Source organism: Methanolobus profundi (assembly GCF_900114835.1).
Taxonomy (GTDB): Archaea; Halobacteriota; Methanosarcinia; order Methanosarcinales; family Methanosarcinaceae; genus Methanolobus; species Methanolobus profundi.
On the sequence record NZ_FOUJ01000001.1, the window covers coordinates 287,101 to 748,473 of the forward strand.

395 protein-coding genes and 4 tRNA genes (2 of these 399 cut by a window edge) are annotated in these 461,373 nt (G+C 41.3%); 228 read left to right on the top strand and 171 right to left on the bottom strand.

Annotated features, from left to right (window positions below):
- From BM008_RS01525 to mtxX, 3 genes are all read right to left on the bottom strand, one after another.
- A protein-coding gene (locus BM008_RS01525; RefSeq protein WP_091932187.1) for a hypothetical protein crosses the window boundary here: on the bottom strand, window positions 1-1,613 show its 5' portion. 418 nt of this gene lie to the left of the window's left edge; only the first 1,613 of its 2,031 coding nucleotides appear in the window; its start codon is at window positions 1,611-1,613; the stop codon falls past the left edge of the window.
- 203 nt (window positions 1,614-1,816) lie between these two features.
- The gene (locus BM008_RS01530; protein WP_091932190.1) at window positions 1,817-2,590 is read right to left on the bottom strand and encodes a thymidylate synthase; all 774 of its coding nucleotides are present in this window, start codon (window positions 2,588-2,590) and stop codon (window positions 1,817-1,819) included.
- An 82-nt stretch (window positions 2,591-2,672) separates the two neighbouring features.
- The gene (gene mtxX / locus BM008_RS01535; RefSeq protein WP_091934070.1) at window positions 2,673-3,536 is read right to left on the bottom strand and encodes a methanogenesis marker protein Mmp4/MtxX; all 864 of its coding nucleotides are present in this window, start codon (window positions 3,534-3,536) and stop codon (window positions 2,673-2,675) included.
- A gap of 87 nt (window positions 3,537-3,623) precedes the next feature.
- On the opposite strand from mtxX, the gene BM008_RS01540 reads away from it, so the two are divergent.
- The 4 genes from BM008_RS01540 to BM008_RS01555 all read left to right on the top strand — a co-directional run bounded on the left by BM008_RS01540 (window position 3,624) and on the right by BM008_RS01555 (window position 9,070).
- Window positions 3,624-5,108 (top strand): replication factor C large subunit, encoded by a 1,485-nt coding sequence (locus BM008_RS01540; RefSeq protein WP_091932191.1) that lies wholly within the window; start codon window positions 3,624-3,626, stop codon window positions 5,106-5,108.
- A 656-nt stretch (window positions 5,109-5,764) separates the two neighbouring features.
- Window positions 5,765-5,998 (top strand): Lrp/AsnC ligand binding domain-containing protein, encoded by a 234-nt coding sequence (locus BM008_RS01545; RefSeq protein WP_091932194.1) that lies wholly within the window; start codon window positions 5,765-5,767, stop codon window positions 5,996-5,998.
- A gap of 95 nt (window positions 5,999-6,093) precedes the next feature.
- Window positions 6,094-7,956, top strand: coding sequence for a DNA topoisomerase VI subunit B (locus BM008_RS01550; RefSeq protein WP_091932197.1), 1,863 nt, complete (start codon window positions 6,094-6,096; stop codon window positions 7,954-7,956).
- 4 nt (window positions 7,957-7,960) lie between these two features.
- On the top strand, window positions 7,961-9,070 hold the full coding sequence (locus BM008_RS01555; RefSeq protein ID WP_091932199.1) for a DNA topoisomerase IV subunit A: 1,110 nt from the start codon (window positions 7,961-7,963) through the stop codon (window positions 9,068-9,070).
- Window positions 9,071-9,104: 34 nt separating this feature from the next.
- On the opposite strand, the gene BM008_RS01560 is transcribed toward BM008_RS01555, so the two are convergent.
- Complete coding sequence (locus BM008_RS01560) at window positions 9,105-9,815, bottom strand: tetratricopeptide repeat protein (RefSeq protein ID WP_091932202.1); 711 nt, start codon at window positions 9,813-9,815, stop codon at window positions 9,105-9,107.
- Window positions 9,816-9,919: 104 nt separating this feature from the next.
- On the opposite strand from BM008_RS01560, the gene BM008_RS01565 reads away from it, so the two are divergent.
- Window positions 9,920-11,008 carry a mechanosensitive ion channel family protein gene (locus BM008_RS01565; protein ID WP_091932204.1) on the top strand — a complete coding sequence of 363 codons (1,089 nt, stop codon included), beginning with the start codon at window positions 9,920-9,922 and terminating at the stop codon, window positions 11,006-11,008.
- A 45-nt stretch (window positions 11,009-11,053) separates the two neighbouring features.
- On the opposite strand, the gene cutA is transcribed toward BM008_RS01565, so the two are convergent.
- Entirely contained in the window at window positions 11,054-11,365 is a 312-nt protein-coding gene (gene cutA / locus BM008_RS01570) for a divalent-cation tolerance protein CutA (RefSeq protein WP_091932207.1), read from the bottom strand.
- A 55-nt stretch (window positions 11,366-11,420) separates the two neighbouring features.
- Between cutA and BM008_RS01575 the strand changes: the two genes are divergently transcribed.
- From BM008_RS01575 to BM008_RS01585, 3 genes are all read left to right on the top strand, one after another.
- Complete coding sequence (locus BM008_RS01575) at window positions 11,421-11,948, top strand: DUF6141 family protein (RefSeq protein WP_091932209.1); 528 nt, start codon at window positions 11,421-11,423, stop codon at window positions 11,946-11,948.
- Window positions 11,949-12,246: 298 nt separating this feature from the next.
- Window positions 12,247-12,555 (top strand): hypothetical protein, encoded by a 309-nt coding sequence (locus BM008_RS01580; RefSeq protein ID WP_091932212.1) that lies wholly within the window; start codon window positions 12,247-12,249, stop codon window positions 12,553-12,555.
- 140 nt (window positions 12,556-12,695) lie between these two features.
- The gene (locus BM008_RS01585) at window positions 12,696-13,103 is read left to right on the top strand and encodes a hypothetical protein (RefSeq protein ID WP_091932214.1); all 408 of its coding nucleotides are present in this window, start codon (window positions 12,696-12,698) and stop codon (window positions 13,101-13,103) included.
- 3 nt (window positions 13,104-13,106) lie between these two features.
- Here the strand turns inward: BM008_RS01585 and BM008_RS01590 are convergent, their stop codons facing one another.
- Entirely contained in the window at window positions 13,107-14,306 is a 1,200-nt protein-coding gene (locus BM008_RS01590) for a nucleotidyl transferase family protein (protein ID WP_091932216.1), read from the bottom strand.
- A gap of 287 nt (window positions 14,307-14,593) precedes the next feature.
- Here BM008_RS01590 and BM008_RS01595 point away from each other — a divergent pair, with 287 nt between their 5' ends.
- The 3 genes from BM008_RS01595 to BM008_RS01605 are packed head-to-tail and all read left to right on the top strand — an operon-like array spanning window position 14,594 to window position 22,319.
- Window positions 14,594-14,968, top strand: coding sequence for a response regulator (locus tag BM008_RS01595; protein ID WP_091932219.1), 375 nt, complete (start codon window positions 14,594-14,596; stop codon window positions 14,966-14,968).
- Window positions 14,969-15,009: 41 nt separating this feature from the next.
- Window positions 15,010-18,759: a response regulator gene (locus BM008_RS01600; RefSeq protein WP_091932222.1), complete on the top strand. Its 3,750-nt coding sequence runs from the start codon at window positions 15,010-15,012 to the stop codon at window positions 18,757-18,759.
- Window positions 18,756-22,319 carry a response regulator gene (locus BM008_RS01605; RefSeq protein WP_091932225.1) on the top strand — a complete coding sequence of 1,188 codons (3,564 nt, stop codon included), beginning with the start codon at window positions 18,756-18,758 and terminating at the stop codon, window positions 22,317-22,319. Before BM008_RS01600 ends, BM008_RS01605 begins: the two co-directional genes overlap by 4 nt.
- Before the next feature lie 49 nt (window positions 22,320-22,368).
- Here BM008_RS01605 and BM008_RS01610 read toward each other — a convergent pair whose 3' ends face one another.
- The 4 genes from BM008_RS01610 to BM008_RS01625 all read right to left on the bottom strand — a co-directional run bounded on the left by BM008_RS01610 (window position 22,369) and on the right by BM008_RS01625 (window position 26,600).
- Complete coding sequence (locus BM008_RS01610) at window positions 22,369-22,857, bottom strand: hypothetical protein (RefSeq protein WP_091932281.1); 489 nt, start codon at window positions 22,855-22,857, stop codon at window positions 22,369-22,371.
- A 146-nt stretch (window positions 22,858-23,003) separates the two neighbouring features.
- Window positions 23,004-23,648, bottom strand: a complete 645-nt coding sequence (locus tag BM008_RS01615; RefSeq protein ID WP_091932284.1) for an NAD(P)H-dependent oxidoreductase — start codon at window positions 23,646-23,648, stop codon at window positions 23,004-23,006.
- Window positions 23,649-23,703: 55 nt separating this feature from the next.
- The gene (locus BM008_RS01620; RefSeq protein WP_091932287.1) at window positions 23,704-25,563 is read right to left on the bottom strand and encodes a PAS domain-containing sensor histidine kinase; all 1,860 of its coding nucleotides are present in this window, start codon (window positions 25,561-25,563) and stop codon (window positions 23,704-23,706) included.
- Window positions 25,564-25,688: 125 nt separating this feature from the next.
- Window positions 25,689-26,600, bottom strand: coding sequence for a hypothetical protein (locus BM008_RS01625; RefSeq protein WP_091932290.1), 912 nt, complete (start codon window positions 26,598-26,600; stop codon window positions 25,689-25,691).
- A gap of 117 nt (window positions 26,601-26,717) precedes the next feature.
- Between BM008_RS01625 and ala the strand changes: the two genes are divergently transcribed.
- Complete coding sequence (gene ala / locus BM008_RS01630) at window positions 26,718-27,698, top strand: alanine dehydrogenase (protein ID WP_091932294.1); 981 nt, start codon at window positions 26,718-26,720, stop codon at window positions 27,696-27,698.
- A 37-nt stretch (window positions 27,699-27,735) separates the two neighbouring features.
- Here the strand turns inward: ala and BM008_RS01635 are convergent, their stop codons facing one another.
- On the bottom strand, window positions 27,736-28,053 hold the full coding sequence (locus BM008_RS01635) for a hypothetical protein (protein ID WP_091932297.1): 318 nt from the start codon (window positions 28,051-28,053) through the stop codon (window positions 27,736-27,738).
- 111 nt (window positions 28,054-28,164) lie between these two features.
- On the opposite strand from BM008_RS01635, the gene BM008_RS01640 reads away from it, so the two are divergent.
- The 4 genes from BM008_RS01640 to BM008_RS01655 all read left to right on the top strand — a co-directional run bounded on the left by BM008_RS01640 (window position 28,165) and on the right by BM008_RS01655 (window position 30,131).
- Window positions 28,165-28,803 (top strand): hypothetical protein, encoded by a 639-nt coding sequence (locus BM008_RS01640; RefSeq protein WP_091932298.1) that lies wholly within the window; start codon window positions 28,165-28,167, stop codon window positions 28,801-28,803.
- Between the two features lie 171 nt (window positions 28,804-28,974).
- The gene (locus BM008_RS01645; protein WP_091932299.1) at window positions 28,975-29,478 is read left to right on the top strand and encodes a PepSY domain-containing protein; all 504 of its coding nucleotides are present in this window, start codon (window positions 28,975-28,977) and stop codon (window positions 29,476-29,478) included.
- A 109-nt stretch (window positions 29,479-29,587) separates the two neighbouring features.
- Window positions 29,588-29,800 (top strand): hypothetical protein, encoded by a 213-nt coding sequence (locus BM008_RS01650; RefSeq protein WP_091932300.1) that lies wholly within the window; start codon window positions 29,588-29,590, stop codon window positions 29,798-29,800.
- 37 nt (window positions 29,801-29,837) lie between these two features.
- Window positions 29,838-30,131, top strand: coding sequence for an ArsR/SmtB family transcription factor (locus BM008_RS01655; protein WP_091932301.1), 294 nt, complete (start codon window positions 29,838-29,840; stop codon window positions 30,129-30,131).
- On the opposite strand, the gene BM008_RS01660 is transcribed toward BM008_RS01655, so the two are convergent.
- Entirely contained in the window at window positions 30,132-30,731 is a 600-nt protein-coding gene (locus tag BM008_RS01660) for a class I SAM-dependent methyltransferase (RefSeq protein ID WP_091932302.1), read from the bottom strand.
- Window positions 30,732-30,913: 182 nt separating this feature from the next.
- Here BM008_RS01660 and BM008_RS01665 point away from each other — a divergent pair, with 182 nt between their 5' ends.
- The 8 genes from BM008_RS01665 (at window position 30,914) to BM008_RS01700 (ending at window position 36,666) form a co-directional block, all read left to right on the top strand.
- Complete coding sequence (locus tag BM008_RS01665) at window positions 30,914-31,723, top strand: FTR1 family iron permease (protein ID WP_091932303.1); 810 nt, start codon at window positions 30,914-30,916, stop codon at window positions 31,721-31,723.
- A gap of 107 nt (window positions 31,724-31,830) precedes the next feature.
- Window positions 31,831-32,259, top strand: coding sequence for a hypothetical protein (locus BM008_RS01670; RefSeq protein WP_091932314.1), 429 nt, complete (start codon window positions 31,831-31,833; stop codon window positions 32,257-32,259).
- A gap of 89 nt (window positions 32,260-32,348) precedes the next feature.
- Window positions 32,349-33,407 (top strand): metal-dependent hydrolase, encoded by a 1,059-nt coding sequence (locus BM008_RS01675; protein WP_091932315.1) that lies wholly within the window; start codon window positions 32,349-32,351, stop codon window positions 33,405-33,407.
- An 85-nt stretch (window positions 33,408-33,492) separates the two neighbouring features.
- The gene (locus tag BM008_RS01680; RefSeq protein WP_143072236.1) at window positions 33,493-33,891 is read left to right on the top strand and encodes a hypothetical protein; all 399 of its coding nucleotides are present in this window, start codon (window positions 33,493-33,495) and stop codon (window positions 33,889-33,891) included.
- A gap of 236 nt (window positions 33,892-34,127) precedes the next feature.
- The gene (locus BM008_RS01685; protein ID WP_091932319.1) at window positions 34,128-34,424 is read left to right on the top strand and encodes a hypothetical protein; all 297 of its coding nucleotides are present in this window, start codon (window positions 34,128-34,130) and stop codon (window positions 34,422-34,424) included.
- Between the two features lie 18 nt (window positions 34,425-34,442).
- On the top strand, window positions 34,443-35,117 hold the full coding sequence (locus BM008_RS01690) for a molybdopterin-dependent oxidoreductase (protein ID WP_245747807.1): 675 nt from the start codon (window positions 34,443-34,445) through the stop codon (window positions 35,115-35,117).
- A gap of 99 nt (window positions 35,118-35,216) precedes the next feature.
- A complete protein-coding gene (locus BM008_RS01695; protein WP_245747809.1) occupies window positions 35,217-35,972 on the top strand; it encodes an ABC transporter ATP-binding protein in 756 nt (251 codons plus the stop codon).
- 19 nt (window positions 35,973-35,991) lie between these two features.
- On the top strand, window positions 35,992-36,666 hold the full coding sequence (locus BM008_RS01700; protein WP_091932324.1) for a heme exporter protein CcmB: 675 nt from the start codon (window positions 35,992-35,994) through the stop codon (window positions 36,664-36,666).
- A 40-nt stretch (window positions 36,667-36,706) separates the two neighbouring features.
- On the opposite strand, the gene BM008_RS01705 is transcribed toward BM008_RS01700, so the two are convergent.
- The 5 genes from BM008_RS01705 to BM008_RS01725 form a co-directional block, all read right to left on the bottom strand.
- Window positions 36,707-37,318: an ABC transporter ATP-binding protein gene (locus tag BM008_RS01705; RefSeq protein WP_091932331.1), complete on the bottom strand. Its 612-nt coding sequence runs from the start codon at window positions 37,316-37,318 to the stop codon at window positions 36,707-36,709.
- Entirely contained in the window at window positions 37,308-38,285 is a 978-nt protein-coding gene (locus BM008_RS01710) for an oligopeptide/dipeptide ABC transporter ATP-binding protein (protein WP_091932334.1), read from the bottom strand. Before BM008_RS01710 ends, BM008_RS01705 begins: the two co-directional genes overlap by 11 nt.
- Window positions 38,286-38,332: 47 nt before the next feature.
- The gene (locus BM008_RS01715) at window positions 38,333-39,190 is read right to left on the bottom strand and encodes an ABC transporter permease (protein WP_091932338.1); all 858 of its coding nucleotides are present in this window, start codon (window positions 39,188-39,190) and stop codon (window positions 38,333-38,335) included.
- Window positions 39,187-40,176, bottom strand: coding sequence for an ABC transporter permease (locus BM008_RS01720; RefSeq protein WP_245747810.1), 990 nt, complete (start codon window positions 40,174-40,176; stop codon window positions 39,187-39,189). The genes BM008_RS01715 and BM008_RS01720 overlap by 4 nt, the downstream gene beginning before the upstream one ends.
- A 134-nt stretch (window positions 40,177-40,310) precedes the next feature.
- On the bottom strand, window positions 40,311-41,930 hold the full coding sequence (locus tag BM008_RS01725; protein ID WP_091932342.1) for an ABC transporter substrate-binding protein: 1,620 nt from the start codon (window positions 41,928-41,930) through the stop codon (window positions 40,311-40,313).
- 303 nt (window positions 41,931-42,233) lie between these two features.
- Between BM008_RS01725 and BM008_RS01730 the strand changes: the two genes are divergently transcribed.
- On the top strand, window positions 42,234-42,935 hold the full coding sequence (locus tag BM008_RS01730; RefSeq protein ID WP_091932344.1) for a cytochrome c biogenesis protein: 702 nt from the start codon (window positions 42,234-42,236) through the stop codon (window positions 42,933-42,935).
- 362 nt (window positions 42,936-43,297) lie between these two features.
- Here BM008_RS01730 and BM008_RS01735 read toward each other — a convergent pair whose 3' ends face one another.
- A complete protein-coding gene (locus BM008_RS01735; protein ID WP_091932346.1) occupies window positions 43,298-43,702 on the bottom strand; it encodes a hypothetical protein in 405 nt (134 codons plus the stop codon).
- 162 nt (window positions 43,703-43,864) lie between these two features.
- Between BM008_RS01735 and BM008_RS01740 the strand changes: the two genes are divergently transcribed.
- On the top strand, window positions 43,865-44,965 hold the full coding sequence (locus BM008_RS01740) for an NADH:flavin oxidoreductase (protein ID WP_091932347.1): 1,101 nt from the start codon (window positions 43,865-43,867) through the stop codon (window positions 44,963-44,965).
- Here the strand turns inward: BM008_RS01740 and BM008_RS01745 are convergent.
- Window positions 44,938-45,633, bottom strand: a complete 696-nt coding sequence (locus BM008_RS01745) for an HAD family hydrolase (RefSeq protein WP_245747812.1) — start codon at window positions 45,631-45,633, stop codon at window positions 44,938-44,940. The two genes, BM008_RS01740 and BM008_RS01745, sit on opposite strands and share 28 nt — an antisense overlap.
- 175 nt (window positions 45,634-45,808) lie before the next feature.
- Here BM008_RS01745 and BM008_RS01750 point away from each other — a divergent pair, with 175 nt between their 5' ends.
- Together BM008_RS01750 and BM008_RS01755 are read left to right on the top strand one after the other, a co-directional pair.
- Entirely contained in the window at window positions 45,809-47,323 is a 1,515-nt protein-coding gene (locus BM008_RS01750; protein WP_091932349.1) for a hypothetical protein, read from the top strand.
- Between the two features lie 132 nt (window positions 47,324-47,455).
- Window positions 47,456-48,163, top strand: coding sequence for a hypothetical protein (locus BM008_RS01755; RefSeq protein ID WP_091932356.1), 708 nt, complete (start codon window positions 47,456-47,458; stop codon window positions 48,161-48,163).
- Between the two features lie 106 nt (window positions 48,164-48,269).
- On the opposite strand, the gene BM008_RS01760 is transcribed toward BM008_RS01755, so the two are convergent.
- Complete coding sequence (locus BM008_RS01760; RefSeq protein ID WP_091932358.1) at window positions 48,270-49,184, bottom strand: bile acid:sodium symporter family protein; 915 nt, start codon at window positions 49,182-49,184, stop codon at window positions 48,270-48,272.
- 91 nt (window positions 49,185-49,275) lie between these two features.
- Here BM008_RS01760 and BM008_RS01765 point away from each other — a divergent pair, with 91 nt between their 5' ends.
- A complete protein-coding gene (locus BM008_RS01765) occupies window positions 49,276-49,950 on the top strand; it encodes an SAM-dependent methyltransferase (protein ID WP_091932363.1) in 675 nt (224 codons plus the stop codon).
- A gap of 39 nt (window positions 49,951-49,989) precedes the next feature.
- A complete protein-coding gene (locus BM008_RS01770) occupies window positions 49,990-50,586 on the top strand; it encodes a DUF2119 domain-containing protein (protein WP_091932367.1) in 597 nt (198 codons plus the stop codon).
- A 1,182-nt stretch (window positions 50,587-51,768) separates the two neighbouring features.
- Here BM008_RS01770 and thsA read toward each other — a convergent pair.
- Entirely contained in the window at window positions 51,769-53,406 is a 1,638-nt protein-coding gene (gene thsA / locus BM008_RS01775) for a thermosome subunit alpha (RefSeq protein WP_091932369.1), read from the bottom strand.
- Between the two features lie 185 nt (window positions 53,407-53,591).
- On the opposite strand from thsA, the gene dph5 reads away from it, so the two are divergent.
- From dph5 to BM008_RS01845, 14 genes are all read left to right on the top strand, one after another.
- Window positions 53,592-54,395 (top strand): diphthine synthase, encoded by an 804-nt coding sequence (gene dph5, locus BM008_RS01780; protein ID WP_091932370.1) that lies wholly within the window; start codon window positions 53,592-53,594, stop codon window positions 54,393-54,395.
- 62 nt (window positions 54,396-54,457) lie between these two features.
- Window positions 54,458-56,218, top strand: coding sequence for an ATP-binding protein (locus BM008_RS01785; RefSeq protein WP_091932373.1), 1,761 nt, complete (start codon window positions 54,458-54,460; stop codon window positions 56,216-56,218).
- Window positions 56,219-56,249: 31 nt separating this feature from the next.
- Entirely contained in the window at window positions 56,250-56,531 is a 282-nt protein-coding gene (locus BM008_RS01790) for a DUF357 domain-containing protein (protein WP_091932376.1), read from the top strand.
- A gap of 75 nt (window positions 56,532-56,606) precedes the next feature.
- Entirely contained in the window at window positions 56,607-56,948 is a 342-nt protein-coding gene (locus tag BM008_RS01795; RefSeq protein ID WP_091932379.1) for a DUF555 domain-containing protein, read from the top strand.
- A 13-nt stretch (window positions 56,949-56,961) separates the two neighbouring features.
- A complete protein-coding gene (locus tag BM008_RS01800) occupies window positions 56,962-57,861 on the top strand; it encodes a carbohydrate kinase family protein (protein WP_091934080.1) in 900 nt (299 codons plus the stop codon).
- Between the two features lie 121 nt (window positions 57,862-57,982).
- Window positions 57,983-59,674 (top strand): type II/IV secretion system ATPase subunit, encoded by a 1,692-nt coding sequence (locus BM008_RS01805; protein ID WP_091932380.1) that lies wholly within the window; start codon window positions 57,983-57,985, stop codon window positions 59,672-59,674.
- Window positions 59,675-59,682: 8 nt separating this feature from the next.
- Window positions 59,683-61,629 carry a type II secretion system F family protein gene (locus tag BM008_RS01810; protein WP_091932382.1) on the top strand — a complete coding sequence of 649 codons (1,947 nt, stop codon included), beginning with the start codon at window positions 59,683-59,685 and terminating at the stop codon, window positions 61,627-61,629.
- Between the two features lie 36 nt (window positions 61,630-61,665).
- Entirely contained in the window at window positions 61,666-62,556 is an 891-nt protein-coding gene (locus BM008_RS01815) for a DUF7289 family protein (protein WP_143072237.1), read from the top strand.
- 110 nt (window positions 62,557-62,666) lie between these two features.
- A complete protein-coding gene (amrS, locus tag BM008_RS01820; protein ID WP_091932386.1) occupies window positions 62,667-63,683 on the top strand; it encodes an AmmeMemoRadiSam system radical SAM enzyme in 1,017 nt (338 codons plus the stop codon).
- Between the two features lie 272 nt (window positions 63,684-63,955).
- Window positions 63,956-64,028, top strand: a tRNA-Asn gene (locus BM008_RS01825).
- A 20-nt stretch (window positions 64,029-64,048) separates the two neighbouring features.
- A tRNA-Ile gene (locus BM008_RS01830) sits at window positions 64,049-64,123 on the top strand.
- Window positions 64,124-64,382: 259 nt separating this feature from the next.
- On the top strand, window positions 64,383-64,919 hold the full coding sequence (locus BM008_RS01835; protein ID WP_091932388.1) for a hypothetical protein: 537 nt from the start codon (window positions 64,383-64,385) through the stop codon (window positions 64,917-64,919).
- Window positions 64,920-65,105: 186 nt separating this feature from the next.
- Window positions 65,106-68,156, top strand: coding sequence for an ATP-dependent helicase (locus tag BM008_RS01840; RefSeq protein WP_091932389.1), 3,051 nt, complete (start codon window positions 65,106-65,108; stop codon window positions 68,154-68,156).
- Window positions 68,157-68,310: 154 nt separating this feature from the next.
- Entirely contained in the window at window positions 68,311-68,967 is a 657-nt protein-coding gene (locus BM008_RS01845) for a hypothetical protein (RefSeq protein WP_091932391.1), read from the top strand.
- A 98-nt stretch (window positions 68,968-69,065) separates the two neighbouring features.
- Here the strand turns inward: BM008_RS01845 and brxL are convergent, their stop codons facing one another.
- The 9 genes from brxL to BM008_RS01890 all read right to left on the bottom strand — a co-directional run bounded on the left by brxL (window position 69,066) and on the right by BM008_RS01890 (window position 85,140).
- Complete coding sequence (gene brxL, locus BM008_RS01850; protein WP_091932392.1) at window positions 69,066-71,105, bottom strand: protease Lon-related BREX system protein BrxL; 2,040 nt, start codon at window positions 71,103-71,105, stop codon at window positions 69,066-69,068.
- Between the two features lie 20 nt (window positions 71,106-71,125).
- Window positions 71,126-73,744, bottom strand: coding sequence for a BREX-1 system phosphatase PglZ type A (pglZ, locus tag BM008_RS01855; protein WP_091932394.1), 2,619 nt, complete (start codon window positions 73,742-73,744; stop codon window positions 71,126-71,128).
- Between the two features lie 48 nt (window positions 73,745-73,792).
- Window positions 73,793-74,392: an RloB family protein gene (locus BM008_RS01860; RefSeq protein ID WP_091932396.1), complete on the bottom strand. Its 600-nt coding sequence runs from the start codon at window positions 74,390-74,392 to the stop codon at window positions 73,793-73,795.
- A gap of 13 nt (window positions 74,393-74,405) precedes the next feature.
- Entirely contained in the window at window positions 74,406-75,668 is a 1,263-nt protein-coding gene (locus tag BM008_RS01865) for an AAA family ATPase (protein ID WP_091932399.1), read from the bottom strand.
- Window positions 75,669-75,814: 146 nt separating this feature from the next.
- Window positions 75,815-77,527 carry a BREX-1 system adenine-specific DNA-methyltransferase PglX gene (gene pglX / locus BM008_RS01870; RefSeq protein ID WP_091932402.1) on the bottom strand — a complete coding sequence of 571 codons (1,713 nt, stop codon included), beginning with the start codon at window positions 77,525-77,527 and terminating at the stop codon, window positions 75,815-75,817.
- Complete coding sequence (locus tag BM008_RS01875) at window positions 77,517-79,049, bottom strand: AlbA family DNA-binding domain-containing protein (RefSeq protein ID WP_091932404.1); 1,533 nt, start codon at window positions 79,047-79,049, stop codon at window positions 77,517-77,519. The genes pglX (BM008_RS01870) and BM008_RS01875 overlap by 11 nt, the downstream gene beginning before the upstream one ends.
- Complete coding sequence (pglX, locus tag BM008_RS01880) at window positions 79,046-80,905, bottom strand: BREX-1 system adenine-specific DNA-methyltransferase PglX (RefSeq protein ID WP_091932405.1); 1,860 nt, start codon at window positions 80,903-80,905, stop codon at window positions 79,046-79,048. Before pglX (BM008_RS01880) ends, BM008_RS01875 begins: the two co-directional genes overlap by 4 nt.
- Before the next feature lie 2 nt (window positions 80,906-80,907).
- On the bottom strand, window positions 80,908-84,462 hold the full coding sequence (gene brxC, locus BM008_RS01885) for a BREX system P-loop protein BrxC (RefSeq protein WP_091932407.1): 3,555 nt from the start codon (window positions 84,460-84,462) through the stop codon (window positions 80,908-80,910).
- 12 nt (window positions 84,463-84,474) lie between these two features.
- Window positions 84,475-85,140 (bottom strand): DUF1788 domain-containing protein, encoded by a 666-nt coding sequence (locus tag BM008_RS01890; RefSeq protein WP_245747814.1) that lies wholly within the window; start codon window positions 85,138-85,140, stop codon window positions 84,475-84,477.
- A gap of 204 nt (window positions 85,141-85,344) precedes the next feature.
- On the opposite strand from BM008_RS01890, the gene BM008_RS01895 reads away from it, so the two are divergent.
- The 3 genes from BM008_RS01895 to BM008_RS01905 all read left to right on the top strand — a co-directional run bounded on the left by BM008_RS01895 (window position 85,345) and on the right by BM008_RS01905 (window position 92,669).
- Window positions 85,345-86,643, top strand: a complete 1,299-nt coding sequence (locus BM008_RS01895) for an McrC family protein (protein ID WP_091932408.1) — start codon at window positions 85,345-85,347, stop codon at window positions 86,641-86,643.
- 2 nt (window positions 86,644-86,645) lie between these two features.
- Window positions 86,646-89,138 (top strand): AAA family ATPase, encoded by a 2,493-nt coding sequence (locus BM008_RS01900; RefSeq protein WP_091932415.1) that lies wholly within the window; start codon window positions 86,646-86,648, stop codon window positions 89,136-89,138.
- A 459-nt stretch (window positions 89,139-89,597) separates the two neighbouring features.
- The gene (locus BM008_RS01905) at window positions 89,598-92,669 is read left to right on the top strand and encodes a DEAD/DEAH box helicase (RefSeq protein ID WP_245747815.1); all 3,072 of its coding nucleotides are present in this window, start codon (window positions 89,598-89,600) and stop codon (window positions 92,667-92,669) included.
- A gap of 134 nt (window positions 92,670-92,803) precedes the next feature.
- Here the strand turns inward: BM008_RS01905 and BM008_RS01910 are convergent, their stop codons facing one another.
- The 4 genes from BM008_RS01910 to BM008_RS01925 all read right to left on the bottom strand — a co-directional run bounded on the left by BM008_RS01910 (window position 92,804) and on the right by BM008_RS01925 (window position 97,328).
- The gene (locus BM008_RS01910) at window positions 92,804-93,781 is read right to left on the bottom strand and encodes an IS5 family transposase (RefSeq protein WP_143072238.1); all 978 of its coding nucleotides are present in this window, start codon (window positions 93,779-93,781) and stop codon (window positions 92,804-92,806) included.
- A 501-nt stretch (window positions 93,782-94,282) separates the two neighbouring features.
- Window positions 94,283-95,620 carry a serpin family protein gene (locus BM008_RS01915; RefSeq protein WP_091932419.1) on the bottom strand — a complete coding sequence of 446 codons (1,338 nt, stop codon included), beginning with the start codon at window positions 95,618-95,620 and terminating at the stop codon, window positions 94,283-94,285.
- 88 nt (window positions 95,621-95,708) lie between these two features.
- Entirely contained in the window at window positions 95,709-96,617 is a 909-nt protein-coding gene (locus BM008_RS01920; protein WP_245747817.1) for a YcdB/YcdC domain-containing protein, read from the bottom strand.
- Between the two features lie 12 nt (window positions 96,618-96,629).
- Window positions 96,630-97,328 carry a hypothetical protein gene (locus BM008_RS01925; RefSeq protein ID WP_091932422.1) on the bottom strand — a complete coding sequence of 233 codons (699 nt, stop codon included), beginning with the start codon at window positions 97,326-97,328 and terminating at the stop codon, window positions 96,630-96,632.
- Window positions 97,329-97,665: 337 nt separating this feature from the next.
- Here BM008_RS01925 and BM008_RS01930 point away from each other — a divergent pair, with 337 nt between their 5' ends.
- The 5 genes from BM008_RS01930 (at window position 97,666) to BM008_RS15295 (ending at window position 99,788) form a co-directional block, all read left to right on the top strand.
- Window positions 97,666-98,109, top strand: a complete 444-nt coding sequence (locus BM008_RS01930; RefSeq protein WP_091932425.1) for a peptidase domain-containing protein — start codon at window positions 97,666-97,668, stop codon at window positions 98,107-98,109.
- Window positions 98,110-98,111: 2 nt separating this feature from the next.
- Complete coding sequence (locus BM008_RS01935) at window positions 98,112-98,888, top strand: winged helix-turn-helix transcriptional regulator (protein WP_091932426.1); 777 nt, start codon at window positions 98,112-98,114, stop codon at window positions 98,886-98,888.
- A 303-nt stretch (window positions 98,889-99,191) separates the two neighbouring features.
- Window positions 99,192-99,389 carry an ATP-binding protein gene (locus tag BM008_RS15290; RefSeq protein WP_143072239.1) on the top strand — a complete coding sequence of 66 codons (198 nt, stop codon included), beginning with the start codon at window positions 99,192-99,194 and terminating at the stop codon, window positions 99,387-99,389.
- A complete protein-coding gene (locus BM008_RS14795) occupies window positions 99,329-99,532 on the top strand; it encodes an ATP-binding protein (RefSeq protein WP_177187910.1) in 204 nt (67 codons plus the stop codon). Before BM008_RS15290 ends, BM008_RS14795 begins: the two co-directional genes overlap by 61 nt.
- A 28-nt stretch (window positions 99,533-99,560) precedes the next feature.
- Window positions 99,561-99,788, top strand: a complete 228-nt coding sequence (locus tag BM008_RS15295) for a hypothetical protein (protein ID WP_394328909.1) — start codon at window positions 99,561-99,563, stop codon at window positions 99,786-99,788.
- Window positions 99,789-99,816: 28 nt separating this feature from the next.
- Here BM008_RS15295 and pth2 read toward each other — a convergent pair whose 3' ends face one another.
- On the bottom strand, window positions 99,817-100,179 hold the full coding sequence (gene pth2 / locus BM008_RS01945; protein ID WP_091932430.1) for an aminoacyl-tRNA hydrolase: 363 nt from the start codon (window positions 100,177-100,179) through the stop codon (window positions 99,817-99,819).
- Between the two features lie 13 nt (window positions 100,180-100,192).
- Entirely contained in the window at window positions 100,193-100,453 is a 261-nt protein-coding gene (locus BM008_RS14685; RefSeq protein WP_143072240.1) for a hypothetical protein, read from the bottom strand.
- A gap of 347 nt (window positions 100,454-100,800) precedes the next feature.
- On the opposite strand from BM008_RS14685, the gene BM008_RS01955 reads away from it, so the two are divergent.
- Both BM008_RS01955 and BM008_RS01960 read left to right on the top strand, forming a co-directional pair.
- On the top strand, window positions 100,801-101,541 hold the full coding sequence (locus BM008_RS01955) for a minichromosome maintenance protein MCM (protein ID WP_143072241.1): 741 nt from the start codon (window positions 100,801-100,803) through the stop codon (window positions 101,539-101,541).
- 34 nt (window positions 101,542-101,575) lie between these two features.
- Complete coding sequence (locus BM008_RS01960; RefSeq protein WP_091932434.1) at window positions 101,576-102,805, top strand: hypothetical protein; 1,230 nt, start codon at window positions 101,576-101,578, stop codon at window positions 102,803-102,805.
- A 585-nt stretch (window positions 102,806-103,390) separates the two neighbouring features.
- Here the strand turns inward: BM008_RS01960 and BM008_RS01970 are convergent.
- Window positions 103,391-103,585, bottom strand: coding sequence for a hypothetical protein (locus BM008_RS01970; protein WP_091932437.1), 195 nt, complete (start codon window positions 103,583-103,585; stop codon window positions 103,391-103,393).
- Window positions 103,586-104,730: 1,145 nt separating this feature from the next.
- On the opposite strand from BM008_RS01970, the gene BM008_RS14800 reads away from it, so the two are divergent.
- A complete protein-coding gene (locus BM008_RS14800; RefSeq protein WP_177187923.1) occupies window positions 104,731-104,895 on the top strand; it encodes a hypothetical protein in 165 nt (54 codons plus the stop codon).
- A 43-nt stretch (window positions 104,896-104,938) separates the two neighbouring features.
- Here BM008_RS14800 and BM008_RS01975 read toward each other — a convergent pair whose 3' ends face one another.
- A complete protein-coding gene (locus BM008_RS01975; protein ID WP_091932438.1) occupies window positions 104,939-106,150 on the bottom strand; it encodes a tyrosine-type recombinase/integrase in 1,212 nt (403 codons plus the stop codon).
- Between the two features lie 256 nt (window positions 106,151-106,406).
- Between BM008_RS01975 and BM008_RS01980 the strand changes: the two genes are divergently transcribed.
- Both BM008_RS01980 and BM008_RS01985 read left to right on the top strand, forming a co-directional pair.
- Window positions 106,407-108,770 carry a nitric oxide reductase activation protein NorD gene (locus BM008_RS01980; RefSeq protein WP_091932440.1) on the top strand — a complete coding sequence of 788 codons (2,364 nt, stop codon included), beginning with the start codon at window positions 106,407-106,409 and terminating at the stop codon, window positions 108,768-108,770.
- Window positions 108,771-108,891: 121 nt separating this feature from the next.
- Window positions 108,892-111,720, top strand: coding sequence for a M1 family metallopeptidase (locus BM008_RS01985; RefSeq protein ID WP_091932441.1), 2,829 nt, complete (start codon window positions 108,892-108,894; stop codon window positions 111,718-111,720).
- Window positions 111,721-111,805: 85 nt separating this feature from the next.
- Here BM008_RS01985 and BM008_RS01990 read toward each other — a convergent pair whose 3' ends face one another.
- Window positions 111,806-112,462 carry a LysE family transporter gene (locus tag BM008_RS01990; RefSeq protein ID WP_091932442.1) on the bottom strand — a complete coding sequence of 219 codons (657 nt, stop codon included), beginning with the start codon at window positions 112,460-112,462 and terminating at the stop codon, window positions 111,806-111,808.
- A 177-nt stretch (window positions 112,463-112,639) separates the two neighbouring features.
- On the opposite strand from BM008_RS01990, the gene BM008_RS01995 reads away from it, so the two are divergent.
- Window positions 112,640-113,065: an FKBP-type peptidyl-prolyl cis-trans isomerase gene (locus tag BM008_RS01995; protein WP_177187924.1), complete on the top strand. Its 426-nt coding sequence runs from the start codon at window positions 112,640-112,642 to the stop codon at window positions 113,063-113,065.
- A 169-nt stretch (window positions 113,066-113,234) separates the two neighbouring features.
- Entirely contained in the window at window positions 113,235-113,672 is a 438-nt protein-coding gene (locus BM008_RS02000) for a hypothetical protein (RefSeq protein ID WP_091932443.1), read from the top strand.
- A gap of 6 nt (window positions 113,673-113,678) precedes the next feature.
- Here the strand turns inward: BM008_RS02000 and BM008_RS02005 are convergent, their stop codons facing one another.
- Window positions 113,679-116,483 (bottom strand): DEAD/DEAH box helicase, encoded by a 2,805-nt coding sequence (locus tag BM008_RS02005; RefSeq protein ID WP_091932444.1) that lies wholly within the window; start codon window positions 116,481-116,483, stop codon window positions 113,679-113,681.
- Window positions 116,484-116,720: 237 nt separating this feature from the next.
- On the opposite strand from BM008_RS02005, the gene BM008_RS02010 reads away from it, so the two are divergent.
- Entirely contained in the window at window positions 116,721-117,263 is a 543-nt protein-coding gene (locus tag BM008_RS02010) for a pyruvoyl-dependent arginine decarboxylase (protein ID WP_091932445.1), read from the top strand.
- Window positions 117,264-117,299: 36 nt separating this feature from the next.
- Here the strand turns inward: BM008_RS02010 and BM008_RS02015 are convergent, their stop codons facing one another.
- Entirely contained in the window at window positions 117,300-117,725 is a 426-nt protein-coding gene (locus BM008_RS02015) for a GNAT family N-acetyltransferase (RefSeq protein ID WP_143072242.1), read from the bottom strand.
- Between the two features lie 202 nt (window positions 117,726-117,927).
- On the opposite strand from BM008_RS02015, the gene BM008_RS02020 reads away from it, so the two are divergent.
- The 4 genes from BM008_RS02020 to BM008_RS02035 all read left to right on the top strand — a co-directional run bounded on the left by BM008_RS02020 (window position 117,928) and on the right by BM008_RS02035 (window position 120,883).
- Entirely contained in the window at window positions 117,928-118,242 is a 315-nt protein-coding gene (locus tag BM008_RS02020; protein ID WP_091932450.1) for a hypothetical protein, read from the top strand.
- A 276-nt stretch (window positions 118,243-118,518) separates the two neighbouring features.
- Window positions 118,519-119,316 (top strand): basic amino acid ABC transporter substrate-binding protein, encoded by a 798-nt coding sequence (locus BM008_RS02025; protein WP_091932452.1) that lies wholly within the window; start codon window positions 118,519-118,521, stop codon window positions 119,314-119,316.
- A gap of 198 nt (window positions 119,317-119,514) precedes the next feature.
- On the top strand, window positions 119,515-120,174 hold the full coding sequence (locus BM008_RS02030; RefSeq protein WP_281246264.1) for an amino acid ABC transporter permease: 660 nt from the start codon (window positions 119,515-119,517) through the stop codon (window positions 120,172-120,174).
- Window positions 120,161-120,883: an amino acid ABC transporter ATP-binding protein gene (locus BM008_RS02035; protein ID WP_091932455.1), complete on the top strand. Its 723-nt coding sequence runs from the start codon at window positions 120,161-120,163 to the stop codon at window positions 120,881-120,883. Before BM008_RS02030 ends, BM008_RS02035 begins: the two co-directional genes overlap by 14 nt.
- A gap of 66 nt (window positions 120,884-120,949) precedes the next feature.
- Here the strand turns inward: BM008_RS02035 and BM008_RS02040 are convergent, their stop codons facing one another.
- Window positions 120,950-121,450, bottom strand: coding sequence for a GNAT family N-acetyltransferase (locus tag BM008_RS02040; RefSeq protein ID WP_091932457.1), 501 nt, complete (start codon window positions 121,448-121,450; stop codon window positions 120,950-120,952).
- Between the two features lie 120 nt (window positions 121,451-121,570).
- Between BM008_RS02040 and BM008_RS14805 the strand changes: the two genes are divergently transcribed.
- From BM008_RS14805 to BM008_RS02060, 5 genes are all read left to right on the top strand, one after another.
- Window positions 121,571-121,744, top strand: a complete 174-nt coding sequence (locus BM008_RS14805; RefSeq protein ID WP_177187925.1) for a DUF8147 domain-containing protein — start codon at window positions 121,571-121,573, stop codon at window positions 121,742-121,744.
- 22 nt (window positions 121,745-121,766) lie between these two features.
- Entirely contained in the window at window positions 121,767-122,567 is an 801-nt protein-coding gene (locus tag BM008_RS02045) for a DUF1638 domain-containing protein (protein ID WP_091932472.1), read from the top strand.
- A 217-nt stretch (window positions 122,568-122,784) separates the two neighbouring features.
- The gene (msrA, locus tag BM008_RS02050; protein ID WP_091932484.1) at window positions 122,785-123,297 is read left to right on the top strand and encodes a peptide-methionine (S)-S-oxide reductase MsrA; all 513 of its coding nucleotides are present in this window, start codon (window positions 122,785-122,787) and stop codon (window positions 123,295-123,297) included.
- A gap of 214 nt (window positions 123,298-123,511) precedes the next feature.
- Window positions 123,512-125,407 carry a PAS domain-containing sensor histidine kinase gene (locus BM008_RS02055; RefSeq protein ID WP_281246265.1) on the top strand — a complete coding sequence of 632 codons (1,896 nt, stop codon included), beginning with the start codon at window positions 123,512-123,514 and terminating at the stop codon, window positions 125,405-125,407.
- A gap of 31 nt (window positions 125,408-125,438) precedes the next feature.
- The gene (locus BM008_RS02060) at window positions 125,439-125,675 is read left to right on the top strand and encodes a cytochrome b5 domain-containing protein (RefSeq protein ID WP_091934094.1); all 237 of its coding nucleotides are present in this window, start codon (window positions 125,439-125,441) and stop codon (window positions 125,673-125,675) included.
- A 28-nt stretch (window positions 125,676-125,703) separates the two neighbouring features.
- On the opposite strand, the gene BM008_RS02065 is transcribed toward BM008_RS02060, so the two are convergent.
- The gene (locus tag BM008_RS02065) at window positions 125,704-128,634 is read right to left on the bottom strand and encodes a CHASE4 domain-containing protein (RefSeq protein ID WP_091932501.1); all 2,931 of its coding nucleotides are present in this window, start codon (window positions 128,632-128,634) and stop codon (window positions 125,704-125,706) included.
- Between the two features lie 209 nt (window positions 128,635-128,843).
- Here BM008_RS02065 and BM008_RS02070 point away from each other — a divergent pair, with 209 nt between their 5' ends.
- The gene (locus tag BM008_RS02070; protein ID WP_245747820.1) at window positions 128,844-129,290 is read left to right on the top strand and encodes an FAD synthase family protein; all 447 of its coding nucleotides are present in this window, start codon (window positions 128,844-128,846) and stop codon (window positions 129,288-129,290) included.
- Between the two features lie 71 nt (window positions 129,291-129,361).
- Here the strand turns inward: BM008_RS02070 and BM008_RS02075 are convergent, their stop codons facing one another.
- From BM008_RS02075 to BM008_RS02095, 5 genes are all read right to left on the bottom strand, one after another.
- A complete protein-coding gene (locus tag BM008_RS02075) occupies window positions 129,362-130,504 on the bottom strand; it encodes a pyridoxal phosphate-dependent aminotransferase (RefSeq protein WP_091932505.1) in 1,143 nt (380 codons plus the stop codon).
- Window positions 130,505-130,564: 60 nt separating this feature from the next.
- The gene (ribH, locus tag BM008_RS02080; protein WP_091932507.1) at window positions 130,565-130,969 is read right to left on the bottom strand and encodes a 6,7-dimethyl-8-ribityllumazine synthase; all 405 of its coding nucleotides are present in this window, start codon (window positions 130,967-130,969) and stop codon (window positions 130,565-130,567) included.
- A 70-nt stretch (window positions 130,970-131,039) separates the two neighbouring features.
- Window positions 131,040-131,504: a riboflavin synthase gene (gene ribC, locus BM008_RS02085; RefSeq protein ID WP_091932508.1), complete on the bottom strand. Its 465-nt coding sequence runs from the start codon at window positions 131,502-131,504 to the stop codon at window positions 131,040-131,042.
- An 18-nt stretch (window positions 131,505-131,522) separates the two neighbouring features.
- Window positions 131,523-132,674, bottom strand: a complete 1,152-nt coding sequence (locus tag BM008_RS02090; RefSeq protein ID WP_091932510.1) for a pyridoxal-phosphate-dependent aminotransferase family protein — start codon at window positions 132,672-132,674, stop codon at window positions 131,523-131,525.
- Window positions 132,675-133,007: 333 nt separating this feature from the next.
- Complete coding sequence (locus tag BM008_RS02095; protein WP_091932513.1) at window positions 133,008-134,468, bottom strand: hypothetical protein; 1,461 nt, start codon at window positions 134,466-134,468, stop codon at window positions 133,008-133,010.
- Between the two features lie 219 nt (window positions 134,469-134,687).
- Here BM008_RS02095 and BM008_RS15195 point away from each other — a divergent pair, with 219 nt between their 5' ends.
- Window positions 134,688-134,813, top strand: coding sequence for a hypothetical protein (locus BM008_RS15195; protein ID WP_281246259.1), 126 nt, complete (start codon window positions 134,688-134,690; stop codon window positions 134,811-134,813).
- Between the two features lie 28 nt (window positions 134,814-134,841).
- On the opposite strand, the gene BM008_RS02100 is transcribed toward BM008_RS15195, so the two are convergent.
- The 4 genes from BM008_RS02100 to BM008_RS02115 form a co-directional block, all read right to left on the bottom strand.
- On the bottom strand, window positions 134,842-135,399 hold the full coding sequence (locus BM008_RS02100; RefSeq protein ID WP_091932516.1) for a CBS domain-containing protein: 558 nt from the start codon (window positions 135,397-135,399) through the stop codon (window positions 134,842-134,844).
- Window positions 135,400-135,491: 92 nt separating this feature from the next.
- A complete protein-coding gene (locus BM008_RS02105) occupies window positions 135,492-135,962 on the bottom strand; it encodes a hypothetical protein (protein ID WP_091932518.1) in 471 nt (156 codons plus the stop codon).
- A 136-nt stretch (window positions 135,963-136,098) separates the two neighbouring features.
- A complete protein-coding gene (locus BM008_RS02110) occupies window positions 136,099-137,061 on the bottom strand; it encodes a calcium/sodium antiporter (protein WP_245747821.1) in 963 nt (320 codons plus the stop codon).
- Window positions 137,062-137,477: 416 nt separating this feature from the next.
- Window positions 137,478-138,035 carry a VIT1/CCC1 transporter family protein gene (locus tag BM008_RS02115; RefSeq protein ID WP_091932522.1) on the bottom strand — a complete coding sequence of 186 codons (558 nt, stop codon included), beginning with the start codon at window positions 138,033-138,035 and terminating at the stop codon, window positions 137,478-137,480.
- Between the two features lie 138 nt (window positions 138,036-138,173).
- Between BM008_RS02115 and BM008_RS02120 the strand changes: the two genes are divergently transcribed.
- The 6 genes from BM008_RS02120 to BM008_RS02145 all read left to right on the top strand — a co-directional run bounded on the left by BM008_RS02120 (window position 138,174) and on the right by BM008_RS02145 (window position 143,368).
- A complete protein-coding gene (locus tag BM008_RS02120; protein ID WP_091932524.1) occupies window positions 138,174-139,055 on the top strand; it encodes a damage-control phosphatase ARMT1 family protein in 882 nt (293 codons plus the stop codon).
- Window positions 139,056-139,061: 6 nt separating this feature from the next.
- Window positions 139,062-139,250: a CooT family nickel-binding protein gene (locus BM008_RS02125; protein WP_091932526.1), complete on the top strand. Its 189-nt coding sequence runs from the start codon at window positions 139,062-139,064 to the stop codon at window positions 139,248-139,250.
- Window positions 139,251-139,335: 85 nt separating this feature from the next.
- Window positions 139,336-140,343 carry a type II glyceraldehyde-3-phosphate dehydrogenase gene (locus tag BM008_RS02130; protein ID WP_091932528.1) on the top strand — a complete coding sequence of 336 codons (1,008 nt, stop codon included), beginning with the start codon at window positions 139,336-139,338 and terminating at the stop codon, window positions 140,341-140,343.
- Window positions 140,344-140,370: 27 nt separating this feature from the next.
- A complete protein-coding gene (locus tag BM008_RS02135) occupies window positions 140,371-141,189 on the top strand; it encodes a bifunctional fructose-bisphosphatase/inositol-phosphate phosphatase (RefSeq protein ID WP_091932531.1) in 819 nt (272 codons plus the stop codon).
- Window positions 141,176-142,009 (top strand): NAD(+)/NADH kinase, encoded by an 834-nt coding sequence (locus BM008_RS02140; protein ID WP_091932534.1) that lies wholly within the window; start codon window positions 141,176-141,178, stop codon window positions 142,007-142,009. The genes BM008_RS02135 and BM008_RS02140 overlap by 14 nt, the downstream gene beginning before the upstream one ends.
- Window positions 142,010-142,195: 186 nt before the next feature.
- A complete protein-coding gene (locus tag BM008_RS02145; RefSeq protein WP_091932537.1) occupies window positions 142,196-143,368 on the top strand; it encodes a homocitrate synthase family protein in 1,173 nt (390 codons plus the stop codon).
- Here BM008_RS02145 and BM008_RS02150 read toward each other — a convergent pair.
- The 3 genes from BM008_RS02150 to BM008_RS02160 form a co-directional block, all read right to left on the bottom strand.
- The gene (locus tag BM008_RS02150; RefSeq protein ID WP_245747823.1) at window positions 143,365-143,958 is read right to left on the bottom strand and encodes a TIGR00288 family NYN domain-containing protein; all 594 of its coding nucleotides are present in this window, start codon (window positions 143,956-143,958) and stop codon (window positions 143,365-143,367) included. The genes BM008_RS02145 and BM008_RS02150 overlap by 4 nt on opposite strands.
- A 205-nt stretch (window positions 143,959-144,163) precedes the next feature.
- Complete coding sequence (locus BM008_RS02155) at window positions 144,164-144,574, bottom strand: hypothetical protein (RefSeq protein ID WP_245747824.1); 411 nt, start codon at window positions 144,572-144,574, stop codon at window positions 144,164-144,166.
- A 5-nt stretch (window positions 144,575-144,579) separates the two neighbouring features.
- Window positions 144,580-145,446: a rhomboid family intramembrane serine protease gene (locus BM008_RS02160; RefSeq protein WP_245747825.1), complete on the bottom strand. Its 867-nt coding sequence runs from the start codon at window positions 145,444-145,446 to the stop codon at window positions 144,580-144,582.
- A 379-nt stretch (window positions 145,447-145,825) separates the two neighbouring features.
- On the opposite strand from BM008_RS02160, the gene cdhA reads away from it, so the two are divergent.
- The 7 genes from cdhA to BM008_RS02195 all read left to right on the top strand — a co-directional run bounded on the left by cdhA (window position 145,826) and on the right by BM008_RS02195 (window position 154,236).
- Window positions 145,826-148,237, top strand: a complete 2,412-nt coding sequence (gene cdhA, locus BM008_RS02165; protein WP_091932546.1) for a CO dehydrogenase/acetyl-CoA synthase complex subunit alpha — start codon at window positions 145,826-145,828, stop codon at window positions 148,235-148,237.
- A 1-nt stretch (window position 148,238) separates the two neighbouring features.
- Window positions 148,239-148,751: a CO dehydrogenase/acetyl-CoA synthase complex subunit epsilon gene (gene cdhB, locus BM008_RS02170; protein WP_091932547.1), complete on the top strand. Its 513-nt coding sequence runs from the start codon at window positions 148,239-148,241 to the stop codon at window positions 148,749-148,751.
- A 36-nt stretch (window positions 148,752-148,787) separates the two neighbouring features.
- On the top strand, window positions 148,788-150,203 hold the full coding sequence (cdhC, locus tag BM008_RS02175) for a CO dehydrogenase/CO-methylating acetyl-CoA synthase complex subunit beta (RefSeq protein ID WP_091932549.1): 1,416 nt from the start codon (window positions 148,788-148,790) through the stop codon (window positions 150,201-150,203).
- Between the two features lie 12 nt (window positions 150,204-150,215).
- Window positions 150,216-150,968, top strand: coding sequence for an ATP-binding protein (locus BM008_RS02180; protein ID WP_091932551.1), 753 nt, complete (start codon window positions 150,216-150,218; stop codon window positions 150,966-150,968).
- A gap of 26 nt (window positions 150,969-150,994) precedes the next feature.
- The gene (gene cdhD / locus BM008_RS02185; RefSeq protein WP_091932554.1) at window positions 150,995-152,320 is read left to right on the top strand and encodes a CO dehydrogenase/acetyl-CoA synthase subunit delta; all 1,326 of its coding nucleotides are present in this window, start codon (window positions 150,995-150,997) and stop codon (window positions 152,318-152,320) included.
- A gap of 3 nt (window positions 152,321-152,323) precedes the next feature.
- Window positions 152,324-153,733, top strand: coding sequence for an acetyl-CoA decarbonylase/synthase complex subunit gamma (acsC, locus tag BM008_RS02190; protein WP_091932556.1), 1,410 nt, complete (start codon window positions 152,324-152,326; stop codon window positions 153,731-153,733).
- A gap of 155 nt (window positions 153,734-153,888) precedes the next feature.
- Window positions 153,889-154,236: a hypothetical protein gene (locus tag BM008_RS02195; RefSeq protein ID WP_091932559.1), complete on the top strand. Its 348-nt coding sequence runs from the start codon at window positions 153,889-153,891 to the stop codon at window positions 154,234-154,236.
- Window positions 154,237-154,300: 64 nt separating this feature from the next.
- On the opposite strand, the gene BM008_RS02200 is transcribed toward BM008_RS02195, so the two are convergent.
- The 3 genes from BM008_RS02200 to BM008_RS14815 are packed head-to-tail and all read right to left on the bottom strand — an operon-like array spanning window position 154,301 to window position 154,826.
- Window positions 154,301-154,480: a hypothetical protein gene (locus BM008_RS02200; RefSeq protein ID WP_091932562.1), complete on the bottom strand. Its 180-nt coding sequence runs from the start codon at window positions 154,478-154,480 to the stop codon at window positions 154,301-154,303.
- On the bottom strand, window positions 154,471-154,638 hold the full coding sequence (locus BM008_RS14810) for a hypothetical protein (RefSeq protein ID WP_177187926.1): 168 nt from the start codon (window positions 154,636-154,638) through the stop codon (window positions 154,471-154,473). Before BM008_RS14810 ends, BM008_RS02200 begins: the two co-directional genes overlap by 10 nt.
- 35 nt (window positions 154,639-154,673) lie before the next feature.
- On the bottom strand, window positions 154,674-154,826 hold the full coding sequence (locus BM008_RS14815; protein ID WP_177187927.1) for a hypothetical protein: 153 nt from the start codon (window positions 154,824-154,826) through the stop codon (window positions 154,674-154,676).
- A 223-nt stretch (window positions 154,827-155,049) separates the two neighbouring features.
- Between BM008_RS14815 and BM008_RS02205 the strand changes: the two genes are divergently transcribed.
- The 7 genes from BM008_RS02205 to BM008_RS02235 all read left to right on the top strand — a co-directional run bounded on the left by BM008_RS02205 (window position 155,050) and on the right by BM008_RS02235 (window position 162,327).
- Window positions 155,050-156,111 (top strand): DUF362 domain-containing protein, encoded by a 1,062-nt coding sequence (locus BM008_RS02205; protein WP_091934097.1) that lies wholly within the window; start codon window positions 155,050-155,052, stop codon window positions 156,109-156,111.
- Between the two features lie 100 nt (window positions 156,112-156,211).
- On the top strand, window positions 156,212-157,264 hold the full coding sequence (locus BM008_RS02210) for a 60S ribosomal export protein NMD3 (RefSeq protein WP_091934100.1): 1,053 nt from the start codon (window positions 156,212-156,214) through the stop codon (window positions 157,262-157,264).
- A gap of 9 nt (window positions 157,265-157,273) precedes the next feature.
- On the top strand, window positions 157,274-158,455 hold the full coding sequence (locus tag BM008_RS02215; RefSeq protein ID WP_091932565.1) for an ATP-grasp domain-containing protein: 1,182 nt from the start codon (window positions 157,274-157,276) through the stop codon (window positions 158,453-158,455).
- A 109-nt stretch (window positions 158,456-158,564) separates the two neighbouring features.
- A complete protein-coding gene (locus BM008_RS02220) occupies window positions 158,565-159,062 on the top strand; it encodes a transcription factor (RefSeq protein ID WP_091932578.1) in 498 nt (165 codons plus the stop codon).
- Entirely contained in the window at window positions 159,063-159,569 is a 507-nt protein-coding gene (locus BM008_RS02225) for a TIGR00295 family protein (RefSeq protein ID WP_091932584.1), read from the top strand.
- Window positions 159,570-159,676: 107 nt separating this feature from the next.
- Complete coding sequence (psmB, locus tag BM008_RS02230) at window positions 159,677-160,306, top strand: archaeal proteasome endopeptidase complex subunit beta (RefSeq protein WP_091932586.1); 630 nt, start codon at window positions 159,677-159,679, stop codon at window positions 160,304-160,306.
- Window positions 160,307-160,416: 110 nt separating this feature from the next.
- Window positions 160,417-162,327 carry a beta-CASP ribonuclease aCPSF1 gene (locus BM008_RS02235; RefSeq protein WP_091932589.1) on the top strand — a complete coding sequence of 637 codons (1,911 nt, stop codon included), beginning with the start codon at window positions 160,417-160,419 and terminating at the stop codon, window positions 162,325-162,327.
- A gap of 410 nt (window positions 162,328-162,737) precedes the next feature.
- Here BM008_RS02235 and BM008_RS02240 read toward each other — a convergent pair whose 3' ends face one another.
- The 5 genes from BM008_RS02240 to BM008_RS02260 form a co-directional block, all read right to left on the bottom strand.
- Window positions 162,738-163,391, bottom strand: coding sequence for an HAD family hydrolase (locus BM008_RS02240; protein WP_091932591.1), 654 nt, complete (start codon window positions 163,389-163,391; stop codon window positions 162,738-162,740).
- A gap of 141 nt (window positions 163,392-163,532) precedes the next feature.
- Window positions 163,533-164,465: a nucleoside recognition domain-containing protein gene (locus BM008_RS02245; protein WP_177187928.1), complete on the bottom strand. Its 933-nt coding sequence runs from the start codon at window positions 164,463-164,465 to the stop codon at window positions 163,533-163,535.
- A gap of 230 nt (window positions 164,466-164,695) precedes the next feature.
- On the bottom strand, window positions 164,696-165,940 hold the full coding sequence (locus BM008_RS02250; RefSeq protein WP_091932596.1) for a carbohydrate-binding domain-containing protein: 1,245 nt from the start codon (window positions 165,938-165,940) through the stop codon (window positions 164,696-164,698).
- A 20-nt stretch (window positions 165,941-165,960) separates the two neighbouring features.
- Window positions 165,961-166,656, bottom strand: coding sequence for a DUF4956 domain-containing protein (locus BM008_RS02255; RefSeq protein ID WP_091932599.1), 696 nt, complete (start codon window positions 166,654-166,656; stop codon window positions 165,961-165,963).
- The gene (locus BM008_RS02260) at window positions 166,657-167,403 is read right to left on the bottom strand and encodes a polyphosphate polymerase domain-containing protein (protein ID WP_143072243.1); all 747 of its coding nucleotides are present in this window, start codon (window positions 167,401-167,403) and stop codon (window positions 166,657-166,659) included.
- A 487-nt stretch (window positions 167,404-167,890) separates the two neighbouring features.
- Between BM008_RS02260 and BM008_RS02265 the strand changes: the two genes are divergently transcribed.
- A complete protein-coding gene (locus BM008_RS02265; protein ID WP_091932602.1) occupies window positions 167,891-168,118 on the top strand; it encodes a hypothetical protein in 228 nt (75 codons plus the stop codon).
- Here BM008_RS02265 and BM008_RS02270 read toward each other — a convergent pair.
- Window positions 168,115-169,095: a hypothetical protein gene (locus BM008_RS02270; protein WP_143072244.1), complete on the bottom strand. Its 981-nt coding sequence runs from the start codon at window positions 169,093-169,095 to the stop codon at window positions 168,115-168,117. The two genes, BM008_RS02265 and BM008_RS02270, sit on opposite strands and share 4 nt — an antisense overlap.
- Before the next feature lie 231 nt (window positions 169,096-169,326).
- On the opposite strand from BM008_RS02270, the gene mbhE reads away from it, so the two are divergent.
- From mbhE to BM008_RS02380, 22 genes are all read left to right on the top strand, one after another.
- Window positions 169,327-171,696, top strand: coding sequence for a hydrogen gas-evolving membrane-bound hydrogenase subunit E (gene mbhE, locus BM008_RS02275; RefSeq protein ID WP_091932605.1), 2,370 nt, complete (start codon window positions 169,327-169,329; stop codon window positions 171,694-171,696).
- Window positions 171,693-172,109, top strand: a complete 417-nt coding sequence (locus BM008_RS02280; RefSeq protein ID WP_091932607.1) for a monovalent cation/H+ antiporter subunit B — start codon at window positions 171,693-171,695, stop codon at window positions 172,107-172,109. The genes mbhE and BM008_RS02280 overlap by 4 nt, the downstream gene beginning before the upstream one ends.
- The gene (locus BM008_RS02285; RefSeq protein ID WP_091932608.1) at window positions 172,106-172,534 is read left to right on the top strand and encodes an NADH-quinone oxidoreductase subunit K; all 429 of its coding nucleotides are present in this window, start codon (window positions 172,106-172,108) and stop codon (window positions 172,532-172,534) included. Before BM008_RS02280 ends, BM008_RS02285 begins: the two co-directional genes overlap by 4 nt.
- Complete coding sequence (locus BM008_RS02290) at window positions 172,531-174,072, top strand: NADH-quinone oxidoreductase subunit M (protein WP_091932614.1); 1,542 nt, start codon at window positions 172,531-172,533, stop codon at window positions 174,070-174,072. Before BM008_RS02285 ends, BM008_RS02290 begins: the two co-directional genes overlap by 4 nt.
- Window positions 174,069-174,563 (top strand): Na+/H+ antiporter subunit E, encoded by a 495-nt coding sequence (locus tag BM008_RS02295; protein WP_091932626.1) that lies wholly within the window; start codon window positions 174,069-174,071, stop codon window positions 174,561-174,563. The genes BM008_RS02290 and BM008_RS02295 overlap by 4 nt, the downstream gene beginning before the upstream one ends.
- Window positions 174,560-174,820: a cation:proton antiporter gene (locus BM008_RS02300; protein WP_091932627.1), complete on the top strand. Its 261-nt coding sequence runs from the start codon at window positions 174,560-174,562 to the stop codon at window positions 174,818-174,820. Before BM008_RS02295 ends, BM008_RS02300 begins: the two co-directional genes overlap by 4 nt.
- Before the next feature lie 5 nt (window positions 174,821-174,825).
- Window positions 174,826-175,188, top strand: coding sequence for a monovalent cation/H(+) antiporter subunit G (gene mnhG, locus BM008_RS02305; protein WP_091932629.1), 363 nt, complete (start codon window positions 174,826-174,828; stop codon window positions 175,186-175,188).
- 502 nt (window positions 175,189-175,690) lie between these two features.
- Window positions 175,691-176,743 (top strand): L-threonylcarbamoyladenylate synthase, encoded by a 1,053-nt coding sequence (locus BM008_RS02310; RefSeq protein ID WP_091932630.1) that lies wholly within the window; start codon window positions 175,691-175,693, stop codon window positions 176,741-176,743.
- Window positions 176,744-176,750: 7 nt separating this feature from the next.
- Window positions 176,751-176,975 (top strand): hypothetical protein, encoded by a 225-nt coding sequence (locus BM008_RS02315; protein ID WP_091932632.1) that lies wholly within the window; start codon window positions 176,751-176,753, stop codon window positions 176,973-176,975.
- Between the two features lie 730 nt (window positions 176,976-177,705).
- Window positions 177,706-181,140, top strand: a complete 3,435-nt coding sequence (locus BM008_RS02320) for a hypothetical protein (protein WP_091932634.1) — start codon at window positions 177,706-177,708, stop codon at window positions 181,138-181,140.
- Between the two features lie 23 nt (window positions 181,141-181,163).
- A complete protein-coding gene (locus BM008_RS02325) occupies window positions 181,164-183,002 on the top strand; it encodes a cohesin domain-containing protein (RefSeq protein WP_091932635.1) in 1,839 nt (612 codons plus the stop codon).
- Between the two features lie 79 nt (window positions 183,003-183,081).
- Window positions 183,082-183,717 carry a hypothetical protein gene (locus BM008_RS02330; protein ID WP_091932642.1) on the top strand — a complete coding sequence of 212 codons (636 nt, stop codon included), beginning with the start codon at window positions 183,082-183,084 and terminating at the stop codon, window positions 183,715-183,717.
- A 114-nt stretch (window positions 183,718-183,831) separates the two neighbouring features.
- On the top strand, window positions 183,832-184,071 hold the full coding sequence (locus BM008_RS02335; RefSeq protein ID WP_245747826.1) for a winged helix-turn-helix domain-containing protein: 240 nt from the start codon (window positions 183,832-183,834) through the stop codon (window positions 184,069-184,071).
- 180 nt (window positions 184,072-184,251) lie between these two features.
- Window positions 184,252-184,998, top strand: a complete 747-nt coding sequence (locus BM008_RS02340) for an ABC transporter ATP-binding protein (RefSeq protein ID WP_091932644.1) — start codon at window positions 184,252-184,254, stop codon at window positions 184,996-184,998.
- Complete coding sequence (locus BM008_RS02345) at window positions 184,977-186,200, top strand: SufB/SufD family protein (protein ID WP_091932646.1); 1,224 nt, start codon at window positions 184,977-184,979, stop codon at window positions 186,198-186,200. The genes BM008_RS02340 and BM008_RS02345 overlap by 22 nt, the downstream gene beginning before the upstream one ends.
- A gap of 72 nt (window positions 186,201-186,272) precedes the next feature.
- The gene (locus tag BM008_RS02350) at window positions 186,273-187,124 is read left to right on the top strand and encodes a hypothetical protein (protein WP_091932653.1); all 852 of its coding nucleotides are present in this window, start codon (window positions 186,273-186,275) and stop codon (window positions 187,122-187,124) included.
- A 290-nt stretch (window positions 187,125-187,414) separates the two neighbouring features.
- On the top strand, window positions 187,415-187,771 hold the full coding sequence (gene rpl7ae / locus BM008_RS02355; protein WP_091934106.1) for a 50S ribosomal protein L7Ae: 357 nt from the start codon (window positions 187,415-187,417) through the stop codon (window positions 187,769-187,771).
- 22 nt (window positions 187,772-187,793) lie between these two features.
- The gene (locus BM008_RS02360) at window positions 187,794-188,009 is read left to right on the top strand and encodes a 30S ribosomal protein S28e (RefSeq protein ID WP_091932661.1); all 216 of its coding nucleotides are present in this window, start codon (window positions 187,794-187,796) and stop codon (window positions 188,007-188,009) included.
- A gap of 10 nt (window positions 188,010-188,019) precedes the next feature.
- On the top strand, window positions 188,020-188,208 hold the full coding sequence (locus BM008_RS02365; protein ID WP_091932664.1) for a 50S ribosomal protein L24e: 189 nt from the start codon (window positions 188,020-188,022) through the stop codon (window positions 188,206-188,208).
- A 13-nt stretch (window positions 188,209-188,221) separates the two neighbouring features.
- The gene (ndk, locus tag BM008_RS02370) at window positions 188,222-188,671 is read left to right on the top strand and encodes a nucleoside-diphosphate kinase (protein WP_091932665.1); all 450 of its coding nucleotides are present in this window, start codon (window positions 188,222-188,224) and stop codon (window positions 188,669-188,671) included.
- A 108-nt stretch (window positions 188,672-188,779) separates the two neighbouring features.
- The gene (gene infB / locus BM008_RS02375) at window positions 188,780-190,555 is read left to right on the top strand and encodes a translation initiation factor IF-2 (protein ID WP_091932666.1); all 1,776 of its coding nucleotides are present in this window, start codon (window positions 188,780-188,782) and stop codon (window positions 190,553-190,555) included.
- 70 nt (window positions 190,556-190,625) lie between these two features.
- Entirely contained in the window at window positions 190,626-191,039 is a 414-nt protein-coding gene (locus tag BM008_RS02380; protein WP_091932667.1) for a 30S ribosomal protein S6e, read from the top strand.
- A 28-nt stretch (window positions 191,040-191,067) separates the two neighbouring features.
- Here the strand turns inward: BM008_RS02380 and BM008_RS02385 are convergent, their stop codons facing one another.
- The 6 genes from BM008_RS02385 to BM008_RS14820 form a co-directional block, all read right to left on the bottom strand.
- Window positions 191,068-192,354 (bottom strand): hypothetical protein, encoded by a 1,287-nt coding sequence (locus tag BM008_RS02385; RefSeq protein WP_143072245.1) that lies wholly within the window; start codon window positions 192,352-192,354, stop codon window positions 191,068-191,070.
- Between the two features lie 72 nt (window positions 192,355-192,426).
- A complete protein-coding gene (locus tag BM008_RS02390) occupies window positions 192,427-193,689 on the bottom strand; it encodes a hypothetical protein (RefSeq protein WP_091932669.1) in 1,263 nt (420 codons plus the stop codon).
- Window positions 193,690-193,782: 93 nt separating this feature from the next.
- Window positions 193,783-195,519 (bottom strand): zinc ribbon domain-containing protein, encoded by a 1,737-nt coding sequence (locus tag BM008_RS02395; RefSeq protein ID WP_177187929.1) that lies wholly within the window; start codon window positions 195,517-195,519, stop codon window positions 193,783-193,785.
- Between the two features lie 5 nt (window positions 195,520-195,524).
- Window positions 195,525-196,685 carry an AAA family ATPase gene (locus BM008_RS02400; RefSeq protein ID WP_091932678.1) on the bottom strand — a complete coding sequence of 387 codons (1,161 nt, stop codon included), beginning with the start codon at window positions 196,683-196,685 and terminating at the stop codon, window positions 195,525-195,527.
- A gap of 54 nt (window positions 196,686-196,739) precedes the next feature.
- A complete protein-coding gene (locus BM008_RS02405) occupies window positions 196,740-197,309 on the bottom strand; it encodes an SNF7 family protein (RefSeq protein ID WP_091932681.1) in 570 nt (189 codons plus the stop codon).
- Window positions 197,310-197,465, bottom strand: coding sequence for a hypothetical protein (locus tag BM008_RS14820; protein WP_177187930.1), 156 nt, complete (start codon window positions 197,463-197,465; stop codon window positions 197,310-197,312).
- Between the two features lie 120 nt (window positions 197,466-197,585).
- On the opposite strand from BM008_RS14820, the gene BM008_RS02410 reads away from it, so the two are divergent.
- The 7 genes from BM008_RS02410 (at window position 197,586) to BM008_RS02440 (ending at window position 205,477) form a co-directional block, all read left to right on the top strand.
- On the top strand, window positions 197,586-198,878 hold the full coding sequence (locus BM008_RS02410) for an SPFH domain-containing protein (RefSeq protein WP_091932684.1): 1,293 nt from the start codon (window positions 197,586-197,588) through the stop codon (window positions 198,876-198,878).
- Window positions 198,879-198,980: 102 nt separating this feature from the next.
- Window positions 198,981-200,507 carry a zinc ribbon domain-containing protein gene (locus BM008_RS02415; RefSeq protein ID WP_091932687.1) on the top strand — a complete coding sequence of 509 codons (1,527 nt, stop codon included), beginning with the start codon at window positions 198,981-198,983 and terminating at the stop codon, window positions 200,505-200,507.
- 180 nt (window positions 200,508-200,687) lie between these two features.
- Entirely contained in the window at window positions 200,688-201,128 is a 441-nt protein-coding gene (locus tag BM008_RS02420) for a HEPN domain-containing protein (RefSeq protein ID WP_218146678.1), read from the top strand.
- A gap of 253 nt (window positions 201,129-201,381) precedes the next feature.
- Window positions 201,382-202,461, top strand: a complete 1,080-nt coding sequence (locus BM008_RS02425; protein ID WP_091932689.1) for a DUF4367 domain-containing protein — start codon at window positions 201,382-201,384, stop codon at window positions 202,459-202,461.
- Window positions 202,462-202,743: 282 nt separating this feature from the next.
- Window positions 202,744-203,553, top strand: a complete 810-nt coding sequence (gene modA, locus BM008_RS02430) for a molybdate ABC transporter substrate-binding protein (protein WP_218146679.1) — start codon at window positions 202,744-202,746, stop codon at window positions 203,551-203,553.
- A gap of 60 nt (window positions 203,554-203,613) precedes the next feature.
- On the top strand, window positions 203,614-204,402 hold the full coding sequence (locus BM008_RS02435; protein WP_091932694.1) for an ABC transporter permease: 789 nt from the start codon (window positions 203,614-203,616) through the stop codon (window positions 204,400-204,402).
- A 25-nt stretch (window positions 204,403-204,427) separates the two neighbouring features.
- Complete coding sequence (locus BM008_RS02440; protein ID WP_091934112.1) at window positions 204,428-205,477, top strand: ABC transporter ATP-binding protein; 1,050 nt, start codon at window positions 204,428-204,430, stop codon at window positions 205,475-205,477.
- Between the two features lie 45 nt (window positions 205,478-205,522).
- Here BM008_RS02440 and BM008_RS02445 read toward each other — a convergent pair whose 3' ends face one another.
- Window positions 205,523-205,930, bottom strand: coding sequence for a pyridoxamine 5'-phosphate oxidase family protein (locus BM008_RS02445; RefSeq protein ID WP_091932696.1), 408 nt, complete (start codon window positions 205,928-205,930; stop codon window positions 205,523-205,525).
- Between the two features lie 272 nt (window positions 205,931-206,202).
- On the opposite strand from BM008_RS02445, the gene BM008_RS02450 reads away from it, so the two are divergent.
- Both BM008_RS02450 and BM008_RS02455 read left to right on the top strand, forming a co-directional pair.
- Window positions 206,203-207,180, top strand: coding sequence for an MBL fold metallo-hydrolase (locus BM008_RS02450; protein WP_218146680.1), 978 nt, complete (start codon window positions 206,203-206,205; stop codon window positions 207,178-207,180).
- Window positions 207,181-207,511: 331 nt separating this feature from the next.
- Window positions 207,512-209,200 carry a tetratricopeptide repeat protein gene (locus BM008_RS02455; protein ID WP_091932700.1) on the top strand — a complete coding sequence of 563 codons (1,689 nt, stop codon included), beginning with the start codon at window positions 207,512-207,514 and terminating at the stop codon, window positions 209,198-209,200.
- A 50-nt stretch (window positions 209,201-209,250) separates the two neighbouring features.
- On the opposite strand, the gene pdxT is transcribed toward BM008_RS02455, so the two are convergent.
- From pdxT to BM008_RS02490, 7 genes are all read right to left on the bottom strand, one after another.
- A complete protein-coding gene (gene pdxT, locus BM008_RS02460) occupies window positions 209,251-209,844 on the bottom strand; it encodes a pyridoxal 5'-phosphate synthase glutaminase subunit PdxT (protein WP_091932702.1) in 594 nt (197 codons plus the stop codon).
- 50 nt (window positions 209,845-209,894) lie between these two features.
- Window positions 209,895-210,791 carry a pyridoxal 5'-phosphate synthase lyase subunit PdxS gene (gene pdxS / locus BM008_RS02465; RefSeq protein ID WP_091932706.1) on the bottom strand — a complete coding sequence of 299 codons (897 nt, stop codon included), beginning with the start codon at window positions 210,789-210,791 and terminating at the stop codon, window positions 209,895-209,897.
- Between the two features lie 85 nt (window positions 210,792-210,876).
- The gene (gene gyrA, locus BM008_RS02470; RefSeq protein ID WP_091932709.1) at window positions 210,877-213,387 is read right to left on the bottom strand and encodes a DNA gyrase subunit A; all 2,511 of its coding nucleotides are present in this window, start codon (window positions 213,385-213,387) and stop codon (window positions 210,877-210,879) included.
- Between the two features lie 11 nt (window positions 213,388-213,398).
- A complete protein-coding gene (gene gyrB / locus BM008_RS02475) occupies window positions 213,399-215,303 on the bottom strand; it encodes a DNA topoisomerase (ATP-hydrolyzing) subunit B (RefSeq protein ID WP_091932712.1) in 1,905 nt (634 codons plus the stop codon).
- A 267-nt stretch (window positions 215,304-215,570) separates the two neighbouring features.
- Window positions 215,571-215,963: a zinc ribbon domain-containing protein gene (locus BM008_RS02480; RefSeq protein WP_143072246.1), complete on the bottom strand. Its 393-nt coding sequence runs from the start codon at window positions 215,961-215,963 to the stop codon at window positions 215,571-215,573.
- 17 nt (window positions 215,964-215,980) lie between these two features.
- A complete protein-coding gene (locus BM008_RS02485; RefSeq protein WP_091932718.1) occupies window positions 215,981-216,751 on the bottom strand; it encodes a hypothetical protein in 771 nt (256 codons plus the stop codon).
- Between the two features lie 228 nt (window positions 216,752-216,979).
- Window positions 216,980-218,236, bottom strand: coding sequence for a WD40 repeat domain-containing protein (locus tag BM008_RS02490; protein ID WP_091932721.1), 1,257 nt, complete (start codon window positions 218,234-218,236; stop codon window positions 216,980-216,982).
- A gap of 278 nt (window positions 218,237-218,514) precedes the next feature.
- On the opposite strand from BM008_RS02490, the gene BM008_RS02495 reads away from it, so the two are divergent.
- Window positions 218,515-219,009 carry a DUF2115 domain-containing protein gene (locus BM008_RS02495; protein WP_091932724.1) on the top strand — a complete coding sequence of 165 codons (495 nt, stop codon included), beginning with the start codon at window positions 218,515-218,517 and terminating at the stop codon, window positions 219,007-219,009.
- Between the two features lie 224 nt (window positions 219,010-219,233).
- Here BM008_RS02495 and BM008_RS02500 read toward each other — a convergent pair whose 3' ends face one another.
- The 14 genes from BM008_RS02500 to BM008_RS02565 form a co-directional block, all read right to left on the bottom strand.
- On the bottom strand, window positions 219,234-219,848 hold the full coding sequence (locus BM008_RS02500; protein WP_091932727.1) for a 4Fe-4S binding protein: 615 nt from the start codon (window positions 219,846-219,848) through the stop codon (window positions 219,234-219,236).
- A gap of 64 nt (window positions 219,849-219,912) precedes the next feature.
- Window positions 219,913-220,275, bottom strand: coding sequence for an HTH domain-containing protein (locus BM008_RS02505; RefSeq protein WP_091932729.1), 363 nt, complete (start codon window positions 220,273-220,275; stop codon window positions 219,913-219,915).
- Between the two features lie 118 nt (window positions 220,276-220,393).
- The gene (gene metX, locus BM008_RS02510; RefSeq protein ID WP_091932731.1) at window positions 220,394-221,866 is read right to left on the bottom strand and encodes a homoserine O-acetyltransferase MetX; all 1,473 of its coding nucleotides are present in this window, start codon (window positions 221,864-221,866) and stop codon (window positions 220,394-220,396) included.
- Window positions 221,863-223,167 carry an O-acetylhomoserine aminocarboxypropyltransferase/cysteine synthase family protein gene (locus BM008_RS02515; RefSeq protein ID WP_091932734.1) on the bottom strand — a complete coding sequence of 435 codons (1,305 nt, stop codon included), beginning with the start codon at window positions 223,165-223,167 and terminating at the stop codon, window positions 221,863-221,865. The genes metX and BM008_RS02515 overlap by 4 nt, the downstream gene beginning before the upstream one ends.
- A gap of 266 nt (window positions 223,168-223,433) precedes the next feature.
- Window positions 223,434-224,018 carry a GTP-binding protein gene (locus tag BM008_RS02520; protein WP_177187931.1) on the bottom strand — a complete coding sequence of 195 codons (585 nt, stop codon included), beginning with the start codon at window positions 224,016-224,018 and terminating at the stop codon, window positions 223,434-223,436.
- A 74-nt stretch (window positions 224,019-224,092) separates the two neighbouring features.
- Complete coding sequence (locus BM008_RS02525) at window positions 224,093-226,744, bottom strand: PAS domain S-box protein (RefSeq protein WP_091932739.1); 2,652 nt, start codon at window positions 226,742-226,744, stop codon at window positions 224,093-224,095.
- 291 nt (window positions 226,745-227,035) lie between these two features.
- Window positions 227,036-229,486, bottom strand: a complete 2,451-nt coding sequence (locus BM008_RS02530) for a VWA domain-containing protein (protein WP_177187932.1) — start codon at window positions 229,484-229,486, stop codon at window positions 227,036-227,038.
- On the bottom strand, window positions 229,486-231,360 hold the full coding sequence (locus tag BM008_RS02535; RefSeq protein WP_091932745.1) for a vWA domain-containing protein: 1,875 nt from the start codon (window positions 231,358-231,360) through the stop codon (window positions 229,486-229,488). Before BM008_RS02535 ends, BM008_RS02530 begins: the two co-directional genes overlap by 1 nt.
- Window positions 231,361-232,245 (bottom strand): DUF58 domain-containing protein, encoded by an 885-nt coding sequence (locus BM008_RS02540; RefSeq protein ID WP_091934118.1) that lies wholly within the window; start codon window positions 232,243-232,245, stop codon window positions 231,361-231,363.
- Between the two features lie 40 nt (window positions 232,246-232,285).
- A complete protein-coding gene (locus tag BM008_RS02545) occupies window positions 232,286-233,257 on the bottom strand; it encodes an AAA family ATPase (RefSeq protein ID WP_091932748.1) in 972 nt (323 codons plus the stop codon).
- 66 nt (window positions 233,258-233,323) lie between these two features.
- Window positions 233,324-234,217 (bottom strand): DUF7502 family protein, encoded by an 894-nt coding sequence (locus BM008_RS02550; protein ID WP_091932751.1) that lies wholly within the window; start codon window positions 234,215-234,217, stop codon window positions 233,324-233,326.
- A 44-nt stretch (window positions 234,218-234,261) separates the two neighbouring features.
- Complete coding sequence (pheA, locus tag BM008_RS02555; RefSeq protein WP_091932754.1) at window positions 234,262-235,134, bottom strand: prephenate dehydratase; 873 nt, start codon at window positions 235,132-235,134, stop codon at window positions 234,262-234,264.
- A 36-nt stretch (window positions 235,135-235,170) separates the two neighbouring features.
- Window positions 235,171-236,355, bottom strand: coding sequence for a mechanosensitive ion channel family protein (locus BM008_RS02560; protein ID WP_091932757.1), 1,185 nt, complete (start codon window positions 236,353-236,355; stop codon window positions 235,171-235,173).
- 110 nt (window positions 236,356-236,465) lie between these two features.
- Window positions 236,466-236,930: a nucleoside deaminase gene (locus BM008_RS02565; protein ID WP_091932759.1), complete on the bottom strand. Its 465-nt coding sequence runs from the start codon at window positions 236,928-236,930 to the stop codon at window positions 236,466-236,468.
- A 404-nt stretch (window positions 236,931-237,334) separates the two neighbouring features.
- Here BM008_RS02565 and BM008_RS02570 point away from each other — a divergent pair, with 404 nt between their 5' ends.
- The 3 genes from BM008_RS02570 to BM008_RS02580 all read left to right on the top strand — a co-directional run bounded on the left by BM008_RS02570 (window position 237,335) and on the right by BM008_RS02580 (window position 239,840).
- A complete protein-coding gene (locus BM008_RS02570; protein WP_091932763.1) occupies window positions 237,335-237,652 on the top strand; it encodes a DUF4405 domain-containing protein in 318 nt (105 codons plus the stop codon).
- 131 nt (window positions 237,653-237,783) lie between these two features.
- Window positions 237,784-239,304 carry an AMP phosphorylase gene (locus BM008_RS02575; RefSeq protein ID WP_091932766.1) on the top strand — a complete coding sequence of 507 codons (1,521 nt, stop codon included), beginning with the start codon at window positions 237,784-237,786 and terminating at the stop codon, window positions 239,302-239,304.
- Window positions 239,305-239,309: 5 nt separating this feature from the next.
- Entirely contained in the window at window positions 239,310-239,840 is a 531-nt protein-coding gene (locus BM008_RS02580) for a tRNA (cytidine(56)-2'-O)-methyltransferase (RefSeq protein ID WP_091932769.1), read from the top strand.
- Window positions 239,841-239,856: 16 nt separating this feature from the next.
- Here the strand turns inward: BM008_RS02580 and BM008_RS02585 are convergent, their stop codons facing one another.
- Both BM008_RS02585 and BM008_RS02590 read right to left on the bottom strand, forming a co-directional pair.
- Window positions 239,857-240,039: a hypothetical protein gene (locus BM008_RS02585; RefSeq protein ID WP_091934121.1), complete on the bottom strand. Its 183-nt coding sequence runs from the start codon at window positions 240,037-240,039 to the stop codon at window positions 239,857-239,859.
- Window positions 240,040-240,053: 14 nt separating this feature from the next.
- Window positions 240,054-240,758 (bottom strand): Nif3-like dinuclear metal center hexameric protein, encoded by a 705-nt coding sequence (locus BM008_RS02590; protein WP_394328910.1) that lies wholly within the window; start codon window positions 240,756-240,758, stop codon window positions 240,054-240,056.
- Between BM008_RS02590 and BM008_RS15300 the strand changes: the two genes are divergently transcribed.
- The 7 genes from BM008_RS15300 (at window position 240,724) to engB (ending at window position 246,878) form a co-directional block, all read left to right on the top strand.
- On the top strand, window positions 240,724-240,807 hold the full coding sequence (locus BM008_RS15300) for a hypothetical protein (protein ID WP_394328911.1): 84 nt from the start codon (window positions 240,724-240,726) through the stop codon (window positions 240,805-240,807). The two genes, BM008_RS02590 and BM008_RS15300, sit on opposite strands and share 35 nt — an antisense overlap.
- 169 nt (window positions 240,808-240,976) lie before the next feature.
- Complete coding sequence (locus BM008_RS02595; protein WP_091932774.1) at window positions 240,977-241,720, top strand: RAD55 family ATPase; 744 nt, start codon at window positions 240,977-240,979, stop codon at window positions 241,718-241,720.
- Between the two features lie 12 nt (window positions 241,721-241,732).
- Window positions 241,733-242,236: a hypothetical protein gene (locus tag BM008_RS02600; protein ID WP_091932778.1), complete on the top strand. Its 504-nt coding sequence runs from the start codon at window positions 241,733-241,735 to the stop codon at window positions 242,234-242,236.
- Between the two features lie 39 nt (window positions 242,237-242,275).
- Window positions 242,276-243,889: a BatD family protein gene (locus tag BM008_RS02605; RefSeq protein ID WP_177187933.1), complete on the top strand. Its 1,614-nt coding sequence runs from the start codon at window positions 242,276-242,278 to the stop codon at window positions 243,887-243,889.
- Window positions 243,864-245,189, top strand: a complete 1,326-nt coding sequence (locus tag BM008_RS02610; protein WP_143072247.1) for a COG1470 family protein — start codon at window positions 243,864-243,866, stop codon at window positions 245,187-245,189. Before BM008_RS02605 ends, BM008_RS02610 begins: the two co-directional genes overlap by 26 nt.
- A gap of 62 nt (window positions 245,190-245,251) precedes the next feature.
- Window positions 245,252-246,250: a DHHA1 domain-containing protein gene (locus BM008_RS02615; protein ID WP_091934124.1), complete on the top strand. Its 999-nt coding sequence runs from the start codon at window positions 245,252-245,254 to the stop codon at window positions 246,248-246,250.
- Window positions 246,246-246,878 carry a GTP-binding protein EngB gene (engB, locus tag BM008_RS02620; protein ID WP_091934127.1) on the top strand — a complete coding sequence of 211 codons (633 nt, stop codon included), beginning with the start codon at window positions 246,246-246,248 and terminating at the stop codon, window positions 246,876-246,878. The genes BM008_RS02615 and engB overlap by 5 nt, the downstream gene beginning before the upstream one ends.
- A gap of 41 nt (window positions 246,879-246,919) precedes the next feature.
- Here the strand turns inward: engB and BM008_RS02625 are convergent, their stop codons facing one another.
- Genes BM008_RS02625 through BM008_RS02635 form a run of 3 tightly spaced genes read right to left on the bottom strand, consistent with a single transcriptional unit; the run spans window position 246,920 to window position 249,116 of the window.
- Window positions 246,920-247,537, bottom strand: coding sequence for a TatD family nuclease-associated radical SAM protein (locus tag BM008_RS02625; RefSeq protein ID WP_091932788.1), 618 nt, complete (start codon window positions 247,535-247,537; stop codon window positions 246,920-246,922).
- A gap of 28 nt (window positions 247,538-247,565) precedes the next feature.
- Window positions 247,566-247,925: a gamma-glutamylcyclotransferase family protein gene (locus tag BM008_RS02630; protein WP_091932790.1), complete on the bottom strand. Its 360-nt coding sequence runs from the start codon at window positions 247,923-247,925 to the stop codon at window positions 247,566-247,568.
- Window positions 247,926-249,116 carry a geranylgeranyl reductase family protein gene (locus tag BM008_RS02635; protein ID WP_091934131.1) on the bottom strand — a complete coding sequence of 397 codons (1,191 nt, stop codon included), beginning with the start codon at window positions 249,114-249,116 and terminating at the stop codon, window positions 247,926-247,928. It lies immediately after the preceding gene.
- A gap of 141 nt (window positions 249,117-249,257) precedes the next feature.
- Between BM008_RS02635 and BM008_RS02640 the strand changes: the two genes are divergently transcribed.
- The 3 genes from BM008_RS02640 (at window position 249,258) to BM008_RS02650 (ending at window position 251,134) form a co-directional block, all read left to right on the top strand.
- Entirely contained in the window at window positions 249,258-249,998 is a 741-nt protein-coding gene (locus BM008_RS02640) for a hypothetical protein (protein ID WP_091932793.1), read from the top strand.
- A 158-nt stretch (window positions 249,999-250,156) separates the two neighbouring features.
- Window positions 250,157-250,906 carry an FKBP-type peptidyl-prolyl cis-trans isomerase gene (locus tag BM008_RS02645; protein WP_091932795.1) on the top strand — a complete coding sequence of 250 codons (750 nt, stop codon included), beginning with the start codon at window positions 250,157-250,159 and terminating at the stop codon, window positions 250,904-250,906.
- Window positions 250,907-251,048: 142 nt separating this feature from the next.
- Window positions 251,049-251,134: transfer RNA gene (locus BM008_RS02650), tRNA-Ser, on the top strand.
- A 221-nt stretch (window positions 251,135-251,355) separates the two neighbouring features.
- Here the strand turns inward: BM008_RS02650 and BM008_RS02655 are convergent.
- The gene (locus tag BM008_RS02655) at window positions 251,356-252,420 is read right to left on the bottom strand and encodes a hypothetical protein (protein ID WP_091932798.1); all 1,065 of its coding nucleotides are present in this window, start codon (window positions 252,418-252,420) and stop codon (window positions 251,356-251,358) included.
- Between the two features lie 263 nt (window positions 252,421-252,683).
- Entirely contained in the window at window positions 252,684-253,448 is a 765-nt protein-coding gene (locus BM008_RS02660; protein ID WP_091932801.1) for a ribonuclease III family protein, read from the bottom strand.
- Window positions 253,449-254,011: 563 nt separating this feature from the next.
- Between BM008_RS02660 and BM008_RS02665 the strand changes: the two genes are divergently transcribed.
- Entirely contained in the window at window positions 254,012-254,836 is an 825-nt protein-coding gene (locus BM008_RS02665) for an alpha/beta fold hydrolase (RefSeq protein WP_091932803.1), read from the top strand.
- Window positions 254,837-254,886: 50 nt separating this feature from the next.
- On the opposite strand, the gene BM008_RS02670 is transcribed toward BM008_RS02665, so the two are convergent.
- The gene (locus BM008_RS02670) at window positions 254,887-255,717 is read right to left on the bottom strand and encodes an archaellin/type IV pilin N-terminal domain-containing protein (RefSeq protein ID WP_091932806.1); all 831 of its coding nucleotides are present in this window, start codon (window positions 255,715-255,717) and stop codon (window positions 254,887-254,889) included.
- Between the two features lie 1,732 nt (window positions 255,718-257,449).
- Between BM008_RS02670 and BM008_RS02675 the strand changes: the two genes are divergently transcribed.
- Entirely contained in the window at window positions 257,450-261,352 is a 3,903-nt protein-coding gene (locus tag BM008_RS02675; RefSeq protein ID WP_091932810.1) for a right-handed parallel beta-helix repeat-containing protein, read from the top strand.
- Between the two features lie 192 nt (window positions 261,353-261,544).
- Window positions 261,545-262,390: a coiled-coil domain-containing protein gene (locus tag BM008_RS02680; protein ID WP_091932813.1), complete on the top strand. Its 846-nt coding sequence runs from the start codon at window positions 261,545-261,547 to the stop codon at window positions 262,388-262,390.
- A 42-nt stretch (window positions 262,391-262,432) separates the two neighbouring features.
- Here BM008_RS02680 and BM008_RS02685 read toward each other — a convergent pair whose 3' ends face one another.
- Entirely contained in the window at window positions 262,433-266,530 is a 4,098-nt protein-coding gene (locus BM008_RS02685) for a PAS domain S-box protein (RefSeq protein WP_091932816.1), read from the bottom strand.
- 299 nt (window positions 266,531-266,829) lie between these two features.
- Between BM008_RS02685 and BM008_RS02690 the strand changes: the two genes are divergently transcribed.
- Window positions 266,830-267,462: a LysE family translocator gene (locus BM008_RS02690; RefSeq protein ID WP_091932820.1), complete on the top strand. Its 633-nt coding sequence runs from the start codon at window positions 266,830-266,832 to the stop codon at window positions 267,460-267,462.
- A gap of 89 nt (window positions 267,463-267,551) precedes the next feature.
- Here the strand turns inward: BM008_RS02690 and BM008_RS02695 are convergent, their stop codons facing one another.
- Window positions 267,552-268,247 carry a hypothetical protein gene (locus BM008_RS02695; RefSeq protein ID WP_143072248.1) on the bottom strand — a complete coding sequence of 232 codons (696 nt, stop codon included), beginning with the start codon at window positions 268,245-268,247 and terminating at the stop codon, window positions 267,552-267,554.
- Between the two features lie 285 nt (window positions 268,248-268,532).
- Complete coding sequence (locus BM008_RS02700) at window positions 268,533-268,889, bottom strand: winged helix-turn-helix transcriptional regulator (protein WP_091932825.1); 357 nt, start codon at window positions 268,887-268,889, stop codon at window positions 268,533-268,535.
- Between the two features lie 133 nt (window positions 268,890-269,022).
- Here BM008_RS02700 and BM008_RS02705 point away from each other — a divergent pair, with 133 nt between their 5' ends.
- Window positions 269,023-269,577: a flavodoxin family protein gene (locus BM008_RS02705; RefSeq protein WP_091932828.1), complete on the top strand. Its 555-nt coding sequence runs from the start codon at window positions 269,023-269,025 to the stop codon at window positions 269,575-269,577.
- Between the two features lie 66 nt (window positions 269,578-269,643).
- Here BM008_RS02705 and BM008_RS02710 read toward each other — a convergent pair whose 3' ends face one another.
- Both BM008_RS02710 and BM008_RS14690 read right to left on the bottom strand, forming a co-directional pair.
- Window positions 269,644-270,678: an endonuclease/exonuclease/phosphatase family protein gene (locus BM008_RS02710; RefSeq protein WP_177187934.1), complete on the bottom strand. Its 1,035-nt coding sequence runs from the start codon at window positions 270,676-270,678 to the stop codon at window positions 269,644-269,646.
- A gap of 199 nt (window positions 270,679-270,877) precedes the next feature.
- A complete protein-coding gene (locus tag BM008_RS14690) occupies window positions 270,878-271,105 on the bottom strand; it encodes a hypothetical protein (protein WP_143072249.1) in 228 nt (75 codons plus the stop codon).
- Between the two features lie 409 nt (window positions 271,106-271,514).
- On the opposite strand from BM008_RS14690, the gene BM008_RS02715 reads away from it, so the two are divergent.
- The 3 genes from BM008_RS02715 to BM008_RS02725 all read left to right on the top strand — a co-directional run bounded on the left by BM008_RS02715 (window position 271,515) and on the right by BM008_RS02725 (window position 274,762).
- Window positions 271,515-271,946 (top strand): hypothetical protein, encoded by a 432-nt coding sequence (locus BM008_RS02715; protein WP_091932833.1) that lies wholly within the window; start codon window positions 271,515-271,517, stop codon window positions 271,944-271,946.
- Between the two features lie 138 nt (window positions 271,947-272,084).
- A complete protein-coding gene (locus BM008_RS02720) occupies window positions 272,085-272,540 on the top strand; it encodes a hypothetical protein (protein WP_091932836.1) in 456 nt (151 codons plus the stop codon).
- A gap of 206 nt (window positions 272,541-272,746) precedes the next feature.
- Window positions 272,747-274,762 carry a sodium-translocating pyrophosphatase gene (locus BM008_RS02725; RefSeq protein ID WP_091932839.1) on the top strand — a complete coding sequence of 672 codons (2,016 nt, stop codon included), beginning with the start codon at window positions 272,747-272,749 and terminating at the stop codon, window positions 274,760-274,762.
- 196 nt (window positions 274,763-274,958) lie between these two features.
- Here BM008_RS02725 and BM008_RS02730 read toward each other — a convergent pair whose 3' ends face one another.
- Window positions 274,959-275,138 (bottom strand): PLDc N-terminal domain-containing protein, encoded by a 180-nt coding sequence (locus BM008_RS02730; RefSeq protein WP_245747829.1) that lies wholly within the window; start codon window positions 275,136-275,138, stop codon window positions 274,959-274,961.
- Between the two features lie 460 nt (window positions 275,139-275,598).
- Between BM008_RS02730 and BM008_RS02735 the strand changes: the two genes are divergently transcribed.
- Window positions 275,599-276,507, top strand: coding sequence for a DUF7847 domain-containing protein (locus tag BM008_RS02735; RefSeq protein WP_091932842.1), 909 nt, complete (start codon window positions 275,599-275,601; stop codon window positions 276,505-276,507).
- Here BM008_RS02735 and BM008_RS02740 read toward each other — a convergent pair.
- Complete coding sequence (locus tag BM008_RS02740) at window positions 276,501-277,421, bottom strand: TIGR00269 family protein (RefSeq protein WP_091932845.1); 921 nt, start codon at window positions 277,419-277,421, stop codon at window positions 276,501-276,503. The two genes, BM008_RS02735 and BM008_RS02740, sit on opposite strands and share 7 nt — an antisense overlap.
- 158 nt (window positions 277,422-277,579) lie before the next feature.
- On the opposite strand from BM008_RS02740, the gene BM008_RS02745 reads away from it, so the two are divergent.
- A complete protein-coding gene (locus BM008_RS02745) occupies window positions 277,580-278,920 on the top strand; it encodes a tripartite tricarboxylate transporter permease (protein WP_177187935.1) in 1,341 nt (446 codons plus the stop codon).
- A gap of 1 nt (window position 278,921) precedes the next feature.
- Here the strand turns inward: BM008_RS02745 and BM008_RS02750 are convergent, their stop codons facing one another.
- The 4 genes from BM008_RS02750 to BM008_RS02765 all read right to left on the bottom strand — a co-directional run bounded on the left by BM008_RS02750 (window position 278,922) and on the right by BM008_RS02765 (window position 281,752).
- The gene (locus BM008_RS02750; protein ID WP_091932848.1) at window positions 278,922-279,287 is read right to left on the bottom strand and encodes a cupin domain-containing protein; all 366 of its coding nucleotides are present in this window, start codon (window positions 279,285-279,287) and stop codon (window positions 278,922-278,924) included.
- Window positions 279,288-279,307: 20 nt separating this feature from the next.
- The gene (locus BM008_RS02755) at window positions 279,308-280,087 is read right to left on the bottom strand and encodes an ATP-binding protein (RefSeq protein WP_091934140.1); all 780 of its coding nucleotides are present in this window, start codon (window positions 280,085-280,087) and stop codon (window positions 279,308-279,310) included.
- A gap of 76 nt (window positions 280,088-280,163) precedes the next feature.
- Window positions 280,164-280,940: a formylglycine-generating enzyme family protein gene (locus BM008_RS02760; protein ID WP_245747831.1), complete on the bottom strand. Its 777-nt coding sequence runs from the start codon at window positions 280,938-280,940 to the stop codon at window positions 280,164-280,166.
- Between the two features lie 152 nt (window positions 280,941-281,092).
- Window positions 281,093-281,752 (bottom strand): DUF6517 family protein, encoded by a 660-nt coding sequence (locus tag BM008_RS02765; RefSeq protein WP_091932854.1) that lies wholly within the window; start codon window positions 281,750-281,752, stop codon window positions 281,093-281,095.
- 198 nt (window positions 281,753-281,950) lie between these two features.
- Here BM008_RS02765 and BM008_RS02770 point away from each other — a divergent pair, with 198 nt between their 5' ends.
- From BM008_RS02770 to BM008_RS02830, 13 genes are all read left to right on the top strand, one after another.
- On the top strand, window positions 281,951-282,832 hold the full coding sequence (locus BM008_RS02770; RefSeq protein WP_342707557.1) for a cation diffusion facilitator family transporter: 882 nt from the start codon (window positions 281,951-281,953) through the stop codon (window positions 282,830-282,832).
- A gap of 25 nt (window positions 282,833-282,857) precedes the next feature.
- The gene (aroC, locus tag BM008_RS02775; protein ID WP_091932857.1) at window positions 282,858-283,955 is read left to right on the top strand and encodes a chorismate synthase; all 1,098 of its coding nucleotides are present in this window, start codon (window positions 282,858-282,860) and stop codon (window positions 283,953-283,955) included.
- Window positions 283,956-284,138: 183 nt separating this feature from the next.
- On the top strand, window positions 284,139-285,062 hold the full coding sequence (locus BM008_RS02780) for a PhnD/SsuA/transferrin family substrate-binding protein (RefSeq protein WP_091932860.1): 924 nt from the start codon (window positions 284,139-284,141) through the stop codon (window positions 285,060-285,062).
- Window positions 285,059-286,885: an ATP-binding protein gene (locus BM008_RS02785; RefSeq protein ID WP_091932862.1), complete on the top strand. Its 1,827-nt coding sequence runs from the start codon at window positions 285,059-285,061 to the stop codon at window positions 286,883-286,885. Before BM008_RS02780 ends, BM008_RS02785 begins: the two co-directional genes overlap by 4 nt.
- A 141-nt stretch (window positions 286,886-287,026) precedes the next feature.
- A complete protein-coding gene (locus BM008_RS02790; protein ID WP_091932865.1) occupies window positions 287,027-287,989 on the top strand; it encodes a phosphate signaling complex PhoU family protein in 963 nt (320 codons plus the stop codon).
- Window positions 287,943-288,380 (top strand): hypothetical protein, encoded by a 438-nt coding sequence (locus BM008_RS02795; RefSeq protein WP_091932868.1) that lies wholly within the window; start codon window positions 287,943-287,945, stop codon window positions 288,378-288,380. Before BM008_RS02790 ends, BM008_RS02795 begins: the two co-directional genes overlap by 47 nt.
- Window positions 288,381-288,694: 314 nt before the next feature.
- Window positions 288,695-290,734 (top strand): hypothetical protein, encoded by a 2,040-nt coding sequence (locus BM008_RS02800; protein WP_143072251.1) that lies wholly within the window; start codon window positions 288,695-288,697, stop codon window positions 290,732-290,734.
- 337 nt (window positions 290,735-291,071) lie between these two features.
- Window positions 291,072-292,055 carry a substrate-binding domain-containing protein gene (locus BM008_RS02805; protein WP_091932873.1) on the top strand — a complete coding sequence of 328 codons (984 nt, stop codon included), beginning with the start codon at window positions 291,072-291,074 and terminating at the stop codon, window positions 292,053-292,055.
- Between the two features lie 62 nt (window positions 292,056-292,117).
- A complete protein-coding gene (pstC, locus tag BM008_RS02810) occupies window positions 292,118-293,122 on the top strand; it encodes a phosphate ABC transporter permease subunit PstC (RefSeq protein WP_091932876.1) in 1,005 nt (334 codons plus the stop codon).
- Entirely contained in the window at window positions 293,119-294,012 is an 894-nt protein-coding gene (gene pstA, locus BM008_RS02815) for a phosphate ABC transporter permease PstA (protein ID WP_091932879.1), read from the top strand. The genes pstC and pstA overlap by 4 nt, the downstream gene beginning before the upstream one ends.
- Window positions 294,005-296,179, top strand: coding sequence for a type II/IV secretion system ATPase subunit (locus BM008_RS02820; RefSeq protein WP_245747832.1), 2,175 nt, complete (start codon window positions 294,005-294,007; stop codon window positions 296,177-296,179). The genes pstA and BM008_RS02820 overlap by 8 nt, the downstream gene beginning before the upstream one ends.
- Window positions 296,180-297,097, top strand: a complete 918-nt coding sequence (locus tag BM008_RS02825; RefSeq protein ID WP_091932882.1) for a type II secretion system F family protein — start codon at window positions 296,180-296,182, stop codon at window positions 297,095-297,097.
- Window positions 297,094-298,464, top strand: a complete 1,371-nt coding sequence (locus tag BM008_RS02830; RefSeq protein ID WP_245747833.1) for a type II secretion system F family protein — start codon at window positions 297,094-297,096, stop codon at window positions 298,462-298,464. Before BM008_RS02825 ends, BM008_RS02830 begins: the two co-directional genes overlap by 4 nt.
- Window positions 298,465-298,525: 61 nt before the next feature.
- Here the strand turns inward: BM008_RS02830 and BM008_RS02835 are convergent, their stop codons facing one another.
- Window positions 298,526-299,200 (bottom strand): RAD55 family ATPase, encoded by a 675-nt coding sequence (locus BM008_RS02835; RefSeq protein WP_091932886.1) that lies wholly within the window; start codon window positions 299,198-299,200, stop codon window positions 298,526-298,528.
- 125 nt (window positions 299,201-299,325) lie between these two features.
- On the opposite strand from BM008_RS02835, the gene BM008_RS02840 reads away from it, so the two are divergent.
- Both BM008_RS02840 and BM008_RS02845 read left to right on the top strand, forming a co-directional pair.
- Entirely contained in the window at window positions 299,326-300,462 is a 1,137-nt protein-coding gene (locus BM008_RS02840) for an archaellin/type IV pilin N-terminal domain-containing protein (RefSeq protein WP_177187936.1), read from the top strand.
- Between the two features lie 63 nt (window positions 300,463-300,525).
- Complete coding sequence (locus BM008_RS02845; RefSeq protein WP_245747835.1) at window positions 300,526-301,557, top strand: phosphate signaling complex PhoU family protein; 1,032 nt, start codon at window positions 300,526-300,528, stop codon at window positions 301,555-301,557.
- Here BM008_RS02845 and BM008_RS02850 read toward each other — a convergent pair.
- Window positions 301,525-301,920 carry a DUF5658 family protein gene (locus tag BM008_RS02850; protein WP_091932896.1) on the bottom strand — a complete coding sequence of 132 codons (396 nt, stop codon included), beginning with the start codon at window positions 301,918-301,920 and terminating at the stop codon, window positions 301,525-301,527. The genes BM008_RS02845 and BM008_RS02850 overlap by 33 nt on opposite strands.
- Before the next feature lie 250 nt (window positions 301,921-302,170).
- Window positions 302,171-303,328, bottom strand: a complete 1,158-nt coding sequence (locus BM008_RS02855; protein WP_091932899.1) for an LL-diaminopimelate aminotransferase — start codon at window positions 303,326-303,328, stop codon at window positions 302,171-302,173.
- Window positions 303,329-303,532: 204 nt separating this feature from the next.
- On the opposite strand from BM008_RS02855, the gene BM008_RS02860 reads away from it, so the two are divergent.
- Window positions 303,533-305,476, top strand: a complete 1,944-nt coding sequence (locus BM008_RS02860; RefSeq protein WP_177187937.1) for a sensor histidine kinase — start codon at window positions 303,533-303,535, stop codon at window positions 305,474-305,476.
- On the opposite strand, the gene budA is transcribed toward BM008_RS02860, so the two are convergent.
- A complete protein-coding gene (gene budA, locus BM008_RS02865; protein WP_091932906.1) occupies window positions 305,416-306,258 on the bottom strand; it encodes an acetolactate decarboxylase in 843 nt (280 codons plus the stop codon). The genes BM008_RS02860 and budA overlap by 61 nt on opposite strands.
- A gap of 198 nt (window positions 306,259-306,456) precedes the next feature.
- The gene (locus BM008_RS02870) at window positions 306,457-306,933 is read right to left on the bottom strand and encodes a chemotaxis protein CheW (RefSeq protein WP_091932909.1); all 477 of its coding nucleotides are present in this window, start codon (window positions 306,931-306,933) and stop codon (window positions 306,457-306,459) included.
- Between the two features lie 237 nt (window positions 306,934-307,170).
- Here BM008_RS02870 and argH point away from each other — a divergent pair, with 237 nt between their 5' ends.
- Both argH and gatD read left to right on the top strand, forming a co-directional pair.
- Window positions 307,171-308,652, top strand: coding sequence for an argininosuccinate lyase (argH, locus tag BM008_RS02875; RefSeq protein WP_091932912.1), 1,482 nt, complete (start codon window positions 307,171-307,173; stop codon window positions 308,650-308,652).
- Between the two features lie 62 nt (window positions 308,653-308,714).
- Window positions 308,715-309,968: a Glu-tRNA(Gln) amidotransferase subunit GatD gene (gatD, locus tag BM008_RS02880; RefSeq protein WP_091932914.1), complete on the top strand. Its 1,254-nt coding sequence runs from the start codon at window positions 308,715-308,717 to the stop codon at window positions 309,966-309,968.
- Window positions 309,969-310,130: 162 nt separating this feature from the next.
- Here the strand turns inward: gatD and BM008_RS02885 are convergent, their stop codons facing one another.
- The 3 genes from BM008_RS02885 to BM008_RS02895 all read right to left on the bottom strand — a co-directional run bounded on the left by BM008_RS02885 (window position 310,131) and on the right by BM008_RS02895 (window position 312,734).
- Window positions 310,131-310,739 (bottom strand): hypothetical protein, encoded by a 609-nt coding sequence (locus tag BM008_RS02885; protein ID WP_091932917.1) that lies wholly within the window; start codon window positions 310,737-310,739, stop codon window positions 310,131-310,133.
- Between the two features lie 184 nt (window positions 310,740-310,923).
- Window positions 310,924-311,556, bottom strand: coding sequence for a UPF0228 family protein (locus BM008_RS02890; RefSeq protein ID WP_177187938.1), 633 nt, complete (start codon window positions 311,554-311,556; stop codon window positions 310,924-310,926).
- Window positions 311,557-311,594: 38 nt separating this feature from the next.
- Window positions 311,595-312,734, bottom strand: coding sequence for a C39 family peptidase (locus BM008_RS02895; protein WP_091932923.1), 1,140 nt, complete (start codon window positions 312,732-312,734; stop codon window positions 311,595-311,597).
- A 564-nt stretch (window positions 312,735-313,298) separates the two neighbouring features.
- On the opposite strand from BM008_RS02895, the gene aspS reads away from it, so the two are divergent.
- A complete protein-coding gene (gene aspS / locus BM008_RS02900) occupies window positions 313,299-314,630 on the top strand; it encodes an aspartate--tRNA(Asn) ligase (RefSeq protein ID WP_091932926.1) in 1,332 nt (443 codons plus the stop codon).
- Between the two features lie 22 nt (window positions 314,631-314,652).
- Window positions 314,653-315,345, top strand: coding sequence for a ribose-5-phosphate isomerase RpiA (rpiA, locus tag BM008_RS02905; RefSeq protein ID WP_091932929.1), 693 nt, complete (start codon window positions 314,653-314,655; stop codon window positions 315,343-315,345).
- 8 nt (window positions 315,346-315,353) lie between these two features.
- Here the strand turns inward: rpiA and BM008_RS02910 are convergent, their stop codons facing one another.
- The 3 genes from BM008_RS02910 to BM008_RS02920 are packed head-to-tail and all read right to left on the bottom strand — an operon-like array spanning window position 315,354 to window position 317,801.
- Window positions 315,354-316,565, bottom strand: a complete 1,212-nt coding sequence (locus BM008_RS02910; protein ID WP_091932932.1) for a potassium channel family protein — start codon at window positions 316,563-316,565, stop codon at window positions 315,354-315,356.
- A 58-nt stretch (window positions 316,566-316,623) separates the two neighbouring features.
- Window positions 316,624-317,181, bottom strand: coding sequence for a magnesium transporter (locus tag BM008_RS02915; RefSeq protein WP_177187939.1), 558 nt, complete (start codon window positions 317,179-317,181; stop codon window positions 316,624-316,626).
- A complete protein-coding gene (locus tag BM008_RS02920) occupies window positions 317,178-317,801 on the bottom strand; it encodes a magnesium transporter (RefSeq protein WP_091932936.1) in 624 nt (207 codons plus the stop codon). The genes BM008_RS02915 and BM008_RS02920 overlap by 4 nt, the downstream gene beginning before the upstream one ends.
- Before the next feature lie 137 nt (window positions 317,802-317,938).
- Here BM008_RS02920 and BM008_RS02925 point away from each other — a divergent pair, with 137 nt between their 5' ends.
- The 4 genes from BM008_RS02925 (at window position 317,939) to BM008_RS02940 (ending at window position 319,698) form a co-directional block, all read left to right on the top strand.
- Window positions 317,939-318,241 carry a Dabb family protein gene (locus BM008_RS02925; RefSeq protein WP_091932939.1) on the top strand — a complete coding sequence of 101 codons (303 nt, stop codon included), beginning with the start codon at window positions 317,939-317,941 and terminating at the stop codon, window positions 318,239-318,241.
- A gap of 73 nt (window positions 318,242-318,314) precedes the next feature.
- Complete coding sequence (locus BM008_RS02930) at window positions 318,315-318,914, top strand: NAD(P)H-dependent oxidoreductase (RefSeq protein ID WP_091932942.1); 600 nt, start codon at window positions 318,315-318,317, stop codon at window positions 318,912-318,914.
- 17 nt (window positions 318,915-318,931) lie between these two features.
- Window positions 318,932-319,426, top strand: coding sequence for a pyridoxamine 5'-phosphate oxidase family protein (locus tag BM008_RS02935; RefSeq protein ID WP_091932945.1), 495 nt, complete (start codon window positions 318,932-318,934; stop codon window positions 319,424-319,426).
- Window positions 319,427-319,621: 195 nt separating this feature from the next.
- A tRNA-Val gene (locus BM008_RS02940) sits at window positions 319,622-319,698 on the top strand.
- Between the two features lie 163 nt (window positions 319,699-319,861).
- Here the strand turns inward: BM008_RS02940 and BM008_RS02945 are convergent.
- Both BM008_RS02945 and BM008_RS02950 read right to left on the bottom strand, forming a co-directional pair.
- On the bottom strand, window positions 319,862-320,188 hold the full coding sequence (locus BM008_RS02945) for an ArsR/SmtB family transcription factor (RefSeq protein WP_091932947.1): 327 nt from the start codon (window positions 320,186-320,188) through the stop codon (window positions 319,862-319,864).
- Window positions 320,189-320,241: 53 nt separating this feature from the next.
- A complete protein-coding gene (locus BM008_RS02950; RefSeq protein ID WP_091932950.1) occupies window positions 320,242-320,556 on the bottom strand; it encodes a DUF6951 family protein in 315 nt (104 codons plus the stop codon).
- 171 nt (window positions 320,557-320,727) lie between these two features.
- On the opposite strand from BM008_RS02950, the gene BM008_RS02955 reads away from it, so the two are divergent.
- Window positions 320,728-321,912, top strand: a complete 1,185-nt coding sequence (locus BM008_RS02955; RefSeq protein WP_218146681.1) for an MFS transporter — start codon at window positions 320,728-320,730, stop codon at window positions 321,910-321,912.
- 11 nt (window positions 321,913-321,923) lie between these two features.
- Window positions 321,924-322,784, top strand: a complete 861-nt coding sequence (locus BM008_RS02960) for a class I SAM-dependent methyltransferase (RefSeq protein WP_091932954.1) — start codon at window positions 321,924-321,926, stop codon at window positions 322,782-322,784.
- Window positions 322,785-322,881: 97 nt separating this feature from the next.
- On the opposite strand, the gene BM008_RS02965 is transcribed toward BM008_RS02960, so the two are convergent.
- Together BM008_RS02965 and BM008_RS02970 are read right to left on the bottom strand one after the other, a co-directional pair.
- Window positions 322,882-323,454 carry a tetrahydromethanopterin S-methyltransferase subunit A gene (locus BM008_RS02965; protein WP_091932957.1) on the bottom strand — a complete coding sequence of 191 codons (573 nt, stop codon included), beginning with the start codon at window positions 323,452-323,454 and terminating at the stop codon, window positions 322,882-322,884.
- A 281-nt stretch (window positions 323,455-323,735) separates the two neighbouring features.
- Window positions 323,736-326,744, bottom strand: a complete 3,009-nt coding sequence (locus tag BM008_RS02970; RefSeq protein WP_245747903.1) for a PAS domain S-box protein — start codon at window positions 326,742-326,744, stop codon at window positions 323,736-323,738.
- A 425-nt stretch (window positions 326,745-327,169) separates the two neighbouring features.
- Here BM008_RS02970 and BM008_RS02975 point away from each other — a divergent pair, with 425 nt between their 5' ends.
- Window positions 327,170-328,015, top strand: a complete 846-nt coding sequence (locus BM008_RS02975; protein WP_091932962.1) for a DMT family transporter — start codon at window positions 327,170-327,172, stop codon at window positions 328,013-328,015.
- A gap of 254 nt (window positions 328,016-328,269) precedes the next feature.
- Here BM008_RS02975 and BM008_RS02980 read toward each other — a convergent pair whose 3' ends face one another.
- Entirely contained in the window at window positions 328,270-328,851 is a 582-nt protein-coding gene (locus tag BM008_RS02980; RefSeq protein ID WP_091932965.1) for a diguanylate cyclase family protein, read from the bottom strand.
- Between the two features lie 206 nt (window positions 328,852-329,057).
- Between BM008_RS02980 and BM008_RS02985 the strand changes: the two genes are divergently transcribed.
- Window positions 329,058-330,470, top strand: a complete 1,413-nt coding sequence (locus BM008_RS02985; RefSeq protein WP_091932968.1) for a PAS domain-containing sensor histidine kinase — start codon at window positions 329,058-329,060, stop codon at window positions 330,468-330,470.
- A gap of 13 nt (window positions 330,471-330,483) precedes the next feature.
- Here the strand turns inward: BM008_RS02985 and BM008_RS02990 are convergent, their stop codons facing one another.
- From BM008_RS02990 to BM008_RS03020, 7 genes are all read right to left on the bottom strand, one after another.
- On the bottom strand, window positions 330,484-336,654 hold the full coding sequence (locus BM008_RS02990) for an S-layer protein domain-containing protein (RefSeq protein WP_091932971.1): 6,171 nt from the start codon (window positions 336,652-336,654) through the stop codon (window positions 330,484-330,486).
- A gap of 200 nt (window positions 336,655-336,854) precedes the next feature.
- Window positions 336,855-339,878, bottom strand: a complete 3,024-nt coding sequence (locus BM008_RS02995; protein ID WP_091932974.1) for a PAS domain S-box protein — start codon at window positions 339,876-339,878, stop codon at window positions 336,855-336,857.
- A 514-nt stretch (window positions 339,879-340,392) separates the two neighbouring features.
- Window positions 340,393-344,097 (bottom strand): PAS domain-containing protein, encoded by a 3,705-nt coding sequence (locus tag BM008_RS03000; RefSeq protein WP_091932977.1) that lies wholly within the window; start codon window positions 344,095-344,097, stop codon window positions 340,393-340,395.
- A 458-nt stretch (window positions 344,098-344,555) separates the two neighbouring features.
- Window positions 344,556-347,138, bottom strand: coding sequence for a PAS domain-containing protein (locus BM008_RS03005; protein WP_091932979.1), 2,583 nt, complete (start codon window positions 347,136-347,138; stop codon window positions 344,556-344,558).
- A 180-nt stretch (window positions 347,139-347,318) separates the two neighbouring features.
- Window positions 347,319-348,536 carry a gluzincin family metallopeptidase gene (locus tag BM008_RS03010; protein WP_218146682.1) on the bottom strand — a complete coding sequence of 406 codons (1,218 nt, stop codon included), beginning with the start codon at window positions 348,534-348,536 and terminating at the stop codon, window positions 347,319-347,321.
- Window positions 348,537-349,014: 478 nt separating this feature from the next.
- Entirely contained in the window at window positions 349,015-349,569 is a 555-nt protein-coding gene (locus tag BM008_RS03015) for an ArsR/SmtB family transcription factor (protein WP_091932985.1), read from the bottom strand.
- A gap of 81 nt (window positions 349,570-349,650) precedes the next feature.
- On the bottom strand, window positions 349,651-351,234 hold the full coding sequence (locus BM008_RS03020) for a type II/IV secretion system ATPase subunit (RefSeq protein WP_091932988.1): 1,584 nt from the start codon (window positions 351,232-351,234) through the stop codon (window positions 349,651-349,653).
- Window positions 351,235-351,464: 230 nt separating this feature from the next.
- On the opposite strand from BM008_RS03020, the gene BM008_RS03025 reads away from it, so the two are divergent.
- From BM008_RS03025 to BM008_RS03100, 17 genes are all read left to right on the top strand, one after another.
- Window positions 351,465-352,634, top strand: coding sequence for a PGF-pre-PGF domain-containing protein (locus BM008_RS03025; RefSeq protein ID WP_177187940.1), 1,170 nt, complete (start codon window positions 351,465-351,467; stop codon window positions 352,632-352,634).
- A 38-nt stretch (window positions 352,635-352,672) separates the two neighbouring features.
- On the top strand, window positions 352,673-355,141 hold the full coding sequence (locus BM008_RS03030; RefSeq protein ID WP_091932993.1) for a PGF-pre-PGF domain-containing protein: 2,469 nt from the start codon (window positions 352,673-352,675) through the stop codon (window positions 355,139-355,141).
- 214 nt (window positions 355,142-355,355) lie between these two features.
- Complete coding sequence (locus BM008_RS03035) at window positions 355,356-357,488, top strand: hypothetical protein (RefSeq protein ID WP_143072255.1); 2,133 nt, start codon at window positions 355,356-355,358, stop codon at window positions 357,486-357,488.
- A 190-nt stretch (window positions 357,489-357,678) separates the two neighbouring features.
- Window positions 357,679-359,388, top strand: coding sequence for an outer membrane protein assembly factor BamB family protein (locus BM008_RS03040; RefSeq protein WP_091932999.1), 1,710 nt, complete (start codon window positions 357,679-357,681; stop codon window positions 359,386-359,388).
- A gap of 353 nt (window positions 359,389-359,741) precedes the next feature.
- Window positions 359,742-362,474 (top strand): outer membrane protein assembly factor BamB family protein, encoded by a 2,733-nt coding sequence (locus BM008_RS03045; protein WP_091933002.1) that lies wholly within the window; start codon window positions 359,742-359,744, stop codon window positions 362,472-362,474.
- A 912-nt stretch (window positions 362,475-363,386) separates the two neighbouring features.
- A complete protein-coding gene (locus BM008_RS03050; RefSeq protein WP_091933005.1) occupies window positions 363,387-363,860 on the top strand; it encodes a DUF4430 domain-containing protein in 474 nt (157 codons plus the stop codon).
- A gap of 523 nt (window positions 363,861-364,383) precedes the next feature.
- Window positions 364,384-367,599, top strand: coding sequence for an outer membrane protein assembly factor BamB family protein (locus BM008_RS03055; protein WP_177187941.1), 3,216 nt, complete (start codon window positions 364,384-364,386; stop codon window positions 367,597-367,599).
- Between the two features lie 108 nt (window positions 367,600-367,707).
- On the top strand, window positions 367,708-370,656 hold the full coding sequence (locus BM008_RS03060) for a DUF4430 domain-containing protein (RefSeq protein WP_177187942.1): 2,949 nt from the start codon (window positions 367,708-367,710) through the stop codon (window positions 370,654-370,656).
- A 73-nt stretch (window positions 370,657-370,729) separates the two neighbouring features.
- Complete coding sequence (locus BM008_RS03065; protein ID WP_091933013.1) at window positions 370,730-371,275, top strand: hypothetical protein; 546 nt, start codon at window positions 370,730-370,732, stop codon at window positions 371,273-371,275.
- Window positions 371,275-371,541, top strand: coding sequence for a hypothetical protein (locus BM008_RS03070; protein ID WP_091933016.1), 267 nt, complete (start codon window positions 371,275-371,277; stop codon window positions 371,539-371,541). The genes BM008_RS03065 and BM008_RS03070 overlap by 1 nt, the downstream gene beginning before the upstream one ends.
- Window positions 371,542-371,722: 181 nt before the next feature.
- Window positions 371,723-373,645 carry an outer membrane protein assembly factor BamB family protein gene (locus tag BM008_RS03075; RefSeq protein WP_091933019.1) on the top strand — a complete coding sequence of 641 codons (1,923 nt, stop codon included), beginning with the start codon at window positions 371,723-371,725 and terminating at the stop codon, window positions 373,643-373,645.
- A gap of 415 nt (window positions 373,646-374,060) precedes the next feature.
- On the top strand, window positions 374,061-376,793 hold the full coding sequence (locus tag BM008_RS03080; protein ID WP_091933022.1) for an outer membrane protein assembly factor BamB family protein: 2,733 nt from the start codon (window positions 374,061-374,063) through the stop codon (window positions 376,791-376,793).
- A gap of 26 nt (window positions 376,794-376,819) precedes the next feature.
- The gene (locus tag BM008_RS03085) at window positions 376,820-378,418 is read left to right on the top strand and encodes a PKD domain-containing protein (RefSeq protein ID WP_177187943.1); all 1,599 of its coding nucleotides are present in this window, start codon (window positions 376,820-376,822) and stop codon (window positions 378,416-378,418) included.
- Window positions 378,419-378,597: 179 nt separating this feature from the next.
- The gene (locus tag BM008_RS14695; protein ID WP_143072256.1) at window positions 378,598-379,236 is read left to right on the top strand and encodes a type IV pilin N-terminal domain-containing protein; all 639 of its coding nucleotides are present in this window, start codon (window positions 378,598-378,600) and stop codon (window positions 379,234-379,236) included.
- A complete protein-coding gene (locus tag BM008_RS14825; RefSeq protein ID WP_177187944.1) occupies window positions 379,237-379,734 on the top strand; it encodes a type IV pilin domain-containing protein in 498 nt (165 codons plus the stop codon). It abuts the gene before it with no gap.
- Window positions 379,735-379,743: 9 nt separating this feature from the next.
- Window positions 379,744-380,418 carry a type IV pilin N-terminal domain-containing protein gene (locus BM008_RS03095; RefSeq protein WP_091933027.1) on the top strand — a complete coding sequence of 225 codons (675 nt, stop codon included), beginning with the start codon at window positions 379,744-379,746 and terminating at the stop codon, window positions 380,416-380,418.
- Window positions 380,415-380,948 carry a type IV pilin domain-containing protein gene (locus BM008_RS03100; RefSeq protein WP_091933030.1) on the top strand — a complete coding sequence of 178 codons (534 nt, stop codon included), beginning with the start codon at window positions 380,415-380,417 and terminating at the stop codon, window positions 380,946-380,948. Before BM008_RS03095 ends, BM008_RS03100 begins: the two co-directional genes overlap by 4 nt.
- A gap of 283 nt (window positions 380,949-381,231) precedes the next feature.
- Here the strand turns inward: BM008_RS03100 and BM008_RS03105 are convergent, their stop codons facing one another.
- Window positions 381,232-381,483 carry a hypothetical protein gene (locus tag BM008_RS03105; RefSeq protein ID WP_091933033.1) on the bottom strand — a complete coding sequence of 84 codons (252 nt, stop codon included), beginning with the start codon at window positions 381,481-381,483 and terminating at the stop codon, window positions 381,232-381,234.
- A gap of 346 nt (window positions 381,484-381,829) precedes the next feature.
- Here BM008_RS03105 and BM008_RS03110 point away from each other — a divergent pair, with 346 nt between their 5' ends.
- From BM008_RS03110 to BM008_RS03125, 4 genes are read left to right on the top strand one after another with little or no spacing between them, the layout of a single operon-like run.
- A complete protein-coding gene (locus BM008_RS03110; RefSeq protein WP_091933036.1) occupies window positions 381,830-383,479 on the top strand; it encodes a type II/IV secretion system ATPase subunit in 1,650 nt (549 codons plus the stop codon).
- A gap of 18 nt (window positions 383,480-383,497) precedes the next feature.
- Window positions 383,498-385,330, top strand: a complete 1,833-nt coding sequence (locus tag BM008_RS03115) for a type II secretion system F family protein (RefSeq protein ID WP_091933039.1) — start codon at window positions 383,498-383,500, stop codon at window positions 385,328-385,330.
- Window positions 385,331-385,338: 8 nt separating this feature from the next.
- Window positions 385,339-385,743: a type IV pilin N-terminal domain-containing protein gene (locus tag BM008_RS03120; RefSeq protein WP_091933042.1), complete on the top strand. Its 405-nt coding sequence runs from the start codon at window positions 385,339-385,341 to the stop codon at window positions 385,741-385,743.
- Window positions 385,740-386,909: a DUF7289 family protein gene (locus BM008_RS03125; protein WP_091933045.1), complete on the top strand. Its 1,170-nt coding sequence runs from the start codon at window positions 385,740-385,742 to the stop codon at window positions 386,907-386,909. Before BM008_RS03120 ends, BM008_RS03125 begins: the two co-directional genes overlap by 4 nt.
- A 1,176-nt stretch (window positions 386,910-388,085) precedes the next feature.
- On the opposite strand, the gene BM008_RS03135 is transcribed toward BM008_RS03125, so the two are convergent.
- Window positions 388,086-388,616: a hypothetical protein gene (locus tag BM008_RS03135; protein WP_143072257.1), complete on the bottom strand. Its 531-nt coding sequence runs from the start codon at window positions 388,614-388,616 to the stop codon at window positions 388,086-388,088.
- Between the two features lie 166 nt (window positions 388,617-388,782).
- Complete coding sequence (locus BM008_RS03140; RefSeq protein WP_091933053.1) at window positions 388,783-389,115, bottom strand: ArsR/SmtB family transcription factor; 333 nt, start codon at window positions 389,113-389,115, stop codon at window positions 388,783-388,785.
- Between the two features lie 720 nt (window positions 389,116-389,835).
- Between BM008_RS03140 and BM008_RS03145 the strand changes: the two genes are divergently transcribed.
- The 3 genes from BM008_RS03145 (at window position 389,836) to BM008_RS03155 (ending at window position 391,246) form a co-directional block, all read left to right on the top strand.
- On the top strand, window positions 389,836-390,126 hold the full coding sequence (locus tag BM008_RS03145; protein WP_143072259.1) for a hypothetical protein: 291 nt from the start codon (window positions 389,836-389,838) through the stop codon (window positions 390,124-390,126).
- A 439-nt stretch (window positions 390,127-390,565) separates the two neighbouring features.
- Window positions 390,566-390,859 carry a hypothetical protein gene (locus BM008_RS03150; protein ID WP_091933058.1) on the top strand — a complete coding sequence of 98 codons (294 nt, stop codon included), beginning with the start codon at window positions 390,566-390,568 and terminating at the stop codon, window positions 390,857-390,859.
- 78 nt (window positions 390,860-390,937) lie between these two features.
- Window positions 390,938-391,246, top strand: coding sequence for a hypothetical protein (locus BM008_RS03155; RefSeq protein WP_091933060.1), 309 nt, complete (start codon window positions 390,938-390,940; stop codon window positions 391,244-391,246).
- A 155-nt stretch (window positions 391,247-391,401) separates the two neighbouring features.
- On the opposite strand, the gene BM008_RS03160 is transcribed toward BM008_RS03155, so the two are convergent.
- From BM008_RS03160 to BM008_RS03190, 7 genes are all read right to left on the bottom strand, one after another.
- Window positions 391,402-392,490, bottom strand: a complete 1,089-nt coding sequence (locus BM008_RS03160; RefSeq protein ID WP_091933063.1) for a nitrogenase component 1 — start codon at window positions 392,488-392,490, stop codon at window positions 391,402-391,404.
- Window positions 392,487-394,700 (bottom strand): nitrogenase component 1, encoded by a 2,214-nt coding sequence (locus BM008_RS03165; protein ID WP_091933065.1) that lies wholly within the window; start codon window positions 394,698-394,700, stop codon window positions 392,487-392,489. The genes BM008_RS03160 and BM008_RS03165 overlap by 4 nt, the downstream gene beginning before the upstream one ends.
- Before the next feature lie 64 nt (window positions 394,701-394,764).
- Window positions 394,765-395,874, bottom strand: a complete 1,110-nt coding sequence (locus tag BM008_RS03170) for an ABC transporter ATP-binding protein (protein ID WP_091933068.1) — start codon at window positions 395,872-395,874, stop codon at window positions 394,765-394,767.
- Window positions 395,871-396,971, bottom strand: a complete 1,101-nt coding sequence (locus tag BM008_RS03175) for an iron ABC transporter permease (RefSeq protein WP_091933071.1) — start codon at window positions 396,969-396,971, stop codon at window positions 395,871-395,873. The genes BM008_RS03170 and BM008_RS03175 overlap by 4 nt, the downstream gene beginning before the upstream one ends.
- Entirely contained in the window at window positions 396,968-398,146 is a 1,179-nt protein-coding gene (locus BM008_RS03180) for an ABC transporter substrate-binding protein (RefSeq protein ID WP_091933073.1), read from the bottom strand. The genes BM008_RS03175 and BM008_RS03180 overlap by 4 nt, the downstream gene beginning before the upstream one ends.
- Window positions 398,147-398,180: 34 nt before the next feature.
- On the bottom strand, window positions 398,181-399,398 hold the full coding sequence (locus BM008_RS03185) for an adenosylcobinamide amidohydrolase (RefSeq protein ID WP_245747836.1): 1,218 nt from the start codon (window positions 399,396-399,398) through the stop codon (window positions 398,181-398,183).
- A gap of 271 nt (window positions 399,399-399,669) precedes the next feature.
- Window positions 399,670-399,966 (bottom strand): ArsR/SmtB family transcription factor, encoded by a 297-nt coding sequence (locus BM008_RS03190; RefSeq protein WP_091933076.1) that lies wholly within the window; start codon window positions 399,964-399,966, stop codon window positions 399,670-399,672.
- Between the two features lie 474 nt (window positions 399,967-400,440).
- Here BM008_RS03190 and BM008_RS03195 point away from each other — a divergent pair, with 474 nt between their 5' ends.
- From BM008_RS03195 to BM008_RS03235, 9 genes are all read left to right on the top strand, one after another.
- Window positions 400,441-401,283, top strand: coding sequence for a class I SAM-dependent methyltransferase (locus tag BM008_RS03195; protein ID WP_091933079.1), 843 nt, complete (start codon window positions 400,441-400,443; stop codon window positions 401,281-401,283).
- Window positions 401,284-401,295: 12 nt separating this feature from the next.
- A complete protein-coding gene (locus BM008_RS03200) occupies window positions 401,296-402,060 on the top strand; it encodes an ATP-binding protein (protein WP_091933082.1) in 765 nt (254 codons plus the stop codon).
- Window positions 402,061-402,151: 91 nt separating this feature from the next.
- Window positions 402,152-402,748, top strand: coding sequence for a hypothetical protein (locus BM008_RS03205; protein ID WP_091933085.1), 597 nt, complete (start codon window positions 402,152-402,154; stop codon window positions 402,746-402,748).
- A complete protein-coding gene (locus BM008_RS03210; RefSeq protein WP_091933087.1) occupies window positions 402,745-404,016 on the top strand; it encodes an ABC transporter substrate-binding protein in 1,272 nt (423 codons plus the stop codon). The genes BM008_RS03205 and BM008_RS03210 overlap by 4 nt, the downstream gene beginning before the upstream one ends.
- Window positions 404,017-404,104: 88 nt before the next feature.
- Window positions 404,105-405,226 carry a FecCD family ABC transporter permease gene (locus BM008_RS03215; protein ID WP_091933090.1) on the top strand — a complete coding sequence of 374 codons (1,122 nt, stop codon included), beginning with the start codon at window positions 404,105-404,107 and terminating at the stop codon, window positions 405,224-405,226.
- A 1-nt stretch (window position 405,227) separates the two neighbouring features.
- Window positions 405,228-406,049: an ABC transporter ATP-binding protein gene (locus tag BM008_RS03220; protein ID WP_091933092.1), complete on the top strand. Its 822-nt coding sequence runs from the start codon at window positions 405,228-405,230 to the stop codon at window positions 406,047-406,049.
- A gap of 11 nt (window positions 406,050-406,060) precedes the next feature.
- The gene (locus tag BM008_RS03225) at window positions 406,061-407,143 is read left to right on the top strand and encodes a FecCD family ABC transporter permease (RefSeq protein WP_091933095.1); all 1,083 of its coding nucleotides are present in this window, start codon (window positions 406,061-406,063) and stop codon (window positions 407,141-407,143) included.
- Between the two features lie 4 nt (window positions 407,144-407,147).
- Window positions 407,148-407,927, top strand: a complete 780-nt coding sequence (locus tag BM008_RS03230) for an ABC transporter ATP-binding protein (protein ID WP_091933098.1) — start codon at window positions 407,148-407,150, stop codon at window positions 407,925-407,927.
- A gap of 31 nt (window positions 407,928-407,958) precedes the next feature.
- Entirely contained in the window at window positions 407,959-409,206 is a 1,248-nt protein-coding gene (locus tag BM008_RS03235) for an ABC transporter substrate-binding protein (RefSeq protein WP_091933101.1), read from the top strand.
- Between the two features lie 40 nt (window positions 409,207-409,246).
- On the opposite strand, the gene BM008_RS03240 is transcribed toward BM008_RS03235, so the two are convergent.
- From BM008_RS03240 to BM008_RS03270, 7 genes are all read right to left on the bottom strand, one after another.
- Window positions 409,247-410,047 carry an ABC transporter ATP-binding protein gene (locus tag BM008_RS03240; protein WP_091934162.1) on the bottom strand — a complete coding sequence of 267 codons (801 nt, stop codon included), beginning with the start codon at window positions 410,045-410,047 and terminating at the stop codon, window positions 409,247-409,249.
- A gap of 5 nt (window positions 410,048-410,052) precedes the next feature.
- Window positions 410,053-411,006, bottom strand: coding sequence for an ABC transporter ATP-binding protein (locus tag BM008_RS03245; protein WP_091933104.1), 954 nt, complete (start codon window positions 411,004-411,006; stop codon window positions 410,053-410,055).
- Window positions 411,006-411,830 (bottom strand): ABC transporter permease, encoded by an 825-nt coding sequence (locus BM008_RS03250; RefSeq protein ID WP_091933107.1) that lies wholly within the window; start codon window positions 411,828-411,830, stop codon window positions 411,006-411,008. Before BM008_RS03250 ends, BM008_RS03245 begins: the two co-directional genes overlap by 1 nt.
- A 2-nt stretch (window positions 411,831-411,832) precedes the next feature.
- The gene (locus BM008_RS03255; protein ID WP_091933110.1) at window positions 411,833-412,828 is read right to left on the bottom strand and encodes an ABC transporter permease; all 996 of its coding nucleotides are present in this window, start codon (window positions 412,826-412,828) and stop codon (window positions 411,833-411,835) included.
- Window positions 412,829-412,857: 29 nt separating this feature from the next.
- Window positions 412,858-414,588 (bottom strand): ABC transporter substrate-binding protein, encoded by a 1,731-nt coding sequence (locus BM008_RS03260; protein ID WP_091933113.1) that lies wholly within the window; start codon window positions 414,586-414,588, stop codon window positions 412,858-412,860.
- 2 nt (window positions 414,589-414,590) lie between these two features.
- Window positions 414,591-415,232: an FmdE family protein gene (locus tag BM008_RS03265; RefSeq protein ID WP_091933116.1), complete on the bottom strand. Its 642-nt coding sequence runs from the start codon at window positions 415,230-415,232 to the stop codon at window positions 414,591-414,593.
- Window positions 415,233-415,444: 212 nt separating this feature from the next.
- Window positions 415,445-416,065 (bottom strand): flavin reductase family protein, encoded by a 621-nt coding sequence (locus BM008_RS03270; protein ID WP_091933118.1) that lies wholly within the window; start codon window positions 416,063-416,065, stop codon window positions 415,445-415,447.
- A 555-nt stretch (window positions 416,066-416,620) separates the two neighbouring features.
- On the opposite strand from BM008_RS03270, the gene BM008_RS03275 reads away from it, so the two are divergent.
- Both BM008_RS03275 and BM008_RS03280 read left to right on the top strand, forming a co-directional pair.
- The gene (locus BM008_RS03275) at window positions 416,621-417,922 is read left to right on the top strand and encodes a phenylacetate--CoA ligase family protein (protein ID WP_091933121.1); all 1,302 of its coding nucleotides are present in this window, start codon (window positions 416,621-416,623) and stop codon (window positions 417,920-417,922) included.
- A gap of 75 nt (window positions 417,923-417,997) precedes the next feature.
- Window positions 417,998-418,846 carry a methanogenesis marker 8 protein gene (locus BM008_RS03280; RefSeq protein WP_091933124.1) on the top strand — a complete coding sequence of 283 codons (849 nt, stop codon included), beginning with the start codon at window positions 417,998-418,000 and terminating at the stop codon, window positions 418,844-418,846.
- 62 nt (window positions 418,847-418,908) lie between these two features.
- Here the strand turns inward: BM008_RS03280 and BM008_RS03285 are convergent, their stop codons facing one another.
- Both BM008_RS03285 and BM008_RS03290 read right to left on the bottom strand, forming a co-directional pair.
- Complete coding sequence (locus BM008_RS03285; RefSeq protein ID WP_245747838.1) at window positions 418,909-419,334, bottom strand: PaaI family thioesterase; 426 nt, start codon at window positions 419,332-419,334, stop codon at window positions 418,909-418,911.
- A gap of 208 nt (window positions 419,335-419,542) precedes the next feature.
- Window positions 419,543-419,983 carry a pyridoxamine 5'-phosphate oxidase family protein gene (locus tag BM008_RS03290; protein ID WP_091933126.1) on the bottom strand — a complete coding sequence of 147 codons (441 nt, stop codon included), beginning with the start codon at window positions 419,981-419,983 and terminating at the stop codon, window positions 419,543-419,545.
- An 851-nt stretch (window positions 419,984-420,834) separates the two neighbouring features.
- Between BM008_RS03290 and BM008_RS03295 the strand changes: the two genes are divergently transcribed.
- Window positions 420,835-422,484 (top strand): PAS domain-containing sensor histidine kinase, encoded by a 1,650-nt coding sequence (locus BM008_RS03295; protein ID WP_091933128.1) that lies wholly within the window; start codon window positions 420,835-420,837, stop codon window positions 422,482-422,484.
- Between the two features lie 9 nt (window positions 422,485-422,493).
- Here BM008_RS03295 and BM008_RS03300 read toward each other — a convergent pair whose 3' ends face one another.
- Complete coding sequence (locus BM008_RS03300; protein WP_091934168.1) at window positions 422,494-422,889, bottom strand: Mov34/MPN/PAD-1 family protein; 396 nt, start codon at window positions 422,887-422,889, stop codon at window positions 422,494-422,496.
- Window positions 422,890-422,991: 102 nt separating this feature from the next.
- Between BM008_RS03300 and BM008_RS03305 the strand changes: the two genes are divergently transcribed.
- Window positions 422,992-424,242 (top strand): NAD(P)-dependent malic enzyme, encoded by a 1,251-nt coding sequence (locus tag BM008_RS03305; RefSeq protein WP_245747840.1) that lies wholly within the window; start codon window positions 422,992-422,994, stop codon window positions 424,240-424,242.
- Here BM008_RS03305 and BM008_RS03310 read toward each other — a convergent pair whose 3' ends face one another.
- A complete protein-coding gene (locus tag BM008_RS03310) occupies window positions 424,243-425,673 on the bottom strand; it encodes a TIGR00297 family protein (protein WP_091933131.1) in 1,431 nt (476 codons plus the stop codon). It abuts the gene before it with no gap.
- 352 nt (window positions 425,674-426,025) lie between these two features.
- Between BM008_RS03310 and BM008_RS03315 the strand changes: the two genes are divergently transcribed.
- From BM008_RS03315 to BM008_RS03340, 6 genes are all read left to right on the top strand, one after another.
- Complete coding sequence (locus BM008_RS03315; protein ID WP_091933134.1) at window positions 426,026-426,580, top strand: helix-turn-helix domain-containing protein; 555 nt, start codon at window positions 426,026-426,028, stop codon at window positions 426,578-426,580.
- Window positions 426,581-426,609: 29 nt separating this feature from the next.
- Window positions 426,610-428,286, top strand: coding sequence for an AMP-binding protein (locus tag BM008_RS03320; protein WP_091933136.1), 1,677 nt, complete (start codon window positions 426,610-426,612; stop codon window positions 428,284-428,286).
- A 115-nt stretch (window positions 428,287-428,401) separates the two neighbouring features.
- Window positions 428,402-428,635 carry a 4Fe-4S dicluster domain-containing protein gene (locus BM008_RS03325; protein WP_091933139.1) on the top strand — a complete coding sequence of 78 codons (234 nt, stop codon included), beginning with the start codon at window positions 428,402-428,404 and terminating at the stop codon, window positions 428,633-428,635.
- Between the two features lie 15 nt (window positions 428,636-428,650).
- A complete protein-coding gene (locus tag BM008_RS03330; RefSeq protein WP_091933142.1) occupies window positions 428,651-429,712 on the top strand; it encodes a 3-methyl-2-oxobutanoate dehydrogenase subunit VorB in 1,062 nt (353 codons plus the stop codon).
- A gap of 2 nt (window positions 429,713-429,714) precedes the next feature.
- Window positions 429,715-431,136: a 2-oxoacid:acceptor oxidoreductase family protein gene (locus BM008_RS03335; protein ID WP_091933144.1), complete on the top strand. Its 1,422-nt coding sequence runs from the start codon at window positions 429,715-429,717 to the stop codon at window positions 431,134-431,136.
- Between the two features lie 111 nt (window positions 431,137-431,247).
- Complete coding sequence (locus tag BM008_RS03340; protein ID WP_091933147.1) at window positions 431,248-431,640, top strand: thioredoxin family protein; 393 nt, start codon at window positions 431,248-431,250, stop codon at window positions 431,638-431,640.
- A gap of 21 nt (window positions 431,641-431,661) precedes the next feature.
- On the opposite strand, the gene BM008_RS03345 is transcribed toward BM008_RS03340, so the two are convergent.
- Window positions 431,662-432,327, bottom strand: a complete 666-nt coding sequence (locus tag BM008_RS03345) for a 2,3-bisphosphoglycerate-dependent phosphoglycerate mutase (protein WP_091933150.1) — start codon at window positions 432,325-432,327, stop codon at window positions 431,662-431,664.
- A 106-nt stretch (window positions 432,328-432,433) separates the two neighbouring features.
- Between BM008_RS03345 and nudC the strand changes: the two genes are divergently transcribed.
- On the top strand, window positions 432,434-433,291 hold the full coding sequence (nudC, locus tag BM008_RS03350; protein WP_177187945.1) for an NAD(+) diphosphatase: 858 nt from the start codon (window positions 432,434-432,436) through the stop codon (window positions 433,289-433,291).
- 1 nt (window position 433,292) lies between these two features.
- Here nudC and BM008_RS03355 read toward each other — a convergent pair whose 3' ends face one another.
- Window positions 433,293-434,831 carry a PAS domain-containing sensor histidine kinase gene (locus tag BM008_RS03355; RefSeq protein WP_091933156.1) on the bottom strand — a complete coding sequence of 513 codons (1,539 nt, stop codon included), beginning with the start codon at window positions 434,829-434,831 and terminating at the stop codon, window positions 433,293-433,295.
- A 270-nt stretch (window positions 434,832-435,101) separates the two neighbouring features.
- Here BM008_RS03355 and BM008_RS03360 point away from each other — a divergent pair, with 270 nt between their 5' ends.
- Window positions 435,102-437,054, top strand: a complete 1,953-nt coding sequence (locus BM008_RS03360; RefSeq protein ID WP_091933159.1) for a DUF2341 domain-containing protein — start codon at window positions 435,102-435,104, stop codon at window positions 437,052-437,054.
- 34 nt (window positions 437,055-437,088) lie between these two features.
- On the opposite strand, the gene BM008_RS03365 is transcribed toward BM008_RS03360, so the two are convergent.
- From BM008_RS03365 to BM008_RS03380, 4 genes are all read right to left on the bottom strand, one after another.
- Window positions 437,089-438,741 (bottom strand): AMP-binding protein, encoded by a 1,653-nt coding sequence (locus BM008_RS03365; RefSeq protein ID WP_091933162.1) that lies wholly within the window; start codon window positions 438,739-438,741, stop codon window positions 437,089-437,091.
- Window positions 438,742-438,759: 18 nt separating this feature from the next.
- Complete coding sequence (locus BM008_RS03370) at window positions 438,760-439,176, bottom strand: acyl-CoA thioesterase (RefSeq protein ID WP_091933165.1); 417 nt, start codon at window positions 439,174-439,176, stop codon at window positions 438,760-438,762.
- A gap of 13 nt (window positions 439,177-439,189) precedes the next feature.
- Entirely contained in the window at window positions 439,190-439,765 is a 576-nt protein-coding gene (locus tag BM008_RS03375) for a helix-turn-helix domain-containing protein (RefSeq protein ID WP_091933168.1), read from the bottom strand.
- A 122-nt stretch (window positions 439,766-439,887) separates the two neighbouring features.
- Window positions 439,888-440,184 (bottom strand): hypothetical protein, encoded by a 297-nt coding sequence (locus BM008_RS03380; protein ID WP_091933170.1) that lies wholly within the window; start codon window positions 440,182-440,184, stop codon window positions 439,888-439,890.
- Window positions 440,185-440,308: 124 nt separating this feature from the next.
- Here BM008_RS03380 and BM008_RS03385 point away from each other — a divergent pair, with 124 nt between their 5' ends.
- Window positions 440,309-442,243 carry a hydantoinase/oxoprolinase family protein gene (locus BM008_RS03385; protein WP_091933173.1) on the top strand — a complete coding sequence of 645 codons (1,935 nt, stop codon included), beginning with the start codon at window positions 440,309-440,311 and terminating at the stop codon, window positions 442,241-442,243.
- On the opposite strand, the gene BM008_RS03390 is transcribed toward BM008_RS03385, so the two are convergent.
- The gene (locus BM008_RS03390) at window positions 442,221-445,016 is read right to left on the bottom strand and encodes an ATP-binding protein (protein ID WP_091933176.1); all 2,796 of its coding nucleotides are present in this window, start codon (window positions 445,014-445,016) and stop codon (window positions 442,221-442,223) included. The genes BM008_RS03385 and BM008_RS03390 overlap by 23 nt on opposite strands.
- A gap of 274 nt (window positions 445,017-445,290) precedes the next feature.
- On the opposite strand from BM008_RS03390, the gene BM008_RS03395 reads away from it, so the two are divergent.
- On the top strand, window positions 445,291-446,025 hold the full coding sequence (locus tag BM008_RS03395) for an SIR2 family NAD-dependent protein deacylase (protein ID WP_091933179.1): 735 nt from the start codon (window positions 445,291-445,293) through the stop codon (window positions 446,023-446,025).
- On the opposite strand, the gene BM008_RS03400 is transcribed toward BM008_RS03395, so the two are convergent.
- The 3 genes from BM008_RS03400 to BM008_RS03410 form a co-directional block, all read right to left on the bottom strand.
- Entirely contained in the window at window positions 446,007-446,261 is a 255-nt protein-coding gene (locus tag BM008_RS03400) for a TfoX/Sxy family protein (protein ID WP_091933182.1), read from the bottom strand. The genes BM008_RS03395 and BM008_RS03400 overlap by 19 nt on opposite strands.
- A 14-nt stretch (window positions 446,262-446,275) precedes the next feature.
- Window positions 446,276-447,040, bottom strand: a complete 765-nt coding sequence (locus tag BM008_RS03405; protein WP_091933185.1) for a pirin family protein — start codon at window positions 447,038-447,040, stop codon at window positions 446,276-446,278.
- A 127-nt stretch (window positions 447,041-447,167) separates the two neighbouring features.
- Window positions 447,168-447,671 (bottom strand): Hsp20/alpha crystallin family protein, encoded by a 504-nt coding sequence (locus BM008_RS03410; protein WP_091933188.1) that lies wholly within the window; start codon window positions 447,669-447,671, stop codon window positions 447,168-447,170.
- 268 nt (window positions 447,672-447,939) lie between these two features.
- On the opposite strand from BM008_RS03410, the gene BM008_RS03415 reads away from it, so the two are divergent.
- From BM008_RS03415 to BM008_RS03425, 3 genes are all read left to right on the top strand, one after another.
- Complete coding sequence (locus tag BM008_RS03415) at window positions 447,940-449,202, top strand: diaminopimelate decarboxylase (protein ID WP_091933191.1); 1,263 nt, start codon at window positions 447,940-447,942, stop codon at window positions 449,200-449,202.
- A 229-nt stretch (window positions 449,203-449,431) separates the two neighbouring features.
- Window positions 449,432-450,967, top strand: a complete 1,536-nt coding sequence (locus BM008_RS03420; protein WP_245747842.1) for a S8 family serine peptidase — start codon at window positions 449,432-449,434, stop codon at window positions 450,965-450,967.
- Between the two features lie 246 nt (window positions 450,968-451,213).
- A complete protein-coding gene (locus tag BM008_RS03425) occupies window positions 451,214-451,606 on the top strand; it encodes a secondary thiamine-phosphate synthase enzyme YjbQ (protein WP_091933196.1) in 393 nt (130 codons plus the stop codon).
- Between the two features lie 98 nt (window positions 451,607-451,704).
- Here BM008_RS03425 and BM008_RS03430 read toward each other — a convergent pair whose 3' ends face one another.
- The 3 genes from BM008_RS03430 to BM008_RS03440 all read right to left on the bottom strand — a co-directional run bounded on the left by BM008_RS03430 (window position 451,705) and on the right by BM008_RS03440 (window position 454,225).
- Window positions 451,705-451,905: a helix-turn-helix domain-containing protein gene (locus BM008_RS03430; RefSeq protein WP_091933199.1), complete on the bottom strand. Its 201-nt coding sequence runs from the start codon at window positions 451,903-451,905 to the stop codon at window positions 451,705-451,707.
- An 88-nt stretch (window positions 451,906-451,993) separates the two neighbouring features.
- Window positions 451,994-452,410 carry an HIT family protein gene (locus tag BM008_RS03435; protein WP_091933202.1) on the bottom strand — a complete coding sequence of 139 codons (417 nt, stop codon included), beginning with the start codon at window positions 452,408-452,410 and terminating at the stop codon, window positions 451,994-451,996.
- Window positions 452,411-452,512: 102 nt separating this feature from the next.
- Window positions 452,513-454,225: a PAS domain-containing sensor histidine kinase gene (locus tag BM008_RS03440; protein ID WP_091933204.1), complete on the bottom strand. Its 1,713-nt coding sequence runs from the start codon at window positions 454,223-454,225 to the stop codon at window positions 452,513-452,515.
- 226 nt (window positions 454,226-454,451) lie between these two features.
- Here BM008_RS03440 and BM008_RS03445 point away from each other — a divergent pair, with 226 nt between their 5' ends.
- A complete protein-coding gene (locus tag BM008_RS03445) occupies window positions 454,452-455,111 on the top strand; it encodes a hypothetical protein (protein ID WP_091933207.1) in 660 nt (219 codons plus the stop codon).
- Window positions 455,112-455,168: 57 nt separating this feature from the next.
- Here BM008_RS03445 and BM008_RS14830 read toward each other — a convergent pair whose 3' ends face one another.
- Window positions 455,169-455,345, bottom strand: a complete 177-nt coding sequence (locus BM008_RS14830; RefSeq protein WP_177187946.1) for a hypothetical protein — start codon at window positions 455,343-455,345, stop codon at window positions 455,169-455,171.
- A gap of 125 nt (window positions 455,346-455,470) precedes the next feature.
- Here BM008_RS14830 and sfsA point away from each other — a divergent pair, with 125 nt between their 5' ends.
- Window positions 455,471-456,220: a DNA/RNA nuclease SfsA gene (sfsA, locus tag BM008_RS03450; protein ID WP_091933210.1), complete on the top strand. Its 750-nt coding sequence runs from the start codon at window positions 455,471-455,473 to the stop codon at window positions 456,218-456,220.
- Window positions 456,221-456,921: 701 nt separating this feature from the next.
- On the opposite strand, the gene BM008_RS03455 is transcribed toward sfsA, so the two are convergent.
- Both BM008_RS03455 and BM008_RS03460 read right to left on the bottom strand, forming a co-directional pair.
- Window positions 456,922-458,271: a PqqD family peptide modification chaperone gene (locus tag BM008_RS03455; RefSeq protein ID WP_091933213.1), complete on the bottom strand. Its 1,350-nt coding sequence runs from the start codon at window positions 458,269-458,271 to the stop codon at window positions 456,922-456,924.
- Window positions 458,268-460,379, bottom strand: coding sequence for a M4 family metallopeptidase (locus BM008_RS03460; RefSeq protein WP_091933215.1), 2,112 nt, complete (start codon window positions 460,377-460,379; stop codon window positions 458,268-458,270). The genes BM008_RS03455 and BM008_RS03460 overlap by 4 nt, the downstream gene beginning before the upstream one ends.
- 344 nt (window positions 460,380-460,723) lie before the next feature.
- On the opposite strand from BM008_RS03460, the gene BM008_RS03465 reads away from it, so the two are divergent.
- A protein-coding gene (locus tag BM008_RS03465) for an alanine/glycine:cation symporter family protein (RefSeq protein ID WP_091933218.1) crosses the window boundary here: on the top strand, window positions 460,724-461,373 show its start. 751 nt of this gene lie beyond the right edge of the window; the window shows 650 of its 1,401 coding nt (coding positions 1-650); its start codon is at window positions 460,724-460,726; its stop codon lies off the right edge, out of view.

A 461,373-nucleotide genomic window follows, 5' to 3' on the forward strand; every position in this document is an offset into this window, starting at 1 on the left:
GGCTTTAGTTCTGGCATTGCAAATGCTGGTATTTCTGTCCCTTGTTCTGGTGGCTTTAGATCCGGCATTGTGAATGCTGGTACTTCTGTTGCCTGTTCCGGTGGCTTTAGTTCTGGCATTGCAAATGCTGGTATTTCTGTCCCTTGTTCTGGTGGCTTCAGCTCTGGCATTTCAAATGCTGGTATTTCTGTTGCCTGTTCCGGTGGCTTTAGTTCTGGCATTGCAAATGCTGGTATTTCTGTTGCCTGTTCTGGTGGTTTGAGCTCTGGCATTTCAAATTCTGGTACTTCAGTTGCCTGTTCCGGTGGTTTGAGCTCTGGCATTTCAAATGCTGGTACTTCTGCTTCTTGTTCCGGTGGCTTCAGCTCTGGCATTGCAAATGCTGGTATTTCTGTCCCTTGTTCTGGTGGCTTTAGATCCGGCATTGTGAATGCTGGTATTTCTGTCCCTTGTTCCTGTGGCTTCAGCTCTGGCATTTCAAATTCTGGTACTTCAGTTGCCTGTTCTGGTGGCTTCAGTTCTGGCATTTCAAATCCCGGTACTTCAGTTGCCTGTTCTGGTGGCTTCAGTTCTGGCATTTCAAATCCCGGTACTTCAGTTGCCTGTTCTGGTGGTTTGAGCTCTGGCATTTCAAATGCTGGTACTTCAGTTGCCTGTTCTGGTAGCTTCAGTTCTGGCATTTCAAATCCCGGTACTTCTGTTTCCTTTACTGGTGGCTTCAGTTCTGGCATTTCAAATTCTGGTACTTCAGTTGCCTGTTCTGGTGGTTTGAGCTCTGGCATTTCAAATGCTGGTACTTCAGTTGCCTGTTCTGGTAGCTTCAGTTCTGGCATTTCAAATCCCGGTACTTCTGTTTCCTTTACTGGTGGCTTCAGTTCTGGCATTTCAAATTCTGGTACTTCAGTTGCCTGTTCTGGTGGTTTGAGCTCTGGCATTTCAAATGCTGGTACTTCTGTCTCTTGTTCCGGTGGCTTCAGCTCTGGCATTTCAAATTCTGGTACTTCTGTTGCTTGTGTTATCTCTTCAGTTTCATTTGTTCCGGCCTTTTCTGCCACGAGCTCAGAAAGTTTCATCTCATGCGCTGTTTCTTCCTGTGTTGCTGGACCTGTTTCTTTTATTCCGCTCTCTATTTCTGCGGCTATAGTTGTTTTTTCCAGAGGTGCTATTGGTTCTATTGATACAGGTCCTATTGTATGTGTGTCCTCTGTCATGCCCGGGGTTGTGATCTCTGTAACTTCATCTAGTTCCCCTGTATCTGCATCAGTGAGGTCTTCTGTTTCTTCCATTTCGGGAAGTATTGTATCTATCAGGGGTGTCTCTTCTGGTGTATTTGCTAAAGTTTCGGGTATGCTCTGTCTACTCTGTAAGTTCCCGATCATGTCGTTTATGCCTGAGAAATTCTTCTCTATCAGCTCTAATCTGCCTGACATTGCAGTGACCTCCTCACGAAGGATACTGAATCTTTCTGTCCATGGTATTATCTCATCTTGTGGGGCATTGTCTAACATGTCCAGCTCCCTTTCAATGAGTTTTCTGATGAATAGGCTCTTGTTCTCGATAACTTCCAGTTTATCAAACAGTTCATCAGACATGCTGATAGTAAGTCTCTTCATAGTGATCTCTCTCTCTATTGTTCATTTGTGTAGAATCATACTAGTGTATGCATGTATCATACATATATAATTAATGGAATTATATTTTTGAACTTATGTTGTTTATGTAATATGTATGATTTGGATCTTTCAGCAAAGCTACCGCTATTGGCTGATCGGTCAGCAGCTACAAAATAATAAATAAAAAAGATGTGAACAAGCGTTCACATTGACTTTTTACACTCAGGACATGCTTTGCCCTTTGTTGTCTGTATGAATGAGTGTTTTGGTGTTATGCATTTGCATAGCGGGCATAGTGAATTGTTCTTGAATATCTTTTCTACTGACTGAAGATCGGTGTCGTAGATGTGTGTATCCCATCCGGTAGCTATCAGTGATTCGATCTCATAATGCAGGTCCTGTTCTCTGAATACCTTTTTGAACCCTTCTACTATGGCTGGTATATTAGCAGGGAATCCGCCAAACGCATCCCATGAGCGGTATAGTAGGTATATCCTTACCTGTGTCTCGTTCAGGAGCTCTACCTTATATGCTATCCAGCAGGGCTGATCCTCGAATTTAGGTATGTGTACCTCATTCTCCCATAGCACGCCAACATGTCTTCTGGATCCGGGACGCAGGTTACTTACATTTGCATGTAGTGTATTGTATGCTGTCTCTCCGTATCTGAAAAGCTGCTTTGCATAACAGTAGTCGAATTTCCTCTTATCGTCATCTGTGAGTGAAACATACCATTCGGCATACTCTTCTGTAAGCTCTTCTTTGTATTTCTTTATGAGATTCTCTCCGAAAGGTACAGCGGGGCTGACCTGTCTCTCATTGACGTCCTTGATGTATATGGTTGCATGCACCCTTTTTGTCTTTGTCTTATAGTCCGGTTCATGCTCCTCCCCTTTCTCATATATCTCATGGATCAATTGGGACCATGCAGAGGCAATGGTATTTGCTTTTATTAATACGGCTTCCATGTCGTTCATTCCCTTTTAATAACTAGTGAATAAGTAAGTATTCAGAAGGTCAGTTTCGTCCACTAAATTAAATGTGTACGCCCTGATATAATTATTTTTGTTCCTCATCATCTATCTGGATCTCATGTTTACTCACAAGGGCACTTGCGAGCATTATGGCTTTAGTGTAATGGCCTCCAACTCTGGATGTATCGACAAAAACATAGTCATCCATTAGTATGGGTGCTCCAAGTCCGTCTCCTCCTCCGAGGAATACAAGTGTTCTGAATATTAGGTTGCCTGATATCCCGTCTGGTGCGAGTATGAAATTAGCTTCCTTGATAGCATCTTCTATCAGTATGGTGTAGTGCTCTGCATCTATGCCCTGTTCTCTGACCCTGTTCGCTATGAAGTCTCCTTCTGCAAGTGTCTGGTCGACTCTGCTATTACGGCCCAGGTCGCCCATTCTTCCTCCTGAAAGGATGCCAACGACCGGTTCGATATCGAACCTGCGAATATACTCGACTCCGATCTTTATGAACTCTATCTTGTCTGCCAGTTCATTGCCTTCATCTATTCCTACAGGTGCAATAAAGAATGGTTTTCCTTCGTTCGTCTGAAGCAAAGCGATCCGATGCAGCTTCTCCTGGCATAGTATCTTCTTGAGGTGGGCAAGTGTCTGCGATGCACCAGCGGTTCCTCTGACGGCTGCATCGATGTACCTTGATTTTAGCAGGTCGCCGAGTGTTCTTTCAGGGTCATTGGTGCCTATTATCTCAAGGTCTGTTCCTATTTCTTCTATCTCTTTCTTATTGCCGACCAATAGCACATGTGCATATCCTGCTTCGTGTGCATCTCTGGCACTCTTAAGCATCTTCGGACTGGGATTGCGTACCCCTATGGCAACTCTGGCCTTGTTCTGTAATGCCCTTCTCTCGATAAGGCCAAGGAGATTCTCTGTACTTTTTGATATCATATCAAGATACCTACCATTAATAATATCGATCAAAACAAACAAAGTGATGCAAACATTAATTACTTTTCCTGAATATTGGGTAGTAACATGACAGTGCAGATGGAATGGGCAGAGAAATACCGGCCAAGGACCCTTGATGATATTGTAGGTCATAAGAAGGTGATAGATGACCTGCGGAAATGGAGCGAGCACTGGGAGCATGGTACTCCTGCGTCAAAGGCTGCCTTGCTCCATGGGGATGCAGGTATAGGTAAAACATCTTCTGCACATGCTCTTGCAAGCGATATGGGTTGGGAGGTCATAGAGCTTAATGCCAGTGACCAGAGAACAGCAGGTGTAATTGAAAAGATCGCCGGTTCTGCATCTACTATGCAGACACTGACCGGTGCATCTGCAAAAAGGTTGATCATACTTGATGAAGCTGATAATCTTCATGGTAATAGTGACCGTGGTGGATCACGTGCTATTATTGATGTGGTTAAAAAGACCAGCCAGCCGATAATTCTGATAGCTAACGACCTTTATGGTATCTCTCCTTCATTACGTTCATTATGTCTTGAATTGAAGTTCGGTTCTGTCCAGTCACGTTCGATGATCCCTGCGCTCAAGAGGATCGCGCATCAGGAGGGTATCATGTGTGGTGTCGGTGTCATTGAGAAGATCGCCGGATCTGCAGATGGGGATCTCAGAAGTGCTGTCAATGACCTTCAGGCGATCTCACTTGGTCGTACTGAGATCGATGTAGCTGACATTTCCATATCTGACAGGGATAATAAAGAATCAATATTCAAAGTAGTAGGCAGGATCTTCAAAGGAACTGATGTTTCATCTGCACTTGACGCGACCTATGCTCTTGATGAAACTCCTGAGGATCTCATTCACTGGGTGGGTGAGAATCTCCCTTATCAATATACTGGTAAAGGTGAGGAAGCACTTACTGATGATATTGTTCAGGGCTATTCGTATCTTTCACGTGCTGATCGTTTCCTTGGGCGTGTGCGCAGGCGCCAGAACTATCGTATGTGGCGCTATGCCGGTATGCTTATGACCGGTGGTACGGTGGTATCAAAGAGTCGTGTACGTGGTGGTTTTGTAAAATATCAGCCGCCTTCTCTCTGGAGAAAGATGGGTCAGATGAGGTCCAGGCGAAATATGCGTAATAATATCGCTGTGAAGGTAGGTTCTCATTGTAATGAGTCAATGCGTTATTCCCGCCTTGAGGTGGCAGGTTTGTATTCACGGCTCCTGCAGCAGGATGATTATGCTACCGATGTTGTGGCAACGCTGGGACTTGATATTGATGAGTTCCTTTATATGATGGGTGCTAAGAAAGTGACCAAGAAACTTCAGAAGGTCTATGATGAAGCTCAGGAAAAGCGCCAGCATATTATGCCTTCGGATGAGCCTGCATTCTTTGTTGAAAAAACTGTGACAAAGAAGGACCCTTCTCAAATGAGTCTTGATAAACTGCCTGCTTCTGATGCATCTGTGGCTCCGGTGTCTGATGCACCTGCCTTCCCGAAGAAAGAAGCCGACAAGAAACCGCCTCAGAAGACTCTGTTCGATTTCTAATGTTCTTGTAAGGGTGCCTGCTTTTCAGCAGCAACTTTTTAAGTATATATTTTATTATATACTTTTCATGATGCTTTTTAAATAATAGATTTTACATTATGTATTATATTGTATAATGTTTTTTATATGCTTTCTTGTATTATGCAGAGTTCGTAGGGTCATAGTAAAAGATGGCCAGCAGCCGGACTTTGATGGATTATTTCCTATCTCATTATATTGTTTGTTTTAACAGTTGTCCTATAATGTAGGATTTGTGCAACTTTATAGAAAAAAGTAGCTTGTTAATTTTATAGTTTTTTGTTATGATTGTGTAATACGGGTAATACACTTTCTTTTTAGAATATGTGAACTACAGTAAAGGGTACTACTCACATTGAAACTTAATTGTTGGTAAAAATGATGTTAAAAGTGGAGTGGAGTATGAGCGGGTTGGGGAGTGGGGGTTATTGTCAAAAAGAGGATAACCCGCTCATCTAAATGCTAGTATGAACTCTATGGTATATATACGTTGTGCTCATTATCATCATCATTATGAGGTGATTTTATGAAAACAATCCCTTGCATGCGGTATTGACTATTTTTAATTGTGATCGGACTTATGATATCATAGAAAACTGCTAAATACCTTGGCTCCCACTTTCTGTCTTAGTGATAATATGGTAATAGGCGTAACCATGGTCAATGTGCTTCCGGGCACAGAAAGAACAGCTTACAATGAGCTTACTAGTATAGAGGGGATCAAGGATATCTATCACGTATTTGGTGAATATGATTTTGTTGTAATCATCGAGGTAGATGATCTTGGAAATCTCAACAGCATCGTTGATCTCATTCGTGAGGCTGAATCAGTAACTGCTACACAGACTATTGTTGGTGCAGAACTGAAGTAATGTGTGTCGATCGCGAAAAAGATTTTTATATATTCTGAGTTATTATTTTTTGGCCACAGAGGTTGTGGCCAATAACGGACGAGGATGATACTCTTATGGATAATCCAATTGCAGAAGAACTTGCAAAGAACCAGAGGTCAATAAGTGTTGCAGAGTTCTTTGAGAAGAACAGGCAGATACTTGGTTTTGACTCTGCTCCCCGAAGTTTGATCACCACGGTCAAAGAGGCAGTGGATAACTCACTTGATGCATGTGAGGAGTCTGAGATACTACCCGATATATTCCTGCATATAGAACGGGCAGGAAAGGACAATGTAGTGATCATAGTAGAAGACAATGGTCCGGGAATTATAAAAGAGCAGATCCCTAAGGTATTTGCCAAGCTCTTGTATGGTTCAAGGTTCCATGCTCTTAAACAGAGTCGTGGGCAGCAGGGTATAGGTATATCGGCATCTGTGTTGTACTCACAGTTGACATCAGGTCATCATACCAAGATCATTTCCAAGATCGGTCATGGCAAACCTGCTCACTATTATGAGCTTATGATCAATACAAGTACCAATGACCCTGAGATCCTGAAAGATAAGATCGTGGATTGGGACAGGCCACATGGTACACGTATAGAGATGGAGATGGAGGCTTCATATGTAAAAGGAAGGAGGCAATCCATCTATGAGTATCTCAAAGCAACTGCAATTGTAAATCCACATGCAAGACTGACCCTTGTTGAGCCTGATGGGAACGAGATTACATTTGAAAGGGCAACGGATAAACTTCCGGTTCCTGCTAAAGAGATCCTTCCACATCCTCATGGTATCGAACTGGGTACTCTCATGAAGATGCTGAGGTATACAGAAAGGCAAAAATTGTCTCCCTTCTTACGTTATTCTTTTTCCAAGATCGGGCACCTTGCATCCGAGGAAATATGTAAAGCATCAGGTCTTGATCCTGATCTTGATCCTCATGAGCTGACAAGGGACCAGTCAAAGAAACTCCTTGATTCTTTCTCAAAGGTCAAGATAATGGCTCCTCCGACAGATTGTCTGTCTCCAATAGGTGAGGATCTTATCTACAAAGGACTTGAGAAAGAGTTCAGTGTTGATTTCATAGCGACAACCACACGGAGTGCATCAGTATTCTCAGGCAATCCTTTCATTGTTGAGGTTGGCATTGCATATGGTGGCGAACTGCAAAAGGATGATCGTGTGGACATAATGCGTTTTGCGAACAGGGTTCCTCTGCTTTATCAGCAGGGTGGATGTGTCATAACGCATGCTATCGAATCTATCAAATGGAAACAATACGGTCTGAACCAGCCTGGAGGTGGGTTGCCTTCAGGACCTGTAGTTATCCTTGTGCATGTAGCTTCCACTAATGTACCTTTTACTTCTGAGTCCAAGGATGCTGTGGCTGAGATCCCTGAGATAAAGGATGAGATCGAACTTGCCATTAAAGAAGTTTCCAGAAAAATGAATCGATACCTCAATAAGCGTGATAATCTCAAGAAAAGACGTGAAAAAGAGGTTATAATTACCAAGGTGCTTCCAAAACTGGCCGCAAAGCTTGCTGAGACCCTTGAACGTGATGTTCCTGACATAGAGCCCGTTGTTGCAAAGGTAATGGGTAATCTGCTTGTTCATCGTGTTGTGGAACCTAATGGGAACGGTGGTGTTAATATCTCTATCCGGGTCAACAATTTCTCCAGCAAGAAGCAGGACTTCAAAGTGCATGACATGGTGCCTTTTGAGGCAGAGAATGCAGTGCCTGAGCCTAAGATAATAAGCATGGGTAATGATTTTGATTATATATGGGACCTGAGTGTTGCACCTGGTGCTTCCAAGGTCGTGAAATATTCCGTAGCAACTCTTGATGAGGCCGGTATCTCAAGACTACCTTCTCTTATTGTTGAGGGTCTTGACGAGGAGGTTGTTACTGGTGCAAAAGCTATAAAGGGGTGATCGAATGACAGATGACAGATCAGATCAGAAAAAGGAACATGATGAGATTACAAATAATCGTTTGATGGGCCTTGCCGGAGAACTGTACGATCAGTTCGTTGATGAGATAGTTCCTAATGTCACCCTTCCAAGCCGTACAAAGGCTAATATCGAGTACAGTGAGGATAGTGATGTATGGGTATATGGTGACAGGGAGACTGAGAGGAGTGCAAAGACAGTAAAAGGTGCTTTCCAGTTGTTGAAGACATCCCATGTCATTGATTTCCTGATAAAGAACCATTTGGGGCAGAACAGAGGATCCACTTTAAGAGAGCTGTATTATATCTCTGAGAATTGGGATATAGCAAAATTTAAGGAACAACCTGAAAGTGATCGCTTGATCGAGGACCTTGAGATCATATCCGGTCTTCAGAGGGAATACTTCCACATGCGTCCTGAGGAGGATGGTGCTACTATGTTCGGTCCTATACGTCTGCGTGAAGAAACAAAGCGTGGGGATCGTATAATTCACTGTCAGGAGGATATCGGTGAAAGTGGTTACCAGATCCCGTTCAATGTTGAGAACATTGAGTTCCTGGATACGGATGCAAAATTCATTATTGCTATCGAGACTGGTGGTATGTATGCCAGGCTTATTGAGAATGGGTTTGATGAACGTAATGACGCGATCCTGGTTCACCTCAAGGGTCAGCCTGCACGTTCCACTCGTCGTATAATCAAAAGGATGAATGAGGAGATGAACCTGCCTGTAGTTGTCTTTACTGACGGTGACCCGTGGTCCTATCGTATCTTTGCTTCAGTTGCATATGGTGCTATAAAAAGTGCCCACCTTTCCGAACATATGGCAACTCCTGGGGCACAGTTCATCGGTGTGCAGCCATCGGACATCGTGGAGTATGAGCTTTCAACTGATAAGTTGACCGACAAGGACGTGGCTGCTCTGAGGAGTGAGCTCACAGATCCTCGGTTCGGGAATGATTACTGGAAAGAGCAAATTAGTCTCCAGCTTGATATCAACAAAAAAGCTGAACAGCAGGCCTTTGCAGGAAAAGGTCTTGATTTCGTGACAGATAGGTACCTTCCGGAACGTCTGACCGAACTCGGGATACTTTGATCCGAAACATTTTCGGATCGCTTCTTTTCTTTTTTTATTTATTGTCCTTGTTACGGGGTCTAAAATTCCTGCATATGGCTTTGGGTGCAACCATCATACCTTTAGTATCCTTGTAATGGCACCTATCATCGGTGCAGAATTTGCATGAGCTGCATGAATATAGCTTATTGCTTAGATTCTCCTGGATTATCTTTTCTTTGACCAGGTCCTCTCCAAAACCTTTGTAGTACTTGATATCTTTCTGACTGCATTTCATTGCATGTGCAAGAAGTGTTGTAACTGCAGGTGGTTCCCATCTGTCGTATATCTGGTTCACTGCAAGATCTTTGGAAGGCACATTTGCAGGTTTTGAAGTTCTTTTGTCTGCTTTCCCTTCAACTATAAGGGTCAGGTCTTCAACATGCTTTTTTATTTTCTCATTATCTGGCTGTTGTTTCAGGGCCCTGTTCATAAAGGTCAGAGCTGCTTCATTCATCCCTATCTCTTTAAGGGCAAGGCTCTTGTTGTAGAGTGCAGGCAGTGACCTTGTCATATTGTACTGTTTTAGTATTCTGTCGTAATAGTCGATCGCATCCCTTGGTTTGCCTTCCTTGTGAAGTACCATGCCTTTGTTGTTCAGAGCTGCAGGGTCATTCGGGTCAAGTTCGAGTGCCATGTCAAAATAATGTAATTTCTTTTTCGGGTCTTTTTCGCTGATCCCTTTCTCGACCCAGTTTCTCACGATATCTGAATTCTTCGTTCTCATTTGCTGGTCTATTCATAGAATAGGTATATTATCTTTCTTGCTGGTTCTGATGTTTGGAACTAGATTTAAAAAAGTTTATATAAGAATTGTTCGAACCAGAGTGCATGTTTCTGAATAACACGATTCCTCTCTATATTGAGCAATTAGTGGGCTCTCAGTCGGGGGCTCTTGGGTCGGATGTTGTAGCTGCTGCAGTGGTGCTGGTTGCTGCTGTAGTGCTTGCTTTCATTGCAGACCTTATATTTGAGAAGATATTCTTGCATTATGCTGCAAAGACCAAATATGATTGTGATGATCTCATTGTAGATGCACTTAAAAAGCCAATATTCTATACTGTATCGTTCTTAGGTGCATTCATTGCCGCTGAGATCGTGTTCCCTGGGAATGCAGCCATTGAGATAATTATGGGTCTGCTCCTCAGTGTTCTTGGTATTATCTGGATACTGGCACTTCTAAAGATAGACAAGATCCTGTTCAAGCATATACTCTCACATGTTGTCAGAAAGACCGATACAAGAATGGATGATGAACTGCTTCCATTGTTCAAGAATGTAGTAGATGTCCTTATCGTCTTCTTTGGTATCCTTGCAATTCTCAAGGGTGTGTGGGATGCAGATATTTTACCTCTCTTTGCATCTGCCGGAATTGTAGGTCTGGCTGTTGCATTCGCAGCACAGGATACGATATCACAGTTCTTCGGCGGTATCTCTATTTATTTCGATCAGCCTTTCAAACCTGGTGACAGGATAGAGATCGATGATGGCGAGATCGGTATCGTTCAGGAAGTAGGTATTCGCAGTACTCGTATCAAGAACCTCTATAACAACATGATCGTTATCCCAAACAGTATAATTGCCAATAGTAAGGTGACCAATTATACTTCGCCCGAAGAGTCAATGATGGTAAAGGTGACAATAGGTGTTGCCTATGGTTCTGATGTTGAGAAGGTCCGTGGTATTCTGACGGATATTGCGAAGAGCACAAACTTTGTTCTGGATGATCCGGCTCCCTATGTAAGGTTCGATAATCATGGGGATTTCAGTCTTGATTTTGCCATGATCATGTGGGTGACCCATCCGGGTGAGAAGTTCACTGTGATAAATGAAGTAAATACAAAGATCAATTCTATATTCGAAAAGGAAGGTATAGAGATCCCATTCCCTGTCCGGACAATTATCAGGCAGGATCCCTAATGTAAGCAGGAATATTTCCTGCTTTCAACTATTTTTGTATTATCTTTATTTATCTGTAGATCCTCTGATCCATTCAAGGTATTGTTTTTCTCCTTCTATCTTCCATGAGATTATGGCCGGAAGCTCGTAACTATGCATTTCTTTTATACATTGTGTGACAGGTTCTACATTGCTGCTTTTTGTTTTTATTGAAAGCGCTATTTCTATCTCTTCTTCGATATTTCCTTCCCATGCGTATATTGAATCGATCGGGTGCATGTTGACACAGGCTGCTAGCTTTTGTTCTACGAGTCTGAAAGCAATTCTTTTTGCTTCATCTTTGTTTCCTGTTGTTGTGTGTACTATGGAGAACATCATTATCACATCAAAGTTCTAAAAATAATTATATATTTTAAACCTCTTATTTTTATTCATGACTCGTGATGATCCTGCGGACCCTGTCATTTTCAAAGAGGTCCAGAGATTTACTCAATTCTGGGTATGGCTGGCAGTTCTTCTGCCAGCTGCAATGGCATGGTATGGTGCCATAGAACAGTTGGTATATGGGCGTCCCTATGGCACAAACCCTGTGTCTGATCAGGGTATGGTATCTATACTTGTTGCGTTTGGTTTTCTGCTTCCATTGTTCATACTTTCCATTCGCCTGGTAATAGTTGTCAGAAATAGTGGTATTTACGTGAAGTTCTTCCCTGTGCATCTTTCTTTCAAGCATTATCCATTTGAAAGTATAAGTGCCTATGATGCCGTGACCTACAGGCCTCTTCGTGATTATGGGGGATGGGGCATAAGGTATGGTTCTCAGGGCAAGGCTTACAACATAAAAGGTAACAGGGGTCTGATGCTCAAGTTAACCAATGGTAAGCATCTTCTTTTGGGCTCACAGGAGTCTGATGTTCTAAAGATGTCAGTAGATCAGGGTCGCAGCAGGACGTCCAATTAAGTTTCATCCTGTGAAGTTTCTTTTTTCTTTAAATTCTTTCCTTTTATATCTTCATATTTTTTATGATATTTTCATACACTATGCTATTTGCTGATTATGTCATACTAGTATGCTCATATGTTTAGGATATTTCATAATTTTAGTAATCATTTTGTGTATTTGTATTAATCATTATATTGATGCTGATTTCTTAGTTTGTTTGTTGTTTATAGTTTCAAATTTGAAACTCTTAACTTTATTTTCTATGATATTGGGAAGAATGGACACTTTATTTATGCTATATTGCCAATTTCTGACTATGGACAATGAGCTTACAGAACTTGGGGATAATGAACTTGAACATTTCATACCATCTATCACAACAAATGATCTTATGGATATCTTTCAAGCCTATGATATTAGCTTTATCCGGTATTTTGGTTCTGATCTCTTCTATGTGGAAATGGTGGATGGTGAGCCACTTGTACCTCTGAATCCTAAAGGATCGTATCCTCAGGGTATAGAAAGACTGTTCGACCTGATGGCACGGGAACGGTTAAGCATGTTATCATACAAGGATGAAAAGTTCCTTTGTTCATACTTCCCTGTAGACAGCAATGACCTGTAAGTGTATTATAAAGTATCAATGATGAGCATCAGTGTGCGATCACCAGCATGTGAATTGAGTAATCGCTATACTGTGCCATATTATCTATTTTCATGAAATAGTTTTTTATATCTTTGGATTCTATTAAAATGCAGTGTGGTATGAATCTATTATATGATCTAAGGGACTGGTTCTATGAGTGTGACCGCCTTCTATTTCTGGCAGAGGTGCACTATCATAGGGAGAATGTTCTTCCTTCGGGGCATAAATTCTCTCATGAACTTACAAGTTCCTGTTTGGAAAGGATGTTCAAAGACATCAAAAAAATGGCAAATGAAAGCAATTGCTGTGTTAATTTCGACACCTGTGCATGTCACGATGAAGTATCGTTCCTTAAGGAAGTACTTGATAACATATCAACTGGTGAATGGGGCAATATGGATGTTCAAAGCATTCTGAAAGCACAGTCGATCGTTCAAGAACTTGCCAATGCAGTTAATGCAGATATTCTGGAAAATAGTGAGCTACGGGGTTATCCAAGGATCTATAATGCATGTAGGATCCGGTAACTTTTAATTCTGTTCTCTTATCAATGTGGATGAGGTACCATCATCCATGTATGTTTCCAGTGGAACTATCTCGCAGATATCCGGTATATCGATATTTTCGGATACCTCTGAACCTTTTCGCTGGAATACCATGAAGCGAATGCCATATTCTCGGAAATGTTCAATAAGCTCATCAGTATTCTCGTCTTTCCTGTAGTATTTTATATTGAACAATCTGTTGAGTGTATCCATACCTATGATGAAAACAGAACCCGGAAACAATATAGCCTTGTCAGCGAACAATGGTGCATTTGTAAGGTATATGTTTCCCATATATCTACCATCATAATTTTCCATGATCGAGCTGACCCTGCTGTCAAGGGATATATGGTCTATAGGTGGTTTGTCAACATTGGCCAGTGATATCTCAAGGTCTACCGGTCCATTGATCCTCTCAGAGGCTATTCTGATCATTTCAAAATGATTCTTATGGAATGGGTTAAATGAGCCTGATAGCACCACACGTGTTCTATTATTGCTTATTCCCATATCGACCTTTAAAGGCTCTATCCGTTGCCCGGAATTGATGTTCTTGAGCGTCCTTAACAACAGTTCTGCCACAGCTTCATGTGCCTTTATCTCACTTTCAACAGAATTCTCCATGGTCATGTTGCTCAAAGCTCGCTGACCATCTATCCTTCCATAGTGGCATATCATGTATATCTTTTCAATAATATGCTCTGCTACGGCTTTTTCCTGTTCTTCCCTGCTCGTGATATCCTTTAGCAGAACGCTTGAAACACCTGTCCTGTCGTATGACTGGTAGGCAAAATGTATCTCATGTTCCCTGCCTTCACGTTCATTCGTTGTCCTGGCAAGCTTGCAGGTAACACCAATACCAATAAGTTCTCTATCTTTCTGATCCTCTGCATTTGGATCAAGGTAAAGTGCACGCATGTAGGCTGCCATTGCCATCTCCTTTGCCGTGTCCATGGAAGCGTATCTTTGTGGTTCTTTTCCTATCAGGTCAATGAGGGCTTCTCTGCTGTATGGGATGATAGCCTCCAGTATAGTATCTGATCCTCTGCCATGTCTCAGTAGCTCTCCAATAGCTTCGGTCCCTCCGCCGGTTATGGTAAGTACTATTCTGTATGGTGAATCATGTATGGCGAATATCATGTCCTGAATTTCTTTATTCGTTCTGCTATTCATTTTCTCTGTCAACCCGACCACTTTATGCAACAAGCTCGTTTACTTTGTTTTGTGTAGATATAGTCTGTGTTCTCATTGTTCTTATGTGTTATATTTGATACTTTTCTTTATAATAACAAAAGTGTGGGGTTATCTGCGATATGCTTTTATAGAGTAAATAACTAAACAATATTATCATTCATTTATTATATTTATCTGATGTGGGCTGATAAATGCGAAGGTCATCGTTTCCCTTTGCAATTACCATTGGTTCAGACAAACATATGTGGAAAGGGAAATTTAATAATTTGAGGGAAAAAATGTGTCATATACTCGTAATTGAAGATAATCCTGTAAATATGGAACTTACTGTAGACCTTCTGGAATCCTATGGGTATCAGGTAACTCCGGCAGAGGATGGTTTCATTGCTCTTGAAAAGATAAAGGATAACAAGTTCGATCTTATTCTGCTGGACATACAGTTACCTAAGATGGACGGACTTGAGGTACTTTCACGTTTGAAAGAGGATGAAAATACAAAAGAGGTTCCTGTTATTGCTTTAACTGCTCATTCAATGCGCGGTGACGATGAACGTTTCATAGCAGCAGGATGCATAGATTATATATCCAAACCAATTGACATTCACAGTTTTAAAGAAAAGATAAACTACCATCTTGAAGCGTCAAAGCAGTAAGCAGTAAGTAGCTAAAACACACAGTGGGTTTTGGGTAGAATATGCAACTTCGCACAAAAACGTTATTTGTATTTAGTTTTACTCTTTTTTTCCTTCTTCTGACCTTGCATCTTAGCACAGGCTCTATTATATTCAAGAACTTCGAGGATCTTGAGTACAAGGGGGTCACAGACGATGTAGATCAGGCATTGTCCTATATTGATACTTATGGATCACGAAATGCAGATGTAGCCCAAAGTATTGCCGATAATTTTGGTGACAGGGACCTATCCACTATTAATTATTCAGATGTCCTTTTAAATATCGAGAGTAGTGATATTAAAGATGCAAATTTCGATCTGCTAGTTCTAATGGATAGTTCCGGGAACATCGTTTATACTAAAGCTTATGATCGGTTAAGTGATGAAGTGGTTACTTTTCCAGTGGATATGGAGGAGGCTTTATCAGATAACGGTCCAATGATGTCTTCCTTTGAGAACGGCTACTCTTCTTCAGGTATGGTCGTTCTTTCTGATGGTCCTGTCATTCTTTCCTCAATACCTATCCACGACACAACAGATAACGGTAATGTGACCGGTATCGTTATAGTTGGAAGTTATTTCGACCATGGATCTGCTGTTTTTTTCACTCAGGCGCATGGAATACCTCTACAATACCATATACTTCAAGAGCCTTCGATCGACCCTGAAATAGAGAACTTGCTAACATCTATGGCTGAAGAGAAAAGTTCTGTTTATATCACACCGGTCGATGAATATACTATAAAAGGTTATACTGTAGTCAATGATGTGTATGGGGAACCTGCGATCATTCTGGAAGTTTCCTCATCACGAACAATATATCAAAAGGCGCAGACAACCTTCGCTTATCTTCTCTACGTCATTATCTTTGCTGGTTTTCTCTATGGTGCGGTAGGTACGGTGTTCCTTGAGAACTCCATCCTGTCAAGATTATCCATGTTGACAAAGGGCGTAGATTCCATAAAAGGGGACCTTTCCACCTCCAATAAAATAGATATCCTGGGAGATGATGAGATATCATCTCTTGGTTCAAGTATAAATGACCTTGTTGAAAGACTTGAAGAAAGGGATAGTCTGCTTTTCTCAATAATAGAATCCATGTCAGAAGGTCTTATAGTATTTGATGAGGACTATAAGATATCACATATCAAATCAAAATTCATCCAGCTCTGGAACATTCCCGGTGAGATCATCGAAGAGCGTGATGGTCTGAAGCTACTTGGATATCTAAAGAACAGTATGGTCAATTATGAAGAGATGTTGGCACTTTTGAAAGAGTACCATATGACCGACAAAATATCCATTACAATGGTACATTTCACAGATGGCACTTATTTTGAAGTTCTGGGTTCACCTCTGTTCCAGAACGAGAATGTTGTCGGTAGGATACTAAGTTTCAAGGATGTGACCGATAGAGAGAGATCCCAGGCTCTTGCAAAGGAAAAAGAGCATATGTACAGATCACTCTTCGAGCATTCGAACGATGCTATTTTCATTGTAAAGGATGGTATGATCCAGGACCTTAATGAAAAGGCACATGATTCTATATGCAGGCCCGGACAGGAGGTAATTGGAAAGTCCTTCTTTGATATATTGGATGAAAAGAACTGGGCACTTATGCACCAATTGATAGAAGGCGCATTAGCTGATTCCTTCGGCTTAAAGGAGCTTGAGATCGCCTGTCATAATGGTGCTTCAATGGATGCAGAGGTCAGTGCGACCGTTATTGATGCAGAGGATGGGTTGGTACAACTTATTGTTCGTGATATCACTGAAAGAAAAGAAATTGAAAGGCTCGAAAAAGAAAATAATGAAAGGATGGGCCTGATACTTGACAATATCAATTGTGGTGTCATTGTGGTCGACGCTCATACCCATGAGATCGTTGATATAAATCCAACTGCTCTGGATATAGTTGATCGTAAAAAGGAAGATGTCATCGGCAGAGCATGTCATAAATTCGTTTGTCCTACTGAGAGGGGTATGTGTCCTATCAGTGACCTTGGGCAGAATATTGATAAGTCCGAACGTTTTGTTGTCCGTTCCGATGGAGCAAGAATACCTGTCCTGAAGTCAGTGGAAGTTGTGGAATTGGGTGGACGTGAGCTATTCATAGAAAGCTTTGTTGATATAACCAAGATAAAGGATGCAGAGGAAGCACTTCTGGCGGCTAAAGTGCATGCTGAAGCTGCGAACAGGACAAAGAGCGAGTTCCTTGCCAATATGAGCCATGAACTAAGAACACCTTTAAACTCTGTGATAGGCTTCTCTGACCTGCTGCTTGAGGGTAGTTTTGGTGAACTGAACGCGAAACAGGGTCGTTTCATGTCAAATATAGCTGCAAGTGGAAAACATCTTTTGGACCTCATTAATGATATCCTCGATATTTCCAAAGTAGAAGCAGGAAAGATGGAGCTTTTTTATGAGGTTTTTGATCTTGCTGATATGATATCTGATATCCAGTTGATGATGAGGCCACTTGCAGCAAAGAAGGATATTGTTCTTGACGTGCAGATGGAAGCAAAGAGCATCTATGTAAAGGCCGATAGAAGCAAGCTGAAACAGGTTCTCTACAATATAATTGGTAATGCAACAAAGTTCACGCCTGAAAACGGAAATATCTATGTAAAAGTGTCAACAAATGCTGGCATGCTCAATGTAAGCATACGGGATACCGGGATAGGTATATCCAAAGATGACCAGAATAAACTTTTCAAGCCATTCGTTCAACTGGACTCATCCAATAATCGTAAGTATGAAGGCACTGGTCTTGGACTTGCTCTTGTAAAGAATCTTATAGAACTTCATGGTGGCAATATATGGGTAGAAAGTGAACCCGGAAAAGGTTCTACGTTCATATTCACAATTCCTTTGAATATTGATACTAAGGAATTGATCGAACAAGAATATAATGAAGCTCAGTCTTCTTATTCTCACGATTCGCTCTTCTCCGAAGATGACCTTGTTATTATCGATCCGCAAGGGTCAACAGGTAATGTGCCTCTTGTGCTGGTCGTTGAAGATGATGCAAGATCAAGGGAACTTATAAGCACCATGCTTACAGGATCTGGATATCGTGTGGCACTTGTTGAAGACGGATCAGTAGCTCTTGAGGCTGTCAAAAAGCTACATCCTTTTGCAATAACACTTGATCTCAATCTGCCTGGAATGGACGGTACAGAGGTCCTGGAGGTTCTGAAGAGCAACGAATCAACAGCTTCCATTCCAGTACTTGTGTTATCGTCCCTTGGGGAACAGGATGTAGGTATGGTTGTAGGTATTGAAGACCACCTGACAAAGCCTGTGGATGCAGACCATCTCCTGAATGTGTTATCGAATGTAAAGAGCAGGTCGGGAGTTTCTTCACTGAAGGTCCTCGTCATCGATGACGATCCACTTGTTGTTGAAATGCTTTCTGAGATGATCAGGTCATATGGTTATGGCGTGATAACTGCCTATGGTGGAAAAGAAGGTATAGAAAAGGCGTTCAATGATAACCCTGATATGTTGGTAGTAGATCTGATGATGCCAGAGGTAACTGGCTTTGATGTCATATCCACTTTAAAATCGGACCCTCGTACCATTAATATTCCTCTGATCGTCTGTACTGCTAAGGATATGGATCCTGAGGAACTTGAGATACTCAACAAGAATGTTCATGGTATAGTTCAGAAAGGTTCTCTTACAAAGGATGATCTTCTGAGGATACTTGGAACAATGGTCTCGAATTCTGATGATGTTTCGCCTGATGCAGAGGAGGAAGTGCAATGAAGATAAATAACAGGTCTTTATGTACTGTTTTCATTATCTTTTTACTTATTTTTCTTTTAAGTGGCTCTGTTCGGTCGGACGATGAGGATACTCTGATCATTGGTGTTCTTGTAGGCGATGATCAGCAAAGGCCATTTGAACGTATGAGTGGTATGTCTGAATATCTGTCCTCAGATATTACAGAATTCACATTTGAGATAGTCCCACTGGATTACCATTCAATGGATGAGGAAATTGTAGCTGGAAATATAGATTTTCTTATAGTGGACCCTGCAACATATGTGATACTTGAGAAGACCCATGGGATAAGCAGTATTGCAACCATGGAAACAATTGCATACCTTCCATCTGACTATACACAAAAGGTCTCGGTCCATCAGGTGGGTTCTGTGATCTTCACCAAAGCTGAAAGGACTGATATCGACAATATAGGTGATCTTTCAGGTCTCTCTCTGCTGGCATTGGAAACTCCTTCCAGCGAAGGGTGGTGGACCACAAGGATGGAACTGGAAGCACATAAGATCGACTATGAAAATGATCTTGGTACATTGGAGTTCCGAAATGATCCTGAAAGCATCGTTCTTTCTATAGTGGCTGGTGAATTTGATGCTGGTAATGTTCCTTCGGGAATACTTGAGAAAATGCACATGGAAGGAAAGATCGATATCAACGATCTAAATGTTCTCCACTCTCAAAGTTATGATAACTACCCGCTGCTTGTAAGTACAGGAGTATATCCCGGCTGGGTCTTTGCAAAAACACAGCATACTTCTAAATCGATATCAGAAAGGGTTTCTGTATCTCTTTTGAGCATGCCTTTCAATATATCCGGATCAGATAGTATAGGAGATGTTGCCGGATGGACAGTACCTCAGGATTATACTCCGGTTGAAAACATCCTTTCTGAATTGCAGGTAGGTCCCTTCCAGCCAAAAATAGACCCTATAGGTCTGATAATGGAATTCAGATATTTCCTTCTTGGAATATCGTTCTTACTTGTTCTTGCAGGTGCAAGTGTAATTTATGTGAACAACCTCAACTCAAAACTTGAAAAAGAGATTGCAGCAAAGACAGAGGCTGAAACAATATTGAAAAGAAAACACATGATCGAGAAGACCATGTTCACTATCTCTTCTATGTTCACATATCCTGGTGATGTTGATGAGGCCATAGATACATCACTAATGGAGATAGGTACTTTGTGCGGTGCTGGCCGATGTTATCTTTTTGTTTTTAATGAAGATGGAACTCAGATGAGCAATACCCATGAATGGTGTTCTGCCGGAGTTGATCCCCAGAAGGATGAGCTGCAGGATCTACCTTCTGATATGTTCCCATGGTGGATGGCAAGACTGCAGGATGACCAGATGGTAAATATTTCGGATGTATCTGCCATGCCTCCTGAAGCTTCTGCTGAAAAAGAGATCCTTGAGATGCAGGACATAAAGTCTATCCTTGTGCTTCCGGTATTCATTGAAGGTATCCTCGTAGGATTTGTTGGTATTGATGATGTCAATGGAACGAAAGAATGGGAAATGGATGATTTTGATACACTTCACATGTTCTCGACCATGATGGCAATGGTCATTAAGCGCAGAAAGATGGAAAAGTCTCTCATGGAAAGTGAACAACACCTTAAGCGTGTTCTTGAGGGCAGTAATGAAGGGACATGGGATGCTGATATTCAGGAAGACCGTATTGTATTCAATGACAGATATGCTGAGATACTCGGTTATCCAGTGGATGAGGTCGGCACTTATTATGAGTGGATGAATGAACGTATCCACCCCGATGATGCTCATCATGTTCATGAAAAAATAGAAGCTGTGCACAAAGGGAATACTGAAACTGCTGAATCTGAGTATCGTGTGAGGGGAAAGGACGGTCAATATAGATGGGTATTCAACAAGGGTAAAGTAGTTGAATATTCCAAAGATGGAAAACCATTGCATATGGCAGGTATCCTTGTAGATATATCTGATCGTAAAGCAGCCGAGGAAGCACTCATTGCTGCAAAGGATGCTGCTGAGGATGCAAGCAGGATAAAGAGCGAGTTCCTTGCCAATATGAGCCATGAACTGAGAACACCTCTGAACTCTGTGATCGGTTTCTCAGATATCCTTCTTGAAGGGACGTTCGGTTCACTCAACGATAAGCAAAAAAGATATGTCGGTAATATTTCTAAAAGTGGAAAACACCTGTTGACACTGATCAATGATATCCTCGACCTATCAAAAGTCGAAGCTGGCAAGATGACCCTTAATATCGAGGAATTTGATGTGGGTGGGTCACTGGATGATATCAGGTCCATAGTCTCTCCTCTTGCGTTAAAGAAGGATATTGGACTTGTAGTCGAGCTTGTTCCCGAAACCATTCTTCTGAAAGCTGATAAAGGGAAGTTCAAACAGATCATCTACAATCTTCTGAGCAATGCTATAAAATTCACTGATGCTGGTGGCACAGTAGGTATATCCGTCACTGAACAGGACAACCATATACTTGTTAATGTCACAGACACTGGTATAGGTATCACTGAAGAGGACCAACAAAAGCTTTTCAAAGCCTTTACACAGATCGATTCCTCAACTTGCAGGGTATATGAGGGGACAGGTCTGGGTCTTGCTCTGGTCAAGAGTTTCATAGAACTGCATGGGGGAAGGATCTGGGTCGAAAGTGAATGTGGCAGAGGCTCATCTTTCCTTTTTGAACTCCCTCTTGAGCCTGTTCAGTTCCCCGGGCCGGAAGAAATAGAAACTGTCATTATGTCTGAAGGATCTTTGGAAGACCGGTCAATAGCTGATCCGGATAAAGTTGATAAGGGACCGCTTGTATTGGTCGTTGAAGATGAGGTCTCATCTCAGGAGATCCTTGCAATAACATTAAAGAATGCTGGGTACGATGTAAGGTTCGCTTCAGATGGAAAGGAAGCACTTGAACTTGCGCGGGAACTTCAACCATTTGCAATAACCCTGGACATAATGATGCCAAAAATAGATGGCTGGGGTGTTCTTAAACAGCTCAAGCATGAAAAGAGGACAGAGAATATACCGGTTGTGATCGTATCGATCCTCAATGAGAAGGACCTTGGTATTATCTGGGGTGCATTCGATTATATGGTCAAACCAGTTGACAGGGAAGCTCTTCTTTCTTCACTTGAAAGATTGAGGGAACTGCGTTCTTTTGAACAGGTGAATGTTCTTGTGATCGATGATGAGCCATCTGTAATTGAACTTATGGAATCTATGCTTTCTAACGAAGGCTATGATATAATGAGCGCTTCCAATGGCAAAGAAGGAATTGAAAGAGCATTGAGCTTCCTTCCTGATGTGATCATACTGGATCTTATGATGCCAAAGGTAGACGGTTTCGATGTTATCAGTGAACTGAAGAAGCACCCTGAGACAATTGACATTCCTATAATCGTCTGTACTGCAAAGGACCTTGAAGCATATGAAAAAGAGCAGCTTGACAGAGATGTATCCTTTGTGATGCAAAAGGGTATATTCAGTAAGCAGGACCTTCTGGGATGTATAAAAAGTCTTGAAAAACTATCAAAGTAGTTCTCTATAGTAACTATTGGATGAGTTTAGATAAAAAAGAGAACCGGTATCATTCGGGAATGATATTGTCGGTCTGTAGTTCGAACTGGTCCTCAATGCCGTTCACATTCACGATGTATACTCCTTTCTCAAGTCCGTATACATCAAGTGCAACGGTCTTTTCGAAAGGAACAATAGCTTCCGTGCACATTGCATCTGCAGGTCTTTTTGTTTGCATCCTGACTGTGAAGAGGTTATTTTCATCATCAAATACAATGTTCTCTTCTTCAAGCTCTGTGCATCCGTCCGGTAGATATCCTGTTACTTCCACATGTACCTTGACAGGAAAGGATTCCAGGATCAGCACATCTGTTTCCTCGACAACTGCATCACCATATATGTATTCACCGTCAAATGTATCGTCTGTCTCATTGACATTTGTGGTATTATCCGGAACTTCTGGCGGTTCAGCGCATCCAAGGGAGAACGTTGCGATCGTTACAATGACGATCGTGAGTAACACCAGGATACCTAACAGAACATTGTTGTTGGATCTCATATACTTCCTCTTAAACCCCCTTTGGCACAATGCGTCAGTCTGATAAATATCTTCCTGAAACTGCGGATCTGTTCGAAGTTATGGTGTATTTCTCAAAAATGACATTATGATACGCTCTTTAATTGCCCGGCCAGATAATTTGTCAATCAAAGAATAGAGTTCAATCTCATCTGATACCTTTCAAGTTCTTCGGTCACTCTTTCACTTGACATCTTCCCGGCTCCAAAGATCATATGGGTTTCAAGTACTTCCATTCCTACGTATTCAAATGTACAATGGCTGATGTATCTCAACAGTTCATTGATATCTCCATGTCTTCCTTCACGGGAATACCAATCTTCTTCTGCACCAGTACTTATCACCATCATTGCCTTCTTTCCTTTCAGAAGTCCGTTCTCGTAAACTCTGTCCTTTATTGGGCTGAAGGCAAAACCTGCTGCAAAGGTCCTGTCTATCCATCCTTTCATAATTGCAGGCATTCCGGTGAAGTATATCGGGAAATGGAATATCAGGACATCTGCCCATTTTATCTTCTCCATCTCTGACATGATATCATCAGAAAAAGTGCCTTCCTTACTTGCTGTGATCTGTTCAAGGAATGGGTTGAACAGGTCCGGGTCCTTGCGTTGCAAAAAATCACTCTGGTCAAGAGCAGGCTTGAAACCCATGGAATACAGGTCAGAGAGCCTGATCTCATTACCTTTTTCTTCAATGGTCTTAATGGCCATCTCTTTCATTGCAGAATTGAACGACCTTGGTTCAGGATGCGCAAAAATGTATAATATATTCATAGTACTCCCCTATAGATCATTGATCAGGTAGTACTTATACATTTTTATGGTGACGTTACTTAAAAAGAGGAACTGTAAATGTAAAAACACTTCCTTTTCCAGGTTTGCTTTCTGCCCATATAGTACCACCATGCATTCTGACAAGTTCTTTTGAGAGGGCAAGTCCAAGACCAGTACCTTCATATTTTCTTGATTCTGATGAGTCCAGCTGTACAAATGGATCAAAAAGTCTTTTCTGTTGTTCTGGTGGAATGCCGATCCCTGTATCTCTCACAGAGATATGGATGTATCCATCCTTGAGTTCTGTACTGAGGGTTATAGAGCCTGTATTATCTGTAAATTTTATTGAATTGCCAACAAGGTTGAACAATATCTGCTTAAGCTTTGCTCTGTCAGCATATGCATATATCTCTTCGGGAACAGACTTCATTTCGATATGTATATCCTTTTTATCAGCAAGATGATGTAATGTTGATATGACCTCGTTAAATATCTCGTACACTGGTACGTTATCCTTGAATATTTTCATGTTACCGGACTCTATCTTGGAGATATCCAGTATATCATTGATTATATTGAGCAGGTGTTTTCCACTTCCTGAGATGTTCTCAAGATATGCTGATTGCTTTTCGTTGATATCTCCGGCAACTCCGTGAAGAATGATATCTGCAAATCCTATGACCGAATTCAGAGGTGTTCTCAGTTCATGGCTCATATTGGCAAGGAATTCGCTCTTGGTACGGTTAGCATTCTCAGCATCTATCTTTGCTTTTAGAAGAATATCCTCTGATCTCTTCTTTTCAGTGATATCGGTGCATATTGCAAGGTATCTGTTATTCGGAATCCTGACCGCCTGTACGTCCAGGTAAAAAACAGTTCCATCATTTTTTCTAAAAGGCATCTCTTCTGACATCTTTCCCTCATTGGTCAGCTTTTCAAAATTAAGTGTGTAAAGCTGTTCGTTCCCCTCAACGAAAAAGTCTTGAGGGGTCATTTTGAGGATCTCTTCTTCAGAATAACCTGTAACATTGCAGGCAGCAGGATTTATATCTACAAAATTCTCTGATCCGTCAATAACAAAAATAGGATGCGGGGATATATTCACATATGTTCTGTATTTCTCTTCTTTTTCCTGTAGGGCTTCCATTGCAAGTTTTTCATTATGGACATCGACAGCGATCTCGAATCGCACCATGCGACCATCAGGCCATTCTATTGCTTTATCGATGCAGCGATACCATCGCTGATTTTTGGAATTCCTGAACTCCCATATGTGTGTTCTTCCGAGCTTCTCTCCAAAGATAAGGTGATTTGTACAGAATGGACAGGGTGAATCCATATCTTGAAGTATCTCATAACACTTCTTTCCAATAATGTCATTACCCATCTGTTCTTTGATAATTCTATTTGCGAACAGTAGCTCATAGGTCTCGGGATCGGCAACATAAGCAGGTTGATCAAAGGCTTCAAGTATAGATATTAGCTGTTCGTGTGATCTTATCAGCTCTTCTTCTTTTTCCTTCTGCAATGTGATGTCCCGGCTAACCCCAAGTAAGCCTATACAATTACCCTGTTTTGTATAGAGCGGTGCCTTGTATGTTTCAAGGAACATTCTCTTTCCATTGGCAAATGTGGTCCATTCTTCATTTCTGATATCTTTCCTCTGCTCCATGACCATTTTGTCTATCGAAGAGAAATGGTCTGCTTCTTCTTTACTATGCAGATCATAGTCATTCTTTCCAATTATGTCTTCAATTGAAAGCTTAAAAGAGTCAGCATAAGCAACGTTGCATGCGATAAATCTTCCGTCCTTGTCCTTAAAGAATACAAGTTCGGGTACAGAGTTCAATAATCCTTCAAAAAGAGTGATATTACTATGTATCTTTGCTTCCTTTTCTATCTCGAGAACGTTCAATGAATGTTCCAGCTCATGGATACGCTCTCTTAATGATCTATTCTATTCTTCAAGTTCTTCTCTGGCTACGATCTCTTTTTCCATGTTCGGTCAAAATAGTTCAATTTATCCGATCGTCCGGGATATCATTGTTTCATGAAATCTATCATGTCAGTGAGCAGGTCCATTATCTCTTCTATCCTGTATGCCAGCAGATTTTCCTGCGTGGGTATGGTAAGGAATGAGTGTGATCCGGGTTTTGTTTCCGGCTCCATTGTACATATCATTTCTACAAGATGCTCGATAGCTTCGGGGTTAAGATCAAGGTCATCCTTCCTTTCCCTAATGGTCAGTGCCAGTGTCCTTAGTTCCTTATGGCAATTGTTATTGATGTCATAGTAGATGGATACGTTTTCCTCTGACCTTGGTGGGAACTGGATCCTGATCATATCAAGAAGCAGGTTCCTTATTAGCTCTCTTGACAATACGAAAGCTGACATGGTGAAACCACGTTTGAAGTTGGAATTTATCTCAGTTCTCATCGAGTTATAGTGCTCATCGTAGAAGTCGTGATCTATAAGTTTATCCTGCCTTGTCAGTGAATGTGAAGGTTGTGAGCGTATCGGGTTGATCTTTACAAAGCGTTCCATATCAAAAGAGAAGTCGGTTATCCGGGGGAGTGCAGCCTTTAATATGGAATTTTGTTCTCTGACCCTCTTAGTAGTAATGTTGTCTGTGTAGCTCTTTGGCTTGTCCTTGAAGTATATTCCCTGAATATAATCCTGGACAGTGTATGTGTATTCATTTGTCCCTGAACGGTTATTCGTATGGTACAGGCTTTCGAACCTTATTGCCTTGTCTGGGACCATACTTCTTATTATTGGAAGGCAACGAGAGTACCATTTGTTGTACTCTCCAATGAACATATTACGTTTTTTCTGGTATCCTTTTTCATCTACTTCACTATTATCTTCAAGCAGATCAAGGAGTACATTCCCTATTCTTATCAGGTCGGATATCTCATCCTTTGAAATATCAATATTATTTTGTCCGCTCACAAAATAATATTATGGATGGTATTATATATAATATTATATATTCAGATTGGATCTAATGAACAGGATTTTATTCTATCGAGCTAAACATATTATATATCTTTTAAGGAGTGAGTTTAAATGGATGTCCTGTGGCTTGAGCAATCAGAAGTTAAAAGTGTTATTGATATGCCTTTGACCCTGTCAGCGGTAGAAAATGGTTTCAGGGAGCATGGATTAAAAAAGGTTCAGATGCCTCCGAAATCCTATCTTTATTTTGATAAGCATAATGGTGATCTGCGAACGATGCCATCTTTTATGGAAGGGGAGGATATTGCAGGTGTTAAGATCGTTAATGTTCATCCTGATAACAGGGAAAAAGGGCTTCCGACGGTCATGGCGGTCATAGTTCTCAATTCCACGGAAACGGGTGCTCCTATTGCTATGATGGATGGTACTCATATAACTGATATGAGGACAGGAGCTGCTGGAGGTGTTGCTGCAAAATATCTGGCACGACCTGATCCCCATGTAGTGGGTATGGTAGGAACAGGTGAACAGGCACGTACCCAGTTGCTGGCACTTGCTGAGGTAATGGATATCGAAGAAGTGAAGATCACCAGCAGGAATGTGTCTCACTGTGATGCCTTTGAGAAAGATATGAAGCAGTATATCAGTTGTGACTTCACGAAGAAAGCTAACATTCGAGACGTATGTGATTGTGATGTTCTTGTAACGACCACGCCTGTAAGGGAACCTGTGGTAATGTCAGAGTGGATCAATGAAGGAACCCACATCAATGCCATAGGTGCTGATGCTATGGGTAAACAGGAACTGGAGTCTGCCCTTCTGAAAAGGTCAAGGATAATCGTTGATGATATCGTGCAGGCATCTCATTCAGGTGAGATCAATGTGCCAATGTCTTCCGGGGATATATCAGAGTCAGATATTTCCGCAGAGCTTGGAGAAGTGGTTGCCGGTGTAAAGACAGGAAGGAGATCAGATGAGGACATCACGATATTCGATTCTACAGGTCTTGCTGTTCAGGATCTTGTGACAGCGAACATGGTCTACAGGAAAGCTCTTGAGATGGGCATTGGTAAAAGAATAAAATTGTTCTGATCATGGTGATGGGAGAGATCACCATCTCTGTTCTTTTTCAATAATTCTGGTAGATATCACCGGTATTGAGATTCTCTATCCTGTAGGCTACCATGACCATTCCTGAAATACCTACATTTTTTCCATGGTCCATGTCACCAATGATCCGAAGCCTGTCATCTCTTGCAACAGGACAGATGCCATTGTAGAGCACAACAAGTCTGTGTTCCTCATGTTCGACAGAAAAGATACTCACATATTTTGTCTTGATCCATCCGATCACTATGATTATGGGTATTCCCCAAAATGACCTGGTTCTGTAGGTTATGTTCGCATCTGTTACTGCATAGGCTTCAATGGTTCTTTCTTCTGGCATTTATTTATTGTACATCCTTATTTATTAAAAAAGTTTTCATGGTCCTGCTGATCGAATAAGACATTGGACCTTAACAGGAAATTCTTATACGAGAAACAAAATAGAATAATTGTGGAAGAATTCGAAGAAGACAGTGAAGAGGAATTTGAGACCGAGAACTTCTCTGAGCTCATCAAATATACTTTTCCAGGTTATATCATAGGACTGATGACCGGTGTCCTGCTGGATGTATATGGGTACCAGCGCAGTCCAATTGGTCAATGGCTGGTGCGTACTCTTGCAGGTGAGGGAGAAAGCATATTCGAGGGTTTCTATTCCGTAAAGCAGCATTTCAAACCTTCAGCTCAGACCATGGCAGAGGCATATGGCTGGGGTAAGCTTTTCGGTATTGCTGTTCCATGGGTGATCGACCTTGGAAGCAGGCTTGCAGGTGTTGATGTCTATGGTATTGAAGGCTTCTACATACCATATTTCTATTCTCTCAGTGACCAGATAGGTGCTAACATATCAGGAATGCTTTTTTTGAAGCGAAAGGAAGGTACATGGGATGCTGCTTTTGAAAGGTACATCCGTCATCCTGTAATGCTTGCAAGCCTTGCTGTGATATTCATTGTTCCTCTGGGACTTTTGAGTTCACGTGTACTTGGTTTTAGTCCTACGACGCAGACCTTTACAGCTCTGGAGGCTATTGCTGCAAACCTGTGCTGGATACCACCTCTTGTTGGCTGGTATGTTGAAAGGAAAAAGTAATATTTTTTTTCTTTATCTGGCAGTTCTCTTAATATATGTATCACAACTGCTGGAATTTAGCTTTCATTAGAAGTTCAACACAAGCTTTAAATAAAACTCTCACATACATATGTAGTGTTAAGGCTACATATGCAGGGAGTAAAATTCCTGCAATAAAGGAAGGTGTAAAAAATGAAAAGAACAACATCAATACTCCTTGCTGGTATGCTCATTGCAGCTATTGCAGGGATCGGTATAGTAAGTGCAGCGGTGGATGACACCGATGAAACATTCTTCGGACAGATGTCCAGATGGGCTGGCCATGGAATGATGTATGCAAGTGGATATGCAAATGGTTACGGATATGCTGACTGTCCTGTTTATGGATCATATGCAGCTGATGGAACAACAGTTGAGATCGAGGTAGAGACTGCTGATGAAGCAATAGCACTTGCAGAAAGTGTGATCGATGAAGATGTTGAAGATATCTACCAGATGAACAGATGGTGGGTATTCACCTATACAGAGGATGATACCACAAAGCAGGGACGCATCGATGCCTACACCGGTGAGGTCATAGAGGACTTCTACACAAGCTCTTCATATCAGGGTCAGTATTACCAGGGCGGACGTGGAATGCGTGGCGGTAGCTATGGTGGATATGGCGGCTGTGGAGGAGCAGGCTATAGGTACTGATATCGCTCAATAGAGAATGATAATCAAACAGGGAAGGTCGAAAACTAATAATACATCCCTTCCTATATACTCTTTATTAAAAATATAATTTTTAAGGGTGAATTATAATATGATGGGCAGCAGCATGTATGGTTATGGTATCTGGGGTCTTCTTTTGAACATACTTATCGTTCTTTTAGTTGTATGGGTGACGGTCACACTTCTTAATCGCTCAGGTTCTGAAGGTTCCGGGAATAATGAACGTATTGCCAGGGTAGAAAAGGATGTTGAAGACATCAAGAATATGGTCAGGGATATAAAGGATAAACTTGACGAGATCTAAATCCTATAAGATCAACCGAAAAACAGCAGGATCACAGATGACGATGACACTTCAGCAGATAACAACCCTGGGAGAGGCGATCTCACATCCGGTGAGGTTAAAGCTCCTGTATCTTCTCTCAGAGAGGGAAAGGTATGTGTATGATCTAGCCAAGGATCTGGATCTCTCACGTCAGGTCGTCCAGCTGCATCTGAAGAGGCTGGAAAAGGCTGGATTTGTTGAAAGTGATCTCAGACTTGAAGATAATGATAACAGAGCTAAGAAATTCTTCAAGTTGAAGGAATTCGATGTCAATCTTGGGATCGATGATCTGATACGGATATTTGGTTGATCAGGGTCTTGACCTTATCAGCCTGAAAACATCTTTTAATGCCATATTCTTTACATCATTAACATTAAGACCTGCTTTTTTTACATTCTCTACTGTTTCTCTATTGATGTTCACACCAGTAGTTGCTTTTGTTATTGGATTGAAGAGGTCTTCTATAGTTGCAATTAACCTGTTGTCACTTTTCATGTGTTCAAGGTTGATGACCATTCCATCTGGTTTACAGACACGTTTCATTTCTTCAAGTGCAGCAACAGGTTCTGGTATCGAGCATAATACAAAGGTAGTGACAATATGATCAAAGCTGTCATCCTTAAATCCAAGATTCTCCGCATCCATCTGGAACAGTGATATATTATTCCTCTCGTTTGCTTTCTTCTTCGCATGGGAAAGCATCTTATCACTTATATCAACTCCAACAACCTCACATGTATCAGGATAATGGGGTATGTTCTTTCCTGTACCTATGCCAACATCCAGTACTCTTCCCGATAATCCTATTAGGATCTCCTCTCTCCATTTACCAAATCGCATGGTTTCCATGGGGAGTTCCATCATGTCGAACACAGGTGATATTCTGTTGTACTTGGAAATTATTGACATACAATTTTCTTTGATCTCATTGTTTAAACTGTCTGTGGTATCTTTGGAGCAGATATTATTCTCTTTTATTTGTATTGCTGTGTTTTTTCATTAAGCAGTAATATTTGCCCCTATCTTTGCATATTTATATCTCTGCTACATTATGTAGGCTAGCCTAATATAAAAAACGGTGACTAACAATTATGTTTACAAGTTTCATGATAACATTTAGAGAAGGTCTGGAAGCATTCCTCATTGTGGGGATCATACTTGCTTATCTTACACAGACAAAGAGAGAAGAACTCAAGCATCATGTATTCACAGGTACTGGCTTGGGTATCCTGGCGAGTATCGTTGCAGCAGTAGCGTTCAACATCCTTGCGATCCAATTCGAAGGGCGTAATGAAGAGATATTCGAAGGCATTGTAATGCTCTTCGCTGCCCTTATCCTTACATCAATGATCATATGGATGGCAAGGGAAAGCAAGAACGTGAGTTCTTCGATCATTCAAAAGATCGATAACAACAAGAAATATGGTATTCTTGCACTTGTGTTCATTTCAGTTTTCAGGGAAGGTATTGAAACTGTATTGTTCCTTGGAGCAGCGGCAATGAACACAGATAACACTTCAGTGCTCTACGGAGGGCTTCTGGGTATTTCTACATCACTGGTTATTGCTTATGCAGTGTTCAGGTACTCTTCACACACGGAGATACATAAGTTCTTCAGGGTTACAAGTATCTTCCTCATACTGTTCGCAGCAGGTTTGACCGCGCATGGTGTACATGAACTCCAGGAAGGCGGTGTCATTCCAATAATTGTTGAACATGTATGGGACATAAACCATATTCTTGATGAGAAGGGAGTTGCAGGTTCAGTGATGAAATCATTGTTCGGGTACAATGGGAATCCTTCATTGCTTGAAGTGATCTCCTATGCAGGATATTACCTTGCAGTTGGTATCGGCCTGAACATTCCACGCAAGAACTCTCCGGCAGCACTGGCTGCCTGAGTCTCTTTTCCTATTCATTTCAATATCCTCTCTTTTTTCTTTTTTTAAAAGCCCTCATATAACATGAGCTATTAACTTTCAGAAGGAAGTGTAAAAGGAAGGATAGCATGGTAGCAAAGCAGGAGGAATTCTGGGAAAGGGACAATTTCCTGGTAATAACGGATGGCACTAAACCTGCCATTAAATGGACCATAGATGAACTCAGGAAAAGATCAAAGGCAATAAGTGTGCTTGACCTATCTGATAAACCCATGGAAGGTTCGGTGAGTGATATTGACTCTGTACCGGACACTGTTAAGAATGTCATAATAGGCATTACAAGAACCGAACCGGCAAGGGTCATCGAAAAGCTGGCTGAAAAAGGTATTGTTGATTTCTGGGTGCACTGGAAGACAGATACCTGTGATGTCAATCATCTTGAATATGACCCAAAATTCAGTATAATAACCGGCAGATGTCCGATGCTGTATCTTGGAAGTGGTGCTAGCATCCACGGTTTTCACAGACTTATAGCAAAGACACTGGGAAAGTACTAATATCTCGAATTTTTATTTTTCATCTCTGCATCCTCCAAAAATATAAGAAGAAATAGTTTCATTCTTTATATTGGTGTGAGGATGTCAGGATGGTAAACACTCTATCTCATCTGGGGATCGGGTTACTGATAGCAGCAGTTGCAGGACTAAGCAGCAGACAGATAAAGATAGTTGCCTTCATGGCAATTCTACCTGACCTTGATTTTATACTTAATACGCTATTACTGGCAGTTGACCAGAACTTGAACCATCAGATGTACAATTCCATGTACTATTTGCTGGGGCATCGTGAGTTCATGCATTCCATCATTTTTGTATCCTTTGTGACCATCTATGTATGGATAAGGGAGAAGGACCGAACATTGTTAATAGCTTCTGCTGCGGCTATATTCAGTCACATCTATCTTGACTATATCACAAGCTGGAAGATGCGACCTTTCTTTCCATTTGTAACAGAGGCTTCAACAATAGGTGCAATTGATTTCTTTGATCCTGTGGTCACTTTGATCTCATTTATTCCTATAGTTCATATCCTGATCGACCGTGCAAAAAAGAATGGTATCAGAAATGGTTTTCTCAATGGAGGGAACGATTGGTTCAGGGCTCTTATTTCGGGAAACCACTCAAAACTATACCGACAACTTCTGGTCATATTCACTATCTGGTGCTTGTTCAATCCCATTGCAAAAATATTTCTGGTAAGTGCCATAGAGGATGTTGAAGGTCACAACATAGATTATCAGGGCTCTTATCCGGTGTCTCCCGGTAAGTTCCTTTCAGCTTATTCTTATAACGATACACATTACAGGATACTGGTGTCCAGCTACTGGTCCGGGGTTGAGAAGAGTACCTTTGTTCCTGTCTATTCCGGCGACACAAGTGAGTTCATGCCCTATGTATCCAGGGTGGAATTACTGTATGATTCAAGTCTTCCCGGTGAGGTTGACTATCCGGTATACAATGTATCTGCTTCCGGTACGAATGTGACCGTTATCCTCAGAGATGCACGGAATCCCTATTCTCAGTATTGGGCTTATTTTAAGACCGAATACGTTTTTGTATTTGATACAGAGGTCGGAGATTATCAGGTGTATATAGGAAGACATGGTCAGTACAGCGAACCAGTGCCTGTGAACCTGTTCGAGTGAATCTATGTACATGGGGTTCCATATTACGTACATGCTAATTTTATTCATGGCCATCTTTCTAAAAATACCTACAAACTGCTTTTATATGAGTTCATGTAAAGTAGGGATTGCAGTCAATTACAAGGAGATTGTAACTTTGAGGGAAGATGAAAGTAATTTGGTTATGGATATTAAAGTTCATGAATTCGTTAACAAGGATACATGGCAATTGCACCTTGCTCTGCACGCAAATGGCGTGCTGATCGGTGTGGCATTTGCAAATCCTGGTAATACGAAGTACGATAATGAGACCGTGGTAGCTGCAATGCAGAGCCTCAAGAATGATTATTACGAGGCTATTGGTTCTCCCATGAGGTACCAGGAAGGTAAACTTACATTCCTGCCTGCAGACCAGGGTCTGATCGCAAAAAGGTCACATATGACACCCGAAATGGAGATGGAACATGCTTCACATACAGGTAAAACAGTGGCTTTATCACATTAATATGGATGCTGGCTCCAACGATCCCCTCAGATGATGCAACCCTCTTGCATTAATAAAATTGTTTGCTTTCAACAATGCCAGCATTCGTATTTTCTCTAATATCTCTAAAGAAAGCAAGCATCTGATACTATTTTTGTTTCTACTCCTGTTACTAATTTCTACTCTTATTCACCGAAAGGTCCGGCACAATACTTTTTATAATATCCTTTCATACGTGTTTTAGGAGGAGTCGGAATATGCTGGATGACGATGAACTGGATAGTTTGATAGATGCAAGACCATCTGAAAGGGAACGTGTAAAAGCTGAACATGAACTTATACATAAGGCAGCTTCTCATCCTGTAAGAAGACAACTTATAAAGGAGATCGGGGCTTTTGGTTCCAGGAAAAATGATATCCTTGAGAGTACGGGGCTTGATGAAAAGGTCTTCACATATCATACCGAGTTCCTGATCAACGGGGAATTCCTGAACATTATCGAGGACAAGTATTTCCTGACCGACAAAGGTCTTGACCTGCTGGCCAATATCTGATCAATGGGGGGATCATCTATGTTCCATAAAGAAAAGGAAATGACCATGTTAATCAGGGTCTCTTCGATCCTTCTTTTTTTGATACTTATCTCTGGCTGTACTGAAGAACCACAGGTTATTGTGAACACTTCCAATGAGGCAACGGTGTTCGAAGGCAAAACACTGACACCTATTGAAGAGCAACGGAACAATGGGATCGAAGGTACCCAGTATATAGATGAGGATACGTATGAACTGTACATTTACGGAGAGGTGGATGAACCTGTTCGTCTTAGCTATGATGAGTTGCTTGCATATCCTTCAGTTTCAAGGTTCGTTCGTCTGGACTGTGTTGAAGGATGGGGATTCGATGCCAAGTGGACCGGTGTGACGCTGAACACACTGTTCAACGAGACAGGTCTAAGCAATAATGCAACTACGGTTATATTCTATTGTGAAGATGGCTATACCACATCTCTTGAGCTGGATTATCTTGTCGAGAATGATATTATGCTCGCCTACGAGCTCAATGACATCACCCTGCCTGCTGACAGGGGTTTCCCACTACAACTTGTAGCTGAGGACAAATATGGATACAAGTGGGCTAAATGGATCACTTCGATCGAGGTCACTGATGAGCCATACAAGGGGTACTGGGAAACTGCAGGTTACAGCAATAGTGCAGATGTTGGCGGGTCTGCTTTTGAGAATTAGTCAGTGTGATCAACAGGGATGATCCCATTCCATTTTTTTCCTGAATTTATAACTTTGAGGACAAAACGTTAATCTATATCGGCAGTAAATATAGCTGCAATGGCTCAAATGGACAGTATCATCTCACTTACCGGTCTTTCAAAGAGCTTCGGACGCAGAAAGGCGCTGAACAACATCGACCTTGTGATAGGAAAAGGTGAGTTCGTTGCTATTTTTGGTCCCAACGGTGCCGGAAAGACCACGCTTCTTAAGATAATGTCCACGATAATCGAGCCTACTAAGGGAAATGTACTTATTAATGGTATCGACAGCAAGAAAGATCCTTCTAAGATCAGAGGGATGATCGGTGCCATATCTCATGAAACATACCTCTATGATGAGCTTACTGCACGGGAGAATCTTGAATTCTTCGCACATATGTATGATATAGATAAGGATCACATCGATGACAGGATAGATGATATCCTGAAAAATGTCAACCTTTTTCAGCGTGCAGATGAGAGAGCCGGTTCTTTCTCGCGTGGAATGAAACAGAGGCTTTCGATCGCCAGGGCTCTGCTTCATCAGCCTTCTATATTGTTGATGGACGAACCATATACAGGACTTGACCAGCATGCTGCTGCTAATTTTGAACGTGTCCTCATGGGTACTGGAAATTCTGATGTTACAAGGATAATGATAACCCACAACATCGAACGTGCTTTCGAACTCTGTGACCGCATGCTCATTATGGATAGGGGAGAGCTACGGTTCGATAAACTAAAAACTGATATTGAAAGCGTGGAAGAGTTCAAAGAACAATACCTTTCCATAGTGGAAAAGGATACGGATGCAGAGGGCATAAGCAACTTCTAAGTTGGTATGGGTGAGATCAATGAAAAAGAGCCTCTATATTGCAGCAAAGGACCTGAGGTCGGAGTTCCGTACAAAACAGATGCTCAATTCCATGCTCATCTTCTCGCTGATAGTCATGGTCATATTCAGCATCTCCTTCGGTGATGTTCTCGGTCAGACCGAACTGGTAGGAAAACTTGCTCCCGGTGTTCTCTGGGTAGCTTTCACTTTTGCAGGTACCCTTGGACTTTCACGTTCCTTTGCAGGTGAGATGGAGAATGGATGTCTTGAAGGATTGAAGCTCTCACCGATCGACAGGAGTTCTATCTACATTGGGAAGACGATATCTAATGTATTATTGATGTTCATTGTGGAATTGCTCACAATACCGATCTTCATAGTCCTCTTCAACTACAACATCAGTGGCATTCCGGGACTTGCACTGGTTATCTTTCTGGGAACATTCGGTTTTGTCAGTGTCGGAACCCTGCTTTCAGCACTTTCGGCCAGTACAAGAGCGAGGGAGATCATGCTCCCGGTACTTTTGCTTCCATTGATAATTCCTGTGATAATTCCGGCTGTTATGGCAACAGGAACAATACTCGCTGATGGTAGCATTGGTGATATCTCTTCGGAACTCAGGTTGCTTATAGTGTATGACCTGATATTCTTTGTAGTTGGACAGCTTGTGTTTGAATATACTGTGATGGATTAGAATTCTGAATTATTAGAATTGGTCCCCATCACATTAAAATTCAGCATCCATTAAGATCAGACATATACAGAACATCATGGCATAATCTGTCTATCAGACTTTTATCGTGGCTTACAACAAGAACTCCGATGTCCAGTTCTTCAACGATGCCTAAAATGCTCTCCCATATCTGAGCCTGGGTGATGGCATCCACCATAGTTGTGATCTCATCAGCTATCAGGAATTTTGTTTTTGGTCCCAGTGCTCTTGCAAGAGCAAATCTCTGAAGCTCTCCACCTGAAAGCTCATTAGGCCACCTGTTCAGCCAGTTCTCCTTTATTCCAAAAGCTTCCAGAATGTCCTGTGAAACATCATGCCCTTCTTTCAGGATATCTTTCATTTTCCATTTAGGATTAACAGCTTTTTCAGGGTGCTGAAATATCAGCTGGACCGGATTATATCCATTTGATGATATTTTGCTTCCATCTACACTTACGTTCCCACTGTAGTTCTTCTCATATCCTGCCAGTATCTTGCTTAAGGTTGATTTTCCACATCCGCTGTCTCCTGCCAGTCCCAATACTTCTCCGCTCCCCAGGGAAATATCCACATCCTTTAAGATCAAATTGTTTTCTTTGTAGCCGAAACTTATATTCTCGCCTTTAAGATACATTATTGCACCTCACCATTCCACCGTTGAACAATTTTAGCTCAGGAACACATTTTGAGCAAACTTCACCTCTTGTAGTGCATCTTTCATAAAAGAAGCAGCCATCAAGTACTTCATCCTGCATGGGTTGATGACCTTTTATAGCCCGGAACTTGTTCTGTGGAAGTGCATTCCATAGTGCTTTTGTGTATTGATGCCTTAATTTTTCCCCTTCACCTGAAAAGTCATCTGTGTTTGCAATTTCCAGGATCGTGCCAGCGTAAAAGATAGCGATCTTGTCAGAGATCTTCAATGCAGCTTCTATGTCATGAGTGATGAGAATGACTGCATATCCTTTGCTTGCCATATCTTTAAAATAGCTCAATGTTTCATTCAGATTTTTTTCATCCAGTCCGGGTGTTGGCTCGTCTGCTATCACTATCTTTGAAGAATTCATCACAGCAGTGGAAACAAGAACTCTTCTGATCATTCCTCCCGAAAGTTCATGAGGGAACATCTTTTCAACTTCAGGTTTGAGGTCATATTTCTGGAATATCTCTCTCTGAAGCTTCTTTCTGGAATCTTTATTTTTCTCTTCAACATTTCCTATGACCTGACTGGAGATTCTCATCAAAGGGTCAAGGTATGTAGTTGACTGGGGAATGAGGACTATCTCTTTGCCTCTGAGTTCTTCTTTTTTCTTCTGGCTCAGGTCATGACCATTGTATTCCATAGTGCCACTAAGTTTTGCGTTCGACGGGAGAATACCTAATATTGCATGTGCAAGGAGACTTTTTCCGGAACCGCTGGAACCTACAACAGCTAATATCTCACCACTGTAAGCTTCCATGCTCAAATTGGATATCACTTTTAGTTCAGTTTGCCTGAGTCCAGATGCATATTGAATGAAAGAAAGGGAAATATCCTTTACCTTTAACAGGGCTTCTGACCTCTCCTTTTCTTCATCGGATTTTTGAGATGTATCTGTCATACTTCACCTCTTTATTGTTCGATCGATCTTGTCAATTTGATCATCATTTATTCGTGTGCTCTTTTCGGGTCCAGTATCTTACCCATATTCTCTCCGATCATATCAAATGCAAGAATTACGATCAGAAGTGATAGTCCGGGGAAGAAAGCAAGCCACCAGTATCCTGCTGACAGGTATTTCATTGATTCTGAGAGGATAATGCCGATAGCCGGCTGATGTGGAGATAGCCCGAAACCAAGGAAAGTCACTGAAGCCTCATGCAGGATCGCATGTGGGAACATTACGATCGTACCCAGTACGAATTGAGGGACCAGGTGGGGTAGAATATGATTTTTTGCTATCCACCATCTGGATCTGCCAAAATTCCTTGATATATGGATGTAGTCCTGGGTCTTTATCTGCTTGATCTCTGCCCTTACAACACGTGTAAGGCTTGTCCAATGCGATAATGCAACAGCTATGATCACTCCAGTTGCTCCTCCGCCAAGTCCTATTGATATCAAAATTATCAAGAGCAGATGTGGTATTGAAAGGAACAGGTCTACAAGCCATGAGACAATTGAATCCTCGATCTTGCCGATGCTTGAAAGCAAACCTAAGATCACACTCATCACAGTACTAATAGAAGAAGCCAGAGCTCCGATCACTATGCTTAGGCCAAGTCCGCCAAGAGTTCGTATGAACATATCTCTTCCCATCCAGTCGGTCCCAAATGGATGTTCAAGGGAAGGAGCAAGGTTCTTTGATCTAAAATCTGTGGACAATGCATTATCATCTATGAACGTACTGGAAACCACAATTGCAAGTAACAACACCGACAAACAGCTTATTAGCAAAATTGTCTTCTGCCTCAGGTTGAACCCTTTGAACAGTCCTCTGTTAGCAGTTACAGCAGCAGTGCTCATGTTCTCATCTCCTGCTGTTTTATTCTAGGGTCAACGAACTCGTAGATCATATCTGCTATCAGGTTTCCTGAATAGACGAACACGGCGCTGACGATAACAATTGCCAAAAGCAGAGGTACATCTGATCTTAGACCTGCTGCCACTGCAGCCTGACCTATACCAGGATACGAGAACACCTGCTCAACCAGAACAGCACCACCAAACAATTCACTGAATCCTAAGAACTGCAATGTAATGGCTGGAAGTGCAACATTTCTGATCCCATGTCTTTTTACAAGGGTAGATCCTTTTTCACCTCTTGCTTTTGCAAACAGCACGTAATCACTTTCCATTACCTCTATCAGTTTTTCACGGGTGAACATCGCGATCGAGGCAACTCCAAGTAAGCTCAGGGTCACAGTCGGAAGTATCAAATGATGGATACGGTCAAAAAAGGTCACATCTTCACTTGCAACGCCAATAGGCACACTAAGTCCCACAGGGAACCATCCTAAATTCACTGCAAATATCAATAAGAAGATCAATGCCAGCCAGAATGTTGGAGCGGCAAGCAAAATGTAGCAGTAAACCTTTATCGCTTTATCGATGAGGGTTCCATTTTTCATTCCTGCTATTATTCCTAAAACAAAACCCAGAACTCCTGATAGCAGCCATGAAGATGCCATGAGCACCAGGGAAGCTGCAAACCGCTCTTTAACAACATCTGTCACAGGCATCCTGTATATCAGTGAAGTGCCAAGATCTCCTTTGAGTAGATTCTCAGCCCAGTTCAGGAATTTTTCGTGTGCAGGTGTATTAACTCCCCAGTATTCTTCCAGCTTTGCCTTTTGTTCCGGCTGAATGCTCATTTCCCCTATATAGGCCCTGACCGGGTCAATGGGTGACTGTTCTACTATCCAGAAGCTGGCTATACAAACAACAATTAAAAGGAAAACTAATTTGAGGGCTTTTTTCCCCATAAAAATACTTAATTTCCTGTAATTCACAATTTTTAACCTCCAATATCTATTCCAGCAAGTTTGTGGTTTCTTGTGGTTTCAGATCTTTTGAAAAGCCAATTAAATGATCAAAAAAGGTTGAAATGAGGATAATTTATCCTCAGTTCCATGAAACCTCAAATTTAGTTCTCTGTGCGCTTCCATTCCAGGATATTACCGAAAATATCAGCACCATGTGGCTGTATCTTTGGGGTTCCTATGTCAAGGTCCTCGTCCATGATATAGAGGTAATCAAGTGTTGCCATCCACATCCATGTAGCATCGCCCTTTGGAGAGAATCCGGTTTCGCCATCCCATGCTGCCATTTGCCAGTTCTCATTTGCAGTATCCTGGTCTGAACTGGTTATTGCAGCTCTTAAATAGGAGTCAACGGTCGGATTGCTGTACATTATTATGTTGTTGTAGCTTGAAGGATCATAGCTTTCACTGTAGTATTTCAGGTACAGGTCGGTCGGGTCAAGTGAACCATAACCAAAAACAACCGGAGTTGAAAGAGCAAGTGTATCGATCTTGTCCCAGCTTGCACCCTCAGGTATTATATTGATCCCCAGTTCTTTTGCTTCCTCTGAAACAGCAACAGCCAGAGCCTGTCTTTCCTGTGCGCTGGCAGCGTATAGAAGAGTGAATTCAGCCTTGACACCGTCCTTTTCTACAATGCCGTCACCATCGGTATCTTCCCATCCGGCATCGCTTAGGATCTTCTTAGCTTCTTCAACATTTCCATCTTCAATAATAGCTTCTTCATTTCCCCATGGTAGCTTGTCAACACCTGTGAATTCCTCTTCACCCTGTCCGTTCAGTGCACCATCTACCAGTGTCTGCCTGTCAATTCCGATGTTCAGTGCTTTTCTGATCGCAACGTCAGATGTCACATCATTCCCGATTGCGTATCCATCCTCGGATTTTTCACCTGTATCGGGCTGTGTCGGGAAACTGATCCCGCGGGCGTCAATGGATTCAAGAGCCACTATCTTCATTCCCTCGACTTCCTGACCTGCGTAGGATGCCGGAATTTCAGCCAGGTCTATCTGACCTGATCTGGCGGCTGCAAAAGCAGTATCTGATTCCATGAATACAATAGTAAGTTTTTGGAAGTAAGGTTCATCTCCATAGTAATCCTGATCTGCTTCCAGAATTACCTGCTGACCTTTGTCCCACTGTACAAATTCATAAGGACCGGAACCGATCGGGTTCTGACCATAGTTCTCATCGTATGCATGTTCAGGGACAATTCCGATCACTGCAAGTTTGTTGATAAATGTGGCCTGATCATCGTTCAACTCGAATTCAACGGTATATTCATCTGTAGCTGTAGCTTTTTCAAGCATGGAAAGGTCCACACTTCCACCAGCTTCTGATGCGGTGTTGAATGTGAATGCTACATCCTCAGCTGTCAGAGCTTCTCCGTCGTGGAATGTTACATCGTCTCTTATTGTAACAGTCCATGTAATGCCATCTTCACTAACGGAGTGATCTGTTGCAAGATCATTTATAAGAGCTCCATTACTGTCTTTCTTAAAAAGAGTGCTCTGAATTAGCGGTTCGTGGTTGTATCCCCAGCCAGTTATTGGATTAAAACCAGATTCAGGTTCTCCCCCATGTGTGCCGACCGCTGCGATCAATTCATTCGTTGTTATTTCTTCTGTACCTGCTATTTCCATTTTAGTGTCTGTGCATCCGGAAATTGCAACTGCCCCTACTAATAGCATTCCTGCCAGTAAAATGCTCAATGATCTTTTCATCACAAATGCTCCTGTATAAATTCTCCAGCTTCAACTTGTTTTTCTGCACCCTCACAATTTAGTCTGGAACTAAAATTCAGATATCAGGGAATCATGGTAATACAAGTTGGATGATTTGTTATATCTATTATACGATTTGTGAAACAATTATCTTTGTATTTAATACTTTTGTTTTAATTAGTAACACTCAATTATGTTGGTATTATTTTAGCTATTCAATTCTGTCTTCAAATGCCTCGAACAATCGTTTAAGCCTATGAAAAGCATTTAAACAAGGAGTTTTAATAAAGCAGAGGAACAAGTATGCTCATTGACAGGAAAAAAGAGAGGATAATTGCAGCTATCACGGTCCCTGTTATGCTAATTGCCATCTGGATGGTATTTTTCTATGTGCCCCAGATGAAAGGGAATGCCGGTGAGATACTTGACAGCAGTTTCAAGATATTCTATTTTCATCTGCCAATAGCCATGGTAGCTTATCTTGCGTTCACGGTGGTCTTCATTGCCAGTATACTGCACCTCAAAGGAAATAGCAGTAAATGGGACATTGTTGCTCATTCCGCCGCCGAGGTAGGTGTGGTATTTGCATTCCTTGTACTTATTACAGGTTCCATATGGGCCAAAGCAACATGGGGCTGGTACTGGATATGGGAACCAAGGCTCACGACTTCACTTGCACTTTTCCTTGTATATCTCGCCTATCTGATGCTTCGTCAGGCACTTGAGGAACCTGAGAAGAGAGCACGTCTTGCGGCTGTCTTTGGAATTGTAGGTTTCATGTCAGTTCCACTCAGTTTCTTATCGATCAGATTGTGGCGTTCAGCTCATCCGTTGATGTTCGGTGGCTCTTCATATGGAAGCAGTGGCGGTGGACTTGAAGGAACATCACTTCAGTTGACACTTGTTGTTAACATGCTGGCATTTGGTTTGCTATTTGCTTCAATGCTGGTCTACAGGATTAATAATGAATCTCTGAAAGAAGAGCTTGAAGAAATGAAGTACTAGCATTCCTAAAACTATCAATTTGATTTATGAATGTCTGTAAAAATCCTGTTAATTGCAACTTCGAACTTAGCAATTTTCCATAACTGTATTATTTCAGTAGCCTTTAGAGTAGTAGTGACGGAACATGCCGCCTGCGGCGGGTGGTCGTATTGTTCTTTTTCCCCACTAATTCTTTGCAGAGCTATCATGAACACAAGTGCGCAGGAACCACTAAGTTTGACTAATTGATGATTATGAATACTAAAACAGTCCCGTAGGGTCCCGGCGAAGCCGGCACAATCCGAAAATAATGAATTAAATTATATGTTGCATATACTTTGCTTCTACATTTAAATGAGGACTTCTACAAAGCCAAATATTCTTTAAATTTCTAAATTTTGTTGAAGTGCATTTATGTAGATATCTGCTTTTTCAGGAGATAATTTTCCCATGAATTCTGCAAGTTCTCCGTAATCCTCATCCACATAGTTATCCCATAACAAAGGAGCTTCTAATTCTGCCACAACACTTGTAATTGATTCATAGTTTTCTTCACAGTAATCACACCACTCAGACACCATCACGAATTTAGCCCATCTTGCTATGTCTAATTCTGAAACATCATTTCGCTTATATTTCTCTAAAACGCTTATTACGTGTTCTTTACAAACAATCACTGAATTGGAGTAATTAGGTGGAGCAAATGCATGCATATCTATAACCTTAGATAACTGTTCAATTGAAATTGATAAATCAATATATTGTTCAATTATTCGAGGTATATCCATTTCTAATCCCTTCTTTTATCTCTTATTTTCTCTATATTTGAATTGATAGTTCCTTTGTTCATGTATTTACAATTATGTAATTTATTATTGAGCTTAATTATGTTCCTGTAATTATTCATGAGCTAAGAAAAGCATATAAGCTCCTGCTATCAATACTCTTGCATGTTGTTTACACCTATAATACTTGGAAATATGGAAGTTCCGAATCGTTTTGTACGTTCTGCTACTCACGAGTGGATGGCACAGCCGGATGGTACTCCCACTGACAGGATCGGTGATATGTATGAAGAGCTTGCACGTGGTGAAGTAGGGCTCATCATCACCGGATATGCATACGTGAATCCAAATGGAAAAAGTGACGATCTCCAGCAGGGGATCTATGATGACAGGTTCATCGAACCTTACAGGAAGATCGTCTCAAGAGTACATGAACACGGGAGCAAGATCGTGGTGCAGATAGTTCATGGTGGCAGGCAGACCATGATGACCGCCGAGAATCCTGTAATTCTTGCACCTTCTGCTGTTACCAACAAGAGGAACGGTGTCACTCCTGAGGAAATGACCGAAGAGGAGGTTCTTCAGACCATCGAGGACTTTGCCAATGCTGCCAGAAGGGTGAAGGAAGCAGGTTTTGACGGAGTTCAGTTACATGTTGCTCATGGTTTTCTGCTCAGCAATTTCATCTCCCCATACACTAACAGGCGTAAGGACAGGTGGGGTGGTTCCACAGAGAAGAGGACACAGATCATCCTTGACATTATCACAAGGATACATGAGATGATAGGGGATGAGTTCCCGATACTTGTCAAGCTGAATGCAACCGATGGTTTCCCGGAAGGTACAAAGAATACTCTTGATGCTCCTGAATGTGTAGAGATAGCAAAGATCCTTGCTGCAAACGGTGTCTGTGCCATCGAGGTCAGCGGCGGTATTGTCGAGGCAGGACAGCAGATGTTCAGAACAAAGATCAATGATGCTGATTCAGAGGCATATTACAGGAATTATTCTAAGATGATAAAGGAAGCAGTGGATGTGCCTGTAATTGTAGTAGGCGGTATACGCTCAAAAGATGTTATGGAAAAGATGCTTGATGAAGGATATGCTGATATGGTGTCCCTGTGCCGACCTCTCATCTGTGAACCTGATCTTGTGGCAAAGATAAGAAAAGGCGAGACCGAGGTCGCAAAATGTGTATCATGCAACCTGTGTTCCGATGAGAGCGGCATAAAGTGTAATTACGATTTTGACCGAAGGCAGTCGTAAGAGGGTTCCAGTCCTTTCAGGAACTCTACAAGGCGGGTGTGGTCCTCAATGACCATGTCTGCCTGATGGAACTTTTCAGCATCCAGGTATGTTGGTACTGCCACACAACACAAACCTGCTTTTTTGGCAGATTCAACTCCCATGGGTGCATTCTCCACCACTATTGCTTCGTGACTTGATATCCCAAGCATTTCTATTGCTTTGAGATATGGGTCAGGTTCAGGTTTTCCACGTTGCACATCATCGGCTGTAACAAGCCCCATGAATATGTTGGGATATTTTGCTTCTACGATATCCAGAACGATAGGTCTGTCAGAACCTGATACCACCGCAAGGCTGAATCTGTCTTTAAGACCGGAAAGACATTCCTGCATCCCATCGAATACTTTGAGTTCCACTATCCGGTTGAACTCAGCAATGTATCTCTCGACTATGTCCGGTATATCGTACTTCGATGCATCACCTGTTCCTTTCTCAAGCAGGAATTCAACGATATCCACGGTCCTCTCACCTTCTCTCTCGAAGATGTCCTGCTTATCCATCTCAACGCCTATCTCATCGAAGATGTGCTGGACCGCCTCCGCATGATATGACATCGAATCAACGAGCACACCATCCATATCGAATATTACTGCCTTTAACAAATGATCACCATTTGGAGGAAGCATCGGTTTGCATTCTATAAACCTGTTTTGTGAATTTAGGTTTTGTATATATACCACATAGTATTTTTATGATATTATCTAGAAAAAAAGGTACTAATATCAAAAAAAGTGATAAACTTGCAAACACAGACCCACAAAAATCAATCAATATAAATAATACCATATAGATGCATTAATTATGGGTGATGAGAAAATCTTAGAACCATCTGATAAAGAAAAACATAATCTTAAAAATAAGCTATCCATCTTTATTTTTTGTTTATTTTTAATATTGCCTTTATACGTGGTGATTTCTTATCAAAATAATGAATATAACAAATATTATATTCTCTTATATAGCCTCATTAGTTTTGCTATGATATTCATCTTTACTTGTCTAAGTTTAGCATTATTTGAAGCAAAATTTAGATGGAAAACTATTAAGCAAAAGATAGTTTCATTTATTGTATTAATTCTAATATATTATTTCTCGGTCTCATTTTTAGCTATAGGGACATATAGTATTTTAAATAGCTTTTTTCCTAAAACGACATGGGAAATATATCCTGAATATGGTACTTACATGATACCTTCATTTTGTTTATCAATTTTACTTTTATATCGTATATTGTATTTACTAGAACTTCATGGAAAAGAGTTTTCCTTGTTTGATTCGCTGGAATTACCTTTTGAGATAAAAATCCCAAGACAAATAAAGGAAATAAAAGATATTTTAAAAGGTTTTATCGTAGGAATATTATTAGTGTCTTTTTCTGTTGTTGCTTTTAGTAAATCTCAGATTTCAATTGTTACATCTAATATCGGTGAGTTTCATTTATTTTCACTTGTATCATCAATAATAGTTGCTTTTATAGAGTTTTCTGTACTGTTTATGATAGTTCATTTTCCATCCGCACCTTTAAAGAGCCAAAATGAAATATATCCTATAAGAGAAAATCAACGAAGCAAGTATATAAGGATACTAGATGAAAATAAAAAAGTTAGATATGCCTTTTATTTTGTATCACTTTTATTAGTTGTTGCATTACTATTTTTATCTCCAAACGAAGTCGTTGAGCAAGTACAGAATGTTACTGTTCTTGAAATCAATTTCCAAGTAATAAACAGTAATGTGTCTCATACTTCAATTAGTAATATGGGTTCTATTGTTCCTTTAGTATTTGTTAATGAAAAACAAAAACCATTGACTGAAAGGATGACTGGTCTAATGGAAAATAATTTAGGAGATATTAGTTATTCAGGCAAGGCTTTAGAAATCACCACAATTAATACTATTATGCCATTGACGCTAAAAGTACGCAATAATCTTGCGGATAAAACAATAGACATGAGTAATAGCTTAAACACATTTCCTTCAGACTATGATACTGCAATAATTTACTCTTTTTACAATACAGGATACAACAAATGTTATTCTGTCAGTACTTTTCAAGATTCTGGTACAATGGTATCTGCAAATAAAATCTTTTTTAGTTTTGATGAAGAAGATAACATTGCAGTTTTTTTAGATGCTGAGGGCACTACACTTGCAGTTTATGATTATGATGTAACAATTGTGACACTAAATCAGACTATAGGAACTGAAGTAAAAGATAATCTTGAATATGATAGAAATACAGCAAGTATTAGGCTACTACTATCTGATCCTACTGAGCTTAAAATTTTTAATACTTCAAGAACATCAAGCTTATGAATTATTTTGATTAAGATATGATTGCTATTTTGAATATATCTTTTAAGGCCACATATTAAAAAGAACAATTAATATAATTATATGTGCAATTATATGTGTATAATTTGTCAATATTTTAGGTGAGTGCATAATTTGTCTTCAAAGAAAAACGATAACATCAAAATTGATAGATATCTTGATCTAAATAGGATTTGCAACGAGCATAGAGTTTTTCATAATGATTATAGTGTGTTTGATAACTTCAAGGATGAAGATAAAGAGAATTTTCTAAATGATAACATGAAAGTGTTTTCTAAATATCTTTATCTGATAGAGGTTGCAGAGAATAGAGAATTTATGGATATGAAGATAACTTACACGTTATTTGGTGTAGCATATGAATATCTTCTAAAAATTTGTTCTTTAAAGATAAATTGGGATGCTTATCTTAGTTTGTACAGAGCTGATTCTAAAGATGAAAGTAATCGTGGAAACCGTTCATTTGAAACTGCAAAAATCTATGTATTAAAAGACTTAAAATTAAAATTATCTTCATATCAACATAAGCGTTCACGTGAAATACTTGACTTCGTACAACATCAAAGAAATCATTTTGCTCATAATCCGTTCAAAGGTATGGATCACTATGCTGTCACAAAACAGATTTATGAATTAATGGCGGTTTTAATTGTAACATATAAGTTGAAATTACCAAAAGAGACTGTTGAGTTAATAACAGAAGGCATCGCTAATAATAGAGTTCATTCAGGAATGGACTTTAAAGATGTAGAATTTCAAAAATACATGGATAACTTGAATGACTGTGCTCTAGATATTCCTCTTTTCCCTGAACGTTGGTAACAAAATAAATTCCATGATATTAAAACAAATTCTGCTTATGAATCTTAAAGATGGCAAAATGATAGTAAACAGTAATTTTACTGTTTTTCCATTTGAAGTTAACAAATCAATTTAATTCATCATCAGATGACCAGTAGGCAGCAAGGGCAGATCCTGAAATATTATGCCAGATGCTGAACAGAGCACCTGGAAGAGCCGAGAGCGCAGAAAAATACTTCACAGCAAGTGCAACGCTCAGTCCGGAATTCTGCATTCCTACTTCTATTGCTATGGTCCTGGCCTCCTTTTCATCAAGTCCCAGTTTCTTTGAAAGCAGGTACCCACTGGCAAGTCCGAATCCGTTGTGAAGAATTACTGCAACAATCACCATTTCTCCGGCAACAAGGATGCTTTCTTTGTTAAGGGCGATTATTATCGCAATGATGAAAACTATCGTGGCTACAGATAGTGCAGGGAAGGCATGCCTGAATCGTTCTATGTGTTTGTCAAAGAATGTGTTCAGGATAATTCCAAGTGCCACAGGCACAAGAACAATTTTTACGATACTCAGCATCATGCTGCCAACTGCAACAGGTACAGCCTGTCCTATGTAGATCCATGTAAGTGCAGGTGTCAGGATGAAAGCAAGCAATGTGGAAACCGATGTGAGCGTTATGGACAGTGCCACATCACCTTTTGCCAGATAGCATATCACATTCGATGCTGTTCCTCCGGGGCAGGCTCCAAGGAGTACCATTCCTGCCATGATCTCAAGGGGAAGGTCCAGTAAGTATGAAAGGATGAATGCGATAAGTGGCATCAGGATATACTGCAATGCAGTTCCAAGAACAATGACCTTCGGTCTTTTGAGCACAAGCAGGAAATCATTTGCTGAAAGGGTGATCCCCATACCGAACATCACAACTCCCAGAAGCGGGGTTATGGCACTTTTGTATGATGAGAAAATGGAAGGGTAGATGAAAGCCACAACTGAAAGCAATATGGCCCAAAGCGGGAAGAGGGAGGTGAATTTCTTTATCATTGTATCGTTCCTGAGAAATGCATCTCTTGCGAAACTTTCCGTTCAATGTGGAACTACAATATAAATAGTACGTTCCCTTATTAATTGAACCATGAGACTGGATGCATATCTTGTGGAAATGGGCCTGTTCAAGTCACGGGGAAGGGCCAAAACTGCTATTCTTAACGGAAGTGTCAGGGTCGATGGCAATGTTATCAAAAAGCCTTCCCGGGATATCAGTGCTGATTCTGATGTCGATGTGGACGAAGGACTTGATATGCCCAGAGGTTACTTCAAGCTCAAAAGGATACAGGACGAGACAGGTATGATAGCCGAGGGTGACCGTGTGCTTGATCTGGGCTCCAGCGCCGGTGGTTTTCTCATGATGGCATCTGAGGTCGCTGGATCTGTTAAGGGTGTTGAGTTCAGCAGGGATTTTGATACTGAGCTTGAAAAGGTCGTTCAGGAAAAGGATAATGTCTCGGTCATGTTCGGGGACGTGTTCAAGATACCTCTTGAGGAGATGGCACCGGAGCCTGTTGATGTTATTCTCAGTGACATGACCCTTGAACCAATGGATTCGCTGGCAGCTCTTGAAAGGGTTCTGCCGCTTCTAAAGGACAATGGGAAACTGCTCCAGGTGATCAAGATGGGAAAAGAGAAGAACAGTAAACCCATACTTGCTAAGGTAGGGTCCATGGGACTGAAGGTCCTCAATGTTCTGGATTCGGACAGGCAGGAGATCTACATCATTGCACAGAAGACCTCACAGCCCGGTTCGGACTGAGATGGAATCGTATACTACTATTATAGAATTAGAGTGAGCATGTCATACAGGATACTTGGAGAAGGTGAACCTGTCAGGTTGTTCGTGGCGGGTCTTCACGGCGAGGAATGGAAGGATACAACGGATATCCTGGAGAACATCGAAGCTCCGAAGAAGGGAACACTTGTAGTGATACCTCTTGTGGACAGTGGGGACTATGTCTCTACCCTTGATGACAGTTATTTTACTAATGTCGGTACAGCCATTATTGAAGCTGTGGAAAAGCTCAGGCCGGATGTCTATATTGAGATCCATTCATATTCTGCGGAGAACCTTGAGAAACTCACAGGTGCCGAAAGATTGCAACGCATCGGTGTACCGGCATTCAGCAGGCTTGACCACGATGTGCTTCTGGGCTCAGTGGCACCTTATATCAGAAGGAAATATTTCCCACAGGATGCACTCTGCCTGACCTTTGAGATACAGAAAGGAAATGCCCTTTCAAAAGAGTATGCAACCAGACTGATCAACCGGATGAAGGAGTTCACTTCAAGGGATGAGTTCCTCAATTGTATGCTTGAAAAATATCCAAAACAGGCTAGAAAGGCCATTGATGACTATAAGAAATTCTATGGTCTTTCAGATGATGAACTCTGATAAGATGTAATTTTGGAACCAAGAAAAGTAAAGTAGGATTGGAGGAAAAGGATAATTAAAATTGATCCATGGCAGATCACAGATCATGCCATGATAGAATGGAATACCAGCATTGCAGTAGCAAGTGCAGTCATCATTCCGGCAAATTTACTAAGATCTATGTTGTTGTTGTAGTAGTGTTCTGTCATGATTTATCATGATATACAAGCAATTAATAGTATATAACGGTTTTGCAATCTATCATGATTAATCATTTTCAAATATGTTATGTTCTTTTACTCTAAAAGGAATTCAGGTCCATCTCAAAGACCTAACGGTCTTCTAGGTCTCTTTATTAACTTATCCAGTTGGAAGAATGGTCCTGTGGATATTCAAAATGAATGTGGGAAAAAATGAATATAGAAATTAAGAACATGAAAAAGTAGGATTGGAGGAAAAGGATGACTAAAATCTCTTCATGGCAGATAAGGGATCATGCCATGAGTGAATGGAATACCAGCATTGCAGTTGCAAGGGCTGTCATCATTCCGGCAAACTTACTAAGATCAATGTTGTTGTTGTAGTAGTGTTCTGTCATGATTTATCATGATATACAAGCAATTAATAGTATATAATGATTTTGCAATCTATCATGATTAATCATTTTCAAATGTGCTATGTTCTTTTACTCTAAAAGGAATTCAGGTCCATCTCAAAGACCTAACGTTTTTCTGGGTCTCTTTGTGTTCTTATCTGGTAGAAAGAATAATTCTATGGCTATTCAGAACAGATCATAAGGAATTAATAACAGGAAAAAGTGGGATTGGAGGAAAAGAATGACTAAAATATTCTCATGGCAGATAAGGGATCATGCCATGAGTGAATGGAATACCAGCATTGCGGTTGCAAGGGCTGTCATCATTCCGGCAAACTTACTAAGATCTATGTTGTTGTTGTAGTAGTGTTCTGTCATGATTTATCATGATATACAAGCAACTAATAGTATATAATGGTTTTGCAATCTATCATGATTAATCATTTTTAATTATTCCCCAGTATATAATTAGCACTGAGGAGTGTAACAATAACATATAATTGCAACCGGCTCAGAAATCCGGTAAAAGACCTTTTTCAAGGAAATCGAATCTAATAAGATGATATTGGATAAGAAAAAAAAGAAGTGATAAAGAGGAATGTTCCTCTTTATAGCATACCTGTAGCGTCGTAGTTGTGGACGTTGTGCTCAGGCTTTACATCCATCATGGCCTGTTCTCTTGCACGGAGCATATCGTCAACACGGAGAACTACAAGTGCTGCTTCTGCAGCAGATTTGATAGCCTGTGTTTTGACTCTGAGTGGGTCAACGATGCCTTTATCCAGCATATCAACAACATCTCCGGTCTCAACATCCAGACCTGCATTCTTTACAGTTGCATGTTTTGCACGCAGATCGATGATAGTGTCAATTGTGTCGAAACCACAGTTTCCTGCAATAGCTTTTGGAAGCTCTTCGATAGCATCTGCGAAAGCAATGATAGCAAGCTGTTCACGTCCCTCTACTGATGATGCATAGTTCCTGAGTGCCATTGAGACCTCGATCTCTGATGCGCCACCGCCAGGTACGATAGTTCCATCTTCATATACGGATTTGACCACATGGAGAGCGTCATCGAATACACGCTCGATGTTGTCAGTTACATGCTCTGAACCGCCCTTGATGATGATAGTCATTGTCTTAGCATTCTTGAAGCCCTTGATGTAGGTCTTCTCTTCGTGCTCATCTTCCTGTTCAACGAGTTCTGCATATCCAAGATCGTCTGCTGTGATCTCGTTCACGTTCCTTACAAGTGCTGCGCCGGTGGAGTATGAAAGTACTTCCATATCCTCATCCTTTACACGCCTTGTAGCATACATGTTAGCTTCCTTGAAGAAGTGTAGTGCATAATCGTCTATCTTCTTTGAACAGAATACTACATTTGCTCCGGTGTCGATTATCTTCTGGATAATTGCTCTGAAGTTTGCTTTTTCCTGCTCTTTGAAGTCAAATAACTGCTCAGCACTGTCCACATGGAGCTTGGAAGTTGTGGTTGTCTTAGCAAATATTAGCTCAGTATCAATAAGAGCGATCTTCGCATTCTCTATGCGGCGTGGCATCTCATTGTGAAGTGCTTCCTTCCTAATTGAAATACCGTTGATAAGCTCGGTGTCGTGGAGAGTTCCTCCAACTTCCTTTGCTATTACAATATCCTTGTCAACGTCTACCTTTCCATCGTTCTCGATAGCATAGACCGCGTTAACACAGATCGCTGCAAGCTGTTCGCCCGCCATCTCTGATGCCTTTCCTGTTATAGAGGTGTTAGCGATCTTCTCAAGCATTTCCTTGTCTGTCCTCTCTACTGTCACAGCATAGTCATTGAGGGTCTGAAGAGCCTTTTCAGTGGCCATTGTGTAACCCTTTACAAGAACAGTTGGGTGTACACCTGTCTCAATGAGCTTCTGTGCCTTACCAAGAAGAGCACCTGCCAGAACAACTGCACTGGTAGTTCCGTCGCCTGCCATTTTCTCCTGGGTCTTTGCAACCTCGACGATCATCCTTGCGGTAGGGTGCTCGATCTCCATCTCTTCAAGGATGGTTGCACCGTCGTTGGTGAGGGTTATGTCACCCATTATGTTGACCATCATCTTGTCCATACCTTTTGGACCAAGGGTTGTTTTTACAATGCTTGCAACTGCCTGTGCAGAAGCTATGTTCATTGATAATGCATCTCTTCCTGTCGTGCGCTGTTTACTTGGATCAACGATGATTAAGGGTTGTTGCGGTTGATTGCCATATCCTGCCATGAATTCGACCTCCAATAGTATAATTACAGTAAATTATAGTAAGTAATTTTGTATATTATGAGTGAAACTAACTGTATGTGGTTCTATAAAAACATTTCGAGTCTTATCCTGTTCCACACATGCATTTATTAACACACTGCTATCATTCTCAAAGCATATAACCCATAAGGACATATGAGCAGATCATGCTTACTTTCATAGGACTTGGCCTTTTTGACGAGAATGATATCTCCCTGAAAGGACTTGAAGCTATAAAAAATGCTGATATGGTATTTGCAGAATTCTACACATCATGCCTGATGGGTAGTAATATAGAAAGACTCGAAGAGCTCTACGGTAAGAAGGTCAATGTACTTTCAAGGGAGGATGTTGAGATCTCCCCTGACTGGCTTGCCGAGGCAAAGGATAAGAATGTAGTATTCCTGACAGGTGGGGACACCATGGTATCCACCACCCACGTTGATCTTCGTCTTCGTGCAAAGGACCTTGGAATAGACACAAAGCTCATACATGGAGCTTCCATTGCTTCAGCTATCTGCGGACTCTCGGGATTGCAGAACTACAGGTTTGGGAAGTCATCCACAATACCACATCCGTATACCAGCAGTCGTGGTGTAACGGTCATCTCAGAGACCCCTTATGATACTATCAAGCTCAACAAAGAGCACAATATGCATACCACCGTTTTCCTTGATATCGACAAGGACAAAGGCTACATGACAGTGAACCAGGCACTTGAGCTTCTCCTTAAGGTAGAGGACAAGAGGGGAGAGGGTGTTATGGAGGATGCTATTGTCGTGGGAATTGCAAGGGCAGGATCTGATGTACCTGTGGTAAAAGCAGGATATGCCCATACTCTAAAAGATGAGGATCTTGGTGAACCTTTACATATATTAGTGGTTCCTGCTTCATTGCACTTCATCGAGGCAGAGGCCCTTGTCAAACTTGCCGGTGCTCCGGAGAGTATCCTTGAAGGTCTTGATGACTGAGGGAAGATATAATAACACATAATAAACATAATACCGAAGACCATGAATTTGAGGGATGAAAAATGGTAAGAGGTTCAGTAGGCGTAATTTTTGGAGAGACCGGAACCTTTGAGTTCAAAGTGATGGTTCTCGACAGTTCTAAAGTGTATAGAGGAGCATACGTCAAAGTATGGCATGATGCTTCCTCGGATGAGAAGGACCATACCTGGGTACTCGGACAGGTAATGGCGATAAAAAGATACAGTGACTCATTTTCCATAGAAGAGGCCATGAAAGGTCAGCGTACCGATAAGAGCGATGATAAGATCGTTGCAGAGATTATGATAATCGGTTCAAGGGATGAGCTCGGTATGCTCAGGGCACCTGTGATCCCGTTCAGTCCCGGAAGTCCGATATTTGCAGCAGATGAAGGGCTGACAAGGTCTGTTCTTGGACTTACCGGTAATGAGATGAGCATCGGTCTGCTGGAAGGGACCAATATCAAGGTCCAGCTCAGTGTGAACAGTCTTGTGCAGAAACACTGTAGCATACTTGCAAAGACCGGTAGTGGTAAATCATATACTGCATCGGTATTGCTCGAAGAATTGCTTGACCATAATATTCCGCTTCTTATTCTGGACCCTCACAGTGAGTACTCTTCACTGAAGGTTGAAGGCGAGGGTAGTCAAGAGGATTTTTCCCGTTTCGGTGTCAAACCAAAAGGATATGGTTCGAACATAACGGTATACACACCTGCCAACAAGGCGCTTAATCCTGATGCTGATGAACTTTTCAGATTGAACGGGATGAATTTAACGGTCAATGACCTGACAGCGATCTTCCCGGATAATTTCTCGACCACACATACCGGTATACTGTACGAGGCCATACAGAAGGTACGTACAGAGCTGGAGACATACACCATAGATGATATCATATTCGAGGTTGGTAATGATAAGAGCAAAGCAAAGTGGATCGTTATCAATGCCCTCGAACAGATAAGGGATACCAATATACTTTCACCTAATCCCACATCAATTGAGGAACTGTTCCAGAAGGGAAAGGCATCAGTTATCGATTTCAAGGGAGTTGCACCTGAGCTCCAGAGCATGATAGTGGCCAGTCTCTGTTCAAGTCTTTTCGAGTCACGTAAGCTCAACCGTATCCCGCCGGGTATGCTTGTGGTAGAGGAAGCTCACAACTATGCACCTGAAAAGGGATTCAGTAAGACCACAAGTACAGATATCCTCAGGACGATCGCATCAGAAGGAAGGAAGTTCGGTCTTGGTATGATGGTCATCTCCCAGAGACCTGCGAGGATTGACAAGAACGTGCTTTCTCAGTGTGGTACACAGGTCATTATGAAGGTCACAAACCCTAACGACCTGAAGGCTATCAGTAAGGGTCTTGAAGGTGTTACTTCCTATGTTGAGGAAGAACTTATGCGTCTGCCACCTGGTGTTGCCATGCTTGTGAGCAATGAGATAGAACGTCCGGTGCTTGTAGATATAAGGATAAGGAAATCCAAACACGGCGGTGAGTCTGTCAATGTTCTCAAGGCCGCAAGGACCGTCACACCACCTCCGCCACCAGAGATCACGTATAATGAACCTGAACCTTCCACCCCTGCTCCGGTCCGAAGGGAAATGCCACCTGTAAGTGTGCCGGTAGCTGCCAATGAAAATGCTACAATGGTCGATGTGCCTGTCATGGAAGTTCCCGGTAAGGAAAAGGACCTTGCTCCTCCTCCAAAGAGAAAACCATCAAGAGCACCCCGTAATGAGGCTGGCAATGAGGCTGGCGGTAAGTTATTCAAGAAGTTGTTCGGGCGAACAGATAATTAACTATGAGGCTGTTGAGGCATGTGTGGTTACTATGGCTGCTGACCTGAATGAAAAAGTTAAGAGATATGAGCGACTATTAAGGGAAGCTCTGGAAAAGGCAAAATTCGCCCCGATCCCTCAATCACACATGTACAAAGTTGCCGGTGACTACCACAATATGGCAAGTTCATACTATAATGATGGGTTACATTTCGTTGAATCGGATGACCCTGTGAATGCACTTGTCTGCTTCAGTTACGGTCATGCATGGCTTGATGCGGGAGCAAGACTTGGCCTGTTCGATGTTGATGACGATGTGTTATTCACGATCTAGGTCAATAAGGACGAATTTAATATTGAATTTACTTGAAAATTGAAGAAGAAATGAAGTATATATCGGAGAGATCTAATGTCAAATTATCATGTTACACTTGAAGCCGCCTGGTTGGTCAGAGACGTAAAATCAGCAGACGATGCAATAGGCGTCGCTATATCTGAGGCGGGAAAGCGCCTTAATCCTAAACTTGACTATGTCGAGGTAGATATCGGAACAACATTCTGTCCTGCATGTGAAGAACCTTTCAGCAGTGTGTTCATTGCTGCAAATACCGCTATAGTCGGTCTTGTTCTTGAGATGAAGGTATTCGATGCAGAAAGTCCTGAACACGCAGCAAGGATCGCTAAGTCAGTTATCGGCAGAGCACTTAGGGATGTACCGCTCGCAGTTGTGGATGTCGGAGAATTCGAGTAAGGACGTATCTGAGATGGACAGGACGATCACTGTTGTAGGCCATGCTGCCATAGACCTGCTCTTCGATGTTGAGAACATCGCTATCCACAATGAATCCCATCCCATAATAGACTATAACCAGTATTATGGGGGCGGAGCTGCCAATATCGCTATTGCCATTGCCATCCTTGGTGGTAATGCACAGTTGATATCTGCAGTTGGCGGAGACTTTGCATCATCAGGCTATGAGGCAGAACTTGAGAAGCACAGTGTTGACCTTTCCCTTTTATACCGTTTCCCTGAGGAAAAGAGCACAAGAGCTTTTGTGTTCACTGACAGGGACCACCATCAGAGCACGTATTTCCATTGGGGAGCATCCATAAAGCTCAAAGAACTGGAACCACCTGAAGTTGACTTTGTTCATCTTGCAACATCTGATTCCACATACAATGCAAGGATCGCTAAAAAAGCAGGCTTTGTTTCCTTTGATCCGGGACAGGATCTTGTCACTTATTCAAAGGAGAATCTCGAAAGCATCCTTGAGAACACCAATATCCTTTTCACTAACAAGCATGAGATCCAGCGTGTCTGCGATATGACAGGCAGGTCACTTGAGGACATTCTTGCTATGATCGAGACCGTTGTTGTGACCTATGATGCCAGTGGCAGTAAGATCTACAATGGAGGAACTGAGGTCACTATACCTGTAGTTCCTGTAAAGGCTCTTGATCCTACTGGTGCAGGAGATGCTTACAGAGCAGGTTTCCTGCTTGCATACACTCGTGGATACCCACTGGAAGCATGTGGCAGGATCGGTTCAACAGTAGCTTCTTTTGCAGTTCAGAACATAGGTTGTCAGACAGACCTTCCAACATGGGATGTCATGAAGGCAAGATATGAAGAGAACTTTGGTACATTTCCTGAAATTGAGTGATCCCTTCCAGGGATACCCTTCTTTTTTATAAGATCCAATTTTAGTATTTGCTATTCTGCGGCGATATTATATATTATAGATATCAAAGACTTTTTATATACATAGCATTATATAATAATCGATGATGGAACTTGGATCAGTTGCTGACAATACAGGAACAACAAATTCAGATGATGTGTCTGGTAACAATGTTGATAAAAGGTCCGTATTTTCCTCTCTGGTCGACAGCATCAAGGCAGGCATTCATTTTATTCGATATCCACGTACCAGTCTTCCTGTCTACGACCCTGAAGAGCATGGAACACTTGTAGAATTCGAGATCCCTGAAGGTTTTACCGAAGTAGAGCGATACTGGGTAAATGAGCCTTATTCTTTTGTTTCTATCATTGAAAGAGGTAATATCTATAGATATTATGTAGTGGAACCCACACTAACAGCTTATGAGAAAGATATTCTTGAAAGGGTGTATGATGATTTGCAGGATATCCTGAGCCTTGGTGGTGTAAATTCCCGAAAGGGTAAAGAAACAGTGCTTATGGAAAATGCACTGATACTTTTCAACAGATACCATGCCAGTCTGGGTATGCCCTCTACTTTTCGTATCCTTTACTATCTGAAACGTAATTTTCTGGGTTTTGACCGTATCAATTCTCTCATGCTCGACCCTAACATAGAGGATATCTCCTGTGATGGTATCGGTATACCCATCTTCATGTATCATAACAGGTACAGGAACATCAAGACAAATGTGTCCTTCAAGGAAGAGGAACTCAATTCTCTTGTAATAAAGCTCTGCCAGAAAAGTGGAAAACACATATCTGTGAGTGAGCCAATGGTCGATGCGACCCTGCCGGAAGGTTCCCGTTTGCAGGCAACCCTGGGTAAGGAAATAACCACAAGAGGAAGTTCTTTTACCATCAGGAAGTTCAGGGGTGACCCTATAACTCCGATCGATCTTATCAATTATAATACTTGTAACGTTGAGATGATGGCATATTTCTGGCTTGCCATCGAGAATGGGGATTGTGCCATCTTTGCAGGTGGTACTGCATCTGGTAAGACCTCATTGCTCAACGCTGTCTCACTTTTCATCCCGCCTCTTTCCAAAGTGGTCTCCATAGAGGATACAAGGGAATTGACCCTTCATCATGATAACTGGATAGCCGGTGTTACCCGTAAGCCATTGAACATAGCTAATGCAGGTGAGGTTTCAATGTACGATCTGCTTCGCTCTGCACTCAGGCAAAGACCTGAATACATACTTGTAGGTGAGATCAGGGGTGAAGAGGCACTTACGCTTTTCCAGGCCATATCAACTGGTCATGCAACCTACTCCACCATGCATGCCGGTGATGTGCAGACCGTTGTTAACAGGCTTGACAGTCCTCCTCTGAATGTTCCTCATGTGATGCTACAATCCCTGGATATACTCAGCATACAGATACAGACCTTCGTGAACAATGAAAGAGTACGCAGGACACAGAGTCTTGTGGAGTTCACAGGAATAGATACAAAGACCGGATATATACGCATAAATGAGCTATACAGATGGGACCCGGTAACTGATACTTTCATCAGCAACGGTGATTCGTATACTCTCAATAAGATCATGGTAGCAAGGGGTTGGGACAGGGGCAGATTATCAGAAGAACTTGATAACAGGGCCCGTATACTTGCTTATCTCCGTGACAATGGTATCAGGGACTATGTGCGTATATCGCTTGTTGTACAGGCATATGATGCCAATCCGGAAAATGTCCTCGAAGCTATCGGGAACGATACACTGGTATCGCTGCTCGAGCAGAATTTGTAGGTGCCTGTATGGATATCATTGATTCTGTATCATATCTTATCTTCGGAAAATATGTCCGCAAACATATTCATCGTTATGATTACCAGAGGGCATTGATCCGTAAGGCGGGAATGGGTATACTCATTGAGCAGTATATTGCCCAGATCTATCTGTTATCATCTTTAATGGCTTTACTTGCAGGGTTTGCAGGTCTTCTGACCGGATACTTCTTCCTGGGAGATGTCACTCCTGAAGTCCTTGGTCTTGAAAATACATATCCTGTGATACTTTCGAATTTCCATTTCTTCATCAGTATTGTTGTTGCTGTTATGTGTTCTCTGGTAGTATCTTATCTTACCTATTTCATATTCATATCCATACCTGAGGTACAGGCCAATGTACGAAGTACTCTCATAAATCAATCACTACCACATACAACTGCCTATCTCTATGCGATGAGCAGAGGTGGTGGAATGAACCTTCTGGATATTATGAAGTCCCTGTCTGAGAACTACTATATCTACGGTGCATCTGCTGAAGAGGTAGGGTTCATAGTAAAGGACATGGAGTATTATGGCACTGATCTTCTGGATGCATTCGACAGGGCAGGGCAGCGTACATCATCCAAGAAGTTCAAGGACTTTCTCGATGGTATGACCTCCGTTGTGACCAGTGGTGGAGACATCACTTCATATTTAAAGGCAAAGAATGACCAGTATCGTTTGACAGCCACTAAGGAACAGAAGATCTTCTTTGAGACCCTTGGAGTTCTCGCAGAAGTGTATATCTCTGCTTTTGTGGCAGGTCCTCTTTTCCTTATCACTATACTTGTAGTACTGGGTCTTGTAAATCCGAACTCTGCCAGTATCCTTGATTTTATTGTCTATATCGTTATTCCTATAGGTACTGTGTTCTTCCTCATTCTCCTTAATTCACTAGCTAATGATAATCCCAAGGTTCCAGATTATTACACCGTGGAGAAAAAACTAGATGTTTTCTCAGAGGTACCTCTAAAAGAGGGTGATGAAGATGAAGAACAAAAAAGGAAGATGATCAGATATTACATGCTCTTTGTAAAGACAATGGATAAAGTTATGCATCCGTTGAGCTTCTTTACAAGTAAGCCATCATATGTCTTCTTTATCACTGTGCCTCTTGCTTCTATATACGCTTTTTTCACTGTGAGCGAATATGTGCGGATCGCCAATATAATCTACTTCAGGAATTTCAATACTCTAACAGCGAGTATCGTAGATGATCACATATTCATTGCCATACTCATCCTGTTGATACCTTTTGTTATATTTGATGAGCTTCGTACATATCGTATCAAGCAGATAGAGTCAAGTATCCCTGATTTCCTCAACAATCTGGCAAGTATCAATGAAGCAGGTATCCTTCTTGTCGATGCTATAATCATGAGCATGCAGTTGAAGATAGGTGTTCTTCATTCAGAGGTAAGGCGGCTTGTTAATGACATATCATGGGGTACAAAACTTGATGATGCATTGAAGAAGTTCGAATATCGCATCCGAACTGATATGACAAGACGTATAATTACACTTATTATCAAGGCCAATGAGGCAACCAGTGACATTAAGACCGTTCTGACAATAGCAGCACACGATGCTGATATGCAGAGGCAGCTCAAAAAGGAACGTAATGCAGAGATGTTCGTTTACGTTTTCATCATCTATATAGCATTCATGGTGTTCCTGTTCATTGTTTACATACTTGCAGCTTATTTCCTTCCGGCTATGCCTGCATCTACCGAGAATGCCATGGCCGGAGCATCTCTTATAATTGATTTCGATCTCGAGAAATATACTTTGTTATTCTTCCATGCTGCTATGATCCAGGGATTCTGTTCAGGCCTTGTTGCAGGTAAGATGGGCAGCGGTACTATCCAGTCAGGGCTCAAACATTCTATTATGATGATGTCAATATCTTATATTATATTCACAGTACTTATCTGAGGCCAACATATGAGAACACAGAAAAGGGAGAATATCATGGAAATAAAAAGAATGGGCAATTGTGACAGTGCCATTTCCAGTGTGGTATCAGCTGTGCTTCTTCTTGGTATCGTTGTATCTTTGATCACTGTTGTGAATGTACAATATGTTCCTGAATGGAAGACCACTGCTGAACAGGTGCATATGGATGATGTTTTCTATGATATGGCTGAGATGAAGAACGAGGTTGACATATTATCGGCATATTCTCTGACAGAACCTTCAACAACCCTTGCAGTGAGTGTACCTGTCAAAATGGGCGGTGGATCCATCCCAATTTTCGCATCAGGTAAGTCCAGTGGCAGGCTGGCGATAAATGATGAGGACTTTGATATGAGCATAGTAGCGATGACACCGGGTCTATACTATAATAGTGATCCTTTGCTGCTGGACCTTGGTACTATCACTTATGTATCCAATAACAATTATTTTGTGGACCAGGTATTTACATATGAGAATGGTGCTCTTATTGTTTCCCAAAATGATAATTCACTGATGAGACTTGAACCACAGATGTCTATGAAAAGGACGGAAAATGGTACCAATATCACGATGTATGTCAATGCACTGGATATCAATGGTCCTACTAGAAGTATCAGCAGTAGTTCTGTTGAAGAACTTAATTTCAGGACAAATGGTTCCGATTCCCTTTACTGGGAGGGCCTGCTATTCTCAGATATGACTATGACCCTGAGAACATCACATCCGTCCTCATGGGTAACTTTCTTTGAGACAATGACAGATGATTCCGGGATCGATGCTGCGGACTATTCAATAAGTTACAATGATTCTGTGGTGGTCTTCTTCCTGGAAGGTGATGCAGGAGAGGATATTAAGCTCAATGTGACAAAATCCATCTTTGATGTGAACCTGAACCTTCTGACATGAAAATGTTCTTTTTAATCAGGTCACATTGTTCATTTTTAGTATTCGTTCTGATATCGTTCAATACTTAACTTAATCAGTGATCAAGGCAAATCTTCTATTGGGTGCCATTTATGATCAGAGAGGCGATGCTTTATGACAGGCTTGAAGGTGGAAAGGTCCAGTGTAGACTTTGTAGTCACAGGTGCAGGATATCTCTGGGTAAGAGGGGATTATGTGCTGTGAGGGAGAACAGGGAAGGGGTCCTGTATACCCTGAACTATAATGTTGTATCCAGTGAGGCTGTAGACCCGATCGAGAAGAAGCCGCTCTTCCATTTCCGTCCGGGCTCGCTTGCCTATTCCCTTGGGACGATCGGTTGTAATTTCAGGTGCAAGCATTGCCAGAACTGGACGATATCACAGATAGATATAGATGAGTCCAATGCTATCGAGATGAGTCCCGAGGTGGCTGTTGAAAGAGCTCTGGCCTCCGGGGCCGAGGTTATCGCATGGACGTATAATGAGCCTACTATATGGTTCGAGTATACCTATGACTGTGCAAAGCTGGCAAAGGAAGCCGGACTTGGGACCGTGTATGTAACGAATGGATATATCACAAGGGAAGGACTGGAGATGATAGCTCCGTATCTTGATGCTTTCAGGGTGGATATCAAGGCATTCACGGAGAAGTTCTATCATGATATCGCAGGTGCGAAGCTGGCACCTGTCCTTGAGTCTGCAAAGCTTGCAAGGGAACTTGGAATGCATGTTGAGGTCATCAACCTTATCATTCCGACACTCAATGACTCGCCTGATGAGATTAGGGAGATGTGTGTATGGATACGTGAGAACCTTGGTCGTGAGACTCCAGTTCATTTCACTCGCTTCCATCCATATTATAAGTTGCAGAACCTCCCATCCACACCGCTGGTAACTCTTGAAAGGGCATATGATATTGCAAGGGAGGAAGACCTGCAATATGTCTATGTTGGTAATGTACCGGGAACCGAGTATGAGAATACCTTTTGTCCTCAATGTGGAGAATTGCTTATAAAGAGGGGAATGTTCAGTGTTGAGCTTAACAGGATGACCGATGAGCGCACTTGCCCACGTTGCGGCAGGCAAATTGCCATTGTGACCGGGCATTGAGGCATTTATTCATCACCCCTAGCAGCAAACTTCTTTTATATTTATTTTATTATGTAACTACTATAGGTTACCTTTATCTACGTTAGGTCCGTTTCAACCCCTTTGTTTCTACTGGAACATATACATTTAACCATATATTATAATCATCATTATGATGACTCCATTTTGAAGGCCTAAAAATGAGGAAAAATGGGGTAAAATGCCCGTGCAATCAAAAGGTTTAAAAGCAATAACTGCATTAGAGGAATTCGCGCCTAAGCGCCTTGCTGAGAGCCGCAATAACTCAGTTGGTAGAGTGTCTGGCTGTTAACCAGAATGTCACAGGTTCGAGCCCTGTTTGCGGCGCTTCATACTCTTCTCGTATTGGGCCTGTAGCTTAGCCAGGTTAGAGCGCTCGGCTCATAACCGAGCGGCCACCGGTTCGAATCCGGTTAGGCCCACTTAAAAACTTTCAATAGTCCTAGTATGGCTGTATTTTTTGAGCGATTTTCTAGGATGATTTGTCTCTTTATTTCTATCCTTTTGTGGGCAACTCTAAATAGTGAATATTTTTATTCAAAATCAATGTTTGTTATTAACAAATAGTTAGTAGCTTTTTTACTTTTCTTCTTAGTAAGTATCTCTATATTTATGTTAAATATTTATATTTTAATATCTTGTTATCTCCTAGAAAACTTTAAGGGATTTATAGGGATTAGAATGAAATCAAAAGAAAAAATAGAATGGGAGCTTACAATATTAAAACGCAAAAGACCCTTATTTGTCGATTTAAAAAGGAAAACATCCGGGTCTTGCATATCTTTTAATGATTTTGTCATAGAAGGAAGGATTATTGCATTAGAATGGGTATTAGGTTCTCCTTCTTTTGAAACTAAGCATAGGATGGATACTACTGATTGGATACTAACTGAAATAGATCTCTGTAACTTTGTTAGTAAAGGAATGAGATCAACAAAGGAAGTTTACAGAGAAATATCCAAAGTAAAGAAAAATCTCGGTCCTTATAAAACAGTATTAAATGATGAAATGACTGCATTTGAAAGAATAAATGCTAAAATGGTTCCATATGGTGATCAACCTATTGCCTATATTATGATAGGGATGAAAATTGCACTTGATTGGGTGGTACTATCTCCATTTAAGGAATCAAAGGACAGGGCAAAGCGTAATAGAAATACACCCAGAACAGCAGGTAGCTATCCAATGAGGGAATGTTACATCAAACCAAGAAGGTGAATCTCTCTCTTATACTTGAAAACAGACAGATTTTCATTCACGGATTAGAAAAAATCATATGACAAAATCAAAAGAACTTAATTGTATCAACTATATTAATAATTAAAAGCTGATGTTTTCTAATTAAACTAGTAGATGGGATGAAAGTGAAATTGAAGATTTGACTTTTAATAAGGAGAGATAAGATTGGGTGAAGCAAAATTAAATTCCAGGCAATTAGATGCAGTTTCATATACAACAGGACCATTACTTATTTTGGCAGGTCCGGGTTCGGGAAAGACTTTCACAATCACCGAAAAGGTCGTACAATTAATAGAAAAAGGTCTGGTTCCTGAAAGGATACTTGCATTGACCTTCTCTGAAAAAGCTGCTGGAGAAATGGAGGAAAGGATTGAGAATATAATTGGTACTGGAAGCAGCATCAATGTATCCACATTTCACTCATTTTGTAACAATCTTATCAAAGAATTCTCCTTTGATTTAGGTACAAATTCTAATGCAAAGATCATCTCTAAAGAACATGCAAATGTATGGGGGATAGAAAATGTGGATTCCTTCGGATTTGAAACTATTATTATCCCTCCTACTCCTTATGACCTTATAGACAGCCTGCTTGAAGGTGTTTCTCAATTCCAGGATCATCTCATCCTGCCTTCGGCTGTTCATGATTATGTTGATGCTCATTTAGCTTCAGGTACAGAACTTGATGAAGAGAAAGTCGATATTCTTCTGAAATTAAGGGATTTTGCTAGATTCTATGATCAATACCAGCAATATAAGCATAACAATAGCTTCCTTGATTATGGTGACATGATCTCAAAGACATGTCTACTACTAGAGTCTAATGATGTTGTCAGAAATAAGGTAAAAAGCAACTATGATTACATTCTTGTAGATGAATTCCAGGACACAAACTATTCTCAGCTATATCTGGTCAGTCTACTAGCAGACGGTAATAACTTGACATGCGTGGCTGATGATGATCAGTGTATTTACAGATTCCGTGGTGCCTACCTTTCCAATATCAAACAGTTACAGGAGTATTATCCTGAACTTAATAAGATAGCTCTTGAAATGAATTATCGCTCCAGTTCTCAGATAGTTGATCTTTCAAGAGAACTAATTGGTTTAAATCCAGAAAGGGAAGCAAAGGAAATTGTTTCACATAATGGTGATGGTTCAAATGTCAAGGTTGTAAAGGCACCAGATGATGTAAGTGAAGCCGAGTGGGTAGCATCAGAGATCAACCAATTTGTCAATGAACAGGGATTGGAACCTAAAGACATTTACATACTGACAAGGAAACGTGCTGACGGTAAAAAATTCAGTGATGCACTCCATAAGTACCTCATACCTTCAGAATATGTTGGCTCATTGCAGTTGAATCAATTCCCTATAGTTCAGGAAGCAATTGCCTATATGCGAGTGGTGGCAGACCCATTTAATAATGGTGTTGCCTTTGCAAAGATATTTGGCAGAGAAGGCTTAAGTGAACATAATCTTCAGAAGATTAATACGCTCGCACGCAAGTTAACTAAAGAAGAGGATAGCCAGGGTGATGGAATCTATTCTGTTCTGTTACATCATCTTGAAGAAGCTGGTATTACCCAGGAACCTCTTGTAAGATCCATTATTACAAGACTTGATGAGCTTACTAAATTTAAGAAAAATCATCTACCTTCTGACACTGTCAAATACCTGCTTACAGATATGACAGATATTTATCGGTCACAACTAAAAGAGGACACTGTTCAATCCAGAAAGAATATCAAAATCCTTAATTCTCTAGTGTCCATGGTCGAAGATCTTGAACTTATCAATGGTGGTTCTGAGTTTGAGATGGTCATTGAACATTTAGACCTTGTTTTTAATCTTGAAATTGAAGATGGAGAGTCCAGTGATGACAATTCTGTCAAGATAATGACGATACACCAGTCAAAAGGTAAGGAAGCAAAGGTTGTTTTTGTATGTGATATGGCTGCAAGGCATCTTCCACTTCAGCTCACACGTAAGAAGTTTACTGTTCCTACTGAGCTGGCAAAGGGTGTGCAAAGAGATGCTAATGACAAAACCTTGCACCTTGAAGAGGAACGAAGGCTTGCATATGTGGCAATGACAAGGGCAAAGGAACAACTTTACCTTGTATTTCCTGAGAGGTATACAGGTAATAAGCGTGGTGTGAAACCAAGCGAGTTCCTTGAGGATATTGGATATATGGACAATCCACTTGTGACTTTCATTGAAGCTCCCTACTATGAGGAGAACTGCGATGTCGTTGAGGATTCTACATTGAAAAGGAAAAAGGACGAACTTGAACGCCTTGTAAGAACATATACTTGTCAGGGACAGATAAAACAGGCTATTGAGTCTTTGATTATGCTTGCTCAGATCAGGGAACTTGAGTCAAATGGTAACCTTCAAGCTTTTGATGCTTCAGAGCTTCTGCGTTTAAATCCAGTTCCTTCAGGCGAATTGGAATTAATGGTTGATGGCAAGTTACCTCCATTGGTTAAAGATGATATGCGTTTTTCTGCATCAGCTATTAAGATGTATGAAGACTGTCCGCTTAAGTTCAAGTATAGTTATGTGCTCAAAATACCAACACCACAAAAGACCTTCTTCCAGGTAGGTACGGATGTTCATGCAGTTTATGAGCAAATGTCCAGGTTGATGATGCAGGGAGAAAGCCCTGATATTTCTGTAGCGAGAGGACTACTTAAGTCTATATGGGATCCTTCTGGTTTTGATTCTGAAACACAGGAACATCAGGAACATGACAAAATGCAAAAGATGCTTGATTTCTGGATGTATTTTGAAAGTACTAATCCCAATGAGACGATTGAAGTCGAGAAATGGTTCGATTTGAGTCTTGATGGTGCTAAGTTTGGAGGTTCCATTGACCGTTTAGATGTGACACCTGATGGGGATTATATTGTCATCGATTACAAGACAAATAAGACTCCTTATTCCAGGAATAAGTTGCTTGATGATGTCCAGATAGCTCTTTATTGCACTGCTGTAAGGGAAATGTATGGTAAGTTACCAGTGAAGGCAGGTCATATGTATGTGAATCCTGGTGTTGCAGAGATGAGATTAATTGATGTGAGCGAGGAGGGTGTTGGGGTTGTTGTTGATAGAATTAAGGATATTGTAGGTCGGATACTGGAAGAAGACTTTGAAGTGAAGGAGAAGCCGAATTGTCGGTTCTGTGATTATAAGGGAATATGTGGTTATTAGAATGGTATTACCAGGATAATATTTTATTTTAAGAATATTATAGAAGGGACTGTATAGTAAAACCGCTAGTTATTTAAATTACAGATTAAAAATTAATATTAAATGCACAAAAGTATAGTAGCGGTTTAAGTATACACAATGGAGTGATGACAAAATGTGGGTAGCACCTGAAGATTTTAGTGATGGTACCGGACTTGGATCAGGGAATATTAGTAAATACATTGAACATAAATTCGAAATATTTTGCTTTATTCTTTATGGTACAGGGGAATCACACAGAATATTGGCTGAATATTTGTACGAGAATGGGGGACATATACATGCAGTCAGTGGCGATAAATGTCTTATTATTTTATTTGAAAACCCAAAAAACTGGGGTAAATTTTGGGAAAAAAGATGGAAGGATCTCCTTGGTTCAGATTATAATCAAATAAAAGAGGAGTGGGATAATATTGACATCAGTTATAGGGATGTATCATATGATATCGCTGAAAAATGGGGTATTAGAAGAAGAGAACTGCCATGTATGGTTTTTGTACAAAACTTTGAAAGTGAAGACAGCGCAATATTCCAATTTTTGAAAACTGAAAATAATTATGAAAAAGTCTTCGATGAAATATTTGATTGTGTTAACAAAGTCCTTAATATGGATATAAGCGAAGATGAATACATTGAAGAATTAAACAAAAAATTTAACCAAATTGAAAGATGGCATTTTACAAAGTCCAAGTGTCATTCTATAAAGGGTGGAGTTAGTAAAGTAGCATCTTTTATTGGAACAGTTCCCATTGTTAAGATTTTAATTGGTTAATCCTCAGTAGAGTTCTTATCTATATACAAATTTTTTATTGTTTCTCTTTGTGTTGAACTGCTCATACTAAGGGTTTTTGCACATCGACAAAAAGCAAATCACCCAAAGAACAAAGCCTTGTGCACAGCATCAATCGGATCAGCATAAAACGCCAGCTGGAACTTACTCAACAAATCCGGTGGCACAGTTCCCAATTTAGATGTAGCAGATGCAGGAATCAGAACCTTCTTAGCACCAGCATCAAGAGATACTTGCAGAAGGTCAGATAGATTATCTATATTCAAAATGGAACCACCTATGGTCATAGTCCCAATAATTGCTGTTTGTTCCTGAACTGGTTTTTCAAGTGCTCCTGAGCAAAGACTGATGAAAGCAGCCAGTGACAGACCATCAGATATCCCTACTCCATAGACATCCTGCAGGCTCATGAAGTAATCCTTTTCTTTGGTTGAGATCGATTGGCTTATGGACTTGGCATTGGCCTTGAAATAATTGATTGCGGTCTTGACAGATTCCTTTGCTTTGGAGTTAGAACTGAGACCGGAAGTTTCGTATTTCCCGGAACCTGAAACAACCTGGAGTTCACTCTTGTATATGCCTATCTTTCCTGAGTCTGTTGCAGCTACTCCATAGACTTGACCTGGTTTTGTAAGACCTGGTGGTATTATCTTGTTTCCTCCGCTTTCAGGGACATTGACAAAGTGCTCTTCCATGTCATCGTTATCGATGTAGGAGAAATTCACATCAAAGAATTCCATACCACCAATCTTTTTCAACTGCTCTTTGACCCTTCGTCTTCCTACAAGTGCATATTCGAGTATTTCCTGAGCATCTTCTTTTGAGATATTCTCATCGGGATAGATGAGTTTTGCAAGCCCAGAGAATGTCTTTTTCACAGCAATTACGTCTCTCTGGTTGAGATTATTTCCGAAACTGAAGTACTTGAATATTACATCACTGTAGGAGCGTTTTCTCATTTCTCTCAGGAATTCTGCCAAGTAATCTACGATGAAACCGTATTTGTCAGTGAAATGTTCTGGTCTGAATTTTGGAACTTCCCATCCAGGTAAATAGTAATGTATCCTGTCGAAGAATGCACTGTCATTGTTCATTGCTTCAGGGAATGGTGAGAATAAATGGGAGGTCTTGAGCAATGATGATATGCTCTGATTAACGTTACCTACGAAGGCAATGGATGCATTGGCGTTGATCTGGTCCTTGCCTCTTGCAAAGGAGCCAGAGGCCATAAAGTCTTTCAGTATCTGGATACCGTCTTTATCCTTGAAGCGGATTCCTGCTACCTCGTCAAAGGCTACAACATCCCAGAGTCCCACTAAACCTACCTGACGTGTACCCATGTTGTAGAAGAGATTTGCAACGGTTGTCTGTCCACCGGATATCAGTATAGAATTCGGAGAGATCTCTTTGTAGATATGGGATTTTCCAGTACTGCGTGGACCCAGTTCACAGAGATTATAGTTGTTCTCAATAAGAGGGACCATACGCTCCAACAGATGCCATTTTGCTGAGTTCTCCAGTTGTGTTGGCTCCATACCTATGGATCTGAGAAGAACATCTATCCATTCGTCCTTGGTGAAGTTCTTACGTTGCTCAATAACTTCAGAGATATTGATGTTTGGGATCTGGATGGGTTTTAGGCTTGATATGACAAATGGGGAAGGTACCATTTCTGGACTGTATTCCATTTTGATAATGCACCAGATTCCACCGCCCAGAAGCTTATCGTATTTTGTTACGTATTCCGGATCGATCTCCACTTTTGCTAGTCCGAGGTTGGAGAAGAGTGCCTCGTAGATATCCCTTTTTTCGTTAAGCTTGACAGTGATCTTATCGATGATTGTGTAGTAACCAGTTTCTCTTATCTTTGATTTTATCTTCTCGGCTTCATCGGGACGCACATAGTTGTCTGACAGGATGCTTTTGACTTTCTTGACACCCTGCTGTATAAGGTCCTCATCATTGGTGGCACAGTTAGCACCTAGCAGGTATTCCAGAACATAGACAGGGACATTATGGCCTACTTTTACCAGTTTTGTCAGATCTTTCCTGACAACTCTTCCCTGGAAGTGCAAGTTCAGTTTCTCATCAGTTCCAATGTCTGCTTCTTCTGCCAGCATGATATCCGCTCAATATGTTTTCAAAAATCATCCACAATTAACAGGTCTACTTCGAAAGGCATAGGGTCTATGATCTCCCTGTCAATATCGGTTGGCTCTTCATCTATCAATCTTACATAATATACCTTATTCTCAATCTCACCGGTCAATGTGAGAGTTACTTTGTACTGCCGGTCTGCAGCTTCATCTGACGTGCTTTCAGCAATTACAAGCTTTTCATCGCTCACCTTGAACTCATCGCCGTCCATGTCCCACAGTGCTATCCTGAACCTTCTTGGAAGCAACTTATCAGTGACCTTCTCGGTCTGAAGAATATTAATTGAGAATGGGCTGCTTGTAATCTTCCTGCTTGCATTGATCACGGCTAAGCCTACTTTTCCGTGTTTTATACCTTTTCTTTCGAGATCAGCAGTCTTTTGGTATGAATACTTGAGCACTGGCACAACTATTTCCTGAGGAGCAGCTCCTCCGTGGACGAAGTTCTTGTTGGCTCCTTGCATCTTGAATCTAAGGTCAGCCTGGGGAACATAGGCAAACAACTCATTTTGGGATGGTGATTTTATAACATAGTTCATATTGAACTTATGTACGTTCATAAGATCGATATCTTCTTCACTCAAAATAAAACGCTTACTTGAAGCAACTACTTTTTCCTTGTCAAAACTACTTGTTTCTACTTTATCATAGCTCTCCAATGAATCTCTCTGATATAGGAACCCATGATCAGCTGTTACTATCAGGTTATTAATGATCTGGAAATTAGTTAGTTTTTCAATGATCATCTTCACATCTGAAATGGTCTCTTCAGCTGCGTTAAAGACACTGTGTTCTGATGCAGAGTGATCACCTGTGGCATCTATTTTGTCATGATAGATATAGAAGAGTCTTATACCTTTGAACTTTTCACGGGCTTCATTTTGTTTTAAGTTCAGCAACTCTTCGTAATTTATGGCAATGGAATCAGGTGTCATTTTCCCCAGTATCTTACCACGGTTATCTGTTCCTTCAGTGCTAATACTATCTGCAAAGACACTCTGATTCCTGTATTCCAGCTTTTCATGCGGGAGCAGGCTGGCCATTCCCAGTTTAGTATAAGATGGCAAGGAACTAGTCATATACTTGAGTTCAAGTGTACCCCTGGTGTCCTTGTTAAGGACGTCCTGAAGCTCTGCAGCGACCTCATAGCGCATGGCATCGGAGATTATGACTGCTATCTTATCCTTGTCGTTACGGTTGATAATGTTCTTTATGTAGAGCTTGTAGAACTCGTCCTGCCGATCGATGAGTTCAATGTTCCATCGTCCGTTCATTTCAGTAGAGATGAGTTCACTCCACCGTGTGAGCAATTTGTCAAGAAGCCTGTTATTGTAGAGTTTCTCGATTCCTTCTCTTGTTGATTTCAGGTCTTCTTTTTCCCTGTCCTTATCATGATAGTAGTAGAACTTACGGTAGTAATAGTCCATCAGATAATAACGTTCAGTGTAGTTCCTGAAGAAGCGGTTGAGATTCTGGTCGCTGAGATTCTCTTCGTTGAACTCCTTTGCAAACTGGTACAGTCTTACAGCATATTCCAGAGCATTGTAGATGTTTTCGAAGTCAGGATACCAATGTTTTGTTTTCCTGCTGCCTATCCATTCAAGATAGCCGTCAAAGTCCTCTTTGTCGTTGTCCAGCTCATCAACTATCTTGTGGATGATGTGCTTATCAAACAGAGCCAGAGATTCAGCTTCTATATAGTCAATGACATCATATTTTTGGACTTCAGTGTTAAGGTACTTTTTCAACTTGTCATCACTTTCAAGCAGCATCCCACAATACTCATCAAAGATTCCTGAGTCTTTGGAGTTGTCCATCCAGCCTCTGATGAATATCTCACATTCGTTACTGAGGGAATTAGTGTAAGCCTTGTACTTCTTGAGGTTGATGTTCGTGTTCCTTGAGATATGAGTGATAAGAAAACTCAGGAAGAGTTTCTTCAATGTAGGTTCTTCGGAGCTATATCCAAAGTATCTGTTCACCATGTCCCAAAATTCTTCCACCAACTCGAATCTGACTATTTCCTCCCATACAGTGTTGGTGTTCTCGTCCAATGAGTTTATGAGTATCTTCCTGATAATCTCCTTAAGATCTGTAGTAGAGGAGCTGGAAAGCACCCCCAGGAACCCGAGTACGAACTCTTCTTTCCTCCAGTCGCTCTGGTACATCCTCTTAAGAGGTTCCACCCTTTTCTTGCTTGAAAAGAACTGCTGATGTTTTTCAAGGAAACCATCCAGGTCATAACCTTCAACCCCAAACTCACTCTTGATATCAGATATCCTGCTGTTCTCGAACCTTCCAGAATACAACTGTATGTCCAGTAGCCAGTTCAGTGTCGGGTCTCTTTCAGCCTCAGCTGAATAAATTAGATAACTGGACTCTGTATCATCCTTCTCCAGCATTTTCTTGGTTGCAAAGAAGTTATTGTCCAGCACATGTAGCTTAATTCCCTTTTCTCCCAGAGCCTCGCGTATATATGATAGACCTTCTTCATCTGCCGTTGGGTCCTTATCATACCAGAAGACAATCTTCCTTTTCTCGAACTCGCCAAGTGTATCGAATTTCTTAAGTATGCTCTGAGTGGTCTTTTCGGGGTTTAACATTGTTTGATATCCAGTATTGTTGAAATATGTGATAATTATTTTATAAGGTTATTTATTGAAGTGTCTTATTACCTCAATTATTCTGTAAACTTGTGTTGATGGATTGCTTTGAGTACTATTTATATCAGTTCCATTATCAAGGTGGAGTTTTTCCAGTTTTTTAGCGTTTTTAACTGCTGTATCTGTTAGAGGCTCAAGAGTTTGAAAGTAATCTCTGCTCTTACTGTAATCTACAATCTGTCTTTTTAGAAGTTCTATCAAACCTTCGTTTTGAAGTGATGCTTCTGTATAGCTAAAATGAAGAAGGAACCAGAGCTCAAAGGAGGGGTTTGAGAGACACATATTGATGGATCTTTCGGCATCCCTGTATGCTTTTGAGATATTGGCATCTGTGTTCTCGTCGCAATCAAAGACGCACCAGATGGAATCTCCACCATTGATATCCAAATCCGGTACCTTCTTTTTGGCAAATTTAACAATGCTTCCTACATCTTTACGGCTTGATGGGATAGGAATGACATCGACGTTGTTCTGTGGGGTCCTATAATTTTCAAAGTACATTGGTTCGGTCTTTTCACCTTCACAGATGACGAGCATTTTATTCCTTGTAGGTCTTTGACCATGTTTTCTCCGGCTATAGTCTCGCATGTCAATAACCCTCTTAGGATGAGATGAATGGAAGTGCTCCGTATCTTCCCATCAGGTATCCTTTCAGGATATTCTGATCTTTGCGAACCTGGAATTCCAGAAGTGAATAAAGATCGGTGTTCCCTGCATCCGTATCTTTTTCTGTGAACCATATCTGGTCTCTTCTAAAGAGCTCATCGTTAAGCAGGTTGGTGTTGTGAGTTGTTATTATTAACTGGGCATTGTTCTTATTGTAACTCTTATCATGGAAGAGTTTTACCAGATGTTCACTAAGCATTGGATGCAGCTTTAGTTCCAGCTCATCTACAAACAAGACCTGCCCTTTATTCAGTGCATTGAGCCAGGGTCCTATTAGAGTGAAGAATCTCCTTGTACCATCGGATTCTTCGGTATTGAAATCAAATGAGATACTGTGTTCCTTGCCATCTTTATCTTTTGCAAGGTGGAATGTGTTGATGTCTATCTTTTGCAACTTCCCACTGGCTTTCTCAAAGCTTCGTGGTAGATGGTTCATTATTTCAACAGGAAGTTCTGTTGGGTCTATATCTTCTATACTTGCAATAATATCCTTTAGACCAAGGTCTGCTCTTTCAAGTGATCTCAGGATGGCCTTTTTCGAGTCATCATCCTGATTGAGCATTCTGATTGTGTATTCACCCTGCTCTGATAATGTCCTTGCACCAATTACTCTTAGGTCTTCCCTGAACCATTTGAAGGCTTCCAGGGTCTTATCGTAATTCTGTTGTGCTGAGTTGGAGAGATAAAGGACATTACTCAGAGTTCTCTTTGAGATATCATTCTGAACTCTTTTATCAATCGTGAATTTGAATTCAGTAGTATTCCTTCTTTCAAAGACAAGTGCTTCCCTGTTGTTAGGATAATAATACAGTTCTTCATCGATTATCTTTGTCCTGTCATATGATACAGCATACCTGTACCTGATGTTGTTCTTGATAAAAAACACACTGAACCTGCTGGGCTTTGACATACATTCCGGTGTCAGCTTAAACGGTTCGAATGGAAGCAAATCTCCGTCCTGATTCTTGACCGATGTCATCACCAGATTTTGCAGGTTGAACATAGCTAAAAGAACATTGCTCTTTCCAGATGCATTAGCCCCATAAATGACAGCACTTTTCACCAGCCTGTCATTCTTCTTCAAGGCATCCGGCTCGATCAGATTCTCCTCAAGCACCCTATCAGATGATGCCAGTAAACTAAAAGTGATCTCATCCCTTATTGAGCGAAAGTTCTCAGCTTTGAATTCAATTAACATGTCAATAACAACCTATTATGCTGATTTAATTGCAATTTTTGTGATTTTTACGTGTATATTGAAGATAAAACATGATTATATTTAAATTAATTGTTATTAGAGGAATCCAATGCTTCATTCAAACTCATACTTTACCTGCCATCCCATCATATCTTCTCCACCAATCCCTCAAACCTCTCATAATTAACCTTCACCCCATCATCCAGATCGATCTCAATATACGCATCAGCCTTATTCTTCAGCACTTCATCATAAGCCATGAGTTCCTCGATCATTTTCCCCAACCTCGCCTTCTCTTGAGCATCCTTCCCAATATCCGACTGTATCATCTCTCTCTTAGCATCCAACTTCCCTTCAAGCTCCAGCAAGTAATCCGTCCTCATTACTGCAAGAGTGTCAGTTCGGTATCTGTGCATGTAAATGAGCGCATTGAATGCCTTTCCCTTCCCTGAACTGAACATCCAGTAGATTGGCCTTTTCTTGTACATCTTCAGATGATCTTTGTAGAACGATTTCAGGAAATAGTCCCTTATCACAACCTCCGAGGACTTCTTACCGTTGCCACCCAGAGCCTCTGCAATGAAATCCAGATTCTCCGAAAGCGTATCCTCTCCAAAGGTCACTTTGAGAAACTCCTTGAACCTGCCAACAATGTCATCCTCGAAGTATTCATCCTCAAGTATGGGTATGATGTTATCCGCATCAGGTATGAAGCTAGGTTCCGGCACTTGTTCCAGATAATCTCCTATCTTTTCACCCTGGTTTGCAAGCACCAGTCCCGGCTTATCCAGCGAATAACGTCCGAACATGCAGCCAACAGAATAGGAAATGAACTCTTTTATCGTATCCGTAAGCAGCAATGCTTCCAGTTCTTCCTCGCTCCTGTCTCCATTATAGCGATAATATGGATTGCATGTTAGCGTAATCTCTGAAAGTGGCATATCTGGTGTAAGCTCGTCCTGCAGGCCGTAGGCTTCTAGGAAAATATGGTTGTTCTCTTCCTCCAGTCTCTGCATCTCCAGTGTCATTTCTTTCCAGTGGGTGCGGAGTTTGGTGTAGGTTTCGCGGAGGGTTGACGTGTAGTATTCGGGTTGGAGAAGTGGAAGAGTTGTGAAATTCCAAGAGGTTTCGTAGGAATCCCAATCAAACTTGGACAGTTCAATAATATCTTCTACACTTGTTGAAACCTCTGGAAGCAAAACAGGCATAGATGCCATATTGCCTGGTTGAATGTTTAAAGTGGGATTGATAACACTCATATAAAAAGGCCCGACTTTGCTACATAAGTAACCAAGAATAGTATACATGTTAGAATAGTTATGAATCTGACACAGTCCTGAAGCATCATCAAACAAAAATCCACTTGGAGAATATCGGAAATATGGAGTTCCTGAAGTTATTTTCGACCATACTAAAGCAGGTGAAAATATGTACTCAAGATTGTGGTTAGTTGAATTACCTTTCCACCCAAGTTCTTCCATGTGAAGAAGCCTGTAACCATCATCTTCCCAATCAACAACACTTATGTGATTCCCATACCACTGTCTGAATTCTCCCCCTTTTTGATAGGGAAACCATCTTTTTTCAGATTTGATTGAATCTTCACGAGATTTACAGTCAAATCCTATTCTACTAACTGCAACCTCTGACCAAGAACGAACAAAATAATCATTATCTCTGGTGCACATTCCTTTACGGGGAGTTGCTATCTTGTCAAGTGGTGTAGTCTTGTCTAAAATACTAAATGCTTCTTCTGAAAGCCAATAAGCAATCGGACTGCCGGGAATCTTCTTGAAATCAGCCGCAGAGGCGCGGTAGAAGTTGGGGACGGGGGTGGTTGATGAAGTGTTATTGGTCATGTTTTGCTACCTCTTTAGTTAGGAAATTCCTGCCTTTGGGTGTCAGGCGGTATTTTTGGGTCGGGCTTTTTGGAGAATCAGGTTGTGTCATTTCAACAAGGCCGGCCTGAATGGCGGGCTGCAGATAATCATAAACAAATGTAGGGCGACTACTTATACCGATATATTGCATTGCTTCTCTTCTTCCTAATGACTTATCTTCAAGGCAGATGACCAAAGATGTTACTTGTTCGGTTACATGTTCGGTTACATGTTCGGTTACATGTTCGGTTACATGTTCGGTTACATGTTCGGTTACATGTTCGGTTACTTGTTCACCTGACCAGCGTGCGTTTTCTTCTTTACCAACATGACTTTCTGTGGATACCCCAATGGATTCTTCAAGATAGACAATGAACCTGACCCTCATTCCAATTTCAATGATCTCCGGTTGTGGAAGCCCTAGAATTTCCGCTTCCTTGAACATGCGGCGAACACCACTGCCCCATTGCTCTATCAGGTCAAGCTCCCTGAATACACGCGCTATCACATGATTGCGTATCTTGGATGCACCCTGCAGCATATCCTCAATCGTCAGGCCCGGCAGCAGAATGCCCGGGTTTTCTATCTCGATGCGGTCGTCAAAAAAAGCAACTCTTATAGGGGCACCCCTTTGTGAATAATCCGAATGCACAACTGCATTGATCACCGCCTCACGCAGGATCGTCAATGGGATGCTCCAGACATCCCTACGTCTCAATTCCGAAAAATCCGCACCCCTCATCGCATGTTTCTTGAGAAACTCCATTACCCTCTCAACAGCCACGGGGAGATGTTCATGAATATCTATATGATCTAAAATATCCGCCTTATCCTTGCCTACAAATCTTCCGCACTGTATCCATGCATCCGGGAATATCATCTCCCGGTCCTTACCGAACAGCAGCATTCCGCCAACAGTAGGAACCAGATGTCCCTGATCTTCGGCAACAAGCCGCATAGATACCAGATCCTTTTCCACCAGCTTCCTGTGCCTTTCAAAACAAACCTTCGCAGCGTCAAAGTCCAGGTCATCTACAGTTCTGTCTACAAGAACCTGTTCATCAAAAGAAATACCCGTAACTGTACGCTTCAGCTCTGCAATAAGTTCCCTGTCAGCCTTCCTGTTAGTAGAACCCAGCCGTACATAAACACCTTCATCAGGTCCCTCCTTTCGCACCCAGTGAGGACGCTGACCGCTCGGATACACCTCTACAATCAGCAAAGTCTTATTCTCAACAGATATAAGCTCCACATTAGGCACCAGACGTGGAGCAATATTATCAGCAATGAGGCTGCAAAGCCGCTCTTCTTCATCAAGAGGATTCTCAACACCACGAACCTCTCTACTGTCATCCTCAACCCCTATCAGCAAACGCCCTCCGGCAGTATTGGCAAACGCCACAAGCGTCTTGATAATGTTCTTTGGCGAGGATATATCACGCTTGAACTCAAGCGTCTTTCCTTCTTGCATGGAAATGAGTTGAGATGCTGGTAGGGTCATCGAACCTCCATACCATAAGCATCAGAGTTTCTTACCTGCATAACCACATCACGTAGCATTCCATCCTTCTCTGCTTCACTGTTACCATCCACAAGTCGGATATAAGCTCCCTTATAATCCGGATGCTGGTCATTCTCAAGGACAAAAGCAGTGGTGGAAACAACCTCACCACCGATACTGTCAAAAGCCCGTGGTCCGAGATGTGCCATAGACAGTATTGTATGCTCATCCAGAATGCTCTCACGGAGTTTCTCAAAGGATGAAAGGAACATCCAGCTCTGCATAGTTATCATCGCAACCATTCCTTTCTTCATTGCAAGGTCAAGATTGCGGTCAATGAACATAGCAAAGAAATCAGATTTACTGTTGGGATAATTGTCCTTGGCAAATGTCTTAAGCCTGTCATTCATTCCCTTACCACCCATATAAGGTGGGTTTGCAACTACCACATGGTATTTTGGACTTAGATAATCTGCCTGCTTCAGCACCTGCAGAACCTTTTGATGAGTATTTAAGATGGAAAGATTACCAGCAAGGTTCTTTGATCTGAGCAAGTTCAAAATATCTGTAACATCCTCTACCTTAGGGATGATAAGAGAACCGAAATTATCAGCCTCATCGAACTGGAGCAATGTAGCACGAATGTCGTTTGTGAACAACTCACGTCCGACAGCATCAGTATAAGCATTAAGTTCACCCTCCTCAAAAGAAACACTCTCCAGTGCACATATATTAGGCTGTACAGGGTTCTGGAAGAACTTGCGGTTCTTTCTCCTGGCCTTCATGGCAAGCGCAAAAGCCGCCAGCTCTTTGGCACGCTCGTCTATCTCGATGCCATAGAGATTATGGGTCAGTATCATCTCCGGGATCTCTGAATGGTCATAGCCCTCTTCCTCATAGATTGCATACAACAGGTCAAATGCATAGACCAGCATATGTCCTGAACCGCATGCAGGGTCACACACCTTGATTTCCTCTGGGGAATTGACCTTCAGGAAATCCGTTTCAGGTTCCTCTGGCTTAATGTAATAATCCATTTGTTCATATAACCTGGAACTGGGTCTGTTAAGCATCCATAAGCGACCCAGTGAATTCTCCACAAGATAACGAACGATCCAGTGAGGAGTGAACAACTGGGTCGCTGCAGGGATATTCTCCTTACTGATCTTCACATTCTTTTTCAGCTTCTTGAAGACATCATCCTTTTTGGGAGCAATATAATACTGGTATATCCATCCGATGATCTCTACTTCCCTCCAGTGATCCTCAGGGATCATCTCATTGATATCTTTTACAATGGAATCAATATGTAACAAATTCTCAGGGAATAGGAGTTCGGTATAGTCCTCGATCTTCTCGAACATGAAAGGCATGGTCTTGTTCAGGTAATTGCACAGTCTCAGTATCAAGTACTTGTACAATTCCTCATCCTTATTATCTGCCTTCATATCAAGCACAAGATTAGAATCAAGGTCCAAAAAATCCAGCTCAATAGCATGTGTAATAATTCCAGGCTCGGTCCTTTCAGCATCATCTGCAGTGAACACCTTTACCGGAATATAATCGTTTACCTCCATGAACTTCAGGGCAGCAAAACGGTTGAACCATGTGTAAGTGACCTCGTCCATCACCTGCTCATAGCCCTTGTGATTAACCTCTTTGACCAGACGTTCACGCTGGTCTTTGATCTTCCTGTTGAAGACCTTACCGCCAATAACAATGGAATCCGAGTGTTCAGAGTCAACTGGGAGTGTTTCTTTTGGATGGATGCCATAGAACGCAGCCCTCGCCTTCACTTCATGCAGGAGCTTTTCACGCACAGTATCTGAGAATTTAATGATTTTTGCATTGTCCATGATCAGAACAACCTGATATCGTTTTCTTCTAGTAACTTAAGCAGAGATGCACGCAGTTCTTTGAGGTATTTGTCAAGTTCCTCTTCAGATTTGATCGTCTCTCTTGTTTTGAAAACGGAAGTGTCTTTTACAATTTTAGTAGATCTTACGGGAATTGGAACCTCATCATGATCAGTTTCTTTTTCTCTAAGAGTCTGCAACTGATTGTTTATTCTGCTGTAAGCCTCACTGTGAAGAGCATCTAGGGTGGTTGCTTGTGCCTGCACGAACACACAATCCTCAGCTTCTGAGATACGTGTCTTGAGGTCATGGAATGGTTTCAGAACAGAATCCATGAAGTCCTGGGTAAGTACTGCATGCGTCCCCATCTCTATTTCCAGTTCCGAAGTAATCGTATCTATCTGCTTAAAAGTCTCTTCCTTAAGTTCAGATAGGATTTCTGAAAGGGCATTTTCAATCTCATTTTCCAAAGGCGGTAGTGATTTAATATCTGAATACGGCTCCTCTGAATCGAGAATTTTTTCAATTATCTGCACTTTGGACTTGATCTCTTCATCCATAAATTGCAGGTCTCGTTTGAAAACATCAAGCTTCCTAAGCACTCTTCTGAATATCTCTACCTTATTGCCTCCAAAGAATGCAGTAACAGGCTCAACCTCATCACGTAAGCGGATCAGTTCATCCTTTTCTTCGGCAATATTCTGAAGGAAAGCAGAAGGATCAGTAATGTTCAAGACAGCATTTAGGTAGGAAGCATATTCCTTAATTTTCTCTCTTCCAGGGAACCTTGGCTCCTCTTTATATCTGCCTTCAATTTGTTCGAGTGCTCTGTACTCGCTAGTGAATAATGAATGTGTAAACTCAAAAAGATCATTTTCCTTGTCAGGGATATTCATCTTTTCAAAAACTTCTCTCAAAATCGCTCTAACAGCCTTGATCACTTCAATATTTGTCTTTTCCCTGATTTCCAGAACAAGCTTATCTGCTGAATCCTTCCTTATCAGGTATCTTACAATTTCCTCAGCAGTCTCTTTCTTAAGGACCAAATATGTTTTCTGGAATCTTAGCTTGATCTCATCTCGTGCAAACAAAGTAGCTACAAGACCGGATATAGTCATTTCACTCCAGCCATAGGGTTTGCGTTTAAACCTGTCTTTGATTTCCTGAAGTACTACAACATCGTTCTTTTGATGTTTTATGTTCAGATAATCCAGTACTTCCCTAAGTGCAAGCTGGTTCGTCTCTGAAGTCTCAGCACCAAACTTTTCCAGATCATCTGCTTTAAGTATCCTCAGGATGTCGCTGTCACTTCCAATGTTGTTGGTCACATAGTTGGCTTTCTTGTAGACGTTTTCAAATAGAAGATCCAGGCCTTCCTTAATCCTTTCTTTAGGATTCTTCTTTTCAATACTTGTGACCTCTTTACCATCAACGAATATCCTTGCCTCTGAAATGCCCTCTTCCATTGACTTCTTAGATGCTTCCAGAAGTTTGTCTGCATCGATTCTTTTTCCACTATGGATATCTTTTATCTCTCCAACATTCGTATTGGAAGTGTTTTGGTTAAGGTACTTGTTGATCTTCAGGTAATTACGTATCTGATCAACAAACTCCACATCATTTGGGAATACAAAAAGAAGAGTATCAGTAGAATCAATATTGCTCAGATTCTCTCCACTTAAAGACCTCTGTCCACTTCCTCTTAGCACATCATCTGAAAGAGGTGTCAGGAACTTAACAGTAAGATCTGCACCGGATGCAGAATCTACTTTATCATCGATAGATTTGTTGAATTTGTAATCCTTGTATTTAGAAGGACAAACATCATTGAAAATGTGCTTTGAAATATCATCAAGGATCTTGTGTTTCTCAATAACAACATTCTTTATTTCCCGATTGATCTCCTGTTCTTCGTTAGTAAGGAAATAGTACTTGTCCCCTGATTTTTGGATAAGTGTCTGTGTCTCAAGACGTTGAAGTGAAGCAGCAATTTTTTCCTTCAATTTCCTTTTATCTTCATCAACATGTGATATCGAAAGTACAACAAGATTATCTAAGCTTGGCTGCAGTACATTCACATGCCTTATCATGAAAAGAATTTTCAAGATATTACAGTCTTCCTCTTCAAGGAAATCATTGTCCATAGCCTGTGCAATTGTACGTTTAATAATTGGGTCCAGGAAGCTTTCTATAGTGCTATAGAAAATATGGAAAGGTACAAGTGTCCCAAGTTCACTATCTGCGTACTTCTCACTAGCTTCCTTGAAAGCACTGAGCATGGAACGCTCACCCTTTGCAAGATGTTTTCCAGTAAAGCCAGTCAATCTGATTTTATCAAAGACCTTTTGCAGCACAAAGAACTGATAAGGAACAAAAGGATAGACAGCAACAAAATCCTCTTCTCCCTTGTAGAGTTTCATCTCAGCTCCGCCAGGAGAGAATGTCAGAAGATTTTTCAATATTGTCTTTTTGTCAGAATAATATGAGGTCAAAGACTCTTCATATACTTTGTTTTTAGCTAAAATCCTTTTTTTGATAACTTCATCTACATTGGCACTTGAAAGACTTAAGCGAGTATTAAATCGTCCCTGGATTTTAGAGAAATCGTCTTTAACTTGATTCTTGGTGATACTATCAATGTCTGCCTGAGACGTGACAGCAATCCACGCTTTTCCTGCAAGTTTAGTTCCCAATTCCTCAACAATTGTCTGAAGATTAAGCATTAGATTATTGTTTTCGCCAATGTACTGGCCAATCTCATCAATTAGGAATATTACCTGATGATCTTTGCCTTTAGATTCACAGTATTTCTTTACCTTATCGGCAAATTTTTCATTACTAAAATGATAACTGCTACCATCGCTTTCAAATAATCTGATAAGAGATTCTTTGCTCTGGTATTCGCAATTAACAAGAGCTTCAATTATGTCATCCTGCTCAAAAGCATAAGTATCACGTTTCTCTTCCCACGAAGCACCGTTTATCCTTCTGAACTCATCCTTGAACTTTTCATAAAGACCCTTGTCTGTCAGATCTTCTTCCATTTCAGCAATCCAGAGCACATCGCCAAAAAACCCCCTCTTTTCATTGAATACCCTCATAAGGATATTCACAATAAGCTCATCGCCATGGCCTAGGGTGTTCGCTTTAGAATCAATATTGAAAAGGATTACATCTTTGGTACCATAAGTTACTGCTTTTTCAATAGTAGTGAATAACAGAGGATCCTCTATTTTCTCTTCGAAAAACTCAAGTGCAGATTTGTCCCTAACAACTTTATTTTCCAGAAGATAGGACAACATTTTGATGAAATGAGATTTACCCGATCCAAAAAAACCGGATATCCATACACCTATTTTATCTGTTGGATTCTCTATGGTACTAGAATAGTTATCAAAGAAAAGGTTAAGATGCTTCAGTGATTCTCTGGTGATGACATATTCATCAAGTTCAGTATACACATTCTGTTCATCATCCTGATCAACCTTGATGACACCGTTGATTTCTCTTTTGATATCCTTTAAAAAGAGATTCTGAATTATCATTTCATTAGTCATTTACTCAAACCCTTAACTTTGAGAAACATTATCTGTATTAATAAGCCTGAAAGCACGATAGTAATTCGCATCCCGGAATTTCCCGAACAGGCTAAGATCAAAACCACTATACTTTCCAGGATAGAAGGTGACAAGCGGTATATTACCAAGAAGTGGTTGCAAATTATTTAGAACACTGTGAGAGCGGACCATTGGCCAGGCTTTACCCACGCCCGTTAAAAAGATCAGCTGGAAACCATCATTCTCATTCATTTTTTGCTGGATGGCGTTTTTCAAAATGTCTGGTTTCAACATAAGCTTTAGTTTTTTGAGTAGCTCATCGGAGCCTTTATTTCCCTCAAAAGAACCGATCTTCTCTGCAGATATTTTCTTTTCTAGTATCTCTAGACACACATCATAAAGATCGATCTCAAGAACTTGAATTGATTTCTTTTCTAAAGCTGGTATTACCTTCGTGATCGTGTCTCGTACAAGCAATTCTTTTTCAGGAGGATAGTCAAATATCCAAAAAGGAACTTCGTTACCAAGACCCCTTGCTTTTAAGAAATCCTCTTTTTGGAGTTCTTCTTTTAGAAGTTCGAGTCTTTCTTCAAGTTTCATAGTTGCCTGCTTATTATCTCTAAAATTATTTAAAGATGGTCTTTTTATTATATTGGCCATATTTGTTTTGACTTTCAATTTATTCCGACGTTTTACTTTCTTTAGTTGTTGGCTAGTCCTTCAAAACCTGAATCATTGAATAAACAATCTAAGTCATTTTCTTTTTAAAATAGAAAATGTACATCAAGTATATATAATATTTTAGCATGTATGCTTCTAAAATTATTTGTTTTTCTTTTATTAGTACAGAATTCCAGATTTGTCAATTGAATAAAGTGGATTATGATTTCCAACTCCCCAATAACTCTATTCGAATACGAATCCCTCTTCTACTCCGATCCCAGACTCAGTTCCTACTCTAATCATCTCGACCTCATCGACCAACTCAACCAGTCAAACGGTGAACTCCTGACCTTGCACCGCAACAGTCTACAGGCAAAGCAGTATGTCGGGTTGATTCAGGTCAGGGATCTTTCTATAGAGATACTGCCAAAGATGTACAGGGATGGATTAACAGAGGCTGCACAGGTGGAGCATGCTCAGAGGAATCTGTTGTATCTGCTGCATTACTGTTATGACATACCGATCTATGAGAGTGAGATCGCTCATATGGAGTCCCGGAAGGCAAACTGGTTCGAGATACTGACCTTCATGTTCACCAGGACGCTTCAGGATATATTCAAGAAAGGGGCTCAGAAGCAGTATATCTCAGTAGAGGAGAATTTGCCTTACTTTAAGGGAAAGTGTTTGATACAGAAACATATCGCAGTCAATAGTTTCAAGAAACACCTGTTCTATGTCAACTATGATGAGTTCAGTCCGGATATTCCATTGAACCAGATGCTCAAGTTTGTTGTCAATAAGTTAAAGCTCAGGTCACAGGACCTTGAGAACAGAAGGAATCTGCATATTCTGGATCAGGAGATGGACGATATATCATTGGTATCAAATCCTGCTCCATTGCTTGATAAGGTCATCTTCACGAGGTTGAATGAGAATTATAGGCCGGTATTCAATCTGGCAAAGATGTTCATAGAAGGGAATGTCGTTGAAACATCGGTCGGTTCTACAGGTGCGTTTGCATTCACTTTTGATATGAATCTGCTATTTGAGCGTTTTATTGCTCGTTTTCTTAAAGAACATCAGGATTCGATTCTACCTGAACACCTTCAGAACTGTGGAATCTATTCACAGGCCGGTGGTAGAGAGCTTGCCAGGAATTTAAAGGATAGTAAAGTGTTCTGGTTAAGACCTGATATTCTTCTTGAAGAAAGAGGGCAGGCAAAATTGATCATCGATACAAAGTACAAGAAGCTGAAAAAAGAGGACAGAAAACTTGGAATTTCTATTTCAGACATGTATCAGATGGCTGCCTATGCAAGCAGATACTGTTGTTCCAATATCATTTTACTTTACCCTCGTACTGCAGGAGGAAATGAATCAATCCTTGAGGAATATACACTACAAGGAACAGGTCACAAGGTTAGGATAGCAACCGTGGACCTGCGAGTTGATCTGACTAATCCAATTAACAAAATGAAACTTATAAACGATCTGAAAGGGATACTAGGAGAGGTTTAAGAATGGTGAATATATGGTTAATACGACCGGGTGAAGAAGCTCGTTTATGGGAAGAGTTCCAGAACAAAAAATGCATTGCAATCGGATGGGATGATGATAGTTACTCAAAGTATCAGTCTCTTGCAGATGTAAGGCTAGTACATCGTATGAACAATGCGAACTCTATCTGGTACTTCTACAAAAACATGAAAATAGGAGACATAGCTGTTGCTATCAAGGGTCAGAAGGGAATCCAGGGTATTGGCAAGATCACAAGCAGGTATATTGAACCAAATGATCCACAGAATCCCGAAATGGAATATGGACATGTACGATTTGTTGAATGGTTGATTGTTGATAAGGTAAGGGATCTCTCCTATAATCTCCCACAAAAAACCATCACTCCACTGAAAGATACCTGGAAATGGGAAGAAATAAAGAATGAGTATATCCAGATCGATGAGAAGTATAAGGAAGTATTTGTCGAATTGGAAAGTGGGAGCAAAGTTGACCTTTCACAATTTATAAGACCATTTATATCTGAATTGAATTCAGATGAGTTAAAGAATCGTCGAAATGAGCTCATAGCCCGTAGTGAGAACGTACGCAGTAAAATAAGAACAGAATACTTCGAGTCATTAACTGAAGAAGACATCTTCGAGATCTTGAAAAATACAGAGGCTACATCTCTGGGGAGCCTTGAGTTTGATAGGATAATACGAGAGAACGATGGTTTTGACAAATTTAAAAGAAAACTAGTGGATTTTCTCGAAACAACCAGCTTATCTGAGAGTGATGTTAGCAATCTCTTTACTTCATTTAATGGGTTGGGACGTGCCTATTCAACTGAATTAATGTGCTTAAAGCAACCTGATAAATTCTGGATATGGAATTCACTAACAGACAAATTGTTTTCAAAGATGAGCATAGATATTGGACAAAACCTTTCTGCCGGTAAAAAGTATGTGGCTATGCAAACACACATGTCCGATATTTTGCAGGAACTAAAAAGCACTGGCTTAGAAGATGCCACTTATTTAGATGTCTATCTATTTTCTAAATGGTTAAAAGACAAAGATATTTCAGGTGGTCCTTATGGTGCAACAAATACCGCAGTTGTTCTAGATAATCCTCTACTCACAGGTGCACTGTCACATACAAAAAATGTGATTTTGTATGGTCCTCCTGGAACCGGTAAAACATATACAGTTCAGCAATTCATAAAGACATTCCTAGCTGATCAGTTATCAAAACCAAAATCATTCGATGAGATCAAGACTGAGTATCTTCAGGATTTGACATGGTATCAGATCACTGCATTATCAATGTATTTGAACCATAAAGACGAGAAAATAAAACTTACAGATCTAAGGAAGGATGATTTGATTGCCTTTTATTTTGAAAGGGTAAAAGAAAATGCAAGTAACTTATCCAGGTCACTAGGAGCTACTCTGCAAATCTATTCTAATCCGAATAGTGAAACTGTAAAATATACAAATAAACACACACCTGCACTATTTGATAGAACAAATCAAAATGAATGGTACTTGATACCAGATGGTGTTGAATATGTTGAAACAAATCTTTCTGAAATTATAGATGTTCTTTCAAAGAAGAATATAATAACTGAAGAAAGAACTATTGAACAGTTCTGCACTTTCGTCACGTTCCACCAGTCATATGGATACGAGGATTTCATTGAAGGATTAAAACCAGTTGTCAATGACAATGGAGATGTTTCCTATAGAGTAGAAGCCGGTGTTTTCAAAGAGATAAGTGAAAGGGCCAGACATGATTCTGAAAACAATTATGTCCTTGTCATCGATGAGATCAACAGAGGAAATATTGCCAAGATATTCGGTGAACTTATCACTCTGATTGAAGATGATAAGCGTAGTGAGGCGAACAAAAAAGGACTAAGTGTCAAACTTCCATATTCAAAAACAGAGTTCTCTGTACCTTCAAACCTTTATATCCTTGGAACCATGAACACTGCAGATCGTTCAATAGCATTACTGGATATTGCTTTGAGAAGACGGTTCACTTTCCTTGAAATCATGCCGGATTATTCTATTATCGAATTCGATGTTGGCGGAGTAAATATTGCTTCATTGCTGGAAGGGCTTAATATCACGGTTTCTGCGTTGATTGATAGAGACCATCAGATAGGTCACAGTTACTTCTGTGACTTAGCAGATCAGGAAGAGGATTTAGCTAAAGACAAACTGTATTTTATCTGGTATAAGAAAATAATACCTCTGCTACAGGAGTATTTCTATAATGACTGGGAGCAGCTCAAGCTTATTCTTGGGGATTTTGTTGTTGAGAATGGGACAAGCAGAGTTCCTGCTTTGAAGGATAAGATCGTTAACAAGAGTTATGAGATTAGGGATTTTGAAAGAGATTGGAATGCATTTTCTAGGGCTTTGAAGCATATTTATGAAGAACATAAAGATTCTATTTCAATAGAGGAATCAGCTGACTTGTCTACTGTGAATGATTCTACAGAGGAATAGAGTATTTCACCTTTATCAGACTGTAACAAGAAGCCACCCATTTTAATGGGTGGTAACTGACTATTGATTTCAGGAAAAAACACATCAATTACATTGCTTATTTCGTAAACAATGACCTTTCTGTCATCCATGATTTCATACTCCGTTTTTGATGTACAGATCTATTCCATAGTCAGAAACGAATTTAGATGACTTAAAACAATATCCTTGTTTTTGTTGAGTTCACCTACAAAATAGTCTCTGAACTCTATTACACTTGATTTCAGGAGATATTTCCTACAATCCTTTATAATGTACTGCCAGAATCCCAAAGATATTGTTTTTTCTTCTTATTTTCAAAAAATATCATGACATCTAAAAAAACATATAACCAATGTAGATACTCTATTAATAAAACGGGTGATCTTCATTCATCAAAACACAAACGAATCATTCAAGTTTTCAAATCAGCACATACCTATGGAATATGCGTGTGATTCTAATGGAGATGTTCTGTATATCACCCAAAGAGAAGAAACTGCAGCTGCTTCTGGGCTTTTCTGTTTGTTATGTGATAAAGAAGTGATTGCAAAGAACAAGCAAGATTTCCCAAAGAGAAGGTGGCATTTCGCCCATAAAGCAATTGGAGAAAAAGAACATTCATTAGAATCCATAATCCATCTAAATGCCACAATGAAGGTCTATGACATTTTAAGCTCAAAATTGGATTCAGATGAATCATTAATCTTCAAATTTAGATGTCCTCGATACAATATTGATCAATACTACAATAGAATTCCTTTTCCTCTTGAACAACAAGATGGGCTCCGAACTTCTGACTCTTATACCTTTGACATGTTGAAAGATGCAACAGTTATTGAATTGGAGAAGCCTTACTCGAATATTGTTCCAGATATTTCTATCTGGAATAATAACAAGATAGTAGCTGCAATTGAGATAACATCAACTCGTGATGTCAGTCTCAAAAAAAGACAGTTATATAAAGAACATAAGATTCCTGTTATTTTTATTGATGTTTCAACCATTGACAACTATCTTTATTTCGAAAGATCTTCGTTTGATGAAGAAAGTATCATTTCTAGTGAAATATATACTTTAATCTTAAACAATCCATGTCAAAAGTACTGTGATTTCACCCATTTTCTCACTACTAAGGAAATGCTACTCGATCAATTCAAAAGAAAAGAAATGCAGTCTCAAATTAAAGTAAATGAATTTCAGCAGGCATTTACTCTTATAACAGAGGAAACTTCAATAAGTTCTCTTCCTAAGGTTTTACAAGAGACACCTAGAATTAGAATCGATTCTCTTTCTCTTCCCAGGGAAGCAATTGAGATCTATACGAATGCCGGTATTGAAGAATTATATCCTCCCCAGAGTGAGATTGTAAACAAAGGTCTTTTGGAGGGAAATAATATCCTTGCAGCTATTCCAACAGCATGTGGGAAAACACTGGTTGCAGAGCTTGCTATGCTCAAACATGTTCTTAATGGCGGCAAAGCCCTCTACATTGTTCCCCTGAGGGCCTTGGCAAATGAGAAGTATGAAAGATTCAAGGAATTCGAATCACTAGGCATAAAGACAGGGATCTCTACCGGAGAACTTGAGTCTAAAAGTGAACAACTCGGTAAGAATGATATCATCGTCTGTACTTCTGAGAAAACAGACTCAATGCTTCGCAATGGTACAACTTGGCTACAGGACTTATCCATTGTTGTTGTTGATGAAGTTCATCTCCTAGGAGATTCTCTTAGAGGTCCTACTGTAGATATTGTTATAACAAAGCTAAGGAGTATTCCAGACCTACAGATAGTTTCTCTTTCTGCCACAATTGGAAATGCAGAGGTTCTTGCAGAATGGTTAGATGCTGAACTTGTTGTCAGTGAATGGAGACCAACAGTACTGAATGAAGGAATTGCAATCGGTAAAGCAATGAACTTTTTTACTGGAGAAAATCCTCATCAAGAGAAAATAAAGCATGATACAAAGGACATTAGTGCAAATATTGTCCTTGATACAATAGAGCAAGGAGCCCAATGTCTTGTATTTGAAAGCAGTCGAAGAAATTGTGCAGGCTTTGCTAAGAGATTCTCAAATATTAAGAATCAAGAACAAAGAGCAATAAATGCTTTGTTAGACAACGATAGCAAGAAAGAACTTGCTGTAATTGCCGATGAGGTTGAACTGTCAAGTAATACCGGTGAAGCAAAGATCCTTGCAGACTGCATTCGTAATGGTTCAGCATATCATCATGCAGGTCTTAATTCCACTCAGAGAAAACTTGTAGAAGAAGGATTCAAGAACAACTTGATCAAGATAATTTCCTGTACACCAACTTTAGCAGCGGGTATAAATCTTCCAGCACGAAAGGTTATTATTCGAAATTATTCACGTTTTAATCCAGAATGGGGTATGGTTCCTATTCCTGTCCTTGAATATAAGCAAATGGTAGGAAGAGCAGGCCGACCACATTTAGATCCTGAAGGTTTTTCTCTTCTTCTTGCTAAAGAAGCTGGCGATATAGATGAACTAAAAGAAAAATATATCTTCGCAACAGCAGAAGATATCGATTCATACCTACGTGATGAATCAATTCTACGCAGTCATGTACTCGGAATTATAAGCAGTAGTTCATCGATATCACAACAAGGTATCATTGAATTCTTCTTAAGAACATTCTCTGCACATACTGGCGATGATAATGAATTTATCGAAAGTATCTATTCCTGCATCGAATTTCTTCAAAATCATGAAATGATAACGAATGAAAACAATCTTTACATGCCTACCAGTCTTGGACTATTGGTTTCCCGGATGTACATTAATCCACTGACTGCAGCAATTATCACCGAAAAATTGGAATATGCAATGCAATCAAAAATGAAATTAACAATTCTTTCTTTACTCCAATTAGTCTGTATAACTGATGAAATTAGATCTGTTTACATAAAGAACCCCGAACTAGTAGAGTATTCATGCATTGCTTTGAAAATCAAAGAAGAAATCATTTGCCCACCCGAGGAACATGCTGACCTTCCTTATGAATATCAATCTTATCTTGAATCTTTAAAGAATACCTTAATTTTAAAAGACTGGATTAACGAAGTTGATACCGAAATAATTGTTGAAAAATACTCTACCGGAGAAGGAGACCTTCATAATCTATCCAGTGGTGCAGCAAGAATTGCTTCTGCAATCAATCGAATTGCTGCTCTTCGAGAATATGATATACCTTTTAATGGACTTGATATTCGTTTGGAATATGGGGCAGGTCCTGAACTTGTTGATCTCCTTAAAATAAAGAATGTAGGAAGAAAAAGAGCTAGATTACTATATACAAATCATGTCAGGTCAGTTGAAACATTAAAAACCTGTTCTTTTGAGCAAGTATCCAAGCTGCTCGGTGAAAAGATAACCTTAAAGATATTCAAGCAACTGTCGATGCCAGTACCACCCAGTGTAGAAAACTCTATTCAAGCTGCTGTAAAAAACTCTGTTGTTGATGCTCAGAAATCCTTATTTGATTTCTAAATATACGTTATTGCTTGATATCCCTATTAGAGCTAAAAACTGTATCTAAGCTAATTAGACAAAAAAATGAAATATACTTTTCAACAATGTCTTTTTAGCTAAAAATAGTGCAGCCAACCGCCTCAGGCGGTATGTCATATTATTGCTGTGAAAAATAAACTAAAAATCTCCATTGATCTTTTTGCATAGCCAGATACCTTCTTTAATTGTGAAAATAATGGCTCTGTAGAAATCCTCATCTGAACAATAAACATAACCTTGGCACACCTGTCAAGATTATGTACCAACAGTTTGAATTTGACCTCTTTGACTTGATTCCAATACTTTTTTGCTTTAATTTCTTCTCCATACTTTCTTTTCAGAACAGAGAACATCGTTTCAACCAAGTTTCTGTTATGATACAAGTCCCTGTCAAATTCCCATTCCATTTTTCTGCGATATTTGCCTTTGACTCTCTTCCTTTTTCTTTGTCTCAAAGGAATCATAGCTATCGCATCTAATTGTTCTTTTGTTAGTGAATGTATATTTTCTGAATCGTATCCTTTGTCCATGACATAGTATTTTGATTTGCGGGTTTTATGACATTGCTTCAGCAATGTCATTGCATGTTTTGCATCATGCACAGGTTTACCTGATATCTTAAATCCCGTCACAATTAATTTTGCAGTATCAACAGAAATGCTAGTTTTCAGGAATGATCTACGTTTCTTTCCTGTTCTCCAAGAATAATAGTGGCTACAATGTCCACTAGTAAACCCACTTGAATCAATAGCGGTAATCTCTATCTGCTCACCATATGAATAAAAGAGCTTTAATGTTTGTTGTAGCAATCCACTAAAATATACGGACTTGAGTCTACTAATGAATTTTTGAAGGGTAGTAAAATGTGGAACCTGCTTTAACCCTATTCTTGTTTTGACCTCATCCATTACTTCGATAAGTTCAACAATATCTCTATAGTCTTCAATAAGGTAATCTTTCAACAATATCAATGTCAATAGCTGGTGCTGAGTGTATTTTCTTTTAGAATATTTGCAACTATATATCTGAAGGTGTGAATTTCCTGATACAGCTAAAGCTGTATCAACAAACTTTAAGTACTTATTAACCAAAACACAATCATCCCCTTTGTGTTTTCTTGTGCTGATTAATACTCAGGGGATTAATCCTTTTTAAATTATTATGCTAAATAAAAAAGAAATAGGTTTTTTACAGAGCCAATAAATTAGGTATTGAAACCAAATATAATCGAATATTATACTATTGTAATTAAGTTAGATGAATATATGTCATTAGCAGATCTTAGAATATACTATGCGTGACAGATCAAACCCGAGGAACTTGGTGACCAGAAGATTACCGTGGCAGAGTATGTGACCTTGTTTATAATACTGGTTGGGATATTATCAAAGCGGGTGTTATTGAAGGTGAAGGCATGCTTTCTGAGGCAGCATTTATGTGGATACTTGGTAATTTAACTGGGTATGAGGATGTTGTTGATACTATTGTAGAAGATATTGCCGATGGGATTTCAGAACGAAACTTTGTATAATTCGTTATTTATTACATGATTAGATAATACCAAAAAAGAGAGAAAAACTCATCGTTTTCCCTCAATACTCAGGCTCCTCAACTTTTCCCATAAAGAGTATGCATCCAGTCCGTTTATCTTCTATGATGAACAGGAAAGGATGGTCTGCTTTGAATTCCAGTACTTTTTCTGAGGGAACTACGGCACAGTCAACTGCTTCAATTGCTGTAGCAGCAGCAGCTTCCGTACCCTTTTCCTGCACATCAATGAATGCCTGGTGGATTACATCATCTAACCATAGCATGTAATCCTCTGGCACCATCTCTGAGAAATTTGCCCTAATACCAAAAGCATCCACTATTCCCATGTCCTGCAATGTTTCTGGCAATTCGGTTTTAGTATCGATTTTGAATTTAGGTAACCAAGTTTGTACCGGATATTGGGAATTCATGGAAGATTTAAGTCTGGTATATTCAGAAAGAGTGAAACTGTCTTCAAATTCTCCGATGTCATTTTCTTCTGGAAGCACAATATACATGCATAGATCATTACCTTTGTACGGCAGTTCCACAATCTTTGCGTTTTTACTTTCACCATAACTGAAATACTCTTGGATATACATCATATCCACAGGAGTTCCATCTTTACTTGAAGAAGAATTATAAAAGATTCTTTTTTCCGTATTTGTTGTATCAAATTCATTCATCCATTTTCCTTTAAAATAAACAGCATTTGTAATGATTATGGCTGTGTCTATGGTTATCAAATTCTCTGGAATCAGATATTTGATTTTATCGTTTGTTTTTGAAGCAACCCATTCATTGATGATCGTTCTGGACTCTTCCGGTTTACCTCTAAAGTCAATATTTGTTACATTTCCTTCATAGTATTTTTTTGAATTTTGTACAAATTGTTGATTCAAAGGATACTCTTTTCGAACCCAGAGGGCATTTGCAGTTTTCAGATCATAGCTATCATCATTTGAATTGATAGTATCCATCATATCTTTCGAAGTCTTTTCAAGAATAGGTTTGCTTAGTGGATAATTGAACACATATGCTATCTCTTCCTGTGTAGCACCTTCAGCACCATCATAACAGACAGCCATTGCAGTAAAAATGCTGTATGGTGAGAATACCAGATTCTCTTCTTTTGTGAGATTTAAATACATATCAAAAGCAAACGCATTGTTTGCAGTTGCGATATCATAATCATCGGCTGAGTATGCATATATCATGGTAGCTTTGTCTATAGAATCTGTTTCTGTATGCATGGCCGGAGGGATGCTATTTACGTTATCAGATTCCATGGAGTTTGTGCTTAATTCTATTTCAGAGCTTGTATCATTTTCGATGCAACCAATGCACAAGAAAACAAAAAGACAAAATGATACTGTTTGTATAAATTTTTTATCAATCATAATTTATAATGGATGTGTTTGTACATATAATTAACGGACTATGGAGATTTTGCAAGAACAAAAAAGAAAGAAGGGAGAAAATGATACTTTAATCTCCTGAATACACAACTGTTAATATTTCTCCAGAATATGCATCAATCCAAGCAGCTCCTGGATAGGCATTTTCTTCAAAACTTGAGTCTTTAAACTGTATCCACCATGCAAGAGTCGTTGTCCCATTATTCTCTTTCCAAACAAGGTCTGATGAGATGATGTCTAAAGTGTTTGCCTTTTCGATTCCAATAGTAGGTTCGTTAGCCATATACTCTTTGAGAATTTTGCTCGCCTCAGAATCCATAATACTTGGTTCAGTATCAAATGTGGTCATGTTTTTTTCACTCATGGCCCATCGTATACGATAACTTGTAACCTCACCTGTTTCAGCATTAACCCTGATCTGTATTCCATCGGAAAGCGAAGGAACTCCACGAATAATCCTTGCGTAAGATATTTTGTACTCTGTTGGCAAATTATCTGCAGCAGGTTCCTTGTACTTGACATTTTCAAGCTCGATCTCATTCAGTTTGTCAACTGTCAGTCTGGATTGAATATAATCTTCTGCTACTTTCAAAGCTTCTTCTTTGCTTATATTCATGTTTCCTTTTACTTTTTTAGATCCATCATATATAAAGAGCAGATCTCCATTAGACGCATCTACACCTGCTACAACATGTCTTCCATTAGTAGTTTCCGCACTCACTTGCCAAATTAATCCATAATTTTCCTTGTTAAGTAATTCTCCCTGCGTGGATTTAACAATTACTTCTGGTGCCTCTGATTTTAGTAGCAATTCCGCATCTTCAAAAGCTATATCGGTCTCAGTAGTTGCAGAATCAAGATATTTAGTACAGCTTTCATTTTCTTTTGTGAACAACACTGCTCCTTCCTCTGAAGCAAAAGCTAGAAACATTGCACTCACTATAATTAAAGTTAAGATACTAAGTTGTCTAAATTTCATACATGTCTCTCCTTAAGTTCTTAAACACAAGTTATCGTCGCCTAAAAATCGATTGTATCCAACGTCATCTGCATTTCCAAACTCTTCCTCAACTTCATCCTCGGCATAGTCTGCAGCATCGCAAACTTCAACATTGGTGAAAGTGGCAAGATCAAAGAATGCTGCGTAAAAACGGGCATTATGCAAAGTAAAAACCGGACCTCTGTAGCCAAAATAACTATCAAAATCTTCGCATAAAAACTCCCAGCCTAAATCCGCATATTTTGTAGAGTTGCATGTACCCATAAAAATGAAGCCACCATTAATGTCATCCAACCAATTGTCTACCTCATTAGCAAACAACCAGCTGGAATCTTTGAATTGTACAGCACTTTTATGGTTATCGTCGTCTGATCCTCCATGAGAATGGATTAAAACAACGTTCATATCCACTGTTTCATCAAGTGAATTTATATTATCAATAAAATCCTGATCGCTAGTTGATCCAGTGCCATAGTCTGCAATTACATTGACATCAGGAATTAAAACCATATCTGCCCTTGCTTCAACCATTCTGGAATTTATATAATTTATTTCATTAGCAGTAAGGTCTCCAAATTGAGTTCGACTTCGATCTATCATTGCGTCAGTAGCCGATGCTGGCACAATAAGCAACAATAGCAAAAAGCAAATTGTGCACAGAAGTTTTGATTTCGTTCTTTTTGTTTTCATTTTCTTAACCTCTTTTATTCACTCCCGAGGCAATATTACGCAAGCTTTAAGCATTATCAAAACTAACAATATCTTGCCTCAGGGCAATTTCGAGATCCAGGACAATATTACCAACACTGCTTGGATCTCGAGCACATTTCTTCATGTAGCAATTAAAAATTATACAGAGCTTATTAATTTATTTTGGCCTTCTCATCCAACTAAAAATGCTGTATTGTAAATTTGGATCACTATCAGAATTCTGAGCTTACACTCAACACTGAGTTGGATGATACGGCCAAAAATCCTAAATATATTATTTTGACATGTTTATTAGACTACTAAAAAGGTGTAAATCATGATTAAAAAAATAGGTATTGTTTTATTATTCCTGTTGTTTTCAGCAGGTTGTGCAGTTGCAGAAGAAAATCTTGCTTCAGATGAACTCTCTGCCCAGGGTTATATTGTAACACCATCGAAGAACGACAATGACCCCTTTCCAATTTTGAAAACATCTGATACTATTACACAGGGTGAAACAAACTGGCATTATAAATCAGTTAGTTCTTACATCACGACCTTAGATGTAAATCTTAACTGGGGAAATACAGGCAACTCTCTCAGGCTCACGATTTATACTCCTGACGGTGTTACACTTGGTCCTTACTATGATAGTGCAGACGGATCAATTGACGGCAAGATTGATCTTGATATTACAAATTCAAATGGCATTGCCACAGGAACCTGGAACTACAAAGTCTATGGATATAGTGTATACGGTACTGAATCTTACACAATTTAACCATGGAAAAAGCGTTCTTTAAAGCAGGATTTTTCCTGCTTTTTATCATATGTAGTATTACCGTTGTATTAGCTTCTGATGACAACGGAGGATACATAGTAACACCCACTACAGGTGAATATCCAGAAGGTGCAATTGTCGACCACACAGAAGCAGATGGAAATATTACTTTTTGGGATTTACCATTGTGGATACAAGTTTCTGTTATTAGCGGGATGCTAATCCCCGTAATTGCTTCGTTCAAATATTTCCCTATACTTCTTGGGAAGCTCATTAAGAAAAAAGAAAATGCAAAACTACGTGCCATTAGTTCTTACATCAAAGAGAATCCAGGTTGCTTTGAAGCTGAAATTTCAAAAAATCTAGATATAAAAAGAGGGACACTTCGTCATTACCTTGGCAAGTTAATAGAACAAAACCTAATTTCAACGATAAGGAATGGAAAAATTAAAAATATTTTCCCCACAGGTTTTTTTGAATCGAATGAACAGAAAAGATTTCACCTTCATTTAAAAAATGATACTCGCAAGATTATGCTAAATACCATTACTGAAAAGCCTGGAATTACAGGACAAGAATTAGCTTCTGAGTTGGCACTAGACAAAAGTACAATTCATTGGCATATCAGTAAACTTCTTGGTGATGATATTGTTCGCATTGAAAGAGATGGTCGTTTCAACAAACACTATCTGAAGAGTAATTCTAGGATTATTTCCGATTTTGAATGCAGCACGCAATATGAGGGCGAGTGTTCACAGTTCCCTGCCTGTCAAAAATAGTATCTATATATTTATGGCAGATTGATTATATTTAAAATACTAAATAATCGATTTCAGACTAATATCTACAAAAAAAGGTTACTGTAGGTTAATAAGACATTCATACGAATATACTTTCGGAACTACTATTATATGCAAAACAAATAAAGTCAATCTATTTATTCTCTATAGTGATATACACATCATGGCCAAAAACGGCAATATGGTAATTGATTTGCAATAAAGAATATGTAATACATTAAAAACACAAGCACTATATACTTACTACACAGTAAGTTACTATAAGGTAATGTTCTATGCCGCGTGAAAGAGCTCTCCCAACTTGAAGATATATTCAATGCTCCTTCTTCATCTCTTGTTGTTTTCTATGGGAGAAGACGTGTGGGAAAGACAGAGCTGAGCAAAGAGTTTGTCAAGAATAAAAAAGCCTTTACCTTTTTGTGGAGACGAAAAGTGAAGAACTTTTATTGCGTGATCTGGAAGTTGAACTTGGGACCATAACAGGTATCAAGCCACGTTTGGACAGTTTTGATGATTTTTTCACTTTCATATTTAGAATGCAGGAAAAACTGGTGATCATACTTGGCGAGTTTCAGAATTTTACTAAAGTGAATCCGGATCTCTATTCCAAATTTCAGGAATAGGTGGAAAAAAGAAACAGAGATAGACCTTATTGCTTTTGACAAAACTAGCCTTAGTGCTCTGTTCTGTGAAGTAAAATGGAAGCATCTGTCAGAAAAAGGGGCCTTAAACATAATAGAGGATCTGAGGTCTAAATCAAAAGAAGTGGAGGGTACATGGAACCCTAACTACTGCCTTATAGCTAAAAAGATTGGAGGAAAAGAGAAAATGGATTTCCTTGCTCTGGATCTGGACGATATCAAGATAGAGTGTACGTAACAGAACTGACCACTTTCGAGTTGAATTCTCATGAGAATAAACTCAATTTCTTTGTTAATTTATCAATATCTTCACTCTTCATGGGGAAGAAACCCAATGCTGTAATTGTCCCGGGTTCCACTTCTGTCCTTCCAGCATCGCGTACAAGTTCACAGATATATCCTTCATTAATGGCTTTGTCCCTGAAGTTCAACAATTTGGTTCGATTCTTGATCTTCAGAACAACTTTCTTTTGTTGTTTTCCATCATCGAACCATTCTTTAATATCATCAAGACGGTCCAGATTTTTGAGGATCGGAGTTATAGATGCATGGGCAACCTGAACTCCAAGCTTCCCGGGAGACATTTCCACATCTTCAGGTATCACTATTACTTGTTTATATTCCCACATATTCCTTCACTTTTTAGATATTGAATACTTGGTAATGTCTGAAAGCTTGTATATAATTTTCGAAATGCTGACATGCTGTATCATATATTCCCCAAGCACACACATTTCCTAGAATGATGATTCTAAGTACAATGTCAGGATGTAAATCACTTGATTGAGTTTCAATAAATGGATACACGTCATATGATGTTAATGCAGAAGTTCTTTGCTCTTTTCGATATTCATTGATTCTATCGTATACTTCCCTTTCATTTGTAATTGGTTTTTCACTCATGTAATGTAGTATATTTTGAGTATATATTCTGATGAGCCTAGTGAGGTGAAAGTGAATATATCTGTTTCTATTGTTGGCCATAACAAAAGTGTTTTTTGAATAGAGGAAAAGCCTTGCAAGAAACTTTAAGAAAAAGTCCTGATGCATTTAGTGAGCCTCTTGTTGCGCATTATCTTCAACACTATATGGGGAAAGGTTAAAGGTAAACATAATATGTTTACCCTTATAATCAACATGCACCGGCTCAGTTATCCTTATGTATGAGAAGTTTTTAATGTAAATTGAAAGTTTCAAAATATCCTCAAAGAATTGTATTGAACGTTATCATCAATTTGAAAGGTGCTAATATGGAAGATAACATTCCCATAAATGTAAGTGATATTCGAAGTAAACATCTTCACAAAGAAATAGTTGTGAAGGGTTTGGTTTATGAAATGAACATGGTGCAACCTAAGATTCAAAAAGCTGCATTTAAATGTCAGCAATGTGGTGCAATTATCTATGAGGATGTACTGGAAGAACCAGAAATTTGCAGTAAATGTCAAAAAAATGCCCAATTTAAATTTATAGAAGAAAAATGCAAATTTATAGATCATAGAGAAGTAATACTAGTTGAAATCCCCAGTAGATTTGATAATCCATCTACAAAGTATTCTCTTAAGATTGAGCTTGAAGATGATAATGTAGATATTGTAAAAGTAGGGGACGTTATACAAGTAACAGGAATGCTTAGAACATCAACTATTCCTAAAAAGAACAGGAAAGCTCCTGAATTTATATTCTCTGCCGACACCATACATACGATTGGGCAATATGGATCTTACTCAAACAGGGTTGTTTATGAAGATCTACTAGAATCTAATAACGATAAAATAATATCGCAAAGAGACCGGATAAAAATATTAAAAGATACTATACAAGAGCTTACTGATCTTTCTCCAGAAGGCAAAGCTAAAGTTGAAGATGTATATGAGAGAGTATCAACGTCTGGTATTGAAAAAGATGATGCAGAATCTCTTGTAGATAGGATGCGCAGGTCTGGTGATATAATCCTAATAGATGGTCAATTTTTAAAACGGATAGAATAGGTATTTCTGAATTATAAATAGAGGGGGCATTGAATTGACTGAAAGAAATTATGGTTTTCAAATCTCAGGGATTGAATATTACACTACCTATGAGAAGGAAAATTGTGGTTTTGTACGGTTTGATGGTCGAAGTAAAAGAATATTTTATCTTGATTGTTATCCAGGTTATTCCATTAAAAAAGATAAGTACGTGGTAGCAGAGGGCGAAGTTCCTGAAAATAACGATCTTATAGAAATAGTGTCCTTTGAAACTGATAAGCGTCCTATACCAACAAGGGATGGATTTGAATATGCTATTACAAAAACCGTTCACAAGTGGAAAAAAGTAGACCCTCAGAAGATAATCACCAGAAAACCGTTACCTTCTGAAGAGTTTACAAATTATTTCACATACCCTTTCATCTCTGACAGTAAATATGATACAGCTAAATGTCTGGCTATGTATGCAGTTTCAAGTTATGTCCAAGGGTATGATGGTGTAGGTGGTATTCATTCAGGAGTTAAAATACATGATAAAAAGGTCACTGTTCTAAACAGGTTGCTATATGGAATTCCAGATGAATTTAGGCAAAAAAGTTCTGATAAGTATTACGAGACCACTAATCAGAACAAACCATTAAATTATCAGGGTAAGTCTGAAGTAAATATCAATTATTTAAACCCAAAGTCAATTTATGTTCATATTCCTCTTTTTCTCAACCTTGAGGTTAAAAGAAAAAGCGATTATTTGGATAATTTAAAACATATGGAACCATTGATTCAGGCCCAGATACGTGATGCTGTTTTATTTAAACCAGATATTTCGGAAAGTATGAAAAAATATCTTGTTGATCGAACTTATGAGATGATCGAAAAATACAAAGATCAATCTGAACGTGGTTTCTATCTTGATCTTAGTTCAACTGCAGCAAAAGTAAGTACTGCTTTAGCTAGGACAGAGTACGGTAAGAAGTTGACTAAGAAAGTGATCGATGATGGAGTTCTAACATGGATTGATAATTATGACTTTGCAACCAAAAGATTCGGGTCAAATATCAATGTGAAGGAGGAATCCAGACTTTCAAATGCTGCGCTCATGTTGTACATAACTCTTGAAGATACATATGGAATTGATATTGATATACCATTAAATGAAGCAAGAATTGTATCAAAAATGAGTGAGTGGGAGTTTGAAGGAGCTATTGCAGAGTTAAGAAGGAAGAATGCAGTGATATGTCCTGATAACTATTCTATAAGGTTGATTCCTCTCACTTTAGATCATTGATATTCTAATCAGCTGAAATTCCAGTTCAATAAAAGGTCTACAGGATAATTAAAAGAGAAAAGGTGAAATAACACCTTACTCCACAAAAACAGGACAATGGTCATATCTTCATCAAGACCATATTCCAGATTAAACCTAACACGTCTGACTCACATACAAGATCTGAATCATCGTTCAAAACGATTTGATCATATGTGTGATCTGTAGACTTCTAATTATCATCAATTACAAAATCATTCTCCTCTGGATTCTGTGACTGTACATAGGATAGCCATCATATAATCCATAAGTCTCCTCTATGGCTTTGTTAGGGTATGTGTGAAAGACAATAAGGATTGCATCATAATTACCCCGTAAGGTCTCTATAGAGGCGATATAAGGCTGCCTGTGTAAAGGGTCTGTTCCATCTGGATATGTATAAGCATTACTGACAGATACAGTGTTGGAATTATAGACGTAAGCATACTGTTCCTTGCTTGTCGTACGTCCTAGCCTTTCACTGACAACATAATCATATTGTGATTCATCAGAGTTAACCAGGTCCAAAAGCTCATGTAAAGCAGTTTGTGAACTGTCTCTGATCTCCTATATTGTAATCACATCATGGGTCCTGACAATATCTGCAAGTATACCCATCACCTCTGGCTTCGATGCTTTTGTAACTTCGAATACATGGATATTGAATGCACCCACACGTAAAGTGTCATATGCAACGGTTTTGTTTACTGTTTCAGTGAGTTCTTCAGTGGAAATCAGTATTGTCTTCTGAAATACGTCCAAATGTGAACTAATCAGAATGAAAATTGCGAGAATCTGTATTTCATGTAATCCGCTCTAAATTGAACAGTTAATTAAAAAATTTAGGTTTTTGGAAGAAAAAAACTTAAAATATGCTCTGAAAATCCCTCCTCAAATTCGTTCCAAATTGCACAGATGCACAAAAATGCATATAATTTATCATTTTAACTTCTATAAAATGGGCTATTTTTCAGGGATTAAAATCTGGATGGTTTTCCTAAAATACTATTCAAAGTATTCTGCATTTTACTTATTTAATTATTGTGTATTGTTATGTTTCCTATTAACTAGATTCTGTGGGGTGGTTTTACAATGTTCACATCGTTACACTGTAAATTATAATATATTAACAAAATAAAGTAGGTTGCCTGGTACGTTTTCAGAGAGTATATTTCTATACAAAACGTTTATATATTTAAAATCACCTGTTTTTTGTACCAGAAGAAGAATAGCTTCTGGTGTTCAATGAAAAAATGCACAAGATTTGCCATCCTGATTCATTACAATCTAGATTTCTACCGGATCATTTCTCTGTGGGTTAAGGAGAACTCGCAAACGTAAACCTATTGGTTTTTGTGTCACTTCGGTTTCACAATACACTGAAAAGATGCGTCTATACGACTACTTGGGTTTTTGTGTCACTTCGGTTTCACTCTTATTTAGGTAGCGTATATTGAGTGGATTTGCAAAATCCACTCTCAGACTTCAGGGGGATTAATCTCCTGAAGTCTTTAATTATTAGGAAAACTTGTTTTGAATTACTGATTCTTTTACAAACACAAATGGTTGCAAGACTTTATCATCCCATATGTTTTTGTCTTCAATGATAATTCACTGCACAGTATGCATTATTTGTCGATGATGGGTAGTAGCATTTCTGCAATATTATATACTATGTTTATATACTATGCTTACATCTTATAGAGTACATACCAGGTTTGATTATAAAATGGAATATCTTCATATCAGATCAGCGGGTGGACTATTACATAGCAGATGTTTGCTAAATAGTTGCTTTTGTAATAGAGATATACAATTTTGATATATTTGTGACTGTTTGAATTGGCTTTGACTATGGAGTGTTCCGACACTCTCGCCATTATTTACAAAATAAAAGAGATGTAATAATGAGAGAAAACACTCCATCTGATGATTTGCAAGAACTGAGAAACCACCCTTTGATAAGAGAATATGCTTCTGTAGATGATAATATCTACGAGCTTATCAAAGCTACAAATCCTACACTTAGGATGTTTATGGACCTAGCAAAAAAAATCGTTTCAGGGGAATAGATATATGTTCCCCAATTTGTTTTGAATTATTTCTGTAACAAATTCAGATTGTTAAATCATTTGAATTAATAGCATTAACCATTTCTCTAGCTTTTTCACTCTGCAGAAACATCTGTAAAATTTCTGGTAGTTTATCTTCATACTTCTTAATTTCATCCTGTGCACTGTGGTCTAAAACAAGAGAACATTGTGAACAGAATTTATCTTCTGGTTTTAATACATTGCTGCATCTTGGACATTTTTTGAGAGTAACATGACGTTTATCCTCGGTCTTTAGGCCACATTTCTCAAATATTCTATCGTTCATCTCTTGGTCTGTAAAATTGGCATAGATCTTGAACATTTGAGTTGATCCTTTTGACCAGCCAGCTCGATGCTTTATTTCTTGTTCATTGTAGCCATCAAGGATCCAATGAGTTATTGCTAGATGTCTGAAACTATGGGGATTTACACGTTTTTTTATACCAGCTTTCAAGCCAACATTTTTGATCATCACTCTTGCAGTCTTGTAGCTTAAAGGCTCCATGTTTTTATCACGGGTAACCCACAAAGGTGCTTCTGGATCATCTTTTAGTGGGTGCACAGCTAACCATTGATTGAGATAGCCAGTTGACCATGTAATTGGTATTCCTTTAGCATTCATATTTTTCTTGCTTCTTGAAGTACTTGATACGTATATAATAGCACCATACTGATTGAAATCCACATTTTTAATACGGCATGAAGCTAGTGCTCCAATACGCATTCCACTATCTGCTAAGACCGTAATAAAAGCTTTATCTCGTGGATGTCTACATGCCTCAATCAGTTTATCGAATTCTTCCTGTGTAAGTAGATCTTGAGGTTGTACTGGAGTTGCAAGACTTTTGAGTTTAATATTCTTGACCCATTTTGGAGGCTCATCATCATGATACCAACGCATGAACTTCTTAACAAATTTTTTGTAATTTCTGATACCTCCTTGGGAAAGACCTTTTTCATCTTCAAGGTGCATTACAAGTTTCTCAAAGTCCATCTGGTCAAGTTCAATGATGTCTTTATTTATCCCAATAGCACGTAGGTAACTCAACATGCGTGTACTGTAGTTAACATAACCTGTAATCGTGCTTTTTGCCAGTCCTTCATGTCTACAGGATACAACAAACTTCTCCAAAAGGTCGATGTTATCCTGGCCGATATCTGCCTTACGCAATCTTTCCATTGCCTGTACAAAGCCCGAATCTGAACTGTGGATATCATCTACACTTTTTGTCATAGTTATGTATTAGATATTTAGGACTATAAAGTTTTGTTAGATAGTCCGGTTAGGCCCACTTAAAAACTTTATTTTCATATTATTCTATGCGTTTTTAAGTCTGTGTCATTTATCCAATTCTTTTTGTGCAGATCGTTAATTAAGACCCTTAGCTGTGCTTTCCCTCACATAACTACCAATTTTGCTAACCACTAACCGAACATTTCCCTGTTCCTGCATAGTACTTATAAGGAAGCAACAATAAATTCGATAACAGATGGATAAGTGGACTGAAAGTACCTTTCCGGAAGATAGCAACGAACCTAAAACCCTTACAGAAGAAGACCTGCTTCTGCTTATAGAGAAGAGGTTCCCTGGAAGGGATTACCACAGGAATTTTCTTAGCGTTCTGAAGAAAAGCAGATCATCATATAATGGTGAACTTACTGGGACTGCCTCTATGTTGCTTGATAAGGACTGGATGCTTGCAGGACTTTTCTTTGAGGCTCTTCCCGAAGCAGCAGAGAACACAGGTCCTGAGGATATCAGGAAATGGGCAGGTATCGGGATTAAGATATTTGACCTGGATAAGGATCTGGCGATCAAGTATTTTTCCTTTTCAGCTCCGCTTTTAAAGGATCTGACCGTCAGTGAACTTGAAGAGTGGGCTTTGAAGGGTATAGCTGTCTTTGAAGCTGATCCAGCACAAGGAATACCTTATTTTTCCCTGAGGTCTGAAAATTCACTGGAATTCATTGAGAACATCAAGGGATCTGTAGCTCTCACTGATATCTTAAAAGTTCTCAAATATTATGCCCTTGGGCTATCAGGTATCAATTTTAACATTCTTTCAAAAAGGGCTTTAGGGGCAGATAATGAACTTGGGTCAATGAACCCTGTTATCGCAGGGAATACTATCTACCTTCCACCTCGAATTACGAGATATGGTGATCTTGAAGATAATTTTAAGATCTACAAGTTGAGCATAATGCATGAGGTCGGACACATCCGTTTCAGTTCACATGAACCGGAACGTGAGGGAGCAGTAGAACTGATGGCAGATATCAGAAGAAGATATTCGACCATGAAGAAAAGGATCCCTCTGCCAGGAATGCAGGCGGATGGTGCCATTGGAATTACGGATATCATAGCTCTTTTTCCCAATCAGGCACTTGCAGGAACAATACTTGGTATTCTTGAAGATTCAAGGGTCGAGTACCGGATAATGGAACATTATCATGGGGTCAGGTCCGATCTTGAGATAATAAGGTATCAGATGCTTTTGACAAGACCAGCTCCCGGCGGAAAGCTCGAAGAATTCATGGAAGCACTTCTTTGGATTTCGATCGGACATACGCCTGTCCATGATCAGAGCAATGGAACAAGGCTTCTTCTGGATACAATAAGGCCAATGCTGGCGGAAAGCATATTCAGAGAAGGTTCTTCTATACTCGATTCCCTTACTGCGACATTCAGGATATATCAGATCCTTGATGAACAAGAGGGTCCTTTGAGTCAGAAGGAGTATGAAGTACTGAAGAACATTGAGTATCGTGGAGTGAGCATTGGGGCATATGATATGAAAGACCCTCTTTCCTCCCGGTCACATGAGAATATTATCAGGAATTTCATCCCGGAAATGAAAGTGGAAATGACAGTGGAAAAAGAACCATTTCCGGAAGAAAGGGTCAGGGGTCAGCCAACTTATGCTGAAAAAAAGAACTGGAACATACTTGGAACTTACAGGTATGATGAATGGGATGCTGTTATCAATGACTATAAAGCGGACTGGTGCACTGTCAACGAGGTCGAACCTCTGGGTATGTCCAGCGATTACTACAAAGAAGCTTCAGAACAATACAAAAATGAGATATCACTGATAAGGCAGATATTCAACAGAATGAAGCCTGAAGCATTCCGAAAGATGAAGGAACAGATCGATGGAACTGAGGTGGATATCGATGCCTTCATTGATGCACTGGTCCAGAGAAAATGTGGTATAAACCCCGATGATGGTCTCTATATGAGATGGGACAAGCATGAAAGGGATGTTGCAACTCTTTTCCTTGTAGATGTGAGCTATTCCACCCATAAAATGGTGAACTATGAGGAAAAAAGTATACTGGACGTTGAAAAAGATTCTCTTATAATCATGACACAGGCCCTTGAAAGTATTGGTGACAACTATGCGATCTACGCATTTTCAGGTAAGGACAGGGATGATGTTGAGTACTTTGTCATAAAGGAGTTCGATGAGGATCTGTCGGACGATGTCGCACGCAGGATAAGTGTGCTTGAACCGGTATCCAACACAAGGCTTGGACCTGCTATCCGTCATTCGATCAGGAAGCTGGACAAAATAAATACCAGGACAAAGATCATAATACTGCTGTCAGATGGTGAACCCTTCGACATCTCCAGGGGAGAAAGTGCATACAAAGAAAGCATTGCTGAAGAAGATACCAGAATAGCTATTATGGAAAGCAATGCAAAGGGAATTGACCTCTTCTGCATAACTGTGGATCCTGACCCGGGGAAATATCTTGATAATATATTCTCTGATGCAGGCTATACGATAATAGACGATGCCAGCTTGCTTCCGGAGACACTTCCGGTTCTGTATAAGAGAATAACTACCTGAAAAGGCATAGTTCTGATTTTACTTTTGCTGTTCATCTTGTGAATAAAAATAAGTCTGATCAGTTACATTTGATTATAGAAGACCATACTATCATTATATCTTATTTATCAGAGTGGATTCGATGGAAAGAATATACAAATATTATCCGGAAGATTTTGGAGAACTAACTGTCAAAGTAGTACATATGGACCTTCTTTTCGATATCTTTGACGACCATACAAAGGTAAGATCCGATCTCAAATTAAGAACACTTGCTGATCCCATCAATGAACTGGAACTGAATTGCAAGAAACTTGAGATACTGTCAGTGACCTGCAAAGAGTATGATATTGATCATGAATACAGGGAAAAGGACGATATCCTCCTGATAAAGTTCGGCCAGAAAGTACCTGAGAACACCGAGGTTCTGATCACTACCGAGACCATCTGCAGACCTACAATGAACATACTGGAGGGTCTATACTATGATGAGACCCCGGCAGGTGCCCCGCCACAGCAGATCACACAGTGTCAGCAATGGGGATTCCAGAGGATCGTTCCATGTATCGATGACATGACAGCTAAATGCACCTACACGACGACCATCATTGCCGATGAGCGATATACGAATATGATCACCAACGGTGACATCATAGAGGAAAGACACTCCGTTGGGAATGGAAGGGACATGATCGTCTATGATAATTCGATAACCCCAATGGCCACATATCTGTTCTTCCTTGGTGTTGGTACCTATGAGACATTCAGGAAGGAGTTCGAGTATCCTGATGGATACACTTTTGATCTGGAATTGCTGGTGCCACCGGGCTCTGACCCAATAATAGCTCAGAGGTCTCTTGATATTCTTTACGATTCCATAATGTGGATCTATCTTTTCACAGGTCCCAGACAATATGAACAACTGGAAATACGCCAGCAGCTCATGGATATGGTCAGACGAAGAGACCTTCTTAAAAATGAAGGCAAAGCTGCTAATGACAAACTGGACCTGATAAGGGAGGAACTGAAAAGTGTTGTAAGGACCATACAGGCCGGATACAGGTATACTGGTACCGTTTACAGGGAGATCGGCATGCAGAACTCCAATTTCGGCGGCATGGAGAATGTTGGGAACACCACCATCAGTACCAATCGTATAATGCCATTCCCTCAGATGACCGACAATGCTTTTGAGTATCTCATGAGGGTGAAGGTGCATGAGTTCTACCATAACCTGAACGGTTCTGAGGTCACCGGCAAAAGTCCTTTTGAGATATGGCTCAACGAAGCGGTCACTGTCCATATAGAGAGGATGTATCATGCATATCATTTCGGTGAGGATTATAGTCGTCTTCAGGAAGTCCTTGACCTTCTGGCACCAGGTTCCGGAACCTTTGCACTTGACCGTGGAGCAGCTTCTATGCCGATCATCCCTGATGGGTTCAATGACCCTGATGACCTCATCAGCGCTGTGACATATGTAAAGGCTCCAGAGTTTGTAATGATGATAGAGAAACTCATGGGAAAAAGTACATTTGTCGAGGCTCTTGATGTCTATCATTCCAGATATAAACATTCAAATGCTTCAAGCTGGGAATGGATCGAAGCGATGGAAGAGGTTTCGGGTCAGAAGTTCAAAGATATGGCAGATATCTGGCTGAAACAGACACAGTTCCCTGTGGTCCATGTCAAAACATCCTATGATGAGAATGAAAGGACCTACACATTGTTATTAGAACAGGAAGTCCCGGAAGGTGCTTCTTTCTGGCATCTCCCATTCAGTGTAGCTCTTGTTGATGAAGAAGGAAATGACATTTCTGAAGTTATGGAACTTATGCAGGGTAAGGAGAAGACGATAGTTATCAATGATGTTGATAAACCGGCATTCTTGTCCCTGAACCGTGGCTATTCTTTCTTTGGAAAAGTGGTCCATGATGTTGATATCGGGGAACTGGTCTTACAGGCAAGAGTGGACTCAGACCTGATAAACCGGTTCATTGCATTCTACAGGATAGTGGATATGGAAAAAATGGAGCTGATCAGTAACAGTGATTCTCTTCCATCAAAAGAGTTCACAGACCTGTATTATGAGTTCGTCATGGACAATGACCTGATGAATGAAGCAGGTGCTCAGTTCCTGACCATCTTCGAATCTGTGGAGGACGAGGGACTTTCACACAGCTACCAGTTGTTATATGAAGTTAAGAAGAAACTTCTCAAAGCAATAGCAAGCAGACATGATGATTCTCTTATATCACTATATAAGGTTTACAGCGAAAAGGAATACGATGGTCAGGATTACCTGAACGAAGAGGTGACTGCTATCAAGGACCGTCAGGTAAAGAATACAATTCTCTCTGTCCTTTCCACTCTTGATACTTCCACAGTTCATCAGATGATAAAGGAACAGTTCGAGGCAGCTCAGAATGCTACGGATAAATTAAGTGCTTTCAGTTATTATCTTAACAGTTCAGCACCTGACAGGATCTCGTTGATGCAAGCCTTCCAGAAGGAAGCTCAGAAGGATCCGGTAAGCTGGGAAGCTTTCCTGAGGGTTGTAGGAAGCAACAGCAGTGATGATGTATTTGATCTGGTAAGGAAAGTTGGAAGTTCCAGTTCTTTCAGGATAGAGCAGGCAAATGATCAGAGAGCACTTTACGGAAGCTTTGCATTTAACCGAAAGAGATCCCTTCAGACCGAAGAGGGAAGGAAGTTGCTTGAAGATATAGTACTCAGGCTGGCAAAGGTCAATGAATACAATGCTGTAAGCATACTCAATGTCCTTGCTAATATCGACAGGATGGAGGAAGAGTATCACATTCCTCTGGTGGGAATGATGGCTCGTTTTCTGGAGCAGCTCGATAAGGACAGTTCACCAAGTGTCTACAACAGGATCAGGAAGATACTTCTGAACACTCCGAAAGCCGTGGGAAGATATGAAGCAGTCAATGGAAAGATAGACCTTGGTTAAGATAAGAGGCCTTATCAAGGTCCTTTTATCATTTTCTTCTATTATTTACTGTAAAGCCCGTTCTTTCTTCATGATGAAGCGTTGCTCAGAGGAATGCAGATAGATTATCATAATTAAGAAGGAACCACAGGCCGAAAACTCCCATGAAAGCTCCGCAGAAGTAGAGTATCCTTTCATGTGTTCTTGGTGAGAACAGTTCTTTTCCTCTTGAGAATGAAGATGAGACCGCTACAAGGAATCCAAGGTCTGCCAGCCAGTGTCCAAGGATGAACACGATAACTGCGGAGATACCTAACAGGTATTCCTGAAGGATGATGGCACTGCCTGCGGTCAGCCACCATATTACAAGAGAAGGGTTCAGAGCAGAGGTTATTATCCCTGCAGATACAGGACTAGATGAGAGTTCCTGTTTACCGGAAGATGCTGAAATGTCCATTGTGGAAACCTTTTTTGCACTACTGATGAGGACCAGTGCGAAGAGTATCATCATAGCTCCTCCCATTATGGATATGTATGACATTACACTCTCTCCAAGAAAAGCTGTGGCACCAGCCAGGATAAGCAGGAAAATAGCTGTTTCCACAAGTGCATGTCCGATAAATACCCATGGACCAGTTCTCCATCCGTTCTTCATGGAAATGCCAATGGTCGCGAACATCATAGGTCCGGGAATAATGGCAGCGGATATGCCTACTGTGATTCCCAGAACAAGAGCTTGTAACAGATCTATAATGTCTATCACCCGATAACCGAATTAAATATACAATAATGGCTATATATTTAACAGATTTGCTGCGTAATATCTGTTAATGTCTCAGCATTCTGATTTCATAATATTACCAAAACACCTAAGTAATGTCCCTGCCTCCATTGAGCCAAAATGAGTGAGAGCTTGTTTTGTATAAACCGAGTTGATATTTTGCCAATACAAGATGGAGATACGATAAAGATAGACTATACCGGCACACTTGATGACGGTAGTGTTTTTGATAGTTCTGAGAACCATGACGAACCTCTTGAGTTCACAGTAGGTGCAGGTCAGGTCATACCAGGCTTTGATGAAGCTGTAAAGGGTATGGAAGTAGGCGGAGAGAAGACATTCAGAATTGAGGCTGCTGAAGCTTATGGTGAAGCAGACCCTGCTCTTACACAGACCGTGCCAAGGTCGATGCTCCAGTCTGAGTCAGAGATATGTGCAGGAATGATGATCATGGTAGGTACAGCTGATGGCCAGCAGATGCCAGCAAGGATCTCAGAGCTGACCGATGAGACCATAACCCTTGACATGAACCATCCACTTGCAGGCAAGGCACTTACATTCAGCATCAAGGTAGTTGAAGCATAAGCTTTCCTTTTGAGCTCATCCTGAGTTCAGATCTTTTTTTATATTACTTTCTGGAAATCGATATATAATATATGGTTTTATTTTAATTGATGATACATTGCCCTTTATCAGGGACCACAGTTATTCATTTCACTCGATCCACATTTATTCTTCTATCCAAGGTGTGAGAATGTCAGTAATAGATGTCTTTGCAATATTCTATGTAGCTGCCCAGGTAATTGAACGGATCACTGATTCTATAATTAAGTCGATAGGGCCATATGATGATACGAAGGCTGACATTGAGATCACTTCTTTTCAAATAGATAGAATAAAAGCAAAGCTGGATAGTGACATCGGGAAAGAAGAAGAGAAAAGGCTATACGATAAGTTCCATACTCTGTTGAAATACAAGAATCAAAGGGATAATCGGATGGTCCTTGGTGTATTTGTTCTGACCTCGTTCCTGGGAATATTTCTGGCATTTGTACTGCAGCTGCGATTCCTGGAAATGCTGGGTGTAACTGTCCTTCCGGTAATAGACTCTATTGTAACAGGTTTCTTAATATCCGGTGGCACAAAACCACTACACGACCTGATCAAATATATCGAAAAGGCCAAAGGTTGAAACGGATCATTGCCCCATCTTTTCAAATGACTTCTTCCTTAATTCCTGCAGTTTAGCATCATCGGGCTTCTCTGTCAATGCCTTATCGAACATCTCAACTGCACCATTAAAGTCACCAAGCCGGTGAAGGGCGATACCTTTGTGTTTCCAGACCACACTCTTTGCATATCCCATGCCTATCAGTTTATTGAAACACGTAAGAGCCATCTGGTTCTGTCCCAGATGGAGGCAGGTTATACCCTTGTTCATAAGGGCAGTGGCATTCGAAGGCTGAAGCTGGAGGGCAGCCTCGAAGCATTCGTAGGCAAGCTCTCTGTTCTTCTCTCTTCCTGCCTGAACTCCTTCCTGTATCCATTCTGATACGCTTTTCCTGTCACGCTGCCTGAGCTTCCTTCTTGCTCTGTTAAGTGCAGCATTGTGATCGAATGGCCTGTCCTCAGGTTTTCTCTGTACAGGTTCGACGGTCTCTTTCTGACCCGGCCTTTCAGTTTTCCTGACCACTTTCCTCTTCTCAGGGATATATGCAGGCTTATTGAGCATCTTTCGGAGTATCATTATCGCTGCATCCTTATCAAGAGGACTATTATTGTTACCGCATTTTGGTGACTGGATACATGAAGGACAACCATCTAAGCATGGGCAGCTCTCAATGGATCGCAGGGTCACTTCAAGCATCTCCACTATCTTCTCATACCCACTTTCAGCATATCCGACCCCTCCGGGATGTCCGTCATATACGAATATGCCTGTATTGTGGGAGAGGTCAGCATGTTCTGGTGTGGAAACACCGCCAACATCATTCCTGTCGGCCAGTAGATGAAGTGGGTACATTGCTATCATGGCATGCTCAATGGCATGTATACCGCCTGCGAGATCGCGGTCGTACTCGCTCACCAATTCGGTGAAACTAAAGGGCAGTTCAAGCCAGAGGGCTTCTGTTTCAAGTTTGAACTCCGGCATATCCAGAGGCAGGTTTCCAAGCTCTGTATCTGTTCGTTGCTGGAACTTCTTGTAACCGGTAACTTGCTGGGTAACATCAACATCACCAAATCCTACCTTGACATCAGGGTAGGTTCCAAGAGGCTTTGTATCCACAACTTCCCTGACGACGATGTCCGATGACACCAGGGACCTTGTGTAATACCCGTCCTGTGCCTTCTCCACATGTATCTCTTTCTTACCGTGATCCAGCTTTGTGACACAGTAAGGAGTTCCTTTGTTGATGTATACTGCACCCTCGAATGCTTCCCTGTATGCCCGCAGTCTTTCAATATCCTTTTCCAGAGGTTTTCTGGTAGCCTTGTCGATGATAGTGTAATTATTATTATCTATACTGCGTATGGATAATCTCATGTGCGGGTTCGGGTCAAGTGATCTCTTTTCATTTATTCCTTCCAGCAGATCCTCTTCCTCAAGCACCTTCACGATGGTATCGAACTCAGGACCGAAAAATTCGCTGTCCTTTGCTCTTAATGGAAGTTCTTTTGCAGCACATAACAGATGGCCTGCCTGTATGTAACGGTTCGAGACATTGACAACAGCTTCTTCACATTTTCTTCTGAAGAAGTCCTGTGGATTTCTCATGTAATATTGGTCAAGAGCATTGGAATCGGCAACAAGTGCAACTATACTTTCCCTGCTTCCACGACCTGCTCTTCCTGCCTGTTGTCTGGCGCTCATGATCGTTCCCGGGAAACCATCCATAATACAGGCATCAAGTCCTCCAATATCGATCCCAAGTTCCAGGGCATTTGTGGAGATCACACCATCGATGTTGCCTTGTGCAAGCTCTTTTTCTATGGTTTCACGTTCATCCCCGTGGTAACCTCCTCTGTAAGGGCTGATCCTTTCCTCCCCTCCCCTTTCTGCAAGTGTGTTCTTTGCCTGGACGTACATCCTCTCGACCTTTTGCCTCGAACGTGCAAAGGCTATTGTCTGGAGGTCACTCTGGACGAAGGTGGTAAAAAGGTCAACAGTCTCTCCGAAACTTGCTTTTCTCCGGGTGAAGTTATTTGACTTTGAATATAGGGGAGGGTTCCAGAATATGAATTTCTGTGGTCCCTGGCCTGAACTGTCGTTATCGATAAGTGTGAGGTCCTTTCCGGTAAGAGCAGAACTGTGAGCTACCGGATTACCAATGGTTGCAGTACAGCATATGTACTGTGGGTTTGACCCATAGTGCTCGCAGACACGGTTCAGTCTTCTCAGGAGATTTCCCATGTGGCTTCCCATGACACCACTGTATGAGTGGCTCTCGTCCAGGATAATGAAATTAAGATTGGAAAGGAAATACTTCCATTGGTGTTTCCATTGCAGGAAACTTAAATGCAGCATTTCGGGATTCGTAAAGATGATCTTTGTGTTGCCATATTTGACCGTATCCTTCTCGGACTTTGTCATGGAACCTACGAATCGGTCGATGTTCACACTCAATCCCATTGTATGACTGAGCTTCCTGAAGGTGTCAAGCTGGTCATTCACAAGGGCGTTCAGGGGTGATATGTAAAGTGCTGTTGCATGTGGCTCTTCCAGAAGACGCTCGAATATGGGGAGCATGTAGCACATGGATTTGCCGCTGGCAGTGCTGGTCGAAAGTACGATATTCTTCCTTTGTCTTGCCAGTTCCACGGCTTCGGCCTGATGAGCATAGAGTTTATCAATTCCGTTCTCACTCAATGCGTATCTTATAAGAGGATTTATCTCGGCATCCCTGAACTCTGCTTCTCTGCCCGGCAGGTCCTCTATGTGAGATATCTGTCCTTCATATCGTCTTGATGATCGGATCATTTCGATCAGCTGAGAAATATCCATTTTTGGCTGGCTCCGCTGGCTATTAGGTATTTCATCCTTTAAAGCTTATAGTCCAATAGCTGACCTCTTTATAGTTCCACTGTGCTTGATACCGAATTCCCGGGTGCACAACTTTATTATAATAAGATGCAATTTCCTGTGTTGCCTTTCATTCTCATATCATCGGACCTTACGTGAAGTATGGAAAACGATATGTTCATGGAGTCCAGTATGAATAGTAATTAAAGTGATGATAAAATGGTTCCAAAAAAATGTTTTTTGACTAAAGGTGTTGGTGTACACAAGGACAAATTAGCATCTTTTGAATTGGCACTACGTGAGGCACGTATAGAGAAGTATAATCTTGTTAGTGTTTCCAGTATCCTTCCACCTAATTGTAAACTCATAACCAGAGAAGAGGGGATAAATGAATTGCCTGCAGGTGAGATCGTTCATTGTGTTCTTGCACGTAATGAGACAAATGAGCCACAAAGACTTGTGTCTGCTGCTGTTGGAACCGCAGTTCCTGTAAATGAGGGTAAGTATGGTTACATATCCGAGCATCACACTTTTGGTGAGGATGAGTTCATTGCAGGTGAGTATGCTGAAGACCTTGCAGCAACAATGCTTGCAACAACCCTTGGAATAGAGTTCGATGCAGATTCTGCATGGCATGAGAGGGAGCAGGTCTACAAGGCAAGTGGACACATAATAAACACGACCCATTGCTGCCAGGTAGCATATGGGGATAAGGACGGCAAGTGGACCACTGTTGTGGCAGCAATGGTCTTCATTGAGTGAAAAAGGCAGAAACCTTTTTCCACATTCTTTTCTGGATCACAAGATTTTTTTTCTCATAGATATATGTTCGATACCTGCATCCAGGTAGATATTTCCGTATTCCTTAAAGCCGAACTTCTCATAGAAGCCAGTGGCATATGTCTGTGATGAAAGAACGATCTCTGTAGCTCCCATCGAAATAGCTTTTCCTATCAGTTCTTCCATCAACAGATTCCCAAGTCCCATGTTCCGATATTCTCTTAGAACGCATATCCTTCCAATAACAAAAGAGCTTCCAGTTTCAAATATTCTGCCTGTGGCAACTGGTGTCCTGTCATCATATACAACAAGATGCAGGGCTATATTGTCATATTCGTCTATCTCAAGCTCTTCGGGAACTTTCTGCTCTACTACAAATACTTCCCTTCGAACCATGTAGGCATCAATAAAGTTATCATGTCTGTTTGTCCATTTTATTTGCATGTTGATGTCGCTTTTTGTTTTCCTTATCACAATAATGTATCATTATTAACTGTTACTTCCATTTGCTTTCCTGATATTATTTTTTTTAAAATATGCTAACAAGAAGCATCATAATCGAAATATTTAAGTAACTTACCGTTTATCGATAGCCGTCTATAGTATACTATAGACTATATAGCAATGTAGTGATTGGAGATCTAACATGAAGAAATTTTTAAGCTTACTCATGGTTTTCCTGATGATCGGACTCGTAGCCGTATCAGGATGTGCAGACACAGCTGAAGAAACAGCTGCAGAAGAACACACAGAAGAAGTAGCAGAAGAAGTTACTGAGGAAACAGCAGCAGAAGATGCAGCAGCTGAAGAAGATGTAGCAGCAGCAGATGCAAACGAGACAGCAACTGAAGAAGTTGTCACAGAAGAGACAACCGAGGAAGCTGCAGAAGAAACAGCAACTGAAGAAGTTGTCGCAGAAGAGACAACCGAGGAAGTTGCAGACGAGACAGCAACCGAATAATTTCTTTTAACTACATATCCATACTCTGGCATTCCTTCCGGACACAGGTTCGGGGATTGCCAGTATGTATGACCTGTCACACGTATCTTTCTACTTTTCTAATTGTCTGATATATCTTATCTGGCAAAAAATAATTTTCTGTCATCATAACTGTTTTTCCTGACCCTGTTTTTATATCCTGTGTTCAGAATTTCATATAGATATCCTTATATTGATTGCAAATTGATGCATACTGGTCTATAGTCTATATAGAGATTATTTCAGGTAGGATCAGAAATGAAAAGATCATTGAATATTTTATTGATAGGCCTATTATTGGTCGGACTTGTTGCTGTATCAGGATGTGCTGACAGCGCAGAAGGAAGCGGTACTGCAGATGATGTGGCAGAGGAAGAAGTACCTGTATATATCGTAGGTACAGAGCCTTATTTCCCACCATTCGAATATGCAGATGAGAACAACAGTAATGAGATCATAGGTTTTGATGTAGATCTCATCAATGCGATCGCCGAGGATCAGGGCTTTGAGATCGAATGGAAGGACCTTGAGTTCGATGCACTTATCCCTGCTCTCCAGTCAGGACAGATCGACATGATCGTTTCCGGAATGACCATCACTGAAGAGAGAGAGGAATCCGTTGATTTCAGTGAACCATATATCAATGCAGGTCTTGCTCTTGCAGTAGCAGTTGACAACGATGAGATACAGAGTGTCGATGACATTGAAGGAAAGGTCGCTGTAGTTCAGCAGGGTTCAACAGGATCCCAGAAGGCTGATGAACTTAAGGACGAAGGTGTCATTGAGGATGTCATCTATCTTGCACATGTCAATGATATCATACTGAATCTCCAGAGCGGACGTGCAGACTTCATGATAAATGACCTTCCTGTAACCCAGGCCTACATAAGCCAGAACCCTGGTGTTATCAAGATAGTCGATGACCAGATACAGAGTGAATCCTATGGATTTGCTGTAAAGACCGGAAACACAGAACTTCTTGAGAAGCTCAACGCAGGTCTTGCCAACGTTCAGGCAGATGGTACATACGATGAGATCATGGAGAAGTATTTCTAAGATATTCCGAATGAATATGCAGGTCACCTGCATATCCTTTCTTTTTTATTAGTTAGTTAACAAAAGGGAATTCCCGTTCTCATATCGTTACATTTATATGTTCATCACGTATGGCTGTTTATTGTCTTGTAATGGCAGTCCATAGCAAAAAAAGGAGGTATTGCCCTGTCCCTTTTATCAACTTATCTGGAACACATAATAAAAGTCCTTCCTGACCTTGTCACAGGGTCAATGATCACAATAGAGATCACATCTTTCTCTCTGTTGTTCGGAATGATCCTTGGGACTGTATCAGGTCTTGGCAAATTATCAAAAAAACGATTTTTCAGGTATCCTAGTATCGTTTACATCGATTTTATACGTGGCACTCCTCTGCTTGTACAGATATTGCTTTTCTACTATGGTATTCCGGGGTTATATTCCAATGTTACCGGTAACTCATTCAATATCGATCCTATACTTGCAGGTATCATTGTCTGTAGTATCAACAGCGGGGCATATATTGCTGAGATCGTTCGTGCAGGTATCCAATCCATCGATAAAGGGCAGATGGAGGCAGCACGTTCACTGGGTATGAATGAAAGGATGGCAATGAAAGAGATCATCCTTCCGCAGGCATTCAGGAGAATAATACCTCCTCTTGGAAATGAGTTCATAGCTCTTTTGAAAGACTCATCACTGCTTGCTGTAATTGGTGTCCATGAATTGCTCAAGACCGGGCAGTTATACATCTCAAGAACATTTGCAGCTTTTCCGGTGTATATAGCTGTGGCACTTATGTACCTGATACTGACCATTGTGATCTCAAGGATAGTGTCCTATTCAGAAAGGAGGCTTGGTGTAAGTGATAGGAGTTAAAGGACTTTATAAGAGATTCGGGGAACTGGAGGTGCTTAAAGGCATCTCTATAGACATAAAAGAAAGTGAAGTGGTCTGTGTCATTGGTCCTTCTGGCTCGGGTAAAAGTACTTTTCTCAGGTGTATCAACCTTCTGGAAATGCCTAGCTCAGGAGAGATCACCATTGATGGTGAAACGATAACTGACAAAAATATTGATCTCAATAAGATCCGTGAAGAAGCAGGTATGGTCTTCCAGCACTTCAATCTCTTCCCTCACAAGACGACATTACAGAACGTAGCTCTGGCACCGATGAAGGTCCGGAAGCTCTCAAAGGAAGAAGCTGAAGAGCGTGCCCTTGAATTGCTCGATAAGGTAGGCCTGGCAGATAAAGCACATGTATATCCTTCATCGCTCTCAGGAGGACAGAAACAAAGAGTTGCCATAGCAAGGGCACTTGCAATGCGTCCAAAGGTCATGCTCTTTGACGAACCTACATCTGCACTTGACCCGGAGATGGTGGGTGAGGTATTAGGGGTCATGAAGGACCTGGCCATGGCAGGCATGACAATGGTCGTTGTCACTCACGAGATGGGATTTGCCAGGGAAGTTGCTGACAGGGTTCTCTTCATGGATGATGGTATCATTATAGAGCAGGGAACACCTGATGATATATTCTCAAATGCAAAGCATGAGAGAACAAGATCATTCCTTGGCAAGATACTTTGATATCTGGATATACAAATAGAAGTATTAGCAGGATGATAGTATCATTACTTTCATCCTTTTCATGATCTATTTCTTTTCAGCAAGCTCCTTTATTCCATTCTTATCCAGTCTGTATATGAGCCACTCTTTCTGGAGCTCTCCTCCAAAGTGCTCATAGAATTTCCTTGCCGGGTTCCAGTCAAGTACGCTCCATTCCATTCTGCCACAATCACGTTCCTGTGCGATCTGTCCGCAGCGTACCATTAGTGCTTTTCCTACGCCCATACCACGGAACTCAGAATGTACGAATATATCTTCAATGTATAATCCCGGCTTGCCCACAAATGAGGAGAAGTTATGGAAGAACATAATAAAACCTGCAGGCTTTCCGTTGACCTCGGCCACTATCGCCTCTGCGTATGTCCTTTCGCCGAAGAGAGCTTCTCTGAGTGTTTCCTCAGTTGAAAGCACATGGTCGGCAAGACCTTCGAATTCAGCCAGTGAACGTACAAGATCCATGATAAGTGGAATGTCCTGTTCACCTGTATGTCTTACAATTATCTCATTTTTCTGTGATCCATTTTCCATTATCACACCTCTGGTCATTGTAACTAATGATTTGCTCTGGCAGCGTTAATTTCTCATTCTATTAGGGTACTACTATTTCTATCAAACCGATAAAGCCGTTCAGACAAAAGGTGAATGTAGATGCATGTTTCAAAGATAGCTATCATATCTCTTGTTGTTCTCATATTGGTGACAATACTTGTTACCCAGGCATTGCAGGACACCATTTATTTCTCCCTGTTCGTAGGGATACCTTCCGGGATAATTGCTTCTGTATTGACCTTTGTTTATCTTTTCAGGCAAAAGGGTCAATAACTAATAATGAGAAGTTAGAAATATGCCATTACTAACTATCCTATCATGCAAGATCCTTCAGGACGAAGTGGTACACATTCTGAAAAATGATCATCTGGTGGATGAGATCCTTGTTGTTGGTAATGGACAGGAAGATGACCTGGTTTCAAAGCTTCGCATGGCTGGCCTGGACCATCTCTTGTTGTCCCCTGCAAAACTTCGGTCAGATACGGAAACCTACAGGAACGATCCTGAAAAGTATTCTGTAATGATATACATGGTAGAACTTGCATTACACGAGTTCCCAAAGATCCTCAAAACAGAGGTCTACAAGTTAATAGATGAGTTAGGACAGTGTTCCAGTGGGATCCTTCTCTTCTATGGACTGTGTGGGAACGTTTTCGATAAGCTGGATATTGATTTCTCTCACCTTGAAGACACATGTCCTGTGAGGATCCTCAGGGATGATACAAGGGTAGTTGATGATTGTATAGGTGCGACCCTTGGAGGTTGTGGTGAATACCTTGCTACTCTAAAAAACCTCAGTGAACATGGTACCTTCCTTTTCACACCTATGTATGCCCATGCCTGGCGGGAGATCATGAGGGTCGATCCGGTAAAACCTGAGAAGACAATAAAGATGCTCAGGAAGGTCAATGAGATGACAGGCTACAAGCGGGTTGCCAAGATCCGTACTGGTCTGACATATACTGACAATTTCGATGAGAAGGTAGATGAGTTCGCAGAGATATTTGATTTTGAGGTGCTGGAGCTAGAGGGCGGACAGGATCTTTTTGAAAAATGCTACGAGGATATCAAGCACGATATAATTGGTTGCAAGTAGTTGTTCTCATGTGTATGTAACAAACACTTTTACCAATTTTAGTAACATATATTTCTGAATACGTTAAAGAAAAGTTTATACTTCATGTAACCTGACATTTTAAACAGGAGAGTTTTTCATATTATTTGGAAGATGTCAGGAGAAATATGTATTTTACTATTTTTCAAATATCACAATGTTCTGAATAGAAAGTATATGATCGTTCTAGGTGATGGTAATGGGGACAAGGGAAGAATTACTTAGCAAAGGATACGAAATAGCAACATTCGCTGCAGGTTGCTTTTGGGGAGTCGAATCGGTTTTCAGAAAAGTAAAAGGTATAGATCACACTCAGGTGGGATATACCGGTGGGACAACGGTGAATCCTAGCTATAAAGAGGTGTGTACCGGGACCACCGGACATGCAGAGGCAGTGGAACTGATATTCGATCCGAATATAGTCCCATATCACAAACTGCTGGAGCTTTTTTGGGCATTACACGATCCTACCACCCTTAACAGACAGGGGCCGGACGTAGGAACACAATATCGTTCTGCTATATTCTATCATAATGCTGATCAGCAACATGCGGCTATAGCTTCCAAAATGGACCTTCAAAGATCAGGCAAATTCGATAATGAGATCACTACCGAGATAGTACCTGCAGGCCCATTCTATCGTGCAGAGGAATATCATCAGCAGTATTTTGAAAAGATGGGTACAGAAGGCGGCTGCATAATGAAGTATTGACCGCAAGGTCTCTACACTTCCATTTCTATTTCCATACCACTTCAAAAATAAATTATGTTCGTATACAGGGTATAATAATATATAGAGTAAGGCATTATAATTCTTATTGGGGTAGCAACGAGAACTAATTGGCAGATGCATACTCATAGACGTGGTTTAGAGCTTTGCTTACATACAACTACAGGGTAAGTATTGACCTGATAGGGGTGATGTCCTGAAAGACCTTAGAAAAAATAGCCAGCAATGTGATAATGATGACAGATATCACATGCTTTTTGAAAGAGCATCAAGTGCCATTGTCATACACAGGGAAGGGCAGATACTTGATGCCAATGCAAGTGCTTGTGAGCTGTTCGGGTACAATTCAGAGGGATTGAAAGGGCAGGACCTGTTATCATTCGTAGAAGGATCTGGCGAGGAGATCAGGAATATTATCCCAAATGGAACTTCACGTTCTGAGTTAAGGATACAAAAGGCAGATAGTACATTGATAGACGTGGAAGTAAGTTCTTTCAATATAGATGATGATGGCTCTGTTCAGGGTGCTATAATAAGGGATATTACAGAGTTTCTGGATGCCAGGAAGACACTACAGGATAATCTGAGGTTCATAGGCACCTTGCTGGATACCATTCCAAGTCCGATCTACTATAAGGACCGGAACAATGTCTATATTGGTTGTAACAAGGCTTTTTCAAAGGATATAATCGGGGTTCCAAAAGAAGATATAATCGGTAAGAACCTTTTTGATTTCTCTCATGCAATTCCGCTGGATACAGCTTCTGTATACCACAAGTTCGACATGGAGCTCATGCTGAAGGGTGGCACCCAGAGATATGAAGGAACTGTCAGGAAAGCTGATGGAAAAGCGGGAGATTTCATTTTCAACAAAGCTGTCTATACAGACTATACGGGAAAGATAAATGGGATAGTTGGTGTCATGCTCGAGGTCACCGACTACAAGAAAGCAGTTCAGTCCCTTCTCGAAAAGACAAGCCTTCTGGAAGGACTATTGAGGTCAGTACCTGATATGGTCTTCTTTAAGGACCGCAAAGGTGTATATCTTGGTTCTAATCCTGTGTTCTCGGAATATGTGGGTATACCTATGGACGATATCATCGGGAAGACTGATTTTGAACTGTTCGACCAGGAGACGGCTGAATTCTTCCGTGAGAAGGACAGAGCAGTAATAGAATCAGGTTCTTCTCGCAGGAATGAGGAATGGGTGGATTATCCTGATGGCAGCAGAGTTCTCCTTGAGACTTTCAAAGCTCCTTTGAGGATGCCGGATGGGAACATTATTGGTTCATTGGGTATAGGTCGTGATATCACTGGTAGAAAACTGGCTGAACACTCTATCCTTGAAGCTAAGATCGCAGCAGAGGTGGCTAACAGGACAAAGAACGAGTTCATTGCCAATATGAGCCATGAACTGCGCACACCGTTGAACTCGATAATAGGATTCTCGGATGTACTTGCAGAAGGAATATCCGGTGACCTGAACAATGAGCAGGCCAGATATGTGTCACATATTTCGAACAGTGGTAAACATCTGTTAGGGATCATCAATAGTATAATCGATATTTCCAAGATAGAGAATGGGAAAGTAGAACTCTATTATGAGCTTGTGGATATCATCGATCTTATAAATGAGTCCATTGATCTGCTTACTCCTCTGGCAGAGCAGAAGAGCATAGTCATTCAAGTGGAGGACAGGTCTGCATCCCGAATGTGCATCATTGGAAAGACCCAGATATCCCAGGTGCTTTACAATCTAATAGGAAATGCAATAAAATTCACTCATCCTGGTGGATCGGTCACAATAACTATTGATGAAGAGGAGGACGTATTCTCCATTTCCGTAACAGATACCGGTATAGGTATTCCTCATGATCATCTTGAAGATATATTCCTTCCTTTCAAGCAGGTGGATTCACAAAAGAGCAGACGTTATTCAGGAACAGGTCTTGGACTTGCACTTGTCAGGGAGTTCGTAGAGATTCATGGGGGCCATGTAAAGGTGGAAAGTGAACCTGAAAAAGGAAGTACATTCAGTTTTACGGTCCCAAAGAAGGTCACTAAGAATGAAGATCGACCCAAAAGTCTATAAATCTAAAATTAAATGTATGGGTGGTGAGGATATGCAGGAATTCACAATAGAAGAAGTCGCAAAATTCAATGGAAAAGATAACGAAAAGATCTATGTCGTCTACTCTGGTAATGTCTATGATGTAAGTGAAAGTGATTTTTGGGATGATGGAGAACACATGGGACTGCATGAAGCAGGTACTGACCTTACTGAGTCCCTGGACCTTGAAGCTCCTCATGAGGTCGACGCACTTGAGAGCTATCCTATAGTGGGCACCATCAAAAAATAGATTCTATCTTAGCGAGATTAGTACTTGACTAATGATGCAGAGGTATCTCGAATATGAACGATGAACCTTTACCGGGTTCACTTTCAACACGTATACTTCCTCCATGCATCTCAACATATTTTTTAACAATAGCAAGACCAAGCCCTGAACCCTGGTAGTTCCGACTGAGTGCTGAATCTACCTGTCTGAAAGGCTGGAAGAGGTTCTTCTGGTCTTCAGGAAGGATGCCGATCCCTGAATCTCTGACCTCTATTTCTGCATTGTTCAATACTCTCCTTGCAAATATCTGGATGCTACCATCTTCGAGTGTAAATTTGATAGCATTTCCAACTAGGTTGTAAAGGATCTGCTTTATTTTCAGGCGATCTGCTTCTATTATATCTATATCTTCCTCAACAGTATATTCAAAGGAGATGCCCTTATTTGCTGCAAGTGGCAGCAGTGTTCTCTTTACCTCGTCTATTATTTCAACAATGCTGAATTCTTCTATAGTAAGCTCCATCTTGCCAGCTTCTATTTTTGATATATCAAGGATGTCATTAATAACTTCCAGAAGGTGCTTACCACTGTTGGAGATATTTGTAAGGTACTTTTCTTGTTTGTTGCTGGAAATGTTGATTCCACTGTATAGTAGCATGTCAGAGAAACCGATGATGGAATTGAGTGGTGTACGGAGTTCGTGACTCATATTAGTAAGGAACTCACTCTTTGCTCTGTTCGACGCTTCAGCAGCAATCTTTGCATCGATAAGTGCCTCTTCAACCTCTTTTCTTGAAGAAATATCATAGAAGCTCTCTACAAGGTACTCCTTTCCTTTCAATTCTACCGTTACGACGGATTTTATTACTGGTATCTCTTTTCCATCCTTGTTCAAAAGTATCCTTTCCGAGCGATCAACAGTTTGATGAAGGTCTATTATGGGACAATATCCCTCTTCTGCAGTGCACACAAAACGATGACATACATTGCCTATTATCTCTTCTTTTGGCAGACCTATCAGTTCTACTGCAACAGGATTGACATCTACAATGGTTTTGCTCTTTTTATCAATGAGCATGATACCTGCATTGATATTGTCGATGATGGTAAGTAGCCTTTCAAGCAGTTCATGTTCCATCTCATCGAGGCGTTTTCTTTCACTAACGTCACGAATAATGGCCACTGCATTCCATGTTCCATCTGAGAGTTGCATAGAGGATAAGGAAAGCTCGATCGGGAACTCTGTTCCGTCCTTTCGTTTTCCTTCAAGGTCAATAGTGTTACCAATTACTGCTCCCATTCCAGTTTCTGTAAATTTTCTAAAACCTTCTTTATATGCATCACTATATTTGTCCGGTGAAACAAACTCATGTACCATTTTTCCTATAACATCTTCTTCTGAATATCCAAAGATCCTTGTAGCAGAATTGTTCCAGAAAATGGTTTTCCCTTCATTGTTGACCATTATTATTGCATCATTTGCATAAGTGGCTATCTTGGAGAACTTTTCTTCACTAAGTAGTAATTTCTCTTCTGCTGCCTTCCTTTTATCTATCTCCGATCTTAGTTCATTTTCACGAGATAGGAGGTCTGTGATATCATTGTGGGCATAAAGCCTTCCATGAATTTCATTATTAACGATAAGTGGTAATGAAAAAGTCTCGATAGTTCTTCCATCTTTCAATTCAGCAATTGATCTTTTGATATCAAATGAATATTTCCTTTCATCTGATCTGCTTGCTATCTCTTCTGGATTCTTGGCCTTTTGGATGATATATCTTAATAATTCCTGAGCATCATTTCCAAAATCCATTTCAGGTGGTATTTCAAAAATGTTCCTGTACTCAGGATTCATGAAAATTATCTTTTTATCTTTAGTAACTGCTACAAGTCCATATCTAATTGATTCGATAGTCGATTGAAAGATAGCACTTGTTCTTTGTAATGAATCCAGCATTGAGTTGATATTGTCAGCAAGGTCTGACAGTTCATCTTCTCCATTAATGTAAAGGCGGGAATTGATATCAGCTTTCATATCGATATCTTGGATCCCATCACGTAGTGATGTTATTCGTGACAGGAGGTCTTTTTTCAGCAGGAACAACAATAAAAGGGCAAATGTCATAGATATGAAAAGTGTCAGATAGAATGTAGTGGATATGGCTGCAAGACCTTCTTTATTAATTGCTCTGGACATTTCAGTCTTTGCAATTAGTGAAGGCTCTCCATAGATGTCTTCAATTATGAAATAAGCTGATATCACATTTCTATTATTGCCGATCGATGTTGCATAGTTATCTTTCATCACTTGTTCTTTGACCGATGCAAAATCAAATGGAAGATCATTCTCGATATGATTTATCTCGATCGGAAGCAAGGTTTGCTCTTCCATTGGTTCTATGAATGAATCATCGAGGAATCTTCCAATGATCAAAGTGCCTGCAATAGGACCTTCATAGTTACTCTGTATGATCGGTCTTGAAACTACGATAACCGGGAGGTCAGAGAGCATTATTATCCCTGAAGATGATGATGAAGTAGTGGTATGTCCCAGCATTATACTGTTCCCATTTAATTCTTCAAGAAGGGCAGATGGTGTAGGTATCTCTTTTTCCTCAGTGAGGTCACATGCTCTACTATAAACAAGATTTCCGTCTCTGTCATAGAACAGCATGAAATTCACATCAAGTGTTAACAAGGTTTCAATAGAATCCAGATTAGATTCTATATATTTGGAATTACCATCCTGAACAAACTTATATGTATCATCCCATGCAGACCAGTCATACGCATTATTATCCATGTGGGATATCTCATTTTCGAATGCACGCTGTACTCTAAGTGTGTTGTCTTTCAGAACGTCATTCTCAATTTGTTGGGTATGGCTCATGAAAACATAGTGTGTAACAGATGCTGTAAGCAAAAAGAGGAAAATAAATACTATTCCCAGAGTTGCTATCGTTTTGTTATATATTTTCATGTAGGCACCGCAAATATTAATAAACAGGTACTGTAGGAATCACAGGATACTTTTTAATAGTAGTTGATAAGCAATATTTTATTTATTTGGGTCTTATATATCTTATTGTATAAAAACTGTGCATATTATGCTCAAAAGAAATTATCTGCAGATATCGTTATTTAATGGATGTTATATGAGCTATCTTTATAATGGATGCTTGTTTATAGGTGCAGCACACAGGTGATGTTTTGGTCAGAGTATTAGCAACAGGAACATTCGATCTTCTTCATCCGGGACACATACTCTATCTTAGCGAAGCCAGAAGATTGGGCGATGAACTATATGTTATAGTTGCAAGAGAGTCTATGATAAGACACAAACCAAAGCCTATTATTTCTGATGAGCAAAGAGTGGAAATGGTCAGTGCTTTGAAAGTAGTGGATGTTGCTCTTTCAGGAAGTGAATCTGATATTTTTGACCCCATCAGACAGATCAGACCGGATATAATTGCTCTTGGACATGACCAGGGCTTCGATGTTGAACAGCTTCAAAAGGAGCTTCATGAAAGGGGTCTTGACTGTAAGGTCGTAAGGGTCGAAAGCTCGTTGAGCTGTTCTCTTTGCAGTAGTGGTAAGATCATCAAAAAGGTTCTTGAACGCTATCAAAAAGAGTAAATTAAAACACTTTTTTAGATATTTAGTGATCTAATTTAAGAATAGTAGGTAATGATAATTAAAAAGGATCCTCAGGCAAGAGCTGCCTTGATCCTTTCCAATCCTTCCTGTATCCTTTCCAGTGATGTGGCATAGGATATCCTGATAAAGTCTTTGCCGCTTTCTCCGAAAGCTGATCCCGGGGTCACTGCAACATGTGCATCCTTGAGAAGTTTCTCAGTGACGACATTTCCATCTCCATATGCGCTGACATCTGCAAAGGCATAGAAAGCACCGCCTGGTTTCTGGCATTTGATATCAAGAGCATTCAGACCATCTACTAGAAGGTCACGTCTGGCCTTGAACCTGTCCACCATTTCAGTAACTGGTTCCTGTGGTCCTTCAAGTGCTGCAATACCTCCATACTGGACAAAGCTCGTTGCACTGCTGACAGAATGGGATTGTATCTTCAGCATTCCTTTGATGATGTCTGACCTTGCATGGACGTAACCAAGTCTCCAGCCGGTCATTGCGTATGCCTTTGAAAAACCGTTAACTGTAATGGTCCTGTCCTGCATCCCTTCAAAGGAACCGATGCTCTGGTGTTTCTGATCATAGATGATCTTCTCGTATATCTCATCAGAGAGCACAAGTATATCATTGTCGATCGCTATGTCCGCGATGTTCTGCAGGGTCTTCTTATCATAGACAGCACCGGTAGGATTTCCGGGACTATTGACAACAATGAGCTTTGTTCTCTCATTGATGTACTCTTCCAGATCAATGGGTTTGAAGCCATTTTCCGGATCAGTAGGGACCCATGTTGTGTTGGCACCTGCGAATTTGATGGCAGGGTCATATGATACCCATGCAGGGTCGAAAAGGACCGCTTCATCATTATCGTCAAGTACTGACATCATTATCTCAAAAATGGCCTGCTTTGCACCGGGCGTAACTATAATGTCCGAGGCACTGGCATCCAGTTTGTTCTCTGTACAGAGCTTTTCAGCAATAGCACTTCTAAGTGCAGGGACTCCGGCACCAGGTGCGTAATGTGTTTCTCCCCTGTACATTGCATCCGCTGCTGCATCACAGATGTGCTTTGGAGTATCGAAATCAGGTTCACCAAGAGTGAAACTGATTATATCGATCCCTTCCTGCCTCATCTTATTGGCAACATTTGCAGCTTTCATCGTTGCTGACTCTTCCACCCTTTCTAACCTTGATGATGCCATGCAATTAACACAACCATTTTTCAGTTTTGCACTTTGAACTTCTAGAGTAATTATTTGGTATTAAAGGCGCTGCACAAGCTTTATGGCAGCTTCCACACCACGCTTTCCGTAATCCACGCGCTGGTGTGCTTCCATTCTGGTCATTCCGGGTCCTGCAATTCCAAGTGTTACAGGCTTGTTATATTCCAGTGAGAGATCGGTGATCTTTCTTGCTGCATGCTGCACAACTATCTCATCGTGCTGGGTAGCACCTTCTATTACTATCCCCATTGTAACAACGGCATCGATATCCTCACGCTCGCAGAGCTTCTTGATAGCCAGTGGCATATCATATACTCCCGGGACAAGGATCTTTTCGACAACCTCTGCTCCGAGGAACTTAGCATGCTCTTCACCGAGCATTTCCATCTGGAATGTAAGGTCCCTGTTAAATTCAGCTATTACAAATCCCAATTTTATGGTCATAATGATCACTTACGAGTTTAGATTGATTTAGATTGATTATTAGATCTTCTGTTGTTCGCTTGTTCCGGCATTATATCCTTGCAGGTCCCACATCCTCAAATCCCTGTCTCTGACCGGTGCCTGCTTCCTTTATCATCTTTTCAGGTCTGGCAAGCATCTTGACAACATTGAGTGCATGTTCCCTTGATCTCTGGTCCATGAGGAAAACTAGTTCATTCTCATCCTTTGCCTCATCCTCGTGGACAAAGACCTCTATGATATGGGTGTTTGTCATAAGCTGTGCCTGAATTATCCCGGTGGATGCTTCGTGGGCACAGATCTTATCCTGTTCTTTGCTGCCGGGCATGCCAAGGGCCATGACTATATCGCATCCTTCCTCATCTATGAGCTTCTTGGCTGCAACCGGAAGATCCTTAATTCCCGGAACTGTCCTGCGTACTATCTTCGCAGACATGTTCTCCTGGATCTCGGCGATTGCGGCCTTTCCCATATTGAAGCGTGCAAATGTTGTGTCAACGACCCCTATTGTTGCCATGCTTTACCTGTAGTATAATTAAAGGAGGGTGTCCAGCACATCGCTGGCAGCCTCTACACCTGGTCCGAGTTCGGATACTACTCCTCTCTTCTTAAGGACCACTTCAAGTTCCTGTATTGTAAGCATAATATCCTTTGGCTGGACATTACCCATGCTTCCGATCCTGAAGATCTTTCCGCTGAGGTGTGACTGTCCGCCGGCAATGGTAATGCCTCTTGCCATCATATCCTTCTTGATGTCATTACCTGTAACTCCTTCCGGAGCTTTCATAGCGGTAACGGTGTTGGAATAGTGGCTGTGGTCATCATTGAGCTGTGGGAACATCTCAAGACCCATTGCAGTTGCTGCTGCACGTATTGCTTTAGCACCTGTTGCGTGGCGGTTGATCCTTGCATCCATACCTTCTTCTTTAACAATGTGAAGTGCTTCCTGAAGACCAAAGAACAATGGCACTGCAGGTGTGTATGGTGTCTGTGATTTGTCACCGCTCTTCTTGTATGCTTTAAGATCGAGATAATATGGAAGTGCGTCCTTCTCATCCATTGCTGCAAGGGCACGTTCACTGACAGAGATCATTGAAAGGCCTGGTGGTGCAGCGAGACATTTCTGTGAACCCACGACTGCGATATCGACTCCCCATTCATCTGTCTTGACGGTGTCTCCGCCAAGGGTTGTGACACCATCCATGATAAAGAGTGCATCATGCTTCTTTGCGAGCTTGCCTATCTCTTCTGCAGGATTCTGGATACCGACCGAGGTCTCATTGTGGATAAGGGTAATTGCCTTTGCACCTTCTTCGAGTTTCTTCTCTACCTCGCTGAGGTCGAAGGAGTGTCCCCACTCTATTTGAAGAGCGTTCACATTGCCGTATCTTGCAGCGATGTCCTTGAACCTCTCTCCGAACTTACCGTTCTCAAGGGCGACAACAACGTCGTCCTTACCTACTGTACATCCTACAGCAGCTTCCATTGCAGCGGTTCCTGAACCACTTAAGATAAAAATGTCATTCTTTGTCTGGAAAACATCTGCCAGTATCTCACAGCAGTCATCGTACATTGCTGAGAACTCTGCTCCCCTGTGGTTTATCATGGGTTTTGACATTGCCCTGAGGACGCGGGGTGCGACCGGAACCGGCCCTGGCATCATAAGAAGTGTATCTTCAAGATTCATATTGATCTCCTGATCATGTTAGTGTAACTGAAATCTGTAATTATTCGTTTGCCGTATGGCAAGTCATCCATTCGACAACTTTTGCCTGATATGCAACCCTATTATATAAACCTATTATGAATGCCCGGTCCAAGTCTGTGACCTGAGCGGAATGTGCAATATTTCAGTCAATTTCCATGCAGCAAATAACATCATAGAATCTTTGAATTTATAAGAAACATTCGCTTTGCAGTAAAACAAGAGAAAGGAATTGTGATCCCAGTTTAAAAAAGGACTTTAAAGCAGGTCCTGATAAAAGTAGTAGTATTTCAATAAAAAAGAAAATGGAAGAGATCACTCTCTCCATTCGTATATGTAGTTGGTCCTGTAGAAAGCACCATTCTGGTAGGTGTATGTCATTCTGAATGAGCCACCAAATGCGTTCTCCCATGGTGCGTCAGCCTTGAAGGTACCTTCCTTTACGGTGCCTGTTGGGTCACTATGCTCCATCTTGAAGAAAGCTCCATAAACATCATCTTCCAGATAATAATGGCTTCCGGAACCTCCTGTGATACCGATATCTGCTGCATCTATGACAATGTAGCTTGAATCGCCAAGGTAGAGACCTTTAGTTTCCATTAATGTTGCCTCTTTTCTAACATTGATCACGATCTCTTCTTCGGCAGCGTAGAATTCCTCTGGGTCTTCAGCTATTGTTCTTACCTGTGCGGTCTCGCCTTTGTCTCCTATGTCACTGGTCCAGACATTTCCTCTCTCGTAGTCCACATCATATGCGTAGTAATCATGTGTGCTTTCTACTTTGTCTCCGTAGTCTTCAACTTCAACGAGGTACCATCCAGGTGTTACGCCTGATAAAGCTGCACTTGTTGCAGTTGTGGACTGTCTTGTTCCTGTCCATCCACCGCTCCATGATGAACTGTCAGAGCCGTATCTCCAGTTACCCTCGAATGAATTTCCATCGCTGCTGAGTTTAAGTTCCACGTCTCCTGCATCGCTAGGTCCTGCATATGATGGGCTCTCTGACCAGGTACCGATGAATACGTCACCGTTCATTACACCTTCAAGTTTACCACTATCGTGTGTGTATTCTCCGTATATCTTGCCACCTGATTCCCAGAATTCCATGTCGCCCCAGTTAGATGTCCATTCACCTACAAAGCTGTATGATGTGCTCTGAGCTGTAAATCCGCTTTGTGGAACTGGTGTATCATCAGTTGTTCCTGAGCTTCCAAAATCTGCTTTGTGGCTGTCAACAGTTGTGGCATCCAGAAGGTCAAATGGTTCTGAAACGGTTGCTCCATCTATTATTTCAAAGTCCACTGATTCCTCAACACCTGCACCACTGATAACTACTCTGTAATCTCCAAGTGGCCAGCCGTCATCTGGTTGTTCCAGAATGAAAGTTCCACGTCCAAAGTCTTCCCCAGTCTCAGATTCAAAGGTGTAGATAGAGTAATCAGAATCAAGGTATATCCATTCCACACTTATCGTATCGTAATTGAAGTTGTCATAGATGAACCATGCATACAATTCCTCAGAATCCTGAGAGTATTTGAGTACTTTGTCTACTGGTATGAAGTTCACAGTTGATGATGTCATCATAACTTCAAGGAGCCTTGGTGATCCGCTGGCTGTCATATCTCCGTATTTGTCTGTGACTGCATCGACTATCTGCTGTTCTTCTTCGGTTGCTCCGAAGCTTCCCGGCTTGTATGAGTCACTTATGTCTGTACATCCTGAAAGGCCAACAACCATGGCTATCAGGAGTATTGCTACTGCTATTTTTGATCTCATTTTTACCACCCAGCTATTACTTATAATAATTTGCTGTTCAGTCCGCTATAATTTTTCATATATATTAACTTTTTTATTATTTTTTTACATTAAGCTTTTATTTTTTATTGTGATATATGCAATGATCTAAAATGAGTGACCTTCGTTTCTTCATCTCTTAGCTCGATCATAAAGAAGAAGTTCTTAACTTAAGCGATGTTCATTTTTCTGAAAGGAGCGATGGGAAAAAAGCATCCGCTCAACATATACTTCATTAAGGAAAAGAAGATAGATCCGGAACCTCAGTTCGTAATTATACTTGCTGGTCCGGGTTTTGTATGGTCAGGGATGATCCTGCAAAACTAAAAAAATGGAGTGATCCTCTTTAGTTATCTTACTCGCTTAGCAACTTCAGTATATCATACTTCGTTACAACGCCAGTTACCTGTCCTTTTTCCAATACCAGCACTGCAGGGTTCTTTTCAAGCATATAGGATGCGGTCTTTACATCTGTGCCCGGAGAGAGTGTAGGGAATGAATCGCCCATGATATCACCTACAAGCATGTGTGATACAACTGATGTCTTCTTGTCTGCCATGGACCTGATGATCATATCCTCTGAGATACTACCGACAGATATCCCCTCCTGTATCACAGGTATCTGGGATATGTTGTATTCTTCCATGATGTGAACAGCCTTATCGATGCTCTCATCAGGTGAGACCGATATAATTTCACGGTGCATTATATCTTTCAGATAGATATCTTCCTTCTCTATATCGTTGAAAACATCGATGATCTTCTTTAGGGTAGATAATCTAGGGTCGACATCTCCTGCCTCTATTCTTGCTATGAGGGGTTGGCTGACCCCTGCTCTCTTTGCAAGATCGCTCTGTGTAAGACCAAGATCTGTCCTTTTTTGTTTCAGTTCATCTGGTGATGGAAGTTGCATGAGTATTACTGATGGTAATTATCATATTTAAAACCCATCAGAGAAAAGAACACTGGGGCAGTGATATCTAAAAAAGAAAAACAGGGACTGGATCATTCCTGTTCTGAAGTATCCATCTCCATGACAACATTACCTTCCTCATCAGTCATGGTAATCTTACCGTTGATAGCTTTCATTTCAGACATGACATTGCCATCTTCGTCATAATATGTCATGATGAAACTTTCCTCGTTCTCATCAATAGGAGTATACATCTCCATTCTGGCAAAGCCATCTTCGCTGTCCACATTCATTTCAGCTACCGTATGGCACATCTCAATTCCCTCGATGACCTCAGTGCCTAAGACTTCCATTACCATACTTTCACCTGTGTTAGGGTCTCTGATGGTCATAGTTGAACCTACGGGACATACTTCATCTTCTACACCTTCAGTGTAGGTGACCTCATATTCTTTACCATCCTCGCCTTCTACGGTAGTGGTGGTGGTTTCCTTATCGCTACAACCTGATACTGCCAGTGACAATACCAACAACATAATGAATACTGCTATTTTCTTGTTCATAGAACACCCCTTTTAAAGGAGATTAGACTGTTGTCCTGATTTAAATGTGTCGTTTTGTTGTTCTTACTTATCAGGGTTGAAAAAGTGAGGTCCGGTTTCATATCACTATAGTGGTATTTCCCGGCGATCAATTAAATTAAAATAGGGTGAACAGGCCGATGATATATGCAAGATAGACACCAAGTATCACACCGCCTTCCCATCTTTCCAGTTTTCTTCCTGTGATACCGAATATCACAAGAAGTACCATTATGAGAAGCATGAACGGGAAATCGTAGTTAAGGGACTGGCTGAGTATTGTAAGTGGTCTTATCTGTGAGGATGCACCGAGAATTAGTGCTATGTCCATGGTATTTGCACCGAGTATGTTACCTATGGAAATATCCTGATGTCCTTTCAATGTGGAAGAGACCGCAGTGATCAGTTCAGGAAGGGATGTTCCAAGTGCAACAAGTGTGAGGGCTATTATCATCTCAGGTATTCCCAGCCATTCTGCAATTGTAATACCGGCATCCACAAGGATACGGCTTCCTACGACAACAAGCAGTGCACCTACGATAAAGAGTGCAATATCTTTTCTTAACTGGCTTAAGGGGACCTTTTCCCTGAGCTCTTCATTTCCATCAAAGACCGCACGCTGAAGGCGGAAATTATAATACATGAATCCTACGAACACGAGCAAAAGCAAGATCCCATCGAATGAGGAAACAACACCATCATATGCCACAGCTATCAGAAGCAGGGCAGAGGTGAGCATAAACCCACCCTTGCGTGTGAAACCATGGAGTTCTACAGGAATTGCCTTGATCAATATTATTGCACCAAGAACAAGACCGATGTTGCATATTGCTGAACCTACTGCGTTACCCACTGTCATTTCCACGTGGTCAAGATATGCCGCCATGGCAGAAACAGTGAATTCAGGTGCGGTAGTTGCAAAGCTCACAATTGTGGCCCCTATGATTATCTTTGGGATGCCACTTTTCTCTGAGATCGAAACTGCAGATTCCACGAACCAGTCAGCACCTTTTGTGATCATCAGAAGACTTACAAGCAATAATACAACCGTTACAAGCATGAGGGACCTATACATTTCCATGGGATTTAAAAGTAAGTGAGAGAAATGTAAGAATAATAGGAAGCAATCACATATCATGAATAGCTAAACCGACCCGAAGGGTCCGGCGAAGCCGGCACGATCCTAAAAAGTGCAAGAAATGTTCGTGCTTTCATTTTTTGTCTGCATGTAAACAAGGATTTTCACAGACTTTATAGTTGACCAAAATAAAAAATAATATCAACCTGCATGGAAATTGCACAGCTAAACATTCCATAATGTTTATTTTTCTCATCGTAGCATATTTTTTCCACGAATTACAACTTTGATCCTGTAATTACCATAATTGTATTATTTACATAGTCTTCCTGACAGTGATGGAACGCGCCGCCTGCGGCGGATGGTCGCTTTGTTCTTTGTTTTCTGTTAAGTGTTGCTGGAGGTCTGAATGAAATTCATCACTCCAGTCCAAGCATTGTAACTGCTGCTACTATCATAATTCCAAGGGCTACCATACGAACTGAGTGTTTTATCATACTCTGCTTTGCCAGCTTTCCTGAGTATACTCCGAGTATCGACAGGACAACTATGCTGCAAATTATTGCCACTTCGAGCATGTATTCATCAAGAAGCAGGAATGGAAGTATCGGAACAAGGGAACCTAAGAAACTTGCTCCTCCGTGGAAGAAGGAGTCGCTCCATATCTTCTTTTTAGCTTCCTCTTCCAGTCTTGTGCTGTTGAGGCTGCGCAGGAGGGGCTTTTCCATTTCTGCCAGCTTTCCGAATTCCACTGCGCTCTCTGCCAGATATGAGCCAACACCATTTGTGAGTGCCAGTGCCACTGCGCCACCCAATGCGGCATTAATGACAATGGTAGGGTCATCAGATACATGTGATGTACCTATCACAACACCAAGAACTGCGAGTATACCATCGATACTACCAAGAATGATATAGCGTCCATGTTCTGTTTTCAACTTAAATCGTCTTTTTTTGAAAGATCCTGTATTATTCATGATTACCTTCTGGTCTTGAAATCAAACTCATGTTAGATATACACACAAAGCTTTTTTTCTTTTTCGGATATTGAACAAGGTTAAGCTTATTGCACATGATAAAAATACAGACCCGACAACCCATAAAGGAATGGTCCCATGAAAGTTCACCCAAGATGTTCATATTGCCTGCTCTCCAGGGTACACCAGGAAGCGGAACTGTCTACCGATGACGAAGAACTGATGCACAAAGCAGTTCTCGGCGGAATTGAAGTACTGAATTCCCTCTATGAGCCAGGAATGCCTGCCGCAGAGCTGTCCACTCCAATGCACAGGAAAGCCTATGAGATCCTTAATGATAATGATCCATATCGTAGTGTGAAAGAACTGAGCAGTCAGACAGCAGCCAGGTTCATGCCGGTGATCCGTTCATATGTATTTAATGAAGATGGTGATGATATCGCCACGTTCAAACGCGCTGTCCTTGCGGCAGTTATAGGGAACTATTTCGACTATGGTGTTATGGGCCTTGAAGTGCCTATCGATGTGTTCGATGATACTTTCAGGGAACACTTCAAGCGCGGACTGGACATAGATGACACTGACAGGATGCTGGATAAGCTTAGCAATGTCGTATATCTGGCTGATAACTGCGGAGAGATACTTATCGACACTCTTGTGTTCGAGATCATCAGGAAAATGGGTGGAAAGATAACCCTTGTTGTAAGGGGTGCTCCCATACTGAACGATGTCACAATGGATGAGATCGAAGAGTTCGGTATTGCCGATAAGGTAGACAGGGTTCTTACAACAGGTTCTAATGCAATAGGTGTTCGTTTCGAGGAAGCTCCACAGGAGCTCAAAGATGCACTGGACAACGCATCACTCATTATAAGTAAAGGAATGGCAAATTACGAGACACTGTCAGAAGAGAATTATAGACCAATAGCATATTTACTTAAGGTGAAGTGCGATCCCGTAGGGGAGGATATCGGTGCACCTAAAGGCTGCTCAGTGGCCCGTTTATTGGAAGAGGAGTGATATAGTATGTGTGAACTTAAGGTGATCCTTGATAATGGTGAGTCCCGTGATGTCGTAATGGAATCCGTTACAAAGATGGTCGTTAACGGAGATGACGTCGATCTTTACGGTATACTCGGAGAGAAAAAGACTGTTAAAGGCTCGATAAAGGAGATCAGCTTCGCAGCGGGGGAAGCTATAATAATTCAAAAGTGAGTATTATATATTCATATTTTTACATAATTATCAGATTTGAAATCAGGTATGTTGAATTAAATAGATCAGATAGGAAGGAACTAAGATGTCAAAAGTAAAAGTTGCAATAAATGGATATGGTACTATTGGTAAACGTGTTGCTGATGCAGTTACCATGCAGGATGATATGGAGATAATCGGTGTTGCTAAGACAAGACCTAACTATGAGGCATTCGTTGCACACGACAAGGGATATGATGTCTACACACTTGCTGACAGGGTCGATGCAATGACCAGCGCAGGTATCCCTGCAGCAGGAACCGTTGAAGATATGATATCAAAGGCCGATGTGGTCGTTGACTGTACACCAGGCGGTGTTGGTGAGAAGAACAAGGCACTTTACGAAAAAGCAGGTGTAAAGGCTATCTGGCAGGGTGGCGAGGACCATGATCTTGCAGGTTGTTCATTCAATGCAGAGGCAAACTATGCAGAAGCACTCGGAAAGGACTTCGTTAGAGTGGTATCCTGTAACACAACAGGTCTGTGCAGAGTTATCTATCCACTTGACCAGGAATATGGTGTCAAGAAGGTAAGAGTAACACTCATGAGAAGAGCTGCAGATCCAAATGATATCAAGACCGGTCCTATCAATGCTATCGTTCCTAACCCGATCAAGCTTCCTTCACACCACGGTCCTGATGTAAAGTCCGTTATACCACACATCAACATCACATCAACCGCAGTCAAGCTGCCAACAACTTTGATGCACCTTCACACACTCAACATCGAGCTTGAGAAAGAATGCACAGCAGATGATGTAAAGGCTATCTTTGCAAAGCAGCCACGTGTAAGGATGGTAGGACAGGGTATCACCTCAACAGCCGAGGTAATGGAGCTCGGAAAGGACCTTGGACGTCCAAGAGGCGACATGTGGGAGAACTGTGTCTGGGAAGACTCTGTCACAATGTACGAGGGAGAGCTTTACTTCTTCCAGGCGATCCACCAGGAATCCGATGTAATTCCTGAAAATGTCGATGCTATCCGTGCCATGATGGAACTTGAATCCGATGGTGCAAAGTCCGTAGCAAAGACCAACAAGGCAATGGGACTCTAAAACCAGTTAATACTTGAGACAGGCTCTATGCAGTGCACAGGCGATCTCCTGGAACTGAGTGAAAGGATAGCTGATGCAGTGCATAATGCCATTGATGGACTTGTCGGCACATCTGATGCCGGCCGGGTCCTTTATACAGGGGCGGACGGAACACCCACAAAACTAATTGATGATGTTTCCGAAAAAGCTATTTTTGAACTGCTGGTGAAAGAGGATACCCCATTCAGGGTTATCAGTGAGGAAGCAGGGGAAAAGATAATTGGTACCTCTCCTGATCATACGATGGTGATCGATCCCATAGATGGGACCTATAATGCTTCTCAGGGTATCCCGTTCTATTCTCTTTCGATCGCAGTCACCACAAAGGACCTGAATGATATCCGTTTTGGGTATGTGCAGAACCTTGCTACAGGTGATACATTCCATGCTGAGGTCGGAAAGGGTTCGTACTATAATGGTAAAAGAATATCAACATCTGATAATCAGGATATCAGCAGATTCTGCGTAAGTATTTACGGTTACAGGAACAATATATCTGATGCTTCCAGGCTCTCTGAGAATGTCAGAAGGGTCAGATCGCTTGGAAGTGTGGCACTTGAACTATGCTATGTTGCAGCGGGGATGACCGATGCATTCGCAGATGTCAGGGGGACTATGCGTATGACAGATATTGCTGCAGGCAAGCTTATTGTAGAAGAGGCCGGAGGTATTGTTACCAACGGATACGGTGAATCTTTAAAGTTAGAGGACAATGTAATGAGTAGGGATAGTGTGATCGCATCGAACGGACTTGCACATGAAATGATCTTAAAGCTTTCAACAGGGGTAGTACATGAAGGTCAGTAAAATTGGGATAGTATCGCGCTTTGATCAGCAGGATGCTCTTGATATGGTCAGGAAGATCCACGATGAGTTCAGTTCAAAGGTGGATATCGTACTCTCTCCTAAGACCGGTAAGCATCTTGGGCTAACAGAGAACACTCTTCCGGTGGAGGAAATGCGTGCGGCTGGTGTCCAGATGATAATCTCGGTCGGTGGTGACGGCACGGTCCTCAGGAACATATCAAAGATGGATGACCCGCTTCCGGTCCTTGGTATAAATATGGGTACACTTGGTTTCCTTGTGGATATCCCTCCAGAGGATGCGATAACGGGTATCGGGGATGTGCTTAAAGGTTTCACGTATACTGAACGGTCAAGGCTCAGTGTGCATCTGAACGGAAAAAGGCTTCAGGATGCTACCAATGAGATCGTTCTTATAACAGCCAGGCCGGCAAAGATCCTTACATTTAGAATTGCAGTGGATAATTCAGAGATAGAGGATATGAGGGCTGACGGGATCGTTGTTGCGACACCTACCGGGTCAACCGCGTATGCTATGAGTGCAGGGGGGCCGATAGTCGATCCTCGTGTAGATGCATCGATCATTGTGCCGATAGCTCCGTTCAAATTATCTGCAAGGCCCTGGATAGTTCCGGGTGATAGCAATATTAAAGTGGAAATGACAATTCCTGAGAAAGAGGCGGTCATTGTCATAGATGGTCAGCATTCCTATGCTATGAAGGAGAATGATGTTGTCACGATCACCAGGGGGCAGAATCCTGCAAGGTTTGTGAGCAGCTCTGTTAATGGCTTTTATGAAAAGGTGCAGAGCAAGCTTGCCTGAACAGCAGCGTGACCTTTGTATCTTGTAAATATATCTGGATAATTCGTAAAATCAGCATTAAATTGCCTTCTATACACTAGATAAACATTGCTCTTCAACATTTGTTGAAAAGCTACAAAATACCTTAAAAAACCTAACAGTTATATAATGGGACTGGAAATTCACACCAATCACAGGAGTCAAACCATGTCAGAAAATAAGGATTACTCAAGAAACAAGCTTATGGATCAGTTGAATTTGCCACCTCTTGATATTGAGATCTGCGATGTGACGCTCAGAGATGGTGAGCAAACACCTGGAGTGGTCTTTACAAGGGAAGAGAAGATCGCCCTTGCGACAGAGCTTGACTCAGTTGGTGTTGATATTATCGAGGCAGGTTTCCCTGTTGTCTCTGTCTCTGAAAAGGCTGTAGTTAAGGAAATAGCTAACCTGGGTCTTGATGCACGCACATGTTGTCTTGCCAGGTCAAAGGTAAGTGATGTTGAGACAGCTGTGGATTGTGATGTTGATTTCGTCAGCATATTCATTGCAATGTCAGATCTCCATCTTAAATACAAGTATCACAAGAGCTGTGCGGAGATGTTCTCATGTGCAATGGAGGCTGTGCAGTATGCCAAGGACCACGGTGTTGGTGTAAGGTTCGCAGCTGAGGATGGAAGCAGAACTGATGTAGAGGTACTGAAGACCGCTTTCAGGGCAGCTGAGGAATACAAAGTGGACTATGTAAGTATAGCTGACACGATCGGTATACTGAACCCCAGCACTACCTATTATCTTGTAAATGAGATCAAGAAGACCGTTGATACTCCTGTCTGTATCCACTGCCATAATGATCTTGGAATGGCAACTGCAAATACCCTTGCTGCTGCAGAGGCAGGTGCAAAGCAACTTCATACTACTGTAAATGCAATAGGTGAAAGAGCAGGTAATGCTTCACTTGAAGAGGTCCTTGTTGCACTGAGGATCCAGTATGGTATTGAAAGGTATGATACTACAAAGCTCACTGAGCTTTCAAAGATGGTAAATGAATATTCAGGGCTCAAACCTGCAGTGAACAAGGCAATTGTCGGTGAGCACACATTCTCGCATGAATCCGGTATACATGTCTGTGCAATTCTGGAAGAACCACGTACATATGAGCTGTTCAGCCCGGAGATGGTAGGTGGAAAGCGTCATCTCATCGTAGGTAAACATACGGGAATGAAAGCTTTGACAGGTATTGTCGGAGATATGGGACACGAACTTTCAAAAGAGCAACTTGCATCACTTCTTGACAGGATAAAGAACTGTACTGAAACAAAGCACGGTATCTCTCCTGAAAGACTTGAATCTATGATAAAAGAAACAAAACAGCATTAATAATCCATTAATGCTTCTTTTTTCCTTCTTGAATTATGCCTGATCTCTGTGTCATTAACAGCTCCGTCCTCATCATCTTTTTCAAAGTGGCTGTCGTCGTAATAATTCATCTCATCGTTCTCGAGTATGATGACGTAGTCTGCAGAGTTTCTCAGAGCGGTTGAAAAGCCCGGTTCTACTCCAAATATTATAGTTTCTTTGCCATGTTCATTGGCTTTGTTCAGGAGTGGTTTGAAATCCGCATCCCTTGTAACAAGTGCTATGGTATCGATGGTCGGATTGTATACCAGTTCCATTCCTTCCACGGCAAGTCTTACATCCACATCGCTTGAACATATTATAGGTTCAAAACCATTGTTCTCGATAGCCTCTACCAGTTTATCAGAAGCATACTGGTTCAGGAAGACCCTTCCTATCTTTACGTTCCCGTATTCTTTCAGGACATCCCTGATCTCTTCGAGGTTCACATTGAACTCTTTGCGCAATACGTTAGGACCATCTACAAGAAGACCTATGCTTCGTCTTCCTGTCTCTTTTTTAGTACTAAGGTATTTTACAATTGAATTCAGTCCGGTTTTCACATTAGCCATGTTTCCTCTCTATAATTATAATATGACCGATCAGAACGATCGTGTCAGACAAATATCAATAATTGCAATATATGGGTATATGTTTGGCTCAAAGGCACGTCATAAATATTATTACTATATGATCTTAACTTTATATGATATAACTGTTACTGGGGCCGCACGCTATTATGAGTATTTATGAATACTTAATGGTGCAATATCGGTGTCAAATAATATCTGACATCGATCTCTTTGTGACCTCTGTACCTGGTTTGCTACTATTTTTCAGAATAAAATAGTTTGCAAGCCTCCCACCAACTCTCTTTCTAGTAAAAAGGATTTCTCCGCCATGTTTTATAAACGTATCCATCACTTCTTCGAACTGTCCCCGTTCCATGTCCGATAGTTCTATCAGGCTCTCACCGTCAAGTATCCAGTTATAGACCTTCAGAAGATTTATCTCTCTTACCCGCTTCAGTCCTTCTGTGTCTTTATATTCGTCAACATAGATCGAGCGTTTGAGTTCCGGTGACCATCCTGCTAGTTTCTCCTGCATGTCGATAAATTGTACAGGGATAACTTCGCCTTCTTCAGGTCTTGGAAAAACTCTGGCAAGATTATTCCTTGCTCCTGCCAACAGCATCACCTTCTATAATATGTGTCACCATATGAATTGTATCGCATCTGTGCTCTTTTTATTCTGCTTCCCATGAGCAGACCTACAAGGATACCGCTCAGGTGTGCAGTGTGGGCTATCATGTCGTTGGAACCCAGCAGAATAAAGTCAAAGAGTGCGAAAAGTACCAATGCATGGGTGATCTGCATGGGGATGAAATATACGTATACCCTTATGTCCGGGGCTATTATGGCAAGTGCTGCAAAGACTCCCATTATCGCTCCACTGGCACCGACAACAGGTGTGTATATCGCGCTGCTTGTCAGGGAATAGGCTATAGCTGCAACCAGACCTGCTGCAAAGTATACGTAAAGGAATATCTTCTTGCCGGCTCTCCTTTCCAGTTCCGGTCCAAAGAAGAACAGTACCAGCATATTGAAGAATATGTGGGTGAAGTCAGCATGAACGAACATGTGTGTGACAAGTGTCCATGGATGTGTGAATATGAATGCGGGTACCATCTGGAAAAGCTGCTGATAGCCCGGTATAAGTATCTGCAGAATGAATGAGAAGATACATAGATAGATTATTGCCATTGAAGGGCTGGTCTTCATGGAGTACTTTATGTTACTTCCAGCACTCTTGACCGCACTTTTGGCTGCATGTTTCGCAGTGTTCTTAAGGATATCTTTGAAGATATCTTCGTTCCCTGTATTTCCATATCCGGAGCTTCCGCTATATGCTCTGTCCTGTTTGACCTGTTCGAGGCCTTCGCATGCATGTTGCTCAGGAAGTCTATGCCCGGAACAGAATACTTTTCCGCAAAAACGGCATTTGAAGGGAATGTTCTCTTCTTTGCCACATATCCAGCATTTTTTGTCCAAATAAGTCACCGTTATGTAATGCTTCTTTTATGAGTAGACGGACATCAAATAAAACTATTTCTGAGGAACATAGAAAAGAGGTACATATATTATCAAGAATAATCGTGACAGATATCGGAAAACTTATATGCTAAAATTGTGTATTGATTTCACTTATTACTCATATGCTCGAATATATTGTTTTGATCGATGCTTTATGTGAAACATTGCAAAATGATCACAAATAATCGTGATAGATTCAGGAAACTTTTTTATATAGGGTCGTATTATTAGAACATCTTACATAACAGTTTCAAAATTATTACAAATCTAATTGTAAATAACAACAAATTATAATTTAGTGTTTTTTCGTAGCACTTCTACACCTATAAAGGAGGACAAAACAAACATGAGCGACATAGAAACTGGAAAGTTTTCCATTGATGAGCTGGAAAATGTCCAGATCACAATTGGCAAGATCGTAGGTGCCATTGAGAAAAAAGCGAAAGAAGAGGGAGTTGAAGTAGGCCCAACCCCAAAGCCGGGTATCTCTGGCCTCAGGGACTGGGACCACAAACTGCTGTCACGTTATCAGCCAGTTTACACCCCGGTCTGTGACCAGTGTTGTTACTGTACCTTTGGTAAATGTGACCTTGGTGGCAACAAGGAAGGTGCCTGTGGTATCAACATGGAGGCTCACCAGGCTCGTGAGACCCTTCTGAGAGTTATCACTGGTGCTGCTGCACACTCTGCACACGGACGTCACATCCTTCACCATCTCATAGATATCTATGGCCGCGATAAAGCTATAGATGTAGGTCCATCAAATCTGGTTGCACCAAACACCCAGGCAGTAACAGGTATCAAGCCGGAAACACTTGGTGACCTTGAAGAGGTAATGGACTATGTTGAGGAACAGATCAACCAGCTTCTTGCTACTGTACATGCAGGACAGGAAGGTGCAGCTATTGATTTCGAGTCAAAGGTCCTCCATGGTGGAATGCTTGACCATGTAGGTATGGAAGTCTCAGACCTTGCTCAGATGTCCTGTCTCGGAATGCCAAAGTCTGATACTGAAGCACCTCTTGTTGAGATCGGAATGGGTTGCATTGATTCAAAGAAACCTGTACTTCTGGTTATCGGTCACAATGTTTCAGGTGTTACATACATCATGGATTACATACATGACCACAACCTTGACGATAAGATCGAACTCGGTGGACTTTGCTGTACTGCTATCGATATGACACGTTACAAGGTAGAGAACGGTGGCCAGCCAAGGGCTAAGGTCATAGGTACCCTTGCAAAGGAGCTCAAGATGATCAGGTCCGGTGTACCTGATGTTATCGTTGTTGATGAACAGTGTGTCAGAGCTGATGTCCTTGAGGAAGCAAAGAAACTCTCTATCCCTGTTATCACAACTAACGAGAAGATAATGTATGGTCTTCCAAACAGGTCCAAGGATAGTGCAAAGGATATCATTGAAGACCTTTCCACATTCAAGGACCCTGGAGCACTTATACTCGACTATGATACTCTTGGAGAGGTAGCTCCTGAACTTGCGATCAAGATGTCAAAGATCCGTGAGGACATGGGTATCAAGGCACTTCCAAGCGATGAGGAACTTCAGGGACTCTCTGAGAAATGTGTCCAGTGTGCTGCATGTGAAATGGACTGTCCTGCAAACCTGCCTATCATGGCAGCAATGAAGGCAGGAGTTGACAAGGACTTCAGCAAGTTCGAGGAACTCCACGATGTCTGTATCGGTTGTGGAAGATGTGACCAGGCATGTCCAAAGGATATTCCTGTACTCGATATGATCGAGCAGGCATCCCGTAAGATCATCCGTGAAGAAAAGGGATTGATGCGTGCCGGAAGAGGTCAGATAAGTGATCCTGAGATCCGTGAAGAAGGTGTCAATCTTGTTCTCGGTACAACACCAGGTATCATCGCTATGGTAGGATGTTCCAACTATCCGAATGGTACAAGGGACCTCTACACAGTTGCAGATGAGATGCTCAAGAGAAACTACATCGTTGTCATGTCCGGATGTTCCGCAATGGACCTTGGAATGTACAAGAACGAAGATGGTCAGACCCTCTATGAGAAGTATCCTGCAAAGTTCCTTGCCGGTAACCTTATTAATGTAGGTTCATGTGTCTCTAACTCACACATCACAGGAACAGCTATCAAAGTCGCCGCAATTTTCGCACAGAGAAATGTCAGCGGTAACTACGAAGAGATCGCTGATTACATCACAAACCGTATCGGTGCTGTCGGTGTAGCATGGGGAGCATACTCTCAGAAGGCGATCGCTATCGGTTCAGGCTGTAACAGGCTTGGTATCCCTGTAGTTGTCGGACCACATGGTTCAAAGTACAGAAGAGCACTCATTGGTAAGCCATATGATGAGGCTGCCTGGAAGGTATATGATGCAAGAGATGGTTCAGAAATGCCGATCCCTTCATCACCTGAGTTCCTGCTTACAACAGCAGAATCCGTTGAGGAACTCTTCCCAATGCTTGCAAAGAACTGTATCCGTCCATCTGATAACAACATGGGAAGGATGATCAAACTGACCCATTACATGGAACTAAGCCAGAAGTACCTCGGTCACATGCCAGAGGACTGGTATAAGTTTGTAAGGACAGAGACAGACCTTCCACTTGCAAAGCGTGAGCAACTCCTCAAGATACTTGAGGCAGATCATGGATGGGAGATCGACTGGAAGCGTAAGAAGATCATTTCAGGTCCAACAATGAAGTCTGATGTTTCAGCTCAGCCTACAAACGTCAAGAGGCTCTGCAAGGGGGAATGCTAAAATGGTCGATACAACAAAGAACACACTGATCTACACAACTTCAGGTAGAAAGGTCGCAAAACCTGTAAATCCGAATGTTGCAGGTAAGATGATATCAAAAGCGAAGAGACCTCTTCTAGTAGTAGGTGCTGAGCTCCTTAAAGATGAGAAGCTCATTGAGAAGGCAATTACGATCGCAAAGAAGGGAATTCCGGTAGCTGCTACCGGACATTCCATTACTGCATTGGTAGACAAGGATATAGATGTAAAATACATCAACATACACTCACTTGGTACTTTCCTCGGGGATAAGAACTGGACCGGTCTTGATGGTCAGGGTTCATACGACACTGTCATTTTCCTCGGCCACAAGAAATATTATCTTGACCAGGTACTTTCAGGCATTAAGAATTTCACTGATCTTAAGGCCCTTGCTATCGAAAGACATTTCATGCAGAACGCTACATTGTCCTTTGGAAACCTCAAGCCTGAGGTTCATCTTGAGGCTCTTGATGAATTAATTGAGAATTTATGATTATATTTTATATGGTGACAATACGGAGAACTAATCATGGCAGATGAATTCCCTTTTGAAATATCTCCTATGTTTGAAGGAGAGAGAATTAGAAAAGATGGTATGTTTGTAGAACTTGCAGGTCCGAAGTCCAAAGGATTCGAACTTGTAAGAGCAGCAGATATGGACGACGTGGAGGACGGCAGGTTCACACTCATCGGTCCTGATCTTTCAGACATGGAGGAAGGTTCCAGATATCCTCTTGCAATGGTCTACAAGATCGCAGGAGAACTTGTGGAAGCTGACCTTGAGTCAATTGTAGAAAGAAGGAACCACGAATTCCAGAACTACATACAGGGTTTCATGCACCTTAACCAGAGAGACGATGTCTGGATGAGGGTAAGCAAGGATGCAGTTGAAAAGGGCATGACATCGTTCGAGTCTGTTGCACAGGCTATCATGATGCTCTTTAAGAACGAACTCCCATTCATAGAGGCTGTAGAGGCTATCTACATCACAGATATGGATGAGATCGAGAAAGAGATCGAGAATGCAAGAGCAGTCTACAAGGGTAGAGATGAGAGAACCCGTGACCTTCACGATGAGGACGTTGACACCTTCTACGGATGTACTCTCTGTGCATCATTCGCTCCAACCAATGTCTGTGTAGTTACACCAGACAGGATCTCACTTTGTGGTGCTATCAACTGGTTCGACGGCAGAGCAGCTGCAAAGGTAGACCCTGAAGGTCCTCAGTTCGCAATTCCAAAAGGCGATGTCATTGACGCAGAATCCGGAGAATACACCGGTGTCAACGAAGCAGCAAAGAGACTTTCAAGCGGTGAATATGACCGTATAAAGCTCCACTCATTCTTCGAGTACCCACACACATCCTGTGGATGTTTCGAAGTTGTCGGTTTCTACATCCCTGAAGTAGACGGTATCGGATGGGTAGACAGAGACTTCGCAGGTACAGCTCCAAACGGACTTCAGTTCTCAACAATGGCAGGACAGACCGGTGGAGGTAAGCAGGTAGTAGGTTTCCTCGGTGTAGGTGTCAACTACTTCCGTTCACCAAAGTTCATCCAGTCCGATGGCGGCTGGGAAAGAGTTGTCTGGATGCCAAAGATGCTCAAGGACAAGGTACTCAACGATATTCCTGAAGAGATGCGTGACCTGGTTGCAACCGAAGAGGATGCAGCAGATGTAGACAGTCTCAGGAACTTCCTCAAGGACAAGAACCACCCAATTCTTGAGAGATGGGTCGAGGAAGAAGAGGAAGCACCAGAAGAGGAAGAAGCAACAGAAGCAGCTCCACAGGCTGGCTTTGCTGCACCACAGATGCAGATGCCAACCGGCGGCTTCATGCCATCCATGCCAATGATGACCGGCGGCGGATCTGGCGGTGTAAAGATCGTCCTTAAGAATGCTAAGGTAAGCATTGAAAAGGTAATCATTAAGAAACAGGACTAAGAGAGGTTTTCTGTGGCTAAGATAATTGCAGTGACAGGTAAAGGCGGAACAGGGAAGACGGCAACGACCAGTCTTCTCATCCGTCAGCTTACAAAGGGTGACAAGGTAGTCCTTGCCGTTGATGCGGACCCGGATACAAATCTCCCGGAAACACTGGGATGTGATACCAGCAAGACAATTGGTGATATAAAAGAATACATGCACGATGAACGTGACAACCTCCCGCCTGATGTCAACAAGGAATCCATATTGGAAGGAAAGCTCTATGAGATCCTTGAAGAGATGCCAGGATATGACCTGCTGGTCATGGGAAGGCCGGAAGGTTCAGGATGTTACTGTTATGTCAACAATCTGCTTCGTGGTATCATGAACAAGCTTGTGACAAACTATGATGTGCTCATCATCGATGCCGAAGCCGGGCTGGAACATTTCAGCAGGAAGATCTTCAGGAACGTTGATGATCTTGTAGTTGTCACAGATGGTTCACGCAGAGGTCTTAGGACCGCTGAGCGTATCAGGGAACTTGTAAGCGAGCTGGAAACAGATGTTTCCAACATTTACGTTATTGCAAATAAGGTCACAGATGCAAACCGTGAGAGGATCTCCAGTACTGCTGAAGAACTCGGTCTTGAACTAATAGGTATGATCCCTGTGGACGAGATGATAGTGGAGAGAGATCTCGCCGGGGAACCTTTATTCGATCTTCCTGACGATTCCGTTGCAGTACAGGAAGTTGAGAGGATCGCTCAGAAACTTGGTTTGTAACAAATATATCATATGGTGGAATGCACATGACAAAGAAAATGAAATTATCACAGCTTGGTGATATTTTACAGGACCTCGATGTGGAGTCACTTGAAGGTGTGACCATTGAAGGTGACATCGAACTCAATATATCAGGCGGTGGAGGACTCAATCCTGCACTTGCTTATGCATTAGGAAATGAGATATCACAGATATCTCTGCACATGGCCAACATCGGAAGGATGCTTGGATTCCCTGCTGAACAGTTGTTCGCATCTGCTTTCGGACTTGGTGAGATGCCACAGCCAGAAGCACTTCCAACATCTCCAAGGATACAGGAACTACTTGCTTCTAAATTCGAAGTATCAAAGGTAGACAACTGGAAGAACCCAATACAGGAAGTAACACTTGGTGCTACATCAGGTGACGGTGGCTCAAGGAAGAGCACTGTGACCATTGGTGGAGAGAACGCACTTCCATATTACTTCGATGCCGAGATGCCACACAGGAATTACGTCACAATGGACGTTTTCGACATGCCAATAGGTATGGCAAAGGCAGTAAAGGGCAACTACGAAGATGTTATCAACGACCCTGCCGAGTGGGCAAAGAAGGTCGTGCGTGACTTTAACGCAGACATGGTAACAATTCACCTTATCTCAACTGACCCGCTCATCAGCGACACTCCTGCAAAGGAAGCAGCAAAGGTTGTCGAGGATGTACTTCAGGCAGTTGACGTACCTATCGTTATTGGTGGTTCAGGTAACCCTGAGAAGGACCCTGAAGTACTTGAGAAGGCAGCAGAAGTTGCAGAAGGAGAGAGAGTACTCCTCGCATCCGCAAGTCTGAACCTTGATTACGAGAGGATTGCAAAGGCAGCTATGGACTACGGACATAATGTCCTTTCCTGGACACAGCTTGAGATCAATGCTCAGAAAGAGCTTAACAGGAAGCTTATGAAGCAGTGTAATGTCCCAAGGGACAGAATAGTAATGGACCCAACCACAGCAGCACTTGGTTACGGTCTTGACTATGCTTACACCAACATGGAGCGTATAAGACTTGCTGGTCTTATGGGCGACGACGAACTGACATTCCCAATGTCATCCGGTACCACCAATGCATGGGGTGCTCGTGAGGCATGGATGGTCTCATCCCCTCTTAAGCAGGATTCAGACTGGGGGCCAAGGGAATATCGTGGACCTATCTGGGAGATCGTCACAGGTCTTGCACTGTCACTTGCAGGTAACGATATGTTCATGATGATGCACCCAACATCTGTTCAGGTGCTCAAGGAAATTACACAGACACTCTACGGTTCCATCGAGTCCGAAGAGATAGATATCACCAACTGGATCGGAGCGGAGGTGTGATAAATGAAAATTAACAGTCCACTGGAAGCTTACAAGTTCCTGCCAGCCACTAACTGTGGTGAGTGTGGTGAAGCTACATGTATGGCTTTTGCAGCACACCTTATTGACAGGTCCCATAAACTCACAGATTGTAAACCAATTCTTGATGCAAAGTTCAAGAAGAAGTACGAAGAGCTTGATGCACTCCTTGCTCCTGAGATCAGGGAAGTCGAGATCGGTGTCGGTGACAAGATAGCAAAGATCGGTGGGGACGATGTTCTCTACAGACACAAGCTTACATTCTTCAACCAGACACAGTTCGCATATGATGTGACTGACAGCATGGATGAGAAGGACCTCGTAGAGAGGGTAAACTACATTCAGGACTTCAGAAAGTTCTATGTAGGTAACTTCCTCACTGTGGATATGATCGCAGTGCGCTGCACATCAGGCGACCCTGCAAAGTTCGCAGCAGCAGTAAAGAAGGTCGTTGAGACAACAGACCTGCCTATCATTCTCTGTTCATTCGACCCTGCAGTCTTAAAAGCAGGTCTTGAAGTATCAAAGGACAGGAACCCACTGCTCTACGCAGCAAACAAGGATAACTGGAAGGAAGTCGGGGCTCTTGCACTTGAGTATGATGTACCTGTAACACTCTTTGCACCAAATGACCTTGATATGCTCAAGACACTGGCAAAGACCTTTGCAGAAATGGGTACCGAGAAACTTGTGCTCGATCCGGGAACATTCCCAACCGGCAAGCAGCTCAAACAGACATTCAGCAACTTCCTGAAGGTACGCAGAGCTGGTATTGACGGTGACCGTGACATCGCTTATCCGATAATGGCAGTTCCGTTCACAGCATGGATGGCACATGACGACCCTGTAAGTGCATCTTACTGGGAAACAGTGGTTGCATCAGTATTCACCATCAAGTACGGTGACATAATGATCCTCCACAGCACAGAGTCTTATGCAATGCTGCCTGAACTGCACATACGTGACACTATCTACACAGACCCAAGAAAGCCGGTCACAGTAGATCCTGGTATGTACAAGGTGGGCGAGCCAACCGCAGATTCACCAGTTCTCGTAACAACCAACTTCGCTCTTACCTACTACACAGTAGAGAGTGATATTGCATCCAACAAGATCGACTGTTTCCTCTGGGCAATTGATACCGACGGTATTGGTGTAGAGGCTGCAGTAGCCGGTGGACAGCTTACCGCCGAGAAGATCAAGAAGGGAATCGAGGATTCAGGCTTTGATATGAAGAAGGACACGACACACAACACCATCGTTATCCCCGGACTTTCAGCACGTCTGCAGGGTGACGTGGAAGACGCAACAGGTTGTAATGTCATGGTAGGTCCTGCAGATTCCGGTAGGATCCCTGGCTGGATGGAAAAGAACTGGCCACCACAGAAGAAATAATAAACAGTACTATTCTGGAAGATGCTGTGTTCAGATACAGCATCTTTCTTTTTGTAATTTTTATTTTTGACCTTTTTTCTATGAAAGGTTCATGATAGTATCTTTTGAACAAAAAACTCTTATACTATCTACTTGTCGTTTTACGTTGGGATAAGATGGATCTGATCATACGTAGTAACAATAGTATCGAATTGACCAGAGATGGGAAGCATTGTGCCATTATCGGGGATATTGAAGATGTCATGGATGAGCATATTGAAAAAATGATAGAATGGGCTACATGTCTGTGGAATTATGACAAGATCACAATGTGGAAGAAATCTGATTCTGCAAATCCCGGATACTTCATTCGTGATAGTGATGAGGGCAGGTACAAGGTTCATGTCCTGGACGATGAACAGAAGGCCGATCTTTTCGGCGGGGCGCGGAAAGACAGTCCATCAAAGATAAAAGACTGGGAAAACAAAGAGATCCTTGCTTATGTTGATTGGTTCATTGATTGACCTGGATGTTCAAGAGATATTCTCTGTTGGTCAAAAAAGCAGATATTGACAGTGGGTCATGCTATCAGAGGCCGCACTCGTCAATAAGTATTTCCTGGAACCATTCTCTGGTAACATCAATAGAGACCTTCGATTCCAAGTAGTTGAGGTATTCGCATTTTCCGGTTCTGACGTATATGATGCAATTGGTGCAGTATAGTTCCCTGTTCTCTTTAGAATATCCTAGTTCCTCTATCATACACATGCTTCTACTCCATCATCATTGATCAGGATGGTGACCATATCCTTTGCAGATGTGATCCTTCCACAACTTTTACAATAATAGAATACGTTGGATCCTATTAACTGGCGTTTTAAATCTGTACGACAATATTCACAGCATATACTCTCTTCTATTTTCATCAGATCATCCCACACTTCCCGGTATGCCCAGGTCGCTACTTTGCATCCATCCCGCCGATCATGAAGCGTGTAAGTTCCAGATCGTCCTCACTCATTGTCCTTTCATACTGCCCGTTCCTGATAATTTTTAGGCCAGTATCAACCCTATTATTTGTATATGTGTCTATACATTTTTTAATGTTTTGCATAATTTTTTATTCTCCTTTCTACCAGTAGATCAGAATATCTCATGCAGGGATATATAAAATATGCATATAATATCAATATAACTTTATAATCTATATATTAGTTACAAAAACATGTAGTTTCTATGTAGTATTCGCATCTTTTTATGCCCATTCATTTTCTTTTTTATCAGGACAGAATATGTATAAATATTGAAATAGAGATTGTATGTACAGAGGTATTGGTATGAGTGAAGTATTTTTCAGATCAGCAGAAGAGATAGGCCCCGATAATACACAGATCGATCAGATAATCGATCTATTTCCCAGAATATCCCCTGTTAAGGAAGGGGACATTGTTGCAATAAAGATCCATCCTGGCGAACTTGGGAACACAACTTATGTTCGCCCTGTTATAGTAAAGACTGTTGTGGATCTTGTAAAAGAAGCAGGAGGCATTCCTTTTGTAACAGACACTACCGTACTGTATCCAAGTAAGAGATTCAACGGTGTAGATGTTCTTAATACGGCTGCTACTAATGGTTTTACTCTAGGGACAATGGGTGCTCCATTCATTTGTGCTGATGGTATTCACGGTGATGATTCTGTTTCTGTGGATATAGGTGGGGAAGTTGTTGACAGTATTACAGTTGCATCTGCAATAGCAAGCGCAGATTCTATGATCGTGATATCTCATTGTAAAGGACATCCTGCATCAGGGTTTGGTGCAGCTGTTAAGAACTTAGGGATGGGTTGCCTGGATAAAGCAGGAAAGACTGAGGTCCATAAGGTAGCAAGACCTTCTATTGATATCGATAAATGTGTAGGATGCAGGAAATGTGTAAATGTATGCCCATGGGATGCTCTTTCTTTAGTGGATGGAAAAGCAATTATCGACCATGACCTGTGCTGTGGTGAATTAGCATGTTTTGCCAGCTGTAATTTTGGTGCAATTGTTCCTCCTGCAGATTCTCCGGAAAGGATGCAGGAAAAACTTGGTGAAGCAGCTTATGGTCCTGTCAAACTTCTTCCTGAAAAAATAGGATATATTAACTGGATATTCGATCTCACTCCGGGATGTGACTGCTTCAATTTCTCAGCTCCTACATTTGCCGGGGATATTGGAATTACTGCATCTAAAGATCCGGTAGCTCTTGATAAGGCCAGTCTTGACCTTGTAAATGAAAAGATGAAGCACGATGGAGGAGGTTGTGTTAACAACGTTTGGGGAATTGATCCTATGATCCATCTGGAATATGCTGAGAAGATCGGTGCTGGCAGCCTGAAGTATGATCTGATACGTAAATGATCTGAACTCAGGATTATTGATCTGTATCTAAGCTAATGTTCTCAGAACATGATTGTTTCTGGGCGAAAACAATATTTAAGTAAGAATGGTATCAGAGCCAATGAACAGTACTATATGTCCAAAATGCGGGAATGGAACTCCCCGATTATTTCAGGGACGCTGCAAGAGCTGCTTTCTGGAGAATTTCACCCTTGCAGAAATAGCTCCTGTCCTGCATGCCAAGATATGCTCGACCTGTGGGGCACGAAATATCAGGAACAGGTGGGTGAATGAAGGGAATCTTGAGTCGATCATTATCCAGACAGCCGAAGATGCACTTTTAGTGCATGAAATGGCAGGTGACATCGAGATATACATTGAACCTCGTGCACAGACGCCTTATATTTATAAGGTACATATCGAAGTTGATGCGATGGTGCTTGACGAGATCTTCCATCAGAGCCTGGATACTGAGATACGTGTAGTGCGCGAGTCCTGTGACATGTGCAGTCGTATATCAGGAGGCTATTTTGAAGCTATAATGCAGATAAGGGCAAGCAAACGTATCCCTTCCCAGGAAGAGATGGCCGAGTGTATCACTATAGCTAACGGGGTACTTGAGAGATTACGTAATAAGGGTGACCGACTTGCATTCATATCAAGCAGTCTTGATATTAAGGAGGGAGTTGACCTCTATGTTGGTTCTTCAAATGCTGCACGCCATATATGCAGGGAAATAAATTCACAACTTGGTGGTACTTTTACCGAGTCTGCATCATTACAGGGAAGAAAAGAAGGTAAGAATGTCTATCGCATCACTTTTTCCCTGAGACTTCCGGAGTTCATGCCACATGATATTATCGAGCATAAGGGCAGGGTCATAGAGATAAGGAAGTTCGGTAAGAGTGTGACAGGTACTGATGTCGAGACCGGTGCACGTTTTACGGGTACATTCGATGAACTGGATGGTGCGACACTTCTTGCAAACAGGAAGGACCTGGGAACAACAATGCTCGTGGCTATCGAGAATGATGATCTTCTCGTACTTGATCCTGATACCTATGAGACCGTGACCATCAGAAAACCTGTCATGTTCAATGCAGAAGCAGGTACCGAGATACCAGTTGTCAGAACAGAAAAAGGACTTCTTGCTGTTGCAGATCCTTCCAGATAAAAGGCCTGTATGTCCATGAAGAATATCCTTGTTATAGGTTTTAGCACCCGCAACATCGTTTGTTCCGGCATAAAGGCCGGATATAACATGTATGCTATCGATGCTTTCTGTGACCATGACCTGATACAGCATGCAACAGATGCAAGAAAGCTTGATATCGATGGCTCTTTCGATGCCAGCACTATCAGTCTTGAACAGCTGGCTGAGATGATCGAAAGTTTCGGTGTTGAGTTCGATGCGATCATACCAGGATCAGGTTTTGAGATGATAGGACTTGATGCATTACCATACAGTGTACTTTCCAATGATCCCGGGGTCATAGAAAATGTATCTGACAAGTATTGTTTTTCCAGATATCTTTCCAAGTTGGGAACCGCTCATCCTAAGACCGTTCTTCTTTCTGATATCCACGAACTGGAGTTTCCTGCCATTGTCAAACCGGCATGCTCAGGAGGTGGGATCTTCAATATGAAGGTCAATTGCGAGGATGATATCTCAGCTCTTCATGAGCGACTTAAGGCTATTGGGATGCCTGCGGGTAAGAACAAACTGATAGCTCAGGAATACATAGAAGGTACTCCTGTAAGTGTCTCTGTGATATCCACTAAGGACGAAGCGGTGGCAGTAGCAGTGAATGAACAGCTCATAGGTACTCCATGGTTAACAGATGTTCCTTTTGCCTATTGTGGGAATATAACTCCTTATGATACTCCTTATGCAGATGAGATGATGCGTTTATCCGAGGAACTGATACTTGAACTGGGTCTAGTGGGCTCCAATGGTGTGGACCTGATAATATCCGGGAATGGTCCTGTGGTCATAGAGGTGAATGCACGTTTCCAGGGCAGTCTTGATACGGTTGAAATGGCTACTGGGGTATGTCTGCTGGATGCTCATATACAGGCTTTCCAGGGGAACATGGTAGTGGGAAAGAATGAATTTGAAGGGAATGTAAAATATTCCTGCAGAGCTGTCCTTTATGCTGATAGGGATATGGAGATGACCGAAGCTGCCCAGGAAAAGCTTCTTCAAAGGAACGTATGTGATGTCCCTAATACCGGACAGGCAATAGGTAAGGGGGAACCTGTAACCTCTGTGTTATGCTCTGGTAAAGACCGCGAAGATGTTCTTGGGATGGTCAAAGAAAGCGTTATGTTTATACGTGAATCATTGAATCTACTTTGTCCCTGAACAAAATATCTGAATATGGGATCAGATAGTTCGGAACGAAAGGGTATTGCAAGCAAAGGTTAATATTTGAATACATTGCATTAACATGCACATCATGAGGTGAAATTTTTTGATAGATTTGAATGATCCGGTTGTAAGAGGGTATCTTATTCGTCTGGTGGGTGAAGATGGACTGCAGATGATAGTGGACATGCCTGAGGGCGAAGTGACCGACGAACAAATAGCCGAAGCAACGGGTATTCTACTTAATATTGTCAGAAGGACCCTTTTCATTCTTAATGAGAACAAGCTTGCAGTATGCAGGCGTGAACGTGATTCCAGTAGTGGATGGCTTACATACCTCTGGACGCTCGATATGACAGACATAGGACCTCAACTGGTAAAAGAGAAGAAGAGACTCGTCAAGAATCTCAGGACCAGGGTCCAGTTCGAAGAGGACAATGTCTTCTATGCATGTCCGGAAGGGTGTATACGTATGAACTTTAATGAAGCTACTGAATGCGAGTTCCTCTGTCCTTACTGTGGTGAGGATATGATGTACGATGATAACAGTAAGTTCATAGATAAGATAGAAAAGAGACTTCGGTTCCTTGATAAAGACAAATAGATGTTTTCATCTGAAGATGCACTGGACCTGCTGAGAAGCTCTGGTTGCAGTGAAAAGGTCATAGCTCATTGCGTGGCTGTTGCTGATCTGGCCCTTGACATATCCCGTAAGCTCATAGATAATGGGAGGGATGTGAATATAGGTCTGGTAGAGGTGGGAGGTCTGCTCCATGATCTTGGTCGTGCAAAGAGTCATGGTATCGATCATGCTGTGGTCGGTGTCAGCATTGCAAGGGAGAACAATGTGGACCCTGAGATCATTGAGATCATAAAGCGACATATCGGTGCAGGCATCACAAAAGATGATGCAAGAGTGCTCGGTCTTCCTGATGACGATTATATGCCAATAACACTCGAACAGAAGATAGTGGCCCATGCAGACAATCTTGTAATGGGAACTGAACGTATCTCTCTTGACCGGCGTATAATGAAAATGCAGAAAAAAGACCTGGATCTCGCAAGCATTGAACGAGTAAAAGCACTTGCTGAAGAAATAGGCATCTACTGATCAAGGGATAAATATATATATAAAAATTACTAATGAGTAACATGATGCATTATCATGCATAGTACATTTTTAAATTTATTTTCTCATTTTTGTATGAGGTATAATTAATGGTTAATGATAAACATTACAAAGGTACAACCACTGTAGGTATAGTTTGCAATGACGGTGTTGTTCTTGCAACCGAGCAGCGTGCAACAATGGGGAATTTCATTGCAAGCAAGACCGCAAAGAAGGTCTACAAAATAGATGACCGGGTCGCTATGACCATTGCGGGTTCAGTGGGAGATGCACAGCAGATCGTAAGAGTAATGAGTGTGGAGTCCAAATTATACAAAATGAGACGTAAGGAACCCATGACCATCAAAGGTCTTACAACACTGTTGTCTAACATGCTCAGTGGACAGAGATACTATCCATTGATGGTACAACTCCTTGTTGGAGGATTCGACAAGAACGGACCTTCTATTTACTCACTTGACGCTCTTGGTGGCAGCATCGAAGAGACAAAGGCTGTATCCACAGGTTCAGGCTCTCCTTTTGCATATGGTGTACTTGAGGACAGGTACAAAGAGGACATGTCAACAGAAGATGGTATCGAACTTGCTGTCAGAGCACTTCACAATGCAATGAAGAGGGACTCTGCATCCGGTGAGAACATCGATGTAGTGGTAATTACCAAGGATTCTTACACCAGACTTGACATGGAAGACGTCAAAAAGATGAGGGAAACACTCTAAATGAGCATATAATATCCTTTGATCTTTTATTTAGCGTAACATAATATTTTCGATATAGTTTTTTAAACTATTTCCATATTTTTCACTTTTTTATAAGGAAGGCTGTTTTAATGGCGGTAGAAGAAGTACTATCTGATCTGAAGAAGAAAATAGAAGAAAAACTACCTAACGGTACTACTATTTCTAGTGTTGAGTTTGAAGGCCCACAGCTTGTTGTTTACACAGAAGAGCCCAAAAAGTTTGCAGATAACGGTAATATAGTCAGAAATCTGGCAAAAGCATTGAGAACACGTATTGTTGTTCGTCCAGATCCAAGGGTGCTTATGCCACCAGAGGAGTCTATTGGCAAGATCCTGGAGACAGTACCTGATGAGTCAGGTGTGTCCAACCATCATTTCGACCCGGATGTCGGTGAGGTTATAATCGAAGCAGAGAAACCTGGTCTTGTAATAGGAAAACACGGTGAGACTCTCAGGGAGATCACAAAGAAGATAGGATGGACCCCTAAGGTCGTAAGGACCCCTCCTATTAAATCACGTACTGTACAGAACATACGTGAGTTCATGCGTACAAATCATAAAGACAGAAAGGATATTCTAAAATCAGTAGGAAGAAAGATCCACAGAGGATGCACTTCCAAGGATGAATGGGTAAGGGTAACATCACTGGGTGGTGCAAAGGAGGTCGGAAGAAGTTGTTTTATTATCTCGACCCCTGAGTCACGTATAATGATCGATTGTGGTGTCAATGTCGGTTCCGATGACAACATGACCCCGTATCTCTATGTGCCTGAAGCATATCCGATCAACCAGATCGATGCTGTTGTACTTACACATGCTCACCTCGACCATCAGGGTCTTGTGCCACTTCTTTATAAATATGGTTTTGAAGGACCTATCTACTGTACTCCTCCAACCAGGGATCTTATGGCACTGTTGCAGCTTGACTACATCGATGTTGCTGCAAAGGAAGGCAAGAGGCCTCCATACAGTTCAGCAGATGTAAGGGAAGGACTCAAGCACACCATCGTTCTTGACTATGAGGAAGTAACGGATATTGCTCCTGATATCAAACTAACGTTCCACAATGCAGGACACATTCTAGGTTCTGCAGTATCTCACTTCCATATCGGTGACGGACTGCACAATGTAGTTGTCACAGGTGACTTCAAATACGAGAAGACAAGACTTTTCGATGCAGCAGTTAACAGGTTCCCACGTGTTGAGAGTGTTATCATGGAATCCACATATGGAAACTCCAATGCAACACAGCCTTCACTTCAGGAAGCTGAGAAGAACCTGCAGAACATTGTCAATTCCACTTTGAAGAAGGATGGAATAGTTCTGATCCCTGCCTTTGCAGTAGGAAGAAGTCAGGAAGTAATGATCGTTCTTGAGGATGCTATACGCAAGGGTATCATACCTAACGTTCCTGTCTATCTTGATGGTATGATCTGGGAAGCAACAGCTATCCACGCTACGTATCCGGAATATCTCAATAACGACCTGCGTAAGCTTATCTTCCAGAAAGGACAGAATCCGTTCCTTTCAGAATGCTTCAAGCCTGTTGATTCCAACGAGCTTCGCCAGAAGATCATTGAAGAACCACATCCATGTGTTATCCTGTCAACATCAGGTATGATGAATGCTGGTCCTGTCATTGAGTACTTCAAGGCGTTCGCAGAGAATGAGAACAATACTCTTGTTTTCGTAGGTTACCAGGCAGATGGAACCCTTGGTAGAAGGATCCAGAAGGGATGGAAAGAAATTCCATTGTCAACGAACAAGGGTACCTTTGTTGTTAAAATGAACATGAACGTCGAGGTTGTCGATGGTTTCTCAGGTCACTCTGACAGAAGACAATTGATGGACTACATCAAGAAGATGAAGCCACGTCCTGAAAGAGTCTACACCGAGCATGGTGATGAACGTTCCTGTATAGACCTTGCAAGCTCCATCCACAAGAGGAACAAGATGGAGACAAAGGCACTTACAAATCTCGAAACAGTACGGTTGGTATAACCGTACATATTTCTTCTTTTATTTTTAATTTGTAGAATTTACTATTTGATCTATTCATGCGACCGTGCATTTCTGTCATTATTGCAGATAATCAATTTTGTAGATGCATCACAGTTTTTAGCTACTGGTATGCAGAAAAGAGTGAACAAATTGATCATTGGCAAACAAAGAACAAAGCAACCACCCGCCGCAGGCGGCACTTTCCTTCACTGCCATGAACACTATTAAAATATGGAGTTGTTAATAATTGCTGGATTCAGAGTTACAATTCATGGGGGTTCAGTTGATGTCTTCGTTTGCGTGTAGAAATAAAAGTGAAAACAATAGATTATTTAATGCACTTTTTCGGATTGTGCCGGCTTTGCCGGGCCCTTTGGGATGATTTAAGTTATTCAGGAATTACTTAACTTTCATCGATCAATTCTCATCAGATCGCTCAGGTAAACGATCAGCTCAGAATGGTCTTTAAGCACTATATCGGCTTCCTGAAGCTCTGATCCATCAAGGTATGTCGGTATTCCCACACAGTACATGCCTGCATTTTTGGCAGATTCTACTCCAAGTGGTGCATTCTCAACTACAAGACAATCTTTCTTTTTCAGACCCAGTTTCTCTACAGCTCTGTTGTATGGTTCAGGGTCAGGTTTTCCGTTCTGCACATCCTCCCCGGAGATGATGGCATCAAATATATCAGGGTAGAATCTGTCCATGAGGGATGTCACTATCGTCCTGTCAGCACCGGATGCTACGGCTAATTTGAATTTACCTTTAAGTGATCTCAGGCACTCGTACATGCCTTCAAAAACTTCTGCCCTGTTGTTCTCCATGAAATGTGCCCTTTTCTTTTCAAGTATAGCATCATACATGTCTGGCTCCGGTGTCCTGCCAGCTTTTTCAAAGAATATATTGATGACACCAACATGATTGGAACCTTCGATCTCATATATCTCCTCTTCAGTGACATCGATACCAAATTCAGCAAATACATCAACCCATGCTTTTGCATGATATGGCATTGAATTCACAAGAACTCCGTCGGAGTCAAAAATTATCCCTTTGAACATATTGGTTCCTTATGGATATTCTCTGATAAACATTGTGGATAAACACATTCTCTTTTTGATGGATAGGGACATAATTGTTTACTCCAAAGATGCAGTTAACAGGATCTCTACAGGCCCGAAAAACATATTCATCTGTCTACTTCACCAGAACATTATAATAAAAGCCACGATCGCTACCATTATACCGTTCTGCATCATCAGGGATACGAACATGATCCTCACTCCAAGCCTGGGGCTGAATATACCCGCATAATATGGCAGCATGCTCTTGATCCTGGGAACACTGGCAAGTATCCTTCCAACAATTAGGGCAAGTATAACATCCTTTGGTGTAAGCATCTCTGCTGTTAGAAGATTGCCGGCTATGGTATAGGCTGCGATATTGCTGGCAAACCATCCAGCTACGATGGGTAGACCTTCGGCTGGTACATACCTGATCAGAAAAGAGTTGCTCATCAAGGATGATACCCAGTCAAATATACCGGTCTCCATGAGCTGGAAAACAATTATAGATACCACTGCCATGGTGAGGACTATTTTTTTCAGGGATCTACCTGATCTTTTTGAGGCCTTTTTAATTGCTTGCCTGAAAGGGATCTTCTCAATGTTTGCATGGATCTCTCCGTGGGTTTTGGGTTCAAGGAGAACACGGGCAGCGACCAGAGCTATCAGTGTCTTCAGAAAACCGATAAGCACGACTATACCCAGATAGATAAGGCCGGTGGTACCAAGCAGTACGACAACAACAGGCAGCAGATCCCTCGAGAGCACTATGCTTGATGGGAACGAGTTGACCATTGTAGCTATGATGGTCTCCTTTCTGTCAATGTACTTATCATCATGCAACTTTGCGATCATGGAATTTCCTGCAGCAGATGAACCAAAGGATGTGAGAAAACTCACACCCAGCTCCTCCCTGAGATTGCCAAAACGCATCACAGGGGATGCAAGGAAACCCAGTTTTTTGACCCATCCCATTTCCACGAGAATATCCATTATAATGGTCCCTATTACGATGGGAGGGATAACCTTAATGAGATAATCAAAAGATGAGTAAAGAGCATCGATCCACATTTGACTCCCATATTCTCCCATACAAGATAAGAGTTTTAGTAGAGACGATCTGTTATGTGGGGATATGCTCTGTTATTGAAGATCAGGGAGCTTGTCAAAAAAGGGACATACGACAGAAAATGCTCAGTATTTCTTATTCTGATCGGAAAAAGCCAGTTTCTTCAAAGGGAACTTTGCATTAGATGAAGAAAAAACAGTATAAAGGCACGCTTTATACTGTAATTGGATCATTATCTTCGCATTCCTCCTCCGGGTGGCATAGTTCCATCTCCAGGTCCTCCTGGCCTGTTTCCACCGCCCATCATTTCTGCTTGTATCTCATATATCTGGACGCCATTTACGATCACAGTTCCTCCGTTTATATAAGATTCCTCATCTACATCAATTCCGGAATTACATGTGATCGTTATGTAACCATCATTAATGGTTACCGTGCCATTTGCATCGATCCCATCTGTATCTCCGCTAGCCATCTCTATATTGATCGTCCCGCCATTAATGATTATTTCAACATCATAAGCAGTACTTTTCCTGGCAGCATTGATCCCGTCATCTGTTGCGTAAATATCGATGTTACAATCATTGATCACGATATAGGTCGCTTCAATTCCTTCAGAGGCTTTTGTAATGGTGATATCTCCGCCATCGATCTGTATGAATCCGGCAGCGGTTATCCCGTCATCAGCTGCATTGATCTCAAATGTTCCATCGTAAATGTAGATGTTCCCTAAACTATCGTCCTCATCATTTTCACAATGGAATGTATCTTTTGAAGAATCGACAGTAAATGTTCCATCATAGATCAATATCCTGTCATTAGCCTCGAAAGAATCCAGCTCTGAAGTTACGTAATAAGTTCCTCCGGTTACCTTAATATCATCTTTACTGCTAATTCCGTTTTCTGACGATACTATCTCTAAAGAACCTACACCATTGAAGACCAGGTCATCTTTTGAAAATATGACTGCATCGAGATTCGTATCTCCATCGCTAACAAAAGCTCCTGTCGTTTCCATATAATTCTCGCTATCTGTGGTAGTAATGAAAACCTTGTCTGCTGACTTAACATAGATAACTGGCATATCCTCATTAACGATATTCACACCATCCAGAACGATCTGGACCTTGCTTTCATCTTCTACATCTACATAAATAGTAGCGTCAGTAGCCTCTCCACTTATTACATAAACTCCTTCTTCGGAAATTGTAATATCAGTGTCTGACCCAGCTTCTATATATGTTGCATCTTCCAGGTCTGCTTCCTGTTCTAAGTCCCTGGAAGTGAATTCTGAGCTTGCTGCATATATGGAAATATCTTCATTACTTTCTCCTGTAATTGTGGAGACAATACTTCCTTCATCACTCAGGTCATTATTATTTTCTTCTGTAGTTGCAGGGATGATACTTCCTCCAACACTTAAAAAAATAAGTAATAGGGCTAGTAAAGCTCCCCCTATCAAAATATACTTTTTCATTTTAGTTCCCTCTTATGATTTCATAGGTCTGTGGTGTTGTAACCGGTTATCAGGAACACTTTCTGATTTCCGTTCTGACTTTTGATGGATTGGATGAACTCATGTTTGTTGGCGTTCTTCTTGAGTATTATGCTGTAGACGAGTTCTGTCACTGTTCCTGAGCGGACTGAATCTATTCCTATGAGTTCTGCTGATCGTGTGTATTTGACGAATGTCCTGTCAAATAGTTCTTCAAAATCAACATCCTTGTCAAGCTGTATCTTTAGTATCTGGCTCATGGCAGGTCTTGCAAACCAGTCAAATTCGAACATTATGAAGATAAGTGCACCGATCACACCGGTTGCGATGATCGCCAGCATGTAGAATTTTGTACCTGTTGCCATACCTATCGCCATAGCGAGGAATATGAAACCGATATCACGGATCTCTTTCACTGCATTCCTGAAACGTATGATGGACAGTGCACCGACAAGTGAGAATGCGCGTGCGATGTTCGAACCCACAATGAGCATGATGACATCTACGACCAGTCCCATCATGATGAGAGTGTGGACGTAACTCTGGGTGTAAGATGTTCCTTTGTGCGTGCGTTTGTACAGCCATCCGATGGCTGATAATAATATGAAACCTAAAACAAGACCAACAAAAACGTCGGTGCCTGTGAAGGTTCCGCTCAAGTCTTCGAAATCTAATAGACTTTCAATATCTACTGCCATTTAATAAACCTCGATCTTTCGGGGGGATTCGTTCTCCACATCCAGTCCAGTACAGTATTTGCTAATTCTGACGAGTCTGTAGTTGTTCTGGCCGATGAGTTCTGTAAGCCAGTAAGGTACCCGATCATTGGCTTTGATCTCCAGGATCACCCGGTCTGGCGATACTATATATCTTCCAAGATTCTTGGAGGCCAGGTCCAGGTCATTGATCCTGTATCTTATGTTCGAGTCAAAGGTTATCCTCAGGCCGTTGTCATAATCCGTTCCGGTGTAAGCATGTCTGAAATAACTTGTGATCAGGGTTGGCTGGAGGTTCCTTTCCTCAATCATTCCGAGAACCTCTTCCATGACGGGTCTGTCTCTCTCGTCACACTCATCAGGAAGGCAACGATCGTTGCAGAGTGTCATAGCATCTCTGTAGGGAATTGCGATCCTGCGTTTCTGTATTGTTTTGTCATAACGTTGTTTGATCTCGACGAAAACCATGGAATCGTCTGTTATGTTCTCTTGGGTTTCGTATATGCGAACTCTGAGCTTTTTCCGGAATTTCAGCCCATCGATCTTTTCCCAATAGCATTGAAGATCCGGACTGTCATAGTACAGACTTGATATCACGTAGTCCCCTGAATCCCATGCATACTGGTCAGGAAGCATATATGCATCAAGCTGCTGTTTAAATTCACGTGCCTGCTCCATTGAAAGCAGATACTTCAATTCGAACCGATTGAACTTTCGGATTGGTTCCATTCCTTTCCTCCTTATGATCTTGATCGTCTTCAATTATCTCTTGATGGTGTTTTTTCCCTGGAGATCTTTTGGTAGCAGACGATATGAATTTGTGATTGTCAGGAAGATCACATGTTACATGATGTACGACATGTATGGTGGTACGTTGTTAGTGGTTAGTGATGATGGTGGTTAGTGTCACGCTAACATGCGATCTTACAATTCGAGGATTGTCAAATGCAAATATAAAGATACTTACAATAAAATAGACGAAATAAAGCTTTAATTTCAAATTAAAAGAGAATTAAGTTTTGAAATGCAGATAAAGCTATAAAAGTTGATATTTAGTTGATCAAATATACTATAAAGCTTTATTTAGGATAATACTCCTGAAGATCAATTATAGGAGTTTACTTGTAGCCCATAAATAATTGTAATGTATTATGGAAGTATCCTCCACTGAGAGCTCATATCGACAATGATTTATCCGGGAACATGAGTTCTGATTATGGGTGAGAATGTGGAAGAAAAACCTGTAAACTCTTTTAGAGTATGCCTGAATTGTGGATACCAGCGTGGTTTCCATGTTCATTTTAAGGATGTATCCGAAGGAAAGGCCAGACTTGGGCTCATCTGTCCAAACTGTGGACAGAGCTATGATATCGGATGGCTGACCGCTGATGTTCCTGAGCTGAAGCCTGAAAAAGAAGAGGTGTATGGGGAACTGGACCATTAGGTCTTTTTCAGCTTCTCCATCTTTTCCTTGATCTTTGCTGCACTATCACTGTGTTTCTTGTGGATACGCTCAAAATCGTCCTTGCTGAGCTTCTTCTTTTTCCTGTCACTCTCTATCTGTGCAATGACTGCAAGTTCTGCTTCATAGAGTTCTTCAAGTTCACCCAGTTTTCCTGAGCTGTCTTTCTTATAATATAGTACTGCACCTATCACAACGATAAGTAATACAATACCTATGATCAGGCTATAGTTATATCCGGTTCCTGTGTTTGTGTACGAATTCGGGCTTTGGAGCGTGACACTGAACTCATCGAATGCAGGTGATGACCAGATGTAGGATGTCTTCCCATCATCATTGCTGGCCTGGTCGGCAACCAGCTGGATACCATTTGCAGAGGTGATGGATGGGATCTCACTATTCTCATGGTTGACAACTATAATGAGCCTGGATATTGGATAGTCGAGTATTCCCTCAGACCTGATGACCTTATTGAAAGTTGCTACATCTTCATGACTGTGTACCACGTATCTTATACCATAGAGAAGTGGCATTACGTTGGATGTGGAACTTTCATCTGCTGAGAAATAGATGAAGTTACCTTCTCTGGAATAGTTCACAGAAGTTTCAGAGGCACTGCCGGTCATATCTGTTACCAGGAACTGCATGATCTCAGCATTCTCCGGTATCCATAATACCAGATCATCACTGTCATTCACTGAACCTGTGGAGTACACTACTGACTCACTTACTATAATGTAATTATCATCTTCAAAATACATCTCTATCAGATGACTGAATTCTGAAACAGGCATTTGTCCAATGGAACTGTTCTCTGTCGTAGTAGTTGAATTCTCAGGAAAAGCCATGGCAGGTGCAATGAAAATGAGGGAACATATGCATAGTATAAGGAATGCAGAGGTGCATCTTTCCATACTCTTCATTGATAAGGCAACATTGATGGATGTTTTTCTGTTCATGATATCACAAGAATAAGTGGGTATGAACTAATAATATACATTATATATCTCTATTATCATGTTGACCTCCTTAGACATGTGCACCCGGATAATCTATTATATAAAAGTTATGTGTATCTGGATCTGTTCTTAATATTATAATATTTCACTCGATACTATCCTGAATAATCCTTCATAAATAATAATTCACATTAAAAAACATTATATATAGGGACTTAAATCTAAGGTGTCATGGATTCGTTTACAGCAATTACTCTAGCGGTTTTTTTGCCATTTATTTTGGCCGGTATATTGCCTACCGTCGCAAAACTTCTAAAGGATAAAATAGGTTGGTACGCTTCCGCAGTTGCATTCCTGAGTTTATTGTTGGTTGCTCAGGCTGCACCGGAGATCATACATGGGGAGACAATTCAGAGATCGATCGAATGGCTTCCTTCAGTGGGGATAGATTTCTCATTCTACATTGACGGCCTGAGCGTAATGTTCGGTTTCATTGTATCCGGCATCGGTGTTATCATCATGTCATACTCCAACGGATACATGTCAAAGAAAGAGGACCTTCCACGATACTACCAGCAACTCCTCTTCTTCATGGGTTCAATGCTTGGTATGGTGTTCTCTGCCAACACAATTCAGTTATTCATTTTCTGGGAACTTACAAGTATCACTTCATTCATGCTTATCGGATACTGGCGTAACAGACCAATGTCAGTGTACGGTGCAACAAAATCATTGCTTATTACTGCAACAGGCGGATTGTTCATGCTTGCAGGATTCCTTGTATTGCATGCGATCACAGGTACCTTTGACATTCCCACTATAATGCATAGCGAATCCATAAAGGAAATGTTACATGGTCATGATCTCTTCCTGGCTGCACTCATTCTTATATTCATAGGTGCTGCTTCTAAGTCAGCACAGGGTCCCTTCTACATTTGGCTTCCAAATGCTATGGAAGCACCTACACCGGTCAGTGCGTTCCTGCACTCAGCAACAATGGTCAAGGCTGGTATCTATCTTGTTGCAAGGATACACCCGATTTTCTCAGGCACTGAAGCCTGGTTCATCCTCGTAAGTGGTGTTGGTATATTTACAATGCTTCTTGCAGGTTTCCTTGCGTTCAGGCAGACCGACATAAAGGGAATACTGGCATATTCCACAATAAGCCAGCTCGCTTACCTTATGACAATGTACGGTTACACCACACACCACGAACCTGGAATTGGTGTTGCTGCTGCAACTTTCCATCTTCTTAACCACGCAACGTTCAAAGCATGTCTCTTCCTTGTAGCCGGTATAGTGGCACACGAGACTGCGACACGTGATATCACAAAAATGGGTGGTTTGCGAAAGGAGATGCCGATCACCTTCATTGTGGCTACCATCGGAGCTCTCTCCATGGCTGGAATCCCACCTCTTAACGGTTTCTTAAGTAAGGAGATGTTCTACGAGGCATCCGTTGAAATGGGTCACCTTGTTGGGGGACCATGGAGCATACTCATTCCGGCACTTGCAGTGCTTGGTGGTGTCTTCACATTCGCTTATTCAATTAAACTGATAGACGGCATATTCCTTGGTAAGAGACCAACAAAAGGATTGCCAGATCACATACATGATCCTTCAATGATCATGCTCGCACCTGCCATCTTCCTTGCAGGTCTTATCATACTCTTCGGACTTGTACCTTCAATTCCGGTACACTATTTCGTCGGACCTACAGTTTCAGGTATCCTTCTGGAGGAAGTACATCTGCACGTTAAGCTCTGGCATGGAATTACTCCGTCATTGATAATGACGATCGTTACCTTTGCACTGGGTCTTCTTACATACACGCAGTATGGAAAGATAGCAGACTGGCAGGACAGGTTCAATGCAAAGTTCCCATGGATCAGTGTCAACTACTATTATGATGCAGCTGTGGAGAATGCCAAGAAGGTAACATCCAAGTTCTCTAACAGAATGCAACCAGGTCCGGTAAAGACCTATGTAGTAGCACTTTTACTGCTCTTCATTGCAATGTTCGCGATACCTGCAGCAATGCTTGCAACAACTCTGGTACCACAGAACCTGAACTTTGATGTACCATTGTACGAAAGCATCATCTTCCTGTTCATGATCGCATCAGCACTTGGAGCTGCATTACTTCCAAGATACATACCTGCGATAATATCGCTTTCAGGGCTGGGTTACCTTGTAGCTCTCCTATTCATATATCTGCAGGCACCTGATCTTGCACTGACACAGGTGCTGGTCGAGACCCTTTCAACTATAATCTTCCTGCTGGCTATAGTGAAGATCCCACAGAAGTTCAGGGAGCACATCCCGAAGACCACTCTTGTAAGGGACCTTCTTATCTCCGTTACAATAGCTTCGATCGTGTTCATCTTACTGATAAACGCAACACAGGGAATAGTCCCACCATTCGAGTCCCTTTCACATTACTTCGTTGAGAAGAGCCTTTCACTTGCAGGAGGTCACAACATTGTGAATGTGATCATTGTGGACTTCAGAGGATACGATACACTTGGTGAGATCTCGGTTCTCTGTCTCGCAGCATTTGGTGTCTATAACCTTATTCACAGCAGAGGTGATGATCAGTGACCACTTTGATAACAAAAACAATAACAAAGATATGTTTGCCTTTGATCATCCTCTTTTCAATATCCCTCTTACTTGCGGGTCATAACAACCCGGGAGGAGGATTCATTGGTGGTGTCATGTTCGCTTCGGTCATAGCACTGACATACGTGGCATATGGCCTGGACTATATCAAATCGTTCTTTGATCCGGATTGGAGCAACTGGTTCGGATTCGGCTTGCTGCTGGCATCCCTTACGGCCTTTGCAGCACTTGCCTTTTCACATAACTTCTTCAGGAGTGCAGTTGAATTTGTCCATCTGCCATTCTTCGGGGAAATAGAACTTGTATCTGCAGGACTGTTCGATATCGGTGTCTATTTCGTCGTAATTGGCGGGCTGCTTTCCATTTTCAAAAACGTAGGTGATGACAAATGAACAATACACTGCTTTCCCTTACAATAGCAATACTGTTCGGTATCGGTACATTCCTTATCCTTCGCCGTGATATTGTCAGGGTGATCATAGGACTGGGTGTATTGTCGCATGCGGTCAATCTTCTGATCGTTTCAACAGGAGTGTTCGATGGAACAACAGTACCTATCATCACAGATGATGGTGGACACGGTGCTGCTGAAGCGACCGGTACTGTCTTTACAGATACACTTTCACAGGGTATCCTTGCACCTGTGCTCGAAGCTGGTCATCATGTACAGTACGTTGACCCTCTGGTCCAGGCACTGGTACTTACAGCAATTGTTATCAGTCTGGCAACAACTGCATTCATACTGATCCTTGCGTACCGCATCTATGAGGAATACGGGACAACTGACATCAGGGAACTCAGGAGGCTCTGGGGATGATCGCACTGGAAGACCACCTGCCTATCATACTGATAGCAACGCCAATTCTTATGGCATCTCTCATGGTGCTTTTAAGAAAGCATCCCGGTGTGCAGAAAGCATTGAGCGTTTCTGTATCATTCATACTTGCAATACTGAGCGTACTTCTTCTCCTTCAGGTCTGGTCAGGAGGTATACAGGCATATGAAGTAGGCGAATGGGGTAAATACGGTATCATACTGGTTGCCGACCTGCTCAGTTCAGGAATGGTCGTGCTTACATCTTTCGTGTCATTCCTGGCACTTATCTACTCACTTGATTACATAGAAGAGAAGTCACTGAGCGCATCATATTATCCGCTCTTCAGTCTGCTTGTGGCAGGACTTAACGGTTCCTTCCTTACAGGGGACATATTCAATCTCTTTGTATTCTTTGAGATACTCCTGCTCTCATCATGCGGACTTGTAATAGCAAATGAGAAGGGAGGAGTTACAAAAAGCTCGGATAAGATGGAAGCGACATTCAAGTATCTTATACTCAATATGGTAAGTTCCATTGTGATGCTTATTGCAGTAGCTTCCCTTTACGCAACAACAGGTACACTGAACATGGCAGATATCTCTGTGAAGCTCAGTGCAATGAGTGCAGCAGGAACACTTCCATGGCATGTGTTCGCCATTGCTCTTATGTTTGTGGTGGTATTCGGCAACAAGGCCGCGATATTCCCACTTCATTACTGGCTTCCTGACGTGCATCCTACCGCACCATCCCCGATAAGCGCAATGCTTAGTGGTGTACTGATAAAGGTCGGAGCCTACGGAATGCTCAGGGTATTTTTCCTGATATTCATCGATACGCTTTACATTTTCAAACCGGTGATCATCTATCTTGCACTTGCAACCATAGTTGTGGGAGCAATATCAGCTGTAGCACAGACCGATGTAAAACGCCTGCTTGCTTATTCCAGTGTAAGTCAGATAGGATATGTTTTCCTTGGAATTGGTTTTGGAAGTGTATACGGACTCACAGCAGCACTGGTCTATCTTGTGAACCACGCGATCGCAAAGTCAATGCTTTTCCTTACCTCAGGTGGCATTATACACCATGCAGGTACCAGAGATATGAGAAAGATGGGTGGCATGGTCGACAGTGCACCGTTCATGTCCATGATGTTCCTTGTAGGTGCAATGTCCATTGCAGGATTACCTCCAATGGGTGGTTTCATCGCCAAGTTCCAGCTCTTTGATGCCGGTATTGGTGAGCAGTATTACTTTGCCATAGCCATTGCACTTATCTTTGCAGTATTCACTCTGTTCTACATGTTCAGGGCAATGCTGCTGATGTTCTGGGGTGAGAAAAGGGATGTTGCAGAACACGGGGAATATTCCACACATGGGACATCCCCATTGATGGCAGTTCCAATAGTTATTCTTGCACTAATGATCGTTGTATTCGGACTTTATGCAGAACCGCTTATCGCTCTTGCGAATGCAACGGCAAATCAGATACTTGACCCACAGCCATATATCGATGCTGTAATGACGAGGGTGGTAAGATGAAAAGATACATAGCCTATTCAGCTATACTCGGTCTTGTATGGTGTTTTGTTCATGGTACTGTAAATGTTAATAACTTCATACTGGGAGTTCTCATCGCACCGTTCATTATCAGGCCTTTCAAAACCCTGTTCCCATTTGACCAGGATTTCTCCTTTGCCAATGCGATAAAGAAGATCCCGGCACAGATCAAGTTCCTGTATGTGCTTATAGTGGAGATCATAAAAGCGAACATAATGGTGGCAAAGATCGTGCTGCAGCCGAAGATCGATATAAAGCCAGGTATCATCGCAGTACCAATTGATTCAAAGACCGATCTTGGTATCACTGCTATTGCAAACACAATTACACTTACACCCGGTACACTGACCATTGATGTGTCTGATGACAGGTCCATACTGTATGTGCATGCCATAGATGCAACAGATCCGGAAGGTGTAGCCCAGTCCATAAAGGATGACCTGGAAAAATACACAATGGAGGCATTCGAATGAACTTGCTTGAATATTCACTTATCTTTATGGTGATATCCTTCATCCCCTGTCTTTACAGGGTCATTAAAGGACCTACCATTCCTGACAGAGTGGTAGCCCTGGATGCAATGACAACGGTCATTGTTGTCATGCTTGGTATCTACTCATTTGTAAAAGAGTCCGTTTTCTTCATGGATGTAGCACTTGTTCTTGCTGTTATATCCTTTGTAGGGACCGTAACTATAGCAAAGTATCTTGATGAAGGGGTGGTATTTTGAGCACTATGTCAATGGTCCTTGAACTGCTGAGCAATGCTGTCCTGATCATAGGACTTTTCTTCGTATTCCTTGCAATGCTCGGACTTGCACGTCTGCCTGATGTATATAACAGGCTTCACACAACAACGAAGATCGGAACCCTGGGTGCATTTAGTGTCATGCTCAGTATCCTGCTCAAGGTCGGCTTTTCCCCCATGGGTGTAAAAGCAATTACAGTGGCACTTTTCATCCTGATCACGTCACCAGTGGCAGCTCACATGATAAGTCGTGCAGCTCACAGGCATGGTGTAGGTCTCTGTAAGGAATCTGTGATCGATGAATATGGCAAAGCCTGTGAATCGGCATGTTCCATAAATGAGAGAGAATGATCTGTTTGTCAGATATAATTGATATGTTATGTTCTGGTTGATCCCAGAACACTTTTTTTATAAGCCTTAAAGAACCAAGATAATTATACAGGATGAGTTTAGCCGTTTGTTCAAAATCTTTAGTATAACTATTTTTCCCACGACAAACCTATTTTCTCTCCCTTTATTATGTGCGTGAGCGGGCTGGGGAGTGGGGGTTAGTGTGGGAGTGGGGTTAAAAAAACAGACCCGCTCACAGCGTGTGTAGAGGGAACTATCCTATATAAGCGTTACCGTTTTGTGACGGCACAGGTGCTATATATGACGAACTAGGATAAAATATAAATAACGATGTCATAATTGTCATATTGAATTTATACTAATATGTTTGTATCCAGGAACACAAAACCTTATGTGTATATTGGTCAATATGGTTCTCATTCTATTGAACTGTATGTATCTGGTCATATTTCCCATCAGGGCAAATTCCAAGTACAAATTATCAACTTCTTATATATGATCTATGAAAAAGAACACACTGGTATTCCATATTGAAGATGCAGCTCATGAAGAGCAATTAGAGGAAGCTGCGAAGATACTGAAGCAAGGTGGTCTTGTTGCTTTTCCAACAGAGACCGTATATGGGCTTGGAGCTGATGCTCTTAATGAGAAAGCAGTGATGCAGATATTTGAAGCTAAAGGCAGGCCTGCTGATAACCCGCTCATAGTTCATGTAGATTCAAAAGAAAGCTGCCGGAAGCTTGTAAAAAGCATACCTGAGAAGGCAGTGATCCTTATGGATAAACTCTGGCCAGGTCCTCTTACATTGATAATGGAGCGAAAGGAAATAGTTCCTGATGTGACCACAGGCGGACTGGATACCGTTGCCATAAGGATGCCAGAGAACAAGGTCGCATTGGAACTGATAAGGTCAGCAGGAGTTCCTGTAGCTGCACCAAGTGCCAATGTTTCCGGCAGACCCAGCCCAACAACTGCTGAGCATGTTCTTTGTGACCTTTCCGGGAAAATAGATGCTATTATCGATGGAGGAGAGGTTTCCATAGGTGTTGAATCCACAGTTATAGACATGACGACCGATGTCCCTGTGATATTAAGACCGGGAAAAGTGAGCAAAGAGGACCTTGAAGTGTATATAGGCGAAGTGAGTATCGGGTATGATGACAAGGTCCATCCTGAAAGTAAGACCGTCCGCTCACCTGGTATGAAATACACACACTATTCACCAGATTCGAGTGTTATCCTGGTGGAAGGTGAACATGGTAAGGTCGTTCCAAAAATGAAAGAGCTGCTTGCAGATCTTGATCAAAGGGATGCAGGGGTCGCGATGCTACTTACAGAAGAAAGTATTCCCAGTTTTCCATCCGTTACATCATATTCCCTTGGTAAAAAGGACATGCCTGAACAAGCTGCAAAGAACCTCTTCTTTGGACTCAGGCATCTGGATGAAAAGGATATAGATATAATAATAGTAGATGGTTCTTTCAGGCAGGAAGGAATAGGAATGGCTGTCTTTAACAGGGTGCGTAAGGCTGCGGAGATGGTGATAAGGGTATAGTGATATTATGAACACAGATAAAAAAAAGATGATACATGCTAAACAAAAGAGCGTTGCCATCCTCAAACGCAACAGGCAACTGCTGAAGATCGATATACTTGTACTAAGTATTGGCCTTGCATTCTCATACTTTGGTAATGAGGGTATTGGAAACCCAATACTGTGGCTTGGTGTAATAATATTTGTTTATTCAATAGCATCCAGTTTTATGGTTAAGAGACAACTGATCTAGTAATTAGTATATGTGTAAAATTTACTATATAATTATACTAAACATTATTTCGCAAAAAAGTTTCTCTAATGTTTATGAGGGTTGAAGTTCAACTAAAAATGGGTGGTCGTAATATGTCTCCGTCATCCCCAGCTTTACATGGGGGCATTTTTATAAAGTACCACTATCAGATACCACCAAGCAATAAACAAAGCGAAGAGAGGACCGGAGACAGGGCTATTTGATCCCTGTCTCTATCCTTACAGTTATTTTTGTGTATTTCTTTAATTGTGGTCTGGTTCGTTGTTCATTTTTTGTTCCTGAAAATATAATGTCACTACCGTTTGCTCTTTTCGGATGCTAGATCGCGTGATGTTAGATGGAATATTCAGTACTGTATTTTCTTAGCATTTGTTGATCACATAACAACTTCCCTTAATATTTATGTTGAGAGTAACGATGAACTATCTTGTTCGTCTGTTGATATGCATGCTCTTCAATGATGTGCCGATCAGGCCTTTTTCAACCAAAGTAGTATTATTCTGAAACAATAGTACTGAACTTTATTTCAAAGAACAAATCTGTATTATTGATTCTTACCACTATATAATATTCAAATTCATTCTATTTCGTGGGGTTGTCTGGGTTATTGTCCAGATCAACTAGTATGGTGCTGGTAAACATTTTCGCTTAGACGCAGTCTTGTTTTCGGCACCCCTATTAATATCTGTAATAAGGAGGATAGGAATATATGGAGTTAAGAACACGGCACAAGCTGCTGATCATTGCGATTGTCATCATGGCAAGTATAGCAATGGTACAGGGAGCTTTTGCTGAAGAAGTAAATACACTCAGGCTATATGGTGAAGATGGGATGGCAACTCCAAACTTCCCATATGAAACGCCTGAAGGACCATTTAGTCCGCTAAGTGATGAAGCACCTTATAAGGACTTTGTCACGTTCAACCCGGCACTTTTTGAAAAAGGTATTGTTGTAGATCATGCAAATGCCTATGAGAAAGTGTTCGCAAGACAATATTTCGTTCCAAACTATATGGAACCTACTGGCCGTGTATGGCTGGATAACGGTGACTTCATCAGGTACTCCGATGACATTGTGACCGAATATACCTATATGCTTGTAAGCAAGGTGGATTACCAGCCTATAGAAGGAACCGCAATGGATCCACAGACCGATGCTTACTGGACCAAGTTCTGGTTCCCTATAGCTGACAACGATGATGATCAGATAGGTCTTGATGGTATGGATGCCAACGGTGATGGTGTAGATGATATGGTACACCTTGAAATGGTCGGTGACTTCGACACACTTGATAACAACGGTGATGGTTACAAGGATGTCAAGATGGCAACCGATTCATTCCAGCTTCAGGTTGGCGACGAATTACAGTTCCTTGATCACATGGTGGTAGTCAAGGATGTAACTCTTAGTGGCCTAAATGGAAACCCACTTATTGCACTGACACTGGATGTATATTATACAGGTAATGATGAACCTGAGCTCATACACCAGAACTATCAGGCAAGCATCGTTCCAGGTGACTATCTTGTTGCAAGCAGACACGTTGTAGCAGACAGCATGGAGCCAGACTTTGATTATTCATGGTTCCTGAGAGCAGATGCCGTAAGCACTAACTATGCATACGTGACCGTAGGACGCACACTCTATCAGGGAGAATCATTCTTCGTTGATGGTGCAGAATATGATGTTGCTGCTATCTTTGGAAGTGTTGATGATGGAAGCTGGACCTACGATAACACTGTCAAGTACATAACCATCAGGAACCCTGTACCTGAAGATTATGATGTTGATCTTGGTGACCTTACAGTTATCAAGGAAAGTGTATCAGCAAACGAGATCATTCCAATGCTGCCACCTTTCAACAAGGACCACATCATGATAGATGATATCGATCTTCCAAGCACATACACTGGTTATCTGGATCACACATACACATGCTATGATGCAGATTTCACAAATGTTGGAGCTCGCATGCTGGATGCCGATCCTATGGAGATCTACTTCGTTGACGAAGGATACGAGGAGAGGTTCGATACCAACCTGCTTGAGATCCTTGATGAAGGAAAGACCGAGGAATGGCAGTGGCTTGACATCATGACACTACCTTACCAGTACAAGGAATTTGTCTATCCTGAATGTCCTGATGTAAGTGGAAGCTATGCAGACTTTATCCTGACAAGTTCATTCGAGGCACCTTACACAAGGTTCTGTGAGAATCCTGCATACACATGCTGGTCAATGGAAGGTCTTGACAAGAGGCTTATGTTCGAGTATGATCAGGAGAGAGGTGTAGAGGATATCTATCTTAACGAGCTTGATGCCCAGACCAACGGACTGAGACTCTATGGCGGAAGCCAGGATGTAGCAGATCTGATGGATGCTACATTCCCATATTCGGAGGATAATCCTGAGGGACCATTCGATCCACTCAACAATGAAGCCCCTGAGATGGACTTTGTTACAATGAGCCCTGCTGTCCTTACAGACAACAAGATCTTTGTGAACAATGCTGACTCTTCACAGAAGGTATTCCTGAGGCAGTGGTTCGATCCTGACTACCATGAGCCTGCAGGTGATGTCTGGCTTGACACATCCTATGACTACATGAGAACAAGTGAGGATATCGTTAACGAATACACTTACATGTTCACTACCAAGAACTCTTACTATCCAAAGGAAGCTACAGCACTCGATCCAGATGATTCAAGCTTTATACTCGATCATGTCGGAACAGGTGCAAGCTGGACCAGGTTCTGGTTCCCTGTAGCTGACAACGATGATACCCAGATAGGTATTGACGGCATGGATGTCAATGGGGATGGCATAGACGACATTACTGAACTGAAGGCAGTTTCAGACTTCAATGACGATGGACGTATAGACGTTGCGATATCTTCTGAATCATTCCAGCTTCAGACTGGTGTCCAGAATGCTAATGGCAATTCAGAAATACAGTTCCTTGATCACAAGGTAATTGTAAAGGACGTTACAGTTGCAGGTGCAAACTCCAACCCATTGATCTCACTGACAATGGATATCTACTACACCGGTAACGATGAGCCAGAACTTATCGAACAGAACTACCAGGCAAGTATTGTTCCGGGAGGAGCTGTATGTGCAGGCAGACACGTTGCTATTGTCAACCATCCGGGAATCTTCGAGTACCCATGGTTCATCACAGCTGACGCAGCAAGTGAGACATATGTCTACGTGACCGTTGGTCGTATACTGCATACTGGTGAGTCATTCTTCGTCGATGGTGCAGAATATGATATTTCCATGATCTATGGTAGCACGTATGAAGGCGATGACCTGTACAACGCAACAGTCGTCAACAGCCTGAAGTACATAACCATCAGGAACCCTGTACCTGAAGAGTATGAGGTAGATCTTGGTGATCTTACTATCGTCAAGGAACCTGTAATGCCAGAAGAGACCATCCCACTGCTTCCACCATTCAACGGTGACCATAGGATCATCGATGATATCGACGTGGAGCCATATGATGTGACCGATATGACCTGCTACTACGATGATAACACCGCAATAGCAAGCCGCATCTCATCTGTAATGGGACCACTTGACATCTACTACACAGGTGCACCTGAAGTAGAGGACAGATTCCACAGTAACCTCTTTGAGATACTCTGTGAAGGTACTGTTCTTGCACAGACAGCAGAGATCGAACAATCTTCTGTATGGGAATCCTGGAAGTGGCTGCACATCCGCACACTACCTGATGAGTACAAGGAGTTCGTCTATCCAGATGTCTGGAACTACAATGGAATTGGTGACTATCTCGTTACCAGCTCATTCACTGCTCCAAACTCCGATCTGTGCTACGAGGACTTTGAAGAAAAGTATCGTGACGCTGATGTACAGAGGCTCATGTTCTACCATGATCCAGCAAATGGTATTGGTCTTTACATGAACCAGGCAGAAGGTGCAGTGTTCTCAGGTGACGGCACAAAGGGTGATTTCGATAACAATGGAGTCATTAACTTCACCGATCTTTCAGCTTTTGGACTTGCTTACAACTCTGTAACAGGAGATGCTAACTATGATCCTCTTGCTGATTTCGACAACAATGGTGTAGTTGATTTCACAGATCTATCAGCCTTTGGACTTGTCTATAACACATAACTGGACACTTAGAAGGTGAAAACATGAATGATAAGAAACTAAGGGGATTTGCAGAAAAGACTGCACTCCTTTTAATATTTTGTACATGCATCCTGTTGGGGATGAGTGCCGCAGCCGCAACAGCTACTGTTGCAGTTGATGATTCTGCTGCACAGGGTCTATCACCGGGAGATACATTCAGTGTTCCTGTTACATTAGATTCAGACGGGGATATTGTATCATCTTTGAGTGTTGAGCTTATGTACGATCCATCTGCAGTTTCAGTTGCAGGCATTACTCAAAATGGCCTGTTCGGTACTGTCCAGAATACAGACTACATAATTGCTCAGGGCAGTGGTGATGATGGTGCAGGTACTATCTACTATGGAATTGTAGGAACATCTACAACTGCAGGAGTAAAAGATGGCGACTTCATTACAGTTGAGTTTGAAGTATTGCCTGCTACAGCCAATGGTTCTTACCCATTGGAACTGGGCGATGTCGAACTTTTGTATGGTGCAATTCCATTTACAACAAGCACAGAAGATGGTGTTGTAACAGTTGGTGAAGATGTTGTGGTCGTAGATGAGTATCCTGAGGTCTATGTATTCCCGGCAACTATCTATGCAAACACTGGTGACACATTTGAAGCAAAAGTTAAGCTGGATTCTGACGGTGAAATTGTTTCTGCACTTTATGTAGAACTAGCTTATGATCCGTCGGTTCTCAGTGTAGTTGGAATTACGCAGAATGGTCTCTTTGGCGCTGTGGAAAGCACTGACTATATACTTGCTCAAGGCAGCGGTGATGATGGCGCAGGTACCATTATTTATGGAATTGCTGGAACAACTGCAGAAGCAAAGGCTGGAGATTTCATCACAGTTGAATTCGAAGTCTTATTGAGCGCAGCAGATGGAAGCTATTCACTTGACCTCATGAACGTTGAGCTCTTGAATGGTGCAGATGAAGTATCTGATGCGGTTGTAACTGATGGAGCAGTTGAGATCACGAACATACCAAATGTGGTCCCTGATCCTGAGATCATATCTCACACAGATGGTGAGATCGTTTCACAGGTGGAGATCGTGGAAGTTTCTGATGCATCCGGAGAAGATGATATCATGAGCACTACAGTTGAGATCTTTGCAGATCTTAATGAGGACTGTACAGCTGATGATGTCGGAGAGGACTGGGTAGTAATAGGAACTGACACAGATGGAACAGATGGCTGGAAGGTCGTACTTGACACAACAACCGTTCCAGATGGAAAGTATCTCGTAAGGGCTACTATGGATGACGGCAGAGACACTGGATTCTACACTGTATGTGTTACTGTGTACAACCCAGATGGAATCCTGCTGCAGCCAGGATGGAACTTTATCTCAGTACCTGAAGCACTTGAGAATCCTGGTGTTAATGATGTGCTAGCTGACTTTGACAGCACAATTGTTGACACTGTGCTCTATGATGATATTTCAAGTGGAACAAATTCAATGGTAATTCCAACAGAATTCGAACCACTGAAGGGATACTGGGTACACAACAACCTGGATGAGGACATCGTCATTCTGGAAGAATATCTCCAGAAAGCAACGACCATGCCAACGACACCAGCATCACTACATCTCTATCCGGGATGGAATGCTATAGGACATACGGCTCTTGATGAACAGTCTGCAGAGGTCGCTCTTGTAGCGATCGATGGATGCTACATCAAGGTAAGAGGTCCATGGGTTCCTTCTGCAAATGAATATGCATACATTGGTCTGAACATTGATGACGGGTCAGAACTGACCGGTAACTTTGTGACAACTGCTGATTTCAAGCTGGATGCATATGAAGGATTCTATGTACTGGTGCAGGAGGAGTGTCTGCTAGGTTAAGGAGGCAAAAGACAGAATTAGACAACTAAGGTGAGATACGGGTATGTATCTCACTTATTTTATTATTTCAGGTGGTAATATGATCAAAAATCGAATCTTTGCTTTAGCTATCAAGATCCTTATAATTTGTATTATGATGATAGGTACGGCTTCTGCAAATCCTCCCATAGTACTGGAAGGAAGTGTAACGATCGATGGTAGTCCTGCACCTGCAGGAACCGAGGTCAAGGCGATGTACGGTGAGAGTGTGGTTGGGGCCACGACCGTGGACAATGCAGGTCTTTATAGCGATACGAGGGACAATAGGCTGGGAGTTCCTTATGGCTATGAGACAATTACATTGTTCGTGAACAATATTCAGGCGCAGGTATTGGACCTGTCCGATGCGAATGCCGGGGATATACTGGAAGTTGACCTTCGGGCAACATCGGTAACAAGCAGCAGTCCTTCAACAACAAAGAAGACCAGTAGTGGAGGTGGTGGTTTTTCGGCTCCTGCGGTAGAAGAAACAACAACTGAGGTTGTAGAGGATATACCAATAGAAGAGGAAGAGGAAACCATGGCCAGTGTAGCTGATGTTCCAGCGGAGGAAACACCAGTGGAAGTGGTTGAAGAAGAAGTTTCGCAAAGTGCGGATTTCCCTACTATTGTGGGAATAGGCTCTATGCTCGCGGCTGCGGGTATACTGATGCGAAGAAAGGCTAAAATTGAATGAGATGTAGGGGCTGGAATATTGTCCCCTTCTATCTTTATTTTGATGACCTTGTATGATCCCTCTCAAAAACATTATCTGGAACAGTAAAAATACGTTGATCGATGATATTTTGTAGTGGATGTGGTTATTATAAGAAGAAGCAGGACAGCTATAAGTGTAGAAATATTGAGGGCTGCTTTAGAGGGGGCGAAAAAGACACACATAGTATATCGTGCAAATCTTAACTTTGAAGTTGTGAACAGATATCTCAGCCTTTTAAAAGAGAAAGGATTGATCGAACAGAAAGGTAATCTATATGTCACAACTGATAAAGGAAAAGAATTTCAGGAAATTGCCAAAGAATTAGGTCTGTGAGTATAATTGTCATTATACCATTGACTATATTTTTTATATCTGTGGCATGGCATTGAATTAGTGTATTCTGTTTTGCAATTTCAATAGGTTTTTAACCGATAACCCGTATAATAAAGCTGGATCGTCATGAACTTTGAGTTTCATGAATGTTGATTATTATAGAAAAAAGGAGGCCATATTATGCTGGAGATCAATAATCTAACAGTTGAGATAGGCGGCCGAAGAATATTGAAAGGTGTCGACCTTAATGTCGAAGCCGGATATACCAACGTTCTTTTCGGACCAAACGGAGCGGGAAAATCTGCACTTTTGATGACCCTGATGGGATTCAGTGGTTATAATGTTGTAGGTGGGGAGATCATCTTCAAAGGTGAGGATATAACCAACATGTCGGTCTATGAGAGAGCGCAGATGGGTATGGGTATCATGACCCAGAGACCACCTAACATGAATGGTGTCAAAGTTTATGATCTGCTTAACGTCATCTCAAAGGACATGAAAGATACAGAGGAACTCGCAGAGACCCTGGACATGGTCAGGTTCTTTGAAAGGGATGTCAATGTAGGTTTCTCAGGTGGGGAGATAAAAAGATCAGAACTTCTCCAGCTTTCAGCACAGAATCCGGATTTCATTCTTCTTGATGAGCCTGAATCAGGTGTTGATCTCGTGAGCATTGAACAGCTCGGCCTTACTATAAATGATCTTCTTCAGAAAGATTGCAAATGTGCAGGCGACAGGTGTAAACATGGAAAATCCGCACTTGTTATCACACACACTGGTCAGGTAATGGATTACATACAGGCTGACAGGGGATACATACTGTGCAACGGTACGGTCATGTGCTCCGGCAACCCAAGGGAAATGCTCACTGAAATAAAGGAACAGGGATATGAGGAGTGTATCAAATGCAAGCTGATGAAGATATGAGAAAGAAGGCAGAAGCAGCCCTCAAGAAGACAGCAGCATACGGTGAGGATTTTGACCTTAATGAATATGGGCTTGCATCTGAGGAAGAAGAACAGGCAGATGATCTTGAAGAACTCAGCGAAGAAGATCAGAGGACACTCCTGAATGTCGGGTTCACACCTTCCGAAGATAACAGAGCAGGCAGTTTTATAATGCTCAACAATGCTGTGACACATTCATCCCTGCGTGATGATGATGTTGTAGAACTGATGTCCTTAAGGGATGCTATGAAGGTCCATGATTGGGTAAAGGATTATTCATGGAAGCTTGTAGAACCAGATAAGGATAAGTACACTGCAATGAGCTATCTTCAGGATGCTAATGGTTATTTTATCAGAGCTCCTGCAGGCAAGAAGTCCAAGATGCCTGTACAGACATGTCTTCTTATAGGTTCAAAAGAGGTATCCCAGACAGTTCACAATATCGTTATTGTTGAAGAGGGAGCTGAACTTGACGTAATTACAGGATGTTCTACAAAGCATGGTGTTGACAAGGGTCTCCATCTTGGTATCTCAGAGATGTATGTGAAAAAGGGTGCAACCCTTAATTTCACAATGATCCACAACTGGGGAGAAGAGATCGGTGTCAGACCAAGGACGGTTGTCCATGTAGAAGAAGGCGGTTCATACATCAGTAACTATGTCACCCTGAAACCTGTGAAATCAGTACAGGCGTATCCAACAGTCATTCTGGAAGGTAAGGGTGCATTTGCAAGACTCAACACAATTGCTGTTGCACATCCTGGTTCAGAACTTGACCTTGGAAGTAAGGTGGTCTTCAATGCAGAGGATACAAAAGCAGAGCTTATCTCAAGGACGATCACTACAGGTGGCAATGCAATTGCCCGTGGTGAGATGATCGGTAACGCTAACAATGCAAAGGGACATCTTGAGTGTCACGGACTTGTGCTTGGTGGTGGAATGCAGCGTGCTATTCCTATACTTGAAGCAAATGTCGAGGATATCGAACTGTCACACGAGGCTGCTGTGGGAAGAATTGCACGGGAACAGATCGAATATCTCATGGCAAGAGGTCTTACTGAAGAGGATGCAGTAGGTATGATCGTAAGAGGATTCCTTGATGTTGGTATACAGGGTATTCCTGATGAACTTAAAGCAGATATCGATGCTACTATAGCAAAGATAGGAGAGAACGCTATCTAAAGTTTCTCTCTGCCTTTATTTTTTCAATTATTTTTATTACATTTGTTAAATAAAACAATCTGAGGAGAATGAATGAATCAAAAATATGCAGCACTGTTTTTAGCTGCTTTAATGGTCATGTCGGTTTTTTCATATTTCGTTGCCAGTTTTGTAGGAGACTCGGACACGGATGAAGAATTAGCGGACATCGCGGATGCACCGGGATTTGAAGTTATAGATGGAACACATTTTGATGCTGAGATCGACTCAGTTTCTGATGGTCTTGCCTTTACACCAGAGGGTGTTTCAAATGCGATCTATGTGGACTATTCCAGAACTTATGGGACACCACTTCAGGATTATAATGTAAGTGACCTTTATGCATATTACAATACAATGATGATCAGAAGGTTCTCAGCTTATAATATCACATCCAATTTTGGATTTGAGGCACATGTACTGAACCCTGAGACCGTGGGATTCAATTATGCAGTTACTGACACTTACAACGGATATTCTATTCTGTCAAGGGGATCAGGTATTTTCAATGTGATCGGAACACCAACACTCCTTGGTGACCAGGCTACCCTTGAAAAGGTAATAGATGTCAGATCAGGTACCAGTCCTGCATCAAGTGACTTCACTGAGATACTCGGTTATGTAGAACCAGGTGCCGAATATCAGGTTGTTACCTCTGTGGATCCACTTGCAGAACAGCACTATTTAGAATTCAGGAACATGAATGATGGAAATTATTCAAAGACCGAGATATTCCTTGATCCTGTAGAAGGTACGGTTGAGAATATAGAAAGTCTTGAGGTCAACAGTACTGACAGAGGATTGTTCTATAATACAAGTACCTTTGATGATGGCAGGATCGTAAAGGTTGTTGTTACGACCAATACGTCTAATTTCCTGAACCTGATCACAGAACAATATTACTGAACATAGGTGGGATGGTTCCCATCATTTTCTTTATTTTTTGCCTTTTTTCTGCCACAAGCTTTATACCTGAACAGGTTATTTAATGACTCCAATTGCGCATTCTATGTTATTCTATATATATGGATGCAGCAATTCACAGCCATTACTTTGGCATACAACTTTGTCAGTTAATTATTGATCAATATTGTTACAATCGTAATTGGCCAAATTAGCCGTTCTGCGGCACACAATGAATAATGAAGAACCATGAGTATATGAGTATACAGCATGGTTTCGAAGGAGAAAATAATATGGCAGCTAAATTTGACGTTCCAGAAGAACTCGTAACCAAAGCACTCGAGAGTGTAGAACTTGCAAGAGACACAGGCAAATTAAAGAAAGGTATCAATGAAGTTACAAAAGCTATTGAGAGAGGTATCACAAAGCTTGCAGTAATTGCAGAAGATGTCGACCCTGCTGAAGTAATTGCACACATCGCACCTCTTTGTGAAGAGAAGAATGCAGCATACATCTACGTTAAAGAGCAGAAAGAGCTCGGTGCAGCATGTGGTATAGGTGTCGCTTGCTCCGCAGTAGCTATCGTTGATGCTGGAAAGGGCGCAGAACTCGTAGAAGACATTGCACAGAAAGTAAGTGCACTTAAATAAAACTGATACGTGAGGTATCGCTATGGCAGATGAAGATACAGGCTATGCGGCTGAAGTCATTGACATCATCGGTAACACCGGTATGCATGGTGAGGCCAGCCAGATACAGTGCCGCGTGCTTGAAGGGCGCGATAAGGGCCGTATAATCACCCGTAATTGTGTTGGTCCTATAAGGATCGGCGACATTATGATGTTGATCGAGACCTCTAGAGAGGCCAAGAAACTGACTACCAGATGAGGTGACTATAATGGAACAGAGAAAATGTTCTTTTTGCGGAAAATTCCTTGAGCCAGGAACAGGTAAGCTCTTCGTAAAGAAGGATGGCTCTACCTATTATTTCTGCTCATCCAAATGTGAAAGTAACTTTGACCTTGGAAGATTACCAAGGCGTACCGTCTGGACCGAACAGGGCAGAATATACTTGAAGAAAGCATGATCGGGTGTCCTAAATGGAACAGACATACATCATGATCAAACCTGACGCAGTACAGCGCGGACTTATGGGCGAGATCATTTCAAGAATAGAGAACCGTGGTCTTAAGATCGCAGCCATGAAGCTCGGTGTCATGAGTGAGGACAGTGCAAAGGAGCACTACAAGGAGCATGCTGAAAGGCCATTCTTCGCTTCACTTATCGAGTATGTGACATCAGGTCCATCAGTTTCAATGGTCGTTGAAGGCAAGAACTCTATCGCTATCATGCGTGCAGTTAATGGCGCAACGAACCCTGTAGAGGCACTTCCTGGTACCATCAGGGGAGACTTTGCGGTCGAGACCGGCAGGAATGTTGTACACGCTTCCGATTCAACAGAATCCGCACAGCGTGAGATAGCTATCCACTTCAAGGACTCAGAGATAGTTGACTATACAAAGATCGATGAGGTCTGTCTCTACGAGTAAGTAGGGAGGTCCGGGATGTTTGCATTGATAATATTAAGCGAACATCCTGAAATATCCTTAACCAATATCATTTCCAACTATCTGAATGATCTTTGAAGGGGTTTGCACATGGCTGTAAATGAAAATCTACGTACACCAATAGTTTCTGTAATGGGACATGTCGATCACGGCAAAACTACTTTACTTGACAAGATCAGGGGAAGTTCCGTTGCCGAGGGAGAAGCAGGTGCCATTACCCAGCATATAGGTGCAACTGAGGTTCCCATAGAGAACATTGTGAACAAATGTGGTGATCCGTCACTTAAGGACAGGTTCATTGTACCGGGACTTCTTTTTATTGATACACCCGGACATCACGCATTCACTTCCCTGCGAAGCAGAGGTGGTGCTCTTGCGGACCTTGCTATTGTGATCGTTGATATCAACGAAGGCTTCATGCCTCAGACCATCGAAAGTCTTCAGATCCTCAAGAGATTCAAGACTCCTTTTGTAGTTGTTGCCAATAAGGTCGATCGTATCCACGGCTGGGAACCTAATAAGAACTCATCTTTCCTTGCTTCATATAACAAACAGAGTGAACGTGTTAAGTCCGATCTTGACAACAAGCTCTATGAGGTCATTGGTGAGCTCTACAATATAGGTTTCAATTCCGAAAGATACGACCGTGTAAGTGATTTCCAGCGTAATATTGGTGTCATTCCTATAAGCGCAGCAACAGGTGAAGGCATTGCTGATGTACTCATTATCCTTCTTGGGCTTGCCCAGAAGTTCCTTGAGGGCAACCTGCATTACGATGCAACTGCTCCGGGAACTGGTACTGTCCTTGAGGTGAAAGAGGAGAAGGGTCTTGGAACCACCATTGACACTATCCTTTACGATGGTACCATCAGGAAAGGAGACATCATAGTTGTCGGAAGTCTTGGAGATCCGATCCAGACGAAGATCAGGGCATTATTGAAGCCCCGTCCTCTCTCTGAGATAAAGGCTGAAGAGAAGTTCCAGCAGATAAGCGAGGTCACTGCTGCGGTTGGTGTTAAGATATCGGCTCCTAATCTGGAGGGCGCACTCGCAGGAGCACCTGTGAGGGTAGTAAGCCCTGAGACGGTCGATGCTATCACTGAACAGATAAAGAGTGAGATCGCTGATGTTCAGATCGATACAGATTCTGTAGGTATCACGATAAAAGCTGATACTATAGGTTCCCTTGAGGCTCTTGTGAACGAGCTTAAAAAAGAGGAGATCCCTATCAGGAAAGCTAGCGTCGGTGATATCAGTAACAGAGATATCGTAGAGGTAACAGCTATCGAGGATCCATTCTTTACTGTGATCGTCGGCTTCAATGTGAAGATCCTTCCGGACGCAAAGGAGAAGCTTCAGTCCACAGATGTCACGCTTTTCAAGAACGATGTGATATATCGTCTGATAGATGACTATAAGGACTGGGTGAAGAAACAGAAGGAACTTGCTGAGAAAGCAATATCCGATACCATCACAAAACCCGGAAGATTCCAGATAATGCCTGACTGCACATTCCGCCAGAGCAAGCCTGCTGTTGTAGGTGTGAAGATAATTGGCGGCGTTGTGAGGACTGGTGTGGATGTTACTACAATAGATGGTGAGGTCGTTGGCAAGGTCAAAGGTCTTCAAATGCGTGGAGAAAATGTCTCCGAAGCGAAGATCGGCATGGAAGTTGCCATGGCCATCGAAGGAGCTACTGTTGGAAGGCAGATCAAGGAAGAGGATACTCTCTTTGTGAATGTCCCTGAGAGACATGCAAAGAAAATGGAACATGAAATTTACGACTCAATGACGGCAGATGAATTAGAAACATTGGATGCATTCCTTGCAATGAAAAGGAAGGATAATCCTTTCTGGGCAAAATAATGAGAATGCACGATTCATTTTGACAGATCATAACAAACAGGAACAATAAAACCAATAAGGAGGAAAATATATGGCAGATTTCAAAGTAGTGGTTGCAGATCCTAAGACAAAATCATATCAGTTTGATGTCACAGGTGCTGAAGCCAACAAGTTCATTGGAAGATCAATAGGCGAAACAGTTGAAGGAGCAGCAGTCGGCCTCCCAGGATACACACTTAAGATCACTGGCGGAAGCGACAAGAGCGGAATGGTCATGAGACCAGACCTTCCAGGTCCAAGAAGACAGAGAATACTCGTTGCAAACGGAACCGGTTACTCCCCTGTATCAAAGGGTGTACGCCGCAGAAAGATGATGCGCGGAAAGGAAGTTGCACCGGACATAGTCCAGATCAACACCATTGTCGCAGAATATGGCAGCGAGACCATAGAGAAGATCCTTGGTGGCGACGAAGAGCCAGCTGAGGAAGTTGCAGCAGAAGAGTGAGTTTCTCACTCTTTCTGAATACTTTTTTTTACTTGTTCCTGATCCCGGAATAACGGGACGTTCCAAATCCCACATCAATTATCTTATTCTTTGAAAGCATCTTAACGATGAATCTTTGTGCTCCATTTGCACTAAGTCCTGTAATTTCAGCTACATCAGATGCATCAAAAGGATCATCCTGTTCTACCAGAGTTTCGATCATATTCTCAAGAGGTACGTACTCCTCCTGATCATGCCATACTTTGAGCCTTTCAGAATTGTTCACACTGGCATTGAATGTGATCTCGTTCGTTCCAAGATCGTAAAGATATACCATAAGACGTGGATGAACGTAGTTCTGTGCCCAATCTAATATCTCCGTGTTCCATCCGGAACTCAAAATACATACGCTTCTATATTGTCCTGATGGAACTGTATTCGCTTCCTTCTGGATGAATTCCATTATGTTCCTCATGTCCTCGAAAGGATGCCAGTAGGTTTCGAATGTCAAAAGTGGTTTTACAATACCATCCATTATTGTTCCGGAAACCGATCGCTCGGATATGTTGAACTTCCATTTCCTGTCACCAATGTATTCTCCATTGAATGAAACTTCAGGCTGGTGTGTGGAATATTTCTGCTCAAGTCCATTCATGTAATTGTAGAGCTTTGAAAGTATGTCGGTTTCGATATCTTCCTTGCTTGTCTTTTTTGTCAGGATATCTCTGGCTTTTTCGGAACTTGCTGAAGGACCAAGCGTGGTCCTGGATGTGTCCATAGGTTCAGATAGTTTTCCTGTCATGGCAATTCCGGAAGGTTTTCTTTCCTGTTTCTCCTCGCTTGTCTTTGCCGGTCTTTCACCCGAAATGACACGCTCTGCACTTTCTTTTTCCATCTGCCTGAGCTTGAATTCCTTTTGAATATCCTTATCTACTACAATACGTTCATTGAATCCTTTTTTAAAACTATCCAGAAGGCCTTCCAGCATGAATGTATCAATATTCTCTGAAGATATTGATGAAGCGAACTCATCCTTTATTCTGGAAGATGCTTTCAGTAATTCTTCTTCGTTGCTGTAGAACTCTTCCAGTGTTCCCTTCTTTCCGGAAAAGCTGTCAAGGTCCCTGCTCTTTATATCTGCCAGGAGCTGGGAGGCAGATGCCCTTACATTGCGAAGCTGGAAATTAAGATCGGTCTGTCTATTTGCATAGGTTCTCTGAATGAGCTTTTCAACTGAACCATAAACCTCATTCAGGTTATTGATAATTGTTTGTCTGTTAGCCTGTTCAACCGTTACAGGGTCCTTTAGTGATTCCATTTCTATCATCCAGCTCATATTGTATTCAATATATTGTTAATGAATTTTTTATAGGTATTAGATATCATTTCCAATGGCATCTAAGAGTTCCTATGCCACTCCATGGGTCCCGAGGTCTATCGGTTCTTTCTGGAAAAGGATTTCGTTCACTTCAAATGAAAAATTGAGGTTCCCAAGGTCGACCTTTCCTGAATTAATTGGTTTGATCACAAGTGACACATACCCGGATGAATATGGCTGGATCTCAGGGATGCAGACATTTGGTTTGTGGCATTCTATGAACGAGGTGAAACAACTATTGAAGCAAACATTTGCTATCACTTCATCGGATCTGTTCTCAACATGGATCCCGATAGTATTCCCAACTTCACTATGTAATGTATCCGGCATATTTATCATGACATCCACTTCAGGTATCTGTACATAATATTTTCCAAGTTGATTGTCTCCTATCTTGCAACCGTTGCCTTCAACTTCGAACATAACATCGAAATACCCAAGGTCGATCTCTCCTCCTGCTACCGGTGTGATCTCATACGCCGTATCAAAAGATGCACCGGGTGTCATGGTCCTTGTATCTGAAAAAGCTGTATCATAGGTGATACTTTTAGGGAAGGAACATTTTACATGAAGATTATCCAGGTTCCTGTTAGAGTAGTTCTTCATCCTTATTGATATCATAGTTGGATGTCCTAACTTAAGTTGTCCGGTAACCTCAAATTCCACTCCAAGATATGAATGGGCTATATTTATGTTCCCGAAGAATATGGGAGGTTTTTGGTGTTCATGCCCATCTATCTCTAAATAAAGGTCATAGTAACCCATGGAATGGCTTCCTGTCTCAAAGGGAACAAAAGAATAAGATGCAGTAAGTGAGGACATCGGTTCAAGAGAACCAAGACTCAGCACAGGCTTATCGCAGTGAACACTTGAAGGGAACACTGCACGCATCCATATGTTCTCTATTGTTTTAATAGTAGGATTGTTAATTCTCAGGTATAATGCATTTTTAAATCCCATCTCAGCAGGTTCTGTAAATTTATATTCAACATTGACAGAATCCACAAATTGCATTTCCTTTACTCTTCTTTTTTCTATTCCCACGTTCTTCTCATAGATCCAGAAAAAATGTATCGGAATGTAAGAGAGTACTACATATATCGGTGCACTGGCCAGGTATATTGGGTCAGGTCTTTCAGTAAGGGCAAGTATCCGTGTCACTGAAAAGAACGAGGTCATGACTATCCATAGGAACACATAGAACTGGAAGAGCGATCCGATCCTACCTCCTGCCTGATTCTGCAGGGAATAGGCAAGTGCTTTTATAAAATCATCCAGAGGCCCCAGCTTCATTTGACCCACCTTTAAAGGAATGAATAAATACTTTCAATTATCTTATGGATCTGTAATTATAAATATATTAGTACTTTTATCTGTGGGTCAAGTTCAAATGATCTTTGTTCCGCAGTCACTACAGAAATTTGCATCATCAGCAAGCTTTGTACCACATGATGGGCAGAAATTGGCCTTGAACTCTGTTCGCTGTATCACACTATCCTCTATTACAACATCTCCTGCACAGTTCCCGCTGATGTCACATGAGTTAAGGAGGTTGCTGCGCTGGATTATGGAGTCCTTGATCGTTACATTGACGATCTGGTTCAGCTCACTCTTTCCTATGCTGCTTTCTTCCATTTCCTTAGAGAGCTCACGACCGAACTCGGCAAGCATTCCTACAAGTGACTCTGCTGTCTGTGTAGCACCGAAAAGTTCTATGCTGCCTGTATCTTTTGAGATGGTGATCTTCAGGACAATATCGTGACCATTGACCTTTGTCTTTCCGTGGTACCATGTCTCATAGTTCTTGCCGTCCTTTGTCCTCAGGGTCCTGATATGCCTGATATCACGTCGTTGAACCATCTCACGACAGATGTTCATGAGGGTCTTAGTATCAAGGTCCGACTTGATCCGATAGACCTTGCTGTCACTGAAAGGGAGTGCTGATACAAGTTCCCGTAGCATTCCTACGTTTATGTCAGAGTCCGTTCTCATGATCGGGCATGTTACCTTGATGTTCTTTGGCTTCATCTCAGTGGTCCGAAGCTTGCCCTTTGCATCCTTATAGAATATCCTGCATTTGATGTCAGATGAATTTGAGCAAAGCAAGGGGTCGAAATATATCGCAACAGACCGTGAAGTATTGCCTTCAATATTTCCGATCATCAGTTTGTTGTTCTTCACAGTATATGCAGGCTCGAACCTGTCTATTCTGAAAAGATGTTCATCAAAATCAAACTCCAGTGAAACATCGTTCACTACAAGCGGAGAGGTATTGTTCACTGACATCTTCAGACGGATAAAACCCTGATAGAACTCTGTCTCTCTTACAGCTTGAAGCATGTGGCTCTCAATTTCAGGGACCTCCATACCACTTCCTGCCTTTCCGTCTACTGATCCATATTCTCCTATATCTATGGGGATCTTTCTGTAGTAGTTATTATTGAGCAGGTATCCGACGTGTATCTTCCCAAGGTCGATCATGTCGGTGATCCTTGGATAGACGAATATCACATTATATGCTGCGGAATCCGGTTCTACGATGTCTATACTGACCTCAGGCTCATCGCATCTGACAAGACGGGGACACTCTGCCCTTATGGATACGTTCCTGATGGGCAGGTGTGAAGGATTCATTATTGTTATCTTGACAGGATTCTCGGCATTTGTCCTCAGGGGCTGTTGCACTTCAACTGTGACATCTATGGAATCACTTGCTTCTTTTTCCTGTTGCATCAACCTTGCTTTTTCATCCTCTATTTTCAGGTTCTTTTCCTTAACAAGCTTCTTGTACTTCGAGCCGGAACGTACGGCTACTATGGTACAGGAGAAAAGTGCAATTGCAGGTGCTGCTTTAAATGATGAGAAAACAATTGCTCCGAATATGGCTATTATGATACCAAGGACAAATGCATTTGAAAGGACATCCTCTCCAATTACATCATTTTCGATCTTCTTGCTCATCATCCTCTGTACCAGGAATGCAGTAATGAATGCGAGTATAAGGCCGATGATCCCGCCTTGTATCATTCCTGTTATTCCACTACTAAGGCCGAACAGAAGACCAATGTAGACTCCGATACGCAAGTTGTTACGTGGATCAAGATAAGATAATTTAAATGACATTTGCATCACTTGTTCAGTAGCTCTGCGAAGACCTGTTCTTCGCCACTTTTTTGGATCGCGGACCTTGCTTCGATGTACCAGCTAACTATGGATGGCTTGCGCTTTTCCAGAACCATTTTAAAATCCTGAAGACCGATATTCCTTGCTTCTCCTCCTCTTAATGCTTCACCAAGAGGTATGTCAGCTGCTTCCTTGCATATAGCTGCAAGATCAGCACCGGAGTATGAATCTGTTAGTTCGGCCAGGTGCCTTATATCAACATTATCATCCAGCGGTCGCTTTTTCAGGTGTATCTTAAGGATGGCTTCTCTTGCTTCAAGGTCAGGTTCAGGTACGAAGACAAGTTTGCTGAAACGTCCCGGACGCCTCAATGCAGGATCAATTGCCCATGGTTCGTTGGTAGCTGCCAGTACCAGGAGATTGTCAGATGCCGTATCTACTCCATCCATCTGTGCAAGCAGTTCATTGACAACTCTCTTTGCGTAGTCCTCGCTCTCACTTCGCCTTGCAGCAATGGAGTCGATCTCATCAAAGAATATAATGGACCTTTCTTCTCCGCGGGCGATATCAAAGACCTGTTTGACGTTCTTTTCAGAGGCACCGACCCACTTGCTAACTATGCTGCTGGTCTTCACACTGATAAAATCAGCACCGCATTCCTTTGCAGCTGCCTTTGCCATCATGGTCTTTCCACAGCCGGGAGGTCCGTATAGAAGAATTCCCTCTCCTGCTTTTTGTCCATACATCTGGTAGAGTTCCTTGTGAGTGAAAGGATAGATGATCGCTTTGCGTATCTCTTCCTTTACATCCTCAAGGCCACCGATATCTGAGAAACCCACCTTCGGGATCTCTTTGAGAAAGACATCATCCTTTGAGATAGATGATCCGTCATTGCTATCCTGGTCCCTTCGACTGTCACTTCTTCCGCCCGAGGGCACGGCAGCAGATCTCTTGAGTGACTGGGCCTTGGTGAAAAGATGTTCTGCAAGATCACGTTGCGTGTTCCGGTCAATATCATCACCTGCCATCATGGACGCATCATTGTAGAGCTTGGCAGCTTTAAGGTAAAGCTCACGGGCTCTTTCTTTATCCCCTCTTTCTTCCAGGTCCTTCGCGGCTTTTGCATAGCCACGGGCCTGAGCCGCAAAAGTAACAGCTGAGTTCAACTAGGCACCCCTTTATTTTTAACCCCTGGGTAATTCAAAAGATGGAATGCCGGATCATTCGGTATCTGCCATCTCTGATTCTATCTTCTTTGAAAGTTCATCCTTTGCAGGCTGTTCACTTGAGAGTTCTGCAAGAAGCTCTGATCTTAGTGAATCCTGCATCTCGCTGAGCTCGGCGCCCCCACTCATGGCTGCATCCATTGAAGCTGTCATCATGGTGGTAGCAGTGTTGACCTTTTCCATAGAGGTTCTTATGTTTGTGACTGCACCTTCAAGCTTGGAAGTATCAAAACCAAGTTGTTTCTGCCACTTTCCAAGGTCCTGTCCGATCTCCACGACTTCCTTGAGTCCGGTCTGCATCTCGATAACATCGTTCATGGACTGTGCCATCTCTACCATGCTGCTGATGGTGTTGACCTGACCTTCGACAAGTGAATATCTTCTTGAAGCAACTCTGAACTCTCTGTCATTACCCTTTGCCAGTGCTTCTTTTGCCTGTTCCCTGGATTGGTTCTGCTTTTTGATAAGTTCTTTCTCGCGTGTTGATAGTCTCTGTTCTGAAATGGTCAGTTTTGTCTTGAGCTCTTCCGGTGATACTTTCTTAAATGGATTGGTCAATCCCACTTATAATTCCTCCTCCATTTTTTTCTGCTTTGCGTATCTGATACAAAGTTTCATGGCTTCAGATTTGTTGATCGCTATTCCCATTTCTACTAATGTATCCAGATATACTTTACTATCTTCTGATATTCTTGCGCTTACAGGATAAGAATTAGCCATAGTTATTCCAGCTTGACAGTGATTTGTATACTTATGTATACAATGGAAAACAATATATATAATACTTCTCCAATATCTAATTAGGAGTATCGATCAAATTTACAAATAGGTGTCAAGAGCATGGCCTTTAAGTGGAAAAGAGAAGCGGATGATATTGCCAGGGTGGTCCCGAAGAAACAGGTTGGTGGATTTTTCAGTAAAGCAGTGATCCTCTCACCTAATGAAAAGGCAGCCATGGTAAAGAATGGTGTAGTTGATGAGATAGTTGACAGCGGCAAGCTGCAGGTTGGGGGTCTTCTAAAACCCGGCAACATAGGAAAGGATGTGGATGTTGCTATGATGGATACCTCTCCAAAGGACCTGCAGTGGGAGCAGCCTGAACTATGGACCAGGGATAATCAGAGAGTGGCATGTAACGGTCTGCTGCGTTTCAGGATACAGGAGCCAAAGCGTTTCTTTCAGATGTTGTATTCATATTCAACTCCTGATAAGAAAGGTGTCAGGGCACTTTCTGTACATGATATTTATCAGCGTATCGAGAGCGAGGTATTGACATTTGTACTTGAGCCTGAGGTGCGGCAGGAAGATATAGAGAAACTCTATGGCAATCGTGACCTTCGCCTGAACATCGAGAATGAGCTTGAGATGCGCCTCAGGTCTACCATGTCAATGTGGGGACTGGAAATGCTCAAGTATACTGTCCAGTGGGACCTTGGTTCCTATGGCAAGGTCATGCAAGCAACAAATGATTTCCAGACACGTGAGGAACTTTCAGAACTTGATACTTTGTCTGTAGAGGGTGATCTTGAACGCAGGGGAAGGGAAGAGGTTGCGGGTATGCGTGCTGGTCATGCGACCATAGCAACTGAGAAGGACTTCCACCGCGACCAGAGTCTCAAAGATGTCAAAGCTGAGCTTGAAGCTGAAAGATTACAATCGGAAGCTGATATGAGGGAAGCCAGGGAAGCGATAAAGCTCAAGGAAGAGCTCAAACTGGCAAAAGCAAAAGGGATGCGTGCCGAGCTTGAGGTCGAGCAGGATATGAAGGACCGTGAGCACGGACGTGATATGGAGTACCTGAAACATATCACTGAGTCAGGTGGGTCGGATGTTGCAAAGACCGTGAGTGAAGGCCGAGAATATGGTCGTATGTCACCTGAACAGCTTGAAGCCCTTGCAAAGATCAAACAGGGCGAGGCTCTGGCAAAAGAGGATAAGGTCAGCTTCATGATGGAGGTAGAGGATAGGGAACGTGATGATTCCTATCGCAGGCAGGAACTTGATGCTGCCATGATGGGTGCAGCACAGGGTAAGCATTCTCCGACCGTGAGGAAATGTCCTGGTTGCGGTTCAACCGTTCCGGCAGAATCCAGTTTCTGCAGTCAGTGCGGAAAACGACTAACTGACGTTTGATGCGAATTGAACGTTTTCCCTTTTTTTTTCTTTTTGTAAGCGAAGCTTAAATAACACCAGAACAAAAAACAGTAGTATTATCGGATAGGCAAGGGTGGAATATTGGTACAAAGATCACTAAGGATACTTCTTGTAGTGTTCCTGGCATGTATTATCTTCAGTCTGACAACTGGTCTTACAACTGCCAGTGATTATGAGATAACTCTCATAGAGGGTGAGATCGCAGAGATACAGGATGGTTACTATCTAAGTGTTATAGATATTGATACCTATGATGAGACTGTTCGGTTCATTGTATCCTATTATGACACTTCGGTGCTGGACCAGTACTATGCCAGAGGTAATTATCTCTACTATGAGGACCGCAACCTTGTGCTGGAATTCAAGATAAGTGATGTCTATTACGATTCTTATTACGATTATGTGGTGATCTCTGATATCTACGTCTATCCTGATTATACGATCACGTATGATGAAAGTGAGGTTACAAGGACCGATACGGACTACTATTCCGATTATTCTGATTACGATTATTCTGATACTTCATCTGATGATGAGTTCTATGGAATGCTGATAATTCTCTTCTTTGTCATTGTAGGTGTATGGATCATACGCAGGGCTTCCAGGAAGGGAAAAGAGAAGAAAGCTCTGAAAAAGCAGGAACTAAGAACAAATGCTGCAATGTCATCCGGTCCGGTGGCCGATAAGGCAGCTTTCACAGCAGGGTCGGCCGCTGGTGCAGGGTTTGCTGCTATATCCGGGAAGGAGCCTGTTATCATCAAGTCGGCTATCCAGTACAAGGGTGCGAACATCCTGTACAAGATAAAGGTGGAGAATTCCTCCGATGAGCCTGTAGGAGATATCAGTATAGGTCTTTTTGTTCCTGAAGTGTTCCATATTAAAGAGAACACGAAGAACATCTCCATGCTCCAGCCAGGCGAAGGTAAGACGGCTACTTTCCTGATACGACCTACCGGAGAGTGCGGTAATTGTATTCTGTCAGGTAATATTCGTTATTATGATTATAGCCAGAAGAAACATGTTCAGATGGACCTAAGCAACAAGATGGTGGATATTGTCTGTCCTGTTCTCAAGGTAAAGGAGATAGATGAGGCCGGGTGGAGACTTGCTGTCAGTTCTATGATGGTTGCAGAGGAGGATACCAAGGATCTGGAGGTCCCTGCTGAGAATCTCTTCGATATTGCTACTCGTATCCTTAAGGACATGAATATGTTCATGATCGCTCCTGAGGTGACATCAACACAGCAACTCTTCACCGGTGTTGCAAGGTTCTATGCAGAGGGTGTTGCCGGTATGAAATATGCTGCCTACATAGAGGTTGTAGGTAAGCGTAAGTCCAGACTTATTGTGAAGGCATGGGCTGAGAAGGAGGAAGCACTTACCGGTTTCTATCACAAGATACTCGAGGAGATCGAGAAGAGGACCGATATCAAGCTCTTTGTTGATGATTCTGTTACCCATTACAATATAAGTAATACAACTACGATACAGGATAGTGTGATCCAGCGTTCCAATATTGGAAATGGGAAAAAGAATTGTCCTGAGTGTGGCAGAGAGGTTGAAGGCAGCGAGAAGTTCTGTATCAATTGCGGACGGAAACTTGATTGATGTAAGTCCTGATAGGATGGTTCTTTAGATAAGGATCAATGATATATTATTTCTCCATCTTTCATTTTTCAGATGTGGAAGTTGACCGCAAAGTCTATATTTAATAATGCGGAAACTACATTCCGTGTACAGTGAAAAGAAGGTATATGACTTAGAGAATAAAACCGTGGAGGCTATCGTATGAGACTGGAACTAATGGATAAAAGGTCAAGATTCGAGGATTTTGAAACGGAATATCGTGATTCAAAGGCATACCTTCGCAGAGCAAGGTTATTCCTGGCAGAAGGACAGGACCACAGTGTGGTATTCAATGTAGCTTCGCTTGCACTTGAGCGTTACCTTGTTGCTTTGTGTTACCTGTATGATATGGATCCATATAATCACAATTACACCTGTCTTATGGACACGGTAGAACTGTTCATGGAAGTGCCTGAGGAACTCAACAAAGAGATAAGATCACTGGATAAGATATTCGATATCTGTTCTCTTGATGATTATTTCCATGGTGACCCTGAGGTATCGGATATGGAACGTATCCTCTCGATGTGCGAGGATGTTGAAGGACTTTTCGATCAGGAAAAGATATCGTCTATCAGAGAGTCTTTGAAAGAAGATAAATGAGCATCTTTTTTCAGGGAATATTCATTTTAATATTTTACTATAAGGTTCTATAGGCTTATTTTTGAGCCTGATCTTTTTGTTTTTATTTATAGTTCGATCTGTGCATTACAGTTGGAAACTCTGGCCATAATTACTATATACAATTATTTCATTAATATCTGCACTTTATTTAATTAGTATGATTAATATTCTGAATGACCTTTTTGTATCTTGATCGATCTATGGGCTATTTCTGATGTTAATGAGTGGATGAATGAAAATGAAATGTAAGATATTGTTAGTACTATTCCTGATGTGCATAGCACTTTTCAATTCAGGTTGTATTGGTGAGGGGTTAACTGCTGACCAGATAGCTGAGAAAATGGAGGAGAAGCAGGCAAACATAGAGGATACTTCTACCACAGTTCATATGATAGTGACAATGGATGATGAGGTCCGGGAAACAGAGATAAAGATGATCCAGAAGAATCCGGGTATGTCTAAAAGTGTTGTATTCATGCCGGAGGAGATGGCAGGCCAGACAACTGTTTCCAACGGGGAGACAATGTGGATCTATGATCCGGCAACTGATCAGGTGACTGTTATGCCATTGCCGGAGACCCCTGATGACTTCGAAATGGATTATGCAGCAGCTATTGGAAGTATCCTGAACGAAAGTGATGTCTCACTTCTGGGTACTGAAGAATTCGATGGCAGGGATACTTTCGTACTCATAGTCGTTCCAAAGGAGGACGATAGTTCATTTGGTTCTGATATGAAGGTATGGGTCGATGAAGAGACCTGGACACCATTGAAGATCGAGATGGAGATTGAAGATGAGTACAACATGGTTGTGGAATACAGGGACTTTGAAGTAAATACCGGTATATCAGATGATGAATTCGAATTTGAGATCCCGGATGGTGCAGAGGTCATTGAGATCGATGACTTTGAGGATCTGTTTCCTGTGGATATGGGACTTGATGAAATAAAGCAGGCATCGGAGTTTGAGGTGCTTGTTCCTTCATATGTGCCGGAAGGATATGGGTTGGATAGTGCTTCATACAGCCAAACGTCAATTGTATCTGGTGTTAAAGAATCGGTCACATTGTTCTATTCAAATGAAGATGAAATGATACTGGTATCCGAAACTTTCTATGATGGAGAGAAAGACTCAAATTCATTATCAATGATGGAAGGTGAAACTGTTTCTGTCAATGGTGAAGAAGCTGAGCTCTATACCATGTATGGTGGCACCATGATGCTGCAATGGGAGACCGAAGATGCGATAATGAGTATCAGTGGTTCTCTTGATGCGGATGAGATGATACAGATAGCTGAATCAATGGAATAGTACTGTTTTTAGGTATGAATATATGCGATCCCATTCTTGGATCGTCATGTTTCTTTTTTTAATTTATTACATACTCCTTAACTTAACACCTCTCAATAGTAAATTATTTATATCAGACATGCCAAGGAAGTACCGTTATGTTGTGTCAAACATAACACTCCGAACATTGCTACTTCGAATTATGTTATGCCTATTGGCATAACATATATTCTGCATTTTAATTCAGGAGATGATCCGATGGTAAATGAAAAAGTGAAACTATTTTTGATATTACTTTGTTGCATGATGTTTCTTGGTTGTGTTGGCGAGCAGGACTATTCAATTACGGCACAGGATCAAGCGGCTGATGATGTGGGTGTTATAGCTGAAGGGACCGGTGGAACATCACTTCTTGTATATTGTGGAGCAGGAATGCGTCTGCCAATGGATGAGATCGGTGAGATGTTCGAGGAAGAATACGGAACTTCCATACAGTACAATTATGCCGGTTCCAACACACTCCTGACACAGATGGAACTCACAGGTGAAGGGGACGTCTACATGCCTGGTGCGACCTACTATTTTGATGTAGCTTCTGAAAAAGGACTTGTGAGTAACTTCAGCAAAGTAGCTTATCATGTTCCGGTGATGATCACACCTGTTGATGATCCTGCAAACATCAGCTGCATTGATGATCTGGCAAATGATGGTGTCAGTGTAATACTCGGTGATCCTGAAGCAGCAGCTATCGGTGTTCTCTGCCAGAAGATGCTGACCAAAAAGGGAATTTATGAGGATGTGGAGGAGAATGTTGTTGCAAAGGGTGCGACCGTGAACGAACTTGTCACCTATATCTCACTTGGTCAGGGTGATGTATCAATAGTCTGGGAAGACCTTGTCAGGGATAACGAAGATGTCAACATGGTCGAGATAGCAGAGGAAGATAACATTGTCAAGATAGTACCTATCGCTACTCTAACATCTTCAGAGAACCCTGAAATTGCAGAAGAGTTCGTGCAGTTCGTGGTTTCCGATGAGGGCAGAGCTGTCTTTGAGGAGTATGGGTTCACACTCTATCCGGATGAGATGTATGCCTATCTGGAGTCTGAATGAGATAATGGGATAGATAACGAGTAGATATATCGTCAGGAAAAACAGAGCAGGAGCGGTCTGATGCAAAGAATTGGATTCAAGCAGGCTAATATACTTCTAATGCTCCTGCTTACCATTTTCATTTTTTCGCTGATCATTGAGATAGTCACACATACTGATGTCGTGAGTCTCATGAGCAATATCGTATCAGGGGAGATACAATTTGCAGTAAGGCTCAGTCTGATTACATCTGTGATCTCCACACTTCTGTGTATGATGATAGCGATACCTTCCTCCTATGCATTGGCAAGATACAATATTCGTGGAAAGGCACTTATCAACACGATACTGGATCTGCCAATGGCACTACCTCCGATCGTAGCAGGTCTTGGCCTTCTGCTTATCTTCGGGACAACTGCAACAGGCAGTTATCTTGAAGAGATGGGACTGAAGTTCGTTTTCACTCCGCTTGGAATAATAGTGGCTCAGTTCACTGTCAACATCTCACTGATGCTCAGGATAATGCGTTCAACATTCGAAGGAATTGATCCACGATATGAATATGTGGCTCAGACGCTGGGTTGTACTCCTTTCCAGGCTTTTATGAGGACGACATTACCACTTTCAAAGAATGGTATTCTTGCAGGTTCTGTGATAACATGGTCAAGGGGCATGGGTGAGTTCGGTGCAGTGTTGATGCTGGCAGGAGCTACAAGAATGAGGACCGAAACATTGCCAATATCACTATATCTGAACATCTCATCAGGCCGATTGGATCTGGCAATTGCTGCTGCAACGATACTGATAATCATCTCGTCTGTCGCATTGTATCTTTTTGAACGCAAGGGAGGGGTCGCAAAACTCTATTAGTTCCTTGTTTTGCGATATGATGGGCATGATAGAAATAAGTGATATTTCAAAGTCCCTTGGTAATTTCGAACTTGAGTGTATAAACCTGAGGATCGAAAAGGGAGAATATTTCTGTATACTGGGTCCGACAGGTTCCGGTAAGACCATTCTTCTTGAGACCATTGCAGGGATAAATGAACCGGATATTGGTTCAATACTGATCGATAATTATGATGTAAGTTCCCTGCTTCCAAAGGACAGGAACATCAGTATGGTCTATCAGGACTTTATGCTCTTCCCGAATATGGATATCAGGGCGAATATAGGATTTGGACTTAGGTTTAACGGTTCTAAATTAGCAAGGTCCGAACTGAACGAGAAGGTCGAAGAAACTGCCCGGATGCTTGGGATTGATCACCTCCTTGACAGACACCCTTCAACATTGAGCGGTGGCGAGAAACAAAGATCAGCAATAGCAAGGGCGATCATCACTGAACCTGATCTGCTTTTGCTGGATGAACCTCTCTCAGCCCTTGATGCAGGAACAAAGGACAGGCTCAGGCAGGAACTTCGGCGGATACACCAGCTAAAAGGAACGACAACTATCCATGTGACCCACAGTTTTGAGGAGGCTTTCAACCTTGCTGACCGCATAGCTATAATGAATGAAGGCAAGATCCATCAGGTAGGCACACCTGATGAGGTTTTCAGGAAACCTAATTCGACATTCGTCGCTGATTTTGTGGGTGTTGAGAATCTTTTCCACGGAAAGGCGGTCATGAAGGATGACCTGTCCGAGATAAAGGTGAACGGGCTAATTATCACTTCGACTTCCCCTGGGGATGGGGATGTTGTTGTTTCCATCAGACCGGAAGATATACTGATATCAAAAGTGCCTATTGATTCAAGTGCCAGGAACTCATTCAGCGGTGTTGTTTCCGAAGTTATCAGGATGAAGTCCACCATCAAACTGTTAATAGACACAGGACTGCTTTTCAGGGTTGTGCTTACAAAGAGAGCCTATGATGATATGGAACTTTCACAGGGTTCAAAGGTCCACCTGACATTTAAGGCATCAGCTACTCATATTATCTGAATATGTGTAAGAGTGGAGTTAAAAAAGAAGTAAAATGGAAGTTACTTAAAGTAACTTCTTTCCGGCGTCAGGGCCGCTCTTACACTCAAAGACGTCTGTGATCTTCATCTTGACAAGGTATTTTGCAGGGAAACGGTCGCTCTTTGCCTTGACCATCTTACGCATCTCGTCGTATTCCTCTCCACGGTCAAGAATTCTGACATCTCCTTTGACCTGGAAGCAACCATTGATCTCAGGTCCCCATACATATATCGCACATTTTGGATTTGCTCTGAGGTTCTCCATTGTCTTGAGGAAGAAGTTGTCAACGATCCAGATCGTCTCAAGATCTTCCTGAAGGAAACACATTCCAATAGGAATTACGTTAGGAACGCCATCTTTTGATGCTGTTGCCAGTGGGAAGATCTTCATCTTTTCAAACTCTGTTTTCATCTCATCTGTTAATTTAACCATTGATGTCACCTCTGCGTTTAAAAATAAAAAGTACAGTAAATCTACTCGCTAATCAAGCTTAAGCTTTTTCATCAGTGGTGGTGAAAGATGGAATGCTTGTCTATTGGTTATTTCGTATTCTGAATGTTCTTTACATTGCTGGGGAAGGCAATAAGAAGTTGAACAAACAAATTCTTGCGTTAAGGGACTTATTTATAGAATAGATGGTAAATATTTTATTAGGGTGTTCGTAGTGCTTTGCCGGGCACTCTATAAGGGAAATGGGAGAAATAATGATGAAAGGACCATCTATTACAGAGGCACCATCAACTGTAGGTGCAACTTATGTTGATCCGTCTATCACTCGTCTACTTGAACCTGGTGAGAAGATCGACAAGCTTTTTACAAGGAATTCAACGCAGGAATATGTTTTGCAGCGCCTGACAGAACACACATACTGGTATCAAGGTCAATATTACGGAACGATCTTCTATGTTGGTGAAAGCGGTGTTTTGCTTTTTGATGCTCTCGATGGACAGGGGGAATCTATCAAGAAGGCAATAGCATCGGTCACCAGTCTTCCGTTGACGGCGATCGTGTATTCTCATGCTCATGCCGATCATATCGGTGATGCCAATACTTTTACAGAGGGTGGAGCCATACAGCGGATCATTGCTTCGAAAGCTACGGCAGAAAAGATGGATTTCCTCAAGAGTTCCCTCCCTGCACCCACGGAAACGGTAGCCTGGCCACAAGGATCCTTCAAGTTTGAAGGTCTTACCGTTGAACTTCATGGATTCGAGCGTGCATCGCATTGTGACGACCATGGAGTTTGGCTGCTTGTTGAGGAAAAAGTGGCACACCTGCCGGACCTTGTTAACCCTGACCAACTGCCCTTCTGGGCCTTTGCAGGTTCTGAGAATTTTGTTTATTACGAGGCGAACGTCGAGCAACTTGGAAGTTTAGATTGGACCTATCTGAGCGGTGGACATGGCAATGTTGGAGACAAAGCAGATATTGAGTTCTACCGTTCCTTCCTTTCAGATCTCAAACAGGCTGTAGGTCAAGCCATGGGCGAAGTCGAATGGGGCACAGGTGTCGATGCAGACAAGGTCAATGCACATACTGCTTTCCTTCCTGCATGGTTCGATGCTATCGCCAGGAATGCAACTGATGCATTGCGCCCAAAGTATGGAAATTACTACGGATTCGAAATGGCAACCCCACGTAATGCTGAGATGGTAGCTGATGCCATGCTTAGCTATCGATGATTTTTGTCTATGAACGGTGGGCTGAGGGACTTATTCTAAGCCCTCTATTCTTTTTTGATTATTCATGTGTTCGTTAAGCTCTTCATCACCAATTATTTTATAATTAAGGTATTAAACAAAATATTCTAGGTATAGCTCCAAAGGGAGCTAGGAGATATGGAGTTATGGAAAGGAGTACACTGAAGAGGATTAAGGATAAGATTAAGCAAGGGAAGAAGCTGAATTATGGTAAAAGAATGGTAAATGTATATTGTGAGTAAATTTGTTATTAGTTAATTCATAATTAAATTTTAAATAAATTTATATTGCTTAATGTTTATTTTCACGTATAATGACCAACAATTCCACAATAAATGCAAGTGATATTATTGGTGCATGTGGTAGCTTAAAAGAATCTATTATTACAACTTTTTTTTCTTACTACGTTTTGCTTAAAGATAATCTTGGATTGGTTTTTGGAATTATTGGAGTACTTAGTGCTTTTATTACAATTCTGGCTTATCTAAAACAAAATAAATCAGATATAAAAAATAAAGAACAAATGTCGGCGTTTGAAGCTAAACAAGATGAAACACTTAAAATATTAAAATCATTTGACAAATCTTCGATTCATGATATTGTTGATTACAATGCAGACTATCCAATAATAGAAGATGAACACAAGAGAGAAATGTTTGAGACGGCAGTGAAATTGAGGAATGAAAATAAACCAAACGAAGCTATAAAACGATTTAATCTTCTATTAGATCAAAACCCAACAGATGATCAAAGAATAGCTCTTTTTATGCTCATCGGAAATTCTTGCCTATTGATAGGGGATTATGATGAGGCTATTAGTAAACTCAAAAAAGCCCTCAAATTTACGGAAAAAACAAATAACCTCTCTGCGAAAGGAGTGGCACTGGGAAATATTGCTATAGTCTACCGCGTCAAGGGTGAATTAGATAAAGCAATTAAACATTTCGAACAGGCGCTTGATATTAATCGTGAGATTGAAAATAAATTAGGAGAGGCAAATGTTTTGGGTGGCCTCGGGAACGTGTATACTGATAAAAGTGATTCTGATAAAGCATTGGAATATCATCAAAAAGCACTTGAGATTCATCGTGAACTTGGATGCAAGAGGGGAGAAGGTGGTGATATTGGCAACATAGGTATAGTGTACAGTGCCAAAGGTGAGGATGAAAAAGCCTTGGGGTATTTTGAACAGGCACTCGACATTAATCGTGAGTTTGGATACGTATTAGAAGAAGCTAATCAATTGGGCAATATTGGTAGCATATATATTAATCGTGGCGATTTAGAAAAAGCCTTGGAATACTTTGAACAGGCGTTAGCTATTGATTGCGAAATTGGTTACAAATGGGGAGAGGCACATGATCTTGGAAAAATCGGTACTATATACAGAGCTAAAGAGAATTTAGAAAAAGCCTTGGAATACTTTGAACAGGCGCTTGACATTAATCATGAGATTGAAAATAAATTAGAAGAAGCTATTCAACTAAGAAACATTGGATTTGTCTATATTGATAAAGATGAAGATGAAAAATCCCTAGAATACTTCGAACAAGCCATAGAGTTTTATCATGAGTTTGGATATACATTGGAAGAAGGTAACCTATTAGGTAGTATCGGTAATATCTATATTCATCATGGTGATTTGGAAAAAGCCTTGGAATACTTTGAACAAGCACTTGATATTCATCGTAAGATTGGCTACAAGAAAGGAGAAGGTAATGGTCTGGTCAATATTGGGAACATATACTTTACCAAAGGCAAGTTTGAAAAAGCACTGAAATACTTGGAGCGAGGAGTTGTGGTTCATCGTGAGTCTGGAAGTAAGTTAGGAGAGGCAAATGGGCTAGGCAATATTGGAATAATATACTTTAAAAAAGGTGAATTTGAAAAAGCACTGAAATACTTAGAAAATGCACAAGAAATATATGATTCGATTGGTGCTCACGATTTAGGGGACAAAATGCAAAATATGATTTTGGGACTTTGCCATAATATACAATAGTAATAAGGCGTAAATTAAAGAACAAAAAAAGTACAGGTCCTGATGCAATATCAGAACAGCTTATCAAGGAAGTACTGGTGAACCCTTGTATCAAATGTAAGTTCAGGATGGAATGCAAGTGCCAGAACATTTCCCTGTTCAGCAGCTACGATCATATCATCGATCTTTGCAAGGACTTTGACATCGTTTCCTGAATCGATTATTCCGGGTGCTCTGATGAATACTGCATTGTATGGCTCATCAAGGAATGGGAGCTCAAGTTCTGTTTCGAAGGAATCACGTTGTCTTCCGAAAGCATTCCTGTTGACCTTTGTGTCCATGAGCCCGAGAAGATGCTGGTGTGTCTTTGCTACCTGCTCGTCACCGGATGTTGCCAGCAGGATAAGGCCTGCACAGGTTCCCATAATTGGTTTTCCGGCTGTGTTCATATCCCTGATCTCATCTGCGATACCTTCGCGTATCAGCAATTTTCCAAGGGTTGTGCTTTCTCCGCCGGGAAGTACCAGTGCATCACATTCAGGAACAATTCCTTTGTGTTTGATTGTGACAAGCTCGGCCTGTTCACCACGCTGCTCGATAGCTCTTTCAAGAGCTTCAACGTGTTCGGAAACATCTCCCTGAATAGCAATAACACCAATTTTCATAAAGATCACGTTTTAAGTTAAATGAATAAAAAAGAATAGTTGGGATGGGGTTACCATCCACGGTTCTGTAAGATATCTCCTTCGGAGATGGAGTCAACACTGATGCCTTTCATACCTGCGCCGATACCCTTTGATACCTCTGCAAGCACTTTTGGATTATCGTAGTTGTTGACAGCCTCGACAATAGCCTTTGCCATAAGTTCAGGATTCTCTGACTTGAAAATTCCTGATCCTACAAAGACACCATCAGCACCCATGCGCATCATAAGAGCTGCATCTGCTGGTGTTGCAACACCGCCTGCTGCAAAGTTCACAACAGGAATACGCTGCATCTCTGCGGTTTCCATAACAAGTTCTATTGGAGCTTCGATCTCACGTGCAACAGCGATGAGCTCTTCCTTGCTCATACCCTTTAACATGCGGATCTCGCCAAGGATCTGCTTCATGTGCTTGACAGCTTCACTGACATCACCGGTTCCAGCTTCACCCTTTGTACGGATCATTGCAGCACCTTCATTAATTCTGCGAAGTGCTTCACCAAGGTTCCTTGCACCACAAACGAATGGTACAGTGAACTCGGTCTTGTCAATGTGGTAGCTGTTGTCAGCTGGTGTGAGTACTTCAGACTCATCGACCATGTCAACACCAAGTGATTCTAAGATCTCAGCTTCTACAAAGTGGCCGATACGTGCCTTACCCATGACCGGGATCGTGACAGCATCGATTATATCTGCAACGATCTGTGGATCGGCCATTCTGGCAACTCCGCCTTCCTTTCTGATGTCAGCAGGTACAGCCTGAAGTGCCATAACAGCAACAGCCCCTGCTTCTTCTGCGATCTTTGCCTGTTCCGGGTTAACAACGTCCATAATTACGCCACCCTTCTGCATCTTTGCAAAGCCGCGTTTGATAAGCTCTGTACCGTGTCTTAATTTCTCGAGTTCCATAATATCATCCTGAATTGAATTTACGAATTTTATGCCTTAGCTACTCAGATTACTAGATAAAGTTAATGCTTAAAAGCATTTACATCTATTCTTCATCCGGTCTTATTCTTGCCACGCCAACCACTTTGTCGCTGGCACGGACATTCATTATCTTTACACCCTGTGTGTTTCTGCCCTGGACACGCACATCCTTTGCAGGAATACGAATAATGATGCCTTCGGAGCTGGTAAGCATGATGTCATCGTCATCATTTACTGCTTTCACATTGATCACCGGTCCATTACGCAGACTTGTTACTATGGTTATAACACCACGTCCTCCTCTGTGCATTGATCTGTATTCACTGAACTCTGTTCTCTTACCAAATCCATTCTCGGTCACTGTAAGCAGTGATGCGTTCTCATCAACAACATCCAGGCTCACTACCATATCCCCGTCTTCAAGGTTCATTCCACGAACTCCCTTGGCACTACGTCCCATCATACGGACCTCTTCTTCAGAGAATCTGATAGCCTTTCCGTGTCTTGAGACCATTACCATGTCCCTGGAACCATCTGTCAGTGCGACATTCACAAGTTCATCATCTTCAACAAGGTTTATGGCGATGATGCCCTTCTTACGTGGGTTGCTGAAATCGGAGAGCTGGCTCTTCTTCACAGTACCTGTACGAGTTGCCATAAAGAGATATTCATCCTCCTTGAATTCGCTCACAGGTATCATTGCTGTTACAAGTTCGCCCTCTCCAAGTTCGAGCAGGTTCACAATAGCTTTGCCACGTGCCTGTCTGCTGCCTTCAGGTATCTCATAGACCTTACGCCAGTGTACACGACCCATGTTGGTGAAGAACATTATATAATCATGGGTAGAGGCAACAAAGATGTCCACCACGAAATCCTCGTCCTTGGTGTCCATTCCGATCACGCCTTTTCCGCCTCTGTGCTGTTTGGAATATGTATCAACAGGAAGTCTCTTGATGTAACCACTGTTAGTGATGGTCACTACCATTTCCCCTTCAGGGATCAGATCCTCATCTTCGAGCTCTTCGACAGATGACTTTATAGCCGTTCTACGTTCGTCACCGAAACGTTCCCTCAGGTCTGCCAGTTCATCTCTAATGATACTATATTTCCTTTCATCGCTCTCGATGATCGCCTTGTATTCAGTTATCTGCTTGAGCAGTTCATTATATTCATCATCGATCTTCTGTCTTTCAAGACCGGTGAGCTTCTGAAGGCGCATATCAAGGATAGCCTTTGCCTGTACTTCATCAAGTCCGAACTTTGAGATGAGCCCTTCTCTTGCTTCTTCAACATTCTGCGAAGAACGTATGAGTGAAATGACCTCGTCCAGATGGTCAAGAGCTATCTTTAAACCTTTGAGTATGTGAGCCCTGTCCTCTGCCTTCTTCAGAAGGAACTGTGTACGTTTAAGGATAACATCGATACGATGGTCCAGATAGATACGCAGGATCTGTTTCAGGTTCAACTCTCTTGGTACATCATCTACAAGTGCCAGATTGATAATACCAAAAGTTGTCTGCATCTGTGTATGTTTATAGAGCTGGTTCAGTACTACATTTGCGTTGGTACCCCGTGTCAGTTCTATGACAACACGAATACCCTCACGATCAGATTCATCACGCAGGTCTGAAACACCAATGACCCTCTTTTCCCTTACAAGGGCTGCGATATCCTCAATGAGCTTTGCCTTGTTTACCTGATATGGAAGTTCGGAGACAATTATTCTATACTTGTCCTTTTTCATCTCCTCTATCTCAGCAACAGCTCTGATCTGAACCCTGCCACGACCTGTCTCGTAGGCTGACTTGATCCCATGCTTGCCCATTATAGTGGCACCTGTTGGGAAATCCGGTCCCTTTACAGCTGTCATGAGCTCGGGAATTGTCACATCAGGGTTCTCGATCATCATCATGGTCGCATCGATGACCTCGGTAAGATTGTGAGGTGCCATGTTAGTGGCCATACCCACAGCAATACCCGTGGAACCGTTGATAAGCAGGTTCGGTAGTTTTGCCGGAAGAACGACTGGTTCTTCAAGTGAACCGTCGTAGTTGGGACGTGTTGCAATGGTCTCCTTATCGATATCAAGGAGCATCTCATCACATATCTTATCCATACGCACTTCAGTGTAACGCATAGCTGCAGCGGAGTCCCCGTCAATTGAACCGAAGTTACCCTGTCCGTCTATGAATGGATATCTCAATGAGAAATCCTGTACCATTCTTACAAGTGAATCATACACAGCAGTATCGCCATGCGGGTGGTATTTACCAAGAACGTCTCCCACTACACGGGCAGACTTCTTGTACGCTTTGTCATAGGTTATGCCGCCCTCTTTCATTGCATAGAGGATCCTACGGTGAACTGGTTTGAGTCCATCTTTTGCATCAGGCAGTGCACGGCTTACAATTACACTCATGGCATAGTCCATGAATGATTTTTTCATCTCATCTTCAATGAGGATAGGGACTATTTTTTCGCCGGTATCTGTTGGCTGGATATCAAAAGGAACTTCATCTTCCGGTGTATCTGGATCATTGTCCTGGATATTTTCATTATCAATATTATCTGCCATTTTTTATCACCTCAGACATCCAGGTTAGCTACATCCTTTGCGTGCGTTGTTATGAAATGCTTACGTGGAGCAACATCATCTCCCATAAGTATTGTGAACATCTCATCAGCAGCAACTGCATCTTCCATTGTGACCTGTAGCAGTGTTCTTGTTTCCGGGTTCATTGTTGTTTCCCAGAGCTGTTCAGGGTTCATTTCACCAAGACCCTTGTAACGCTGTATGCCTACGCCCTTGTCACCGATCTCTTCCATCTTTGCTGCAAGTTCCCTGTCAGAATATACATAATATTCAGCTTTGCCTTTTTTCACTTTGTAGAGTGGTGGCTGTGCTATGTACACATAACCAGCATCTATCATTGGTTTCATGTACCTGAAGAAAAGTGTGAGGATAAGTGTTCTGATGTGAGCTCCGTCAACATCGGCATCGGTCATAATGATAACTTTATGGTAACGTGCTTTTTCAACATTATAATCATCACCAATGCCAGTTCCCATAGCTGTGATAAATGCAAGGATCTCATTGTTCTTTAGGATCTTTGTCAGACGTGCTTTCTCAACGTTAAGGATCTTACCTCTGAGTGGTAATATGGCCTGGTTCTTACGGTCTCTTCCCTGCTTTGCAGAACCACCTGCAGAGTCACCTTCTACAAGATATAGTTCACTGAGTGATGGGTCCTTTTCAGAACAATCTGCAAGTTTTCCTGGAAGTGTGCCTACGTCAAGGGCGCTCTTTCTGCGGGTAAGTTCTCTTGCTTTCTTTGCAGCTTCCCTGGCGCGTTGTGCATCCAATGCTTTTTGCAGGATAGCAGTGGCAACTTTTGGGTTCTCTTCCATGTATTCGGAGAGTCCCTCTGAAACCATGGAGTCAACAATTCCTTTTACATCACTATTACCCAACTTGGTTTTGGTCTGCCCTTCGAATTGTGGCTCTGTTAGTTTGACACTTATAATGGCTGTTAATCCTTCACGGATATCTTCGCCTGAGAGTTTCAGGTCACCTTTAGCCAGATTGTTCTTTTTGATATAGTCGTTAGCAACTCTTGTGAGTGCTGATTTGAAACCAACAAGATGAGTACCACCTTCGTGGGTATTTATGTTATTGACAAAAGAGTAAACATATTCGGCATAGTTATCTGTGTACTGCATTGATATTTCAACAATGGTATCATCTTTTGTCCGTTCAAAGTATATGGGGGAATCATGAAGGGTAGTTCTGTTGTGGTTAAGGTGCTCTACAAAAGAAACGATACCTCCTTCGTACTCAAATATTTCTTCTACTATTTCTTCTTCCCTGTGGTCTGCTATGCTTATCCTTATTCCCCTGTTGAGGAATGCAAGTTCACGCAGCCTTGTTACAAGGGTCTCATATACGAACTTAGTCGTCTCGAAGATGGTATCATCCGGTTTGAAAGTGACCTTGGTACCTGTAGTATCAGTGTCACCAATTTCCAGTATCTCATCTGTAGGTGTTCCACGTTCATAGCGCTGATAGTGTATCTTACCATCACGCTGGACCTCTGCTTCCATCCATTCGGACAGTGCGTTGACAACTGATACACCAACACCGTGCAGACCACCTGATACCTTGTAGGTGTCCTTGTCAAATTTACCACCTGCATGGAGAATGGTCATTACCACTTCAAGTGCTGACTTGTTGTACTTTGGATGCATCCCTACAGGGATACCTCTACCATTATCCTGGACCGTGATGGTCCCGTCATGGTTTATAGCTACATCTATCTTTGTACAATACCCAGCCAGTGCTTCATCGATACTGTTGTCCACCACCTCATATACAAGATGATGAAGACCCCTGCCATCGATACTCCCGATATACATGCTTGGACGTTTGCGAACAGCTTCCAGCCCTTCAAGTACCTGTATATTGCTTGCATCATAAGCCTGTTTTTCACCCATTTAAATACAACTCCGTGAAAAATTCATAATGATCACATAAATAATGTTTAATTGAATATATCTAAAACGTACACTAAACAGTCTCTCTAAAATACAGTCTAAGAAATGTTTGTTTTAAATCTCTCGGTTCTTATTTTCCGTTCAAAACTTACGGCATCTAGTATGCATTCATGCTTATTAAATGTTTATATAAAATTGATTGAAAAAAGTTAGGAATATAACTATTTACTACTATTTTTTCGCCAGATAATAAGAGGTATTTCTGGTTCAGGTCCCCTTATTATCTGCAATTTTGTTCCGGGACCTGATATCTCCACGTTTAAGTATGTACCACGGCATCCCAATTATCCACGCAAGGAACACGAACAGTGCCCAAAGTCCGGGACGTTCAGAGCCTATCTTTTGTGCATCAACATAGACAAGGAATACACTTCCAAGGAATACCAGAACGAACAAAGGTGGAAATAGCAACGAGACAAGTCCGACTATGAACACTATCACGAACGTACTGTCACTATGCATTTCCGGTGATCTTTCAGATGCTTTTGCCAGATATGCGATCATCTCCTCTGATCTCGCCCCGCAACTGCTGCAATAAGCAGTTCCTTCTGGTATCTTTTCACCACATTGTCTGCAATACATTATGATCACTTTCTGCATGGAAGAATTGTCAACATCTATTTTCTTTTCAGACCAGGATGATTCGGACTAATATCCATCACCTGTCCACTTAATTCCTGCATCACCCTGTCCAGCAGATCATCGATCTCCTCAACTTCTTCCTCATTGATCATGGATGAATAGATATCTCTTATAGCCATAAGACTGGCAACTGCCAGAGCAAGGGAAATGGACAGCACATCAACAGTTACTTCTTCACGATAATCGAAATCACCGATCGCTCTTTTTATTCCCGGATGTGCTGCATTTGAGATGAGTATATAGAAGTCGTCGACCTGTTCTTTCTTATCGCCTGTATAAAGGACCTCACGTATCCTTGATGGTCTGAGCCAGTGATGCCTGTTCTTCAGTTCTCTTTCCTCGTCCTCTGTAAGAGTACCAAGCTGCTGTTTATGGAAAATGTATGCCTCCCTGTCGGTCATGTGAAGCAGGTACATCTGTGTGATTCCTTCAAAAACTGTTCTCAGGTTCAGGTAAGCAGGATTGTTCAGGCCGATACATGCTAATTTGTAGGCTGCTATCAGATTGTGGTTATTTCGCTCGAAGAGTACCGGTATTATCGACCCAGGACCCTCGGGATGTTTACCTGTTCTTTTGAACTCATCAACAAACCCGGCATTAAGAACCGTCGTAAGGTGGAACAACAACTCGATCGAATCCTGTAAGATGTCCAGCTTGGCAGCGTGTTCCCTGAAGATGATCTCTTTCCTGTAGAGAAAGGTTGATTCAATGTCGTTGTAGTCACGTCGTGTTTTGCCGGGGTGCATGGTGGTGGTCCTTGGTTTGTTGCTTTTTCTGTGGGTATGACATGTATATTGTTTTCGTTATTGCTAGTCATGTAAGTAAACGTTATTATATTTGTTATTAATATGGTAGTTTTACACAGCAAAATTAATAATAGTTTTATTTTTGTGACAAAAATAATTATGTAGAGTATATATTTCTACATGAAAATGAGAAGATTTTGTCAGTAAATGATTGTAAATTGTAATCATTTACTCATAATAAGCATCCAAAATCTCTTCAAAATCATAGATGAAGACCATTCCTGATTTGTAATCAAATTGTTCAGCATACTGTGAGCCTCTCTTTGCATTCAATGCTAGCACAAGATATTTGCCATCGTCTGAAAATGTACCTGCTGAAAAAGATCGGGTAAAATTAAGTTTTAAACTTCTGCTACTCACAATTTTTCTTTTTGAATCAGTATCCCATATGATCAATCTGGCAAAATCCATGCTCATGATGTATTTTCCATCCCTTGACAGTGCAGTGGAGTAAGGCGGAAGTTCCAATCCTCTCAGGCGGTACATTTCCTCATAAGAGCTCCCATCCCAGACTATTACTTCACTGAGACCCAAACTACCTGCAGCAAGGATTTTCCCATCATCGGAGAACTGAAGATCAGCAACCGCCCTTTCCTCTAAAGTTCTGACAATATCCCCACTTTCAAGATCAAAGAAAACTATTCTGTCAGGGTTGATACTATTGGCAAAACTTGCAACCAGATATTTTCCATCAGGCGTGAATGTGATCGAGGTTGCTTTGTAATTGTCACTTGTAATTGAATTCACCACTTCACCAGTTTCAATATCCCAGAAAGTTATTGTGCATCTCTCGGGGTCTGCAGTCATTTCTGTACAGGCAGCATAGATAGTTTCGTCCGGGGAAATAGCAGTATCTTCTATAAAAATATCGTTTATCTGATGCGTCCTGAAAGTTCTGCTGGCAACACCTATGCTGTGTGTCATGTTGTAAAGTGTCAGATGTGACGCTGGAATTTCATCATACGCCCAGGATTCGTCGTTATTGGAACCTACTAGGTAATAGTTACCAGTCATAGAAAATTCAGTGTCTATAATGTTGCGATGTGGTTCATGATCTTCTACCGTAGCACTGCTTCCATCATTCATCACGTGATATCCATAGAAATCGTCACCATCTTTAGTATCCCAGAAATTGACTGTACGTCCTGTACTACTTATAACAAACTTCCCATCAGGAGATATATCGATATTTTCCACGCCACTTCCCTCTACATAGGATGTCTTAAAAGGTTCAAACTCTTCAAGTGATTTAGGAGGAGAAACAAAATCATATATGAATGCTATAAACTCGGGAATTATGGGTAACTCATCAAGTGTTTTTTCAGTGGAGGTGAAATCCCAGGCACCTGCGATGATTCCTGGTAACAGGGACATTATGACTAACAACGAAATAATCATGCTAAGGGCTTTTTTCTTTTCTGGCATGGTGATAAACTCAAAAGTTGTTGATCAATTGTAGATAGGTTCATGAACATTAAAATCTTATGTAAATAGATATTTAATGTAAACTGATTATATTTATTTTATTGTGCATTTGATTGAAGTTGGACTTAAAATGGAAATGAATTACTTCATTTTCAATGGTAAAACTTCAATTTAGTATAACTGATTTATTGAAGTTTGTATTTCATTCTTTTTCCTATTACATTCCCCTCCACTGAATAAACACTTATGTACTTTCACCCAAGATTATTCCTAACACCATGAACCGCTCAGACCTTCTAACCGAACTCAAAAAAGAGACTCGCTATATCTCCAACGAAGACCTGAGCCTTGCCAGAGCAGCCATCATGGAAGCTGTGGAACACGTCCCGGAGCCATACAAGACGATATATTCATCGGATTATTTCACTTTCCTTTACGAGAACTTCCTCAGGTTGAAAGGACATAGGGATGCCGGGATCGAAGAAGAACTTGATCAGGAGGAATATGGCTCCCTTCTGAATAGCATAAAGGACAAAAGTTATTCTGAGGACAGAAAAAGGGAAGCTCTGACCAGATTCACAACTCTTGTACTTGCTTATCTTGTCTTCATAGTTAAAGAGCCGCTGCATCCGGTCGGGATGGTCTTTCCGGGTGGTATGAGGATAACTCAGAAGGAAATGCATTATTATTGTCCTGTAAAGGATAAGCAGGCAGAGACCAATATATCATTCTGTGAGTTCTGCATCTGTAAGGACAATTCTGAACTGGAATGACAAATTGAATAATTTGAATAACTTTACCGATCCCGAAGGGTCCGGCGAAGCCAGCATTTTCCCACAAGATTAAAAAATAAGCTGTATATTCCCAGATTTTTAGTATAGCTTCTTTGAAGAAGAGTAGGGACGTGCCGCCTTCGGCGTATGGTTATTTTGTTTTTAGATTAGAAATGGCTTTTCTATCTGAAAAATAAAAATAGAAAAAAGTGCCTGAATCTGGTTCAGGCTTTGAATGCCAGTGCCTTTGTTGGACATGCTGTGATGCATCTTCCGCACTTGATACAGTCTGGCTTATCATTGTTGGTGTGGACATCGAGCTGCATTGGGCAGACCTTCTCACACTTGTTACAGTTGATGCACTTTGATTCATCTGTCCTGAGCTGGTATTTCTTACCACCGATCAGGTTCTGGACGGTTCCCATTGGACAGAAGGTACACCATGTACGTGGGCTGATGCCTGCACCTGTGACCAGTGCGATGGTTGTTGTAACAAGGCACATGATAACAAAGACCATACCGATCTGGTTGATCAGCCCCTGGGTGCTGAGGAGTCTGTAACCCATGAATCCCATCATAAGCATGAAGATAGGTATCCTGACCCAGTAGCTTCTGAGGATCGCTGGTATCTTTTTATTGCGTGTTATTTTCCCTACCCAGAAATCATTGAAACTTCCTCTGGGACAGAGATTTCCGCAGAACCATCTTCCCCGGGAGATACTTGTTATAAGTAGCGTTGCGAATACGAGCAGCAGGAAATAGCCCAGAAGTGGGAACCAGAGTCCTGCAATTGATACAATAATAACGAGAATTCCAAGGTATGGAGTAATTTTTAGCACATTTATCACCCTTTTTGTTTTTCTTTATGAATTGTAAGTGGTATTTTGTAAATAAGGACCGGTCTCACTGGTTCTCATCCGCCCATGACCGGAGTTCGCTGTCAACCCTCTTGACCCAGCTGTTGACTATCTCCATGATAAGTTCGTGGATGTCCTTCTTGCTGCGGATCTTGTAGACGAAGAAGTATCCACCGCCGTCCATGTTGTTCTGGGAACGGATGAGTATCTTCCTTTCAAAGAGTTTCTTTACACTCCTCTGTACTGTTGAGAGGTTAAGTCCGAGTTCCTCTGCTATTGTTTCTGTCGTAAGCCAGTCCTGTCCGTATTGCAGGAAGTACTTCAATATCTGAAGTTCGGCTTTCGTAAGGTTCAAACCACACTTGATCACAGCTTCGATCTCAAACTCTTTACAGGCAAAATCTACCATTTGATACCTCCATTATTCGACAGTACTGTACTAAAGCAGCAGCTGTATATAAAGGGTTTCAAGTACTGCAGATTATTGCAAAAAAACAGAAGTACTAAAAAAAGAATTGAAATGGAACTTATCTGTAACCGCCTATAAGGCGGTTGATCTCTTCGCTTCCCACAATGCCGATGATCCTGTTCTCATCATCGACAACTGGAAGGGCTGATATACTGTTCAGTTCCATCTTCTTGGCAGCACTCTCGATATCCTCATTCCCTTTTACAGTGAGGACATCCTTTGTCATTATACCTTCAAGGGTCTTGCATTTAAGTGCAACTGCCTTTGAAATATCCCATGATGTAACTATTCCTGTCAGTTCATCACTATCGCTTACTACCGGCAGGTGTGTTATTCCCTTCTCGAACATCACTTGAGCAGTTTCCTCGATACTGATGCCCTTTCTGATAGAGACGATGTCAGTGTTCATAACATCGGACACTATTGTATGTGAAAGGAAGTTCCCTATCATGTAACTGAGCTGTCCTGATTCCAGCAGGAAAGCATCGTGTCCGTAATTAGATTCTATTTCCCTGTATGTCACATCAACGTCATTGGCACTCAAAGCGGAAACGACTTCTTTTGACTGGTAAGGTGGATACAGCCAGTCGGAACTGACAGCAATTATGAGGAATTTCGCTTTTGCATCTTTGAGTCCTTCGATAAGTGATCCATCTTTTGCAAGGTCAAAATAATCCAGTGCCTTGGTTATGTACAGGTAGGAATTAGCATCGAAACGCTTTGTGAAAGACTGGCCCTGATAGTGCAAGTAGCTTTCAACCTCGAAATCGAACCCAAGGTCGTAGTCATATTTTTCCTTATCCTGCAGTCGTCTTCCGAACTTCTGGTGCATTGAAGCATCGCTAAGATATGTTATGTGTCCTATCATCCTCGCAAGAGCAAGTCCGTGAGTTGGTGCATGTCCATCGTAATAGTTCCCATCGTTCCACTTAGGGTCGGAAAGGATGGCGATCCTTGCAACCTCATTGAATGCTATCTGCTGAGGAGATGAACGTCCTGTAGTGGCAATAGCTATTGCTTTTGTCACCTGTTCCGGATATGTGGCCGCCCACTGGAGTACCTGTACTCCTCCCATGGACCCTCCAATGACAGCAAACAGTTTCGAGATCCCAAGATGCTCAACAAGGTCTTTCTGTACTTTCACCATATCTTTTATGGTGATGAACGGGAAATTCTTACCGTATTGTTTTCCGGTGTCAGGGTCGATGGAAGAGGGTCCTGTTGAACCCTTACATCCCCCAAGGACATTGGAACAGATAATGAAGTATCTGTCCGTATCAATGGTCTTGCCAGGTCCGATGAGTGTATCCCACCATCCCGGCTTGCTTTCACCTTTATGAAGACCTGCTGCATGTGCATCTCCTGTGAGTGCATGGCAGATCAGGATAGCATTGCTCTTCTCAGGATTCAGCTTGCCATAGGTTTCGTAGGCTATCTGAACATCCTTGAGCTTTGCACCACTTTCCAGTACAAGGTCATGATCAAGGTTGAAGGTCAGGGTCTCAACGATACCTATGTTCTCTTTTTTCATGCTTCCTGTGCCTTCTTCAAAGCCTGGTCGATGTCTGCTATGATATCTTCTGCATCTTCAAGTCCTACTGACACTCTGATGAAATCATCAGTAACACCTGTGGACTTTCTTTCTTCCACTGTAAGTTGCTGATGTGTGGTCGAGGCCGGATGGATCACAAGTGTCTTTGCATCACCGATATTAGCCAGGTGCGAAAGCAGTTCAACGCTGTCGATGAACTTCTTTCCTGCTTCAAGACCGCCTTTAATTCCAAATCCAAGGATGGCTCCGTATTTACCGTTCAGGTATTTCGTCGCAAGCTCATGACTTGGATGATCTTTAAGTCCGGGATAGTTCACCCATTCCACAGCAGGATGGCTGTCCAGGAACTCTGCTACCTTGAGTGCATTGCTGCTGTGTCTCTCCACCCTCAGTGGAAGTGTTTCAAGTCCCTGCAGGAACAGGAAAGCATTGAAAGGACTCAGTGCAGGCCCAAGGTCACGAAGGAGGTGTACCCTCATCTTGATTATGAATGCGATGTTGCCTACTCCAGGGAAATCACCGAATGTTTCCCAGTATTTGAGGCCATGATAACCTGGATCAGGTTCTGTGAGCCCCGGGAACTTCCCGTTGTCCCAGTTGAACTTACCAGAATCTACGATAAGTCCTCCGATGGATGTTCCGTGTCCTCCAAGGAACTTGGTGGCAGAGAGCACAACAATATCAGCTCCAAGATCGATCGGCTTTACTATACCAATTCCTACTGTATTGTCAACTATGAGCGGTATCCCTGCTTCATGTGCTATCTTCGAGATCTCCTCAAGGTTTGGTACATCAAGTTTCGGGTTTCCGATTATCTCTGCATATATCGCCTTTGTTTTTGGTGTGATCGCTTTTTTGAACTCTTCTGGTTTAGTTGAGTCAACAAAGACAACCTTCCTTGCAAGATTCGGGAATGTATTATTGAATAACTGGTATGTTCCTCCATAGAGGTTGTCGGCAGCGACGATCTCGTCCCCGGTACCTGTCACGCCTAACGTTGCAAGAGTGATAGCGGACATTCCGGAAGAAACAGCAAGTGCAGCGATGCCTCCTTCGACGGCAGCAACCCTCTTCTCAAGTACGTCAGTTGTAGGGTTCATGAGCCTTGTATAGATGTTACCGAATTCCTTCAGTCCGAAGAGATTGGCTGCATGTTCTGCGTCCTTGAATGTGTATGATGCTGTCTGGTAGATCGGTACTGCACGTGACCCTGTTACAGGGTCCGGCTCCTGCCCTGCATGTAATGCAAGGGTATTGGGTCCATATTTCTTCTCGTCCATGTTGTTTCCTCTTGTATCTTTTGTCACGCTCACATCGTGATATTACCTAATTGTCTTTTCATTATATATAGTTTCGCATAATTCACAAAGTGAATATTACTTGCAGTTATTATTATGATTTATTGCTTCAGGTGATATTGCACAACCTCCGGTACTCGATGAACGTTTTTAATGATCACAGTAATGGATACTGCCCGATCAATGGTCTAAGGATCGTACATGCAGTGAGAACTGCATATGCTCATTCCTTTTTTTGTAAAGAATAACTACTCAAGAAGCATTTTCAGGAATGACTCATCTCTGGCCACTGGGCACTCAAGGACCTTTGCATTTGTATTGAGTTCCAGGATCATCTTCCTGACATCTGCAATATGCTCTTTCTTATCGAGCTCTATCATATCGATACAGATGATCTCTGCACCTTCAAGTTGCTTCCTGGCATATTCGATAAGCTGGTCTGAACTTGTTTCGGCTTCAGTTGAATTCACAACTACTATTGCAGGAAGTAGTTCTGTATCGGGAAGTGCCATTCTTTCAAGGTCTGCCTTGAGCTTATGCGGAAGCACGGTCTCTTCGGTCTCAATGAATACTGTATCAGGGGAGGATTCTTCCTGCAACATCAGCAGATTGCTTCTGATATCAGTATCAAGGGAGCATGGTATACAGACACTGTTAACCTCTTTTGTACTGATGCCAAGGTCAGAGAGCGTCTTTTCATCATAATCTACTTCTCCTGTCTCCTGCACAATAACACCTATCTTCTCCCCATTGGAAGTAAGGTACTTTGCAAGATCGAGTATCAATGTTGTTTTACCGCTATCTGTTGGTCCGCCTATGATGCTTACTTTCATATTCGACATCCTCTTACATTATTAAGTATGAGAATTCCCACATAACACACTTAATTATTATTTTCTCTCTGTACCTATATATCGTTACCTCTGCCAAGGGGGGATATCGGTATTCTGAATGTGAACTTGCTGCCTTTATCAGTTTCACTTTCGACCCAGATGGTCCCGTTCTGCATTTTCAGATATTCCTTTACTAGCACCAGTCCAAGGCCTGCACCGCCAAATCTTCGTGTATTGGATCCATCCACCTGTACGAAAGGGTCGAATATCCTTTCCCTGTCCTTTTCAGCGATCCCTATTCCGGTATCGGTAACAGATACCTGTATGTCATCATCCCGTATTCCCGCCTCAATACTTACAGTTCCATTCTTTGGGGTAAATTTCAGGGCGTTCTCTACAAGATTATACAATATCTCTCTGAACTTGTCTACATCGGCTGTTATCTCTGCTATTTCATCGTGAACATGTACGTTGACAGTTATCCTCTTCTTTCTGGCCAGTAGTCGTGTTCCATCGACAACCTTCTCAATGATCTTCCCTGGTTCAAAGGAAGTGAATCTAAGTCCCATACCATCTGATTCTATCTGTGCCAGATCAAGCATATTGTTTATCAGGTTCAACAATTTGTATCCTGCGTTGTTGATTATCTGGATGTACTTTCTCTGTTCGGTTGTAAGGTCTCCGATATTCAGATCGATAAGGACATCGGAATAACCAATTACAGAGTTCAATGGGGTTCTCAGTTCATGGTTCATGTTTGCAAGCAATTCATTTTTACAGCGGTTTGCATCCTCAGCTGCTATCCTTGCAAGTAGCATCTGTTCCTCTGTACGCTTCCTTTCGGTTATATCCACAAGTGTTCCAATAGCCCTGTTATTTCCTTTATTGTCACTGAATGTTGCTCCCTTTGCCTGTATCCATATCCAGTCACCTGACTTTGAGCTCATCCTGATCTCAAAGTTGAATGGATCGCCTTTCTTTACAGATCCGATGATCTTAGGCATTATTTCCTTCCTGTCATCGGGGTGCATGATCTCTTCCCATTTTTCAAGGGACATGGGGAATTCATTGTCTTCATACCCAAGCATCTTGTAAGATATTGAACTAAAGTAGAATTCATTATTTTCAAGGTCCCAATCCCAGAATCCATGCTCAGCCACGGTCATTGCAAGCTCAAGTCTTTCCTCACTGTCTTTCATGGCTTTTTCTGCGACCACATTCTTGGTTATGTCTCTGGTAGTTCCATGTAATGCGATGGGATTTCCGCTATCATCGGTCAGTACTTTCCCGATGATCTCTACAGGGACCTTCTCTCCATTTTTGTTCAATGCCTCTGCCTGGAAACGGATCCCTGGAAAATCTGCAGGTTTCTCTATTCCCATCTGTATATATCCCATCATCCTGTTGATGTCATCTTCCTCAAAATGGTCAACTAGTCTGGACCCGATCCATTCTTCAGGTGTGAACCCAAGCATTGGGTATATCGCAGGGTTAACATAGGTGAATACAAGGTCAATGTCCATCATCCATATGCAATCAAGTGTATTCTCAGCAAGCAGTCGGTATAGCTCTTCACTTTTCTTCATTGCTTTTTCAGCTATTTTTCTCTCAGTTATGTCGATAAGTGAGCTCATGTATGCTATTGGTTCATTTTCTTTATTTCTGATGATGCTTGTTGAAAGCCAGATCGGGAAGGTGCTGCCATCCTTTCTTTTGGCCAGCATCTCAGCCTTGAAACCATGCTGAGGTGCCATTTCCAGTATCTCTCTTCTGTTGCTTTCAGCATCAAAGAAGTCCTCTGGTCTCATGCCAAGGACTTCTTCTTTTTTATCGAATCCCCACATCTTCAGGACAGCCTTGTTCACATAATATATCCTGCCATCCCGGTCCACCAGAGCAATGCCATCAACACTGCATTCTATGGCCTGATCTTTGATCTTCAGTTCTTCCTCTACCTTTATGGCTTTGCTAATATCAAGGGTGTATCCTACCATCCCGGCTGGTCTATTGGTCCTGTCCCTGACAACCCATAAAGAAAGCGAACCAATGAATGTTTTCCCGTCCTTGCGTTTCAAACGTACTTTTTTATGCAGCTGCTCGTTGGTTATCAGAGGACTGATTATTTCATCATTGAGCATCTGGAGGTCGCTGTCAAGATAAACAATTGATATGTGCTGGCCCAAAGCTTCCCTTGCATTGTAACCGAATATCTTTTCAGCTCCGTTGTTCCAGCTTGTGATGATACCTTCCATGTCTGTAGAAATGACTGAATATGGGGACTGCTCTATTATCTGGGAAAGGAACCGAAGTGAGTCGAACGTTTGCTTGTTCTCTAAAAGTGTATCTCTTTTCTTAACAGCCTCTTTTATGGCAAAAGGTAGCCGATTTATGCGTTCCTTTAATATGTAGTCACTTGCTCCGGCTTTCATAGCATCTGTTATGATCTCTTCGTTGGCCGCTCCTGTAAGTATCAAAAAAGGGACAGTAGCATCATATGTCAGCGTTATTTCCAGAGCTCTCATGCCATCAAATTCAGGTAGTATATAATCTGAGATGACAATGTCTGGCTTGAAGTCATATAATCCTCTCAGGAATTCATCTTCTGTCTCAGCAAGATACGATTCAAAAGTGATGCCACTACTTTGTATCTTCCTTTTTGCCAGTTCCAGGTCTTCTGGCATATCCTCTATGAACAGTATTTTCAATACCTGGTCTTGCATCATCATGTCTACCCTTCAAGGCGAACCACTCATGATCACCTTCAACTCCCACTTTCTACAGTTCTACATTAATTTGCAGTTAATGGACAACCCACTACAATTGTCACTGCCTGATGGTCTGAAGTAGAAACTGTTACTCTTTATATTATGATGTGTTCCTATTAAATAAACTTACAGGTGTTCATCTTATTGATGAGGAACAAAAATAAGACCGTATAAGACCATAGGGCTTGGCAAGATCATCTTCCTTCGATGTGTTATTTCCTGCAGGAAAGGGATATATCAGTCGATCAGGACCTATGTCCTGATCTCCTGCTCAAGTTTCTTCATCTCTTTTATTTCCCTTATCCTTCTAAGGATGACCTCGCCGAGGAATATGATAAGGGCAGCCAGCAGGAAGTAGATCTTCTGGCTGACACTGTCGCGTACAAGCTTCTCGGAATTACCCTGTGCTTCTTCCAAAAGGTTATTCCTTGCCTGGTTCACTGTATATGTGCTTCCACCATATGCCTTGATGAGTGATGGAAGTTCCTCGTTAAGTCCGACGTCACGGTATTCAAGTGCATAGTTCACTGCAACAGGATAACCGGAGAGGTCATGTATACCAATTGACCCGGGATCGATGACAGCTTCATAGACATTTGTTCCGGTGAGTGAAAGATCGACCTCATCATCATCCAGTTTCAGTGTAGGGATACCTTCGTCATACATTGTGAGCTCGATCGTCACAGGGGTTCCATACCATGTGTCCTCTGCTTCGACAACAGCACCTGTCTCCTCTCTTGGATTGCCGATCACCCAGTTAACAGTGGATGATATGAGCTTTGAATTGTTGCCGGAATACATCTGTGTGGCCCACATATTATCTCCACCCTGTCCGTTATCGGTTGTAAAGGCTGCTACTCTTCCAAGACCGTATCTCCATGTTGTGAGGACCGGTTTTCCTGTACTTGTGATGATGAGTCTGTCGGCTCCGGCTTTTGGAGTAACGTCATTATATCCTGTGATGCTGCCTTCAACATCAATGTTCTTTGTGATGAAATGCCTGGTATTGTATTCGATGAGCGGGAAGGTTCCAGCTTCAGTTTCTTCTTCCTCCTCACTTGCAGGTTCAAGGTCTTCGAATTGTATATTTGCCCTTTCTTCCTGATCAATGTGGAAGTAGACTCCTCCTACCTCATCCATCAATGTTTCTGCATAGAACTTAGCATAGTCATCTGTCTGTGATGGTGCACTTGACCTGATATGCACATAATAGAGATTAACTCCCCTGTCCACAATATCCTGTGCGATCTCAAGGCTGTCATCATATGATTGTTCAATACCACCATCTGAAATGATGATTATTTCAAGTTCTCCTGATTCACCTTCCAGCCATTCCTCAGCTATTGCAAGACCCTGATCGAGTGATGTTTCACTTGTAGATCCTGGTGTAAGTGTCTGGATACTATCTTCCAGCATTTCAAGATTGGAAGCTGTTCCAAGGAAAAGAAGTCCTCCTGAAACATCCATTCCTTCACTTCCAAAGGCAATGACTCCGAGGTATGCATCTCTGAGATCATCATTGTTCAATATGAAAAGGGCATTCCCAAGTATATCATCAAGTGTCTGATGGGCAGAAGTACTCTGTGAGATGTCCAGAACGAGTACAATGTTCCTGCCTCCACTCCAGTCTGTTGGCGTTGAGACCACGGGCAGGATCTCCTCAATAGGTGAATCAAGATAGTCACCAAAATTGTATGAGCCATCTCCACCGACTACAACGATTCCTCTTCCATCGTTGAGATAGTCCTTTAGTTCCTGTACTTCATCCTCTGTGAATGAGTTGGCATGAGTGTTGTCAATGACTATTGCCTTCTTGTCATCTATATTATTGAGCTCTCCTGAAGATGATACATCGTAGAGGTTAAAAAGTATGTCCCCGAGTGGTGAATCTGTATCAAGACCTATAGTACGTATGTCCGATTTTGGAATTGTATAGATGGACTTGTAGAACACATTGTTGATATCATCTACATCAGAGCTTGATGGTGTTATAACTGCTTTAAGTGTGTGTGCTCCAAGCTTAGAGAATGTTACCTGTGGTACGATTATCCTCTTCTCACGTTCTGTCTGTGTGACCCTTCCACTTCTGATGAGTGTATCATCACTGTAAAGTTCGTAGCTGTATGAGACTTCCTCTTCGATCGCCTGTGAAACCACTATCTCGTACTGGTTCTCATTCTTGTATGTGACAGTCTTGTCACCTTCTATCTGCACGCTCAGGTCATTCTCCTCAAGGTCTGGCTGTACAAGATAGACGGTTGTACCAGTTTCTTGTGCGAATTGAAGAGCGTCTTCAAGTTCCTCTCCTGAATTGCTGTTACCATCTGTGACAAGCACTATCTGGTTCTCGCCAGTGGAATATTGTACGATGGCATCTCCCAGTGCAGTGCTCTCTCCGGTGATCTTCACAAGTGATGTAGGTGTCTTGGATGTCAGTGCTTCGTACAGTTCAGCTGATGTCTCGTTCTCGAACAGCTCCATACTGTCGGTCTCGTCCGAGATTATCACAAGGTCCGGGTTGTCATCGCTTGTGACCCTTGGTACTAGTGTGAAAGGTGAGGCCAGAGCTATTACAAGAAGTACCGCAACAAGTATGCGTGAAATTATAAGTCCTTTCCTTGCCCCTTTTTTCATGAGGAAGAGGCCTGCAATTATCACAGGTATGATAAGTACAAGCATTTCGATGTTCTCGAACTGTACCATCAGAGCTCACCTCTCTTCTTTATTATAAGCAGTTCAAGTATCACCAGTGCGAAAACAATGATTATCATGTAAGTATCCAGATAGTTCTTTGCTGTGTAGGAGCTTGCACGTACGATGCTTGGTTCATTGTCTGCCTGTGCACGTTCTATGACATCATCTCCTTCAAGGCTGGTATCAGATTCCTTGTCATTGTACAGGTTCACAGCTATCTCCTTTCCAGCTACCTGATAGACACCGCTCTGGTCATAAAGTACACGACTCACGGTCTCTGTACCGGAAGGCGTTGTAATATCCTGTTCTTTTGCAAGTGCTGAGATAGTTCCTGTCTTGAGATTATATTCCTGTACACTGCCAGTACCGCCGAGCCAGCCTGCAAGCTTGAACCAGAATACAGGATACTCAGGTAAGTTGTGGAAATTGTTCCATGCATCTTCTCCTGTGAGGTCATTGATGCCGAAGTACACAACCGTGCCGTCACCAACTGAACCATAGACCAGGATCGGTACATCTTCTTCAGTAGCTACAAGGGTAGTTGAGTCTATCCTGCCGGTCACGTTGAGGTACTGATACATGGCAACCTCTTCGTACTTTATATCCTCACTGAGCCTTGTTTCCTGTACTACTTCAAGGGTAATGCCGTCTTCTGCTTCTTCAACTGCTAGTGGTCTGACAGGAAGCAGTTCCTGTAGCTCTGTCTGAGCATTTTCAGATGATAGTGCTTCACTGGCAATGAATACAGCTCTTCCGCCACTGTTCAGATAGTTGCTGAGGGTCGTTATTTCATTGCTTGCAAGTGACCTTTCCTTGTTGGCAATTACAATTATACTATAATCAGACAGGTCATCAGGTATCCCTTCAAGTTGTTTGAGATCGATATTAGGTATGAGTGAAAGTGCCACCTGTGATGGCAGTTTGTCGGTATCTGTTACATAGAGCAACTGCCTGTCAGATATTCTTGGGATGGATATGTAGGCGATGTTATCTGCCGAAAGGCTGTCATCATCAGTTAGCCTTACTTCGGTAATTCCAGTTCCAAGATTCTCAAGCTTAAGTTGCTTTGTGGATCTTGCAGGAATAGTAAGAGAAACCGTATTCGTCTTACCGCTATCAAGGTTCTCTATCTCCAGATCTACTATCTGTCTGCTGTTGTAATAGTTCTTGACAACTCCTGTGTATGTATAACTGCCATCTACAGCTTCGATACTACCTTGAATGAATCCTACATTGTCAGCATCGTCGCCAACGAGGACGAACTGTACCGTAAGGCCATATGATTCTGCAAGTTTCAGAGCATTTACCGGATCATCTCCGTTCCAGCTGGCAAAGTCAGAGATAACTATAAGATTGCCACCCTCGTCAGAAAGCATTCGCATTCCTGCTGAAACAGCACTTGATATATCTGCTACTGTTGCCTTTGCTTCCAGCGACTCCAATGCATTGTAGGCAGCTTCCGAACCTTCACCTTCAAGCACCGTTACTGGTGTGCTTTCTGCAAGGATTATACTGTTCTTTTTGCTGACGTAGTCTTCTGCCTTTGATATTGCATCGTCGAACCTGTCATTGGTCTGCATACTTGCAGATGAATCTATTATAAGTACGGTGTGCTCTCCACTGAGTGCTTCCTGTGTATCGAGATATGGTGCTGCTACAGCAAGTGCAAGGAGTATCAGCACAAGTAGCTGTATCAGGAAAAGTGGGTCCTTGATAAGTTTTGTAATGGATGTGTAGAAACGTTTCTTCTCTTCCTTGATGTCAAGAAGGAACATAAGTGAAGGTACCTGCACCTGAAGTGGTTTTGGTCTGAGCAGGTATAATATTATAAGTGGGATAATGCTTGCAAGGGCTGCAAGTGCAAGAGGTGTCTCGAAAGGCATTTACCATTTCCTCCTGCTGATGGTGTGGAAGAAAGCATCGAATATCGGGATGTCAGTTGTGAACGTGTAGAACTCAGCACCAACCTTGCTGCAGGTGTCACTGATATGGTTGATATGTTCCTCAAGCTTCTCCTGATATTGACTTTTGAGATCTTCGCTGATGTATGTGTCCAGCTTAATGCCGGATTCAAGGTCGATAAGCCTGCTGTGGCCATGTATCGCAAGTGAGCTTTCTGTTTTGTCAAGTACCTGTACAAGTATCAGGTCATGGTCTGCAAAACGATAGATGGCTGATTCTATCTCCTTGGGGTCCTGAAGGAAGTCTGAAACAATAATTACAAGTGAACGTGAGTGTATGGCCTTCCCATAGACAACGGTACATTCGTTGATCTCTGTCTTCCCGCCAACCTTTGCGGTCTCAAGTCTCTCAATGGTGTTGAGGAGGTATTTCCTTCCTCTTCTTGGCTTTGTGATATCGACTTCCTCTGAGAATGTAGATATGGCGAACTTATCATTGTCCTTGGTAACAAGATAGGCAAAACCGGCTGCAAGCATTGTTGCATACTCGAACTTGCTGGGGTCCTTTCCACCAGTATAATCCATACTCTTACTGGAATCCAGAAGTATATGTGTCGTCAGGGACTTGTCTTCCTCGAACTGACGGACATAGAGTTTCTCAGACCTTGCATATGCTTTCCAGTCGATGGACCTGAGCTCATCTCCCTGGTTATATGTTCTGTAGCCTATGGTGTCCAGTCCTTTTCCACTATGGATGGAGCGTCTGCTACCAGCGTATGCAGTTGATACTCTTTTCCTTACCATAAAGGTAAAACGATCAAGCTGTCTGAAGAATTCAACATCGATGTTATGTCTCTTGTCGCTCATTGCAAGTGCCCTGCTTGAGTTACCTGGCAAATATGCCAATTTATTTTATCTTCTCAAGTATGCTCTTAATTACCTGGTCGGTGCTTGCTCCCCTTCTTTCTGCTTCGAAGGTAAGCACGACCCTGTGCCTGAGCACCGGATATGCCATTGCATCGATATCTTCTGCACTGACAAAATTACGTCCCTGTATCAATGCACGTGCCTTTGCTGCAAGAATAAGTCCGATAGAAGCTCTTGGAGATGCACCGTATTCGATGTATTCGCTCTTGATACGTGTTGACATGACTATCTGTATTGCCCTGTTCCTTATGTCATCGGCAACAGGTACGTCCCTTGTAAGTCTCTGAAGGTCAAGTAGTGTATTCTTATTGACCACCTTGCCGACTGTAGGCATTATGGACTTAGTATAACGGTTAACGATCTCGATCTCGTCCTCATAGCTAGGGTAGTCTACCAGGATCTTGAGCAGGAACCTGTCAAGCTGTGCCTCAGGGAGTGGGAATGTTCCTTCCATCTCGATCGGGTTCTGGGTTGCAAGGATGAAGAACGGCTGTTCAAGGATGAAAGTGTCGTTACCGACAGTGATCTGTTTCTCCTGCATAGCTTCAAGTAATGCTGACTGTGTCTTTGGTGAAGCACGGTTTATCTCATCAGCAAGTACTATGTTGGCAAATATTGGTCCCGGCTCGAACTTGAACTCCTTATGTCCGTTACTTTCCTCTATTATATGTGTTCCTGTGATATCTGCAGGCATAAGGTCAGGTGTACACTGTATCCTGCTGAAGTTCAGGTCCATTGATTTTGATATGGTGGATATTGTAAGTGTCTTTCCAAGACCAGGGTTACTTTCTACCAGTGCATGTCCGTTACAGAGTATCGAAATGATTATCTGTTCCACTGAATCTTTCTGGCCGACTACTACTTTTCCGATCTCATTGAAAAGTGATGCGAACATATCGCCAGCCATTTTGTATGTTTGGGACAGGTCTCTTGAATTAAGGTCGCTAGCCATCTATTATCTCCTTTATCTTTGTCCTGTGAATGTAATTGATGAATGTGAATTATATATTTTCATGATCTAGTTGTTAGCCATTTCCTCGAAATAGGACTTGATCACGCTTTCATAGCCTTCAGGCAATTCTTCGTAATATGATTGTGATGAGATTATACTTATCTCATAAGCTGAGGATCGTTCAAAATCCGTATCCTCTTCTTCGGCATCTTCCTGGTTACTGAATCCGATCCCGCTTCCGGCCGGAAGTGTCAGGTCCACTTCGGTCCCTTCGACCACAATGATCGCCGTTTCACCTGTCAGGTTCTCTGTACCTGTATTTCCTGCTTCGTTCTCTTCATCATCCAATACAACGAAGTCATCCGGATTTTCATTATCATTGCCGGCAAGGTCATTGATAACATCTGCAAGATCATCAGGAGTGAATCCAGTGGTGCGGACATCATTATCAACAACATAGACCAGCGTTGCGCTGGAAACAAGTATGATAATAAGTCCGAAAATAACTTTTCCTTTAACAAGAAGTGCAGATGAAGCAACCTGTTTTACTTTAAGGGACACTGAGTCGAGCAGGTCACTGACTATCAGGTTCTCAGTGGTAGCATTATCATAAGCTGTTCTGAGCTTTTCATGCAGTTCCGGATATTTTTCCTCAATAAGGAACAATGCTCTTTTCCTGTCATCACGTAAGTGTCTCAGGAATGTTATTATTATAGATACAAAAGATGCGATAAGTGTCAGTGCAACGGTCTCAAAAGCAATGTTCATTCCCAGTATGTCATATGATGTACCTGCCTTTACCTCAAAATTGCTCAGGTACTGGAATATCTGGTCCACACCGATATAGAACAACAACAGATACAGAATGATAGCCGTTCCTACAAGATCGAGAAGTTTGTAGATCCTGCGGTAACGCTTAAGTGCTGCTTCCTGTTTTTTTACGAAATCCCTTACATCCATGGTGGCACCGCTTGTACTATTCTTTAAGGTATTTTCCAAAGCTTCTAATTCGACTCACAATGGGAGTCGAATTCAGGGTATGAACCCAGCATTTTTAACATCCCGACTTGCGGCTCAATATTATATATAGCATCTTTTATAATTGCATCGCTTATATTTCCTTCGAAGTCGATGTAGAACACATAATCCCCAAGTACCTTCTTCGAAGGTCTTGATTCTATTCTTGTAAGATTGATATTGCTCTTTGCGAACTCGCCCAGTATGGAATAAAGTGCACCGGGACGGTCACGGTCGAGATATACTATAATAGAGGTCTTATAGGCAATATCCGGATCATCACTTTTTAGTTTGTCTTTAAGTTCGTCATCATCGAGCTTTGTGATAACAACAAACCGAGTGTGGTTATGCTTGCGGTCCTGTATATCAGGCATTACAATATTAAGACCATAAACCTCTGCAGTATCAGGTGAAGCAATAGCAGCCATCTCCTCGAATTCGGTGGAAAGCTTCGCTGCATGGGATGTGCTTCCAGTTGTCCTGAGCTCAGCATCCGGGAAATGTTCCTTCAGGGAATGGCGACACTGACCGATACCCTGTGGATGAGAAAGTATGATCTTTATGTCCTCTTTCTTTCCTCTGGAAAGCAGACAATGTTCAATTGTGACAACGGTCTCTCCTATAATATGTGCTTCTCCTTCCATCAGCATATCCATGGTGACCCCTACCGATCCCTCGATAGAATTCTCCATAGGGACCACACCGATGTCGCATCCCCCATCTTCCAGCAGGAAGAAGACATCCTGTATGTCTGCACAATATTCAAGAACTGCCTCATTCTCCAGTTCCTTCTTTTCTATCCATTGCCTTGCAGCTTTCTCAGTATAGGTTCCTTTAGGGCCAAGTACACCAATTATCATTCTGTTCCCCAATAACTGTAAATTAAAAAAATCTTTTCATCCCTGGACTTCAAGTGCTTTCTCTATCTTTTTCTCAATATCACTATGCCTGTTGTTCAATAGTGTAATATTCTTCTCAGCATCGAGCAGTGTTTTGATATAAACATCATCCTTTTCATCAGGAAGGGATGTGATATCAGGAAGGTTCTTCAGCTCCTGTATCTCGGGTTTGATCTCATCTTCTTTGAGAGCCAGGATGGCAAGTTGTTCTTTGAGCTCATTACGTTTGCTCTCATCGACTATGCTCTTGATATTTTCTTCCATGGTCTTCCTGCGTGATGAGAGTGAGTCTGACGTCTTGTATATCCTGTCAAGCATCTGTGCCATGATCGCTTTATCGAATATTATCTCCTCGGTCTTTACCTCCGGTTCAGGTTCCTTCCTGTCCTTGTCCTCGAATATATCCTTTGGTGGCATGCATACGTAGTCCTCGCTGAACACTCTCTGGTTCATATATGTCGGCGAGACTATCTCTATATCGGAATCATGAAGTGAATCAATGACCTTCTTCTTGAAGTCAGAACGTGCCGTTATGATACCTTCTATGTCTTTGAGCAAGCCTCCGACCTTGTAACTAATGGAGAAATCCCCGAGCTTTTCAACGTGAACAAAAGGATTCTCTAAGCCTGCTTTTTCTGCTGCCTGTAGTAAACTTTTCTCGATATCCTTGCGGGATACATTGTAACCCAGAGAAACGCTTGTAGTTATGATGGTCCCTGATGACCTGATGGTCTTGAGGGGTTTTGATACAAGCGTCAGGTTAGGTATTGTAATAAGGTCCCTGTCAACGGACTGTATCTGCGTGTGCAGGAAATATATCTCAGTGACCCTTCCAAAGGTACTATCCGTCTTAATAAAATCCCCAACCTTGAAAGGATGTATCAGACGAAGCATGATCCCTGCCATTGCATTTGCCACAAAAGTTGTGGATGAGAATGCGATAATAGCACCGATAACTATACTGACAAAAGTGAGTACAAGGTTCTTATCTTCAACATCGATAGGCAGGGTGAAGACAATAAAAAGTATTCCTATAACGAAAATAGCAACGAAGATTAACTGCTGTATTATTCTCTCTCTTGCAAAAAGGTTCCTCTTCCTGAACAGGAAATCAAATAAAAGCACCAGCAAGAGAGTGATCACCAATGATATCATGCTTGGTATGAATAGCTCTATGTCCATGTCTTCTCTCCTGTTATCTTCCCGGATACTTACTAAATAATGATAATCTCATAATATATATAATGTGGATCAGATGTGATCTCTCTGAGCAAAGACTGATAATTATCTGATCAGTACATCTGTTTGTCACTCTTCTCAGACCATTCCCTGAGAAGTTCGAGACATTTTTCCCTGTCCGTATTGATCAGCTCAAGTTCCACTTCCTTTTCTTCTCCACGGATATATCTGTAAAACAGACTGTCATCAAAACCAATATCTGCCACATCATCTTTGTCAGATCCATAATACACGGTCCTGATGCGTGCCCAGTAGATGGCTGCAAGGCACATTGGACATGGCTGTGAGCTTGTGTAGATAACACAATCTGAAAGGTCGAACCTCTCCAGAGTAGCAGATGCTTCCCTGATGGCAAGTATCTCTGCATGGGCTGTCGGGTCGTTGGTTCTCAGTACTTCATTGTGTGTTCTTGATAGTATCTTCCCATCTTTCACCACAATTGCTCCGAAAGGTCCTCCGTGGTTATGCCTCATTCCCTTGCGTGCTTCATCGATAGCCATTTCCATGAAGTTGTTCATGGACAATATCATTGTCTATTTGTTTTTAAGTGCAGTGGTATCATTCATTGAAAATGGCACATATGCAGGATATGAAGCTTTATCTCTGCTTTATACGTCTACAGATCAAATTATGAGCTTTTGATGTGATTTTAAAACTTTGAACAACTTGTATTCATAATTAAAGCTTTATTATCACTTTTTAATTGTAAGTATCTTTATATTTGCAGTTTCGAATCTGGGAAGTGTGAAGATCACATGGACGATACCACCAACCAACGTTACCACCACAAACCATCATCACCGTACCACCATACATGTCGTACACCAACATGTGATCTCACTTTTATTCATATCATAAACTGATCAATATCCGCAATTACAGGAAACAGAAAAGAAATAGCATAAAAAAAGGAGTTGGAAAAATGAAGAAAAATACACTCAATTATATAGTGGACCTCCCACTATTGGCACAGTCTGTCATAGTAAGCGTTACAGGAGTTGTCCTGATGTATGGAAGCCATGGAACAAGTTTCCTTGGATTTGACAGCAGGGAGTTACTCCACATGCATGAACAGATAGGTATCCTGATGGTTGCTTTCTCACTTATACATGTAGTATTGCACTGGAAGTGGATGGCATGCACAACAAAGAACTTCCTTACAGGTAAGAGCGTTTCATCTGCAACCAGTAAGAACGGATCATTTGTACAATGTGAAGTAGCAACTCCGGTTGAAGACTAAATTTACCAATTAACCTTTTAATGTATTCAGGTCGATGTCTGGTCTTCCAGACATCCTAATTCTATTTTTCAGGGTACCATAAAGCTATTTATCCCTTAGTGCGTTTTTCTGTATAATATAGAGGTAGAACAATGCAGCTAAAAGTACAGCCTATTGATATCAAGGTCGGCAAATACAAAGTGGTTCTGAATACCATCGATGCCAAGGAACTTGGAGTGAATGAAGGAGACAGGGTCAGGATAAAGGATCACACCATCCTCACGGCGATTGTTGATTTTACAGAGGATATGATAGCTCCGGGAATGGTAGGACTGTATCATGAAGTTCAGGAACAGCTTCAGAAGGAATGGACCGAGACTGTGGAGGTCGAGCCTGCAGATAAACCGAAGTCTGCCCGAATCATCAGGAAAGTGATGGATGGTCATAAGCTGGAGAGGGATGAGGTATATGAGCTTGTGAAGGACATAGTTGAGGAGAATCTCAATGACATCGAACTTGCTGCTTTCCTCACTGCTACTTATATTAAAGACATGACCGAAGATGAGACCGAATGGCTCACCAAGGCAATGATCGAGACCGGTGAACGTATAGAGTTCAGCACCTCACCTATCATGGACAAGCATTCGATCGGTGGTGTTCCTGGTAACAAGATCTCACTTCTTATTGTTCCTATCGTCGCAGCCAATGGTCTTCTCATCCCTAAGACAAGTTCCCGTGCTATAACCGGTGCAGGAGGTACCGCAGATCTCATGGAGATCCTTGCTCCTGTGGAATTCACAGCTAAGCAGATAAAAGAGATGACCGAGAAGGTCGGTGGAGTAATAGTATGGGGAGGTGCAACGAATATCGCACCTGCTGATGATAAGCTAATAAGGATAGAGTATCCTCTTTCTATCGACCCTCACTGCCAGTTGTTGGCATCCATTCTTGCTAAAAAGGGTGCTGTAGGTGCCCAGAAGGTTGTAATGGACCTTCCTACAGGCGCAGGTACGAAATTACCGGATGTAAAGTCCGCAAGAAAACTCGCCAGGGATCTCATAAGTCTTGGAGAACGCCTTGGAATGGATGTGGATTGTGCTCTTACCTATGGTGCATCTCCGGTAGGAAGGACAGTTGGTCCTGCACTTGAGGTCATAGAGGCTCTTAAGGTCCTTGAAACAATGGAAGGCCCTAACAGTCTTATTGAGAAGAGTGCTGTCCTTGCTGGTATGCTGCTTGAGATGGGCGGAGCGGCTGCAAAAGGACAGGGACGTGAACTTGCCCTTGAAACATTGAAGAACGGCAAGGCTCTGGCAAAGTTCAAGGAGATCATAGAGATACAGGGTGGCAATCCCAATGTGACCCATAAGGACATTCCAGTGGGTCAGTTCACAGCAGAACTTACTGCACCGACCAATGGTTATATTCTTGAGTTCCACAACAAACGTATCGTGCAGATCGCAAGGCTTGCAGGTGCACCAAATGATAAGGGTGCAGGTGTCAGGATACACAAAAAGCGTGGTGAATCCGTTGAAGAAGGTAAACCTGTCCTGACCATCTATGCTGAGAAGGAAGAAAAGCTTGCAGAAGCTATCAAGAATGCAAGGGAAGATATACCAATAGTCGTGGAAGGTATGCTTCTTGAGAAGGTAGCTGACATAACCGAAGTCTGATCGATATGCCAAAAGAGATAGTAATTCTAAGACTTGGTCATCGTCCTCAGAGGGATAAGAGGATAACCACTCATGTGGGTCTGACCGCCAGGGCCTTTGGTGCAAAGGGTATGCTCCTTGCATCGGAGGACCAGAAACTTGCTGACAACATAGCCGACGTTTCAACGAGATGGGGAGGCAATTTCTATGTTGAGAATAACGTCAGCTGGAAAGCAGAGATAAATAAGTGGAAAGATGCTGGTGGAAAGGTCTGCCATCTGTCAATGTATGGCATCAACCTCCCTGATGCTGTCCCTGAAATAAAGGAATGCGAGAAGCTCATGGTTGTCGTAGGTGCTGAGAAAGTGCCTTTTGAGATCTATGAGATGGCCGACTGGAATGTTGCAGTAGGTAATCAGCCACATTCAGAGGTTGCTGCTGTTGCAGTAACGCTTGACAGGATAGCTGAGACCGACCATCTTCGCGATGAGTTCGAAGGCGGGGAATTGACAATAGTTCCTGAGAAATGTGGCAAGAAGGTCATTGATAACAGGTAAAGGTCAGTTTAAAATATTATTCTTCAGGGTCCCTTTTCACCGAGGGTCCCCTGTATATCCTTCTTCTTTCATAGTCACCATAACCACGATGTTTTGGATCCTCTCTTCTCTTCAGATGCTTTTCGAACAATTCCTCAAGCTCATCCTCATCGATCTCTTCATCGCTTAGCTTGTTATGTTCTTCTTTTTCTGCTGGCATACTGATCAGTTCTATCAAAGAGTTCTTATGAGTGGGTCATGGTCGATGAATTCAACATCAAGCTTAAGCTTTTCAGCAAGTACAGGACACAGTTCTTCCATTCCTGGATTCTCTGTAGCATAGTGCGTTGCATCCACCAGCAACATATCACTATAGGAACGTATTATATCATGTTTTATTTCTGATGAGATGTAGGCATCTGCTCCATATTCTCTTGCTGTTTCAATGTACTCTGACCTGAAACCGCTTCCTCCGAATACCATTACAGTGCTTATCTCTTCTTTATTCCCTGTGTATTGTATGTGTGTGTTCAGGCTTTTTGAGACATGATTGACAAATGTATCTTTAGAACACGGACTTATCTTCCCTATCCTTCCGATAGGTGTTTCCTGTATATCTGACAATCCTAATCTGTTGGCAAGGGCATCGTTGATCCCTCCTTTTGCCTTATCGAAGTTAGTGTGCATGGAGTACAATGAGATATCATTGTCAAGTGCTATCTTCAGGCTGTCTGCCAGTTTCCTGTCGATGCAATTGATCGAATGGAAAATAAGTGTGTGATGAGTTATAAGAAGGTCTGCATCTATCATAGCAGCTCTGTTCAATACATATTCAGTTGGGTCAAGTGCCACAGCTATCTTTTTGACATCATTCTGAAGATCAAGTGTAAGGCCTATCCTTCCAATATCGAATTCTTCTGCAAGCTCGGGAGGTGCTATCTCTTCAAGGACCGGGATGACGTCTTTCAAATGCATAAAAAATGGATAAATTCTAACCGATTTGAATCTGTCGGGAACATACTCTCGCGACGCATATTTATTAACTGACTATTATTTTATTTATGTGTATACAATCGAAGCATTCAAATAGGTGCACAGTATAATTATAAATGATTATTATATTATAGACGGTATTATTAAATAGTCGAGGATAGGTCATGAGGATAAAGACAGGTATAGAAGGTTTTGACGAACTGGTTCAGGGAGGTCTGCTTGCAGAGCGTGTATATCTGGTAAGTGGTCCGCCAGGCAGCGGCAAAACAACATTCTGTGTCCAGTATCTGGCCCATGGTGCGGCTCTTGGTGAAGTTGGACTTTATGTGACCTTACTTGAAAGTCCGCAGAATATCATCGATGACATGTCCAATTACTCGATGAACGTACTCACTCTCATCAAGATGAAAAAACTGCTTTTTGCAGACCTTGGTCCCAGAATGGAATACGGGTACATGGATGAGATGAGCGAGTACATAACTCCCGATTATGAGGTAGCTACATCTGCACCTGAACGCGAGGCCCCTTCTCCTTCAATGGTATTTCGGGAAATTGCTGCCTACGTTGCGGAATACAATGTCAAAAGGCTGGTCATCGATTCAGTATCTGCAATAAGGTTCACTACAAGAGATCTCTCCCTTCAGGAAAAGGAGATGAGTCGTTTTATAAGGAACCTCAAGAAGCTAGGATGCACTACTATATTGATATCAGAGATGACCGATCCAAGTGCTTACTCCACTGAACAATTCGCTGCGCATGGCGTGATCTTCATGCATAATTTCCTCTATGATAAGACCATGACCCGCGCATTGCAGGTTATCAAAATGAGGGGTACAAAACATGATTGTAACATGCGTGAAGTAGGTTTTAGTGAACAGGGACTTGTTGTCAGTGGCTTCCTTGAATGACGGTGTTCATCAATGGTAAGATTTTTCACAAAAAAGGAAGAGAAGACCCAGCTTACCGATGCCGAGGTTGCTGAGCTTACAAAGAATGCCTATGATCTTGGCTTCGAGGTAGGCTACCATAAGCATTCAGAACTTGGTTGGGTAAGTGAAAGATATTCTATGCTGGAGGATCTTGCTAAAGAGGCTGGATTTGGAACACTTGTCAAGGAGAAATATACAAAAGGTAAGGAAGAAGGGTTAAAGGCAAAAGAAAGGGATATGCATGCCGGTCTCTCGAAAAAAGAGGCTGAAAAAGAGCGAAATCAGGCTAAAGGTGAGTATGGAGCACTTGCATTATCTGGAGATAAGGAAAGGCTCATTGAATCTGGATATGGTAACTTCCTTAGCAATGAACACTCTGCCGGTATGATCCAGCGTCCTTCTTTGATGAACCTTCCGGATGCAACATCCAGGATAAAGGCAATTGATCGACCATCCCAGTTACAGGGATTTAAACCTCTCTTTCCTAAGAGCTAATATCTATTAATAATATAACTAAGTATGTCTGTGATGTCTATGTTCAAAAAAAATCTCTTTTATCTGTTATGCATCGTCTTTGTCATTCTTATCTTCAGTACTTCTGCATCTGCATATGATTTGGATGATATCGAGTGGAGTGATAGTAAAGCGACAAGTGGTACCCTTCATTGGGGTGGTACCCTCAAGTTGGATGATTACACTATAAAGGCAGAGGACTTTGATGAAGGAGGCTTTGTCAGCATAGGTATCTATCGAAATGGAGTTCTTGAGGATAAGTCTCCTGTTCAGTCAGGGAATGGCTTTGAGTTCCGTGATACAGAATATGGCGATGATATACGTATATTTATAAAATCTATGGACCTGAACATCGATGAATGGACAGGCAATATGGAAGATCCAACTGCCGTAGTGGAAGTATATGAAAGGGGTATACCTGAAATGGACATCACCATCGAGACCGAGGATGATGAGTATGATCCAAGAACGGTTGCATATCAATACATAGAAGCTACCATTGATATCCAGAATGAAGGCGATGCCAAGGCATTCGATATGGATGTGATCATCGATGCCGATGGAATGGAGCTTGCAGACGGGAAACTGAAATACAATTATGTTTCTGTAGATGAAGATGAAGTGCTTGATACCATAGATGTTAAGTTTGAGATCCCTCATTACTGGGAAGAGACAGATGTTGATCTTACAATAACAACACTGTCCGAGGATATCAATGGTGAGATCCTTGAGGATACTGAAACAAAGACCATTACAATAGAACCTGTCGTTGAACTTATGATCACCAAGACAGTTACTGAAGAGATATACATGGATGAAACGGCCCATGTTTCTGTCAGTATATGGAACAATGGTATCTATAGTCTAAGTTCTGTAAAGGTCAGTAATACAGTTACAGGCGATCTTGAGATGCAGGATAGTCAGGATAACGAAGTGACACTTTCCTTTAATTCAAAGGAAACTAAGGCCAAGATATTCGAGTATACTCTGAAGCCAACAAAGACCGGCAAGTTCACGATTCCTGCAGCAACTGCTACTTTTACTGCTCCTGATGGAGAAACATATACTTTTACGGCCGATAAGCCAACTATACAGATAAACGGTCCTGATATTGTTATCACTAAAACAGTAAGTCCGGAAACTATCAATATGGGTGATGAGGTGACTGTAAAGGTCACTGTTAAGAATCAGGGTAACAGGGACGCCAGCGTTGAAACAACTGAGACTATACCTGATGGTGTCACTTTTATCAGCGGTGATCTGACCTTTGATGATGTGGCTGCAGATGGGAAATCATATTCATACTCATACAAGATACAGATCGATGATGCAGGAGAACTGAAGCTTCCTGAAACGACTGCTACCTTCATAGATATGGAAGCTTATAAGGGTGAAAAGATATCGAACACTCCTGTGATAACAGTGGTAGATCCTAACGCAGTGGCAGAGGAAAGTTCATCATCAAGTAGCAGCAGCAGTTCCAGTACTTCTGATCAACAGAGTAGTAGTTCTACAAGTGATGTAAGTACTGAGACAGAATATGAGGATGACAGGGTCCAGCCGGGATTCGAAGCAAGCTTCATGATCATGGCACTTTTCGCAGTTTATTTTGTATCCAGACGCAGAGACAGGTAAGTACCCGATGTGGCAGAGAATATTCCTGTTCATAGGACTGACTGTGCTGTTCATGAGCTTCTGCATTGTGGCAGGTGCACAGTCAGATATTGAATGGCTTGATGCAGAGGAGTATACACTTTATTGGGGAGATGAGATCAACCATAGTGGTTATTTGATAACTGCATCTGATTTTTCTCCAGCCAAGGCATTTGATACTGAGAATGACTATGTGATGCTTTCAATAGAAAGTGTCTATGGGGATTCATGGGGAGCTATACTTGCCAATAATACGGGTGGGATATCTAACAATACGGTCCTTGATGACAGGCTGAATATAACAGCTGTTGAGATAATAACAGGCAATGATATCCCGTCACCCTATACTACTATAAGTGTGATGATATCGAATTCCACCGGTTCCTTACCAGAGATCGTATCCTGGATGGATGCTAATTTTGAGTTCGCTGATTCTAATAGTGCTGAGGTCTACATTGATGAAAGGGCTTATTTCTCAGTTGAAATGAAAAATCTTGGAAGTGATCCTTATGACAGTGTTTCGGTTATCAGGGAACTTCCTACTGAACTTGTGCTTGATCCGGATTCCGATCCAGCATGGAATGTCTCCCTTGACCCTTATGAGAAAAAGAAACTGGAATTTTCCATTAAGGCATTAAGACCAGGAACTTATGATATTACCGGGACCTTGATATCTGTCGAGCATAATGGAAGGATACATTCTACAATGCTGAACAATTCCACTCTGGAGGTTCATGGTCCTTACATAAATGTGAGTAAATCCCTTTCCAATAGAACTGTTGATCTCAATGGCTATGTGAATGTAACTATTGATATAGTGAATGAAGGGGACAGGGCAGCTCATGTTACAGTTTCTGATCAGTTACCTGTGGGTGCTGTTCTTCTAGAAGGGAATACAGGTATAAGTCGTGTACTTCAGGCGGAGGATAGTATCTCGCTGAGCTATTCAATGCGTATGGATAGGGCAGGAGATGTTGTTGTTCCTTCAGTTCAGGCAAAATTTGTTGATTCAAAGGAATATGAGGGGACAGTGCATTCCAAAAAGTTCCTCCTGCAGGTCCGGGACCCGAATGAAGAGATAACAGATATGTATGAAGAGGAGTACTCGGATGATCTCTATGATGAAACATCAGATGTATCCGATGTATCCGATGATACTGTCCCTGTTGAAGAGGCAGCTACTACCGAGGTCGAAGAGGACCATGGAAGATTACAGTTCCTCTATGATATCCTGAATTCGATAACAGAATTCCTGAGCAATACCAAAGACAAAATACTATGAATCTCATTGCATCAATTAAAACACAGATCATCATTCTATTTATGTGATCAATGGAAGTTCCTATGACCCGATCCAATAAACATGAGAATGGCAATAATTCTACCCTTATCCTTACCCATGGGGATTCCGATGGGGTATGTTCAGGTGCAATTGCAAAAAGTGCATATCCTGATTCTGATATCTATTTCACTTCTCCGATCGGGATAGTGGATGAGCTTAGCCTTGCTGAGGGATATAAGAATGTCATAATATGTGACATCGCAGTTGATGAAAGTAAATGTACGGAGCTTTTCACGCGTCTTTATGAGATAGCAGATAATGCTAACCTTCTGTATATCGATCATCATCCTCTGCCAAAGAAATGTATAGGTGCTGACTGGTTACATCATGATCTGACAGTATGTTCATCAGAACTTACCTATAAGGTTCTTGAAAAAAGGCTTAGCAGGGACATGCGTCGTGTGGCTATATATGGTGCTATTGGAGATTACTACGATGGAACTCCTTCTGTTAAGGAGTGGCTTCGTGACTGGGATAAGAGAAGTCTGTTCTTCCAGGCAGGGACGCTTATACAGGCACTTATCTATTCAGGAAGGAACTATGATTTCAAGAGGAAGCTGGTAATTCCTCTTTCACATGACAAGATACCTACGGAAATACCAAATGTTCTCAAATATGCTAAAGAGGGTGCAGAACTTGAGGAAAAACTTCGTATCCATGTGAAGCATGAGGTCAGGACGCTCAAGAATCTTGCATATGTAGTGGACCCCAATGGTTATATGTCAAAATCAGCTATATATGCTGCTTCTTATGGGCGAAGGGATATAGGGCTTTCAGCAGAGTTCAGACATAGGAAGAATGTTTATGATATGAGCTTCCGTTCACGGGATTCTGTGGACCTGAACTTGTTGTTACGACGGATAGCTCCACAGTTCGGTGGCAGTGGCGGAGGCCATGCAGCGGCAGCAGGAGCAAGGATCCCAAAAGATTCTTTTGATGACTTCCTTCATGCGCTTGACAGGGCCATTGGAGAGGAAAAAAGTAAGGTTAAAGTTGATTAAAATGGCGAAAAAGGTCAATGAACTTGAAGGTGTGAACTACGAAGTACTTTTTGCAGGCAGATCCAATGTCGGCAAATCCTCTATTATCAGAGGTATCACAGGGAAGAATGTCAAAGTGGGTAAACGCCCGGGTGTGACATTGAAACCAACTCATATACGTAATTCAGATCTAGTGGTGACCGATCTTCCGGGATTCGGTTTTATGAGCGGTGTTAAGGACCGCAAACAGGATATTGTGAAGGACCAGATAGTTCGCTATATCGAACAGAATGCTGACAGGATAAGTATTGCTGTACTGGTGATCGATGGTGCTGTTTTCCTTGACGTTGTGAAGAGATGGGAAGAAAGGAATGAGATACCTATTGATATTGAACTGTTCGAGTTGTTCCGGGAGCTTGGCGTAGATACTATACTTGCTGTTAACAAGACAGATAAGATAAAGGATTCTGAGCTAAATGAGACCCTTGATGGTATATGCGATAAGTTGGGCATGCTGCCTCCATGGAAGCAGTGGCTTGATTCTGTAGCTCCTGTATGTGCTAAAAAAGGTGACCTCAAATCCCTGAAGGCACTTATCAGACAACGTCTGCATGCAGCAAAAAGGGATGACCTGTTCAGGTATTTCTGAGAACCGTAGTTCTAAGTTTTATAGATAAGTATTTTCTTAACTTATCTCACTCTGAAAGAAGCACCGATCCCGGTTGCTATACTTTCACATTTTTCGATGTCAATGTCATTGTCACCGACAACTGTCATTCGTGTTTTTATCCCCAATCGTACCGAACTTTTTGCGAAATCCAGCATTGCAGCATAGGATCCTATAAATGCAGGTTTACAGAGTTCGTTGTACCGCTCTTCAGACTCTGCATTGAGGCTTATTGATACATCATCAAGTCCTGCAGCTTTGAGTTCTGCTACAACATCTCTTCCGGGATTCATAAGAGCTGCATGACCATTGGTGTCAAGCCTGACAATGATACCTTTATCGTGTAGCCACTTCGTTATGTGAAGGACGGTGTCAAAACGGCATGTTGGTTCACCAAAACCTGTGAAGACAACTTCATTATACCTTTTGAGATCATGGCTTTCAAGGTCCCCGATGATCTCTTCTTCAGTAGGTTCTCTTGAAAGGCGGAGATCATAGCCGTATACTCCATCACATAGATCCCTTATGCAGAAAACACAATTTGCACTGCATTGATTGGTTATGTTCAGATAAAGGTTCCCGAATGCCTCGTAGCTTATTGTTCCTTTGAACATTGGAATGCTGTTATCATTGTCCGGCATTTATTTTCTCCCTTTCCTATTTTACCCGTTAATTATGCCTTTTCCAGTTTCCGTCAGTGATCACATGATATTCCAGAGGTGGTATCTTTCTCAGGAAATACATCAGTGCCTTTAACCCTGTCTCAAGTTCCACTTCTTCACGGAAGTACCAGCTTCCTTCATAAGCATCGAGCTTTTCGAGTGTTTGCTGGTCAATATCATAGACCTCTCCATATATTGGTGATGAAGTTGCTTTTGGGACCTCATCTTTGATCACTCCCGGGAAGCGTCCAAGGTCGAGCATGGTGTATGATATTTTAGTCCTTGTTGAACAGATGAACTCTGAACCTTTCAATAAGAAATGATTAGGGTCGCTTCTTTTAAGTGTTCCGTAGACGAAGATGTACATTTAACTGAGTCCCACGTTCAGTTTCATTAGTGTCTTTTTCACCGGATCTGGTAATTGACCACACTGTATGGCTTTCATTTGTTCCGGAGTTATCATTTTGATAGCTGTGGACATAAGCCTGTCGGAGAGCATGAGCTTGTCCATTAGTTTGCGGACGTAGACTGCGGTCTTGATCTCAAGTCCCATCTGCTGTCTCCATCTGGTCTCATATTCCCTTAGCTGACATTTGCCTGCAAGGAACTCTGCTGCAGTTTCACCTGCAAGTTTTCCTCCGACCATTGCAGTGGATATACCTCCTCCGTTGGTGGCTATTATGTGACCTGCAGCGTCTCCTGCTATGAGCGTGTTGTGGGATGCAGTTACTTTTGGCGCTCCGCCTACCGGAACAAGTCCTGCGACCACGGAAGTTATGGATGCACCACTTAGCTTCTCGCTTGCGATCGGGTGCTCGTACATGAAACGTTCGAGATAATCCCTTGCACAGAGATGTTCTTCAAAGAGTGCTTCTCTGATACCTACTCCTATGTTGGCGGTATCTCCACCCTGGGATATGATCCATGCATATCCTCCGGGGACGTAATCCTTGCCGAAGTACATCTCAACAGCTTCTTTGTCGATGTCAACACCGCTGAGTTCGTATTCAAAGGCAGTACCTGTTCCCATGGGGTCGATATCCCTTAGCATGTTGTTTGCTTTTGCAATTATGGAATTAGGTCCGTCAGCTCCGATGATGACCTTTCCTTCTACTTCGAACTCACCGAATGCGCCGTCCATGAAGAGTTTAGTATCGTTGACCTCAGTGACGTTCGTTCCTACAAGGAGCTCTGCACCTGCTCTGGCTGCTTCTTTTGCAAGGTGCTTGTCAAAACGTCTTCTGTCAATTGCATCGGCATCGACCTCGAAGCCCTTGGAATAGCCGTTAGGTGCTATGAATCGCTGGTATGAGGCTGTAGCGTGTATGCAGTCCGATGGTATCTCTTCGAGTGTTACCGGGAGCTCTGCACTGGGTACAAGTTCCTGAAGTACAGGATAGTGTGGAAGGAACCCTCCACATTGTAATGGCACTCCGATATCCTTTTTCTTTTCGACCAGAAGCACTGACATGTCTTTCTGTGCTGCGTACATTGCTGCTGTGGAACCTGCCGGGCCTGCGCCGACAACGATGATATCATATGAGTCTTCAGGTGTCATGGTGATTTCCATTATTTTGTTTTTCAGATGGAGGTGTGCCTTGTTTTTTGACCGGTGATCATTTCAATGGTCTTCTGACCTTTTACACAGAATACATTCTATTAAATATATCTAACTATCATATATTAGATGGTGAGAGATATGATACGTGAGCACAGGAATAATGTCTGGGTAGTACGTACGGGGTATTGTGGTCAACAGGAAACAACATGTCTTGAAAGGGGTTTTATCTCATTCGATCCGAACCTTCATGTTATGGACCTTTTCGGGAATGAGCTCATGGATATGAAACAGAGGCCACAGAGTTATAAAAGGTACCTTCATTTCGGGGATAAATACAGGGACTTCGATCAGAAGTTCAGAAAAGAGTTCGAAGATGCTATTAAGGATATAGATTATTCTGCTGACCGGCCGGAAATGATGAAGAAGATGCAGCGCCTCAATGGGAAATTGAAGAAGTTCGACGAGGAGGTCAAGCAGTTCGATGCTACAATGCGGAAATTCGATGAGTTCGAAAGGAAAGAGCAGATGAAAAAGGCTTTGCTGACAAGGCTCAGTTCTCCTCCGATGGCGATGCTTGATACCTGGGCTAAGGATATGATGCATTTTGTGACCGATATAAAGACATATGATATCGTATTGCTGCCGATAATGTGCGAGAAGAGGGTGGCTGTTGGAAGGGTTCGGGAACCTTATCAATATCGTGAAGGTAAAGGTATCCTGAGCCATAGCAGAAGGGTTGATTGGCATGATACCAGGGTTCCTTTTGAGAATATGTTCTTTGGTTTTGATGATATACTTAAGTCTGAGTCACTTATCACGCTTCTTGAAGGAGATGACCGGGAGTTCGGTCTGGGGATCGTTGTAGATAATACATTCTAATGTTTTCAGGTCGATCCTGATCTTTTCTAACCTTTTTTTCTGTCCTGGTGGCAAAAGATTCTTAAAGACATATGAGTATAGCGAGCAGGTAATTCAATTCATAGGTCTTATACTAAGATCTTACTATTAATCAAGTAAATTATATCGAGTTGGTCGATTTGGCAATTGAGAAAGGCGATTTCATAAAAATTAACTATACCGGTAAGTTCAATGAAGGACAGATCTTCGACACTACCGATGAACAGCTTGCAAAAGACAATGGCATCTACAACCCACGTGGCGTTTATGGTGGAGATGTTGTGATCGTTGGCTCCGGTCACACTATTAAGGGCCTTGATGAGGATTTTGTAGGTAAGGATGTAGGCTACAATGGTACTGTTACCATTGCACCGGAAATGGCATTCGGACCACACAACCCTGCTCTTGTCCAGACAGTTTCAGTTACAAAGCTCAAGGAACAGCTCGGTGACCAGAGACCATACCCTGGAATGCCTGTTGAACTTGACGGAAGGCGTGGAGTTATCTCCCAGGTCATTGGACGCAGAATACGTGTAGACCTCAACCATGCACTTGCTGGTAAGGAAGTCGAGTACGAGTACACTATCGTAGAGAAGATCGAGGACAAGGTCGCTAAGGCACAGGGTCTGCTCTCACTCTACACTGGTATGCCAGAGATCGAGATCGAGGTAACTGATGACCTTATCAGGATCTACACTCCTATTGAGCTTGGATTCAACCAGAGATGGCTCGTATCAAAGCTCACAATCGCAGGTGAACTTATCGACAAGCTTGGTGTTCCAAACCTTGAATACGTCGAGAAGCACCCATACGTTCCTGAGACAGCAGAAGTGCCTGAGGCAACCGAAGCTCCTGCAGAGGACGAAGAAGCTGAAGCAACAGAGGAATAATATTCCTCTTTTCACTTCACTTTACATTTCACTTATAAATTCAACTCATATCTCTCTTCATAACCATTGACAAATACTGTCAACATCGGTTTTGAATCAAAACCCTTATATCTTAGGTCGTTATTTAGATATCATCCGACATGCTGAGGTAGCCAAGTGGACTACGGCGCCGGTCTTGAAAACCGGTAGTGCTAACGCGCTGCAAGAGTTCGAATCTCTTCCTCAGCGTCGATATCTTTTTTTAATTAATTTGTTTGTCATCAATACATTCTTGTTTATGTGCTGAATGGAAATACGTTTCCTTCAATAATGATGGCTATCGGCATTAAAGTACAAATATAACGGGTATAAAAAGATTATACAAGAATTATGTAGTCTTACTATAGTAAAAAAGACCATAATTAAAAAAAGTGAGAAGACGTAGTGTCTTCCCGAATCTTTCATTCATATTAGAACTTAGCTGCATATTCCAGGAATCCACCTGCCACAAAGGAAACAGGTTTTCCATCTATGACTCCCTCTACCTCATACTCTCCAATGATTTCCCATATGATTAAATAACCTGGGTCTAGAGGTGTAAGGGGTATTGGAAGTGGTACGGGCTGTTTAGCAGTAAACGTGATGTTGACCCAGTCCCCATCATCAGAAGTAGCATTGATGACCGTTTGTCTTGGATATTCAGCTGGAACCGGGAGGAAGAGGTAATCTGGTGCACTTACCAAAGAATGGCTGATCTGCACATCAGCATCATTAAAACTCGCAGCTACTTTCTTGTTCTTCCACACGTTCAGCACAGAACTCATGGAGTCAGTATGGGTACTATTGGTGACGTTTCCAAAACTAATTGAATATGTGCCAACATCATTTCCTTGCTGATTTTTCTTTGTCTGGCTGACCTGCCCCCAGTCCCATCCGACGGAAGCCCAGTTCCAGAAACCCCAGTTGTGGTCATGATAGCCTCTTGCGTTCTTCAAAGTGTAGGTTTTTTCGCCGACAGTAAGTGTGCCATCTACATTCATTTTTGATGAAGCCACCAGCCAGCTCATAGAACCCGATCCTGGTAATGACTCAGCATCTAATTGTACTGGTTCCACCATTGGCTTGAAAATCGCATCAAAAACCGCATTTCCATCACCGGATTCTGCATAGACATGGTATCCTTGTGGAGTTAGCTCGACCCAGCTTTTATTTATTCTAACATTTGGCGTATCCTCTGAAAACGCAGTATCAGTTATTGGATAAAGCTCGACTGATGCACCCGGGATTATTCCTTTATTATAACCCAAAAAAACCTGGGCATAACTGTAGCCGGTAGAAACACCTCCGTTCAGTTTTAGCGTTGTCACAATTTCCAGACCCTGCTCTTCATCAATCACATTGAAATAATGCCATTCGTTGTAGAACAGGTTATATTGGTATTCATTTGCGTGAAAAACATCTCTTTCTGATAACTCCCCTATCAGACTGTTACCCTGGCCTGCAAGGGCCACGCTTGAACTTGCTGAGAACAGCAATATTGCGATTAATACTAAATTTATTATTGATCTTCTATACATTCACACACTCCCTAGTCACAAATAATTGCAATGTGATATTTGATCTCAATTCTATAAAGTGCCTTTGCAAAAAAGAGATGTATATTATGATAATCGATATCATGAGGCGTATCAAGTCACAGTGGGGATAATTTATTTCGAAAGAACTACATAGTATCATCTTAAAACAAGATGTCTTCACGTCAACTTTGATCAAGCATACATGGAGATTATGATCAGGATTATCTATTAACTGGCTTTACTTTCCCTTTCAAGGACTGAAGATGTTTCCTTGCAGCTTCAGCCTTTGCTTTCCTGACCTGGGTTGCTTTTCCTGTAGATACTATGGAATCATGTATTTCCAGTCCAACAGTGAACATCTTGCAATGGCCCGGGCCGGTTTCTTCGATAATGGGATAATTGATGTTGTCTTCACCGTATATATCCTGTACTTTGCCGACCGGATTTGAATGTGGTACTTTTTCCAGGGCGCTTTCGATATCAAAGTACTTGTAGACAAACTCTCTGGCTCTAGGTAAGCCCTGATCAAGATAGATAGCTCCAATGAGTGCTTCGATAACATCATCGAATATATCTTCAACACTATCCAGATAGCCGTAGATGATGTACTTTTCCAGCTCCAGTTTTTGTGCTACCGGAACCAGACCTTCATTCTCGACCAACACGATCTTAACAGTAGTTAGTGCAGCTTCTATTGACAGGTCGTTGGACCTTGCATATTCCTCGATCTCTTTGTGATGGTAAAAAAAGTCACCAATAATAAGGTCTAATACAAGGTCTCCCAGATTTTCCAGCTTATTGTAATCAGCATTTTCAAGATGGTTCTTTTGAATGAAAGCTTTCATTTTTCGCTTATTGCCGCTATAAAATGAACCATGCGTCAAAGCTTCTGTCAAAATGCTTTTGTTCTTAAATTCAAAACCAATGATCTTCTGGAATTCTTCTAGCTGATCTAGACTTACAGTTAGGTCTTCATTTACTTTCATCTCAGATCCTCATTATGTTCGTGTTCTTATATTTTCTTTAGCAAATACATAGGCGATCAGCACTGAAATTATCCACGAAACTCATATTCAATGTATTCTTAAAATAATTCCAATGATAGAACAAGGTATGAAAATGCCCTTATGTTTGTACTTTAACAGCCTCACTTTCATCAGTGAACTTGTTCAAATAAATATATCATCATAATGATGCTCATTATATATTCTACTGTACATATATTAATATAGTAGAAAAAAGTAGTAGTAATTGTGGCACGAACTGCCAGGCAGTACATGTCACAAAAAAACGATTCGGTGGTACGATATGAGAATCATTCATATTTGGTGGTACAATATGGAACTCATCCGAACTCTCTCTGGTAGAAAAACGTAAGGAATTGGATTGCATGGAAATGCTGCAAGATGTCTTCCCTCTCCATCTTGACATCAGCATTTCCATTCTCCTGAGAAAAAAAGTATGAGTGGTAAGGGAGTGGGGGTAACTCTCTTTTATCATTCTATCTTTAAAGCTAGCTTTTTTATAACTTAATTATAATTTATATTTAATGAAGGGAATAATAACTCTTATTTTTCAATTACTAATTGCGACTATTGTATTCTCAGGTTGCATAGGGACCCAACCTGAGAACATATCATACGGCCAGCCAGATACATCAACTAACTACGGTTCTATAGTTGAGACCCCTGTAAAATATGCTTCTGCCAATGACATCGAGATCGGATACAGGGAATTTGGTTCAGGGGACCCTATTGTAATGATCATGCCATTTGCCGGAACAATGGACATGGTCAATGATACTTTTGTCAGTGAACTGGCAGGCAGTTACAGGGTCATCCTCTTCGATAATCGGGGAATGGGTTATTCATCGAACAATAATGGAACATTCTCTCTTTCTCTTTTTGTCAACGATACTGCAGGCCTGATGGATGAGCTTGATCTACCTTCAGCACATATATTCGGATCTTCCATGGGTGCATCCATAGCTCAGGAACTGGCAGTTGAGCATCCTGAAAAAGTTGACACCTTGATACTTTCATCGGCAACTTACAGTCTTGATATTTCCCAGACCGATGTCCTCAAAGCTAAACTTCAGGCTATATCTTCCGATCCTGAAGCAAACCCGGTGCTTCAAAAGTATGCAAAAGCAAATCTGGAGTGGAACGGCACTTATGAACAACTTCCTGATATTCAGAACAAGGTACTACTCCTGACAGGTACTGAAGACCTGCTCACACCTGTGGATATCTCTCTGGAAATGGTAGAAATGATCCCGGACGCACAGCTCGTTCGGTTTGATGGCGTAGGACATTGTGGGGAGCAGGACCTTGGTGCTGAATATGCGGACAGGATACTGGTATTCCTTTCATAGGATGGCCTAAGAGCAGTTCCAAAGGCTGGATAACAAAGGGTGAACTGTTTCTAATACAGGGCCACTCTTTCCTTACTGCCGAATGTAGATGGCAGAGTAAAATCTGCTGTTGCTGAAGCGCCTGCTTCAGGTGTCATGACCAGATTGACCGTTGCACGTGGGGATAGGTCGAGCTGGGATGTTGTCTGAGCCACACCATTGTCCACTCTTGCATCTATCAGATATCTGTATTGGTTGTCTGATACCTCTGACAGGGTTCCAACGTAGATGACAATGACATCACCAGATGTGATCACGGGATTCATCACGCTGAATGAATTATCGTCATCCCGTACTTTATCTGCTATATAGTAGGTGCGTTGATTTACAACAAATTCACCATCATTCTGGCTTAAAAAATCGAAAAGGAGCTCTCTGTCCCTTGTAGCGTTACCAAGGCCATAGTCTCCCATTGCTCCCGAGTCAATTACTCCATCAGAATCGATGCTCCTAAGAGTATTTTCATTTCCAGCATATACCAGGTCATTTGTTATGTATCCATCTGAGATCGTGAGTATAACCTGATTCAGGTCCACTGCTTCACTGGCAGCATTCAGTCCGATGGTCAATTTGAGTGCATCTATTGTAGAGGACAAATTGGAATCTGTGTTCTTTGCTCTGAATCCCTCTATCTGTTGTATCTGGAGATTCGATGATACCTCTTTGGATGCTTCCTTGCCTGTAGACATGGCATCTTGTTGCAATACACCCGAAGTCTGGATAAGGACCGAAGCTGCTACAGCTGCAACAAGTACCATAGCAATAAAGATGATCAAAGTTCCTATTCCTATCTGTCCTTCAGTTGAAGATAATTTTCTTTTAGTAGCAGCTGAAACACGCATATGGTCACCATTTCTGTTGTTGAGGATATGCTAATATCTGTGAACACTATTAATATATTATTTATAAAATTGTTCTTTATGTATATAAAGTCTTATGTTTATTTTGGTTACTTTTCCGTATCCTGTTAAAGCATACAGTCATATGGACATTTTTCTTTATTTCTTCCAGTCAGAAAGTTGATGAAAATAGTTGATTAGTTTAAACGATACGTCCATAGTAATATTACTCTAAATAATATAACTATATTTATATAGTATTAACATCTCAATAAAATTGAGGTATCTGGTTCGCTGTTGTTCTTTACCTGGTATTTTACCCACTCCCCCAAAATCCGTGCGAATTCAGGCAGATACCTCATATTTGTTACCTGTATCTGGTCTTGTCTATTAGGTCACATCGTATGTTCTTCATCTCATTCGTAGCAAACACCTGGAATTTGTGAAACCTTTTTGTTAAATCTCACAGCTGCACACAAAAAAAGTGATTAAGACCCTGTTTTTACTGCATATCAAATAGGAACATTTATATAGAGCTATTTTGTAAAATTACTCATAAGCACTAATAAACAATAATATTTTAGGGCTGAGTATAGAACGTAGGAACAGCGTTAAAATTCAGGTATGGTGCAGTTCCTTACAGAAAAACAAGGTACAAAAAAAGATTATAAGCGGAGGGGCACTCATGCGTATTCTCATAGCTCTATTCATATACACTATACTGAACATGAAAAAGCTGTTTGGTCATAAGGCCAGACACGCATAAATGGCCGTATATCGCGGTCCATCTTCAGGGAAAATAAACTTCTCTATACATCTGGAGCCTGTACAGTATCAGGCTTCATGTCACAATATATGGAATATCAATATTCTCATATGATGGACTGTTAAATAGTGCAGCAGCTAATGCAGGATGAAATGTTCATTTCTTGCAAGCTGCAAATAATTTTCTTTTTTCTTTAGTCGATCAGATGACCTTTTGTATCCTGATAGTTCAATCGAGTAGAGATATTGGATCGAATCTCACTGTTCCTAAGTTCGTCCAGTAGCCACATGTTCTGCAAAACTGCACATGTTCGTTCTCGTTCAATTCTGAATTACATTCAGGACATTTTTCTAGTTTCATCATTGTTTTTACCCCAGCGTCTAAGTTTCTCATGCCTCCACAAGCATGATGAATATACAGCCACGATCCATGCATATCTTTCTTATATTGCAGGATATGCAGTTTTGATATCCAAAGCTGATGTTGGACTTTCCCACTAAACTAATTAAAGTTGAAACTAATACTATTTAAATATTTTACATGGGGACACATGTATTATCTATCTAACTAAAGCTTATTTATCTCTGTGTTTACTTTCTTTTTATATTGTATATGTTATGTACTCCTGTAGCTCACGGTTTACATGTCAGGATCGATCATAAAAACTTAAATAATATTCTGATGATCAATGGTCAGAGGCACGGTGACATGCAAAAGAGTATGTCTTTGGCGGGAACTCGCATACCAACCAAAAATTACAGAGGGGTGCACGTGCCTTTTGTATTCTTTCATTTTACATTGTATATGATAATATAATATCTGTTCTGGTTGTATACAAATCCCATTATCCGTAGTAAGTAGTAAACGAGCCCTGAAGATCCCTATCGGTCAATAATGATAAGCTGTATTTTATAATAACTCTTATATAACGATGTGTACATACACTTTAGATATGGATGGGATGATAATATGTTACTAACAAAAGCAAATATCAAAAAAATAATACTCTTCTTATTTATCACTATACTATTTTCAGGTACAGTTTCAGCAGCAACGCTCACAGTAGGTTCAGGTGAGTCATACACAACAATTTCCAGTGCAATAACTGCCGCATCTCCAGATGACATAATTATTGTAAAGGACGGTACGTATTCAGAGAATCCTGTCATCAATAAGTCTCTTACAATCACTTCTGAGAACGGGGCTGCAAGTACTATCATCCGCACTCCTGCTAGCAATAGGGATGTAGTTCAGATAACATCCGATAACGTAACTCTCTCCGGTTTTACGATCAAGGATGCCACATCAAATGGATTTTCAGGAGTGAAGATATCCTTGAACTCTAGTTGTACGATATCGGACAATCTATTTACAAATAATTATCGTGGTCTTTACCTGACCGGTTCCAGTAATAATAGTATATACAATAACAATCTAAGTAGTAATTCATATTATGGTATCTACACTATTTCTTCAAGTTATTATAACACGTTATGGAACAATACAATAAGTGGCAGTCAATATGGTTTCTTCATAGGTTCTTCCAGCTATAGCAATTTGACAGATAACATCGCATATTCTAATATTTATGGTATCTTCCTGTCTTCTTCAGGGAATAGTGACCTTATCAATAATACTGCATACTCTAACAGTTATTATGGTATCTACCTGGCTGCTTCAGGGAACAGTAACCTTACTAACAATACTGCATACTCAAATAGTCATGGTATATATCTTGATTCTTCGGGTTCCTGTATACTGGTTAATAATACTATGAACTCCAATAGTAATAATTTTGGAGTTGATGGTTCTTCTGCTTCTCATTACTCAAATAATGTAGATACAAGTAACCTTGTTAACAGCAAACCTATCTATTACTGGGTAAGTCAGTCCGACGCACAGATCCCTGCAGATGCAGGTCAGGTCTGTGTGGCAAGCTCCACGAATATCTCTGTTGTTGACCTTGTTCTTTCCAGAGGATATGATGATGTTCTTTTCGCATATACTGACAACTCGACCATAGACAATGTTACTGTGTCAATTGGTACCAATGGTATCCGTTTGTATGATTCCGAGTACAATGATGTGTCCAATATAACAGCATCATCAAAGACGAATGGTATTTTCCTTGATGACTATAATTCATTCAACAACATAATGAACAATAATTTTACTTCAGGGAATAACTATGGTATACATTTACAGACCTCAACCAACAACAATGTATCCAATAACAGTATCAATAGCGGCACATACGGTATATTCATCTTCAATTCAGGAAGCAATACATTTGAAAACAACTCAATGACCTCAAATACCTATAATTTCGGAGTTGACGGTGCATCACTGGACCATTACATAAATTATGTCAATACCAGCAATCTTGTTGACAGCAAGCCGATATATTACTGGATGAATGTATCCGATGTTCAGTTGCCTGCTGATTCCGGGCAGATATGTGTGATCAATTCCACTAATATCACTGTAAGGGATATGAGCTTGTCAGATGGTTATGATAGCATTCTGTTCGCATATACTGACAACTCGACCATAGATAATGTGACAGTTGTAGATGGTTATAACGGTATTCGTTTGTTCGATTCCGATTATAACGATCTGACCAACATTACCAGCTACAGTAGTATAAGGGGAATATTCCTGGATGAGTCCAATTCTTTCAATAATCTAAATGATAATGATGTCTCTTCCAATAGCAATGGTATTATTCTGTATTCTTCAACAGACAATGAGATATTCGACAATACTGTATATTCCAATACTTATGGTATCTATCTTTACACTTCAAGTAATGAGAACAATGTTTCCAGCAACAATGTAACAGGGAACAGTAATACTGGTATCTATCTTTCATCTTCAGATACGAATGACATGATAAACAATACTGTTTCCTCCAATCCTACCGGTATCTATCTTTACAATTCATGTGACTACAATAATGTCACGAACAATGACCTGACGAGCAACAACAACAATGGTATTTACTTATATTCCTCTGGCAACTACAATGTTCTGAGCAATAATAACATCAGTTCCAGTTCCTATGGTATCTATCTTTATGCTTCTTCGAGGTTCAACGAGATAACTGATAATATCCTTAGTTCCAATAATAACGGTATCTACATACATTCATCATGCAGTTATAATGATATACTTGATAATGAGATATCAGGCAGTACTAATTATGCTATCTATGTCAATTATTATTCCGCCAGTAATGAGATAACGAACAATACTATCAATAGCAATGTGCGTGGTATAAGGATCGAGACCTCGAATTCCAATACTTTGGATAGTAATGTGATCACTGACAATACGAATGAGGGGGTCTACCTTTATTCATATAATAGTTATCAGTGCAACTATAACACCCTGGTAGACAATACAATTACAGGCAATCGTGATGGTGTAATGCTTTATCTGAGTTCCAGCTCCATATATACAGGTAGCTGTGATTATAGTAATATCACTCAGAACAATATAAGTGACAATACAAGATATGGTATCTATTCCTATTCACAATATTCTGATAATACATGTGACTACAGCTCCATAACTGATAATATCATCAATAGTAACTCTGACCATGGTATCTATCTCATAGAGAACTGGCATGTGACCCTTGACAATAATACTGTCAGCTATAACTCTGATTATGGTGTCTATGTGGATGTCTGTGAGGATTATACACTTTCGGATAACACTCTGAACAACAATACTGTTGGTATCTATGACAACAGTTCAGGTAACAGTACCATATCATCGAACTTTGCTGTAGGGAACAGTCTTCATGGCCTGTACTCGAACGATTCTCTGGATCTGGCGATCACTGACCAGTCGTTCATCAATGACTCACTTCTGTTGTCATTCAATATCAATGGTTCAGAGACCAGTCTGAACGGAAATGAGAGCGATACTACCAGTTTCACAGGAAAGGTGAATGCATTTGGATACCTATCTATCAATTCTTCACAGAACATGAGCATTACGTTCTCATACAACAATTCTTCTTTGAGCAGTACGCAAGAGTCAACACTTGATCTTTACAGATCGAGCGGTGGTAACTGGACAGTGGTGAATGATACCTCTCTTAATACAACTACCAATACTATAATTGGCAATCTCACAGAGTTCAGCAGATTCGGTATCTTCTATGATGATGGATCATCCGGATCATCTGATGATCCAGCTGATAGTCCTTCCGAAACACTTGATGATGGTTCAGTTCCTGTATTGCTCCGTTCACAGACAAGGATCACCACATATCTTTCATTAGGTAAGAATGGTGAGGTAAGCAGTGATACTGTTGCCAAATCCCCTGACTCCACAACTACAGTGACCCTGTTCAAGGGAACAATAGCCGTCAGTCCTGAAGGAACTGCTGTTGGAAAGATAACTGTGAACAGATTACCATCTACACCGGTTGCTGCACCTCCTGGAGTGGTCGACTCCGGTATATGTGTTGATTTCGGACCTTCAGGTACTTCTTTCAACAAAGAGGTCATGATCACAATAGACTTTGACCCTGAAGAGTTTTCAAAGGACCATGATCCTGTGATCTACACTTATTCTGAAGATGGTGAGTGGATCGCCCTTGAAACAACTGTTGACTGGGAGAATGGAAGAGCTAGTGCCTTTACAACACACTTCTCCGTATACGCTCTCTTTGGTGTTGAAAAAAGCGAAGAGGTAATTGAAGAGGTCCCTGAGGTCATAGAGGAACCTGTTGCTGTTGTGGAAGAACTTGCTGATGAGGGTGGCTCAGGTTATCTGTACCTGATCCTTGGATTAGCAGTGATCGTCATTGCATCAATATTTGTAATGAAAGGTCAAAAGGGCAGAAAAGGGCTCTAATCCCTTATTCTGTTTTTATAACATATTCTATTACTTTATTTGAATCTATGGTTCAAATGTTAACAATGTTCATGTTTTTCGGTATATTTCAAAATCATGAACATGCTTCTTTTATATATCGACATAATTATTCTCTATTACTACAACGATCGTATTCCAGAGCGATCAGTGTAACATAAAGTGGGACCGAACATGAGCGAGGAACTTTTCTACCAGAATCAACTCCAGAACCTTGAGGACATCAAGGCTACATACTTCAGTCAGCTTGATGAAGTTGAGAAGAAGCGTGCTGAGATCGCTTTGAAGAAGGAGCAGATAAAAGCTGACGAATCCCTTGTAATTGAAGAATACCATAAGATCCGTGAAGCTAAAAAGCTGATCGCAGTTGAATATGAAAAGCTTGTATCCAAGAACGATGAGCTAAAGATCGCAAAGAAGGAATACGAGAAAAAGCGTGTTGACTTCTTAAAGCTTGAAACCGAACTTAGCACACGGATGGATAGGTATGACATCAATAAAGCGTCCCTTCAAAAAAGGAATTGTGACCAATACAGAGTTCTGCGTGCACAGTTCGAGCAGGAACTAGCTCTTAGTAAAAAACAAAAAAGGCTCGACAGGACCAAGATAAGGCTCGACTCAAAGGCAAGGGACATTGCTGCACAAAAGAAAGAGATCGCTTCCGGTGAGATGGATGTCGATATTGAGATAGAGAAGATCGAACGCAAACGTGAGTACATCAAGTATCTTCAGGAAACCCTTTCTGCAAAAGAACAGGCTTTCTCATCCCGTGAAAATGAACTTGTCGAACTACAGCAAAAGACTGAAGAAGAGATCGGCAAGCAGGTAACTATTCACAAACAGCAGTTGAACATAATCAAGAAGGATGCCAGGATCGAACAACAACTGGCATATATCAAGATCCTTGAGGATGATGTTTTTGAGCTCAAGAGCAAACTTGAGGAATCTAACAAGCAACTCAGTAACATGAGGCTCTATTCAAGGATATTCGAGCAGAATCAGGAAATTCTTGTAAGTTGATAGTGATATCACATATCAACTTCAAGTATATCTTTTTTAGTTTTAGTTTCTATTCTTATCCTGGGTACCGATAGTGAACGTAAAGGTGCTACCTTTTCCTTCCTCACTTTCAAGCCATATTTTACCATCATGCATTTCCACGAACTGTCTGACAAGTGCCAGTCCCAGACCTGTACCTCCATACCTCCTTTTACTTGAGGCATCTACCTGGGTGAAGGGGTCGAATATGTCTTCCTGTTTCTCTTTTGGGATCCCGATACCTGTGTCAGAAACAGAGAACTCTATATTTCCATCATAATTCCTGACCTTGATGGAAACATTTCCATTATCGGGAGTGAACTTAATGGCATTGCTGAGCAAATTTAACATTATCTGCTGTAACTTCATTTTATCAGCAAATACTTCATCATCATCTATCTCATTGATCATTCTGACTTCGATATTCTTTTTTCCTGCAAGAGGCAACATAGACTCCTGTACCTCTTTCAACACTTTTGAGGTATTGAATCTCTCAAGTTTAAGCTCCATTTTACCGGCTTCTATCTTTGAGATGTCCAGAATGTCATTTATCAGTTCAAGGAGATGTTTTCCACTTTTATTTATGTGTTCAATATAACCGAGCTGCTTTTCACTAAGGTCACCTTTCATAGTTGTTCCAAGTATGTCTGAAAACCCTATTACAGCAGTTAGTGGTGTTCGTAGTTCATGGCTCATATTGGCAAGGAACTCCGACTTGATACGACTGTTATCCTCTGCCAGCATTTTAGCTTCGAGCAAAGAGAGTTCCGCTTTCTTCTTTTCAGTGATGTCGCTTGCAAATACGATATAACGGTCATCTGATAGTTTTGTAGCGTCTCTTCTGATCCAGGCTACAGTTCCATCCTTATGTTTCATTAGAAGCTCAGATGATGTGAAGCCTGTGAGCTTTAGCTCATCGAAACTCTGGCCTGCTTTCATCAATGACTCCGGTGCTATAAGATCAGTTATGCTCAGTTTAGTAAGCTCATCTTCTTCATATCCGGTAAGTTCACAGGCTGTCCGGTTGACCTCAAGATAGTTCCCATCATGGTCCATAATAAAAATACCGTATGGAGCATTTTCGATATAGTTCCTGAACTTCCTTTCGCTCTCAAGCAGGAAACCTTCCGCCTGTTTGCGTTCAGTAATATCGTGATAGTTCAGTAATATACCTTTTATCGCAGGTTCGTGCAAGAGATTAGTGATCGTATATTCGATCCATTTATAATCTCCGTCTTTGCAGCGATATCTGACCTCTGAATTATATATGGCCCCTGGGATAGTAACGAACACAGGATATCCCGTCTTTATCAGTTCCAGTTCTTCAGGATGGATATTATCCCACATGTAATTGCCGACAAGTTCTTCTGGTTTCCATCCGAACAATTTTTCCACATTCGGGCTTTTGTACCTATTGATCCCTGTATCATCGATGATGGCTATCACATCGGTACTGTTGGCGATCATGGCCCTTTGCCTCTCTTCATTCTCAAGGATACTGTCCACGGCTTCTTTTCGCTCCGTTATATCGCGATAATTGAAGAGAATTCCTTTAATGGCCGGTTCATCGATCAGATTGGTGCCTATGAACTCTATCCACTTATACGTTCCATCTTTGCAAAGGTATCTGGTGGTTGTATTGAGGTTCGACCCCGGCATATTCGCAAGGTTGACAAAATCGATCTGCAATCTTTCTTTGTCATCAGGATGGATATTATCAAGAACCGGATTTCCGATAACATCTTCTGGTTCCCAGCCGAACCATTTCCTGATGTTAGGACTTTTGTATCTTATTATCCCCTTTGCATCTACAATAGCAATGACATCTGCAATGTTAGCTATCATTGCACTCTGCTTTTCTTCACTTTCCCTCAGGGATCGTTCTGCTTCCTTTTGATCAGTTATATCTCTGAACTCAACAACCCTTACCTGCTTTCCTTTGTAAGGAATGTTCCTGGCTTCCAGTCTGACCGGATACTCTGTACCGTCTTTTCGAAGTCCTATGGCTTCATACGCTTCTTCATAGCCTGCACATATGTTGCTCATTACAAGGTCTCTTGAACCTTCTGCAATGAGTAGCAGTCCATTCATTCCTATTAGTTCCTCTACAGAATAACCAGATATTTCGGAGAGCCCCAGGTTACAGTCAAGTATCACACCTTTGTCATGGATGGTTATACCACCAAAAGATGAGTTGTGAAGCGCTTTGAATCTCTCTTCACTTTCTCTTAGTTCATCTTCTGCTTTTTTCTCTTCGGTAATGTCCCTGAATTCAACGGATCTGATCATCTTTCCTTTGTAAGGGATGTTCTTTGCATTTATTCTGACCGGATACTCTGTTCCATCTTTTCGGAGTCCTATGGCTTCGTATGGTTCTTCATAACCTGCCTGCATATTCCTTACGATCTTATCTCTGCAACGTTCAGCTATGAGGAGTGTTCCATCCATTCCTATTAGTTCTTCAACTGTGTAACCGGATATTTCAGAGAGACCCAGATTAGAGTCAATAATGATCCCATCCTGGTGTATGAAAATACCACCAAAAGATGCATTGTGGAGTGCTTTGAATCTCTCTTCACTTTCTTTCAGTGCAATATCTGCTTCTTTTCTTTCTGTTATGTCGTGGTAGTTGATGAGAATACCATTTATATGTGGTTCATTGAGCAGGTTCTTAGCAGTGTATTCTACCCATTTGTACTCTCCATTCTTGCAACGGAATCTCCCTTCAGAAGTGATCATGGAGCCAGGTTCACGGACGACTCCTTCAAAATCGTTCATAACATTTTCAAGATCATCTGGGTGGACTATTCTCCATACCGATTCCCCAATAGCATCTTCCTGTGTCCATCCAAACCATTTTTCTAAAGTAGAACTTCCATATTTGTTAATGCCATCTTTATCCACAATTGCGATCACATCAGCAATGTTAGCTATCATTGCACTGTGTTTTGCTTCACTTTCTTCAAGCGCTTTATATGCTTCTTTTTGCTCTGTAATATCTCTTATTTCAGTGACCCTTAGCTGCTTTCCATTATATGGGAGATTCTTTGCATGTACTCTTATAGGATACTCTGTTCCGTCCTTTCGTAGTCCAACAGCCTCATATGGTTCTTCATGATCAGATGCCAATTTTTCCAGGATGATATTCTTAGATCCTTTAGTGACAAGTATGAATCCATCTTTTCCGATAAGTTCTTCTTTTGAATATCCACTCATGTCGTATAATCCCTGATTGCAGTCAAGTATTGTACCTTTGTCGTGAATGAGTATCCCGCCGAAAGTCGCATTGTGCAGGATCTTGAATCTCTCTTCGCTTTCCTTCAGTTCATCTTCTGATCTTTTGTGATATATTGCTTCGCCGATACCATCAGCTATGATCTCAAGTAGCTTTATATCATCTTCATGCCATTCCCTGGCTTCTTCACAATCATCGAACCCTATAAAACCCCAGAGTTCCTGGCCTGCAAATATTGGAAGTATGAGTACTGAAAGAATATCCTGATCAGCAAGAATGGTCTTTTCAGGTTCATCAAGATCTTCAACTAGATGTGCAAAGTGGTGTCTTGATTCCAGAGCACGAAGTACTGATGGTGCTCCTTTGCTGTATGGAAGACGCTGAAGTTCCGGGTTATCTATCTGTGCTTCAATACCATGTGATGCTACTTCAGCTATCTGTGACATGTAAAGTCCCAGCTCATCATCGTATCCATTCATGAAAATATATGATCTGCTGCTCTTTACGGTCCTGTCTATTACTTTGAGGATACGGGGCAGTATATTCTCGATACTGTTCTTCTCGAGAAGGATGTGCATACACTCCGCTGTTGCCATCTCATAGTCCAATCTTTTCTCCAGTAGTAGTTCAGTATCCTGAAGGTTCATCCGGGATTCATTGAGTTGTCTTACACGTGGATCCAGATATAGGTAAAGAAGTGACCCAGTAACGAATACAAAAACTCCTCCTTTATAGGTTTGCAGTTCCATATATAGTTCTATATCTGATATGAAAAATGCAAGTATCCTGTCGGAGAACATGATCCACATACTTGCGAGTGCTGCATATATGATGGTTACTTTAAAAGCCAGCATTTTGTTTTCCTTGCTATTGGTCTTGATGCTCATGGTAAGGTTCTCGGTTTTGTGTGAGCTGTTGCCGGGATATATCAGGCATTTTTCAGAAATGTATAGGTCCTGGATCCTGGGTTCAATAGAATATTTGTATACTTCATTATTTTTAAATTAAGTTTCTTCATAGTATGTCCTGATCATTTTATGAATATACTATGAATGCAGTTTATTTATGTCGCATTTTCTATTATAAATCACTAGTTTATATATTTAACATCTGTGTACTTTCGTATCTGTTACACTAATCTACACTCAAAAACTTTAAGCTGGTTTGGAAGATATACGGAGTGGATATGAATGGAAGCTATGAATTTCTTTTAATGGGTATATTCCTTGGTTTTGCTGCAGGTATCTCTCCCGGACCACTTATGGCAATGACCATCTCTGAGACATTGCAACATGGTTCAAGGGAAGGTTTCAAGGTTGCTGTTTCCCCGTTGATAACAGATGTCCTTATAGTTTCAGTTATCCTGCTCATCCTTCTCAATTTAAAAAGTCAGGAGATAGCTATTGCTTTTATAAGCCTGGCAGGTGCATTATATCTTATACATCTCGGAATATCCTCGCTCAGGACTGGGAATAATGGTCTTGATATTATCACTGGAAAAAAGGATTCGCTGAAGAAGGGCATTCTGGCCAATTTCCTGAGTCCGCATCCCTACCTGTTCTGGATCACGATAGGTGGTCCTGTTCTTTTTCAGGCTCTGGATGTTGCTATGCTGGCACCTGTTCTTTTTGTTCTCGGATTCTATATTTTTCTTGTAGGATCAAAGATCATGATAGCATTACTTGTAGGCAGGTCAAGGTCCTTTCTGAAGAACAATTATTATCTCTACACTATACGTGGTATGGGTTTTGTGTATTTTGTTTTCGCTCTTATTTTCATTGAGCAAGGTCTGGAGCTATTGGGTTTGCCTATACTGTAATGTGAAATGCATGAAGGATTTAATGTAAAATAATAATAGAGTGAAGGGAAGTGCAGAATGTATCTGCACATTGATCTCTATTGATAATTTCAGGATATCACAATACCGTATTTTGCAAAGACCTTTGCGAATGCAAGTCTGAGAGATTCAGCATCCTGCTGTACAAGTGTGGAATTTCCTGTTGCTACAGAGTCGTCAAGCACTTCAATTGCAGTATCAACAGTTGCAAGTGACTGGTTGTAGTTGCTGTCTGCACTTTCAGGCATTGTCGCATTCTTAACGTCCTGCCACTGTTCTTCCAATGTGGGGATATAGGAAGCAACCAATTCAGTATCATTGGCATTTGCAGCAGTAATAGCTTCTTCCATTGTCATGTGGAACATTGTAAGATGGTCTCCCATATGCAGGACATTGTTCCTTTCATGAAGGCCAAAGAACAGGTCTCTCATGGGTTCAAGAGCATCATGAGCACTTTCAATATCATTCTCATCAAGCATCTCTTGTGAATATTCTGCTATCAAAACTGCCCTTTTTATCTCGCTCTGCCAGTTCTTATCATTGGCATACATCTCGGGAGGTGCTTCTCCATATGTGTCTGATACGTAGGTGAGCTTGTTGACCAGTTCATCAATAGACGATCTGGATGCTGACACATTCTTCTGACTTGTTGATACAAGGGCTTTTACATAGGCTGTATTCGCTTCTGCCATGACCTCAGTGAATTCCGTTTCATTCACAACCATGTCAGTAGTTGTTATATCTTCATTTTCTGTCCCTTCATCCATGCACCCTGATATAATGACAAGTGATAGTGTAAGAAGTAAGCATATTGACAGCATCTTTAGTTTCATATTTTATTACCTGAAAAAACAAGTTCGTATACTGATATAATACTTTGGAGGAGCAATTCGCTTTTCAGTAATTATTCTGAGGTGTGGGTACCGCTTTAGACGGGCGGGAAAAGCTAGGAGGATTCAGAATGAGTCACACCCCAGAATTAACTTTCACTATCCAGATGTGATATTATATTTAATACTTTTAATAATTTATGGTGTATATATAAATGTGATTCACTTGACTTCGCATCTTTGGTCCATATACTCAATTCCCCACTGGCACAAGGCTTCAAGCACAGGAATGATCGTTCTTCCAAAATCTGTCAGTGAGTACTCGACACGCGGCGGTATCTCAGGATACATCTCTCGTCTGACAAGTCCGTCTTCCTCTAGTTCCCTGAGTTGTTTTGTAAGCATTCTCGGGGATATCCCGGGTAATGCCTGCTGAAGTGAATTATAACGTAATACTTCCTCTTTCAACTGCCAGAGGATGAGTGGTTTCCATTTACCACCTATGACACCAAGTGTAGCTTCTACGGGACAACAGTATTGTTTCTCATTCTTACTAGTCGTTTTTTTCTCAGTTACCATATTTTACCTTACTATACTTTTTGTTAGTTCCTATCAAAAATGAGTGTATGGGATATAAATATAGTGAGTTAACATCTACCTTTTTAATATTTTATGTTGATTTACAATTCATAAACTAAAGGAAATGGTCTAAATGAAAGTAGTAGGTTTTGTAGGAAGTCCAAGAAAGAACGGTAATACCGATGTACTAGTACAGCAGGTCCTTGACGGAGCTGTAGAAGCAGGGGCAGATGTGGAGAAGTTCTACATCAATGAAATGAACATAAAAGGTTGCCAGGGATGCACATACTGCAGGGAGGTCGATGGCTGTAAATTGAAAGATGACATGTCACAAGTATATGATGCCCTTAAAAATGCAGATGGTTTCGTATTTGGATCCCCTATCTATTTCTTCCAGTTCACAAGTCAGATGCGTCAGGTGATCGACCGTTGTTGGGCACTTGTAAATCCTGATTTCACATCACGCATTGAAGCTGGAAAGAAGGCTATTATAGTCAGTGCGCAGGGAAATCCTGAACCTGATGCTTTCAAGGGAGTATTTGAAGAGTTCACCCAGGTCCTTCAGATGTTCGGAATGGATGTAAAAGGCACTTTCGTTGATGTCGGTCATCATGCTCCTGGTGAAGCAAAAGAGAATGCTGAGCTTATGGAACAGGCAAAGACCGCAGGTATTGAATTATTCAAGTGATCATAATGTATACGAGCATGCACATAATGCATGTTCGTACCATTCTGAAACTCTTTTTTGTACGATCTAGACAACAGATGAAACATTCCGGTCGTTGTCATTCGTTATAATGAACTCCGCATAGACCGGATAATGGTCAGATACAGCTATGGTCTGTTCATAGTCCAGTCCGTATTCAGTATCATACCTGAACACGCCTGCATCTCCGGTGAAGTCGGATGTATCTGTCAGGATGATGCGGTCATATGTTCTGTTCGTCGTCTTAGTAGTGGTGTCCAGATCATCACTGATGATCCATTGATATGCATCAAGGTCACTGGTACCGTCCTCATCAAAATATGAACCATCTGCGTTCAGGTCTCCAAGGATCATGAAGTCCTCTTCATCAGGATATAGCTCCTGTGCATAGGAAAGTGCATCATCAAGGTAATTGATCTCTTCTGTTGCTTCGTCAGGGTCGGTGTGTATGACCATCATAACTGCATCGAAGTTCCCCGTAACAGAACTAAAGGCCATGATATATGGTTCCCGGTGGAAAGGGTCTGTATCTTCCGGCTCAGGATATGTCTGTGGTTCCCCGTCTATCTGAACTGTCTGCGTATTGAATATGTAAGCGTATTGCTCTTTTGAGGATGTCCTTCCAAGTCTTTCACTTACTACATAGCTGTATTCATGATCATCTGAGTTGACAAGTTCCACCAGGGATGGGAGGGCTGTTTGCGATGCGTCACGTATCTCTTGTATGGCAACGATGTCATAGGTGCGGATGATCTCAGCCAGTACTTCCATTACCTCGGGTTTTGATGCCTTGGTGACCCCGAATACCTGGATGTTGAAAGCACCTATACGTAAATTATCGATGTCAACGACAGAAGGCTCTGGAACAGGAGCCTGTCCTATTGTGGTATTCTGATAATTCTCAGTTTCATCCTGAACCGAGGCAAGTACAGTTTCATTATTTATACTATCGTTCTTCTCAGTGTTCCCGATAATATCTACGGTTCTGTTGTCAGTGTTATCCTCTTCTGTAGAGGATATACATCCTGCTGTGAAACCTGTTATCAATAAAATTCCAATAAGTAAAATAATTGCTTTTTGCATCGTATGATACTCCTTTTGAATATCATCCCTTTGCATGCAGTTGATTTATACTTATAGTATGTCTATTGCAATTGTTTTTGATATTTATGGTATATTTTTATAAATAATATTAAAAATAGGTAAGTGTAATGTGTAGGACGATCCCTGTGATCAGGGTCAGTCGCTTATCTCTACATAACAGAAAGTGATTGTAAACTCTTTATCCGGTTACTTCGGTATCCTGCATATTCTCTGATGCGGTCAGTGTTGCTCTTGTTACCGGGCAATCCTCTGGCATTATTCCATCAGTGGGGATCACTGGTGTGGGATTCATCATTTCAGGATGTCCACAATAGTAAGCGGTTCCAACTCTTGCTCTTCCCTGTACTCCTGCACATTTCGAAAATAGGGGAATATGTTTTCTATAGTTGCATTTTGAGCAGTTCATTTTTCTCGTCCTTGTTTTTCACAACCATATGATTGGAATGTTCTTATATTAGATCATTATCTTCTCAGAAACCGAGATTGATATTTAATAGAAATATATTTATTTTTGAATTAAATGATTATATGTATTTGATCATATTTATGCCGATCGCTTTAGACTTCTATTTATATATTATTGTGTATATTTTTTAGATTTAGGCTGGCATATTTTATATAGTATGCAGATAAATAAGTAAATGGTAAAAGGGGAGCTAATATTACCACCACCATCTCATTATTGTACCATACCAACCAGTTTTTCATATTTTGAGAACACGGGGCTCCCCGATTACTTTTAACCAATACTTTTTCTGCATGACGGCCAAAAATATAAAATCATATGGAGTTCTTCTTCATGTCGGGGATCGATAATGGAAAAAAATCTTTCTTATGCTTTACTGATCATTACTGTTGGTATACTTATAGGTTTCAGCGGGAATATCTGGTCATGTGGACCTGTTCAGGTAGAAGGTCTACTGGTAGTGGAAGGGGTTTCATCTATGGGTCTTGCAGAGAATAACAGTTCTGTCACCATTTACACGTACGAGTTCACTCTCTATAACAGTGGGCAGGAAGATGTCTATGTAACATCAGTTGAGCCGATACTGGCCGATAGTCCCTATATTCTCACCTCACAGGATTCTGTGCTTCAGGATATCAATGGGTATGTGGAAGCAGGTTCATCTATGAATGTAGGAGGTACTGTTGAGCTCTTTACAGAAGGTATGTCCAAGGAAGAGATCATGGACCTTGAACCCATAGTAAATGTGCGTGTATCTTCAACAGAAACTATGCCTATTTGAGCTATGATGCTGACCTGTGATCCTTAAGGTCTTTATTGTCATTTTATCTTGTTCTCGAACAGTCATCTGGCGAAAAAGTGAATGACCATGGATATATAATTAAATGTCATAAGGCCTATTATACGCGCAGGTGTTAAAATGAAGCTTGAACAGAATGATAAGGATAAGGTAGTATCAATAGTGGCATCACGCTATTTCTCAGAACAGGGTTGGAAATGGGTCGATCTTAACTCCGAGATATCAAAGATACACAAGGCATATGATGACCTGAAAGATCAGTATGCTGCTTATCCTTATATGAGCAGGGACTGGTATGTAAGTAATTCTGCTAACAAGAGCATCCATATGTGTGAAAGCTGGGATGATCTGAGCAGTCTTGTGGAATTCCTCGATGCTTTTGGCGAGCACTTCGATTTCCTTGTGAAGGATACAAAGAAATCACTGTGCATAGCAAGCACTGATGGATATCTGACGCCTGAACAGAAAACTGCTATATCAACTGCACGCCGATCAAGGTACAATGTATTTGTATTCAGGGTCGATGTACCTGATGATATCGAGTTCGAGCTTATGCAGATAGGCGGAGGCATGTAATTACTGCTTCATCCATCGAAACATTCATATCTTGTGTGTACTATTTCGGCCTACTTTTATATAGTATATATCTGTATTATACCCGACGTGGTTACAATTATGTAGCAGGCCGTAATGTAAGCGACATGTTACTTCATTAATGATTACAAAATCGGATCGATCAAAAATCGCATTTAAATAAACTATAATTTGAGAGGAGTTTTAATATGGAATCTTTAATTTATCTTGCCCCTCTTGCTGGTCTTATTAGTCTGGTATTCGCCGGCATCTTTGCGCGCAGTGTCCTCAAAGAGGATGCAGGCTCAGAGAAGATGCAGGAGATAGCAGGTGCCGTCCAGGAAGGTGCGATGGCATACTTGAACCGTCAGTACAAAACAATAGCAGTAGTAGCTGTAATTCTTGCAGTTCTCATCTTTGTTCTCCTTCCAGATGGAGACAAGATCGCTATCGGTTTCCTTGTCGGTGCAATAAGCTCAGCAGCAGCAGGATACGTCGGTATGAACGTATCTGTAAGGGCTAACGTCAGAACTGCAAGTGCAGCATCAAAAGGATTACAGAAGGCAATGTCCGTTGCATTCCGCGGCGGAGCTGTCACAGGTCTTGCTGTGGTAGGTCTTGCACTTCTTGGTACAAGTGGTTTCTACATACTTTATCAGGATGTAGACCTTGTAGTAGGATTTGGTTTCGGTGCAAGTCTTATCAGTCTCTTCGCAAGGGTTGGCGGTGGAATTTTCACCAAGGCAGCCGATGTCGGAGCAGACCTTGTAGGTAAGGTCGAAGCAGGAATTCCTGAAGATGACCCACGTAATGCAGGTGTAATTGCTGATAACGTAGGTGACAATGTAGGTGACTGTGCCGGTATGGGTGCTGACCTCTTTGAAACATATGTAGTAACAGTTCTTGCATCAATGCTTCTTGGATCACTTGTCCTTGATACATACTCAAACGCAATTCTTTACCCACTCATTCTTGGTGCAGTGGCAATTTTCGCTTCCATCATTTCCGTCTTCTTCGTGAAGGTCGGCAGCGATGGAAAGATCATGAAAGCTCTATATAAAGGAGTAGCAGTTTCTGCACTTCTCTGTCTTGTTGCTTTCTACTTCGTTACAACTTCCCTCATGGGTGACCTTACATTCTACTACGCAGCTTTAGTAGGTGTAATAATTATGGTTCTCATGGTGGTATTCACAGAATATTACACTTCAACATCATTCCGTCCGGTAAAGACGATCGCTGCAGCATCTGAAACAGGTGCAGGTACAAACGTTATTTCCGGTCTTGCAATTGGTTTTGAAAGTACCGCACTTCCTGTGATCATCATTATTGTTGGTATCCTGTCCTCATACTTCATTGTAGGTGGAGCAGCAGATCCGGCAATTGGTATCTATGGTATTGCAATTGCAGCAGCTGCAATGCTTTCAACAACTGGTATGATCGTAGCACTTGACTCATACGGTCCTATTACTGACAATGCAGGCGGTATCGCTGAAATGGCAGGTATGCCTTCCAATGTCCGTAAGATCACCGATGCACTTGACGCAGTAGGTAACACCACAAAGGCAGTTACCAAGGGATATGCCATAGGTTCGGCAGCACTTGGTGCTCTGGCTCTGTTCGCAGATTACAGACACAAGGTCGACCTCAGTGGTGCAGATCTCAGTCTTGACCAGCCTCTGGTCCTTGTAGGTCTCTTCATTGGTGGACTGCTTCCATTCGTATTCAGTGCAGTTACAATGAGAGCTGTGGGTAAAGCAGCTTTCGAGATCGTGAACGAAGTTCGTCGCCAGTTCCGTGAAATTCCAGGTATCATGGAAGGAACCGGAAAGCCTGAATACGGCAAGTGTGTCGATATCGTTACAGCAGCAGCTATCCGTGAGATGGCTATCCCTGGTTTCCTTGCTATAGCCACACCACTTGCAGTTGGACTTATACTTGGTCCTGCAGCTCTTGGTGGTCTTCTTATCGGTATCATTGTCTGTGGTCTTTTGCTTGCACTCACAATGGATAACGGTGGTGGAGCATGGGACAATGCAAAGAAGCTCATTGAAGACGGAGAACACGGTGGAAAAGGCTCAGAAGCTCACAAGGCAGCTGTTGTCGGTGACACTGTTGGTGACCCATTCAAGGACACATCCGGACCTGCACTTAACGCTCTGATCAAGGTAGTGAACATGGTAGCGATCCTGTTCGCATCACTGTTCATCGGTGCAGGACTGTTCTAAAACTAAAACAAAGAATAATTTGTGTTTCCGGCAAAAGCCGGAAATTCTTTCTCTTTTTTAAATATTCTATTATGACCGTTCATTCAGGATATGATCTTGAAGGTCAATAGAAAAAGCTCAGTTGCTTTCAGATGATATTATTTCTTCAGATCAACTGATAAAAAAAGAAATGACTGGTCAGGAAACTTCCTGATGACTATTTTCTTCCAATCAAATAGTAAGCTGCTGCTCCCAAGATTCCAAAGATGAAAGCTACAATTATCCAGAGAGCTTTCTTGATCGGATCAAGTCCTTTGTTATTGGTGAAGATATCATATACTACCCAAATGAACGATGCCAGTACGATCAATCCCCATATATTATACAACATTGACATATATTTTCACCTCAAAAATGATAGCCACTGCTATCATATATATTTTTCTGGGATATTTCATGAGCAGTAGTAATAAAATTGACGAGCATGTGGTAAAATTTTAATAGTTGGCATCTATCTGCTTTGCGACCTGATTATTTGGTTACTGCTAAAGCTAAGCTTCCTTTATTGAATTAAGCAACTGAAAAGTGCTATAGAAAAGAGTTACATGTTTTGCACGGGTGGTTGGGTTTAATGTATTTGGGGAGTGGGGTTTAAGTGTGGGAGTGGGTTTAGTGTATGAAAAGAGCCACCCGCGCAATAACAAATTGAAAAAAGCAATCAAGATATTTAAGTTTTATGATTTAACTCTGCGTCTTCCGATGTTGATAATTTATTTTATTTGTTGCCATTTTGCACATTTAGTATGGGATGCAAATAAATATAAGTGTGACATAGGGACTTCATTAGGAGCTATATAATGGTCGAAGACATTGGAACAGTCATTAATAAGGGGTTCAGTACCTGGAAAAGGAACCTTAATATCTGTGTTCCTTACATACTTGAAATGATAACAGCCGCATTTTTACTGATCATTGCAACGGTAGTCTTTATAATTATATTCATTATGCCATTGGTCTCACAGCAAAACCTTGATCCTGAGGCTCTTACTCCTGATGTAATGCTGAACCTGGTCGATTCCTTGTTCTCCGAGAGTCTCTTCTTGCTGATCGTAGCAGGACTTGTATTCCTTCTGCTCTACATGTTGTTCTCTTCTTTCTTTACAGCCGGAGCTATAGGTATGGCAAAGAAGGCATCCGAGGAAGGAAATACGAGCATAAACGATATGTTCCGAGCAGGCAGTGAGAACTTTCTCAACCTTTTCTTAACAAATGTACTCATATCGCTACTCACAATTGTTGGTCTGGTCTTCTTGGTACCCGGTATAGTCTCCATAGGGGATGTAAGTCTTTTCTTAGCAAATCCTGAAAGTGAAGCAGCCGGAGTTACATTACTGATGCTGGGGATACTTGCATGGACACTTTACATGATAGTGCTCAATATTCTTCTTTTCTTCACAAGCTATGCATTGGTCATTGATGAGCTTGACCCGATAAGTGCGGTCGAAAGATCCCTTTCTTTCTTCAGGAATAATATATCATCTGTAATCCTTATCTGGCTCTTTGTGATGGCAATAGGCATACTACTCGCAATAATAGGTGAGATGCTATCCAGTGTGGATGTGATAGCTCAGCTATGGTCCTTTGCACAATCCATTTTGAGCATCGTAGTTATACAGCCACTTGTCACAGTCTGGCTTACACGCTTCTATCTTAACAGGACAGAAAGGAAGCTCTATTCCTTTGAAGAATATATGTTGGACTACTGATCCCTCTTAAGCAGTTTGCAGGCCTGGCATACATTCTCTGTACATGCCTGTCCGCATATGCTGCATTTAGAAAGTCCTTCCTGAGGGAACTCACGTCCGAGTATGCCGGACATCTTATCAAAACCACTCAGAAGAGCGTATTTCGTACCGGGATGTTTTACTTCAAAATCATTGAGCATGACCCTTATCTCCCTTCTCATAGCTTCATGAGCATACGGACATCCGCCAAATCCCAGTGGCAGGTCATGAAGATATGCATAGAGAGCTATCTCTTTTTCAGGAATATGTCTCAGAGGTTTCATCCTCAGTACAAGTCCTTCCAGCTCTTTTGGAGGAGCAAGCCTGACCATACGTGAAACATCACCTTTCAGGTGGTTCAGGAGGATAGTTTGAGCCTCATCATCGAGATTATGTCCGATAGCCAGCTTTGTGGCACCAAGCTCCAGAGCTATCTTGTTCAAAAGTGATTTTCTAAGCACACCACAATAGCTGCATGCTCCCTTCTCTCTCTGCTGGGGTGCGATCTCATCCATGGTGGTGTCATATTCATCTTTGAATGAACGTACAATATGTTTGATCCCAAGTCTCTCGGTCAGTTCCTTTGCAGACTGGATAGTATCAGGTCGATAACCTGCTATGCCTTCATCAATGGAAATGCCCACAAGCTCGATGTCAGGTCTTTTACCAAATATCTGATGCAGTATGTATAAAGTGGTACTACTGTCCTTACCACCGCTCAGTCCCACTGCGATCACTTCATTCTTTTTGACGCTGTAATGCTTTCTGATCGTAAGTTTTATCTTACGTTCAACGTCCTCTATGAAGTGTTTTTTGCACAGGTGCATACCTGAGTATTTCTGAAAAATAATAGCGTTATTGTTACATTTACTGCATTTGATCGTTTTGGTATCCATTCCTGTAAGGACAGGAGATCTTAATATATAAATCTATTATTGCCCAGAATTTCAGAGTGTCTGGCAGACCTTTATTGCACGATATTTATTTTAAAACTAAAAAGCAAGAATTAAGTACTAATGGAATATTTTCATGCAAAACGTAAAGGAAAATAATAATGGATATTCTGACGGATATTCCCATGTGGGCATTTTTGGCATCGGTTTTTGCCGGTTATCTATTGGGTGTTATCTCCGGTCTGGTGCCTGGTATCCACACCAACAACTTTGCTCTTATACTTCTTGCATTCTCCCCTATACTTTCTGATCATGGTTTACCGGTGATCTGTATTGCTGCAATGATATTATCGAACAGCATCTCGCACACTTTCCACGATATCATCCCATCTATCTTCCTTGGAGCACCCGGTGAGGATACAGCACTCGCAGTACTTCCCGGTCACACCCTGCTTCTTGAAGGTCAGGGTGCACAGGCTATTCGGCTTTCAGCTCTTGGAAGTGCCGGTTCTGTGGTCATATCACTTCTCACGGTGATCCCACTGTCATTTCTCTTTGTTAAAGGCTACCAGATCATTCAGGAGAATATGGCATACATTCTCATCTTTGTGGTCTTTGTAATGATCATGACTGAAAAAGGTGAATATCTCCGCGGAGAAGGAAGGATACATGTGTGGAGAAGAAGAGCCTTTGCGCTTATTCTCTTTGGAATGAGCGGTATGCTTGGTGTGCTCGCATTCAGGATGGACTATCTTTCCTATCCGCTGATAGGTTGGGGTGAAGGCTCAATATTACTTCCTCTGTTAAGCGGTCTTTTCGGTGCATCACAGCTGATCATAAGCCTGTTCTCTGACCCTGTAATTCCATTACAATATGATTCAAGACCGGACCTTGAAAGAAGTAAGGTCATTCGGGCTGTGGTCACTGGCAGTGTATTAGGTTCCATTGTGGCATGGTTGCCTGGAGTATCCTCGTCCATAGCAACTGTTTTTGCACGTATTTTTGTAAGGGGGGATGAAAGTTCAGGAGATAGGTCGGAGGATAATGAAGCTTTCCTGAGTTCCTCAAAAGAGTTCATTGTGTCAATTTCCGGTGTCAACACAAGTAATGCTATATTCGGACTGATGGCACTTGCGTTCATTGGTAAGACAAGGAGCGGCGCTATGGTAGCAATCGATGAACTTTTAGGTGGAATATCTCTTGAGGCTTCGATCGTGGTGCTATTCCTGTGTGCAATACTCCTGACATCATTGCTGTCATATTTTTCTACGATACACCTTGGTGATAATATCCATCATTTGCTGGAAAATATCGACTATCCCAAACTTTGTTATGGGATCATCTTCTTCCTCGCAGTCATGGTATTGTTATCAACAGGAGTATTCGGATTACTGATCTTCATCATAGCAATTCCAATTGGGATGCTCGCACCATTCCTTGAAGTTAAGAAGAGTCATTGTATGGGTGTGATCCTGTTACCTGTGATCATGTACTTTATCTAAGCTATTCCAGAACTTCAGTATCATCATGTGAATAGGCAGGAGAACAGCAACATAGTATCCTGAGATCATCAGTACCTGTATTCTTTATGTTATGTGAAACTCCGGGATGTATGCAGACAGAATCACCTGTTTCAACCTCTATGATCTTGTCATTCAGTGTCAACCATCCGGAACCTGAGAGTATATGGTATATCTCCTCAGTGATGTTGTGTCGGTGTAAAAGAGTAGAAGTTCCTGCAGGAACAGTGGCTTCAGCAACGCTCTGTGCAGAATTACCATGTATCTGAGGATGTATCAATTCCCTGATGGAAGAACCATCTTTTGTGATATAGGCTTCAACATCCCTGCAGGAAGTCTTTATGCTCATGAATATCTGTAGCTCTAACTCTACTGAGCTTTATCTTCCTTCTCAAAGCCTGCTATCATCTCAAGCATCCGGTCCTTGATCTGCGCTACTGAATCGACCCATTTACCACCAACGTCAATAGGTGCAAGACCGTTGAAATCAGCCTCCATAAGACCAGGGTCATATGCTACTTCCCCAAGGACAGGTATTCCAAGTTCTTCCAGTTTTGGTTTGATATTTGCAGCAGTTCCTTTGTTGATGATCGCAGCGAGATGTTCTACATCGATACCCTCTGAAAGTTGCTTGATCCTCTGTGCTGTCTCGATCGATCTCATTCCTGGCTCAACTACCACTATCATAAGGTCGATACCACGGGTTGTACCTCTTCCCAGATGCTCGATACCTGCTTCCATGTCAAGTATTACAGCACTGGTATCCTTGAGGACCACATGTCTCAGAAAAGCCTTCAGGAATGCAGAGGCAGGACACATACAGCCACTTCCACCTCTTTCTATAGTTCCCATTACAAGCATTTTGACATTATCAGGTCCTACTACTCCGAACCTGTCCACAATATCGTCCACCTTGGGATTGAATTTGAACATTCCTCCCTTTTCACCAGCCCTTTCTTCTATAAGGTCCTGATAATCTGTAAGTGGCTCAGGGGCTTTCTCTATCCCAAGTGAGGAAGCAAGGTTCATATCAGCATCGGCATCAATGGCAAGCACATCATATCCATCTCTTGCCAGCATCCTTGCAAGGGTACCTGACAATGTTGTCTTACCTACTCCGCCTTTCCCGGTGACTGCAATTTTAACCATGTTCAGAACTGAGTATCTATCAGAATTATATCTTCCGGTTGTATAGATGCTCATTTCCATCCTTTTTCATGGGAATTCAGATATCCTTTACAACCCTGAAGCCAAGTACATTGGAAGTACTGTTCGCATCAAGACTACCGCGGAAATGACTTTTACATATATTGGGTCCGTCCATCCAGCTTCCGCCACGTCCGACCCGGTTGCTCAGGTCTCCTTCTTCCCATGCACTTCCATCGGCAGGTGCACCCTCGTAGTTATTTTCCCACGTGTCCTGTACCCATTCCCAGACATTTCCATGCATATCATAAAGACCCCATGAATTCGGTTCTTTCTGGCCTACCGGATTGGTTGTACTATTTGAGTTGAGGGCACACCATCCATAACTATCGGACCATCCATAGGTATCAAGATCTGTAGCTTCATCTGTAAATGAGAGATCAGTTGATGTTCCTGCTCTGCACGCATATTCCCACTCAGCTTCTGTCGGCAGGCGATATTTGTCTGTGTTCTCGATCTCGTTCAGCCTTTCAATGAATTCCTGTGCATCGTACCATGAGACCTGTTCCACAGGGAGTTCATCACCTTTGAAGTAAGATGGATCATCGTTCATGATGGCTGCCCATTGTGACTGGGTAACCTCGTATTCTGCCATGTAGAACGCATTATCAATGGTCACTTTATGCATCGGATCGTCAAAGGCAACTATAGGAGTGGAGTTTGTTCCCATATAGAACTCGCCAGCAGGGATAAGAGTGAACTCCATACCAATGGAATTGTTGAACTGTTCGGGTATATCTACACTGATGTTGTTGGCAGTGCAGCCGGAAAAAAGAATGATGGTAATTAAGAACAATGTAACAGGTATTATTCTTGCTATATGTTTTTTGAAAGGAATATCCAAATAGAACACCTATTATCCGATTCGGAATATCGTACAAGTAGTTGTTCTACTGGATCTGTATAGTTCTCCCGTGGAGAATATCTGGCTATATATTACTTTATAGGTCACTCGATCATGCTTATAAGTTCAAGCATCTCATCCATTTCGCTTTCTCCGTCGATCGAGAACAGTGTACCGTTCACAATACCGGATTCTATTCTGTGTTCTCCATCAGGTACAAATCCCATTACAAAAGTGTTCGTGTTCTCGCCTTCAAAGGCAGTGACGAACCCCATCATCTTCAGGTCTGTATCTGTGGAATTTCCTGATCCTGTGTATATTTTAACAACTGCTTCTGTTCCATCATTTAATATGATGGTCCTTGTCGTTGTTTCCTGAATGCTATCAATATCATTACCTTCTTTAAGATCAGTGAGCATTTTTTCCCTTATGTCTGATACGAGATCAGTAGGCAGTGTTGCACCAGATGGGAGTGACAGGCGGTATGTGATGATGTGTGCAGTCATGCTGTCTGGCAGATCAATTGAGACAGGTATATTGTTGTCTTCTGTGAACTGTAGTGTCTGTTCATTGATATCGTTCATGAGCCTGTCGTTGTAGTATTCCACAGTAGCGGAGCTTATGGTCAGGGTCTTTGATCCGGTGATCTGTTGTTCAAAGGTTTTTTCCTCAACAGATACCTGCGACCATCCGTATGCAGACAATGCATTCTCATCTATGGTTGCAGGAGTGGCTTCAGGGGTTTCAAGACACCCGGAGCTCATTGTAATTAATGGGATCATGAATAACAATGATATCAGTAATGTAATTCTTTTTAAGTTCAGGACCAATGGTATCACCTGGATATACTATGAATTTATTTATATATTAAACCACTTGATGTTACCAATTGTTGGCTCTCCTTCTTTTTTTAGATATAAAAATCATATACTTTATATTGTTGCTGTTCATAATCCCTATTGATGTATGACATGGATCTGCGTTTCAGGAAAATACGAAAAGTAATGATATATGTGCTTTTCCTGAACCTGGCTGTATCATTCGCAAAAATAGCATATGGATATTATACAAGCGTTCTCAGTATGCAGTCAGACGGTTTCCATTCTCTTTTCGATGGTGTTTCCAACATCATAGGTCTTATCGGGATCCAGATAGCAGCCAAACCACCTGACAAGGAGCATCCTTACGGTCATCGTAAGTTCGAGACGCTGGCATCCGTAATGATCGCGGTGATACTTGCAGTGGTAGCATTCGAGATAGTCCATTCAGCATTCGAACGCTTTGGTAATGGCAATCATCCTGAGGTTACTGCGATAAGTTTTATGGTTATGCTTGGTACCATGGCTGTGAACTATGCTGTAACGACGTATGAACGTAAGGCAGGTAAGGAACTAAACAGTGAGGTCCTGCTTGCAGATTCAGCTCATACGAAGAGCGATATATATGTGTCTCTTTCTGTGATCATCGGTCTTATAGCAATATATCTCGGATACCCAATTATCGATCCGGTTGTTTCTGTTCTCATCGCAATTGTCATATTACATGCAGGTGCAGAGATCATATTACATAGTGTCTCCATCCTTGCTGATGAATCACAGATCGATACTGAAAAGATATCGCAGGTTGTCTGTAATATAGAAGGTGTCATCGATTGCCATAAGATACGTACAAGGGGTCCACCGGGAAATGTCTATGTGGACCTTCATGTAGAAGTTGACCCTGAGATGACCACTTATAAGTCTCATACAATATCTCACATTGTCCAGTATCGTATCAAGGAGAACTTCGAGGGAATAGAAGAGGTCCTTGTGCATATAGAGCCAGCCCACACACGGTCGATATAAATATTATCAGGAACTCTATACGATTATGCCAGGAAATTCATTCGGACATTCTTTCAGGATCACCACCTGGGGCGAATCTCATGGGAAAGCTCTGGGAGTCGTAGTCGACGGTGTACCGGCAGGACTCACACTTTCAGAAGCAGATGTTCAAAAGGACCTTGACCGTCGTCGTCCGGGGCAGAGCGAGGTATCAACACCACGTTCAGAATCTGATTCAGTGGAGATACTCTCCGGTGTACTCGATGGTGTAACAACAGGAATGCCAGTTTCCATGCTCGTATGGAACAAGAATGCAAAGTCCAGTGCTTATGATTACATAAAGGATATCCCAAGACCGGGACATGCTGACCAGTCCTATTCTGAAAGATATGGCATCCGTGACCACAGGGGCGGTGGAAGGTCCTCAGGCAGGGAAACCATCGGCAGGGTTGCCGGAGGTGCAGTTGCCAGAAAGCTCCTCTCAATGGCAGGTATCGAAGTATTTGCCCATGTCATTGAGCTTGGTGGTGTGAAGGCCAGATCCCTTTCCTTTGATGAGATCCGTTCCAATGTGGACAGTAATGTTGTCCGGTGTGCTGATCCTGGTGCAGCTGAAAAGATGCTCGAACAGGTCAATGCTGCCCGTCTTGAAGGTGACAGCATTGGTGGTGTTGTCGAGATAATAGCAACAGGTGTGCCTGCAGGTCTTGGTGAACCTGTTTTCGGTAAACTGGATGCTGATATCGCCGGCGCGATGATGGGTATCGGCGCTGTGAAAGGTGTTGAGATCGGTGCAGGTTTCGAATGTTCCGGAATGAAAGGCAGCCAGATGAACGATCCCTATGTACTTGATGACGGACAGGTTACCCCTGCAACGAATCATGCAGGTGGTATCACAGGTGGCATATCCACAGGAATGCCGGTCATCTGCAGGATAGCGGTGAAACCAACACCTTCTATCTCAAAGACACAGCAAAGTGTCGATACAGCCTCAATGAAAGAGATCGATGTCGAGATACATGGAAGACATGACCCCACGATCCCTCCAAGAATGGTTCCTGTAGCAGAGTCCATGATGGCTCTTGTTCTTGTAGATCATATGATCGGAAGCGGACTTATAGGTCCTGCTTCATTGTTGAAATGAGTGCTTGTTGAGCACTCTTCTTTAAGCTTTTTTGTCTTTATTTTGATGTACTAGCGGTGTTCATTTATTTTCATGATATTTAGCTGTCTATATAGTTCCCAATATACCTATGAAGGAATATAGCGGAATTATATATTTATGTAGATATTCTTTTATACCAAATGCCACTGTTATGGGAAATGGATGAAAAACACTTTGCTGAGCCATAACAAATATCTGCTTCTCATTCCACTTGCTCTTTCCATTATTCTTATAACAGCTTCAAGTGGGTGTTTTGAAGGAAAGGAGGCATTGAAAGTATCCCTTGGAAGGACAGAAGCTATAGGCGATCAGGTGGCAAATGAGATAACGATACACATTGGTGTCTTTGCCATGGCGTCTCCTAAGACGACCATGGAATATTATCAGGGATTCCTTGACCATTTATCAGATGACATAGGACTCGAGGTCGAGCTGGTCCAGAGGGACAATCCGGCTGAGATAAATTACCTGCTGGAAACAGGGTATCTTGATGCAGTATTAGTGAGGGAAGATGACTATCTGGAAGGACATGATGATTTTGGTATGGAGGTCATTGCAGTACCTGTGATCCACGGTGATATCCATTATTCCTCTTATGTAGTAACAAGGTCTGATAATAATATCGGGTCTTTGGAAGATCTCCGCGGTAAGAGATTCGCATTCAATAGCTATCGTTTCAACCGGGGTGATATTGTACCTGAGTATATGCGGTCGGAAATTAACGGGTCACCTGATCAATTCTTCTCAAGCTATATTTACAGTAACAGTCAGGATAATTTCATTGATATGATAATGCAGGGAACACTTGACGGTGCAGAGATCGACTGTATAATGTGGGCCTATTATGTTGAAAGATCTGCCGAACTCTCATCGAACATGAAGATCATCTACACTTCTCCATCACAGGTGTCTCCTGCATTTGCAGTTCATCCGGATATTGATCCCGGGTTGAAAAGTAAGATAAGGGAATCGTTGCTCAATATGCACAATACTGACGAAGGGAGGCTTGTCCTTGAGGACATGCACTTCAACATGTTCGTTGAGATGGATCATGATACTTATTCTTCATATGGTGATGGGTTATGAAGAACGGATCATGTCATTTAGAAACGAAATTGAGGGGACTCGTTTCAGATATTGATAATTTCAGTATCAGAACTAAAATGATACTTACGGTAGTAGGAATTATTCTCATTCTTGGTATCCTGATGGGATCCTATCTCAATCTGGTTCAGACAAGCATGATGAGTGCGGAGCTTGACGAGAAGGGTATCTCCATTACACGTAATCTGGCTGAGAATAGTATTAATCCTATACTTACGGACAATCAGGTCCGGCTTCAGTGGCTTATTGAAACTATCAGAGACAGCGAGTCAGAGGTAGTTTATGTTTTCATTGCAGATGAACAGGGAGATATATTGGTCCATACTTTCCAGGATGGTTTTCCAATTGATCTCTATAGCATAAATCCTGCTATAGGTGGCAGTAGTATTATGCTGCTTGATACGGAAGTTGGATATGTACGGGATATCTCTTATCCTATACTTGAAGGAAAGGCAGGTGAGGTCCATGTTGGAATGTCTCAGGAACACATAAGGTCAAATGTGGACAAGTTCACCATTTCGTTAGGTCTGTTCGTTCTTATGCTCATGTTCATAGGTTCCAATGTAGCTTACTTTGCAGGTTCGGTGGTCTCCCGGCCCATACTGGAACTTAAGGAAGGGGTAGAGATATTCGGTGAAGGTGACCTTGATCATAAGGTCATGATAAATTCAAATAATGAAGTAGGTCAATTGGCAAATTCATTCAATGACATGGCAGATCATATAGGTTACCTGATAAAAGAAAAGGAAAAAGTTGCCAAAGAGGTACTTGAGACACGCAATTATCTCACAAAGATCGTCTCAGGCAGCCTTGATGGAATAGCTGTAATAGATGATGGTGGGGAGGTAGAGTTTGTTAATGATTCGTTCATTCGGATCGCAAGATCAGGAAAAGAGTGGATAATAGGCTCAAGTATCTACTCTTTCTTCCAGGAGAAGGAGGATGAACTAAGGTCTTTCTTGACAAGTGCTGACCGAAATGCTACTTTTATGAAGGAACTGAATTTTACTGATATGGATGGAAGGTTGAAGGTCGTTATCCTGAGTATGGGTAGTGTAGAGTATAGGGGTGAGATAAAATACGTAGCTGTTGCCAAGGATATCACGGAAATAAAGAGGCTTGAGCAGACTAAGGCCAATATTATTGCAAATATATCCCATGAACTTCGTACTCCTTTGAACATAATGAAAGGTTATGTTGAGATATCTATGGAAGAGCAGGATAGTGAGAAAAGGTATAGTTACCTGAATAGGTCATTAAAAGCTCTTGATCGGCAAAATATCATGATACAGGATCTTCTTGAGATCGCACGTGGTGAAGATGGGGTTCATGACATGGACCTTGTCATGACCAGTATAAATGGTATCGTTGAAATGGCATGTAAGGTTTTCAATGGGAAGTTAAGTACTTCTGATATCGAGGTCATGAAAAAGTTCAGTGAGGACAAACATGTAAAAGCAGATCCTGAGAAACTCACATATGCACTCACAAAGCTTATTGACAACGCATTGAAATTCACGGAGAAAGGTGGTCTTATTGAGATCGGTACCTCTCCGGTCGATGGTGGGACCAGAGTATACGTAAAGGATACTGGTATTGGGATATCAGAAAATGATATGGAACATATCTTTGACAGATTCTATCAGGTCGATAGTAGTTCTACAAGAAAGTTCGGTGGGAATGGTCTTGGTCTGACAATAGCATCCAGTATAATCGCTGGACATAATAGCAGATTACTTGTAATATCAGAATATGGAAAAGGAAGTACATTCTATTTTGTAATTCCTGATCACAGTGATCATTGATATTTCTTGATCAATACCCACTGTTCTGGAAGACTATATTCTAACTATATAGTTCTCATAGTCCCTATAATCTATACAGGTAAACTTTATAGCCAAAATTTGATCCATTAGACCTAACTTCCTTTTGGATAGTGAGAATAGATGGATACAAGAAAAGTACAGATAACAGGTAAATCCACTTATGTTCTGACCCTTCCCAAAAAATGGGCAGTTAGTTCAAAACTGGCAGCCGGTTCACATATATCTATATTCTACCAGGATGATGGGTCCTTACTTCTAAAACCACCTGGCACTACTTCTTCAAAGAAGACAAAGAAACTAAAGTTCAAAAAAGAACTGGACCATCTTAAGAGAGATATTGTAGGTCTTTACATCGTTGGTGACTATCAGTCAATAGAGGTCGTTAGTGATAGTATATCTTCAGAGGAACATAGTGTGATCAAGGACCTTTGCCACCGTCTTGTGGGATTCGAGATAGTTGAGAGCAATGATAGGAAGATAGTTATCAAGAACTTTCTGGATACTGAGGATTTCACAATAGAGAAAGGTCTAAAACGCATGTCATCTCTCATCTATTTAATGTTGGATGAGCTTGCATCTGCTTTTGAGGAAGATGATCGGGATATGTGTCAACATATCATTACTCGTGATGATGATCTTGACAGAATGTTCCTTCTCGTGTCAAAACAGCATGTTGACCGACTTAATCTGAAAAAACGATCAAAGAATGACAGACTTTCTCTCGTGGAGTCTTTCTATTATCGACTTGCAGCCAGTGATGTAGAACGAATTGGTGACCACATATCCAAGATATCACTACATTTTTCTTACCTCTCTTTACCCATGGATGCACGTTCTGTGCTTGTTGATCTCTGCAGGGATTGCCAGAAACTCTTTATGGATAGCAGTGAAGCTCTAAGAGGGTCTGACCGTGAACTTGCCAATGATGTACTTGGAAGAGGGGATGTTTTCAATGAGAAGCTTATCAATGCAAGTCAGGTTCCTGTAGGAGATTCCATTGAATTGATAATTGACAGTTTCAGCAGGATAAGGGATTATGCGTCAAATATTGCAGAGTCTGCGATCGATCTATCACAACTATAGGTTGATCCCTCTTTTTCTCTGTAGTGCCGTTGTGATCGATTATTCACTGACCTTCTATTTTGCCGGAAGTATTGAGAACATACTGGCACATGAGTTCAGTCCTACTCTTGTGTTTGCAGTTAAGAACGGTATTGTCCTTCCGTATCTTGCTTTAACTGTTGTTTTCTATTACATTATGGGTTATACTATACTCAGGTTCCTTGAGAACGAGGAGATATACCCGATCGGTGTTTTTATTATCCTGCTCATGAGCATCACTCATGTGCTGGGGGGTATGTCATGGTTCGTTCTGAAGGAAACGTATTCCAATATGATATTCATGTTATCCATGACCTCGATAATAATCGCGATATCCGTGTTCGGATACGAGGTCCTGAAAAGGGAACGATAATATAATGGATGACAAAAGACTGCTTTTACCTACTCTATTTAGTTCCCAATAGTCTACATGTGCGTACATAGTTCCTTTGTGCAAGGGATATATGATTACCTGAGATTCTTACAGTCATGAAGAGAATGGTCAGTTTGCTGGCAGCAGTGGTACTTTCCCTCTATACCTTCTATTCTACGTGCTGGTATACCCCATCGTCATTTTTCAACATGGCGATACCTTTTGTTTTTGTCACGATGGCAGGATATGCATTGCTAGCCTATGTTCTATCTAAGAAAGTGTCAAAAAGATCATAATAGTGTGGAGTGGGTCCTGTGAAAAAAACGAGTAGGCACATACCTAGCTTCTTCTACATAATAGCGCTGATAGTACTGTTCTCTTCATTCTTACCTTTAGCAGTAGCGGATAATTACTGTCCGTGCAATGATCTTGATACCTGTGTGGAATGGGTAGATGAAGGCTCTGTCAGTATCAAATGGGGAGAAGTAAAGACCGTAGATGTAAATGGTGTTCTTTATACATTCAGAGCGGATGACTTCACCGGGGATCTGGATGCAGCCCTTATTTCCATTGAGAATGATGGGGTTGTAAGAAAGGAATTCCTTTTCCTGGATGTCTATGACAGGATGTCCTTTGAATGGGATAATGAGGTCATGGTGCTATTGGAGGATATAACAACTGATAGTTACAAGACCCCTTCTGCCAAAATAGCGATATATTATCGTGGTATCCCTGAGCTTGATATCGAGTTCGATGCGAGTGAGGAAACTATTCAGGGTGTGGATGTTTCATCGGAACAGTATGCTCCGGGTGAGGAAAAGACCATAGAGGTTGAGGTCACCAATACCGGAGATGCGTGGATAGAGGGTGTGGTCCTTGAGATCCCTCTTGGAGAACTTCGGTTGAGGGAAAAAGGGGAGTTCCAGGTAAAGGACAATATAATACAGAAGAACCTGGGTTGTCTTGAGGTCGATGACAGTGTTGAGCTTAACTTCACAGTGGTTGCACCTGAGTGGGATGGTAAGACCTCGCCGTATGATATCAATTATTTCCTTAATGCAACGGCAGTTGGAGATGATATTAAGGGTGATGAACATGAGTTCAATGGTTCTCTGGAATTAACCTGTACTGATCCTGATATGGAGGTCCTTCTGGAACTCACCAAGGATGAGATAAATATGACCTCCTGGTATGTAGAGGAGCTGGAAAGTGGTACGGATAGCTACAGTTCCAACAGTTATGAGATACGTGATGCAACGGAGTTCGTTTTTCTCAGGACACATATCTACAATACTGGTCTTTATACAATAGATGATCTGGATGTACAGTTCTCAGAGATACCTGAAGATATTGTGATATCAGAGGCCTATGATTCAGGGGACCATTCATCTATGGATGCGAATGGTCAGTATTATCTGGGTCAGAAACTCATCGGTATAAGGTCAGGAAAGTACTCCTTTGATAGTGTTATTGTAACGGCAGATATCTTTGGTGAGGAAATGACGTGGAAGTCCGGTACAGAGTCACTAACGATCCACGGTCCCCATATTGTGGTCGACAAGGATATTTCAGGAACAGGCAATGACTATGCTGTTTCGCTCACATTGAACAATGATGGTGACCGTGCAGCATGGATAAACCTGACAGACTCTATTCCTGCAAATGTAACATATGTAAGTGGAAGTGTAGAAAAAGGCCTGGCTGGAAGCAGTTTGCCTTTGAGTGAATGGGATCTCAGTACTTCAAGATCAAATGATTCATATACATTCTCTGTTGAAGGTGTGCTGCTCCCTCCTGGTTCATCGTTATCTATGTCTTATGATGTATCATCAGATACAGCTCTTTATCTTCCTTCTGCGGTTTGTGAGTTCAGGGCTATAGGTGACTATGAGGGAGAAGTGCGTTCCTCATTCTATGTTGAGGGTAATGAGGTCAAACAATATTGGAAACCTCTGAATGGTGGATGGGTAACGGATGAGAATGCTCTTGATGATGTAGTAGTGGTACAGGTAGAACCGGAAAAGGAATTTGAGGACGAAGATGATATTGATGAAGATATTCTGTACTCATCAGATGAAGAAATACTGGATACCTCAGATGTGTCACTGGAGGTGCAACAGGAATCATCCGATACTTCGTTCTTTTCGGCTATTCTGGACCCGTTAACTTCTATGTTCGATAAGGTCCAGCAATTCGTAGGCAATACATTTGATAGTGTTATAAATGGAGTTCTTTCACTGTTTGGTGTTGTGGAAAATTCAGCCATAGATGCTGTTGAGAACTATCTCTATGTTGTCATTATTTTAATTGCAGTAGCAGTTTTTGGTGTGGTATATACTTTGATCTCAAAATAAGTTACATATTTGATCCCTGTCATATGTATGGCAGAAATTCATTTCCCTGTTTTTGTATTTATTTTTTTAATGTGTGATGAATAAAAGAATTCGTAATTTATCAGTGCTTTTTTTAAATTCACTTTCTTTTTAAATGTAGATTGTTGTTCTTTTTCAATTTTAAGGAAAATGCTTGTTGTATATGCGGCAATATATAGAGATATTGGAATTCTATATTGATTATTGCTCTATATATATGACTTGTAGAATGATTATATATTCAGCATCCAATTAGATGCCAGAGCGATTAAAACTCGCTCCCGAATAGGAACATAAAACAAATTGGTGTACGATAAACATGAACTTATTTAAGAAACTTTTCAACGATGAAGCTGGTGTTTCACCTATCGTTGCAACCCTCGTATTAGTAGTAGTTGCAATCGCTGGTGCAGCAGCAGTAGGAACGATTATGGGATCATTCTCATCAGACGTATCAGACAGTGCAAGTGCAGGCGATGCAACATCAGCTGCATCAACCGAACTTCTTATCGCTGGTTCAACAACAGTCCAGCCTGTTTCTGAGCTTCTTGCAGAAGCATACATGGCAGACCACAGCGGTATCAAGGTAACAGTACAGGGCGGTGGCTCCGGTGCAGGTATCACCTCGACCAAGCTCGACATTATTGACATCGGTGCAGCATCAAAGGATGTTGACACAGTCAACGAATACCCATCACTTCAGAAACACCAGATTGGTGGAAGTGCTGTAGTAGTAATAACAAATGGTGTTCTTGAAGGATACAACACAACACAGTCTGAACTCTTCGCTATCTATGACAACTGTACAAGCGGTAAGTCATACTACGCAATCTCCGGTAACAATTTCACATCAGCAACTTCTGGTACACAGATTACAGTATTCCAGAGATCAGAAGCAAGCGGTACAGAGGAAACTTTCGCAAAGTACCTTGGTGGAGACTTTGAGGATGCAAAGGATGTAGATGAATCCGAGGCAATCGGTGCAGTAGGAAATGCTGGTGTACTTGCAGCAGTGGAAGATACAACAGATTCACTTGGTTTTGTAGACTTTGGATTTGCAGTCAGCTCTGAAACTGTCACAATAGTCGGTGTAGATGGATACAACGATGTAGATGAAGATGCAGTTCTTGACTGTCTTGCAGGTGAAGACACCTACCAGGAGGACCTTACAAGACCACTCAACTACCTTACAAATGGAAACCCATCCACTGTTGAGCAGTCATTCATCAACTTCGCAATGTCCCCAGCAGCAACTGAGTACTTCGAAGAAGTTGGATACTTCTCAATAATTGACTTCAGCTAAATTTGGATTGAGATTTGTGCAATAGCACAAATCTAACCTTCTTTTTATTTAAAACGATGATTATGAACGACAAAAGACGACTTTTACAAATCATAAATCTTGCATTTATATCCTCTGCTGTTTTTGCAACATTTTTTGGTTCTAATGCTCAGGAATCGAATAAAAGAGCATTATACAATCGTTCAGCAAATCTTATATTTTTTGTCTGCACTATTGTTGTAGCATTCATTGTGATTTTTTTTATAGGATTTATATTCTACACTGCTTTACCTGTATTCCAGAGTCAGGGTCTGATTAATTTTATTATTACTGATGAATGGAATTATGGTAAGAACATATACGGTATTAGGACCTTTATAGCTGGCACTGTCATAATGACTGTTGTTACTCTGATAATGGCAGTACCAATAAGCATTTTTACAGCAATATTCCTTTCAGAGATTGCGTCTCCCCGTCTTGCCTCCACAATAAGGCCTTTCATTGAATTACTTGTGGGTATACCATCTGTGGTTTACGGTATATTCGGATTGTTCGTGCTAGAAAATATATTTCAGAATCACATAGAGCCTGTACTTGCTTCACTTCTGGGTTTCATTCCTATATTTGTTGATGTCAATCCTCAGTCTGGATTGGGGGTATTGTTAGCATCAACAGTTTTAGCAATAATGGTATTTCCAACTATCACAACAATTTCTGAAAATGCCATTAGATCCGTATCTGTTGAGAATAGACATGCTTCTTTGTCTCTGGGTGCCAATAGGTGGGAAACGATAAGAAACGTGGTTCTTCCAGCTGCTTCCAGTGGGATTATGACTGCAGTTGTACTTGGAATGATGAGAGCTATGGGTGAGACGATGGCTATTGTAATGCTACTGGGTAATTCCAAAACAATCCCTTCTTCAGTAATGGGTCCTGGCTATGCAATGACATCAAAGATCCTCAATGATATTGGTCATCATTTTTCTGAAGAAGGCCCACGGGCAGCTCTGTTCGGTATCGCAGCAGTCCTCTTTGCGATTGAAATAGGTTTTGTTGCTGTTTCAAGATATCTGGGTGGTAGAAAATGAACCATAGAAAAGCAAAAGAATCTTTTTACATATTCCTATGTTATTTCTCAGCAGTCTTAGCAACACTGGCTCTTTTTGGAATACTTGGAAAAATCGCTCTGGAGGCTCTTCCAAGTCTTAACTTAGAATTCCTACTTACTCCTGAAAATGAAGCAGAAGGTTTTGGAGGTGGAATAGCAAATGCAATAGTTGGGACAATTCTGCTGTCATTGCTGTCCACAATATTTGCTTCTCCTATTGCGGTAGGGACTGCAATATATATGCAAAGATATGCAAAGAATGCGCGTCTTGTTAAGAGCTTTAGTTTTATAATAGATGTCCTCTCAGGAACGCCCTCAATTGTGCTTGGAATATTCGGACTGATGTTCCTTGTGTATTATATGCGCTTTATTACCGGTGGTTTTTCGCTTATTTCTGGTGCGATCGCTCTCACAATTCTGATCTTACCCGTGATCGAGCGTTCTGCAGAAGAGGCCATTAAATCTGTTCCTGCAGAATTAGAGGATGCAAGTTATGCACTGGGAGCTACAAAATGGGAAACTATCAGTAAAATTACTCTTCCAAATGCAACTACTGGTATTGTTACAGGTATAGTTCTCAGCATAGGAAGAGCTGCTGAAGAATCGGCAGTTGTGGTTTTGACTGCAGGTTATTCTCAATTTATGCCAGAGTTTGGTGTGGCTGCAAAGGAGAGTATGCTTTTTGGAATACGCATATCTCCATTACAGAATTTGGTAGCTTCTCTTCCAATAACAGTATACCATTCTTTTGAATTCCCGAGTATGGTATCTCCATCAGAAGGTTTTGCAGCAGCATTTGTCCTAATAGTCATCGTAATGGTCATCAATGCAATCACCAGATTGATTGTCTGGAGGCGCAGAATTGGCTAAACTTCAGCTAAGATCTCCTTTCAGTAGAAAGAGCCATTCATCAGAGATAGATGAGGTAATTCGGGAAGTGCTTGAAATAGAATTCAGCCCCGATCAGGCAATAATCATTCCAGAGAGCGGGGCGGATGGTCATGTACCTTTAGATGAAGATGGTCCCATCCTGATATCTGATGAAGTGGAAGTAATAGAAACCTTGGATACTACTGATACTAATATGGATATTTCGGAAGAGATAACAGGTGATGTAGTATCCTTGTCTGAGGATATGGGATTGGATGTAGATGTTTCTTCTCTTCAAAATAAAATGAATGGATCCGTCAAAAAGAAGAGATTTGGGTTAGTTTTGTCGAAGAAGATCAAAGGCTCATCTGAAAAGAAGAAGAAAAAGGATAATAATCAGGTGTCAGAACCAGAAGATAATTCTCTTCTCCCAGATAGTTCTGTGGAAAATAGTAAAAAAGGTACAAAGAGGTCAAAATTCAACCTTGACCTAAATTTTAGCTTAAAGAAGAAAAATGGCAAACAAAAAACAGCTGAGGAAGCTCTTATATCCACAGATGAGCAGGAACTGAGGTCTGAAGAAGATTCACAGGTCTCTTTACTTCTTAAAAAGATAGAACAGATAATAACTCCCGCTCCCGAAACAATTGAAGAGATGAAATTCACTTTCGGTGAACTATCGATCCCTGCTCCCGGAGTTCCTCAAAAGGAAGTCAATATAACTTATGAAGTGACATCTGGCACTCAGTACGTTCATATTGAGTTCGATGGTGAGTCTCTTCAATACAAGTGTCTGGAACCTCCACTAAGTGATAGTGAGAAGGAAGCACTTTACATAATACAGAATGCCTTTGACAAGATGGCACACTCTGAGATATTGCTTGTAGAAGAAGAGGACCGAGCTGAGGCTTTAAGGGACAGGTTCGAACTTATCGTTGATATCTATCGTCTGAAGCTTAGTGATACACAGAAGGACAAGTTCTTCTATTATCTTCATAAAAAATACATGGGCTTTGATAGGATGGACCTCCTGATGAAAGATCCCTATATCGAGGATGTAACCTGTAACGGTCCATTCACTCCTCTTTATGTTAATCACAGGGTCTATGGTTCAGTTGCCACAGATGTGGTCTACGAGGAAATAGAGCTCAACAACTTTGTCATGAGGATGGCACAGGCAGCAGGCAGGCATATCTCCGTTCTTGAACCCATCAGGGATGCGACCCTTGTGGATGGAAGTCGTGCCAACCTCACACTTGGAAAAGAGGTCACAAAAAGAGGTTCGACTTTCACTATCAGGCGTTTCAGGTCCAATCCTGTTTCCTGTATCGACCTGATGAACTACAAGACATATGACTCCACGGTTCTTGCATATTTCTGGTTAATGGTGGAGTACAAGCGTTCTGTGCTGGCAGCAGGAGGTACTGCATCCGGTAAGACCACCACTCTGAACGCTCTTGGTGCATTCATCCCTCCGGAATACAAGATAGTGTCGATCGAAGATACTGCTGAAATGAACCTTATGCATCCGAACTGGACTCAATCTATTACAAGGGCTGGTTTTGGTGGTGGCGAAAGTGGTAAGTCCGCAGGTGATATCGAGCTGTTCGACCTTCTTAAGGCCGCTTTGAGGCAGAGACCTGAATATATAGTGGTCGGTGAGGTTCGTGGTGCGGAAGCAGGTACTCTTTTCCAGGCTATCTCTGTGGGTCACCCCTGTATGGGAACCATACACGCAGGTTCTATCCATGAACTGCTTTCCAGAGTAGAATCAGAGCCTATGAACGTGCCAAGGAATCTATTTGCCAGTGTGGATATGGTGATCTTCAATTCCATGATCAAGGTCGGTGAACATTTCCTAAGGCGTGCACTGCGGATCGTTGAGGTTGTGGAACTTGATCCGGAACGTGGTGACCTTATCACAAATCCAGTTTTTAAATGGAACCCCATTACGGATGAATATGAGTTCAGTGGCAGTAGTGCTCTTTTTGATGACATTAACGAGGAGTTCGGTATCGAGCAGGCTGAACTTGTCAGGGAAATGGATATGAGGGCAAAATATCTCGAAAACCTTGCTCGTGACGGTATAACTGAATATGAAGCAGTTGCCAGAGCGATAAGGAGGTATTCAAGAGAAAAAGATGAAATGATGGAGATGAGTCATTAAATGGTCAGGACCCCGGACCTTGATGTTCATCACGCTTTCAATGAGGACGAGACCAATAAGTACATTGAGAAATACAAAATGTTCTGCTATGTATTCGGTAAGCACATAGATAAGAAACCTCAGGAAGATGTTGCAAAGTCATTATATCAGGCAGATATGGTGCTGACCCCTGGCATGTTCATGTCTCTTGCACTTGTGACGGCAGGACTGGCTTCAGGTATCATTTTCGTATTATCGATCCTACTTTTCAGCAGATCATCTTCTCCACTTGTCTATATCTCCGTTCTGACATTCCTGACATTCGGTCTGACTGTCAGTGGGTTTCCCTTCATGCTCTATAACAAGATATCGAACAAGAACATGAACATCGAGCATGAGCTCCCTTTTACACTGGGTTACATGACCATCCTTGCAAGCTCCGGTTCATCTCCGATGGATGTGATCAGGAAAGTCTCTATAGAGGACTATGGTGACGTTTCGACTGAATTTGGTAAGGTAATGTACCGTGTGGATGTTCTGGGGGAGGATGGTGTAAGTGCCATGAACCACCTTATCAGGAACACATCCTCGGAATCTCTCAGGGCCATATGTATAGATCTTGCCAATGCAATGCAGTCCGGTGGGGGTTTACGTACCTATCTTGAGATGAAATCACGTGAACTAATGGATATGAGAAGAAAGATGCAACAGGAGTTCGTGGATTCTCTTGGTGTGTATGGTGAAGGCTATCTCAGTGGCGTGGTCATGAGTGTTGTACTTGTGGTCCTGATGATAGTTGTCACAAGTGCACTTGGGATCGATCTTGGGCCTTTCACGGCCAAACAGATGTTCCAGTTCTTCGTTTACTTCATGTTACCTTTCATCAATATCGTTTTTCTTATTTTGTTGTGGATGAAATATTCAAGGAGCACTCTATGAACATTGCTATGAATATTGAAAAATATCGCCTGATAATAGGGCGATATGTGCAGATACTGACACTACGGTATGATATAAAACGAGAGTATCTTACATTGGGTATCCCGATATTTCTGGCATTCATGATACTTCTCATGGCAGTTCTTACAGGTCACTCCTTCGTTACCGATGAAGCATCAGCAGGAGCTGCTGTAAGTGATGAAGCTGCTGCAAAACATGCGGCATATGAAGCACTCGTTGCAGAGATGGAAGCCGCAGAGGCAGCAGAAAGAGGCGAGGTGATCGTTGCTGAAGAAGAGGAAGTGGAACCGGAGCCCGATGAGGAAAAAGGCAAAGATGATCTGGACCATATAATGGTCTTTGCAGTGCTTGTAGCGATCATTCCCTATTCGATAGATTCTCTATTAGAGAAAAGAAAGCTACAGAGAAGAGAACTAGCTTTCAGTGAGTTCCTTTACAAATTATCGGAGCTTATGAGAGGTGGTATCGATCCCGTAAAAGGTTTCATCAATCTCTCAAAGACCAACCTTGGTGCGATAAGTACTCATGCACAGGATGCTGCCTCCTCAATGGTACTTGGGAAATCTTTTGATGAATCCATGCACCGGATGTCCCGGTCCATGAACAGCCGCCTTGTAGCCAGATATATCGATGTGGTTGTCCAGGCAGCATATACTGGTGGTAATGTTGCTGACCTGCTGTTCCGTACTTCAGAGGATATGAGATCTGTCATTGCCATTCAGAGAGAAAAGGAAGCAAATCTGAAGCAGTACATTGTCATCTTCTATCTCGCACAGGGTATCATCGTGATGCTGACCTATATCCTTTCGACATCCCTGTTGCCTCTTATTCAGGGTGTAGGTATGGAAATGCTCGGTGGTGCAGGTCTTTCAGACATAGATTTTGAGCGTGGTTTCTTCCATATGATAATATTGAATGCATTGTTCGGTGGACTTATCATAGGGCAGATCACGGAGGGTGAGATAAAACACGGTTTCAAGCATTCGGCGATACTGATAATTTTAAGTTACATTGCATGTGTAACGCTGCTATTGCCTGCTGGTGTGGGTGCTACCTATACAATAAGTATGGTTTCCGGTGACGCACAGGAGGTCATGGGTGGCATACCATTACAGCAGCCTATCGTATTCAATGTTACAGATACGAATGGTGCTCCTGTTCCGGGTACTTTTGTTAAGATGACAATTTCACCGGATGGTATTATTACAAGTTCTATGACCGATGAGGATGGCAAAGTCTCAGTTGCACCGATACCAGGTTCTGATGCGGGTACGTATATCGTCACTGCAACAGCGGGTGAATCAAAAGGGACAGCAACAATAATAGTGAATGGAGGAGATGATTGATCGCTCCTTCATTCATTTGGATGTTTCATAATTTGATATTAAAAAAGATAATAGGACAGGTCTAACCAACCCTTTCTCTGTTATCCATGGTAATACCCTGACTGGTGACATTATAGGCGATCATCTTGTTCAGGGGGATACTTCCTTTCATCTTAGGTATGTTGATGTATCTGTTGATCTTGCCACCGGCGTACTCTGTTCTGAACTGGATAACACCATCTACCATAGAGCGGAGTATCTTCTCTGCTCTTTCTGGCAGAATTCCGATATCTGCTGAGAGCAGGAATGTTATATTTGCTTCCCTGCTGATCCTGATGAGGGCTTCTATAGTTTCAGAAATGACCTCTACATCCTCGTGAATGAAAAGTGATGAGAACATGTCGATCACACAGACGTCCGCATCGGCTATATTGTGCAGAGGACCAGCACCTTCTCCATAGAGGCGGATGCACAGTTTGTGTCTTCTGTAGCACATGTCAAGCAGGGATATCGGATCTGAGAAATTTCCGATGACGGTAAGTCTCTCCTTATGATCCTGGGTCGCTGGTATGTTGAGTTCCTCTATTATATCCTTCTCGGAACTTCTGGTGGAAATGTAGTGAACTTTCTTTCCAAGTTTCAGTGCATCGGAACTGATCTTGCGGAAGAAGACACTCTTTACATCTCCTATATCCTCTTCTATTAACAGTACCACATTGGAAGGTACGTTTTTTAAACCGAAGCTAGTTAGCACCATCAAATCCCTAAAAGTGATTATTGCTTAAATGGTTTTGGAATAAAATGGCAAAATCTATAGATTATTGGGAGCTATATATATTATAGAAATAAAGTATATAATCGCAAATGCACTTTTCATCAGAGATGGCTGGCAACGATATGAGCACTTTCCTGCGCAATGATCGCGGGGTTACTGTTGTATTTGGTACTTTGTTACTGATACTTATTACGATAATCGCTGCCACGAGTGTGGCATATATGATCTCTACTACGCAGAAGCAGGCGATGGATCTTGAAAGTCACAAAGCATCCGTTGAGAACGAGGATCTCAAAATAGTATCTATTGACCCGGTTGGTGATGGTTCTAATTGGGAGTCCATTGACCTCAAAGTTCTTAATCTCAATACTGCAGATTCCTATATCTCAGCAATAAACGTCAATGGCGGATATTTCCTCCATTACAAGGCGTATGAGAGTGAAGGTGTGTTCGATGTCTACAGGGATTACCCTGCTGTCTATAGTGCGAACCACAAGGTTGTGGTTCCGGCCACAAGGAGCAAGACGATCCACCTGAATTTTTCGGATATGGTCCTGGAAGGCTCAGAGACGATCGACACTTCATCATGGACCAATAACAGTCTTGACCACTCATACACACTGGATAAGCATCCATGGTATGCATTCGGTGAGGTTGCATATGACTACCATGTCAATTATTCTTCCAACGGAACAGAATGCCTTAAAACCGGTAATTTCTCAATAGATGATGAGAACCGGGAGATAACCCTTTTTGGTTCAGGTTCTGGTGGGAACCTTACCAACAATACGGATTATGATATCTTCTACAAGGTCTATCTTACTTCATATGCAGGTTCATCTCCCTCTGAGAGCGATCCTATAAAGGTCGAGATAATAACCTCTTATATCAATGTCTTCAAGGAACTTTTCACACCGCCAATGCCAGTGGCCGAGGTCCAGTTCAAGGTGGAGTATCTTCAGAATGCCAATGGTACCCAGACCCCTAACAGTTATCTGATACTGGATGCATCTGATTCTCAGGATGTGGATGGTTTTATTACAAGCTATAAATGGGCCGTGTGGAAGGATTCGGGTAACGGAACAGTGACACTTTATGACTATGATCTCTCAGGTATGGTTGTAAGGCCAATAGGTATCGACCCTTATAATGACAAGAATGTCACTATCGATCTTGAGATAACAGATGATGATGGCATGACCTCCCGACTCGGTCAGGTGTCAGGTAACCTGACGATCCTTTAAATATCTAAGATATATAACAAAATCAAAGGAAGGATATACATTTCACATAAAAGAAAGATCCAGTTGACAGGTGGTTCCACATACATAGTTTCTCTTCCAATAGACTGGGTAAGGGAAGGTGACCTTGGTGCTGGGGATACTGTAGTTCTTACGGTGAAGCCGGACCGTTCACTCTTGATCACTCCTGATCAGGGAAAGCAGAGAAAGAACGGCCGTTCAAAGGTCGAGATGATCGCATCTGAAGACAGAGAAGAGAATTTCAGGACACTTGTGGCGAACTATCTTGTTGGCTATGATATCATCAGGGTAGTCTGTCCAGGTGGTTTTTCTGCAGCTGAACGTAAGTATCTCAAAGAATCTGCCAGAAAACGTCTGATTGGTATCGAGATCGTCGAGGAGTCCAGGACCGAAGTAGTTCTACAGAATCTTCTGAACTATCAGGATATCTCACTGGAAAAGTCCCTGCAGAGCATGTTCCGTATAATATCTTCCATGATGGAGGACTCTATCGTTGCTTTAAGGGAAGGTGATGTGGAACTTGCTAAAGACATAGTCCAGAGGGACAATGATGTCGACAAATTCTATCTTTTAAGTGTAAGGCAGATCAAGGCTGCACTGGATGATTCTGTCCTTGCCCAGAAGATCGGTATCAAAAATTCAAAAGATTGCCTTGGTTATCGTCTTATAATCAAGCTCATGGAACGTATAGGTGATCACGTTCATGGAATAGCAAACACCGTTATTCAGATAGGTGATCATAAGAACGATAATGAGGAAGTTATCGAGATGGGTATGGTTTCACACAGGCTTTTCCAGGATTCGTTCCAGGCTGTTCTGGATATCGATGTTGAGATCGCAAATCATATAATGAGGACCTCAAAAATATCATCTGCTCTTGGTAACAGGATAATTCAAAGATCAGAGTTATCTGATAGTGCTTATTGTCTTTATGGGGAAAAGCAAAGAAAGATAATTGAGAGTTTCCAGCGTATCGTTGAATATAGTGCCGATATCGCTGAAATGGTCATCAATATGAAAGCTACTGACATTAAAGAGTCTCTCTCAGGAGAGGCCCAGATACTCGAACAGGCTTGATCTTACAGTTATTACCATAAGGTTATTGATCACAAGGACAAGGCCGAACAGGCTGATCCCCATCCTTGATATATCCCATAGCTTCCTGGCATATGAATGAACCGATGTCCTGACCGATCTGTAGTTCCAGTAGATCACCAGCAGTATCAGCATCTTTACTACAAGTAAGGACCATATTCCGTGAGATGCCATTATCCCTGAAAGAAAACCATTCTCCTCAAATCCGTATCCATTGCTAAGTGCATGGAATGTGGTAAGGAAATCCCCTATTACGTAAAGCAGGATGATGTATCTTGCATCATAGATGAATTCGTATATCTCTTCTGTGCTGAACAACCCTTTTTCGATATTTTTAGAGAACATACCTGCATAGAAGCTTGCTCATGTATATTGGTGGAATGTAGTTATTTGAGGTAGTTATGTTCATATTTTTCTTAAAATAGAATAAATATAATTAAAATATATATTATGGTCCATAAATTATATATCTCTATGTCATATCGAAGTTATTCCGGGTATGGCATGAATGACCATTATGTGTAATTTAAGAAAAATACAATTAATAGAATTGAGAGATCTGAAAGTAAAAATAAAAAAAGAGAGAGGTTGAAGATCAGATCTTCAGTTTGCTCATCCTTTCTACAGCTTCGTTGATCCTCTCAACGGAGCGGGTCAGTGCAAATCTGATATAACCTTCACCGTAAGTTCCAAAGCCAACACCTGGTGTAGCTACGATACCTGCTTCCTCAAGGAGCAACTTTGAGAATCCCATTGAATCATATCCTTCAGGAACAGGTGCCCATACGTAGAATGTTGCCTTAGGTGGCTTGACGTCTATTCCGAGTTCTTTGAGTCCCTTAAGGAGTGTATCTCTTCTTTCCTCGTATATCTTGTTCATGTCAGCAACACACTGCTGGGAACTGGAGAGTGCAGTGATACCTGCCATCTGAACAGCATCGAAAGCTCCGGAATCGATGTTTGACTTTACCTTGCCGATGCCAGCTATTATGTCCTTGTTACCTACTGCAAAGGCAAGTCTCCATCCGGTCATGTTGTAGGTCTTTGAAAGTGAGTAAAGTTCAATTCCCACATCCATTGCACCGTCAACGCTCAGGAAGCTTGGTGCCTTGTAACCATCGTAGGTCATTTCAGAGTATGCGTTGTCGTGGATGACCACTATATCATTGTCACGGGCGAACTGCACAACCTCTTCAAAGAACTTCTTATCAGCGGTTGCTGCAGTAGGGTTGTTCGGGTAGTTCAGGAACATCAGCTTTGCTTTTGCAAGTTTGTCCTTTGGTATTGCGTCAAAGTCCGGCAGGAAGTCATTTTCAGCCAGAAGTGGCATGATGTGTGCTTCTCCGCCTGCGAACTCTGTACCGATCTTGTAGACCGGATATGCAGGGTCAGGACAAAGTGCTATGTCCCCTGGGTTGATGAACGCAAGGGGAATATGTGCTACTCCTTCCTTGGATCCGATAAGTGTAAGTGTCTCTGATGCAGGATCAAGATCAAGTCCTCTTGTTTCCTTGCACCAATCAGCAGCAGCTTTCCTAAAGCTCATCATTCCTGTGTATGATGGATATGTGTGTGTTTCCGGGTTACGTACAGCGTCACACATTGATTCTACAATGTGGTCCGGAGTTGGCTGATCAGGGTCACCAACACCAAGATCTATGACATCTACACCCTTTGCTTTTACTGCAGCCTTTGCTTCATCGATCGTTGCAAATAAGTATGGTGGTAATGAATTGATCCTGTCTGAATACATTTATTCACCTAAATTTGATCATTTTTGTGCCAATGGGGCATTTATGCATCATCTATTGCTTCTCATCTATTTAATAGCATGGTATACGGGATCTTTGTCTATCTCTGTACACTTCTTCATATTGATCTGTGTATCGCAACAAAATCTATTAATATAAATAATATATATTGTAATAATATATTAGTTGAAATACTGGAACGTGGTGTGGCCATTAATTTAGAAGAAAAAAGATCCATTCTGGAAAAAAGGGAGCGGGAGCTAGAATGCATATACAGCATATCTGACCTGTTCGATCTTCATGTACCTCTTAAGTCCCTTCTAAAAGGGATCATGCAGAGATTGCAGCCTGCTTTTCTATACTCTGAGGTTGCAGAGGTATGCATAGTTCTGGATGGGGATATATACAGTACGGATAGATTTGAAAAGAACATCCATACTTTATCCAGCAATATAGCAGTACACGGTCATAAACGTGGTTCTATTCACATATCTTATTCAGAAGAGCGTCCATATCATGACATAGGTCCGTTCCTTAAAGAGGAACAACGCTTGCTGGATGTTATTACATCACGTCTTTGCAAAGTGATCGAGAGAAAACATGTTGAAGAGGCTCTCCTTGAGTCTGAGAAAAGATACAGGATGATCTTCGATGTTTCCCCGCTCGGTATTTTCGTAGATAACAAAGGGACCATAAGTCATTGTAACAGAGGTTTTCTCAACATATTCGGAGTACAGAAGGCCGATGTGGTCGGTGCCGAGATATTCGACTATGTAAATGATGAAGATCTTAACAGGATCCTTGCAGGTATCTCAAAGGATACGAATGCATTCTATGAGAATGAATACTCTGCACGTACAGCAGGCAGAGAGATCCACTTGAAGTCATATTATGTTCCTTTGAGGAACAAGGATAATTCTATTTATGGCGGTATTGGCCTGCTCGCCGATATAACTGCAAATAAGAACTCTGAAGAGGAACTTGAGAACCAGAAAGAACTTCTTACAAGTACGTTCAATGCATTGCAGGATCTTATTATCGTAGTTGACAGAGAAATGAGGGTAGTTACAAGTAACTGGAACAGCGATCAGATAATTCCTCCACAGGAAGGTGATCAGCATCCACAGATGTGTGATCTGTTCACTCATGATCTGTTCCCTCACGACACGTGTCCTGTCAAGGATGTATTCTCTACAGGACGTATGAAAGAATTCGAACATACTGATCCTGTTGATGACCGGGTCCGGGATTTCCGTATATTCCCTGTATATGATACTAAAGGGGATGTTGCTATGGCTGTAAGCCATATACGCGATATCACCGAACGTAAACAGACAGAGGAAGCACTGAAAAGGTCGACCTCTGACCTTGAACTTGCTTATGAGGAATTGAAATCCCTTGACAAATTAAAGGATGAGTTCCTGTCGAATCTCCGCCATGAACTGAACACCCCTCTTACTTCTATAAAAGGATTCAGTGAACTTCTTTATGATGGTACCCTTGGTCCATTGAACGACAAACAGGCAAATGCGATCGAGCGTGTAGTGACAAAGTCACGTAAATTGCAGAATCTTATCGATTCACTATTATTTATCAGTACCAATCAGAACGGGAATATCAGGTACAATTTCGAACCTGTGGATATATCATCCGTTCTTAACAATGCTGTGAACCTTTTCTTTGATCCCATGAAGGAAAAGAACTTGCGTATTCATGTGGATCATACATTCGATTCATGTTCAGTAGATGCTGACAGGACATATCTGCCACAGATATTCCTCAATCTAATGGACAATGCAGTTAAATTCACACCTGCGAACGGGACGATCACTGTATCTGCTCATATCGAGGCAGAAGGTATCCATGTTGTTATTGGGGATACAGGAATAGGTATTTCAGAAGAGGATATCCCTGGACTTTTTAAGATGTTCCATCAGATAGATAGTTCTTCAACAAGGACCTATGGTGGGAACGGACTGGGGCTCTATATCAGTAAAGTTATCGTAGAGAATCACAAAGGCGATATTTGGATCGAAAGTGAAAAAGGGACAGGGACAGATGTTCATGTCTATATCCCTATGAAGCAGGATCAGTTCTCAGCTTCTTCCAGCTCTCCTTCTGTATCCTGTGAAAGACCCATGCCAAGATAGTTCTCATTTGTTGGGAGCTCTAGATAGAATTTATCAGTGCTGTCGATCTCTATTGTTCCTGACACTATTGTATAATCAAGGATGTGTCCGCCACCTGTTCTGTCATCTGTTATGAAATGCAGATGATAACCTGGGACATTTATACCATCGATATATTCAGGCATCCAGTATCCGACAATAGTACCTTTCGTATCATTGAACTCAAAGACAGACTGGTCCTTTGTCACATCAACAAGCCTTGGATATGGCTTTTCCTGCGGTGCTACACTGCGTGTTCTCATGTAACTGAAATCTCCGGTGATCTTCACAGCATACATTATGTTCTGACTGGGAAGAAGGTCAGCTATGTGTTCTGCCATCTGCTGGCTGTCCATCTGATCATTAACTGTTTCTTCAATATCGGTCTCAAAGAAAGTGACAGCAGCGAATGGTGATGTTGTGCTATCCTCTACTTGGTAGATATTACCGTCAGCTTTGACCTGATAGATAACGCCATCAAGTACCAGCATCTCTCCATCAAGGTTATCGAATGTGCCAAGTCCGAGATCACCTTTCTCTTTCAGTTCTCCACAACTTATCTCTCCGTCATAGACCCCTTCAAGCAGGGCATTGATTATTGAGAACTGGTATATTGTGTCTGTTTCTGTCTCTGATGTCATTTCAGCATTACTGGCTGTGTCCACATCAGTTACAGTTCCGTCTTTCTGTTCACTGATACAACCTCCTGCTATTGCTGACAGAATAACAGTCAGTAGAATAATGAATATCTTCGATCTTCTCATTTGTATTTCCTCATTGTTTGAAGGATGTATCTATCATTTATTATATATTTACTTTGTTAGTTCTTATCCGCTGATCTGGCCTTTGATCAGGATACGGGTTATAACACTACGTGTAAGCAAATGACGAATAGGGAAAAAGATATGAAATGATGGTATTGTTCCTTTCGGAACGTTACCATCTGTTAGAAAAAGGTATGTTTATGCTGCTGCGGTTTCACTGACGATGTTCTTCAGGTTGAGCAGGATAAGTAACCTGTCTTCCAGTTTACCAACACCGTTCAGGTATTCAGCATTGATCTTCTGTGAGATGATCTCAGGGGTCTGCTCGATGCTGGAGCTATTGAGGCGTATTACCTCGCTTACGGAATCAACTACCAGTCCCACGATGGTACCATCTATATCAACTACAACGATCCTGGATTCGTCTGTTATTTCCTGTGTTGACATCCCAAAGCGTTTGTCAAGATCCATGACAACAATTATCTTTCCTCTTAAGTTGATAACACCTTTTACATATTCAGGTGATCTTGGGATCCTTGTTATTTCAGGCATCCTTATTATTTCCTGAACCTGCATGATATTGATCCCGAACTCTTCGACTCCCAGACTGAAGATCACAAGCTGGTTAAGGTCATCATCAATATTGTCTGCGTAACTATCATTCTCGTTAGCCATAATTTTACCTCGGTGAAACGGAACCATATTAGCACACTATGGTCCGTACATAATTATTCTGCATAATATTATATTCAAGTTAGTATAAATAACTTCTCTTAGGTGGCAATAATTGCCTTAATCCTCCTTCAACTCTTAAAAACCGATCCTTATTTAAGTATTTAGATCAATAGCACGCTAAAAACCAGTATCACTATTCATTTAGTCAAATCATTTTTTACTATCACGAGGGTTCAAATGAGCGATATTTTACGTAGAGGCCGCTTATCTTCAACACCAGATGAAGATATGATAAATTTCACATCATCAATGTCCGCTGATAAATGGATATTCGAAGCTGACATCCTGGTGGACATGGCTCACACGGTCATGCTGCATGAACAGGGTATCATCAAGAAGGAAGATTGCAGTAATATCCTTACAGGATTGTTGAAGATAAGGGAAGAGGGTATCGAGAAGCTTGACCACAGTTATGAGGATATTCACATATCCCTTGAGTCAAGGCTTATAGATATAGTAGGGGAGGACACAGGAGGCAGGATGCACTCCGGTCGTTCCCGTAATGATGAGGTTGCAACCTGTATAAGGATCAGATTGAGAGATGAGCTTCTTTCCCTTATGGAAGAGCTTCTGGAGCTTCGAAAGGCACTTCTTGGAAGAGCATCAGAGAACACTGAGACACTGATGCCTGGTTTCACACATCTGCAGCATGCACAGCCAACCACATTCGCACATCATCTTGTTGCACATTCCGATGCAATAGGCAGGGATATAGAACGTATCGTAAGTGCGTTCTCAAGGGTGAACAAATGTCCGTTGGGTTCTGCAGCCTTTGCTTCCACAGGTTTTGATCTTAACCGTGAGAGGACACGTACACTTCTTGGTTTTGATGACATGCTGGGTAATTCTATGGATGCTGTAAGCACCCGTGATTTCCTGATAGAATCCGCATCTTCTATGTCCAATATAATGGTCAATCTTAGTAAGATGGCAGAGGAGATCATCATCTGGTCAAGTTCCGAATTCTCTTTCGTTGAACTTGATGATATGTATGCTTCCACATCATCCATCATGCCACAGAAAAAGAACCCTGATTCTGCTGAACTTGTAAGAGGTAAGGCAGGTACTGTGATCGGTTCACTCATGGCTTTGCTCTCTTTATGTAAGGCACTTCCACTTAGCTACAACCGTGACCTTCAGGAAGCGACACCTAACATGTGGCGTGCTGTGGAGACGACCAGAAGTGCCGTGCGTATCACAAAGGGTATGATCGCTACCATGAAGGTGAACACTGAAAGCATGGCTGAGAAGTCTGTTCTTGGTTTCACAACAGCAACTGAGATAGCAGATACTATGGTAAGGGCGGGAGGAATTCCGTTCAGGACAGCTCACCAGATAGTTGGTGTGCTGGCACGTGGCGATGGTAACCCAACACTCGAGGAAATAGATGCGGTGGCAAAGGATGTTATCGGCGAGACCCTGAATGGACGCGGACTTACAGCAGAGATGGTAAAGGAAGCTCTAGATCCGGTACTGAATGTCAGCAGAAGGAATATCACAGGTGGTCCTGCTCCAACCGAGATGGAAAGGGCTATCAAGGCACGTATGGAAGAGCTTGAGAGCACAAAGGCGGAGATATCCGTTCTGAACAAGGGCATCGAGGATTCACTGAAGGTGCTTTACAGTGTCGTTGAAGACTATACCGGAACAAAGGCCTGAAAGTTATCAGGTCTGTCAGATACATATAATACTATAATTCTTATAACAATCAAGGGATGATCATGGACTTCGAAGAAGGTGACAGAGTAAAGGTCGAGAAAGCAGGTGTGGAGTACGAAGGTATCGCCATGCCAAGCACGACCGGTCATATAATCATAAAGATGGTAAGTGGATACAATGCAGGGATAGACCCTGAGGGTGCCACTGTTACAGTCGTGCAGAAGAAACAGGATATGGAAGCTTCTACCAAGGCAGCTGGAAAGGCTGAAGTGGAGCCAAAGAAGGGTCTTCCAAAGGTATCCATTCTCTCAACAGGAGGGACCATTGCAAGTAAGATCGATTACAGGACCGGTGCTGTAACTTCCCAGTTCTCAGCGGATGATATCCTGCAGGCGATCCCTGAGCTTACTGAGATCGCTAATTTCAGTGGAAAGGCCATCTATAACATCCTTTCCGAGAACATGAAGGCAGACTACTGGCAGGAACTTGCAAAGGCTGTTGTTGAAGAGATCAAAAATGGTGCCGATGGTATCATCGTTGCTCATGGTACTGACACCATGATGTACTCTGCTGCTGCATTGTCCTTTATGATCGATACTCCTGTGCCTATTGTTTTCGTAGGTTCACAGAGGAGTGCTGACAGGCCGAGCAGTGACAATGCCATGAACGCTATCTGCGCTGCAAAGGTTGCTGTAAGTGATATTGCTGAAGTGACTGTTGTCATGCACAGTGAATCATCAGATGATAAGTGTTCCATCCACCGTGCCACCAAGGTCCGCAAGATGCACACATCCAGAAGGGATGCTTTCAGGTCCATCAATTCAGAGCCAATAGGTTATGTGGACTATTCCACCGGGGAAATATCAACGGGTCTTTCCTACACAAAGAGGAATGAAAAGGAACTGTCACTCATGGCTTCACTGGAGCCAAAATGTGCCCTTGTGAAGTTCACTCCTGGTTCAAGTTCTGACATACTCGGATATTTCATCGATGCAGGTTACAAAGGCATCGTCATAGAAGGAACAGGTCTCGGTCACGTATCCACTGACTGGATACCACAGATAGAGAGAGCCACATCACAGAAGATCCCGGTCATCGTTACATCTCAGTGTCTCAACGGCAGGATCTGTGACAGGGTCTATGACACAGGCAGGGACATCTTAAAAGCCGGAGCCATCGAAGGCGAGGATATGCTTCCTGAGGTTGCACTTGTTAAGATGATGTGGACCCTTGGTCAGATACAGGATTATGATGATGCAGTTGATATCCTTAAACAGGATATCAGGTGCGAGATCAATGAGAGGAGCCTTGAATAAGACATTCAACGGCATTTAGTAGTTACACATTTTGTATTAATATAAAATATGAATAAGGATATTCAATGACCCATTGAATATCAATTCCTTTCTGCTTTTTAGTATCAATCGAAGCAACTCGGGATATATGTAGTATTCTGTTAACCTTACTTACAATGCGCCCTATTCCTTTTTAATTATTGTATATGCAAGTACAATAATAAGAAGACTGGTTAGAACTCCTGATAAAGGTATACTTTGACTGTTATGGAGACTTGTGCTATTTGTATTATTCATAGAATTGTTTATTCTTGAGATTCCTACTGTCATATTGTTAACATCATATCTATAAACGGGATACTCCACAAAACCTATAATATCTTTTTCTTTTGTTAGTGTAAAAACAACAGGAATATCTTCAACTCCATCTTTCATTGCGTATTTTTCTACGATATCGTAAATCTCTCTAGTATCTTCTTCAGAATAATTTCCTCCCCTGTCATCATATAACTCTATTAGGAAATAACCTCTTGAAGTGTCTGAGCCATATCGGACAATAGACCCATTAGGATAAAAATCAATTTCTTCCCATGAGCTTTCTCTGACGTGTTTCAATTTGTCTGCAAATTCATTTAGCTGGCTTGCATTATCTATAACAGGAACATTTCCATATGCTTTCACAACCGATGCGTCATATATGGGACTTTCAGGATTAGTGCAGTTTTCAATCCCATATTGTGATAAGGTAGTAATTCTTTCAAAAAATTCAGCTTCAGTACCTAGAGATAGCATCAAATGCACTTGCTTGTGTGATTCCTATTAATGCCAATGAAACTATAAGGATAACAACACGTATTTTATTCATGTATTAATACTTCCTTCTCTATTTTAAAAATAAAAAGTAAATTTCTTATAGATATTTATGCAAGAGCTTGTCCTAGTGATGGAAAATAATTAGAGTGAGCAATTCCGCCTTTTATCCCTCCGCCTCATCAAAATACACTACCAACACGTTCTCATTATCTTCCATCTCTTCCTGTATGCGTTTTGCAGTTTCATAGTCGATTCCCTCTCCATCAAAGTAAATGTAACACCAGTAGAATTCAGATAAGTGAAGATTCTGTTCATCCAATATTTCTAAAAAATCATTGTCTTCTGCGAGTGGTATCCATACATGGATTATGGAGTAATTCCCTTTTTCAACATCTTCAGCGGAATCAATCCAATTTTCCGCATTCATCAACTCGGTTTTTACAGCCGATTTTTTGTTGTTTTCTACCATTATGTAGTAACGCTCAGCCAGATGATAGTCAAGGTTGCATATTATTCTGTAACTCTTAATAAGGCTGTAGTTCTCAGGGATTGTAACGGCTTGTGTCTCGTTCATTCCTTCTTTGAATCCAACGTACAGTCCTGCAATTTCTCGACCATCTCCATTAAAAGTCTCAGAGTTGTTCAATTCATCGGGGAAAACAGAATCATTTTCAATTTTTGGATATGTTCCCTGAACTGAATCTGTATTGTTAATTGTAGAATTAATAAATAATACACCTAAAATCAAGAACAACAATGCAAATATAATAAAGTGTACGTGATTTTTTAGCATCATACTCATACCTTCAAAAAAAGATGATTAATATTAATCATCTACAATACATATATGTAATTTGTGTGGACAATATCATCCCATTCTTCCCAGTATGTGCTACCACCATTTGCAGGGTCATTAATGTACAGTGCATTTTGACCAGATACCCCATAGGAATCATAATACCCTCTACAGACACGAGCATGGTCAGTTACTCCACTTTTTAGAGGGTTGGATTGAGATATTTTCGTTTTTGCCTCCGAATAAGTTGGAGTATTGTCCAGATAAGAATTTGGTTTATTTAGTCCGTTCGATGCCTGGTAATAGTTCAATTGTTCAGTATTGGTGCATGCGCCTCCACTTCCGTCATTCATCAGGCCATAAATATAGTTCTGAGTATGTGTTACTCCATAAAATTTAGCAATCATCTGAGCGGATGCAGGAGCACAGTAATAAGACTTTGATTGTGCGTATAATGGCACATTTAGAATTAAGTTGCCTTTAGTAGATGTAATTATTGCTGATTTTTCCCTTAGTTGACTAAGCATTTCGTTGGTGAGTGGTGTGTAGATATCCAACCCGACGTCTTCAGTACTTTTCTCAACAGAACTAACAAAATCTTCACTTTCTGTCCATTTAGCTAAATTCTCGTTTGCCTTCTTATCAGAGATTTTCTCATAAAATGACCATACACCAATTTCGCCGTCATCCGCAGTTTTGTCAGGTATAATTTCAAGAGTATATGCATCTACAAATATCCTTTTTTCTTCTCCTGTCTTTTTATCCCTTATTATTGTCATTGACCCTATGCTAGGATAGCTATATACAACCATTTTAGTAGATAGTATTTCTCCATCACTATATTTATTATTTGCAACCTCTACCGATTTTTGCATTACCATTTTAGGGTCCCATGAACGCATCCCAAATTCAAATGTTTTAACTGAGTAACCAAGAAGCTTGTTTGCGCCGACTTTTATCCGACCTATTACTTTATCTTCTTTTTCTACAGAAAATTCATAATATAATAAATCGCCATTTATGTCGTAAAGTTCAAGTGGACATGGATTAATAGAAGATTCATTCCATGTTTCAAGTCCCGGCATGTTTTTTGTCATCGAATTAACCATATATACATTTGCATGTCTATATGCTTCTTTTATAGTTACTTCATATTTTGTATCTGACTGTGCACCCATTGTTGGCACAGTTGCAAATATAAAGCAACATTGTTGTAAACAGTGCACTGATTATAAGCGCTTTAGTTTTGTTCATCGTTTATTACCTCATATAAAACTCCAGAGGCAAGATTACGTAAACCTTAAACGTCACAAAGTCAATTATAACCCTGCCTTTGGGCATTTCGGGGTTCAAGCCTACTCTGCAAAAATAGATTGGACCCCACCTCACATTATTTCAATGTGACATTGTATAATTCTTTTATTAACTATATATGCATTATGGCCATGAGCTAAAATGAATATATGTTTAATCTATATAGGTAACTATGGTGTGATTTTACTATTTCAAGAAATAATTCCATTCGTGTTTTGTTTTAATATAAGACTAAGGTATGAATTAATACATAGAAAAAGGTTCAACTAAATTTAAGCAAAGTCTTGGATTCATTTAATAGTTAATTGTCTTTACATTTTTAATAGTAAAACATTTTACTAATCACCAATTCGAAAACCTTTATTACGAATAAATTAGGTATTGAAGCAAATCAGTCTATTATATTAATACAATACTCAGGTGAATATATGTCATTAGCAAATCTCAGGACGCATTACACGTCACAGATCAACCCCGAGGAACTGGGTGACCAGAAGGTTACCGTTGCAGGATGGGTTCACGAGGTCCGTGACCTTGGTGGAATTTGTTTTGTTGTGCTCAGGGACCGTGAAGGAAGGGCTCAGATCACACTCGTAAAGAAGAAGACAGACCCGGAACTTCTGGAGCAGGCAAGGAAACTTGTCAGGGAATCCGTGGTTTCAATTACCGGCAGTGTAAAACCTGAAGGTAAGGCTCCAAATGGTTATGAGCTCATCCCTGATGAGATCACAGTCCTTAACGAGGCAGACTCACCACTTCCAATGGACACCACCGGAAAGGTAGAAGCTGAACTTGACACACGTCTTGATTCAAGGTTCATCGACCTCAGACGTGAGAGAACCACATCTATCTTCAGGATAAGACATGAGGTCCTCAAAGCAGTAAGGGGCTACCTTACAGACAACGGTTTCATCGAGACATCAAGTCCAAAGGTCGTAGCAACAGCAACAGAAGGTGGAACATCACTTTTCCCGATCACATACTTCGACAGGGAAGCATTCCTCAACCAGAGTCCTCAGCTCTTCAAGCAGATCCTTATGTCAGGTGGACTTGACAGGGTATTCGAGATCGGTCCTATCTTCAGGGCAGAGGAACACGACACCCGCAGACACCTTAACGAGGCAACATCCATTGATATCGAGGCAAGTTTCTGTGACCACTTCGATGTAATGGAAGTACTTGAGAACATGGTAGCTTACATCTATGAACAGGTAATTGAGAATGCATCAGACTCTCTTGCAGTTCTTGGTGTAGAGTTAAAGGTACCAGCAGTTCCATTCAAGAGAGTAACCTACGATGAGGCTATTGAGATCGTCAACGCGAACACTGACGAGATGCTCAACTGGGGAGATGACCTTGGTACTGCTGCAGAGCACACCATTGGTGAGCATGTCTTCAAGGAAACCGGTGAATCACACTACTTTATCATCGACTGGCCAACCGAGATAAAGCCTTTCTACGCAATGCCTTATGAGGACAATCCGATCCTGTCCAAGGGATTCGACATGATGCACAGGACAATGGAACTTTCATCAGGTGCACAGCGTATACACATCCCTGAGCTCCTTGTCGAGAGGATCGAGTCACAGGGTCTTGACCCAGAAGGATTCGAGTTCTACCTCAAGGCTTTCAGATACGGTATGCCGCCACATTCAGGATGGGGTATCGGTTGCGAGAGACTTGTTATGACAATGCTGGGTGTCGATAACATCCGTGATGTTGTGCTCTTCCCAAGGGACAGGCGCAGACTTTCACCATAATACAAGTACAGGATGGGTCTTTATGAAAGAAAGAAATCCAGCAGGAGAGAGTCCTGAGAAGAAAGCTGCAGGTATCGCTGCAGCAGACCTTGTTCAGGATGGTATGGTAGTTGGTCTTGGTACCGGCTCCACCACAGCTTACACAATAGCAGAGCTCGGAAGACGTGTAGATGAAGGTCTTGACATCATTGCGGTAGTAACATCCTACCAGTCAGAGATGCTTGCTATCCAGGCAGGTATCACCCTTACTTCACTTGCAGAGCATCCAAACCTTGATATTGCCATCGATGGTGCAGACCAGATCGATTCCGGTATGAACGTTATCAAAGGCGGCGGTGCAGCACACACTCGTGAAAAGGTGGTTTCACGCTCCGCTGAGCGCTTTGTTGTTGTGGCTGATGAATCAAAGGTAAGTGACCAGCTCAACCACTATGTGCCTCTGGAAGTACTTCCATATGCAAAGGAGTACGTTTCCCAGCAGATAAAAAGGATCGGTGGTACTCCGGAACTTCGTCTTGCATCAAGGAAGGACGGTCCGGTAATATCCGACAATGGTAACTTCATTATCGATGCAAGTCTTGGTGTAATTGAGAACCCTGTAGTAATTTCTGCTGTTCTCTCACAGATCGCAGGACTTGTGGAACACGGCATCTTTACCAATGCAGACGAGGTCTACATAGGTAAGAAGGACGGTTCCGTAGAAATAATATCCTGATCGAAAGATCAGGAATCATTTTTTCCATCAAGTGGACAGGCACACATCTCGAACAATGCTTCTTCTCCAGTGTGTGATCCTCTGGCTATGAGGATGTCCCCTGCATGTATTATTGTTCTTTTATTTGGTCTGTAGACCCATCTGTCATCTCTCTTGATGGCCATTACGTGAACACCGGTCTCTGTTTCAAGTTTAAGCTGACCGAATGTCTTCTCGATTATTGGTGAACAATCCTGAACTACCAGTTTGGTAATTACCTCGTCGGATTCTCTCACAGCAATTGTGATTATAGGGTGCAGGTCGATGTCCCTGAGAACAGTATCTGCAATTGTGTATGCTGCATCTGAGATGGCTTCTGCAGAGTTTGCAAGCTGAAGAAGTCCACGCAGGATATTAACGTCAGGCACATGCTTTGCAGTCTCAAGTACCCAGTGCTGGAGCTCATGCTTCATGGAGTCCATCTCTACTTCAAGTGCCCTGACCTCGTATGCGATATCCTCATTGTTGAAAAGCAGGGCAGAATATGCAAGTCCTACGGAAAGCTCTCCCATGTTCTTCATCTCGACGATTATATCAACAGCTCTCTCAAGGTCGATAAGGAATCTCTCATGCTGTACTTCCCGGGGAACATATTTGTGATTGGTCACAAGTTCCATGAAAAGGGTAACACCTTCATCATGACCACGTGCAAAGAGTACATCGTCAGGTCTTAAACGGGTCTCATGGCTTGGGTCGTATATCCACTCATCATTTCTGCGGATGGCGATGATCCACATGCCTGCCTCTGTATCGAACTCAATGTCCTCGAGGTTCCTTCCTGCAATTTCCGAGTCCTCACTGATAGTTGCTCTTGTGATGGTCTCATCGGCCTCTCGCATTGCGAGCTTCAATTCCATCGGGATGCCCATGTCCATCAGCACGATCTTGGCAATGTCGCCTGCAGCGTTTGCTATATTCTCTGATGCACGGGCAACCTGAAGCACACCGGACATTTCCTCGGCTTCCTCAACACGTCTTGTGCTGAGCATGGCAGCGATCTTCATGTGGTAGTCAAGTGTATCCATCTTCTCTTCAAGACGGATCACCTCTTCAGCAATATCCTCATCATCATAGACCATAGCCGAATATGCCAGATCTACCATGAGTTCGGATGTATCCTTCATCTCGATCAACAGATCCTTGAGATTTCGTGGAATATATCTTATTTCCTTGGGACTCATAGATTTCTACCGTTCAATGTGTTCTTATTCTGTATTTGGTTTTTAAATATATTATAGTTTAGACTAGGTTCAGGAGATGCATTGTCATGAATATACCACTGACACCGATCAGATCACCGAATGTGGCGATAAGTGGTATCACTGTATCATCCGGGTCCACTCCGAACCTGTGAGATGCAAACGCGATGGCTATGGTTGCCGAAAATACCACCATGAGCTCAAATGAGCCAGCTATCATGCAGAGTGCAAAAAGCTTGAAGAATGGTATTCCCATGTCAAAGATAATTCCGGTTATCCATACCGTTATAGCAACGAACATGCAGGCAGTGAGGCCCACGATAAGGGCTGCATAGACACTGTTACGGACGACCGGGTTCCTGTGAAGGTGGCTACCAAGACCCATATGGAAGGATGAGGAAAGTCTTGCTCCAAGCATGCTTCCCGTATCACCACCGATCTTGATGAGCGCAGGTATAAGTACGAGTATTATGGGCATAGAGACCAGTTTCTCGATCTCTATATTGAGTATCTGGCCAGAGAATATGCCTATTATCGATGTGACAAGGAGTATCGGGAATCCTCTGTTGACTATCCCGCGTACGGTGTAGTAGCTCATATCAGAAGCACCACCTTTGCTGCCAGGAAGAGCATTATCATCGATACGATGTCGCCGATGGTGGCAATGGCAGGTGTAACTACATTATCCGGGTCGAACCCGAAACGGAACATACCAAGTGCCAGAAGTACTGCTACAAATGACAGGATGATCCCTGAGGATACGCCTGCCAGAACTGCTATTAATGTAAGGGTCAATGCACCTGCACTTTGCATACCAAGTGCAATTGTTATGAAATGTCCTGCAATACCAAGTATAAAGGACATGATAAGACTGAGAAGAAGTGAACCTGAAACATTGTTCACAAGCTCTGGATTGCGGTCTATCTTGGTTATAAGACCCATGTGAATGGCACTTCCAAGACGGGAACCCAGTGTACATGATATGTTACCACGCATACCGAGGACGGCTGGTGTTATGACTATAAGTCCTGGTATCAGTTCCAGTTCGTTGCTCATGCCTGAGAGGATAAGTCCTGAGATTACACCTCCAATGGTGGCCATGAGCTCAAATGGCAACGCCTCACGCACTATGGAGCGGACACTTCCGTAATCTCCGATGTATTCCTCGACTACCTCTATCTCGTAGTCCTCGTCTTCATCACTCTGGTCGTAAGCCATTACATTGCCCTATTTCACTTTGTTATTATTTATATATATCAGGCACCAATGGACTTTTTAGCTTTTATTTTCAAGATGTACTATCCTACGGTTAAAGATAAGTTACATGCTCACTATTTGAAATGAGAGGAAAGCCAATGTTAAAACATATAGTGATGTGGAAATTGAAGGATAATGCTGAAGGAAATACCAACATCAAAAATGCTCTTTTTATGAAAGAGATGCTTGAGACCCTCAAGGATGTCATACCTGAGATCGAGATGATCGAAGTGGGGCTTAATGTCAATTCCTCAGCCGCTGCCTATGATGTAGTTCTTTATTCCGAGTTCAAGGATGAGGAAGCGCTCAAGACATACCAGGACCATCCTGAACACCTGAAGGTCGCTGAGTTCGTTGGTAAGATCAACGAGGATAGAGTGGTTGTGGATTATCTGGTCTGATCAGACCGGAATGATTTTTCTTTTTATTTCTTTTTAATTACTATGGGTATTTTATTTTGAAGGGGTATGCTGCGTGAAGGTTTCTGTTATACTGGGACATCCTTATGAAAAGAGCTTCAACCACGCCATTGCAAATGTGGTGATGGAGGCTCTGCTTACCAGTGGCCATGAGGTCCATTTCCATGATCTTCATAAGGAAGGCTTTGATCCGCTTCTTCGGGGCGAGGAGTTAGTGGCCGATCGTTCAGAGGATCCTCTTGTCAGAACTCACTGGGCAGAGATCAGAGAAGCAGATGGAATTATCATCGTCCATCCTAACTGGTGGGGACAGCCACCGGCTATTCTGAAAGGATGGCTGGACCGTGTTCTCAGGGAAGGTGTGGCGTACATGTTCCCGGATGATGATGATGGCTCCGGGCTTCCCATTGGACTTTTGAAGGCAAAGGCTGCAATTGTCCTTAATACCTCCAATACACCAGAGGAAAGAGAGAACAATGTTTTCGGTGACCCGCTTGAGAGGATATGGAAGGATTGTGTATTTGATTTCTGTGGAGTGACCACTTTCCATCGCAGGATGTTCAGGACCATTGCCGGCAGTTCTTCGGAAGAGCGGGAAGAATGGCTGGATGAGGTGAGGGATATTGTCAATGATACTTTCCCACAGCTTTCCTGATAGAAGGGAGATATATTATGAGAAGACCTGAGAAGCAGATACTGGATGAGGATCTAATGAAGACGATCCTCAATGAGGCCGTGATATGCAGGATAGCCATGTGCAAGGACAATGTTCCTTATGTGGTGCCGATGAACTTTGCATACCGTGATAATGCTCTTTATCTTCATGCTGCTCAGAAAGGAAAGAAAATGGATATCCTCAGTGAGAACCCATGTGTCTGTTTTGAGATGGAATATAAGGCCGAGGTTACGCCTGCACCTACAAGTTGTGGCTGGAGTATGAAGTACTACAGTATAATTGGTCGTGGGACAGCTTCTTTTGTAACGGCCGGGGAGGATAAGACCAGAGCCCTCAACCTTCTGATGGAAAAGTATGCCGGAGAAAATGATCTCTGCTACGAGGATGCCATCTTGAACAAGGTTGCGATCATCAGGATAGATATCAGTGAAATGACGGGCAAGTCCTCAGGTTATCCCAAACCTGCCACTTGCGGCACTGATCATGAGTGAATGCATCCCTTCATTTTTAAACTAAGCTATGTGATCACTGTATATTTTGATATTTTTGATGGATTTTCCTTAGATATCTGCAAGTTTGATGCATTTATCCCCTCATCCATCAATAAAGGTTATATACAACTAGTTACATTTAGGGGTTGCTCGTGGGCGAAAGCGCCACCGAACAACTTTATTCGCAAACAATGTGGGCCCGTGGTCTAGCCGGTTATGACATCGCCTTTACACGGCGGGGGTCATGAGTTCGAATCTCATCGGGCCCACCATACTTATCTATTTCTCTTGCAGTTTGTTTTTATAGAGTTACTACTTTTTAATCGTAATCGTTACAATGCACAATATAGCGCATGTACTCGGTTTGAGTGCTATATGAAAAGGCAGAGGATATGAACTTAAGATCATTTATAAATAGGATATCACTCAACATTATTAGAATACATATTTTTTACCCAAATCTGTAAGTCTGTATGTGATCCACGAAGCATCTCTATTTCCTTCTATCAGATTGTTATCAGCAAGCACAGAAAGATGATAAGAAAGTTTTGAGGGAGAGGTTTTAGTTATTTTTTGAATAACGCATACACAAAGTGGTTGTATCGAAAGAAGGTTCAATATTTTTAGTCGGAGAGAAGAGGATAATGCAACATATATCTGGCTTTGTCTGCTGATCTGACTTTCATCAGGCAGTTTTTCAATTATTTTATCTATACCTCCTATCATTTCTATTTCTTTGGATACATGTTCTGGCATTTTCATGTACAGCTACCTCCCCAAACTCATTTTGAGCTTTTCTATGCTTAAAAAATAGTTCATTTGAATTCAATACTGATACTACCTGACTTCTTGGCCAGGGACTCAGATAGCATTCCCATTTCAAATCTGCATACGTGTAATATGCCACAGGGTACAAGACAGTTAGCTGAACAATTTACTTCCTGAGCCTTTGCTATGACATAATTGTCCTTGATGTCAAGCGTCTGGTCCATGGGTATTTCCATATGTGATATTTTCTTGATCTTCTCGCAATCTGTTTCGATGTCGATGATAATGTCTTTTCCTTTTACTTCCCCACTTACCGTATGCACAAATCCGCAAATGTTCGAATTGATCGTAACTTCACTCATGTAATTTGCCTCCAGTTTTGCTAATAAATACTACTTGATTCTGATATATATAGGTATTTCAATCATATTTGAAATACCAATCTATAAATAGTATTTCAACATTATTTGAAACTATTCTAAAATCACCAAATATAAACAAGTAAGCAAGATCGTGAAAAGGGCAGGCGAAAAATGATGGATGAAAAAAATAAAATAATTTTAATTTTGGGGATAATGGCGTTTCTTGCAAATGGAGATAATTATGCCGCTGCACCATTATTGATAAACATATCAAAAGATCTGAACATAACAATAAGTGCTGCTGCTTTATCTGTTACAGCTTATATGCTTTCATTTGGACTATTCACTCTATTGTTTGGTCCACTCTCAGACAGGTTTGGAAAAGCAAAGATAATCAATATAGCTGCAATTGGAACTGCAATATTTAGCATACTCGGAGGATTTGCTTTTAATCTTCCATCTCTAATTTTTTTCAGGGCAGTAAACGGAGCTTTTGGGGCAGGAATTTTACCTGTAACGCTGGCACTGGTCGGACAGTCATTTGATAATAAAAACAGGCATAAAGCTCTTGGAAAAGTAATGGGGCTTATGTTCTTTGGTGGCGCCGCTGCAACAGCGATAGGCGGAGCATTAGCATATCTTGGCTCATGGAGATTAGTGTATATCACATACGGAGTCGCAGAATTAATAATGGCATTAATTATGCTAAGAGTTCTTGAAAAAGATGAAGGCATCGTAGACAAATTCGATCTTATCAGTGCTTACAAAACACCTCTAACAAACTATAGGTTTATGAGATTAGTACTGGTAATGTTTTTCGTCGGATTCTCAGTATTTGGAAGTTTTACATATTCAGGAAAACTGCTCCAGTCAGTAACAGGATATAACATATTACAAGTGGGAATGATATTATCATTATTTGGTGTTGGAACTGTGATTGGTGGCAGGATTGCGCCAAAGGTTAGATCAATGCTAAATCATGCTTATCTTGTAAGTGCAGGCATCATTGGATTCATATCCTTATTTGCAATGTCAGCATATACCAACATTTGGATCTTAGGTATCGGATTAATTGGTTTTGGAATGGCTTTCATTTTCATGCAATCAACACTAGTAGCCACAGCTCAGGAAAAATTACACATGATGCGAGGCACTGCTATGTCATTGGCTTCATTTAACATGTTTGTGGGTGGTGCATCAGGAACAATATTTAATGGATATATAATGAGTCATTACGGTGTTTCACAAATATTTTATGATGCAGGATATGTCATATTGATCGCCGGACTAATTTCCACAGTATTTATTGCAAGATTTGAAATGAGAAAAAAACTAGGCTACTATAACAATGCTTAAAGGTGGATCAAATGGAAATCATAGGAAAAGTTCATAACCATACTTCAGAAGATAACTTGAAGATGTTGCCTTTATGGAGACAGGCAATAAGTGGTATTGAGATCACAGGTACAGAAGATGAGATTTTCACAGAGGAACACTCGCATTATATAGTAATACATGACCCGCTTAAAATACAGTTTCCACAAAGCAAAGAAGAACTAAACAAAAGGTTCTGTGCAGGTATGGGAGCTTCTGTTGTGAGTTACATCCAAAAGGAAGGGAATATGCATTATATAAGGGGTCTGATGGCTGAAAATGGTGCCAGCATCTATCATATTTTACCATACACATATTTTGATCAGATCCAGGAAGCACAGTTCCCTCAAGGTTATATGGAACCAAGGAAAATGAAGTCATTCAGTGATGTTCTTTCACTAATGGATGGAAAGAATATACTTGACGTTGGCTGTGGTCTGGGAACTCTTGCAATAATGATAGCACAAGCAAAGCCAGATGCCTTAGTATATGGGATAGACGTGCTTGATAGTGCCATAGATCAATGCAAATTCAATGCAAAAATTGAAGGCGTAACTAATACAAAATTTGTTGTAGCCAACACGTACGAGCTACCTTTTGAAGAAGGGTACTTTGATACAGTAGCCTGCTTCTTTATGCTGCATCACCTTGATGACATACCAGGAGCATTGATAGATATCAAAAGAGTTCTAAAGCCATCTGGTGAAGTAGTTGCAGTAGAGCCCATCGATCACTACCATGATGTACAAAGGTATCCTGAAGACTGGAAAGCACTTTTCCTGGAAGCAGGCTATAAGGTAGATGTCTGGGAGAAAGACAATATCTCATACATCCGTGCAGGTCACAAGCAATAAAAAATAGATTCTTGCTCTGTAGAGCCTGTTTTCTATTTCATTTCAGTCTGATATATGTACATATCTGAACTACGCAGCTATCCTTAATGATCAGATCCTATTTCTTTATTTTAGACATGGTATTTTGCTGAACTATATTTTCATACTTTTTCCAGCTATTTTCATCGATCACCGGCATTATATGGTTTGCTGCTTCTTTTCGTTCTTTATGGCTGCAGGAATCTATTTTGTTCTGGATCGTTCCATGGTCTGTGGTATCTATAAGATCTATAACCTCGATCTCTCGAAGAAAGCGGTTTATCGCAGTCATAGATATCTCATCCAGATAAGGGATCACTCCCATTGATCCTATTATCTTTTTATAGCCGCCCATGGTCGAAACCCCGTTCTCTACAAGTGTTAGAATAGATTGACCCGCAAAATGCTTGCTTTCTTTACCACAAAGTATCAGGCAACTGATATTGGGATTTGAAAGTACATTAACGATAACTTTCTGTATCCCGAAATTCTCTGTAAAACATGTACCACATATTGCATAGTTCTGTAGACCAAGTGTCTGGTGATCAGAGGATAGTGTCACAACAGCAACGGAAGATCCCGGGTCACCTATAACGTAATCTCCATCTGTTAAAGGCCAGCTATTCATTTCAGAGGACTCTGTTCTTGTCATTGGAATTCACCTTAATTGCAAATTCAATTATCGTTGTTTTGATCTCACTCTGGCAGATACTTTCCTTATCTTATGATATTGCATGTCGGTCAGAACGATTCTCTGATCACGGTCTATTAAGCTGTTCTCTGTTATGCAGATACAAAGAAGCTGGATCGGGAACTGATCAAGTAGATCTCCAATACTATCAAATATTATTATTTTCTACTATTTAAGTATTTCAATTTTTATTGAAAAAGAGTATATTAGAGTTCTTAAGATGATCCTATCACTTAATATCACTACTTTCTAACCGGTATCGTAAAAGTGAAGGTACTTCCTTTCCCTACTTCACTTTCAACATCGATCTCACCGGAATGCATTTCTACATAGTACTTAACGATCGCAAGTCCAAGTCCGGTTCCGCCGTGATCCCGGGTTGTGAACGAACTGACCTGTTTGAACGGGTCGAATATAGCTTTCTGTTGTTCCATGGGAATACCGATGCCAGTATCGGATACAGATGTACGCAGGTCTCCATCTGTTATTCTGGAATTGAACCATACTTTACCATTTTCAGGTGTGAACTTGATAGCATTACTGAGAAGATTATAAATGATCTGTCTGATCTTCATCTTATCCGCTATGATCTCAGGATCGCTCAAATTGATATTGACCTCAAGTCCGATCCGCTTCTCTTTGATAAGAGGGTCCATCAGTGATATGATCTCATTCATCACTTCCTGTATGTCTATCAACTCCGGTTCATATTCCATATTGCCGGATTCTATCTTTGAGATATCGAGTATATCGTTGATAAGCTCAAGCAGGTGATTTCCGCTCTTCAGTATATTCGAGATGTGTTTCATCTGCTTATTATTCAGGTTCCCATATGTTTTTTCCATAAGGATCTGGGAAAAACCAATGACCGAATTTAGCGGAGTGCGTAGTTCGTGGCTCATATTTGCAATGAACTCCGACTTGATCTGATTTGATTCCTCGGCCAGGGCCTTGGCCCGAAGAAGTGTCAACTCGGCATGTTTTCTTTCAGTGATATCTCTGCACACAGAGAACACCAGCATTTTCCCATGTATAACTCCCCTGCTGGAACTGATCTCAACATCAATTAAAGTCCCGTCCTTCTGCCTGATCTTTGTTTCCACAAAACCGTCTTTATCGTCATAATCTCTGATCAGGCGAAGAAGCTCTTCACGCGTCCATTTCGCATCCCATTCCCATATATGCATCCCCGGAACTTCATCAGGCGGATATCCTACCATAGCAGCATACTTCTTATTCGCTTCCAGTACTTTTCCATCCATATCATGGATCACTATTCCATCACTGGAATTCTCAATAAGGAGACGCCTGCTCATCATCTCTTCTGCGATCCGTTCCTCAGCTATCTTCCTTTCTGTGATATCCTGGATCGTCCCGATGACCACATTCCTTTCAGCAAAATATTCTGCAACGGAATGGATGTAGCGGATCTCACCGTCATCAGGTCTTTTGATCTTGAATTCAACTTTGTAGGGTATATTCTTTTGAAGAAGGTCTGCCATTGCATTTTTCAGCATTTCCCTATACTCAGGCAGTGGTATATTTTGTATAGTGTCTACCGTGTGTTCATTATCTTCAATTCCGTAGATCCTTCTTGCTTCCTCTGATGCATCGACCTTACGGGAATTGAAGTCAAATTCCCAGCTTCCTACACTTCCTACACTTTGTGCTGTGCGAAGTTGCATCTCTTTCCTCAGTAATTCCACAACAGACATCTTGCGCTCTGTGATATCTGTTAAGAACAGAGTAAGCCCGATCACCTTTCCATCTTCATCTTTAAGAGGACTATATACGTTCTCATACCAGTGTCTTTCTGAAAAAGAATCTCCGTACTCTTCAATAATAGTGAAAGCTTCACCTGCAAGTACCCTGTCAAAATTCCCTTTAGCTTTTTCTACATCTTCAGGGTCTTTTATCTGGTCAAGCATATTTGTGCCGATATCTATTCTGGCTCCCCATAATTTTTCCATCGTTCTCTGATGGTTCATATTGTAAGCAATATACCGGTAATTCCTGTCAAGAGCGAATATGATCACATCTTTAGGACTTTCAATAACTTCCTGCAATAGCTTGTATGCCTGTCTGTATTTCTCTTCTGCCTGTTTCAGTGTTCCTTCTGATCTTTTCTGCTCAGTGATATCAGTGTGAGAACCTGACAGTCTGTAAGGGGCACCATTCTCATCTCTCTGGGCTGTACCTCTGGCAAGTATCCATACATAATTCCCATCTTTATGTTTCAAACGGAATTCTATTTTGTATTCAGGTAGCTCCCCTTTCAGGTATTTCTCAAGCTGATCTATAACTCTTTTTTTATCATCTGGATGGAGTCTCTCCTCAAAGGTAGAGAAAGAGTTCTGAAGCTCGTGATCAGCAAAGCCTATTATTTCCTTCCATCTGGAAGACAGGAATACTTCATTAGTTATCAGGTCCCAGTCCCATATCCCATCCTGGGATCCGCTGACAGCCATAATGAAACGCTCATGACTTTTTTCCAGTTCCTTTGTCTTTTCCTGCAGAGAATGTTCAGCTTCCTTTCTTCCGGTTATATTGACCGATGCTGACATGACCCTTTGTATGCCATTGATCATAACAGGACTCAGCCGGACATATAACCACATACGTTGTCCGTTTGCCATCTTGTGGATCCATTCGAATTCCTGTGGGCCTTCATTCACTGCTTTGTCTATCCATTCCTGTGCTTCAGCAATAGAATATGGTGGATCAGACCAGATATTGTTTGCCTGTAACTCTTCCAGTGAGGAAAAGCCAAAAGAAGTATAAGCTGCGGGATTAGCATCAATGATCTCACCAGTATCCTTGTCGTGGATCATGGTGGATATCGGTATCTCATTGAAAAGCTTTCTATACTGCTCGTTCCATTTCTCCATTTCTTTTTCAGCTATTCTTATTCCACTGAGTTCATGAACAATGGCACAAAGCAAGGTAGTCTTTTCTGAAATGACAGGGATAATACTGAGCTCTACATCATGTATCTCATTGTTAGCAAGTTTGTGTCTGGAAATGAATTTGTCCCTGATCCCACTCTCTGCTTCCTCTATCTGTAATTTTGTTCCTTTTTCAGATAGTGTGCTGATATGGGATAGCTTCCTGCCAGTAAACTCTTCAGCACTTGATCCATAGAAGTTACAAGCAGCATTGTTTGCTTCAATGATATCCAGGCTGTCCGGGTCTATCAGGAGTATGACCAGATGCTCATTGTTGAAAAGTACCCGATATCCGGCTTCATCCATTCCCACAATATATTCTCCATCTAAGTATTTTCAATGAGTTCCTTTTTTATAAAAGGATATACAGATCTTGAGCTACACTATAATAAGTACTGTTTAATTGTTACATGTATATAAGTCTACTATTATATACTATATACGTCATAAAATTCTCAGATATATTTCCTTATCAGAAGAATAAATGCAAAGAGATCACTGGTAGCTCAAATGAAATATCTTCATTTCATTCTTTTTGCCTGATCAGTGAGATCGGTAATGATCTCAGAATTTGTCTGCAGATCAAAAATTAACTATATCTATAAGTTCACAGGTCATACAGGAAGACTATATGCAGTATCAGCACATTAGATCTTTTAGTATATCCATGAAAGCTGATACTGACCAGCATATCCAAAAGTAGATGATCTTGATGATCAGCAGGACATAATATGATACCAATCGAAACACTTGCTATTCTTTTTGGTATAAGCTCCGCATTATCATGGGGTGCAGGGGACTTTGCCGGAGGGTATGCATCCAGACGGACCGGTGCTTATATCGTGGTCCTGGTGACACAGATCACAGGTCTGATCATATTCCCTTTACTTGCACTTGTATTCTCCGAGAGCCTGCCACCGATGGTCGATCTTATGTGGGGTGCTCTTGCAGGTTTCTTTGGGGCTGCAGGCCTGATAGCACTATACCAGGGTATGTCCAGAGGGATGATCAGTATAACTGCCACTCTGGCTGCAGTGATAGGTGTGATCATACCTGTTATGTATTCAGCATTGAATGAAGGGATACCGTCACTGTTCAAGATACTGGGCTTTATCTTTGCGCTTGTTGGTATATGGTCGATAGTTCGCAGGAACACCGGATCAGGTCTTAAGGCAAAGGATCTGGAATATCCGTTGCTGGCAGGAATGTTATATGGTCTGTTCTTTATATCCATTGATAACTTCAGCTCAAATGCTATATACTGGCCGCTAACGGTTTCAAGGATCCCTGCGATGATCCTGCTTACGGGATTCATTATGTCCAAAAAGAAGATTAGCAGACCTGGCACTGGTTCTATTGCACTGGCGATCCTTGCTGGAATATTCAATACCGGAGGTGCTGTTCTGTTCGCTCTGGCATCCGGGGCCGGAAGACTGGACATTGCCACGATACTTTCATCACTGAGCCCTGTAGTAACGGTATTGCTGGCATGTATTTTGTTAAAGGAGCAGCTAGCTATACGTCAATGGGCAGGAGTGATGGCTTCTATGATAGCTATAGTTCTGATATCGGTTTGATATCAAGCAAGTGCAACACAAGAATTAAATGATCTTGATGTTTCATCTTTAAAAGATAAGCAAAGGGTTTTGCCCTTTACTTTAGCATTATTTTTCTGCCTGAACAAGAGTGCCAATCCGATAATAGCTATCGTCGGGATAACAATTGTCGAGAGCTCCGGGACCGTATCAACTATTCTATATGGTGGCTATAAGGATACGTATTATGATAATTTTAAATATTGATCTCTTTTTTATATGTATCTGGATCTTTGTCAGAACCAATAACCCTTAACGTATGATTCCGTCTGCTGGATATAAGGAGTTACATATCGGAGTAACAATGGAACGATAAGCAATGAGGTTATAAAATTACCAACGAACCATCCTTGAAATGTAATACTGAATGTATCCCATTCAGCTACCCCGGTAAGTATCAGCATCAATGCGCCCCAGGTAGCACCTGTCAGATTGTTGATAAGAACGGCAAAGAGGATGAATATTGTAATATCTTTTTTTGTTCGCAATCTGATGTTGACATTGAAATAGGAAAAAGCAGCCAGTGGTATGAGCACCTGCCACAGGTCTGCAAGCGACCATATGACATTCAGGGAAAAAGGCATATCTGCAAGTATACCTGCTCCGATCATACATCCAAAGTATGCCGATAAGGCACCCCATATTCCGTACCATAGAGTGAACACTATCATAAATGCCACTGCAAAGTACATGCCAGAGACTCCAGGTGCCAATGACACTGGAGAATTTATCACTGCAAATCTTGACAGAAGTGAGTTCAGCAGTATGAGGAATAAAAATATGTTCATATATGCAGAATAGGACTCTAGATCAGGCATTATATCCTCTATTGTTCTTTCGTTTCGTGAATAAGATAGATAGATATCTCTTCATTTCTTGCTTATAGGTATGTAAGTATGAAGGATATATCATTTATTTTATATAATATAGTCGTTATTATTAATTAACTTATAATACTGATTGTGGTCAAATTATTATTGATCGATCTGCAAGTACTATATCATTCCTGACCAGGGTATATAATATGAAAAGTGATGCTGATGACATGGATCCTCTTATGATAAGAGGCTGGTTCAAAAAACCTTATTCAGTAACGATCACTACTATTTTTATATTTTTTGCAGTACTTTATAATGCCTGGTCATATGTTGGGAAATGGCTTGATAGTATTCTCATTAATGGTCTTGTTTTAGGCGATGTGACATTCATTAAGACACTTACATTTGTTCTGATACTTTTGATGGCCAATATCATCTATATGGTACTCAACAAACAAGTTGCTCTCTTAAGGACAGTGGAAGAACAGGAAAAACAGCTCATAATGTATGAGATGAAGTTCCAGAATTTTATTGATACTGTTCCAGATGTTGCTGTCCAGGGTTTTGACCTGGACGGTAGTGTGCATTACTGGAATCTTGCCAGTGAGAAGATGTATGGCTATAAAAAAGACGAGGTCATGGGACAAAAGATGTTCGATCTTATAGTTCCAGAGGAAAGCAGAGATAATTTTGAGAACATTCTCTCTTCAATGCAGAATAACAGGGAATATAAACAGGCATCTGAGTCTATTTTCTTAGCAAAGGATGGTAGAAAGCTGCCGGTATTCTCCAGCTACTCAACAGTTCCTGCTTCAGATGACTTGCTTGAGATATTTTCCATGGAGATAGATCTGACCGAAAGGAAGCAAATGGAACATGATCTGAATGAAGCTAAAATAATAGCAGAGGCTTCCAGTAATGCTAAAAGCAAATTCCTGGCGAGCATGAGCCATGAACTCAGAACACCACTTAATTCTATAATCGGATTCTCTGATATCCTTGCAAATGACCATTCCGGTTGTCTTAGTGATGATCACAAGAGATATGCAAATAACATATCAACAAGCGGACAACATTTGCTTGGTATCATAAACGATATACTTGATATATCAAAAGCAGAGGCCGGAAAGATGGAGCTTCAATATGAACCTATTCTGCTTCCCTCGGTCATCAATGAGGTGGTGGAAGCTATGCGTCCATCAACATCTGTAAGAAATATATCGATAAATACCATTATTACGCCAAATGTTGGTATAGTGAAGGGCGATCTGGGCAAACTTAAACAGATACTTTATAATCTTGTTGGAAATGCAGCTAAATTCTCCAATGATGACGGGACCATCATTGTCAGATGCGATATGGATGACAAAATAGTTCAGCTTGAAGTTGAAGACGATGGTATCGGAATAAAAGAGGAGGATATTGGAAACCTGTTCAAACCATTTTCTCAGGTTGGTGAACTTTCTACGAAAAAACATAAAGGCACAGGTTTGGGCCTGTCCCTTGTCAGGGAACTGGTGGAACTTCACAAAGGTGAGGTCTGGGTTAAAAGTGAGTATGGTAAGTACAGTATATTTGGTTTCAATATTCCCGTTGATAATTCTTTAGAACAGGAATAAAGGAAACAGGACATCAGTCCTTTTTCCTCATTACCAGAGCGGTAAAAGCGATCAGTATCACAATTGGTGTTCCACTTAACCCTGGAATGCTATTGATATCTTCCAGATCACCACTTTCATCAATATCAGTTAAGTGCTCTGTCCTGACATTTTCAGCTGGTACATTATAACGTTCCTTATCCTCTGTTCCAAGTTCGCTCATTCCTGTTATAACGAATGGTGAAAAACCGGGAGTTTCTGATGCAAAATAGATGTAATCATCATCTTCTTCCACTTTCCATGTATTCAGCTGGTTCCAGATATCATCATGATATCTGTAAAGGTATATTGATGACCCAATAATAGAATTCTCTTTGATCCATTCCTTTGAGACCTTGAACCGTATCTGTATATCCTTTATATTATCAGAGGTTGCAAAACCTGTTTTACCTATCCAGATGTTCATGTTCTGATATACTTCACCTGAGGGGTCCTTATCTGCAAAGGACGATCTATCATTTAGGACTTCTATTGTTGCTGAGATAGGTCCTGCATTCTTGAGTGCGATGAACTTTATCGATTCAATGGCATTTTCTTCCTCTACAAAGTGATATGAGGTTTCAATATCCTTGTTCACGACTTCACGTACAACTTCTTTTTTCATGATGTTGTCGTAATCTTCACCTGTGCTTCCGCCACCACCGCCGCCACCTGATGAACTGCCGGTAGATGTGGTGGCTTCGGTACTTGATGTGGTGCTGGTCACAGCAAGGTCCCATGTTCTTTGTGCGTTCTCAGTTGCTGTCTCTGCAAATACAGTTATATTGTATGAACCTGCGGAAGCAGGAGTATACGAATAGCATGATGATACACATGAGCCATTTACTTGCATTTCAGTACCATTGACCATCCATGTAATATCACATTCCTTGTTAGCAGTAATGCTAAAGTTCTGACAATTACCTGGGTAGAATTTCAGGCTGGCATGAGATGGTCCAAATGTCATGATGTCTAACGGCGTGGTCATAACATCCATGTAAGGATAGAACCTAACTTTATCTGAATCTGCGACCTTGAAGTGTATATTCTCTGTAATGTTGACAGAGCTGGCTCTTGAAAGGATAATCTCATGTCCGTTATACATTGATATGCTCTCTTCAGAAAAATTACTAATTTCCATGTTCCCGTACAGGTCACTACTGGACAAAGTGAGATATTCATCTGATATCTGGAATATTCCTTCGATAGATATGCTGTTTGTTCCTGTCTGGTTTGTTATATCAGTAAAATGCACAGCAATTGTTGTTATATTGTCTACTGATGAGAGGTCTGTTCTGTAAGTATAATCATTACAGGAATATACTGTTGTGGTGTCTACTATTGTACCTTCTTTTGTGAGAGACACTATGGCACTACTATTGTTTGCATTGATATGGATAACTTCCATTTCATACCCTTCCCTGAGGGCAAGAGATGATTCAGGGTAAAGAACATAATGATTGTTGCTGTCGATCAGGACTCTGGATAATATAGAATTCGAAAGCAGGCTAACATTGCTTTCCTGGAATGTTGTTAGATCATCATATCCAGCAAGGTATTTCTCTCCAAGGAATCCAATTGCAGTATATTCACCCCATTCGTCATGTTTGAGATCGATCAGGAATGGGTTCGTATCATACAGCAGGCGATTTTCTTCAATGGTTCTGTCTGAGAGGTTGAGCAGTAGTCTTTCAGTCTCAAGTGGTTCATCAGAAATGTAATTAAATCCCTCAAAGTTAACTGAGGTCCATTCGGCTGTTGTTTTGTCTTCAACAACGGAACCCCTTATCTCCTGTATGTTAGCATCAACGCTTTCTTTTACAATACAGAAACTAAGGTCGTCATTATCATCAATATCAAAGTAAAGGTCGCCTGCAATTTTCACAGAAGAATTCCTTGTCAGGTCGATTGGTTCAGGATTGGTGAATCTAAGATAATCACTTCCAATTTCTGTAACCTCCAGTTGTCCAAAAATGTCTCCTGTCTCTATAAGGTGGGTATTTTCAAAATCGATCAGCCATAGTCCTTCAATAACCATCATACCCTCCGATTCCTCCTGGAATAGTTTGGTGACATTCATTGCCATGACCACTACATCGTCTTCACCTGCAATGTCTTTATCATAGATCCATGTATTGCCGGTAGTTGAGATATCGATTATTTCATCCTCTATGAACTCATTATCTTTAGCCAGTTCGACCCAGACTTTATCTCCCTCAACATCGATCTGCTTTGCTTCGATGGAGTAACCATTTGGTAGTTGCAGTGTTTCTCCAAGAGGAATGACTATCTTTTCATCAATATCGACCAGTACTTCTGCCAGTTTATGTGGCATGTTTGTTTTAAGGGGTGTATAGCGTTCACCAAAGATCCCAATGAACTTATAGGAGCCTTCTATATTGCTGCTCTTGAATCCAGTCAGCATTATTTTGGTCGTATACAGTAGTCCATCAGCTTCAATGGTGTTACCGTTTGAATACGATCCACCGAATATTTTCAGTGTTTCAGTTGAAACATTTTCGTCGTTATCATAAAGCAAGCCTGGGAAGTCGGTGGCCCCTATCGTGATATGATCCTCATCATTTGGGCCTGTAATATTGCTCAGATCAATGGCACTATAGAGAAGACTCCGTATCCTGATATCATCTTTCTCTGTATCTTCAATAGAGTTATCATAATTTGCCAGATAAGGATCCAGGAAAATATCCCTGATCATCGCAATCTTGTTTGTCTCTCCTGAAAACACATCATCCATAAGGAAACTGATCACAGTCTGTTCATTTCCATTCACAGACCTTTCAAAATAATAGTATTCTCCTGATCCCAGAATAATTTTGTCTGCTACCTGTCCGTTCCTGAGCAGATGGAAGTATGCTTTTTTGGCATAAATATCAACATACATTAGATCAAGGGTGTATCCTTCACCAATATCCAATGAACTACCAGTCTCCATAATACTTTTATTTTCCAGAGCCACAGTCCCTTCGTCAGATCCAACATGGTATACAGGCTCGAGTTCGATACAATCATTGGAAATTCCATCGAATATTTTTGAGATATTGAATGTCACTATATTGTGGATTATCTGGGTTGAAGGGTCGAACCTGCTATAGGCAAATGTAGCATCTTCTTCTATTATGTCATGATCGATGACTGTGCCGTCCTTATCAATGGATATTAAGGCTTTTTTACCAGATATCTCATCTATAATGACTGAATATCCATTATACAGCTTCCAGATATCTCCAACTTGTATGAACAGGAAGGACTCGGTGTCGAGTGTGTTCTCATCAGAGTAAAGGGTATAGTTAGTTGAGAGCTCAATAAATTGTTCGGATGTTGATATCAGGGTATTCAGAACCGGAAGTTCAACGATAGTTACAGTCTCACCGGTGTGTTCATTCAGCCGCTGATATACATAATTACTGTTCTCGCTTACAACACGTTTGTCCACTACAGATCCATCTCTTTCAAGTGACAGTATACAGTAATCACTTTCCTTACCAACGTCAATAACCCTTACAGAATAATTATTTCCAATATCCCATACTTCATCAGATTCCAGTAATATTGTCGGGTCAGTATCCAGTGTACCTGCATCAGTATATTGTTCTATCTGTGAGATAACTACAATACCATAGAATTGACTTTGAAATAGATCTGAAATATAGATGTTGACGATCATCTCATCACTGCCATTAAATGACCTGCTGTAATAGTAGTAATTATCTGCTGATGCAATGTGCTGATCAACAAGTTCTCCGTTCCTGCTAAGGTTTAGCAGGATCTGGTCACCATCTATATCTATTAAATGTGGTGTTAGAGAATATCCATTTCTCAATTCCCATGTTTGTCCTGTTCGCATTAATATTTTGGATATACTACAGTCCCAGTTCTTCTCATAGGTTTCGCTTTTGTCAGAAACTATGGCTTTGATATAATGGTGTCCGGATGAAGATGAGTTATTTATGAGGGAATCAAATGTGTAATTTGCAGTGGATACATTTTTATCTGTCTGAATGTGAGTGTTATCCAGATACCAGTCTATTGTGGAAGTACGGCTTGTATTGATATAGAAGTCCTTTTTTTCGCCAATATGCATCGAACAATCATCCCCGATGGGATTGGTTATAATGCTATCCGATAGATGTGCTTTTACTGTCCATGTCCACTCATTCTGAAGTATTCCATTCTCATTCTCTGCTACTACTTTCAGGTTGTATGTGCCGGATGTATTACTTATATTGGTATATGAGGCTGACATAACAGATTCATTGGTATAGAGTATCTCTTCATCAAGGATCCACGTAATATCTGCTATTTCATTCAGTTCTATATCAAAAGTGGTCATGTCTCCTTCATAGGAGCTTGCGTAAGGAGCATCCGGTGTTAATTGAACTATCGTCAGTGGTTCAGGAGTTATGACCTCTGTGAATGGATAGTATCTCAGGGTATCATCGTTTGCTATTCTAAATGAAAAGTTACCTGCGATATCGATGATGGAATCCTTTGAAAGCGTTATCGTGTTATTATTCTGCATTCTGAGATAATTGCTTCCGATATCTGAAACAGAAAGCTCGCCAAAAGTATCACCATTATCTATCTTAAGAATGTCCTGATCATCCCTTAACCATATACCGTCTATTGCAACAGTTTGATCAGTCGATATATTGCTCAGGTGTATTCTCATTATCTCAACTGTATCCATGCCTGCGATATCTTCCTCATAGACGATGGTTCCACCGTATGTGCCCAGTGTAATTGTCTGGTTGTATTTCTCTTGCCTGTTCTTTAAGATTTCAATGGAGACTTTTTTCTCATCTACATTGGCATACTTCAAGAAAAGTGTATATTCATCATTAACGGAAAGATTTTCTCCTAGTTGAAGATGATATTCATCATCACTATCTAGGAGCAATCTTGTAAGTATGTTCGATGTATTGTTCTTTAATGGAATATACATCTCTCCGAACAATCCCATCACAGGATATTTTGTAGGGTAAAGTGAAGTGTCAAGGTCACTGTAGTTAGCTTTGAAATAACTTTCCTGGATGCTCGTAGTGTATTCCATACAGTTCTCTTCAATATCCCTTCCATTTAGATTGGTCAGGATAATCTTTTCAGTTCCCAGATCATTGTTGATGTCATAATAGAAATATTCAAAATTCAGGGGTGTCCAGTTAACCCTTTCATTTTCTGCAGTAATTCCCCTCAATTCATAGGTTCCAGCTGCGGTCCTATCTACAGATGGTTTAAACCTGAGTGTCTCATCATCAGCGACATTAAGTAAAATATCTCCCATCAATTCTACGAGATTACCTTTATTCAGGGTTACTGTACCACTGTTCTTCATCTGGATATTTGTCTCATTTATGTGCATTACACGCATGTTGGCGTAGGAGTCTCCAGCCTCAATATCCAGATAATCATCTGATATCTGGAAGATTCCTTCAAAAACAACAATTTCTGATATCATTCCTATGAAGCAGTCAACGGGACGAACTGCGATCAATGTAACATTCTTACAGTCCCCTATATTGGTCTTATACACATAATGATCATAAACAGAAACATTTTTTTGTTCGATCTCCACTCCATCTTTGGTAAGTGCCAATAACACAGAATTCCCTTCATATAGAATATCTACAATATCAAGTGCGTATCCATCGTTAAGTAACAGGGACGAATCAGAATATACTACTACGTGTTCATCATCATCGATCAATACCTTTGATAACTGTCCCACAGATAACATATTCAGATCATCTGACCCACCGATGATTGTTGTGTTGTTGGTGTACGCTACAAAATATTCTTCTCCGAGAAAACCTACAGTTTCATAACTGCCCCATTCCTCATGTGCAAAATCCGTCTCAATTGGTACGGCTTCATAGACAATATCATTAGAATCTATGTTTCTTCCAATATCTATTATTGTAAGTGATTCTGATAACTTTCCAGAATCCAGGTCATAGTAGAAACCGGAAAATGTCCTTGCATCCCATGTATATGTTGAAGAGGAAGCTGTAAGTTCGTCCCACACAAGATCTCCTTCTTGTGCTGATATGTTCGAATAGGAAGAAGTCTGACTAGTACTGTCTGAAACTGCAATTCCGATAGATGCTATTAGAAAAAGAATTAGCATTACCACGTTTTTAAAATCCATTTTACCACCACTGCCCTATGTTCTTGTTCGTGGAATGATAAATGATATACTATCAAAATATCATTGTCATAAGGAAAACATTTTGTAAAGTAGATGGTCAATAACTATTTAAAGTTATTTATTTACATTTTAATAATTTAATAGCAGATTGATAATTGACAGGTTATGTATGGTCGAAGAATGATCCGGACGATCAGGAGCTACAAAATGTGCTGTAATCCATTTGATCTTTTATCCATTGGAATACTGACCATAAAAGTACTACCTTCCCCAACTACACTATGAACAGTAATATTTCCACCATGCATTTCCACATATCTTTTTACAAGTGCAAGTCCCAGTCCGGTCCCTTCGAATTCACGTGTCATAAAACTGTCAACCTGTTTGAAAGGTTCAAAGATATTTTCTAGTTCTGCTTCAGGAATACCAATTCCTGTATCAGATACAGATATATGCAGCTCATGATCAGTGCAGGTTGCTTTGATACCGATCTTTCCTTTATCAGGTGTAAATTTGACTGCATTTGAAAGAAGATTGTGCATAATATCCTTGATCTTGCTCTGGTCAGCATTGATCTCTATGTTGCTGGTCTGTATATCGGTGCTTACATCAATTGATTTTCTTTTTGCAAAAGGTTTGACCGTTGTAATAGCTTCCTTCAACACATCCTCGATATAGAAGGTTCTGAGATCTAGTTTCATCTCTCCGGATTCAACTTTTGATAGGTCTAGTATATCATTGATAAGTTCTATTAGATGTCCACCACTTTTCAGTATGTTAGATATGTATTTTGTTTGTTTCCTGTTCAATTCACCAGGTATCTTATCATCAAGCATCTGGGAGAAACCTAATATCGAATTAAGTGGTGTTCGCAGCTCATGGCTCATATTGGCAAGGAATTCAGATTTTGCCTTGCTGGCTGTTTCTGCTACTATCTTAGCCTGTAGTAGTTTTTCCTGGGCATGTTTTCGTTCTGTAATATCTCTGCAGATGCAAAAAGCAAGCTTCTGGTCTCTTATAATAGCCCTGTTTGAACTGACCTCAACATCAAGTAAGCTACCATCTTTCCGGCGATGTTTCGTTTCAAAATGCGAGGATACTTCATCATTGGTTCTAATTATTTCGAGCAGCTCTTCTTTCTTGCATTTAGGGTCAAGGTCCCAGACATGCAACTGAAGTAGCTCATCCATGGAATAGCCAAGCATCTTCGCATATTTCTGGTTCGCCTCGAAAACTTTTCCATTCTGGTCGATAACAACGATCCCATCACTGGACTGCTCGAAGAATATACGCTTTCTGATCGCTTCTTCCTGTATCTGACGTTCGATCTCTTTACGCTTTGTAATATCCCTGCACACAGAGAATATCAATTTTTCTCCTGAGAACGTAGCATCATTGGCGCTTATCTCAACATCAAGAAGTTTACCATCTTTTCGGCGAAGTGTAGTTTCAATATATCTGTCAGCAGTATCATAATTATCGAAGGTATCTAACATCTCTTCCTTCGTCCATTGGGCATCTATTTCCCATACATGCATCCCATTGAGCTCTTCACTTGAATAACCGGTCATTTGAGCATATTTCTTGTTTGCTTCAAGTATCTTACCATTCTGATCAAGAATTACAATTCCATCGTTTGAATTTTCGATAAGTATACGTTTTCTAATGGCATCTTCTTCAATTTTTCTCTCTGCTTTTTTTCTTTCTGTTATGTCTTGCAGAAAACCGATCACTGTTGTTACTTTTCCACTTTCGATTATCGGACTGCCACCTGCCCTTACCCATTTATGCTTACCTTTTGCAGAAACAAATTCAAGTTCAAGGTCGTATGCTTCCCCTTTTTCAATAGTGTCTTTAAATGCTCTCTCTATTTTATTCCTAGATCCGTCAGGGAAGAATGCCAGACCATATTCACTTACAGTTTCGTCTGGCTCTGTATCTCGGATCTTTGAAATTTCAGATGTTATTGTACTTTCTCCTGAGAGGACATCGAACTGCCACCCACCGATCATTGCGATCCTTCCAACCTCATTCAGGAGTGCTTCCTTTTTATGCAGCTCGATCTCAGCGAGTTTTTGTTCAGTAATATCGTGTATCGTTCCGATCACAAGGTTCTTATCCACAAAATACTCGGCTACTGAATGGATGTAGCGGATCTCACCGTCATTTTGTCTCTTGATCCTGAACTGCACATCATAAGATGCTTTTCCTGTGATCAGGTCCTTCATTGCTTTATCAAGCATTTGGCGCTCATCAGCCAGAGGGATCGTCTGTATTTCCTTAATGGTAAGATGAGCATTGTTTAGTCCGTATATCCTTTGAGCTTCATCTGAAGCTTCAGCAATACCTGTATTCAGGTCAAAGTACCAGCTTCCGAAACGTCCAACTTTCTGTGCCGTTCTTAAATGGGTCTCTCTTCTCTTTGAATCCTCTTCAGAACGCTTTCTTTCTGTTATGTCTCTACCTACACCTAGTATTCCTATGATGTGACCATTCTGGTCATACATAGGACTTTTGATGGTCTCAAGGTACTCTTTATGTCTATCATCAGCATAGATGACCTCTTCTTCGTTAATTATAGGTTTACCGGCTTCCAAAGCCTCTTTGTCCTTCTGAGTGAAAAAATCGGCAAGTTGTTTATCAAGGAAATCATAGTCTGTCTTCCCAACGATATCCTCTTTCTTCGCACCAAATAAACGCTCGAACTTTGAATTACATGTGAGAAATACTCCGTTGATATCCTTCAGCCAGACAAGGTCTGGCAGAGTATCTACCAGCGTATGGAATTGTCCTTCACTTACCAAAAGAGACCTTTCAGTAGAACGACGTTCGGTTATATCCTCTCCGACGCTTATTACAGAGGATATGTTCTTATTCTTATCATAGACCGCAGTGTTCGTCCAGGCTATAAGTTTCCTTTTACCACTCCTGGTAAGTATTTCATTCTCATAGTACGTGGGTATTTCCGTATTCTCTATGGTTTTGAAAAATATTTCTTTTATATCATCGAGTGTATCGGGTGGCAGAAAAAGATCGAACCAGTTAAGACCTATTACTTCTTCTCTTTCCCATCCTGCAATATCAAGAAGTATGTCGTTACAATCGATCATATGCCCATTTGCGTCGAGCACAACTTCTGCAAGCTGCATGTTATTGAGTACTGCACGAAGATCCCCTTCCTGTTCGGTATATGCAGTCTCTTCCTTCGTCTTTTTTGAAGACATGTTATGTCCTTCTATTGCAATATATCTGTATCCATTTTTTGTGCGGTTCTAACTTTGGACAGATGGAAAATGCCGTCTGAACTTATTGTTTTGTATATTTAGTGCTATACTTGACGGTCCCTTTCTAATTTGTAAATAGTTCTATGATGATCACTTTTTCCCATTTCGGGTATTTCTTGTCATTACATGAATATTATTATAATATCCATGCATATTTTAATAGATGTGTTTATATAAATATTGTCCTGACGATATTCTTTTTTGTAATTATAATATCTCTTTATCACCGGATGTATCTGATAGACAAATAAGAACAGTGGGCTGTACTTGAGGAATATGGAGCTTACAGATATTACAACTGGTGGGATCTTCAGATAGTGATCTTGCCTTTATTCCAGTGATGTTCGAGAACTTTATTAGATGGAATGGATGCTGAAAGATCCATGGAAGGAACAGTTTCTACATTATCACTTCGTATCATGATCGATGTATTTTCAGACCTATTGACCATAGTTCACATATTTAGCTTCAAGGGGATGGAGAATATGAACACACTCCCTTCTCCTACCTTGCTCTTTACTGATATGTTCCCTCCGTGCATTTCAATATACTTCTTTGTAATGGCAAGCCCAAGACCTGTACCTTCGTATTCGTGGTTCATATACGGATTCAATTGTCTGAACGGATGGAACAACTTATCCATATCCTCAGTAGCAATTCCTATTCCCGTATCCTTTACCTTGATATAGAGCATGTCATTCACTTTCGTAAGATCGATATCGACCTTCCCTTTTTCAGGAGTGAACTTTATGGCATTGCTAACAAGATTATAGAAGATCTCCTTGAATTTTGTTCTGTCAGCCTCGATATTTCCTGTTGGCATTTCCGATGAAATGGTCAGTTCTATGTTCTTTTTTACTGCAAGGGGTTCCAGTGTCATTATGATCTCATCGAAAACTTCCGATATGAAGAACATCTCATAGTTCAGTTTCATTTTTCCGGCTTCTATCTTTGAGAGATCAAGAATATTATTTATGACATTCAGGAGATGCTCTCCGCTTTTGGAAATGTAGGACAGGTACTCAGCCTGCATATCATTTATCTCTCCGAATGAACAGCTTTGAAGTATGTCTGAGAATCCAAGGATGGAGTTAAGAGGTGTTCTTAGTTCGTGGCTCATAGTGGCAAGGAACTCATCCTTTATCTTGCTTGCAGTCTCAGCTATTAGTTTCGCTTCCAGCAGTTCATTTATCTCTTTTTTCCTGTCGGTAACATCCCTGCATACGCAGAACACCAGTCTCTGATCGGCAAACTCCACAGAATTAGAGTTCAGGTCGACATCCAATACTCTTCCGTCCTTACAGCGTTGTTTAGTCTCCAGAAATAGCCCGGTCTCATCATTGTTCCGGATCATATTCAGAAGTTGATCTTTAGTATAGTTGACATCCCAGTCCCATACGTAGAGGTCCTTTATCTCTTCCATTGTATACCCGAGCATTCTGGCATATGCCGGGTTCGCCTCGAACACCTTCCCATCCATATCAAGGCTGACGATCCCGTCCTTGGACCGGTCCATAAGATTGCGTCGTCCTTTTACTTCCTGCTCAAGTGTCCTCTCATACTTTTTTCGTTCTGTTAGATCTCTTATGATGGCACAGTCATATTCCTTTCCTTCGTAGTTCATGTAACTGATCGTTATCTCAACAGGACACATTTTTCCTGATCTGGTAGGAACGAAGGTTTCAGTATCGATCACTTTCTCATTTTCTATGTTCGTCCAGTGTTTTTCCCAATCTTCCGGTGTTATCGTGGGATTTGTCTCGAAGATCATCATTGAGAGGAATTCATCCTCGGAGTAGCCAATAAGATCACAAGCAGCCTTATTGACGTAATCGATCTTCCCTGATTTATTGATCCATATAACTGCATCGCTGGATTTCTCCAGTGAGAAACTTGCCTTCTTTAATTGTTCTTCCGATCTTTTCCTCTGGGTTATGTCCCTGCCGACACCCAGCACTCCTATGAGCTTCCCGTTAGCATCATAAACAGGGCTTTTTATTGTCTCCAGGTATTCTTTATGTCCGTCAGCATAGGTGACCTCTTCTTCAAATACAATGTGAGTACCGGCATCTATTGCTTTCCTATCTGTTCCTCTGAAGAGATCAGCCGTTTCCTTTTCAACAAAATCATGGTCAGATCTTCCAATGATCTCTGCTTCCTTTGCACCGTAGAGTTGTTCAAATCTGGTATTACATGCAAGATAGAACCCATTCAGATCTTTTAACCATACAAGGTCAGGTATTGTGTCTACCAGTGTGCGTAATTGTCCTTTACTTTCAAGAAGTTCCTTTTCGCTGTTCTTTCTTTCAGTAAGGTCCCTTACAAAAGCACAATCATATTCCTTTCCTTCCCAGTTCAGATAACCGGAGGTGATCTCTACAGGACACATATCTCCTGATCTGGTACGGAGGCTGGTTTCGATGTGGAATACTTTACCTTCCTTTAATTTATTCCAATGTTCAGTCCACATATCATGGGATAAAAATGGATTGATGTCTGGCACAGACATAGTCAGCAGTTCCTGATCATTATAGTTTAAAAGCTTACGTGCAGCACGGTTCGCGTAAAATATCTGCCCGTTCTTTTCTAACCAGAATACTGCATCACCGGAATTCTCCAGCGAGAAACTTGCAAGTTTGAGATCATCTTCAGCTTTTTTCTTTTCAGTTATGTCCAGTGCGAAGGAGCAGATGTATTCCTTTCCTTCATAGTTCATATAGGTGGAAGATATGCTGACAGGTATGTTCTCACCTGACCGGGTAGAAAAATAGCTTTCTATACGATCTCTCTTTTTCCTTTTAATTTCGATCCATCTATGATCCCAGATCTCCTGGGTATAATAAGGAGCTATATCAAATACCGACATTGACTGGAATTCTTTTTTAGTGTAGCCAAGAAGATCGCATGCAGCCTGATTTACATAGATGAATTTACCATCATTTTTTATCCAGGCAACGGGATCCACAAAGTTCTCCACTGAAAAACATGCCATTTGCAGTTTCTTCTCGGCTCTTTTCCTTTCAGTTACATCCTTTATAATGGCGTAATTGTATTCCTTCCCCTCATAGTTCATGTAGTTGGCAGTGATCTCAACAGGAACAGGTTTTCCAGAGCTGGTGTAGAGGGTGGTGTCAAGATGGAATTCCTTGTTCATCTGCACCTCTTTCCAGTGCTCTCTCCAGCTTTCCGTTGTGAACATGGGATTAATGTCGGGTATGGACATTGATAGCAGATCGTCACTGGAATAATCAAGAATATCGCATACAGCCTTGTTGACGTAAAATATACTGCCATCCTCTCTTGACCATATAACTGCATCACTGAAGTTCTCCAGTGAGAAACATGCAAGTTTCAATCCCTTTTCTGTCCTTTTTCTTTCACTTATATCTTTTACAATAGCACAATTGTATTCTTTCCCATCATAGATCATGTAATTGACCGTGATCTCAACAGGGATGATCACTCCTTTTTTTGTACGATGGAGTGTCTGGAACATGAAATTCTTTTCACTTTTCACTTTTTCCCAGTGTCTTTTCCATTTATTAAATGTAAAATTAGGATTGATATCAGCAACACCCATGGTCAGTAGTTCATCTTCCGAATAGCCGAGGTGGGTACATGCAGCATAATTTACGTAGAAGAACTGTCCATTCGATCCTGTACAGAAAACCGCGTCGCTGAAATTGAACAGGGAAAAATTAGTAATGTGTCTTTTTTCTTCCAGTATCTTATGTTCAGTTATATCCTGGATCATATAATATTGCCTGTCCTGTTCTCCCAGAACAGGGCTCATGTAGATCTTTACATCCCGGAAGGTACCATTTGCTGCATTATGTCTTGAAATAGAATATCGTCCTCTTCCGGCAATATCAATGTTCTCATGACATTTTTCATATTTATCGGACAGAACTGCCAGGTCACGAATGTTCTTACTATGGACATCAGATCGCTTCCATCCATAGAAGCTGCATGCAGTATTGTTGGCATCTATGATATCAAGGGTCCGGGGATCGACAAGGAGGACAACTGCTACCTCATCTTCGAATAACCCTTTGCATGTTCCTTCCCTGGTAAGGAAGTACCCTATTAGTTCCTCATCTTCTTCACAGATGGGATCTATATTCCCGGTATGAAGTTGTTGCTCATCTATGAATACCATAAGATCATTGTCCTATGGCTGAAATAAGGATCGAAAGGACCATAACTTGGTCATATCCTCTGCGATATGAAACATCAGCAGCAGTTCCTAAACTATTGATGCTTATAGGTCCAATTTTTCAAATACTATAAAATAATCCTTTATCCAACCGCAAATAAAGTATCAAGCAACTACTATTTAAAGATTGTATATTCGGTCTTACAAAAATACAGATCATATATATGCATGATAATGCGAGCATCATTTTCATGTCAGTTTGCCATAGCGTGAACGTTCATAGACTGTATTTATGGATAGAAATAAATGAATAGAAGTGTTCTACCCTACCTTTCAACGGAGTTGTAAATAGCATGAAAAACTGGACAGAGCAGATGATAAAAATTCCGGATAAGATCTTGATGATGGAACAAAGATAAAGGTCATGGGATCATGTAGTTAAGAATGTCCTTTTACTCATCTCATCTTGAATAACTTTTCCTCAGTTTGATCCAGAAGGTGGAACCTGTACCTATTTCACTATCCTTAACGCCGTACTCTCCGCCGTGTAGTTCTATTGCTCTTTTGACTATGGCAAGCCCCAGTCCTGTTCCTTTTATACCTTTCTTGTCTGCACGGTGGAAACGATTGAAGAGCAGTGGTTTCTCATCATCAGGTATTCCTGTTCCCTGATCTGTGATGCTCATCTTGCACATCTTGTCCTCATCAGTGAAATTAACCTCGATATTTCCCTTTTCGGGACTGTATTTAATAGCATTTGAAAGGAGGTTCACAAATACTTCTTCAATGACCGGATTGACAAGTGCAGGACATTTCTTATTTCCTGTAATTACAAGGTTCTGTTCTTTATCTTCAAGTTGTGGTTTAAACCCATCAACTACCATCTTGAAGATAGATACAATGTCCATGGTCTCAAAGGTGATATCCTCTTCCTTCTGGAGTTTTGCAAGCTTTGTAGCCGTTTCAAGCAGCTCTATAAGTCTTTCATTGTTCTCTTTGACCTTTGATGCCAGTTTACGTGCATTCTCATCCTTTATGGCAAGCAGCAATTCCTCAGTATAACCCTTAATAACACTTGCAGGTGTGAGAAGATCATGCCTGATAATATCTGTGAAAAGGTCTTTGAGCTCGTTGGAATGTTTTAGCTCACCAGCATATCTCTTTAGTCTCTCCTCTGCTTTTTTCCTCTCAGTGATATCCCTGGCAACTGAAATTATCGCCTGTTCTCCTTTGTAGTCCGCAAGCTTTGCGTTCACTTCAAGGGGCACCTGACTTCCATCTTTATGGATATGTGATATCTCAAAGATCACATTCTTCCTGCTCATGATGCGGTCTGTATAACCATCTATCAATGGCTGCATTTCTGTCTTTACAAGGTCAGGAGGTGACATGTCAAGCAATTCATCACGGGTATATCCAGTAGATCCGATAACTGCTTTGTTAACATCCACGAATTTCCCGTAAGGTCTGTAAATAAATATCTGGTCATCGATATGATCGAATAAGGTCTTGAGGTTCTTTTCGGATTCTACCAGGAGTTTTTCCATCTTTCTGTTCTCAGTGATATCCTCTCCGGAACTTATCATACCTATACGCTTACCATTCTCGTCCTCAACAGGTACATCATGCCAGAAGATCAGCCTTTCTTCTCCATCCTTTGTCATTATGAGGTTCTCAAAATATTGAGGAGGCGTAAGCTCGTTTGCCATAACCTTAAAAAAGCTCTCTCTGGTAAGCTCTCTTACACTTTCCGGCAGGAAATCATCGAACCAGTTCCTTCCGATTATCTCTTCTTTTGGATATCCCAGTGTCTCTGCTCCAACCTGATTGACAAAGATGATCTGTGAGTCACTGTTGACTATCCCAATGATCGATCCGACAACATCAAGATAGTTCTCAAGTCTGTCCCTTTCTTTCTTGAGAAGCTCTTCACTGCGCATCCTCTCTCTGATGTCTCTTATAATGAGCAGTTCTGCTTTCTTGCCCTGGTAATCTATAACGGAACAATTGATCTCAACAGGTATCGTGCTATCTTCTTTTGTAATCATTTCAACAGTGAATATATTCCTTTCATTCACATTCTCATGATCAATGAACCACTCAATACAGTTCTGATGCTCGATATCAGGGATAAGGTTAAGATAGCTCTTGTTTATGATATTCTCTTTTTCCAGGCCTGTTATGTCAAATATTCTGGTATTTGCAAATTTCACCAGACCGTTCTGCAAGATAAGGATAGCATCATTTCCTTTCTCTACAATTGTTGAGTACTTCTTCTCTGACTCATGAAGTTCTGATTCCATCATCTTCGTTTTTGAGACGTCCTTTGCCACACAGATAAAAGCTTCATCGGTATCGTCAAGTGGTTTACAGACGACACTCATTGGTATCTTCTCACCGGTCTTGCATCTTCGCTCAAATTCATATCTTGATGAACCGCTATTTATTGCTTCTTTTATAAGTGGTGACTCGGAGAGATCGGTTGAACATTGTGGTATGAGGTCATTGATATTCATCTTCATCAATTCTTCAGACGTGTAGCCTGTACAGTTCACAAAGTTGATATTGAAATCAATGATATTTCCCTTATTGTTCACAACAAAAATGTAATCCTCGAGCTTATCGCAATAGCTCCGCGCTCTCTTTTCAATGTCCTTCAGTTCGGTGATCTGTACCCTTTTCTCAAAGAAGACGGATACCATTCTGGAAATAAGGTGCAGGAGCTTTTGATAATCACGTACCAGGTCCTCATTCTCTTTAAGAGTGATATCTTTGTTCTTTAGTATGATCTTAATGGATCCTTCTTTTTGTCCATTGACCACTATATCACTTGCAATTATCATGTCAGGGTCACTGCAGGAGGATGCTCCACAAATGTTGTCCTTCCACTTGACACTTGCAGAAACATTGTCCTCTGAGAAAAGTGCCGGTATCTTATCTACAAGTACTTTCAGTATCTCCTCGACAGATGCCTGATCAAGCATAGTATCGACTATATCGGCTATGTTCCCTATGGTATCTTCAATGTTTTTGAATCCCTTCATTTCCCACTAACCCCATGAGCAAATAAAGTCAACTATGTACACAAGAATGTAGCAACATTCCCACTCACCTTATACCCTTATGCTTTTTTTGGTTATAAATATACCTACTATAACTATATATTAGATTTAAATGTATTTAAATATTTGAGTGGTATTTGAAAAAAGAGTTATCTGAAGAGTTTAGTTGTAAATATAGTTCTCAATGAAGGTTATATCCTTATCTATGTTTGAGTTTGCTATATTGAGGTAGTCAGAATTATCAATGTCAGTTCCAGAGTTAACGAACTCCCTGTTCATATCCTGAAGGGTATTGATATCTGTTGTATCATATAATGTGTATGTAAGTGAGAATGCTTTCTTATATCCGAAATCCACACGCTCTTCTGTGGATCCGCTGATGCTTTCAGGAGTGCTCCAGTCAGCTAATGGATAATCATATTCATCCTTAAGATCGTTGTACTTGTTAAGGAACCTGTCACGTCTTGAAGCTGCCTCTTCCGGTTCCATCTCATCAAGTACAAGATATGTGTAAAGATCAGCATAACCTTCATCCATCCATAACTGGTCGAAGTTGCAGGCACGTGTCCAGTAGTGTGCAAGCTCGTGTATCAATATGCCGTGGTTCGAAGTATAGAGGAGCCATATGCCGTTCCTTCCTTCATTGTAGCCACCATAGCCTCCGGTCTCAGTTATGTTAGCCTGTGTAATGGTTATGTTATAACTGGCAGGATAAGGGACACCCCATTTCTCTTCAAGGAGTTCAAGACCTTCAATGGCTGTTTGCATAGTGTCCTGAGCCCATTCTTCCTCTCCTTCCCAGTACTTTACGGTTACATCCACATCTCTCTCATCAAGGTGTGCTGTATCTGTGAGTGTCAGGCGTGGTGAGGATCTTACAGAATTGACAACACATGCTGTGCTCCATTCCTGTCCTTTCTCGAACTTATAGATACTTGAATACAATTTCTCTTCGACCTTGTAGTCATCCCTGCTAAGGTGTGTATCAAAGTCAGCTGGTACTTCGAGTGTGACCTCTATGTTATCTCCATATTCATTCATGGAGAAACTAGCTGTGTTCTTGTTCGCTTCAAGTTCATAGGTCACGTAGAATGTGTAACTTTCCTCATACCAGACCTTCTTGTTGAAGTAGAATACATGGTAACCTTCAGTTGCTATGGAAAAGGTCATTGCTCTCTCGTCATCATAGACCTGGATGTTCATAGCAGCTTCAGGAAGGTAGTAGTTATAATTGGAGTAATATCCTCTCCAGTATTTGGTATCACTGTTATCGTTATGGAAAGTGATCTCCTTGGATACCTTTACCACTCCTTCTTCTGGCATCAGTTTGTAAGTTGAACTTATGTCAGTTGAGATATCATTGCTGTCGGCTACTGTCACTTGAACAGCGAATAGGAAAAGGACAAGAAGTATTGTTCCTGTTAGTAAACGACGTTTTTCAGAATATCCCATAGCTATCTGATGAGAAGACTGGATGTACATCGTTTAAACCGTTATGACATCATAATTGAATTTGTGTACATGGAAATTGGATGTATGTACATAGAATCATATATATTCAGTCTAAATTATAAATTCATGTAGGTATTAGTGGGAATATATGTTCAAAAAAGGTAGTTATGTATTCCGATTATTGTGTTTTTTCTGTTTAACTACTAATTGTTAAGCTAGTGATACTCTCTGATCTTCTTTTTGGAGCATGCTCTTACAAGAAATGGATGAGAAAAAGAATATGACTGATATTATTTATGTGTACAAGTAAATGAGACCCGGTGTTATGTAAATACCATTCAACTTTTATTGGATCTACATCTCATATATTAAAGCAGAGTCTTTAAAATTAATCTCTGTTGTGATCTCACTGATCCTTTACTTTGATGTTCAAGCGCAATTTAGCCACAGGTTCAAGTTTTTTCCACACTACTGTTGTATCTTTTCTAAATACGCAGTTTTGAACGGTCTGATCACAAAACTGCCCGTCAATTTCATAGATAAAAAATCCCTTATCACCATTAGTTGAAATTACGTGCTCTTTTCCCCGTAACTTTTTAGTTTCAATGATAACCACATCTTTTAGGATATCGAGTAGATTTGTTCCTTTTTTAATTTCTACTGTCTTAATGGGTGCAAGAACATCGAGTGATCGGGCTACATCCTTATTATTCAATTGAAGAACATGGGTTTTTCCATAGATATTTCTTGTAACAAGATTAGCATCCTCCAGAATATTAACATGTTTTGCTGCGACAGGAACAGATATGCTTTGCTCACGAGCAATTTCGGAAATGTGTTTTTCATTTTCAAATAAACTCTGAATAATATTTAATCTTGTTTTACTGTCTAATGCATAAAAAAGTTTTAAAAAATCAGATATTTCATCTTTTTCTGCTTTTTCATTAGCTTTATCAGTCATATGTCTTCACTAAAGACTAATATCTATATATATTTTTATATTTGGTATTTTGATCTTATGTATAAGTTGTTATCTTGAACTTTATTGAATATCCAGATCGATCATGCTTTTTTCAGGAGATCTATTGAAATGCTCGATCCAATAGATCACTTCACTATGATCACGAATTCCTTTAGAGATCAAAGTTTCCAAAAAGTATTTCCGTTCATTGAGAGCGTTTTTAAGGTCCTCTTCACTCCATCCTCTTCTTACCCGTATATCATTAAGGATCTTTGAACCATTGTATTCAAAAATATCTTTAAGTTTGTTCCATATGAAAACATCCTGCGTATCAATTTTTTCTGACACACCTGTTACTTCAGTGATCTTAGATACTTTGCGTATTTCAGTTCCATTTTCAAATGTATTAGATTGCATGCAGATTACATCAAGTGCAGTGAACATTGCTGTTGGAACATTGATAGGTGGGTTGGTGAATCTGTTGATCACTTCTGTGGGTGAACCTGCATGGAATGTGGAACAGGTAGCATGACCTGCATTCATAGCCTGGAAGAGTATTTGTGATTCACGACCTCTGACCTCTCCAACCAAAAGATAGTCAGGTCGCTGCCTTAAGGATGCCCTTAACAGATCATCCAGATCAATGTTCCCAATACTGTCATTTGAGATCCCTTCACGGGTTATCATTGGTATCCAGTTCTCATGTGGTAATTGTATCTCTCGGGTATCCTCTAAAGTTACTATTCTGATATTTAAGGGAATGAACATACAGACCGCGTTCATTGTAGATGTTTTGCCACTTGCGGTTCCACCGCATATCAATATGTTCTTTCCATGTTCCATGCAAAGCCAGAAATAGGCCATAATATCCGATGAGAATGTATTCCCGTCAATGAGGTCTAAAGGAGTAAGAGGGGATCTTTTTTGTTTTCGTATACTGAAAGAACTTCCTTTTGGACTGATCTCGTGACCATATGTAATATTTATCCTGGACCCGTCCTGCATGACTGTGTCCAGTATGGGAGATGATCTGGAGATGTGTCTGGAACTCTGATGTGCGACCCTCATCACAAAAGCAGCTATCTGATCATCGTTCTCAAATGTGATATTAGTAATGAGATTTCCGTAGGTTGAATGGAAAATATAAACAGGAATACCTACCCCATTACACCACGCATCTTCAATGTTCGGGTCACACATGACGGGGCCTATATTTCCGAAGTCTATAAAATCTCTTTTTATGTAGTAATAGATCTTTTCAAAAATTATTTCTGAAAATTGAGAATTGTCAGATAGCAGTTCATTAATTTTTTCTTTGAGAATTATGTATTTATTTTGTTTATCGATCTCATCCAGGTCATTTACATCTTTTAGTGTAAGCACATCTCCTATTGTGAATAGAACTTCGTCCAATAGCGATCTTTCCACTTCATTAAGTTCAGGTTCAACAACATGGTAGTACAGGTCGTTATCATTTTTCAATATGGAAACAAATGCATAAGGCTCATCAACCCAATAACGTTCAATCTCTTCTACCCCGGTTTCGGGTTCAAAGGTAACGATCATCTCATTATTATCGTATTTTTCAGTAGGTTTATCTGTGAACTTCAATGGTATGTTCACACTATTTATTATGTATCTTATCTTTTCAGACAATATTTGCATGTCTGAATCTAATGTATGTTTGTATTTAAGTGTTATAGTTTTATTTCTTTAGATGAAAGAATGGTGGTCTTGCACCTGTAAACTCATAATAATGATGATGAGTACGTCCAATGCTTTTTCAGCATATTTATATACAAAGAACATATTTGTTTTAGAAATATTAAGTTGTATATGAATATGAGGTATATATGATAGCTAAAAAGATAACATCTTATTTTGGGGTTTTATTATTGATCTTATTTTTGTGCGGAACCAATGCTCTTTGTTCTGGTGAAATTACAGCTACAAGAAGCATATCAGATACATCTGTCGATGCAGGTGATACTTTCACAGTGACAATTGATTTTTATTTTAATGATCAAATGACCGGTCCGAAAATAGAAGAAAGCTTGCCTATTGGATGGGTAGTCAATGAGGTTGATTCAGGGGATGCTTATTTTAAGAGCAGTACCACAAAAAGCATGTGGAATTGGAATAGTGATATCAGCTCTGGTGAAACACTTTCTATTAGTTATGATGTTACTGTGCCAAATTCAACTACTAATGGAGAATATTCTATTTCTGGTACAGCTTCTGCTTATGTCCCCGATAGTCAAGCTCTTGTTGAAGATGATATCTGCGAAGTTTCGATCACAGGTGACACACAGGTAACTGTAGGTGAAGCATCTTCTTCCTCATCATCCTCCAGCTCTTCATCCTCCAGTGGCGGGGGCGGAGGAGGTGGCGGTGGTGGAACCTCTGGTGAAGTGTATGAGAACATTATGAAAAAGGAAGTTGAATCTGTATTCATTAATAAAGGTAGTAGCAGCAAATATGAATTTTCAGCTGATGAGAATGCAATTGATTATGTACAGTTCACTGGCCTTAAGAACTCAGGACAGATATCCACTACAATAGAAGTTCTCAATGCCAGATCAACATTTGCTGATTCAGATGCACCGGGACTGGTATACCAGAACATGAACATCTGGGTGGGCAAAGTTGGTTTTGCAACATCAGATAATATTGAAGATCCTGTCATAGGATTCAGTGTAAAGAAGGAATGGCTGGAAGAGAATGGTCTTTCATCAGATGAGGTAATTCTTTACAGGTATTCAGATGATGTATGGAATGAACTTGAGACAAGTGTTCTGAGTGAAGCCGATACATGCGTTTATTTTGAATCCAAAACACTTGGTTTCTCTCCATTTGCAATAGCCGCTCCGGCAAAAGAAGAAACAGTTGTTTCATCATCTGCAGGTGAGAATGTAGAAGAACTTAGATCAACATCTGAACCTATTGAAGAAGAAACATCCACTCCTGTGGAATCGTCTCAAAGTTCCCCTGGATTTGGAGTTTTAATAGGAATTGCCGGTGTAATTATTGCTGGTATTTTCATCACAATGAAAGGTAGAAGATAATTCTACTTTTTTGCAGAAAAAACTAAGGTGAATAAGAGATGGGGAAAAGCAAAATACCACTTCTTATCTTTTTACTGCTCCTATCTCTATTCTCTTTTTCTGCACAAGCTTTAGACCAAGACCTGAACTTAGCAAATGTTTCTGAAATAGAAACATATTCCGAAGCAACAGCGGTTTCCCTTTCGACTAAGATAAGTCCTTCAATATCGATAATAGTTTCACCTGATGCAATTGATCTTGGCAGATTGTCAGCAGGTATGTCCAGTGACGTGCATGAGGTGGGAATATTCAATAAAGGTAGTTCTAAGATCTATGTCACTTCTGAGGTCATAGACGCTGCAAAGGACCTTTATGTGGATGGAATTGAACTTGATGATGCTTCCTGGACACACTATAAAAAGACAATATCTCCTGGAGAATGCATTGGATCTGGTCTGCAGTTGAACGTACCGGAAGAGTACGTTGGTATTGGTTCAATGGAAGGTAAATTGGTATTCTGGGCGGAATTAAAAGAAAACAATGCCCCTGTCATTGAAAAAATAGAAGATATAACTGTAAATAGTTCTGATAAGGTAAAGATAATTCTGCATGCTTATGATCCGGATAACGATAAATTGACATATTCAACCACGGCGAAGTTTGGAAACCTTTATGGCAATATCTTTGAATGGGACACAACAGGAATAGGACCTGGAGCTCATAAGGTCACATTCTCGGTTTCAGATGGCTATGCATCGGACTCAGAGACTGTGCTTATCACTATTAATGCTGCAAATGACAATAATGACTTTCCTATAGCTAATTTTACATCTAATGTGACAGAGGGAAAGATCCCCTTAAGTGTAATGTTCGTTGACATGTCCGTGAATGCTACATCATGGAAATGGGATCTTGGAGATGGTACATATTCCACAGGCAGGAATATTGTACATACCTACACTGAAGCTGGTAATTATACCATATCTCTTGAAGCTGGAAATAATTTCGGGAATTGCACTGAGAAAAGAACAGATCACATCATTGCTTATCCCCGGATAATAATTTCTTTTGTATCTCCATCGAGTAGCTATATTACAGATCAGACAGGTGCTTCCAGATTGTTTGAAGTTACCACTGATGAAGTTGCAAATATTACCTGGACCCTTGACAACGTAGACATACAAACGAATAATTCCACCAGGGCAGCTTCTTATTATTGTTCTTCAGCAAAGAACGGAGTACATGATCTCACGATATATGCTGAGAACATGAATGGGACTGCACAAAAGAAATGGATATGGAACGTGACGTCCATTTCATCTTCAGATAGTTCAGGTAGCAGTTCTTCAGGTGGACGGTATGTCAGTGGGGGAGGCTATTTCGGAGAAAATTATGACAATATTCTGAATAAAGTGTCCAAAAGTCAGAATGTGCTGGCTAAAAGAACAACGACATTTTCCTTTAACTCAGAAGATAACCCTATAGATTCTGTTAGTTTTATTGCTTTGAAGAATTCCGGTGTTATAAGCACTACAATTGAAATATTGAAAGGAATTTCAACACTGGTATCTGCTCCACCTTCCGGAGAAGTATATAAGTATGTCAATATCTGGGTTGGCGATACAGGATTTGCAACTCCGGATAATATTGAGAATGCAGTGATCACGTTCAAGGTTGAAAAGGTATGGATATCAGAGAATGACGTTCGTGAATCTCGTATATCTCTTTACAGGTACAGTGGAAGTAAATGGAATGAACTGGACACGCTTAAAGTAAAAGAGGATGATGAATATGTTTATTTTGAGTCTGAAACACCCGGATTTTCTCCATTTGCCATTACTGGAATAAAAAAGGATGTACCTTTAAATACAGATGTAAGTACATTAAGATCAACATCAGAGGAAGTTCTATCTTCTTCCAATGAGCCGTTTGCTCAGGAATTACTGTCAACCGATGCTTCATCATCAGGTATCAGCAGATGGACATGGATATTATTCTTATTGCTACTGTTTACCGGCATTTGTATCTATGTAGGGGAGAGAAAAGGTCTCCTTTCTTTCGGGAAGAACAAACATGAAAATGTTATCTTCAAGGATACACTTTCATGTGAAATAGTTCCTGATGGTCTTACTATTTGTTACTTTGATACTGAGGAAGATCCAATAAAATATATTCAATTCAAAATAATTGATAATTCCAGAGACATGGAAGTAAAGGTGGAAGTGCTGAGGAACAGATCCCTTTTTGTAAAGGTCGATCCTCCTGGTAAAGTATATAGGCACCTCAATATCTGGATCGTTGCAGAAGGACTTGATCCTTCGACAATGGATACTTCAACAGTAGCCTTTAAGGTCGTTCGTTCATGGATCGAAGAGAATGGAATTGATGTTTCATCTATAGCTCTGTTCAGGTATGTGGATGATATGTGGCATGAACTGCCTACTGAAATGCTTGAAGAAAATGATGATAACTTAGTCTTTGGAGCACAGACACCTGGTTTTTCTTCATTTGCAATATGCAGTGTTTAGTATTTTATTTACATATCATGAGAGATCTTGATCAACACTACTTCTATTGATCTTATGTACGCACGGTTATCTTTACAGGTAATATACGTAGTCTGGATCGGTCTATTTATATGTAATTAAATTTTCTGTATGGACAAAGTAAAAAATTATGGAAACTAATTGATATGGTTCCTATCTTTATTCTTTAAGAAATGGACCTATCTGGTGTATTATCATGAAATGCGTATTGAACATCTCCACTCACTCGTTTGTAATTGCGTCGCTAATAATGGTGTTTACATCTGTTCCAGTATCGGGTATTTCATATGAAGAGTTCAATGCATCATATTCTCATAGTATGGTCACCACTGATGGCTTACAGGAAATGATCCATTATTGGTTAAATGATGAGCAGCTTCCCCTTGAAGAATATGATCTGGAAATTGTAAAAGATGTTCAAACCGGTTATGGAAATGTAAGTTATTTCTCTATTACCAAAACAAGTGGTGAGCCAATTGATACCAATGACCTTATTATCGTAACTTTTAATCCCAATGCACGCGGGAATAGAACAAGAGTGATTTTACCCGGTGTAACAAACACAAAAACCCTTTCATTTGTTGGAACATCGCCTTTCTGGAATGTGGGTAATTTCCCCATTGATGGGCAGTTCTTTGGAGATCTTATATTAAAGCCTGGCATGACCATAATTGCTGATGAGTATTCCGTTTATACTGGTGGTACCTGGGATCCAGATAGAGGTGATTATGTACTTGATGCAGATGGACACATTACCGGTATGCAGGCAATGTTTGCTGACTGGGGAAATGATCCTTCAGACCCGTCTGACGATTCATTGCAACCCGGAGATGTTGTTTCCGTTATGCTCATTGATTCATCAAAAGATGAGATCATTTTTGAAAAGGAAGTTATTGTTTCGGGCTATCCTAAGCAACCAATAAGGTTAGCAGAAGGTGGAGCTAATTTCAATATGAGTTCTCCTATTGATGATGGCTTTATCACTTTGGGATATCTTGGAGGTACTTCAGTGTATCCTGAGAATATTGCTATTGAAGTTTCTCATGGTCTGCCCGTGATGAATGTTTTCCTTGATGATGATACCATATCATATCCATTGAATTCTCCACTGTTACCTGGAGATTCGATCAACATCTCTTTTGAAAACTGGGTATATGGTCCTAACAGCCAGGTAAAAGGTGTTTTACTGGGCAGTCAGGTTGTTTGTAAAGATGAAGTTTTCAGATTATCTGTAATAGATACTTCTTCCAATGAAGTTCTTGATTCAGAACTTCTCATAATGGATGGAGGTGTTCTTCCTGATATAGTGGAGAAAGATGCACTGACATTAAAAGAACTCCAGACGTGGATACATTGCTGGCTAAATGATATGTCTGAGCCACATTTATCGCCTTCTGCTGAGTTCCACATTGAATTACACAAGGATATTGAAACTGGATATGGTAATCTTAGTTATCTAAGTATTCAGCAAACAGCAGGAGATGTGATCCACACAAAGGATTTCAAGATCATCACTACAAATCCGAATGCAAGAGGCTCCAATAAGACCAGGGGGGTCCTGCCAAATATTAATAACACAAATACGTTATCTTTGATCGGTGCATCTCCTTTTCTGAATCTGGGCAATTTCCCTACAACGGGACAATTCTTTGGGGAATTTGTGATGGAGCCGGGGATTACTATTGTTGCTGATGAATATTCCAATTTTGCTGGTGCGACCTGGGATCCAGACAGAGGAGATTATATAAAAGATCCAAAGGGATATCAAACAGGTATGCAGGCGATGTTTGCTGACTGGGGTGATGATCCTTCAGATCCTTCTGATGATTCACTTTCTGCTGGAGACTCCGTGAATATCAAAATTATCTATACACCAACAGGCAAGATACTTTTTGATGATAATGTCACAGTTAATGAAGATACTGAAACCTATTATCCTTATCTGGTCTCTGATCTTGATGGTGATGTTTCACTAATTGGAAACAACATTACATTTGTTTATGAGGGTGGCTATCCCCTCTATAGTGAGCAATTAAAAGTTATTTGTATGACAGGTGAACTTCCAGCAGTAAATATAATTGATAAAAGTGAGATTGATTTCCATCTTTCTGATCCTTTATACTATGATGTCGGAGTTGATAAGCATCTCTTGGATCAGGGAGATGTGATTGAGATCGATCTTTCAACATTAGATGTTTCAAATTCAGGTAGCGGAGGATTCATGCTTGGGAATCTGATTTTATACGAGGGAGATAAAGTTACTTTCATGTTGGTTGATACGGATACCGGACAAGTTGTAAATGTGCAGGAGCTGGAAATGAGTGATTAAACTTGCTTACGGGATCAATCAAAGAACTCGATTTGGTAATTTGTAGATAATCTTCAAAAGTAGGATACAACCTTGTTATCTTTTAAGGTATCATGTTTTAGCTACAACTCCAGCTATATATAGTCTTCTTCTTTAAGCATGAAATATTAGTTACCAATTGTATGGAAGTGCTATCGTTTCTCTCCCAAAAATGACAAATACAAGACTATGGCTTGTTTCATTAGCTATTTTCACACTTCTGCCCTATTGTGTGTCCGCATCAGACTGGACCCAGTTCCAGCATGATACTTACAACAGTGGAACAAGTATGGACAAAGCTCCGATAACATACCCGGATTTAAATCTTTCATGGGATTATACATTCTCTGGTACAGCAGGATTATCGAATGTATATAGCCCTCCACTTGTTGTGAATGACACGGTATACGCTGTCACGCCAGATGGAAGTGTTAGTGCAATTAACAAGAGAACTGGTATTGAAAAATGGAGTATTTCTCTTGGTTATATTGGCTATCAGCTGGGTGCACCAGCTTTTGGAAATAGTACTTTGTTCATCCCAACATATACAGGAAAAATATTTACAATTGATGCTGAAAATGGAAATGTGGCATGGAATATATCTCATGGAGGAAAGTGGGGTTTTACTCCTGTTACATATGATGAACACAGGATATTTTTTGGATACTGCAGTGACTGGGAAGGAACAGAGGGAAAGTATTACTGTTATTATGATAACGGAACAAAGGGGTGGGAGCGAGATTCCACAACAACCGGTGGTTATTATTGGGCAGGTGCAACTGTAGTCGGTGATTTTCTTATATTTGGTGATTCAGAAGGATTTTTAACTTCAGTGTATAAAGAGAAAGGGACATTACGAGATGAAATTAATGTGGCATCAGTTTTTGGACTTTCAGACATAGGTAGTATTAAGTCTTCCGTTTCTTATAATGAGATGAACAGCAAGCTATATTTTACTTCAGAAGGGGCAAGTAAAGGATATTTGTTGTCTATTGTGTTCAATGAAGATGGTACATTTGATGTTTATGATAAATGCTCAGTCGAGATCTTACCCAGTACCTCTACCCCTGCGTATTATAATGGTCGGGTCTACGCGGGATCAGGTGATCATGACACAGGCGGTAAATTATATTGTTTCAATGGGTCAGACCTGAGTGAAATATGGGAATATGTTCCTAATGGAGGTATAAAAGCATCTCCTGTGATAAGTACCGCATACGATGACGGGGAAGGAGAAGTGTATATTTATTTCACTACCAATACTGATAAGGGAAGAGCTTACTGCCTGCGTGATCATTCAGACAATAATGCTTCGGAAGAAGTCTGGTACTATCAGCCTCCTTCCGATAAATATCAGTACATCCTTCAGGGAGTTGCAATATCAGATGGATGGCTGTATTTCGGTAACGATGGCGGTTATCTTTTTGGACTGGCCACTGAAGAAAGCATCAAAATAGCTGCTTTTGAAGCAGAGCCGAGTTCAGGTATTGCACCTCTTACGGTACAGTTTAATGATACTTCGATCGGTGCTGTTTCGTGGGAATGGGATGTTGACGGAGATGGTGAAGTTGATCACTATGATCAGAATCCTGTGCATGTGTACACAGTTCCCGGAAAATACACTGTTTCTATTAATGTAACAAGTTCCAATCGCAATGATATGTTGGTCATGGAAGATTACATTTATGTAGGCGATGACTGGAATCCGTGGAATGATGAGGATTCAGAAGGAATTCCTGATGGAAGCTACATAACGATAGATGAGGTAATAGAAGCTTATAACTGCTGGAGGTATGATGATGTTTCCGATACAGGTTATGATGTATCTATTGATGATGTTATTGAAATGTACAATGCATGGCGATTTAATGTCGCAATGTGAAGTAACAGCTTAGCATCATCAATATATTCTCTGATGATCTAAAGCTAAAATCTTGAATATTGGAGTATTTTTTATGGAATAATGGAGCATCAAGTGAAAGTTAATGCTTTTCTGGAAAATAGTTGCTCCTCTATTTTATTTCAAAAGCTAATGTATATTTGCATTTATTTTTTGTTTATATGTGTTGCTGAATTAGCTTTCTTTTAGTGAAAAATATCTGACATTACTTTAAGTTAAAAACAGATCATGGTAGCAGTGCAACACATGTTTTGTGAGTTTTATCCTCAGTTCAGTCTCACAATATGAAAAGTTCTAATCGCATCATGAATCCTGTTTTATAGAGGTGAGTAAAAATGATGACTAAAGGAAGAAAAGGGACTTTCAAGTTAATAGTAGTGTTCTTGCTATGTTTACTGTTTGTTCCATCAACAGTATCAGCATCTGACTGGGAACAGTTTCAGGGAGACATACATAATACTGGTGTAACAGAAGACAAGGCTCCCATTACCTATCCGGTAGGGAATGAATATTCATGGGCTACAAAAGCAATTAGTGCAGATGGGTATTTAGGTTTTGATTCAGCTTTCATTGCATTAGATGGTGTTCTTTATGTGGTAGGTTGCGATCACAATTTAAGGGCACTATATATGGGAAATGGTACCGAGATATGGTCAACCAATACTGGTGAAGGTTTTCATCTTGGAAGTATCGCAGCAGGCAATGACAGCATATTTGTTTCTACATACACGAGTTGGTTATATTGTATTAACAGTACAACGGGTGTTGTAGAGTGGAAAGCAGATGAAAGACTGTATGTTGGCGAAGTTAATAAAAACTATCAGATGAACACACCCGTAGTCTATGACGACCATAAGGTCTACTTTGGTGGCTGGTTATCAGATGTAACATACGAAAACTATTCTAGATATTATTGCTATTATGATAACGGCACAAAATGCTGGGAGCGCCAGACTACAACTGACAGTGGATACTATTGGACAGGCGCTGCTGTAATTGATGATTATCTGGTTTATGCGGATATAGGTGGCTATCTGGTTTCTGTGTACAAAAACACCGGTCTTACAAGAGATCAATTGGACCTTTCTTTAACATATGGTTTTGATTCAGGAAATGTCTATTCTTCTATCTGCTATGCTGAGGAGCTGGGTCGCATATACTTAACTTCCAAAGGTGGTTATTTATATTCTATAGGTATGAATTCTGATGGTACTTTTGATACTGTAGATAAACAATATGCTAAACTCCCCAGTACAAGTAAATCCACACCTGCTTACTATAATGGAAAAGTGTATTTTGGTACTGGTTCTGTATTTGGTGGTGCTGGTTCCGGTCTGCTATGTTATAATGCGAGCAATGTTTCTGAGAAACTCTGGTCATATAGCAATGCAACAGCTATCCAGTCGTCTCCGGTTATCAGTACAGCTTACGATGATGGTGACGGTGAGATATATATCTATTTTACTACCAATGTTGCAAATGGAACTGTATATTGTATTAATGGATCAGGAATTGAACAATGGACCTATACAGCACCTTCAGAAATAAATGAGTATACTTTACAGGGAGTGACTATTTCTGACGGATGGCTTTTCTATGGGAATGACGCACGTTATGTGTTTGGGATGGCAACGAAAGAATCGCTTGGTAAAGTCCACTACATTGATAATAGTAGTTCTCTTCAGGATGAAATCTATGATGCAGAGAATGGTGATACAATAATGCTGTCTCCTGGTATCTATAACGTTTCATTGGACCCGTTAACCGGATACTCTTCATTGTACATTAACAAGAGTGATCTGATCTTCGAGGCTGATGGTGGAGAAGTGATAATTGTTCCTGACACGGATGCCTGTCCTTCTCTCATGTTTGGTGTGGCAGATGCAGACGATACTGCAGGTTGCGATGCTTCTGGAACTACTTTTAAGGGAATAAATTTTGCTGGCTTTGATATGATAGGTACTGCAAACAATGATCTTAAAAGCAACCAGGTTCTTAGCAATTTACGGTTTGAGACTTGTACATTCTCTGATGTTGATATTCATTATATCCATAATGATTCTTATGTGATGAATTGTACATTCTCTGATGGCCCCGATCTTATGATATGTGGGGATAATATAATTATTGAAGGCAATAATGGTACTTTCAAAGGAATGGAACTGAGCACAGACCTGTCAGGTGCATCTGATCTAACAATTAGGAATAATTCTTTCAGTCTGGATGGTTCACTCGATCTAAGTGATGTATCCTACCTGATGGAGGGCAACATAATTCATGCAGTATCATCCGGTATCCAGTGCCAGATAAATAATTCAGCTTCGTTTATCCTAAACAATGATTTCACGAACATTTCTCTGTTGTCACTGGGCGGACAGGTGTACCTGAACAATATAATAGACTGTAATGATATGGAATTTGTTCTGGCTTCAGGAACCTTCAATACATCCGATCCAGTAAATTATACATACAAAGATACAAATTATGCCAGCTATCTGGGCAATTATTATTCCGATTATTCCGGTACCGATGTCAATGACGATGGTATTGGTGATGACCCTGTTACAGATAGTTCAAATGGAGGCATAGATTACTATCCTTTGACAGGTAAATGGATCAGTTCCACAAGTGAAATTGAAGCACCAGTTGCTGACTTCTCTGCAAATATCACTTCAGGAAATGCACCTCTGACCGTACAGTTCACAGATATGACCAGTGCTACGTTATCATGGGACTGGGATCTTGATAATGATGGTGTAATTGATTCAACTGACCAGAACCCGGTGTTCACCTATACTACTGCAGGTAGGTATTCAGTTAACTTAACGATCCACGGATCAACTGCAAGTGATTCCGAACTCAAGGTTGACTATATTTATGTGGCCGATGACTGGAACCCATGGAATGACGCTGGTTCAGTAAGTGGAAGTTACATATCCATAGATGAGGTCATCGAGGCTTATAATTGCTGGAGATACGATAACACTGCATCTTATACAGGTTATAGTGTCTCAATCGATGATGTGATTTCCATGTACAATGCCTGGAGGTATAATGATCAAATGTGATGGGTTAAAAGAGCTGATCTCCTCTTGACAATAGCATTTTCAGGTACATTTTAAATGTATGTTAACAGGAGAAAGGAATAATTTTTTCTCCGGGATTTTTTATTCTTATATAAAAAAGCTTTAACTTATATTTACATCATATAAAATGATATTATTAGTTTTCTCTGTAATGTCATGCTTCCTGTTTTAATGCAATTTTTGGCTCTGTAGAAATCCTGTTTATATAAACGACATAAACGTTGTTTTTTTTATATTTCCAAAAAAACAACCTATAAGCTAAAAACAAAGTAACCATCCGCCGAAGGTGGCACTTTCCAATCCCTCTGTATAAAGGAACATTGCATTTATGCTTGAGAATTCTACAGAAGACTCGTAAAGTAAGTACGGTGTGTTTGCAGATTCTTTTGTATTGTCTTGTGGGAAACGCCGGCTTCGCCGGGCCTTTCGGGATAATTCAGGTTATTAATGAAAGACGATAAATCGATATACATGACAAAACCGGTCTACTTTTTTTAAGTATTACTGGCAGGAGTTCTACGGAGCTCATTTTTTAAAAAGGATAAGTTTTCAGAGTATTATTCATTATAGAAAACAGAAGACAATAATTGCTTTTGTTTTAAGTTGGAAATATGGAGCTTTAACTTATTATTTATTCAATTGGCTTAATTGCTAAATACTAATATTTTGTTGATTAAAAGATAACCTACGTATTTTCTATCATTTTGATTCTCTTTAATCGTGATTTATATTTTATATAATCTTGTAAACTAATGTATATTAATCTTTTACATATAGTTATATGTTAAAAAGTTCATTACTGAATAGAATGTTAACAGTTGAATATCCACAAAACACCAATTCAGTGTTATGTTTTTCAATTGACTGCATTCTTAAAATATGGGAGAAAAATAAATGAAAATAAGATCAATTCTAAAAATTGCGATAGTTATGCTTTTTGCTATGGCATTGCTTACTGTACCAGCAGCAGCTTCAATAGACATTGACGAAGACGTAGATCTGTCAACAGGCACATTTACATTTGTACCTTCAAACAATGCAAGTGCCAGTTACACTGTAAACTGGATGACGGTTATGGGTGCGCTCGAGAAAGCTCAGGATGAGAATATCTTAACATACAGTGCAGCTGATACCTGGTATGACGATTACGGTTCTTTCTATCTTACAGATATCAATGGAGTTTCTGATGACTATGACAACCATAAGGCATGGTTCCTTTACATTGATGGTGAGTATTTATCATATGGTCTTGGACTTAATTCGATCGATGAAGAAGAATGTGCCCAATTCAAATACCATGAATATGACACTACCACATGGGAACCTATTGGAAATCCAATTCACTCAATAGACCTTAATGTAGAATAATCTCTCCTTTTTAAATCCGGAGTTCCGGATTTCTTTTTTTGTTTTTAGGGATCTAAAGTCTTTGTAGATATCAAATCTGCACTTTGTCTTCATCCATATTTTCTACAATCTCACATATTTTGATAGTTTTTAAGAGGCATTCGCTTATCAAAACCAATGTCAACAGCGAATCTATCATAGTTATATCTTTAACAAGTTATAATATTGCCAGGGTCGGATATGTTGTTAGTCATATGGATAATAACTGGTACAGTATTTTTTCCATTTATATATGTGTTATTATCACTCCTATGCAAGGCATGTGCCCATTTGTAACCAATGCTAATGGTGCATTTTTGCTTAACATAATGAAATGATCACAAAAACACGAAGTTATCCGACTTGTATGCCGGGTATTACGTGTTGTTTCAACTATACAATTTCAGTTGAAAGCTACTAGCGGAGGTAGTTTATGGCAAAAATAAGTAAAACAACAACATTTATAATTTCTTTGGCAATTATTTTATTATTCATTTCTCCCGCCATGGCAGAGGAGACAACCGATGCTTCATGGCATCAGTTCCACAAGGATCTGGCACATGCCGGATCGTCCACTTCAGATACGCCGGATTCTAATACAGTAACATGGATAAGTCCAAATGTTAGTGCTATCGGTGCTTCATCCCCTGTCATTGCTGATGGAATGGTTTTCGTGAATTGTGCCAACCCGGAGAGTACAAGCAGTGAGTGCTGGATAACAGCTCTTGACCTTGATGATGGTACATTTTTATGGAATACTTCTATGGGAGAGCGTGAATGGGGTTCCTGGGCATCTCCTGCTTATCATGATGGAAAGGTTTTCACTTCTCTTGGTAAAGTGACAAAATGTCTGTATGCTTCAAATGGAACTGAAATATGGAGCTTCACAACAGAGGAAGCTTCATGCAATGGTAGCCCTGCCATTGCAGATGGTAAGGTCTTTGTAAATGACTGGCAAGGGGGTCATTACTATTGTTTGAACGAGGTTGATGGTACAGAGATATGGAACTTCCCTATCTATGGTGCATCTGAAACGGGTGGTACAAGTACTGGCAAGGCTCAGGGAACAGTTGCCTATGTAGATGGCCTTGTTTATATGACAAGTGGCTGTGACCAGAACATTATAGATGATGTACTTACTGAGGGTTTTCTTTATTGTGTCGATGCTGATACAGGTGAAGAATACTGGAACCAGACATTTGAACATAATGTGTATTGTTCACCTGCAGTTGTTGATGGTGTAGTATATCTTACAACCTACAATTTCTATGGTACCGGCGATGTCTATGCTGTAGATGCAAGTAATGGTGATATTCTCTGGCAGGAAGATATCTGGAGGACTGATTCAACTCCTGCTGTTGCATATGGTAATGTGTATACATCTGGTGGATATCAGCGTGGAAAGGTTTTCTGTCGAAACGCCAGCAACGGTGATCTGCTGTGGGAAACTGATGGCAATGATATTGGTGGCTGGACTCTGTCAGTTGCCGTTGCTGACGGGAAGGTTTTCGCAGGAGCACAAAAAAAGTATAGTGATGACAGTTTCGACTATGAGGGAATTTATGTACTGGACGCTACAAACGGTGACATTCTCTGGTCAAATGAGAACGGAGGCAGTTGCCCGGCTATTTATGATGGTACTGTGTTCACAATAGCTGAGGGCGGTCGTGTAGTTGCTTATGGTGGTGGCAGTGAAACTGTTGACATCACTGCAGAAATGAGCTCTATTACAAATTCATACCTAGGTATTGAGCAGGATATTGACATAACAATCCTCAATGAAGGTAGTACATTTGCAAATGATGTCCTTATTTCACTTAAAATTGATAATGTTGAAATTGCTAATCAGACAATTAGTTGTGTAGGTGGAGGCTCGTCACAAGACATTACATTCACATGGCTCCCGGAATCAGTAAAGACCTATGATGTTGAGGTTTTTGTAGATCCACTGGATAATATTATTGAGACTGATGAAAGTAACAATGATGTTTCCATTTCAGTGACAGTTCTTGATGGAAATCCAGATCTAGTGCCTGTTTCAATTACACCGGACCAGATATATATCAATCAGCCTTATGAGATGACAGCAACTGTATCTAATACAGGATATGATGTTGCTGAGTCCTTTGTTGTAGAGATCAAAGATGGAAGCGATTTAGTTGAAAGCAAGACCATATCTTCCCTTGGTCCGGGTGAAGTTGAGCAATTTACTTTCACGTGGACTGCAAGTTCAACTGGCTTTGTTTATCTGTCTATGAATGTTGATTCCACAGACATGGTGGTGGAAGAAAGTGATTCCAATAATGCAGATTCTTATGGGATCGATGTGGAAGCCAGCACTGCAATTGAAGTGCTGCAGTCTACCGACTGGGCTCAGTTCCAGTTAAACTGGCTGCGTAACGGCACAGTGGGATCTTATGCTGCTCAGGAGGCAGTTGAGGAATGGAGTGCTTCTGGTTTTAACGGAGAAATAGATGTAACTCCTGTAATTGTGGATGATACGGTATATGTGATCGCTTCCAGCGGTTCAGTATGTGCATACGATAAGAATGATGGTTCTCTAACCTGGAAAAAAGAGACCGAGTCTTCAATGCATAAATCCACTCCTGCATATGGAGATGGAAACATCTTTGTTGCCACTGCACAGGGGGATCTTTACTCCTTTGATTCATCTACCGGATACAAACGATGGAGTGTATCTGTCACTAACAGTTCTTTTGAGAGTCCGGTTACCTATTATGATCATCGTATCTACGTTGCTGACGGACTTTCCGGTGACGTTGGAACCAAGTACTACTACTGTTATGATGATTTGGGCAATCTGGTATGGAAGTATGGAAATAACAATTCTGCAGGTTTCATCTGGAATGGTGCAGTTATTGTAGGGGACTATTTGGTTTATCCTGTATTTGAAGGAAGACTTGTAAGCCTTGACAGGGTCACGGGAGATCTCGTTGACGAGGTGAACCTTAGCCTTAGTTCTGATGTTTCTTTTGCACAGGCCGATCCTGGAAATTTCCGTTCTTCAGTTTCATATTGTGGTGGTTATCTATACACTACATCAGAGCGCGGCGATAATGGTTACCTGTGGAAGGTAGGCTTTGATGGATCAACAGGCAGTTTTTTAAACTCCGGCTGGAGTGTCGATCAGGGATTCAGTACCTCTACACCTGCAATTCTCAACGGTCGTGTCTACGTAGGTCAGGGTGAACATGGTGTGACTGGTAAACTTAATTGTTTTGATGATTCCACCGGGACGTTGCTCTGGGACTATTCTGTGGATAAAGGTGTCAAATCATCTCCAGCCATAGCCACGTATTATGACAGTGAGGATGAAGTTGACCGTACGCTGGTATACTTTACCGAAGCCCAGAACGACGGTTCAATGTTCTGTATCATGGACATGGGTGACTATGCTGACACTGTATGGGAATACAATCCGGAGGATGACGATGGTTATATTCTGCAGGGTGCAGCCATCTCAGATGGTCTGGTATATTTCGGTACTGATGGTGGGAAGCTTTACTGTATTGGTAGTGATTGGAACCCCTGGGACGATGTTAGATCAGCAGAAGGCAGGAATATCGCAATTGACGAGGTCATAGAAGCTTACAATTGTTGGAGAAATGACGACCTTGCACCTTACACTGATTATGGTGTGTCCATCGATGATGTCATTTCCATGTACAATGCCTGGAGATACAACACTCCAATGGCCTGAATTTCTTTTCATGGTGGTAACAGTAGTTGCTTCCTTGCAATTTTACAACATATAAAGTGGAGTACAAATATGAAAAATATGGTTATTAAAAATGGGATTTTAATAAGCATGGTCTTGATGCTATTATTAGCATCAGCTAGTGCTGCATCTGCACACGATGTAGCAGTTTCAAGGACCATAAGCCCGACGACTGTGACTGCAGGCGAATCTTTCGACGTCAGTCTTGAAATAACAGTTACAGGTCCTATTACGTCTGAACAAAACTCTAGCTACGCAACGGTAAAGGAATATTATACCGCAGTTGATGATATGGAGAACTGGATCATAAGCGATGTTTCAGCACAAACTCCTTTTGATGGTGCATTCAAGAACGGTAATAATAATGATACCGGGCTTTTTGAGTTCTCAACCGGTGGTGGAGCTTTATACTATATGACTTTAGCTTCTGGTGGTAGTGGTACGTTCTACATCAATTACACAATGACCTCATCAGCAAGTGCAGGAGCTGGTGTCCACAGTATCAGTGGTTATTATACTGATGCCGATTTCTCATCAACCGGAACTGCAGGATACACAGTCGATGTTACAGGTGACTCCGAGGTCACATTGCTTGCGCCAGTAGACCCGCCAACATACATTGATGATACCATGAGCCTACAGGACGTGATTAACGCATCAGAAAGCGGTGACACCATTATGATGGCAGCCGGTACTTATGTCCTTCCAGCTGACCTGTACATAAACAAGAGCGATCTAACCTTCATGGCTAATGGCGGAGAAGTAATCATTACACCGGATGCAAGTTTAAGTGATATCGATATACATCTTGGTTTGGAGCTTGGTAGTGTAGGTGGTTCAACTGATGTGGGTTGTGATGCTTCAGGTACAACTTTTAATGGAATAACCTTTGATAGAATAAACAAACTTGGAGAGCAGTACACTTATATTGATAATATAGATGTGAGCGATGAAAGACTCGAAGATTGTACATTCATTAACACATCTGTAAATCTGGCTCACAATGCAGTGATGAAGAATTGTGTACTAGATTCGTCATCTGAAAGTGTATATATCTATGGTGATAATGTACTCATGGAAGGCAATATAGGTAGTTGTCGTCAGATCAAAGGTGGAACCTATTCGCTTTCATCAACTACTACCACTCCATGTTCTGATTTCACTATGAAGAATAATGATCTGAGTTTTAAGTATTTAAACTATAGAACAGGAAGCTGTTTGATAGAAGATAACAATATTACTACAAGTTCTTACATCTCGCTGTACGATAATGTATCCAATATTATAAGGGATAATACATTCAGTAGCAGCTATACTTATATGAAATTAGAAGGACAGGTTTATGAAAATGACTTGATCTATACTGGAACTTCAACCACAGCTTATGTTCAGTTCTATGAGAATGGAACATATTACCTGAACAATATCGGCCATCCTACTGTAAAACTGGAACTCGCAACTTACAGCACACCTGAACCTGTTACCTATACCTATGCAGGTGTAGGTCAGACCAGCTATCTTGGTAACTACTACTCTAATTATACAGGTGCCGATACTGACCATAATGGTATTAGTGATGAAAATGTTACAGATAGTACTAATGGCGGTGTTGATGAATATCCGCTCATGGGTGCATGGAGTGCAGATGCTAATAGTATAGGAACATCCACCACTGTTCTTTATGAGGATACAGTGGAACTCGGATCTGACATGACCTGTACATTTGTCCCATACGACAACACAGGTACAGAATATGACATTGCACCACTTTCAGCAATGGCTGCACTCATGGCAACAGGTCTTGATATGAAAACATCTGACTGCTGGTATTCAAGTATGGATTCATTCTTTGTAGAGAGCATTGAAGGCTATGACACACCATCTGACTGGTCAAAGTACTGGGAATTCCGTGTCAACGGTGCAGCTACAAGCTATGGAATTGGAAGTTCTACATTTGACAACGTTTCAGATGGTGACGTTGTAAGCCTCGTATACGTTGATGCTGCTTCAGGTAGTGATGAATATTCAGTGGTTATCACAGTAGATGTAACAGAGAAGGACGACTTCCTGTACTACGGTGCTGTTGATCTTGTGACAGACGACACATACACACTAACCCTGCAGGACGATGAGTATACTGTAGATTCATTGAGTGCTCTTGGTGCACTTTTCGAAACCGGTCTTGAATTTAAGATGAATGATGATGACTATGTAAACTCTAGTTCATTCTATCTTGAATCCATTGAAGATATTAAAGATCCAACAGAAACGTGCTACTGGGCATTCTATGTCAATGGTGCATATACCTCATATGGTATCGGACATGTCACAGATGATGTAGTAACTGATGGTGATACAGTAAGTTTCATCCTTACCGACTGGGACAGCTATGATGAATATGATGAAGTCCACATCCATGTGAATCAGGTAGATACTCCTGTACTTGTACAGAGAGACATTGCAAACCAGAACTTCTATGAGGAATTGCTTACACAGTATGGTCTTACATCTACCAAGGTTACGGTTACCCTTACGGCAAGAGAGGATATTGATTCCCTTGCACTGGAAGAAGTAATTCCTGAAGGCTGGACCTTAACTTCATCCAATGATGATGAAGGGGTATTTAAGGCAAATCTCACAGACGATACCCGTTATGAGTGGGTCTGGACTGACAAAATGACAGAAGGTGACAGCAGGACAATTGAATATATTCTGACACTCCCATCTGATGAAGATTCAGGAGAATATCCTGTAGATGGTACTGCTTCTGTTTTTGTTGGTGACGATGACATAAACGATATTCCTGTAGTTGGTGACGATATGGTCTATGTATCTGCTACTGACTGGAACCCATGGAACGATATTGATTCCGATGGTAGCAAATACATAACAACTGATGAACTTCAGGCAGCTATTAGCTGCTGGCTGAACGACCTTCCAGCTCCAACAACCGGTGATGATATAACAACCAACAGGCTGCAGCTTTTGGTTCACTACTGGGTACAGAACAAGGAATGTCCGGAGGGTGCTGACGCATAAGTAAACAGAAAATTTTGAGTAAATACCCTGAAAAGGGTGTTTATTCCTCTTTTTTATTAATGGGAGTAAATCGATGGTCAAAAGGATAAATTCGAATTTTATTTTTTCCTCTCTAATGGTTCTTCTAATTGTATCTATCAACCCATGCAACGCTGAAATTGCAAATATATCTGTGAGCAGGAATATAACTCCTGATACTATTTCTTGTGGTGAGTCTTTTGATGTAAGTGTTGAAATAGTAATTGAGGGTGCAGGGGTAATATTTGGGACTCTTTCTGAAGATTACACAGCTTCAGATAACATGCTGGAATGGGAGATAAGTAACATTGATGCTGATTCGGTCTTTGTTCACTATAAGAATAATGGAGCAGGCATGTATGAGTGGAGTGCTGGCATGAGTACAGTTCCCGAAGGCATTTATCGAATAAACTATCGAATGACCCCGGCCGAAGGATATGAACTGGGTACTTATCAGGTTAGTGGTAAATGGGTTGATACGGATTATCCAGAGAGATTGGAACCGTTGGGTAGTAACGAAATTACTTTGAAAGTCTCTGATGCTATATTTTCGTCTGATATCTCTGAAAGTCATTCATCTTCAGTGGGATTAGATCATTGATGGAGAATAGTACAATATCAATTGCTGAAACTGAATTATCCGGGACTACAAAGATCACTACCAATGACTCTGATCCTGTGAATGCAGAAGATACTAAATTCACTACTTTCTCCGTAAGTTCCCAAGAGGATACAGCAGCAAATCAGGAGGATCAAATGCCAGGATTTACTGGTGTGCAGATGATCTTTCCAATAATGTCAGTTATGTGCATCTATGACCTGAAAAATTTTCATAATTCTTTACTATATGCTAAATTTAAAAAATAAACTCTATACGGTATATTTCAATTTATGTTATTACGATCAAATAATTCATGCGCAAAGGACATGATTGTACTTAAACACAGGACAATATCCTAAGGATTGGTATACTAGATTCTAATAGAGTAATAAAAACACGTTCTCTGATCAGGTAATATGCGGATTTGAATAAAAAGGGGATTGTGAAATGAACAAAATGAATATCAAAAAAGGTGTTCTATTGTGTATGTTCATGCTATTGCTATCTGTCGTTACAGCTTCAGCACATGATGTCACAATAGTGAGAACATTAAACACAACTACTTTGGATGCTGGTGATTCATTTGATGTCAGCCTTGAAATAGTAGTCAGTGGTACGATAGAAAGTGAGCAAAATACCAACTATGCAACCGTAAAAGAATATTATTCTTCTACAGATGATATGTTGAAATGGACTATCAGCAATGTGACTGCCGACCCTCCTTTTAACAATGTTTTTAAAAATGGTAATGAGTATAATACTGGTAGGTTCGAATTTTCAACAGGAGGTGCAGCTTTATATTATATGGGTCCTGGTACCTATCATATTGATTACACTATGACATTGCCAGAAAGTGTGTCACCTGATATCTATGATATTAGTGGTTACTACACAGATGCCGACTATTCAGGTTCAGGAGTGAAGGGAGATGTAGCTGAAGTCACTGGTGATATGCAGGTGAAAGTTACGGGAATTCCGGATTTCTCATCCACTGACTGGACACTATTTCAAACCGGACTGTACAACAATGGAGTAACATCTGATAGGGGGCCTATACAGGATCCAGAAGAAAATGAATCCTGGGTGACCTATACATATGGTATTCCCGGGGCACACGGAATAGATACCGTATCCATTGTTGTGGACGAGTTGGTATATGCAGTTACTCAGGGAAATGTATGGGCAATTAACATAGATACGGGTGAAATTGAATGGACCGGTGATATTGTAACCGGAGTGACAGCTCCTTTGGGTGCTCCTGCCTATGGCAACGGTAAGTTGTTTGTAAGTTCATTCGGTCAAATATATGCTTTTAATTCCACGGATGGTACTATGCTGTGGAATAGATCAGTTGACACAGATAATCCTCTTATTTGCCAGTTAAATACTCCTATTACCTATGATGATGGCAGGATATTTTTCGGGGAATGGTTATCTTATGTAGATGATGGCGATGAGTGCAAATATTATTGCTATGATGAAGATGGTAATGAGCTCTGGACTCGTTCTTCATCAGAAGATGTTGGATATTACCGTGCAGGTGCAGCAATTATCAAGCAGTACCTTGTCTACCCTGATGATGCTATGCACATAACGTCTGTAGACAAATATGATGGAACAACTGTTGATGAAGTGGATATGGCTGATCTGCTTGGTATAGGTACATCCAGACAAGAGATAAGAGCATCTGTCATGTATGACCCCGACTCAGAGCGCCTGTATACATCCACACAGGATGGACATTGCATATCAATTGGTTTCAATGAAGATGGTACTTTTGACACTTCGGATGTACATAAATTCGATCTTGGTTTGAAAAGTACGACAACTCCTACCTTGTACAATGGTCGTATTTATGTGGGAACCGGGGATTATTCAGTAGGTGGGGATCTTTATTGCCTTAATGCAGATGATCTTACACAAATATGGAGTTATACACCTAATGGTGGTGTGCAGGGATCACCAGTTGTTTCTACAGCCTATGATGATGGAGATGGTGAAGTATATGTCTATTTTACAACTAACATTCTGAATGGAACTGTGTATTGCCTAAAAGATCATGCAGATTGTACGGAACCCGAGCTTCAATGGACATTTCAGGCATCTTCTGACCAAACAGAATACACTCTTCCAGGGGTAACTATCAAAGATGGACGTTTATTCTATGGAAATGACCATGGTTATCTTTTCGGACTTGCAGAATGGAATTTCTGGGATGACCCCATTTCAGATGGAGGAGAGAACATGACCACTGATGAATTGCAGGAAGCAATTCATATCTGGATCAACGATGATCCTGCAACAGTGACAGGTTCAATTATCACCACGGACCGTCTACAGCAACTCATACATAATTGGCTGGAAAGCTGATAGGTCATTTAGCAGCACAATACATTTTGTATTTTGCTGCATTACTTTTTTGTCTATATCATTAAATAATGATTATGTCCATAAATATGGTTATTTATCCTGTTCTGCTGATGTATTTCTGAGGTCGGATACTGAAAAAATAATTCATTGTCATTGTTTTGGTGTAGTTTCCATAGTATATTTTTTTGATGAATATTTAGTATTGTTGCTAACATGTGTTATTTAATTAAACTCGCTTAAATATTGCTTGCCAGATAGGCTGTTTGATTACTGTCTAACTATACAGGCCAGATCTTAAAATTAGTATATGTCAGGCAGTAGTTAGCTGAAAATTGATAATTTATCTTGAATTTTCATTTCTTATTTGAATGAAGATTTTAGAGTAAAATTACGGTGGATCAGAGGGGCCATTTATATGCAGAAACAAATGCTTACATTATTGATCTTAACATTTATTGTCATTTTTAATACTGTTCCTTCCAGTGCAACTTTATATCAGGCCTATAATTCGTCAACTCTTGATGATAAGATATCTGAAGCAAGTCAGAATGATGTGATCTATCTGAATCCGGGAGTGTATGATACTCCGATCGACCTGGACATAAAAGGTCTGTCGATCATTGGAGCAGGTTCTGATAAGGTCATATTCGATCTGGACGGCTCATATTTAGAAATGAGTGCTGAAGATTGTGTTCTTAAAGGTATATCTGTAGTTAACAGTTCCAAAGGTGTTCAGGTAACATCATCAGGTTGTAAGATCAGCAAATGTGTATTTGATGGACTTACTTATAGCACAGGTATTTACATAAAAGAAGATAATACCATTTTTACTGACAATGTAGTTTCCAATTGTACAGGAAAGTATTTTGCAATTTATGGTCTGGGTCATGATTGTACCTACAGTGGAAATACCTTTATCAATAATAGTTGTGCAGCTCTTTCACTTTATACGAACAGTGACAATAATGCTGTATATTACAATGTTTTTCAGGAGAATCAATATGGTATATATCTCTATAGTTCAGGAACTGGAAATGAGATATATCTCAATGATTTCATAGACAATGATGAAAACATTAAAGCAACTGATCCACCTTCAATTGAGTGGAACTCTCCTGAAATTATAGCTTACACTTGCAACGATGACTCATTTTCAAGTTATCTGGGCAATTATTGGGGTGAGGACAGTGGATACGATATAAATAATAATGGTATTCTTGACAGTTCATATACTATCTCCTATGGAGCAGGAACTGACCAATACCCTCTGGCAAGTCCATTCGGGAATTATATTGATATATCCGCAGGACCCGTTGATCTGATCGTTGATTCATTCTCTTCATCTTCACTGGTAGCAGACCAGCCGAACAGAATAAGAGTAAATATCTCAAACATCGGTCAAACAAATGCCGATGCCTTTAAAGTGGTTCTGTATTATGGAACTGAGTCTCTTGGAGAAGAGGTAATACCATATCTTGCTTCAGGTAGTACCACTCAGGCTTCTTTCACTTTGCTGTTTCCTGCAGGAGATATCAGTTTAAAGGCTGTTGTTGATACTGAAGATAGTGTAGAAGAAACACTGGAATCGAATAATGAAATGTCAGCAACGCTTGTATCTGAAAGTGTTGAAATTGACGAGAACTGGTTCCAGTTCCACAAAGATGTGGAACATACTGGTTATTATCCTGGTAATGGTCCGGACGATGCAACTCTTCTGTGGGTAAGCGATGATATCAATGCGGTTGGGAGTTCCTCTCCTGTAATTGCTGAAGGTACGGTCTTCATTAACTGTGGTGACTCTGTCATGTCGTCTACAGGAGATGATTCCTCCTCTGTAACAGGCCTTGACATGTATACAGGGGAAACAATAGGCACATTTGGTGATGGAGGTACATCCTGGGGTTCCTGGGTTTCTCCATGCTATTATGAAGGTAATATCTCTTGTGGCAGGTCAGATTCCGTTAACGGTGGAGATCTGATCGTAAACGGTAAAAGATATGTTGGGGATTACGAAGGGTATACTTATTATTGTACATATGAAGAGAACGGTACATCAGTCTGGACAAAAGCTGTAAATGGCCTTGCAATGGGAACTCCGGCCTATTCTGATGGAATGGTATATTTTACCAGTTGCAAGTTTGAACTATCAGGTGATGTTTATTGTGTAGATGCTGAAACCGGAGATACTATATGGCATATTAGCACCCCTTCCGGACATGATGCTTCAAGTGTAGGAACTACTGTTTACAATGATATCCTGTATTTCACAACCTATAACTGGAATGGTAATGGGGATATCTATGCTGTCGATAAATATGATGGTTCCATCATCTGGAGAAAGACAATACAAAGGACAGACTCATGTCCTGCTGTTGCATATGGTAATGTCTATGTTTGCGGTGGATGCCCTGGTTATAGTAAGTTACAATCATACTGTTTTGATGCTGTAACGGGTGAAGAGATCTGGAGTACAACTGCAAGTTACAGTGGTATAGGTGCCTGGACATGTTCTCCAGTGGTTGCTGATGGTAAATGCTACATCGGAAAGATGGATCCCACCATGTACAGCTATAGTTCGATCTATGCGTTTGATGCATACGATGGAAGCACTATATGGAGTTCTTCAGGTGGAGGTGCCAGTCCTGCAATTTCCGAAGGTATTCTGTATACTGTTGGAAATGATGGCAAGGTGTATGCTTATGGTTCCCTTTCTGAACCGTACGCTGAATTCACAAGTAACGTTTCTTCAGGTACTGCACCCCTGGCAGTCTCCTTTACAGATCGGTCCGGAACAAATATCACAGGATGGCAATGGGATTTCGATAATGATGGAGTTATAGATTCCACAGAGCAAGATCCAGTTCATGTGTATGGAGCAGTCGGGAAATATACTGTTTCTTTAAAAGTAACAAATAATGAAGGAACTGATACTGAGGTAAAAGATCCATGCATTTCTGTTATCGATGCAAATGATGATGAATGGAACATCTGGGATGATTCCGATTCAGAAGATGGAGCTAAAATTACAACTGATGAACTTCAGGATGCTATTCATTATTGGATAAATAATATCCAAATAACAGACTCAGGAGATGTAGTGACAACTGACAGATTACAAGAGGTCATTCATGAATGGTTACAAAGTTAAAAATTATTTTTAATATAGGAGTAAACATGAGATATAAGCGAACTTTTTCTATTCTTACTGTTGCATGTTTTTTTCTACTGATACTTGCAACGCCTGTTATGGCTGCAGGAGAATTAACAGTCACCAGAACAATATCTGATTCTGAAGTATGTGCTGGAGATACGGTAAGGGTTACACTAGTATTGACAGCCGATCAGTATATAGAGGGTCCTGCAATTCAGGAGGAGATCCCATCCGGTTGGGAATTAACAGAAATATCTGATACCGGATCTTATAAAGAAGAAACAACTGAATGGATATGGTCAAGTAAAATGAATTCGGGTGACCAAAAAACTGTGATATATGATCTTACTGTTCCGGATGATGCTGAAGCAGGTACTTATAATTTGTCGGGAATTGGCTCAGCACATGAGATCGATGATATCAGCATTAAAGGTGATCATCAGATCACAGTTGTTGGTGTAATTGCTGATTTCACTTCTAATGTTACATCCGGATCTGCTCCTCTGGCAGTCAAATTTAATGATACTTCAACTGCAGCAACATCATGGCAATGGGACTTTGATGGAGATGGAACTATTGACTCAATAGAACAAGATCCTGATCATACATATACTGAGGCTGGTATATATACTGTAAAATTGATAGCAACAGGCGAAGATGGCAGTGAGACCGAAACCAAAACAGATTATATTACAGTTTCATTAGATGCTGATTTTTCTGCAAACGTAACTTCTGGAGATGACCCTTTAACAGTAAAGTTCACAGATGCAACGAAAGGTGCTGTATCATGGGAATGGGATCTTGATAACGATGGAACAGTGGATTCCACCGAGCAAAACCCTGTTCATACCTATGCCAGTTCAGGAGATTATTCAGTAAAACTCACAGCTTATGGTAATGGTAACAGTGATTCTGTAGTAAAAAGTAATTATATATCTGTTTCAAGTGGAAGTGTAACTCCATCTTTCCTAGATGCTGATTTTACAGCGAACACTACCTCGGGCAAGGCACCGCTTTCAGTAAAGTTCACTGATCTATCCACAGCATCCGGAACTACCATCACTTCCTGGAAATGGGACTTTAATAATGATGGAATGGTAGATTCAACAGAACAGAACCCTGTTCACACTTATACTGAAAATGGTACATATGCAGTAAAACTTATTGTATCAGATGGCAGTGACAGTGATGCACTAACCGAAATGGGTTACATTGTTGTTGGTGGTGATGACGATGATGACGACGATGATGATGTTTATAACTCGTATGAAGCTACTTCTATCTCTCTAAGTGCAACTATAATTCCTGCCATTTCAATAGAAGTAACTCCGGGAACACTGGATTTCGGTACTCTGTCGGCTGGTGAGGAAAGTAGTGAACATACGCTTCATATCAAGAACAAGGGTGCTACAGATACAAAAGTAACAGCACAGGTGACAGATGTTGCAAAAGGGCTATATGAAGACGGACTTATGCTTAACTCAGGTACCTGGGATGGATATACAAATGTTGTAGATTCAGAGACAACAGAATCTGTACAGACTTCATTACATGTTCCTGATGATTTCATAGGTATTGGTTCCATGGAAGGTAAGCTTGTTTTCTGGGCTGAAGTAAGCTGAACTGTTCGATGAGAAGGAAGTCCTTCTCGCCTTCTCTTTTTTATTTTACAGAGAATCATCATTATGTTTTTAGATAATATGTCTAATCTTTATTATTTATTTTAAATACTTGCAATTTAGACCACATCTTGTACAATATTACTATTTTGTCTATTTTTATAGATATCAGAAGGTGGAGTATGAGATATATAAAACAACGAAAAACGTTTTTACGTAATAGTGCAGCCGCATCACCTGTGATCGGTGTCATGCTTATGGTGGTGGTTACTGTAATCCTTGCAGCTGCTGTAAGTTCATATGCAGGAGGAATTGGAGGTAATACAAGAACAGCACCGACTGCAACATTTGAAGTACAGATAAAAAAAGATGTAGATATAGGAGGTGACACTATCTCTTTTATTAAGATCAAAGAGATCACTGGAGACTCTATTGATACAAGTGATCTTAAGATAATAACTTCATATATTGATGATAATGGCAATTTCTCTATCACAGAGGTCTATCCGAATTCTGAGAACACATATTTGATAAATGGTGGCTCTCCTTCAATATCCAGTGTTTCTCCTTACTGGAGTAATCCGGCAATTGGTGATTTTGGTACGGATGAGGAAGTTAATTTCGGAAACTATGTTCTCAAACCAGGAGTCGTAATGATTGCTGAAGCCAATGAAAATGATGTTCCTGCAGATGATGCTACTGGCATGGAAGCATTAGTATCATGCTGGGAAAATGTCAGTTCAGGTGATTTTATAAGTGTCACTCTGGTTCACACTCCAAGTGGTAAGCCCATCTTTGATTCAGATGTAGAGGTGGTATGATTGAAAAAACAATATAATATATTTTCAAATACAACAGCTGTATCACCTGTAATTGGAGTTATGCTGATGATAGTTGTTACAATAATACTTGCAGCTGCCGTTAGTTCTTTTGCAAACAGCACTGAATCTCAGGAGATGGCACCTCAGGTTACATTGATGGCAGAAGCATCGATCCAGGATGGTTATCTTCTTCTCGAGCATTTAGGCGGTGATACTATTGACAGAAGGGACATACGGATAGAGATCGAGTCCGGATATCCAGCGACTTCAGGATATGTGGATATCGATAAAGTTACTTTTTCTCCGAATAGTAATTTTCTAAATCCAGGTGATGAGGCAAGGGTGAATTTCACTTCTTCAGCATCTTATGATCTTATAACTTTTGATGGGTCTGAAATATATCAGGAAGTAGAACTTGGTGAACCTTTCAGGATAACTGTTATAGATACCAGTTCCGGACAAACCATCTACTCTAACAAGGTCACACTATTACCATGAGGTGAATAAATGAAAAAATTAAAAGGATTTTTAAATAGCTCATTGGCTGCATCACCTGTAATAGGTGTAATGTTGATGGTTGTTGTTACTGTTATTCTTGCAGCCGCTGTCAGTTCATATACTACTGGTATGCTTCCTGGTTCACAAGACGTGCCAAAAGCTTCTTTTGATGTTGACATGAGAAAAGATATCAGCACCAGTCATGGTAATATGAGTTACATTGCCATTACTATGGTGACAGGCGACAAGATCCCATCAAAGGATCTTAAGATCGTTACGATAAATCCAAATGCAGAAGGTGAGTACAAAACAAGGGAGATCTTGCCTAATAATAACAATACAGCTACTCAGTCTTTTACCGGAGTATCTCCTTTTTGGAATTTAGGAAATTTCCCTACTACCGGACAGTTCTTTGGAGAATATATGTTAGAGTCGGGAATGACCATAATTGCTGATGAATATGCTAATTATGTAGGCGCAGTCTGGGAACCTGATACAGGAAAATATACAACGAATCCAGATGGGAATATGACAGGTATGCAGGCAATGTTTGCAGATTGGGGTGATGACCCTTCCGATCCATCTGATGATACAGTCCATTCTGGAGATGTTGTTACAATAAAAATAATTCATACTCCAACTAATAAGGTGATCTTTACAAAAGATGTGGTGGTATCATCATGAAGGCAAATAGAAGAATATTCCTATCTGAAAATGCTGTCAGTCCGGTAATTGGTGTAATGTTGATGATAGTTGTGACTGTGATCCTTGCTGCTGCGGTTAGTTCTTTTGCAGGCAGTGTTGAAACCCAGGATGATCCTACGCAGGCGACCTTTGATGTCTCATGTTCTGCTTCTGATGGCTTGATAATTATCAAGCACATGGGAGGGGATATAATATACAAAGAAGATATCAAAATGATGATATCCCATGGTCTGCCTAAAATGACAGGTTATCTTTCAAAGGAAAATCTTACATTCTATCCTGCTGATCAGCAGGTCAGAGATGCTGCAATGGACAAAGTCTCACTGCAACCCGGACAATTGGCAACCTATAAATTTGATAATGATTATCGACATTCCAACAATACAGGTGAAATAGGCTGTTTACTTGGTGATCAGGTAGTAATGGTCGGGGAAACATTTGAATTTACACTTGTAGATGTAAATACTGAAAACAGTATTTATGAAGCTAATGTTGTGATGGAACCTTAAAGGTTCCATTTTTGTTTTAGTATGATCTTAACATGATGATCTAATTAATTTGCTCTCGCAAAATATATATTATTTAATTATATAGTTATTGTGTGTATTATTCTCATCTATCAATAAATTTGGCATTAAGATATCTATTAGTAATATTTTTTCTCATTATCTCAATACACAATGCAACCGCTGTGTCATTGGGAGTTTCTCCGCACAGTCTTCAATTTGATCAGGAGGATGGAATTTTACAGAAGAACATTACTATCATTAATAATGGGAATGATAATTCAAGCTACAGAGTATATACGGAAAGTGAATATACTAACTGGATAATTATCTCTCCTTCAGCATTTGACCTTTCTCCGGGTATGACAGAAGAAGTGACAGTAAAATGTCTTCCATCAGAAACCATGTCAGGAAATATTTCTCTTAAGTTATATGTCATCGCAGCACCTACTGGAAGTGACCTGGCCGTTGGTGCAGGCATACGGCTACCTATTACTATTATCACAGGAAGAAGCGTAGATAGTTCTAATGTACCCATTTTGACATTATTTTCTTCGTATATATCTAGTTATTTTGGACCTATAGCTACCTTTTTTTAGTTGAGAACGATCTTGAAAGCCAGTATCAGTATCGTTATCTAAAAAGCAAACATATGTAAATCAAAAAGAAGTGTATATATAATACTTCTGACACACATTTCCTACTAACCTACTGTTCCAGTCCATACTATGCAGCAGTTATGATCAATAAGTGAACATGGTTCCAATCGATTAAGTGCTTTATAATTGAGCATAGAGGTCTTGATTGGTGGGTGGGTCTTGTTTCCAAATTATAATAATTAATAGCCAGCTGAACTTAAAAACGAAAAACACGGGGTTTTGGACATGAAAACTATATTTAATAAATTTAACAGTTCAGTGATGCAGATGCTCTCATCTGCGAACATACCGGAAAAACCTGCTGTATTAAAAGGTATCTCTGGTCGCTTATCAAAGAACAATGATGAGCTGTTGCTTGAATTACCGGAAACTCCTGACGATCTTGTATCCTTTTCCCTCCCGGCACATATGGAGGAAATTGACCGATATTGGGTAGATGAACCATATTGTTTCATTTGTATCTTATATAACACATTAAAGAAGAACATGAACTATTATTTGATCGAACCAAAATTGAATAAGTTCGAAAAGACATTGCTTCAAGAGTTCAATAATATTATGGGTGACAGGCTGACAATTTCAAATATGGATGATGGCCTTGAACTTGATTCTATTGACAGATACGAGCTATTAAGGGAAAATACAAAGCATATTCTTACAGAATACTTCGATCTTCAAACAAGGACATTTGAGAAGATCTATTACTACCTGAAACGTGATTTTATTGATTTTGGAACTATAAGTGCTATCATGAAAGACCCCAATATTGAAGATGTATGGTGCAATGGGGTTGGTATACCGATATTTGTTTATCATAAAACTTATGGAAATATCAGGACAAATGTAGTATTTTCAAACGATGAAGAACTTGATCATTTTGTCACACTTATAGCACAGCAAAGTTCTCGCCACCTTTCAAGATCCACTCCGATACTGGATACGATAATGCGTGATGGTTCTCGTATAAACATAACCTATGGACATGATATCAGTCCTAAGGGAAGTTCATTCAGCATACGAAGGCAGAAAAAGGTGCCTTTGACGCCTCTTGACCTTATTGCCTGGAAAACCTTCTCATCAGAAATGATGGCCTATTTCTGGTTCTGTATGGAACATGGAAAAAGTATTCTTTTCTGTGGGGGAACTGCTACCGGTAAAACCTCTTCTTTGAATGCTGTTTGCCTGTTCATCCCCATACATATCAGGATAGTTACTCTAGAAGATACCCAGGAGATCAATCTTCCACATAAGAACTGGATATCAACAATAACAAGGGAAGGAATATCGGTCAACAAAATGGGTACTATTGATCTTGAAGATCTATTACGTGCATCATTAAGACAAAGACCTGAATATTTACTAGTGGGAGAGGTCAGAGGCAGGGAATCACAGACACTTTTCCAGGCAATGAATGCAGGACATGCAACCTGTTCTACTTTCCATGCAGGAACACCACGTGAGGTGATCAACAGATTTACCAATCCTCCTCTGAATGTACCACCAGCAATGTTCAGTGCGCTTGATATTATTTCAATGCAATCGAATATCTATGAAGGAGGTATCGAAAAAAGAAAAGCATCTCACATATCAGAAGTCACGGATGTGACAAGCCATATCGAGTTGCAAGACACTTTTTTGTGGGATCCGGTCGCAGATTCATTTGAATTCATGGGGTCAAGGGTGCTTCAGGATATCAAAAATAAACTTGGCTGGACTGAAGAGCAAATAAATAAAGAACTTGGTCGAAGGGCCATGTTCCTTGATCTTATGCTTGAAAAGAATATCAGGGATTATAATCAATTTATTCAATCGATACATGCTTACAGCAAGGACCCTGATAAAGTGATCCAGCTTCTGGTCTCCGGTGAGCAATGATGTGGGAGTTGGTCCAATATGCATAACTCATTAATTGACCTTGGTTTTGTCAGACGATATGCTAAAAAACGTTCTGAGAAGTATTATTTCCTGATAAATAGTCTCAGAGCCGCGAGGATGGATATCCATTATTCTACATATGTTGAACAGGGCTCTCTATATGCTATTCAGACCTATGCTGTTGTATTGGTATCTTTGTTCTTGATGCGTTTTTTGATAGACGTACCCATATTTGAAATACTTCGAACATATAGGTCCCTGATCTTTTCAGATCTGACTTATATCTTACTTCCAGTTATTTCAGCTTACATAGTTTACTGGTCCTATCTGCAGTATCCACGTTTTGTTGCATATTCACGTGCAACTAAAATAGATGTACTACTTCCCCATGCCTCTTCATTTTGTTACGGAATGACAAAAGGTGGAACACCAATATATGAAACTATCAAAGAGCTTGCAGAAAATCCACATATATATGGTGAGATCGCAACGGAGGCTCTGTATATAGTGAGGGATGTTGAACTGCTGGGGAACGACCTGGTAAATGCTGTAAAGAATACTGCAAGGACCACACCATCCAAAACCTTTCATGATTTTCTTGAGAACCTGGTACCAATGATACAGGGTGGAAGTGATATACACCAGTACTTTGCAGTCAAAACAGAACAATATTTCTTGCATGCAAAAAAGACCCAGGAAATGTTCATCAAAACGCTGGAGATCATCTCTGAGGTCTACGTAGTAGCATTTGTTGCTGTGCCCATCTTTTTGCTTATAACTCTTGTGACCATAGGTCTTCTAAATCTTAGCCAGACCTCCTATCTTTTCCATTCTCTATATATCGGTCTTCCACTGGGATCGATCGCATTGATAGTGCTGATAGATTCTATTTCCCCCAAAGAAGAACTTGGTATTCATTATGTTAACAGGGAGACAGAGCGAAGATCGCATTCAATGGAAGAAGAAGAGATAGATGAGGAGAATTATGAATCGAACCTGAAGAACTACAATAATAAAAAATTAAAAAGAAAGATAATTGCAAAATTAAAGAATCCCCTTGCCCCGATCCTCCAGAAGCCACTCTATGCTTTTGCTTTTAGCATACCTTTGATGGCTCTGCCATTTTTACTGACATCATTCGATCTGAACAAACAGATCGTTCTGTCTATAATTATCGCTATACTCCCAGTGTCTCTTGCACATGAATATAAAATGAGGAAACTGGCGAAACTGGATAAAGCAGTACCTGATTTTCTCCGACGTCTTGCAGAGGTCAATGAAATGGGTATCCCTGTGAACCATGCTATAAGTCTTCTTTTGAGATCTGATGTAGGACTCCTATCAGGTGAGATAAAAAGGGTCTGGCTTGATATGGAATGGGGCGGTGAGATGAAAGATGCTCTTTCACGTTTTGAGAACAGGATAGGTACACCTGCTCTCAGGCGGGCAGTAACTCTTCTTGTAAAGGCAACTGAAGTAAGTGATGATACAAGAGATGTGCTTCTGATAGCTGCTGAAGATACAGAGAACATGCTAAAGCTCAGGGATGACCGGTTCAATACAGGATTTATTTACCTTGCAACTGTCTACATAGCTTTTGGAACGTTCATGTATGTCTGCTACTCATTCTCAACACAGTTCATACCATCCATGTCAGGCATTGGTGGAGATGGTATGCTAAACGTTGATCAGATCACTTCAACGATGTTCAATACATGCGGGATACTGGGTTTCTTCTCAGGATTGATATTAGGTGAAATGGCACATGGTAACCTTCTCTCAGGACTTAAGCATTCTGTCATATTACTTGTTCTGAGCTTTGCTTGCTTTACAATACTTATGAACTATTAGGTGGAAAAATGGCTTCGGAAATGATCGGTGAGGTGCTCAAACTTGCACTTGTAGTTACCCTGGCAGCTGTACTATCAATTGGTGTCTATGCTCTTCTTCCAGAAGAACGTCCTCCACATATTGAAATTGAAATGAGCTTTAATCAGAGTAACGATAGTGTCATAGATATAACACATGTTGGTGGTGATCCTGTCAGAACCAATGATGTGTATATTGAGCTCAGCAATTCTTCTAATATATTCGATAAAAAAGATTACAAATTAACTGAGCTTACAAACCAGAGTTTCTGGAAGTTCCCACAAACTCTGCATCTTGATGCAAGCACGGATATAAGTTCTGAAATGGATGCAGTCAAGATCACAGTGGTTCACCAGAGAGCAATAATAGCCATTAGTGAGGTTAAAAAGGTATGAACAGACCTTTTTATCTTTCATGTGAAGCGGTTTCAACAGTCATTGCTGCAATGCTTATTCTTGTTGTCCTTACCACATTCATCTCTGCTATCAATGCTTACTATATTCCGTCTCTGGGAGCTGAGAATGAAATTGAACATATGCAGGATGTGAGAGATAGCTTTGTAGAGATAGCTTCATTAGCTGCTTCGGGAAGTTCTAATGAAAAAGTTGAGATCCCTTTAGGAAGCAAGGAAATGCCATTTGGTCCCTCGGTCTCTTCAAGTGGGACATTGACTGTAGATCCTAATAGTAGCTGGATCAATATTTCAATGAACGCTGTAGCAGAACCGGAGAACAGATTTGATTCTGTATATATTTTGCAAGATCTGACATCGATCTCTTCATTTTATCTTGTAAAGGATGCAGGGTTACCTGCTACTTATGATATTATATTCGATCAGGATAACATGCTTCATGCTGAGTGGATAGGAGATAGTACATTGCTTATAGAAACCCGGCGTAATGGCAATACGTTCTTCTATGGTTTTGTTCCAACTCCTTTAGTAGATACTGATGAGTATTTCACGTTCGATGTTCTGAATCCTGTTTACGGTTTTTCAGATATACTAGAAGATGTCGAAAAGCCATTTACCCTGATGCTTGATGGATCGTTCCAGATAGAATACGAGAAGATCCCTCCATATGATAATTCCGAGAAAAGATTTACTCATGACAGGTCAATTAACATAAGTACCGGATCTTTCTCATATGGTCCATCAAATAATTTCTGGATCGATCAGGATTTCATTTTTGAAAATGGAGCTGTAATTCTGCAACAATCCACAAGTAATAGATCACTGGTACGATCCAGACCTTTTATTACAGTCGATAATGATACTAGGCTTCTGAATATTCAGGTATTCAATGTTGTTGGAATAGCCGATAGCATGGGTGGAAATGGTATTTCTACTGTAAACATCCAGGTTGAAGACCATGAAGAGAAAACCTATCCGTCTGTAGAAGTAACAAATCTAACAATATGTTCTGATTATCCGAGTGCCTGGTATAGTTACCTTTCAACACAGGGAGATGTGGAAATGCTGGAAGATGGTCTTGTAAGGGCTTCTTTTTACAATATGAGTGTTAAAATGAGTAGTTCTGATGTTATGATAACGATCCCTTGATAAGGGATCGTTGGTATTTTCATTATAAAGATTTGGTAATATTCACTTTTAGATTCATCACTTTTTCTTTAATATTCGATTTATACTGTGTATTTTATTTGAATTATCTTTGAAACTAATATACCTAAGTGAAAATCATGTCTATTTATAATTCACTCACTTAAGAATATTATAATCCATAGCTGAGATAATTATTATGTGTGTTGATACAGCATTTTTGATTCTGGATTTTACTTTATCTAATAGCTATTAATGTTTAATCCATTAGGGGAAGTAATATGGATTTTGAAGATAAAAGTTCGAAAAAGAAAGTTGAGATGAAAACAATTAGCGATTTTATACATATATCCCATGTACATATCTCATGGAAAGAATATTTTAAGTTGTGTTTTTCATTTTCAATTGTAATGATAATTTTCTTAGTGCTGCTTGTTATATTTGTTTATTCAATAACTAATTAGGTACTCTTAATGTGTAATACAAGAGGAAATTATATGATATTTGAAAATAAAGTGCCAGCAAAAGAAGTTGAGATGCAAACAATGAATAGTCTAGAATATGTGTCCCATATTCGGATCTCGTGGAAATAATGTTTCAAGTTCTGTTTCTCATTTGCTACTGTAGTGGTAATGATACTTGTTTTAATAACTTCTTTTTCTGCTAGACCACTCTGATCTTGAGATACATTGTAACTTGAATTTGTTCATTCAGAGTCTCAGTTAACTGTTGATAGGAATAACCTGCAATTATACATGGATGCATATACTAGTATGTGCTAACATATGTTATCTTATTCGACGAGCTTATACATGTTGATCTCCTATTAATAAAAGGGAATGTAAAATGACTAGCCAAGTATGTATTATTGATGAGGAAATTGAATTGTTGAATGAGCTTTTTTTTCGGATCGACCAGGGTGGTGGAATGGTATGGATAGAAAAACTTCTGGTTGATAAAAAAGAGATCTATCAGCGATTATCCAGTAAAATAAATGCACAGATAACCACCTGAGCTTAGAATGAGCTATTATGGGTTAATAATGCCGGGATACTAAAAATATATCTCAAAAATAATGATTAATGACCACAGTTGTATTACTGTAGTTGGTCAGAACTGGAAATGATCCCATATCAACTTGTATGGTTGCTCGAATCATGAAATGATCCTGTATACAGTTCATTTATCGTTTGTATCATCAGTTATCTCATCCATATCAGGACTTTTATCCGATCGACCATGAATTTCTTCGATGATCGATGATGTAACTAATTCATCAGCAATTATTTTTTCATCTGTAGTTACATTTTTTCTGTTCTGTATCCTGTTTTTGTTCCATCTGCTTCCAGTAACGATGGTTCCTATCAGTATTATTGCTAAAGCTCCTGAAGCGAAGAAGAGGCCATCATTTGAGAGCTTAATATCAACTGGTATCTTTATGCCACTTCCAACCTCAAAATCAGAGGAAGGAGCTGAAGCTATTACATAAGCTTTCAGATCATAATTACCATTTGCAGAAATAGGTGCCTTTAACCCTATGATCACTTCTTTATGTTCTCCAGGATCAAGTGTGAAATTGTTGGGTGATATGGTGAACCACTCTACAAATTGGTCATCAACGTAGACCCTGTAATCAGATATGCCTGAGCCATCGTTTATTACAAAAAGTGACTGTTCATTTGTGATACCAACGTGTGCATCAAAGGTCATATTTGCGGGACTTACTCCCACCCCTACAGCACTGGCATATGCTATGGAATAAAAGCATAAGATCACATAAAGGATGAGAATAGAGGATTTTCTGAACATTTTAACTCTTTTTGCTCTTGCAAGTTATTTTTGATCAATTCATTTACAGGACGATCAGCATCGTTCTCTATTTTCCATCAATGGATGTGACCTTTTTAAGAGACTCAACAGCATCGAATATTTTGTGATAATCACTGCTAATAATAATTTCCGGATCATAATCGATCTTGCATATTTTTTTGTTCTTAATAGAAAGAACATGCGTTTTCCCAAAGATCTTCCTTTGTATAAGATTTGCATCCTCAAGTATTGTAGCGTGTTTTGAAGCAACAGATATCGATATTTCCAATACTCGTGCCACTTTTGATATATGCATATCCTGTTCATTGATGTATTTGAACATCTTTAGTCGTGTTTCATTTCCAAGTGCATTAAGAATCTTAAAATCCTCGTGTGCCATATTATTTAAGAGCCCAAAGGCACATATATGTCTTATCATTTGTAATTATATGTTAGTTAAAAAGATAATAAAAAATGTGGTCTGTTTAGGTATATTTTCTATCATTATTACGCAAAGAAAGATGTCAAGGACAATTTTCACAGAAACAGTATCTTCATATAAATACTGTAAAGATCTCTTTACTATGAAAAAAAGATAAGATCGGACATAGAAGGAGCATCGATATTAAGAAATAAATTGGGTAGATCCGTTCATAAGATCATGGATGCTCGAATTTAGTTATACTTCAAATGGACATGATAGGATCATGAACATTTCTGTTTTAAATATTTTTTATTTAATGACCACTGTTAGTTTAAAAGGCAATATACATTATCATTTTTCATCTTGTTATATATGAAGTTTGCATGCTAAGCTACATGAGCCAGGTAATGAAGTTGACATTTCGCATTGCAACCTATATTTTTATGTCAACTTGTTATTTGGCCGGTTGGCTGGCAACCCCTATTTTTACTTCATCAAACCTTCCACACTATACGGACCAGCCAACAAATCTTCTTTTTTGTTAAGACATCTTTATGCGAATAATGTTTTCTTTTAAGGTAACAGTTATTGCAGATCCAGATGTGTTTATTAATACTGTATGCAAAACAATTTACTATGTTCCAGAGGTTAAGGATCTATACGATCTTAATACTCCTTGTATTCTCTATTTTTGTCATGAATATGAATGTCATTGAAGCAGTATCTTCATCCTCAGATGGATCATATTCTCTTTCTTTGCAGAATGACCTGGAAAATTTACCAGATATTGTTGACGGAACTAGTGTAAAAGAAAAAATTGGGAAAGACAGGATACTCTATCTGCTTAATAGTGAAGATGCTGAGGTTAAAAGAGCTTTTTTGATAATGGAAGAATATGGAACTCCATTAGATACATTTGAATACACAGTTCCTGAATACAATACACAATTAGAAATATTGTTGTGGCGACCGAAGAAAGAGATATAACCGCTCATGAAAGACTAGCTATGGCAATAGCATTGGATTATGGGTCGGTATTAGCTATATGTGAAGATGAGGTAGAAAGTGGCCTCAAAAACTATACTGTGGAAGTGATGATCATTTCATTGAAACTGATGCTCTTATATCGTGGAATACAGAAGACTATCCTCTTGAAGCCCTTATAACCCTTGTATGGGGAGCAGATAGCATAAGCACAATTAATTTTTTTGATGAGATAGATCAATATCCTGAAGGTACAACATATGGTGATATCAGAACTACATGTTACCTTTATCCTGATTGGGTTATTACTTTTAACAAACATAAGTTAACACAGGAAGATTTCGAATGGTATTTTGTTGATGTATATACTCTTAAAGAAATGCGTTCATTTTTATTATATGAAAAGTTCCATAATGAAAAATTGTCAATATCTGATCATGAAATGATAACTAATGATATCGATATTATGCTTTCATCTTCTCTTGAATATCATGGTGATAATTATTCAGCTGAAATAGAATACATAGAGGTCGATGGTAAGATAACATCAGGAAGCGGACTTTCCAATCTGGATTGGCATTGGGACTACTATAAGAAAAATGATCATATCATTGGCTGTTGCAGGGACGTTGCCTGTATGGACACTTTTTTTCTCAAAAGTATAAATATTCCTTCTACAAAAGTTACTGTCCAGTGGGAACCATTTGGACATCAGATAGTAGTTCTTTATGATTAGGGACCAAATAGTAGCTGGACGATCCCTCCATATCAGTTTTCAGTTCTAAAGCGCAATATCAATGGCTCTGAACTGTTCATGTCAAATTTTTATCCAATAGTTTGGTCGAACTGGCATGACTCAATAGCATTCCCACCAAGAAGTTATGAGGTCTTATCTGAGCTTGAAGATGGAGTTGACATTACTCCATCAGACCTGCAGGAATTTGAGGCAGATGACTGGAATCCCTGGGACGACCTCAACTCTGAAAATGGAGTTGATATAAGCACAAATGAACTTCAGAGAGCTATACATTATTGGTTGAATGCTGTGCCAATTGAAAATACAGATGCAAAAGTAACTGATAAGAGACTTCAATATTTGATAAATTGTTGGATCAATGCCTGATATTAATTAATAATATTCTAATTATCCGGCATGTTGCAGCATATTTTTCCAGAAGCTTTGATCATCGCCTTTTTATCCATATTCAAGACCAGAATTCTCTGTTCAACATAGCTCCTGAATTTGAGAACTCAGCAGGAGGTATAACAGGGATATTTTTACGGCATTCTCCGCAAGCCATTGAAAATTTGCTCCAGTAGGAATAGTGCGCCATTTATGCCAATATATGTTCGTGGCAAGAAATTCAAATATCCTGATGATGGCATTGATATCTCTATTCCACTTCTGCACAGTTTTTTCTCACTCATCATCTTCACAGTGTGTCCATCTGCCAGCACCACATCCACTGGTATATCATCACTAAAGTTGTTCCATGAATCAGCAAATCCGATATTTTCAAGAAGATCAATAATTTGTCTTTCTGTTCCAGAACACATACCTGGCAGGGTTTTCACACCCAGTGGCTCCATGCCAAGATATTCATACAACCATTTTGTGAGGGGAAGGACAACAGAACTATCCCCTTTTATTAAAAATGTAGCACCTTTTGGAAGACCAGTAAGGGAATAGAAACGTGAGATCTTATGATAATGCTTTTTTCGTTCTTTTTTCACCATCTCTATTGCTTTTGACGGATCAACTGACATAGAACAGGCTATTTTCTCAATCCACATTTCAGTTGCATCATACCCAACAGGTCCGCCTTCCTGTGATATAATGTATGGAATATCAAATCTCTCTTCATACCACTTTGCGATCTTGAGGCCATACTCTGGAAAGATGACAAGATTGAATGCAACTGAGCTTGATCTGCGAAGTTCTTCAATACTTGTTCCGGCACAAAGAACAGTTTCCACCTCAATAGCTATACAACGCTTTGACAGACTTGCTGAATCTATGAAACGTTTTAGGTCATCTCCTATCAGTGAAGCACCGGGGGAATTAACGATTACCAACAGATCATTATTCTTTGATGCAATGGCAGGAAGGATCCTCTGGAGCTTTTCAGTTCCTCCTCCAATGTAATCCTGTCCTTCAAGGTAGGTGCAGGGAATACGTGGCTGTCCAAAATAAAATTCTTCTGTATACCCGAGCGGATCTAAAGAAGAAGCTTTAGGATATTGTTTATCAGAAATATGTGAGTGATAGTATTTACAGCCTGTTGGACCATTTAGCACGACCGTTGCATCCCTGATCCCTTCCACAGCCAGCAGTGAACCTGTAAAAGCATCTGCTGTAAGTGTCATGAGACATCAACTCCATCTAATTTCCATCCTTCTGTAACTGGAAGACGTAGGAGTTTGCTCCATCTTCTGGCCATGTTAATTCCACTATGGAACCCTGCATCAGGGGAGAATGGTATTTGATCATGATGTGCTCCATCTGTTGATATTTGGGGAGGATAGTTCGATAGAACAAGGTCAGGACCCAGCACTTCAATGTCATGTTGCCTTTTTTCAGCACTGTAGTCATACTCGAGCGGTAATATCCCGATATGCTTGCTCCTGAGATCGGTGTAAGGTGATCCTGCCATACCTATTTTTACAAGAACCATGCCAAGGTCTATTATCGTATCGATGATCCAGTCAAGGTCTGTAGAAAAAGAACTTATCAGTACTTTTTTCCCTTTCAGTATCGCACGCAGACTTTTTATTTCCTTTTCATAGGCTATTCTTTCATCATCTATTAATTCATTAATTCTCGTTCCAATATCAAATCTATCACCAATTAGCTCCAGCCACTCAACTGTCTCATTAAAACCCGTAGGGAACGGAAGTTCAAAGAACTCGGCTTTTGTCTTAGAACTTATAACTTGCTTTAAGACCCTGCCCGTGTCATCTTTGTAGGCCAGAATATTCAATGAAGCTTTCCCAAAATTCTTGATATCATGAACTGTAGTGTTCGAAAGAAAGCGACAATTTATATCAATGCCTATATTTCTGAGGAGCTCTTCAATTATTGCGAAATTAGAGTGTAAATTATCAGAAAGTGTTTTTTCCCCTATTATATTAACAAGGTATTGTTCTGTTTTAATTGCAGGATCGATCATGTTGCTTAGAGCTCTGTACCCTTCAATGATCCCTTGCGAGAAATCACCTGCAAGATTCCCGTCAACCTGTATAGGATCAATATCGGTTCCTGGGAACATTTTCTTGACGGTGGATGCCGAATATGCAATATCATCCCCAATAAGTCCCGAAGGACAGGTGGTCAATATGAATATTGTATGCCAGCCTTTTATACAGGCTTCTTGAAGACACTTTATCAGGTCTTCAGTTCCTCCAAATATGAATGATCTGTCATCCATATCGGTAGATACAAGCGCTTTTCCTTCCATTCCGGATGGAAGGGTTCCATATCTTGAGCTGGCATTTATTAATGAGCTAGTAAGAAAATGGGAAGCAATATGTGTACAACTTCGTGGTCCATGGACTATGGTCAATGCATCTGCTATCCGGGAAGTAACAGTAAAGGCACCTGCAAATGAACAACCTTGAAGTGGCTGCTTATTCTTAACGTTCTTTGTGAAAAAGTGATTCTTTTTATTCATCAAAGACCGTTTTTTGACCTCAGGTATTTCATGCCTGAATACTTTCCGATCAAAACCTGGATATTTTTTGTTCTGTCCACTCTCCTTAACTTTTCCAAGAACTATCTCTTCCATTTCTTCATTGGTAAGAGGGTCGGCTGAAAAAAGACTTGCATTGTTCATTGATACTTTTTCTACATGATCGGCAAGTTCATCAAACAAAAATGCCGGCGTTGATGTTGGATATTTCTGTATTACAGTGCATCCTTCTTTTTCTGCTTGAGCAAATAGTTCCATTCTTGGAATAGAAGCTATAATTGGCAACCCAACTGCATCGGCAAAGGCCTTTACAGTGTGATACTCATTTTCCATCCCCCGGCTATTATGGATAATTCCTGCAACGCGGGGTGGGTCACTATCAAAATTACGTAGTCCTCTGAGAATATTGTTGGCAGCATATAATGCCATGTATTCACCAGATGTTACAATGTATACTGAATTTGCATATTCTTTTCTTATAGGAACTGCAAACCCACCGCATACAACATCTCCCAGCACATCATAGAGTTTTACATCAAAATCTAATTGATCGATCCCCAGCTCATCCAGGAGTTCAAATGTACTAAGTATCCCTCTGCCTGCACATCCGACCCCCGGTTCAGGTCCTCCTGCCTCTATACATCCCACATTTGCATAGCCTCGGAAAAGTATGTCCTCCAATTTTCTTTGTTCCGGGAATGTATCATGAATATATTCCATTACAGTAGCTATTGATCCACCTTTCAGGAGTAATCTGGTGGAATCATGTTTAGGGTCACATCCGATCTGAAGTACAGACCTTCCCCGGTTTCCAAGTGTAGCCGAAAGATTGGCTGAGATTGTGGATTTCCCGATCCCTCCTTTCCCATAGATCGCTATCTGGATCATTTTAAGATCGATCCTCCTGATGTAGTATCCTGAATATATCTCAAGTTCTGTATTTGAAAACCTATCACCAAGTCCTCTGTACCTCCGGGAAAGTTCTCTTGCCGAATTCCAGGTACATTAGCTCATCAGATGATCGTTGTTGATCAACACTGTTCTTGTGACCTTTGCACAGGAACTGGATCATATCTCCAATAGAAAAGAAATCATGTTCACAAGTATTGTCCATGTACTGCCAGCAAGTATCACCCTTGCGATCCTGTATCTCAATAGTTATGTCAGTGTTAGTATCAGTACAGATGTTATATCCCGCACGTTCAAGTGCATGTGATGTCCAGATGAATTCTGTATTGTTACCTCCTATGAGAGAGACAGTTCCTTTTTTTTCAGGAGAGATGATGAATGTTCCTTTTTTCTTGTCAAAATGAACTCCTCCCATTTCAAAAGCTGATCCAAAAACACCTTTCAAAATAAGGTCTTCAGGAGCCCCTGAGTAAAAATCACCATGTTTATTGAAAAGCCATATCTTATCGGCTGTTCGCATTGCAATATCAAGATCATGTATCGATAGGAGAACAGCTCTGCCAGGGTGTCTTGATAGTGATTTCAGAATTCGCATTATTTCTATTTTATGTGGCAGATCAAGAAATGCAGTCGGTTCATCAAGAACAAGTACGGACGGGTCCTGTGCCAGACCGCGTGCGATCATTACTTTTTGTTTTTCTCCATCACTTAGTTCTGACACGTAACGTGAGGAAAGTTCACTGGCACCAACTGCTGTCAATGAGTAGGATACCATTTCCTTATCTTTTTCTGATAAAGTACCTGACCATCCAGTATACGGATAGCGGCCTAATGCTACAATGTCAGATGCTTTAAAATGTGAGACTGATATCTGTGATGTCAGTACCACACTTAGTACCCTCGCTTTTTCTATAGCATTGAAATCATTCAGTAATTTACCTGCAAGATGTATATCTCCGGAAATGCAGGATTGCATGCCTATAAGTGTTCTTATCAATGTGGATTTTCCAGCTCCATTTGGACCTATAAGGCATACAAGTTCCCCTGGCATGAGACTCAGATTAAGGTTTTTGGACACTATTGTCGGCTCCTTGTTCCTGTGTTTATATCCAATTGAAAGTTCTGAGGTTGATATCAAAGGTACTTCTTTCATACAGATACACCTCTTCCAATTTTATTTCCGTATAATATTACCCATATAATGACAGGTGCACCAAGCATGGATGTAACTGAACTCAATGGCAAAGTAAGACTACTTCCTGGGAGATGTGCTATCATATCTGCAAATAATGCCAGGCTTGCACCTAGTAATGTACATCCGGGAACCAGTATCCTGTGATCAGCGGTAACAAAAATACCTCTGCAAAGATGAGGGACAGCCACTCCCAGAAAAGTAATTGGACCACAGAATGCAGTTACTACTCCTGCCAGAAGTGCTGTGATAACGATAAGGTAACTACGTGTTCTGTTGAAGTTCATGCCCATACTGGTAGCATATTCTTCACCCAAAAGCAATGCATTAAGTGGTTTTGTCAATAGGAACGAGAATATCAAAGCAAGTATTATTACAGGAACAAGAATACTGACCTCTGCCCATCTGATATCAAAAGTACCAAACGTCCACTCTGAGAATGCTTTTACTTTTTCAGGATCACTGAAGTGTATCAGAATAGTAACAAGAGAATTCGTAATATAGCCAAACATCAGTCCTAAAATGAGAATAGTTACATTGCTCTCTATTTTCCGTGATACGAAAAGAACTATCATCAACACAGCTGAAGAACCAATGAAAGCTGCCATAGCAACTGTGGCACTACCTAAAAAACCAAAGGCACGAAGCATTTGTGGGAGTGTTGTTGCAGACACCCCTCCGAATAGAAGAATTACAATTGCCACTCCGAGACTTGCACCCGAACTGATACCAAGAATAAAAGGTCCTGCAAGAGGATTTCTGAACAAGGTTTGCATCAGAAGACCTGCAACAGCAAGAGCTGCTCCTCCAAAAGCTGCTGCTAATGCCCTTGGAAGTCGCAGATCCATAATTATGATATTTGACGGATCATTTAGTGGAATATTTCCAAATAATACTGAAAAAGTTTCCTCTAAAGGTATATTCACTGACCCCAGGACCAGATCAAGTGTAAAGAATAAGCACAATGCGATAAGGAGGGTGAACAGGATAAGTGTTGTCCTCTGTAAGCCATTGAATTGTATTTGCTTATTCAGGCTTCGTTTTTCAGTTTTTTTCATTCTATCCTCTTATGGTAAACCAGTTCATGGTCTGGTACTAGTTCCGGATGGAACATCTTAACGAAATCTGCTAATACAAGATCTGGTCTCACAATGCCGGATTCATAATAATCATTCCCTCCATTTTCATTGATCCTATAGTAACTAGTATAGACATTTCCATTATTCACAGATCCGAATTCAAGATAAAGCACGTCTTCAGCTTCAAGCTCTTCTGTGTTGTTCCACATTCCTGATGAGATCCAGTAATCAGCTTCTTTGCCCTGATCGAACACTGCTTCAAAATCAAGGGTCACTGTTGCTGTATTGTTGTTATCAGACCAGAAGTAAACAGCTCCGGCATCATCGATATATTGGGCTATCAGACTGTTCCCACCAGGCACATACCATGTACCTTGCCATGCCATACCGCTCATGACCACGGGTCTATCTTCAATGGACCTTGTGACCTTGACCATTTCATTATAGTCACTGGCGACCTGGTCAAAGTATTCACTAGCATCTTCTTCTGCATTGAAGAACAATGATATGAACTTGATCCATTCTGCCTGACCGAGTGCTGATGTTTCTTTATATTCATCGACAACAACAGGTTTGAGTCCAAGGTCGATCAGGTTATCAATGTGATCATCATCGTACGGAATTCCAGTTGTAAGGGTAAAGATCACATCTGGTTCTATTTTGATCATTGCTTCGGTATTCATATAGCTGCCTGTTCCTACCTCATCTATGGTTTCGTTTTCTATCATCTGTCTTACAGGGATAGAATTAATGTAGGCAAAAGAACTAACAGCTTTGATCGTGTCCGTTTTACCTATGATCTCTAGAGCTGGCAGATGGGTTGTGGAAAGAGCAGCTACACTCTCAACAGGAATTTCGACAACGATGGAATCCGGATCATGTTCCGGTACAGGAGTTCCTTTTTGCACCAGTACATATGAATATTCATTGTCATTATCTTGTTCTGTCACGGTTACAAGTTTGTAGTTGTTATGATACTCTACTGAAAAGTCCTGTGCATATTCTATGTTGATCTTATGTGGAAAATAATCCATTGAAGAATTGTAATCATCATCTATCAGACTATTTTCTTCCTGACTACTATCTCCGATACATCCCGAAAAAAGAATGCATGTTGCTAGTATAAGTAAAATAAAAACATGATGCTTTTTCATTCAACCGTTCTCCCTTATGATCTAAAATATCGTTTCAATTATTATCACTGAACTTTTTGTCTGGAGCACACTGTCCATTTTTTATGATCCATGCAGTTACGTACACCCAGTTATCAAGTATGGATTCTTTTTCATTGAGAAGCTTGTTAAATGGTGGATAGTTTTCAACCGGCAGTATCTCGGGGATACCCTTGATCAATGAAAAAGCAGCTCTCTTTCCGGCTGTTTCAGGCAGTAATCCCCACGATATCTCATCAACAATGTGAAGCACTGATGTCGTTATACTTACAAGTGCAGGGTCCTTTGAAATTGTTTTAAGCTCATCTATAAATCTACTTTTTCGATTTTCCCCGGTCATAGAGGAAGCTTCTTTCCAGTATCTGTTCTCATCGATCCCAAATCTTTCAAGTCGTACAAGCATATTACACTGTGAATAAGGTGTCAGATCAGATTGTTGTGCAAGAGCTTTTTTTGTAGCTTCAGTAACACATTTACCGATGAGTTCTCCAAGTTTGGAATGTTTTCCGGCATCATCGAGATATATGGAGCTACTATTATCAGATACCACGGCGATCATATCCGTTCCTGACCCTGTGGCTATTCCATTTGAATACTGGCTTGGGGCCATGAGTTCCTGTACTGCAACTGCTTTAGCTTCACTTGCTGTAGTGACTGCATTTACCATAGCATAATGTGGGACATTTGCATTGATGATCAAAATAGTATTGATGGTCCCGGGGATCATGGTGAACTGGCCATTTTCTTGATAATAGGATGCAGGATCACCCGGTCTTCCACCATTAACTTCAATCCCTCCTGTAATTACGGCTGTTACTTCGAGGTTTCTAAAACTATGGGTTGTTATTGCAACATTTTTCATATTGGCTGCCGTCATAAGACCAGTGGAGGTTAAAGGTTCCAGACCCAGTTCTTCTGCAATTATCGCAGCATATGCTGAAATACTCCCGCCCTCAAGTGAGGAGACCTCATGATCTACATCTGATCCGTGCATCACCTGATGATTATAGATATATCGGATATCTTCTCTATAGCCGCCATTTAACCAGGATGTAGTAAGGGTTTTTCTTCCAGGTGGCAATTCTACTATTATTGATCTCTCATGACGGAATATAAGTTCTCCACCTGATGTTTGCCATAAGAGATCTTTTGTGGTCTCTCTATCTTTTTCCATTCTATTTGACTTGTATACTCGTGATGCAACTCTATCTTTTTCATCAGTTTTTCCATTCATGTGACCACCGTTTCACAAGGTTTGTTTTTCTGAACAGTTGTGAAACCATCTGGCCAGGATCTTCGCCCCTGGTCCGGAATTACTAGGTAGCGTCTGGAAAAAGGTATATTTATAGAGTTGATTTTTCCACATATATGTTAGCATAATAACTAATATGGGGGATAGCTATCTTTTCATCGATAGTAAATTCATGGAAAATGCAGGAATTTTGCTTTTCTAAGGCAGCTATTATTAGTTCAGAAAATATGTTAATGTGGGGAATGCCATATTTTTAAATGAGAAAAAGATTTTGAAGAATATGCAATTCCATATATGATAATTCTTTGTCATTATTCATGTTGTTATCAGTTCTTTTTGTTAATGAGAACACATGACTTTTGCCATAGATATTTCTTTTAACGAGATCTGCATCTTCTAAGATGCGGATGTGTTTGGAAATACTTGTACCTGAAACTCCCAATTCACTAGCAAGTTCTGTTATGTGCATATCTTTGGCAGAGAGGGCTTGTAGTATTTTTACTCTTTTTTCGTTGACAATTGCTTTTGTAAACGTATCATTCTTACTCATATAAGTGCACCTGCATACTTTGAATTTAGTATGTGCCAAATGTAACTACTTTTCGATCAGTGAATTAACTTTTGATAAAAAATGCTGTTTATATTATATAAAATACTAAATTTTCGTTATAGTTCTTAGCTTATATCCTAAATGAGCACGTTCTCTACATCATATTTGTGTTTATAGTTATAATGAACTAAATGAAGTATTCCCTAGTTCATGTACTGATCCCGGGAAAAGTTAGTTCAAATTGATTTTGAATTTTTGCATTTGTCTTTTTTGATCCCATCTTTTGTATATTGTAACTGAGTATTTTTAAGCGGTTCACGTTGTTAATACATATATTTATATTCAATGGCTCATTGTGTTATTTTCAATAATAAAAATAACAAAAAAACAGATTAATTTTATCTTTCATAACACTCATCGGTATGATTATTTTAAATTCAGATGATCCCGGAGCACTATATGGAGGTATTTTGAATGGAACACGGAAAAATAGACTGGAATAAAGTATGGAAGGATCTCATGACCGCCCAGCAGGCAGCAAACAAAGAGATCGAGGACAACCTGTGGAATAAGAGGAACAATGCAGAGAGATTCTGGAAAAGATCCCAGGAAAACTCAGAGAGAACACAATTAACTCTGGAAGAACTACCGCTTACACCGAGATCCCGGGTATTGGATATTGGTGCAGGACCTGGAAGACTTTCAATACCTATAGCAGAAAGAGTTGCACATGTAACCGCCGTGGAACCTGCAGAAGGTATGAAATATCTGCTTCTTAAAAATATTGATGAAAAAGGAATAACCAATCTGGAATGCGTCAGCAAACGCTGGGAAGATATTGACGTAGAAAATGATCTTAATGGTCCTTATGACATTGTCATTGCATCATTCTCTCTTGGGATGCCTGACATAAAAGATGCAATTCAGAAAATGGAACAGGCTTCTTCCAAACATGTTTACCTCTACTGGTTTGCAGGAACAACGCCATGGGAAGAACATTCTGTAGGTCTCTGGCCATATCTGTATGGAACCAGTTACACCTGTGGACCAAAATGCGATGTATTGTACAATGTTCTCTACGATATGGGTATTTATCCTGATATGCATGTATTTCCACTGGAATACACTAACAATTTTGGATCCATGGATGATGCTATGGATTTCTTCAGATCAAGATACACGATCGAAACACAGGAGCAGGAAACTATTCTTTACAACTATCTCAGGGATGAGCTCTCATGGGAAGATGGTCAGATCACTGAAAAAGGTGATTCTACACGTGTCAGGATCTGCTGGGAAAAGAAAGAGAACAACTAAGGAGCTGATGTTTTGAAAATACTGATATGCGGAAAAGGCGGATGTGGAAAAAGTACATTAACAGCCTTGATGGCTCAGACAATGTCAAAAGAAGGGTACAATGTACTTGTGGTTGATAATGATGAGTCTAACTTTGGACTTCACAGGCAATTGGGACTGGAACTACCAGAGGATCTCCTGAATTATTTCGGCGGGAAAAAGGACCTCGTTGAAAGAATGAAAGCTTCTTTTTCAACTGGTGAAGAGGTTAAATTCTTTGATAAAAGATGGGAAATTGCGGATATACCAGAAGAATATGTCTCAAAAACAGACAATATTTCATTGATGTCTGTTGGAAAGATCCACGATTTTGGAGAAGGGTGTGCCTGTCCAATGGGAGTTCTTTCAAAACATTTGCTCAAGAACATAGATGTTGGAAGTAATGACATTGTTCTGGTTGACACTGAAGCCGGAATTGAACATTTCGGAAGAGGAGTAGAAGAAGGATGTGATGCATTGTTAATGGTCATTGATCCTTCCTATGAATCCATCTGTCTATCTGATAAAATAAGTAGCCTGGCAGAATCAGCTGGAAAGGACCTCTACTATGTATTGAACAGAGTAGAAGGAAAAACTAAAACGGTCCTTTGCGAAAAAGTTCCTGAAGATCGCATTCTTGCAACTTTGCCGGTAATTGTTTCTGTGTTCAAGGCCGGACTGCTTGGTGAGAAATTCCAGGTGGATGTGCCAGAGGTTAGTGAAATTTGCACTTTTTTGAAGAAGATAGATAGTACTTAAAATAAGACTGGTTTTGCAGGAGGATCCAGTAACTATTGTTTTACGACCTAATAGTGAAGATCCTGGAAAACCAATACGAAAGAGGATTATTATGTACTTAAAGCAATTTGTTGTTGGTATAAGCTTGCTGGTTCTTTTAGTTGCTACTGTTGGCTTTACTTCCTGTTCTGAGATAATTGATGTTGAACGCCATCTCCCCTCTGATCTTTCAGAGGGAGAAATAGCAGAGATCACACTGGAGATCACAGGAGAAAGTCCTTTTATGGTAGGTATAGTGGAAACTATTCCCCAGGGCTTCACTTTTCCTGAAAGTGATCAGGAGGTATCTGATTCTGGAGCATTTAAGATCGACAGAGATGCCGGAAAAATATCATTTTCAGTAAGTGACAGTAGTGAAGTCACATATTATGTGATCCCTTCGGAGGACACTGAAAACACGTTTGAAGGATACTGGGTCGATCTGCTTTATCAGACACAGGAATTGAACGAAGGAAAAGAAAGATGGATCACAGTAACTGATCCCAATTCAGCTTCGAACGTACAGAACTCCGGTGAAGATAATTCAGGAGATACTACGACCGATGTAGAATCCAGTGTGCCTGGTTTTAGTTTACTTGTATCTTCTGTTTCACTTTTTGCATGTGTTCTCTTTTTAAGGAAGAACAATTCAGGAGAGGATGAAGAATGAGCAAAATGAGGTATTTATTGATCGGAATGATAATACTTGCTTGCTCATTTTCTTCCATGAACAATGCTGTTGCTATGTATTCCACTCTTCCGTGTGATGATGGGGACGGAGTATTGACCGAAACTGAAGTTTCAGATGCAGTATGTGATTATATGCTTGAAGACAGCAGTTATACTCTCGATGAGGTTGGAGATGCTTCATATATACTTACATTCTGGGATGGAAAACCAAAAACTGTTACTGACAGTCATGAAAGAGAAGTCACTTTTTACAGGCCGGTAGAAAGAATAATAACTACAAATCCGGATAATTCCAGGTTCACGATTGCACTAGGGTATCTTGATAAACTTGTTTCCACAGATGAGTGCACATGTGACGGATGCGTACTTCCAAGAGACTCAAATGATGAAAAGATCGTTGTAGATGCCTGGGAAGCTCTCCAGACATACGATAGTGGTCAGCTTGATGATCTTCCCGAGACCAATACCCGTAAAGAGATCGATTATGAGACAATGGCAATACTTCAGCCGGATGTTGTTTTAGACGCTAAATGGTATAATCGTGGAGACCTGATCCAAGAAAAAGTGGGATGTCCATGTGTGGTTACAGGATCTGGTTTCACATTTGAAGAGAACTATGAGCAAATAGAGTTACTGGGCAATGTATTTGATGAAGAAGAAAGAGCTGATGAATTGGTTTCATTCATAAAGTCCAAAGTTGAGATTATCAGCTCGGTTACCTCTGAGATAGATGAAAGTGAAAAACCGATCGTGTATTTTGCACCAAGAGGGGCTACAAAAGGTTTCTATGATGCTGTTGAAGGAAGGGATTTTACCCGAACTGAAGCGGTATATGAATCATTGACCATTGCTGGCGGGATAAATATTGCAGAGAACTGCACGGGTGATGAGATAAATGTTGCACCTGAGCAAATTGTTGTATGGGAGCCGGAAGTTATCTTTGTTGCAAAGAATACATGGGATGGGGAAAGTGGTGTTGGTTTTGTAACTGAGACGCCCGAATTGTCAGAAATTCCTGCTGTAGAAAATGAGCAGGTCTATGATTGTTTCTATCCTTACTGCAGGGGCAGACCAATTGACCGAAGCTTATTGAATATGTTTTACATGGCAAAACGACTGCATCCGGAAGAGTTCAGTGACCTTGACATGGAAGCTGAAGGAAACGAGATCTATAAGGAACTACTGGGAGTTGATGGAATGTTCACCGAGCTTGCTGAATATCAGACCTTTGTAAAAGAAGTGTATTGAACTGCCCTGTAAAATATGATAATTTCAGGGAAGGGAGCAATTGCAACCGATCTGCATGCGAACTTCCCTCTTATTTTTAGGTGAAAATATGCTAAAGCTATTTGAAAAAATATCCGCACATAATACTGAACAGCTAAGTAGCTCTGCTAATGAGCAGCGATCCGATGCAAGGGATAACTACCAGCGCTATGTGGGACGAAAAATAATTCTCATAATTTGCATGTTCGCTCTTGTTATTTTTCTGGGAGCATTCTTCGTGACCATAGGTCCTCTTGAAGTATCGGTTCCTGAGGTCTACAAAATACTATTTTCCAGATACTTCCCTGATATGTTCGTAACAGCGGGTCTTCCTTCGCAAGTTGTCTGGAATATTCGTTTACCCCGGATCGTTGCTGGTATCATGGCAGGTTTTGGTCTGGGAATATGTGGATGTGTAATGCAATCCGTTCTAAAAAATCCCCTGGCAAGTCCATTTACACTTGGTATTTCTTCAGGGGCAAGTTTTGGAGTGGCTGTAGCTGCTGTTCTGGGAGTTGGTATAATAAATGGTCCTTATATGCTTGTAGGTAATGCTTTTTTATTTGCTATGCTGTGCTCTTTGTTCATTATTGCTCTTTCAAGTCTCAAAGGAGCTACTTCAGAAACCCTTATACTTGCAGGAATTGCAATAAATTACCTTTTCAGTTCCCTTACTGATCTGTTCCAGTATTTTGCAACGGATGAGCAGCTTCGTCTTATGGTAAGCTGGGGAATGGGAGACCTGTCTGCTTTTTCCTGGAGTAATTTCCTGCTGCTACTATGTGTTTTTCTTTTTTGTGCTCCCTTGCTGTACTTAAAAGCGAATGATCTGAACATCATGGTGATCGGAGATGAAAATGCAAAAAGTCTCGGTATTGATGCTAATAAGGTCAGAATGTTCTGTATGCTGCTTTCAAGCCTTTTAATTGCGACAATTGTCTGTTTTACAGGAACTATCGCTTTTATAGGACTGGTAGCACCGCATATGGCACGCATGGTAATAGGTTCTGATCACAAATACCTTTTCCCGGCTTCGGGTTTGCTAGGCGCATTGATCCTGATATCTGCTGATGTTACTGGTATGAACGTGATAAGACCAACGATCATTCCTACTGGTATAATGACCTCTCTGCTGGGAGTACCGTTCTTTATGTACCTAATACTCAAAAGAAAACGGAAGGAGTTCTGGTAATATGGTTACAGTGAATATTAATGAGATCTGCTTTGGATACAGCAGCACAAAAATACTTGATAATGTCTCAGTTGATATTGACAGATCAAGCTTTGTCAGTATTGTAGGACCAAATGGAGCAGGTAAATCAACGTTGCTCAAGTGTGTTAACAAACTCTTGGAACCCGGGTCAGGAATGATCATTGTTGATAATAACAATGTTCAGGAAATGAAACGAATGGAAGTGGCAAGAAATGTTGCCTATGTTCCTCAGAGTTCGAACAGAGTCTTTCCTACAACTGTTTTTGAAACTGTGATGATGGGAAGACGTCCTCATCTCGGATGGTTCAGTAATGAAACTGACAAAGAGAGGGTATGGCAGATCCTTGAAGAAATGGGTCTTGATGATCTTGCCTTACGCAATTTTGACGAACTGAGTGGAGGTCAACAGCAGAAGATCCTGATCGCAAGAGCTCTGGCACAGGAGACAGGGGTCATTCTTCTTGATGAACCCACAAGCAATCTGGATATCTGGCATCAGCTTGACGTGATGGAAAATGTACGTTCTCTTGTCAATAACAAGAACGTGACCGCTTTGATGGTCGTTCACGATCTCAATATGGCTTCCAAATATTCAGACAGGATCCTAATGATGAAAAATGGGAAGATCGTGTCTGCGGGTGATCCGGCTTCAGTACTAACATGCGAGAATATTGAAAATGTGTATGGCGTTGAAGCACATGTCCATGAGCATGCGGGAATACCATATGTTATGCCTCTTAAGCAAGTCAGAATAGCTGCTGATGCCTGCCTGATGAACCAGGAACATGAGATCAGAACTTAAGGGGAATTGAAATGTTCGAAGGTTTTAGAAAAGGCGTTCTTTCAAAGAGCGAATTCGAAGCAAATATTGAAACGTTCTCTGATATCAGAAAATATGGAGTTCTTTTCATTTTTTTCCTGATATTATTATTTGCAGCAGCATTTGCCATGTTATTGGGAGCCTATGACATCTCATTTACAGATGTCTATGCTACCATATTTGCGAATATTAACCCATATGGAGATGTTTCTGGTGTCAGTAAATTGCATAATACTATAATATGGAATATTCGTCTTCCAAGAATAATACTTTCAATAACTGTGGGAGCTGCACTTGCAAGTTCAGGTGCTGTTTTTCAGGGTTGTTTCCGTAATCCTCTTGTCGAACCTTATATTCTAGGTGTTTCATCCGGTGCTGCATTTGGTGCAGCACTTGGGATCGTTTACCCCGATGTTTTCAGTTCGGTCCAGATATCAGCATTCATATTTGGTTCTTTAGCAGTACTGGCTGCTTATATGCTTGCAAGGACACGAGGTCAGACGCCAATAATAACCCTGATACTTGGCGGAGTTATAATAGGTTCCATATTTTCAGCACTTGTATCCCTGTTAAAATACATGGCAAATGATTCAGCATTACGTGAGATCGTATTCTGGCTAATGGGAGGGTTCTACTATGCAACCTGGCAGGATGTTTTTGTCACTGTTCCGATTGTATTCATTTCATTTTTGATAATGTGGATATATTCATGGAAACTCAATATTCTGTCTATGGGGGATGAAGAAGCAAAGGCATTGGGAGTGAATTCTGAAAGGTCAAAATTGGTCGTAATTACTATTGCAACACTTGTAACTGCAGTTGCTGTTTCCACTGTTGGCATAATTGCATGGGTCGGGCTTATGATGCCACATGCTGCCAGGATGATACTGGGACCTGACAACAGGTTTGTGATTCCATCTGCTGCGATGCTTGGAAGTATCTACCTTATTGTCTGTGATACAATGGCAAGAACACTGACTACTTCAGAGATTCCTGTAGGCATCATAACATCGATAGTCGGTGCACCGTATTTGTGTTATCTTCTGCGAAACAAAGGAAGATCATTATTGGGGTGATCACATGTTGAAAGTAAAAAATATCCATTTTAATTATGGAAACACCCCGGTCCTAAATGACCTGTCTTTCAACGTTGAAGAAGGACAATTATGCGGACTTTTCGGGCCGAATGGTTGCGGTAAAACAACCCTGTTCAAATGCTGTATGAATTTCTTGAAGTATAAAGAAGGTGCTGTGGTCATGGATGGCGTGGACATTAGTGAATGCAAGATCGAAGATATGGCCAAGATCGTTGCTTATGTTCCACAGGAACATAAACCACCTTTTCCCTATCTTGTGAAAGAAGTCGTTCTAATGGGAAGGACCCCGCATCTTGGTGGATTTTTTGGCATCAGTAAGAATGATAAAGAAAAAGCATGGGATGCACTGAAACTACTTGATATTACTCATCTTGCAGATATTCCTTATAATCAGCTATCTGGAGGACAACGCCAGATGGTACTGATCGCAAGGGCGATCGCACAGGAAACACGAATTATTTTTCTGGATGAACCTACATCAGCCCTGGATTTCAGTAACCAGATGCGGATATGGGACTTAATGAGGAAAGTCAAAGAACAGGGAATAACCATCCTTGCATGTAGCCACGACCCTAATCATGTATCCTGGTTTTGCGATAAGGTGGTGGTTATGAACAGGGACGGTATCCTCTGTCAGGGTACTCCACATGATGTGATCACCGAATCCGTGCTTAACGATGTTTATCAGGATATGTGTACCGTCAGATCATTCGATGGTGTCAAAATGGTGCTTCCAAGAAGTGTTTCCAGTAGGTTTGGATAACCATAGAATATTTTTTTATAGAGGATTTAAAATGAGATTAAAGTTACAGTATATTGCAGTATTGGGTCTTTTACTGTGCATTCTGCTAAGTGTTGGGTGCACTGAAAATGTGACCGATAATAGTATTGTGGCAGAAGATGCTACAAATGAAGAACAATACAGAACAGTTGTTGATAGCCGTGGTGTCGCGGTTGAGGTTCCGGTGAACATTGAACGCGTTGCTACTGTTAGTGATGGCCTAGTCGAAGGTGTCATGACATCCATTGGTGTCCAGGATACTCTGGTTGGGGTCGGTTCGAGCTGTCTTCAACGTAATTTTAATTATTCTTATGAAACCGTTGGTGGCGAAACATATGAATATGAAAATGGGATGAACCCGGTAACATATCTTAATCCATGGATCATGGAACTTCCACTCTTTGTTTCCTCTGGTTCTGCAGTGAACTACGAAACACTTGCAAGTCTTGAACCAGATGTTGTGATCGTAAGAATTGGAAGCTGTTCCTTGCGATACATAGAGGATGAGAGTACACAAAAAAGTATCGAAACAATGGAATCACTTGGTGTACCGATAGTTGTTCTATATGATCCGAATTGTTATGATTCTCCAGATATGGCTACCATCTCTGATGAGATCAACATAATTGGACAGGTATTTGGAAAAGAATATGAAACTCAGATCATTGCCGATTACCTAGAAGAACAGGTAAGTTTTGTCAGTGAAAGGACACAGACCATACAGGAAGAAGAAAAGCCTGAAGTACTGATATTCGGTGCATCTCCAAAAGCACGCGGAGAAGGTGGAGCCGGACAGATATTTGGACTTGATACTCTTGAATCCTTCTTTATTGAGGATATAGTAAATGCAAACAATGCTTTCCAGGAAGAAGGATATTTCAAAACAGTAAGTGCAGAACACATGCTGGCATTAAACCCTGATGTTATCGTTCTATGCACAGCTTCAGGATATCATCCACCACTTGAACTTTATGAAGCACCCTATTACCAGAGCCTACAGGAGATGGATGCGATCAAGAATAGAAAGGTAGTAGCTCTCCCCTGGTCACCATGTAATTGCGCAAAAAGGCTTGAGTATCCTATAGATGTGATGGTAATTGCAACAGGAACATATCCTGAACTGTTTGAGGACGTGGAGCTTGATGAATGGCTTATTGAATTCTACCAGAATGTCTATGGTGTTGATGTTGAAACCGCAAAAGAATTACGTTCAGCACAATGGATGGAATGGACTATAGATGAATGCCCGAGTTGTTCCTGATATAGTATGATCCATGTTAGCAATAACATGGATATTTTATTTATTTATCATCAAAAGATGTATTATTAAATGTTCCAGTGCTTGCCGACAAAAGCAGTGACTTTGTGTACTCATGACAACAATCGGAGATTATCTGTTCTCTGGAACCGTATTCAACTATCTTTCCCTCTTTCATTACAGCAATATTATCTGATATATACGCTGCTGCTGCAATATCGTGTGTGATGAACATGAACGTGATACCTGTTCTTTCCTTCATATCAAGCATCAGGTTGAGGATATCAACTCCAATGGAGGCATCCAGCATGGATATTGGCTCATCGGCAATTATCATGTCAGGTTCTGTGATCATTGCCCTTGCAATTGCAACTCTCTGACGCTGCCCTCCGCTAAGGGTATGTGGGTATTTGTGAAGGAAGCTCTCAACAGGTGTGAGTCCAACAGATTCAAGAGCAAGAACGATCCTGTTCCTGTCAAAATTCTTCCTGTTCTGAATAATGCAGGGTTCTGCCACAAGTTGTTCAACTGTCATCATGTGGCTCAGTGAGTCATAGGGGTCCTGGAATATTACCTGAACAATGGGCTTTCCATTTTGTGATGAACTATTGTCGATATCGGCAAAAGAGATATTTCCTGAACCTGGCTTCAACAGACCCAGTATCAGTTTACCAAGAGTTGTCTTGCCACTGCCGCTTTCACCGATGATCCCAAGCACCTCGCCTTTTTTCACAGTAAGCGAAACATTATCAAGAGCTTTAACCTCTGGCTCATTCCTGAACATGCCTTTTCTCTTGAACACCTTGCTGACATTGTCTATTTTTATGAGGCAGGAATTGTCCATGATCATCACTCCAGATGGCATTCCATATGACATGCCACTTTCACATTACCTGTACATTCCGGAGGTCTGACCGTCCTGCATATATCTGAGACTTTGTCACAACGTTCCATGAACTCACATACCTCGTACTTCTTCAAAGTTGAAGGAGGAGTGCCTGAAATTCCCTTCACTCTTACTGGTTCACACATCAAAGGCAATCTTGAGGCCAGAAGTTTTTGAGTATACGGATGAACAGGATCGTTAAGGATCTCATCCCTTGTCCCTGTTTCAACGATCCTTCCCGCATACATGATGTAGATCCTGTCACATATCCTTGAGATCGTATGGAGATCATGGGAAATTACAAGCATGGATGTGTTCTTTTGTTGTACCACGTCCTTTAGAAGAGTTGTAATTTTCAATTGTACCGTTGCGTCCAATGCAGTGGTTGGTTCGTCCGCAATTATTAGCTCAGGAGAGAGGAGCATTGAAAGTGCGATCATAATTCTCTGTCTCTGTCCGCCACTGAACTCATACGGGCAGGAATTCATCCTTAAAGGATCGATCCCTACCATTTCCAGTGATCTTGCAGTCAACGAAAGCATTTCCTGCCGGGACATATCAGTATGAGCTTTAATTGTCTCAAAGAACTGGGACCTTATTTTCACAAGCGGGTCAAGTGCATTCATGGAGGATTGAGGTACAGATCCTATGTGTTTTCCTCTAATATTGCGCATCCTTTCCTTTTTGAGATTATCAATTCTTTCTTCCATGAAACTGATATTTCCTGACATCTCCCTGTTCCGGGAATTAATATCGAGGACTGTCATTGCAAGTGTGGATTTTCCTGATCCGGATTCACCTATCAGTCCTACGATCTCACCTTTGTTTATGTTGAGGTCCACGTTCTTGAGAACATGATGTACTCCTTCCTTTGTTGAGAAATTGACTGATAATTCTTTAACATCCAGCAATGGCATCACTTATCACCTTCCAATGCCTGTCCTACAAGTACAAAAGAAAGTACCAGCAGGGTGATACAAACCCCGGCAGGCATTAACCACCACATCCAGGCATCCGTGAAGAACACCAGCGGATATGAGATCGCATATTTTATCATTGTTCCCCAGCTTGGATATGAAGGGTCTCCAAGGCCCAGAAAAGCAAGTCCTGATTCTGAAAGTATGGCCCTGATGGATTGCATGACAATAGTTGTGATCATGATAGGATACAGGTCTGGAACTATGTGTCTTTTGATCACATACCAGTTTCCTGCACCACTGATCCTGGCAAAGTCCACGTGACCTGAGACCCTTAATGTCCTTGTCTGTGCTCGTGTGATCCTTGCACCAACTGGCCATCCCATTACAATGAGAATGAAAATAATGTTCCAAAGACTTGGCCTCAGGTATGCTGCAAGTATAAGGATCAATGGCAGGTCAGGGATCATAAGGAAGATATCGACCCCTCTCATCATGACCCTGTCTAAATTCCCACCGGTATATCCTGAAAAAACACCTGCCAGAGTTCCTATTATTAAGACACCAGAGGATACGATCAACGCAACTGCGAGGGAAGTCCTTGCTCCATATAATAGGTTACTGAATATGTCCCTTCCAACATCATCAGTGCCCAGCAGATGTTCACTGTTCGGCTCTAGCAGAGGCCTGCTCGATATATCATCAGGGGAATAAGATGTAAGGAATGGTGCTGCAATAGCAATGAAAATAAAAGAACAGAGTATAGCAAGTCCGCTAATACCCTTTGGGCTTTTTAATCTCTGGACCACTGTTATTTCGTGCATTTTCACTCCTGCCCTGCTCTTCCGTCAATAAAGGAACATGCAATATCAGCTGCATAGTTACATGCCAGCACTACCAGTGACATGAAGATGAAAGCTCCCTGAAGTACCGGATAATCACGTTCTATGAATGAATTATACACCAGCATTCCCATTCCCGGATACGAGAACACGGTTTCGATAAATACTGCACCTGCCACCATAAAACCAAGCATTGCTGCTATCTGATTGATCACAGGCACGATTGAATTGATGAGTATATGTTTTTTTATTGTCCGTTCTTTAAGTCCTCTGGACTCTGCCATGAGCACATATGGTTTTCCAAGTTGCTGGACACAGACATTCCTCACAAGCAGGTATGTACCCGGCATTTCAAATGCAGTAAGGCAGAGCATTGGCAATGTAAGATGAGAAAGAATGTCCATTGCATGGTCAATGGGTCCTGCATAATCCATGTATGGGGTTATTGCTCCTGAAGTTGGGAACCATCCTGTTTTGTATCCGAATACAAATATCATAATAGCTCCGAGGAAAAATGCAGGTATCGACCTGAAGAATGGCATTATTACAAGAAGTGCATGGTCCAGTTTTCCTCCGCGTCTCCAGGCAGATTCAAGACCGGTCATGATCCCAAAGGTCGTTGAAAGCAAAAGAGCAGTGCCCATGAGCAGTATTGTCCACGGAAGCCTTCCAATCAGAATGTCAACTACCGGAACATTGTAGAATATGGAATGACCGAGATCAAAGTGGAATGCATCTGAGATGTAATGTATGAACTGAATATGAAGCGGATCGTTGAGGTGATAGTAATCCATCAATTTGTATTTCATTTCCTCATCAATGACCACTGGCAGATCTGAGCCCTGGCTGCCTGTGATACTGAGCAATGGTCCTCCGGGCATGACCCGGGGAAGAAAGAAATTAATTGCAAGGATCAGGAAAAAAGTGATGGCATACTCCAGTCCTCTGGATATTATATGACCAGACCTTTTCCTGTCCATTGTCCTTTATCTCTCCTGCTTGATCCTGTCTAGCGCTTCCCGTGACGGATCAGAACAAAGGCACATGCAAGGATCGCAACAGAGCCGAGTATTCTTATACCGGCAACTGAACTCTCTGTTGTTCCTTCAGCAGTATCATCATTGTCCCCATTCCATGTTCCATAGATGAAAACAAGTTTGTTGTATTCGGTTGGTACTCCGCCACCTACTCCGCCATCCGTGTAGAAGAAACCGGTTACTGTGTCCTTGCTGGTTGCACTGTAAACGTTCCTGTACATGATGGGGATCGTTGGGACATTGTCAGCTACAAGGACCTGCATCTCATCAACAAGTTCCTTACGCTTATCTTCATCCATTGTGCTCATCTGCTCTTCTGCAAGGGCCATGTACTCTGAATTGTTCCATCCTGTTGATGTCGGGAATGAGTTCAGCATTCTGGCAGGATCTGTGGATGTGCCATGTGAATAGATCGCAAGATCAAAGTTACCTGCACCAACCAGTCCGTCAACGGTCTTGGTGTCTCCTGGTTTAAGAGTGATCCCAATACCAATTTCTTTCAGGTATGTCTGGACAAGTTCTGCGATCCTCTGGCTCTGCTGGTCAGATGAATATAATAACTGGAACTCAAGTGGATTGCCTTCTGCATCCAGTCTTACTCCGTCACTGTTAGTTTCGGAATACCCTGCATCATCCAGCATCTGATTAGCTGTATCGATATCATATTCATACTGAGCTACATCAGGATTGTACCAGCTTGAATAAGGAGGAACGTATCCAGGATTTCCTTCAATTCCACCACCATGGAGCACCCTGCTTTCAATATCTGAACAGTTCATAGAATAGTAGATAGCCTGACGAACCGTTGTGTCATTTAGTATTGTGTTCGAAGGGATGTTGAATCTCAGGCGGTAGACCCAGTAGCCTGGTCCGCTGATAACTTCCATGTTGTCAGACTCATCAAGTGCCTGGACCTGATCAAGAGTAAGACCGGATTCATCCACTTCACCTGTCTTCAGGGAAATAACAACATCGGATGTTTTGACATAGATAAGAGTATCAATTATTGGCTCTCCAAGGAAATAATTCTTGTTAGCTGTGTATTTGTAAGACTGCTGGTCTGTGTCATAATCTTCAAGAATGAAAGGTCCTGTGCCTATTGCAGCCTCATCTTCCATATATTTACTTGGATCCTCCACATTCTCCCAGATGTGTTCTGGCATGATCGGGATGACCGCTGCAACCTGTTGCATAAATGGTGCGTATGGATAGTTCAGTGTGATAACAACAGTATGATCATCAAGAGCTTCAACACTGTTTATGACACCGGTGTTGTACCAGCTTGAACCTATTGGACTTATTGATGCCTTTCCTTTGATGTAGTCCATTGTAAATACAACATCATCTGCTGTGAATGGTTCACCGTCATGCCAGTTTACTCCTTCTCTCAGGTGGAATGTCCATTCCAGACCGTCATCGGAGCTTTCCCATGACTCCGCAAGCAGGCCTGTGAATTCCCCTGATCCCTCCGGCCATACGAGTGTATCAAAACAGTAGCTTGTCATTATGTAGCCGGGACCACGTGGATAGAATGTCAGTGGAGAAGGAAAACCCCAGTCTGCGGTTGAACTTGTGCCCCAGCTGGCAGTAAATACTCTTTCCTGGCTGCTATCATCGCCGGAAGCGGATGCAGGTACGAATAATACTGTGCTGACCAGAAGTAAAGAGATGAAGAGAGAAATTGATATTTCACTCAATTTCATCCTTACCATCCTCTGTTGTATTCTTCATAACATGGGATGCAGGTATATTCACCATTCTGGATCTTTGCTCTGGATTCTGCCATCATTTCACCGCATTTGCTACACTGAAGAGAATTGAATATCCTTGCTTTTCCCGGTATCTCTGCATCAACGAATTTGACCTCGAACATCTCGTCAACAGGAGTGTTCCTCATTGTTACTGAGATGCCATCCATTCTTTCCCTGAATTCCTTTGCCTCTTCATCAGTTGCAGAACCTGACATTACTTTAGGACGAAGTTCACTTACTTTCGGGTCGATGTTGTCAATATTAAAACTGGCTTTCAGAGCTACTCTAACAGCTTTTTTACTGTCACGACAGATGAATGTGAATACCTGTTTTGCATGGTCCTTGTAAATGAGATTACCTTTTCCTATTGTGCAGCCTGTAAGTACCTGTACTGCATCAACTCCGCAGGCATCATTCTCCACAATGGTGACAAGTTCCTCGTCAATATCTCTTTCTGTTTCCAGCGCTTCTATACCTGCTTTTGCTGCAATGTAGCCAATGGTAAGCCCCGGACATACGTGTCCGTGGAACTTTGCAGCATCTTCAAAGGAAGCAATTTCTCTTGTAGTGTTTTGGGTAGAATCTTCTGATGACATGATAATCACAGAATGTAAAATACAATAATACATTTAATAGTTTTCGTGTTATTTGTTTTTACTTATTTCTAATAATAATGTCTAAAATGTGATGTGGTATTAGTTTAATGCCATTATAAGTTGAATAATATTTGAAACGTAATATCAAACTTACTAATATATGAATGAAAAAAGAGAAAATAGCAGATCGACTTGAATTACTTTACGAACTATCAGGGAGAGCTATTTTCCTCATACATTTTAGCAAGAGGATCTTTTCCTTTCGGGAACATTGCTCCAAATGGTTCGAATTTCCCAAGTTCTTCAACCGTACAAAAATGCATTCCTTTGTCTGCTCCCATCATCATTAAAGGACGGGCTTTGTTCACATTGCACAGACCATCCTTTCCATATACCTCATCAGCAACTTCAAGATGGACAACTTTACCCATTATCAATATGTAATTCGTCTCTTCATACATCTTGAACAGTTCACATTCCATCCAGGCATAACATCCTTTTATTCCAGGAGCTCTGATTCTTTTAGAGGGCTTTTCCTCAAGGCCTGCTATCTCAAACTCGTCTTCATCTGCTGGAAATGCTCTGGCTGTTGGTATGACCTTGTCCGCAAACTCATCACCTGCAAGGTTGACAACGAATTCTCCTGTATCCCTGATATTATCAAGGGTATCTCTTCTTTTTGCAGTTGCTATACATATGAGGTCAAGGGGCCTGAGCACTGGCATTATACAACCATATGGAGCAATGTTCCTGATGCCATCTTTACTCATTGTAGATATGAAAGCAACTGGCAAAGGCATTACTGATTCTCTTTTGAAAGGTTTTAGTTCCATTGTGTTCACCTTTGAAATGTGTGGTTACTTATCACAATACAATATATAATACTTATTTGTTGTTATTTTTTTATCAATTAGTAATATTGATATACAAAGAATTCCTATTATGGCATGAGCAGGTCAAATAGGGTAGTAAAGTAATCAAGAAGTTCTCCAAAATGATCTACATGTCAGCTTAAGTAAATGGCTCATGAAGTCTTATTTGATCTGTTCATATTGGCCAATTAGTGTACCACTACCTTCCGGAGATTGGCCAATTCTCCTATGCATCGATCATATTCTCAAAGGAACTTCCAGTCCGGCTGCATAATTATTGTTCATCAAAGCTACTACTACTGTAACAAATATTGATTCTAGTTCATCTTAACCATTATATTCATGTAGTATGCATGTCATGTTGGCGCATACCTTAGTATACACTTCAAATATTCACATACCTCTCTGGATGTTCAAATCAAGTCCTCTTGCTGACGAAAAGAATATGTATTTGCAAAAAGGTTTAAACACTGAAAGATGTACTCCTAAGAGAGGATATTTTGCGGAGATTTTCCTATGAGATACTGGCAGCCAAAATACGAGACTATGAAAAAGGACGAACTTGCCGAATTACAACTGAAACGCTTGAAGAAGACGGCTGCAGCAGTCTATAATAATGTTCCTTTTTACAAAGATAAGTTCAAACAGCTTGGTATAGGTCCTGATGACATCAGGTCACTGGATGATATAAGCAAATTACCGACGACCAGAAAGACAGACCTCAGGGACAATTATCCTTTCGGGCTCTTTGCTGTCCCGAAAAAGGATGTTGTGAGGATACACGCATCTTCTGGTACCAGTGGAAAGCCAACTGTTGTCGGTTACACTAAGAATGATATCGAGAACTGGTCAGACCTTATGGCAAGGAACCTCACAATGGCAGGTCTTGACAGTAATGATGTTTTCCAGAACGCTGTTAACTATGGACTCTTCACAGGTGGTCTTGGTTTCCACTATGGTGCCGAAAGAATGGGTGCCATGACCGTGCCAAGTGGTACCGGAAATACTGCAAGACAGCTTGAAATGATGATAGACTTCGGTGTTACTGCAGTTCATTGTACTCCTTCTTATGCTCTTTATCTTGCTGAGACTGCCAAAGAGATGGACATCGTTGACAAACTCTCCCTCAGGGTAGGTTGTTTTGGTGCTGAACCATGGTCAGCCAATACCAGAAAACAACTTGAGAATGCTCTGGACATAAAGGCCTATGATTCCTATGGTCTCTCTGAGCTTATGGGTCCCGGAGTTGCTTTTGAATGTGAGGAGCAGGATGGGCTTCACATATGGAGCGACCATTTCTATGTAGAGATCCTTGATGAGAATGGTGAGCAGGTTGCAGAAGGTGAGAAAGGAGAACTTGTACTCACATCCCTTACAAAGGAAGCATTACCAATTATCAGATACAGGACCGGTGACATTACAAGATTGCTTGAAAGCGAGTGCTCCTGTGGTCGTACAACACCACGTATATCAAGGCTTCTGGGAAGGGCTGACGATATGCTCATTGTCAGAGGCATAAACGTGTTCCCGTCACAGATAGAGGATGTAATTGTAAACATTCCTGAGGTCACAGAGCATTTCCAGGTCATCCTTGACAGGAACGCCAAGATGCTCGATGAGATCACTGTGAGGGTGGAGCTTGATGATAATGCATTTACAGGCGAGCTCAAAGACCTTGCTGCTGTTCGCAAACATGTTGAGAACGAACTTAAGAGTGTGCTCAATATCAGGACAAATGTGGAATTGACCGAGAAAGGTAATATCCCACGTACAGCAGGTAAGTCTAAGAAGGTAATTGACAAAAGGGATGCTCTGTGAGCATATCCTTTCAATGATCCTATCTATTAATTCTATTTATTATCTTATTGTAACTATCTCTTAAAGGTGAAATGTATGCCACATGTTATGGAAATACTTGGAAAGGCCAGAGTTGTTGTTGAGAATGGAGAAGTTGTAGAGGTAAGCGAGCCACTTATTAGTTGGTGTCCTATTTTTGACAAGACACGTGGTATTACTGAGATCACTAAAGAAGAGATAAAGAAGAATATGGAATTCCGTATAAGGGATTTCGGGCTTTTCACCAGCAAACGTCAACTTGACATGGATATCTTTGTAGGTTTCGGTGCATCTGAGACCATGATGACAGGTCTTAAACGTGGACTTCTTGATACAACGGTCACTGCATGTGATGGTGCAGGCAGCGTTATTTCCAATAATCCAAACCTCGTACAGGGAATGGGTGCACGCATCTCAGGTCTTGTTGAGACCGAACCCATCGATGAGACCATCAATGGTATAAATGAACGTGGAGGCATTGTCCTTGATCCTTCAACTGCCAGAGTAGATCCTGTTGCAGCTGCAAGGAAAGCAGCAGAACTCGGTTATAAGAAAATAGCTGTGACCGTGGTCTTCCCGGAAACTGCAAAACAGCTAAGGGAACTTGAAGCTGAAATGGATCTTGAACTTACGATAATTGGTGCACACGTTACAGGCATAGGCAAAGAATTCGCACAGGAACTTCTGAATAACGTGGATATCGTTACCAGTTGTGCTTCAAAGAACATACGTGAACTTGTAACACCACTTGTTCAGGTGGGAAGTGCAGTACCACTTTTTGGAATTACACAGAGAGGAAAAGAGTTGCTGCTTGAGAGAGCAAAGGAAGTTGAAGCTCCTTTATTTGTAAGTTCTGCAAAACTGCCTTCATTGCCTGAAGAAAAACAGCCAAGAGAACTGGTTTGATCCCAGTTATCTCAGTTCTTTCTTTATTTTTATAACTCTGATGATCTCGTTTACAGGGATCATCATTCTTCAGGAATATCCAGTTTGTTCTTCTTCCTGTAGGTCATACCATTGAATATTGCAACCGTATCTCCCTTATCGTCTGTTATATTCACAACATAGGTTGAGATCTTCGGGTTGATGGATGTTTCCTTTGCCTCGGCATAAAGGTTTCCTTCAAATGCGGCTTTAACAAAGGATATATCAGCATTGATAGCAACAGCAACGTTCCCATAGGAGTTGGATGCAGCGGCAAAGGCCATATCTGCCAGTGTGAAGATGGCACCACCGTGTACCGTTCCCAGGATATTATGATGTCTTTTCTCGATCTTCATCTCTGCTTTAGCATAGCCTTTAGAGACCTCGGTTATTGTCATGCCGGAATTTGAGGCAAAGCATTCCTGTGAGAAGTATCTTTTAATATCTTCCATATTTTCCGTATTATCCATATTCTTCCTCATTTGAATGATAATCTCTCTTCTGTGTTCTTCTGGTACTTAGCAATTATCCGCATGATATGTCAGGTGTATCTCACCTGTATCAATGGCAGTTCCCTGAAGTAGTGAATAAAGATGAAGTAGCATGATAAGAAAGAAATGATGGCAGGTAAAAAAAGTATAATGATCATCTCCTGCCAGAAAAATGATGGCTGCACTATCAATAGCTTACCATATCACGGTGAGCGAATCCCTTTGTGTAATCAAGGTAATACGCTTTGACCGGCTCTACTTTGAACAGAACGTGTTCGACCTCTGCTGGAATGTCTTTGACGAAAGGGAATTTCTCAAGCATTATGTCGAATACCTTGCCAGTTTCTTCTTCATCGGTAACGATAGAGGCCTTGCCTTCCATCTGAACACCTGTGATCTCCATGACATTTACTTTGTCATCATCCACTGTATAGGCCACAAAAGGGTTGTTCTCTATATTGGTAACCTTACGTGTGGTCTTTGCAGTGCTAAAATAAACGACTGCACCATCAGATGCATAGGCTACGGTATGTACCATTGGTTTACCATCCTTGTCCACTGTCCCAAGGTTCAACCAGTCATGGTCTTTCAGGCATTCTATTATCTTCTGTTCGATCTCTTCTGACATTTTCTTACACTCCCATATGTTACTAACAAATAAATTATGATGATCTATCTTAAATATCTTTTTAGATGCATGTTATTTGTAGGTGTGTCTGATGTTATTCACAACATATTTGACTATCTGTTGAACAATTATTCAATGCCGATCAGTGTATACTCATACTATTAATGCCTGGTCCTGTCTGACAATATAGTTCGTAAAGATACAAATAGAATGATTAATCATGATAAATAGCAGAAACATTTATATGCTTTCAAATGTATGTATATCATGATAAAACATGACAGAATATTACGCTACAAATGATCAGTACAGTTTTGGTACAATGTTCGTCTCTCTCACAGTCGCTTTGTTGACATACTATTCATTCCTTCACTACCATGGTGTAGTCTAAGGTCCAAATTGTACCACACAGAATTAAGAATGGGTCTAGTCGGGAATAAGTGTAGAAAAGAGCAAATGGATAATCCATCATCCATTTGCTAACTTTTCAATTGTGTGGCAGTTGATTATAAGTAAACCCCTATTTCGTATCGATCATCAAATCTCTCTTTAACCATATAGTCCCCCATATGAACTATTCTTTATGATAATTCCTGTTTTGAATGCTTAACTTATCTGGAACAGAGTATACTTGTTCTCCTATGCTCATTTGTGATATATGCTGCCTGATTTTTTAATACAATTATATTTTAAGCAGATATTTTTGGAATCAACACAAAAAGTTTATATAGTTCAAGGTAATTGCTTATTCAGTAAAATTTAAATGTGCATCTGATCATACGTTGATATGAATCACATGCCGGTCACTTGCTGACCGGAAATATGATGCGTGGAGTACGGGGGTACTAGCATTGATAGATAAGAATATGACAGATGATCCTGACGTTTCAGACAGGTCTGATCATCTAAAAAGAGAATTATTTCAAAAGACAGCTCTACTTTCAGGCTTACTTCGATCTGTACCTGACCTTGTTTTCTTCAAAGATACAGATGGCGTATTCCTTTCATGCAATGAGATGTTCGCACAGTGTATCGGCAAACCGGTCAGCGAGATAATAGGTCAGACAAGTCATGATCTGTTTGACAGGAACCGTGCAGATTTCTTTCGCTCAAATGATAAAAGGGTCCTTGAGACCGGTCAGTCCTCAAAAAGTGTGGAATGGATCGATTGTGCAAGCGGGGACCGTATACTTCTTGAGACATATAAGACCCCCATTCTTACAGAAGAGAATGAGCTCATTGGTGTTGTAGGAGTTGGGAGGGATATCACTGAGCGCAAGCATGCTGAAGATGAATTACAGGATAAGAAGAATGAGTTGTTCCAGATAGTCAATGGAAGTCCCATACCTGCTTTTGTGATAAACAAGGACCATAACATCATCTACTGGAACAGGGCATGTGAAAAAGCAACAGGTATCAAGGCACATGAGGTAATAGGTACCAGGGATTCATGGATGGCCTTCTACAAAGAAGAGCGTCCGGTGCTTGCTGATCTTGTAGTGGATAATTCTCTGGAGAACATCGATAAGCTCTATGAGAACAATAAACTTACACCATCCTTTGTTGAAGGTGGATATCAGGCAGAAGCTTTCTTCCCATTGCTCAACAAATGGATACTTCTTACAGCTGCACCTATCAGAGATCATAACAATGATATAATGGGTGCGATCGAGACATTGCAGGATATCACTATCTCCAAGCAGGCCGAAAAGGCGATACTTGATGCAAAGATGCTTGCAGAGAACACTTCCCGTACAAAGAGCGAGTTCCTTTGTAACATGAACCATGAACTGAGAACCCCATTGAACCTTATACTGGGATATGCTGATCTGCTCCTTGCCCAGGAGACCGGTCAGCTAAATGAAGAACAGAAACATTTCACGGAGATCATCAAATTTGCAGGTTCGCGTTTTCTTGATCTTGTAGACTCATTGATATATATTGCTGAGATCGAGGAAGGAAAGATGGAACTTGATATCGAGATGTTCTCACTTCCGGCCATGATGTCCGATGTAAAAAGGATGCTTGGTCCAAATGCTTTCAAGAAGGGTGTGAAACTGGAATTCGATATAGATACCCATGTAAGTGTTGTCTACGCTGATAAGTCAAAGATCAAGACGATGTTACATCATCTGATAAGCAACGGGATAAAATTCACACCTGCAGGTGGTACTGTCTCTGTTATTGTAAGACAGAATGAGAGTAATGACCTTCATATGATAGTAAAGGACAATGGCATCGGCATATCAGAAGAAGACCAGAAAAGACTATACAATGCCTTTGTACAGCTTGATGGTTCTCTTAACAGGAAGTTCGAGGGTACAGGTCTTGGACTGAGCATTGTCAAGAAGTTCGTTGAAGTACATGGAGGTCACATCGATCTGGAAAGCGATCCTGGAAAAGGAAGTACATTCGAAGTGATACTACCTTTGTCCGATCAGGAACCTGATAATTCCATGAACAGTATCTGTGATTATAGTAGTTTCCCGGGTGAACACTGAGTTCACCTTTCAGACAAGTTCATCATCCTCTATCTCAACGTCCAGCACATCCAGTGATATTTCCTCACCGCTGCCGCTGAAACATTTCCAGTTATCAGGGCCGAATGGATGACCCACTATTATATGGTGGTTCCCTGTTTTGCTGAACAGACGCAGATCTGCTTTTGAAGGCCTGATCACAGAACTTGGGTGACTGTGTACAGAACCCACTGCTGAGATATTTGGCATCATGAAGAGCTTAAGGACCGCATTGACCTCACTGGACTCAGTTCCCGGAAGGATAAGAATATCGGTTATGATGCCGTCCTTTGCCTGTAAAAGACCAGCGAACTCATTAGGAAATGTTGACTTGCTGGCTTCCATTATGAAGTTCAGTGTCTCCCTTGCAATTCCCTTGATCATCATCTTCATTCTTTATCCTATTCATGGAGAACATATAACTTTTTTGAGAAGCATATAGCATAAGGAGTTACGTGTGTTCTATTAATATTACAAGGAGCAGGTGTCATGAAAATGGATAAAGGGATCTCAATGTGTAAAGAAGGCGATAATACTCTTGGTGAAAGGTCGCTGGAGCTCCATGAAAGTGCCGGGGGAGTTATAGGGATATGCGGCAAGGTTCCCCTTGATAATGTGGAGGATCTGAGCCTTGCATATACCCCAGGTGTTGCCGAACCCTGCAGAAGGATAGCTGAAGACCCTGATCAGGTCTACAGGTATACAATGAAAAAGAACTCTGTGGCTGTTATATCTGATGGATCCGCAGTTCTTGGCCTTGGTAATATCGGACCACTTGCAGCTTTACCTGTTATGGAGGGAAAAGCATTGATCTTCAAGGAGCTTGCAGGTATCGATGGAGTTCCCATATGTCTTGATACGAATGATCAGGAAGAGATCATCCGGACGATCAGGAACATTGCACCTGTATTCGGTGGTATCAATCTTGAGGATATAAGTGCTCCCAGATGTTTTGATATAGAGGGGAGACTTCGTTCAGAACTACCAATACCCGTATTCCATGATGATCAGCACGGAACTGCAGTGGTTGTCATTGCAGGACTTATCAATGCTCTGAAGATCGTTGGGAAAGAAATTGACAAAATAGATGTGGTTATCTCAGGGGCTGGAGCTGCCGGGAAAGCTATTGCCCTAAAGCTAATGTATGCAGGGGTCAGTTCTGAAAGACTTGTTGTCTGTGACAGCCGTGGTATAATTCACAAAGGCCGAAAAGAAGGCATGAATCCGGAAAAAGAAGAGATTGCTGACCTGACAAATAAAAAGGGTATTTCAGGTACACTGGCAGACGCACTTATAGGTTCAGATGTTTTCATAGGCGTTTCCGCACCCGGGATAGTAAGTAAAGAGATGGCTTCATCCATGGCTAAGGATGCTATAATATTCGCAATGGCCAATCCTGTTCCTGAGATAATGCCTTCACTTGCAAAAGAGGCAGGTGCACGGATAGTTGCAACCGGTCGTTCAGATTGTCCTAACCAGATCAATAATTGCCTTGGTTTTCCGGGTCTGTTCCGTGGTGCTCTTGATACCTGTGCCAGTGATATAACCACTGAGATGGAGATGGCAGCAGTTTATGCACTTGCATCTATTGTAACGGATGAAGAGCTCGATGAGAACTACATCATTCCCGGTCCCCTTGACAGAAGAGTTGTAAAAGCTGTTGCATCAGCAGTCGCTGCTGCAGCGATAAAAAGCGGTGTTGCAAGATCCTGTGAGTTCGATCAGGACCCTACTGTGTGATCAAACAATGATCAGGTAGAGTATACCTGAGATAATGGCTCCTGCAAAGGTCGCAACGAAGTTGACACCACTGTTAGTTAGAACACCTTTCTTCTGAAGTGTGGCTCCAAGGATACTGTCAACATTCGTTCCAAGGAAACCACCTGCTGTGGTGATGGCTATTACAAGGAATGCATCATCGACCTTTCCAAAGAGTACCGGAAGCACACCTATTATCATTGCTCCAAGGAGAGCTGCTATTTCACCAAGTACTGTGACCGCTCCGTCAACTCCGGCCTTTGTGGGCTTGAGGGTTGTTATCATTATCGGCTGTGCATGGGCTGTGGTACCAACCTCACTTGCCAGTGTATCTCCGGTCGCTGTTGCTACGGTACCAAGATATGCAAAGATGATGAGTTCTGCATGTTGTGGATATATCCCATACAGGACCGCAAGTACCAGGGCAGCGGTACTGTTGCTGAAAACATTCTCATAGCTCCTGACACCACCTTTGGATTGTGCAAGACCTATGGATTCCTTGTATCTGTACTTATATTTGGTAAATCCCCCTCCAAGAATGAAGAACGTCAACAGGAGGATGAACCAGAACAGTTCACTGAAAACTATTATCAACACTCCCAGAAGTGCTGCACTGAAAAGTGCTGAAAGGTCTGCTATCTTTGTCCTGTATGCCAGATAGCCAAGTATGATCGAAAAGACAAGTGCGAAGATCATCTGTTGTGGCGGTACCGAATATCCAAAGGAACTGAAGAGCCACATCATCATTCCAGAACCAAGTGGCACCGATAGATTATTATCGATGTTAGATGGGATCGACTCAAAAAGTGCGCCTGTTATGGAACCGATAACTGCCAGGAAGACTATCATGTTGATACTGACAGCGCTTTCTTGCCAGTACATGAGCCAGATACCAGCGAAGTATGCTGTTATTATCCCGACTCCCAGAAGTACGATACTGGAAGGCAACAGGTATCCTTCATATGCCTCTTCCCCTGCCGCTCCGATGCGAAGTGTCTGCAGCTTCTTCCTGTGTCTCATGAAGTTTGCTGCACTTGTTCCGAAGGTAGATATCGCAATGGCACCTGCAATAACATATAATGGTAAATGGTATGTAGTGAATTTCAGTAGTGAGCTTATCAGCATCAATATGAATACAGATATCGCGAGGTTCTTTGCGCTCCTGAGCCCTTGGTTTATATTGTCAGAAAGCATCTCGCGGGAGCCCGGGAGTGGTTTCATGTACAGGTACCTGCAGATGCGTGAATCTTCCGGAAGGAATGTTAGTCCCATAACTACCAGAAAGCTAAGAAATAGAAGGATCTCAGAACTAATAAATGGAAATAGCAATATTAAGAGGCCAAAGGCAGCATGAAGTAATTGTCTTCTGTACTCATGCTCCATTTCATCAAATAGTCCAAGAATGCCTTCCATGTTTATCGGTTATGCCTTTTTATTAGTGTAGGATTCTTATTAACCTATATATTGATACTGTTACATCAAATATTATTATATTAATATATTTTCCTGTAATAAAACCAATTATAGTCTCCTGTTATTAATGTGATCATGTTGAATGATCGCTACACTATGGTAATACATAAAACATGCCATGCTAATACATGACACTGTTTAAACAAATATATTCAAATAATAGTAACCCTTAAAAACACAGATCGATGCGGATATAAGGGACTTTCTCTCTTCAAGAGAATAATTTCGTTTTCAGGTGGCTCTGTGCGATTATTACCTGTTATTTGCATTATTATTTTATGAAGGTATCTCTATGCAGGAAAAGATCAAAGAAATCGCAGCTCGTGTAAGGGAATTACGTGACATCTCAGATATTTCCGTTGAGGAAATGGCTAAGGAACTGGAACTGCCTGTTGACACATATTCCAGGTATGAGAATGGGGAAGAGGACATACCTGCAAGTATCCTCCTTGAGATCGCCCAACATCTCAATGTAGATATGTCAGTACTGCTTACCGGTGAAGCGCCAAGGATGCGTGTTTTCTCAGTAACCCGTAAGGACAAAGGTGTAAGTGCTGAACGTCGTAAGGACTACAAGTACCAGAACATCGCTGCTAATTTCGCACACAAGAAGGCTGAGCCTTTTGTCGTCAGGGTAGACCCAAAATCGGAAGGAACACCTGTCTCAATGAACTCCCATCCCGGACAGGAATTCGACTATGTGCTTGAAGGGACCCTGAAAGTGATAATTCACGGTAACGAGCTTGTCCTTGAAGAAGGAGATTCTATTTTCTTTGATTCCAGCTATGAACATGGCATGCAGTCAGTGGGTGGAAAACCTGCGAAGTTCCTGGCCGTGATCCTTTAATTATATTTATAGATCCATGAGGAGGCAGTATGACTTCATTACTTGACCGATATATTTCACGTATTGAATACGATTCCTACGAAGATTTCAAAACGAATTTCAAGATCAACATCCCTGATAATTTCAATTTTGCATATGATGTTGTTGATGTTTACGCAGCAGAGCAGCCTGATAAGAAGGCTCTGATCTGGTGTGACGACAACGGCGATGAGAAGATATTCACATTCAAAGATCTTGAGTATTATAGTAATAAGACGGCAAATATGCTCAAAGACCTTGGTGTAAGGAAGGGCGATAACGTAATGCTTATGCTCAAGAGCCGTTACGAGTTCTGGTTCTGTCTGCTTGCACTTCACAGGATAGGCGCTATTGCAGTTCCTGCAACCCACATGCTCACAAAGAAGGATGTTGTCTACAGGGTAGAGCGTGCAATTATCAATACTGTAATATGTGCACCCGATGAAGGTATCCTTGATTATGTTGACGAGGCTTATGATGAGGTAAGCAGCATACTGAAGAACCGTCTTGTCATTGGCCTAGAGAGGGAAGGATGGCTTGGTTTCACCGAAGAGATGGAAAAAGCATCAGAGGACTTTGAGCGTCCAACAGGTGAGGAAGCAACAGCAAACACTGATATCCTCCTGAACTATTTCTCATCAGGGACCACCGGGTTCCCGAAAATGGTACAGCACAGCTTCACCTATCCACTTGCACACATCATTACCGCAAAGTACTGGCAGAATGTAACAGATGATGGTCTTCACTATACAGTTGCAGATTCCGGCTGGGCAAAATGTGTATGGGGTAAGATCTACGGTCAGTGGATAGCAGGTAGTGCTGTCTTTGTCTATGACTATGAAAGATTCAGTGCTGACAGGATGCTTGAGAACGCTATCAAGTACGGTGTAACAACATACTGTGCTCCACCAACTATCTACAGGTTCCTTATCAGGGAAGACCTTAGCAAGTACGACTTTAGCTGCCTGAAATACTGCGTCACAGCAGGTGAGCCACTCAACCCTGAGGTCTATGAACAGTTCTACAAGATAACAGGTATGAAGCTCATGGAAGGGTTCGGGCAGACAGAAACAGTTGTTTCAGTTGCTACATTCCCATGGCTTGAGCCAAAACCAGGTTCAATGGGTAAACCATCACCAGAATATGATATTATGCTCTTGAACGGTGAAGGCAAACCATGTGAAGCAGGTGAAGAAGGTGAGATCTGCATTGACACAAGTTTCGGCAATCCACCTGGAATATTCACAGGATACCGCTCCGATGAGTATCTGACCTCCAGGGTCTGGCATGATGGATACTATCACACCGGTGACATGGCATGGAAGGATGAGGACGGTTACTACTGGTTCGTAGGACGTGCCGATGATATCATAAAGACATCCGGCTACCGTGTTGGTCCTTTTGAAGTTGAGAGTGCACTTATTGAGCACCCTGCTGTACTTGAATGTGCTATCACAGGTGTTCCTGACCCTGTAAGAGGACAGGTCATCAAAGCAACCATAGTTCTTACAAAGGACTACACAGCAGGAGATGAGCTTAAGAAAGAGCTCCAGGATCACGTAAAGAGGGTCACTGCACCATACAAGTATCCACGTGTTGTGGAATTTGTACCTGAACTTCCAAAGACCATCAGTGGAAAGATCAGACGTGTTGAGATCCGTGACCACGATAAGGAAGGTACCCAGTAACTTTCCTTTTTTATTTGAAATTCAGCCCGGACCATAAAGTAGATAGATATTCCGTCTCTTTATGGACTATTCCATCCGGCATATTATTTTTAAACTTAAAATGAGGCATTGTATTATGTCAGGCAAGAAAGAACCATATCCGGTTATCAATATCATTGAGTGTAAAGCCTGCGGACGTTGTATTGTTGCATGTCCAAAAGGTGTCCTTAAGATGAGCGAAGAGCTCAACGAGAGAGGATATCACTATATAGAGTATGCAGGCGAGGGCTGTACAGGTTGTGCCAATTGCTATTATACCTGTCCTGAGCCGCTTGCCATAGAGATACACATTCCGCTTAAAGATGAATGAACTTAAGGTGAGAACATGGCAACACAATTAGTAAAAGGTAACACAGCAGCTGTCATAGGTGCATTATACGCTGGCTGTGACTGTTATTTCGGTTATCCTATCACCCCTGCAAGTGAGATCCTGCAGGAGGCTTCCAAGTATTTCCCAATGCTTGGAAGAAAGTTCGTACAGGCAGAATCTGAAGAGGCTGCCATAAATATGGTCTACGGTGCAGCATCCACTGGTCACAGGGTCATGACAGCATCATCAGGTCCGGGAATAAGTCTTAAGCAGGAAGGTGTTTCCTATCTTGCAGGCGCTGAACTTCCATGTGTCATCGTTGACATTATGAGAGCAGGTCCGGGACTTGGTAACATCGGTCCTGAACAGGGTGACTATAGTCAGGTCGTCAAAGGCGGAGGACACGGTAACTACAAGAACATAGTTCTGGCCCCGAACTCCGTACAGGAAATGTGCGATATGGTCATCGAGGGCTTTGAACTTGCTTTCAAGTACCGCAATCCTGTTGTTGTACTGGCTGATGGTGTACTTGGTCAGATGGTCGAGTCCCTGCAGTTCCCGGAGGTCTCTGTCAGACCTGAGATCGATAATGAATGGGCTGTCAGCGGTACCGCAGAAACCAAAGATAATCTTGTTACATCCATCTTCCTTGATTTCAACCAGCTTGAGGAATTCAACTATGAGCTCCAGGAAAAGTACGCGACAATAGAGGAACAGGAAGTCGAGTACGAGGATTATATGGCAAAGGATGCATCGATAATCCTTGTTTCATACGGTATCAGCAGTCGTATATGCAGGTCTGCTGTTGATCAGGCAAGGAAAGAAGGTATCAATGTCGGACTTTTCAGACCAAAGACCCTCTTCCCGTTCCCGAAGAATGAACTAAAGGCAATAGCCGATTCAAGAGAATGCACATTCGTCTCTGTGGAGATGAGCAACGGTCAGATGCTTGAGGACATTAAACTGGCAATTGAATGCAGCAGACCAACAGAACTTGTGTACCGTCTGGGTGGAAATCTCATAACAATGGACCAGGTCCTTGAAAGAATAAGGGAAATTGCAGGCAGGGAGGAATAAAGATGGCTGAGAAAGTTATCAAAAATGCAGGTCTGTATTCAGAGTTCTCCCGTAAGGGTGGTGCAGCACCAACAGCAACCCATTACTGTCCGGGATGCGGACACGGTGTTATCCACAAACTTATCGGTGAGGCAATGCATGACCTTGAGATACAGGACCGCAGTGTCATGATAAGTCCTGTAGGCTGTGCGGTTTTCGCTTACTACTACTTTGACTGTGGAAACATCCAGGTAGCACACGGTCGTGCTCCGGCTGTCGGTACTGGTGTCTCCAGAGCACAGGATGACTCTGTTGTTATCGCTTACCAGGGAGATGGCGACCTTGCATCCATTGGTCTTAATGAGACATTGCAGGCAGCCAACCGTGGCGAGAAGATGGCTGTATTCTTCGTGAACAACACTGTCTATGGTATGACCGGTGGCCAGATGGCACCTACAACCCTGATCGGTGAGAAGACCGTCACATGTCCTGATGGAAGGGATCCAAGGTTCGCAGGTTATCCACTGCACATGTGTGAGCTTATAGACAACCTGAGAGCTCCTGTCTTCATCGAGAGAGTATCGGTTTCAGATATATCACACATAAGAAAAGCACGTAAGGCTATACGCAAGGCTCTTGAGATCCAGCGTGATGGCAAAGGATATGCATTCGTAGAGATCCTTTCCACATGTCCGACAAACCTCAGGCAGAACTCCGAGCAGAGCACTGCTTTTGTGAACGAGCAGATGGAAGAGGAATTCCCACTTGGTAACTTCAGGGACCTTTCCGATGAGACAGAATCTCTTCTCAGGGATGACAGTGTCTTTGATAAGAAGTCAATTGATGACCTTTTCAACCTTGAGACCGAGTCAGCACCTGATGCAAGAATTGATCCATCATTCCCGGAGGTACAGGTAAAGGCAGCAGGTTTCGGTGGACAGGGTGTCCTGAGCATGGGTCTGACCCTTGCACACGCAGGATGCGATGCACAGCGCTTTGTTTCATGGTATCCTTCATACGGACCTGAGCAGAGAGGTGGAACATCCAACTGTTCAGTTGTTGTCTCAGGCGAGTCCGTAGGTTCCCCTGTGGTCTATACACCGGATGTACTTGTAGCAATGAACCGTCCTTCACTGGAGAAGTTCGCTGTTGATGTAAGGGAAGGAGGTTACATTCTCTATGATTCAACAATAGGCGAATGCGATATTCCTGAAGGTGTCACAGCTATTGCAGTTCCGGCAGTGAAGATCGCCGGAGATGCAGGTTCAGAGAAAGCTGCAAATACTGTCATGCTGGGAGTCATTATGGCACTTGGTATCACAGGACTTGAGGAGGAACACTTCAAGTCTGCACTTGCAGAGACATTCTCCAAGAAACCAAAGCTCATTCCGCTGAACCATGCAGTTCTTGAGGCAGCAGCAGCCTGGGCAAAAGAGAACATTTGAGATAGAGTATCTCTAAATTACAGGCAGGTAACTAATACCTGCTACATTTCCTTTTTTGAAGATAAGTTTTTAATAGCTGTAAGTCCCCTTTTATTATGGGAGCGGTAAAAAATGGCTGAAAGCAATGTATTAGAAGCTAATGATTCCAACTGGGAAGAACTCCTTGAGAACCAGGAGAAACCAATGGTAGTTATGTTCTATCTTCCCACATGTACCCATTGTAAGGAAATAGAACCATATTTCAGGGATTATTCTAACGAGTTCCATGAATCCTGCACTTTCGTCAGGATGAATGGTATGGACAGTCCCATGACTGCAAGGAAATATGGTGTACGGGGAACTCCGACATTCAAATTCTTCTGCAAAGGCAATGCAATTAAGGAAGAAGTAGGATTGGTCTATCCTTCGATACTCAGGAAATCTATCGAACAGCTCATAAAACATGGTGATGAATGCGTCCTGCACACATCTCCTATGCCTGATGAAGTTTCACCTTACGAATGAAAGGACAACCTTTCATTACAATTATTCTTCTTTGATGAACTTGCCTTTTACGAACTGGTAATATAGTGGCTTACCTGTCGCAAGCTCAAGCTTCGGTATATCCTCATCACTGATATTCTCGATGTATTTGACCACAGAGCGCAGGCTGTTGCCGTGAGCAGCGATCACAACATTCTTACCAGCTTCAAGTTCCGGCATTATCTTCTCTTCAAAATAAGGAATGGTGCGTTCATATGTATCTTTGAGACTCTCGCCACCAGGAGGCTGTACATCGTAGCTCCTTCTCCAGATAAAGACCTGTTCTTCCCCGTAAACGGTTTTAGCTTCCTGCTTGTTCTGTCCCTGAAGCTTACCATAGTAACGCTCGTTCAGATGCTCGTCCGAGTATATGGGTATCTCGGAATCATCGAACCTTTCAGGATGATATGACCATTCGTCTCTTTTTTTGCTCTCATGAAGAAATATTCCTGTCTTCTTCTGTTTTGCAAGTATCAGGAAAAGTGTTTCCTGTGCTCTTGATAGTTTGGATGTGAAGGCAACATCGAGCTGCATATCTGCAAGTTCCTCTGCACAGTCCATTGCTTCCTGGATGCCTTTCTCACTTAGTGGTACATCCACCCATCCTGCAAATCTGTTCTCAAGGTTCCACCTTGACTGTCCGTGTCTTACCAGTATCAGATAATTCATCACAAAACCCCTTTAACTCACATAATATCTTGGTTTAAGATTATTAAAGCTTTAAGTTGTGCTAAGGCAAATTTCATAAATGTGCCCGAACATTAGTTCTCAAGCCATGAGTTCAGAAGACAAAGACTGGAGTTCGGAATTCTTCCCACTGGTAAGTCCTCCGCGAAAAGATGAGAATTACGGGACGTATTGTTTTGCATTCAGGGACCGCAAACTATTATTGCTGAAAGATATGGGTAATTTCAGGTTACCATCCCTTGAAGAAGCAGAGAATATGGGTCTGGATATCCTGAGAAAGCAGTATCTTGGAGAACTCAGGGACATATCCTGTTTTTCTATGGAACTTGATGGGCCTGACGATGGTAATATGGATGGGCAGGATGGTTCCAGTTTTGTGGGACTCCGTGAACTATCGGGTATTCTTGATGATCCTTTCATCTCACTGGCAGGAAAGGCTGTCCATATAATGGAATGGGACAGGAACACTCTATTCTGTGGCAGGTGCGGTGCTTCAACAGAGCTCAAGGATAACGAAAGGGCTAAAGGATGTCCTGAATGTGGCTTCACTGCCTTCCCAAAGATCTCTCCTGCTATAATCGTGCTCATAGAGAAAGAGGACAGGTTATTGCTGGCCCGCTCCCCTCATTTTCCTGCTGGCAGGTATAGTATCATTGCAGGATTTGTGGAACCAGGGGAATCTATCGAACAGGCAGTGGTACGTGAAGTAATGGAAGAGGTAGGAATATCGGTCAGGAACGTCAGATATTTCGGTAGCCAGCCATGGCCTTATCCTGATTCTCTCATGTTAGGTTTCACCGCTGAGCATTCAGAAGGTGAGATAAGGATCGATGGTGTTGAGATAGAGGATGCCGGATGGTATACAAAAGATGAGATCCCGAACATTCCGGGGACAGAAAGTATATCCGGGCAGCTGATCCATCATTTTATCAATAAGCATTCCTGAGCTAGATCTTTATTTTCAATGGTATCGAGAATGAGAAAGTACTTCCTTCCCCTTTCTTGCTCTCAACTCCAATAGTGCCTTTGTGCATCTCAACGAACCTTTTTGATATCATAAGTCCAAGGCCGGTACCTTTGTATTTTTGTATACTATCCGATCTCAATTGAACGAATGGACTGAAAATGTCTTTTGTTCCTTCTTTGTCCATTCCGGGGCCTGTATCCCTTATTGTAAAAATGATATTATTATCATCCTTTTCTACGCTAAGCTCGATCATCCCGTTCTCCGGAGTGAACTTGACAGCATTTCCTAAAAGGTTATAGAGTATCTGTTTTATCTTGATCCTGTCAGCTTCAAAGGTCAGATCATAAGGTATGTCAGATATCCTCAGATCGATCGTCTTCCGTAGTGCCAGTGGATACATCACATTTTTCACATCGGTTATGATCGAAATAGCATCTATTATTTCATAGTCAAGCTCTATCTTACCTGCTTCTATCTTTGAATTGTAGAGTATGTTGTTGATTAGATTAAGAAGGTGTTTTCCACTGCTCTGGATGTTCTCAAGGTACTTTTTCTGTGTGTCTGAGAGGTCCCCGGTCTTAGGATACAGGAGAAGTTCGGTGAATCCAATTATGGAAGTAAGTGGTGTTCTCAGCTCATGGTTAATTCCGGTAAAAAGTTCGTTCTGTGCAAGACTGGCAGCTTCCAGTGATATCTTTTCCTGTAGAAGGACCTCTTCTTTGATCCGAAGGTCTGTGACGTCATTGAAGATGACAGCGAAGAACCCCTTTTTAGGTGAGAAAGCAGATATATCATAATATTTGTGCAGTTGTTCTGAGTATTCTTCTAAGTGTACAGGTTCCATTGTAAGAGCAACCTGACCATAGGTCTTTATGAAACAGCTATTCTCTATTCCGGGGATCACTTCAGTGACCTTTTTTCCGATTATATCCTCTGCTTTTAGGCCAGTGTCCCGTTCAAATGCGTTATTGACACTTGTAAATATATAATCAACTGGATCGCCATGCTCATCGGTCACGATCTTATGTAGTGCAAATGCATTGAGCGAGTTATCAAAGATCCCTGAGTAGCCGGTGTTATCATCAGGTAACAGGGTGTCCGGACCGATCTTATCTGTATATATCTCATTGCTTCTATTCTCATGGAGAAGTCTGTATAGCTGTCCCTCTACCTTTTTCTCTTTGGTGATATCCCTGATATGCTCAACTACTTTGCTGATCTCCCCGTTGTTGTCCAATATGGGGTATGCCCTGTAATCGACCCACTTGTCAAGGAATTCGATATATTTCTCAATATGTGAACTCTTTCCTGTCTTGAAAGTCATGGCAGTGGCACAAATATCGCATGGCTCATCTTTACCTATGAGCTCGTAACATGTGCTGTTGTTTATCTCATCATGACCTTTATTCAAAAGATTGCACAATTCCTCATTGTAACTAATAGTATTATTATTGCTGTCCTTTATTCTGACAGCATGAGGTACTGTTCTTAGTATATCCTCTATGTCTGAGATCCTCAATCCTCCCCCAATAACCCAAATATCCAGTTATAAAATTAATGTAAAGTGTATGCAGATAGTACTTCTATCCAGATAGTAATACTTCTATGAAGAGTTCTACTATATATATTGTGCTCGAAATAGATATCAAATAATTATTTGATGCATATGGATCCGTGTGATGTGCTGGCTTTTTTTCAAGTGCACAATATTTATAATCTCTGATCGCAGATAATTAGCAAGAGATCAGAATGTGAATGGTGGTAAAACCTAAAAGAAGGTGTCAGATCGGTGTTTAAAAGAATTATCTATATCACGATATTGTTTATCGCATGCATATCACTTGTGCAGACATGCGCAGCATTGACCTATTCCGGTGGTGGGGAATGGAACTATTCTGAAGAGATATTTATTGAGGAGAATTCCGGGAATGCTCTGGTGAACTATCAGATCCCTGTTATCCTCAACAGTTCTAACTTTGACTTCTCTGTTGCTCGTTCAGGTGGAGAGGACCTGCGTTTCACATCCGGTGACAAGCAGTTACAACACTGGGTAGAGGAATGGAATACCAAAAAGGAGGAAGCTGTCGTATGGGTGGAGGTACCTTCCATTTCAGCTGATGGTACTGCAAAGATAACAATGTATTATGGTAATCCTGAGGCAGCGGATATCAGCAGCGGACCGGCAACTTTTGATCTATATGATGATTTTGGCAGTTCAGGTCTCTTTGGTAACTGGGAGAGCTTCACAAACGGAGGAAGTGATATTAAAGTCACTGCCGGTGTATGCACTTTAATAGTGCCAAAATTCCATCCTGAGGACGTTGCAACCATCAAATCCAAGGATGAGTTCTCTGTGAACTCTATGTTCGTTGTCAAGAGGAAGAAAACAACAACTGGTACTGATACTCGTGGTCCTGTACTGATGCAGGGTTTTGTGGATCCTCAAAGAGAGACCAAGAACCAGATACTGACCAGCAGCGAACTTGAGAATGAGACAAAGGTGACATGGGTACTTGAAAATGACAAGAGTGATTCACGTTATTACCCTAAGGACCTGACAAATATCGACGTGACCGAGGGTGACTGGTATACTATCGGTGTTGCCTGGTACATGGAAGATGAACTGGGAAAGGTCGCCTGGTATAAGAACGGTGTCAGGGACAGTAAGATGGACCTTGAGTCCACAGAAGAGGATAATTACATTCCTGTCACTGACATGAAGGCATATTACTACACAGGCACCTATTCTGATGTATCTGACAATACTGGTTCTTCATCTATTGACTATGCCTATGTGCGTAAATTCGTTTATCCTGAACCTTCAGTGATGTTCACAAGTACCATGGCAGATGAGGATGAGACTGTAGCAGAGGCAGAGCCTGTGAGGATCAATATAACTCCTGCCAGTGGTCTGATAAGTGCTATTCGTATCTTCAATTCAACAGACTATGATGATGATACCGTAGCTGAGCTCAAGGACAGTGGACTTAACACTATCATGTTGCTCACAGATGGTGATGATGTATGGAACCTTGAAAGGTTTGTCAAGACAGCTCATGATAATGACATGCAGGTCTATGCAATGATATTCAATGACCCTAAGAGCGAGTCGGATGAGGATAATTCCGTATATGTGAAGGGTGTACTGGAACAGGTCCTTGACTACAACGAGAAATCACTCTCGGCTTTCGATGGTGTTGACATTGCCCTTGATCCATGCAGCGAGGACCTTGGAGAGGCATGTGCACTCAATCTGATGCTTCTGGAAGATGTCCGTGAGATGACAGGTAGTGAGCTTGCGATTGCTGTTGATATGCCTGCATCATATACACAGACCGATGTATCTGAGATCGCAGAGACTGCGGACCTCATAATCCTTCAGACCTATTCTCTTGAAGGGGAGAACCCTGATGCCAAAGATGATGTGATCGATTCGGTTGCTTCCAGAATGGGTGAGATAAGGGTATCTGATGGAAAGGCCCTGATCGGTATATCAGTTACTGAGGACTTCATGACAGATGCAGATGTACAGACATTGCTCGAGGAACTACAGGATTATTACACCAATGATACTGCTTTCCTTGGTACATCAATAGCTGTCTATGAAGAGTATGAGGGGTATAGCATGCTCCCGGAGAAAACTGAAGAGACTGAGAGTACAGGAATACCTGGATTCACCGGTCTGCTCGCAGCCGTTGGACTACTGGCAGTCACTTACAGACAGAAAAAGAGGATGATGTGAGTTACACATCATCATACTATTTTTATTTTTAAGTTTATACCTGTTCTTCATTCCTTTTTTCCAGAAGCTCTACTGCCATATCCCTTAGCTTGAACTTCTGTACTTTTCCACTTGCAGTAAGCGGATAGTCATCAATGAAGAAGACATGTTTTGGTACCTTATAACGTGCGATCTTTGAAAGACTGTAGTCCCTGACATCTTCTTCAGTGAGATCAGTACCTTCATCTGTCACTATGAATGCACCTACTATCTCACCATATTTCTCATCAGGGATACCAACTACCTGAGCACTCTTGACACCTGGCATGGTGAAAAGGAATTCCTCTATCTCCCTTGGATAGATGTTCTCTCCACCACGGATTATCATGTCCTTGATACGGCCTGTGATCTTGTAGTATCCATCTTCATCAACTGTTGCAAGGTCACCACTGTGAAGCCATCCGTCCTTGTCGATAGCAAGTTCTGTCATTTCAGGCATCTTGTAGTATCCTTTCATGACATTGTAACCACGGCAGCAGATCTCTCCCTGTTCATTCGGTCCTACGGTTTCCCCTGTCTCAGGGTCCACGATCTTGACATCTATCTCAGGCATAGCAGTACCAACTGTACTTACACGGCGGTCAATGGCATCATCAGTACTTGTCTGGGTGAACACAGGTGAAGCTTCGGTGAGTCCGTATGCGATAGTTATGTCCTTACAGTGCATATCATCGATAACACGTTTCATTGCCTCGATCGGACATGGTGAACCTGCCATGATACCGGTCCTCAATGAGGAAAGGTCGAACATCTTGAACATCGGGTGGCTGAACTCTGCAATGAACATTGTCGGCACACCGTAAAGTGCTGTACACTTCTCTTTCTGTACCGCTGCCAGTACCATTAGTGGGTCGAAGAGCTCAAGCAGTACAAGCGTTCCTCTATGGGTCAGGGTTGCCATCACTCCAAGCACTATGCCGAAACAGTGGAAGAGCGGTACTGGCAGACAGAGCCTGTCCTTCTCGGTGAACTTTTGTCTTTCTCCGATATAGTATCCATTGTTAACTATATTGTAATGTGTGAGCATGACACCTTTTGGGAAGCCAGTGGTCCCGGAAGTGTATTGCATATTGATGACATCATCCTTGTCCAGTGTCTTCATGATGCTTCTGATCTGCTCATCATCGCTGTGCTGTCCAAGCAGGAAGAGCTCTCTTGTACTGTACATTCCCCTGTGCTTTTCCTGTCCGATGAAAATAACATTCTTAAGGTGTGGGAAATTCTCGCTCTTAAGGCTTCCACGGCTCTGGGTCTTAAGTTCAGGAACAAGCTCATAGATTGTCTCAAGGTAACTTACATCCCTGAAACCATCGATTATGGCAATGGCCTTCAGGTCCGCCTGTTTCATCACATACTCAACTTCGTGGATCTTGTAGGCGGTGTTCACTGTAACGAAGACCGCACCTATCTTCGCTGTGGCAAAAAGGAAGGTCAGCCAGTCAGGTACATTGGTAGCCCATATACCTACATGGTCACCTTTTCCTATACCAATTTCCAGCAGGCCTTTGGCCAGCATATTGACGCGTTCATCGAATTCCTTGTAGGTGAATCTCAGATCCCTGTCAGGATAGACCAGAAACTCTCTGTTCGGGTCTTTCATAACCTGTTTCTCAAAGAAGTCACCAACTGTATCATTTGTAAAAGGCATGATAAATCTCCATGGGTCTTATTTACAACTATCACTCTCTTCCTGAAGGTGTTCTCCGAGTTCTTTTCTTATGTCATCAGGTATTGGGGCTGATCTCTGATTGATGAAATCGTAATGGACTATGGTAGACCTGCCAATTGCCCCCTTTCTTCCGTTCTGCCATGCTTCCTGTGTGACCACAAAAGAGGAGTTCCCTATCCTTGAGACATAGGTGATTATCTCGACATCGGATCCGTAGAACATCTCTCCTACGTAATCATATTCTGTCCTTGCCATGATGAGCTTCCAGTTCTCATAGCTCAGGTCAAGGTCAGGGGTAAATAGCCTGAAAACAGGGTTACGTGCCTGTTCGAACCATATGGCAATGGCAATGTTGTTAGCGTGTTTCAATCCATCAATGTCGCCGAATCTTGGAGTAACAGTTGTTTTGAACATATTGATCTTCTTCTTAGTAAGGTGCGTATACGACTGCCAGTATCTTTGCTTCACTGTCTACTGCATGAACATGATGAGGGACAATGGAATCATAGTAGATGCTGTCTCCTGTTGAAAGTGTGAAGCTGTCCTTTCCGTAAAGGATCTCTATCTGACCGTTGAGGACGTATATGAACTCCTCTCCTTCATGTGATGACTGCTTTGCTTCACCGGACTGTGCTGGGTGTACATCTATGATGAAAGGTTCCATGTGCCTGTCTGCTTTATCAGCAGCAAGTGAGAAGAAGTCAAGTGTGCTCTTTTCACATGGATCGCAGTTTCCGGAGAAACGGACAACTTTACCTGATCCGCCACTTTTTGTAACTACAGGTCCGCTCTGAGGTGCATCATCAAGGAAAGTCCCAAGACGTACTCCTAGTGCCCTTGCGATCTGCATCAATGGTGTCAGTGAAGGTACAAGTGCACCATCTTCAAGTTGTTCTATGAGTTCGGTACTTGTGTTGCTGCTGGCTGCAAGCTCTTCCACGGACATCTCTTTTGTTTCACGTATCTGGCGTATCTTATTACCCAATATGTTCTTTTCTGCCATCTTTTTTCCTCATTGTCAAAACGTGTTCTATGGCTTATGATATGTTAAGTTAAAAAAGTATTGATTTATCATTAACATTTATAGTTGGTATTCAACTGATAATGAATTATCAATGTTTTGTATCAGATATCGCCGGAGATCATTGCTTTATGATATGCCATTGACAACAGGCCATTGACGAGATCGCTTGCTTCCTGCTCAGAATCCACCATCCTTATAGTGACCTGGCCATTGCGGAAGAAGTTCATTTCTTTTATTCCGCTTTTCACAACGACCATACCCAGATTCTCAGAGTATTTCCCATCAAGGTATTTTGACAGGAGCACAAGGTCAGGTTCTTCATCGAGATGTGCAATTATCCTCAACTTCCATGGATCTGCTATACATGGCAGAACTGTTTCTATATGATCTACTTGCATCTACTGTAACCCAGTATCTAATATGCAGGAAGTATTTAAAAAATTATTGAAGCGAATATGCTTAAATAGCTCACCATCATTGTATATATATGTAGTACAATTTCTTTAAAACGGGTGATAAGAAATGCACTTTGGTCTTGGTATCGATGCTGGTGGGACATATACAGATGCAGTACTTATAAGAGGCTCAGACGGAGCCATCGTGGATTCAAAGAAAGCTTTTACAACATATCCTGACCTTCAGGTAGGAATAAAGAACGTTCTGTATTCACTTGATCAGGAAATACTAAAGAGTGTTAATCTTGTGTCGGTTTCGACCACACTTTCAACAAATTCTCTTCTGGAGGGGACCGGAACTAATGTTGGTCTTATCATAGTAGGTGAGAAGCCGGCCCAGACCGAGTTTCCCACACAGTACATGATGTGTGTTGAAGGTGGACATGATACCAGGGGTGATGAAGCCTGTGAACTTGACATCTGTTCAGTGGAGGATTTCATTGAAACTACAAGATCAAAGGTATCTGCGTATGCAGTTTCTGCTTATTTTGGTGTTCGTAATCCTGAACATGAACTGAAGGTAAAAGAGTTCATTATGGAAAAGACCGGAATGCCGGTGGTCTGTGGACATGAGCTTTCCCAGGAACTCGGTGCATACGAAAGGGCTGTGACCGCTGTCCTGAATGCCCAGCTGATCCCTATAACGTACCAGTTCGTCAATTCAGTTGTTAAAGATATCAGAGGCCGTGGAATTGAAGCCCGTCTTCTCATGCTCAAATGTGATGGTTCTGTCTATAACCTTGAAGATGCACTGGAAAGACCAATAGAGACCATATTCTCCGGACCTGCTGCAAGTCTTCTCGGAGCTTCCTATCTCTCAAAGATGGAAACATGTGCTGTGATAGATATTGGAGGCACAAGTACTGATGTTTCCATGTTGTACAATGGTGTCCCGGAAATAAGTTCCTCAGGTGCGACCGTAGGTGGCTGGAAGACCCGTGTAAGGGCAATGAAGATGGAAACCTCTGCAACAGGTGGTGACAGTCACATATGGGTAACTGAAAGCAAGGTCCATGTTGGTCCCAGAAGGGTAATTCCTCTATGTGTTGCATCTAAGATGTATCCTGACCTTTCTAACAAGCTCAAAAGAAGCAAGGTGATATCCAGAAATCTAATGGACGAGAACTATCAGCCTACCAAGTTCTTTGTCAGGAGCGATTATGAGGCTTCGGACCTTGATAAGGATGAAAAGGAAGTTCTTTCTTTCATGGGCAGTGACCCGGTATCGGCTGTAGAGCTGTCCGGTATGCTTAACAGAACAGTTGCTACAAATGTCTTTGACTCCCTCGTTCAGAAAAGACTTATTCAGGGAATAGGCTTCACACCTACCGATGCTCTGCATGTGCTTGGAGTGTATACCAAATGGGATGTTGATGCTTCTGAGACAGGTGCAATGAACCTTGCAAGATATGTTACCAAAGGAAAGTATGATCTCTGTACACATGTGAGAGAACTAGTTGCAAAGAACATGGCAGCAGACCTTATGTCCTACATACTCCCACATCATCCTTCGGGTATGATAGCAGACCTGTTGAGCCATGAATATCCCGCAAAGTTCAAAGTTGAATTGCCGGTCGTTCTTCTAGGAGGACCTTCACAGGCATATGGAAGTGAACTGCGGTCCCTTATCGAGGCAGATGTTGTAGTACCGGAATTCGCAGATGTGGGTAATGCTGTAGGGGCTCTTGCAGGAAAAGGTGTCAAAAGGATCGAGATCATGATAATGCCTGCATCAATAGAGAATCCTGATGAGGATTTCCTTGTATTCTCTCCGGTTGGCAGGGAGCGTTTCCAGAGATATGGAGATGCAGTTGAATTCGCTACAGGTCTTGGTAAAGAGCTTGTACTTGATTACGAGAGCCGTTGCGGTATACTGGAACAGGATACTAAGATATCTGTTTCAAAAAAGACGACATCGCCTGATAACTGGTCACATCCTCCTCTTGAGACAAGGGTGACAATTGTCGGTGTAGGGAATCCTATGATGATCCTGAAGGATTAGATCGGGGTGTTTTCTTTTTTGCAGGGAGTTTGACATGGACCTTTGTTCCTACTCCTTCTACACTCTCTATCCATAGAGTTCCACCGTGATCCTCTGCTATCCTTTTACAGATATTGAGACCGATGCCTGCTCCTCCGTACCTCCTTGTGAGGGAACCATCAAGCTGGTAGAAGCTATCAAAGGTCCTGAGTATCTTTGTCTCAGGGATACCTATGCCGGTATCTTCAATGACAACGTGGATGCTGTTCCCTTCATTATGTCCGCGAATGTCTATTCTTCCATTGGATTGTGTGAACTTGAAAGCATTATCCAGAAGGTGGATGAACAACTCGCTGAGATAGTTGGGATCTCCGCTGATAAAATAGAGCTCATCAGGAAGATCAGTATTTACAGTGAGCATCTTGTCCTTGTTCTCCATGGCTATGACCGAAAGTGAGTTCTCTATTATGGGTTTGATCGGTATGGTACTGAAATCGTAACTGAAGTTCTTTGCTCCAAGAGAGCTCATGAAAAGAAGGGATTCTATCAGACGTTTCAACTGGGTAGAATTACTATTGACAACGTTCATCGCCCTTTTCTGTTCATTGTTGAGTGGTCCGAGGATCTCGTCACCTACAAGTTCGCTGAAACCCATTATGGATATCAGAGGGGTCTTTAGTTCATGGCTAATCGTGGAAAGGAAGTTGTTCTTCATCTCATCAAGTGAATGAAGTTCGTCATTAGCTCTTGAAAGTTCAGTATTGATCTCCCTGAGCTTTTGATTGTACTTTTTCAGTTCATCCTCAGATCTCTTGAGCAATATCATTCCTGCTACCATCTGTGTGATTATCGCAAGTTGTCTGGCATCCGAAACTGTGTATTCTCTTTCCTTGTTCGCCATGGCCGCAAATCCCACAACATCATCTTCATTCAGTATGGGTACCGCAAGGAAGGAACCAATGGACAGTTTCCAGAAAAAGGCACGATCAGAAGAATATATGTCTTCCATAGGTCCGTGGATGACAACTGTTTTCTTGCCCTGGTAGAACTTAGGCCACATACTTGTGTTCTCAAGCAGGGACAGGAATATCTCTTCATTTATGTCATTAGCTGATAACAGGTCTGCAGGACTTACATCCGTGGTGAGCCTGTTGTTCTCCTCATCGAAGAAACCAAGGAAACCAGCACTGCTTTCTGTAAGTTTCATACATTCTTCCAGCGCAAATGATTTGATCTCATCGATCTCGAGTATGTTCATCTGGCTTAGTTCATGAAGTGTCTCTAGACATGATTCATCCAGAAGCAGGGCTTCTTCTGCTCTTTTAAGCTCTGTCAGATCATTGAGGATGAATATAACACCGTTCTCGGTCTTGGTGAAATAGAATGCTACCTGTCTCAGGGTTCCATCCCTGCATGTCAGGTTCCATTCACCGCTAAGGCCTGTGTCCTTTGTTCTGAACACATTTGTCCAGTTATCTTTAACGATCTTTCTGGATGCGGGATCTGGATAGGCGTTCATCCACCACTCATCGATGGTAGGTATGTCCTCTATGGTATAGCCCAGCATCTCTGTAAGCTTGTTATTTATATATTCGAAGCTACCCTCGGAATCCATTATTGCAATTGGTAAAGGTGAGCTGTCAATGAGCTTCTTGAAGTTCTCCTCGTTCTTCTTCAATTCTCTTTCTTTTTCTTTTATCTCTGTGATATCATGAGCTATCTCCAGGCGGGCATCACGCCCATCCGGCCATTTGATGATCCTGTCGGATATAAGATAGTCCCGTGATGCTATTGGATTATGGTATTCCCACTTGTATGCCTTGTTCCTGTTCTCCAGGATGATGGGATTCGTGCAGAAATCACAGGGTTCTTCAGCACCTTGCATTATCTCATAACATTTACGGCCAACGACATCTTTTTCCAGTATCTTGCTCATGAACTTGTTCACATAGAGGATCTCGTGGTTATGCGGGTCAGAGACGTAGATAGGGTCATCTATACTGTCAAATACTGACAGCAATTGCTGTCTTTCAACATCCAGTTCCTCTGCAACTGCCTTTTTCCTGAAAGCCAGCCCCAGCATGTTAGAAAAGGTACGCAGAGCCTCAATATCACTTTCATCCCAGCCACCGGTATCCTGAATATTATCGAATCCGATAAAGCCAGCAAGTTCTCCTTCTATCTTGAAAGGAAGGACTATGAGCGATCTGATAGCCTGCCCTGCAAGTAGTTCTTTCTCAGGTTCAGCTTCAGCTGGTAATTCATCAAGGTCTTTGATGTGGATTATCTCATCATTGTAAAGTTTGTCAGTCCACCACTTGTACATGGACCTTGGCAGATCCTGAAGATGATCTTTCTGGGATCCCACTCCATCGGCACACCATTCATGTGTATTGTCTACGAGGTCATTGTTGGTCTGGAACCTGAAAACATATGCACGGTCTGCATTGCACATGTTTCCGAGGAGTTTCAGGGATCCATTTATCTTTTCATCAAGATCGTCTGAGAACGCAAGTAAAGAGGATATCTGTGATAATGTACTCTCAACCCTGTATTTTAACAATAGATTCTCATGTGAGATCTCATTCTTCTTTACCTCGGTCTCAAGTTCTTTTTTTAAACTTTTAACCATCAGGGTATGCATGAGAATGAAGCCTGTAAGGACTACAAGGAAGAATATACACTCAGGTCTTCGTGCATCCGGGCTGGTATATATATGTAAAAAAATGATGGCGAGGATCGCAAAGAAGAGAATGGATACCAGTGAGAGTTTGCTCTTGACCTTGTTTTTCATTTTTCATCACTATGATACAATGTATAAATGCAGATGCGCCTCAACATTATAATGAATTTATGCTCCACTTTTTCTTTTTAGTATATAAATTTGTTTAAAACAATATGGAATATGTATATTTTATGGGGAATAAATTAAAAAATTTATGTGGCGTATGTTTATTTTAATATCTGTTAAAGATCCGTCCGTCATCTTTTTATTTAGAATGAATATCAAATGCCCTTTTTTGTGGGGATGCGAAGTAATATATAAGTCTGAAATGTAAAATATTATTATGGAAAGGTTGGTCGATCTCCTGAAAAGTTCAAAGAACACTGTTTTTCTGAGTGGGGCCGGTATATCTACTCTTTCAGGTATTCCTGATTTCAGAGGAAGTAATGGTATATACAAAAAGTTCGATGCCAACAGGATATTCGATATCGACTGTTTCTATAATGACCCTGCTTATTTCTACACACATGCCAGGGACTTCATCTACAACCTTGACAGCAAAGAACCCAATATCATCCATAAGACCCTTGCTTTCCTTGAGAAAGAAGGATATATCCAGGCTCTCATCACTCAGAATATAGACCTTCTTCATCAGAAGGCGGGCTCGGTCAATGTTATCGAGGTACATGGTTCACCTTCCATTCATAAGTGTCTTTCATGTGACCTGAAGTATTCCTATGATGATGTTCGTGAGATCCTGAAAGATGAAGAAGTTCCTTATTGTAGTGAATGTGGTGGTCTGATCAAACCTGATATCACATTTTTTGGTGAGATGCTGGACCAGGATGCTTTTACAAGGGCTATGGATGCAAGCGCAAAGGCAGACCTTTTCGTGGTCATTGGTTCTTCACTGGTAGTTCATCCGGCTGCTACACTTCCAATGCTGGCACTAAAAGGAGGAGGAAAACTTGTGATAGTAAATAATATGGAAACACCTCTGGATGGTCATGCATACCTGAGATATGATGATCTTGGCGAGGTATTCGAGTACCTGTCAGATCACTTCAGAGAAAGATAATACTCTTTAAGAGCTTTCTTTTCTTCTTCAGGAAGATGATGCCAGCGTATACCCTGAATTGCTCCTTCAAGAGCATAGAGCTTGTTAATACAGGAACTTTCATCTATTATCAGAAGTCTTTCAAAGGTCTTCCTGCTTCCAAGTTCAATGAGGTCGGCCGGTGTCTCCACTCCGGCCTCTAAAAGTTGTTCTTCGACCTTTTTGCCTATATTTGGCATTTTTGTAAGGTCACCCATCAAGTCACCTGCTCTTAATAGTTCCCAGCGGCATCCACAAGGACAAAGAGCGCATCAGCATCTGCTTTGATGATGACCTCTTCATTCTGGTTAATGCGTATCTGGTCGTTCTTATCAAGTTTCTCTCCGCAGACATCTATCACGCCTTCGATAACATAGATGAATATGTATCTGGAAATGTCGGACAGAATGTCCACGGTCTTACCTTCTTCCAGTTTTGTCATGAAGACAGTTGAATTTGCACGTAGTTTGACAGCACCAGGATAACCCTGACCTGCTATAGCAACAAGCTCATTCTTCCGTGCATCCATGTCAAAGTTCTCTTTTCTGCATGCAGGTTTCATGTTCTGCATTAATGGATCGATCCACATCCTGCAGAGATGTGTATCATTGCCTGTGAGGTTCATTCCTGAGAAAGAAACACCAGTGCCTGTTGAGAGTACCTGTACATCACCGGATTTGAGAACATCTTTTGTTCCTGTACTGTCCTCATGGGTAAGTTCTCCTTCAAGGACTATGGTGATGATCTCTTTATCGTTGACGGATTCTGTACTGAATGCTTTTCCTGCTTTCAGTGTATCATCATTGAATACCTTCAGGTCACCGAAATGTGTGTTCTTCATATCCAGGTAGTCCGAATATGAGAAAAGCCAGTAACTGTTCTGTGAGTCGTTATTAACAAGATGTCTTTCGTCTGCTTTGACTATCTTTATCATTGTGATCTTTCCCTGTTTTTTGCTTAATCTGACAACAGGGTTCAAGTATTTGACCCTTACCATTTTGAGGTCCTGTGCGGGAATGCATGGTAAAGCCTAAAGATAAAGAAAAGACAAAAAAGATCCTGATCTCAGCAGACCTATCAGAAAAGCAACTTGTTATAAATAAGAAAAAGGTAAGATGTGCTGCTTATTCTGTTGCGGCAGCACGAAGGAAAGTAAGCTCGAGTACTCCGTTCCTGTAACTTGCGACCATGCTCTCAGGGTCAACGTCACATGGCAGGTCAATGACACGGGAATATCCTGTATCGGAAGTTATGACAGAGAGTTCTACGTGTGAAGCATATGGATAATACTCTATCTCTTCTTCCTCTACCCCAAGGTCTGCAAGCAGGATCACCTGATCTTCGGCCTCAGAGACATCGATGAAAGGTTCCTGGTTAAAGATATAGAAATCTCCCTCGCCCTCATCTTCATATTCCACTGATCCAGGCTCTCCCTGTCCCTTGAAACCAAAGAAAAATGGCTTTTTCCCTGGCTGGTTGATAATTGTAAAGCCCTGTATCACTGGTTTTCCATCATTTTCACCAATATTATTTGCGAACATTTCCATAATGTGCTCTATCAGTTCATCAATGCTGGTTATCTTATCTTGCGAGTCATCATCACTGGAGTAATGATCTTTGTCGTTCATTTCTACGTCCTCTTTTTCCAAGACCTGTGTTCATACACTTTCATTGAAATCTTAAATTATCATATATTCTTAATCGTTCTATATTATGCGAACAAGCACTATAAATATCCTGCGTTCTAAAAAATAAAAGGTTGTAAGCTCTGTTCTAAAATCACATTCAGAAGACATGTGTTATTAATGATGATCTAAGCTGGCCGATCAACTATTTATTTGTGTACCGAGTTTAAGAGAACCAGAACTATATATTAGATCAAAATGAGGGAGATCAATGGTGTCAAAAACACTTCCATTCACACAGGAAAAGATAACAGAGATAATCGAAAAGTACCCAACCCCATTCCATGTATATGATGAGAAAGCGATCATCGAGAATGCAAGGAAGCTGAAGGAAGCCTTCAGAGATGTTAATGGTTTCAAGGAATATTTTGCAGTAAAAGCATTACCTAATCCTTATATCATGAAGTTGCTCAAGGCCGAGGGCTTTGGTGCTGATTGTAGTTCCTTGCCTGAACTTCTGCTTGCGGAAAAGACGGGCATAGTTGGCGAGAACATAATGTTCAGTTCCAATGACACTCCGGCAGAGGAGTTCATCAAGGCAAAGGAACTGGGAGCGATCATCAACCTGGATGATATCAGCCACATAGAATATCTTGAAGAGACTGCCGGCCTGCCTGAGATCGTCTGCTGCCGCTACAATCCCGGTCCACTTAAGGAAGGGAATGCTATCATCGGTAACCCGGAAGAGGCAAAGTACGGTTTTACAAGAGAGCAGCTCTTTGAAGGCTATCGTGTCATGAAGGAAAAGGGTGTCAAAAGGTTCGGTATGCACACAATGGTGGCTTCCAATGAACTTGACCCTGAATATTTCATCGAGACCGCAAAGATCCTTTTCGAGCTTATAGCTGAGCTTTCAAAGGAGCTTGATATCAAGTTCGACTTTGTGAACCTTGGAGGCGGTATCGGTATACCATACAGACCTGAGCAGGAACAGGTGCCTTACCATGTCATCGCCAGAGGCGTCAGCAAGGCATATGATGAGACGATAAGGGCAAATGGTCTTCATCCTTTGAAGATATTCCTGGAATGTGGAAGGGTTATCACAGGACCATATGGCTACCTTGTTACCAGTGTCCGTCATATGAAGCATATCTACAAGGATTATGCCGGTACCGATGCATGTATGGCAAATCTCATGCGTCCTGCACTCTATGGCGCTTACCATCACATAACTGTTCTTGGAAAGGAGAATGAAGAAGCTACACATCTCTATGATGTTACAGGCTCTCTCTGTGAGAACAATGACAAGTTCGCCATTGACAGACTTCTGCCTGAGCTTACAAGAGGCGATGTGCTTGTAATTCATGATGCAGGTGCACATGGTCATGCAATGGGTTTCAACTATAATGGAAAACTGAGGTCAGCAGAGATACTTCTAAGACCTGATGGAAGTTTTGTCCAGATAAGAAAAGCTGAAACAATTGAAGACTATTTTGCAACGCTGGATATGGAAGGACTTACCAGCTTTGAATGAATATTGGCTTCAATATTCATTTTTTTATTCAACTATTATATTTAGTGACATTGTAAGTGTATTATTACTATCTCATTTTTGATGTAATGTTCATGATAATTTCATAACATACTTATACGTGTCCATTAACCTGCTATGCTAGTGCAGATCCTATTTATGAAAAACTGGTGATATGATGAACAAAGTACCAATAACGTTATTCTTTATCTTGTCTATTTTGCTTTCCTTTATGGTGGCGCCGGCAAGTGCTGTATCGTCCAATAATGAAAAAGTCCCTGTTCTTATTAAATTCAAAGGTCAGTCCGATGCCCAGCTTGTAAAGGCCAATGGTGGTAATATCAAGTACGAGTATGATGTGGTCTCCGCTATTGCTGCAGAGCTTCCTCAGAAGGCTATCGATGCTCTTTCTAAGAATCCGAATGTCGAACTTATAGAACCTGATGGCATTGCTCAGATCACAGCAGAGACCACTCCATGGGGTATCGACAGGGTAAATGCACCTGGTGCCCAGGCCCTTGGTATTACCGGAAGTGGTGTCAAGGTAGCTGTTATCGATACAGGTGTCGATTACACTCACCCTGACCTTGCAGCCAACTATCTTGGTGGTTATGATTACGTTAACGGTGATAATGATCCAATGGATGACCACAGCCACGGAACCCACGTCGCAGGTACCGTCCTTGGTATCGACAATGAGGAAGGTGTCCTTGGAGTTGCTCCTAATGCAGGTTTCTATGCCCTTAAGGCAGCAGACGCATCCGGTTCAGTTTCATACAGTGACCTGATCGCATCCATCAACTGGGCAGTTAACAATGATGCAGATGTAATTACAATGAGCCTTGGAGGTTCATATTCCTCAACACTCAAAACAGCATGTGACAATGCATACAACAGTGGTGTTGTAGTTGTTGCAGCAGCCGGTAACACAGGTGGCTCTGTTATCTATCCTGCAGGATATGATTCAGTTATCGCTGTATCCGCAACTGATTCGAACGATGTGAAGGCATCATGGTCATCATACGGTTCACAGGTTGAACTTGCAGCGCCTGGTGTATCCATATACTCCACAATGCCTGGTTCTTCATACGGATACAAGAGCGGTACAAGCATGGCAACACCTCACGTGACCGGTGTAGTGGCTCTCCTTCTCAGTACTGATGTATCAGGAACTACCCTTGACCTTGATAACGATGGCACATGGGACCCTGCAGAGGTACGTGCAAGACTCCAGAGCACAGCTACCGATATTGGTGATGCAGGTAAGGATACTTATTATGGATACGGACTTGTGAATGCTCTTGCAGCAGTCTCAGACCTCGACCAGGCTCCTGCTACAGAGGACCCTGCTACCGAAGACCCTGCAACAGAGGTGCCTGCTACAGAAGACCCTGTTACTGATCCAGTTGCAGATCCTGTAGTAACAATGCATCTTAGTGATCTTACAGTTGACACTACTTACACTGTAAAGGCAAAGAAACATATCTTTGCATATGCAACCTCAACAGCTACCGTAGTTGACGCTGACAATAATCCTGTTTCCGGTGCAACGGTCTCAGGTGACTGGAGCGGTCTTGTATCAGGAAGTGTCACTGCCGTGACCGACCAGAACGGTGTTGTAACATTCCAGTCAAGTCAGTTGAAGAACCCTTCAGGCAGCTTCATCTTCACAGTGACCGATGTCACGCTCGATGGTTATGAGTACGATGCAAGCGAGAATGCCTGTGACAGTACAGCAAGTGTTCTCTTCACTGAATCCCTGAAGTAAGGTCACTGACCAGCCTATAATAATTGACCCGGATCTCTATCCGGGACATTCCTTTTTATTTTTGTTTCTTTTCCCGATGATCATATTGATCGATAGTGTTTTCTGTTATTATCCAGTCAAAAACATTGTGTGAATGCTATGTACATGGATCATCTATTCTTTTCGATCGACATGGAATGTTCCATGCTGTATCTAATTCCCGGCATGGTTAATACTCAGGGAGTTAATCTCTGAATGGTGATTCATATGGAGATCAGGACAGTAAAGAGGACCGAGCTGATAGATATCACTGACATGGTCAGGAAAGAGGTTGCTGATAGCGGGATCCTCAATGGTATATGTGTGGTCAGCACAAAGCATACAACAACATCTGTCATTGTCAACGAGAATGAGTCAGGTCTTGTATCTGATATTCTGAAAATGCTGGAAAAGCTCGTACCGTCACATGCAGGCTATGCCCATGACAGGATAGACAATAATGCTGATTCCCACCTGAAGGCCGTCCTTCTTGGAAGCAGCGAGATGATACCGGTGGTCAATGGGACACTAGTGCTTGGCACATGGCAGAGCATCTTCCTCGCAGAACTGGATGGTCCCAGGACAAGAGACGTCACTGTCACTGTCATCAGCAGTGAGTGAGATGGGTTCGATATTCGATATGTGCTGTATCATCAGGTAGAACAGCCAGAGAAAGAAATAAAAAATAGAATTAAAAATGTGGGTAAAGAGTGAAAAGCTCACTCTTCTGATTTCTCGTAGTCAACGTGTGCGTAGAAGCACCTTTTTGGAGTACAGACGGCATCTGTGCTCTTGAGCTGCTTGAGTATTTTGCTGACCTCTTTGCTCTCAAGTCCTGTTGCTTCAGCGATCTCGCCAGGTCTCATTGGTTTTGCTGCATCTTTAAGTGCGTCGAGTACTTTCTGTTCATCGTCTGCCATAGTTCATTTCTCCTGTAGTTTATTGAAATAAGTGTGATAAAGGAATGATATGATGATATGATCACATTTCTGAATGACCGGCTTTTTCTCATTCAAATGAATTGCTTATCTTTTCTGCCAGCTCAGGAAGCTTATCTGTGGAAGGGTGCAGTTCTACGATGGTATGCATGTTACCTTCCCCATCCCCTGCACGCCTTGGTATGATATGGACGTGCACGTGTGGTACTGTCTGCCCCGCTATTTCCCCATTGTTGATACCTATGTTCATTCCTTCAAGCCCAAGTGTACTTTCTACTGTTCTGGCAATTTTGTTCACTGAGCTAAAGAGTGCTGCTGCCTCTTCCTCATTCATATCGGTGAACCTGCCAAAGTGCTTCTTCGGAAGAACGATGGTATGTCCTTCAGAGCAGGGATAAATATCCAGAAAAGCATAGACAAAGTCGTCCTCATATACCTTATGTGACGGGATCTCACCGGCAACTATCTTGCAGAATAGACAATCCATGTGTATCACCCTCTTCTTTGATCTTTTCGATATTTAATGATTTTTGTTGATGCTTTTAATGCATACATCACATTGGCAGTAGAAGTAGAACGAAAAATGATATCACATTTTAACAGGTATCGTGAAAATAAAAGTACTACCCTTGCCCTCTTCACTCTCGACCGTGATCTGGCCTCCGTGCATCTCTACGAACTGTTTGACGATGGCAAGTCCAAGTCCGGTTCCTTTGTAGTGGCCGTTAGAAGAGGATGTGGCCTGTTTATATGGCTCGAAGATGGTGTGTTGCTTATCAGATGGAATTCCTATGCCAGTGTCTGATATGGATATCTGTATACTATCATCGAGCAGTTTTGAACTGATATCTATTCTTCCATTCTCAGGAGTGAATTTGATAGCATTGCTCAGAAGGTTATACATTATCTGCTTCATCTTGATCCTGTCAGCATAGATCTCCACACCATCAAGGTCTACATCTGATCTTAGCTCTATGGATCTGGTTTCTGATACTGGTTCTATAAGTGAGAATACTTCATCGATAAGTTCCTTCGGGAAAAATCTGTCAGGCTCGAATTCCATCTGTCCTGATTCGATCTTTGAATTATCAAGGATATTGTTGATAAGTTCCAGCAGGTGCTCACCACTGGTTCTGATATTTTGAACGAATTTACTTTGATCCTCGTTGAGCTCTCCGAAATTCCTCTCAGCCAGGATATCTGAAAAACCGATAATAGAACTAAGGGGTGTTCGCAGTTCATGGCTCATATTAGCAAGGAACCTGCCTTTTACTTCGCTGGATTCCTCGGCCAGTTCCTTGTCCTTGAAAAGACCCAGTTCCGTTTCTTTGCGTATTGTGACATCCCTGCCGATGAACAGAAGGCCCATAAGCGAACCTTTTGGAGTGTATATCGGGGCTCTGATGATCTCAACGATCTCACGTTTTCCTCCGTCAGCATAGATGATCTCTTTTTCATCTACAGATATCTCACCCTTTTCGAGTACAGCTTTTTCCTGCTCATTGAATGCATCTGCCAGTTCCCTGTCCAGAAGTTCGTAGTCGTTCTTTCCTATGATATCTTCTTTCTTCGCACCAAGGAATCTTTCATATTTGGGATTGCATTCGATATAGATACCATTTTCATCCTTCAATGAAACAAGATCAGGTATTGTGTTCACCAGTGCACGGAGTTCTGTTGCACTTTCCATGAGTTCCTGTTCGGATCTTTTACGTATACTGAACTGTCCTATACTCTCTGCGATAATGTTCAGAAGGCTCTTTTCCTCATCCAGCAGACAATTTTCCCCGGCCTCTGCATTCTCTTCGGAATAACATACCTCTATGAATCCTGCATGCCATCCGTTAACGACTATATTCTGGGACAGCCTGACGCCGGTCTCTGTGAAACGGTCTGAACGTACATGCATCTCTCCCATAACTATACGCACACCAGTGAGGTCCAGATACTGCCATGTGGAGATGATGCTGTTTGCTATCCTTTTAAGCGTATCTTCAATAGGATGGTTCTCTCCTATTATCTCTGATATCTGGTAGAGGCATTCAAGTTCTTTCACCTTTTCATCAAGTCCGGCACCTATTGTATTGAGTCGTTTGACCATTTGCGAAAGTGTGATGCCGGATATCAAAAAGAGGATTATGACCATTGATCTGACATAGAGCTCATGGGGTGGTATGTCCGTGATCATCAATTCCTGCACAGAGCCCTCATAATAGAAATAGTGGTCTAAAACAGAATCAAGGAGCCAGAAAAGGATTCCGAATACCACGGATACAAGGATTATCTTATGATCAGAGCGCATGAATGGTCTTAATTATGCGTAAAGATTTATTTTTTTATTTGGATACATATCTGCTTATCTTTGTAATGATATATAAAAATACGACTTAGTTTTAGTTGGCTAACAGTATTTTTCTTTGTATGATATGAATGTGTTTGAATATCAATGCAATAAAGTACCGATATGTTCACAGTCTGCTTTTATATGGACATTGTCTTTTTATGATGTACATATATGTTCCTTTAATATGGTATCGGGTATTGGAAGGCCGGACATCAAGAAGTTAGTTCCGTTAGTTGTGGCTATTCTTGCAATTCTCTCTTTCTCTAACCTTTCACTTGCTGAAATGACGGATGGTCTCAGGGACGAGCTGGATAAGCGAGAGATACTGCCATCACTGGCGGATCGGGATCCGGACAACAGCAAGTACAATAGTGTGTCTTCAGGTTCCACAACAACTTCCAATTCTGGTAGTGGTTCCGGTTCTATTTCCAGTAAAGAGGTCGCAGGAGCTTACACAAAACCTGCAAGTACAGACCTCTACAGCCAGATGGAAAGATATGCTGGCTATTATAATGCCGGTATCAACGATGTTCCGGATGTGGTCAAGAAGGTCGCAGGAGATGATGTAATTCTTCTGGATATCGACATGAACGACAACAGCAACCTGATGATCAAGGTCGTTACAAAGGATGGTCTTATAACCGAGTTCCGAAAGCTCTCCTCAGCAGAGAACATCGATCCAACGGTAACGGTCACAGGTAACGAGAACGCTATTCGTGGCATTCTTAAAAATGATGACCCTGTCGGATATCTTGGAATGGCCCTTGATAATGGTTCAATTGATATTGAATGTAAGGGCTTTTTGAAGAAGGCTGCGCTTGCAGGTTTGAAGGCGGTGGCTTGAATCAGTACTTTTGATTATTTATTCCTGCATTAATTTGTCCACGAGTTGGAAAGAACCTCATATGGAGATAAGAATTGATCGATCTGTAGAGATCCTCTCATTCACATTTCCCTCCTCCTCCTCGTTCTCACTGGACTCTCCAAGGTAGTCGATTTTCCCCTCTCCCCCAAACCCCCTCACCCCTTTTTTTTTAATTAACAGGACACCCCATAGTAATTGACTTCTCCTCCTCATTTTTCAAAAACCCTGTTTTTATTCTAAGATCGGTCAGTTGTGCCAGATCTCATTAAGCAGAGATCCTAAATATCTTCGGTTCGTTTTTTCTTTGCCTGTACATCATTTAAAGATCACGATTTCTCATGACCCGAAGATCCCAGTTCCAAACTCGCACAGAAGTTCTCAACATTCACACCGACACCGAAGGCACATTCATAGAACGCCCGAACCGTTTCCTTGCCATTGTAGAGATAGATAACAATGGCACGAAAACCCAGGAGAAGGTCCATGTTCATGATCCCGGCAGACTTCTCGACATACTCTATCCCGGTAACAGGGTGCTTTTACGAAAAGCCTCCAATCCCAACAGGAAGACCGGATGGGACATGATAGCCGGCATATCCGGTGACAACTGGATACTCATCAACTCCGCATTCCACAGGCAGATATCGGAATGGGTATTGGAGAATGGGATAATTGAAGAGTTAAGTGATAATGACAGTATCCTTCCCGAGCAGAAATATGGTGACAGCAGGCTTGACTATCTCCTTTTGAAAGATGGACAGAGCACATGGATAGAGGTCAAGGGCTGTACACTTGCCGAAGGCAGTGTAGCGTCTTTCCCGGATGCACCGACCACACGTGGAAAGCGTCATCTTGAGGAACTGATAAAGGCAAGGTCGGAAGGTCATGATGCTGCAGCTATCATACTTGTTCTCAGACCGGAGGCGGAGTGCTTCACTGCCAATGGTATCATCGATCCTGCATTTGCCCGGACATTCGAGGAAGCCCTGAAAGCCGGTGTCAAAGTGTTCCCGCTTCAGTTCTCATTTGAAGATGGCAATATACGTTATCTGTCACAACTTCCGCTATGTGATAAGGTTCTGTATTGATATCATAAAAAGGAAGATCATCTTCGTAGAAATTCTGGTTATATAAGTGAAACAACATTGAGCCCTGTAGAGATCCTGTAAATTCCAGCTTCAAAGTCAACAACTATCAATTGCCGAATAAAGTCAATTGTTTTCGATCAGTGGTAATGGAACATACCGCCTGCGACGGATGGTTGTAATGCTCTTTGTTTCCAATTTGTTCTTTGAATAATTTTAATAAATACAAAGATGCAACGACAATCGTTGTGCTAACAAGAGATCATGAATAACTAAACCGACCCGAAAGGTCCGGCGAAGCCGGCACGGTCCGAAAAGATGAAAATAATCGATCTACTGAACTTTACCTCTATATTCAAATGAGGATCTCTACAGAGTCCAACATTGCTCTTTTAATTTCCACAAAAATAACCTGCGATCTAAAAACAAAATAACCATCCTCCGAAAGCGGCACATTCCTGTGATGCTATGCAGAAGATGCTTCCACATACTTGCATTTATACTGAGATCTCTGCAGAATGCCTGCAAAGAAAGTACAATGCATTATGCAGATAATTCTGTATCTTCTTATGGGAAAGCGCCGGCTTCGCCGTACCCTTCGGGATCGTTCAAGCTATCCGTGGCCTGCGATCGACCATATCGATCTGACCAGGCCGACCTGCTGTGTTAGAGTTTAAATGGCAGGAATTCTACAGAGCCGGAAATCATTTTTCATTGACCATCCAGCAGTGGCAATTTGGCTGGAAGATATCCCCGTGTGCAAAATTAGCTGCGATACAACTTCCTCTGCAAACAGGAAGCCATTTGCATTCCTGACATGTTCCCTTCATATCCGTTGCTTTCAGGCTCCTGAAATAATTGAGGAAACGGGAATTATCCCAGATCCATTTGAAATCATGTTCCCTGATATTCTCTGCATCTGCTCCTGAGAAGTAGTTGCATGGAAGTACCTCTCCACTTGAATTCACAGTACAGTAGGATATGGCTCCATCACATCCTATTCTGGTATCACCATCTATTCCCTGCTCAGGTGGAGGGCTGAAAGTGCATTCGAACTCCATTGGTGCAATGTTGAGACCGTCCTCATCTCTCTTTGAATGCAGGAACTCCGTCAGTTCTTTCATCCTCGCAGGTGAAACTTCCAGTTCATCCGCATACTTCCCACGTCCGAACGGCACGAAAGGGAGGATACGGAATGTCTGTACTCCCATATCCTTTGCCATTTCGTAGATACGGGGAACATTATCAATGTTCATTGTCGTCACGGTCACAGCCAGTGTAACAGGAACACCTGCTTCTTTCAGGAGTTCTATACCTTTCTTCGTTCTCATCCAGGAACCGGGATGCTGCCTGAACTCATCATGAATGGCAGGCTCTGAAGAATCAAAACTGACCTGCATGGAAGCACCTATATCCGAAAGTCTCTTCGCAGCATTCTCATCTATCATGGTGCCATTGGTAGCTACCTGTATCAGAAGACCTTTTTGCGCAGCGTATCCGGCAATATCAAAAAAGTCATCCCTGACCATTGGCTCACCGCCACTGAGGATAAGTTGTCTCACTCCGTGATCTGCGAACTGGTCAATAAGCCTGCAACATTCATCAAGGCTTAACTCATTCCTGCCTGCTTCTCCTGCACTTACAACACAATGCTTACATCGAAGGTTGCACCTTGAAGTAAGATCCCAGAGAACACCTGCAGGTGCAGGTACTTTCCAGTAGTTCAGTCGTCCTCCGCGCCACCAGAGCACTCCATCCTTTGTAAGGTTCTCGAGCAGAGGTGCACTCATACCAAGAACATTTTCTCGCTCGGTCTTATATGATCTTGATATCTCCGTGATCACCTCATCCAGTGTCCTGTAGCCGTCACAGAGCTTCAGCATCCAGAAGGCTGCCTCGTTCAGTTCACTCTCCTGTCCGTTCAATGGGTTCTTCATCGTCCAGAGCTCATCCTCTTTTTTGATGCGAAAGGGGAAATAAGGGACAAGCTCACCGCTATCCGCGATAGAAAAAGCACCGGGAACATGTCCCGGTCTATTTGTCTCTAAACTCACTTTACTTCTCCGAGCAGCACCAGTGTCTTCTTTCTCCAGTCGTTGATCCTTGACTCTGAGAGACCCAGGGTATCCGAGAGTTGACTGATGTTCTTCTGGTTCTCTGTTGCCTTCAGGAAATCGCCCAGGGTTGAAATGGACCTTGCCTTAAAAAGCGCTGCGATCTCCGGACCAATTCCAACTATCTCTATTATATCTGTCTTCAGTGTGATTATCGGATGTCTCACACGGATGTCAGGCGTATATGGCAATGGGTCCGGTCCCGGCAGACAGGAGAGTCCCGGTGATGGCGGACATGCTATATACGGTGAAGGAGGGCAGGATAGCATTGGTGATGGCGGACAGATGAAGTCCGGTGCAGGCGGGCAGATGAATGGAGCTGGCGGGCATGCGAAGTGTGGTGATGGCGGACATATCAGATGAGGTGATGGTGGACAGATGAAAGGAGCTATCCAGCATGTGATCGGACATGTGACCGCAGTACCAATACCAACAGCAGCAAACGCATTGATGATACTTGCTCTCCAGCGTGAATAGTGTGGGTTCGCAGCATAGAGATCATCAAGTGAATCAAGAACTGCATCCCGCATATCGCTGAAATCGGAACTTGATACCAGATGTGTTGTAAGTGCTTGGTAGTACAGTATTCCCAGTACATCGTTTCCAAGCCCCTCGCATATCCTGATGCCACGATGTGTACCACCTGTTGCGATGAGGTAAGCGGCTTTGTTCATTATTCCGCTGTTGATGTGTACTCCGCCGTAATCCTGTGCTCCGGTGTACTTATCGGTCATATGGTCAGGCTGGTGACCTGCAATGACACTGTCTATCGGATCGGTAGGGTCATACAGTCCTCCGTTGGTCGGGTCTTCCAGATTACGGGATCCGGGTGCGGAAGCCAGTAACCATGCGTCCTCTCCGAAGAGCCAGTTACCTGCAATGAGACAGGCAAATACATCGGACATGGATTCGTTCAGGGCACCTGATTCTCCGCTATAGACAAGGCCAGCGGTGTACTCGGTAACAGCATGTGTCCACTCGTGAGCTACTATGTCCAGTGCACACAGTGGGTCGTAGCGTATACCGTCACCGTTACCTATCTTGACGTAACTGCCGTTCCATGAGGCATTGTTCCAGTTGGTACCACAGTTCGCATAGATATGCATGTCAGCGCCTGCATCATCATAGCTGTCACGTCCATGTACGGTGAAGAAATAATCAAAGACGATCCTTGTGTGGAGATGACAGTCGATATCCGGTCCCTGTGCTGCTGCCGACCAGTTATTGTTGCTGTCTTCCGAGATATCGGCAGGTGGATATCCTCCGTCTGCATCATGCGTAATGACCCTTGCAGAAGTAGGTACCCCCTGGTCCTCAAGCAGGTAGTTTCCTGATCCGTGGTCATGTACCGTATTGACGGTAACAGCACCTGCGTATCTTCCGATACCCGATCCTGTGGTGCTTATGTGGGTCTGTTCATTATTATACTTCCAGACGATCTCACCATTAAGTGCATCCACGAAGTATTCCCATTTTGCAGGTGTGTCATCTCCTGCCAGTGTCTTATCCATTCCATTAACGGTCACATGCCATACAAGGTGTGGTTTTTCCACGAACTGAGTAAGAACCATAAGTATTGGTTCTGCATGTATGTGGCTCTTTGTATTCTCCTTGTTCTCGCCAAGTACCTTCTTCATAGCCTGTTCAGCAGCTATCTTTGGTTTATCTGGCAGGTCAATGGTTGGTACAAGTTTACCTGTAGTTCCTTTTATTGTACTGTTGGCATCGATGTGGACTATGATCTCACTGCCAAAGACCGGCAGGTCCTTGTAGACCTGTTGCATCCGTACATGTTTTGCACCGATCCTGTCCGTGTCTATTCTTTTCAGTACTATCTCTTTCTGGACAGAGTCCAATAAAAAAAGACCTTTATTCGTTTCAAGGAAATCCAGAGCTGCTCTACCTGGATCTTGCTGCCCTATACTGGCAAGTGTTCCTTTCAATCGTTTCGGGCTGCCGGTACTTTCATCCCATTTGATATCAAGAGTGGGATCAACCTTTTTAAGTCCATCTAATATCTCTTTTTGTTTCTTGACGGGTTCATACATACCCTATCTCCCCCTATAGTTTGCACTATTAGTTTGTTCTTCATTCTGATCCGAGAATATGGTTTAAATGATCAGACTTAGAGCACCCCAGCTAAGCTCTGAATTTGAACCTCTCCCATTTAATAGATCAGGGCTTATAAATTATAAAGTTTACTCTCAAAAACATTTTTATAATTTTATTTATCTACTCAAAAAAATAACTGTAGGCTATGGCTATTGTTTATGTGCATAGAATGACCTTTGCAAAAAGATACCATACAGATGAATATAGATTCGATCCAAATATGTTGATCTGTGAAATACTTATATAAGTCTCTCTGTCATTAACTTTAAAGGAGTTATATATGGGTCTACTTGATGTGATAGGGGATATACTTGATAGTTCTTCTTTGATCACATATCTGACAATGATCGACAGCTTTGTATGGGGTCCTCCGTTACTGGCTCTGTTGGTAGGTACGGGAGCCTTCTATACATTCAAGCTTGGTTTTCTTCAGGTAAAGCGATTGCCTCTTGCCCTGAAGTATGTTATCCGCTCAGGGAGGATCGAAGATGGCTCGCAGGGTGACATCTCCAGTTTTGGTGCACTTAGCACTGCACTTGCAGCTACAGTAGGGACCGGTAACATTGTTGGAGTTGCAACGGCAATAAAGACAGGAGGTCCAGGTGCTCTGTTCTGGATGTGGGTGGCTGCATTCTTTGGGATGGCAACCATGTATGCAGAGTGTTTACTTTCTGTAAAGTACAGGACATTCGATGAGAACGGACAGGTTTCAGGCGGTCCGATGTACTATATAAAAAATGGTCTTGCAGACAGGTCCTACAGTGGCATACTGTCAAAGATGTTCGCTATTTTCGGGATCTTTGTAGGGTGTATGGGGATCGGTACTTTTGCCCAGATGAATGCCATAGTCGATTCCGCGAACATAACATTTGGGATCCCGGTGCTATGGACCGGTGCAGTGGTTACCGTACTGGTCTTCCTTGTGATCAT

What these genes read in the sequence shown, in the direction of transcription:
- BM008_RS02925 (WP_091932939.1), top strand. Translation starts at nt 317,939, where the DNA reads ATGTTAAAACATATAGTGATGTGGAAATTGAAGGATAATGCTGAAGGA.
- BM008_RS02920 (WP_091932936.1), bottom strand. Translation starts at nt 317,801, where the DNA reads ATGGCTTACGACCAGAGTGATGAAGACGAGGACTACGAGATAGAGGTA.
- BM008_RS03305 (WP_245747840.1), top strand. Translation starts at nt 422,992, where the DNA reads ATGAAAATGGATAAAGGGATCTCAATGTGTAAAGAAGGCGATAATACT.
- BM008_RS01530 (WP_091932190.1), bottom strand. Translation starts at nt 2,590, where the DNA reads ATGAACGACATGGAAGCCGTATTAATAAAAGCAAATACCATTGCCTCT.
- pglX (WP_091932405.1), bottom strand. Translation starts at nt 80,905, where the DNA reads ATGGACAATGCAAAAATCATTAAATTCTCAGATACTGTGCGTGAAAAG.
- BM008_RS01680 (WP_143072236.1), top strand. Translation starts at nt 33,493, where the DNA reads ATGAGTTCATGTAAAGTAGGGATTGCAGTCAATTACAAGGAGATTGTA.
- modA (WP_218146679.1), top strand. Translation starts at nt 202,744, where the DNA reads ATGATGTTTCTTGGTTGTGTTGGCGAGCAGGACTATTCAATTACGGCA.
- BM008_RS02675 (WP_091932810.1), top strand. Translation starts at nt 257,450, where the DNA reads ATGTTACTAACAAAAGCAAATATCAAAAAAATAATACTCTTCTTATTT.
- BM008_RS03425 (WP_091933196.1), top strand. Translation starts at nt 451,214, where the DNA reads ATGGAGATCAGGACAGTAAAGAGGACCGAGCTGATAGATATCACTGAC.
- BM008_RS02110 (WP_245747821.1), bottom strand. Translation starts at nt 137,061, where the DNA reads ATGGAAATGTATAGGTCCCTCATGCTTGTAACGGTTGTATTATTGCTT.
- BM008_RS02395 (WP_177187929.1), bottom strand. Translation starts at nt 195,519, where the DNA reads ATGTCATTTAAATTATCTTATCTTGATCCACGTAACAACTTGCGTATC.
- cdhD (WP_091932554.1), top strand. Translation starts at nt 150,995, where the DNA reads ATGACAAAGAAAATGAAATTATCACAGCTTGGTGATATTTTACAGGAC.
- BM008_RS03220 (WP_091933092.1), top strand. Translation starts at nt 405,228, where the DNA reads ATGGTTACAGTGAATATTAATGAGATCTGCTTTGGATACAGCAGCACA.
- BM008_RS03290 (WP_091933126.1), bottom strand. Translation starts at nt 419,983, where the DNA reads ATGTCAGAAGAGATCGAACAGAAGATAATAGAATGCCTGAAAGACCAT.
- BM008_RS02290 (WP_091932614.1), top strand. Translation starts at nt 172,531, where the DNA reads ATGATCGCACTGGAAGACCACCTGCCTATCATACTGATAGCAACGCCA.
- BM008_RS02450 (WP_218146680.1), top strand. Translation starts at nt 206,203, where the DNA reads ATGATGAAAGGACCATCTATTACAGAGGCACCATCAACTGTAGGTGCA.
- BM008_RS01730 (WP_091932344.1), top strand. Translation starts at nt 42,234, where the DNA reads ATGCTCATTGACAGGAAAAAAGAGAGGATAATTGCAGCTATCACGGTC.
- mnhG (WP_091932629.1), top strand. Translation starts at nt 174,826, where the DNA reads ATGTCAATGGTCCTTGAACTGCTGAGCAATGCTGTCCTGATCATAGGA.
- BM008_RS03210 (WP_091933087.1), top strand. Translation starts at nt 402,745, where the DNA reads ATGAGCAAAATGAGGTATTTATTGATCGGAATGATAATACTTGCTTGC.
- BM008_RS02140 (WP_091932534.1), top strand. Translation starts at nt 141,176, where the DNA reads ATGAAGGTCAGTAAAATTGGGATAGTATCGCGCTTTGATCAGCAGGAT.
- BM008_RS03310 (WP_091933131.1), bottom strand. Translation starts at nt 425,673, where the DNA reads ATGGAAGGCATTCTTGGACTATTTGATGAAATGGAGCATGAGTACAGA.
- BM008_RS02150 (WP_245747823.1), bottom strand. Translation starts at nt 143,958, where the DNA reads ATGGCTAATGTGAAAACCGGACTGAATTCAATTGTAAAATACCTTAGT.
- BM008_RS02855 (WP_091932899.1), bottom strand. Translation starts at nt 303,328, where the DNA reads ATGTATTCAGACAGGATCAATTCATTACCACCATACTTATTTGCAACG.
- BM008_RS03280 (WP_091933124.1), top strand. Translation starts at nt 417,998, where the DNA reads ATGCCACATGTTATGGAAATACTTGGAAAGGCCAGAGTTGTTGTTGAG.
- BM008_RS02480 (WP_143072246.1), bottom strand. Translation starts at nt 215,963, where the DNA reads ATGCAGAAAGTGATCATAATGTATTGCAGACAATGTGGTGAAAAGATA.
- BM008_RS01565 (WP_091932204.1), top strand. Translation starts at nt 9,920, where the DNA reads ATGTTTCTGAATAACACGATTCCTCTCTATATTGAGCAATTAGTGGGC.
- BM008_RS01745 (WP_245747812.1), bottom strand. Translation starts at nt 45,633, where the DNA reads ATGCTTCCTCCAAATGGTGATCATTTGTTAAAGGCAGTAATATTCGAT.
- BM008_RS02935 (WP_091932945.1), top strand. Translation starts at nt 318,932, where the DNA reads ATGAGAAGACCTGAGAAGCAGATACTGGATGAGGATCTAATGAAGACG.
- BM008_RS02270 (WP_143072244.1), bottom strand. Translation starts at nt 169,095, where the DNA reads ATGAACAGAAAAACATCCATCAATGTTGCCTTATCAATGAAGAGTATG.
- BM008_RS02010 (WP_091932445.1), top strand. Translation starts at nt 116,721, where the DNA reads ATGGTTCCAAAAAAATGTTTTTTGACTAAAGGTGTTGGTGTACACAAG.
- BM008_RS02825 (WP_091932882.1), top strand. Translation starts at nt 296,180, where the DNA reads ATGGTCAGGACCCCGGACCTTGATGTTCATCACGCTTTCAATGAGGAC.
- BM008_RS03265 (WP_091933116.1), bottom strand. Translation starts at nt 415,232, where the DNA reads ATGTCATCAGAAGATTCTACCCAAAACACTACAAGAGAAATTGCTTCC.
- BM008_RS02885 (WP_091932917.1), bottom strand. Translation starts at nt 310,739, where the DNA reads ATGCTATCTCTAGGTACTGAAGCTGAATTTTTTGAAAGAATTACTACC.
- acsC (WP_091932556.1), top strand. Translation starts at nt 152,324, where the DNA reads ATGAAAATTAACAGTCCACTGGAAGCTTACAAGTTCCTGCCAGCCACT.
- BM008_RS02065 (WP_091932501.1), bottom strand. Translation starts at nt 128,634, where the DNA reads ATGAAAATATATAACAAAACGATAGCAACTCTGGGAATAGTATTTATT.
- BM008_RS03120 (WP_091933042.1), top strand. Translation starts at nt 385,339, where the DNA reads ATGGCTTCGGAAATGATCGGTGAGGTGCTCAAACTTGCACTTGTAGTT.
- BM008_RS03325 (WP_091933139.1), top strand. Translation starts at nt 428,402, where the DNA reads ATGTCAGGCAAGAAAGAACCATATCCGGTTATCAATATCATTGAGTGT.
- BM008_RS02385 (WP_143072245.1), bottom strand. Translation starts at nt 192,354, where the DNA reads ATGAGCTGGATGATAGAAATGGAATCACTAAAGGACCCTGTAACGGTT.
- BM008_RS02020 (WP_091932450.1), top strand. Translation starts at nt 117,928, where the DNA reads ATGAAGAAATTTTTAAGCTTACTCATGGTTTTCCTGATGATCGGACTC.
- BM008_RS03170 (WP_091933068.1), bottom strand. Translation starts at nt 395,874, where the DNA reads ATGAAAGAAGTACCTTTGATATCAACCTCAGAACTTTCAATTGGATAT.
- BM008_RS02785 (WP_091932862.1), top strand. Translation starts at nt 285,059, where the DNA reads ATGAAGAACGGATCATGTCATTTAGAAACGAAATTGAGGGGACTCGTT.
- BM008_RS14815 (WP_177187927.1), bottom strand. Translation starts at nt 154,826, where the DNA reads ATGCAAAACATTAAAAAATGTATAGACACATATACAAATAATAGGGTT.
- BM008_RS01900 (WP_091932415.1), top strand. Translation starts at nt 86,646, where the DNA reads ATGGTGAATATATGGTTAATACGACCGGGTGAAGAAGCTCGTTTATGG.
- nudC (WP_177187945.1), top strand. Translation starts at nt 432,434, where the DNA reads ATGAGTTCAGAAGACAAAGACTGGAGTTCGGAATTCTTCCCACTGGTA.
- BM008_RS02515 (WP_091932734.1), bottom strand. Translation starts at nt 223,167, where the DNA reads ATGGACGAGAAGAAATATGGACCCAATACCCTTGCATTACATGCAGGG.
- BM008_RS03155 (WP_091933060.1), top strand. Translation starts at nt 390,938, where the DNA reads ATGTCAAATTTTTATCCAATAGTTTGGTCGAACTGGCATGACTCAATA.
- ribC (WP_091932508.1), bottom strand. Translation starts at nt 131,504, where the DNA reads ATGGCAACAATAGGGGTCGTTGACACAACATTTGCACGCTTCAATATG.
- BM008_RS03230 (WP_091933098.1), top strand. Translation starts at nt 407,148, where the DNA reads ATGTTGAAAGTAAAAAATATCCATTTTAATTATGGAAACACCCCGGTC.
- BM008_RS02145 (WP_091932537.1), top strand. Translation starts at nt 142,196, where the DNA reads ATGTCAGAAAATAAGGATTACTCAAGAAACAAGCTTATGGATCAGTTG.
- BM008_RS03375 (WP_091933168.1), bottom strand. Translation starts at nt 439,765, where the DNA reads ATGGCAGAAAAGAACATATTGGGTAATAAGATACGCCAGATACGTGAA.
- BM008_RS02740 (WP_091932845.1), bottom strand. Translation starts at nt 277,421, where the DNA reads ATGGATACCAAAACGATCAAATGCAGTAAATGTAACAATAACGCTATT.
- BM008_RS02490 (WP_091932721.1), bottom strand. Translation starts at nt 218,236, where the DNA reads ATGCCAGAAAAGAAAAAAGCCCTTAGCATGATTATTTCGTTGTTAGTC.
- BM008_RS03390 (WP_091933176.1), bottom strand. Translation starts at nt 445,016, where the DNA reads ATGAAAAACAAGGTCAAGAGCAAACTCTCACTGGTATCCATTCTCTTC.
- BM008_RS01700 (WP_091932324.1), top strand. Translation starts at nt 35,992, where the DNA reads ATGAAAAAGAGCCTCTATATTGCAGCAAAGGACCTGAGGTCGGAGTTC.
- BM008_RS02255 (WP_091932599.1), bottom strand. Translation starts at nt 166,656, where the DNA reads ATGGCAGTAGATATTGAAAGTCTATTAGATTTCGAAGACTTGAGCGGA.
- BM008_RS02780 (WP_091932860.1), top strand. Translation starts at nt 284,139, where the DNA reads ATGAAAAACACTTTGCTGAGCCATAACAAATATCTGCTTCTCATTCCA.
- BM008_RS02695 (WP_143072248.1), bottom strand. Translation starts at nt 268,247, where the DNA reads ATGGATGAAGGGACAGAAAATGAAGATATAACAACTACTGACATGGTT.
- BM008_RS03275 (WP_091933121.1), top strand. Translation starts at nt 416,621, where the DNA reads ATGAGATACTGGCAGCCAAAATACGAGACTATGAAAAAGGACGAACTT.
- BM008_RS02835 (WP_091932886.1), bottom strand. Translation starts at nt 299,200, where the DNA reads ATGGTGCTAACTAGCTTCGGTTTAAAAAACGTACCTTCCAATGTGGTA.
- psmB (WP_091932586.1), top strand. Translation starts at nt 159,677, where the DNA reads ATGGTTAATGATAAACATTACAAAGGTACAACCACTGTAGGTATAGTT.
- BM008_RS02625 (WP_091932788.1), bottom strand. Translation starts at nt 247,537, where the DNA reads ATGCCGGACAATGATAACAGCATTCCAATGTTCAAAGGAACAATAAGC.
- BM008_RS02285 (WP_091932608.1), top strand. Translation starts at nt 172,106, where the DNA reads ATGAACAATACACTGCTTTCCCTTACAATAGCAATACTGTTCGGTATC.
- BM008_RS03020 (WP_091932988.1), bottom strand. Translation starts at nt 351,234, where the DNA reads ATGCAAATATTGTCTGAAAAGATAAGATACATAATAAATAGTGTGAAC.
- BM008_RS02090 (WP_091932510.1), bottom strand. Translation starts at nt 132,674, where the DNA reads ATGAATCTTGAAGATACACTTCTTATGATGCCAGGGCCGGTTCCGGTC.
- BM008_RS03035 (WP_143072255.1), top strand. Translation starts at nt 355,356, where the DNA reads ATGAAATGCGTATTGAACATCTCCACTCACTCGTTTGTAATTGCGTCG.
- BM008_RS02945 (WP_091932947.1), bottom strand. Translation starts at nt 320,188, where the DNA reads ATGAAAATGCCAGAACATGTATCCAAAGAAATAGAAATGATAGGAGGT.
- BM008_RS02330 (WP_091932642.1), top strand. Translation starts at nt 183,082, where the DNA reads ATGATCAAAAATCGAATCTTTGCTTTAGCTATCAAGATCCTTATAATT.
- BM008_RS02495 (WP_091932724.1), top strand. Translation starts at nt 218,515, where the DNA reads ATGAACCGCTCAGACCTTCTAACCGAACTCAAAAAAGAGACTCGCTAT.
- BM008_RS02115 (WP_091932522.1), bottom strand. Translation starts at nt 138,035, where the DNA reads ATGAATAATACAGGATCTTTCAAAAAAAGACGATTTAAGTTGAAAACA.
- BM008_RS03460 (WP_091933215.1), bottom strand. Translation starts at nt 460,379, where the DNA reads ATGTATGAACCCGTCAAGAAACAAAAAGAGATATTAGATGGACTTAAA.
- BM008_RS02390 (WP_091932669.1), bottom strand. Translation starts at nt 193,689, where the DNA reads ATGAAGCTGGGGCCTCTGGATGATTTTATAAAAGCACTTGCCTATTCC.
- BM008_RS01555 (WP_091932199.1), top strand. Translation starts at nt 7,961, where the DNA reads ATGACAGATGACAGATCAGATCAGAAAAAGGAACATGATGAGATTACA.
- BM008_RS02665 (WP_091932803.1), top strand. Translation starts at nt 254,012, where the DNA reads ATGAAGGGAATAATAACTCTTATTTTTCAATTACTAATTGCGACTATT.
- BM008_RS03405 (WP_091933185.1), bottom strand. Translation starts at nt 447,040, where the DNA reads ATGGTAAGGGTCAAATACTTGAACCCTGTTGTCAGATTAAGCAAAAAA.
- BM008_RS02770 (WP_342707557.1), top strand. Translation starts at nt 281,951, where the DNA reads ATGTATGACATGGATCTGCGTTTCAGGAAAATACGAAAAGTAATGATA.
- BM008_RS02720 (WP_091932836.1), top strand. Translation starts at nt 272,085, where the DNA reads ATGAAGCTTGAACAGAATGATAAGGATAAGGTAGTATCAATAGTGGCA.
- BM008_RS02360 (WP_091932661.1), top strand. Translation starts at nt 187,794, where the DNA reads ATGGCAGATGAAGATACAGGCTATGCGGCTGAAGTCATTGACATCATC.
- BM008_RS02910 (WP_091932932.1), bottom strand. Translation starts at nt 316,565, where the DNA reads ATGAGTCCCAAGGAAATAAGATATATTCCACGAAATCTCAAGGATCTG.
- BM008_RS03190 (WP_091933076.1), bottom strand. Translation starts at nt 399,966, where the DNA reads ATGAGTAAGAATGATACGTTTACAAAAGCAATTGTCAACGAAAAAAGA.
- BM008_RS03150 (WP_091933058.1), top strand. Translation starts at nt 390,566, where the DNA reads ATGATAACTAATGATATCGATATTATGCTTTCATCTTCTCTTGAATAT.
- BM008_RS02540 (WP_091934118.1), bottom strand. Translation starts at nt 232,245, where the DNA reads ATGAGCGACAAGAGACATAACATCGATGTTGAATTCTTCAGACAGCTT.
- BM008_RS02765 (WP_091932854.1), bottom strand. Translation starts at nt 281,752, where the DNA reads ATGAGCTCCGGGTGTCTTGAAACCCCTGAAGCCACTCCTGCAACCATA.
- BM008_RS03115 (WP_091933039.1), top strand. Translation starts at nt 383,498, where the DNA reads ATGCATAACTCATTAATTGACCTTGGTTTTGTCAGACGATATGCTAAA.
- BM008_RS02235 (WP_091932589.1), top strand. Translation starts at nt 160,417, where the DNA reads ATGGCGGTAGAAGAAGTACTATCTGATCTGAAGAAGAAAATAGAAGAA.
- BM008_RS03395 (WP_091933179.1), top strand. Translation starts at nt 445,291, where the DNA reads ATGGAAAGGTTGGTCGATCTCCTGAAAAGTTCAAAGAACACTGTTTTT.
- BM008_RS02130 (WP_091932528.1), top strand. Translation starts at nt 139,336, where the DNA reads ATGTCAAAAGTAAAAGTTGCAATAAATGGATATGGTACTATTGGTAAA.
- BM008_RS03385 (WP_091933173.1), top strand. Translation starts at nt 440,309, where the DNA reads ATGCACTTTGGTCTTGGTATCGATGCTGGTGGGACATATACAGATGCA.
- BM008_RS02210 (WP_091934100.1), top strand. Translation starts at nt 156,212, where the DNA reads ATGAACAGTACTATATGTCCAAAATGCGGGAATGGAACTCCCCGATTA.
- BM008_RS01545 (WP_091932194.1), top strand. Translation starts at nt 5,765, where the DNA reads ATGGTAATAGGCGTAACCATGGTCAATGTGCTTCCGGGCACAGAAAGA.
- BM008_RS02075 (WP_091932505.1), bottom strand. Translation starts at nt 130,504, where the DNA reads ATGGCATCATCAAGGTTAGAAAGGGTGGAAGAGTCAGCAACGATGAAA.
- BM008_RS02350 (WP_091932653.1), top strand. Translation starts at nt 186,273, where the DNA reads ATGAATCAAAAATATGCAGCACTGTTTTTAGCTGCTTTAATGGTCATG.
- BM008_RS03445 (WP_091933207.1), top strand. Translation starts at nt 454,452, where the DNA reads ATGGTATCGGGTATTGGAAGGCCGGACATCAAGAAGTTAGTTCCGTTA.
- BM008_RS14805 (WP_177187925.1), top strand. Translation starts at nt 121,571, where the DNA reads ATGCATGTTTCAAAGATAGCTATCATATCTCTTGTTGTTCTCATATTG.
- BM008_RS02575 (WP_091932766.1), top strand. Translation starts at nt 237,784, where the DNA reads ATGCAGCTAAAAGTACAGCCTATTGATATCAAGGTCGGCAAATACAAA.
- BM008_RS02745 (WP_177187935.1), top strand. Translation starts at nt 277,580, where the DNA reads ATGGATATTCTGACGGATATTCCCATGTGGGCATTTTTGGCATCGGTT.
- BM008_RS01585 (WP_091932214.1), top strand. Translation starts at nt 12,696, where the DNA reads ATGAATCTATTATATGATCTAAGGGACTGGTTCTATGAGTGTGACCGC.
- BM008_RS03140 (WP_091933053.1), bottom strand. Translation starts at nt 389,115, where the DNA reads ATGGCACACGAGGATTTTAAGATTCTTAATGCACTTGGAAATGAAACA.
- BM008_RS02260 (WP_143072243.1), bottom strand. Translation starts at nt 167,403, where the DNA reads ATGGAACCAATCCGAAAGTTCAATCGGTTCGAATTGAAGTATCTGCTT.
- BM008_RS14810 (WP_177187926.1), bottom strand. Translation starts at nt 154,638, where the DNA reads ATGAAAATAGAAGAGAGTATATGCTGTGAATATTGTCGTACAGATTTA.
- BM008_RS03045 (WP_091933002.1), top strand. Translation starts at nt 359,742, where the DNA reads ATGATGACTAAAGGAAGAAAAGGGACTTTCAAGTTAATAGTAGTGTTC.
- BM008_RS02985 (WP_091932968.1), top strand. Translation starts at nt 329,058, where the DNA reads ATGAAAAGTGATGCTGATGACATGGATCCTCTTATGATAAGAGGCTGG.
- BM008_RS02125 (WP_091932526.1), top strand. Translation starts at nt 139,062, where the DNA reads ATGTGTGAACTTAAGGTGATCCTTGATAATGGTGAGTCCCGTGATGTC.
- BM008_RS03005 (WP_091932979.1), bottom strand. Translation starts at nt 347,138, where the DNA reads ATGAAGGGATTCAAAAACATTGAAGATACCATAGGGAACATAGCCGAT.
- BM008_RS01635 (WP_091932297.1), bottom strand. Translation starts at nt 28,053, where the DNA reads ATGCCAGAAGAAAGAACCATTGAAGCCTATGCAGTAACAGATGCGAAC.
- BM008_RS03320 (WP_091933136.1), top strand. Translation starts at nt 426,610, where the DNA reads ATGACTTCATTACTTGACCGATATATTTCACGTATTGAATACGATTCC.
- BM008_RS02595 (WP_091932774.1), top strand. Translation starts at nt 240,977, where the DNA reads ATGAGGATAAAGACAGGTATAGAAGGTTTTGACGAACTGGTTCAGGGA.
- BM008_RS02895 (WP_091932923.1), bottom strand. Translation starts at nt 312,734, where the DNA reads ATGGGTGCACAGTCAGATACAAAATATGAAGTAACTATAAAAGAAGCA.
- BM008_RS03055 (WP_177187941.1), top strand. Translation starts at nt 364,384, where the DNA reads ATGGCAGAGGAGACAACCGATGCTTCATGGCATCAGTTCCACAAGGAT.
- BM008_RS01600 (WP_091932222.1), top strand. Translation starts at nt 15,010, where the DNA reads ATGCAACTTCGCACAAAAACGTTATTTGTATTTAGTTTTACTCTTTTT.
- pheA (WP_091932754.1), bottom strand. Translation starts at nt 235,134, where the DNA reads ATGATAATTGGTGTACTTGGCCCTAAAGGAACCTATACTGAGAAAGCT.
- BM008_RS03185 (WP_245747836.1), bottom strand. Translation starts at nt 399,398, where the DNA reads ATGAATGGAAAAACTGATGAAAAAGATAGAGTTGCATCACGAGTATAC.
- BM008_RS02015 (WP_143072242.1), bottom strand. Translation starts at nt 117,725, where the DNA reads ATGCAAATAAAATGGACAAACAGACATGATAACTTTATTGATGCCTAC.
- BM008_RS01915 (WP_091932419.1), bottom strand. Translation starts at nt 95,620, where the DNA reads ATGATTGATAAAAAATTTATACAAACAGTATCATTTTGTCTTTTTGTT.
- BM008_RS03315 (WP_091933134.1), top strand. Translation starts at nt 426,026, where the DNA reads ATGCAGGAAAAGATCAAAGAAATCGCAGCTCGTGTAAGGGAATTACGT.
- BM008_RS01860 (WP_091932396.1), bottom strand. Translation starts at nt 74,392, where the DNA reads ATGCGAGACTATAGCCGGAGAAAACATGGTCAAAGACCTACAAGGAAT.
- BM008_RS02640 (WP_091932793.1), top strand. Translation starts at nt 249,258, where the DNA reads ATGATACGTGAGCACAGGAATAATGTCTGGGTAGTACGTACGGGGTAT.
- gyrB (WP_091932712.1), bottom strand. Translation starts at nt 215,303, where the DNA reads ATGGGTGAAAAACAGGCTTATGATGCAAGCAATATACAGGTACTTGAA.
- BM008_RS03420 (WP_245747842.1), top strand. Translation starts at nt 449,432, where the DNA reads ATGGTGGCGCCGGCAAGTGCTGTATCGTCCAATAATGAAAAAGTCCCT.
- BM008_RS01985 (WP_091932441.1), top strand. Translation starts at nt 108,892, where the DNA reads ATGGAAAGAATATACAAATATTATCCGGAAGATTTTGGAGAACTAACT.
- BM008_RS02205 (WP_091934097.1), top strand. Translation starts at nt 155,050, where the DNA reads ATGAGTGAAGTATTTTTCAGATCAGCAGAAGAGATAGGCCCCGATAAT.
- BM008_RS01930 (WP_091932425.1), top strand. Translation starts at nt 97,666, where the DNA reads ATGATTAAAAAAATAGGTATTGTTTTATTATTCCTGTTGTTTTCAGCA.
- BM008_RS14695 (WP_143072256.1), top strand. Translation starts at nt 378,598, where the DNA reads ATGAGATATATAAAACAACGAAAAACGTTTTTACGTAATAGTGCAGCC.
- BM008_RS03165 (WP_091933065.1), bottom strand. Translation starts at nt 394,700, where the DNA reads ATGATCCAGATAGCGATCTATGGGAAAGGAGGGATCGGGAAATCCACA.
- pdxS (WP_091932706.1), bottom strand. Translation starts at nt 210,791, where the DNA reads ATGGAACTCGAGAAATTAAGACACGGTACAGAGCTTATCAAACGCGGC.
- BM008_RS02565 (WP_091932759.1), bottom strand. Translation starts at nt 236,930, where the DNA reads ATGAACAACTTCATGGAAATGGCTATCGATGAAGCACGCAAGGGAATG.
- BM008_RS02705 (WP_091932828.1), top strand. Translation starts at nt 269,023, where the DNA reads ATGAAAGTAGTAGGTTTTGTAGGAAGTCCAAGAAAGAACGGTAATACC.
- BM008_RS02340 (WP_091932644.1), top strand. Translation starts at nt 184,252, where the DNA reads ATGCTGGAGATCAATAATCTAACAGTTGAGATAGGCGGCCGAAGAATA.
- BM008_RS02580 (WP_091932769.1), top strand. Translation starts at nt 239,310, where the DNA reads ATGCCAAAAGAGATAGTAATTCTAAGACTTGGTCATCGTCCTCAGAGG.
- BM008_RS02320 (WP_091932634.1), top strand. Translation starts at nt 177,706, where the DNA reads ATGGAGTTAAGAACACGGCACAAGCTGCTGATCATTGCGATTGTCATC.
- BM008_RS02715 (WP_091932833.1), top strand. Translation starts at nt 271,515, where the DNA reads ATGGAAAAAAATCTTTCTTATGCTTTACTGATCATTACTGTTGGTATA.
- BM008_RS01770 (WP_091932367.1), top strand. Translation starts at nt 49,990, where the DNA reads ATGTCATACAGGATACTTGGAGAAGGTGAACCTGTCAGGTTGTTCGTG.
- BM008_RS01810 (WP_091932382.1), top strand. Translation starts at nt 59,683, where the DNA reads ATGGATATCATTGATTCTGTATCATATCTTATCTTCGGAAAATATGTC.
- BM008_RS01935 (WP_091932426.1), top strand. Translation starts at nt 98,112, where the DNA reads ATGGAAAAAGCGTTCTTTAAAGCAGGATTTTTCCTGCTTTTTATCATA.
- BM008_RS01610 (WP_091932281.1), bottom strand. Translation starts at nt 22,857, where the DNA reads ATGAGATCCAACAACAATGTTCTGTTAGGTATCCTGGTGTTACTCACG.
- BM008_RS01740 (WP_091932347.1), top strand. Translation starts at nt 43,865, where the DNA reads ATGTTGTTTACACCTATAATACTTGGAAATATGGAAGTTCCGAATCGT.
- BM008_RS01750 (WP_091932349.1), top strand. Translation starts at nt 45,809, where the DNA reads ATGGGTGATGAGAAAATCTTAGAACCATCTGATAAAGAAAAACATAAT.
- BM008_RS02440 (WP_091934112.1), top strand. Translation starts at nt 204,428, where the DNA reads ATGATAGAAATAAGTGATATTTCAAAGTCCCTTGGTAATTTCGAACTT.
- BM008_RS03335 (WP_091933144.1), top strand. Translation starts at nt 429,715, where the DNA reads ATGGCTGAGAAAGTTATCAAAAATGCAGGTCTGTATTCAGAGTTCTCC.
- BM008_RS03060 (WP_177187942.1), top strand. Translation starts at nt 367,708, where the DNA reads ATGGTCTTGATGCTATTATTAGCATCAGCTAGTGCTGCATCTGCACAC.
- BM008_RS02060 (WP_091934094.1), top strand. Translation starts at nt 125,439, where the DNA reads ATGCAGGAATTCACAATAGAAGAAGTCGCAAAATTCAATGGAAAAGAT.
- BM008_RS02955 (WP_218146681.1), top strand. Translation starts at nt 320,728, where the DNA reads ATGATGGATGAAAAAAATAAAATAATTTTAATTTTGGGGATAATGGCG.
- BM008_RS02805 (WP_091932873.1), top strand. Translation starts at nt 291,072, where the DNA reads ATGAACTTATTTAAGAAACTTTTCAACGATGAAGCTGGTGTTTCACCT.
- BM008_RS02615 (WP_091934124.1), top strand. Translation starts at nt 245,252, where the DNA reads ATGACCCGATCCAATAAACATGAGAATGGCAATAATTCTACCCTTATC.
- BM008_RS02690 (WP_091932820.1), top strand. Translation starts at nt 266,830, where the DNA reads ATGAATGGAAGCTATGAATTTCTTTTAATGGGTATATTCCTTGGTTTT.
- pstA (WP_091932879.1), top strand. Translation starts at nt 293,119, where the DNA reads ATGAACCATAGAAAAGCAAAAGAATCTTTTTACATATTCCTATGTTAT.
- BM008_RS02225 (WP_091932584.1), top strand. Translation starts at nt 159,063, where the DNA reads ATGTTTTCATCTGAAGATGCACTGGACCTGCTGAGAAGCTCTGGTTGC.
- BM008_RS01650 (WP_091932300.1), top strand. Translation starts at nt 29,588, where the DNA reads ATGATGGGCAGCAGCATGTATGGTTATGGTATCTGGGGTCTTCTTTTG.
- mtxX (WP_091934070.1), bottom strand. Translation starts at nt 3,536, where the DNA reads ATGATATCAAAAAGTACAGAGAATCTCCTTGGCCTTATCGAGAGAAGG.
- BM008_RS03145 (WP_143072259.1), top strand. Translation starts at nt 389,836, where the DNA reads ATGAATATGAATGTCATTGAAGCAGTATCTTCATCCTCAGATGGATCA.
- BM008_RS02795 (WP_091932868.1), top strand. Translation starts at nt 287,943, where the DNA reads ATGCGTCAAATATTGCAGAGTCTGCGATCGATCTATCACAACTATAGG.
- BM008_RS01785 (WP_091932373.1), top strand. Translation starts at nt 54,458, where the DNA reads ATGGTAAGAGGTTCAGTAGGCGTAATTTTTGGAGAGACCGGAACCTTT.
- BM008_RS02570 (WP_091932763.1), top strand. Translation starts at nt 237,335, where the DNA reads ATGAAGAAAAATACACTCAATTATATAGTGGACCTCCCACTATTGGCA.
- BM008_RS02890 (WP_177187938.1), bottom strand. Translation starts at nt 311,556, where the DNA reads ATGATGCTAAAAAATCACGTACACTTTATTATATTTGCATTGTTGTTC.
- BM008_RS03235 (WP_091933101.1), top strand. Translation starts at nt 407,959, where the DNA reads ATGAGATTAAAGTTACAGTATATTGCAGTATTGGGTCTTTTACTGTGC.
- msrA (WP_091932484.1), top strand. Translation starts at nt 122,785, where the DNA reads ATGGGGACAAGGGAAGAATTACTTAGCAAAGGATACGAAATAGCAACA.
- BM008_RS02325 (WP_091932635.1), top strand. Translation starts at nt 181,164, where the DNA reads ATGAATGATAAGAAACTAAGGGGATTTGCAGAAAAGACTGCACTCCTT.
- BM008_RS02295 (WP_091932626.1), top strand. Translation starts at nt 174,069, where the DNA reads ATGAAAAGATACATAGCCTATTCAGCTATACTCGGTCTTGTATGGTGT.
- BM008_RS02240 (WP_091932591.1), bottom strand. Translation starts at nt 163,391, where the DNA reads ATGTTCAAAGGGATAATTTTTGACTCCGACGGAGTTCTTGTGAATTCA.
- BM008_RS03015 (WP_091932985.1), bottom strand. Translation starts at nt 349,569, where the DNA reads ATGACTGATAAAGCTAATGAAAAAGCAGAAAAAGATGAAATATCTGAT.
- BM008_RS02960 (WP_091932954.1), top strand. Translation starts at nt 321,924, where the DNA reads ATGGAAATCATAGGAAAAGTTCATAACCATACTTCAGAAGATAACTTG.
- BM008_RS14685 (WP_143072240.1), bottom strand. Translation starts at nt 100,453, where the DNA reads ATGAGTGAAAAACCAATTACAAATGAAAGGGAAGTATACGATAGAATC.
- BM008_RS03285 (WP_245747838.1), bottom strand. Translation starts at nt 419,334, where the DNA reads ATGGATAATACGGAAAATATGGAAGATATTAAAAGATACTTCTCACAG.
- BM008_RS14820 (WP_177187930.1), bottom strand. Translation starts at nt 197,465, where the DNA reads ATGGCTAATTCTTATCCTGTAAGCGCAAGAATATCAGAAGATAGTAAA.
- BM008_RS03105 (WP_091933033.1), bottom strand. Translation starts at nt 381,483, where the DNA reads ATGGGTACATTAGAACTATCTACGCTTCTTCCTGTGATAATAGTAATA.
- BM008_RS01675 (WP_091932315.1), top strand. Translation starts at nt 32,349, where the DNA reads ATGGTAAACACTCTATCTCATCTGGGGATCGGGTTACTGATAGCAGCA.
- BM008_RS02975 (WP_091932962.1), top strand. Translation starts at nt 327,170, where the DNA reads ATGATACCAATCGAAACACTTGCTATTCTTTTTGGTATAAGCTCCGCA.
- pglZ (WP_091932394.1), bottom strand. Translation starts at nt 73,744, where the DNA reads ATGTTAAACCCCGAAAAGACCACTCAGAGCATACTTAAGAAATTCGAT.
- BM008_RS02585 (WP_091934121.1), bottom strand. Translation starts at nt 240,039, where the DNA reads ATGCCAGCAGAAAAAGAAGAACATAACAAGCTAAGCGATGAAGAGATC.
- BM008_RS02600 (WP_091932778.1), top strand. Translation starts at nt 241,733, where the DNA reads ATGGTAAGATTTTTCACAAAAAAGGAAGAGAAGACCCAGCTTACCGAT.
- BM008_RS02200 (WP_091932562.1), bottom strand. Translation starts at nt 154,480, where the DNA reads ATGTGTATGATAGAGGAACTAGGATATTCTAAAGAGAACAGGGAACTA.
- BM008_RS02735 (WP_091932842.1), top strand. Translation starts at nt 275,599, where the DNA reads ATGGTCGAAGACATTGGAACAGTCATTAATAAGGGGTTCAGTACCTGG.
- BM008_RS01615 (WP_091932284.1), bottom strand. Translation starts at nt 23,648, where the DNA reads ATGAATATATTATACATTTTTGCGCATCCTGAACCAAGGTCGTTCAAT.
- BM008_RS03270 (WP_091933118.1), bottom strand. Translation starts at nt 416,065, where the DNA reads ATGGAACTAAAACCTTTCAAAAGAGAATCAGTAATGCCTTTGCCAGTT.
- BM008_RS02980 (WP_091932965.1), bottom strand. Translation starts at nt 328,851, where the DNA reads ATGCCTGATCTAGAGTCCTATTCTGCATATATGAACATATTTTTATTC.
- brxC (WP_091932407.1), bottom strand. Translation starts at nt 84,462, where the DNA reads ATGACTAATGAAATGATAATTCAGAATCTCTTTTTAAAGGATATCAAA.
- BM008_RS03175 (WP_091933071.1), bottom strand. Translation starts at nt 396,971, where the DNA reads ATGAAAAAAACTGAAAAACGAAGCCTGAATAAGCAAATACAATTCAAT.
- BM008_RS01580 (WP_091932212.1), top strand. Translation starts at nt 12,247, where the DNA reads ATGGACAATGAGCTTACAGAACTTGGGGATAATGAACTTGAACATTTC.
- BM008_RS03330 (WP_091933142.1), top strand. Translation starts at nt 428,651, where the DNA reads ATGGCAACACAATTAGTAAAAGGTAACACAGCAGCTGTCATAGGTGCA.
- BM008_RS02605 (WP_177187933.1), top strand. Translation starts at nt 242,276, where the DNA reads ATGTTCAAAAAAAATCTCTTTTATCTGTTATGCATCGTCTTTGTCATT.
- BM008_RS03125 (WP_091933045.1), top strand. Translation starts at nt 385,740, where the DNA reads ATGAACAGACCTTTTTATCTTTCATGTGAAGCGGTTTCAACAGTCATT.
- BM008_RS03215 (WP_091933090.1), top strand. Translation starts at nt 404,105, where the DNA reads ATGCTAAAGCTATTTGAAAAAATATCCGCACATAATACTGAACAGCTA.
- BM008_RS02445 (WP_091932696.1), bottom strand. Translation starts at nt 205,930, where the DNA reads ATGGTTAAATTAACAGATGAGATGAAAACAGAGTTTGAAAAGATGAAG.
- BM008_RS01540 (WP_091932191.1), top strand. Translation starts at nt 3,624, where the DNA reads ATGACAGTGCAGATGGAATGGGCAGAGAAATACCGGCCAAGGACCCTT.
- BM008_RS02630 (WP_091932790.1), bottom strand. Translation starts at nt 247,925, where the DNA reads ATGTACATCTTCGTCTACGGAACACTTAAAAGAAGCGACCCTAATCAT.
- BM008_RS02520 (WP_177187931.1), bottom strand. Translation starts at nt 224,018, where the DNA reads ATGAAAGTAAGCATCATAGGCGGACCAACAGATAGCGGTAAAACAACA.
- BM008_RS01665 (WP_091932303.1), top strand. Translation starts at nt 30,914, where the DNA reads ATGTTTACAAGTTTCATGATAACATTTAGAGAAGGTCTGGAAGCATTC.
- BM008_RS02830 (WP_245747833.1), top strand. Translation starts at nt 297,094, where the DNA reads ATGAACATTGCTATGAATATTGAAAAATATCGCCTGATAATAGGGCGA.
- BM008_RS01690 (WP_245747807.1), top strand. Translation starts at nt 34,443, where the DNA reads ATGTTCCATAAAGAAAAGGAAATGACCATGTTAATCAGGGTCTCTTCG.
- BM008_RS03000 (WP_091932977.1), bottom strand. Translation starts at nt 344,097, where the DNA reads ATGGTATTCATAGATGAGCAACAACTTCATACCGGGAATATAGATCCC.
- pglX (WP_091932402.1), bottom strand. Translation starts at nt 77,527, where the DNA reads ATGACCAATAACACTTCATCAACCACCCCCGTCCCCAACTTCTACCGC.
- BM008_RS02100 (WP_091932516.1), bottom strand. Translation starts at nt 135,399, where the DNA reads ATGCAACTTCCATCACCAGATGAACTGAAACAAAAAAGGACAGATCTT.
- ala (WP_091932294.1), top strand. Translation starts at nt 26,718, where the DNA reads ATGGATGTCCTGTGGCTTGAGCAATCAGAAGTTAAAAGTGTTATTGAT.
- BM008_RS03070 (WP_091933016.1), top strand. Translation starts at nt 371,275, where the DNA reads ATGGAGAATAGTACAATATCAATTGCTGAAACTGAATTATCCGGGACT.
- BM008_RS02525 (WP_091932739.1), bottom strand. Translation starts at nt 226,744, where the DNA reads ATGATGATGCAAGACCAGGTATTGAAAATACTGTTCATAGAGGATATG.
- BM008_RS02755 (WP_091934140.1), bottom strand. Translation starts at nt 280,087, where the DNA reads ATGGTTAAAATTGCAGTCACCGGGAAAGGCGGAGTAGGTAAGACAACA.
- BM008_RS02485 (WP_091932718.1), bottom strand. Translation starts at nt 216,751, where the DNA reads ATGCACCCCGGCAAAACACGACGTGACTACAACGACATTGAATCAACC.
- cdhB (WP_091932547.1), top strand. Translation starts at nt 148,239, where the DNA reads ATGGTCGATACAACAAAGAACACACTGATCTACACAACTTCAGGTAGA.
- BM008_RS01795 (WP_091932379.1), top strand. Translation starts at nt 56,607, where the DNA reads ATGTCAAATTATCATGTTACACTTGAAGCCGCCTGGTTGGTCAGAGAC.
- BM008_RS02045 (WP_091932472.1), top strand. Translation starts at nt 121,767, where the DNA reads ATGCCATTACTAACTATCCTATCATGCAAGATCCTTCAGGACGAAGTG.
- BM008_RS02345 (WP_091932646.1), top strand. Translation starts at nt 184,977, where the DNA reads ATGCAAGCTGATGAAGATATGAGAAAGAAGGCAGAAGCAGCCCTCAAG.
- BM008_RS01710 (WP_091932334.1), bottom strand. Translation starts at nt 38,285, where the DNA reads ATGACAGATACATCTCAAAAATCCGATGAAGAAAAGGAGAGGTCAGAA.
- BM008_RS02000 (WP_091932443.1), top strand. Translation starts at nt 113,235, where the DNA reads ATGTCAGTAATAGATGTCTTTGCAATATTCTATGTAGCTGCCCAGGTA.
- BM008_RS02250 (WP_091932596.1), bottom strand. Translation starts at nt 165,940, where the DNA reads ATGAAAAAGTATATTTTGATAGGGGGAGCTTTACTAGCCCTATTACTT.
- BM008_RS03380 (WP_091933170.1), bottom strand. Translation starts at nt 440,184, where the DNA reads ATGCAAGTAGATCATATAGAAACAGTTCTGCCATGTATAGCAGATCCA.
- BM008_RS01705 (WP_091932331.1), bottom strand. Translation starts at nt 37,318, where the DNA reads ATGTATCTTAAAGGCGAGAATATAAGTTTCGGCTACAAAGAAAACAAT.
- BM008_RS02660 (WP_091932801.1), bottom strand. Translation starts at nt 253,448, where the DNA reads ATGAAAGTAAATGAAGACCTAACTGTAAGTCTAGATCAGCTAGAAGAA.
- BM008_RS02365 (WP_091932664.1), top strand. Translation starts at nt 188,020, where the DNA reads ATGGAACAGAGAAAATGTTCTTTTTGCGGAAAATTCCTTGAGCCAGGA.
- thsA (WP_091932369.1), bottom strand. Translation starts at nt 53,406, where the DNA reads ATGGCAGGATATGGCAATCAACCGCAACAACCCTTAATCATCGTTGAT.
- argH (WP_091932912.1), top strand. Translation starts at nt 307,171, where the DNA reads ATGAGCGATATTTTACGTAGAGGCCGCTTATCTTCAACACCAGATGAA.
- BM008_RS02750 (WP_091932848.1), bottom strand. Translation starts at nt 279,287, where the DNA reads ATGAGCATAAAGACTTCCTGCAGGGATGTTGAAGCCTATATCACAAAA.
- BM008_RS02135 (WP_091932531.1), top strand. Translation starts at nt 140,371, where the DNA reads ATGCAGTGCACAGGCGATCTCCTGGAACTGAGTGAAAGGATAGCTGAT.
- BM008_RS03410 (WP_091933188.1), bottom strand. Translation starts at nt 447,671, where the DNA reads ATGAACGACAAAGATCATTACTCCAGTGATGATGACTCGCAAGATAAG.
- pth2 (WP_091932430.1), bottom strand. Translation starts at nt 100,179, where the DNA reads ATGTGGGAATATAAACAAGTAATAGTGATACCTGAAGATGTGGAAATG.
- BM008_RS01790 (WP_091932376.1), top strand. Translation starts at nt 56,250, where the DNA reads ATGGCTGCTGACCTGAATGAAAAAGTTAAGAGATATGAGCGACTATTA.
- rpl7ae (WP_091934106.1), top strand. Translation starts at nt 187,415, where the DNA reads ATGGCAGCTAAATTTGACGTTCCAGAAGAACTCGTAACCAAAGCACTC.
- rpiA (WP_091932929.1), top strand. Translation starts at nt 314,653, where the DNA reads ATGAAAGAAAGAAATCCAGCAGGAGAGAGTCCTGAGAAGAAAGCTGCA.
- metX (WP_091932731.1), bottom strand. Translation starts at nt 221,866, where the DNA reads ATGAAAAAAGAGAACATAGGTATCGTTGAGACCCTGACCTTCAACCTT.
- BM008_RS02025 (WP_091932452.1), top strand. Translation starts at nt 118,519, where the DNA reads ATGAAAAGATCATTGAATATTTTATTGATAGGCCTATTATTGGTCGGA.
- BM008_RS03100 (WP_091933030.1), top strand. Translation starts at nt 380,415, where the DNA reads ATGAAGGCAAATAGAAGAATATTCCTATCTGAAAATGCTGTCAGTCCG.
- BM008_RS03345 (WP_091933150.1), bottom strand. Translation starts at nt 432,327, where the DNA reads ATGAATTATCTGATACTGGTAAGACACGGACAGTCAAGGTGGAACCTT.
- BM008_RS01645 (WP_091932299.1), top strand. Translation starts at nt 28,975, where the DNA reads ATGAAAAGAACAACATCAATACTCCTTGCTGGTATGCTCATTGCAGCT.
- BM008_RS02105 (WP_091932518.1), bottom strand. Translation starts at nt 135,962, where the DNA reads ATGAACAAGAAAATAGCAGTATTCATTATGTTGTTGGTATTGTCACTG.
- BM008_RS02420 (WP_218146678.1), top strand. Translation starts at nt 200,688, where the DNA reads ATGAGACTGGAACTAATGGATAAAAGGTCAAGATTCGAGGATTTTGAA.
- BM008_RS01685 (WP_091932319.1), top strand. Translation starts at nt 34,128, where the DNA reads ATGCTGGATGACGATGAACTGGATAGTTTGATAGATGCAAGACCATCT.
- BM008_RS02535 (WP_091932745.1), bottom strand. Translation starts at nt 231,360, where the DNA reads ATGCCTTTCGAGACACCTCTTGCACTTGCAGCCCTTGCAAGCATTATC.
- BM008_RS03260 (WP_091933113.1), bottom strand. Translation starts at nt 414,588, where the DNA reads ATGAAATTGAGTGAAATATCAATTTCTCTCTTCATCTCTTTACTTCTG.
- BM008_RS02685 (WP_091932816.1), bottom strand. Translation starts at nt 266,530, where the DNA reads ATGAGCATCAAGACCAATAGCAAGGAAAACAAAATGCTGGCTTTTAAA.
- BM008_RS02380 (WP_091932667.1), top strand. Translation starts at nt 190,626, where the DNA reads ATGGCAGATTTCAAAGTAGTGGTTGCAGATCCTAAGACAAAATCATAT.
- amrS (WP_091932386.1), top strand. Translation starts at nt 62,667, where the DNA reads ATGATCAGAGAGGCGATGCTTTATGACAGGCTTGAAGGTGGAAAGGTC.
- BM008_RS02550 (WP_091932751.1), bottom strand. Translation starts at nt 234,217, where the DNA reads ATGGATGTAAGGGATTTCGTAAAAAAACAGGAAGCAGCACTTAAGCGT.
- BM008_RS03030 (WP_091932993.1), top strand. Translation starts at nt 352,673, where the DNA reads ATGGGGAAAAGCAAAATACCACTTCTTATCTTTTTACTGCTCCTATCT.
- BM008_RS02505 (WP_091932729.1), bottom strand. Translation starts at nt 220,275, where the DNA reads ATGGTAGATTTTGCCTGTAAAGAGTTTGAGATCGAAGCTGTGATCAAG.
- BM008_RS03415 (WP_091933191.1), top strand. Translation starts at nt 447,940, where the DNA reads ATGGTGTCAAAAACACTTCCATTCACACAGGAAAAGATAACAGAGATA.
- BM008_RS02725 (WP_091932839.1), top strand. Translation starts at nt 272,747, where the DNA reads ATGGAATCTTTAATTTATCTTGCCCCTCTTGCTGGTCTTATTAGTCTG.
- cdhA (WP_091932546.1), top strand. Translation starts at nt 145,826, where the DNA reads ATGAGCGACATAGAAACTGGAAAGTTTTCCATTGATGAGCTGGAAAAT.
- BM008_RS03300 (WP_091934168.1), bottom strand. Translation starts at nt 422,889, where the DNA reads ATGATGATCAAGGGAATTGCAAGGGAGACACTGAACTTCATAATGGAA.
- BM008_RS03080 (WP_091933022.1), top strand. Translation starts at nt 374,061, where the DNA reads ATGCAGAAACAAATGCTTACATTATTGATCTTAACATTTATTGTCATT.
- BM008_RS02120 (WP_091932524.1), top strand. Translation starts at nt 138,174, where the DNA reads ATGAAAGTTCACCCAAGATGTTCATATTGCCTGCTCTCCAGGGTACAC.
- BM008_RS01765 (WP_091932363.1), top strand. Translation starts at nt 49,276, where the DNA reads ATGAGACTGGATGCATATCTTGTGGAAATGGGCCTGTTCAAGTCACGG.
- pdxT (WP_091932702.1), bottom strand. Translation starts at nt 209,844, where the DNA reads ATGAAAATTGGTGTTATTGCTATTCAGGGAGATGTTTCCGAACACGTT.
- BM008_RS01815 (WP_143072237.1), top strand. Translation starts at nt 61,666, where the DNA reads ATGGAAATAAAAAGAATGGGCAATTGTGACAGTGCCATTTCCAGTGTG.
- BM008_RS01595 (WP_091932219.1), top strand. Translation starts at nt 14,594, where the DNA reads ATGTGTCATATACTCGTAATTGAAGATAATCCTGTAAATATGGAACTT.
- BM008_RS02040 (WP_091932457.1), bottom strand. Translation starts at nt 121,450, where the DNA reads ATGGAAAATGGATCACAGAAAAATGAGATAATTGTAAGACATACAGGT.
- BM008_RS03065 (WP_091933013.1), top strand. Translation starts at nt 370,730, where the DNA reads ATGGTCAAAAGGATAAATTCGAATTTTATTTTTTCCTCTCTAATGGTT.
- BM008_RS03180 (WP_091933073.1), bottom strand. Translation starts at nt 398,146, where the DNA reads ATGAAAAAGCATCATGTTTTTATTTTACTTATACTAGCAACATGCATT.
- BM008_RS02410 (WP_091932684.1), top strand. Translation starts at nt 197,586, where the DNA reads ATGGCCTTTAAGTGGAAAAGAGAAGCGGATGATATTGCCAGGGTGGTC.
- BM008_RS03240 (WP_091934162.1), bottom strand. Translation starts at nt 410,047, where the DNA reads ATGGACAATTCCTGCCTCATAAAAATAGACAATGTCAGCAAGGTGTTC.
- BM008_RS14800 (WP_177187923.1), top strand. Translation starts at nt 104,731, where the DNA reads ATGAGAGAAAACACTCCATCTGATGATTTGCAAGAACTGAGAAACCAC.
- BM008_RS01760 (WP_091932358.1), bottom strand. Translation starts at nt 49,184, where the DNA reads ATGATAAAGAAATTCACCTCCCTCTTCCCGCTTTGGGCCATATTGCTT.
- cutA (WP_091932207.1), bottom strand. Translation starts at nt 11,365, where the DNA reads ATGATGTTCTCCATAGTACACACAACAACAGGAAACAAAGATGAAGCA.
- BM008_RS03160 (WP_091933063.1), bottom strand. Translation starts at nt 392,490, where the DNA reads ATGACACTTACAGCAGATGCTTTTACAGGTTCACTGCTGGCTGTGGAA.
- BM008_RS02005 (WP_091932444.1), bottom strand. Translation starts at nt 116,483, where the DNA reads ATGGATATTTCTCAGCTGATCGAAATGATCCGATCATCAAGACGATAT.
- BM008_RS03440 (WP_091933204.1), bottom strand. Translation starts at nt 454,225, where the DNA reads ATGCGCTCTGATCATAAGATAATCCTTGTATCCGTGGTATTCGGAATC.
- BM008_RS03400 (WP_091933182.1), bottom strand. Translation starts at nt 446,261, where the DNA reads ATGGGTGACCTTACAAAAATGCCAAATATAGGCAAAAAGGTCGAAGAA.
- BM008_RS02635 (WP_091934131.1), bottom strand. Translation starts at nt 249,116, where the DNA reads ATGACACCTGAAGACTCATATGATATCATCGTTGTCGGCGCAGGCCCG.
- BM008_RS01715 (WP_091932338.1), bottom strand. Translation starts at nt 39,190, where the DNA reads ATGAGCACTGCTGCTGTAACTGCTAACAGAGGACTGTTCAAAGGGTTC.
- cdhC (WP_091932549.1), top strand. Translation starts at nt 148,788, where the DNA reads ATGGCAGATGAATTCCCTTTTGAAATATCTCCTATGTTTGAAGGAGAG.
- BM008_RS01845 (WP_091932391.1), top strand. Translation starts at nt 68,311, where the DNA reads ATGTGGGTAGCACCTGAAGATTTTAGTGATGGTACCGGACTTGGATCA.
- BM008_RS02435 (WP_091932694.1), top strand. Translation starts at nt 203,614, where the DNA reads ATGCAAAGAATTGGATTCAAGCAGGCTAATATACTTCTAATGCTCCTG.
- BM008_RS03135 (WP_143072257.1), bottom strand. Translation starts at nt 388,616, where the DNA reads ATGACCTTTGATGCACACGTTGGTATCACAAATGAACAGTCACTTTTT.
- BM008_RS02995 (WP_091932974.1), bottom strand. Translation starts at nt 339,878, where the DNA reads ATGTCTTCAAAAAAGACGAAGGAAGAGACTGCATATACCGAACAGGAA.
- BM008_RS01695 (WP_245747809.1), top strand. Translation starts at nt 35,217, where the DNA reads ATGGCTCAAATGGACAGTATCATCTCACTTACCGGTCTTTCAAAGAGC.
- BM008_RS03250 (WP_091933107.1), bottom strand. Translation starts at nt 411,830, where the DNA reads ATGCACGAAATAACAGTGGTCCAGAGATTAAAAAGCCCAAAGGGTATT.
- BM008_RS03095 (WP_091933027.1), top strand. Translation starts at nt 379,744, where the DNA reads ATGAAAAAATTAAAAGGATTTTTAAATAGCTCATTGGCTGCATCACCT.
- BM008_RS01605 (WP_091932225.1), top strand. Translation starts at nt 18,756, where the DNA reads ATGAAGATAAATAACAGGTCTTTATGTACTGTTTTCATTATCTTTTTA.
- BM008_RS02455 (WP_091932700.1), top strand. Translation starts at nt 207,512, where the DNA reads ATGACCAACAATTCCACAATAAATGCAAGTGATATTATTGGTGCATGT.
- BM008_RS01800 (WP_091934080.1), top strand. Translation starts at nt 56,962, where the DNA reads ATGGACAGGACGATCACTGTTGTAGGCCATGCTGCCATAGACCTGCTC.
- BM008_RS02700 (WP_091932825.1), bottom strand. Translation starts at nt 268,889, where the DNA reads ATGGTAACTGAGAAAAAAACGACTAGTAAGAATGAGAAACAATACTGT.
- dph5 (WP_091932370.1), top strand. Translation starts at nt 53,592, where the DNA reads ATGCTTACTTTCATAGGACTTGGCCTTTTTGACGAGAATGATATCTCC.
- BM008_RS01835 (WP_091932388.1), top strand. Translation starts at nt 64,383, where the DNA reads ATGAAATCAAAAGAAAAAATAGAATGGGAGCTTACAATATTAAAACGC.
- BM008_RS03075 (WP_091933019.1), top strand. Translation starts at nt 371,723, where the DNA reads ATGAACAAAATGAATATCAAAAAAGGTGTTCTATTGTGTATGTTCATG.
- pstC (WP_091932876.1), top strand. Translation starts at nt 292,118, where the DNA reads ATGAACGACAAAAGACGACTTTTACAAATCATAAATCTTGCATTTATA.
- BM008_RS01980 (WP_091932440.1), top strand. Translation starts at nt 106,407, where the DNA reads ATGGATAAGTGGACTGAAAGTACCTTTCCGGAAGATAGCAACGAACCT.
- BM008_RS01805 (WP_091932380.1), top strand. Translation starts at nt 57,983, where the DNA reads ATGATGGAACTTGGATCAGTTGCTGACAATACAGGAACAACAAATTCA.
- BM008_RS02870 (WP_091932909.1), bottom strand. Translation starts at nt 306,933, where the DNA reads ATGGCTAACGAGAATGATAGTTACGCAGACAATATTGATGATGACCTT.
- aspS (WP_091932926.1), top strand. Translation starts at nt 313,299, where the DNA reads ATGTCATTAGCAAATCTCAGGACGCATTACACGTCACAGATCAACCCC.
- budA (WP_091932906.1), bottom strand. Translation starts at nt 306,258, where the DNA reads ATGAGAAGATCGAAGATATTCATTATTCTACTGACTGTTATTCTGTCA.
- BM008_RS03225 (WP_091933095.1), top strand. Translation starts at nt 406,061, where the DNA reads ATGTTCGAAGGTTTTAGAAAAGGCGTTCTTTCAAAGAGCGAATTCGAA.
- BM008_RS03040 (WP_091932999.1), top strand. Translation starts at nt 357,679, where the DNA reads ATGACAAATACAAGACTATGGCTTGTTTCATTAGCTATTTTCACACTT.
- BM008_RS02310 (WP_091932630.1), top strand. Translation starts at nt 175,691, where the DNA reads ATGAAAAAGAACACACTGGTATTCCATATTGAAGATGCAGCTCATGAA.
- BM008_RS01735 (WP_091932346.1), bottom strand. Translation starts at nt 43,702, where the DNA reads ATGGATATACCTCGAATAATTGAACAATATATTGATTTATCAATTTCA.
- BM008_RS14830 (WP_177187946.1), bottom strand. Translation starts at nt 455,345, where the DNA reads ATGAGGAGGAGAAGTCAATTACTATGGGGTGTCCTGTTAATTAAAAAA.
- gatD (WP_091932914.1), top strand. Translation starts at nt 308,715, where the DNA reads ATGGACTTCGAAGAAGGTGACAGAGTAAAGGTCGAGAAAGCAGGTGTG.
- BM008_RS02990 (WP_091932971.1), bottom strand. Translation starts at nt 336,654, where the DNA reads ATGGATTTTAAAAACGTGGTAATGCTAATTCTTTTTCTAATAGCATCT.
- BM008_RS02850 (WP_091932896.1), bottom strand. Translation starts at nt 301,920, where the DNA reads ATGTTCTCTAAAAATATCGAAAAAGGGTTGTTCAGCACAGAAGAGATA.
- BM008_RS03050 (WP_091933005.1), top strand. Translation starts at nt 363,387, where the DNA reads ATGAAAATAAGATCAATTCTAAAAATTGCGATAGTTATGCTTTTTGCT.
- BM008_RS15195 (WP_281246259.1), top strand. Translation starts at nt 134,688, where the DNA reads ATGGGAAAAAAGCATCCGCTCAACATATACTTCATTAAGGAAAAGAAG.
- BM008_RS14690 (WP_143072249.1), bottom strand. Translation starts at nt 271,105, where the DNA reads ATGAACTGCTCAAAATGCAACTATAGAAAACATATTCCCCTATTTTCG.
- BM008_RS02095 (WP_091932513.1), bottom strand. Translation starts at nt 134,468, where the DNA reads ATGAGATCAAAAATAGCAGTAGCAATACTCCTGATAGCCATGGTTGTT.
- BM008_RS02315 (WP_091932632.1), top strand. Translation starts at nt 176,751, where the DNA reads ATGAACACAGATAAAAAAAAGATGATACATGCTAAACAAAAGAGCGTT.
- BM008_RS02965 (WP_091932957.1), bottom strand. Translation starts at nt 323,454, where the DNA reads ATGACAAGAACAGAGTCCTCTGAAATGAATAGCTGGCCTTTAACAGAT.
- BM008_RS02530 (WP_177187932.1), bottom strand. Translation starts at nt 229,486, where the DNA reads ATGGTACAGTTCGAGAACATCGAAATGCTTGTACTTATCATACCTGTG.
- BM008_RS03205 (WP_091933085.1), top strand. Translation starts at nt 402,152, where the DNA reads ATGTACTTAAAGCAATTTGTTGTTGGTATAAGCTTGCTGGTTCTTTTA.
- BM008_RS03430 (WP_091933199.1), bottom strand. Translation starts at nt 451,905, where the DNA reads ATGGCAGACGATGAACAGAAAGTACTCGACGCACTTAAAGATGCAGCA.
- BM008_RS02195 (WP_091932559.1), top strand. Translation starts at nt 153,889, where the DNA reads ATGGATCTGATCATACGTAGTAACAATAGTATCGAATTGACCAGAGAT.
- infB (WP_091932666.1), top strand. Translation starts at nt 188,780, where the DNA reads ATGGCTGTAAATGAAAATCTACGTACACCAATAGTTTCTGTAATGGGA.
- BM008_RS02545 (WP_091932748.1), bottom strand. Translation starts at nt 233,257, where the DNA reads ATGGCTAGCGACCTTAATTCAAGAGACCTGTCCCAAACATACAAAATG.
- ribH (WP_091932507.1), bottom strand. Translation starts at nt 130,969, where the DNA reads ATGACCATAAAATTGGGATTTGTAATAGCTGAATTTAACAGGGACCTT.
- BM008_RS01560 (WP_091932202.1), bottom strand. Translation starts at nt 9,815, where the DNA reads ATGAGAACGAAGAATTCAGATATCGTGAGAAACTGGGTCGAGAAAGGG.
- BM008_RS03245 (WP_091933104.1), bottom strand. Translation starts at nt 411,006, where the DNA reads ATGCCATTGCTGGATGTTAAAGAATTATCAGTCAATTTCTCAACAAAG.
- BM008_RS02560 (WP_091932757.1), bottom strand. Translation starts at nt 236,355, where the DNA reads ATGGACATAGAGCTATTCATACCAAGCATGATATCATTGGTGATCACT.
- BM008_RS01905 (WP_245747815.1), top strand. Translation starts at nt 89,598, where the DNA reads ATGGAATATGCGTGTGATTCTAATGGAGATGTTCTGTATATCACCCAA.
- gyrA (WP_091932709.1), bottom strand. Translation starts at nt 213,387, where the DNA reads ATGGCAGATAATATTGATAATGAAAATATCCAGGACAATGATCCAGAT.
- BM008_RS01895 (WP_091932408.1), top strand. Translation starts at nt 85,345, where the DNA reads ATGATTTCCAACTCCCCAATAACTCTATTCGAATACGAATCCCTCTTC.
- BM008_RS01865 (WP_091932399.1), bottom strand. Translation starts at nt 75,668, where the DNA reads ATGTTAATTGAATTCAAAGCTGAGAACTTTCGCTCAATAAGGGATGAG.
- BM008_RS01975 (WP_091932438.1), bottom strand. Translation starts at nt 106,150, where the DNA reads ATGACAAAAAGTGTAGATGATATCCACAGTTCAGATTCGGGCTTTGTA.
- BM008_RS02215 (WP_091932565.1), top strand. Translation starts at nt 157,274, where the DNA reads ATGTCCATGAAGAATATCCTTGTTATAGGTTTTAGCACCCGCAACATC.
- BM008_RS03340 (WP_091933147.1), top strand. Translation starts at nt 431,248, where the DNA reads ATGGCTGAAAGCAATGTATTAGAAGCTAATGATTCCAACTGGGAAGAA.
- BM008_RS01660 (WP_091932302.1), bottom strand. Translation starts at nt 30,731, where the DNA reads ATGTCAATAATTTCCAAGTACAACAGAATATCACCTGTGTTCGACATG.
- BM008_RS01875 (WP_091932404.1), bottom strand. Translation starts at nt 79,049, where the DNA reads ATGACCCTACCAGCATCTCAACTCATTTCCATGCAAGAAGGAAAGACG.
- BM008_RS03110 (WP_091933036.1), top strand. Translation starts at nt 381,830, where the DNA reads ATGAAAACTATATTTAATAAATTTAACAGTTCAGTGATGCAGATGCTC.
- BM008_RS01550 (WP_091932197.1), top strand. Translation starts at nt 6,094, where the DNA reads ATGGATAATCCAATTGCAGAAGAACTTGCAAAGAACCAGAGGTCAATA.
- BM008_RS02710 (WP_177187934.1), bottom strand. Translation starts at nt 270,678, where the DNA reads ATGCAAAAAGCAATTATTTTACTTATTGGAATTTTATTGATAACAGGT.
- BM008_RS01925 (WP_091932422.1), bottom strand. Translation starts at nt 97,328, where the DNA reads ATGAAAACAAAAAGAACGAAATCAAAACTTCTGTGCACAATTTGCTTT.
- BM008_RS01725 (WP_091932342.1), bottom strand. Translation starts at nt 41,930, where the DNA reads ATGAAAAGATCATTGAGCATTTTACTGGCAGGAATGCTATTAGTAGGG.
- BM008_RS02840 (WP_177187936.1), top strand. Translation starts at nt 299,326, where the DNA reads ATGGCTGGCAACGATATGAGCACTTTCCTGCGCAATGATCGCGGGGTT.
- BM008_RS02680 (WP_091932813.1), top strand. Translation starts at nt 261,545, where the DNA reads ATGAGCGAGGAACTTTTCTACCAGAATCAACTCCAGAACCTTGAGGAC.
- BM008_RS03255 (WP_091933110.1), bottom strand. Translation starts at nt 412,828, where the DNA reads ATGGACAGGAAAAGGTCTGGTCATATAATATCCAGAGGACTGGAGTAT.
- BM008_RS03085 (WP_177187943.1), top strand. Translation starts at nt 376,820, where the DNA reads ATGAGATATAAGCGAACTTTTTCTATTCTTACTGTTGCATGTTTTTTT.
- mbhE (WP_091932605.1), top strand. Translation starts at nt 169,327, where the DNA reads ATGGATTCGTTTACAGCAATTACTCTAGCGGTTTTTTTGCCATTTATT.
- BM008_RS01955 (WP_143072241.1), top strand. Translation starts at nt 100,801, where the DNA reads ATGGAAGATAACATTCCCATAAATGTAAGTGATATTCGAAGTAAACAT.
- BM008_RS02790 (WP_091932865.1), top strand. Translation starts at nt 287,027, where the DNA reads ATGGATACAAGAAAAGTACAGATAACAGGTAAATCCACTTATGTTCTG.
- BM008_RS02425 (WP_091932689.1), top strand. Translation starts at nt 201,382, where the DNA reads ATGAAAATGAAATGTAAGATATTGTTAGTACTATTCCTGATGTGCATA.
- sfsA (WP_091933210.1), top strand. Translation starts at nt 455,471, where the DNA reads ATGACCCGAAGATCCCAGTTCCAAACTCGCACAGAAGTTCTCAACATT.
- BM008_RS02950 (WP_091932950.1), bottom strand. Translation starts at nt 320,556, where the DNA reads ATGAGTGAAGTTACGATCAATTCGAACATTTGCGGATTTGTGCATACG.
- BM008_RS02245 (WP_177187928.1), bottom strand. Translation starts at nt 164,465, where the DNA reads ATGTGGATCGATGCTCTTTACTCATCTTTTGATTATCTCATTAAGGTT.
- BM008_RS02265 (WP_091932602.1), top strand. Translation starts at nt 167,891, where the DNA reads ATGGGTGAGAATGTGGAAGAAAAACCTGTAAACTCTTTTAGAGTATGC.
- BM008_RS02300 (WP_091932627.1), top strand. Translation starts at nt 174,560, where the DNA reads ATGAACTTGCTTGAATATTCACTTATCTTTATGGTGATATCCTTCATC.
- BM008_RS02970 (WP_245747903.1), bottom strand. Translation starts at nt 326,744, where the DNA reads ATGGATGAAGCCGGATATCGGGTACTTTTCAACAATGAGCATCTGGTC.
- BM008_RS03370 (WP_091933165.1), bottom strand. Translation starts at nt 439,176, where the DNA reads ATGTTCAAAACAACTGTTACTCCAAGATTCGGCGACATTGATGGATTG.
- BM008_RS01575 (WP_091932209.1), top strand. Translation starts at nt 11,421, where the DNA reads ATGACTCGTGATGATCCTGCGGACCCTGTCATTTTCAAAGAGGTCCAG.
- brxL (WP_091932392.1), bottom strand. Translation starts at nt 71,105, where the DNA reads ATGCTGGCAGAAGAAGCAGACATTGGAACTGATGAGAAACTGAACTTG.
- BM008_RS01670 (WP_091932314.1), top strand. Translation starts at nt 31,831, where the DNA reads ATGGTAGCAAAGCAGGAGGAATTCTGGGAAAGGGACAATTTCCTGGTA.
- BM008_RS03195 (WP_091933079.1), top strand. Translation starts at nt 400,441, where the DNA reads ATGGAACACGGAAAAATAGACTGGAATAAAGTATGGAAGGATCTCATG.
- ndk (WP_091932665.1), top strand. Translation starts at nt 188,222, where the DNA reads ATGGAACAGACATACATCATGATCAAACCTGACGCAGTACAGCGCGGA.
- BM008_RS02730 (WP_245747829.1), bottom strand. Translation starts at nt 275,138, where the DNA reads ATGTCAATGTTGTATAATATATGGGGATTGATCGTACTGGCATCGTTC.
- BM008_RS03435 (WP_091933202.1), bottom strand. Translation starts at nt 452,410, where the DNA reads ATGGATTGTCTATTCTGCAAGATAGTTGCCGGTGAGATCCCGTCACAT.
- BM008_RS01920 (WP_245747817.1), bottom strand. Translation starts at nt 96,617, where the DNA reads ATGAAATTTAGACAACTTAGTATCTTAACTTTAATTATAGTGAGTGCA.
- aroC (WP_091932857.1), top strand. Translation starts at nt 282,858, where the DNA reads ATGCCAGGAAATTCATTCGGACATTCTTTCAGGATCACCACCTGGGGC.
- BM008_RS02915 (WP_177187939.1), bottom strand. Translation starts at nt 317,181, where the DNA reads ATGAGCTACTACACCGTACGCGGGATAGTCAACAGAGGATTCCCGATA.
- BM008_RS03365 (WP_091933162.1), bottom strand. Translation starts at nt 438,741, where the DNA reads ATGCCTTTTACAAATGATACAGTTGGTGACTTCTTTGAGAAACAGGTT.
- BM008_RS02670 (WP_091932806.1), bottom strand. Translation starts at nt 255,717, where the DNA reads ATGCGTGTTTCAGCTGCTACTAAAAGAAAATTATCTTCAACTGAAGGA.
- BM008_RS01655 (WP_091932301.1), top strand. Translation starts at nt 29,838, where the DNA reads ATGACGATGACACTTCAGCAGATAACAACCCTGGGAGAGGCGATCTCA.